The sequence below is a fragment of the Pedobacter sp. FW305-3-2-15-E-R2A2 genome, from assembly GCF_038446955.1.
Classification (GTDB): Bacteria; Bacteroidota; Bacteroidia; order Sphingobacteriales; family Sphingobacteriaceae; genus Pedobacter.
The window spans coordinates 692058-1153430 of sequence record NZ_CP151803.1 but is presented as its reverse complement, the minus strand read 5'-3'; the positions used below and the strand labels follow the sequence as shown (position 1 = coordinate 1153430).

Genomic DNA, 461373 nt, shown 5'->3' with positions numbered 1-461373 from the left:
TGGAAAAGCACAGATTGCAAGGTCTCCGGAGCGGATTTATGGTTTTGAGCTGGCAGCAGATTACGCATTACTGGACGAATTAACGATCGGTGCTTCTTATTCTTATACGGAAGGAAAAAGAAAGATCAATGATAAAGAAGTTTACCTTGGTGGTGATCGCATCGGCCCTCCTAAAACTACCGCTTATGTTTCCTATAGCCCTTTATCCAATTGGCTGCTCCGCGTACAAATGCTGAATGCTGGGAACCGCAAACGCTTTGATCCGGTAAATGGCAAATACAGCTATGGTACAGGACCAATGAACACCTTTACGACCTTTAGTTTTTTCAGTAATTACAGCTTTGATAAAAGCAGCAGCATTCAGCTGGGTGTAGAGAACATCTTGAATAAAGATTACTTTACGATTCCATCACAATGGATGTCAGATAGTTTGAGTTATGTGAAAGGCAATGGAGCCAGGCTGACATTAAACTACCTTTATAAATTTTAACCAGCCTATCGATACCACGATCTCTATCAAACAGCCTTGTATTTTCCCTTACAACGCTGTTTGATCTCTAAAATCGCCATACCTCGGCTGTAAATCGTAGATTGCAGGACCATATACCGGAAAAGAAATCCTATGATCATCACCTTACTGCGCATTGTTTTATTTTGCCTGATCCCTGTCGGCATCTTCCTGCTGATTAAAACCATCCGCATGCTGAAAAAGACCTTCAATGGCAAAGTGATGGCAGAAATCCCCTTTACGCAAAAAGAAACGACTTTTAACCTCCCTGAAAAAGGTGTTTATGCGATCTGGCAAAAGGGTCAGCTGTTCAGAAAAACACCCGTTGATAAGTTCGAAATGCACCTCAGCCGGGAAAGCGATGGAGAAAGTATCGCATTGACTACTTCTCTTTTACGGCCCAATATGAATGGATTTGAAACCGGCAGAATGGAAATGAAAAGATTTTATGCCGAAAGTGGGAATTATAAACTCATCCTCAGGGAAAGTTCAGAAAACTCTTCATTTGAGCAGGTCTTCTCCGACCTGTTTCCGGCCAAGATGGTAGACTACAACAAATATTTTATTCAGGTCAGGGAAAGTGGTCCTGCCTACCAGATGTTTCTGGCCATTCCGCTATTCCTCCTTTCCGGATTTATGATCATCGGAGGCTTTGTCTGCGGGTTGTTGCTCCCGCAAATGATGGCTTAATGCTGAACCTTTATTTTTTTATAAAAATACTCAGAAAGTACAATTAATGACACTGCAATCAGGATCAGTAAAATCCCAAGGATAAGACTTCCTGTAATCACCTCCTTAAAAGCAAGAACACCCACCGCTACCGCAACAACGGGCTCTAATGCACCAAGTATGGCCGTCGCCGTAGAACCTACATATTGTACCGCAAACACCATTGCCACACAGGATAAAGCCGTTGCTAACAGCGACAGCAGAGTTAAATCCATGATGGCTGTGGCATCCGGTAATGGGGCCAGGCCTCCGGTAATCTGGGCTTTGAGCAGGAAATATACCGAGCTTAATCCCATCACATAGAAGGTCAGCTTATAGCCCGACATCTGTTGTACCTTTGATTTGTTCACCACTACGATATAAACGGCGTAGCTTAGTGCCGATAACAAAATGGTGCCAATCCCCCATGGGTTCAGACTAATTCCGTTGTTGCCCTTATATAAAAGTGAAATCCCTGAAAAAGCAATTAGAATGGCCGCCATAGTCACCAGACTGATCTTTTCCTTGAAAAAGACCGCCATAAGCAGGGCGACAAATACCGGATAGAGGAACAAAATAGTAGAGGCTGTGCCCACACCTAAATAATCATAACTGATGAATAAATATTGTGCCGAGAGGGCGTATAATACCCCGAGGACAGTCAACACGATCAGTTCTCTTTTCGCAACCGCAAATGATTCCTTTTTAAAGATCATCCACAGCCCAAGAAACAAGGATGCTAAAGCAAAGCGATAGCATAAAACAGAATCATGTGAGAGTCCCTTTTCTGCCAGTGGTAAAGCAAATAAAGGGATGAGGCCAAATGTAGCAGAGGAAATACATGCCCAGAAATAGCCTTTAATTTTAGTGTTCATTCAGAAAATGATTAGCGTATTGAATTATTCGTAATAGCAGATATAAGCCACATCTGCATCGCAGATAACTTCAAAGGAAACACCAGCTGCAACATCAAATTCCTGTTGCGCGGCATATTTAGCCCAATCCTGATTTGGTAACCTTACCTTCATCGTACCTGAGATGACGATCATTTTTTCTGCTGAGGAGGTAGAAAACGTGTAAGTTCCGCTTTTCATTACGCCAACTGTTGCCTTTCCTTTTTCTGTTGCCAGTCCGAGGCTTTGTACTTTTCCTTCAAAATAAACATTGTGTGTGACCGAATTGCTATTGTCCATGGTTTTGTATTTATATAAATATAAGCTAGATTAAGGGTTTAAAGGGGTATTTAAATTTGATTTTATCACCTGCACCTGTCTGCCTTTTATCACATACAGATAAAGTTGATAACGTTTGTATTCTGTGGGTATTTTCACCGTAATTTCAGCCGCTGTTCCAATTTGATCCATTTGAATCGGATTGCCATAAATATCGTTCTTCACTAAATGCCATTTGAATTTTAAACCGCTGCGATCTGTCAGAATTTTCCATCCTTCATTTACTTCATACATCACATGATAAGTAGCGGTACCAGACTCGATGATTGTCGTAGCAGGTTTTAAAATTTTCATCCGGGGGATAGGCAATGGACGTTTTAAACCATTCCAAACTTCGCCAAGTTCATATAACTCCGCTCTGTTATCCCCATACAGGTCTTTTAAACCGTCAAATGAAACCGTATTTTTTCTCTGTTGATCCTGCCAGTTTTTTAGAACGGCGCCCGATGTTTTTGACTTTAGTTTCAAATAGCGATCCGGACTTATACAACTATAAAAGTAAGGCATTTTCAGTTTTTCTATTTCATGCTCCTCGTTTCCATGATTTCCGGCAACCAGGCCCAGGTAAACGTTAGGAATCCGATCCTTTAGCAGCGCAGCATTGGTACTCAGGTTACTGTTGACCGCTAAATCTACCGTTACCGGGCGCTCCGGATCTGCCTGCTGAATGGAAAGCGTCAATTTTTTTAACCAGGACAGGTAAACTTCTCTTGGATAAAACCGGTCTGGTTTGTAAAAATGCTGCTCGATTTGAAGCATTGGTGTATTGCCAATATTCCAGCTGACGATGTTTTTGTTATGTTTTAACCGGTTGACCGTTTTCAATATCTCGTCGGCAAAGTCTTCCAGTTTCTCCGGATCTGTGACAAAATTATTTTGATCCTCAATCCAGAAGCTATATACTACTCCCAGCTTTTTTTGTCCTGCAACCTTTAGAATATTATAATCGTAAATATTAGGGCCAATATGTTTGATCGTATTGATGCCCATCCGCTTCATTTGTCCGAAGTCATCTACGATTTCTTCCTTTTTTAAACTGTGATAACTGATTTTCCAGTTTTGATCCTTGGTATAATTCACACCTCTGATGCTTTCAAGCGCTTCTGGGTGGGCAATCGTTTTCTTATCGGCCGTCTGACCTGAACCGGATTGCACAATAGTTTGATTGGAAATCCACTGTGTCTGCTTCCCATTTGTCTTTAACATTTTCCCTATCGGACTAAAATCGTCCAGCCTCCAATCCAGGAGCGGAGTACCCTTGGCGATCACCGTATTTTTATCTTCCCCGCTATGAAAAAACAGAACGGCTTTAATCTCCGGATACCGGGTCTCCACCTGATGAAATGCATTTTGCAGCCATTCCTGTTGTCCGGGGGCAGTATGCAATGATCCCGTTTCAGCCAACATCACCGGAAGTCCGCTTTTAAATTCTTTCAGTCTGTGAAAGGGCTCATAGAGTTCTTCCATCGTATAAGACTGCCCATCCGGATTTTGGCTTGCATAATTCAAATTGGTCACGCCAATCCAGTCTACATATTCCTTTCCCGGAAAATAAGCGTTCACTGCTTCGGCTTTCCAGGGATTCCATACCCACACTATATTGTGCACCTGATGGTCTGCAAAATAGGCATGTACATATTTCCATGCAGCAATGAATTCAGCAGGCGTATTTCTGCCAACCGCCGACCAGGGATATTGAGGATTATCTGCTTCATGTGCAAACCGTATAAAAACCGGTCTGTTCAACGCCTTTATCTGACTGGAAAAGCGGCTGAGGTAGGCATCATAAGCTCCATCTACAATTCTGGAAAAGACCTTTTCTTCTCTTGCTTTATTGTTTTTATTTTGTTCAAAGAGACTTTGCCAGGGCTCCCAGGTAATCATAGGAATTGCATTGGCCTCATAAATACTATCCAGTAACTGACCAGGCAATTCGTTTTTTTTCTGATCACCCCATGATAAATAAAGTGATATCATACCAAAATGGATATCGCTTTGCTGTTCTATTTTTTTCACCACTTCCATGGAGCTCAGCCCTTCAGATTGTGAAGGCGCAAATATTCCGGGTATTAACAGATTCCTCCGATCGGGAAAAGCCGGAGTTGCCGGTTCGTTCGCAGATTTCTGTGCAGTAATCAGGTATAGGATGAAACAGCTCATGACTGCCGTGATGAGGAGCGCTGTGTTTCTCATCCAGCCGTAAAGACGTCTCCTGAATTTCCAGAAATGGGTCTTAAACACCGCGATGTTCTGCATCACCAACAACAAATAAGGATGTTTGTGCTTATACTTTCTAAACTGCAGCTGCTTGCTCGCAGCAATGGTAAACAACAGAATTAAGCAGTTAAACGCTGCAAATCCAGCCATAAAAAGATTATAAGGATTCAGGTCATGGTACAATCCATATCCGATGGCAGTCAAAGAGGCTAAAATCACCAGCATATTGGGAAGGTTCAGGAGCCGGTTGTCGTCTTCCTCATCATCCTTAGGTGTAGGAATATAAGGTACTTTTATACGCAATAGTGTATAAACAAATCCCAGCAGGAAGATCCACCAGGTACCGATCATCAATAAACCTCCGACTAAGTGGAAACCCCGTTCCTCTTCTTCCATCACCCACTTCTGTACAAAGTGTCTGATGAGGATAATCAAAACAGTTAATGGAAATGCGAGGATAAAAAACTTTGAAAAATCAATATTCACCGGACTGATGTTCAGCGTCAGGGAAGCGATGGGAATGATAAAATTGAGCAAATAAAATATTCCGGAAAGGTAGAATACGGGGATCGTTCCATAATGTAGTTTCTGCTTCCAGCTAAACTTCCTAAACAAGGCAGGATAGCTGGTCACCCACAATTCAAAAACGCCTCTCGCCCATTTCAGCTGCTGACTATAATAAGCCGATAGCGTATTGGGCACCAAACCTCTCGCGACCACTACCGGGACATAAACCGATTTCCATCCCTTAGCATGCAGCTGCATAGAGGTATGCATATCTTCCGCCAAACCTGCTGCATGTCCGCCAATACTATCCAGTGCTTCCCTTCTGAACGTACAGTTTGCCCCAATCGCCAGCACCGTTCCATACCTATTCATCGTCATCATCATTGGTCCGTAGAACTGGTAAGTTTGTTGTGCTGCCCCTTTGGCAATCAAGGTCTGGTCCTGATTTTTATAAGACTGGACCACCTGCACAAATCCGATTTCAGGATGATTAAAATGAGGAACAACATGGTCCAGAAAATCAGGAAAAGGAACATGATCCGGATCCAGAACCAGGCAGAGTTCAGCTGATGACTGCTTCAATGCGTTGTTTATATTCCCCGCTTTTGCATCTATTTTTAGCGTTCTGGTGATGTGATGGATGCCATGTTCTTCACAAAAATCTTTTAAATAGGGATCGTTGGCCTCATCACAAAGGTAAGTCTGATGAGGATAGGTCATGGCTTGAATCGCCATCAGGGTTTCCCTGATCATTTCATAAGGTTCTCCCGCACAAAATGTGGTAAAAACATCAACGGTAAAGCTTTTTTGAGATACAGGTCTTTTGGGCACAGTAATGAACAGGTAGTGAATCCATTCATGAATAATCTGCGCACATGCTACACCAATGGTAGACAAGAGCATCCAATACAGCGGAATCGAATCAGTATCCTTATAAAGCAACTCCGAAAAAAAGAAAAACATGCAAAAAACACCCAAAAAGATCATCAGCCGTAAAGTGAACAGCTGATATTTGGACGGATTAATTACTGGATCATTTCTTTTCATTATTGTCGGCTATGGCTATATAGAATGGGGTATTGGAAGTGGCAATATTTCCATTACGATTGGTTACGGTTACAAATAACCGGTAAGGCCCCTCCTTCAGGGGTGTATTAAATGTAATCTGTAAATCGGCGGTATTGTTAAATTTTGTGCTAACTGCAGCAGGCCTGACCAGGTTATTTACATTTCCTTTTCTGTACCAGTCTTCAGGATAGATTTCCCATTCCACTTTTTCAGGCTTTAAAGATCCGGTTTCCATCAATAACTCCGCATTGACCGGCTGATTGGGCTTAAGTATGATATTATCATATGCTCCTTTCTTATTCAGGAGCATATAGTTGATTTTCGGAAAAGTATCGTTTCCTTCTTTTCCTGTCCATATTGCGGTTGCGGCCGAAACCGATTCTGTTTTTCTGCCATGTTCATCGAAAAGGCTGAACCAGGTATGGGTTGTTTCCTGCTTCTGACCCCAGAAAAAGATAAAGGAGCCCAAATTCCGGGGGTCATGAGCCGGAATATACTGATCATAACGTTCCTTATATTGCGCTGCCTTTTTTGTGCTTGTCGGTTCAATATAAGCCCCCCATGCCGTGTATCGTGTCCCGTCCCATGGGCCGTCTATTCCCCATTCAGTGATGAGGTATGGACCATTCCAAAACCAGGAAAAGTCCTTCAGGTCTTTTTTAAAATACTTTATTGCACCAAAAACATTAAATGAGATAAGATCGATATCCGTGCGCATTCTGATGTTAAAAATGTCCTTTTGGTTAAAATTCAACACCGTAGTCGTCACCGGATGATCAGGATCGTCCTGATGAATGAGCTCCACGATGTCATTAAAAGCTTTATAAAAATTATGGTATTTAGGCCTGACTGGAAAAACCAGTTCATTTCCTACACACCACATCAGCAATGCGGGATCTTTCTTATGGATATTGATTGTTTTTTTAATAGCCTTGTATTGTGAATCAATTTTAGCCTGGTCATCATAAAAAGACAGGTATTGACTTTCCGGCAGGGATAGACCAACGATTACCGCTATTCCATTCTCATTTGCCTTCTTCAATACGGAACTCAGTCCTACGGTATCCCATATTCTGATGGTATTTCCTCCCGCTTCTTTTAATGCCTCTAATTCCGAAAAGCCAGATGCCCCTTTAATCTGATATGGAGCACCAGCCCGATACAAAGTGAATTTCCCCTCTTTATTTTCGATATAAACATGGGCTTCCGGCTTATTTTCCTTCCTGGAACAACCCAGAAATAGAAACAGCGCCATCAGCATGAAAAGCTTCCCTATCTTAACTGATATATACCCCATTAATCATCCGTATTGGTTTGAAGTGATTTACAAAATCCCTTAAATATATCTTTAGTTATACTCCAGTCAGGGGCCTTTATATCTCCCCAGACTTTAGGATTATCGAACAAATTGAAATAACATACTCCAAATATCTGTTGATTCTGACGAATGGTTTCCGCAGCGCCTTCCAGCCATTTCTTTTTATAAGCAGTTGTACCTTTTACGCCAAATTCAGTAATAAAAAAGGGTTTATTCATAAACCTCATCCGATAGCTTTTCCGCTGAAATATGGTGTGGAATGATTCCTGCTGACGTTCATCGGTAATATTTTTATCGGGTAAACCATAAATAGCAATACTAACGTAATCCACCACATCATCTCCCGGATACCAATCTGCCGAACCTCTATCCCCTGCCGGTCCCCACACCCTAAAGATCTGATCGTCCTTCTTTTTAAATTTCATAAAATACCGATAGGAATTGATGTAATCTACCGGCAACTTGCTTTGCCAGGCGTAGCGGTGAATCGGGATTTCCATCTCATGAGCCCAACGCAGATAAACATGCTGGCCTGAATTAGAAATGATGCGATATAGTTCTTTGATTTCACGATCGTATTTCCCCAGCATCGTATTTTGTAATACCGATGAATCCTGACGGTTGTTGGCGTCCCTCCAGGGCTCCATGGTCACAATTACATCATGTTTACGTCCGGTTACTTCATGAAACTTCTTATTAAAATCACCTCTTTGGATTTCCCCCCAATCGGTAAACAGGTGTTCTACCTTCAATTCAGGTTCTTTCAGTAAGACCTTTCTTGGGTCATAGGCCCCTATGATCAGTGTTTTACGTTGAATGACAACATTGGTATCTCTATGGAAGTAGCCGGGGGAATAAATGGTGTTTTTAAAACTGTCGGCCTGATGCGCTACTTTTTTTAACATCGCTGATAATGCCGTTCGATCTGTTTTCCATCCTGCCGACAAGATTAGAATAGGTTTATCCATAAACCGCATTCTATGGATTTTATTTGTCAATGCGTCAACCGTCAAATTACTATCTACGGGATAAGCCTTACTCTTCAGTTCAGATTTACTTCCTAAAGTAATGCTAACCGCGTCTACGTTGTCCGGGCCGGGCCAAAACTCTGAGTCGCCGGGATACCCTGCAGGAGACCAGAGCATTTTGATCGCCGGTGCGAATTTTTTCAGCTGTCTGGCGAAATGATTAAATGCTTTAATGTATTGTTCCGGCGACTGGTACTGCCATGGAAAGTCCTGAACCGGTATTTCCATTTCCGGAAGAAAGCGCAGTAAGATATCATTACGATCACCTGCAAATAAAGCCAATTGTTTAATTTTTGCATCGTAGCTTCCCTCAATGATTTCCTCCAGCACATTCTTATTGTTTTCCGGCCAGATTTCAAGCGTCAGTAGCAGATTCTTAGACTTTGACAGCTTTTCCTTCAGATCCGAAGCATTCGTCAAACCTTCATTCTTCCACTTCATGGAGAGGTATTGAATCTTATCCGGCAGGTTTTCCTGAAGGGGATGATTGCGATCATATACCCCAATCAGCGTTTCATTCAGGGCTTTCTCATTTAACTCGTCCGGAAGGCCCCGTACTTTTCCATACCTGATATATAAAAGCCCTGCAGATAAAGTCAGCAGAATAAAGAAGGCGGAAAATTTAAATAATTTAGGGTATTTCACGAGCGGGTAACTTATCTATACGAATCGGGCAATTACGAACGTCGAAATTAGTATTTTTTTTAGTTTTTTCCGCAAGTGTTTTTATGACGGGCTATAGTATCCTGGCCACCATCTTAATTTTCCGAATGAGGTAAATCAGGCTCCAGCTCGCCCCCAGGGATACTACAAAACTGATGCTGAATTTAATCACCACAGGAAGACCGGCCTCCAATAAAAGAAACTGACACCAGATGACAAAAATATAATGGATCAGGTAAATGCCGTAAGCATTTTCTGAAAGGCTTTGCCAGAAGCGATTTGCATGACTAAAGAGCTTTCTAAACAGACTGATCAAAGCAATGCTGCTCAAGGTGCAGGACAAGGTCCAGATGGAACGGTAAATCAAGGCGATCAATAAAGGGTTCGATCCTTTTTGCGCATACATTTCTTTAAGTGGCGCTTCGCTCAGCTTCAATACCACATAAGTAAAAATAGCAGCTACCCCCCATAAAGACCATTTTTTCATCAGCAGACTATGGTTTCCAAAAATACTCCGGTCTATACCTGAACTGCCAACCAGCACTCCAATTAAGAAATAGCCAAAGTACAGCAGCACCCGGCTCACCTGAAAGTCGAAGGGTCCAAAGCCCGTCCAGGTTCCTGCACCCGCCCAAAGCATTAAGGGTACATACGTGATCCAGGTTAACAAATACCAGATGAATAAGACCTTGAGCGGACGATTTGCACAATTGGCCAGCCTTTCTCCCAGTCTGTTGATAAAAGGTCCTACAAAAGGATATAAAAGCGCAAGGACGACATTGAAAACAAATAAAACCCAAATGAACCATGGTGGTCCTACAGGCCATGCTTCTACGGTAAAGAAATCGATCACATAGTCTTTGAGGTTAAAGTTCCCATGAGCGAGGTAGTAAGCCGGATAATGCGCCATCAGCATCAACAGAGTCACCCCGATAAAGAAGGGGATCAATAACCGGTAAAACCGATCTGCAATAAATAATCCTGTTCCTTTTTTCCGCAGACTGCTCATTACAAAAATGCCGGAAATGAGGAACATTAAAGACATAAAGAAAATATCATTAAAGTCTTCAAAATAATCCATTCCTATCCAGCGCATGGCGTCAACCACCGGATGAGTAGAAGAAATATAAGCCGCTTTATTAAAACTGGCAAAGGTCGTATAGGCTAAAGAAGTATGATGTGCGACCACTAAAACGGTCACAAAACCACGTAAATAATCTATCCAGGGTGTGCGTGTTTGTGTGGTTACTTTTTCTATCTGTATATTCATTCTTCAAACGTAGACAATCTGAAATGGCCCTTTAAAAACTTGTGACCGGTAACTACCTTTTGTGATGACGAACAACAAGAATAGAAAAAACCGGCTAATTTGCAGAATGCAGCATTTGATAACGCTGGTCAAAGAGTTGCAGATTTGCTCTTGAAACCGGAACTTCTTCTGCAACTTCGTCAAATGAGAGCAGGTACCCTTGCGAGTTTCCTGAAAAATCAGCTACTTTTTGAATGTTGATCAAATAGGCCCGGTGGCACCTCAGGAAACCAACATATCCGGTAAGCTGTAATTCCAGTTGCTTCAAGGAGATCCGCCTGAGTTCTTTTTGTAAACCATGCTCTCTTCGCATCGTGATTTCAACATAATTGCCTTCTGCCCTTGCAAACAGAAAATCCGCCGGATTGAAATTGAAATCGTCGATTTTAACATGAGCCTTTACAAAGATGTTTTCCTGATTTTCGGGAAGGGTGATTTCGCTGACAGGTACCGCCGCTGCCAATTCTGTTTTCCGCTGATGAAAATAAGATCTGGCGAAAAGAAAATAGGAAAAGAAAAGCGTACCCGCTAAATAAGCATTTCTTATTTCTTCCCACAAATAACGTAAAGACCAGTTATTCGGATTGGTATAAATCAAGTCACGCAAAAAAAAACTAGCCAGTCCGATCAGGAATAACATCCCGGCAATGGAAGTGATCCATTTGAAAACAGGCCCTTCATCGCGGTCCGGGTTTGTCTTTTGGAAATAGATCAGAATGGTAAAATAGCTGAACATGATCAGTGCCGGAGATAATGCATGTAAAAAGCAAGTGAACAGATAAGAATATTTAAGCTCCGTTTCTGTTACGGTAAATGGCCGGAATAAAAACAAAAACAGAAAAGAAACTAAAAACATCAGCCCTGCCATTTGCTTCAGTTTCCCGGGACAATACCAATTGTAAAAATACTGCTCCGTGATCATTAGTCCATATTCTTTTTTTCTCTCATTTTCAAGACTAAGATACGGCTGTGTAGCGAGAATAAAAAGTCTGGAGGTCCCATCCAGGCCCCTGCAGAACTTTTCAATTCGATAAGAAGATACCCCTATCTAATTAACTAACCTATCATATTACTTTATGATAAAAATCTGATGTCCCTACAGGACATTCATCATCTCAAATAAAGCAGAATTAAGGATAAAAAGATTGAGTGCTTTTGTCAAAACATTAAGTGCAATTGTCAGTTTTTTATTTTCCAGATCTTCCCGTTCTTTGTGATGCTGAGCTCCAGTTTGTCTTCAGCCACAAGGTTGTCCAATACCCTTTCTGCCTCTTCTGAAGAAAGACCTGCGATAACAGATAATTCTTTTCTTGTGATCGTTGGATAGGCGGAGAACAAAACCTCCAAAGTGTGCTCCGGCGTTGCCTTTTTTTGCTCAGCATCTGGTAAAAGGGACGATATGGCCGCTTCATAAACCGAATATGGTTTTACCCCATAGATCTTCTCCTGATTGCCCTTGGCATCTGTAATAAACAAAGTTGGGAACCCCCTGACATTCCAGGAACCTGTCAGCTGCAGGTCTTCCTGAAAATATTGTTTTGCCTTTTCCTGAACATCCAGGTCCAGTTTTACCGGATCGAGCCCTGTTTCGACTGCAGCTGCCGACAAGTGTTCCCATTTACAAATGTTCTTCTTCTTCAGAAAAACCATTTCTTTTATTCGCCTTAAAAAAAGTAAGGCTTTGTTTGGGTCCTGCATCTGAGCAGCTTTAAATGCAATGGAAGGTGGGTAAGAAGAATCCAGAGGATCTTCCAGCCAGACATCTCCGTCGATGGGCATGTCGTAATACAAACTCACCTCATCCCAATGCGAAGCCACGTCAGCGGGTTTACTAATCCCTCCACTGTTGTAAGACCAGTCGGGTAAAAGTCCCCCCATATGGTATTCAATGTTAAGCAGCGCTCCATATTCCATTTTCAGCTTACGCAACTGAGGTTCTATTCCCCAGCAGGAAGAGCAAATAGGATCGGTAAAATAAATGACGCGTAAAGGTTTTTCTACTGCTTTCGGTAAGGTAGTCTCATTTTCCTCAGGAAGGCCGGGCATTTCACAGCTTCCTGTTTCAGGGTCGCACATCAAAGGATTATTCATGTTTTTCTACTTAAATGTTAAATTCAGCAGCAAAGCTATTCTGATTGAACAGGTCCTGCAATAAGTCAGAAAAAGATGACTACCCTCCGGCGCTGAACATCAATGCTATAATTCTTCCAATTGCTGAAAAACGCTAATCATCGAGGCCCCTCTTTCGGAGAGCATATATTCTACATGGAGTGGTTTAAGCCGGATGACTTTTCTTTCAAACAAGCCTTCTTCTTCCAGCTCTTTGAGTGCCACAGCAATGGCCTGTTTGTTTGATCCTTCCAGCTGCCGGATCAGGCTGTTGAAACGCAAAGGGCCATCTAATGCTAACCTGAAGATCTGAGCCTTCCATTTCCCCGACAACATTTTCAATAATTTTGAAGCGGGGCAAGGATTCCCATTGCAGTCGTTATTCTCTGTGGTCATATCTTCTTTTTATTGCTCAAAGTTCCGTCACCTTTAAGTTCCGGAAATGAATCTCTGCGCCTTCGGATTCCAGACAAAGGTAACCTTTCTTTACAGTCGACTTACTGACACCATTTACAAATTTACCATTTACCGATAGTTTGATCGTTCCATCTACGCAAACTACTTTATAGGTATTCCATTCCCCTTTGCCCTTACACCTGTTTTCTATGGACTTACTGCGTTCCCCTCTCGGGTTATCCGGAACGGTTTCTACCCCACCTACCCCGAACAGTTCTCCATGCACATAGGCGATTGGAGCCATTACGCCATTCTGCAAATTCTGATTCACCCAATCCAGTTCCAGCATCTGCACCTCCACCCCAGCTGGCAAGCGGTTCTGTTCACCGGGTTTTGCATCACTCCATACAAACACTCCGGAGTTCCCCCCCGCTTCCATATGTTTCCATTCTACCTGCAATATAAAATTCTCATATAGCTTCTCCGAGCGCATTACTCCGATAGGCTTTCCTGAGCAGATCAACAGGTCTTTTTCCTTTTTCCAGGTTCCCGGTTCCGTGTTTACATTGATCCAGCTGATTACTTTCTTTTTGCCATGTTCCAGGTTCCGCTCTTCCCCAAATTGTATCGGTTTGGTCTGTGCAAACAAAGTTGAAGTATTCGCCAACAGGGCTAAAAAAGCCATACCAATCCCTATTAATATTTTTTTCATGACTGCGTTAAATTGACCGGTTAGATGACTTTTGTTACGCCCGGTAAAGCCACCGGCTGATTCTCCCATTTAAGGTCCCAATTGTATTCTTCGATTTTTGGTCCCAGCACCACATCTGAATTCAACGCCTGTTCGAAGCTAATCGTCTGCCCGCTATACGCAGCCATTCGCCCCCAGATTGCGAGCAAGGTGCTATGGGTCATATACTCGCCGTTATTGATCGGATTTCCGCTTCGGATTGCGGCAAAAAGTTCATCATGCTGTACCTGATACATGTTCTTTTTTGGGCCATCATAATTCCAGCTGTTTTTACCTGTGATCTCGTACTTCATGCCAACGTTTACGAATGCACTACCATCTGTTCCGAGTACGTCCACGGTATTTCGATGTGAAGTCCCTTCCTGCTGTCTGCAGAAATGAAAACCTTTAGCCCCATTTGCGTACTCAAACTCCACCGCAAAATGGTCGTAAATATTTCCATAGATTTCATTCACCCGGACTTGTCTGCCTCCGGTTCCGGTAGCCTTTACCGGCATCTGATCTCCCATTACCCAGGACATCATATCCAGACTATGAACCGCCTGTTCTACGATAAAATCACCGGAAAGCCAGTTCTGATAATGCCAGTTGCGCAATTTATAAGTCAGGTCATTCCAGTCAGGCTGACGGGGATTAGACCAGTTTCCCGATCCGTTTCTAAAAGTAGAAACCGTCCTTATCTCGCCCAGATCGCCGTTTAATACGCGACTAAATACGGCTCTGGTTGGCAGATCATACCTAAAACAGAAACCAGAAACCAATGATAAATTCTTCTCCTGAGCTTTCTTTGCCGCAGCAAGCACCTTACGGATTCCCGGAGCATCGACCGCTACGGGTTTTTCGCAAAACACATGTTTCCCTGCTTCAATTGCCGCTGTCAGCTGGTCTGGCCTGAAAGCTGGCGGAGTGGTGAGTAAGACCACATCAACACCGGAGTCTACGACCTTTTGATAGGCGTCAAAACCTATAAACTTTCTTTTTTTATCCACCTTTACCCGCCCGGCATCAATGGTGGTCAAGGCGGTGTAGGCGCCTTCCAGTCTGTCTTCGAAAATATCTCCCATGGCAGTAATCACTACGTCAGGATCTGCCGCGAGTGCCTGTGCCGCAGCACCTGTACCACGTCCGCCGCATCCGATTAAACCGACTTTAATCGTTGATTTTGCAGTACTGAATAATGGATTGGAAAAACCAGCCTGATAAGCAAGCGTACTGCCTAACATCACTATACCCGATTTTTTCAAAAACGATCTGCGATCAGTTGAATTTAAATCATTAGTTTTTTTCATATTTAGGTTTCATTTGGTCATTCAGCCGGACTTGTGCGATTCCGGAAGATATTTTCTAAAATAAGAAATTTATTTTTCTTAATTAAAAAGAGGAGGACCAAATTGTTGGAGGAATAAAAGCTTAGTCAATAATAGACTGTTTCCATCCTGCTATTACTTTAGAAAGGAATCCCATTCTTCTAAAAGTGCGATAAAATCCGTCATAGGAATTGTTAAACGCTCATTAATGGTTACCTGGGGAAAATGCAATCTAATCTCTACGAAAGAATATGAGTCTGAGGAAGGGTATTCATCAATATAATGTCCGGCCACCGCTTTATTCGATTCGTCTAAAAGATCCTTTACGTCCTCCCTGTCCAGCAAATTCAGCAGGAAAGCGAGTTGACTAAACAAATTTACTTCAGCAGTTCTACAGTCTGGTTTTCTTCTTTGAGTGACAGGACTGACCCGATATTCAAAAGACAGGCCATATTGCGCTCTTTTCGTCAGTTCAGAATCAGCGCTTTCCTTCCCGGGATTAGAATTTTTAACATTTTCAATTAGCCTCATTTGCGCTTCAATTCTTTCCAGATTGATCTCTTTTTTCCAATTGGGTTTATTTTTAATGAAATTCAACCAGTTGTCATGGTGTTTAGCCGTCAGCGTTGTTTTGTTTATTTTGTCGAGATAGGCTAAGGCTTCCAGCGCTTCCCGCTGGTCAAACCAAAGGTCTGGTTTTAATAGATAATAGCTCAGGTAACGCTCCAGGTAGTCGATCCCTTCAGCCGTATTAAACGAAGCAAAAGTATAGGCATAGACTTGTCCGGCATAAGTTAACTCGCTTTTTAAAAAATGAGTTCCAATGATATCGGTTAAATCTTCAAAACCCTTAATGGCTGCAAAAAAGGCACCCGTCTGCCTGGTTCTCCAATCAAAATCCCCAAGCAAAGTGAGTACAACTTCTCTACTGATTTTATTGCGGACCTGAATTAGCTGGTTCATCCAAGCCTCATCAGTTTTGCCTATTGCCATATAAAAAGGAACACACCATGTATTGGTAAATTCTAATGGCAGGCCTTCCTCATTTTTGTGGGAAGATAAATCAGCAAAAGGTGTTTTGTGTGTAAAGCCAGCACCAGCAATGTGTCGTTTTAATTGTTCGTATAGATTACCCATAATCAGGATAAATATAACAATCCATTTACAACAACATATGATTACTCAATGCCTAACGGGATTTAAAACTCATTACCGGAACAGATTCGACATTTTTACTCATCTCCAGCACAACTACAGTATCATTACCATCAGGTAATTCTGCAGGTAAGGAAATGGTCATCTTGTCTGCTTTTGATTTAAAATTCAAGTTGGCTGCACCATCAAGGAAATAGGCTTTTTTCAGTTTAACGCCCGGTATCGCGGCAATTGAAATTTCGGTTCCCTGATTCTTAAATAAGTGCAGGTAAATCCTGTTTCCTTTTCTCGTTGCTGCCATAACGCTATCAGGCTTATAGGGTCCTCCTTTTGTGCCATATATCGATTCTCCGTTTTTAGTTAACCAATCACCCATTTCTTTTAAGCGATTGACCTGTCTTACCTCGATTCTTCCATCCAGCATTGGTCCTACATTGAACAATAGATTTCCATTTCCGCCTGCGGTACTTGCCAGAGTCTGAATACATTCTTTTAAAGATTTCATTTTGTCATTTGGTTTCCACGCCCATTGCTGACAAATGGTAATACAGCTTTCCCAGGGGTAATCCATATTCATCGCCCCAACCTCTTGTTCCGGAGTCGCAAAATCTGCCAATGTAGTAGGCAACATCACTTTATGTGATCCTCCGCTGGCATCCTTAGTATCCAGTCTGTTATTGATGATCACATTTGGATCCAGTCTTTTTATCTCATTATAGACTTCTGATGAATGTTCCCTGGTCCATTCCTTATCCCAGTTCGCATCGAACCAAAGCATATAAGGTTTATAATTCTGAATCAGTTCTTTCAGTTCATTTTTCATCCTGGATACAAACCTGCCCATGTTTGCCGATTTGTTAGGCGTTGTAGCTGGGTAAAGTACAGCCCAATCAGGATCATGCCAATCGGCAACGGTAAAGTAAATACAAAATTTCAGGTCATACTTCAGGCAGGCTTTGGCCAGTTCCCCCACGATGTCTTTTTTGTAAGGAGAATTCATGATGTTGTAATCAGAATAGGCTGTTGGCCATAGACAAAACCCATCATGATGTTTGGAAGTAATGGTTAGGTATTTCATTCCTGCATCCTTAGCCGTCTTCGCCCATTTATCTGCATCAAATAAAACCGGGTTGAACTCCTTATACAGATGATCATACTCATCCGCAGCTACGGAGGTTGCTCTTGACCAGCCGATTTCTGTTCCTCTCAGACTAACCGGGCCCCAATGGATAAACATTCCAAAGCGTTTATCCATAAAACCTTCCACTACTTTTTTATCAGTGCGGATGAGGGGTGTCTGCGCAAAAACCAGGCAGGACACACACATAAAAATAAGCGTTAAAACTGTGGTGTATTTTTTCATCGGATTATATTTTGGTTCAGTTGTGTCCGACTAAATTAGCGCTAAGACGCTGGATAAAGAATAGAGAATCTCATGAATATACTGGACTATCCCATGAAAAAAAATTCCTCAGATGTCAAATTTTACTTCATAAAAAACAACTGCAGCGCAGCTGTTTTTCAATAAAAACAGTAAGTTTATGAGCCAAATAAACCGAGTATGAAGATCAATAAGAAAAAACGTGATGGTTTTAGTGGAGAAAAACTGATCAGTCTGCCCGAATTTCTATTTGAGCGTAAGCCTAAAGATGATTTTTTCCTAAATTCCCTGTATATAAGTCATATTGGTTATTTTCCAAAAGCCGCCGGACATTACCGGAACAGGCCTAAAGGTTGTACTGACAACATCCTTATTTATTGTACAGATGGCAAAGGCTGGTTTAGTATAGACACCGAAAAGCAGGAGGTTTCTGCCAATCAGTTTTTCATTATCCCTGCAACGGATAAACCTTTACGTTATGCTTCTGACGCGAGTGATCCATGGACAATATACTGGATACATTTTACCGGAAGCAAATTATCCAGTCTGAATGACTCCTTATCCATTAATAACCTGATCAGTCCGAAAACCATTCCATTTGACGAGCATCGGATTAAACTTTGGGAGATGATTTACAACTGCCTTGAAAAGGGGTACAGTGAGGAAAACCTAAGTTATGCCAATCTGAGTCTTTATTACTTAATTGCGAACTTCCTGTATCCTCAAAAAAACATTGAGCTGACTCAGAAACCCAGTGAAGATATTTCAGACAAAGTGATTGAATACATGAAGAACAACATTTCTTCCCGGCTAACTGTTCCCGAGATTGCAGCAGAATTTACTTACTCTGCTTCTCATTTTCAAACCTTATTCAGAACCAAAACGGGAATCTCCCCTATTGATTATTTCATTCATCTAAAGGTACAACGTGCCTGTCAGTTGCTCGCCTTATCCGATTTGCGGATAAAAGAAGTCGCCGCAGCAGTCGGATATGCGGATGCTTTTTATTTCTCCCGCCTGTTTCACAAAATTATGGGCAGTTCACCTGTAGATTATAAGAGCAAAAACAGAATATAAATAGTTATCTCAAAACTCTGTATCCCAATTCTGCGCCACCACTCACAGGCAGGATCGTACCGGTAATGAACCTTGCTTTCTCTGACAACAGAAACACACAGGCATCTGCAATGACATCTCCTTCCGGGCAATAACCCAGTACATGTATATCGTCCAGGTACTTCTCGATAGAAGCCGGATCAGGTTGTTCTTTACTCCATTCGCGAAGCATTGGTGTCCATACTCCTGCCGGCAATACGGCATTGACCCTGATCTTATCAACCGCATAATCCAGTGCCATAGATTTGGTCAGTGTATTCATTGCTCCTTTTGTTGCGGTATAAGCCGCGTGGTTTTCCTGTCCGATTTCTCCGACAAGGCTGCTCGTATTCAAAATACAACCCTCAGATTTCTTTAGTGCTTCAAACCCATATCGGGTCGTATACAATACACTTCTCAGGTTTACTTTCATCAGCTGATCCCATTCCTCGTCGCTCGTTTCGTGTAACGGTTTGGAAGGCGAGGCAATTCCTGCATTGTTATGTATCGCATCCAATTTTCCATATTTGGTAATGGTTAACGCGATTGCTGCTTCCACATCAGCGGCCTTAGATACGTCACATAAAATGCCCAAATGTTCTGCTCCCAAAGCGTCAGCAGCGGATTTAACAGCTACTGCATCAATTGCTGCAATCACCACTTTTGCCCCGGCCTCAGCATAAGCCTTTGCGCAAGCCAAACCAATCCCTGCTGAACCTCCTGTGAGGAAAATAACTTTACCGGATAATAACTTCATCTTTTCTTTTTTGATCATTTAATAGCACCCTAATCGGTGTGGAAGACCTGTTCCATATTTGTCCAGATCTGTTTTTTCGCCGCAGTTTCCGGTAGTGGTTGCTGACAAGGGTCTGTCTCTTTCCACCAGCGTTGTGTCTCCGGATCATCGGCCATCTTTTTCATATCCGCATCAAAATTGGCCCCTGTATATTCAAAATAGCTGAACAGGTAATAGGCCTCTCCTATTTTCTGGAGATAGATGGAATAGTTTCTGATGTTGCATTCTTTAATTTTTTTCAAAACAGCTGGCCAGGCATTCGCATGTAAGCGTTTATAATGTTCCAGCTTTTCGGGCTTTAACCCTGTTACTGAACCAAAGCGTTTCACATCAAGTGGCTCCACTTTCTCTTTGCAGCCTGCCAGTAAGAAACCAGCAAGAAGTGCCATTAAAATATATTTGTTCATCCTATCTGAATATTTTCACTCTATCTGAATATGTAATATAACACCCCTGTAACGATTAAAAGCAATGCTGATAACACCCTATAATTCCCTATCCCTTTCCAGGCATTACCCTGCAACGGTTCCCAGGGTGATTTCCAATATAGCGTTGCACTTACTGCCGTATGCTGAACTGGATAGATATAAGAAAAAGCCACCTGAATAACCACGCAAGTACAAAACAGGTAAAATGCCATCATCATGAATGGAATCTGACCGATTAGTGTCTCCGGGTAGATCTTATTAATGACAAAGACCACTACTCCTAAAACAGAACCGATCCAGAGGGTTAATTTTGCAGATTCTGCGGAAGCACCTTTCCAGAATACGCCCAATAAAAACACACAGGTGATGGGTGGTGCAATATGAGCGATGATGTCATTGATGCCACTAAAGATACTTTCATACTGATCCAGCAAGGGCAATAATCCCAATGAAAATACCAGTGCAATTCCCGCTGAAATCTTACCAATCCAGATCAATTGTTTGTCGGAAGCCTCCGGACGGTAACGCTGGTACATATCATAGCTCACCATCGTCGAAATGGAATTCAAAGCACCGGAAACCTGGCTCATTAAACCTGACAACAGTGCAGCCACCAAAACGCCAACCAATCCCGAAGGTAAAAGCTGCGTAATCATCAACGTATAGATTCCTTTTGAATTGACATGACCATTAGCGTCAAGCCCCAGACTGCTCACATCTAAATGGCCTGACTGTACCAAAGTATAAGCAAACAAGCCTGGTAATACGAAAATGAATACCGGTAAAATCTTAATAAATCCGCAGAACAAGGGGCCTATTCTGGCATGGTTCTCATCTTTAGCGCCAAGTACACGTTGTACAATCGTCTGATCTGCACACCAATACCAGATGCCCAAAATAGGATAACCTAAGAACACGGTATACCAGGGCATTCCGCTTGAATCACCATGTGGACGCAACATAGACAGTTTGTCCATCTCCCCTTTGCTTTTTAACACCTCAGTCATGGGTTCCCATCCTCCCATTTTATGGTAGGCCGCATAGCTGATGATAAACGCTCCGGTCAGCAACACGACCGTTTGGATGGATTCTGTAACCACTACTGCTTTCAGTCCGCCTACAATCGTATAAATGGCGGTGATCAGGCAAATGACAATCACACTGACGTACATGTTTAATCCGAATAAGGTCTTCAATACAATACCTCCTGCCAGCATAGAAAATGCGATATGGATAATAATTGCGGAGACCACGGAGATGACCGCCAGCCAGTCTCTGCTGGACCGGTCATAACGTTTTTCCAGAAAATCCGGTAGGGTCGTTACGCCAGACTTAATATAAAAAGGAACAAAAAACAAGGACAGCAAGATCAGGGTAAAAGCGGCCATCCATTCAAAATTCCCGTTTAACAAACCACTGTCAAAGCCGCTTTGCGCCAGACTAACCAAATGGACAGTTGAGATATTCGTTGCAAAAAGTGCCAGTCCAATAGCCGGCCACTTCAATGTTTTCCCGGCAAGGAAATATTCGCCGGCAGCATTCGCCTTACTTTTACGGCGGTGGCGGATCCCTGCCCACAATCCAACGGCTAAAATACCCAGGATATAGAGAATGCTGATGCTGAGGTCTAATGATTTTAACATTTCTTTTCCTTATATATTTTTCAAATCACAACTGCTACCTGGCTCCATAGGTGTGCTGTAAACACCCGATTCCACGATAACAGGATGTACAAAATGTTTTTGCAAATGAGGAATATGTTCCAGAAATAAGGCTTCATGCCCCATGCTGATGTGATTGAACAAGACCAAATGCTGATGGAGCTGTCCCATATCTCCCACATGTGGAACCACCGGGATCCCGTACTTGCGACAAAGCAAACTAACGGTAATGAACTCACTTACTCCACCTATCCTCACTGCATCAGCCTGTATAAATCCGGCAGATCCTGTTTGCAGGTAATTTTTAAAGATGATGCGGTTGGGCACATGCTCTCCCAATGCCAGTTTAACCGGAGCAATCGCATCTGCCAGCGTCTTGTGTGCCAATATATCATCCGGATGGGTAGGTTCTTCTATCCAATAAGGATTCATGCTTTGCAATTCTCTACATATTTTCAGCGCCTGCGGCAATGTCCATTGCTGATTGGCATCCAGCATCACTTTTACCAGATCTCCCGCTTCTTCGCGTACAATGTGAGCACGACGAATGTCCCTTTGCGGGTCTTTGCTTCCCACTTTCAACTTCATGGCAGTGAAACCTTCGGCGATGGCTTTTTTACAATTTTCGCGGACCTTATCGTCACTATAATTAAACCAGCCAATAGAGGTATCATATCCGGGATATCCGGCATTGGTAATTTGAAGACGCGCTGTCTTGCCTGCCTGGTTGTCTTTTAACAATTGCAAGGCCTGTTCTGCAGTAAGTTCATCTTCGAGGTACGACAAATCAAGTGTATTTATAATCTCCTGCGGAGATAAGTCGATCAGTAATTTCCAAAGTGGAACGCCTCTTTTTTTTGCCCATAAATCATAACAGGCATTGGTTACCGAAGCCAGTGCAAGATGAACTATCCCTTTATGCGGCCCAAGCCAACGAAACTGTTGTTCATTGCTCAACTGGTTAAAGACATTCCCGAAATCAGACATGAGTTCTTCAATGTCTCTGCCTTTCAGTTGAGCTGCATAAAATTGGGCAGCTTTGCAGACCAGGTCGTTACCTTCCCCCAGGGTAAAAGCAAAGCCAGTTCCAATGAGTCCGCTATCGTCGATCAGGTTTGTTACGGCATAAGAATATATGGGGTCACGGTGAATCGCATCACTTCCTGCACCTTTGTCCAGTGGGAATCTTGCATCATTCACCTGAATGTTTTTAATCATATTATTATTGGTTCTACTTGGTGAACGCAATTTAGCAATGTATCTGAGCCAAAACCAATAGACTAAAATTCTATTTAACTGGATTATACGATGTATCAAAAACAATCGCTAAATTCAAATATGGCAAAAAATAAAACCACAGAAACCGCAGAAAGCATTGACGATTTTCTGGAGAAAGTGACCGATCCGGTAAAACGAAAAGACAGCTATACGCTCATCGGAATGATGGAAAAGCAAAGCGGGTTCCCTGCCAGGATGTGGGGACCATCCATCATTGGTTTCGGCAGCTATCACTATAAATATGAAAGTGGCCATGAAGGCGATGCGCCGTTGATTGCCTTCTCTCCCCGCAGCAGTGCGTTTAGCTTATACCTTTCCTGCGACCTTAAAATGAAAGAGGAACTGCTTCCGAGATTTGGAAAACATAAAATGGCGAAAGCCTGTATTTACGTTAAAAAACTGGACGATATAGACCTCAGTGTTTTAGTAGAAATGATCGATTATTCGCTTCGTCCTCAGGAAGAGAAGAAATGATCTGATCACTTCTTCAATGTACTTATCTACAAAAATTTGATTGACTCCCTATAATTTGGTAACCTTGAGAACACAACTGAAACCAAACAAATTATAAATGTCTACAAAAGAACTAAGTCCTGACCTATTAAAAACAAAACAACATTTCGAAATTCTTGATGGCTTAAGAGGAATAGCCGCCATCGCTATTGTCGTTTTTCATTTCATGGAAATGGTTTATCTCCCTGACAAAAACTTCATTGCCCATGGATTTCTGGCAGTAGATTTCTTCTTCTGTTTATCCGGATTTGTAATCGGCTATGCTTATGATGACCGGATAGGTAAAATGGGTCTTGGTCAGTTTTTTAAATCCAGGCTGATCAGACTACAGCCACTGGTAATTTTAGGCTCGGTCCTGGGTTTACTGGCTTTCCTTTTTGACCCCTTCGGAGGGCACCCGGAAGTCTATAGTGCGGGTAAGATTATACTGATATTTCTTGCTTCTGTCTTCATGATTCCCTTTCCTGTGATTGAAGAGCGCTCTTTCAATTTGTTCGGAATTAATGCCCCTGCCTGGTCATTATTCTGGGAATATGTAGCCAATATCGTTTATGCTTTGGTACTATGCAGGCTTCATCGTCGCTACCTGATGGTATTAACGGTCATTGCTGCCGGAGTACTTTGTTATGTGAGCCATCGCGCGGGAGGATCTCTTTTAGGCGGATGGGGAGGCCCCAATGCCTGGGATGGTGGTGCCCGTATTTTTTATTCCTTTTTAGCTGGATTGCTGATCTTCCGTTTCAACCTGATCATTAAAAATAAACTAGGTTTCATCGGACTTTCCGTATTGTTAGTATTGGCCTTCCTGATGCCTTATAGCAAATGGAACCGGCTCACAGAACCACTGGTCGTTCTTCTTTATTTTCCTTTATTGATTTCCCTCGGTGCAGGTGCTGCATTGACCCCAGGATTTAAAAAGCTATGTGTATTTTCAGGAAAGATCTCTTACCCCCTGTACATGACACATTATGCGGTCATCTGGATGTTTTTAAATTATTACACCAGCTATAAACCGGGAACAAGTCAACTTACCTTAATCATTATTACCGGAACAATTCTATTGACTTGCATTGCTTATTTTGTGATGGTTGCTTTTGACATTCCGGTACGTAAATACTTAACCAGCAAAAGGAAGCAGAATTAGACCGGTATTTTTTTTTGGGATTCCATGTAGCGAATTCGGACGGATGTACGTTTCTTTATCAGAACCACTCCATTGATGATGAAAAGAATATTCGTTTTAATTATTCCAATGTTATTGTTGTTTTCCTGCAAAAAGGAAAACAACTCCCCTAATGTGGAAACCATTTCCAAAGGCAGCAAATGGGGGCTTCAGATTGGAAGCTCTTACTCAGATGTTTACACCCAGCTTCAGCAAATGGGTAAAGAGAAAAATGTCAATGATGTTGACATCGTCAAACAGCCATCTTTTTCCAATCCTGACGAGATAAAAAACCGGATTGTTTTTTATAACATCCTCAGTCTGGAAACGAATATCGGTAAGTTAGAACGGGTAGTTATTCAATTTGAGGGGGATAAAATAAGTTCTATCGATGCAGGTAGCACAGTACCCAAAGAATCGCCAAAATGGCCGCTAGATGTTCCTGACGAAATCGCGATTTATAAAAATGATCCCGTAAATGTATTTTACAGCAAATTAAAAGCTATCTATGAGCTACCTGCTTATAAAAACTATCAAATCATTCTGGCAAGCAAACCTCTTGCAAGGCCCTTTGATCCGGCTATGGCGAATTATGAAGAGTGGGCTTTTAGCTTTTTCATGGATGTGAAACCCGGAAAGACAGGACGCTCATCTGTCCGGTTATATTTCAAGAATGGCAAGCTCAACAAGATCAGGCATGAATATGAAGAGTTTGATGTCTATAATTCTTAGCCATTTCAGGACAACTTATGCTGCTGAAGATAGGCATATGGAGTTTGCCCCATTCTTTTTTTAAATTCAGTGAAGAAAGTAGTTTTGGAAGAGAAGCCTGCCTGACGCCCCAATCCGTCAATACTATATTGCTGCAGGTTGTCATGAATTGAGAACTGATCCAGGATATAATTTATTCTGAGCCGGTTGATAAAACTGTTAAAATTCTCATTAAAATGCACATTCAAAAGGTAAGACAGCTGATGCGGACTGATATTCAAGCGGTCGGCCAGTTCCCTGAGCGTGAGTTTTTTCTGGAGATAATGTTTAAACTTTTCCATATTGACGAGAATATCTTCTTTAGACAATTGCTGGTTCAATGTTTTTCCGGCGTTCATCTTGCTGATCATCTTGACAAGTGTAGCCGTTTTAAGATTCATAAAGGAGGCCGCAACTTCTACCGGGATGCGCTCGGCATGGTCCGGGAATGTGCTCAGGAAATAGATATACTTGTCTTCCACACTCCCTATTCTTATAAAAATGGAGCGATAATGGGCATCACCATAATACATTTCCAGAACCTTTCGAAAAATAACGTTCATCTCCGGATAGCGGTCGTACAGGCTATGGAAGTAGGATGAACACATGGCAATCAGGTAAGAATCCTCCTCTGCCTTTACATCTTCAACACAGGGTTTATCACCATACATCCCCTCGATGGCAGACAAAAACTCTCCGTCGACAGTAATAAAAGTGGTAATTGTTTTTTCTTTACTGGTAATTTGTCCGCTAATAATGCCTTTTAATACGAAATAAACATGGGTACTCAGCTCTCCCTTCCTGATCAGGTACTCGTCCTTTTTAAAAAAAATCTCCGAAGAATTCTCCATAAACTCCTGCTTTAATTCAGGGCTTAGCGGATGAAAAGAAGAAAGCTGCTGAAGGACCAGCTGGACAGGATGAGGGCTAGACATATTTAGTAAAGATAAGTTTATTTCAAAATTATTGATAATGCTAATTGATAATTAAGAACAAAACATGATGTCTTTTTTTCATCTATTGATTCGGAATTATAATCCCGTACCGCATAACGCTCCTAAAACTATTTTTTTCCTAAAAATGTAAATAGATTTGATTACGATCATCCAAAAAAAGACAATTTAGGACCCAAAACATATTTTTTTCTCCCCCCTCTCAGGAGACTCATCCATAAGGTACCCGCTCAAGCGGGTATCGTTGGTACAGCATTAGTCCCCCGGAAATCAATCTCCTAACAAAAAGCTAACATCTGGTTAATAAATGATCTGCCCGGGCAGCCGGAATTATCATCGATACTGACATCAAAATGGTTTCTATTTTTTCAAAAAAGCTTAAAAAAGCGGCATTAAAACCGTTTTAGCCACTTTAGACAGCAGACTTGATGCGGTAAAATTTCATAACTCTAAAGAACGGAGGCTTTCGCATAAAAATATAACCATAATGCCATTTTCATATTCGTTTTACAACCTGAATCTAGATTTGCAGGTAAAAACCAAACACAAATATGAAAAGAAAACTACTACTATTCAGCCTGCTGTGCCTGTTCCTGACCCAGGCAGCAATGGCGCAAAATATCATTAAGGGAGTCGTCAAAGACATCAAAGGTCTTGGCATTCCGGGAGTGACGGTCAAAGTCTCCAACACAACCAATGCTACGATTACCGACTTTGATGGTAAATATACCATTTCGGCCCCCACAAATGCCAGCCTGTCCTTTAGCTCTCTGGGATATATTTCACAAAACATAACAGTTAACGGAAAGACTTCCACAGACATCGTCCTGCAGGAAGATTCAAAGACTCTTGGTGAAGTCGTAGTTACCGCAATCGGTATCAAACAACAAAAGAAAAAACTGGGATATGCGACACAAGAGGTGAAAATGGATGTCTTGTCGGAATCGAAAACAATGAATATCGGGAATGCGTTATCCGGACAGGTTGCAGGACTAACCGTGAGCAATCCAACTGGTATGTTTCAGCCGCCTTCTTTCTCTTTAAGAGGCAAAACCCCATTAATTGTAATTGATGGTATTCCTGTGGAAACGGACTTTTTTGATGTTTCAGGAGACAACATTGCCAATATCAACGTATTAAAAGGAACATCAGCCTCTGCTTTATATGGCTCAAGAGGTAGAAACGGTGCGATTTTGATCACTACAAAAAACGCTGAAAAAGACGGGCTGGAAATCAACATCAATACCAACAATATGGTGACTGCTGGTTTTACCGTTTTTCCAAAAACCCAAACGGAATACGGAAATGGTTCCAATGGGAAATATGAATTCTGGGATGGTGAAGATGGTGGTATTTCAGATGGCGACATGATCTGGGGTCCAAAATTTCAGCCTGGTGTTAAAATTGCGCAATGGAACAGCCCAATCAGAAACAAACAAACCGGAGAAACAATCGCCTGGTGGGGAAATGTGAAAGGAACCATTTATGACGATAAATCCAAGTATGAAAGGGTACCTACCGATTGGGTAAGACATGACAACCTGAAGGATTTTCTTAGACCTGGGATCGTCACCAACAATGACTTTTCCGTGGCGTACAAGACCGCTAAGGCCCGTTTCTATGTATCCGGAAAATATGGCTTCCAAAGGGGCCAGGTACCCAATACCTCACTCACTACAGGTGGAGCAAACTTTAATTCCTCCTTCAACCTGAGCAAAGACCTTCAGCTGGATGCCACATTGTCCTATAACAAAGTAAGCTCTCCCAACTACCCGCGCTATGGCTACGGTCCTAAAAACCACATGTATACCATTCTGATCTGGATGGGTGATGATGTCAATGGAAAAGACCTGAGAGACCATATGTACGTTCCTGGTATGGAGGGCTACAGACAAGCCAATTACAACTATGCATGGTACAACAACCCATACTTTGCTTCCCAGGAGCTGGCACAAGCCCAGAACAGGAATGTGGTAAACGCACAGGCAAAATTAAGATGGCAGGTAATGCCCGGCCTGAGCTTGCAGGCAAGGGCTTCCGGAAGAGAAAATAAATCTTTTGAAAGTATGAAAAGTCCTAAATCTTACATGAACTATGGCGATTCCAGAAATGGTGATTATAAGATGTGGAACAATTCTCAAATGAATGTCGACCTGGATTTCCTGGCCTCTTATAATAAGGAAATATCCACAGACCTGAGCTTCACTTTAAACGCAGGTGCATCCACACTGAACAGAGATGTTCAACAGGAATATGCTTCCAGTGATGGTTTAATCGTACCCGCTGTGTACAGCTTAAACAATACACAGGGACCGGTACAGGCTACAAATAAACTAGAGCAAAAATCCATCCGCAGCGTATACGCTTCAGCAACCTTCGATTTATTCAATGCCGTCTATTTGAATGTATCGGGTAGAAATGACTGGTCTTCCGCGCTGATTAAAGAAAACAGGTCTTACTTTTACCCGTCAGCATCATTGAGTACGATGGTTTCTGATTATATCCAACTGCCAAAAGCTGTGGATTATCTGAAGGTTTATACCTCATGGGCCAAAGTATCAACTGATCTTGATCCATACGGTGTAAATTCTACGTATGACAAAGACATTACTTACGGTTCAACACCATCAGTTACTTATCCAAAAGTGCTGATCAACCCTAATATTAAACCTGAACAATCGCGCTCATTCGAACTTGGTTTATCTACATCAATAGCCAAGAGAGTTGGCCTTGAATTCACTTTCTATAATGTTATTGATGAAAATCAAATCATTAATTTAAAAACTTCAGAAGCCTCTGGTTTCGAGACACGCAAGGTTAATGGCAACAAGTACAGAACCCAGGGTCTGGAGATTGTAGGTAATTTCAGTGCGATAAAAAACAAAAACTTCAGCTGGAACATTGCTGCGAACTGGAGCACTTCGGTAAGGAGAATTACAGAATTGTACAACAATCAGGAGAGATTCGGAGACCTGAGATTAAATGACAGAGCAGATAGTTATTATGGAACGGTATGGCAAAAAAGTGCTTCCGGAGAAGTGATTCTGGATGCAAATACGGGCCTTCCTACAAAAGACGATTTTAATGTAAACCTTGGTCATAAAGATCCAACCTGGCGCCTGGGCCTGCAAAACAAATTCATGATCAAAGGCTTTGATGTCAATATTGATATTGATGGTGCATGGGGTGGCGTAATGCGCTCTGTAACGATCGAGAAAATGTGGTGGGGTGGTAAACATCCAAACTCTGTGGAATATAGAGATGCCGAGTATGCCGCAGGAAAATCAATATATGTACCCAATGGGGTGGTCATTACCGGTGGTGAGCTTAAAAGAGATGTAAACGGAAATGTATTGTCAGACACCCGAACCTATAAGCAAAATACAACCGCAGTAAACTGGCAAACCTGGAGCCAAACCTATCCTTACCAGGCAAGGGTGACCGAAGGAGAAAACAAGAAATTTGCCAATGTTTTTGACCGTTCCTTCTTTAAACTAAGAAGAATATCGGTTGGATATGACCTTGCAAAAATTGTTAAAGTAGGTAGTTTAAAGTCAATACACCTTTCGGCTTACAGCTACAACCCATTGATGTGGAAGAAAATGCCATTATTGGATCCTGATTATGGCGATGACGACAACCTTCAAGATCCTTCCGCAAGATTTATTGGCTTCTCGCTAGGCATCAAACTTTAAAAGCAAATACCTGATCACAATTAAAAAAATAACGATGAAGAAATTAATATATAGTTTATTGGCCGGAGCACTCCTGATCTCCTCATGTAAAGACCAGGATTTCATGAATATAGATCCGAATAAACCTACACAAGCCCATCCTCAGCTATTGCTGACAAAAGTAGAATGGAATACCTTCCGTGCTTTCGGTGGGACCTCTCCTTTATATGCAAACCGTATGCTGGTGCAAACCGACGGAGAGAGCGAAGGCCAGTATTTTAAATGGGGAAGAGGAGATTTTGCTCCTTATGCAAACCTCAGAGATGTGACCAAAATGGTCGAAGAAGCGAAGAGAATTAATGACAATTCCTATGTCGCACTGGCCAAATTTTTCAGGGCCTATTATTTCTATAATTTAACCCTGACCTTTGGGGATATTCCTTATTCGCAAGCCTTGATGGGGGAAAGTGGAAAAGACTATGCGCCGGTTTATGATACTCAAAAAGCAGTATTTTTGGGTATCCTTAAAGAACTGGATGAAGCGAATACCATGCTCAAAGGTATTAATGCAAACATTGCCGGCGATATTATTTACAAAGGTGATGCCACAAAATGGCGTAGATTAATCAATGCTTTCCGCTTGAAAGTACTGATCACCCTTTCAAAAAAGGAAAACGATACCGACCTAAAAGTGAAAGAAGCATTTGCACAAGTGATGCAAAACGACCTTCTTCTGGGAACAGAAGCTGGTGGCGATGGTCAACTGATATTTTTAGATCAGGAAGGAAACCGCTATCCTGAATTCAACTCCAGCGGATTTGGTTCCGGAATGTTTATGAGTGCCACTTTTATTGAACAGCTGCAGGCCAGGAAAGACCCACGCTTATTCCTTTATTGTACACAGACAAAAATTGCAAAAGAAGCGGGTAAAGCGATAGACGACTTTAGCTCCTATGAAGGTGGAGATCCCGCAGCTCCTTATGCAGAAACGAGTATCAAAGCTGCAGCAGGAAAAGTATCGAAAGTGAACGACCGCTTTCCAAGCGACCCGGTAAATGAACCCCTGGTATTAATGGGATATGCAGAGCAGGAGCTCATTATCGCAGAAGCGATGGTAAGAAACTGGATTGCAGGCGACGCCAACCTACATTATAAAAATGGGGTAAAAGCCTCTTTCAAATTCTATCAGAACTATGTAAAAGGGTATGCCGCATTTTTTACGGAAGAAAAAGCCAACGAATATTTAGCACTGCCTATAAATGACCTGGCGGTCCGCACCACCACTGAACAAAAAATTGAACAAATCGTTAATCAGAAATATCTGAGGACATTTTTTCAATCCGGATGGAGCGCTTTCTACGACCAGCTCAGAACAGGTTATCCGGAATTTCGCAGGCCACAGGGTGTGGCTGTACCTTTCCGTTGGATTTATCCTCAAACAGAATATGATAACAACAGAGTCAATGTTTCCAAAGCCATCGAAAATCAATTCGGTGCAGGTAACGACAAGATCAACCAGCAAGTTTGGTGGGTAAAATAAGTAACGACAAATAATAATTTTTAAAAGGATTGATTAGTTTAGTCTGATCAATCCTTTTTTACAATACAATTCAATGGAAAGCAGAAGAGATTTCATTAAGAAAGCCACATTATTAACCGGCGCCCTTGGCGTTGCAGGGATGTTACCAGCCTCAATACAAAGAGCAATGGCCATCGATCCTAAAATAGGAAGCACTTTTTTAGATGCAGAACATGTCGTGTTTCTGATGCAGGAAAACAGGTCATTTGACCATGCATTCGGTACCCTTAAAGGGGTCAGAGGATTTAACAATCCGAGAGCCATCACTTTACCTAACCAGTATCCGGTATGGCTGCAAAGCAATAAAAAGGGAGAAACTTATGCCCCATTCAGGTTAAACATTAAAGACACCAAGGCAACCTGGATGAGTTCCCTCCCCCACTCCTGGGAAAACCAGGTGGATGCCCGGAACAATGGTCGTTATGATGGTTGGCTGGAAGCGAAAAAATCCGGCAATAAAGAGTATGCAGAGATGCCTTTGACAATGGGCTATTACAACCGCGAAGACATTCCTTTTTACTATTCTTTAGCGGATGCTTTTACGGTATGCGACCATAATTTTTGTTCTGTTTTAACAGGAACAAGCCCTAACCGCTGTTTCTTCTGGACAGGTAAGATCAGGGAAAAACAAGAGGAAAGCTCTATGGCTCATCACTCGAACGGATTTATTGATGGTTCGGAACGCTTAAACTGGAGTACCTTTCCGGAACGTTTATCGAAACATGATGTAGACTGGAAGATATACCAGAATGAGCTGAGTGTGGGCGTAGGTTTTGAGAATGAAGAGGACGACTGGCTTTCCAATTTCACTGACAACGACATGGAGTTTTTCAAACAATATCATGTTAAAAGACATCCGGAGCATCTGACGTATTTGCGTAAGGCCAAGGCAGAGCTGGAAAGCAAACTGAAAGAAAAGACAGATGCTAAGCTTCAGGAAAAGCTTGATTTTGTAAGCAAAGAAATTGCCTTCCTGGAAGTAAACACCTTAGATAAACTAAGTCCGGAACAACTTGACCTCCATAAAAGGGCTTTTGTAACCAACAGAAATGATCCGGATTTCCATAAGCTGGAAACCCTGACCTATGATGATAAGGGTACTGAAAGAACGGCCAAAATCCCTAAAGGGGATGTATTATATCAATTCCGTGCGGATGTTGACGCCGGCAAATTACCTACTGTTTCCTGGCTGGTGGCCCCCTCCAACTTCTCCGACCATCCTGGAGCTCCATGGTATGGTGCCTGGTATTTATCTGAGGCAATAGATATTTTAACAAAGAATCCGGAAGTATGGAAGAAAACGATTTTTATCCTTACTTACGATGAAAATGATGGCTATTTTGATCATTTACCCCCTTTTGTCGCACCAAATCCAAAAGACACGGCCGCAGGAAAAATATCAAAATCATTAGACAGCAGCTCTGAATATATTTATAAAGGCGAGCATAGCAAGAGAGAAAGTCCGGTAGGCTTAGGTTTCAGGGTGCCAATGGTAGTGGTTTCCCCTTGGTCCCGAGGCGGCTATGTCAATTCCGAAACCTTTGACCATACTTCGTCGATTCAATTTCTGGAGCATTTTCTAACGCATAAAACGGGTAAAAAGATCTATGAAGATAACATTAGCTCCTGGAGAAGAAGTTTGTGTGGTGATTTAACTTCAGTTTTCAGACCGTATAACGGAGAACACATTCCCTTGCCAAAAGCAGTGGAAAGAATGCCGTTTTTAGAAGGCATTCACAAGGCTAAATTTGCAAAGTTACCTAGCAACTTTAAAAATCTGGATAAGGCAGCTATAGCCGGAATTCTTAAGAATCCAAAGGATAACCCCAATTTACCAAAGCAGGAACCAGGCATTAAACCTGCAAATGCCATCCCTTATGAACTGTATGCAGATGCAGCATTGGATCGTGCGGGTAAACAGTTTAAGATAGATTTCAGCGCAGGAAAAACCTTTTTTGGTGATCGCTCCAAAGGCGCAGGTTTTATCGTTTACAGTGGGGATAAAAACTGGAACTTCACAGTTGATGCAGGTGATACGATTGACTACAACTGGCCATTAGCTGATTTTAATGCCGAAACTTATGATCTAAAAGTCTACAGTTCAAATGGCTTTTACCGCAGGTATACCGGTAATGCCCATGATCCTGAAATTGCCATCTCTTTAAAGTATCAAAGTGAAAAAGATGGCAGACGGGTAAATGGGAATGTGTTGCTACACATCAGACGTTTAGTCAAAGGCAACCCGGTTAAATTCACGATAAAGGACAATAGCTATAAAAAACCAGTGCTAAAAGCAGTACTCAACAAAAATCAGGAGGAGATTTTTATTCCAATCGATCTTAAAGCAAGCCATAGCTGGTATGATTTTACGGTAACAGCGGAAAAGAACGAAGTGTATAGTCAGCAATTTGCAGGACATGCAGAGCATGCTAAAGAAAGCTTTACGGATCCCTTAATGGGCAGACAATATTAATGATGCAATCTTAACGTTTCTCTCTGGATTTCCGGGGAGAAACGTTGAGATTCTCATTGTTACCTTAATTAGATATACGCTCAGCCTGTAAGACATGTCTTTCGATATGATATACCAGGAACCGTAAAGTATCACCCAATCTTAATTTTAATAATCTGGTTATTGAAACCGGTGTTTTAGCTTTAACCAGATCAATGGATTTAGCTTGTATCAGCAATGATTCCAAGTGCTGCTGTTGCTTTAAAAACCGATCGATCGTAGTGATGGTTAAATCACAATTTAAAGGGTTCATTTCTTTTTGTGCAGACATCTTTTTAATTGCTCCGGACTTAACGCGAATTAAATTAACGAAATAGTTTCCTATGATGCCGCTACGAAATACTCCCGGAAATTTAGATGGCTCATTGGAAAGAATCGCTTGTTCTATAACAGGAAGGTAAAAGTCACCATATAGATTCAAATGCTCAATGCATTCTAAGACACTCCATGTCTCCTGGTTGTCTTTGTACTTCAACCGGGTAATGGGTAAGGTCCTGATTTTTTTAATTGAACGGGTTGACTTCTGGGTGATTTCTAAAAGCTCCTGTATTAACGCTTCGTTGCTTATTTTCATTTCCGGTTGTTTTATTTCTGCGAAAATGAAGAGAATCTATTTTATACAACTTGATTGAAATCAAGAATTTCGGATGCGGCTCAATGTTTCAGGAGTCATCCTTAAGTAAGCAGCAATATATTTTAAAGGAATGTGCTGAAAAAGGTTTGGGCTTCGCCGAAGTACCCTTTGCAAGCGTTCTGCCGGAGAAACGGTCAGTAAGTCAATCTCCCGCTCCATTTGTTGTGCAATCACCGTTTCCAATAAGGAATTGTATCCGTTTAGACTTTCAATATTTTTATTTACAATGTCAGAGAGTGCTGCTTTGGAAAATACTTTTAAGGTTGTTTTCCTAATGGCTTCCACATAAAACTCAGATGGATTTCCCTTAAGAAAAGAGGACAAAGAGTTGATCATTGAACCTTCATAGCCCAACCGAATAGTTTGCTCCTCATGTGCCGACAATAAGAAAACACGTATAGCACCAGATTCTATGTAATATAGGTTCTTTTCAATTTCACCTTCTTTAAGTAACAATTCCCCTCTGGAGCAGATCCTTTTCTTTCCGCTGGCTTTTAACGAATTGATTAGGTTTAGTGTGAAAGTTTGTTCCTCTGCCATCCTTTTATTTTGATTTTATTTCCTCATGCCAATAGTACAATCCTTCGGGTTCAAAAATATCTCCTTTCAGATATCTTTCTAAGAACTCATTTAAAGATGAAGTCAATACGATCTCTACTTCTCCGAGGTTAAATATTTCGTAGTGGTTTTCAAACACCCTTAACGACCATAAATCAGAGCTGACCAGATAATCTGAAAAATGAAACCAATTGCTTCCATAATCTCTTTCGAAATCTGTGATTTCCTCCAATTTCCTGATGTTAAACATGTGTTCCTCGCATTCGAAGCCATTGCAAGTTGAGTAGAATTCAATAAAATCTGCAGGTAAATTGAAGCCGATCTTACTTTGAAAAGCTTCAATACTTTGAATAGAAGCAGGCGGGTTAATGGTTATTCCCTCTTTCAGATGCTTTAGTTGAATTTCGGATAACAGTCTGTATATGGTCATCAATCTAAGGTACTTCTATAATCACTATTTCGTTCTTTGGAAGATGAATTTTACATGGTCATAATCAATCACCGTACCTTTTCTAAAATAACTTTTGCTCAAAAAAGTTTCCGTTTCCCCCACTCCCATCACCAGCTTCTCCTCCCATTTAAGTAAGGCTATCGGCGCCCTGTGCCATTTTTCCATTCCATAATGCTGAAAAATGTAATCGCCAAGCAAAGTATCTCCCTTTATTCTGCCCTTTACGTCGCCGGAATCTTTATGACTCCCATGATAATTTATTTCATATTTACCTTTAAACAAGGTACCGGTAATCTCCAGGCTCAATGATGCAGTATCTCTGTCCTTGATGGCGAGATAAAAGAGACGCTCCGTTTTTGGTTCTTTTCCTTTTGAAAAGCAGCCGTAGAGCAGAACAGTTATGACCACCGCAAGACTTAACAACTTTTTTGCAATTCTTCTTACGCTCATGGTTAAATATCTATCCGAAGATATTATTTATTAACGGTTATTTTCCTCCTCCTTTTGATCGCAGTTCTGGTTTTGTTGTTACGGGATTTCGATCGGGATATGGAGCCCCGCATTTGAACACCGCTATTCGAATACAGGTTTTAGAAATGTACGCTCATAACTGATGATGCACCTGTTTTCCTGAGCAATTCTGAATGTTTCCAGACATTCAGGATCTGTTTGCATTCGGTTTCTGTAAATTTCATAATCAGCCAGGCTTGGAAATGAAAATAGTGCAAATGCGATGTTATTGGCCCCTTCACTTGGCATGAAATAACCATGATGCTGTCCGCCAAGGCGATTGACCAATTCTATCCATTTCTTACCGTACGCTTCAAAAGCCGTCAATTGATAAGGATCAATAATATATTTTAAATGACAAGTAACCATAATCTTATTTATAAGGCAAAAGGTATTTTATCAGCTGGCTGTTCAAAGTAATGGATTTGTTTATTTGATGGAATTAGGATAGTTTCCAATCCGGCCTTTCAAAATGACACGTATATCCATAAGGCTGTTTTTGCAAATAATCCTGGTGTTCCTCTTCGGCATTCCAAAAATCAGTTGCCGGAACAACTTCCGTTACAATCGGTCCCGGCCAGATTCCGGAGGCTTCCATATCTGCGATTAATGTCTTTGCAGTATCACGTTGTGTTTCGTGTATAAAAAAGATAGCAGAACGATAAGAAGTACCGATATCATTTCCCTGTCTGTTTCGTGTTGTCGGATTATGAATCTGGAAGAAATATTCAAGAAGTTTACGATAGGACAATTGTTTGGGATCAAATACGATCTCTATGGCTTCCGCATGTGTGCCATGGTTTCTGTAAGTTGCATTGGGAACATCTCCTCCTGTATATCCAACTACCGTTGAAATCACACCAGGGTATTGCCTGATCAGTTCTTCTACTCCCCAAAAACAGCCGCCGGCCAGAATTGCTTTTTCAGTATCCATATCCTTTTCTTTTTTATGGAATAAAGATACGCTGCCGATACGTAAATGACAAAGAAATATCCTTAATAGAAGAACTTGTCTTTTGCTGCGGCAACTGTCGGCAGAAAATTAACGATTTTACCTTTATTGCTTTCATAAATAAAATCCCGGATACTTTTTCGGGGGTATTTACTGAATTCGCCTATGATGGCCAATTGCACCCTGTAGTTAGAGAATTTCTGAAGAACTTCTCCTGCAAGACGGGTTTTCAGATCGAAAAAATCAGGTGTGATGTTTGTTTCATAAATGATAATTTTGTCATAACCCTGATAGTACAGATCGCCCATTAATTGCAACCCATCTTCGACATTACCGATTAAAATCTGATCAGAAATGAGTTCAGCTACCTTAATTACCCCTTTTTCGTGTGTCACAATATTCATAATTTCATTATTATAATTATTCATTACGCATTACCTTTTTACGTAAAACTACATCAACTTTGAATACTATCAAATTTCGTAAAATTATGGTAAAACCGAAAAACAAAAGGTAGCAAATCCTATCATATTACATTAAAATCAGGCAACAATTAAACAAATAGATACACAAACAACACAATCAGACTTAATTATTTACAATTAATCAATTACCAATTATAATTGTTATATTTAGTTTAAGCCTACATTGATTCGTAGCCGAATTTAAAAACTTAAAAAAGACATTATGAGAAATTTAAAAGAGGTTCAAAAGTTATCAAGAAAAGATTTGAAACATGTCATGGGCGGAGGCCCGCACGACCCTGTTGGTTGTAATTGTTTCTGTTATACCGGGACTGTAAAATCGAAGCATTCCTGTAGAACATTATGCGCGGATGGCTCAATACCTGGCGTAGACTCTTTCCCCGAAGGAGGTTCAGCATCAGATTGCGGTTACCCTCCCCAACTCAATTAACCTAAACCGGGTTTAAAAAAGATGGCCTTTAAAAAAGGTTCAAAAGGCCATCTTTTACATTCACTAATTTTTATCGGAACTGTTTAGGTTTCATTTTTTTGGCGGCAAGTTCCACTATCTCCGTAATTCTCTTATGCCTGGTTTCTAATCGTTTGGCGAGAACAAGCCATTGCAAAATACTTTTTCTGGCAGACTTGCTTAAACTCAGAAAATATGCTTTAGAATCTGATTTGGTATCAAGCGCTTTAGCCAGGTCTTCCGGTATATTCAATTCTTCTACCCCGTCTAAAATTTCCCAGGAACCATTTTGTTTTGCAACTTCAATACGATCAAGACCTGCCCTGGTCATCAGTCCGCTATTAATTAATTGCTCTACCTTTAGTTTGTTAATTTTTGACCAGACACTATTCGGCTTCCGCTTGCAGAAAAACTGCATAAACGTATCATCGTCAAGGGATTTTTTAGTGCTGTCTATCCAGCCAAAACAAAGTGCTTCGTCGACGGCATCACTGTAATTTATTGTTGGAACATTACATTTCTTTTTATAGTAAACAAGCCAAACCGATTGTTTCGAACTGTGGTTTTCTATCAACCATTCTCTCCAATCCTGCTGACTTGCCGGACAAAAAGTAGCTATAACTTCTTTTTTCATACGGGCTTTCTTATTTCATTGCCATTAAAATAACACTTACCAACAGGATACCCACTAAATGATAGGTTCCGCTTATAATTCCATAGAGAATTGGCCGGGGGATATTTGGGTTGATGGCAATATTGACCGTATTGGCAAACAAATACCCGACACCAACAATTAAAGAAAGTTCCAACGCAGCTCCAAAAGACTGAATATTCAGGGCATGCATCAAAACGGCAGTCACCACGGTAATGACCAGCGTACAAAGTGCAGGTCCGACAATAAAAATAGCTTTGTTGGGTAATGTCTCGTTATCGCGACCTAAAGAAATTTTGTATTGCTTATTAAAAAGCAGGGTGAACCATAAGGCTCCGAGAAAAAAATAGGTAATAAATGCGAGTAAAACGCCGATCCAATTTAGGTTTGCTAACTGACTAATCATAAGGTTGTTTTTTAAATGATGTCGCAAATCTAAATCAGCAGAATGACAGCCTTATGTCAAGAGTAGTAAGAAATTAATAATGCTTATCAAAATATTCCTGCAAGGTCATTTTGTGAGGGCTGAACTTTTCGGCAAGGATTTCCAGTTTTTTAATCCTGTCTAAACGAAAATACCGAAACTCATTGCGTAAACGGCACCATGCAACCAATAACCAATTTTCTTGTGTGCTTAATATTGCAAAAGGCTCAATCAGCCTATCGGTGCTTTTATCCGCTTCGTTGGTATATTTGATTCTTATCAGGCAAAAATTTGTAAGGGCAAACTGTAAATCAGATAGGTTATTACTATTTCTCTCACTGTTAACATTTTGACTAAATCGAGTTCTTTCGGTCAGCAGCTCTGCTTTATTTTTTACATTATTTCCTAAAACGGCTTTAATTTTATTGATGGCTTCCAGATAGTCTTCGACAAAAGAAGCGTCTTTATTCTTTAGCACCAATTGTTCAGCAAGAATTAAAGCATTGGCTTGCTTCTCTGTGAACATAACAGGGGGAATTCTATAACCTTCCATTAAGGTGTAACCTTTTCCTTCTTCCGTCAAAACCGGAACTCCTGCTTGCTCTAATGCTTTGATGTCTCTGTAAATTGTTCTGGTACTTACCGAAAACTTATTTGCCAACTCCGCTGCAGTCAAAAGTCTTTTCGTTTGCAATTGGGTTAAAATTGCAGTCAGCCTTGAAAGTCGCTTGGTGTCATTTTCATTCATTATTCAAATTTTTCAGAAATTATAAAAATCTATCCCTCCATTATCAGCTGTACTTTTATTTGCTTGTTCTGTGATTGCAGACGAGTTGCAGTAGTAGCTGCCCACATAAGCAATATTAGTTCAGTCCTTGTATAACGGAATTAAAAAGTCTGGTATATTTCAACTCGTCAACATTTTTATAGTTGTACTTTAAATTTGACATCATATGTTCAAATGTGTTGGTGTAAATATTTACAACATGTGTCTTAATTAATTGATCGTCTTTCAAATTAACCTTTACTACATTATTAAACCTCGTTTCCCAATCTAAATATTCAAGTGCCCAATCCTTCATCAATGTTGTTTTTCCATTTGCCCCTGCCAGTTGATCTAAATAGTAGGTGGAAACACTACCATTAAATATGGTATATAATCTATTGAAAAGATTGGTTTTTGATATTTCAGAGACCGTTAGTCCGAAGGTATTTCCGCTTTGAATATGTTGATCATAAATAGACTGGTATTTATCTACGACTTTATTTCGTGCAAATTCGTAATCGGAAACTCTTTCTTTTAATAGATCATCAAATTTTTCTCTCAAATCCATAACTTTTGATTTCCATTCAAGCCTTGACGCCTTTTCAACTTCAGTAAAAAAAAATCTGGTATAACCCATCTCCCCATCGCTGAAGCTTTCTGAATAAAATTCTCCGGTATGTATTTCCAGCTTACTGGCAGAAATGAGTTCTACATAAATATAGCCATCTACATACGTCTTAATGATCTCCAATGTATGGTCAGATTCGATGTGCATTTCATAATAGTAATCTTCTTTAGCTAATGTTCTCGAAAAGCAATTTAAAATATAGTACCTGTCACTGACTTCAGTGATCGAGTCTAAATAGCATGGTTGATACGTTTCTTCTGTCATTCATTGTAAGGCTGGTTTGCCTATTGATATCGAAGATGTAAATTATTTTCTATCGTTCAAAGACCGACCGGTATCCGCTCCTGAATAAATAAGGAGTAAACTTTAACTAACGTTTATATTTATTGGAGCTACGGATCGCAATAGCTAGCGCAAAGACAATCAGTATTCCGGCAACTGCAAAGGTAATCCGCATCCCGATCAAAATGGCCTCAGCACCGGCTGATGTCATTTCATTTGTACCAGACGCAAGAGAAAATACGGCCCCCATAACCGATGCACCAGTGATCAGTCCGAGATTGCGCGACAAATTAAGTAACCCAGACATCACACCCTGTTGCCCTGGAAGGACCTCCGTCATTATAGAAGTGCTATTCGCTGCCTGGAACAACTGATAACCAGGAGTTAAAATCGCAATGGCAGTAATGTAACCAGCAATTCCTAAAATCCCTGAAAAAGCGGATAGCATAAATGAACCAGCAACCATCAGGATGAGTCCAATGATGACCGATAACGCTGGTCCCCAATGGTCAACAATGCGACCAGCCGGGACACCACTCAATATAGAGAGAACCGGACCGATCGACATTACCATTCCAACAGATGCCTGGCTGAGTCCCAGCGCAGAGGAGAGATAGAAAGGCCCGATCACCAATGTTGCCATCATTACTGTCGCAACCAATACATTCATGATCAGTGCAGCACTCCATACCGGGTTCTGGAATACGGACAACTGGATTAATGGTGCCGCAATTGTCCGCTCCACCCATACAAATAGTATGGTTCCAAAAATGGCAATCAAGAGTAAAGCAGCATTAAATTTACCATAATGCCCACGTCCTGTCGTCATAGCAAGCGCATAAGCTGCAAGGGTTAAGGCGAGTAACAATGTACCCGTATAGTCAAAGCCAGGCCTTCTGCTCTTCATCCGCTGGCGATCAGCAGGCAGAGTACGACTCACCAGAATAAAAGTAAGCATACCAATAGGGAAATTAATCAGGAAAATCATCCGCCAACTCATTCCTACGATCAAAAAACCACCAAGTGATGGGCCGAGAGCAGTGCCAATTGCTGACATCGTTCCTAGTAGTCCCATCGTTTGGCCAAACTTTTCCTTCGGTACCATTTCGCTAACAAACGCAAGCGAAAGTGTCATCATAATAGCTGCACCGAATCCCTGTGCCGCGCGAAAAACGATCAGCAGGGAAAGCGAAGACACCACACCACATAAAACCGAAGCCAGTGTAAACAAAGAGAGTCCGAATAACAACAGCCGCTTACGACCTATGGTATCGCCAAGTTTCCCAACGCTGACAATCATCGTCGTAATAGCAAAAAGATAGGCCAGCACAACCCACTGAACTTCCTGGAAAGAGCCCTTAAATTCCCCTACCAGTGTCGGTAGCGCAACATTGGCAATACTGGTACTTAAAGAGGAAAGCAATATGGAAAGAGAAAGGCAGATAAGGACCCATCGTATTGAAGAGGTATCTTCTACTTTTTCAGGAACAACTTCGTCATGCATACAGGTTACTTTTAAAATAGGTGTTTTACCTCACAAAAGTAATTTGAGTGGTCATCCTGATGTTAGGACAAGAATGAAGTTGAATAGGATTTATTTGCAATTAAATGTTTTTGCCTCCTGATCGATGATCTCTGAACAATAATCTGCCACAAGCCTCTCCGATCTGTTCATTGTTGATTTTATTAATTTTTACATCAGGTTATTTTTTAATGTAAAAAAAAAGCAATGTGCAAAAAGTGCACATTGCAAATGCTGGAACTATTTGATCAAACAGAACATAAGTCTGTCTATTTAACTTTGTTCGATTTCTTTTAAGCTATCCATTTTCTTGTAAGCCAGGAATCCCTTGATGTCCTCAAAGTGCTCTCGAACACGTTTATTACCAAACTCGAATACTTTTTCTGCCAGCCCATCCAGGAAATCCCGATCATGGGATACCAGAATCAAAGTACCATCAAAATCCTTAAGGGCATCCTTGATAATGTCTTTGGTCTTCATGTCCAAATGGTTGGTTGGCTCATCCAGGATTAACAGGTTTACCGGTTCTAACAGCAACTTGATCATGGCTAAACGGGTTTTCTCTCCTCCCGAAAGTACCTTAACTTTTTTCATGGTATCATCGCCACTGAACATAAAGGCACCCAAAAGGTCTTTTATTTTTATAGAACCATCGCTTAATGGAATCTGGTTAATGGTTTCAAATACGGTTAAGTTCTCATCAAGCAATGCGGCCTGATTTTGTGCAAAGTATCCAATCTTAGCATTGTGACCGACTTTTAAACTTCCTTCAAAATCAATCTCGTTCATGATCGCTTTGATCATCGTCGACTTACCTTCCCCATTTTTACCAACAAATGCCACCTTTTCACCCTGTTTAATCACCATAGATGCTTTTTGGAACACCACATGATCACCATAAGTTTTAGTGAGCTCTTCTACAATTACCGGATACTGACCAGAACGTGGCGATGGTGGAAATTTCAATCGTAATGCCGAAGTATCTACTTCATCGATCTCAATAACTTCGAGCTTTTCGAGCATCTTTACCCGCGATTGCACCTGCAGGGTTTTGGAGTAAGTGCCCCTAAATCTATCTATAAACTCCTGGTTATCTGCAATAAAACGTTGTTGTTCCTCATAAGCTTTCAGCTGATGTACACGGCGGTCAGCACGCAACTGGAGATAATGGCTGTATTTAGCTTTGTAATCGTAGATCCTGCCCATGGTAACCTCAATGGTACGATTGGTAATGTTATCTACAAAGGCACGATCGTGCGAGATCACCATAACCGCTTTTGCCGAGTTGATCAGGAAATCCTCCAGCCACTGAATACTCTCGATATCCATGTGGTTGGTAGGCTCATCAAGTAAAATCAGATCGGGTTTCTTTAACAGGATTTTAGCCAGCTCGATCCGCATGCGCCAGCCACCAGAAAACTCAGAAGTTTGACGGGTAAAGTCCTTGCGTTCAAAACCCAGGCCTTTTAGCACCTTTTCTACCTCTGCATCATAATTGACCTCTTCGATCGAATAAAATTTCTCGCTCAGTTCCGACACGCGTTCAATCAGCTTCATGTAGTCATCACTTTCGTAATCGGTACGAATAGTAAGCTGCTCATTCAACTCATCAAGTTCTTTTTGCATCTGGTTTACCTCTGCAAAAGCTTTCATCGTTTCTTCAAAAACCGTCACCTTATCCTCAGTGAGGAAATGCTGTGGCAAATAAGCGATTACCGCATCCTTTGGACCGGTTACGTTACCAGAAGTAGGTTTAGCCGCGTCGGCAATAATTTTTAGAATGGTCGACTTACCTGCGCCGTTCTTACCCATCAGGGCGATTTTATCGTTCTCGTTTATTGAAAAGGTTACGTCGCTAAATAGCGTGGTTCCGCCAAATGAAACGGAGATGTTATTTACATTAATCACAGTATGAGAATATTGAATTATCGGCAAAGATACATAAAAAGAATGCTCAGAATATTTAACAAACAAATAACGGGCACTGAAAAATGTCAGTGCCCGTTAAATAAGAGGTCTTACTAGAAGTTTGGATTTTGCTTAAGCACTCCATTGCTCTTATCAATTTCCACCTGTGGAATAGGATAATAATAATGTTTAGGCCTGATAAAAGTTACTGTTTTGGCCTGGTCTACCGGGGCTTTCGATTTTGGAAGATTATATATTGCCGCAATGTCAATTATATTCTTTTTGTCCCAACGCATCAAATCCTGGTGTCGCTCTCCCTCACCTGCCAGTTCCATCCGTCTTTCATGAATCAGTTGTGGCATTCCTGCACCTACAACAGGTATTAATAGTGGGGAAGCTCTTTTCCTGATCATATTGATCAGGGCATCACCAGCTCCGGCTCCCTGTGTCCGGATTTTAGCTTCAGCCACCAACAGGTAGATATCTGCAGATCTCATTAGAGGAACGGCATAATTATGATCCACTCCGGTACCCTCATCTGATTTGAACGGATAGAAAACAGCGTATTTACGGAAGCTGTACCCCGTTGAGGATAAGTCTGAAGTAAACTCCGTCTCCCCTTTTCCATCGCCAAGATCCATCTTATCTCCCAAACTCAATAAAGTAGCTGTTTTTCTGGTATCATTCGCCTCAAATTCATCAGCAAGACCTTTTAAAGGCTGACTGAATCCATAACCTCCCCAAGCCCTTGGGATATAGTAAATGGTATAGTCATTTTGCACCACGTTCTGAAGTCCTTGTACAGACATCAGGATCTCTGTGCTCTTTTCATTGGCCCGTGTAAAATTATCCTGATAATTGGTTGCTAAAGCATACCTATTGTTATTAATTACTTTTTCACCAGTCTCAATTGCCTGTGGCAATTTCTCCCAATACATATACAATTTGGTTAACAATCCCAATGCTGTACCTTTATTTACCCTTCCACGCTCCGAATCCGGGTAATTTTCCGGCAACAGCTCTACTGCCTTTAAAAGGTCTGCTTCTATTTGTTTACGGACTTCCTCTATTGGTGATTTTGGCAGATTAAAATTGCTGTTTTGATAGTCTGCTTCAGTAACAATGGGCACATCCCCATAAATCAACATTAACCTCCAATAGCCAAAAGCACGGAAGAAATATGCTTCTCCCATACAACGGTTTTTTATCGCAGGAGTGATTTCCGTAATTCTCGGAATGTTAATGATGGCGTTTGTTGAACGGTTAACGGTCTCATATTTATAAGTCCAGCTAAAATTCACCTGCGCATTAGAAGCATTATAGGTTAAGTTTTCAATAGCCTCGTCTTCGGCATGGTCACCAGATCTCCAATAATCATCTGAGGCCACATCAAAAGTAGTCTCCGCATGAGAAATATAATCTTCCTGTGCCAATAAGTTATAAATACCGGAAATGACATTCACAGCATCCGTCTCATTCCTGAAATAGTTATCGGTGTTATAAACACCTTTTTGTTTAAGATCCAGGTTTTTTTTGCATGCAGCGGAAAGAACCACCACAAATAAAAATGTATATATTATAAATTTTGTTTTCATGGGGATTAGAGTTTTAGGGTTAAACCAAATGTGAATGACCTTACGGATGGATACTGAGCAACATCTACACCTCTTTGTCTGTTGCCATTGGTGTAGCCGAGTTCTGGTGTATAACCAGAATAATTAGTGATCATAAATAAATTCTGTCCGGTCACATAAAGCCTCAAGTTATTTAAAGTTGCCTTTTTCATTAGAGAAGCTGGTATCGTATACCCTATCGTTAAATTCTTAAGGCTTACGTAATTGCCGTTTTCAATAAACAGGTCTGAGGTGCGGTAGTTCTCATTTGAACGGTCAAGAGACATTCTCGGCATGGAGTTGCTCGTTCCGGGACCAGTCCACCTGTTTAGTGCTTCTGCGTATAAATTAAACGAATACGTTGGATCAATTCCCTGCATCCGGTCTGCATTATACAAACTAACTCCAAACACCCCCGCTAAATTTGCGGATAAGTCGATCCCTTTATAAGATAACTTGGTCTGGAAGCCCAGTGTAGCCTTAGGATTTGGATTCCCTAAATAAGTTCTGTCCAAACCATCAATCTTACCATCTCCGTTGACATCCACAAAACGAACATCGCCTGGCTTAATCAATCCTTTTCTGGAATCATTTGTCAGGTAAGGATCACTGTTGATATCAGCCTGGTTTTGATACAGACCAGCTGTTTTCCATCCATAGAATGAAGCGACAGGCTGACCTTCATAGGTTCTCGATATTTCCTGGCTTGAGCGGCCATAAACAGTGGAAGGAATAAAAGCACCAGTACCATATAGCTGAGTCACCTTATTTTTAATGAAGGATCCGTTTAAACCAAAGGAATATTGAAATTCATTGCCCGACTGGTAATTCAGTTCTACTTCAATACCATGATTATTCATGGTTCCAATATTACGGTCAGGAGCGCTCACCCTTCCTGTGGTTCCAATTTGTAGTGCCGGAACCAACATGCTTTCCGTATTTTTATCAAACCAGGTGATGGTGGTATTCAACTTATTCTGTAGAAAACCAGCTTCCACACTGATATTGGTCATTGCTGCACGTTCCCATGTGATGTCCGGATTGGCTGTTTTTATTACAGCCGAGCCACTTACTCCATTTCCACCAAAAGTATAACCATTGGTACCATATCCATTACCCACTACTATTTTACTCAGGTATTGAAAGCCATCGATATTCTGGTTTCCTAATTCTCCCCATCCACCGGTAATTTTTAAATTGCTGATCCAGGAGATATTTTTCATGAATTGCTCATTAGACAATCTCCAGCCCAAAGAGAAAGCAGGGAAATAGCCCCAGCGATTAGAACTGGCAAATTTAGATGATCCATCGGCCCTAAAAGTCAACGTAGCTAAAAATCTGCTGTCGTAATCATAAAATCCCCTTGCGAAAACCGACTCAAGACCATATGGATCTCTATAAGTACCGTTTGCAGCCAATAAGTTTTTACCATTATCTAAGGTCCTTTGGTCTTTGGCAGTATCATCATAGCCTGTTCTTGCGGCAGAGAAAAAGCTACCTCTGAAACTTTGTAAAGAGTAACCGCCGGTAAAAGTGATGTGGTGTTTATTTACCTGCTTATCATAACTAAGTAACAGGTCTAATAAATGAGAATAGTTATCTTCTTCTCCTTGGGTTAGCGTGGAATTAGGATTTTGTCTTGCCTGATTTAAATCCTGAATATCAAAAGAATAAGTACGGTTAATTGTTCCATCGAACCCGTAATTCACTCGAAAATTCAGGTCCTTATAAATTGGAACTTCAGCAAAAACATTGGCCACCGCCCGGTATTTACGCGTGTAAGCGTCCGCTTTCTGAATTGTAGAATAAGGATTATTGATATCCCCCAGTTGGTTAGCAAAAGCTTTAGACGTTCCGAAAGATCCATCCTCGTTCACAGCAGGAATTGCTGGATTATACCTTAATGCAGAAAAGAGCAGTCCTGCCTGAGAATCGTTATTATTGAAACCATTGTTTTCTCCATACGTTACCTGCAGGTTTTGTCCGACCTTCAGCCATGGCTTGACCCTATGCTCTGAATTGATGCGGGTGCTAAAGCGCTTAAAATAAGATTTGTCAACTATTCCCTTCTCATCATAAAAGGAACTTGAAAAATAATAGGTGGAAGCGTCATTTCCCCCCTGAATGTTTACATCAATATTGTTTACTTTTCCACTTCCAAGGATCGCTTTCTGCCAGTCTGTACGCTGGGTAGCGTAGTAAGGATCTTCCCATGGTTTCTCAAAGGCCACCCCATCATTAGTGTATCTTTCTCTTTTCAGCATATAAAGATCCGGAGCGGTAAGCAAATCGATGTATTTGGTAGATTTAGAGATTCCGGTGTAGGCATTTATTGAAGTCGATAATTTCTGACTGTAAGTACCTCTTTTGGTGGTCACCAAAACCACTCCGTTTGCTGCTCTCGTTCCATAAATTGCACTCGATGAAGCATCTTTTAAAATCTCCACCGAAGCAATGTCATTGGGGTTCACATCATTTAACGCATCGGGATTGTTTGAGGGCACCCCATCAATTACGACTAAGGGGTTGGCATCGTTGATGGTCCCTGTACCACGGATACGAATGCTTGGTGCTGCACCCGGCGTACCATCATTACGTACGATATTTACGCCCGTTGCCCTTCCATCCAGAGCGGAAGCCACTGTACTTACTGGTAAATTCTGAATGTCACTGCCCTTAACACTGGAAATTGATCCGGTCACATCAATTTTCTTGGCTGTTCCATACCCCACAACCACAATCTCATCCAGATTAGAATTGGTTTCTACCATCGTGATGGTCAGGTTTGTTTGTCCGGCAATCTTAACGATCTGCTTTTCATAACCCACATAGCTGAATTCTAACACTCCGCTTTCAGGAGCATTAATCACAAACGCTCCGTTTCCATCGGTCGTTGCCCCTACGTTGGTTCCCTGAAGCTTGACACTAACGCCAATCAGGGTTTCTCCCTTGGTATCGACTACTTTTCCTTTTATAGGGACCTGCACCTTTGCCGCTCCCTGGTCGTAGATGAATACGACACCATCCGCTGTTATTTTATAGGGCAGCTTGTTCCCCATAATTGCTTCCAGGACATCATTAATAGATGCATCTTTCACCTGAAGCTTTACTTTTCCCAGTTTTTTAATGCTGGAATAATTGTAGAAAAAACGGTAATCACTTTCTTTTTGTATCCTGGTCAGGATGTTGCTCACTTCTGTCTGTTTCAGATCAAGTGAAAACTTTTTCTGGGAGTAAACAGATGCTGAAACCTGTAGACAAGTGAACATAATGAGTAATGATGCTCCTTTCATTAGCAGAATTATTTTAAAATGTGGTTGCACAAATAACCATGCAAAAGCTTTCGTAATCTTTTTCATTACATTTGTTTTTGAAAATTAAGAGATAGAGTAAGGCCTTCGAAAACACTTACTCTTGTGAATTAAATCTGGATTTTTGAAGGGAAGACGTCAACTCTTCCCTTATTTGATCGGATCTTTCAGGAATCTGTGAGGTGAAATTTCTGCATTTTTTCTGGTTTAATTTGGTTCTATTATCGGTTAATTATATGCTACCTTAAGGATAAGAAAATTACTCCCCCATCTCTTCTATATTTAAATGAGGTGGTCATCTTTATAAAAGAAAGTGCCTGTTCAAGTGATTCGTCTTTAAACACGCCACTGATTCTTTCCTTTTTCAAGGCCTCATTTTCAAATACTATTTTTACATCAAATCTTCTTTCGATCTGTTTTGATACTTCATCGAAGCACTCATTTGTAAACACCAACTTATTACTCAGCCAGGCGATCTCTGCCACTTCATCCTTGTTGAGATCAGAAAGCACTTCAAGTTGGTACTCAGTTGCCGCATTCTTGTTTGTTAGGGTTAACTTCTCATTAGGTCTCATCACGATGCTCTTTTCAGGTTTGTCATTTAATCCAACCTGAATCTTACCACTAAGCAATATAGTCTCGATCTTTTTATCTGTTGAATAAGCTTTGACATTAAATGCTGTTCCCAACACCTTTATGCTCAGCTTATCTGTATGCACCTGAAATGGTCTGTTTGCGTCTTTTGCTACTTCAAAAAAACCTTCTCCTTTGAGAGTGACCACCCTGTTTTCTGTACTGAAGATTTTCGGATAGATAAAGGTACTTCCGGCGTTTAATTTAACCCTGGTGCCATCAGGCAATAGTAGTTCTCTGACTTTCCCAAAAGGCACATAGATATTTTGCATTCCGGAACTGGCGAACCGATTCGAAGGATCTGGTTTTTGCACAAGAAAAAAAACCGCAGCTAATATGCCCATTAACAAAACAGCGGCAACCCACTTCAAAAACACCAAAGGCCTTATTTTAGCTTCTTCAATAGGAGCCACAATAGATTCTTCTCTCTTTATTTCCTTCCAAATCTTATCAAGATTCTTATCTAAATCCTTTTTCATCAGGGTATCCGACTGCTTCTCCTCAGTTGTTAATGCATCTGTGAAATTTTGCATCTTTCTATATTCTGGGAAATGAATGAAAAACTCTTCCAGTTCCCTTATTTCTTCAGGAGTAGAGGACTTTCCCATATTTTTAGCCATCAGCTCGATAAATCTGGATTCCGTCATAGTTCAAAATGGTATTTATAGTATTTCAGGTTAAGACACGCGAAGGCATCATTATTCCTAAAAGGATTTAGAAATAAATTATTGGAATTTATTGAAAGAAAAACACAACTGATAATGAGGATGTTATTTACAATAAAGAACCATATGCAGCTTCTTAAGGGCAATGGAAAGTTGCGCGAATACGGTTTTATCAGAAAGCCCAAGAATGCAGGCAACTTCCTTACAGGAAAAACCATCCTCCTTTACCATTTTAAAAATGAGTTTACACCTGGGAGGTAAATCATTTATAGCACTTAACATATGAACAGAAAGCTCTTTGCTAATCAGAATTTGGGATGGATCGACCGACAAATGAAAATAATAGGCCTCTGTTACTTTCATTTCATTATTTCTCCTGGAAGAAATACTCCTGATGTGGTTTAAACAGGCATTTTTTATGGATGTGTATAAATAAACCTGGATGTTCTTGATTTGGTAAGTTTTGCTCCGTTCAGTCCAAAGCCTGACCAAAACGTCGTTTACAATCTCTTCGGCGATCTCTCTTTCCCTCACAAATGATTGTGCAAACCGAAAGAAATTATGCGCATGTTTTTGATATAGTTCGTTAAATGCAAACTCGTCGGCATTTTCTCTAATGCGAGTAATCAGTTGTTGCATATCCCCCAAATCTATATAATGATTTGGGGCAATATTAGAAATAAGAATCCAATATATTTATTATTTAAACTTTTTTTTGCTTGCTCTGCAGAAAATACTAACCAGTGCCATTTGAAAGTAGAATACGTTTTGAAGGGCTAGGAATCGGTGACTAAAATTACGGATTCCAGCGACAGCGGCACATTCAAAAAACTTATCAAGTTCAGTACCACACTCCATTAAAGAAAAATTGGTAGCCTCATTTACTGTTGAAAAAGTATTTACAATGCCTTCTGGTTCGTCGGGATTCAAATTTGAAAATTCATATATCGATAAAACTCCTATCCCCTTCATCGAGTGACTCAATATACGCAATCCTAAACTCATCCTTATACGTATCCGACCTACCAAGTACATATTTGAGTGATCCATCTTTATTAGTCATATTTTCCTTGGGGTCATCACAAGTCTTTTATCTTTATTCAGGCCACTGTGATATGCGAAAAAGCTTTGACGGGCTGTGTGGATTCGTGAGTTCAGGTATGCGACTCATTCCCATCAGCGGCGAATTGTTTGTTTTTTTGAACTACAGTCGTACCCAAATCAAACTACTACACTGGGAAAAAGGCGGCTTTTTACTCTATTATAAGCAGCTGGAACAAGGGACTTTTCTTGCTCCAAAAGGCAAGGAAAATGAAATGTTATGGAGCGACCTGATACTAATGGCAGAAGGTATTCATGTTACAAAGAGTGTTCAAAAACTGTAGAAAGAATAGCCAGCGATGAACAGCTGGATACAACAAGGAGTTTGCGCCACATTATAACAACAAGTTAATGGAAATCTGCCAGCGCATGTAGTTTACTCCTGAGGTTGTCGTCGCGGAAAGGAATATCTGGAGGTATATTATTGAATCATCAGGGTGATAAATTCAATTTATTGTATCTTTCTAAAAAAAAGAGATGAAGAAAACCAAACTACTAATTCTAACTCTGTTTATTACCAATTTCAGTTATGCACAAACCACTCTAATGGATAGTTTAATTCAAAAAAACTACTCCACCTTTAAAAAAAACAATAACAACACTTTCGAAGGGAAAGGATGGATTGCCCTACAGGATGAAATCAGCAAAAATAATTCTGTGTTATTGGGCGAGCTACATTTCACCAATGAAGTCCCTTACTTCACAAATGCAATTATTAATAGTATTAAGTTCGACAACTATATTCTGGAAATTGATCCATATACAATCAACACAATATCAACAAAAATTAAATCCTTATCCCCTGCTGAACTGGACAAATTCCGTAATGAATCAGGTTCAGCTTTATCTTTTTTACAAGGTGAAGCTGAGTTTGATTTATTCAAAAACATACTTCAGCAGAATATCAAACTATATGGAGCTGATCAAATTAGTTTATTTTCAGACCGATTACTGCTTTCGGAATTGAGAAAACAATCCAAAAATGCTAAAGCAAAAGAAATTTATAAGCAGATGATCGCTAATTCCGCTGCTTATGACACAAAAAACAACACCACATTCTATTTGTTCTCTGACGATTGTCTGGCAAAAATGAACGCATTGAGCGCTCTGAATTTATCAGCCAACGAGAAAGAGCAGCTTGAAGCACTAAAATTAAGCAGGGAACTATATTTAACTCGAATTCATCCTTTAAGAGTTCAATACATGAAGCACCTGGTTCTTGAAAAACTACCTGAATGGAAAGACAAGAAGAATCTTTTCAAATTTGGTGCTAATCACCTGCCTAAAGGAGAGAGTTTAATGGAAGTATTCGATATTGGCAACCTGGTTTCCAATATTGAAGAGGCAAATTACCGGAAGTCATTACACATTATGCTCATCGGAAAGGAAGAAGGTGAAACATTGGCTGATTTAGATCAATATAAATCTTTCTTAACCGTCGTAAAAGATGACAATTGGTATGCATATGATTTAAGACCCTTGAAACAAGCAATCTCTAAAAAGAAGCTTAAAGTAGATAATTTGGAGCTGGAAAGAATTATAAAAGGTTACGACTATTTGGTTTTCATTCCAAACATGACTAAAACCCCAAAAAGAGGCAAAAAAGACCACTAAATATGATCCAGAGCCGTCTGTTTTATAGTACAGACGGCTTACTTGTATGATTGCCTGCTATATTTTACAACTGGATAGCGTTGGAAAAGATATTATCCAGCGTGATTTGAAAATAGAACACTTTTTGAGGGATTATGAATTCCGCTTGATCCGCTACCTATCACAAAACACTGATTTTAAACAAAAAATCCAGACTTTGATGGTTCAAAGTCTGGATAATGCCTTTATCGGGCTTTCTTTCAATCGTCCCCGGACGTACTAAGATCGAACCATTTTACGGAAGATCTAGCTAAAATCGCCCTAATACCGTTAGAAAACGCAGAAATATGACATCGAAATTAATACGACAATTATGAAAAATGCATAGGTATTTTAAATGACATGCAAAGTAATCAGATGACCACCAATTCGACATCGCGAATTGAAGATTAAGCAATTTTTTATAGTCATTTGTGAAAGGTTTTCAAATAACCTTGGATGACAAAAACTCACAATCTACAACATCACCAATCTGAATTAGAGATTGGATTTTTTTGAAAATCTGCAATTTAAAATGCGCATATATATTCAAATTGTTCACTGGTAATTATTGTATTGCTCTGCATTAATAAGATCAAGTATTTTATTAAAATAGTTAGACTTGAATGTGAAATCTTTATTTATTGATATTGTTAGTTTTTGTTCCGCCACTGATGCTGATAAAGGCTTTTAAAGCAGGGGAAAGTGGCACATCCTTTCTGTAGACCAAAATCGTTGTCATAAGACCCAACTCCTTTGGCAAATGGAATGTTTTTATATTTCTATTACCATAAAACCTACTTATGATTTCTTCTGGCATAACACTAAATCCAATCCCGGATTCAATGAAATTTACAACGCCTTCAATGGAATTCATTACTGTTTTATGATATTCGGCAATACCTTTGCTTACAAGCCAAGCGTCAAGTTTAGCTCTAAAGACGCAACCTTGATCGAAAACTATTGTTTTAAGCGGATTTTTTTTAAGTAGCATATCCAGGTTTTCACAATCTGCCGGAGCAACAATTACAACCTGTTCGTCCGTTATTTTAATTTGTTCAAGCTCAGGAATATCGAGAGGTGCGGGGATAAATGCTGCATCTAGTTTATAATTCAACACATCACTGATTAAGCTGGCTCTCATCGCGGATCTAAAATCCAGGTCAACAAAAGGGAATTTAGAGGCAAGTTCATTAACAAGTTCCGGCCCTTTCAGGGTCATCATCGTTTCCAAAAATCCAATTTTAATCTGGCCCTTTACGATATCACTTTTACCAATCGACCTTTTTGCCTCGTCCAAAATATGGTTGAATTGCTTGGTATAGCGAATCAGTTTTTCACCTTCCGGAGTTAATTCAACCTTGCGGTTGTTTCTGGTAAAAAGCAGTGCGCCAAACTCCTCCTCCAAATTTTTTATACGCGTAGTTACATTTGATTGAACGGTAAACATTGCTTCAGCAGCCTTTGTAAAACTGCCATAATGCGCAACGGCTTCAAATAAATTAAGGTCATTCGTGTTCATAAATCTTAAATTGAGATACATGGTATCTTTATAAATCATTTTGAATGATTAAATATCAGGTTTACTTTTGAATAAAAAAAAGGAAAAAATGAAAAAACTAAAAATAGCCTTCACAATCATCTTGACTGGCTTATTAGGGAGAACAGAAATTATGGCACAATCAACCACAGTTAAAACAAGTCCTGCTTTAGAAGTTGGGGTTGTTCATCACCGAAAGGTAAATGTAAACGGACTTGACGTATTTTACAGAGAGTCCGGCCCAGCAGGAGCACCAACAATATTATTGTTGCATGGTTACCCAACATCATCACATATGTTCCGTAATCTGATACCGATATTAAACAAAAGATATCACATTATAGCCCCTGATCTTCCTGGATTTGGAAATACTGATTTGGCAGATCGCACAACTTATGCCTACACTTTTGAAAATCTGGCTAAAACAATGCAGGGTTTTATAGATGAATTAGGTTTAAAAAGGTTTGCAATTTATGTATTCGATTATGGTGCGCCAACCGGATTTCGTCTGGCACTTGCGAATCCAGAGAAAATTACCGGGATTATTTCGCAGAATGGCAATGCCTATGTAGAAGGATTGAGTACGGGGTGGAATCCAATTCAGAAATATTGGGAAAATGACACCCAAGAAAATAGAGATGCGCTAAGGGCTTTTTCTACCAAAGAGGGAACGAAATTCCAGTATTTTACTGGTGTTACCGATTCATCGCTTGTAGCGCCAGAAGCTTACATGGTGGATCAGTATTTTCTAGATAGGCCAGAATCTGCAGAAATTCAGCTTGACCTGTTGAAAGACTATAAAACAAATGTTGATCTGTATCCATCGTTTCAAAAGTATTTTAGAACCAATAAACCAAAACTGCTTGCTGTATGGGGAAATAAAGATCCATTTTTTCTTCCAGCCGGAGCTGAGGCCTATAAAAAAGATATTCCTAACGCGATAGTAAAATTTTATGATACTGGCCACTTTGCGTTAGAAACCCATGTACAGGAGATAGGAAATGAAATACTGAAGTTTCTCTCCACTCTTCCAAAATAAGATTTTGGGGCGTAATACTGCCTAAATGTGAAGGCTCTGTACCTGGAGTTGGCAGGTTGAAGAGGATAGTTATGTGTATTTTAATCATAGCGGTAGAGCGTCTTGAAAAATCGGAAATACACTGATCAAAGCAAGCCCGGCATAAGCCGGACTTTTTTCAAATAACAAATAAATCAAATGATTGATGGAAATTAAAAACCCAGTACCACCGTTTAACTACGATTCCGCGGTGAAGAAAGTTATGCTTGCAGAGCGCGCATGGAATAGCCGCAATCCTGAAGTAATATGCATGGCTTATACCCTTAATACAGAATGGCGCAATCGGTCGGAATTTATCTCAGGCCGTGAAGAAGTCAAAGTGTTTTTAGCAAACAAGTGGGAGAATGAACTTAACTACAAGCTTAAAAAAGAACTTTGGGCATTTACTGACAACCGTATAGCAGTTCGCTTTCAATATGAATGGCATAACCATCAAGGGCAATGGTTCTGCAGCTTTGGTAATGAGCTTTGGGAATTTGATAAATGCGGGCTAATGGAGAAACGGTTCGCAAGCATTAATGATCTGGCCATTGATGAAAAAGATCGAATTCTATAAAATAGATAAACACTAATGTTTAAAAGGCGCTAGTATATTGTTAGCGCCTTGCCAGTTTCCTATCAACTAATGATCCGAGATAACCATTTTTTATAATGTCCTTGATTTAGTTACGGATCATTACAAGATGAAATACAGCTCAAAATACACTACAAAATGATCTATAATATATAGCTATGTGATCCGTAATTGAATTTCAGCTCATATAGCTACATATTACGGAAGGAAATTGACGAACGCAAAATCCAGGAAGGTTTCAATTTCCAATTGATCACTGACATATTATGCGATGTCGACTTATTTACGGCCGACGAAGCAAATCAATTAAAGCAATTACAGGAAGAATTTCAAAATAATGTGAGCCATATGACTCCCTCGGCTTATAATAAGGAGATGGAAAGACTGGCTATCGATTTGAGTTGGAAATCATCTCAGATCGAAGGTAATACTTATTCTTTGCTAGAAACTGAACGTCTGTTAAAGGACAAAGAAACCGCAGCCGGTAAACCAAAAGATAATGCAGCTATGCTGTTAAAATCTGCGTTTCCACGCGATGCGGGGCACATTATAAAATAGACAAAAACCAAAAACCCCTCTCTAAGTGATTAGAAAGGGGTTTGTACCCAGCGCCGGAGTCGAACCGGCACGGTTTCCCACAGGTGTTTGAGACCAGCGCGTCTACCAATTCCGCCAGCTGGGCATTTGCTTTGTTAGCGGGTTGCAAATGTATAAAACACAATCCTAATTAGCAACAATTATTTTTATTTTTCTTCTTTTAGCTTTTTATCCACGATAAACGGCGCAAAAGGTAACAAAGAAGCCGCTCCAATCATTACAGTCTTGCTAAACTTCCATTTATATTCTTGCCATGCCATGATCAGAATCACGATATACATCACAAACAGCAAACCATGCGCCCAGCCAGTATATTTTACAGCGAGTGGCATTCCTGCCCAATACTTCAATGGCATTGCGACAAACAACAGCAAGAGATATGAGATCCCTTCAGCAACAGCAACTTTTCTAAAAATAGATAATGTAGTCATATAAGTGATTTGATGGCAAAAGTACCTCAAACAAGCATTGTAAAAAAGCCGAAATCAGCTTTTTTACAATGCTTTAACACCTAAGCGGCCGATTCGGCCTTATGGATACTTTCCCGGATCCGGTATAAGTACTTATTTCGGTAATATAAATCCTTTATAGCGATCAGCAGATCAGTCTGACCTTCTGCATCCTCTGATTCAAATGAAGTCGTCAGCGCAGCGATTTTATCACTTAATCCCTTTTCTATTCCATCTACCTCAATCTTCAACCCCGCTAAACGTTCTGCATCCGGGTCAAATTGTAAATCCATCAGTGATTCGTTTACATTCATCATCTCCATCAGGAAGTCCTGAGGAAGCTTATAGTTCTCCCCCTCTGTTAGCTGACCTTTTAGTTCCAGGATGTAGTGTAATCTCTTTTGCGGATCGCTCAATACCTGGTACGCTTTGTTATTCACCGTACTCAGCTCTAAGACCTCTTCCTGCTTCTCATCAGAAGCATTAATATAAAAATCGGGATGATACTTTTTGCTCAGCTCATAGAACTTCTTTTTCACCAAACCTGCATCAGGGTTGAAACTTACCGGTAAACCGTAAAATTCAAAGTAATCTGTCATTTGCCTTAAGCTTTGAAGAAGGCTTTGAAGATGTCATTCCCCAATACAAACACCATCAATGCCAGCAACATTACGAAACCTACGATTTGTGCACGTTCCAGGAATTTATCACTAAGTGGTTTTCCTTTCACCATTTCTACCAACAGGAAGATCACGTGACCACCATCTAAAGCAGGGATAGGCAACAAGTTCATAAATGCCAGTGCAATCGAAATAAAGCCTGTAGAAGCCCAGAATCTTGCCCAGATCCATTCACCACCGTAAACTTTACGCGCGATCTCCACAGGGCCTGAAAATGCTTTATTTGCTTTAATCTTTCCGGTTAATACTTTCCAGATTCCTTTACCATTATCACTGAATGTTTTCCATGCCTGGTCAATCCCGATAGGTAAGGCTGCAAAGAAACCGTATTTAATGGTTTCCTGTTTAATCTCATTGATATTAAAAGCAAAGCCTATGGTACCTGCAGTATCAACAGGAATCTTATAATCTATTGTTTTTCCGGCACGGTTTACCGCAAAATCTGCTGTTTTTCCTTTGTATTTTTCAAGCTGTTCCCTAAGATCTACATTTGACTTAACCGGAACATTGTTAACTAACAAAATCTGATCTCCTTTTTGCAGTCCGGCTTTAGCAGCAGCCTTCCCTGCGATAATGCTATCTACTGTAGTACTCAGTAAAGGAACCCTGCTGATAAACTCTTCGATCCCAAGGTCAGAAACCTTGTTCAGGATATTATCAGGAACTTTAACATCTAATGTTTTGTTACCACGAACAACCGTCAGCGTCGTATTACCCAGTAATACTTTCGAGCTGATCAGCTCCTCAAAGCGGATCACTTTCTTACCATTTACGGCAATTACCCTATCACCTCTTTGTAAGCCTATTTCTTTACCGATTACTCCCGGATTAATTCCATTAAGAACAGAGCTATTTGGAATATACGTTTCCCCATACTTGAAAGTCATCATCCAGAAGATGAAAATACCCACTACAATATTTACGATTACCCCGCCCAGCATCACGATTAAACGTTGCCATGCTGGTTTAGACCTGAATTCCCAGGGTTGTGCCGGTTGTTTCATTGCCTCAGTGTCCATTGATTCATCGATCATCCCTGCAATTTTCACATAGCCACCAAGCGGCAACCATCCTATTCCGTATTCACAATCACCACGTTTGAAACTAAACAATTTGACACCCCAGGCATCAAAAAACAAATAAAACTTCTCCACTTTAATCCCAAAGGCACGTGCCGCCAGAAAATGTCCTAATTCGTGTAAAATTACCAGTATCGATAACCCCAGAAGTAACTGGGCAGCCATAATCAATCCGCTCATATCTTATATTAAATGTTTTTATTTTGATTGTTAAAATTCTATTTTGTTACTAATTGATTGGCAAATATACGCGTATGATGATCCGTTTCTAAATAATTATTCAGGCCTGGTTCATCAATAAATGCAATTTCTTCCATGCATTGTTCAATTACATCACTCATCTGTAAAAAACCGATCTGATCCTGTAAAAAGGCATTAACCACCACCTCATTTGCGGCATTAATGATGCAAGGCATGTTTCCTCCTTTGCGTAGTGCAACATAGGCCAGATCCAGATTTCTAAAAGTATCGTTATCCGCCTTATAAAAGCTCAGTTCAGGATAGTCCAGAAAGTTAAAACGCCTAAAGTCGCTGCTTATTCTATGAGGATAGGCTAAAGCATAGTGAATTGGCAGTCTCATGTCCGGAACGCCCATTTGCGCTTTCATCGATCCGTCTTTAAACTGTGCGATGGAATGGATGATCGATTGGGGATGTACGATCACATCAATCTGATCAGCCTCCAGGTCAAACAACCATTTGGCTTCGATCACTTCCAACCCTTTATTCATTAAGGAAGCAGAGTCAATGGTGATCTTGGCACCCATCACCCAGTTCGGGTGTTTCAGAGCCTGGACTTTAGTCACATTGGCCAAAAATTCCCGGTCTTTTCCTCTGAAAGGGCCACCGGATGCCGTCAGGTAAATCTTTTCAATCGACTCATTCCCCTCGCCTACCAGACATTGAAAAATTGCCGAATGTTCAGAATCTACCGGAATGATACTTACCCCATATTTTTTGGCCAGCCGGGTAATCAGATCTCCAGCTACAACAAGTGTTTCCTTGTTCGCAAGGGCGATCTCTTTTCCTGCTTCTATAGCCGCTATAGTTGGTCGTAAACCTACGGAACCCACAATCGCTGTCAGCACCATATCTACCTCGGCTAAGGATGCGGCTTCACATAAAGCTTCTTCTCCTGCCAACACGCGGATCACAGTTCCTGACAATGCGGATTTTACCGCCTGATATTGATTTTCATCACCGATCACCACCAAATCCGGCAGGAACGTTAACGCCTGACTGATTAACAATGCGGCATTCGATTGAGCGGTTAGTGCTGAAACCTTGTATAATCCCGGGTTTGCCTGGATTACAGCTAAGGCTTGAGTTCCTACAGAACCCGTAGCACCTAGTATAGCTATATTTTTCAATTAGATTCTTCTTGTTGCTCGTCCCTATGACGAATTGTAAAACTACTTAAATCATCCGCAATCTTCCTGTCATTTGATAAACGGGGAACTTTATTTTGTCCGCCGAGCTTACCCTGTCCCCTCATATAGCTTACAAATGCATCTTTTTGAAGGGAACGAATGATTAAAGGTTGCAGTATTTTTCCTTCAATGAGGTCAAAATAGTAAATATTCTTCTTTTGCAAAGCCTTATCTACCTTTTTACTAAAAGCAAGAAGGTCTTTCGGGGCGGCCGAGAATTCCACAAACCATTCATGGTAAGGCAATTCTCCCTGCGGGGTACTCACTTGTGGGGCCACGGTAAATTCGGTGATACCTACACCTTCTTCATTCGCCACGGATAGCAACGCATGTTCTACTTCCTCGCCAATCACATGTTCTCCAAAAGCGGAGATAAAATGTTTAATTCTACCCGTTACCATAATCTTATAAGGATCTTTGGAAACAAACTTAACCGTGTCACCAATGCTGTAACCCCATAATCCGGCATTCGTATTCAGAATCAAAGCATAATTTTGCTCCAGCTCTACTTCTGCCAGACTTAAACGTGTTGGATTTTCATTATAATATTCATCTGCAGGAATAAACTCATAAAACATACCTGCTTTTGCCAACAGCAATAAGCTTTTATCCTGCTGACTATCCTGATAAGCGATAAATCCTTCTGAAGCAGGATAAGTTTCAATTGCATCAATCTTCCTTCCAATGCTCTCTTCTATCTTCGCACGATAAGGTTCGTAATTTACCCCGCCATAAACGAAGAGGCTAAATTCAGGAAAGATATCTTTGATTTTTTTTCCGCCGGATTTCTCGGCAAGCTTGTCAAAATACATTTGTACCCAAGGTGGAATCCCCGAGATCAAAGTCATGTTCTGATGAAAAGTTTCTGAAACAATCGCATCTACCTTTTCTTCCCAATCTTCAATGCAATTGGTTTCATAAGAAGGCAAACGGTTTTTCTGCAAATATTTAGGAACAAGATGGGCAACGATACCGGATAAACGGCCTACATTGATGCCGTTCTTTTTATGCATCACCGGACTTCCCTGTAAAAAGATCATTTTCCCATTGATGAACTTCACTTTGCCCGTTTCATGGATATAAGTTAACAAGGCATTTCTGGCAGCTTTAATATGCTCCGGCATAGATTCCTTAGAAATCGGAATGTATTTGACACCCGAGGTTGTGCCTGAAGTCTTGGCAAAGTATTCCGGTTTCCCCTTCCACATCACGTCGGCCTCGCCTTCCACTACCCTGTCGATATAAGACCTCAAGCCTTCATAATCCCTGATAGGTACGTTTTTCTTAAAGTCTTCATAATTCCGGATGTTTCCGAAATCATGATCTTTACCAAAAGCAGTATCCTTTGCGGAGTCGATGAGTTGTACCAGAATGGTCTGCTGAGCACCTACTGCATTTTTTTTCCATTTATTGATGCCCTTAACAACAAGAGCAGCAAACGGTTTACTTAATGCCGCTTTTAATCCCATAAACGCGTTTTAAACTATATTGTGTAAAATGTCTGGTTCTCCTTCGCCTTTGTATTCACTTACCATTTTGCGATAAGCAATAGTCAGGGCAACACTCGATAAAGGAACAATGATAAAAGAGCTTAGAATATTTAAAAGGAAAGCAATGATCGGCCATTTGATATAACCAAAGAACATGCATAACAGGTAAAAACTCCCCAATATCAATAACAGCAATAAGATCTTGGTAAAATTCCCTCTTGTAGTAGCCAGACTATATTTAATCGATGCAAAAGGTGCAAGATTCTTATCAAGGATAAAGAATGGATAAAAAGAAATCCTTACCCAGGTAATAAACATGGCGATGATCCCGATAGAAATCGCAATATTGGTAATGATCTCCATTCTGATTCCCGTATAAATAAAAGGAAAAGCAAGAAGAATGACTACCGTATACACCCCTGCGATGCAAAGGATGAAATACAACATTCCAATCAGGAATTTAATAATTTGCCGCTTGGTCGGAATGGTACTCACGATGCTCACATCACGTTCTTCATCATCCAGTAAATGGAAAATATAACGAAAAAGAGAAAGGTTGATCGTGAAATAGAACATGATAAAAACCAGTGCCATTAGCGCACTCAGACCTTTATTCACATCTTTCAGAAAAAATGCCATCAAACCTGATGCATTAGAGGTGATGAACATTAAAAAGCATAGTGTAGCGATAGAGAAGTAATTCCTTCTGGTAACCGCCCATGCTTTGACAATTACCTCATTCACTGTAAATGTACTCTCCTTTAAAAAATTTATCATTGTTGTTTAAATACTACACGCTTAAAAAAATCTTGCATAAACCCTAACCCATAAGCGGTTAGTTGAATAAACGATGCAATTATACTAAAAAAAGCAACCTTTACTGACTTATTGACTTGCCAGGAATGAAAAAAGATCATCACAAAGTATACCAATAATATAAAATCACAGATATAAGCCAAAGTTGGCCATAAGATGTTCATTAATACACTAAATAAGACAAAACAGCTGAATGCTGCCGGAAAAAAATGTACTAATTTCAACTCGGAAGGAAAATGTTTGTAAATATTGATCCTTGCTCTTCCGAAAAAGTGCAGTTGTTTATAAAACTGACTAAAACTCGTCCTTCTTTTGTGAAAAACTTTAGCTGCAGGAATTAAACCAATTTTAAATCCATTCTCGTGAATCCTGATGCTATATTCAATATCCTCCCCTAAACGGGTGAGGATAAATCCACCGACTTTTTCATAAACTTCGCGGGACACCCCCATATTGAAGCTTCGGGGATGGAATTGCCCGATGTGTTTTTTATTGCCTCTGATTCCTCCGGTGGTAAACGGGGAGGTCATGGCATAGCTGATGGCTTTTTGTACAGGAGTAAAAGTCTCATGTGCCGCATCCGGACCGCCGTAAGCATCCAGGTGATGCTCAAACAGGTAGTTCTTGACAAGCTCCAGGTAATCTTCCGGAATCAGGCAGTCGGAGTCAAAAATAACGAAATAGTCACCTTTAGCCCTTTCAAAGCCATAATTTCTGGCAAAGCCTTGTCCTTCATTGGGCTTAAAGAAATATTTCACATCCAGTAATTGTTCATATTTCTGTACAATCGCCTTTGCATCATTGGTAGACCCATCTTCGATGACCAGCACCTCAAACTGTGTATAGCTCTGATGGGTTAATGTTTTCAGTAACTCATCTATTTCCTGAGGGCGGTTATAAAGTGGTATAATTATAGAGAAAAACATGAATTAAGAGATCTCCTTTTCTATCAGATAAGCATTTCTTTCGGGTGCATTACGTGTCACGAGTTCCGCTACAAATCCGGTAAGGAAAAGTTGTGATCCCAGTATAATGGCCACTAATGCAATATAAAATAAGGGCTGGTCGGTCACATCTCTTTTATATGGGATCAGCATGGCAATATGGTAGAGTTTCTCTCCAATCAGCCATAAAGCCATAAAAGTTCCAAGCAGGAAGCTCAATACACCCAACGAACCAAAAAAGTGCATGGGTCTTTTCCCAAACTTGCCAACAAAGAAGATTGATAACAAATCCAGGAAACCATTGATAAAACGGCTGAGTCCGAATTTAGTCACCCCGTATTTTCTGGCCCTGTGTTCTACCACCTGCTCACCGATTTTTTTGAAACCGGCCCATTTGGCAATTACAGGAATATAACGGTGCATTTCCCCGTACACTTCAATGGTTTTCACCACGTCATGACGGTATGCTTTTAGCCCGCAATTGAAATCGTTCAGTTGAATTCCCGACATCTTTCTTGTGGCTGCATTGAATAATTTAGTAGGAATGGTCTTCGTGATCGGATCGTAGCGTTTCTTTTTCCATCCGGAGATGATGTCCAGCTTCTCTTCCTTAATTCTGCGGAACAACTCCGGAATTTCATCCGGGCTGTCCTGTAAATCTGCATCCATGGTGATCACTACATCTCCCTGTGCTGCTTCGAAAGCAACATTCAGGGCAGCTGATTTGCCGTAATTCCTTCTGAATTTAATCCCTTTTACCGCATCGAACTGAGTTTTCAAATCCTCAATTACAGACCATGAATTATCGGTACTTCCATCATCGACAAACAGGATTTCATAAGAAAAGTTATTTTCTGCCATTACCTTGGCAATCCAGGAAGTCAGCTCAGGAAGAGACTCGTCTTCATTATATAAAGGAACTACAATAGAAATATCCATGACTTAATAACGTGCTAAAAAAAAGCAACGTGCAAATTTCATCAAATAAAATGATAAAACTGCACGCTGCAATATTATTGTATTAGAATTACTCTTCAACTCCTGTTTTAAAAAGAGGAGGATTTCTTTTAAGAATAGCAGCAAGGATCAGGGCAATTACACTATAAATTGCCAAACCTACACCAAAGCTGGTGATGATATTTTTAGGCGTAATCCTTAGCTTCTCTTCCATACTTCCTGCTTTTGCCAATGCCTCATCGACCTGTTCATCAGACATTCCCATTTTGCTCATCATCGCTCGCTGACTTTCCTCCATTGCTGATGCAGCTTTGGCCGAAAGTCCCGGATCTATAACAGTCATTAACAAAATGTTATAAAGTGTAGTCGCTGCCGTAAGAATAAGCGCAATGATCAGAAATGATTTGAAAGCATCACCAAAACTCCAGTACCCTCCCAATTCAGTCCTGACAGACTTGCCAGAATACACTAGCAGGCCGATACAAAGCACAAACATCCCGATCTGGAACCAGAAGTTCGTATAAGGCATTAATGGGTTGATAAAATGAGTGACTAAGGAAAGTACCACAATCACAATGGCGATAATGACACCATTTTTTGCTGATAGCTGGTTAAGAGTCGCTGTTTCTTTCATGTTCTTTTGAATTGATGAATGGTTAGTTTTTGTTAAAATTAGCAATTAACGTATAAACTGCAACATCAAACTCTTTGTTCGGGCTAAATTCCTGCAAATCGATAATCACCTGCTCGCTCTCTTTTGGCTGATGGAAGAAGGCCATGAAAGGAATAAATAAATCTTCCATTTCTTCTCCTATTTCGATCATTCCAACATGACTACAGATGTCTTCGATGCTGCTTTCTACCAGGTTCTGGTTGCTGATCAGGTCTTCATAGATATGGAATTCATCCTGGAACTCATCTTCTTCTACCAATAAAAATTCCTTCAGGAAGTCGCCCAGCTCTGGCTTAATGCGCTCATCATGACATTCGTTGATGTACAACAACAGGTTTAAAAGCTCTGTACCTCTTTCGATCGTCTCCTCTTCAATATCTGCCCATTCATCCGATTCCAGGTAATCTTCTTCCAGTTTCTTCACGTCATTGGCGAAGAAATTGATCATCAGCAAGTCAAAGAAAACTTCTCTTAATTCCTCAAAAGCCGGATAGTCGTTAAACACCTCATCGAATTCCTCCACTTTTTCAAGGAAGCCAAGATCCTTACTAAATACTTCGATCAACCCTTCTTCTAATTTGATGGAATCTTTTCCAGATACCGCAGCAAATTTATCTAACGACGCAATTAGCGCTGTTCTTACATGATTATCCATATGCTTGTAATTGTTTGTTGTTATATACCAGTTGAACTTTACCGGTTAATTTTTTATTCAAAAGCGGTGAATTTGCCGATTTTGATTGATTGTTAGTGCTATTGTATTCCCATTCCTTTGCCGGATGATAAACCGTAAAATTGGCCGTTTCATTTTCTGCAATCACAGGGACAGGAAGGTTTAATAATTTGCGGGGATTGATGGAAAGTTTCTCTGCAATCTGAGTCGCATCCAGGCCGGCTTTGATCAGTAAAGGTAAAACCGTTTGCAGGGCGATGATGCCATAAGAAGCGATTTCAAATTCTACCGCTTTAAATTCGATCTCCTGTGGACGGTGTTGTGAGCATACCGCATCAATAGTTCCGTCTTTTAAACCATTTAACAATGCTTTTGTATCAGACTTACCGCGCAAAGGAGGTTTCACTTTATAGTTGCTGTCGAAATCGTTCAACAATTCTTCTGTAAACACCAGGTAATGTGCAGCGACATCACAGCTGATCTTTACTCCATCCTTTTTTGCTCTTTTGATCAATGCCACTGATCCTGCAGTAGTAATGTTGCTGATGTGTAGCGGCGCATCATGATAAGTTGCCAGAAAAATATCTCTGCTGATGTGCATTTCTTCCGCCAATGCAGGAACCCCCTTCATGCCCAGTAATACACTGGTCTTACTTTCATTGATCTGCGATTTTCCGGCTATGGATTTATTTTCAGGATGCACCATCATCAGGCCATTGAAGCCTTTTACATATTGCAATGCACGGCTCATGAAACCATCGTCTGTAATCGGCTTGCTGCCATCAGAGAAAGCAACAGCTCCGGATTGCTGCATGTCGTACATTTCTGCCAGTTCTTTACCTTCCAGGTCATGACTTACTGCCCCTACAGGCAATACATCTACCAGGTTTCCCTTTGCTTTATTGATGATATAGGCCACCTCTCCCTTAGAATGAACCACTGGTTTGGTATGCGGTAAAACGGCCAGGCCGGTAAAACCTCCGGACATAGCAGCTTTGGTTGCCGTTTCTATATCTTCCTTGGTTTCAAAACCCGGATCCCCAATGGAGCAGTTCAGGTCGAAGAATCCCGGAGATAAGATTGCACCGGTTCCATCAAAAACTTCTTCCTTGTTTGCAGGGTTCAGGTTATTCCCAATAGCAGTAATCTTGCCCTGTTCTACACGTACATCACAAGTTTTTTGATTGAACTGGCTGTTTGGGTCGGCAATAGTTACGCCAGTGATGAGAAGATTCATGGTGTTTGTATGTTTTTTGTTTTATTAAAAAATCGGATCAATAGTATTTCAATGGCTAAAAAAACAACAGCCAAAATTAGGCAAAGTTTCCATAACTCTATGCTGTTATTTTTTGCCTGGATATTTAAGGACAAAGCATCTTTCTGAGAATTGTAAAGCGCAATCTTTTGTTTGCCGAATAAATCGGTCAGGTTTTGATCTGTGGCATAATGCATATCAGATTCTTTCCTGTTGTCGTTGAAGGCCACGACTGCCAATACAGAATCTGCTTTCTTTAAATCGTAGAAACCGGACTTCCGGATCTGATCGGCAACGTACAATAGCGTTTTCCCAGGTATTTGTCTGACTTCAGGGATGACTTCTACCCCATCAGATTTTAAGGTTAAGGATTGATTCGCTCCTAAAGAAATCTTCTGATGTTCCAGCAGGTCACTTTCTCCTGAAGTATAATACAAAGGCTGTTCCTTGAGGCTTGAGAAAGCAATTTTAAACATCATTGGTACAAATACCGGATGTCTGGACAGGTTCCCGTCTTTGGGATCCAGTGAGCTGGCCGACAAATACATGGATCCCGCTCCGGAAGGATATCTTGCGAAAAGAAACTGACCCAAAGGCAATTGTAGAATGCCTTGTTTTCCTCCGGCATTCTTTTCCAGATAACTGAAATAACGGGTCACCACCGGAAGATCCATATTGGAAGGCACCTGATCAAATACATCTTTGAAAACAGGATCTTTCAATTCAATGCTACTCGTAATGGCTGGTCCGGAATTGAGTTGTTTTACCGCCGGTAAAGATAAAGCGGTTAGAAATGGGGTATATATCGCACCATTGGCATCGAGGTCCGGGAAGATGACTACTGATCCGCCGTTTTTCACGTAGTTTTTCAATTGCTGAGCCAGTCCGGAAGACGGTTGTTTTAATCCGCTAAGTACAATCAAACTGTAATCAGAAAAGCTGGAATATTTGATATTGGCTTCCGGCATTTCGCTAAGCTTGAAATAAGGATCAGCAGCAAACAGCGATTTAATGAATTTTTGTGAAGGATCTCCACTAATGTTCAATACGTTCATTTCCGTGTTCACCTGGAAACTAAAATTCAGCGCATCATCAAAAGTAAGTGGAAAGTCCTTAATTGTAAGCAGTCCTTTTTGCCATCCCTTTTGTAATCCGCTAAAGGATAAAGTGTCTTTTACTGATTTACCGGCAGAGACTTTTGTATTGCTGATGGCCTTCTGTTGCTGGTTAATCGTTAATTTTATAGGAATATCTGCAGCATCCTCTTCCCCGTAGTTGTGAAGCTGAACCACGAACTGCTCTGCCTGATTCGGCTGATGGACAGGCGATAAGCTCCATACGCTGTCCACAGAAATATTTGGAAGGCTATTCGCGTTTAATTTAATCAGTGAGTAACGGATGTCTTTATCCGACTCAATCGGCTGAATGCCTACAAAGCTCTTCTGAAAATCGGACAACAAATAGGCGATCTGATTTCTGTTCGCCCCGCTTTCCCGCTGCAGCCTGTTGACGACCTGCTGCAGACTTCTGCTTGCAGGCGAGATCTTCAACTCCTCCAGTAATTGTATAAACTCCTCTTTGTTGACTGCCCGTTGATGTTTCCCTTCAAAATCGTTGGTCAGGAGCTGGAACTGATCATTCAGCTGATAAGCCGCCGCAATTTCTTTGGCCTTCCTTTTCGCTTCATCCAGTAAATTCCCCTCCTTGTTTACCGTCTCCATGCTATAGGAGTTGTCGATATAGATGCTAATCAGGTTTCTTCTTCCCGGCTCTCCTGTAGCTGACAATGGAATAAAAGGTCGTGCAAAGGCAAAGACCAAAAATACGACTGCAAAAATCCTGCTGATCAGAACCAGTAAATGTTTTAGCTTTTCCCTGGAGGAGTTCTGTTCTTTGGCTTCCTTTAAGAATTGTACATTACTAAAATATACCTTCTTGAATTTCCTGAAATTAAATAAGTGAATTGCAATAGGAATGGCTATTGCCAGCAGTGCAAAAAGAAAACCTGGGTATAGGAAATTCATTAAAAACCAAAGGTAGAACTTTTACATGAATTTTTTCATAGCCAGCCATAAAGTTTCATCTAAACCATATACATCTGGTCTGAATTGGATGTTTCCATTTTGAGACCATGCCGTAATGTAGTTGATAATCAATGGCACAGGCTTTTTTGTTCCAAACCAGGTAGGTTTTAATTTAAATAAATTTACCGTATCAGCTTTTTTAGCCAGTTTCTTTCTATAAGCATTCATCCTGTTCGTATCCAGGGGAGGAAGGTTTACTTCCATCCTCAGCTGATCGTATTGATATTTGTCGCGAACCAGATTCTGTGCAAACTCCAATGGCTTTTCTACACGTACACAACCATGACTAATCGCGCGGTTGGCTTTGTTAAATCCATTCTTATTATTGGTATCGTGCAGGTAAATGCTGGATCCATTGTCAAAGATGAATTTAAATTTCCCTAAAGCATTTCCATCTCCTGATCCTTGTTTAAATTGATAGGGCAACTTCTCTCTTGAATAATTGCTCCATTGAATGGTATCAGGTTCGCCAATGAGCTTTCCATTTCGATAAACATTGATGTTGCTATTGGAAAGGTAGTAAGGATCTTTACGTGCCATCCAATAGATTTCATTTCTGGCAATGCTCACCGGAATATTCCATACCGGATTTACCTGAATAGAGTTCAATTTACTATATAAAATCGGTGTTTCGTGGTTCTTAGGCTTATCATCCAGATTTCCCGTCTTCGCATATCTTGCGATCTTCTCCGCATATCCCTCTTCTCTTTTCCCACCTACACATACTTTCATATGGCTTACCGTATCTTCCTGATTAAACCAGGTGAGTGAAAAATCAGGAATATTTACTTCCACGTATTCCTTTCCCATCTCGGGTAACTTCCACCTCAAACGTTCCATGTTGACCATGATTGTTTTTGCCTGATCACTTTTACCATGACCGTCGGCTTTTAAGATATTCAATCTATGCTGAAGTGCAAGGTATTGTTTCGAAGAAGGCTGAATCTCTTTCAGCAGCTTTCCCAGATCTTTGGTGGCCAATACACCAGACATACTAGCACTATCCGGGCGTTTTACCGGGACATAATATCTGGAAAAGAGCTTCCGCGGGTTGACCACCCCATAGTTCATGTAATTATCATACTTGATCAATGCTTCCGCAGCATTCAGCTCCAGATCAGCAATTACAGGATATACTTCTTCAATTTTTTTGAATTTATCGCCCGCAAGCTCTTTTAAGGCCGCATCCAGCTGCTTCCGGCGAAAGTTATCCGGATTAAAACCATGATCTTCACTTTTTCCGATATACGCTTCCAGTGTATCCAAAGCACCGATCGGAAAATACTGAGTCACCAAACGGGGTTCGTAATTATGGTTCACATAGAACTTTTTAATGGTATTAGGATTGGATAATTTACCTTTTAAAGAGTCATAGTGTTTCCTAAACACTACATTATAGGCTGCAGTGTCAAAATCTTTATATAATTTTCTGTCGAAATGTTCTGAGAGAATTAGACCTACCTCAGGGGTATCTTTAAACCAGGAACAGGCATTTAACAGTAAACAAAAGGGGATCAATAAGAGTAACGCTTTTTTCAAGATGGTATTTTTTTGCAAAACTAGATGTTAATTATATTTATTGAAGCGATATAATCAAATAAAATGCCATATATATTTTGATTTGCAAATTGTATCTATATATTTGCAGCTCCTCAGCATGCTAGTCATTGTTGATTAAGGACTTAAATAGAATTATGAATCAAATTTTGAACCATCACTTACATTTGCACCATCGCCTGTCGGCGATGTATATGTAATGTTTTGTACTTCAAAACTTGTTTCGGAACTATCTTCTTGTCCAATAATCAACAAATTTCAACACAGCATAATTGAAAACACTTAAAATTGCTATCCAGAAATCTGGCAGGCTAAACGAAAAATCAGTAGAGATTCTTAAAAATTGTGGTTTATCATTTGAGAACTACAAAAGCTCCCTTATATCCACCGTTACCAATTTTCCTTTAGAGATTCTTTTTCTGAGAGATGATGACATTCCGGAATACGTTCAGGATGGCATAGCCGACCTGGGTATTGTAGGCGAAAATGTCATTGTAGAAGCTGGCGCTGAAGTGACCTATCTTCAGAAACTAGGCTTCGGAAAATGCACCTTGAAGATCGCCATTCCTAATGAAAGCAGAATCACAGAGATCGCTCAGTTGGAAGGCAAAGCCATCGCCACCTCTTACCCGGTAATTCTGGATAAATATCTCAAAGAAAATCATGTCAATGCAGACATCAGGACGATCTCCGGTTCTGTAGAAATTGGTCCGGGATTGGGATTAAGTGATGCCATTTGCGACATCGTTTCTACCGGCGGAACCTTAAAAAGCAATGGATTGAAACCCTTTTCGGAAGTGATGAAATCTGAAGCCGTTCTGATCGGAAGTAAAGGTTCAGAGTTGTTGCCGGAAGTTCAGGAGCTCTTACAAAGAATCCTTTCTGTTTTACGCGCCAAAGAGACTAAATATGTGGTCCTGAATGTGGCAAAAACCAATCTTAAAAAAGTAGTAGATCTGTTGCCCGGAGTGAAAAGCCCAACCGTAGTACCATTATTCGATGAAGAATGGGTTGCCGTTCATTCTGTTATTGCAGAGCACGACTTCTGGGAAAAGATCAATAGCCTGAAAGCTGCCGGTGCACAAGGGATCGTAGTGATGCCAATTGAAAAAATAATCGCTTAGATATAATGAAAACCTACAGTTATAACGACTTATCTAAACAGCAAATTGAAGAAATCTGTTTAAGACAACTCGAAGACGATAGCAGCATCCAGGATCGTGTGAAGAACATCGTAGAACGGGTAAAAGCGGAGGGTGACATCGCCTTGCGGGATTATGCGCTACAGTTTGACCAGGTATCCTTAACACAACTCTACCTCGGGAGAGCAGAAATCGAAAGCATTGCGGCAGAGATTGCTTCAGCAGAAAAGGAAGCCATTGACACCGCATATTCTAATATTAAAGCCTTCCACGCCGCACAGGCCAACTCAGAAAACAAGATCGAGACCATGCCAGGCGTGACCTGCTGGCGCGAATCAAGGGCAATAGAGCGTGTAGGACTTTATATTCCTGGTGGAACAGCCGTTTTACCCAGCACCTTCCTCATGCTCGGTATCCCTGCAGTTTTAGCAGGATGTAAAGAAATTGTAGTTTGCTCTCCTCCCCAAAAGGATGGAAAGACCAATTGCTACCTTGCCTATTGCGCCTTAAAGCTAGGCATAGACCGGATTTATCTGGTTGGTGGCGCTCAAGCCGTTGCTGCCATGGCCTACGGGACAGAAAGTGTACCTAAAGTATACAAAATCTTTGGACCGGGAAACCGTTATGTGACTCAGGCGAAGCAATTTATCCAATCAACCACCATGACGGCCATTGACATGCCAGCAGGTCCTTCAGAAGTTTTAGTGCTTGCAGATGAGACTGCTAACCCAGCTTACATCGCTTCAGATTTACTGGCGCAGGCAGAACATGGAACAGATAGCCAGACCATCCTGGTGGCTACATCCAAAGCAATCATAGAAAATACCCTAAAACAGATTGAATTGCAAATTCAGGACCTTCCAAGAAAAGACATTGCTGCAAAAGCAATTGAAAACTCTTATGCGGTACTGGTAGACAATCTGGAACAGGGAATGGCCTTCAGCAACGCCTATGCTCCGGAACACCTGATCTTATCAACAACAGGTTTTGAGTCACTTATACCTCTAATCTACAATGCAGGCTCGGTATTTCTGGGCAACCTGACTCCGGAGAGTGCCGGAGATTATGCTTCAGGAACCAACCATACCCTCCCCACCAGTGGTTTTGCTAAAGCTTATTCAGGAGTATCTCTGGATTCTTTCCTTAAAAAGATCACCTTTCAGCACATCACCGAACAGGGTTTAACCAATATAGGACGTACTGTAGAAGTCCTGGCGCAAGCCGAAGGCCTGCAGGCACACAAGAATGCAATCACTATTCGTTTAAAATCATAAGATGGATATCAATAACTTACAACGGGAAAACATCAAAAATCTCCGCCCTTACTCTACCGCGAGAGATGAATATAAAGGACAAGCAAGCGTTTTTTTAGATGCAAACGAGAATGGATATGGCTCTCCGCTGGATCAGAATTTCAACAGATACCCTGATCCCTTACAGCTCGACCTTAAAGATGCGCTGAGTAAAATCAAAGGCGTACCGATAGAAAACACCTTCCTTGGAAATGGAAGCGATGAAGCCATTGACCTTCTGTTTCGCGCCTTTTGCGAACCAGGAAAAGACAATGTGATCATTCTTCCTCCAACTTATGGCATGTACGAAGTTTCAGCCAATATCAACAATGTTGAAGTCCGCAAAGTAAACCTGCTTCCAAGCTTCCAGCTGGACCTGGAAAAGGTAGCTGAGGCAATCGACGAAAACACGAAACTGATCTTCATCTGCTCGCCAAACAATCCGACCGGAAACTCCATTATCCGGACTGACATAGAAACAGTTTTAGCCAATTTTAACGGCCTGGTCATCATTGACGAAGCCTATATCAATTACGCAAAACAAAGGACCTTTATTCCGGAACTAACGGAGTATCCTAACCTGGTTATTTTGCAAACATTTTCTAAAGCCTGGGGACTTGCCGCACTTCGTTTGGGAATGGCTTTTGCCGCCCGTCCGGTAATTGATATCCTTAATAAGGTAAAACCACCTTACAACATCAATCAGGCAACACAAGACCTTGCTTTAAAGGCGCTGGAAAACATCGGACAGGTAAACGAATGGATCAAGGTAACCGTCTCAGAAAGAGACAGCCTGAGCCAGGAATTAGCCCAGCTCCCACTCGTGAAAAAAGTTTACCCTTCGGATGCCAACTTTATACTAATTGAAGTCATTGATGCGTTAAAAACTTACGACGCATTGGTAGAACAAGGCATCATTGTCAGAGACCGTTCTAAAGTAACCCTTTGTGAAGGATGCCTTAGAATCACGATAGGAACCACCCAGGAAAACCAAATTCTCTTAGAAGCCTTAAAATCGCTTAACCACTAAACCATGAAGAAAGTATTATTTATTGACAGAGACGGCACGCTGATTACGGAACCCGCTGATGAGCAAATCGACTCTTTTGAAAAGCTGGAATTCTACCCCCGCTCGCTTTATTATCTTTCCAAGATCGCAAAAGAACTGGATTTTGACCTGGTTATGGTAACCAATCAGGACGGACTGGGAACGGATTCACATCCGGAACAAAACTTTTGGCCGGTACATAATTTCGTCATGAAAACCTTTGCCAATGAAGGTGTCGTGTTCAGTGAAGTGATCATTGATAAAACCTTTGCCCATCAGAATGCGCCAACACGCAAGCCCAATACTGGCCTGCTGCTGCATTTTCTGGAAGAAGGATACGATATGAAAAACTCATTTGTCATCGGCGACAGGATCAATGATGTAGTCTTGGCAAAAAACCTGGGTGCAAAAGCAATCTGGTTGTCGAACAACCTGGACCTGGGCGCAAATGAGAACCTGGATAAAATAGAAACGCTTTCAGAGGTCATCGCTTTACGGACGCAAAACTGGGAAGACATCTACACGATGTTAAAGGCAGGAACGAGAACAGTGCATCATGAAAGAAATACCAATGAGACTAAAATCAGCATTGATATTGATCTTGATGGCACCGGAAAAGCAGAGATTGATACAGGCCTGAACTTCTTCAATCACATGCTCGATCAGATCGCCCGTCATGGCAGTATTGACCTGAAAATTAAAACGAATGGCGATCTTCACATCGATGAACACCATACCATTGAAGATACAGGGATCGCCCTTGGCGAGGCTTTTGCCAAAGCAATCGGCAATAAATTAGGATTGGAACGTTATGGTTTCTGCTTACCAATGGACGATTGTCTGGCACAGGCAGCTATTGACTTCGGCGGAAGAAACTGGATCGTTTGGGATGCAGATTTTAAACGCGAAATGGTGGGCGACATGCCCACAGAAATGTTCTACCACTTCTTTAAATCTTTTAGTGATGCTTCAAAATCTAACCTGAACATCAAAGCAGAAGGGGAAAATGAACACCATAAAATTGAATCGATCTTCAAAGCTTTTGCAAAAGCGATCAAGATGGCGATTAAACGTGATGCAGAGAAATTAGTCTTACCGAGTACTAAAGGCGTATTGTAATGATTGGAATTGTAAACTATGGTGCTGGTAACATCTTCTCTCTGACTTCGGCCCTGGAAAGACAACACCTTCCTTACGGAATGGTCAATACCGAAGCCGATCTGGAGAAATATACCCACATCATTATTCCCGGAGTCGGTCATGCCGGTGCAGCCATGAAAAAACTGGAAGATACAGGATTGGTGGAGCCAATTAAGGCATTAAAAAAACCAGTCCTGGGCATTTGTGTAGGTATGCAACTCCTCACCGCCCATTCTGAAGAAGGAGATGCCACGATGATGAACATTTTCCCTTTACAAACGAGGTTATTCAATAAGGATCAGGGGATTAAAATTCCGCACATGGGATGGAATAACATTGATCACAAAAACAATTCCTTGTTTGAAGGTGTTGAAAACCTGACACAATTTTACTTTGTCCATTCGTACTTTATTGAATATAACCCTACTTTTGATATTGCGACTGCAAATTATGGGATGCCATTTTCTGCAGCAATACATAAAGATAATTTCTATGGTGTGCAGTTCCACCCGGAGAAATCCGGTATCGCCGGAGAGCATTTATTAAAGAATTTTTCAAACTTAAAACAGTAAGATGTACATTATCCCCGCAATTGATATTTTAGATGGAAAAGTGGTTCGCCTGAGAGAAGGTGACTATAACCAGAAAACTGAATATGATGTTTCCATCGCCGAAATGATTGAAACCTACCGCTCTAATGGTACAGAATTCATCCATATAATTGACTTAAATGGTGCAAAAGGTGACTTTAGCAATCAAAAAGCATTGTTTGAAATCATCAGTAAAACAGATATGCGCGTACAGTACGGCGGCGGTATCCGGACAATTGAACAAGTAACAAACTTACTGGATGCCGGAATACACCGGGTTATTGTAGGTACCCAGGCAATCACAAACCCTGATTTCCTTGCCGAGCTGAGCAAAGAAGTAGGTAAAAAATATGATTATGCCAACAGAATCGTGATTGCGATTGATGTTTTGGATGAAGTGATCAAATATTCCGGCTGGATGGAAAGCTCACCTATTAAACTGATGGACTATGTTGACAAATGTTTACAGCTTGGATTTTTCAGGTTCCTGTGTACAGACATTAACAAAGACGGCAAACTGGGCGGAGCAGCAGTGGATTTATATAAGAAACTATTGGAACACTCTCCTTTCATTAAACTGATCGCTTCAGGTGGAATCAGTTCGATGGAAGACATCGAAGAGCTGGCTAAATTAGACATTCGTTCTGTGGTAGTGGGCAAAGCCATCTATGAAAACAGAATCTCTATTGACGAGATCAAAGACTGGAATCTGAAGCAAATGACCTCCCTTTAAGCCAATGCTGAGCAAACGTATCATTCCATGTCTGGATGTTAAAGATGGCAGAACCGTTAAAGGAGTTAATTTCATTGACCTTAAAGATGCAGGTGATCCGGTAGAACTGGCCTGGCAATATGCACAGCAGGGAGCAGACGAGCTGGTGTTCCTCGACATTACTGCCACACATGAGCGCCGCAAAACGATGATAGAAATGGTAAAGTCAGTTGCCCGTCAGCTGAACATTCCTTTTACCATCGGAGGCGGAATCACCACTGTGCAGGACGCCGAAGCCTTGCTAAATGCAGGTGCAGATAAGATCAGTATCAACTCCGCCGCAGTAAAGAACCCGGAATTAATTGAAGAACTAGCCCGAAATTTTGGTGTACAGTTCGTCGTGGTAGCGGTAGATACGAAGTTGGTAGAAGGCCGAAATATGGTGCACCTCAACGGAGGAAGGCTCATTACGGAATTGGAAACCGAAGACTGGATCCGCAAGGCAGAAAGCCTGGGTGCAGGAGAAATTCTGCTGACTTCAATGGACCATGACGGTACTAAACAAGGTTTTGACTGTGGTCTGCTGAATACCATTACCCAAATGATCAATATCCCTGTCATTGCCTCCGGTGGTGCTGGAAAGGTAGAACATTTCATTGAAGTCTTCGAAAAAACAGGCGTTGATGCAGCCCTTGCGGCTTCGGTATTCCACTTCGGTGAAATCCCCATCCCCGACCTTAAACAAAAATTAAAATACCACAATATACCTGTAAGGTTATGAATATAGATTTTGAAAAAACGGATGGGCTGGTCCCTGTAATTATACAGGATGAACAGACCCTGGAAGTTTTAATGCTGGGCTACATGAACCAGGAAGCATGGACGAAAACTCAGGAAGAAGGCAAGGTGACCTTTTTCTCGAGGTCTAAAAACCGCCTGTGGACCAAGGGTGAAGAAAGTGGGAACTTCCTCTTTGTAAAAGAAACACATATCGATTGTGACCGGGATACGATTTTAATTAAAGCAAGTCCGGTAGGCCCAACCTGCCATACAGGTAGCAGAAGCTGTTTTAAAACAGATTACAATCAGAACTTCCTTTTTGAGCTGGAAAGCATTATTTCCGACCGGTATAAAAATCCCTCTGAGGAATCTTATGTCAATAAACTTCGTCAGAAAGGCTTAAACAAAATTGCTCAGAAAGTGGGTGAAGAGGGTGTAGAAACCGTAATCGCGGCACTGAATGAAACTGACGAAGATTTTGTAAATGAAAGCTCAGACCTTATTTTCCACCTGCTGGTACTATTGAGAGAAAAGGGAAAAAGCCTGACTGAAATCGCACAAAACCTGGAAAAAAGACACCGCAAATAAATCATACATGCTGCAACACTTACATACCCTTAACGGTCACCAAAACCCCATTTACGCCCTGGCCAATTCCCCTAAAAAAGACACGTTCTTTAGTGCAGGAAATGATAAAGGCGTAGTAGAATGGTCATTGGAAACGATGAGTTTTGTAAAAGTTCTTGTTCCGGTGCAAAGCTCTGTTTATGCTTTGCACCGCTACGGAAATCTGTTATTTATTGCGCAGCGTAGTGGACTGATTCTGGTCTTTAACCTCGATGAAGAAAAAATAACCGCTACATTAAGCTTTCACCAAAAAGGAGTCTTTGATTTAAAAACCATTGCTTACAAAAATGAACTGATTAGTACGGGAGAAGATGGATTGCTTGCCGTTTGGTCTTTAACAGATTTCTCTTTATTGTATCATTTCCCAATCATTCCACAGACGGTGCGTTCCATTGCTTTGAGTAACGATGAAAAGGAAATTGCATTGGGTGGAAAAGATGGAGTCATCCGGATTTATCATTCCGAAGATTATAGTATGATACGGGAGTTATCCGCACACAAATTACCCATTACTGCATTGCAATACTCCCCTACTGGAAATTACCTCATCTCTGGCAGCAGAGATGCCCAGCTGAAAGTATGGAACCTGCCTCAATATGAGCTGATCAATAGCGTCGCCGCACATATGTTCAGCATTTATGCGATTGCTTTCCACCCTACAAAGCCATATTTTGCCACTTGCAGTCAGGATAAAGGCATTAAACTCTGGGGAGCAGAGGATTTTAAACTATACAAGATCCTAAGCCTGGAAAAGAATACCCAGGGACATTTCCATTCCATCAACAAGTTGATCTGGAGCGAAGACGGCCATTACTTAATTTCTACAGGTGACGACAGACAAGTAATGATCTGGGAATCAAAATAATGCCATTTACTTTCAAAAAAACTAAGAAAAGGAAAAGAAGATTGTTTAAATTGGTGTAAACAAAGGACAGATCATGGCTAAAGAACATCAATACAAAACCGCACTTACCTGGACAGGGAATAAAGGATCCGGAACAATGGATTACCGCTCTTATGATCGGAACTATGTGATTTCAATTGAAAATAAAGCAGACCTTTCCGGTTCATCAGATTCCGCATTTTTAGGCGATAAAACCAAACACAATCCTGAAGACCTCCTGGTTTCTTCTCTTTCTTCCTGCCACATGCTTTGGTACCTTCATTTATGCTCACAGAACGACATCATCGTCATGGATTATAAAGATAATGCAGTGGGCATCATGATCGAAGAGCCTAACGGAAGTGGTCGCTTTACTGAAGTAACCCTAAATCCTGTAGTCACCATTACCAATAAAGCCGATATTGACAAAGCCAATTCATTACACGAACAAGCCCATAAAATGTGTTTTATCGCCAATTCATGTAATTTCCCCGTAAAGCATCAGCCACAATGTGTCGTCGAAGGGGCATAATAGCGCAATAGTCAGCTTTATATAAAGCGCTTTATGATTCGCAGGTGATGGGTATATTTCCCCAGTTCGATGTTATAAATGCCCTGATCATCTATTGGATCGATCCTTACCTTCCCTGAAGCATGAATAATTTCATTTGCATTCAACATGATGCCAACATGGGTAATTCTGCCTTCATCATTATCAAAAAAAGCAACATCTCCGGCTTTCACTTCGGGCAGAAAATTAACATCTGAACCTTGTTCCGCCTGCTGCCAGGCATCCCGTTTCAATTGGATCCCGTTTAATTTAAAGACGATTTGAACAAATCCGGAACAGTCCATTCCAAAGAGGTTTCTGCCACCCCAGAGGTAAGGTACATTTTGAAAAAACAACGCATTATTGATCACGTCATCCGCAGTGTAAAAAGTGCTGATTTTTTTTGGAGTAAACATTACCATGAATTTTTCGGAGCCAAGGGAGCAGAAGCCCTCTTCCAGCAATGGAAGATTACTTCCAGGAGATAAAAAATATTTACTACCCGCCTCGTCAATCACAATACTTGCCAGCTCGGCAGGAACCACATGGTCACAATCATGATTTTTAGCGTACTGTTCAAGAGACAGTTTACTGAGCTGTCTAAAATCCATCCAACCCTCATATCCGTCATACGCATTATAGATCAGCCACCATTTCTCCTTTTTTTCAAGAACCTCAACATGATCTCCAAAAAGCAATTGGGAACTGATTTCGGCCTTGTCTGAGGCTTCAGTCCGTAGGGGAGCTACTGCTACCCGGCAAATTCCATATTCTTGTCCCATATGATAAGTTAGTCTGGCGCTATAAAAATAAGCATAACTGTGTGATTATTACAATTACTCCTAATTGATTTTTTTTGAAAAGCCCCCTGAACTTACTACCGGGATATCTAAACTATGCAGGAAGTCTTTGTCCGGCAAAAAATAAGCCCTGAAACCGGGTTTCAGGGCTTATTTTAATCGTTGTTACCGTATCGGTGTCAGTTCATTACTACCTGCCTTTTTATGGAGCAGGAAGGAAACCTGAATATCGTCCTCTTCAGTCTGGGCATGAATGGCAGATAAGTAATCCTTATACATTTCGCTTGTAGGCTGTAATGCAAGTACTTTCCCACCTGCATACAATACCATTTTAAAATCTTTTAATGGCAGGATTTCTCTTTTTTCGCGGACTGTACCACTCATTTCATCCCAGCGTTCTTTAGAGTCTTCAGGAGTATCCCAGTAAAAAGCTTTTGCCAGTTCCAGTTCTTTATCATACATCAGTGCGGCATATGCATTCACGTCTTTTTTGATCAGCACGTTTCTGAAATTGTTATACGCGGCAACCGCTTCTTTCAATAATTCGTCCTGATTCTCCTTACTCAAATCTTTGGAATTGCGCCATCCTTCCAATTGATAAGGAACCTCTGCATCAAAAGATCCTTTAAATTCAAAAACTTTTTGCCCGCTGGCCAGGAAATTTTCTGTTCCGGGTTTATTGGGCGTACTGAATTCAAAAACCTGTTTATAATCTTCCAAAGAAGCCTCAGGCTTGCGATGAAGTACTTTTATCGTAAACTTAGTCGCATCAACAAATGTCGGCGACCAGCTATCGTCTGAAAGCTGGGGTGGAAACAACCGTATGGTAATCTCCTGCTTACCGCTTGTCAGGATATGATCATTGACCTGAATGCGTTGCTCATTGGCACTACCAAACAATAAATAACGGTGCAGGGGCACGTCATTGATTAAAATTTCATAGCCACAAGCATCCTGACTGAATTCTACTTCATACCAGGGATTGTAATCATATGTTTTTACCTGCTTATAAATATCCAGCATTTTCTGATCCATGTTCTTGTCTTGACTTTTAATAGTTGTACCTGATGATTGCTTTTGCTGACAGGCCCCCAGGCTCGACAACAGTACTAAACTTGATATAATTAATTTTCTCATTTTTCATTTTTAATCCATCTATGTTACCATGTCCCTGACGCTCCTCCATTTTTGACTGGGCCGGCCTTACCTGGTGTTGACGCCGGTGTGGACGTAGCAGGTGCATTTGCAGTCTGTTTATCGGGATCATCAAAATACCAGTTCCCCATTGGCCAGGTGGATTCTTTAAGGAGCACAAATTCCCATTTGTTATCAGTATTGAGAAAGGTGTCCTCCTTCGGTTTCTCATCAGGCCTATCTCTCCTTCGGCCTTTGGATTCACCTTTGATGCTTGCCTTCAGCACCACCGTCATCTTGATTCCTCCAAAAACAAACTCCCATGCAATGTGCAATCCTTTTTCATCCACCTGCACCGCAGCGCCAAGTTTAACAAATGTTTTGGCTTCGGCACTGATTTCTCCACTTACAATTACCTTATAAACGAAAGCATCGTAAGTTTTGTCTTTTTTGAACTTTAAAGTTACGGTTAATTCAATTTTGATATCACCTTCCAGGGGTTTGGCTTTGGTATCCTGAAGGTATTGCTTATTGGTCATGGTGTTCGCACCTGTCATCAGGTTCTTGGTACCACTTCCTTTCAGGTTAAGGTCTCCGTTCAGTTTTACTTCTGCAATAATTTCAGCATCACCCATCGCCGCAGCAAAGTCGACCAGTTTGACCACTACATATGCAATAGGATGTGCATTTTGTACCAGGGCGATTAAATCCAGTTTGATGGAGGCGCCAAAAATAGGACTGAATTCCAGGGCATAATCCACAACAAGGCTATTCAAGTTGTTTAGCGAAGGGTCACTGCTGTTATTTTCTTCGGCTAGTCCCCAACCAATGCTGGCTGCAATAGAAGGCGGCGTAAATTCAAAGCTTAATTTTTTGCGCTCCCTGGTCAGCCCTTTCTTGAATTTCTCAAAAACGGTCTTTTGTTTCTCATCAATGCTTTCCCTTGGTGTTCCTTGCCCTTTTATAATCCGGGCAACCTCCTTGTAAATTTCAAAGCCAATCCTGAATTTACTGTAAACGTCCTTAAGAAATTTATCGGTGAGCTCTACCTTTTTATCCCCACCATTCCATTGTGCTTCCAGGTTGAGTTCGATATCTTTCCCAACATCCCAGATCGTCCTTCCGGCGCCTAACTTTTTGCTTTTGGTTGGATCAAACTCCTCTTTTTTTCTCTTACGCTCTTCTTTGCTGTTTTCCTGAATGATCACGCCCGCAGAACGTTGTACACCTACAACCTGAAGTTCAGGGCTATTGAAATTGATGGTCGTTTCTTCAAATACGACCGCCTTCAGCTTATATTTTGAGGCTTTATACCATTTTTGCTGTTCAAACCAACCTAAATTTTCAAAATTGAACTTAATATTGATGGCCCATTTGATATCCGGATAGACCGCAAAAGTAACCGGTCGCTGGTAGCGGCAGCTTTGTACCAGTAAAGGGTACAGTTTATGTTTCGCTTTTGCAGGATTCCATAAAGAAAAAAGATAAGAGAAACTATCCATATCACCATACTGATAGGCCGCTTTAAACTTAAATATTTCGTCGGTATTCCCATTGAGAATTAAAAACCCGGGTTTCTGCTCCGTCTTCAATTTAGAAGTACTGCCGGTTCCACTCACATTAGAAGTATATTTTCCTCCGTCAATAATTTTCATGAACGCATTTCTTTCGGGAGTAACTGGCTGATTCTTTTCCAGCTCTATCGCTTCGTCTATCTTCTCCGTGTTAAATACTTTGCCCGTATGTCTGGGGTTATTGATACATACTTTATCATTTACCTGTACTTCGGCCAGTGTAATGGTGATTTCTTTCTGTCCTTTATCCGCTCCTGCAACAATGTTATAGGTCATGTGCGTAAAATCATGAAGCACCTTTCTTGGCCCTGTTGCTGCATCAGCTTTCTCTTCCAGCATGACGAACTTTCTATTGTCGTATTCCTTCTTGTTTTCTTTCGCTGCTGCTTCTTTTGCCCCTGGAACAATCTCTTCAATATGAATTGCTTCATACTTACAATCTGCATAACAAATGGTTTTCACTGCGGAAACACCGATTTTAGCGACCTGATTGCTTTGCTCCTGTCTGGCATTTGCAACTTCATCTGTATCATAAAGCAAGGTCAGCACGCTGGAATCCCGTTGTGAAATTTGTTTCGGCAGCATCTTTACCGGACTCACATGAGTTGAGTTGGCAACCGGTTGTGTGGTAAATCTGGCCAGCGGTTTACCTTCAGTCAGGTTTTCCCAAACCCCAACATGGACAACGAATTCTTTTTTCTGTCCTTGCTGATGGCCTAGCATTTCCTTCCATTTATTATCCAGGATGAAATTGACTTCTCCTGTAAAATTATAGTTGACACCAATAAAACTATTGGTTTCTTCCATTTTCTCAGGTACCAGAGCAGTCAGTACCTGACGCCCCAATTGCTTTCCATCCTTACTCTTCACCTCTACAATTACCGTATGCTGCCCACGAAGCTCATGGATCAGCAGCTGAACTTTCAGGAGTTCTCCATATCGGTATTCCGTAGGCTGATCTCCATTACAACCACATTTACTCAGGGGTTTCTCGGCAATGATCTCTACGACGATAGGTTTTTCTGCCACCATCACCACAAATGCACCTACCGGAGATTTTAGCTCAGGGCGCAGACTAAATGCTTCCATCCAGAATACCCTGCCAGGCTTTAGTTTCTGTGCGCCAACTAACGCATACTGAGACTGTATATATTTTTTACCAATGTTATATTTATCCGGTTGTCCGGTTGCCTCTGTATATGTTTTTGCAGCTTCACCGGTCCACTCTCCAACAATTTGTCCTTTAAAATTATAGATCCAGAACCATTTCAATCCACTCAGTGTAGTTTGCGGGTTGGCCGTATTCTTATCCAGCTCCGCCATAAAACGGGTGTCCTTTTCATAAGGAATTTCGAACAGCACATAAGCCTGTCCATTCTCCCCTGTCACATTTCTTTTCCGCATTGATCCCGGTGCAACAAGGGGAATACCACCTGGTTTCGTGCTGCTTTCATTAAAGCCTTCTGGTTTTATTTCTTTAACTCCTGCCATAACTATTCGCCTGTTAAATTTACACCTGCAAAAGGATCCTTATCATCAATTGCCTTTGGATTAACCAGTGGATTGATCTGACTGTGTACTTTTTCTTCTGCGTTTGCTGCATTGGCTCCTGAAGCCGAGCCTTTTTGTCCATGTTGAATAATATTAATGCAATCCGGCGTACCGATTGCACAGGTACAAGTGCTTTTATCCAGCAAAGGCATTCCACCATGGCTCAGCTCTACATCCTCATAATATTCCTTCCATTCGGTAATCACCGGATTGCAGGGTTTATTGAGCATTTTCTTACAACTGCCAAAAAAAGGCGGTTTGTATGGAACACCAATATCCAGATGTGAAGCAATCAGTTTCTGAGAACCCGCATTGTCATTCACAAAGTGCTTAGTTTGTGTCAGTACAAGTAATTCAGCAGGGCCAGAGCCGAATTTACACATACATTGTGCGCCCTGACAAACGAGAAAACCACTTTTCTCCGCCTTACTCGTTGTATATTCTGTCTCTTCCATAAACGATCTTATCCTATATAATAAAGTGAACCGCCGGCTTTATTTTCTACAACCTCAGCGGCTACATCACGGTCCTTGATATGAAATGCTGTAAAACGTGTTTCGACCCTTCCGGTATTCAATTCCGCAAAACCAGTTCCCCATATGGTCCTGATCTGATTTAGTTCCGGATCCAGCACATAATTAATTTCCAGTTCTGTTTGTGTCGGAATCTTACTGTAAACAAATACAGGAGTATCAGGATCCAGCGTTCCGCTGATCTTCGCGGTTGTCCGGTCTTCCTCTATCTTAATTTCCGCAGTTATCGCGTAGTAAAATGAACTTTCCGTAGGTACCGTCGGGAATGCAACTGTCGTTACCGCTTCTTTCTGTCTGAAGATTGCGGCAGTACTTTTAAAGAAAAGCGTCAGGAAAAGGTCTTTCTCCAAGGCTTTACTAAATTTCTTATGATCCAGCACATTCTCCTCCATTTTATTCAGGTAGTGAACAATATATCCCCCGTTGTATTCATCCAGCATCTTCTGTTTAAAATCCGGCCATCTTTTGATCAGCTCTCCATGGATGGTCCTACCCGTCCATACCCCTTCAGGAGAAACCTGAATATCCAGAGGATAAATAAATTCGCTGCACTTTACCGCAATTTCATCGATCACAAGATCAGGCTCGTAATCATCTATGAAAATATGCTTATCCCTGTTGATGCGAAAATGGTAAGAACCATCAGATAGCATACCTACATTTTCGACATGAACCTCAAAGCTTACCCGGCTACCCTTTTCAGGGGTTATAAAATCAAGGGCTACCCCAAACCAACGGCTAAAGGGTGCCGGACTCCATTTTAAATGGTTCTTTTTTTCTATGTTATGCACATCCATACCTGTGGTCAATCAAACTAGAAAAGTTTACTTTTTTCTGTACTTTTTGCCACAATAGATTTCCCCGAGAACATCTGAAGATCTGCCACAGAACTCACCACACGTACATCATCGGCCGTATTGGAGTGTTTTTTAGATTGTACGGTAATACTTGCTTCCGCTTTCTCTTTGATGTCTTTTGCGGAAAGTTCATGCCATTGCACTGCCCTCACCTTAATATTTTCACCTGCATTGGTGGTCATATTCTGACCAATCTGCATGTCCATATTTTCGGCCACATTGATCTTCATGTTTTTCGCATTGAAGGTCATCGTTTCATTGGCAGTGACGGTGATGTTGTTTCCTTTGGTATCTATATGAATGATATTGCTGTTTTTATCCGTGATCTTAATCCCATGATTTTCCTCACTGTCGTCAAATTCAACCAGGTGACCGGTACGCGTGGTGATGCTTTTCATGTGGTTTTTTTCCAATCCTCCTGCGGCGGTTTTGCCATGGAAAATGCTACCCATAATGAAAGGGCGGTTGGGATCATTATACCTGAAACCTACGATCACCTGATCACCTACTTCAGGAACAAATACATATCCTCTGTTAACGCTGATCAGGTCACTGCTACCGGCATCCGGTGTCAATACCCGAACCCAGTCGGTAGTTTCATTTATTGGTTTCTGCCATAGGAGCTCCACCTTCACCCGTCCCATATTCATCGGATCATTATTGTATTTTACAGTCGCCACCTGCGCTTCGGCAACAGGATAACGGGCTTGTTTTACCGGAATTACCTCATTAAGGGCGGGAATGCCTTCAATGGTATTTCTATATCGTCCATTTCCATCCACTTCGTGCACAATAGAGGTGAGCAGATATTTACCATAATCTTCAGTAACGAAGTCAAGTACTCCTTTTTTAGAAACCTTAATATTGGCAATTCCACCAATCACTACTGCCGGACTGCTGGTTTTTGCAACAAGGGCTACCAGATCTGCAGTTGCAGCTGCTTTACGGGCAGCAATCAGTTCACCAAGTTCCTGCTGATCCTGAACTCTGGGTTTAATCGGGATGTTGATATCCTCAGAGAACATCTTTCCTGAGGCAGCAGCGGCAAAACCATTGTCATTATCCGAATCTTCTGTAGAAGGAGCGGTGGTTTCGTGAATATAATCGTTGTCTGAATTGTAAGAATACTGAGAAAAATTCACCGGACTCACCTTCATCGACCAGTTCATAGCGCTGATTTCCCGGCCATAGGTCAGATTAATTTCCTTTTGCGCTTTAGGTCGGCCGAAATAGGTATTTTGTCCATCATAATAGAACCATTCTCCATATTCAGCAGATAACCGGTTCAGGAAGGAGAAAGTACTTTCCTTATATTGAACCATATAGTTGATCTTCTTCGTGAATTTCGGCTCAATCTTCATATTGAGGTCATTACTCACCATTTTCATGGTCGATTTTTGCACAATCTCAGACAGGCTTTTGGCCATATAGCTTTGTAATACCGGACCATAATCCATCAGGATGGTTGGGCTATAACCTCTGAGTACCAACTCTCCGTGCATGCCATGGCTTTGCTCCATAGCGACTTCACAGATCACACCTGCAAAGAGTGTTTCTGCTCTGGATAATGTTTCTGTAATGGTCACCAGAATTTGTTTACCTATATGTCCCTTTGAGTTATTTGGACGGTAATCTCCAAGGTTTTCAAATGTATCGTGGTTCACATACAGTTCAAAAAAATGGTGATTATTGAATGATTGTCTGATCATTAAGTTCGAAAAAGTAGAGATAGGTTTCCCATCAATACTGATCGTAGTGATAATTCTTTCTTCCATGGTCTTAGGTGCTGGGCTGGTTAGTTCTTAATTTTTCTCGATAAAAAACGCTGATGGTTTTTCTTTAGATCTTCATTGAATTCTTTGTTGATGAACTCATCATTAATCTCTCCGTTGCCATTTTTATATTGCCGTCCAATTTCTTTCTCTCCTGCAGCTGCCAGCTGGCTGAGCGTATTGGCCACAAAACTTCCGTTTTCTTTTTTTCTGGGAATCACCAAATTGGGCAAAGATTCCAGGTAAATGTTCCATTTTCCATCTTCTTTGCTGGCATACAGAACCTGAACATAATCCAGCTCTGCCTGTGGGTCCTTATCCTGATTGAGCAATAACAGGTATCCTTTGTCATTGCTGCTGTTCAGAAAAACCTGCTCATCGATTTTCCATTCACTTCCCTTAAGGAATTGAACACCTTCAATACCTTCGGCAAGCCATGAGGTCAGGATCTGGTGGGCTGCTGTTTTCAATTCTTCTTGTGCTGTCGTATCCATTTTTGTTGTTTCTTCAGAACTCATATTTTTATTTTTATTGATGCAACTGCTGGCCGTGCCAAACAGAAATAAAACTGCGATGCAGATTAAGATAATGTTTTTAGTCATGTTATCTTGGTGAAATGTATCCTTGCTGGTATTGTTTGATCTTAAATATCCAGCCGTAATTGGCAATGCTATGGCTATCATATGGCCCTTTATCTATTCCTTCCGGAATAAATGCCCTTTGTCTGATGCCGGGAATCTTATCCTGTGGGGCAATTCTATCTTGCTGGTACCAGGGATCGCCAGGCCCGCTTCCGTATTGATTCGCAACATCTAAAAAATCTGGAGTATAACCTGCTGTGGGGTTTTCCGGAGCAAGGGCATAAAGCCGGTCTACCCAATACCCGGATTCGGTCAGTTCTTCAATCATTCCCAGCGCATAGGCATAGCCCATACTATGACAAACGATATCTATAGGAATCTTTTTAGCGGCATTAGTGATGCCGAAATCTGCCCTGCTGGGTGTGGTATTTGGCGGGGTATCATTGAATTTTAATACGGAGATCTTTCTGATCAGGTTCTGTGCGGCCTTACGACCGTGCATTTTGCGTGCATTAAAACCCATTCCGTTCTTTGCTGTCAATGTTGGAGCATCCCCATCTGCATAAAATGCATACTGATCATTTAACCTGCTTTTAAACTGATCATCGATATCACTCCAGTAGTCGTTTACGTCTACCAGAGTCACTTCATCACTACGTTTAAACTCACGCACAATATTTGCAACAGGCATAGACATCCTATAACCATTTACAAAAACAAGTATAGCAGGTTTTTTGGTGTTTTGGCCACCCGAGACATTATTCCAGTTGAATCCGGAAATCCGGGCACCAGGTGTCCTTGCTGTATAATTTAATCCTTTCATTTTGTTTTGAAAACCACTGAAAATAAATTAATATAAAATATATCGTACATTAAGTTTACAACAAATTTTCGGCCAAACCTAAATCACTTAAGAAAATTATTTGTTGTATGCTAACGGGCAGGCATTCCAACCGCTTTCTGGCCGTAAATAAGAGGATAGCCTAATTTCCACATCAACAGTACCTGTAGAGAAATTATACAGAATGCTCACTAATCCCTCATACATTTAAGCGGCCATTGTCCTTTTTTCAAAAATTTCGTATTTTTATAATATCCCCATGGAAAAACAATTAATAGGTACAGGATGTATCTATAGTATCACCTTTAATTTGTAAGATCATGAACCTTAAAAAAATTTTAATTGCGGTCGACAATAGTACCTGTTCTGAAAAGGCGGCCAAAACAGGTTATGAGATCGCAAAGACATTTGGTGCCGAGGTAGCACTGGTGAACATCATAGAGCCGATACCGGCAAATATTAATCCGGACCTGACTTTAGCGCCTGTTTTTTTAGAAACTTACGACAATAGTGAGGAGAACAGTCATATGCTCCTTAAAGAAATAGAATCAAAATATAGCCTGGGAATCCCGACCACCTATCTGAGTGTGATCGATAGTGCAGCACATGGTATTATTCAGCAATCAGATGAATGGGGCTCCAACCTGATTGTGATCGGCACATATGGACGCACCGGTCTATACCACTTCTTAATGGGAAGTGTGGCAGAGCATGTAGCCAGAAAATCGGCATGTCCTGTACTCATCGTGCCCAACAAATTCGAGGATAAAGATTAATTCTTAAAAATAAAAAGAGGATGCCTTATGGACATCCTCTTCTTTTTTATCTTTAGTTTAAAGACTAATTTTCCTGATGTAACCAGGCCTTTTTCGCCAATAATTCCTCTTCAGTTTCGCGGATATCTTCATCATCAACACAACAATCCACCGGACAAACCGCTGCACATTGAGGTTCATCATGAAACCCTTTACATTCTGTACACTTATCGGAAACGATATAATAAACTTCATCAGATACTGCTTCCATCGCAGATTCTGAATCAATTTCTTTACCTCCGAAATCGATAATACCATTTAAATTGGTACCATCGGAGAATCTCCAGGCCGTGCCTGCGTCATAAATCGCATTATTGGGGCATTCAGGCTCACATGCTCCACAGTTAATACATTCGTCTGTTATTTTAATAGCCATGTCTTCGTCTATATCTAATGCTAAGTTTACCTTTGCAATGCAAATATAACACATAAACTTTAAAATATTTGGAATATGCCAATGCTTACTGCTGAAAAACTAATTATTGCATTCAAAAAACTTAGTGACTTTATAGCCAACCCGGATCCTGAGTTTAAAAATTTAATTTTATCAGCTCCAAACAGCAATGCCTGGTTCACAGTTGAAGAGGTGGAAAAGGCATTAAATGCCCTACATAGGATGTTGAACGAAACCGATCTTGACACCTGGTTCAAAGATATTAAGGTAAGCGATTCCCCTAAAAAAGTAGGATTGATCTTAGCCGGAAACATTCCGGTAGTGGGTTTTCATGATGTGATCTCTGTGCTTGCCACTGGAAATATCGCCTTAATTAAGCTTTCTTCTTCTGATGACAAGCTCCTTCCTGCCCTGCTTAGACAATTGACCACGATAGAACCGCTCTTAGCGGAACGGATTGTTTACGTAGAACGTCTCAAAGATTTTGACGCAGTAATCGCAACAGGAAGCAACAATACCTCCAGGTATTTCGAATTTTACTTCAGTAAAGTACCCAATATCATCCGCAAGAACAGAAACAGCGTGGCAGTGCTGACCGGAAAGGAAACTACTGCAGAAATTGCAATGCTGGGTCATGACATCTTTGACTACTTCGGTTTAGGTTGCAGAAATGTATCTAAACTTTATATTCCTGAAGATTACGATATTAAATACTTTTATGAGCCATTGGAGCCATTTCAGCCCATCGTTAACCATTTCAAGTACAATAACAATTACGACTATAACAAGTCTATTTATCTGGTTAATGCGGCCACACATTATGACAATGGTTTTTTATTGCTAAAAGAAGACCCAAATATGGCTTCGCCTCTTGCCGTTCTATATTATGAACGCTATCAGAATCTGAATGAAGTTCAGGAAAGACTAAATCAGGAGGCTGAAAACATTCAATGTGTGGTTTCAAATGCAGATTTGAACATCGAAACAACAGTATTGGCACCAGGCCAGAGTCAGCATCCAAGGTTATGGGACTATGCAGACAATATCAATACGATCAGCTTCCTGAACGGGATTTAAAATGCAAAGCAAATCGTTTAAAAAACCAAAAGCGGTGCTGTTCACAGCGCCGCTTTTGGTTTGATTAAACATGTTAACAAATTGAAAAGCCATTTCTGGCCTGAGCATTTCGGATTAGATCACGATAGCCTCAACAGTAAAAGATTGTATTCTCCATTGTCCTCCAACTACTCCGGAGACCTTAACTTCAATATTATACTCATAACCTCCCGCCGAATCTACTACATGCGTTTGGAAAGTATCTACATTGATCGTTCCTCCCTGATGATTCACCAAAGCCAGACTAAGATTGGTCAGGCTCGTTCCGTTGATAGAAGCGGTAATCTGGTACGGAGGTGATCCTGCTAAACCATAAGTTAAGGTTGCTGTAGCTGTCTGAGAAGTCCAGGGGATATTGATCGTCTCGGTTACCGTAACGGGGGGAACCACCCTCACATTGGCCTGAGGAACAACATTCAGCTCCTTACTGTTGGTAAAACTACTGGCAAACATTACAATTGCCAATGCACTGCTCATTCGGAAAAGGGATAACATTTTCATAATTGTTGAGTTTAATTATTGGGTCAATATTTAATTATTTATGGGTCACGCCATTTAATTTAATTGTGATCAGATAAGTACCTTCCTGTTTGATCTGAAATCCAAATCTCGGGTTGATGCTAAAGGTAGAACCTGGCGCTTGTCCAGCCGGAAAATTATCCAGTTTAGCGTAAGTACTTGGGATGCGGTAATACATCAGAAAGTCACCGTAACCACTGATCCGCTTCATTGGAAAAGGCGTGATCTCATAATTACAGGTCATTGTTTCATCTCCAATCACTACCGGATTAAATTTAGCGTAGGACTCGAAAGTAGGGCGGTCTCCTCTTTTGATGATCTCCCCTTTTTTCGGATTGAATGGTACTCCGTTTTTATCTACAATTTTCACAATTGCATTTGTACCTTCGTTACTCACTTTCGTGATAATCATTTCCGGATTAACGGCTACCGTTCCACTCAATCCAGTCTGATCCGAGAACCAGCTGTTGGCAATGGCATAAGATTTAAACAATTCTGCATCCTGGAGTTGGATTTCACCAATATTCTTATACACACGAGAGCCGCTTTCATTACTTACTTCGATATCGAACTCATATTGTGATCGCGGAGGGAGGAATGAAGTACCCGCATTGAAAAGGAACTGTCCGCTTGGTAAAAACTCAAATGGAGGAAGCATTTTCTTTTCCCGTTTAGCATTGACCATGGCAATGGTGGTGTCTACTGCCGGGTCAATGGGTTGCTTATAAACATAAACCTCATGTTCTGCATAAAACTCTTCAGCACGCTGATTCGTTCCTTTTTTTCTTACTTCTAACAATTTCACCAATACCGGAAGTGTAGAACCATCCAGATTGAGTGAGCTCGTTACCTGCTTGATGTTCCCCTGTTCAATTTTGAAAGGACTATCCTTGTAATACATCGATTCACCAATAAAACCTACCGGAATCTTTTTACAGCCTAACCAGGCTACACTTATTAATGCGATCAGCATTAAAACAGATCTTATCATCTTCATTTCTTTTGATTTAATGTGGTTAATACTACCAGTAAAACTTGTGCCTGTTGTTCAACACATGCAGGATTCCGTTGGTCGTGATAATTCCCGACGTCTGGGTTAGTTCCTGAATGTCTTTATCCTCATCCGGATAATTGTCAGGCAATGGTTTTGGGTCCAGCCCGTTTCTTAATCTCACCAGGTACAGATACTGCGGCTTTGTGGTCACTGTACCAGTATACGCTGTCGTTTCAATGAGCAGGATGGAATAATTTTCATTGGATTTACTTTTAAACAACTTGTTTTCCAAAGACAAGTTTTCGCGGTTGATGGCCCCTTCAAAAAGATGGGAACGCAAGGAATCCCTTAATTCCGGAACAGGAAGACTATCCAGCGTATACTTGATATTTTCATTATTGTATTTCAGCTGAATGATCCTGGTTCGTCTGGCCAACAACTCAGCTATCGAATAATCGGTAGGCGCAAAAAAAGTCGTATTTCCGTTGATCTCCTCTTTCATTCCTGCTTTGTCAATAAGTCTGGTCAGTGTATCGAACAGCGGTTTGCTTTTGAGGAAGTCGTAGGTAGTCATATTTACCCTCGGATCATGTACGTCTCCGCCAATGAGGTAGTCATTCTTCTTACAGGCAGTTACGATCAGGCAAAGGCCGAAGAATGTTAAAATGTATACTAGTTTATTTTTCATGAGAATCTTTTTTAAATGAAACACTGATTTACCTTAATCTGCCAATCCAGTATTTGTTTTGGGCCAGGTCTTTATTCGTCACAAACAGCGCTCTTGCTATCGGCCATTTCCAACCTTCCTCGTCAAATCTGGATTGAGGAAAACGATCCAGATATTCTACGAGTCTTTTATTCCTCACCATGTCATACCAGGAATGTCCTTCACAGAACAATTCGCGGAATGTCTCTTCAAAAATCTCCGTTTTCAAGTCAGCGCCAGTATAATTCGTCAGGTTAGACCTCCGTTTCACATCATTCAAATCCGTTAAAGCGTCTGAACTACGCCCCAGCAATTCGTTACATTCTGCCCTTAAAAGCTTCATTTCTGCCAGGCGGAAAATACTGATGTTGCAATTAACGAGTCCGCCTCTGCTATTTCCCGGATCCAGGAAAAACCGGTTCTGGTTGTTCTTCCCGATATATTTGGTCAGAATAAGGTCCTCTACTTTAGTGCGGTCAAAATAATAGTCGTAACGGGCATCCGTAGGATCATTAAAGAATCCTCCCACCACTTCGCTGTTAAAGACCGTTGATTTTGATTTTTCCGGAATATAAGGTTGCCCTAGTGTATACAGATAAAAACCTCCATTTGGTTGATATTCCAGCTGATCAGCGCTGGTATTGATTTCAAAAATCCCTTCTTCTGACCTTCCTTTAAACAGGCGGTCAAAATTAGCAGCAGGTACCAGACTGTATTTCCCTGAAGCAGTAATGGAATCAATTGCAGCTATGGATTTAGTCAGTAAAGTTTGATCAGATTCTTTGGTCACAAAGTATTTCCACCTGTTTACATGAGCAAGCAAAGCAAATGCAGCACCTTTATCAGCCCTTACCGCATGATCCCCTCCGGTATTCCAGCCCATTAATAACCTGGCTTTGTTCATATCGGATGCACAGGAATCCAAAACCACAGCTTCATTGGTTCGCTGAATATTTTTAGACGATACCGGATCCGGGTCATATTGAAGTACCAATGGTACATCTCCCCAAATCCTGACCATATAAAAATAGGTGAAAGCGCGGATAAATAAGGCCTCTCCAATTATCTTGCGTTTGACAGCAAGACTTTTAAAGGCATTATCAGGCATTTTGCTTACTTTCTCTATCACTGTATTTGCCTGGGTTATCGTCTTGAAATAAGGCGTCCAGTTTTGGAAGTCCTCGATATAATCTCCTCTAAAATCATCCACACTAGTTCCTGTTCCATAGTATTCATCTCCTTTTACCAGGAAATTCAGTGCATAATCTCCACCTTCTTTAAATACACCTGTCGTAAAATCACCATACACAAAGTTTGACATGCCCTGTCCACCAAGCGTCAGCGATTTACGCAATAAGGAGTAAGCCCCCATCAATCCGGAAGTAGCATCCGTTTCTGTTTTCCAAAACACGGCTTCGTATACGGAATCTTCGGGCTTAAGATCTAATAATTTTTTACAGGAAAGTAATCCTCCGCAAAGCATTCCTCCTAAAAGGAGCATACTTATTATTCTATATTTTGATAAATTCATGATCGTCGTTCTAATTAATACTTATTTGTCGTCCTTAAAAGCTGGCCTGTATACCAAAAGTGAATTTTCTTGGAACAGGATAGCTATCGCCGGAGTAAACTCCCAGCTCATTTACAGCTTCCACATCAGGCAAGCTTGATTTTTGGAAAGAATACACGTTATCTATAATCGTATATACCTGTAAACGTTTCATCTTGAATTTCTCCAACATCTTAGCCGGGAAGTTATAAGCAAGATTGATGTATTTGATCTTCAAATAATTTCCATTTTCCATATAAGCGGAAGAGAAGTTATTGAACTGATAGTAATAAGGACCATAAGGGTTCAAATCTGCGTATTTAGCATTGTCACCAGGCTGGCGCCATACTGGCAATTTATTCAGGTCCAGTAATCCTGTTCCAGGAAAACTACCTAATTGTTTGTATTTGTCTAACAGACTTGATATATACGTGTTATAAACTTCCCTGCCCAGAACAAAAGTGGTATAAACTTCCAGAGAGAAATTCTTAAAAGTAAAGCTGTTACTGAAACCACCTGTTACTCTTGGATTAGGGTTACCTACCCTTACTTTATCAAAATGATCCCATACGTCATAATCATAATTCTGATCTATCCAGCGATAAGAACCTGGTTGTGCAACTCTTGATCCATTCCAGTAGGTAATCAGATCACCGGTTCTTGGGTCAAAAGGAATTTGATCTTTTGTAGAGTACACGCCTTCTGATTTAACCAGAAAAAACTCATAAACCGGGCGTCCTTTGGTCAGTATGAACGTTGTTCCGGTATTGGGATCAGTCACCATAATATCTCTGTTGCCGTCAGGAAGGGAAACAATCTGGCTCTTATTAAAGGACATTACCAACCGGGGATTCCATTGAAATTTACTCTCCGGATTAAATACTCTTCCAGACAGGTTTAAGTCAACACCTAAGTTTCTGATGTCAACCGCATTTGTTTTCACTTTATCATAACCACTCGTTACCGGCAAGTTTAAATCAAAAAATATATCTGAAGTTCCACGGTTATAAGCATCGATACTTACCATTGCCCTGCCTTTAAAGAATTCGGCATCTATACCAATATTCGATTGGATGGACCGTTCCCAGGTCAGGTTATCCTGAGTGATAGACCTAGGATTAATGGTCACCGCATTAACCCCATTATAAGTACTGGACTGGCCAGAACCTTCATAACCTCCCTGACCAGTCAGGTAAGAGTTAAAAGGAGCATAATAGTCACCGGGCAGATTTCCAGAGACGCCGTAACTACCTCTGAATTTCAAGGAAGATAACCAGTTTTCGGTTGACTTCATGAAAGGTTCGTCAGACACCACCCATCCTGCTGAAACTGCCGGAAAATAAGCCCATCTGTAGTTTTTTCCAAAACGGGAAGATGCATCTGCGCGATAACTAAAAGTAAATAGATACCTATCTTTAAAATCATAACTCGCACGACCAAAGAAAGACAGCAGACCAGCAGCTGCGGTCTTTGATCCTGTAATCATGTTTCCGTAAGGGTCTTCCATCACATAGTTCTTCGGCTCCAGCCCTTTTACAGTTGTGATGACATTATTACCAATTCCTGTACCGCCCACACCAGTATACTCGTTGGTGGTATAGTTAATGGTATTACCACCCAAAAGAGTCAGGTTATGATTTTCAGCAGGTTTAAGCGAATAAGTCAGAAGGTTATCAATATTAAAGTTATCATAATTGGCTCTGGAAGATTGCGCGTAAAACACATTATTTGCGTCCAGTACACTAGGCCTGAAAATATCTCTACCTCCCTTGCTTGACTGCAATGCACCCTGTGTACGGAAATGAAGGTTTTTAACGATGTCATAATCCAGACTCAGACTGGCAGTAACATCATCGTTAATATTTTTATCTTTCGCATTTTCCAGTTCTCCGGTGAAATTGGCTCGGTCAGAGGGACTGATGTACAATAATGAGGTGGGGAAAGTACCGGCACTGATTGGCAAGGGGTTTTCCCATGGTGCCTGTCCACGTGCACGGGAACGATCTCCACGGGATAACCTGAACATCGCATCCATTTTCAATTTGTCGGTCAGTTTTACGCCCATTGTACCGGCCATGGAATATCTTTTGAATCCCGTCCCTTTGATAATCCCCTGTTCATCGTAATAGTTACCACTAAAACGGTAATTGATATTTTCTACGCCACCTGACGCAGAAAGGTCATAATTCTGAATAATCCCTGTTTGAAAAAACATACCCTGCCAATCGTTTGCATTGTTAAATGCTGGGTTAAGACTATCTGTCAATATCTGCGGAAAAAGCCCCTCATCTGAATGATTAGCATATTTAGTCAGGTAATCCATCTTAAATCTGCGTTCCTGAGCGCCAATGATATATTCTGCCATTTCCCCATGTTTGGAAATTCCGGCATAGGCATTTACATTGATTTCCGGTTTCCCCGTTTTTCCTCGTTTTGTTTTAACTACGATTACCCCATTTGCTCCTCTGGAACCATATATGGAAGCCGCAGCTGCATCTTTCAGCACATCAATCGATTCAATGTCATTAGGGTTAAGTCCGGCAATAACATTGGTTCCGGTCAGATCTCCAAAAGAAGAAATGTCTTCATTGGCCATTGGAATACCATCTATTACAAATAAAGGACTACTCAATGCCCTTGCTGCACTTACCGCTCTTCCAATGGAAGAGTTTCCCCTCACCACAAAAGTAGGCCTGCCTCCAGGTTCACCGGAAAAGCTTTGTACGTTCAAACCTGCTACCCTACCTTGTAATAGTTTATCAAATGTAGGAGAAGGTAGGTTTTCCAGATCCTTGGCCTTAACCGTAGATACTGCAGCGGTAGATTTCTTACGGGATACTTCCTGGAAACCGATCACGACCACATCATTTAATGAGTTCGCCGCAACCTTCAGTTTCACGATAATTTCTGACTTCCCTGCAATAGCGACTTCTTTGGCATCATACCCGATATAAGAGAAACGTAATGTTCCATCTGCGGGGGCATCAATGATGAATTTCCCTTGATTATCTGTACTTGCACCTTTGGCACTTCCTTTTAAAATAACCGATACTCCTGGAAGAGGGAGTCCGTCGTCAGCACCGGTAACGGTTCCTGTAATTTTCTTTTGCGCAAAAGCAAATGCGGAAAAAAACAGCAATAGGCTGACCATAAAGAGTTTTTTGTAAAACTTATTCATAAATTTTTGTTTAATTAAAAATTAAGCTGTGTTCAATAACAAAGGGAGGATTTGTCTGAGACGGAAGAATAGCTTTAATAAAGCCATCATGTCCAAACGAACAGGTACTAGATGAGTCTAAATTTAGTCATACGGGGTTTGGTTTAGGTTAAGTTGAATTAGTTATTTTCTTAAGAACCTCCTCTAAAAAACTATTTGGTCGAATAGCTGGTTATATTTTAGAAGCGGGTTCAACATCTAATTTATTGTTAATCGAACGTCATTTAACAAAATTTAACAACACAAACGTTTGCATTACGTCATTATTAACACTATAGGCACAGTAAAGAGAGGAGTTACAATAAATCAAAAAGAAAAGCATCCATCAAAAATCGCAAAAAAAAATCCTACAGAAATAACACCTGCATTCTGCAAATACCATTCAAAAAAAACACCACACCAATGTTACACAAACGATTGTTTTCTATAAAAAACGAAGTTTGACTCCATAAATCGATGGAAATCATTTTCTCAGTGCCCAAAGTGTATTCCCCGGGAAAATCACCCAATCTCTTTACTGATAGCCCTGGAAACAGGCCAAAACACGCAAAAATCAATTCAAATCATATCATCCCCGGAATCCTCATTATTTCATTTCTTTATAAGTAAGGGATGAACAGCAACGCAGAAAATCCAGCGCTTCAATCCAACCGCGTAGAAATTAGATAAATACGGGAAAGCCCTTCATTTCTCAGTTTGAAATACTATTTTTGAACAAAATGTATGTAATCAAAGTAAAAGGCATTGCCAAAATCCCTGACTATGTGCAGTTGAGGGATGATAAGTTCACTTTACTCGCCTATTTCAGGGTCGATAGACCTGATAAATCCCTGGATAAATTAGGTTTAGGTGATAAATTGCCCTATATAATGAGTTTTGTTAATGATTTGCCTTTCGGACAAATTGCTAAATTAGATATTTAAACATGGCAGAAAACGCAGTTATAAATTTAAAGAAAGTAGATGTATTCCAGCAAAAGCACCTGGTCTTATCTAATGTAAATCTGAATGTGGATAAAGGAGAGTTTGTTTTTCTAATCGGTCAGACGGGATCTGGTAAAAGTAGTTTACTTAAGATCATTTACGGAGACCTGCATATTGGAAACGGCGACGGACAGATTGCAGGCTTTGATTTAAAAAATCTGGCGATAAAAGATGTTCCTTATCTGCGAAGAAAACTGGGCATCGTGTTTCAGGATTTTCAATTGCTATCCGATAGAACCGTAGAGAAAAATCTGGAGTTTGTATTGAAAGCTACAGGATGGAAAGATGCAGCTTTAATCCAGGAACGTATTAAAGATGTATTGGAGAAAGTCGGCCTCAGGTCAAAAATCAGAAAAATGCCTCATGAGCTTTCCGGTGGAGAGCAGCAACGTGTGGTAATTGCCCGTGCTTTACTGAACAATCCGGAGATCATCCTTGCGGATGAGCCTACAGGAAACCTGGACCCGGACACTTCCGAAGAAATTGTAATGTTATTAAAACAAATCAGTCAGAGTGGCACAGCTGTGCTAATGGCAACCCACGACTACCATATTATCCGCACTTTCCCATCCAGAATTATCAAGTGCGAGGGCGGTATTGTGCATGAGGATGCACAGATCGTGTAAGTCTTTATCCTGACAAAAATATTCTTAATCAGCCATTCTGGTCAGTCTTTCCCATTTAAAGCTGACAGCATGGCTGATATTTTTTATTGGCAAACCTTTTGAGTTCAGATCCAAAAATTCTACTATACCATGTTTAGCAAGAAGAAAAAAAACGACATCGAAGATCCTATTGTGGAAAATACTGCTGATGAGCAGGTAACCAGCGAGCAAGCCGAAGAAAGTGCAGATGCCGCTTTAACTGAAGAAGTTCAACCTGAAATCTCCGTTGAGGAAAAATTACAACAAGAAGTTGCAGCTTTAAATGATAAATACCTGCGCCTGTTTGCAGAGTTTGACAATTATAAACGTCGTACTCAAAAAGAACGCGTAGAACTTTTACAAACTGCAGGTAAAGACGTGATCATTTCTATGCTTCCGGTATTGGATGATTTTGACCGCGCCAATAAGGCAATGGACGGAGCAACGGATATTAATCCAATCCGCGAAGGTATTGCTTTGGTTCACCATAAATTAAAAAGCGTATTAGGACAGAAAGGCCTGAAAGAAATGGAAAGCATCAGCACTCCTTTTGATACAGACCTTCATGAAGCAATAACAAAAATCCCTGCTCCGAATGAGGAAATGAAAGGGAAAGTGATAGACGAATTAGAAAAAGGATACACTTTAAACGACAAGGTGATACGCTTTGCCAAAGTCGTTGTAGGTAGTTAATATTTTATGAGCAAAAGAGATTATTATGATGTGCTTGGTGTATCCAAGAGTTCATCCGCCGAAGAGATAAAGAAGGCTTATCGCAAACTGGCCATCAAGTTTCACCCGGATAAAAATCCGAATGACAAGACGGCTGAGGATAAGTTTAAGGAAGCAGCAGAGGCTTACGAGATTTTAAGTAATCCGGAGAAGAAACAACGTTATGACCATTATGGACATGCCGGTGTTGGTGGTGCTTCAGGTAACGGCGGCGGTTATGGCGGCGGCGGCATGAACATGGAAGATATCTTCAGCCAGTTTGGCGATATCTTTGGTGGCGGCGGCGGCAGTCCATTTGATAGCTTCTTTGGCGGCGGCGGACAGCAATCTCGTGGTGGTGGCAGACGTGTGGCAAAAGGCACAAACCTGCGCATCAAGGTAAAACTTACCCTGGAAGAGATTGCTAACGGCACAGAAAAGAAAATTAAAGTAAACAAACAGATTACCTGTAAAACCTGTGATGGATCAGGTGCTAAAGACCGTAATTCGGTAAGCACCTGTCAGACTTGCGGGGGAAGCGGAGCGGTACGCAGGGTCACCAATACCATATTGGGCCAGATGCAAACCACAGCGACCTGCCCTACCTGTAATGGAAGTGGTTCACAAATTACCTCTAAATGTACTTCTTGTCATGGTGAAGGCATCGTTCGCGGTGAAGAAACCATTACCATCAACATCCCTGCGGGTGTAAGTGATGGCATGCAACTGAGCATGAGCGGAAAAGGTAATGCAGCCCCTAACGGAGGTATCCCGGGAGATCTGATCATTCTGATCGAAGAAGTAGCCCACGAAACCCTGAAACGCGAAGGAAACAATGTGGTTTATGACCTTCATGTATCTATTATCGATGCAGCTTTGGGTTATAGCGCAGAAGTACCTACCATCGATGGGAAAGCGAAAATCAAAATCGAACCAGGTACCCAAAGTGGCAAATTGTTGCGTTTGAAAGGTAAAGGCCTTCCTGAAATCAATTCTTATCACCGTGGTGATCAGATCATCCACATCAATATCTGGACGCCAAAAGCATTGAGCTCGGAAGAAAGAAGCATGTTGGAGAAATTGAGGGAGTCACCGAATTTCAAACCTCAGCCAGGAAAGAATGACAAAAGCTTCTTTGAGAAGATGAAAGAATATTTCGAGTAAACATCTACTCCTGAAACAGAGAAGGGGCTGTATCATTTTAAAAAAAATGATACAGCCCCTTTTTTATTGGTCTTTTTTGTAACATTTCATCACAAAACGATACTAATTAAATGACTAATAAAACTAATAAATGCTTATAATCAAGAATATTGTTAAACAATACGCGAACCACCGTGCATTGGATGATGTCAGTCTGCAGGTAGAAAAAGGCAAAATCTTCGGGCTTCTGGGGCCTAATGGTGCTGGAAAGACTTCCCTGATCAGGATCATCACCCAAATCACTGCTCCTGATAGTGGCGAGGTATTGTTCAATGGAGAACGGCTCAATGTAGACCACATCTCTCAAATTGGCTATTTGCCCGAAGAAAGAGGCTTATACAAAAAAATGGAAATTGGCGAACAGGTCCTGTACCTGGCCAAACTGAAGGGGTTAAGTACCGCCGAGGCCACCAAAAGAATCCGGTTTTGGTTTGAAAAACTGGAAATGGCTGATTGGTGGAAGAAAAAAGTCGAAGACCTCAGTAAAGGAATGCAGCAAAAAGTCCAGTTTGTGGCTACTGTACTGCATCAACCTGAACTCATTATCCTCGATGAGCCTTTCTCTGGTTTCGATCCGGTAAATGCAGACATCATAAAAAATGAAATTCTGGAATTAAATAAAGCAGGTGCTACCTTCATCTTCTCGACACATAGAATGGAGTCGGTGGAAGAACTGTGTGACAACATTGCCCTCATCCACCGTTCCAAGAAAATCCTGGACGGTCCCGTGAAGGAAATCAGGGAACAATACCGCAACAATACCTTTTGGCTGGAATATGAAGGCGACTATAATACCGAACATTCACAACAGCTCTTCGAAGTGTTACAGGCAGAAACTGTAAACGGAAAAACCATGCTGAAGATCAAGATCCGGGAACAGCAAAACGCCAATCAGGTCTTATCGGCATTACTTCCACACGTATCCATCAATCGCCTGGATGAAGTAATCCCTACCATGAACGATATTTTCATTCAAAAAGTAACCCAAACAGACCAAAAGCCATGAACAAAATCTTACTCATCATACAAAGAGAATACTTATCCAGGGTAAAAAAGAAGTCGTTCATCATCATGACTTTAATTACACCGCTGATCGTTGCCGGTTTTTATGGGCTGATCATTTACTTTTCCATTCAGGGAGTAAAGGGAACCTTTAATAAAGTCGCCGTAGTCAACAACAACAAATCTTTAACGGAGAAACTCCAGCCGACTAAAAATATAGGATACACCTATGTCAATGAATCGCTGGAGGCAATGAAGTCCTCTTTAAAGACAACCAAATACGATTATATTCTTTACCTCCCGGAATTCGACATCAGTTCCCCTAAGGGAATACAATTGATCGGCAGTAAGCAAGCCGGACTTTCCCTCAGCAACCGCGTATCAGGAGATATCGAAGAACTGATCCGCACGCAGAAATTAAAAGCATCAGGCATTTCTCAGACCGACCTGGATGGCTTAAAAACTGATGTGAATATTGACACTAAAAAGATCGGTGAGACGGGAAAAGAAGAAGATTCCAGTGCTGGTGCCAGCACCATTATTGGAACAGCGGCCGGGATATTCATGTTTATGTTCATTCTTTTATACGGCATACAGGTAATGCGTGGTGTCATTGAAGAGAAAACGAGCAGAATCATCGAAGTAATGATCTCTTCGGTAAAGCCTTTCCAGCTGATGATGGGTAAAATCATTGGAATCGCCCTGGTGGGACTAACACAGTTTGTACTCTGGATCGTACTTACCGCTTCCATCTCCACTCTGGCCGTCAGCGCTTTTGTTGGTAAGGATGCCATCGCGCAAAGCACCTCAGTGGCCATAAAAGCCAAAGACGGAACCAGCATCTCTCCTGTCGCAAATAGTCCTGTAGACAGTCCGGTATTGGCCATGCAGAAAAGTCTGGCCAGTTTAGACCTGACGAAAATCATCCTTGTATTTATATTTTTCTTTATCGGCGGATATTTATTTTACAGCGCCCTCTATGCAGCAATTGGTTCTGCGGTAGATTCGGAAACAGAGACCCAGCAGTTTATGATGCCGGTGATGATGCCTTTACTGGTCGGCTACGCCCTTTCTTTAAGCGTAGTGACCAACGATCCATATGGCCCGATTGCTTTTTGGTTGTCCATGATTCCATTTACCTCTCCTATTGCGATGGTAGTCCGGTTACCTTATGGCGTTCCTGACTGGCAATTGGCATTATCTATGCTGATCCTTGTAATCGGATTTATTGGTACGGTTTGGCTGGCCTCAAGAATATACAGGGTTGGTATCCTGATGTACGGTAAAAAAACAAGTCTGAAAGAAATGATTAAATGGTTTACCTATAAAAATTAACCCGAATGAAGGTTGCTGTTATTGACCTTGGAACGAACACTTTCCACCTGATCATTGCTGAACTTACAGCGAATGACATCAGTATTTGCTATAAAACAAACCTTCCCGTAAGACTTGGGGAAGGTAAGATCAATGACAATTTCATTATCCAGGAGGCCTTTGAAAGAGGCCTCCTGGCTTTGGAAAAGTTCAGCCTGCTCATTAAAGAACATGAGGTTGAACTCGTCAAAGCCACCGCAACTTCTGCCATCCGAAGTGCGGAAAACGGAAACAGCTTCATTAAAGCCGCTAAAAATTATGCAGGGATTGATATTGAGGTGATCAGCGGTGATGAGGAAGCGGAATACATCTTTAAAGGAGTCAGGGCTACAGGAGTCGTTGACCAGACCTCCTTAATAATGGATATCGGAGGAGGCAGTACCGAGTTCATCATTTGCGATAAAGAAGCACTCCTCTGGAAGAAAAGTTACAACATAGGCGCTGCACGTTTAATGCAGGCTTTCTTTCATTCTGATCCCATTACCACAACTGATCAAACTGCGGTTATACGTCATTTAGATACGGAATTAAGCGATTTAAAGGAAGTACTGAACTTGTACCGCCCAAAACATTTGATTGGCTCAGCGGGCGCTTTTGAGACTTTTACGGGCATGTTATATCCGGAGTTAAATCTGAAAGAGACCAAACACTATCCGATCGGCATTCCTGCCTATAAAGCCTTATCGGCAACCTTTATTGCGTCCAGTCATGAAGAAAGGGAAAAGATGCCAGGGCTCATCCGGTTAAGGGTAGACATGATTGTCATGGCTGCTATCCTGACAGATTATATCCTCTCTGCAGGAAACATTGAACAACTCAGTTTATCTACTTATGATCTCAAGATGGGCGTACTGGCTGACCTGCAAGATTAAACCATCCAGCTCTGGTCTGCCAAAGCCTTATAGAGCTTTTCTGTAGGCAACCCCATGACATTGGTATAAGAACCAATTATTTTTTGCACTGCGATCAGGCCAATCCAGTCCTGAATTCCATAAGCCCCTGCTTTATCCATCGGTTTATAGTTCGTAATGTAATAACTGATCTGTTCAGGGCTTAAGGTATTGAAAAAAACCTCTGTCGTATCATAGAAGGAACGCATTTTACCATTATGTGTTAAACTTACGCCAGTATACACCTGATGGTTGGTGCCTGATAGCTTGGTCAGCATTTCTGTGGCATGATGTGCGTCTTCCGGTTTACCCAGAATCTCTCCGTTATAGGCCACAATCGTATCTGCGGTAATAATGATTGCTCCTTTGTTGTCTTCATCAAATGCTTTGGCTTTCTTTTCGGCAATGTACACCGCAATTTCAGCCGGAAGAAGCTCCTCTGGATAACTCTCGTCCACTTCTTTTAACACGACTTTAAAATCAAGGTTCATGGCGCTTAACAATTCTTGTCTGCGTGGAGATTTGGAGGCCAGGATAATCGGAAGTCTTTGCTGATACATAGATGAATTTTTGCACAAAAATAACAAAAGCGGCCAAAGGCCGCCCTGTTATTTGTATTAATTGATTTTTATTGGTCTCCTGCGGGTTTCTGGCCATCGCCTCTCCCCCCTCTTTTCATTTTATCTTTACGTTCTGCTTTCCAGGTTTCGTAAGTTTTTTTCTGATCTTCAGTTAGCAATGCATTAATCTTGGCATCAGTTTCCTCAGTCAGTTTCTGCATTTGAGCTCTTCTTGCTTCTTTATCATCTGAGCCAGCTTCACGCGCTTTATTTACCGCATTGGCTTGTTCCAGAAAGATAGCCGTAGCTTTCGTTTTCTGATCCTCATTCAATCCTAACCTCTTGGTCAGGCCTTCCGCATTCTTTTGCGCTCTTTCTTCAGGGGTCCTCATTTTACGGCCGCCATCTTGCTGAGCTTGTGCGAATGTAATTACACTGAATAACAGTCCGCAAATCATCAATAATTTTTTCATAGGATTCTAATATTAAACCGGTTCTATTGTTTTTAAAGATTAGAGGAGCCGGAAGTAATTTAGTTTAACCCCTAAAAAGTAACATGCGTGTTACAAAATAAAATCATATTATTTACCTGAATCTGCGGCAGAAGGATGCTCATCAAACCATTGCTCCTGTACCCGAAGTACTTTTTCGATAATGTCCCTTACTGCAGTTTTACCACCGGTATAAGGGGAAATATATTGAGAAATGGCTTTAATTTCCGGAACAGCATCTGCCGGACAGGTAGGGAGCCCCACCAGTTTCATGACTTTAAGATCAGGGATGTCATCTCCCATGTATAGTACCTGACTTGCCTCCGTCTGGGTTTTCTCCAGGTATTGATGGAAGACCTGTACTTTATCAGAAACGCCCAGAAAGATGGCCTTAATGCCCAAACCTTCAAAGCGTTTTTGCATGGCCTGACCTTTTCCGCCGGAGATGATGCAAACCTGGAATCCACGTTTCACCGCCAGCTGAAGGGCATAACCATCTTTAATATTAAATGTCCGCAAAAACTCCCCCGAATCTGAGGCCAAGATATCACCATTGGTTAATACCCCATCTACATCGAATATTAATGTCGTGATCTCTTTAAGTTTTTGCAGAAACATCAGGTCTAGTCTTGGTTATCTCTCCATTCGTAAACCCAGGCAGACTGAATTTGCTCCAGGTGGCCTTCTGTACTTTCTTCCTTGGTTCCTTTAAAATTAGGCAGGCTTAGCACCCATTCTAATAATTCCGTAAACCTGATACGGTATATTTTGGCTTCATTGAATTCGTCCCCAAATTTCTCATATAACTCCTGAGCGATATCCTCGTGGTCGTTCCAATAAATTGGTAAAGCAAATTTATCTTGCATATTGTTTGTTTGTTAATTAATGGCCTAAAAACTCGGATTGATCCGGGATGGTTACTTCGATATCTCCGCTAATCACTACACACTGGCAACCCAGTCTGGAGGTAATCCTCGGGCGAACTGCGCGGTCAATAAAGTCTTCTTCCTTATCGGAAATTTCCTGAATATCGTCCATTCCTTTAGTCACATATACATGACAAGTACTACAACCGCATACTCCCCCGCAGTTGTGTTGTAATTCTATTCCGTGATCATGGCATACATCAAGAACCGATTCCCCTCCAGCTATTGGAAGTTCTATTGATTCTTTACCCTGCTCTTCAAAATTTATCTTTAATTTAAAAATACTCATAATTAGGTCTCAAAAATAAGCAGCAAAAACCGCAATTACACGATTAATGTGTTTTTTTAATGCTTTTACTCAAAGTTTCATAGATATCCTCTAATTCAGGCATATCTTTCAACAATTCTTTATGTTTTATAATCGTTTGTTCGTCGTTACGAATAGCGGGTCCGGTCTGTACCTCGGCCGGCAAAGCATCCTGAACCTTTACGGCCGTTTCCATAATCAGCGGCCTTAAAATCTCAAAATCAAGGTCGTTCTTTTGCAGGATCTCCTGGCTTAAAGCATAGAGGTGGTTTACAAAGTTACAGGCAAATACTGCCGAGAGGTGCAGAATCCTTCTCTTTTCAGAGTTTACCTCATACACCAGCGGACTCAGCATCCTGGCAATAGATTTTAAAGCATCCAGTGTTTCCTGGTCTTTGGCTTCAATACAAAGTGGCACATGCTTAAAATCCAGCGCTTTTTGCTTAGAGAAGGTTTGTAAAGGATATAAAACCCCAAAGTTCATCCCGCTTTCCGGGAATACCCTGATATCTGTCGCCCCGGAAGTATGAACCACCATTCCTTTCACACCGAATAAAGCTTTGACAACCTCCGGAATGGCATCGTCTTTTACCGCAATAAGGTATAAATCAGCCTCAGGATCAATTTCTTTTAAATCAGAAATCGGTTCCGCTCCGGTTGCCAGCGCCAATTCGGCCGCATGGTCCTGATTTTTACTCCAGATTTGAATCAACTCTGCATCTCCTGCTTTAAAAGCATTTGCAAAATGTGTAGCCACATTCCCCGAACCGATACAAACAATTTTCATCTCTTTTGGCAATGGTAAATTAAACAGATTTAACCTCTTTTTGTCTTCTCAGGATCGAAAGTAAAAATCCAATCACCATGACAATCGTTCCTGCCCAGTATAAATTGATATAAGGAAACTCAATCGCTTTAAATACCACCCAATCTTTTGCCTGTTGCGGTTTTTCAAAAACCTGAAGCTCTACTTTTTGCTGATCAGGGAGCACTTTGGTAAACCTGAATCTCAATCCCAGTTCATCAATGTTCCGTGCAAAATCAAAAGTATTGTTTCCTTTGACCAGGAAGATCGGCTCTGTTTTATACGTCTTTCCGTTAACCACTACTTCTAATGGTAAACCTACGGCAAGATCACCAGGAGCCAATGCCAGGCTTTTCGCCTTCGGCTGATTGTTCAATCCTTTTACTGTAATGATCCCACTGCTGGTATGCAGCGTATCTCCCGTGCTTACCTTTACAATCCTTGGTGCTTTATAGTTTTCTTCCGGATTGGTTTCTTCATGATCCCCGCGGGTTTGTTTTTTATCCGGCGCACTCGTGATGTGCGTATATACATCATAAGTAAGGTAATGTTTGGTATCCGGGGAAGCGATTAAGCCCATTTTCTCATTCGCCTGAACATGAGGGTTCAATTCAAAATCTTCTTTCAGTTTACCCGTTTCCTCATCATAAACCTTAAAGTTTAAGGTAAAGATCGTATTTGGAGCAACGGTCGTATCTCTGGTATAAGTAACCATATACCTGCCCATTTTCTTAGGCTCGTTTTTGTAAAGTACGATGTTTTCACCAGGTTTCTCTGCCTTTTCAAAATCCTTCACCGGAATGAAGTTCGTTGCGTTCAGGGAGATCGGCTTATTCGTTGCGGCGGCAACCAACGCGCCAACCAATAATAAAGCAAATCCCATGTGTGCTACTGCCGCGCCTACCAGTTTACGTTTCCCGCCGAATGCTTGTCCGAGGATTCTTGCATTGGCAAGGATGGCGAACACACAACTGAAGGTCAGCAGGATATACATTAAATTGGTATAGATATTCGTCAGGTAAACAAAGCCTGCGGTAATGACCACTGCAAATAGAATAGAAGCAATCAGACTGCTGTAAAATTTACGGGTATCCGTTCTCTTGTATTTCATGAACTGAGAGAAACCGGAGATAAATGTAACCAGGATAGCAAAAGGTGCCTGCCATTGGTTATAATATTTGATCGCATCAATCGGAGGAGCAAATTTAGTTCCGAATGCAGCATTGAATACCGGTACTGAAGTAGAGAAGATCACCTGGATACAGGCTACTGTAACCACTAACGCACCGATAAACATCCAGAATTCTCTGGAATAAGTTTCTTCGTCTTTATTGGTAATTGGCAATTCTTTCCATCTCGAGACCAACAGGTATACCGGTAAGGCCAGAAATACCACATTGTATAAGACCAGGTGACCAAACATCCCAAGATCTGTGAAAGAGTGCACCGAAGTTTCTCCAAGAATACCGCTTCTCGTCAGGAAGGAAGCGTATAATACCAGTACAAAACTGATGATCACTAAAATAATGGCTGTAAAGAAGGAATGTCCTGTATTTTTGAAGGCGATCATGACATGGACACCTGCAATCAGGGTAAGCCATGGAATGATGGATGCATTTTCTACCGGGTCCCATGCCCAGAAGCCACCGAAATTCAGCGCTTCATAAGCCCAGAACGAGCCCATAATAATTCCCGTTCCCAATATCATCACCGCGAATAGTGCCCATGGCATCGCTGGTTTAACCCATTCTTTATATTTCCTTTGCCATAAACCAGTTACTGCGTATGCAAATGGAACGATCATACTCGCAAATCCAAGGAATAGGGTTGGCGGATGGATCACCATCCAATAGTTTTGCAACAAAGGATTCAAACCACGTCCATCCGTAATGAATTTCAGGTAGTTTTTATAGTTTTCAGCATCCGCAAATACTACCGGAGCCATTTCTTTAAGGTTTACAGCTTCCCTCAGTAGGATAAAAGGGGAGCTTCCGATTCTTTCACCAAAGATTTGTACCCCCAGCAACATAGAAGTCAGGAAGACCTGTGAGAAAGCAACAATCGTCATTACTCCGTTTTCCCAGGTTTTGGCTTTCCAGATTAAAATCGCACCGAGCAAAGCTTGCCAGAACGCCCATAGCCAGAAACTACCCTCCTGTCCTTCCCAAAAAGCAGAAACGATATAATAAACCGGAAGGGCTTTGGAAGAGTGAGAATAAACGTAATAATATTCGTTATTATGATTTAGGATGAGATAAAATAAGGTGATCCCTATGCCCAGGATACTTACCCAGTTTATTAAGAATGAAATCCGTCCTAAGCGGGTCCATGATCGATCTCCAAGGTCTTTATTCTTTGCAGCGAAAAAATAGGCTATCGCTGAGAGTAAAGAAGCGGCAAACGCTAAAACAATAAAGAATTGGCCGATTTTACCGGGCAGGAGGTTCTCTCCAATAAATTGTATATCCATTAAGATTAGTTGTATTTTATTACCTGACCGTCCTCTTTCACCTCTACAAGATCATTGTTGTATTTAGAAGGACATTTCATTAATATTTTTGAAGCATAAAAGGTATTATCTTTCATTTTACCTATTAAAACTAATTTTTCTGAACGTTCGAAATCCTGAGGTTTTGTGCCATTGTAAACCACTTTATTTACAAGGCCTTTTTCATCTTTCATGTAGAAAGCAAAATGATTGGCATCTTTCTGTGCATCATAATACATCCCTTTCGCTTTTTCCCAATACCCCATCACATGGAATTCACGCGGATCCTTTGCAGCTTCGGAGAAAGTAGAATAGCTGCTGGTGTCGGCATTCAGACTAATTAAGAACCCCACACATATCGCTATTGTAATTAAACCAATAATTGCACTTTTTCTCATGATGCTAATAAAAATTTAGAATGATACAAAGATAAAAAATATAAGTACCTAAAGTCTTTTGGGGCCGTGCAAATCACTTTGATGACGATTTATTGATAGTTCTCTGACAAAAACACTAAGATTGAAGCAGTTCCTTCCGGAAAAACAAAATATTTTTATGTTTTCAGGTACTCAGTTTTGATGAATTCCGGCATTTCCCTACGGAGTTTTAGCACTTTTGGCCTGGAGATTTTCCGGATATAGCTATCCCATAAATTACGTTTATAGTAATCCTGGTGTTCCATTTCCGCCGGATAAATGATTTTAAAGGGGATCAACTCGGTAACCACCGGAATATTTCGATAAATTGTGGCTTCCAGCCGATCAATTACCCGCCGAATGGTCCGATATTCTTCCGGCGAACGAAAAAAAGCGATGGAACGATACTCCGTTCCCAGATCAGGCCCTTGTCCATCCACCTGCGTGGGGTCATGTGCATGAAAGAAAGCTTCACAAAGTTGCTCAAAAGAGATGATTTTTGGATCGTAATACACCTGCACAGCCTCTGCATGTCCTGCAGTTTTTGACATCACCTTCGCGTAATCCGGATTTGCAGTTGTTCCTCCGGAGTAACCACTGATCACTTTGTGTACGCCTTTTAACTCAATCATTCCCTCCTGTAATGCCCAGAAACAACCACCGGCAAAGGTAGCAAGTTGCTCTCCCGGTTTCGGAGCTCCGATCACCGCAAAACCATTCTTACTTTCCAGCTGCTGTGCAGCCGGACCTGAACTGCAGGCCAGCAGGAACATCAGCAACAAAACAAAGACGACTTTTGGTATCTGCATCATTAAAAATCCTCCAGATTGATCTATACAAGATACGTGAATCTATGGCAGGAAGATTTGCGGTTAACATAGTATGAAAAAAATATGACACAAAAAAAGAGGGCCGATAAGCAGCCCTCTTTTCGTATGATCATAAGGTATTCCCTATGGCCAGATACCAAGGTTCATATAAGAAATGGCAATTTTGTCGATTGAACCAACAAAAGCAGCAGTCCTTAACGTTTCAATACCAGGTTTAGTCATTAAAGTTTCTCTGATCTCATGGTAAGAGTGGATCATCGTATCTTCCAGTCCCGAGTTCACCAATTCTAACTCTGAAGCGCCTTTAACAATCATTAAGCGGTGTTCTGCAGGAATACTTTTACCGGTAAGGCTTTCCAGGGTATTGATCAGGTTTCTGTTAGAGTTCTCTGCATAACGGTTTTCCATACGGCCAAAAGCTACGTGAGAAAGATTTTTCAACCACTCAAAGTAAGATACGGTTACACCACCTGCATTACAGTACATATCAGGAATGATGATACCACCCATTTCAGTGAAGATTTCTTCTGCTTCCGGAGTACATGGTCCGTTGGCACCTTCCGCGATGATCTTCGCTTTGATATTTCTGATGTTATCTGAAGTGATCTGGTTTTCCAAAGCAGCAGGAACAAGGATATCACATGGTTGTTCCAGACCTTCCATAGAATTTTTAAATTCTGTAGCACCCGGAAAACCTAAGATAGATCCTGTTAATTTACGGTGTGCAAACACCTCATCAATATTTAAACCATCTGCATTATAGATCGCACCTTCAAACTCACAAAGACCTACGATCGTTGCACCGAATTCTGCTAAAAATTTTGCAGAATGGTAACCTACGTTACCTAATCCTTGTACGATGACTCTTTTGTCACCCAAACCAGCTTTAAAGCCAATTTTAGCCATATCTTCTGCTACACTAACGCATTCTCTGATGGCATAAGCCACCCCACGTCCGGTTGCTTCTTTACGTCCACGGATACCGTGTAAGGCAATTGGTTTTCCGGTTACACAACCCAAAGCATCTAACTGACCCGGGTTCATGGTCATATATGTATCAGCGATCCAGCTCATCTCACGTTCACCTGATCCATAATCAGGAGCAGGAACGTCAATACCAGGACCGATAAAATTCTTTTTAATTAATTCTGTCGTATAACGACGGGTGATGTTTTCCAACTCGCCAACCGTATAATTTTTGGTTGTGATTTTAATACCACCTTTAGCACCACCGAAAGGAACGTTGACAATAGCACACTTGTACGTCATTAAAGCCGCCAAAGCCATTACTTCATCTTCATTAACCATTTCGCTATAGCGAATACCACCTTTGGTAGGACTCATGTGATGAGAGTGCTCTACACGCCATGCATCGATAACCTCGAAACCATTTCCTCTACGGATAGGGAACTGAAAACGATAGACACTGTTACAAGCTTTAATTTGGGTTAACAGACCCTCTGGATGGGAAGTAAATTGGGCGGCATTGTCAAAATTCTTGCAGACATCTGCGAAAAAATTTGTGTCGTTTGCTGTATTAGCCATTATTTGTTATTTATGAATTGAATATAAGTTCGTATCCTAATTAGGTGCAAAATTGCATTAAAAAAAACCATTAATGCAAATCCGGAATCACTTAGTGTAACGGAAACACCACATCATAAAACAAGCAAAAACAGGGCCCAAACGATTTAAAATTAGATTTTAGCCGAAGTTTTCTTTTCTATTTTTTTTAATCTTTTTTCTATCGTAAATAGAAACAAAAGCAAGCCCAGTAAGATTACCAGTACACATGCCACCACAACGTATATTTTACCCGATGCATATAGGCTATCCGTAATTGCTGAACCTTGCCCCTGAGCAAACAATTGCATCGTGATCATGAACATTAAAAAGGTTGCTGTAATTTTTTTCATGAGTATCTTTTTTTTCAGTGAATTGAAGCGACCATTAGCTTTGTTTGTTTTTTGTAAACACGCTGCTGATGACGGTTTCATCTAGTATATATTATGTTCAATGGTGAGGAATCCTGTAGGAGATTTTAGGTGCTTCATCTAATATCTTTTTTAGCGATGTTCTTTTTCAAGGGTACGAACGCGGTAAAGGATGGTGTAAATCCAACACCCGATCAGGATCCAGCCCAGACAGGCAGGATAAAAAACCATTCTCATCCGGCTATCCAGATCATAAGCATTAAAACCAGGGTTCCCCCCGTCGCCCGGATGTAGGGAATCAGCCATTCTTGGAAGCACAAAAAGCAACACGACCATGATTGGAAAAGCAAAGATGTTATAGATCGCAGAAATCTTTGCTCGTTTCTGTTCTTCATCAATCGCATTGCGAAGTACGAGGTAAGCAAAATACAACAAAATGGCGATGGCCGCGAAGTTCTGTTTAACATCAAAGCTCCAGGCCTGCCCCCAGGCAAACCTTGCCCAGATCATTCCGGTAGAAAGACCTAAGATACCAAAGATCACCCCCGCGTTAACGCTCTCTACCGCCTTAATGTCATCCTGCGGATTACTGCTGCTCAGGTATTTGACACTATAAAAAACCGAAGTACTAAACAATACAATCATACTGAACCACATCGGAACGTGAAAGTACAGGTTTCTAATGCTTTCGCGTATGATAGGTAAATCAGGTGTTTTAATCAAAAAACCTGCAATTGTTGAATAAGTCACCAACACTGCTCCTAATATTTTCCACCAGCTCTTATACATTGATCTAAAAATTTAATGCTTTCAATTTTAATAAGCGCCAAATGTAAAGAGAAATTTGTCTACTTCTTTATAATTAAGCCAATAAACAGAAGCCCTTTAAAATTCAAACAGACATAAATGACGATGAAATTACCAGATCTATCAGGATTAGCAATTTCTATCCAAGAAAAGATTCGCATTATAAACGAATAAACGTCACAAAAAAGTTGCAAAATTAAATTCCATTGATTTAACTCAATATGAGCCATAAACATACTAATCATGAAAATAGTCACTCATAAATCACTTAAAATATTTTAAAACTATACACACAATGATTATATTAAACTATTAATTACAAAAAACGTACTGATAAAAAATAAACAACCCTGAATATCTTTTAAAGATTTTAACAGCCAGGTCCCTATTTGCTTTTTCTGCCGCAGAATACTTTCAGATGCTAAAATTAATATCACAAGTCTTTTCAATTGTTTATTCAGCTTTTCGACAATAAAAAACTACAGACCAGGCTGCACTCCTGGATAACAAAGCAATACATTAACTAACCAAATTTAATCTTATGTTAAAACTGAAAAACGCTCAATCCCTGAGCAGAACCGACATGAAAAATCTAGTAGGCGGCACAAATGACGATGCTTCCAGAGCCCTTTGCCCTGACTTCTGCTTTTTGGATGAAAACACCGGAGAGCGCTCCAAACAGTGCGTATCCTATGTCTGCAACCGCACTATGATTGCCTACAAATGTGTTTAACGGGAACGGTTAACTCAAATTCCATCCTTAAATGTTGAAGAAAAAGCCCTGCTGATGAGCAGGGCTCAGCATAGAAAAACGCTTAGCAATATCAATAAATCTCAGAACTCATGTTAAATTTTAAAAACACCAAACCATTAAGCAGGGCCGACATGAAAGCAGTCCTTGGTGGTGCTCAAACTGCCGGATTTGCCTGCTTTAACTATTGTTTCGAAAACCCTGGAGGACCAACAGGCTGTGGCCCCGGACAAGATTGCCTCATTTACTATTGCGGTCCGGATCATCAGGAAAACTATGGATATGAATGCAGATAAGCTAACCTTCTAACCAAAACCAATCTTATGTTAAACTGAAAAAAGCTCAATCCCTGAGCAGAACCGACATGAAAAACCTTTTGGGAGGCACAGACCACAATTCATCAAGGATGAATTGCGATGATCAGTGCGATTACGACCCTGATGCAGGGACACGCATCTGCAACGACGGCAAACATTGCATCCCATACAATTGCCCGGGACAGCCCGAAATCACCAGCTATAAATGCGTATAACCTAAAACACAACAATTATCAGCACTAAAAGAATAGGAATACAGATCAATCATACCCTAAATCTAAATTTATGCTAAAATTCAAAAACGCTCAACCCTTGAGCAGAACCGAAATGAAAAGCCTTACGGGCGGCACAAACAATGCTTTGAAACCGATATGCGCTGTCCTTTGCCGGGTTGATGGAGACTGCGCCATAGGCCAATCCTGCGAATCCTTTCCATGCGTGCTTCATGGAGAACCGACCCTGGGATTTAAATGTGCCTTCCCATCCTGATCAACCCAGTACCCCATCCCTGCTCTTAAATCAACCTTAATTTATAACTAAACTTAAACTTTATGCTTAACCTTAAAAACGCTCAGACACTGAGCAGAACTGACATGAAAAAATTCACAGGAGGCCTTAACGACGATAGCGCAAGAAGACCTTGCTTATCCGATTGCTTCTATGATCCAAACAACTGGAATACCTGTCTAAATGGTGGAGATTGCCAAATTTATTATTGCGGACCCAATCACGATAGAGATTTCGGCTACAAATGTCAGTAACCCATCGATCAACTCAAATGCAGCCGGAACTTAAAGTTCCGGCTGCAAATGTAAAGATCAAGGATTAGCTCTACATCAAAACAAAACCCTTCGAACTCAATCTTATCTTAAAAAATAATTTTAAACAAATGGAAAACAGAAAATTAAGCAGAAATGAGCTAAAAAAAATCACTGGCGGAACAAGGCCGGCAAACTGTCCTTATGTATGCACTCATCGCATCAATGGACAAATACGCATTGGTTGTCCCCCTTACGAGGAATGCGTAACCTATAGCTGTGACCCTACCTATATCGGCGAAAGTTGCCGACCGCTTTAAAAACCAATTTCCATCTCTAAATCCATTTTTACAGTAAAGAAAAAGCCAGTTGCTAAGCAGAAATGAACTAAAAAAAGCAACCGGCAGCAACCACAATAGCAGCAGTTACCCAAACCTGTAAGTAAGAAATTAAATTTCAACCTTATGCTAAAAAAGAATGTAAACGGTTCCGATCTCAAAAGATTAAGCCGAAATGATCTCAAAAAGATAAAAGGTGGCCTAAGACCACCAGGCTGCGACCTCGGATGCAGCTATCGCATCAACAATGGCCCATTACGAAAAGGCTGCCCTCCCACTGAACAATGTGTTCCCTACACCTGCAGTGACGGCATCAGCATAGGCCGCAGTTGTCAACCTTAATAAAAACCCATTTCATAAATCTTAAAATCATGCTAGAAAACAATTTAGACAAACAAGTAAAAAGACTAAGCAGAAATGAACTCAAAGGAGTGACTGGTGGAAACATTTTCAATCCGTTTTGTCCTCAGGAATGTACTTATCAGGACGACAATACGCCATTAATGTTAGGTTGCCCCAGCCATATGGATTGCGTACCATTCAGCTGTGGCGGACCAGGCGAATACGGATTTCATTGCGCATAGTAACAATTCATTCATCTAAACTCAATCCTTATGTTAAAAAACAATTTAGAAAAACAAGGAAAAAAATTAAACAGAAATGAACTCAAAGGAGTAACGGGTGGAATCAAATTCGATCCAAACTGCCCGATAACATGTACCTACCAGGAGCCAGGAGGCATGGAGATGTTTGGCTGCCCTTCACACATGGATTGTATTGCATTTCCCTGTGGCGGACCAGACGAATACGGATATCGTTGCGGGTAATTCAATTCACTTACCTAAAACCAACGATCATGTTGAAAAATAACTCCAGTAAACAAGGCAAAAAACTAAACAGGAATGAACTCAAACAGGTAACAGGCGGAATCAAATTCGATCAGGATTGCCCTCTTTCATGCACCTACCAACAACCTGGAGGCATGCTGATGGATGGTTGTCCCAGCAATATGGATTGCGTACCATTTCTCTGTGCCGGACCAGATGAAGAATATGGAGTTCACTGTGTATAAACTAATTCAAAACTAAAAATTATGAAATCCCTGAAATTAAACAACACTGCTAAATTGAGCAGAAATGAGTTAAAAAACATCATCGGCGGAACCCGGGAAACCCAGCTCCTTGCCTGCCCGTTAAAATGCGTATACGAATCATTTGGAGGAGGCCCTGGCTGCAGGCCAGATCAGGAATGCCAGCTGGTCAGATGCTCGTCAGAGCAATACGGCACCAGATGTGTCGCTGCATAAGAAAACCGAAAACGGGATGCCTGAAAGCCTCCCGTTTTTTTTAGACTATCCCCCAGTCCTTTCTCTCCTTCCTCCCTTCTCCTTCCCTTGAACTCCCCCCAATCACACATGAACCATGTTAGCGATAGATCGCAATACTTCATAAACAAACAAATGTCACAAAAAAGTTGCAAAATAAAATACCATCAATTTAACTCATTGTAAGCCAAAAACACACCAAAAATGAAAATAGTCACGCCAAAATCAAATTAAATATTTTACAACTATATAAATAATAATTATATTAAACTATTAATTACAAATAACGTACTGATAAAAAAATAAACAGCATTGAATATCTTTTAAAGATTTTTAAAACTCCGATTCCTGTTTCCATTTTCTGCCGCAGAATACTTTCAGATGCTCAAATTAATGCAATAAGTCTTTTCAATAGTTCATTCTGCTTTTCGATGATAAAACTACAGGCCCGGCTGCAGCCCGGGACAACAAAGCAATACATTAACTAACCAAATTTAATCTTATGTTAAAACTAAAAAACGCTCAATCGCTGAGCAGAACCGACATGAAAAATTTAATGGGCGGCATGAATGACAATGCCGCAAGACCTTATTGTACCGATGCCTGCATGACAGATATGCACACCGGTGAACACTATTGTCCGGGAGACATGTACTGTCAAATCTATGTTTGTTATGCCGGAGTGCCGACTACTTATAGCTACAAATGTGTTTAAAGAAACGTGCATACGAATCAATTAATCTTACCCTAAATCTAATGCGATGTTAAAACTCAAAAATGCTCAGGCACTAAACAGAGCAGAGATGAAAAATCTCACAGGAGGCAACCTGACTTCCGGAAAAATCCGCTGTATGCAGGAATGCCTCGTGGATGCCGAGACCAATCAAGGCTTCTGTTTCGATGGAAGACCATGTAATATCTATTACTGTGGCCCTGATCCTGAAAAGGACTTTGGCTATAAATGTTATTAATTAACCATTCATCCTAAAATCAACCCTAATGTTAAAATTTAAAAACGCTCAGACATTGAGCAGAACCGAAATGAAAAAACTCATGGGAGGCCATGACGAAAATGCAGCCAGATACATCTGTGAAAACTGGTGCACAAACAATTCCGACTGTGATGCTGGCACTTGCCGTATTTATCGTTGTGGCTCCCAACCAAAGGACACCGGATACAAATGCCAATAATCACGCTTCAATTACCCTAAATCAAATGAGATGTTAAACAACAATTCCAATCCGAAAGGACATCAAAAACTGGACAGAAATGCCCTTAAAAAAGTGACCGGCGGAGGTCGTATCGACAGCTGTCCCGGAAATTGCACACATCGCGTAGGAAGCGTACTCGTTCCTGGCTGTCTTCCTGATCAGCAGTGTTTGGGTTATTTGTGCAGTAATGGCTGGTGGGCCTCTGTATGTGGTTAAATATTAACTTACTTACCTAAATTCATGTTAAAAAACACCTTAAAACTACAAGAAAATCAAAGGCTAAACAGAAATGAGCTTAAAGGAATAACAGGCGGGGATAAAAACTTCAACTGCCCTATGTTCTGCAGTCATTATGTAGATGGGGCCGAGACAATCGGCTGCCCTGATGACCAGTTATGCGACCGACATCCCTGCGGCATCAATGATTATAAGTACCAGTGCGGGGAAGCATAAGATTACAATACTAAACTACTTTTTCATTTAAACCTTAAATTATGTTATCTCAAAAATTCAAAAACATCGCTAAACTTAGCAGAAACGATTTAAAAAATGTGACCGGCGGAAATGACCAGGGAAAAACCGGATCGTACTGTCCTGTTAAATGTGATGACGTGGACCATACAAATGCGGAAGGCAGTGGCAAGTCCTGCCCGGCGAACATGCGTTGCCAATGGGAGTTCTGTGGTGAAAACACCCTCACGAGTCGTTGCGTAGCAGTTTATTAAAAAAACCAATGGGAAAGGCCTATGAACACATAGCCCTTCCCTTTTTAGAAATAAAAACTTTATTAATAAAACTGCTTAACGGTCTCTATCTCTCCACACGTTTCATCCACAAACAGATAAGCGAAACCATTGTCTCGAAACAGCTGACAATCTTTAATTTCAAACTGTCCTAAAAAGAATAAAGGCTTATCCTTTTTTATCATCCATTGAGGGCTCTGAATCCACTTTGGTGTTTTTGTATGATAGCGGAACAACTCATTAAAGCGCAATTTAATTGCTTGTTTTATTTCCGCCTTCCCCCTTAGCCCTTCTGCTGCAGGCAAGATGTATTTTTCAACAAACACCATATCTGCATCTATGTATTTGGGCTGTGTTTCCAGCATCAGGGAATGACGTTCTTCATAGCCTTTATACACATAAAAAGAGACCCCTTTTTTTGTCAGAAATAACTGAATCAACCCCTGCGCATCATAACACCCTACGATTGTTTTAAGATTAAGTTCCGCCAGATACAGGAAAGGAGTAGTATCCGAGATATAAGTTCCGCTCCAATTCAATGAATCATCCGACAACAATACTTCCAGTCTGGGATTTTCAGAAAGTGCAAGCTCCAGTTCGGATCCACTGACTTTTCCTTCCACAAATTCTTTAAAAAAATTAAGCGCTTCCTGCATTGCTAAAATTTATGATTAAACACCGGTTGGCAAAATACGATTCCTTTCCGGCATTGTTAATCTCTCCAGAGGTAAGGAAACAGGATCAGCGAAACCGCCATCACCAGCGCATTGATGATCAGCAGAATCCCAATTTCATCCATACTCACACTCCTATCCAGCCCGTCTATGGCGTTTTTTGTCAGCTTGATCAATACAATCAAGACAGGTATAATCACCGGAAAACTTAGAATTGCCATGAGCATCCCGCCATTTCCCGCTTTAGAAGCAATGGCAGAGACCATCGTAAATATCGTAGAAAAGCTTAAACTTCCCAACAAGGTAGCGACAATGTATAAACCCAGATCTTCGGGCACATAATTAAACACAAGGGTATAAAAACCCAGCGCAATAACCGTCAGCAACATCATCAGCAACACATTATAAATCGTCTTTGAAATGATCAGCGCCAGCGGACTCGCTATCGTATAAATGTACAGCTGCCTGCCTTTACTTTCCTGGAGAAAGCTTTTTGAAACTGCATTGATGGAAGCAAATAACATGATGATCCAGAATAAAGCATTCCAGGTGATCTTCTCTACACTTACAAAAGACAAATAGCAGACAAAAACAGTGGACACCACATATAAAAGAACGCCATTTAAAGCATATTTAGAACGCCATTCCAGCAGCAACTCTTTCTTAATTAAAAACTTTACCTGATCTATTAAATTCATGCAGCCACAAAGATAATTCTTAATCCCCTATCTTTTATCTTTGTAAATTAAATATCCATAATATTGTATTCCTATGAATATTCAGTATTGCAGTATTTTACAAAGTCCGCTTGGCCCTATCAGCATCATTGCTGATGAGCAGTTTGTACAGGCAATCACCTTCAAGGAAAATCTCATCACTGAGCCGCAGGAGAATGAGGTCACAAAACTGGCTGTTTCGCAATTAACGGCTTATTTTGAAGGGAACTTAAAGACGTTTACCTTACCCATTAAACAAACCGGAACAGCATTCCAGCAAGAAGTCTGGTCTGCCCTGCTTACCATAGATTACGGGGTAACCAGGTCTTACCTGCAAATGGCAAAGCAGATGAACAATGTGTTGGCCATAAGGGCGATGGCCGCAGCGAATGGAAAGAATAACCTTGCCATTGTTGTACCTTGTCACAGGGTGATCGGAAGTGATGGCACTTTAGTCGGTTATGCCGGATCGCTCTGGCGCAAGAAATGGTTGCTGGACCATGAACGGGAAGTTAGTCAGCAGGGACAAATGACCTTAAAATTCTAAACACATGAACCAATACCTCGACATCATACTAAGAAGCCTTGCCGTCTACGCGTTTATGCTGATTGCCATCCGTTTAACCGGAAAAAAGGAACTCTCCCAGCTAAACACGACCGATGTGGTATTGATCTTACTCATCAGTAATGCCGTTCAGAATGCCATGGTAGGCAACAACACCAGTCTGCTGGGAGGCTTGGTTGCTGCCGCAGTCCTGTTTGCCCTGAATTACGCCCTAAAAAAGCTGATGTTCAAAAGTAAAAAGTTTAGGGAACTCGTCTCGGAAAAGCCAGAAATCCTGATCCACAATGGGAACCTCGATTTCGCTACACTCGCTAAGCTGGACATCAGTAATGAAGAACTACGCGAAGCAATGAGGGAGCATGGGGTAGAGAAATACAAAGATGTAAAACTGGCCATGTTTGAAACAGACGGCAATATCAGCATCATTACCGGCTCGGGAGACCTGAAGCAAACCCAATACAAGCGCAAAAAGAAGCACAAATCTCTGGGCTCACTGAATTAAAAACAGTACTTCCTGCCTAAAAAACAGCACAAAAAAATTCCGGAACCGATTAAACCCAGGCGATCCGAAGAAAGCGAAGGAACAACCCGTTCCGGAAAGATATTTATACAGCTATACTGTCGCTTCGGCAGGCACCGCAGCACTCACTACAGCCACCTTAGGCCTTCTTACCGTAACTAAAATAAACGCACCTGCAAGGATCACATACCAACCCCATTTATATTTCACCATTCCTGCTGCCAGGTTCACCAGCTTTTTGAAATGTAGAAATCCAAAGGAACCATGAGCCTTGAAATAAATACCTACCAAAGTAATCGCCACCAATGCAATCCCTGCCCATCCGGCAAATTTGATCAGTCCGGCTTTTTGAGTAAAAGCGCCCAATAACCCAATCGCTACCACCACATAAAACGTGATCGCTAAGGTCTGATCCAGATCAAAATAATTCCAGTTGCCTATAATTGGAATGCGAAGCAAAGGACAGATTCCGCCAATTGCCATAATCACCGCACCTATAATTCCCTGAGCTCTCATCACTTATTGTTGTGTATTGATGCCCATTTTATCGGCAAAATGCGCACAGTAATCACGCAGATCTTCGATGATTAACTTCTCTCCGGTAGCTTTAAGGAAGCTATCCCCCATGGTTTGCAAAGTTTCATAAAAGAACCTTTTCATTTCATCAACAGGCATGTCTTTAGTCCATAAGTCAATGCGCATAGAGTTCTTATAATTATGGTCCCAAAGGGCCAACATCATTGACTTTACAGGCACCTGCTCCTGACTTTTCGAGTCTGTAGATTCCCAAAGGATATTGTCAGGTACATTGTTATCATCTAACTGCACCGTAATTTTAATTTCTGCTTGTTTCATTTAATATATGCTGACTTTTATAATAAAAACTAAGATGATGGTGAAAACAATAAAGGCACATTCTATTGCCCATATTTTTTTCAACTCTGGAATAAACTTCCGGAAAATCTGATCGGAGATAAAAGAAACCAGGACAATTAAAAAGCTAAACCACATTAAGATCCTAGACAGGTCAATTGTCTTTTCTGATGGCGCAGGCGATTTTTCCAACATCATCAGCACCGCAATCACCAGAAAGATCGCGGATACAATATTAAGCGGTGTCAGTTTTACTTTCAATTCCTCAGTTCTTTATTTCCTTTTTTTGAATTTCTTTGACTTCCAGGAAGGAGTTTTGTTTTTGTTCTTCTCCCTTTCTGCCGCAGCAATCGATGCCGCATGTTTTTTCTCATGGAAAGCTCCTTTAAAATCAGGATCATCCTTACGTTTCTGGTCGTCAATAGCCCTGGCAATGGCCTGACGTTCTTCATAAGGAGTTTCTTCCACAAAAACTTCCGTCGGCAAAGGTACTACAGGAATCTCCTGTCTGATTAACTTTTGTATTTTCTCAATGTAATATTTTTCCGCAGGTGTGAAAAAAGTAAGGGCATCACCTTTCGCATAAGCACGGCCGGTACGTCCGATTCTATGAACATAATCTTCGATAATGATCGGCACATCGAAATTGATCACATGACTTACTTCAGAAACATCAATTCCACGGGAAGCCACATCTGTAGCCACCAATACCCTGACATTTCCTTCTTTAAAGCTATTGATCGAGTTAATCCTGGTATTCTGTCCTTTATTCGCATGGATTACCCTTACTGCTTCTGCACCGAATTTACGTTCGATAAAGCTAAAGATGTTATCCGCTACGGTTTTGGTCTTACAGAAAATGATCAGTCTTTTAAACTCCTCATCATTTTTCAGCAGGTGCTGCAAAAGATTGATCTTTGTTTTTAAATTGGGCACCTCATACAGTGTTTGCGTAACCGTCTGCGCAGGTGTAGCCTGTAAGCCCACCTCGATAATGGTAGGATGCTTCAGAAAATCTCCTGCAATCTTTTGTACCAGATCACTCATCGTTGCAGAAAACAACAGGTTCTGACGTCTGCGGGGAACCACTTCCAAAATGCGGTGAATCGAACCGATAAAGCCCATATCCATCATTTTATCCGCCTCATCTAAAACCAGGAATTTCAAATACTGGGTGTTGATGTGTCCTGCAAGATAAATATCCAGGAATCTTCCGGGAGTGGCAACAATAATATCGACACCCGCTTTGATCTGTTCAATTTGTGTTTTCGGACCAAGACCACCATAAACCACTACGGTACGGAGGTCTGTATATTTTGAGAAAATCTTGATATGTTCAGTAATCTGCATCGCCAGCTCTCTTGTCGGAGCCAGGATTAAGGCACGGGCAGCATCTCCCTGTGCATATTTTAATTGCATTAAGATCGGCAAAACATAGGCTGCTGTCTTTCCTGTTCCGGTTTCAGCAATGCCGAAGATGTCCTGTCCTGATAAAACAGGCGCAATTGCTTTTTCTTGTATTGGGGTGGCATGAGTAAACCCGGCATCAGCTACAGCATTTAAAATCTGGCGATTAAGGTTAAACTCTTCAAATGTTTTGGGCATTTTGCAAATATACTATTATTTACAGGATCAGTAATTACATTTTTACAGAACCTTCTTTAAAGCCCTGATCATGTCCTCTGCATGGGTAACCTCCTTGACCACCACCCAGCTTCTTACGTCTTTTAAAATTTCAGCAACCGGAACTACTGGTTTCCCTGCCGTGTTTTGCTGTGCCTGAGCGCAAAATCCAATAAACAACAACAGTATTACTCCTGAAAACACAATGTTTCTTCTCATTTTTGATTCTTATCTTTCAGTTTAAATCTATCCATAACAATCTACAAATAAAACCAGTACTTTTATACAACGATAACATTACTTAGGTATAAATATATAATGATGAAAAAGAATATCCTCAGACTGCTGACCATTGGTCTTCCGGTTACCCTTGCACTAATCATCACGACCAACACCGCTTTACATGCTCAGGAACTGTATATGCCAAGAAACATTAAAGCAGCTTACGATAAAGGAAGCCGTTCTAAGGATGGCAAACCAGGAAAACAATACTGGCAAAACAAGGGAAAATATGACCTGCATATCCAGGTAAATCCCGACACTAAGCTTGTGGAAGGAACAGAGACGATAAAATACACCAATAATAGTCCGGATACCCTGCGGCAGGTCGCCATCCGGTTTGTCAACAACCTCCATAAACCTGAGGCACCAAGATCGGGTTATGTCAGCAAAGATTTCCTGACCTCCGGACTGGACATCAAATCATTTGAAGTAGATGGTCAACGCTATTCGCTAAACACCAAAGATTGGGGTACTGTAGAAGATGTGCCATTGAAAACGGCACTTAATCCCGGACAAACGGCAGTTTTTAACATCAGCTGGGCTTACCCCCTATCCAAAGAAAGCGGAAGAGAGGGGCAACTGGACAGCACAACCTTCTTCGTTGCCTATGCTTTCCCAAGAATCTCTGTATATGACGATTACAATGGCTGGGATCAAATCCCGCATACCGACCGTGCCGAATTTTACAATGATTTTAACGATTACCAGTTAACCGTTAAGGCTCCGAAAAACTATGTCGTATGGGCTACCGGCGATCTTCAGAATCCAGATGAAGTGCTGCAACCTGATTATGCAGCGCGGTTAAAAAAATCCTACAACAGCGAAGACATCATTGCAATTGCAAACGCAGAAGAGATGTCCAAAGGACTGGTGACCCAACAGAACGAATGGAACAGCTGGAAATTCATAGCCAATCACATTACCGATATGACCTTCTCCCTGAGTAATCATTACCTCTGGGATGCAGGAAGCGTGATTGTGGACCCAAAAACAAACAGAAGGGCAAGCGTTCAATCGGCTTACGATGCCAAAGCAAAAGACTTTGCACAGGCAACCGCCTGGTCTAAACAAGCCTTACACTGGTTTTCGAACAACTGGCCGGGGATTCCCTATCCTTTCTCAAAGATGACCGCCGTTCAGGGCTTTGCCGACATGGAATATCCAATGATGGTAAACGATTCCAGTACACCGGATATGGAATTCTCCCAATTTGTACTGAACCACGAAATCGCACATACCTATTTTCCTTTTTATATGGGGACCAATGAAACCCGTTACGCACATATGGATGAAGGCTGGGCAACGACCTTGGAATACCTCATTGGCATCGAACAACTCGGAAAAAAGAAAGCGGACAACAACTATAAGACGTTCCGGGTGAACAGGTGGATCTTTGACCCTTCGACAGAACAAGATCAACCCATCATTTCTTTGTCTACCCAGGTTTCCGGAGTAGGCTATGGCAATAATGCCTATGTGAAACCCTCTCTGGCTTACCTCGCATTAAAAGACATGCTTGGCGATGTGGCTTTCAAAAAATACCTGCATGCCTACATGGACCGCTGGAATGGGAAACATCCAATTCCATGGGATTTTTTCTATACCCTGAATAATGTTTCCGGACAAAGCCTGAACTGGTACTGGAACAACTGGTTTTTCAGCAACAATTATATCGACCTGAGCATCACCAAAGTAACGAACAAAGGCCTGGCTTATCAGCTTGCGCTCCGCAATACCGGAGGCTTTGCCGTCCCTTTTGATGTGATTCTTACTTATAAAGACGGATCTACCGAGCTTTTCCACCAGACACCTGCCTTATGGAAAACCAATCAGAAAGCAGCAATAGTTTCCCTGAATGCGAAGAAGGCAGTATCGAAAATCGATATAAACGGAGGATTATTTGTAGATGCAAATGCCGGAGATAATACCTGGAAAAGCAAATAACAATTTTTTTATTTAAGTTTGAGGTCATGAACACCATTCTGATAAAAGCGGCCTCAGTGGTTAACGAAGGCCAAATCTTTGTTGCTGACGTACTCATTAAAGACGGATTTATTGAAAAAATCGCCCCGAATATCCAGGCGGAAGGCGCAAAAGAAATTAATGCGGAGGGCTTACACCTCTTTCCGGGTATGATCGACGACCAGGTCCATTTCAGGGAACCAGGTTTAACAGATAAAGCAGACATCTTTACTGAAAGCATGGCTGCAGTAGCCGGAGGAATTACCTCCTGGATGGAAATGCCGAATACTGTACCCAATACCCTGACACAGGAATTGCTGGCCGACAAATACCGGATTGCTTCTGAAGTTTCATTGGCCAATTACTCCTTTTTCATGGGAGCTTCCAATGACAACCTGGGAGAAGTCTTAAAAACAGACCCCAAAAATGTTTGCGGAATTAAAGTCTTCATGGGTTCTTCTACCGGAAACATGCTGGTTGACAATGAGAAAGTATTGGAAAACATTTTCAAAGATGCCCCAATGCTGGTTGCCACCCATTGCGAAGATGAAAAAACCATCCGGGAGAACATGGCCGCTTACAAAGAAAAATACGGAGACAACATCACGATAGACATGCACCCACTCATCAGAAGTGCAGAAGCTTGCTACCTCTCGTCATCGATGGCTGTTGAACTTGCTAAAAAATACGATACCCGTTTGCACATCCTTCACATCTCTACTGCCAGGGAAGTAGCCCTTTTTGATGCGGTTACTCCATTAAAAGACAAGAGAATTACCGCAGAAGCCTGTATCCATCACCTTTGGTTTGATGATCAGGATTATGCAGCTAAAGGCAACTGGATCAAATGGAACCCGGCTGTAAAAACAGCACAGGATAAAGACGCGATATTAAAGGGCGTATTGGATGGTCATATTGACATCATTGCAACCGATCATGCCCCACATACCATTGCAGAAAAAGAGCAACCTTACCTGAAAGCCCCTTCCGGAGGCCCATTGGTACAACATGCCTTATCGGCTTTACTGGAGATGTACCATCAAAAGAAAATTACACTGGAACAGATTGCTGAAAAAACAGCACACAATGTGGCCACTTGCTTCAACGTCGATAAAAGAGGATTTATCAGAGAAGGCTATTGGGCAGATCTGGTACTGGTTCACCTAAACGACCCCGTTAAAGTGACCAGGGCAAACCTATGGTACAAATGCGGATGGTCTCCTTTTGAGGGACAAACCTTCCAGGCTGAAATTACCCATACCTTCGTTTCCGGAAACCTGGCTTATCAAAAAGGGAAATTCATGACCGATGCGATTGGTAAAAGACTAAATTTCAATAGATAATGACATTAAAGGACAAACCAGGGATTAAACAGTTTGTCCTGTTGTTCCTCCTGTCGGGATTGGTATTTCTTGCCGGGATGAACAGCTCATTTATAGAAAATTTTTATTCTGATGGTTTCTATCAGGTCATCTCTGTTGTCCAGCGTTTTCTCAGCTCCATCTTCCCTTTTGCCCTTGGAGATTTCCTGTACCTTCTTCTGGTACTTTATGCATTGAGGAGCATCTATCTGTTCTTCAGAAAACTTTCTCAAAAGAAATTAAAATCCGAAGACCGGATCAGGATTCCTTTGCAGCTGCTGAATTTCTTTTTAATCTTATACCTGATTTTTAAAATCCTGTGGGGACTGAATTATTCACGTCCATCTATTTCCAAACGATTGGGAATTCCGGACGAAAAATACACCACCACAGAACTCGTTCTGCTGGGGGAGTATTTCATCGATAAGCTGAATGCACTTCAACACCTGAAAAAAGAAAACTACAACATTGATGAGCTGGAAAGTAAAGCAAAAGAGGCTTACGATCTGATGAAAAAAACAAACGCATTTTTTCAATACCGCAGCCCCTCAGTGAAAGCCGTCTTAAACAGCTGGATCGTCACCAAAATTGGCATTGAAGGCTATTACAATCCTTTGTCCGGAGAAGCAAATGTAAATATGAGACTGCCGGCGGTATCATTGCCTTTCGTTACCTGTCATGAAATTGCGCACCAGCTGGGCATAGGAAGAGAAGATGAAGCCAACCTGATCGGGTATTTAACAGCCATTCACAGCAAGGATGAAAATTTCCGTTATTCTGCTGCTTATAACATGCTGAGGAGCATTTTATTTGAGATCAGAATCAAATCTCCTGAAGATTACCAACGCCTGTATGCCAGCATCAATCCCGAAACCATTAAAGATTTCAAAACCGAAAGGGCCTTCTGGCAGAAATACAATAGCGATATGTATGGTTATATGGGCGTCGCTCTGGATGGTTTTCTAAAACTCAACAACCAGTCTAAAGGTACAGACAGCTATCAGGACATCGTCATCTGGTTGTATAATATCCATAAAAAGGAATTGATGCACAAAAAACCTTAAAACATTCCTAAATTTGCCGGACTATGGCAAAGATATCCATTAACCTGGCAACAGGCTCCCTGCAACAAGAAGAAATCATCGTCGGTATTGACCTTGGTACCACCAATAGTCTGGTGGCCTTTATTAACCCGGACAAAAACCCACAGGTGATTAATGATACCGGAAAGGGCTTATTGGTTCCTTCAGTGGTGCATTTTAATGCCAAAGGAGATGCGCTGGTAGGAAATGAAGCCAAAGAATTTTTAATTACCGACCCTGCAAATACCATCTTTTCTGTAAAAAGATTGCTGGGCAGGTCTTATAAAGATGTGGCCAGTCACCAGGATACCTTTTCTTATAAAATCATTGATGATGAAAATGATTCACTGGTAAAAATTAAAGCTGGTGATAAATTTTATACCCCTATAGAGCTTTCTGCGGAGATTCTTAAAGAATTGAAGGCAAGGGCTGAACATGCTTTAAAAACACCGGTAAACCGCGCCGTGATCACCGTTCCTGCTTATTTTAACGATAGCCAGCGGCAAGCAACGCGGGATGCAGGCAGGTTAGCAGGTCTTGATGTCTTGCGAATCGTAAACGAACCTACTGCAGCCAGTCTGGCCTACGGTCTGGGCCTTGATCCCAATCAACAGAAAACAATTGCCGTATATGACCTTGGAGGCGGAACCTTTGATGTGTCGATCTTATCCATACAAAACGGCATCTTTGAAGTGTTGTCCACCAATGGAAATACCTTTTTAGGGGGGGATGATTTTGACCGTTCCATTGTTCATTACTGGATAGAGAAAAATAAACTTGATGCAGCAACCCTGGCTCAGGATTCCGGATTAATGCAATCCCTGAGGTTAAAAGCAGAAGAAGCAAAAAAAGCACTGAGTAGCCAGAACCTGTTCAATGAGCAGATCGGCGACATCTGGTGTACTTTAGATAAACAAACTTTTGAAGCGCTGATTGCACCGAAAGTAGCCGAAACCTTGAACTCCTGCAAACAGGCTTTAACGGATTCCAAACTTACCGTTGCAGAGATTGATGAAGTGGTGCTGGTTGGAGGTTCTACCCGGACTCCGTATGTAAAAGCACAGGTTGCTGAATTTTTTGGCCGCCCTCCTCATGATCAGATCAACCCGGATGAAGTGGTTGCCCTTGGTGCAGCCATTCAGGCAGATATCCTGGCCGGAAACCGCTCCGATATTCTTTTACTGGATGTTACCCCACTTTCCCTGGGTATTGAAACCATGGGCGGACTCATGGATGTGATCATTCCCAGAAATGCAAAAGTACCTACGAAAGCAGGAAGACAATATACCACCTCTATCGACGGACAGGTAAACATGAAAATCTCTGTCTTTCAGGGAGAGCGTGACCTGGTACAGGAGAATAGAAAATTAGCAGAATTTGACCTGAAAGGCATTCCTGCCATGCCTGCCGGATTACCGAAGGTAGACATCAACTTTATGCTCAACGCCGATGGCATCCTAACCGTTCAGGCGATAGAGTTAAGGTCAGGTGTAAAACAGGAGATTGACATTACACCAAGTTATGGCCTGACCGATGATACGGTAGAGAAAATGCTGATCGACAGCATTACTCATGCCAAGAGTGACGTGGCACAGCGCATGCTCATTGAGGCCAGAAGCGAGGGCGAGCAATTGGCCTATACCGCAGAACGTTTTATTGAAAAGCATGGCAGCTTCCTGACAACAGCGGAAATTGAAGCTACGAAAACACATATTGAAGCGCTTAAACTCGCTTTAGCGAAGGCAGAAAAAGATGAGATTCTTAAGAAAGCCGATGAACTGAATGAATTTACCCGTCCATTTGCCGAGCGTGTGATGGATGTGGCGGTATCCTCCGCCATGAAAGGAAAAAGCATAGATAAATAACCACTCAATAGGTTCCTTTATATAGTTTTACAGAGATGAAGTATTTGCTGATCTCTGTAATGCTATGTGCCGGAACCTTTCTTTTTTGCTCCTGGGGATTCTACGCCCATAAACGGATCAACCATCTTGCTGTTTTTACGCTCCATAACGGCATCAATACTTTCTATAAGGCAAATATCAAATACCTTAGTGATCATTCCGTAGACGCCGACAAACGCCGCTATGCAGACTCTGCCGAGGCGCCAAGACATTACCTTGATGTAGAAGTCTATGAATCGAATATTGATAGCATTCCCAGGAGCTATAATGAGGCGCTAAAAAAATATGGTGCAGAGAAATTAAGCAATAACGGAACGCTGCCCTGGCAGATTCAAAAGTCTTATTATCAACTCGTCAACGCCTTTAAAAACAGGGATTCCATGAAGATACTGGTTTATTCTGCCTACCTCGGGCATTATGTTGCCGATGCACATGTGCCGCTTCATACCACACAAAACCACAACGGACAACTGAGCAATCAACATGGCATCCATGCTTTCTGGGAAAGCCGTTTACCGGAACTGTTTGCCGAAAAGTACAATTACAGGGTCGGCAAGGCGGAATATATAGAGGATCCACTTGGGAAGGCCTGGAAAATCATCAGTCATAGTCATGCCTTACTGGATAGTGTCCTGACCCTGGAAGCCAGGCTTAGTGCCAGCTTTCCTGCGTATAGAAAATATAGCTTTTCGAAAAGAAACCAACAAGTGATGAGACAATATTCTCTAGGTTATTCCAGGGCTTACCATGAACAGATGAACCATATGGTGGAAAGACAGATGCGTGCCGCAATCCTGGCTACAGGCTCCTATTGGTATTCGGCCTGGGTCGATGCCGGGCAACCGGTATTGCGCAACCTGATTCAAAAAAAAATGTCTTCCTCAGACCGGAAAAAGGTCGAGGAAGACAAAAGACGTTATGATAAAGGAAAGCTAATTGGCCGTGAACCTTAGCTTTCGATGATATCTTTAGGTTTAATCCTGCTTTTAATTGCTGCGTAGATCACCGGAGCGAAAGTAACGACGGCAATGGTGATGATGACAATAGAGAAGTTATCTCTGATCACCGGGATTTGCCCTAATAGAAAGCCTGCAAACAACAAACTACCGATCCAGCCAAGGCCGCCTACCACATTGTAATAAGTAAACCTGCCAAAAGGCATTTTTGCTACTCCGGCAACAAAAGGTGCAATTGTCCTGAAGATTGGAAGAAAACGGCTGAACATAATTGCTTTTCCACCGTGCTTCTCAAAGAATTCATGCGATTTATTGTAATATTCGAGTTTTAGAATCTTATTTCCTTCTTTAAAGACTTTCACGCCAAAGAAACTGCCGAGTCTGTAATTTAAACTGTTCCCCAGGATAGCGGCCGCACTTAACAGCAGGAACATGACCCAGATATCCAGGCCTGTGCCTCCTTTTGCGATGAGTGCACCTACTGCAAACAGCATAGAGTCGCCGGGTAAAAATGGAGTAACCACAAAACCGGTTTCAGCAAAAATAATTAAGAAAAGAATAAGATAAGTCCATGTTTTATAGTCACTTACCAGCTTTACTAAAGCTTTATCGGTGTGTAATATAAAATCTACCAGTTGTGAGAAAATTTCCAAGTTGTATAAATTAAGCCCAAAATTAAGAATATCATGGCAATAACCATGCTCTTTTTGATTTAGTAATGTAAATTTAATTAGCTGTGAATGAATAGGCTTTCAATTCCGTTGCTGCGCTTCCGCTAAGCCATATGGTATAAATCTTACCCGAGAGGATTCCCAGGTCGATTTCCGGATTGGTAGTTACGCCGGTTCCTGAAGCAATAAACTTAGTTCCAGGATCGACCTGAAAGTAGTTGGTACTGTTTGCAAAAGGGATTGCAGTAGCCAGATCTGTGCCCGTGCCCGTTTTTATGGAAATAGAATTATTCAGAAAACCATTCAAGTGAATAAACCTGACTTTAGCTTTTCCGGTGTTAGGAGCAGTAAGGTTATCCCCTATTCCCAGTAGTTCTGCTTTGTTTTCGGAATTTTTATACAGAAAAATCGAATAGCTTCCATCAATTGCAAGTGTTCCATTGATACCTGCCGTAGGTTCGGATGTTGCTTCATCAGCAAAGGTCAGGGATTGTGTTCCTGAGACTACCGGAAATAAAGCAGAAGCCTGTCCATAATTGACAACTCCCTCTCCAAACCGTTTACCATTCACATAAAAAGACTGTGCCGAAGAACCATATGCGGCATTGACATACCTCAATTTTGCTTCTCCAACAGGAACAGACTTAGGTTCCTTCAGGCAAGAGCTGATTAGGGTTACCAGTCCAATACAAATGACGGTCAGGGCTAAATTAATGCTTTTTGGGTAAGAGAACTTTTTTTCCATCGCAATAACAATTTAATTCACAAAGTATTTTACAAAAAGAAGGCTTGGTCAAAAACCAAGCCATTCCAATATATTTAATTTTAAATTTAGTTATAGTTATTCAGCATTACCGGCATCACCAACATCAATACGTCTTCATTTTCGTCGTTTGTTTGTGGGATCAGTAATCCTGCGCGGTTAGGTGTAGAAAGTTCCAATGTCACTTCTTCTCCACTCAGGTTGCTCAACATCTCGATTAAGAAACGCGCGTTGAAACCGATTTCCAAATCTTCACCTTCATATTGACAGCTTAGACGCTCATGTGCTTCATTGGCGAAATCTAAATCCTCAGAAGAGATGTTCAATTCACTGCCATTGATTTTTAAACGCACCTGATGTGTGGTTTTATTTGCGAAAATAACCACCCTACGCAAGGTATTTAAGAACAATGCACGGTCAATGATCAGTTTATTCGGGTTATTCGCAGGAATTACTGCTTCATAATCAGGATAGCGCTCATCGATTAGGCGACAAACCAGGTTGATGTTTTCAAATTTAAAGAAAGCACTTGTAGCATTGTAATCTACAGAAACATTCGCATCAGTAGAAGGAAGTGCTGCTTTCAATAAGGTCAATGCTTTTTTAGGAAGGATGAAAGAAGAAGCTTTATCTCCTTTGCTGTCCATTCTTCTATATCTTACCAGTTTGTGTGCATCAGTAGCCACAAAAGTAATGTGTTGTTCAGAAAGCTGGCAGTACACACCCGTCATTGCCGGGCGCAACTCATCACTGCTCACTGCAAAAATAGTTTTGGTGATTGCTTCCGTTAATACCGAAGCAGGTAAATTTACAGAAGAAGCATTTTCTACCGTTGGGATTTTAGGAAAATCATCGCCATTTTCTCCACTTAACTTATACTTACCATCACCGGCGCTGATTTCAATAGAAAAGGTATTGTCATCGATATTGAAAGAGATCGGCTGATCAGGAAGTGTTTTTAAAGTGTCTAAAAGTATTTTTGCCGGCACAGCTACTTTTCCGCCTTCTTTAGACTCCACCGGTAAGGAGGTGGTCATGCTGGTTTGTAAATCAGTGGCAGATATGGTTAAACTTCCGTCTTTAATCTCAAAGAGGAAATTTTCCAGTATTGGCAATACAGTACTACTGCTCGACGCACCGTTTACTGTTTGCAAATGTTTTAATAACGTTGATGTGGATACAATAAATCTCATAGTATGATCTTGTCAGTTCTCAAAAATATAAAAATTACCTTGCATACTTATGCTTACGGTAATAATGTTGAAAAATTGCGAACGATATTAACAATAATAAAGGCAAAGCCATATTGATCAATTGCCATTGCAGCTTTTCTGTACGCAGACGTACTTTATCCAATAACCTGATCTTAACCTCCTTATTACGCAAAGTAATTAAATTATCATCATTTGACAGGTAATCTGAAATATTTAACAACAATGCTTTATTTCCGTAGCTTTTTTGGGTATATCTGTCGAAACCTAAGGGAAATGCAGAACCATCTTTACTACTCAGCTGATTTTTGAAGACATCACCATCACCAATGACAATCATTTTGGTAGGCTTACTTTGCGGAGGAACCAGATAATTTCCGGTGATGCCTGCCGGAACTGCGCGGTTCAGGAATACAGAAGGGAAAGTTCCTTCAATTAATACCCCAAGACTTTGCGGTACACTGGCATAATCCCGCGGATCGGGTTGTTCAGCGACCATTTGCAGAGAAAGCAATTTCGGCACATTAAAAATCTTATTAAATGGAGAAGAATGTAAAATCACCGTCTTTTTCAGTCCCTTTACCCCGATGGTATCCACAGTACTGCTAAATTCACTTCTTACGGCATCGATGTTCTTGACCAGGTGATGTGCCGTATCCGGCATTAGCAATGGGTAATACACCCATGGTGCCAGTTCTATTTGTCCCTGTTGTCCCATGCTTAAGGGAATCTCTACACAATTCGCATCTGCGATCAGGTTGTAATTTACACGGGCACCATACATAAACAACATGTCGTCTATGTTTAGTTTTTTATTGAAAGCCAGTTGCTCGCCCGATCCCTTCAGACTGTCCAGATCGGCGCTCACCTGGTCTATCGTCCAGACTACCCGCCCCCCTTTCATGACAAAATAGTTGATCTTGTATTTTTCGGCCTCCGTAAATTCCTGCTGTGGTTTTGCAATGATCAGCACTTTCAATTTATCCAGCCCCGCAGCATCAATCGTATTCAGGTTTACCCGCCCTACTTCATAACTTTCTGAAAGGCTGTTGATGGCATCATTTAAAGACAGATCCGATAATTCTCCATTGCCTTCCGTAAAACCGATTCTGGGGTGTTCATTGCTCAACACTTTCTGAATCGCACCGGTAAACAGATATTCCAGGTTCTGAATCGAATTGTTGATGTTTTCCTCGTAGCTTCCTGCGGCATTCAGGTTTTGTAATAACCTTAGCGGAAGCTGATGACTCCCGGCCTCCAGCATCGCCATTGGAAAAACCATTTTTTGTGCAAAACCGGCGTCATTTTTAATGTTGACAGTAGTAGGTTCAATGCCCGACTGGTATAAGTTATTGATCACCGTATCCTGTTCTGCTACGGAAAGTCCGGAAATCGGATCTCTGAAAATCACTTTTATTTCTTTTCCTCCGTAGGCTTTATAATCGGCAAGCAGATCTCTGGTTGCATTTCTAAGCCGTTTAAAAGGAGCAGGCAGGTCACCATCTAAAAATACAGTAATCGTAATTGGCTGATTGATCTTCCCGAGGATGGTCTTTGATTTCTGTGTTAGCGTAAATCGCTTTTCTTTGGTGAAATCGATTCTGGTATATACGTATTGCGCAAGAACATTGATCAGGATTAAACCCATCGCAAAAGCGAAGATGCCCAGTAGTTTCTGTTTGTTGCCTACCATTTTCGCCCTCCGATCACAAGTTTAGTCAGCCCCAGGAATACCATAATGAAACTGAGAAAATAAATCAGATCACGGGTATCCAGTACGCCCCTGCTGATGGATTGATAATGTTCGTTTATACTCAGGCTCAGCAGGATATTTTCGATGGCACGGAAACCAAAAATCTGGCTCATGGCATCAAGTCCGCTATAGGCGATGAAACAGAGAAATACGGCAATGGCAAAAGCTACAACCTGGTTTTTTGTTATCGAAGAGGCAAAAATTCCGACAGCGAGAAAGGAAGCTCCCAATAGCAGTAAGCCAATATAAGAACCTATAATTGCACCGGTATCAATATTCCCTGCAGGCAAGGCCAGCTTCGATACCGCATAACAGTAGATCAGCGTAGGGATTAATGCAAAGAGCACCAGAACGAAACAAGCCAGGTATTTGGCCAGTATGATCTGCCAGTCGGTGATCGGTCTTGTAGCAAGCAAAATATAGGTCCCTTCCCGCCTTTCTTCCGCAAAAGAACGCATGGTAATGGCAGGGATAAGAAAGAGGAATAAAAAAGGAGCAAGGTTAAAAAAGCTGCTCAGTTCGGCATAGCCGTATTCCAGAATAGAAGTATCCGGAAAAAACCACAACAATAAGCCAGCAGCCAGCAGGAAAACCCCAATGGTAATATAAGCCATTAAGGAGTTCAATAAGCTAAATAATTCCCTTTTAAATACCGCGTACATGCATTTGAATTAACGATGCCGAAGTTAGAAAATTAAAAATTATATCCCGCCCTAATGCCAATAAAAGAACGGGTACTGCTACTTCTCGTCCAGCTTTCGTAACGGACACCTAAGTCTACAATTCCTTTATCAGAGACAGGGAATGCTACTCCAACGGCTGGCACATAAATAAATGAAGTCCCTGAGCCGTTTCCGCTGGCTGTAGAAATAGAAACACCCAATTCAGCACCACCATATATATTTTCCGCAAGGAAATACCTTGCTCCTGCCTTTACCGGAATAAATCCTTCACTGTATTTGAGATTGAGTATGGTCTTCTTTCCTTTTAATTCCAGATAGCCCACATTTCCGGTAATACTCAGGTTTTTGGAAACAGGATGCTGATATAAAAGAGAGCCCCCTACTCCGTAATTTGTCTGGTCTTTAAAACTTCCCATAGGAAAGGCGAAGTCAGCACCAATCCCGAATTTTGGGCCTTCCATAGCGGGATCTCCGGTTTGGGCTTTAGCAACGATAAGTATTGTAAATGAGAGAAAAACTAAGAGACATCTTTTCATGGGATCTTATTAATAAATACAGCTTGAAGTTGAAATATGACACATAGATACAAAAAAATAAATTATCGGTAAGGCAATTAAGAACGCACTTTTCGTCCGATCAGGAAGCCGCAACTAAAGGCAATAAAAGATTTTTGTTCTCCGAAAAACCAATTTTCATAATGAAATCCCATATCGAAAACTGTACGTTTGGAAACAGGCAGTTCTATTCCAATTCCAGGAGTGCAAATCAGTTTAACCTCAAATTTATCTCCATCATCAAATACAGCTCCCAGCTCAGCACTTCCATAAAAACGACTTCCAATAAAATATTTTAACCCGAATTTCACAGGACAATAGATGTCATAATCATACGAATTGCCATCAAATTTAGTTTTACGGGTAGTCTCTGTCGCAAAAAGCCCTACACTCATGGTACCTTTTAATCTGGGGGTTGAGCTTCCTTCCATCAGCAAGTTAAATCCACCTCCCTTCACCGCACCCAAAGGTGCAGTAGCGATCTTGATCCCCATCTTAGTTTCATTCTTTACAAATTCCGTACTTAAACGCGTTGTTTTAACAGTTGTAGTATCCTGAGCGATACTGTTCATAAGCATAAAACAGATTGGAATGGCAGTGAGGAGCAACGTTTTTAACATGGAGAAGAGGTCAATTTAGCTTTTTTATAGGGTTGCAAATCTATCATTTTAAGCTTATTCAAAAAGAATTAAAACAACAAAGCCTTCCTGTAAACAGAAAGGCTTTGTAAGATTCTTTAACAGAATCTATAAGTTTAACAGGTAAGTTCTACAAACCGAAGTTAAATGCAGCTCTCAGACCGATGAATGAAAGTGTACCATTGTTAGACCATCCTTCATAGCGGGCTCCTAAATCAATAGAAGATTTATCTGCTACAGGGAATTCAACTCCTACTCCAGGTGAATAAACAAATGCAGTTCCATCATTAAAATCACCTGTTCCAAATGAAGCACCAAGTTCTCCATTCAAATAAAAGTTCTCAGCTACAAAATATCTGGCACCAACCTTTACAGGAACAAAACCAGAATTTCCACCCCCAAGAATATCCTTATACTTGAAGCTTAAATAACCTGCACTAGCCGTTAAGTTCAAATTTGGAGCAACTGGATGTTGATACAACAACGATCCTCCAACACCAAACTTGGATATATCACCAAAATCTCCCATTGGGAATGCAAAATCAGCACCTATACCTAACTTAGGGCCGTTCATTGCTGCATCTTTCTGTGCACTAGCATTAGTGAATGCAAAAATACCTACGATTGCTGTTAGTAAAAATAATTTTTTCATGTGTTTAAGTTTAAATTTATATTACTGATATAAAATCAACCCTTAGATGCAAAAACTTGGCCAATCGTTACAAATGCATGAAAAAAATTTAATTAAGAGGTCAGTTTTCGGAAAATATCCTCTAAAGAAGTCATTTGGTGTTCATTTTTAAGTTCAGTAATTGTAGCATTAGCTACAATTTTACCTTTGTTAATAATAATGACCTCATCACAGAGTGCTTCTACCTCCTGCATGATATGAGTAGAAAGAATTACCGTTTTGTCTTTACCAAGGTTTTTAATCAGTTCTCTGATATCCGTCAACTGGTTTGGATCGAGTCCTGAAGTGGGTTCATCCAGGATCAATACTTTCGGATGATGAATAATGGCCTGAGCCAGGCCTACCCTTTGCCGGTATCCTTTAGACAACATCGCAATCTTTTTATGCTGTTCCGGACCGAGCCCGACCTTTTCGATGGTTTCCTTTACACATAATGCGGCGTCTTTCAATTGATAAGTATTCGCGACAAACAGCAAAAACTCCTGCACATACATATCTGTATATAGCGGGGTGTTTTCAGGCAGATAACCCATAATTCGCCTGACTTCAATACTATCCACCTGGGTATCAAAGCCACAAAGCTTAGCTGTACCCGATGTTGGTTTCAAATAGCCCGTCAGCATTTTCATGGTAGTTGACTTCCCGGCACCATTCGGACCTAAAAAACCTAAGATCTTTCCTAGTTTAGCTTCGAAACTAATTTCATCTACTGCTTTCTGCTGACCATAATGCTTGGCCAATGCGCTTACCTGTATACTCAATTTACTTTACTTTTTTAATGTGTACAGAAGTTATCTTCTTATCCTTTCTATATTGGTTCAGTTCTTTTCCTGCCATCACCAGGTTATCTGTAGAGATCATATCTGCTCCGCTATTGGCGTACATATAATAATACTTAGTGTTTTTGCGGGCCATTGATCGTTTGTCTAAGTTACCCATTGTTCCCATAATACAGGGAATTCCTTCCTGATGTAAGGCCCAAAAATCTTTTTGATCAAATCCCCTGGTTCCAACAAAAGCCACCATTCTATCATAGGGAACTCCCTTGGATTTTAAGCGTTCCAGGTCGTTGGTATATTTAGCTGAAACAGAAATCATCAGGTCCGGAGCCAGTTTATGAACTTCTACCGCCTGGTTATCATTGTAAGTAATGATGATTGAATTGGATTCAGATTTCGTTTTACGGACTTCTTCGATAATTTTTGCGAAAGGGACTCCTCTTTTCACATCGATGGTAAACAGAACTTTTCCTTTGCCCCAGTTTAAGACCTCTTTTAAAGTAGGAATCTTATAAGAGGTTAAGGTTCCGGAATTGTCTTTTAAATGCAGTTTCTGCAATTCTGCATAGGTATGATCCCTGATGAAGCCAGTCCCATTACTAGTTCTGTCCAATTTATCATCATGCATGATCACCAACGCAGAATCTTTGCTCAATGCAACGTCAAACTCAATCACAACAGGCTGATAGGTTATTGCATTTTCGAAAGTGGCAATACAGTTTTCAGGAAAGCCCTTCATAGGGCCTCCTCTATGTGCACTAATCAACGGATATCCAGGTGTTTTTCTGTTTAAAAAGTCTCTTAGCTCCTGAGCATTCCCAAAGGAAATATAATTTTTTGTTTGTGAGGTACAAGATACGGCAAGCAAAAGAAAGCCTGCCAGAAGCAGATTAAATTGTTTCATGTTCAAAAGTAGGAAAATTAGACCTTACCCAATGATATTTCTCTGCATTCAATTTACACTGTCTTTTCAGTACAGGACAGCACAAAACATTCAGAGAAAAAGCAACGAAAAGACAGCTTGCACTATTGCTCATTATACGCTCCATTTATAGGCGTTGCTTACCCGCCTTTAACACGCTTTCAAGCGGGCTTGCACCGAGTATAGACCGAGTATAGAGCGTGGTCAGAGCCTGTATAGCCACAAGCTGCTTTTAACCTGTTTAAAAGCTGTTTCAAACCGCTTATTCCGGGTACAGTTTTACATAAAAAACGTCCTGATTTTGTGCTATTCCCATCCGGCCTTTACAATGCCTGTATTGTATTTTAAGAATCATCCAACTTAGTTGAGCCAATTTATTTGTTAATCTTCTATATTTGCATCACTATGGCAAAGAATACTAACGACGAACAATTTAAAAATGTAATATCACACGCCAAGGAATACGGTTTTGTATTTCAAAGCAGCGAAATTTATGATGGACTAAGTGCTGTATATGATTACGGACAACTAGGTGCTGAATTAAAGAACAACATTAAAACTTATTGGTGGAAATCCATGGTTCAGATGCATGAGAACATTGTAGGAATAGATTCTGCAATCTTTATGCACCCGAAAGTATGGAAAGCAAGCGGACACGTAGATGGATTTAACGATCCTATGATCGATAACAAAGACTCTAAAAAACGTTACCGTGCCGATCAGTTGTTAGAAGATAAAATTGCCCGCTACGAAAAAGACGGAAAAACAGAAAAGGCTGCAAAATTGCAGGCTGATATGGACGAAGCTTTACAGGCAGAAGACCTTCCACGTTTAAAATTATTAATCGAAGAGCATGAGATTGCCTGCCCGGTAAGCGGAACCAAAAACTGGACTGAAGTACGCCAGTTCAACCTGATGTTCAGCACTCAGTTTGGTGCTATGGCTGAAGGATCTGACGAAGTATACCTACGTCCGGAAACGGCACAAGGTATTTTTGTAAACTTCTTAAACGTACAGAAATCCGGAAGAATGAAAATTCCTTTCGGAATTGCACAAATTGGAAAAGCCTTCAGAAATGAAGTTATTGCCCGTCAGTTCATCATGAGAATGCGTGAATTCGAACAAATGGAAATGCAATTCTTTGTTCGTCCGGGTGAAGATGCCAAATGGTTTGCTTACTGGAAAGAAGCGCGTTTAAAATGGCACCAGGCCTTGGGTACTCCTGCAGAGAAATACCGTTACCATGACCATGTGAAACTGGCACATTACGCCAATGCTGCTACAGATATCGAATTTGAATTCCCTTTTGGATTTAAAGAAGTAGAAGGTATCCACAGCCGTACAGATTTTGACCTTACGCAACACCAGAAGTTCTCTAACAAAAAAATGCAATATTTTGATGCAGAACTGAATGAAGAAGGAAAACCTTATGGAAACTATATTCCTTATGTGATCGAAACTTCTATCGGTTTAGACCGCATGTTCCTCTTAACGATGATCAATGCTTTTGAAGAGCAGGACCTGAGCGATGGAGAAAAACAAGACAGCAGAACTTTGCTACGTTTACACCCTTGTTTAGCACCAGTAAAAGTTGCCATCTTCCCACTGACTAAAAAAGACGGTTTACCGGAAAAAGCAAGAGAAATCATGAACAGCTTAAAACTTGATTTCAACTGTATATACGAAGAAAAAGATGCGATCGGAAAACGTTACCGCAGACAGGATGCCATCGGTACTCCTTTCTGTCTGACGATAGATCACCAAACCCTGGAAGACGATACCGTAACCATCCGTCATCGCGATACCATGGAACAACAACGCATACACATTAAAGACCTGGAGTCTTTAATCTCAAGCAAAGTAAGCTGGAAAAACTTATTGCAATAAGTTTTGAAATGATACTCCTAAAAAAACCGGTGTTAAAAAATAACACCGGTTTTTTATTTTAAAACTTTGCTCAGCGTATATTCCCAATTCATTCTGGCAATATTAAGCACAGAAATATCCTGAGGACATTCCACTTCACAGGCTTCAGTATTCGTGCAATGGCCAAAGGCCTCGATATCCATTTGCTCCACCATAGAAAGTACCCGCTTCCTGGATTCTATCTTTCCCTGTGGCAGTTTGGCCAGATGGGCAATTTTTGCTGCAGTAAATAAGGCGGCACTGGAATTTTTACAGGTGGCAACGCAGGCACCGCAGCCGATACAGGCTGCCGAGTCAAAGGCCGATTCTGCCTGTTCATGGCTTATCGGAATTCCATTTGCTTCCGGCGCCTGTCCCGTATTTACCGAAACAAAACCTCCTGCCATAATGATCCGGTCGAATGCCGAGCGGTCTACCCGCAAATCTCTTTTTACCGGAAAAGCTTTGCCGCGGAAAGGTTCCACATAGATCGTATCCCCATCTTTGAATTCCCGCATGTGCAGCTGACAGGTCGTGAGGTGCGGGATTGGCCCATGTGCACGCCCATTGATCATCATTCCACACTGACCGCAGATGCCTTCCCTGCAATCGTGATCGAACTCCACCGGCCGCTCTCCACTTAAGATGAGTTGTTCGTTCAGCGTATCCATCATTTCCAGGAAAGACATATGAGGAATCACATGATCCAGCTCATAATCCACTAATCTGCCGGGGCTTCCGGCATCAGTCTGCCTCCATATTTTCAAATTGATCTTCATCTTCCGGTTTGATTATTTGTAACTTCTTACGGTTAATTCCACGTTTTCGAAATGCAGCGGTTCAGGAACCAGTCGTTCCTCCTTGTCCTCCCCCTGCCATTGCCAGGCGGATACAAAACAAAACGCCTCATCATTTCTCAAGGCTTCCCCTTCCGGGGTCTGATATTCTTCCCTGAAATGGGCGCCACAAGACTCTTCTCTTGTTAAAGCATCCTGACACATCAGTTCTGCCACTTCCAGGTAATCGCTGATCCGGCCTGCTTTTTCCAGCTCTCCATTCATTTCTTCTTCTGTTCCAGGAACTTTAAGGTGCTCATAGAAATCTTCACGCAGTTTTTTGATTTCCTTAATGGCGTATACCAATCCTTCCCTACTTCTGGACAGGCCACAATAATCATACAGCAGTTTACCCAGGGTTTTATGGTAATGATCCGCGGTCTTAGTTCCGTTTATCGCCAATAATTTCCCTAAGTGTGCCCTCACCCGGACCTCGGCATCTATAAACTCCTGCGCATCCGCATCCAGTTTCTCCGCGTGAATCTCTCCTGCGAGGTAATTAGAAACCGTATAGGGCGCAACAAAATAACCATCCACACAAGCCTGTAACAGCGAGTTTGCCCCAAGACGGTTTGCACCATGGTCTGCAAAATTGGCTTCACCAAGGGCGAATAAGCCCGGAATGGTAGTCATCAGTTCATAATCGACCCATAATCCACCCATAGAAAAATGCGCTGCCGGGGAGATCATCATAGGTTCTGAATAGGCATCTGTGTCCGTAATCTTACGGTACATCGCAAACAGGTTCCCATATTTTTCTTTTATCTTTTCTTTTCCCTGTTCTTTGATCGCTTTAGAGAAGTCCAGGTAAACAGCATTTAACTGTGGCCCTACCCCAAATCCGGCATCGATGCGTTCTTTGGCCGCTCTGGAAGAGATGTCCCGGGGGGCCAGATTTCCAAAAGCAGGATACCGGCGTTCGAGGTAATAATCACGTTCATCTTCAGGAATGTCATTTGGCTTTCTTTTCTCTTCCGGTTTTAATGGCACCCAAATCCGGCCATCATTGCGGAGCGATTCAGACATCAGGGTCAGTTTGCTCTGGTAATCGCCGGACTGCGGAAGCGAGGTTGGATGAACCTGGGTCCAGCTTGGGCAGGCCATGAATGCCCCTTTCTTATGTGCACGCCAAATGGCGGATGCATTACAGCCCATCGCAAGGGTGGATAAATAATAGATCTTCCCGAAGCCTCCCGTAGCCAGAATCACTGTATTTGCGCTATGGCGTTCAATTTCTCCTGTGTCCAGATTTCTGACGATGATCCCTCTGGCTTTTCCATCTACCAAGACCAGATCCAGCATTTCATGACGCGTATAGAGCGTCACCGTTTTTGCCGCAGCCTGTCTCATCAATGCCTGATAAGCGCCCAACAACAACTGTTGTCCGGTTTGTCCCCTGGCATAAAAAGTCCTGCTCACCTGGACACCGCCAAAGGAACGGTTGTTTAAATAGCCGCCATATTCCCTGCCAAAAGGCACCCCCTGCGCTACGGCCTGGTCGATCAGCTGTGCAGAACATTCCGCCAGACGGTAAACATTGGCTTCCCGGGAACGGAAATCCCCTCCCTTAATCGTATCGTAAAACATACGGTACACACTATCTCCATCATTTTTATAATTCTTGGCGGCATTTACTCCACCCTGGGCTGCTACAGAATGGGCCCTTCTTGCAGAATCCTGGAAACAAAAAGATTTAACCTTATACCCCATCTCCGCAAGTGATGCAGCCGCAGCACTTCCGGCAAGTCCCGTTCCAACCACAATCACCTCCAACTTCTTTCTGTTCGCAGGATTAACCAATCTTGCGTGGTCTTTATAAAAACTCCATTTATCTTTTAAAGGGCCGGGAGGTATTTTTGCATTTAGTTCCATGATACATGCTGAGTTAAGTAAACGTAAATTGGGATAATCGCAAACCCTGCTGTGATGACATAACTATAACCCCTGCCGAAGATCCTGATCCAGGAAACGTATTTTGGATGGTAAACACCCAGAGAGCGTGCCGCACTGAAAAAACCGTGTAAAAGGTGGTACCCCAATGCAAACATAGAGAGCACATAAAAAAGCACATACCACCAGTCCTGATAGGCGGCGATCACGATGGTATACAAATCTTTATGGCCATACTCATCTGTTGGCAGTGTACCAAATTTATACTGATACCAAAAATCTTTAAAATGAAAAACCAGAAAGATCAGGATCAATGTGCCAAGGATTCCCATGTTCCGGGAATACCATTTGCTCGATGCCCCTCTTTTATCAACCGCATATTTACCTGCTGTTTTTCGGTTTTTAAGGGTGATCACCAGGGCGTCCAGGCAATGGACGATCAGGGAAGTATATAAAACATAGGAAATGATCTTGATGAAAATATTTCCCGAGAGCAATTGAGAATAGCTATTAAAACTTTCCTTTGCCTGTACTGCCGGCAATAACAACTGCAGGTTTCCCAACAGGTGAATCACCAGAAAAAAGCAAAGAAATAATCCCGTTAAGGCCATCAGCGTTTTCCGCATCAGGGTAGAGAAAGTACTTTTCATTCTATTTAATTTAATATAAACCAATCGCTTTCCACCAAAGACCTCCGATGCCCATCCAAATGATCAGGAAAAAGATACTTAATACGAATCCTCGCGACCACCAATCCTTGACTTCGACATAGGTACTGCCAAAAAATACAGGTGCCGGACCATGTCCATAATGGGTTAATGTTCCGAAAATTCCACCGCAAAAACCAAGGGATAAAGCCAGTAGCATCGGTGGAATCCCAATGCTTATTCCTACGCCCAGCAATGCCGCATACATGGAAGCCACGTGTGCCGTAGCACTGGCAAAAAGATAATGGCTATAGAAATAAACCAGGATAATGATCGGAAAGGCCATGGTCCAGCTCATTCCGCCGATTTTGGCTTTCACCAGGTTACTAAACCAGGGTATTAAGCCCAGTTGATTCAGGGCGCTTCCCATCATCACCAATGCCGAAAACCAGACGATTGTATCCCATGCTCCCTTTTCACTTTTCACGTCCTCCCAGGTCAGCACCCTGGAAAGCAATAAGAAGACCAGGCCGATAAAAGCGGTAGTTGTCGCATCAATTTTAAAGAAATCTCCGGTAATCCATAGAAAAAGCAGGACCACGAAAGCGGTCAGCATGAGCCATTCATTCGTTGTCACCGCCCCCATTTCTTTCAGTTTCTCCGCCGCCATTTGTGTCGCACCACTTGTTTTTTTGAGCTCTGGTGGATATATTTTGTACAAGATATAAGGCACTGCAATCAGCGAGATGATCCCCGGAACAATGGCTGCCCACATCCAGGACATCCAGGTGATGTGGATGCCAAGGTCGGCCGCAAATTTCTGACACATCGGGTTACTTGCCGTGCCGGTAAGAAACATGGCAGAAGTGACCAGATTGATGTTGTAACAATTCAAACTGAGATAAGCGCCCAGTTTCCTATGTGTTTCCGGTTGTTCGGGGATGGAGCCGAAGTTTAAAGCCATCGCCTTCATGATGGGATAGATAATCCCTCCTCCGCGGGCCGTATTGCTTGGAATGGCTGGTGCAAGCACCAGGTCTGCCAGCCCTAGTCCATAACCTAATCCTAAAGAACTGCGACCGAAAACCCTGACAAAAAGATAGGCGATCCTGCTCCCCAATCCGGTTTTAATAAAGCCACGGGCGATAAAAAAGGAAATTCCAATCAGCCAGATCACCTTATCTCCGAAACTACTCAAAGCTAAAGTGATGGATTTACCCGGATTTCCCGGTGCAAGAACCCCCGACAAGGCCACTGCGGCAATTGCGATCATCGACATCGTTCCCATTGAAGCTGCTTTCAGGATGATGCCCAGGATCGTTCCGAGAAAAATGGCGAGCAGATGCCATGCTTCCGGCTTAACACCGTCTGGGATGGGCAAAAACCAGATAATCAGCCCAAAGGCTAGGGTAACCAGCATCATTTTGTAGTTAATTTCTTGCATAGCTATTGTTTTAAGGTCTTTAAAAGCGTGCCTGCACCTGGCAAATCACTCGGTTAGTATGGTATGATGTAGTGTTTGGAATATTTCTTTGATACCGGTCCATCATCAGCCCAAGCTGAACACGGATCGCATAGGCCTCTGCAAAAGAAGCGCTGAGCATAGGAATGTAAGTTTGTCTGGCATTCCCGGATTGCTTAAAATCGGCATCCAGATATTCATAACGAAAGGCGAACTCCAGGTCTTTCAGCCTGGTATTTTTAAAACTGTAACTCACGTTAGGCAAGACATAGATTCCCCGCATGGCATATCTGCTGACCGGAATAACGGGCGTGGTCTGGTTAAAGAATTCCTGGCTATTGATTCCCTGTTTATATTCTGAGGTGAATTTTACCCACCATTTTTCATTGAGTTGCTTTTTATAGTCCAGATCTAATCCATATGCCCAGATCTTCTGCCCCATATTTTTTCCAGCTCCTCCACTGATGCCCAAATGCGTTTCTTTACTCAGCCCAAATACCAGTCTTGCAGGAAAGATCTTTCCATCGTCGTTGTCTACGGTATTCCGGTTATTGCCATTAAAGACTCCGATCGAGTATTCTATAGGAACCGCAATGTCTTTGATTTTTCCGGAGAAACTGGCGCCAATCTGGAAACTCTGCCAGCTGTTGCCTCCAAACAGGTAATACTGATTGGAATAATCTATAGACTGTACAAAATCTACCGGATAGTTGTCTTCTTGTCCGAACTGCGGGCGAAACTGACCGAACTGGAAGTTTACATAGTCATTGATGCTGTATTTGATAAAGGCGTTTTCTAGTACCTTATTTTGCGGGTTTCCGGTAAAGTCACCGAAGTTCACCAGGATAACCGCGTTGATGCGGTCACTGATCGTAGCATTGAGTTGTAACCTCGCTCTTTTAACGGAAAAAGAATTATGGGCAACCTGCTCATCACCTGAATGGTGTAATCCTTTAATGTCAATATCATCGTCCAGGGAATAGTTGAATTGACTTTGCAGCATTCCGGAAAAGTTGAGTTTCGTTTTCGAGGTGACCGGAATATCAATCCCCTGGGCATTTGAGAAAAAAGGTATACAAAGGAGGAAAAGGAGCGTTAAATTGGGCTTCATGATATTTAAGTTAAGGGATGAAAAAACTCAAACAGTAGCGACTACCTATTGAAAGTTACTATTTATTTGAGATTCTTTTTTCATTCATATGAAAAAAAGCTGACAGAAAGATTGGGATCTCTGAATTTTCCGTTGATCACCAAGGTATTCCCCGCAGTAGTTTCATAAAATTGATTTAGCTTCATATTTTCTAAAAAGCAGTTACGACACACGAGAATGGCGCTTTTGATCAATCTGAACAATAGGAGTACAAACCTCAAACAGAAAATGTTTTATTTTTTTCAAAAAAAAAGGTTCGTCCTCCTTAATTCCTTCTTCAGAAATCATAATAAAGGAGCAATTTTTTACAGAAGTAGATTGGTTGACGGAGCGCTGGATCATCAGCTTCGATCAGCAGGAATCCTATTAAAGGAAAACGGGGAAGCCTCGTCCGAAGCCTCCCCGTTTAAATTAACGCTCTCACATATATAGACGCTCCTATACTCAGATTATTATATCTCCACCAAAATATTTTTATAATTATTTCAACAAACCTCCTTTAATGCCATTTAAATGAACCTAAACCTACCTAAGTCCGCTCTATTTAAAATTAATCCAAATTAATTTGGTCATATCAAAATCAGAAAGTACATTTGCCGAATCTTAGATTAAGTCTAAATAACCAGATGAAACAACTATACAAACTACTCAGCATTACAGTGCTATTTCTTCTATCTGTAAACACATTTGCACAACTTGCATCGGCCCCGGCAAGGGGAAGTATTACCGGAACAGTAAACTCCAATGACGGAAAACCTGCCGGATATGTTAACGTTCAGATTGTAGAAAACAATAGAAGAACCCTGACAAAAGAAGACGGAACTTTTAGCTTTCATAATTTAAAACCTGGTAATTACACCTTACAAACCTCTTATGTAGGTTTACAGGTACAATCTCAAAAAGTAACGGTAATAGAAGGACAGACCTCTAAAATTGAGTTTACGCTATCGGAAAGCGCCTCCGAATTAACGGAGGTGATCATTGCCGGTACTAACAGTCAGAATCTTAAACCTGTTACATTAGGCAAAATTGCGATCGCTCCAAGAGATCTTCCTCAGGCTGTTCAGCTCATCAGCAGTGTAACGATTGCAGATCAGCAGATGAATAGACTGAGTGACGCCTTGAAAAACGTAAACGGCGTCGCTTTCGGTGCAAACCGCGGTGGTGTTAATGGAGAAACTTTTTATGCACGTGGTTATGCCCTTGGTACAAACAATGTATTTAAAAACGGTGCCCGTACAACTACTGGTGGCATGCCGGAAACAAGCACACTGGAATCCATAGAAATATTAAAGGGAAGTGCAGCCTTACTATATGGTGGCGTTTCAGGTGGAGCGGTGGTCAACATGATCACTAAAAAACCTAAATTTAACTACGGTGGAGAGGTTTCCATGCGTGCCGGAAGCTATGATCTCTATAAGCCAACTGCAGACATCTATGGACCAATTGCCAAAGACCTTGCCTTCCGCGTAATTGGAAACTACGAAAATGCGGGAAGTTTCAGAGATGATGTGACCTCCAAAAGAGTGTATGTAAATCCTTCCCTATTATATAATGCAGGTAAAAACACGGAAATCCTCATTCAGGGAGATTACCTGAAAAGCGATTTTACTCCTGATTTCGGAATCGGTACTGTTGGAAATAAGCTTCCTCAAAATATTGGAAGAAATGTATTCCTAAACACGCAATGGGCATACAATAAAACCAATACGACCACAGCTCAGGCAAATGTGACTCATAAATTCAACGACAACTGGAAATTAAACGTAATTGCCGCTCTTCAGTCCTATAATAGGAATTACTTTTCTTCGGAACGTCCTTTTGCTGCTGAAGATGGAACCTGGAACCGTGCACTTACCCGCTCAAAGACCAAAGAATCTACTTTCAATCAGCAGATTAATTTAAATGGATCAATCAAAACCGGAAATATACAACATACCATCCTGGTTGGCGCTGACGCAGATCAGTCAAACACCAAGGCTTATGGATATACCGTTCCCAATAACCTGACCGATCCTGTTACTAAAAGCAAATACTATGATCAGGTGAACATCACTAACGGATCAAGTTTTAATATCCCTTCCAATAACAACCTGCCTGAAACTCCGCTAATTTCAGATACCCAAACACCCATCTACAGAATGGGTGCATTTATACAGGATTTAGTTGCATTAACGGATCAGTTTAAAGTATTGGCAGGAATTCGTTACACCTTCCAAAAGACACCGAGGACGGCCACCACAAATTACCTGACCGGAGAAAAAACGATCAACAAAAATGGAATAGATAAATCAAAAACAGAAAGTGCTTTTTCACCTAAAGTTGGCTTGATCTACGAGCCCTTTAAAACAACCTCTGTTTACCTAAGCTATGCCAATAATTTCACATCGAACGCTGGTCTTGACATCAACACCAATGCGCCAATGGATCCATCTATTATTGATCAGTATGAAGCGGGCATTAAAAATGACTTTCTGGATGGCAGATTATCTGCAAATCTTACCGTTTATAGAATCCTCAACAACAAGTTTGCGCAAACCGCATTGTTCGACGCTCAGGGAATGCCAAATTCAGATACCAATAGGAAAGAATTTACCGGAAAGACCGCAAGTGATGGTTTAGAACTTGACATTACAGGTACCATTGTAAAAGGACTGAACTTTCTGGCAGGATACAGCTATAACTTCATGCGTTATACGAAAACGTTAGAAGAAACAAAAGATAATACCGGAAAAGTAATTATTCCGGGAGGAATCAAAGAAGGAGAACGTCTGGTAGGGACAACAAAAAACACGGCCAATGCTTCCTTGTTTTATACCCTTCAGAACGGAGATCTTAAAGGACTTAAATTAGGGGCTTCTGCCTACTATACCGGAGATCGTAATGGTGGAAGAAATACCAATAAATCAGGAACCTCATCAGGAATTATCCCACTAGGTGCTTTTACCACCTTCGACCTTTCCGCCGGCTATTCCTGGAAAAAGCTTTCCTTGTTAGCCAAAGTAGCCAATATCACCAATGAACTGAATTATTTTGTTCATGAAAACTATAGTGTGAACCCGATTGCGCCACGACAGTTTATCACGACACTGAGTTATAAATTCTAAAAACAATCGTTTTAATTGAAAAAGGATGTCCCAAAAAGACATCCTTTTTCTTTGACATGCAATCTTGTACCTCAGTAAATAATACGGACACAGGCATACAAAATGGCCGGTTTTTTGCGTTAAAGCGCATATGAAAATGATTACCATTGCCCTTTGTTTCTTATTTCCCCTGCTTTCTCCCGGTACTTCCGAAAAATCAGACCCGGACGATAGCTGGACAAAAGAGGAGTTAAGAATGGCCAACACTGCCGGCGATGTGGATTACCTGACCGCTGAGGAAAAAGATATGGTCATTTACATGAACCTGGCAAGAATGGATGGCGCTAAATTTTTCGACACCTATTTTCAGGATTTTGTCGACGCCCATAACCTGCAAATGCAGCAATACGGAAATTACAATGAAGTAAAGGTGAACAGGAACGACAGTTATTACAGAAGTCTGCGCAGAGATCTCGAGAGGGTTAAGGATTTTCCGGTATTCTGGCCGGACGAAGCACTCAGCAACGTGGCTAAATTACATGCAAAAGACCTGAACAGAAATAATTTTGCGGGACATAATTCTAAAGACGGGCGTACCGTTCAGCAACGCATAGGAAGGGTATATCCCAATAAATCAAACGGAGAATGCCTGGCCTTTGGATTTACCTCCGGCTTATCCAACGTATGTATGTTACTGCTCGACAAGGGGGTTGCAGACCTTGGCCATAGAAAGCTCATCCTGAACACCTCCTCAAAACTAAACACGGTAGGCTTGAGTATCCAACCCCATAAGCGTTACCGTTATTGTGCAGTAATAGACTTCGTCTCCCTTCCGGAATAATTATTTACAATTAAATAACTTAGAATTGCTTTGAATTGATGAAAAAGGTGCCGAGCTTTGCCCGGATGAAAGCAAGTGAGGGTAAATATATAACGGTGTATAGGCGTTTCCGCCGATATGTTAGAGACAATTACGCCTTTGGCTTTGCCTTTCAGAGTACCTGTAGAGATTTTATTCTCTTTGCCCCGAATCTTCCGACATAAGATTTCTTTGATTCAGGGGCCTGTTCATTTATCCAAATCACTATTTAAATCATGCTGAAGGTATACGATTCTTAAATCAAGTTCCTATCAGTCTGACCATTTTCCTTTTATTTATCCTCAATTTATGAAACAAAAAGAATTTCGTTCTATACTTGGAACAGTATTTCTTTGGATCGCCTTACTAGGCATTGTCGCTTTAATCGTAAATGCATTTTATCAAAAATCTGCATTCCACCTATTGATCGCCTTGCCGGTTATTTTAGTGACTGCATTGGCCTACGACCGCTTTCAGTCGAAACATGCCGTATTGCGCAACTACCCGGTAATTGGCCGTTTACGCTATTTCTTTGAATCCATCAGGCCTGAAATGCGCCAGTATTTCTTCGAATCAGAGCTGGATGGAAAACCTTTTAACCGTCGCCAACGCTCTATTGTCTATCAAAGGGCAAAAAATGAAAGAGAAACCGTTGCTTTTGGAATGCAGGTAGACCCTTATCAGGAAGGATATGAATGGGTATCACACAGCATTTACCCTAAGAAATTAAACAATATGGACCTGCGCGTAAAAGTAGGTGGACAAGCCTGTTTACAGCCTTACAACCTGAGCATCCTGAACATTGGTGCGATGAGTTTTGGTGCCTTGAGCAAAACAGCCATCCAATCTTTAAGCAATGGGGCCAACCTCAATGGCTTTGCCCACAATACCGGCGAAGGAGGAATCAGTCCTTATCACGTTAAAGGTGGTGGCGACCTGATCTGGCAGGTAGGTACAGGATATTTCGGATGCAGGGATGCGGAAGGAAAATTCGATCCGGCCTTATTCCAAAAAAACTCTAAAAGAGAGTATGTGAGAATGATTGAGCTGAAATTATCTCAAGGTGCAAAACCGGGACACGGTGGTATTTTACCTGCAGCGAAAAACACTCCTGAAATTGCAGAGATCAGAAACGTGGTGGCAGGAACAACGATCCTTTCTCCTCCGGCACACAGTACTTTCTCCAATGCAACAGGCTTAATGCGTTTCATTCAGCAGCTGCGTGAACTTTCAGGAGGAAAACCTGTAGGATTTAAGTTATGTATCGGAAGCAAACAGGAATTTATAGACATCTGTGAAGCCATGTCACTGACGAGAATCTCTCCGGATTTTATTACCATAGATGGTGCAGAAGGCGGAACCGGAGCAGCTCCTCTTGAATATACAGATTACGTGGGAATGCCTTTATTGGATGCCCTTTCATTTGTAAACATTACTTTAAAGAAATACGGACTTAGAGACGATATTAAAATTCTGGCTTCAGGAAAGATCATCACCGGATTTGACATCATGAGGGTGGTCGCCCTTGGCGCAGATGCCTGCTACAGTGCCAGAGGAATGATGATGGCCTTAGGTTGTATTCAGGCCCTGAAATGCGACAGTGGTAAATGTCCGGTAGGTATTGCGACTCAGGACAAGAGTTTGTTCAAAGGAATCGACGTAACTGACAAAAAACACCGGGTAGCAAATTTCCATAAAAACACCGTCCACGCAACAGTAGAACTCATGGAAGCCTGTGGCTTTGATACCCTTTCAGAAATTAAACCGGAACGTTTTAACAGAAGAATCGACACGACAAAAACCCTGAATTTCAAAGAGATCTATTTCTCTTAGGTAAATTCCAGAAGGATCAAATTGATAAAAAAGGCTGTCTTCTGCAAAATGGAGATGGCCTTTCTAATTCCATATACATTACGCCTGTTAATTAAACATCAATAAATCATTATCAATACTTAAATTTGCAAGGTTAAAATCAAAACTTTGAAAAGAAAAGACACTACAGGGCTCAACCTCTATCTGGTATTGGCCTATCGCTTCCTGATATTGCTGTTGCTATATACCCTCTGCAGAATTGGATTTTACCTTTTTAATCAGGGACTTTTTCAGGACATTACTTTTCCGAAATATCTGTATATGCTCTGGGGTGGCCTTAAGTTTGATGTTTCTGCCCTAATCTATATCAATGCAATTTACATCCTGCTTCATTTGATCCCCTTCCCGTTCCGTTATCATGAAGGTTTTCAAAAGTTTTGTAAATGGTTGTTTCTGATCACCAACAGCCTTGGCATCATCGCCAATCTGATTGATTTTGTATATTATAAATTCACCTTAAAAAGAACGACTGCAACAGTGTTCGGTCAGTTCAGCAATGAGCAGAATAAATTTAAGCTCTTTGTAGACTTTTTAAAGGATTACTGGTACCTGTTGCTGCTCCTTGCGGTTTTCATCTGGGCTTTTAACAAACTTTATCAATTGGTAAAGGTTAAAAATACCGTCAAATTTACCTGGCCAGTCTACCTTTTACATACGGCATTGTTATTTGCAATCGCCTTAATGTGTATCACAGGCGTACGTGGTGGATGGGGATTCGGCACCAGACCGATTACCTTAAGCAATGCCGGAGAATTTGTAGATACTCCGGATCAAATGAGCCTGGTGCTCAACACCCCTTTCTCAATCATCAGAACACTTAGAGTTTCCAAATTAAAACCTATAAATTATTACGATGAACAAACGCTGAATGCCATTTACAACCCGATACATCAGCCAGCAGATACCGCTGCTTTTAAAAAATTGAATGTGGTCTTTCTGATTATTGAAAGCCTGGGCAAGGAGCATGTAGGCAGCTTAAATAAAGACTTATTGGGCGGCAAGTATAAAGGTTATACCCCTTTCCTGGATTCGCTTGTGGGCGAAAGTTATACCTTTACCCATACCTATGCCAACGGACGTAAATCCATAGATGCCCTACCCTCTGTAATTACCGGAATCCCTTCTATCAATGAGCCTTTCGTACTTTCTATCTATTCCGGCAATAAAACCACGAGTATTGCCCAATTGTTAGGAGAGAAAGGATATGAGACGGCCTTTTTTCATGGCGCACCAAACGGCTCTATGGGCTTCTCGTCTTATACTCACCTTGCAGGCATCAAAAAGTATTTCGGACAAAATGAGTACCAGAAGAAAGGCGATTCTGATGGCACCTGGGGAATCTGGGATGATCCGTATATGCAGTATATGGCGAATGAGATGAACACGCTGAAACAACCATTCTTTGCGAGTTTCTTCTCTTTATCTTCTCATCATCCTTTCCGCCTTCCGGATGAATATGTTGGCAAATTTCCTAAAGGACCACTTCCGGTACAGGAACCTCTTGGTTATACAGATATGGCGCTGCGCAATTTCTTTAGAACGGCTTCTAAAATGCCATGGTATAAAAACACGCTGTTTGTCCTCTGTGCGGACCATGCGACGGTATCTTATTTACCTGAATATCAAAACTTGCCTGGATATTTCTCCATTCCAATTTTATTTTATCGTCCGGGAGGAGAACTGAAAGGAAAAGCGGATAAACTGGTGCAACAGATAGACATTATGCCTACCGTATTGAACTACCTGCATTACGATAAACCTTATTTCTCTTTCGGTTTTGATGCTTTTGATAAAAAAACGGATAACTTTGTCCTGAACAATAACGATGGTTCTTTCAATTTTTACATGGGCGATTACTACCTGGTAAATGATGGAAAGGAAAATCTGGCCTTGTATAATTTAAAAACAGACCGCCTGGTTAAACATAATATTTTGAAACAGGAACCACTGATCGCAGATAAACTGGAAAAGAATTTAAAGGCCTTCAGACAGCAATATAACAACAGGATGATAGAGAATAAATTAACCTTCAAATAAGCATGCGTAAAGCGTTATTAAGATTAATAGATTTCTTTTACCCTCCTTTTTCCCGCTGGTTATCCCTCCATACTTTCCGGTACCTCGTGTCGGGAAGTACCACTGCAGCATCGGGAATTGTGGTGTATTATATTGCCTATAACTGGATTTTACATCAAAAGGATGTACAGCTCTCCATTCCTTTTCTTCCCAAACTGATCACTGCTCCGGTAGCAGCACTGGCCATAGAATCTTTAATCACCTTTTGCATCGGTTTTATCCTCAATAAGTACCTGATCTTTACCAAGTCAAACCTCAAAGGAAGGATTCAGCTCTTCCGCTATGGTTCTGTATTTGTAACGAACATTCTGCTAAACCTTGCCATGCTAAAAGTGCTGGTAGAAGCCTTTGGTTTTTATCCGACAATTTCAAAGATTATCATTACTGTGGTCCTTACAGTATTCAGTTATTTCTCTCAAAAGTACTTTACATTTAAGGTCAGAAAATAAGTACAACAACTGTACAACTTGTCTCTTTCGCGTTATTTTTCTGAAATCTATCCCCATTTTTTTAAGGGGAAGACATAGATTTTCTTATATTGGGCTCAACACTAACCAACACACGTAATGAGTGATTTTAATGACTTTAACAATCCCCAAGTAGCTAAGCTTCCGAAGCATTTAAGGCAATTTATTGTAGAGCAGCATTACGAAAAATATACGCCAATCGATCAGGCAGTTTGGCGCTATGTAATGCGCCAGAACTATAGCTACCTGAAACAGGTGGCCTATTACCCTTACATTAAAGGTTTGCAACGTGCAGGCCTGAGCATTGAGTATATTCCCAATTTACAAACCATGAACGATAACCTCGGCAAAATAGGCTGGGGAGCAGTTACCGTAGATGGTTTTATTCCTCCTGCAGCTTTCATGGAGTACCAGGCTTACCGGGTATTGGTGATTGCCGCAGACATTCGTCAGATTAACCATATTGAATATACACCAGCTCCGGATATTATCCATGAGTCGGCAGGACATGCGCCAATTATCGCAGACGCAGATTATAACAGTTACCTGAGCTATTTCGGCTCTATCGGGGCTAAAGCGATGTTTTCATCAAAGGATTTTGAACTTTATGAAGCGATTCGTAACCTTTCCATTTTAAAGGAATCTGCGGATGCTCCGGAACAGGAAGTCGCAAAAGCAGAAAAACATTTACAGGTGGTGGCCGAGAATATGGGAGAGCCTTCTGAAATGGCACTGCTGGGCCGCCTGCATTGGTGGACCGTGGAATACGGACTGATCGGCACACTGGAAGAGCCTAAGATTTACGGCGCAGGTTTACTGTCCTCTATCGGAGAAAGCTCGAGCTGCATGAAAGATGATGTGGAAAAGAAATGGTATACCATAGATGCCATTAATGCACAGTATGACATCACCAAGCCGCAGCCGCAGTTATTTGTGACCCCAACTTTCCAAAACCTGATCGACGTTTTAGAACAATATGCTGATACGATGGCTTTCAGACGCGGAGGTGCGGAAAGTTTGTCAAAAGCAATAGAATGTAAAAATCCGGCAACAGCAGTTTACAGTTCCGGTTTACAGGTGACAGGTATTTTTACCGACATGGGCATCGATGCTGCAGATGAACTTACTTTTATAAAAACAACAGGTCCATCGGCATTGGCGGTAGACCATAAACAACTGGAGGGACATGGTAAATTTTACCATAAAGATGGATTCTCCTCCCCTGTTGGCCGCTTAAATGGTCTTGTATTGGAAAGCCTGAGCCTTACTGAGCTTCAGGACCTGGGCATTGCAACCGGACAAGTTGCAGATCTGACTTTCGACAGTGGAATTCAGCTGAAAGGAACAGTAAAGGAAATTATTCAGCACGCCGGAAAAACAGTCCTGATCGCATTTGAGGATTGTACGGTGAAAGAAAGTAATGGCAATGTGCTGTTCCAACCGGAATGGGGTACTTATGATATGGCTATCGGCGAGAAAATCGTCTCTGTATTTAACGGGGCGGCTGATAAAGATGCTTACGAAGAGATCACCCATATCAGTGAGCAGCAGACACATAAGGTGAGTTACGATGAGAAAACTCAAAAGCTGCACGACATCTATAAAGCGATTCGTACCATCAGACAGGAGAAAAGAGATTACGAAAAATGTGTTTCTTTATTTGAAGAACTAAAAACAGAACACCGTTCCGACTGGTTGGCTACCTTAGAAATTCTTGAGATTATTTATCATAAAAAGCTGGATTCAGCGTTCGAGAAGGAGTTGCGGGACTACCTGGAGCTAAAGGCTGCAAATGAAGCAGATTACCGTAAATTAATCACAGATGGTTTACATGTGATTGAAAACCCGGTAAGTCAATTGATTACTGAAGAAGATTAGATGAATATAGTATTAACAGGTGCAAGTAGCGGAATAGGCTTTGAAGCTGCCCTGGAATTTGCACTGAATAAAGACAACAAAATCGTATGTATTGCCCGCTCTGCGGACAAACTGCGCAAACTACTGGAAATTGCAAGGGGGATAAATCCTGACTGTGTATTACTTCCGGTAGAATTTGACATTGTAAATGATGATTATGCCGCACTCCTCCCTTTTTTAAAGGAACGGCTAGGTACGGTAGATATTCTGATTAACAATGCAGGCTCACTGATCAATAAACCTTTTCTGGAAACGAGCAGGGAAGATTTATACGAGATGTTCGAGAGCAATGTAACGGGACATTTTAACATGATCCAGCACCTGCTTCCGTTAATGACTGCAGGTAGTCATATTGTGAATATCGGCAGCATGGGCGGCTTCCAGGGAAGTGTTAAATTTCCGGGACTTGCGGCTTATTCTTCGAGTAAAGCAGCCTTGCATACCTTAACAGAATGTCTGGCTTTTGAACTGGCAGATACGGGAATAAAAGTCAATTGCCTGGCGCTGGGTTCAGCACAGACAGAGATGCTGGAACAGGCATTCCCAGGGTATCAATCTCCGGTGATGGCTTTCGAAATGGGCAAGTATGTGGCCGACTTCGCAAGGACAGGACATAAGTTTTTCAACGGAAAAGTGCTTCCTGTAGCCGTAACCACCCCTTAATCATCAAGTTATCAACATTATAAACGGGCTAAAGATATTTTAATACCTTTAGCCCATCCTTATGAAGAAAAGCATCATCATTTCCCTCTTTCTTTCATTTAGTATGTTTGCAGCAAGATCGCAAAACACGACTCCTGTTCAATACAAAGAACTGGTTTCCAAACTGATGGAAATTACGCCGGCAATGCCTGCCAGTAAGCCGCAGTCTACCAACCGGCTGTTAGAATTTGCCAAATCCATGATCGGAATTCCTTACCGTTATGCTTCCAGTAACCCGAAGAGAGGTTTTGACTGCTCCGGATTTGTCAGTTATGTATTTCAGAACTTCGGTTTTAAAGTGCCCCGTTCTTCCAGAGAATTTGCCTCCAGAGGCGAAGCTAAAAACCTGGAAGATGCACAGATAGGCGATGTGATCTTATTTACAGGGACGAACAGCAGGGTCCGTAAGATTGGCCATGTCGGCATCGTTTATTCGATAGACGGCGATGAGATCAAATTCATTCACTCCTCTTCCGGTAGTAAAAAAGGAGTGACGATTACGAGCTTAAATGAAGGTTTTTATAAAAAACGATTCATGAAAATAGTCAGCATTTTATAACAGGACCACTTTTAACGCTTCATTTACTTTTCCTTCTTTTAACCATTGTTTGGCCAGTTCATGGAGTTCGCGTTCCCGGTTATTGGCATCGCCGATGGTGGCATCCAACACTTCTTTCACAGGTTCTGTATCCCTGATCGCATCTATTTCATCCGCAGAAGGCAAATGCTCCACATTCCCAAGCATACCAAGGTCATTCCCGCTCAGTACATGCGAGTTTCTTACTGCCGAAGGCAAAGCGTCTACGCCAATGCCCAGTGTGGTTAAAGGTTTAGCTACTTTGAACAGGTTTTCCGGTGTGACACGGCAATACCAGTCGCCACCCAGACGGGCCACCAGGTCTATCTTTGCCTGATCAATCTTTCCATCCGTATCCAGGATCTCTTCTTTGATATGGATGAGTTTTACCTCCGCCAGGATCAGATTTCCTGCACCTGGGTTTTCTCCAAGATGGATCACTTCCCTGATGATGCATTCCATTTGTACCGGGGCTTCTGCCACTCTTGGTGGTTTGACCAATTGCGAAGGCAACATGGTAAAGCCTGATTTCTCAAACTCATTGACTCCTTTTGCATATTCTGTACTGGCCAGGCTCATTTGCTGAACCATCGGATAGTTTACAATATTGATCACGCATTCTTTTACTTCCAATACATTTTCCAGAGTATGTTTAGTGGTATTGTCCCTGACCCTTCTCGCAGGAGAAAAGATACACAAAGGAGGATTGGTACTAAACATGTTGAAAAAGCTGAAAGGGCTCAGGTTGATGTTTCCATCCTTATCAATGGTAGTGGCAAAGCAGATCGGTCTTGGAGCAATGGCATATTGCATGTAATTCTGCAACTGAGCAGGGGAAAGTTCGGCGACGTCGATAGTCAGCATATTCTTTTGTTTAAAAGCCCTGAAAACATCGTTCTTAACTTTAGGAAAGACGATATTTTCAGGGCATATGAAATCCCGTAAAGCGGATTGCGCTTTACGGGAATGGTTTTATTTTTTCTTCAAAGCAAGGATAGAGAAATCTGTATCCACTTTTTTAATGATATTACTTAAATGTCCAAGTCCGGTAACTTCCATTTCCACGACATCACCATCCTGTAACCACTGTGGTTTGAAATCAGGATTGTTCAGTAATCCGGTTCCGTTCAGTTCCAGGAAGCACCCTGTACCTACGGTTCCTGAACCAATCACATCACCTGGCAGAATGTCTACGCCATAAGCACAACGTTCTACGATCTCTGCAAAAGTCCAGTCCATATCGGCCATATTCCCAGCAGATACTTCTACTCCGTTTACCGTACAAGTCATTTTCAGGTTGTACGCATTTCCGGTATGACCAGGTTTAGCAGACACTTTATATTGCTCTAATTCATCCGGAGTAACCAGCCATGGACCGATTACGGTAGAGAAATCTTTTCCTTTGGCCGGGCCTAAATTCAAGAGCATTTCCTCCATTTGAAGGGTTCTTGCGCTCATATCGTTCATCACCATATAACCTGCGATATACTCATCAGCTTCTGCAGCAGTAATGTTTCTTCCTTTTTTACCAATTACAATGGCTACTTCCAGCTCAAAATCAAGCTTTTGGAAATGATCGGGCATACATTCGATCTCTCCAGGGCCCTGAATGGCATTGTGGTTGGTGAAATAAAAGATAGGATACTGATCAAATTCAGCAATCATATCTACTTTACGGTTCCTTCTCGCCGCAGCAACATGCTGACGGAAAGCGTATCCATCCCTGCAGGAAGTCGGATGCGGTACAGGAGCGATCACTTCATAGAAAGCTTCTTCTTTAGGTTCAATCTCGCCTGATTTAATTTGTGCATCAATCTTTTTTGCACGGTCCATCAATTCCTCTCCGCCCGCTAAAAAAGCATTCATCTCATTCGGCAATTGCTTGTCGCATGAATTCAGATTATAAATATGTCCGTTTACAAAAACACCCAGGTGTTCTCTGTCTTCTGTTTTATAGGATACCAGCTTCATATGCTCAGTTTTTTATGTAGTTGTTCAAAGCTATATAAAATTACAGCAACCATGGCTATAAAAAAACTATCTCCATTAAATCTCTTTTATTGTTTGTTGATTACTGGATTTATTCCTTAATTTAGCTGACGCAAACAAAATGATACAGCACCTCACATATCAAAATCAAGTCGCCAAACAAGCGTTGGCTGCGTTCCGGTATGCGATGCTTTCCAAGATCATTTTTGCTCAATACTCCATTTAGCTTTTCCCGCTGCTTTTATAAAACGTTTTCCACGTTTTATCGTTATTAATATATATTATTCTAACCAAATTAACCTACTGCTATGCCTATTTATCATACCTTAGGAACCATTCCTGCGAAACGCCATACCGTTTTTAGAAAACCAGATGGCAATTTATACGCAGAAGAACTAGTTTCTACTGAAGGGTTTTCAAGCTTATATTCACTGGTTTACCATTGTCACCCGCCAACCATCGTAAAATCCCTTGGGGAACCTTATTCTGTAGAGCCTAAAATCGCCCGTGAGAAACACCTGCGTCATACGAGCTTAATCGGATTTAATGTGAAACCGGAAGACGATTACCTGGAAAGCAGGAAACCGGTATTGGTGAACAGTGACCTGCACATCTCCCTGGCAGCGCCGAGAAAATCGATGACCGATTATTTTTATAAAAATAGTCAGGCAGATGAGGTGATCTTCATTCACGAAGGCAGCGGAACCTTAAAAACAGGCTTCGGAAAAATCCGTTTTGCTTATGGAGATTACCTGGTGATCCCCAGAGGAACCATTTATCAGATGGAATTTGATGACGAGACCAACAGACTCTTCATTACCGAAAGTTTCAGTCCGATCCGCTCTCCAAAGCGCTATAGAAATGAATACGGACAACTAATGGAACATTCTCCCTATTGTGAGCGCGACATTAAACGCCCTACCGACCTGGAGACCATTGATGAAGTCGGCGATTTCAAAGTGCTGATCAAAAAACAAGGTTTGATGTACCCTTATACTTATGGGACACACCCTTTTGATTTTGTAGGCTGGGACGGTTTCCATTATCCATGGGCTTTTTCTATCCACGATTTTGAACCGATTACCGGTCGTTTACACCAACCACCTCCCGTACACCAGACTTTTGAAGGACATAACTTTGTGATCTGTTCCTTCGTTCCACGTAAATACGATTACCACCCACTTTCCATTCCTGCACCATACAACCACAGCAATGTGGACAGTGATGAGGTTTTGTATTATGTAGACGGGGATTTTATGAGCAGAAAAAGCGTGGTAAAAGGACAAATCACCTTACATCCGGGTGGAATTCCTCACGGACCGCACCCGGGAACGGTAGAAAAATCAATCGGTAAGGAGAGCACTCAGGAGCTGGCCGTCATGATTGATCCTTTCCGTCCTTTAATGCTAACAGAAGATGCCATAAAGATTGAGGATGAAAGCTATCATAAAAGCTGGCAACATAACGTAGAATAATCAGATAAACAGTGTTTTAAAAAAATATTTAATTATGAGTACACAAACATTTGCAGAAAAGATTGCTAAAGCACCGGATTTCCTTCCGATCAACGGAACGGATTACATAGAGTTCTATGTAGGAAACGCAAAACAGGCTGCACATTACTATAAAACAGCATTTGGCTTTCAATCCTTAGCTTATGCAGGACCAGAGACAGGCGTTCGCGATCGCGCTTCTTATGTCTTACAACAAGGAAAAATCAGGTTGGTACTGACTACCGCCATGAAATCGGACAGCCCGATTGCAGAACATGTCAAAAAACATGGTGATGGGGTAAAAATTCTTGCTCTTTGGGTGGATGATGCCTACAGCGCATTTGAGGAAACCACCAAACGTGGTGCAAAACCTTATATGGAGCCGGTAACAAAAACCGATGAACATGGAGAAGTGAGGATGTCGGGTATTTATACTTATGGCGAGACCATCCACATGTTCATTGAACGTAAAAATTATACGGGTACTTTCATGCCCGGATTTCAGGACCTGAAAAGCGATTACGCACCAAAAGAGACTGGTCTTTTGTACATTGACCACTGCGTAGGAAACGTAGGCTGGAACAGAATGAACGAAACTGTGAAATGGTATGAGGAAGTGATGGGATTTGTCAACATTCTTTCTTTTGATGACAAGCAGATCAATACCGAATATTCTGCCCTGATGAGTAAGGTAATGAGCAACGGAAACGGTTTCTCCAAATTCCCGATCAATGAGCCTGCCGAAGGAAAGAAGAAATCGCAGATTGAAGAATATTTAGAGTTTTATGAAGGCGAAGGGGTGCAACACATTGCAGTAGCGACAAAAGATATTTTGTCTACTGTAAGGGACTTAAAATCTCGAGGGGTTGAGTTTTTAAGTGCACCCCCTGAAGCCTATTACAACATGATGCCAACGCGCGTAGGAGAAATTGACGAGGAGATTGCGCAATTGAAAGAACTGGGCATCCTGGTAGATTGTGATGAAGAGGGTTATCTGTTGCAGATCTTCACCAAACCGGTAGAGGACCGTCCGACACTATTCTTTGAGATCATCCAGAGAAAAGGCGCACAATCTTTTGGTGCAGGTAATTTCAAAGCCTTATTCGAATCATTAGAACGTGAGCAGGAGCTGAGAGGAAATTTATAAAAACTGACCATTATTATTCATAAAACGAAGCCAGTCTGTAATACAGTACTGGCTTTTTTATGTTACATCACCTTCAGATATAAAAAATTTAGCTATTTTCGGGCCTCTAGGCAATCTGAGGGGAATGGAAATTAACAGCATCAGCAGAATCTCATTATTTTGTACGCGTTTCAGTGCAGCGTTTAAATTGTTCAAAAAGAATGATCCCTTACGTCTTGCAGGAGCAACTGCTTTTTTTGCCAATTTCGCCATCCCTCCTATTCTCATTATCCTGATCCGGCTGTTTGGCTTTTTTATGGACCGGAAAACCCTGGTGAACCGTTTGTTTGAGCGCCTGGGCAGTGTGCTGGACGATAGCAGTACCCTTCAGATCCGGCAGACTTTAAGAAACATAAGGGGTGTTGATCATGAGTGGTACGCGACGGTATTGAGTTTTATCTTTTTCATCTTTGTGGCCACCACCCTGTTCGCAGTGATTAAGAATTCCATGGACCAGATCTGGTCGATCGGAATCAAGGATAAAGCAGGTTTCTATTTTAACATGAAACTCCGGGCACGTTCTTTTGTCATCATCCTGCTGGCGGGTCTTTTGTTTTTTGTCGGCCTGCTGACGGATAGTGTTCAGGCGATTATTGGGGTATACCTCAATAATGCGGCCCCTACCTTCGGAAAATTCTTTCTTTCGGTATTAAACCAGGCTTTATTTGTGGTAATTGTGACGGTTTGGTTTTCGGTTTTGTTCCGTTTTCTGACGAATGGACGTCCGACCTGGAAATCAGCGATTCATGGAGGCATCCTGACGGGGATCTTATTTACGGCAGGAAAGTATATTTTAAGGATTATGTTGCCCCTGAGCGGGATAGGCAATATTTATGGAACTTCAGGCTCTATCGTCCTGATCATGTTATTTGTATTCTATTCTTCTTTCATTTTTTATTTCGGCTCCTGCTATGTAAAAGTGCTGAGTGACGACAAAAACACTCCCATACGCCCAATTAAAGGCACATTCAATTACGAAATCAAAGAGGTGATCAAGGATCCTAACAAACCTGAGGAGAAGTAATCTTCTCAAATCCCTGCATCTCAAATACAGCCAGCTTACTCAATAAGTTATAATGAAGGGTTCCGAAAAAGTTCACGATTCCTTCTTTATTTTTTCCTTCAATACAAATGCTTTCCTTTACCACTTCCTGGTGTTTCAAAATCTGGTCAGACAAGATGACATCTTCGTCCTGAATTCTAACATCATCAGCTTCGATAGAGAACTGTTTTAGGAGCTCAGAGAAGCTCTTTCCGTTTAATAATAACTCTTTGATATTCATAGTCGTATTAATTAAGTTAGGGAGAATGATACTGTCAATTTTAAAGCCAAAAAAAGGGATAAGCAATTGATGCTCACCCCTTTTCAACAAAATGTTGAAAACTTTTGTTTTTAGAATAAGCGGTAAGCCAATCCTAAAGTAAACAGACCTAGTTTTTTAGCATTATAGTCGTCTTTTCCAATTTTAGAAAGACCTTGTTCGTACCTCAGGTCGATGCCTAATTTGCTGATGTCTAATCCAGCGCCAAACTGCCATGCAAAGTTCTGATCTTTAAAGTTTCCTTTAAGTGCTGAGCTTGTTGCATCACCGATAGACTGGTCTTTATTCAAGATAAAAGAAACCACAGGACCAGTATTTAAACGAATACCAACACCTGCTGCTCCGATTTTTGTACCGACCAAAACCGGGATATCCAAACTGGTAAAGTTGACTTTATTCTCTACACCAGCATCGTCTTTTAAAGTTGTATTTTTTCCTGAGATGTAAAGCTCCGGTTGCAGGTGAATTCCTGCAGCACCGATACGCGCCCAGACACCACCATAATATCCTGCTCTGTTTTCGCTGTCAAAAGTACCTTTGGTGCTAAATTTTGTAAGGTTGGCACCACCTTTTAGTCCGAATTGAAAACTAGGTAACACCTGACTAAAAGCCATCATGCTAGAACAGATGAATAATGCAGATAAGATTATTTTTTTCATAATTTGATGATAAGTTGATATGGATAACTGTGATGTAAAACTAAGAATATTTTTAATTCATAACTAAAATACGTAGTTTTATATTAGCAATCATTAAGTATGGGGTATATTTGAGGCGTCTTACTAATTGCATTCTCATCTACTATTTAAATGGATTTTACATTTAATGTCTACTCCTTATTTTTAATATTCTCCGGGAGTATCATGCTTTTTTTCTCCTGGTATGCTTATAAAAAAAAGCATGGCGCGGTGCAGGTATTTGGCTTAATGATGCTATCCAACGCGATCTGGTCCCTGGCATATGGACTTGAGCTGGCCAGCTCGGAATTAGATCAGGCCAAGTTTTTCATCAACATCGAGTATATCGGAATTACCACACTCCCCCTTTGCTGGGTTTTATTCTGTTTAAAAATAGCAGGTAAGGAAAAGTGGTACAGAAACCCTTTAAATATTTCTATTTTAATTGGGGTCACGGTAACAATTCTGCTGCTGGTCTGGACAAATAGCTTCCATCACTTGCATTATAAAGACTACTACATGGATAAAACGGGAGAATTTCCAATGGTATACATTGTACCGGGGATCTCTTATAAATTGTTTACCGGATATTTCTATCTATTACTCGGCTTCGGCAGCTATTTATTAATTGCCACCTTTCGCAAAGCTGATCCGATCTATAAAAGTCAAAATTATAGTGTCGTCATCGCAGCAATCATTCCATGGATAACGAATATTGCCTATATCCTGGGATTCCGTCCGGTTGGAAATTTAGACCTTACTCCTTTTTCTTTCGCGGCAACGATTTTCTTCATCGCCATTGCGATCTACAGGTTCAAGCTCTTTGATGTATTGCCGATTGCCAGAGAAAAAGTACTCGATCTAATTCAGGACGGCTTTTTGGTAATCGATAAAAAGAACCGGGTGATTGACTATAACAACGCTTTCAGAAAATACCTGACGAACCCGAACAGTAAAAAGATCATTGGGACACAAATTGAAGCGCTCTTTCCCCAGCAGAAGGCTTTCTTTGATTTTCTGGAAACACATCGGTCGGGAAAAATAGAGTTGCATATAGACAGTCAGTCTGGTCCTGTTGACTTGGAAGCTGACATCTTATACCTCGATGAGAACCGGCTGAATAATGATGCGACCATCATTAAATTACAGGACCTCACCCATTTTAAGCAGGAAGCGCTGAAATCGCAACAGCAAACTGAAGAGCTCAAAAAACTCAATCAATTAAAAGACAGGATCTTTTCAATCATTGCCCATGACTTACGGGGTCCATTGGTAAACCTGTCTGAAGTTCTCAAAATGATTTCGAACAACCTGATCACGATTGAGGAGTTTAAAGAACTGTCTCCAATACTCAACAAAGACATCTTATATACCACAGATTTATTGGAGAATATCCTGCATTGGTCGAGAAGCCAGTTAAAAGGTTATGGCATCAGCAAAGAGTATTTTGATTTGAAAAGTATGATCGTTAATGAAGTTAATTACCATTTACCTTCTGCTGCCTCAAAAAATGTACAGATTATACAGGACGTATTTCCGGGAAATATCGTCTACGCAGATATGCTAATGATTCAGATTGTGGTACGAAACCTATTGAGCAATGCCATAAAGTTCTGTTATGAAGGCTGTGAGATTGACATCACCGCAGTTTATCAGAAGGGACAGATGTTGCTTTCCATTGCTGATAATGGAACCGGGATTAAAAAAGAGGCCTTGAAAAAGCTATTTGGCGGTGATAATATCTCCACCAGAGGGACAATGAACGAAAAAGGAACCGGCCTTGGACTAATGGTATGCAAGGAATTTATGGAAAGGAATGAAGGCCACATTAGCGTAGAAAGCGAATTCGGAAAAGGCACCACCTTCCACCTGTTTATTCCTATTGAACCCACATCAGGAATGGGGTAATCACAGAAAAAGCCAGCAATTGTGCTGGCTTTTTCTGTGATTTGTCTGGCTAGTTACCAGTGGCATCATTAATTGCCTGTCTTTCTTTTAACGCATCTACGTTGTTTTTATCTCCAAAGTTTTGAGTTTTATCTGCAAAATACTGAAGGATGCCTACGATAGTATCCAGGTTATCTGAAACCCTTTGGTGCATATCAGGCAGGTCTTTATCTAGTCTTTTATCTCCCAATTCAATATTGTCAACTTCGATCTTCCCTATCTTCTGGATGATCGCCTGCTGCGAGTGTTGTAAATCTTCCAACTCTCTGACAATCTTCTCCATTAATTCAAACTTTTTTAAAGTATCCATATGCTTTTATATTAATATTATCAATTGATGTATACCTTAACCAACCGTTTAACAGGCCAATATGTTTTCTTTTTTTCGATAAAAAGCAGATAATGATATTCAGATTTGGATTATTAACGAATAACTAATAACTTAGTTTATCAATTACCGATTTCGAAAACCCTATTATAATTGATGAAACCGTCATCAGCAGGCGGCTTCATCACCATAAAAAATATACTGATGAAAAAGCTTCTTTCCCTCCTTTTGATTTTTGCAAACGTTCAATTTGTACAGGCACAAGTGGTAGATAAAGAGAAATTACTTGACTATTTTCAAACCCAGCGCTATGCAGAGGCCGCACAGTACCTGCAAAGCACCTATAAGGAAGATACCAAAGACCCGAAGGAACTCTCTCAGCTTGCCTACGCTTACCTGATGGCCGGAAAACTTCCAGAAGCAGAAAAGAATTATCTGAAGCTGTATGCGGAAAAGCCAGCTGACATTTCAGGGTTGTTTAACCTCGCCAATATCAATATCAGAAGGGGGAATAATATCAAAGCAAAAGAATACTTCAACGAGGTCCTTAAACTGGATAGCAATAGCTTTAATGCCTATAAGCAACTCGCCAGAATCGCGAAAGAACAGGCGGAAATTGGTCCGATGATCGCCAACTTACAAAAGGCAAATAAAATAAATCCAACGGATGCAGACGTTGTTTTTGACCTTTGTGAGATTTATTTTAAGAGTAATTTATTCCAAAAAGCAGAAGATATTCTGGAACCGGCACTCAAAGCAGACAGCAGCAATTTTCAGTTGCTCAAAATGAAAATGCCGGTGAGCATGGGTTCAAAAAAATATAAGGTAGCCATTGAAACGGGAGAAAAGCTACTCAGCTATGGAGATAGCTCTACTTTTGTACTCAACAACCTTGGCAAGAGCCATTTTTTGCTCTTGGAATACCAAAAGGCTTTAGATTATTTTTTAAAGATTAAAAGTACTTCCGCCGAAAATGAAGGTCTGCTCTACAATATTGCATTGAGCTATCGCGGGATTAAAGACTATAAAAATGCAGTGCCTTATTTAGAAAAAACGATCAAGGCTGCCATTTCTCCGGGAGTGGCAAGTTATTATGGTCTTTTGGGAGATTCTTTTGAGAACATCGATAAGAATGAACAGGCAAATACAGCCTACAAAAGAGGATTGCTCTTTGAAAACAACGGCAGTTTATACTACAATATCGCCCTTGTATATGAGAACAAATTCAATGATAAAAAAAATGCGATCAGCTATTACAATCAATACCTGAAAACGATTAATCCGCAGGAACAACCCAAGCTGATCACATTTATAAAAAATAAAGTAGAAGAATTGAAAAGGTAATTACGAACGGCCAACTAAGCGGGCCACATATTTACCAATGATATCAAATTCAATATTTACGGCATCACCCACATTGACCTGGTGAAGGTTGGTATGGTCAAAGGTATAAGGGATGATGAATACAGAAAATTCGTCATCCGCCGAACCGACTACTGTTAAACTGATCCCATTCACGCAAACAGAACCTTTTTCTACGGTCACATTTCCATTTTTGGAATCGTATTTAAAGCGGTATTCCCAACTGCCATCCAGCTCCTCTCTCTTTACACAAACTGCTGTCTGATCCACATGTCCCTGCACAATATGTCCATCAAGACGTCCATTCATTTGCATGCAACGCTCCAGATTTACCTTACTTCCGACCTTTAAATCATCAAGGTTGGATTTTTCCAGGGTTTCCTGAATTGCAGTTACGGTATGCGTATTTTCAGTCAATGCGATAACAGTTAAGCAAACCCCGTTATGTGACACACTTTGGTCGATCTTCAGTTCATTGCTCAATTCAGACTGAACGACGAAATGAAGGTTAGTTCCTTCCTCCCTGATACTTTCTATTTCTCCTAGTGTTTCAATTATTCCTGTAAACATCTGCGTATTTAATTATAATTTGTTCTGTTTCTTTTCCAGTTGCTGACTTGTTCTGCCTGAAGTGCTTCATTGACCAGGGTAGTTGTCTTTTTATAAAACATCGCTCCTGCCAATGCGGCGATCAGTGCTTCCTCCGGATTTTCTTCCTTTAAGCGTTCCGGGTTAAAGTATTTACTGACAAAATGCGTATTGAAATTTCCCGATCTGAAGGCCTCATGCTGCATGACAAATTTACCAAAAGCCAGGGTAGTTTTGATCCCGGTAATGTGATATTCGTCAATCGCGCGAATCATGCGGTCCATGGCTTCTTCCCGCGTCTTGCCGTAAGTAATCAGCTTAGCGATCATGGGATCATAATAAATCGGAATCTCCATCCCCTGCTCAAAACCATCGTCCACCCGCACCCCATTCCCTTTCGGTGTTTTATAGGTTTCCAGCAGGCCTATATCAGGCAGGAAATTATTTTCAGGATCTTCCGCATATACCCTCAACTCCATCGCATGGCCATTAATGTGAAGGTCTTCCTGACGATAGGAAAGCTTTTCACCCCTGGCAATTTTGATTTGTTCCTTGACCAGGTCCAGTCCGGTGATCATTTCCGTTACCGGATGTTCTACCTGCAATCGGGTATTCATCTCCAAAAAGAAGAAGTCCAGATTTTCATCCAGAATAAACTCCACTGTTCCGGCGCCTACGTAGTTTACCGAGCGGGCTACATCAACTGCACATTTCCCCATCTTCGCACGGATTTCTTCCGTAAGCACGCTGGAAGGAGCTTCTTCCACCACTTTCTGATGCCTGCGCTGAACAGAGCAATCTCTTTCAAAAAGGTGGACAATATTGCCATGGGTATCTCCCAGTACTTGTATTTCTATATGTCGCGGGGAAGATACGTAACGTTCAATAAAGACAGAACCATCACCAAAAGCAGAAGTTGCTTCACTTACCGCCAATTGCATCTGCTCCTCAAAATCGGAAACCTGCTCCACCACCCTCATTCCTTTTCCACCACCACCGGCAGCAGCTTTAATCAGGATTGGAAAACCAACCTCTACTGCTCTTAATTTTGCCTCGCTGACATCTGTAATCGCCTCTTCCGTTCCTGGTACCATTGGAATCTGATACTTTAAGGCCGCTGCTTTTGCAGACAACTTATTTCCCATGATCTCCATTGCCTCGGGTGTAGGGCCGATCAGAATTAGCCCTGAAGCTTTCACCAATCGTGCAAAAGAAGCATTCTCTGATAAGAAACCATATCCGGGATGAATGGCTTCAGCGCCGGTAATTTTACAGGCCTCAATGATTTTCTCTCCTAACAAATAACTTTGACTGGAAGCCGCAGGACCAATACAAATGGCTTCATCTGCATAACGCACATGAAGTGCTTCCCGGTCGGCTTCAGAATAAACGGCTACGGTTTTTATGCCCATTTCACGTGCAGAGCGCATAATTCGCAATGCGATTTCGCCTCTGTTGGCTATAAGGATTTTCTTCATTTAATAGGTTATTTATGCCCCGTTGGGTGCAAATGTATTATGTTTTCTATCGCCATGTCGACCATTTCAGAAGAAATGTCAAGATGTGTCACGATTCTGATATTAGTACCCATCATATTACAGGCAATTCCCTTTTCGGCCAGCAGGTGGATGATGTTTTCTGCTTTAAATCCTGCAGCAACTTCAAAAATCACAATATTGGTCTCCACAGGCATGACCGAAGCCACATAATTCAAAGGACTTAATGCTGCTGCCAGGGCTTTGGCATGCTGATGATCAATGGCCATACGATCTATGTGATGATCAAGTGCATAAATTCCTGCGGCAGCCAGAAAACCCGATTGACGCATTCCACCACCAAAGGCTTTCCTGATTTTGTTCGCCTTCCTAATGGTTTCTTTAGAGGCAAGAAGTACCGACCCTACCGGAGCGCCCAGTCCTTTAGAAAGGCAGATGGAAATGCCATCGAAATACTGTCCATAGTTCTTTGCATGATCGCCGGTGGCAACCAACGCATTGAAAATCCGGGCACCATCCAGGTGAAGCTTTAACCCCTTAATGTTACATAAGGTATGAATGGGCTCGATCTGCGTTAAATTATAACAGGCTCCCCCACCCTTATTGACGGTGTTTTCAAGGACCACCAGGCTGGAGTTCGGATAGTGAATATTTTCTTCGTTAATTTCAGGCTCAATCAATTCCGGGGTTAGTATCCCTCGATTGCCGTTCAGCAGTCTGACAGAAGCCATAGAATGATAAGCAATTCCTCCGCCTTCGTAACGGTAGACATGTGACGACTGGTCGCAAATCACCTCGTCCATAGGCTGGGTGAAGCATTTGATGGCAATCTGATTGGTCATGGTTCCTGAGGGGCAAAAAAGCCCTGCTTCCATATTGAACATCGTTGCGAGTTTGGTCTCCAGTTTATGAACCGTCTCATCTTCTCCAAACACATCATCACCCACCTTTGCACTCATCATTGCAGCAAGCATACCTTCCGTTGGCCTGGTTACAGTATCGCTTCTAAAATCAATTTTTATTGCCATAGTCATTTACGAATGAATACAAATATTCAAAAAATCCGGCGATCTATCTTCTATTTACAAACTAAACCTTTGTGTAAAACTATTGTTAAGTTTCTTCCCCTCTTTTTTAAATTTTATGCCTTTTTATAAAAATTGGCTATAAATGGGTACTAAATCGTTTAACAATTGCCCAATTGAGGTTTTTTTCTATGCCAAAAGCGCAGTTTGACCCAATAAAAAAAACCTTTCTTGTAAATGCTTGATTTTAAATTTGGATTTCAAAATAACAAGCGTATTTTAGCTTAGTGTTTTTTTAACAATATGGTAACCTTAAATCAATAAATAAAATTACAAAAAACCGCGTTTTTAACCATTTAAAAGCGGATAATTATTTAAAAACTTAAACTAAAGAATTACATTTATGAAAAAAAACCATACAAAAGTGTTAGGATTATTTACTTTTATCCCGAAAAAAACAAATTAAGATGATAGTTATTGCAGATGGTGGTTCAACCAAAACCAATTGGTGTTTAATTAATGAAGCAGGTAGGAAAATTCATTTTAATACAGAAGGATATAACCCATACTTCTCAGATACAGAATATATTGTTGGTTCGTTAAAAAAATCTCTTCCGGATCATTTAGAAACAGAGAAACTAACTCAGGTCAACTATTACGGTGCAGGTTGCTCCACTGATGCCAAGCGCAAAATTGTAGCAGATGCCATGCAACAGATTTTTCCGAATGCGGAGATCAATATAGGCCATGATTTATTGGCTTCCTGCAGAGCATTATTAGGCGATGAGCCGGGTTTTGCTGCCATCCTTGGAACAGGAACAAATTCCTGCTTATATGACGGTAAAGACATCTCCCTGAACATTGATTCTCTGGGTTACTTCCTTGGAGATGAAGGTAGCGGATGTTTCATCGGAAAAAGAATTCTGAGTGATTATATGAAAGGTTATATGCCTAAAGGTCTTAGAGAAAGTTTTTATGATAACTTCGCTTTAACCAATGAGGATATTTTTGACCACATCTATAACAAACCACTTCCAAACCGCTTCTGTGCTGGTTTCAGTAAGTTCTTATACGACTTCAAAGACAATTATGAAGACTATACGTTCTCTACAGTAGATTATGCATTTACAGCGTTCTTTGAGAACCTGGTGATTCATTATCCGAATTATAAAGAGTACTCATTAAACTGTGTAGGGTCTGTAGGTTACAGCTTCAGAGACATCCTGAGCATTGTGGCAGACAGATACGAGATGGGCGTAGGCAAGATCATCCGCTCTCCTATAGATGATCTGGTAGATTACCACATCTCCGCAGTAAATAAATAAACTATTCAAAGCAGCTTCCTTAAAAAAGCTGCTTTTTTTTAAATGATAAAAGCCCAAATGAATCCATTTGGGCTTTTAGGCTAGCTATCCAGCTGTTTCAGGACAGGCTCTTTCTTTTTTCAGAAGGAAATCTCTTTTCCAAACAACTTCGCATATTTGCGTTTATCAAATTTATATAGCGTTGCTGCACGAAAGGACACTCCTTTTTGTTTTTCATCCAGGTCTTTCAGCACGCCGAAGCTCAGCATCTTTTTCCTGAAGTTTCTTTTGTCCAGTTTTTTATTCAAAATGATTTCATAAACATTCTGCAACTGGGTAAGCGTAAACTTCTCCGGCAACAACTCAAAAGCAATGGGCTGATGTTTAATTCTTCTCTTAATTTTTTCCAGACCTTTATCAAAGATCTGCTGATGATCAAATGCCAGCTTAGGCAGATCCTTTACATTAATCCAATGTGCCTGTTTGGCATAATTGCTCAATGGCTTTAAAGCTTTATCTCCTCCCAGCCTCAGGAGCGCATAATAGGCAATACTGACTACCCTACCCTGAGGATGTCGGTTCACATCACCGAAAGTATAATACTGCTCCATGTAAACGTCGCCAAGTCCAGTTAGCTCATGCAAAATCCTGGACGCACTCTGGTCCAAACTTTCATCTTCGGAAACTATATTCCCCGGCAGGGCCCACCAGTCCTTAAACGGTTCTTCATTCCTTTCGATCAAAAGAATTTTCAATTCTCCTTCATCAAATCCGAACAACACACAATCAATCGAGAAAGTGGAATTAAATTTTGGTAAGACTTCTTTCAAAATATTAAATTTTATTTTACAAACTTATTTCTTAAATCGGCCTTCAAATCTCTTTTAGGCACCTCATTTTTTTAGATTACTTGATCTTCTCTATCTTTTTTCCCTTTTTTCCCTCCTTATTATTGGAGCTAATCTTTTAAAGTTCTTAAATAATATCCTGTTTTAACAAGATTAACAGGATTTAAGTTAAAAACAAAATGAAAAAGAGAATTATAGAAAAAATGTTGCAAATATTCTTTCAGCCGTTTTTCTACAGGAGCAATTATGAAGATGGGTAAAAGAAAGCGCAGGAACTCCTTCTGCTATTACACCAAATTTAATTCTGAATTTTTCCATACTCTTTTATATATTGCAGCTGCTTATCATCTGGATTAAGGTTTTCGTCTCATTTTTAGAAATGGATGAATCGGCTTTTGCCAGAATATTGTCAGAATCTGGAAGAAGGGATTCCAGACTAAGGTGAGGTAAGGGCCCATAGGATTAATCCTGTTTTTCTCTTTTATTCCAAATAACAGCTTAAAAACAGGTTTAAAACGCATGTAATAAACTTATTATTCTTTTTGAAACGTAAACAAATTGGAACACGGTTTTTGTGTTCCGGCAGGAAATTTAAAAATAAATTACTTAGTGTAAAAAATACACGCTATATTCGTAATCATAAATCATGAAACCAAATATTAAAAATATCGCCGTATTAACATCAGGAGGAGATGCTCCCGGAATGAATGCCTGCATCAGAGCAGTAGTACGGACCGGAATATACAATGGTATCAACATGTTTGGGGTTTTGCAGGGATATCAGGGATTGATCAGTAACAACATCAAGCCTATGGATGCAAGATCCGTTAGTAACATCATTCACCTTGGTGGTACCATATTAAAGACCGCACGTTGCCTTGAGTTTAAAACTGAAGAAGGAATGGAGCTGGCTTTTCAGAACTTAAAAGCCCGTGACATTGATGGATTGGTCGTAATCGGAGGAGATGGAACCTTTACAGGTGCGCAACGCTTCGGTAAAAAATTCGGCATCCGGGTGATCGGAATTCCAGGAACAATTGACAATGATTTATACGGTTCTGACTTTACGCTTGGATACGATACGGCTATAAACACCGTTATTGAAGCGATAGATAAAATCAGAGATACTGCAGATTCCCATGACCGCTTATTTTTTATTGAAGTAATGGGCAGGGATTCGGGATGTATTGCTTTGAGAAGTGCCATCGCCAGCGGTGCAGAAGCAGTGTTGTTACCGGAAAAGGAAACAAGTCTGGATGAGCTGATTTCTCAGCTGGAAGTAGGTGCTTCTACAAAAAAATCTTCCAGCATCGTTATTGTATCTGAAGGACATAAAGATGGTGGTGCTTACGATGTTGCGAAAAAAGTTAAGGAAAGATTTAACCACTATGACACGAAAGTAACTATATTAGGACATCTCCAACGTGGCGGTAGTCCAAGTAGTTTCGACCGGATTTTAGGAAGTCGTTTAGGCTTTGCAGCCATCAACGAACTGCTAAAAGGAAGTACCATGCAAATGGTTGGTCTACGTGGTAATGATGTAAAGACAACAAGTATAGATGAAGCGTTAACAAGACATACGTTCAAACTGGAAAGCGATTTGTTGGAGATGACTAAAGTTTTATCAATATAATTATGATAGCAGTAGTTTATAGCGGATCAAAAACAGCCTTCTGGAAAATTGCCAGAGATGGGAAAACCATTGCAGAATGTAGTATGCCGGGAATTAATCCTTGCTTTAATGATCAGAAATCTATACTCCAGTTTTTAAATAAAAAATCCATCCTGGTGAACCATGCGGAAAGCATTAAGAAAATCTATGTTTTCGCTGCCGGTGCTTCATCAGAGGAAAGAAGGAATGAGCTTGCCGAAACTTTAGGCCAATTCTTCAGGTATAGCAAAATATCTGTTAAAGATGACCTTTATGGTGCTGCATTAGCTTCTTGCTATAACAACAGTGGGATTGTCGGACTCTTGGGTAGCGGTGCAAACTGTGCTTATTTTGACGGTAAGAATCCGGAGAAGAACAATTTTGGACTAGGCTATATCCTGGGAGATGAAGGTTCTGCAAATTACCTGGGAAAAACACTTCTGAAGAATTTTGTACAGGAAAAGTTACCTGCAGACCTACAGAAGAAGTTTGAGGTTAAATATAACCTTGACCGCCCACAGATTTTAGAACGCGTTTATAAGCGCCCGATGGCGCAACAGTTCTTAAGTTCTTTCTTTGACTTTTTCCTGGAAAACAGAACGGATAAATTCCTTCTGGACATCATCGAAAAAGGTTTTGAAAGTTATTTTAATACTTATTTACTGCCAACAATGAAATTACACCCCGGAAAAGAAATACATTTTGTAGGTCTTGTTGCGGGAAACTTCCAGGAGGAATTGCGGGCGACTGCAAAAAGACACCAGCTGGAAATTACATCGATTACTAAAGAACCGATATATAATTTACTAAACTACTATTCAAATTAACAAAATGAGCAAAATTGGAATAAACGGCTTTGGCCGTATCGGCAGACTGGTTTTTAGAGCTGCTTTAAAAAGAGGATTAGATATTGTTGCGATCAATGATTTAGTGGAGCCGGATTACATGGCTTATATGTTAAAGTACGACTCTACTCACGGCCGTTTTGATGGTACAATTGAAGTAGTAAACGGACACCTTGTAGTAAACGGAAAAACCATCCGCATCACAGCAGAAAGAGATCCTGCAAACTTGAAATGGAATGAAGTAGGTGTAGAAACTGTAATTGAGTCGACTGGTTTGTTCTTAACTCAGGCTGATGCAGAGAAACATATTCAGGCAGGTGCTAAAAGAGTTGTTCTTTCTGCTCCGGCTAAAGATGATTCGATCCCTACCTATGTAATGGGTGTAAATCACGAACAGTTAACTGCTGATCAAACTGTGGTTTCCAACGCTTCTTGTACGACTAACTGTTTAGCGCCAATCGCTAAAGTATTAAACGATAAATTCGGTATCATCGAAGGTTTAATGAGTACAGTACACGCGGTTACTGCAACACAAAAAACAGTAGATGGTCCTTCGGCGAAAGACTGGAGAGGTGGACGTGGAGGTTTCTCTAACATTATCCCTTCTGCAACAGGAGCTGCTAAAGCGGTTACAAAAGTAATCCCTGCTTTAAAAGGAAAATTAACAGGTATGGCTTTCCGTGTACCGGTAGCTGACGTATCTGTAGTTGATTTAACGGTACGCTTAGAAAAAGCGGCTACTTACGAAGAAATTAAAACTGCCATGAAAGAAGCCTCTGAAGGTTACTTGAAAGGTGTATTAGGATATACAGAAGATGAAGTTGTTTCTTCTGACTTTATAGGAGATGATCATGCGTCAATTTTCGATGCAAATGCAGGTATTGCATTAAATGACAACTTCGTAAAAGTGGTTTCCTGGTATGATAACGAATGGGGCTATTCTAATGCATTAGCTAAATTCGTAGAGTACTACGGAAATTTAAAGTAAAACCCGTTCATACAGGTTTATATTTGGTTAGAAAAGGGATGTGTCTGGATGGAACATCCCTTTCTTGTTTTTATTGATCAATAGTATTATTTCCTAAGGAATCATCCTATTCTTTTTTATCTTTGCAGAAAATTAATTTTCCTTTCTTACTTACTGGTTATGAAGCTATTCTTATATGCCCTTGCTTTAATCACTCTTTCTGTTGGATGCAATAAAAAAGAGGAACAAACGAAAACCTACCTTCCAAGGATACTCACCAAAAATGAAGGCTTTAACCGTTATCCGGAACAAAAATCGGATTCCCTGACCATTTATAACGTGGTTAATAGCAATCCTCAACAATTCAGCGTAAGGTTTAGAGATACTATAGTTCGCATTCAAACCGATGCCTCCGACAAGAGTAAATCCAGTGATAAATTTACTTCTGCTCAGTTCATCAATACACAAAAAACATGTTTATTGGTCCAGCTGGCCGACAGCACAGGATTAGTTGCTCCATCTTACCTGATCAGCCTTAAGGGAAAGGGGTTGGAAGTGATCAGTTTGTACCGCGCTTCCAGTGGCAGCCAGGATCAAAAATTTAGTAAAGGAATCAATAGAGTGGGTGCTGCAGGCTATCTGGTAGACAATGATTTCTTTATTACGAACGTGAATGCCAAGGTTTACCTCCTAAAAAGACAAAATCCTGCAGAAAGAATTCAGGGCCAGTTTTTATTGATGTCTCCAGACAGACAAACTGCGGTCTTCCTGGTTCAAAGATCTTTATACCAGGTTCACTATCCTTCAGCTGAAGTATCAACAGAAGTATTAAAGGGAGATGTTCCTCAGGATATCCCAGGGGTATATGCCTGGATTCAAAACAACTATAGTTTTCAGAAAAACAAAAAAAGCATTTCATTTCTGAAATACAATGACGACGACAGGATCGTGGACATTAAAGAATTCAAGTAGCGTTAAACCTTGAATTCGTCTAGTGAATAAGGAAGTTCCTCGCAGAGGAAGCCATTGTCCATTAGAATCTGTCTTACCGCCGCAACACAGGGAACCGAGCTCACCACCCTCAGGATCTTATCGACATCCTCAAAGGCAAAGGACCAGTTCTTTTCCCCGAACAGGGTGTTCATAATTGGCTTTATAGAGATCAGGTCGCTTTTTCCCTGAACTGAAGTTTTAAAAATAACAATATTCATTGCTGTAGGATTTAATATTTCTAAATGTGATGGTGGGCAATTGTGAACCTCAATGCTCCTCATCTGATATTTAAATTAAAGATGCAGTTTCTATTAAAATAACTAAAGTACCTCATGGCTAAAGTGGACAAAAACACCGCCGAACGGCAGAAATTTACCGGTAAATGAATTTCCCGATTTTATGATAACTTTGCACCCGTTAAAAGTCATTAATTGAGAAGATTCGTCTGCATTTTATTACTCCTGATCATCGCCCTGCAATCCTTTAATAAGGCAGGGATTATGCTGGCGTTTAAAATGAATCAGAATTACATTGCCAATGCCCTTTGTGAGAATAAAGACAAGCCTCAAATGCATTGTAACGGCAGGTGCGTTTTAGCAAAAAAACTAAAACAGGCCGAGCAAAATGAAGAAAAGCAAAGAGCTCAAAGTCAGGAGAAAGCAAATGTTCTTTTTTTCTGCAGAATGAACCGGATTAAAATAGTAGAATGCCTGCTGTCACTTCAAAGAAGAGACTTTAATCCCTTTTACCTTCATTTTAAACCTTCCTCATTTTCCAACGATATTTTTAAACCACCCCAGTTCAGGGCTGCTTAATCTTTTTATTTTTTGAAAATTCTATTTCCGCATGGAACACGACTTCATTTAAAGAAGCCTGTCTTTTGTTGAAGAATTTTTCCTGAAAATATAAGTCTTTCATCTCCCTAATACAGACCCTGCTTTTTAGCCTGGTCTCCTTCATTATTTTAAAAAAAACAAATACAAAAATGAAAATCAAGGTTTTCTCTATTATATTTTTATTCCTCCTCAGCAGTAAATTACTTGCACAATCAGGCACCGGATCGTTAAAAGGCAATATCGTGTCCTTTCAGGGGGAGCCCCTATCAGGTGCTTCCATTCAGTTCCAAAACACGGACATCCGCACGAAAACGGATTTAGAAGGAAATTTCATTTTAAATGCTATTCCTGCCGGAATTTATATGCTGATCGTTTCTAATGTCGGATATACTGCCAGTAAACAAGACCTGATCATCAAAACGGGAAAAACTGCGATCCTCAACTTACAATTGTCTAAAAGTAAGCAAGAATTGAAAGAAGTGGTCATTAGTGGTATAAAGAATCCATATCAGGTTCAAAATTCCAGCAGTTCTACCCGAATGGATGTTCCATTATTAAGTACGCCCCAATCGGTACAAATCATATCGGCTCAGGCGATAAAAGACCGTCAGGCTTTCACCTTAAACGAGATCGCAGGTACGTTTACGGGAATGAAAGCAAATAATGGAAATGGCTCTTTCAATATGCGTGGATTCACCGCTTATTCGCCAACAGATGCCAGTTTTCTACTGTATAACGGAATCCGGGGAAATCTATTTTTATGGAGTCAGCAGCCCTTGTTGTATAATGTAGAGTCAGTGGAGCTTTTACGTGGTCCCTCGGGCGCTTTATTTAGTGAAGGTGCACCCGGTGGTGTGGTCAATTTCATGACCAAAAAACCAATGGCGCAAAACAGATACGGCATAGAATTAGCGCTGGGCAGCTGGAATTTCCGCAGGGCATCCCTTGACCTGACAGGACCATTGTCCGGAAATAAGAAACTGCTTTACCGCGCTATTATAGGATATGACAAATCGAAAAGCTTTCGTGACGGTCAAAACAAAGAAAACATCTTCATTGCCCCTTCCTTAACTTACCTCTTTTCTGATAAAACAGATTTGAATCTGGAAATCAATTATGCTTATCAAAAGACCGTACAACAGTACGACAATGGGACCTTTATCCGCACAAGACCGGATGGCACTTTTGATTTCAATTATTACCCGGATCACTTAACGGTTCAAAGTCCTACGGATTATGGAAAAACCCATAACACTTCGGCAACACTGACCTTCAATCATCGTTTCAATGACCGTTTGAAAATGACCGCAGTTCAAAGAGTAGTCAATAACATACTGGATTATACCGATCACATACCTGTAGGGAAGATTAAAAATGATTCCATCAGCAGAGGTTACCAGGATTGGGAAACCAATCGTTTCAGTCTTCAGACCACCGCTTATTTAGCTTATGAAACGAAAACAGGTCCCTTAAAACATCAATTGATCGGAGGTGCGGATTACAATAGATACGGATGGACTAAAAATGATTACCAATACAAAGCGGCCTCCAGAATTTCGATATTTAATCCTGATTATAGTAATGATCCACCGGCAGCTTCGGTTGCAGCAGAAGAGTCTGATGACAACAAACGCATTACAAATCTGGTAGGCATATACCTGCAAGACCAAATCAGTTTCGGCAGACAGTTAAAAGCATTACTATCCCTGAGGTACGATTCGTACAATGCAAAAGAAACACCACTTTCGATCAGGGACAATAAACAGGGTGATGAGTTACAGGCTTCAGGTCTCATCCCTCGCCTGGGATTGGTATACCTCCCAGCTGAAAATATCTCCATTTACGGGACTTATCTTAAATCATTTAATCCTCAGACTTCCAACAATGTACTTTCCGGAGGCCCCTTCCCTACCCGCAAAGCGACGCAATATGAAATTGGATATAAAGGTGATTTCTTTAACCGGCAGTTGTCAACCAATGTATCGCTTTACCAAATCAATTATGCCAATATTCTGGCACCTGCACCAACAGAAGAAAATTCCCACCGTCAGGCTGCAATTGATGGAACACGAAGCAGAGGAATCGAATTTACCGCTATGGGAACGATACACAACTTTAATGTAATAGCGGGATATGCGTATAATGAACACGTCATATTAAGCACAAGCGCTTTTGGAAAAAAAGGGGATCGTTTTAACAATGCACCTAAACATATGGCCAATCTGTGGTTAAAATATAACGTCAATAGCGGTCTGATTAAGGGCCTGGGAATTGCTGGCGGTCTAAGGTATGTAAGCAATCAGGTTGGTCTCATTAGCAACCAGAATTTTCTATTTCCGGAATACACGGTAATTGATGCCGCCGTTAACTACCGCAAGGGTCGATACAACCTCCAGTTTAATGCGTACAACCTAACGGATAAACATTATTTCACAGGCAGCAGGTCAAGTACGGTAACCGGAGGTCTGGGAGATCCTTTTAACTACAGAATTGGTTTAAGTTACCAGATCAAATGAGAAAAATAAATTTCACACGGGTCCTGATTTTCTCTTTACACAGCTGGCTGGGCCTGATCAGCGGCATCTTCCTTTTGTTGTTGGGGCTGAGTGGCTCTGCAGGACAGCCATGGCCACTGGATACTATTTATAGGAGCATTGGTCAGCAGCACCCAAATTTAACCGGCATAGCCTGGCTAAATCCCAATGCAACAACTGAGGAAGCGTATGAATTCCGGTTGTACCAGAATGACGGAAAAATCAGCACTTATGATTTAGGGATGATGAGTATTGATCCATATTCTGGGAAAAGATAGAGGCTACCTTCTTTCCCTTACACGCAGGCACTTTCGGCGGTACTCCGGTTAAAGCACTATATGTGATGATTGGTTTGCTACCCGGTTTACTCTCCATTACAGGAGCCTTGCTTTGGTGAAGAAAAGTAAAAAAACGATACCATTAAGCTAATTATATATTTTGGCATAATTCATGTATACATAGCAGAAATTAAGATAACGATATTTAAGAAAAAACCGTTTCATACAGGTTTATATTTGGTTAGAAAAGGGATGCGTCTGGATGGAGCATCCCTTTCTTGTTGTTACGCTAAAGTCTACAAAATTCATTTATTGATGATTTTTTTACTAAATTTGTTAGTAATGAAATCCTCCGGAACTGCCGATCTGCCACTACATTATGGCTATGTGCCCAAATGGCTTGCAGAACGCATGTCTCGTTTAGGGCTTGCCATCACAGAAGCAATCATTGCAGAATATGGCACGGCCGAAGTCTTACGTCGTTTAAGTGATCCATTCTGGTTTCAAAGCCTGGGTGCGGTAATGGGAATGGACTGGCATTCCTCAGGGATTACCACCTCAGTAATGGGCGCTTTAAAAGGGGCCATCAATCCCAGGAGCAAGGAATTGGGCATTTATATTTGCGGAGGAAAAGGCCTGAAGTCCAGACAAACTCCGGCTGAATTGTTAAACATCGCTCAACATACCGGTCTTGACGGCAATGAACTGGTAAGGTGTAGCAGGTTGAGTGCTAAGGTAGACAATACCGCTATCCAGGATGGCTTCCAGCTCTACACCCATAATTTTATAGTCAATTCAGCGGGATTGTGGACTGTCGTTCAGCAAGGAATGCGAAATGATAGTGCTACTGCCAGAAGGTACCACTGGCACTCTTCTGCTCTGGCTTCTTTTGTAGAAGAACCTCACACCGGAATTTGTGGCATCAACCAGGGCCAGATCTTAAATCTTGTTGCAAAAGAAGCTCGGACTTCCCGCAGCACCATGTTATCCATGACAACAGAAAGTCCGGAACGCATCCTCAAAGAAGTCAGAAAACTGATCATGCCCAACCGTCATGAAGTAAAAGCAAAAGATATAGACCTAAAACGCCTGGGTGCCATGTTATGGCTCACACAAGAAAAACGTCCGGCAGATTTTGAAGAATTGCTATTACTGGAAGGTCTTGGACCAAGAACATTACAGTCTCTGGCATTGGTTAGTGAAGTTATTTATGGGACGCCTTCCCGTTTTACAGACCCTGCACGTTTTTCCTTCGCCCATGGCGGAAAAGATGGTCATCCTTTTCCTGTTCCCCTAAAAGTCTATGATGAGACGATCCAGGTGCTTGGGAAAGCCATCCAGCAAGCCAGGATCGGTCAGTCGGACAAACAACAGGCGATCCTTAAATTAGGAGAACTTGCCCGAAAAGCAGAAAAAGACTTCATGCCAAATGATAATTTTGAAGAATTGATTCAAAAAGAACGCAACGATTCCTGGAAATATAGAGGTAAAACTGTTTTTGGTGATGCAAAACCTCCCTCAAAGAATCAACTCAGTTTGTTTTAATTGCAATAAGTACCAAATTACCTGTTTAAACATCTTGTTTTTTTCGTAGAATAATTAATATTTCTTAGTCAGGTTATTCTTTTATAGGGGATTAATTCCGTTATTTGTTCAATTTATATTTAGAAATACCAACAAAACCTTTTAATGCAGTTTAAACAATTCTCCTGGCAAATTGCCTGGGATTACCCGCCATTCAGACTTAAATTTATCCTGGGAATCTTTATTCTTGCATTGATTCTGATTTTTATCCCCCATTTCTTCTCCTATGTTGAAAATAGGGAGAAAGGATATACACTCAATGACTGGGTATTGGCTCAGATTCCGGCTATTGACGTTTCTCTGTATATATTTATTTTACTTTACGGAATGTCTATCTTTTTTCTGATACGCATGTCCAGAAACACTTCGATTTGTCTCACCGCATTATGGGCCTATATATTTCTTTGTGCGGCAAGGATCATTACCATTTCCATCGTTCCTCTTCATCCGCCAAAAGAAATCATAGAACTGGTAGATCCCTGTTCCATAGTCTTCTACGGTTCGAATGTGATTACAAAAGACCTTTTCTTTTCCGGACATACAGCTACGCTCTTTCTGGGTGCCTTATGCCTGGAGAAAAAGCGAGAGAAAACAATTGCCTTTATCGCTTCCGGAATCATCGCGGTGTTGCTATTGGTTCAACACGTACATTATACGGCAGATGTAATTGCCGCGCCTTTCTTTAGCTGGATCTGCTGGTATTTCGGAAAATCAATAGAGAAATTATAAGCAGCTTTCTTTAGGGAGAATAGTAAACGGCGGTAAATCCTGAGAATCTACCCCGTTCACGTGCCTGAGAGCAATATAATTTTATGTAGGGTGCCCGGTTATGATGTCAACTCCCTAGATTTAAGCATCTTAATCAACCCGTTTGTATAGTGAAAGTCTTTATCTATATTAATGTTAAAAAGCATCATCCCTCCCTTTAGTCCGTTATCAGGCTGCCATTTGCTCAACTGAATTGCCTCCCCTAACGAAGTGGCCTGATGATGACCAGGTTGTACGCCAAACAACAATTTCTTACTGCTCACCAGACCTGCATACAATTCAAATTGGCTAATCATTGTTTCTAGATCCCAGAAATACCCCATCAATGCCACATAATCAAACAATCCATTACATTGTTTCAATAATTGTTCATCTGCATAGTATTGGTAGGTGACATAACTCATCGTCTTCCCGGTTTTAGACCTGGGCCCAAAATATTTAGACAGTTGCCAAACTACTTCAATAAATGTCTCATTGGGAATATCTCCTCCCATTTCAGGGTCAATATCTATTCCATCCAATCCCCAGGTATTCACCACCAGATCGTAAACATCTGCTGCAAAAGCCGCAGGATCAGTAATGGTATTCCAGGATATTTGTGGATTGGGCGAGCTAATAATGGATGCCAAAACTTTAACCCCTCTGTTTTGCTGTATCCTTACCCCTGCCAGAATACTGGCCCAGGTCATTCCGTTACTGGTCAGATACAGGTGTTGCAATGTCTTTTGAGGATCCAGATTAATCAGGAACAGATTGATGACGTCAATTCCATTCGGGAGCTCTTCAATGATCATCTTTTGATTTGCGTAGCCTAGCCAATAAGTAACAAAAAGAGGATCAGGAGCTTTCATAAATCAATCAAGGGTTAAAAATGATATTTAAAGTTCATCAATTGATGATAACCAGATACGCGTTGGATTACCCGAAATCAAAAACAGGTATTTATACCCATATAAATAACATGAGCGTAACAAATATAAATACAGCGCAAATAATCAATCCACTCAACAAAAAATGTTTATTTTAGATTAACCAATTAAAAGAATGCCATTCGATTTACAAATCAAATAATAACTTAAAATAACAACAAACATGGAACGTCACTCGTCTAAACACGACAAAAGTATCTTTGAGATCCCATTATCGGAAGCTCAGCAAATCACCCGGGCCTGGGCAGCGCGCGGCAACTTTATCAAATCTTATTTAATTGATGCACAGGAATTAAAAGACATGGTAGAAGAAAAAGGCGCGAGTTATGTACGTGTTTATTTTGGCTGGGACACAGAAATGGAAAAAGGAAGAGAGCAACGGTTAATTATGGTTCCGGCAGATATATATGGCCGTGATATGATCAATACTGAAGTTTCTCTGGCTGCGAACGCTAAAGAAGACAGCAACATATTTGACTTCACAATGCCTTGTCCGCCAACCTGTCCACCACCAGAGAGTCCATTAGCAGAATAAGTATGTTTTCTAAAATACTAAAAGTTGAATACCTCACTTTAATTTTTTCAATGGGCTTCATTTTTTGCCCATTGATACTTTCATTAAAGCATTTCCGATCCTATCCAAAAGAGTTAAAAGTGATTAGCATTCACTTAATACTAATTGCGGTTTTAGCCATTTACAGTGCTTCATTGTGGATCTCCAGCAAAAATAACCTGCCGGTTCTTCACATCTACACCATGATTGAATTCTCTACAATCATGTTATTTTATCAGATCGTTTTTAAAAATGCTATTGATAAGGTCTGGTTCATCGTACTCATTTCAGGATTTCTTGTCTTTTGTGTGATCAATGCATTCTTTATTCAAAAATGGCATATATTTAATACTTACCCGCGTACGCTTGAAAGCATCATTATTATCAGTACCTCTTTATTTTACTATTATAAAATAACCAAACAAACCTTGTACATACAAATTGAGAAAAGCGCTACATTCTGGATCAATACCGGTTTTTTCATTTATTTCTCGGGGAGTTTTCTCTTATTTATGCTTAGCAATTACATTTTGCCATTGAGTCTGAAGTTCAATATGATCGTCTGGCAATTACATGCTTTTCTCTCCTGTGTACTCTATTGTTTAATCTTTATAGGTTTATGGCAACGCAGGAAGGCTTAGACGTTTATTTTTTCATGTTTACCGGCATGCTCGTGATGTTCCTGCTTAGTGCTGCCGTTGTGGTTCTCTTTTTTGTATACCAGAAGAAATTCTATAACCAACAAGTACAATTAAAAGAAACCGAAGCAGATTACCAGCGGAAATTGACCCGAAATAACATTGAAAAGATAGAAGAAGAAAGGCGCAGGGTTGCAAAAGATCTCCATGATGAGGTAGGGAGTATTTTCTCTACGCTTGGAGTGAAGATCATACAATTTGAAAAAAAACACAATACTTCTTCCGGGAGTATTGAACTCATTAAAGAAAGTAAGCTTCTGGTCGATAAGGGAATCATGAGCGTCAGAAGAATTTCTCATAACATGATTCCGAATGAGCTGGAAATGTTCGGAATTGCGGCTGCAATAGAAGAATTGTGTTTCCAGTTTGAAGGCACGGATGGTTTAGAGGTAGATTTTGAGAGTCAGGGTCTCGATAAATGCGGTAATCAGGAAATAGAACTGGCCCTCTACCGCATTACGCAGGAATTGATCAGCAATACGGTCAAACATGCCGAAGCAAAACGGGTGGAGATTATGCTGGTCTGCAACAATGGTGAAGTCAGTTATGACTACCAGGATGATGGCATAGGGTTTGACCATGAACAGGTGCGCAGGGGGCTGGGAATGCACAACATTACAAACCGGGTAGAAATGAATGGTGGTACGCTGAGCTATCATACCGCTCAAAAAGGATTTGGAGTTTCCATTTACTTTCCCGTTAAAATTTAAGATATGAACAGATTGATAAGAATAGCAGTGACCGATGACCAGCTAATGTTCAGAGAATGCCTCGTGAATAACATCAAAAGCTTCGGCAATATGGAGGTGATGTTCGAAGCTGGAAATGGAATAGAATTGTTAAATGCCATGAACGACTGCGGTGAACTGAAACCAGATATCGTACTCATGGACCTGAACATGCCGGAAATGAACGGAATGGAAGCCACAAGGAAGCTAAAAACATCCTTCCCTGATGTGAGGGTAATCGTATTGTCAGTTCATGGGGAAGAAAAACACATCACCAGAATGATTCAACAGGGTGTAAACGGTTATATTGCGAAAAATTCTGAGCTAAGTGAGCTTAAAAATGCGATAGAAACCACCTTCCACAATGGTTTCTATTTTAATGAAATGGTATTAAAAACCCTGCAATCGGGTAAGTTGCTTAATAAAGCGAATGTCAGAGGCTTCGACGCCAGCTCCTCACTGACTCAACGGGAAAAAGAAATCCTCACCCTGATTTGTAAGGAATTCACCACTGCTGAAATTGCCGATCAACTCTCTATCAGCTTAAGAACAGTGGACGGGCACCGAAATAACCTATTGGTAAAAACCGGGGCTAAAAACGTCGCAGGCCTTGTTGTTTTTGCTTTTAAAAATAAGATTATTGACGCAGATCTATAGTCCCTGCTGTATTCTTCAGCTTTTGGGAAATATTTCTCAACTGATGTGAATGTCGCTGGCTATGATAAATAACAAAGTAAATTGCTTCCCATCGGGTAAAATAGCCATATCCAGGCAATTCAAATGCCATACAGGTTCTGTTCAGGTCTAAAGTGTTAATAACCACTGCAAACCTGGCTTTTATATCCTCCATGGCACTGAGCAAAACAGTTTTATTATAAATTACTGCTTTAGGCAGGATAAAGTCCGGCGACTGCATCTTAGTCGTGAAATCAAGAAAATCAGCTTTAATCGGCTCCACCTTCTGATCCACAGGACGGTCAGTTTCTTTATCCGGTCCATGCAATACCTCCAAAAATCCAGCATTTGACAGGTTCAGATGTCTGACTACCTGTGCAGCTGTCCAACTCCCCTCAAAAGGAACGTTGTTAATTTCTTCCTAGCTAAAGGAGGAAACCAATGCTGATAAAACAGTCATTGTTTCCTCCATTTCTTTAAATATCTTTTCCTTATCCATCTTTTATTTTTTTTCAGGTTCCATTGGATATCTCATCGCGTCGTAACCAAGCAATCTCCGCCAAAGGCCGATTTGTCCGATACAATAAGATTCCCTATGAATAATGAAGAAAACCCAATCGAAGAAGGTCATCTCTCCACCTGGCATTGGTACGCTACTGTCCAGTTTCTCCTGACTTACAGCTAATAATGCAGTCCGCAGTTTGGGAGAAATGTCTATCCAATTTTCTTTAAAACTGGCTAACGAAGGATAAGTCAACTGGTCCTGAACTCCTTTATGCCCTTCAAACAAAGCGTTAGCTTTTTGCTGCTCCTCAATATCCAAAGCGTTTGCCAAATCAAACCTTTCCTGTACAAGACTTCCGGTAAGCCAGGCCACATGATTTGCTTTAGTATTCAATCGGTTATGCGCGTCCTCCTCTGATATATTTTCGATTACATTAGAAAACAATGCCGTATGCAGGTCATACAACAAAATAAACCCTTCGATGAACGCTTTTTTATCTGTTTTTAGTGCTTCCATTTGGTTAGATTTTGAGATTCAAAAATTATTTGATTAACAATACCTAAGTTAATGCTAAATCAGGAGCTCAAGGGGTGTCGTAAATGTCAATCTTAGGGGGCATTCGAGACAAACGATTAGGTCACAAACTGACGCTAGACACAAACGATCAGCGACCTGCAGTGAAAATACGTGAGCAAGAATTAAAAACATATTTTTAAATATAATTCTGAATATAATTCTGATTTTATATAAATTTACAGAATGATAGTCGAAAATAGCATCAGTTTAGATAAGATTGACCTGGCCATTTTAAGGTTAATGCAGGAAAATTCAAGGATCTCTAATGTCCATATGGCGAAAGAACTGGAAATGGCACCCTCCGCAGTTTTGGAGCGGGTAAAAAAACTAGAGCAAAAAAATGTAATTACTCAATATACGGCAAGAATCAATCCTGTTGCTGTTGACCTGAAATTACTCGCCTTCATCTCTTTGAAAGCACCGCACAACATTGGTTGTATGGATACAGCAAATGAACTTTCGAAACTCAAAGAGGTTCAGGAAGTTCACATTATTGCCGGCGATGACTGTTATCTGGTCAAGGTCAGGACTACAGATTCGGCTTCGCTAATGGCCTTAATGCGCAATTCATTTAGCAAAATCCCAAATATACTTTCCATTCGAACCACGATTGTATTGGAAACAGTAAAAGAAGAACAACAATTGGTCATACCTGAAAAATAATCCATCCTATGGCACACCTAAATAAAACCGCCCCTCCCCTTCTGGTCTACCTGGCTTTCGCCACCGTTTATATCGTATGGGGTTCTACCTATTTTTTCATTCAGAAAGCCCTTGCAGGTTTCCCCCCGTTTATCCTGGGTACTTTTCGTTTCCTCGTTGCCGGAGCCTTACTGATGACGTGGTGCCGTTTCAAAGGAGAGCAAATCTTTGATAAGAAAAATATAAAATATGCAGCAATAAGCGGTTTTTTGATGCTTGGTATTGGAAATGGTATCGTCATTTGGGTAGAACAGTTTATTCCCAGTGGATTGGTTGCCATCATGGTCGCTTCCGCTGCCATCTGGTTTGTAATTCTGGATAAACCAAAATGGAAAGAAAACCTGAGCAGCAAATCTACCATAGCAGGCCTCATCATAGGTTTTATTGGAGTTATTCTATTATTTGGAGAACAGATCATGCATTCGCTGAATACCAGTCAAAGCAATATGCAGATTTTAGGAATGGCTTTATTGATGATTGGCCCGATTGCATGGGCTGGTGGATCTTTATTCTCCAAGTATAAATCCGATCCACAGAGTTCTGTAGCCGTGAATACTGCATGGCAAATGATTGCTGCAGGGATTGCTTTCCTGCCGGGCAGCTTTTTGAGTTCAGAATTCAAAGGTTTTCATTGGCAGAACATTCCCCTGGATGCCTGGCTATCGATCGGTTACCTGATCATCTTTGGCTCTATTGCAGCCTTTAGTGCTTATGTATGGTTACTAAGTGTCCGCCCTGCAACACAAGTGAGCACCTATGCCTATGTAAATCCTGTGGTTGCGGTATTGCTAAGTGTTTGTTTTACCAATGAAAAAGTGACCCTGATCCAGATTTTAGGGCTAATTGTCATTCTGGCAAGCGTACTCCTGATTAATCTGGCTAAATATAGAGCCAGTACCAAGCCCATTCCTGCCAGCCCGGAATTGCAGGTTTCCAAATCATAAGAGATGTACCATAAGCACCCTGTTCAGGACCTGATCCTGAACAGGGTTAAAAGACCAGGCTATCCCAGTTTTGTTACCTCTTCTATCTGGTAAGCTTTAATTCCATCAGCCATCTCCCATTGCAACTTAGCTCCTTTAACATAGCCAAGCATTGCTACGCCGATTGGGGATAAGATCGAAAGGGTCTTATGCTTATCTCTGGCTTTTCCCGGAGCCACCAGGGTATAGGTAAATTCATTTCCGGATTCCAGCTCCTTTACCCGGACACAGGTATCTACGGTCACCACATCTTCCGGCAATTCTTTTCTTAATACCTGTTTCGCATAGCGAAGTTCCAGCTTTAGTTTTTCTTCATTGAATTTGCTTAATTTTCTTCTTCTGATGTGATCTTTTAACAAGTCAAAAATTCCTGTTGATAAAATAATGGGGGTATTGTCTATCTTTAATGAAGTCGTATTCATATAGTTATGGATTAAATTGGTCAAATAATTTGATAAATTCTGCTGCCCCAGTCTGAAACTCAACTGGGGCCAAATCATCAAAATCCCGGCTCCTCCTGATTAATTTCTCCATCTTTCTTAAGGATTTATCTTCGATTTCATCAACAGCAATCGCATTTCCATCAGCAACACAAAAAAGACAATAGAAAAGCCAATCCATATTGGTTTTAACAATAAGATTGCAAGCAATAAAACGCATAGGTTCAGCAAAGAAACCAGCATAAGCACAAGCCCAAAAAGGGATGCCATGTCCAATTTTTTCATGATAGAAAAATTAAAAGATAAAAGAAAAAGGAATTAAGGTAACCATCCCCAAACCTTTAGAAAGGCCGGGGCTTAATTAATAAAGTCCTTGCTGCTTTTAAGAAAAGAATCTCCCAGGCGGTATTGCAGGGAGAGAAAACGGCAGAACATAGCGGTTGCTGTCCGCAATTGCGTAGCAAACTGATCGTTGTATGTTTTATTTAACTGCCTTATAGAATTCATTGAGACAAAGATAGCCCAAATGCCCGGATATAAAAAATGTTGTCTTAGGTTGGCTGAATATACTCGATCTCTTTATCAAGAAATGCGGCGAATTTTAAGGCTGCGTTCTTTGTTAAATCTAAAACCTCTTTAGACACATCGTCAAAAAATTGCGACTCAAAATAAACCTTATTTTTCTTTATGGTTCGCTTCCATATCCCTTTCACCTTTCCTCCGACTACAATGACCGGATGAAAAATCCCATTATTGGTAAATGCTTTGGAGTGATGCCTCAAAGGGAATGCTGCAGTTCTATCTTTATAACTGATGAGAAACTCGTCAAAAGCCGGCAACAGATATACAGAAGAGGCTACAGGGGCAGATCTGGAAAAATTTTCAGGGAACCAGAATTCCTGATCTGCAATAGTCTCAGAAATAAAACCTGGCTTTATGATCTCCAGCGCCCTTTTTGCAGCAGTTATAGGCAAACCTGACCACCAGATAAAATCATTGAGACTCGCCGGACAATGACTTGAAAAATATTTAAACGCCAATTTAGCCAGCGCTTCATCCCTGCTGATCGAAGCCGGTCTCGACACCCGGTCGCAAAGGATCGCATAAGTTTGGCTTTTATCTTTTTTTATACCGCTGCATAAAATACCATCCAATTCGGCCAGAAAAATAAGGTGAGACCAACAGTCCTTACCGCCGCCCACCTTATTTTGTTCCATTTCAAAATACAATTCCTCGCGGGTCAAATATTTGTGGCTTATAAATGCAGATTCAATAACCTGATTACTTTTCAGGCAGAGCTCGGAGCTTATTCCCAATTGTTTAAGTCTTGAGCTTGACTTCGTCCTAACCTGTGCTGCTGTGAGTTCCAATATCCACCAGATATCATCGGTAGAGACCAAATGCCAGGTTGGCCGGAGCAAGTGTGTTCTCAGAATCGCTCCACGATCAATTTCTTCCTGAATTAATTTTTCCGTACTACCAGGAAGCCTCAGTCCGATTCCCCAGGTCGCCATTGCATAATCCTGAGCCTGCATCGCTCCCATCCAGGAAACCAGGTCTTTTCCCTCTTTAAAGGTACTTGCTTCGATCTGCTGATTGACCAGCCTAATATTGGAAACATCCTCCAGGGTCATCGTATTAATCTTTCGATTTTACATATTTCTCAATGATCTCTCTGTCCACCCCAATTTTTTCATCTTTTTCCATTCCTCGCTGGATCAGGGTATCCTTTTTTAAAGTTACCGTAAACGTGAAAGTCTTATTTTCCCATTCTCTGTAATTACAATATTCCAGGTGTTCTGTATATTGATTCCCTTTTAACGTATACTTCCCTCCTCCGGCCACAAAGATTGGAGTACCTTCTTTCCCCATTTTAAGATCGTGGTTCAGGAAAGCAAAATGAGTATCATTGATGATCTTAATTTGCCTTTGTCCTTTTCTATAGTCTGTAAAGGTCGTATCCCCTTTCTGAATGGTCACACCTGAGACCAGTTCCCATGTCCCTTTAATCGGTACTTCCTTAATTACAGGGTGTGAATTGTTCCCATATTTTAAGACCGGAACCAAGGCAGTAGTTAACAAAAGAGCGCCAATTTTTAAATTCATTTTCGTTGATTTATTGACTTTAACAATTAAAGTCTCACTAAAATATTAAAAATACCTTTTAAGTATAACATTAATTTTCATTATAATCCCTGGTACACGAATCCCCTGTCTTTATGTTTGTATTTCTTCAGTACCATCGGGCCAGGCCCCATCAAATAATCATTCAGAACCTGGGCTACAAAATCGGCTTTAATGAGTAGTCCACCACGTTTACGACATTCACGGAAGATGTCAAACGGAGATCTTTCCACGCCTTCAAAGTACCGTTCGCTGAGCAATCCTGCAAGCTCTGTCTGAGCGAGCTTCAGCAAAGCCGATTTTTCATGTTCCGTATACTTTTTAAAAGGATCCTCTTCATTAATCATGTATAACAATTCAATAGAATCATCCTCACGTAATCCAAATACTTCATATTGAATGTAATCCCCTTTTATCATCTGTCTGGACAGCAACCGAACTTCATTGGGCTTTCCTTTTACACTCCTAAAGAACTCGGCAGGCCTGCAATCAAAAATTTTAGACATTACCGACACATCACCCAACCACAGTTCTTTATTGGATTTAAAGACCTCCCGTTCTTCTATAAAACTGCTCCCTCTGCCGATTAAAAAGGAAAGTTCCTCCTGAGAAAGACCGGAGGCAATTCTTTTCATCTGAATGAAGTAAATCAGGTCAAAGGTGGTAAAACTAATTTTTAATCCTTTTTCTTTTCTTTTAGCGATAATTGTCATATGTTTCGTTTTAATTAACCAAAAGTAGAAACAATACCTCAATTAATTCAATTACACACCGTTGTAATTAACAATTATCAGGGTTGTATTATACAATTAGTTACTCAAACAACACAAAAACTTAAAAATTAGTACTATGACTGAGAGACCTCATTTGGGAAGAAACGTAAGCCGCATTCGCACAGCTCGTGAAATGAAACAAGAAACATTAGCCAAGGCATTGGGAATAAGCCAACAGGCGGTATCAAGAATGGAGCAGAGGGCTGTTATCAAAGAAGATTCACTTGCAAAAATTGCCGAAATCCTGGATGTGCCATTGGCCACTATAAAAGCCTGCAATCAGAAATTCATCATTTCCAATATCATTACCGATCAAAAAAATCAGTACACCTTTCTAGCCATGATCATCCGATCGATCAAAAGGTTATTCTGGCTACATCACGACAAATAACAGCAGTTCCTTCGATGAGCAGACCAGCTGCCAGTAACAGCTTTATCAGTCGAAGGAGCTCAAAATAAATCAGGTTTACATGACTAATTTGCGTGTCAGCCTGAACTTCGCAAGTGTCCAGACTGCAGCAAAAGCAATAAGGAGGGTAAGCGTACAGGATACCAGGACGTTCAACGCCGGATGAAGGTCAAAATGAGCAGCCATATACCTGAAAATAACCCCAATAAAGAAATAATGAACCAGGAAAATCCCGAAAGAATAATGCGCGATAGTTTGGATCGTTTTAAGGAACAGTCCTTCTTTAAACTCCATACCCTCCACCAGTAAGAAGACACCAACTGCTTCCAAAAGGACATTTGGCGAGCAGTAGTACCATACCATTTCAATGTTTGGGATCGAGAAAGGAACACTGATCGTCAGGTAATAAGTAATTCCATATCCGGTTAAAAACAAAAATACACCTGTCCATCTTTTTGCTTTGTTGCTCCATCCCGGCAAATACGTATATAGGTAGTATCCCATTAATAAATATCCGATAAAACCAGACAGGTAGTAAAAAGAATGGAATTCATTCCAGTCACAAACCCCGAAGGCTAATCCGGTCAGAAACTTCAGATAAGGAATAAAAGTGGAAAAGATAAAAATTGCCAATACCAATTCCAGCTCTCTCTTTGTCGCTTTAACCACCCATGGAGATAGGATTGGAATGATCAAGTATAATCCAACCAACATGTATAAATACCAAAGGTGTGGAGCAGAATCGCCGAAGCTTAGGGGAAGTTTAGCGATCTCCATCAGCATCTTGTCCCAGGGCTTATGATTTAAGACCAATCCATCAAACAGCACGTACGCCATGCCCCAGAAAAGCAGGGCAGGAACAATCCGCATAAGGCGTTTTTTATAAAATTCCAAAGTGCCCAATTTAGCGGGTAATAGTAAAACTCCGGAGATCAATACAAACAAAGGAACAGCGAAACGATATAAAGAGCCAATATAAGTTCCCCATTCAAAATTAAAATTTCCATCCTGATTTAGAATAATGCAATCATTGGCATGCGCCACAATCACCATAAATACAGCGATCACTTTTAATAAATCAAGCCAGTTAATCTTTACCTTATTCGTCATCCTATCCATTTCCATTTTTACCAGACCTTCCATTTCTAACCTTTCTACACATTTGGGAGGATAAACCTAAACCATTTAACGCAGACTACCAAGGATTGCTCCACAATGTGAATATCTTGCCAAAAAAGCTTAATGATTAGCTATAAAGAGAGAACAATGAAAAAACAGGCTCCTTAACTTAGTAACCAACTAACCAGCAACTGTTAATCTCGTATGAACCACTTCAAAAAAATCCTTATCTGCAGCTTTTTATACTTCTTAACCGCTGGATTTTCATTTGCACAAGATATTGACAGATGGGACAAAGAAGCGAACGAAAAAGAAAATCCAAATGCAATTTGGTTTAAGAATGCGAAGTTTGGAATGTTTATTCACTGGGGGCTATATTCAAAGCTTGCGGGTGTATGGAAAGATAAAGATTACTATGGCAGCGGAGAATGGCTGATGAATCAGGCGAAGATTCCTGCATCCGAATATGCAAAGGTGGCTTCCAGCTTCAACCCTGTTAAATTCAACGCTCAGGAATGGGCAGACCTGGCTAAAGATGCTGGTATCCGCTACATGGTCATCACTGCAAAACACCATGAAGGATTTGCGATGTACGACTCGAAAGTCAGTGATTTCAATATTGTAAAAGCCTCTCCTTACGGAAAAGACCCAATGAAAGCACTTGCAGATGCCACCAGGAAGAAAGGCATCCAATTCGGCTTCTATTATTCTCAATTTTTAGATTGGCATGAACCTAACGGAGGTGGAAACAAATGGGATTTCAAAGAAGCCGATAAAGACTATTTAAAATATTATAAAGAAAAATCAATCCCGCAACTGAAGGAATTGCTAACCAATTACGGCAATCTGGGCATTGTTTGGTTTGACATGCCAGGTGGGTTAAACAAACAACAAACTCAGGAGCTCGTAGATGAGATGCATGCACTTCAACCGAAAAGTCTGTTCAGCAGCCGTGTTGGGCAAGGTCTGGGCGACTATAGAACCTTTGGAGATTCGGAAATCCCTGCGACTCCAATTAAGGGCGCCTGGGAATCCATATACACCCATAATGATTCCTGGGGATACATCAGCCATGATATGAATTTTAAATCACCTGAGGAGATCATTCACCTGCTCGCAAATGTCGCCTCAAAAGGCGGCAATCTTATGCTCAATGTAGGTCCGGATGGCGAGGGGAAAATCCCCTACTATTCAGAGAAATTTCTCAGGGCAACCGGCCTCTGGTTAAAAGCAAACGGAGAAAGCATTTACGAAAGTACTTACGGACTGATTCCCGCGCAACCCTGGGGTGTCACCACCTCTAAACCCGGAAAACTGTTTCTTCATGTTTTGAATCCACCTAAAGATGGAAAAATCGTTGTACCGGGCGTAAATAGCAGCATTACCAAAGTTTACCGCTTAACCGATAAAAAGGCATTAAAGTATGCGCTAAAAGGTCAAACATTAACCGTAGACATGCCGCTTTCTGCAGATCCGCATAATACCGTTATTGCTATCAGCTATACAGGTAGCTTAAATGACGGATATTTAAACAATATCCCTACCGTATCGCCTCAATACGACACCAATATGCTGGAAGTCGTTAATGCTAAGACGAGCGGTGCTGCAAAACAGGAAACCCTCACTTATAGTCATTATTTCGGTGATTGGAAACATACCCCTTGCATACTGAATATGGTTAAACCTGATGATCAGGTCGCATTTAAATTCAACATTACCGCAGCCGGCGATTATAAGGTATTATTAGAATATTCCTGCGCAGAGGAAAATGCAAAACAGGAAGGGATTATGGAATTTGAACACAAAGTCTACAAATTTCAAACCCTACGGACTTCAGAATTCAATTCAGGAAAACCATTGTTATTCATTAAACATCCTGTAGCGATCATTTCTGTACCCAAAGAAGGCCAATACACCATAAAACTAAGACCGGAAGCAAATGCAAAAGAACTCTTCAAGCTGAAGTCAATCATCTTACATCCTGTCTTATAGTTTTTTTTATAAAAAAAATACGGAAAAGGGTTAATCCTCTACAAAATCCAAGTCTTTATGGTGGGTTTCCGGAATCGTTTTAATACAATAAAATCCGATTGCAAAACAGATCAGTCCGACGATGCCTGCAGCATACAATTCCATCACCTGTGGTTTTAAAAAGGTATAAAATGTGGTCATTAAAACCACAGTGCCTCTTACCATATTTGGAATAGTGGTTGCTGCTGTGGCACGCACATTGGTACCGAATTGTTCCGCGCCAATCGTGACAAACATGGCCCAATATCCAATTCCGAAGCCAGTCCAAAGACACATCAGGTATAAACCTCTGGACGTTTCTATTCCCCCAAACAGAAACAATACCGTTCCTATAGCTGCGAATAACATCAGAAAGGCGACAGCCTTACGACGCGATTCCAGCCAATAACTCAACAAGCCACTTACCAAATCGCCGGCTGCAAGGCCCACATAACACCACATCACCGCTAAGCCTGGTTTTATCGCTTCAGTAATGTGCAATGCTTTTCCGATCTCATTACTAAATGTAGCCAGGATTCCGATTACAAACCAGGTAGGAAGGCCAACACCAATACATTTCAGGTATAAAATCAGTCTGCTTTTCTTAGTAAAAAATGAAAGAAAATTCCCTTTGCTCAACTGCTCTTTTGCTTTCATCGCATGAAACATCCCTGATTCAAACACACCAATCCTTAAAAACAACAACAGGATTCCCATTCCACCACCGATGAAATACGCATTTCTCCAGCTAAATAATTCAACCGTAAAATAGCCTACCACCGCTCCAAGTACACCTACCCCGGCCACCAGCGAAGTACCCAATGCCCTCAAGCGTTTTGGAAGACTCTCCGAAACCAGGGTGATTCCCGCGCCAAGTTCTCCTGCCAGACCAACTCCGGCAATGAAGCGCAAAATTTTATAAATAAAAACATCATGCACAAAACCGCAGGCAAAGTTCGCAATGGAATAGGTAATGATCGAACCAAAAAGCACGGAGAGTCGTCCTTTCTTATCTCCCAACACTCCCCAGAGCACACCGCCAAGTAACAAACCTGTCATTTGCCAGTTTAGGATACTTGCTCCTTCAATGGAACGGGCCGCTTCATCAAGGCCCAATTCCGTTAGACTGGGGATCCGCACAATTCCAAACAGAAGGAGATCATAGATGTCGACAAAATAGCCCAGGGAAGCTACAATCACAGGTGCACTCAGCAAATAGGCCAATGTACTTTTTTCTTTGGTTAGCGTGGTCATTTATAAAATGGGTTTAGGAATGGTATTCCATTTCTAAAATAGTGATTCCATTTTTATATGGTGCTAATCGCCCATATTTTTGTCTGTTTATTTTAATATCGGTCCCCCTTTTGCCAAATTACCATCAGGAAGCAGCAGCTGGCTTTACTTCAGTAGTATCCTTTGCTGTTGTCGGGACCTGATATCCTCCAAAATCAAGAATAGCTTTGGGAAATTCTTTCTTTAAGACCTGCTCTTCCTGCTTATTTACCGCCGACTGATACAAATAAATCTGTTGAATTTCCTTTAAGCCTTTCAGTGTAAGTAAACCTTTTCCAGTTATTTTCGTACCGGTTAGATTTAAGTACTGCAAGGTATTTATACTTTTCAACTGCATCAGTCCCTGATCTGTAATCCGTGTTTGCGTTAAATTGATGCGGACCAGATTTTTAAATCCTGCGACAATTTCCATTCCTTTATCGCCAAGATCTGTGTTGGCCAGATTCAGCCAGATCAATTGATCGTTCAAAGATTTCAAAAGTTTTAATGAATTGGCCGAGGGCTTGGCGGTCACAAAGCTCACCGATAAATAATTGCTGTTGCCCGTTACCGGAATCACCACCACGCCTGCCGCTTTCAAATCTGCAATCACTTTAGCATCCGCTTTGCCTACCTCTTTTACAGGTATTTCAGCAACCTTATCCGCTTCCTTTTTTGCACCAGTCTGAAAGCTCAGCAATACTGGTTTAATTTTTTCCGTCTGTTTCAAGTCCTGCACTTTTTTATTCAGGTCAGCCCCCTCTTTGATCCACCACTCCAACAACGCAAGTTCCTGCGCAGAAAGCTGTGGTTTCTCTTTTGGAGGCATATGATCTTCATTACTGATGGGCAGCAGCAACCTTTTAATCAGTGCACTTTCTTCGGGACTCCCCGGAATCAGGGCTTTCCCCTCTTCACCACCTTTCAGCATAAATTCCTTGCTATCCAGACGAAGTTTCCCTTTCTGTTTTTCAGCGCCATGGCAACTGTAACAACGATTCTTCAACAATGGCTGTACCATATGGGTATACACCATCGCCTGCTGAACATTAACAACCGGGGGAATCGCTGCAGCTCCTTTGTCTGGACCATCCGCCAATGCGGCAGTAAGGTAATCAGAGCCATGTGTTAAAGAGCCCCCATAATGCCCTGTTAAAGTGATCAGCATCAGCAATCCCGCAGCGGTCACATTTAAGATTAGCTCCCGAACAGCTTTCTGAATCATCAGGTAGGAAACCAGGGAAAAAGCAGCAGTGCCAATCCCAAGCCACTGGTGAATACCAACAAGGTCTGTATCATAATCACCGCTCTGCGACAAAAGATAACCGCTGATGCAAGCGCCTAGCGCTCCAAGGAAACCAAGAAGATAAGTCAATGGAATTGCAGGTCTTAATCCTAAAAATTTAGGGTACCTGCTAATCAGCTGAAACAAGCAGCCCAACATTAAAATTCCTATTGGAAGGTGTACCAATATAGGGTGAAACCTCCCGATCAGGTTTGATATAGATAAAAGCATCATTCCGGCCTAAAATTATTGATAACGTTTACGCAACAGGTTCATCATATGTACATTTATTGCCCACTGATCGGCCACAGGCTGATGGGTATAAGGCAAAGTCGGCATGTAATCAGGCGGGCCGAATTCTGTTAAGATCGTCATTCGTTCTCCGTTTTTCTTTTTACGGGCGATGACTTTATCCCACCAGCCCAAATGCGCTTTTAATGCCTGCTCCCATTCCGGCGCCCTTGGATCATTTACCTGAGGCCCCTGAGGATGTCCAACCCTGGAATGAATATGAGAAACCCGTTCCAGTGCCAGGTCAATGGTCTCCTGCTGATCCGCCAATAGGCTTTCATGTACATTGCACCAGTGAGAAATATCCAGAGTGAGGCGCAGTTCCGGATTTCGCTCGATAAACTGACGGGTTACGGGTGCGGAGTATAACATCCGTCCGCGATGAGTTTCATGGTAAACCGGGATTCCGCTTTCCCGGGATTTTTTAGTCGTATAATCAATCAAAGCTTTATTTTCCTCGTAAGTAAAATAGTCCTTTCCTGAATGACAGTTGATGTATAGCGGTTTTTGAATACTATTTAGTGCCGCATCCAGGTTTTTCATAAATGTTTCCAGGTGAGGCTTTGCTTTGGGCTGACCAGCACCACAAAGAAAACCAACCTGCAGCTGATGCTTTTTTAAAGCATCGTATAAGGATTGCTGAGCTTTAGGATTGTCTACCGCCCACCACAATTCAATCCCTTCATATCCTTCTTTTTTCGCGGCTGCGCAAAATTCATCTATCGTACCGTTAAAACCCCAGTCGGTCGCCATAAACAGCAATTCATAGCCAGCCGCGGCTTTAATGCCAATTGTTTCCTGCGCAACCAAGTCCGTTAACGGCACAAATAGTCCCGCAGCAGTGGCGGTGGCAGTAGTTTTAATAAAATTCCTTCGGTTTTGGTGCATTGGTTTGGGTGGTTGTTTGGTTAATTTTAAATTAGGCAACGATATCCTGAATCACTTTTCCCGAGACATCCGTTAATCGGAATGGCCTGCCCTGGAAAGGATAGGTAAATTGCTCATGATTAAATCCTAGCTGGTTAAGTATGGTGGCTTGAATATCAAAAGGATCGACTTTTCCACTTACTGCACTATATCCGATTTCATCGGTCTCGCCATGCGTAAAGCCTTTCTTGATTCCTCCGCCAGCCATCCACATCGTGAATGCTTCGGTATGGTGATCTCTTCCATTATAGGGATTCTGAATTCCATTTCTGTTCTCCATCATTGGTGTACGGCCAAACTCGCCACCCCAAACGACCAGGGTTTCATCTAGCAATCCTCTTTGTTTCAGGTCCAGCAACAATGCTGTGATGGGTTTATCGGTACTTCTGCATTTATTCTTCAGGCCGATATTGAGTGAATTATTCGGGCCATCGCCATGCGCATCCCAGCCCCAGTCGAAAAGCTGAACGAAGCGTACTCCTTTTTCGACCAATTTGCGGGCAAGCAGTACATTGTTGGCAAAAGAAGATTTCCCTGGTTGTGTGCCATACATTTCATGAATATAAGCAGGCTCATCATTAATGTTCATCACTTCCGGTGCAGAGATTTGCATCCGGTAAGCCATTTCATATTGTGAGATCCTGGAAAGAATTTCCGGATCGTTATAATTTGCATACTCCAGTTCATTGGAAGCATTAATCGCATCAATTGACGCTTTACGTAAATCGCGGCTCATGCCATGAGGATCTTTGATAAACAACACCGGATCGCCTTCACTGCGGCATTGCACCCCCTGATAAACAGAAGGTAAAAATCCACTTCCCCAAATGCTCTTTCCCGCATCCGGAAAACTTCCTCCGCTGGTGAGCACCACATAACCCGGCAAGTTTTGATTTTCGGTCCCCAATCCATAGGTTGCCCAGCTTCCGATACTTGGTCTGCCCAAACGAGGACTCCCCGTATGAATCAGCAGCTGTGCCGGCGCATGGTTAAACTGGTCGGTACTCACTGCTTTCAGAAAACTCACTTCATCAACCATCGTCGAAAAATGAGGCATATTGTCGCTCACCCAGGCACGGCTCTGTCCGTGTTGTGCAAATTGGGCCTGTGCGCCCAGCATTTTAGGAACACCGGTGATAAACGCAAACTTTTTTCCTGCCAGAAGCGAAGGCGGACAGTCCTGTCCATCCATTTTCATCAGTTCCGGCTTATAGTCAAAAAGCTCCAGTTGAGAGGGCGCTCCCGCCATATGCAGATAGATTACGCTTTTCGCTTTTCCAAAGTACGGCGGCGATTTCGGCAATAAAGGATGCGCGGGATCATATAAAACCGGATTATTCGTTTTAGCGCCAAAGTTACAGCTTCCCAATAGGGAGCCCATTGCAATAGCACCAAGGCCCATCGCGCTTTCTTTTAGAAAATGTCGGCGGGTAAAAGACCTCAATTCTGTTTCCTTTGCTTCTTTTACGAGGCGGTGTGCATTTAATTCATCTCTTGTCATGACGTTGATTAATTTTTGGTCACTACTTCATCCAGGTTGAGCATGGCATTGGCGACAATCACCAATGCGGCTTTTTCCGGATTTTTATCTTTATCTCCTGCCCCAAGGATCTCTCCTATCTTTGCAGGATTCTTTTTATAATCATTGAAGGCCTGCAAATACAGTTTATCCAGAATCTGAAGTTTAGGCGCGGCAATAGGTCTATACATTACCCATTGATACCCTTTACTGATCTTTTGCCCGATATCTTTACCGCCTTCCAGCTCCATCCGCTTTGCAAAATGACGGGCCATTTCTATGTAAGCCTCATCATTCAGCGTCACTAATGCCTGTAATGGTGTATTGGTACGGATTCTTCTCGGGCTGCAAACCACACGCTGTGCCCCATCAAATGCAATCATTGAAGGATAAGGGGCTGATCTTTTCCAATAGGTATAAATCGCCCTGCGGTACTGGTCTTCGCCTTTGGAATTTTCCCATTTCGCACCATTGTAAGGCGAGTTCCAGATTCCCTCAGGTTGCCATGGCATCACCCCATGTCCGTACATTTTGGTGCTCAACACGCCACTTGCCATTAAATGCTGGTCTCTTAACTGCTCCGCACTTAATCGGGTCCGTGGTCCTCTTGCATAATAATGGTTAAATAAATCTTTTTCTTTGACCTCTTCCGATAGTCTGGAATCCTGTCTGTAAGTCGCACTCATCACCATCTCCTTCAGCAATGCCTTCACACTCCATTTGTATTGATGCATCAGCTCCCAGGACAAATGATCCAGCAGTTCCTTATGTGTTGGCGACATTCCCTGAGTTCCCATGTCTTCCAGCGTTTCTACAATTCCGGTTCCGAACAACTGTTCCCAAAGCCGGTTGACCATCGTTCTCGAAAGCAGTGGATTTCTGGGATCAGTTAACCACATCGCCAGCCCCATTCTGTTTTTAGGTGCATTTTGAGGCATGGCATAAGCCAGTGTTTTCGGCACTCCTACCTGCACTTCTTTTCCTTTAGAGATCCATGCGCCCCTTTCAAACACATAACTTTTTCGTTGGCGATTGGCTGGATTTTCTACCATCACCGGAATAGAAGAAGGATTTGAATTCAACAAGGTCCAGAAAGCCGCTTTATTTTCCGCATATCCGGGTTTAGTTTTGCCAGGAAAGGAATCAGAGAAATAGAACCAATCGAAATATACGGTAAACTGGTCCTTGTTTTTAACCGCCGGATTCTGATAACTCAGGTAAATGTCATGAACGCCCGTTTGAGGTTTGATCTCTACCGCTAAATTTTGATACTTATCTCCCGATGGAACTTTCCAGGAAGCGATTACCGGTCCGTTGGGATGATCCAGGCGCAACTGCATATTTCCTCCCGGCACATTCGAAGAATAGCGGTAAATCATTTGTTTTACCCCCTTTAAATCTACAGCAGAGATTCTGGCCTGCGCATTGTTCTTAAAAAATAAAGCGATGTTGTTATTGCCAATAACGGCATTTTTCAGGCTGTCTGTAGATGTTGAATTGATACTCGGCTGCCCTGTTTTAAGAAATTTATAAACTTCAGCAGCCTTTTCCTGTCCTGCGTTTTGCTTTAACCAGGACTTCAGGCCTGTCAGTTTTCTTTGTAAAGAATCATCATATTGTCTCAATAACGGATATTCAGATTGCAAGTCTTCATCCCTTGTATTGTTAAAATACGCCATAAACTTATAAAACTCATCATGTTTAAAAGGATCATAAGGGTGACTATGGCATTGCACACAGGCAAAGGTCGTACTCAATAAGCCTTCCCAGGTCGTATTCACGCGGTCCAATACGGCAGAAACGCGAAACTCTTCGTTGTTGGTTCCCCCTTCGTCATTGGTCATGGTGTTTCTGTGGAACGCAGTGGCGATGTATTGCTCGTCTGTAGGATTAACATAGAAATCTCCCGCGATCTGATCGGTGATAAATTGATTGTAAGGTTTGTCTTCATTGAATGCTTTGATGACCCAGTCCCGATACTTCCAAACTTCCCTGCCACCATCAGATTCATAACCTTTAGTATCTGCGTACCTGGCTACATCTAACCACATAGAAGCCCATTTCTCCCCAAAACGAGGGGAAGCCATCAGCGAGTCGACTAGTGTTTCATAAGCTTTATCGTTGTCTTTGCTATTGAGGTACTGGCGCATTACCTGAGCTGAAGGGGTCAATCCGATCAGGTCAAGGCTTACCCTTCTTAACAAAGTAGCTCTATCTGCTTCCGCTGAAGGTTTCATTTTTTTCTCTTCCAGCTTTGCATAAATAAATTTATCGATGTCGTTCTTTACCCAATCCTCCGACACATCAGGGATTTCCACTTCCTTTACCGGAAGGTAGGCCCAGTGGTCGCCCCATTTGGCGCCTTGCTTAATCCAGCGTTTGAAAAGATCTATCTCCTCTTCATTCAAAGCTTCATGCTGATAAGGCATTCTGAGTTCCGGATCTTTACTGAGTAAACGTTTGATCATTTCACTCCCATCAGGATCTCCGGGGATAATGGCAGGTTTACCGCTTTTTGTTGCCGCCAGCGCTTCTTCATGAAACAATACACTAAAGCCTCCTTGCTTTTTCACTCCCCCATGACAAGAGATACATTTTTTATTAAGAATAGGTTTGATCTGTGTATTGAAATCCACCTTATCGGAGGAAGGCATCAGAAAAGAGCCCAACACCACCACGCCTAAAATAACAAGGATTATAAGCAACTTTTTGCTACGAAATAATTTCATACCGGGAATCATACATTTGGTTAGTTCAGGTAATTTACAAATAGTTCCGGAGTTCTTTCTTTACAAATCCCCTTACAACTACTATCATTTAATTAAAAACTAAAGATAGACGAAGCCACCTTGCAAACCTTCACGTAGATTCTCCAATACTGACACTATATTGTCATCGCCAGAGGCGATACAAACGAATACTGAGTAATATTATTGATACTGCAAAGAACTGATCGAATTTAAACCCTGATGCTTAAAATATCATGCACAGCAGGTTTAATTTCTGCGAACTGAAAAGTAAAACCATTTTCCAACAAGCGCTTAGGAGAAACCCAACGGCTTTTCAAGACCAATTCAGTTTCAGTACCGATTAACCGTACCCCAATTTCTAACAACCACTGCGGACAAGGTAAGCCGAAAGGAATACCATAGGCTTTCCTCATCACCTTCATTAATTCCATATTTTTAACCGCCACCGGTGCCGTACAGTTGATGATCCCTTCCATTTTTTCTTCATCAGTCAGCCATTCCGTACAGCGGGCCACATCATGTTCATGAATCCAGGAAACATATTGCTGCCCGTCTCCCTGCTGACCTCCCAATCCAAACCTGACCAGGTTTAACAACCTTGGAAAAACACTGTCATTTCTACCGAGGACGATTCCCATCCTCAAAGCGATCTTTCTTGTTTTTGGTGTTTCACATTCAAAAAACGCCCTTTCCCATTGCTTACAAACCTCTATAGAGAATCCATATCCCAGCTCTCCATTGCTTTCGTCTTGCGCATGGTCTTCCGCATGACGATAAATGGTAGCTGAGGTCACATTGATCCAAAGTCTTGGCGGTTGAGCCATCTTGCCGATCACTTTTCCAAGCAATCTTGTCGGAATTGTTCTGGAACTGATGATTTCTGCCTGATTTTTAGGGGTATAACGGCAATTGACATTCTTACCGCAAAGGTTAACCAACAGATCGGCTCCTTCCAATGATTTTACCCAATCTCCTTCCTCTTTGCCGTCCCATACTTCTGTACGAATGTTACCATTGGCAGCCCCGGGTTTACGGCTTAGAATCAAGACCTCTTCTGCGAGTTCTTTATAATAGTCTGCGAGCACATTACCGAGGTATCCATTACCTCCTGCAAGTATTACTTTACGATATTTCATATAATTAAGCTAAAAGTATGATTAAAAGGATCATGATGCGGTAGGCTACCCAGGTGATGGTCAATGTATTTCTAAGTTTCAAAAGTCTAGTTCTCCGGATGTGTTCCAGAAACATTAATCCTGCAACCCCCATAAAATAAAGCGCATAAAAAATAGCGGGAAGGATCAGATATTGAGCCAGTAATAAGCCAGGTAGCAGCAACAAAGCACCGGCAAAAGAAATGGTCATCATGTTCCCCAGATAGGTCCAGCGTTGCGCCGGAAAAAGGAAACTGATGATGATTCCCTGAAAAACGATTTGTCCGCCACAAATCAGGTATTCCCGGTAAGCATGACCAACTGGCATCAATTCCTTCAATAATTCTACATAGGCCGTCAATATGAATCCAGTAACGAACCAGGTGAAAATAAGAAAGGCGATGCGATAAGTCCATTTTAAAGATTGCTGAATGCCAGGGTAGTCTCCATTGTAAAGCATCATGCGTGTTTTTAGCGTTTCCATATACAAATATAACAAAATTATCAAACTTTCAATAATTACTGAAAGTTTGATAATAAATAATATTCCTTTGAAATCTTTCCTATCTGTTCCAGCAGGTCTGCAAAAAGATCAGGCTCCTTTTATCATTCAAAATATTGCACAAAAACCAAACTTTTTGATATTTAGATACATATCCTTACATTTGTAAAAAAAGATCATGCTTAAGTACCAATATATCCAAATCAACAGCAGCAACCCAGTGGTTTGCCTGCACCGGATAAGCATGGACCTTCCCCTTCTATCCGGGATCTAAGGCCACTCCAGGATATTCAGCACTACCAATAATCAAAGATTTAATAGCCCTCCGGAAGTTTTAACAGCCGGAACAAAAAAAGAAAAGGATCCTTATGGACATTTTATATACCATCGAAGAGAAATATCTTGAAGCCATCGACGAACTGGAACACGGCGAGCCTCAGAAAGCACTTCACCTAATGAACGAAATTATTCAGATTGACCCGGAATATGCCAGAGCATATTACCATTTGGGAAATATCTATCAGGATAGATTCAAAAACTATCAGACTGCCGGATACTATTATAAAAAGTGTATCGGACTGGAACCGGAATTTCCGGATGTTTACCTTCCCTACCTCCGTTTGCTAAGCACTTTGGAAATGTCAAAATTAGCAGAACAGATTTTCAGTCAGGCGCTCCTTGTAAAAGGCGTATGCAAGTGCTGTATCTACGAGCAAATGGGGAACTATGCAGAGCAGGATAAACGTTGGGAAGCCGCAAATGAGCTTTATAAGCAAGCGCTGCTAAGCAGTACCGGTATCGAAGATAAGAGTGCTTTACATGACAATCTTCAACGGTTGAGAGATAAGAAACAGTTGACGCAACCTGTCATTTATAATTTCGAATAAAAAAAGCCTGCATGAGCTGGTCATGGCCGGAAGATAAATCTTCCGGCTTTTTATTTGATTGATTGCCATGCTGTAATGTCAGGCTTCCTTCCTGAATTACTTATCCTATTGCCGTAATTCCCAAACGCTTTACACAGTCTCTTCAATTATGTGGTTTTTATAGCGGTCTTAGCTGGGAGTTGCTAGGGCCTCGACCGGCCTGCAGCCCATTCAGAGGCTGCCAGAATAAGACTTAAATTTATTTTAATTTCTACAAAAGGGAAGAGCCTATATACAGCTTCTGTCTTTTCTTTGAAAAAAATTACCATACAGATATTGTTGTAACTGAAAATTAAACGTATATTCAATTACACAATTAACTTATAAATTATGGCAATCTTATCAAAAAGCGCTTTTGGTTGTCCCAATGGGAAAATCGGAAACATGGTTTACTACATGCTCAAAGGACAGCCAGTCTGCAGGCTGATCGGTGAACAAGGCGAGCCCAGCATTAAACAACTGGCCAATTATCAGGCCATGAAGGTCACAATGGTTCTTATAAAACAGATGAAGGAGTTCATTACCAACAGTTTTGAACTGGAAGCGAGGGGAACCGTAAAAAATGCACACAACCTTGCGGTCTCTTACAATAAAAAACAGGCATTGCAGGGAGAATATCCTAACATCAGCGTAGATTACAGCAAGGTGGTACTCAGTTATGGGCAACTTCCCGGAGCAAGGGATTTCAGCATCAGTAAAACGGAAACAGGATTGATCGTAAACTGGAATCCGGAAAGTTATACGGGAGGGTACGATGGTGATGACATCCTCATGATTCAGCTCTGTTTTCCCTTGATAAAAATGGGAAAATCATTACTGAATGCGTCAAGAAGAGATGCTGGCAGTGCATTTATAACCTTAGATGAGCAACGGCAGATAGATGGCCCCATAGAGGCCTATGCCTGCTTCAAATCAGCCGATGGAAAGCAGATTTCAAACAGCATCTATCTGGGAAACATAAATGGAACCCTAAAAAGTGCCGAAGAACAAGCCGCCCAGGAAAGATACATCACCATAAAAACCAGGTTTGATCAGATTGAAACCGATTATCTAACCCAGCAAAGACAGATTGCAATGGCCCAGAAGAACGAAGACAAAGCTTTTCGGAATCTGAAAGTAGAATACCTGTCTCTGAAGGAGCAATTAACGCACCTTCCAGGAGGTCCTGGTTAAAAGATTAGCATTAACTTTTTTTCTACGCCTATATTTATTCTGCAGTACCAATTTAACAGTCTTCCTTAATTTCAGCTGTAGCGTTTTTTGGGATTGTTTCGTTTATCAGTAAAACCGATAAATTATGAGAAACCTGGTACTTGCATTATTAATAGGAAGCGCATTGCTATCCTGTAAAAAAAAGACAACCGATTCAGATTGTGAGCACAAGATCTGCACTGAAGAATTTCGCTCCATAGTCCTAAAATTCGTTGATAACAAAGCGCTTGCCGCAGAAGTCAAAGACTTTACCGTAATCAACCAAAGGACCGGAGAAAAGGTTTATGCAAATTCCGCTATGGCGGCAAACCTTACAAAAGGATCATATATCGTCGTAGATGACGGAAATACGAAAAGTCTTTCTGAAGAAGGTGATGATTTAAAAATTACAGGTACATTCGAGAAAACCGGGCAGACAAAATCGGCGATCATCAAAGTAACAGGTGGGATATGTGCCTGTCACATCAACAAAGTCTCCGGACCCGAACAAATTGCTTTCGATTAAGACCGGCTGAACTTAGCCATAGGAATATCCATTATTAAAAAAGCGCCTGAATCATAGATCATGATCAGGCGCTTTGCATACCAGTTCTTTTTTATATTATTTCAATTTTCCGATCAGTTCCTTTGCCTGCCCATAGTTGTTATCCTCTGCTGGAATCTTAGACAGCCATACCAGCGCCTCTTTATCGTTCTTTTCTTTCACATAGCTGAGTCCAATGTTGTATAACGCGTCATATTTAAAAACGGAACTTCCTTCATACAGCTTTAGCAACACCTTACGTGCTTCCTGTTCCTGATTGTTCTCTATTAAACTAATCCCATAATAATAAGCAACCATTGCTCTTTCCGGATTGGACTGATAAACAGAGGCCAGTATTTTTGCGGCTCCCGAGAAGTCGCCGGTATTATAAAGTGTTGCCGCATCTTCTATCTTTTGCTCCGCGCCAGTTCCACGTTCCGCTACAGACATTTCCCTGCTGATGGCATATTTCTCATATAATCCGGCAGACCATGGCGCCCACACCAACAGTCCGATCACCAACACTGCTGCAATGCTGATCCATTTCAAATAACCATTCAAAGCGATCGTTTTTCCTTCCTTCCTGAAATATTTCCCATTCAGTTCCGTCAATGTGTTTTCCACCGCTTTATCCCGGGCATCAGGAGCGATCTTCATCTTTAAGGTCTGGTGGATATCCTTATATTCCGTCAGCAGACCCTGTAATTCAGCATCCTCCCTGAGCAGTGCCTCAAAAGCCTGTCGCTCTCCTGCTTCCATATCCCCTTCCACATACCGTGCAACATCGGTTAATTTATCCTCGTTAGCCATTATTCTTCCGTTTTAATTGATTGAACCATTTTTATCAGCGAAGCCATACACTCAGATTTCTTTTTGCGCAGGTAACCATAAGTTACGCCAAGTGCTTCTGCAACTTTTTCCTGTGCTTCTCCTTTCATGCTCCAGGAAATGATTTCCTGACAGCGTGCCCCCAGTTTTTCAAATGCGCTGTAAAATAAGTCCGATTGTCTGGCCTGATTTTCCAGCTCATCCGCCTGAGCAAAAGTATCTTCCCCGATATATAATAAATCCTCCTCTGAATTTGTTACCGGCAGAATTGATCTTTTTTTAATCTGGTTCAGCCATTTACGTTTACAAACCAATAACAAATAAGGTTCAAAAGGGCAGGTCAGTTCCAGCGATTTATATTTCCCCTGCCGGTATATGTCCATTAAAGCTTCCTGAAAGATATCCGCCGCATCATCTTCACTCCCATTATTAAAAGTGATCCATGATTTTATTTTATGCGCACAACGTTTATAGATGTCGTTAATAATGACCGCATCATTATTTACCAGTCCGACAATGAAACGTTGATCTGTATGTATGTTTTTAGCCATATAACGGATTGAATAAAAGGGATGTTCCTGCTAATTTAAAGTTTCTTTTGACAAGCTATAAAAAAAAATCATCGGAGGGGGGTAACAATATTTCAGGGTTCTTGATATCTATTCGAATCACACAATTATTTAAAATTCTACAGACATGAAAAAGTTCAACCTAATCTCCACCGTATTAATTGCAATTGTTTGTTTAACCATTGCATGTAAAAAAGACAAAGGTACCAACGAAGGGATGGTACAAAACGCAAAAGATTTCACAGCGAAATTCGGCGCCCAGCAACAGACTTTACAAATCAATGCTTCCGCATTACCTCAGACGGTTACCCTTGCAGGAGGAACAAAAATTAATTTCCCTGCCGGCTCACTAACTAAAGGTGGCGTAGCAGTAACGGGTACCGTAACTGTTGAAGCCTATGAAGTTTTGAAAAGAAGTACCGTATTGTTTACCGGTGCCAATACCAATCATGCTTCAGGAGCACCACTTGCCTCCGATGGATTTATCTTTATCGATGTAAAAGCCAATGGCAGCAGTGTAGATCAAAACCTGGCGGTACCCGTAAAAATATCTATTCCTGCTAAAAGAGAAGGCGCAACCCAACTGTGGATAGGTGTAGATCAAAACAACAAACCACTGGTTGCTGCGGGTAATAATCAAATGGCCTGGCAAGCACCAAGACCACAAGCCAATGGTGCAGGTCAGAAAGAAGTAAATGCGACAAATTCGACCTTTACCTTTGATTTTGGAACACTGGGATGGATTAACTGCGATGTATTCTATAGCTATGCCAATCCTAAAACAACCATCACTGTTGAAGTAAACAACAATCCTGGAACCTTTGCCAACTTCCACGCTTTCAGCGGAGAAACGTATGTTTTCTTCTGTGCCAAAGGAAGTAATGTTGCTGCTCAGTTGTATACGCCTGCTGGAGCGAATAAAGTAAAAAGTTACGACAACATGATGCCGATCGGAGTCGAGGGACGTATGCTTTCTTTCTCTATCAAAGATGGTAGATTTTACTACGCCTCACAGGAAGTGACCATCAGTGCCGGACAGAATGTGGTTCTCACCTTAGCTGAGACTACAGAATCGGCAGTTCAGGCAGCCATCAATAGCCTCGACAGTTACTAAAAAAACAAGCGCTCCAATACCATCAGATAAGGCCCTTAACAGGGCTTTATCTTTTCTGGTTTTTAAGGATTTTATTGTTAAATTTATTAGCTAAGATGAAAAAACTAGTCTGTATACTCGCTCTACTCTCCTTTGGAACGGCATTTGCCCAGACGCAAATCGTTCCGGCGGATACTGTTCCCGCCATCATCCATCATCAATCGGAATCCAATGGAATAAAATTCAGCTCTACCTTAAGGCCACTAAGACAAATTGCCGGAGCTCCGGAACCATTTTACACTTATTTCTGGGAGTTTGGTGACGGAAGTTTTTCATTCGAGAAAGAGCCAACGCATTTTTTTCCAGACGACAAGCTTTATCAGGTGAGGCTTTTTGCAACCAACAGCTATGATGATGGCAAACGCCCGCCAACCCGGCCAAAACCATTAAAACCAGGAACCAGCAGACCAGTCCTTGCATCAAATCAAGGTTCCTCGCTCTTTAAATCCGGCGGATCTATTGAAATGAAAACCAATTGCATGCCTAAACCTGGTGATGACATGATGCTGGTATTGGGATATCGGAATAAACCGGAGAATGGCATTGCCAATTTAAGCGGTACCATTGCCTTTTTATACAACGACAAAGAATTCAATAAAGACAACTTTGAACTCGCTGAAGTCCGAAGTTATTACAACGAGAAAAAGTCGGAGATGGATAAATATGGCAGCTTCGCCGCCTTAAAACAACAAACCCTGAATCCATATACCGCCTCACTAAAAGGGCCGGCTGCTCCGGAAACTACCATCCCGGTATTTGATCCGGAAGGCAGCGCTTTGATCAAAGAAAAAATGAACGCTTTTAGAAAAGCGGAAGGTTGGAAATTCCAAAACCTAAAATCCGGACAGGAGAACTTTCTCTTTCTTCATTTAAAAACAACACCAGAAATGATTAAAGACACCAATGCGGTAGTCAAACTCACAGGCATGTTTATTCCTGACGATGCACTGGCAGCGACTGAATTTTTCACGATGGAACTGCAGATTGTAGCTTCTCATGATCCGAATAAAATGATGCTTAAAAACAGCAGAATGAATTATCGCTTTACCGGAAAAAATAGAAAATTAACCTATAAAGTTAAATTCCAAAACACGGGTAAAGGACCCGCAAAAAAGGTAGATGTTGGTGTAGCCATTCCCCCAAACCTGAATATCGCGTCAATTGAGATCCTGGATTCAAAACCCAAAATTGTAAATTGTGATGCAGCCTATGTTAATCAAAGCTGTATGGATACCGTAAGAACAGTTGATAGCGTTCATTTTGTTTTCAAAAACATTTATCTCCCAGGCTTACAGCAGAAAGGAGTGAATGATGCAGATTCCACCATGGGTTATGTGGAATATAAGATCGGATTTCTGGAAAAACCTAAAAAACTGCCCTTCAGAAGTGGCGCAGCAATTGTCTTTGACAAAAATGAGCCAATCTATACCAACAGGGCTACAGGAAAATATAAGACAGGACTATCACCGGGAATCATTGCTGGGTATGGTTTTCCATTTGAAAGCGGCAACAGTCCCTTTTCCGGACAAAAGAACATTACCCTCGGACTGAGTATTGCGCCTTATGCCCCACACCGTTACTTTTTTCAGGCGGAGCTGTACATGAACTCCTTTTCAGAAAAAGAATTCCTGATCAAAAGAACACCTGGAGATGGAAGGTTCATCCCCGTTCCGAATAGAAAAGAAGAAAAGATCGATTATGTTGATAGCACCGCAAAGATCAGGGTAGTTACGATCAACCTGGTCCCGCTACAGATCAGGCGCAATTTCAACAAATATTTCGGTGCCGGCATTGGCACATTGGTTTCCTTTAACCTTGATAAACAGGCCACACCGCTCCGAACCATTGTGCTCGAAGCAAGCGCAGCAGGAAGCAGCCCCCCGATTATAAAAAGCTTTAAAAAGATCAGCAGCAGCTTCAATGATTTTCAAAATACCTTCTTTGCCGATATTCAAGTGGGGAAGGTGCATGTTGGTCCGGCTATCGGCTTCCGTTATTTATATACTTTGCAACATAGCAACAACAGGTTAATCACTTATTTAACGTGGAAATTCTAATCAGAAAAATGATCAGGGGCAGTCTTTTCGCCTTTCTCTTATTGTTTTCAACATTCCTCGCCGCACAAAAAACAGAGGTCCTGCCTGCGCCTATAAAAAGATCGCTTGACTCACTCAAAAGAAGCAACAATCTGAGTGATTGGATCTACACCAGAATTGACTATACCCAGGCACATCCCAGGGAGACCCTCTCCTTTCTGATGAACAGCTCTGCAGACGCTTGGCGAGGCCCAAAATCTGCCGAAGAAATGCAGGCCTGGCTATTGTTATTGAGTCACCAGGGCTATAATCAAATGTATGCCGGAAATATCCTCAACTCCATCAATTGTTATGAGCAGGCTTACAATTACTGGCTGGAGCATCATGTCGATATGGACATTTCTGATTTTGTATTAAAACCCTGGGCCAATAATTATACCCGGCTTGGAGATTATGAAAAGGCGATTTTTATCCAGCAGAAAACACTAAACTTTGCCTTGAAGGAACACAATGACGAACTTACTGCTTCCACATACAATAACCTCGGCATTTCTTATCGCTCCATCGGAGATTTCAAAAAAGCCCTGGAATGTATTCAGCTGGGCAAACAAAAGGTCAAATCAACCTCGCCCCTATCTATTCTTTTAAACAATACCCTTGCTGATATTTACAGCGATAAAAATGAATTAAAGGAAGCAGAGGCGGTTATTTCCAACAATATTGCCCGACAAAAAAATACCATAAAAAATGAAGAAACGGCCTACTGGTTATTGAGCAGTTACATTACCGCCGGCGATGTTCATCTGGCCCTAAAAAATCTACCACGTTCAGCCCATTATTACCAATTGGCCTTAAAAACCAACGAACAGTATTACAAAGGAAACAGGTTACGGGAAAAAGCCCGCATCATCACCCAACTGGGGAAAATAAAATTGAGCACACTACAAGGCAAGGCGGCTTTGAGCTTTTTCAATCAAACCTTAAGTACCCTGGGGCTTTTAAATTCCGAAGGGCAGATCAATCCCAACAAAATTTTCGGCGACAACCGTTTACAGGATGTATTTTATCAACGATCCCTGGTTTACTCTCTTTTAGGAGAAGAAAAAGAAGCCCTTCAAAACATCAGATGGTCGCTTTTAGCGGGAGATAAAATCCGCTTTGAGCTCGCTGACGTAAAAACAAAACAACGTTTTCAATCGGAAACGAAGCAAATGGCAGAGAAAGCCATCGCCATCGCATTTGGATTATTGGAAAAAACCAAACAGCAGCATTATGCAGAAGTCATCCTAAACCTGATGGAACAAACCAAAGCAAGGACTTTATTGGACGACATCAGGCGTAATCAGCAACAACTGATTCTTCAAACCAAAGAACCCCTCTTTATTCAGAAACAAAATCTGGAAAGCGCCATCGCCTATCAGGAAAAAATGGCACTGCAAGATCCCGGAGATATTCATCATGCCGCAAAAACCAGCGCTGACCTGAAATTTAAACTGGAATACGTCAATAAAAAAATAAGGGAACGTTATCCCGCCCTGGCCTGGAATGTAGCTACCGAACTGAATACGGAAACCATGCTGAAAAGACTGCCTGCCAAGGCGCATTTTATCGAATTCTTTTCCGGTAGCAGCGATATTTACGCCATTGAGATCAACAACAGGCAGCTGAAGCAGGTCACCAGAATCAAGCATGCCGCAGCAGTAAAACAAAGGATCAGTAATTTTGTAGAGACCTATTACAGCCATGGCCCGGAAGCCATGATGAACGATCCTAAAGCTTTCTTCGACGCATCATACCGTTGTTACCAGACCTTAATGGGCGACTTCAGTTTTCCAAAAAATGAGCACCTGATTATTGTCCCTGACGAAGCACTGGGAAAACTTTCTTTTGAAGGACTGATTACCGATCAATCCTACCAAACCGTTATTTCCAAATGGCCATTTCTTTTGAAAAAACAAAACATTGCTTATGCTTTCTCCATCCAAACCTGGATCAACCAAAGCAAAAGAAAGCACAATAGCTTATCCGAAAAACGCGGCCTGGGAACGGAAAAATTTGCAGGATTGTTCATCACCCATCAGGGCGACAACAAACAGGCCATTCCTGCAGTTGCCCTTGAAGCAGCTTCCTTAAAAAAATTGGTCTCCGGCGAATTCTTAATGGATAAAGATGCAGGTACAAAAGATTTCCTAAAGGCCTTTGAACAGGCAGATGTGTTACACATCAGTAGCCATTCTTACCTTTCAGGTGTACGGAAAGAGCCCACGCTCTCTTTTTATGATGATCAGGTGTTCTTATTTGAGTTGTCGGCCCTGCAAAATGCACCCGGTCTGGTGGTACTCAGTGCCTGCAGAACCGCAGATGGGATGATGGCAGATGGAGAAGGCATCATTAGCCTAAGCAGAGGTTTCGCTGCCATTGGAACACAAGGCACCATTGCTACGCTCTGGAATGTAAATGATGACGCGGCCGCGAAAATAACGGCAGAGACCTATAAAAATCTACTCGGGGGAAAGGAAATCAGCCGGTCCTTACATGAAGCAAAGTTAAACTGGCTAAATAGTCCTCAGCAAAGTGCCAATCAATACCTCCCCTATTATTGGGATGCGCTCATCTTTATGGGCTATGACCAAAGCATCAACCTTCCCAAAGCGGGATGGTCTCCGATTTACTATTATAGCTCGTTTATCCTGATTGGCCTTGCCGCAGCATTTGCTTTTTACCGATGGAAAAAATGATTATTTCCCTTGTTTTAAAATGATCGCTCCCAATGGTGGGATCTGCAATACCAGGGAATTTTCACGACCATGGCAATCTACTTGTTCCGAGACCATTAGTTTTTCATTGTGCTTGCCACTTCCAAAAAACTCTTGCGCATCTGTACTAAAAATCTCTTTCCATTTGCCTTTAAATGGCAATCCAATCCGATAATTTTCCCGATATACCGGTGTCATGTTTAGGATCACAATTAAAGTGTCCTTTGCTTTGCTTCCCTTTCTAAGGTAGATATAGACAGAATGTGCGGCATCATCAGCATTGATCCATTCAAAGCCCTCATAAGAAAAACTGTGTTCATACAAGGCAGGCTCAGAACGGTATAAATTGTTAATCGCCCTTACTGTTTTCTGCATCCCCAAATGCGGTGCATGCTGGAGTAAATGCCAGTCGAGTGAGCTTTTAAAATCCCATTCATGGGTCTGAGCAAATTCATTCCCCATAAATAACAACTTTGTCCCTGGCTGCGTAAACATGTATGCATATAAAAGACGGAGGTTTGCAAACTTCTGCCACTCATCACCCGGCATTTTATAAATCATGGAAGACTTGCCATGGACCACTTCATCGTGAGAAAAAGGCAGCATAAAGTTTTCACTGAAAGCATAAGTGATGCTAAAAGTAAGCTGATGGTGATGGTACTTCCGGTTGATGGGATCATTTTTAAAATACTTTAACGTATCGTTCATCCAGCCCATCATCCATTTCATTCCGAAGCCTAAGCCCCCGGCATGTACAGGATGTGTTACGCCCGGATAAGTACTACTTTCCTCTGCGATGGTATGGACCCCTTCGAAATTACCGTAAACCGCTTCATTCAGGTCTTTTAGAAACTGAATGGCGCCCAGGTTTTCGCTTCCTCCAAATTCATTGGTGGCCGCATCTTCTTCCTTTCTCGAAAAATTAAAATACAACATAGACGCCACAGCATCCACCCGAAGTCCGTCTGCATGAAACTGATCCAGCCAATATAAAGCGTTGCTGATCAGGAAGGAGCGAACCTCATTTCTATCGTAATTAAAAATATAAGACTTCCAGTCCGGATGAAAACCTTTACGCATATCGGCATGTTCATAAAGGTGCGTTCCATCGAAATGATAAAGTCCATGCGCATCTCCTGGGAAATGTGAAGGGACCCAATCCAAGATTACCGCAATGTTGTTTTTATGCAGTTCATCGATCAGGTACATCAGTTCCTCAGGTGTTCCATGTCTGGAGCTCGCCGCGAAATATCCGGTAATCTGATACCCCCAGGAAGGAAAATAAGGATATTCCATGATTGGCATCAGCTCCACATGGGTAAAGCCCATGTCCAGAATATAAGGAACCAGGCTTTTGGCAATCTCTTTATAGGTCAGGACTCTTTTAGGCTCCGCCGGATCTCTTTGCCAGGAGCCCAGATGCAACTCATAAACAGACATCGGCTGGTTTAAGGCATTCAGCTTTGGACGCTTCTTTAACCAGGGCTTATCTCTCCATTTATAATCGGTATCCCAAATTACAGAAGCCGTTCGTGGCGGATGTTCCCAGCGCGTAGCAAAAGGATCTCCTTTCTGGATGTCTACCCCATCAAAACCTTTAATGGCATATTTATAGACTTCCCCTTTTTTCAAACCCGGTATAAAGCCTTCCCAGATACCGGAGGCATCCCAGCGCTTATTTAAAGGATGTGCGGCCTGATCCCATTTGTTAAAGTTCCCCACTACGCTCAGCTGTTGCGCATTAGGTGCCCAAACGGCAAAATAAGCACCAGCCGTTTGATCGATGTTTAGGAGATGTGCGCCCATTTTCTCATACAAACGGAAGTGCTTACCTGAAATGAATAATGAAATGTCAAAATCAGTAAACAAGCTATGTGGCCAAACGCTTTTGCTGCGTTCTTCTAAAACAGGAGTTGTCTCGATCTTTTTACCGGTTACTTTCTTATTGGAACTGCTTTTACCTGATGTGCTCATTAAAATGATTTTAACTAGTTTACATTATTCACCGTATACCTTAATCGTCATAAAATTCTTATTGGATTTGAAGCGCAGACAATTGCGTTCATCCATGTGAAAATCCAGTACATCATGCTCATCCACTGTGATCTTTTTCACTTTAAACGGAATCCCGATGATGTTATAATTGTACAGTTCGTAATTAGGCGTGTAAAGTCCGTCTACGCTCTGTTCAATCTTTAAGTTCTTTTGATCTCCCTTAACACTGAATTTCTTTTCTGAATAGATATCCTGCTCATAAGCGAAGGTATCTCCATGGTCTTCATAAAGAAAAGAATTCACTTCATAATCCGAATAATAGATATTTAACAATACTTCATCTACATTCTTTTCACCTACGTATTGCATCACCGGATATTCAGGAATCACAGATCCGGCGCGTACAAACAAAGGCATGTGATCTAAGGCCGCCTCAATATTATGCTCGCTCTCACCGTTCAGCACTTCATGCGTCCAGAAATTATACCACTTACCTTTAGGCAGGTAGACCATACGGGAAGTTGCTCCTTGTTCCAAAACCGGACAAACCAGGATTTTATCTCCAAAAGTGAATTCATCCTGACGGAAATGATTGCTCACATTTTCCTGTTCCAGCATGACCAACGGCCTCAGTATCGGGAATCCGTAACGGTGATGTTCCCAGAAAACGGAGTATAAGTAAGGCATCAAACGGTATCTTAATTCAATATAAGTCCTGTTAATGCTCGTATAAGGCTCACCAAAACTCCATGGTTCTCTTTCCGCAGTATCTCCGGCAGAGTGCGCACGCATAAATGGAGAAAACGTTCCCAGCTGAATCCAGCGGGTAAACAATTCTGCATCAGGCTCTCCGCTAAAGCCTCCGATATCAGTTCCACAGAAAGGAACGCCCGAAACAGACATCCGCTGACACTGGATATTTCCTATTTTCAGGTGCTCCCAGGTCGCTACGTTATCTCCCGTCCATACACAACCATATCTTTGCATTCCGGAATAACCCGCACGGGTAATCGTAAAGGGACGTTTATTACGCATCAGTTTTTTCAAACCGTCATACGTCGATCGTACCATCTGCATCCCGTAAACATTATGTGCTTTACGGTGAGATCCGCGGTAACCATCAAAATTATGTCTTACATCATTGGGAAATGTTCCTGCACCAAATACTGCAGGTTCATTCATATCGTTCCAGACACCAGCCACGCCAATGTCCACCAGTTCTTTATACAAATTACCCCACCATTCCCTTACTGTTGGGTTCGTAAAATCCGGAAACTGACATCTGCCTGGCCATACATGACCTTCCATAAAGTAATCATCACTCCTTCTGCAGAAGTAATTGTTTTCCTTCCCCTCTTTAAATACCCAGTAATTATCGTCCACTTTAATTCCCGGATCAATCATCACAACGGTTTTAAAGCCATCATCAGCCAGTTCCTTGATCATTCGTTTAGGGTCAGGGAAATAGTTTTTATTCCAGGTAAAGCAACGGTAGCCATCCATATAGTCGATATCCAGATAAATGGCATCACAAGGGATATTTCTGGACCTGAAGCCATCGGCGATTTCTTTCACCTTTTTCTCAGGATAATAACTCCATCGGCATTGATGATATCCCAAAGCCCATTTTGGTGGCATAGGGTGTGTCCCGGTCAGCGTTTGATATCTTTTTACCACGTCCATCATATGTGGGCCATGGATATAATAGTATTGCAGTTCTCCACCATCTGCCCAGAAACTGGTCTTTTGGTTGTCTTCCTTTCCGAAATCGAAATAAGAGCGGAACGTATTGTCAAAGAAGATCCCGTATGCGGCTTGCTGATGTACCCCCAGGTAAAATGGAATCGTCCGGTATAAAGGATCCTGATCCCATCCAAAGGAATAAGCATCGGTGTTCCAATTCTGGAAATGACGTCCCCGGAGGTTCATATTTCCGGATTTATCTCCCAGGCCAAAGAAGTTTTCCTCAGACAGGCATTTTTTTGTGGCATATACATAATAACCACCAAATTCTATATTTTCTTCCCAGTGCATTGGCGATTCATCTTCGCTCATCACCATCTGGCTCAGGTTTTCCGTAAAAGAGATGTGGAAATCGTCTTTTCCGATCTTACAGGTGATGGTATTGGTAGAAATGGCGTAATGGTCTTCCAGTTCTTCCATTTTAAAGGTCGTCACCTTTTGGTCTACTACCGGAACGGCATAAGAGAAATCATCTAAGAAAACACCATGTGGTGCCAGTCTTACCCTGATGATCTCGTCGCTCACCACCCGGATCTCAACCCTTGCATCGCCATCAGAAAAGTAAAACTTATTCCCATCCTTCTTCACCTTTTGCACTGCTGAGAGGTATTTCTTAACAATAGGCTTCAGGTCGGTAACAGGATTATTCAAATGTTGTACTGTCTCTTCAACAATTTCCTGAATTATGCCATCATCCTTTATTTCTTTCCCGTGTTCGTTTTGTTCTTCCATGAAAATCGTTTAAGTAAAAATAGCAGATCAATAGATCGTGTAATCTGTACAACTAAGGTGTTAAAATTTATATGAAAACCAAAGGATTATTTTGCAGCTTTTCCTTTGTAAGCGATAGTGTTAACCAACAAAAAGCCCCGGTTTAAATAGCCGTCACTTAACTAGCACCAGTCGAAAAACAGACAATTTCCTCTCCTCTATATGCCATAATTAAATTAGAGCATATAAAAAAACATTATCATGGAAAACTGTTCATTGGATTCGAATTTCGCATTATGTTATCCAGATCAATTCTCACAGGTAGCTCAAACCACATTAGATTTTAGTTCTATATTACTGTCCTTCCAAACATTAATATCGATTCTGCAGCTTGTATAAAACCTTTGTTTATCGGGGTATCTAAAAAACTTAAATAGGAAAAAGCATATTGCAGAGACCTCTGATTCCGAATGGCTATTATTGATTTCATTGGGTATGATTGGATAAAGAACATCTATAGCACTCAACCCTCAGTCGAACCTGGCAGCTTTTCAAAAAAAGAGTCTATCTCGATCTTTAAATGAATATTAAAGAACTAATAAGCATAAGGGCCACATGCTTGATCGTCGATGTACCCCTTATACTTATATTAATGAGAACAATTAGCAAGATAAAATTCCAGGATAAACTAGTCATTCACACAACTTCCTGTACACTTTCTTGTAGATATCAGGTCTTAATCTATACCAACAACATTGAATGTTAGTATAGCAAAACCACATGGAGAACTAAGTTTTACTACTAATGTTCCCGAGGCATTTCCTGCCGTTATTGCCATTATTCCATTCTTATAATCAGGAAAAGGATAGGCAAGTGTCCAAGTCGGAGGATGCGAGATAACTTCGAGAACCACCATATCGAAATCCCCCATCCAGGAAAAAGGCGTGTTAGCAATAAGCGAGCTATTATTGGGCCGATCTAAAGTAGTTTCGCCAACTCGGGGAGCATAACCAAATGACATTCCCGCATAAGGGAATTCAGGCCAAAATAAAGCAGAATTATTCCTTACATATACAACTTCAGATGGATTGTTGCCTAGAGTAATGCGTCTAGGTCCGTCTCCAATCGCATAAAACTCTTCAATGCAAACTCCGACGGCAACATTTTTTGTAATTTCAATATCACATGCCCCTCCAACAAGTGTAACAGTTAATATTGTCCTCTCATTTACATTATGTGGATTTGTCATCAATCCTGTAGAGTCAACTGGGAGATTAGGATTTGATGATGACCAGACCTTTGTATATATTGGAGGCAATACTGGCATAGTATATTGTTGTTGACTGCCGCAAAAGAAATCTGGGCCATTAATTTTGTATTTATTAGTATAATACTTATTAATTTTTAATCGCCCAAATCCAGTTTGGTAACTTCTCATACCATATGTAGACACATAATAGTCATATTGACCAACTTTATCACAACAATTAATTAATAACTCTTCCGTCACTTGCGTTCTGCTCAAAAAAACATTATCATGTAAAATTAAGGCTACAGCTCCCGCTACTATTGGAGTAGCAGCTGATGTACCATTAAACGAGTTAGTGTATCCTCCTAAATAAGTAGTCGTAGTGATATTTTCACCAGGAGCAATTAAGCTCATATTCCAACCGTAATTTGAAAATATTGATTTCTCATCCCAATAATTCGATGACCCAACTGAAATAACTTTTGCATGACTTGCCGGATAAGCGATTCCATCAACACCTTCATTACCGGTGGCAGCTACAACAACAGTGCCGTATCCCCCCCTCCCGGAATCCGCCAAGTTTGTCAATCGGTTATTAAATGTGGTACTTGGTGCGCCCAAACTAAAAGAACAGCTTAATACCGCGATTCCGTTAGAATATGCATAATTTAATCCCCCGACTAACCATGCATCAAGGGAATACATATTGACACTATTTGGATCAGTTGTTGGGTTGTATCCAATCCGAATTTGGTATAAGCGAGCCATATAAGCTACACCACATCCGCCAATTGAGTTGTCCCCATTTTCAAGAGCTGCACCCGCACATAATGTTCCATGTGCATCGTATCCTAAGGATAACCCGGTAGGATCGTAGGTACCCAGGAAAAAGGCAGATAAATCAGGATGTGAAGTATTTATTCCTACGTCCATAATTCCAATTGAAACGGAGCTACCTGCATTTCCCCAACACCATACATTATCAGCACCAATTCTTGGAATATGCCATTCAGATGAATACAAAGGATCATTAGGTGTATAAGCTAAAACAGGCATTGAACGAAAGAAACTAGGCTCAGCATATTCAATAAGCGGACTTTCTGAAATTTGATTCGCGATATCCAGACTATCGAATTTTTCGTTATCTGCCAAAGTCAAAAGAAACACGTTATCTCCAAATTGCTCCTTCTTAGATATTCCTCCAAATTTATCCAATAATGCATCCAAATCCTCAATCGAATATTTAGGTTTAACCCCAACAAACAGTTGATTAGTGAGGGCCATTAGTACCTTGGGGCTATCTTCTGTAGTATAAACGGCACTTATGTACTCAATTTCTGGTTGATCAAATTGAATTTGGACTCCATCAGCTAATTTTGCATTGGTCGAATTATGTAAATCCAAAATCAAAAATTTATCTTCAATTCGATTTCCTTCGACTGTTGATAATACATCTTCTCCAAAAGTTTTATTAATTCTGGACAGCACTTCTTTTTTACTTTCTAAACTTGTTGGCTCCCTAAAAGAAATAAGCACTTTATTTTGAACATTATTTAGGTAAACCCTAGACCCTTGATAATAAAAGTACCTGGGGAATTCTGGATTGAGTAGTTGATTAAGTGGCTTCATAAGCTTACAGTTTTATTTTTAGAATTCGTTAATTATTTGAGAACTTAAAATGAATAAGAGAAAAAATCAGCTTCCAATGATTTATTCATATCCCTTAGGCAACAACACAAGGGAAATATAAAAAAATACAAAATATAGATTACAACACTCGTTTAAAACACAACAATTACCTAAATATACAAATAATGTAATTAATTAGATTTATTTGTATAAATAAATATCCAAAAAACACAATTATTAACTTAAAATACACAAAAAGTAGCTAAAACCGGATAAAACTCATTATTTCCATCCAGCACCATTGATTAATTTATCTTTTTTTTACACAAAATTTCCTTAATTGGCATATATTTAAATATATCATTTACTAAAATTAACACAAAAGGACACATAACACAGAAGCGTCATCTGCCAAAATTGAAATTACCATGCCGCAATCGGCCCGCCATCCTACCGATCTTAAGCACTCTTATTCGTGCTGATTACAAAAAACACTGCAAAATAATTTTCACTGATGTACGATTGACAACGGTATCCAAATGACTCAACAAATCATGCAAAAACATAAAGAATTCCAATATCTTACAAGCGGATAAAATCACACTCAAAAAAGACAATAACTAAATTTGGAAACATCTGCAAATTACAATATAGCTCGGCAAACAACTTTTTAGTGACACCATTGGCGATACGTTCCACTTCCTCACTAAAGCCTTCTTTGACTAGTGCTCTTGTTGACACTAAGAACAAACGGCTACTTAGCAGACTAAACGGCACTCCGGTCAAGAATACTTAAAGATCCGGTATTTAAATTCCTTTTACAGAAGTGTGTAAGCCCAGAAGGAAAAACGAGGAGTTATAGTCGACTTAATAATCTACACTAAAATCAAATGGTCGAATACCATTTTTTAAATGCGGTTATTCGACCATTTGATTTTTACTATCGCACAATAGCCTCTAGGGTGGGAGCTATTTTCGTTGATAGAGAGATTTTAAGGATTGAAAGTATAAGACACATAATATAGCGCCCCAACAGAAGGGTTACCATAAGAAGTGAAGTAATATTTATTCAAGACGTTTGAACCTCCGATTTTAATCATAGAGTTTACTGACGGTACTTTCAGGTTGATCTGCGCATCCAATGTACTGTAGGCAGGTACATCTCCTGAAGCAAAAGAAGAGTTCCAGTAGAATTTATCTTGCCAGCGCCAGGCCACATTGAAACCTACATTTTTAATGATTTCTTTATTGCCCAATCCCAGGTTATAGCGGTATTTAGGGGTATTGAAATCATTGATATAACCTGAAGGAAGGTCGCCGATCTCATTGTAAGAAACGTTACCGCTTACATTGAATTTACCCAATAAATAGTCGATTCCCAAAGCAGCGCCATAAGCTTTCACCTCTCCGGTAGCATTCACAGGAACGCCGAACTTAGTGAATGAACCATTGTTATTCTGGTAAACATCCACTGCAGTAATGAAGTTTTTATACATATTGTAATAGGCGTAGGCATCGATCAGGAACTTAGGTCCTAATAAACCTTTATAACCCACTTCATAAGCCTGAACACTTTCCGGAACTACTCCTTTAGGATCAAAATTATATTGTTGCAATAAAGCTGGATTTGGTGTACCTGCAGAAGCTGAGGCCAGAAAGGCACGATAACTTACATCAGTAAACGGCTTATTAGTGTAAAGACTATAGTTGTTCAGGCTTTGAGGTAAGCCACCAATTAATCTTTGAGAACCACCACCTACAGATAGATCTATATATTGATTCTGAGTGGTTGGGTTTCTATATCCAGTCTGATAAGACAAACGGATATTGTTATTTGGAGCAACCGTAAACACACCTGTTACCCTTGGCGTAAAGCGGCCTTCAAAATTGCTGCTTTTATCGTAACGTCCGGATACCGTTAGTTTCACTTTGTCATTAAACAATTTCTTGCCCAATTGAGCAAAAGCGCCATATTCATTGATGTCGATTTTATCATTAAGGTCATTAAAAATCGTTCCACCAGATCTTAACTGATAAATACGATAAGAAGAACCCAACTGAAATTCAACCACATTATTCAGGATATTACTGAAATTGTACATTCCTTCATAGTGGTACAAATTGGTTTTATCATTGAATTTAGCACCATAAATGCCCTTACTAAAATCTGTACTGGCGATAGTGGTATTCATAATTTGCTCTTTGGCAGCTTCATACTGTGCAGATCCGGGTTCGAATCTCCCTTGATTCGCAGCAGCTCTGGCAGCAGCGTGCGCAGCCGCATCATTCGCACCTAAGGCACGAGCACCCACATAATTCCCTACATATTGAGGGAACCAGTCTACAGATCTCTTTGATTTCTCGTTGATATAGCTACCCAAAATAGAAGAAATATAAGAATCTCCTGAGCGCTCCTGAGTAGTATATCCTTTCAGGAAGAAATCCTGTCCTTTTAATTCCAGTTTATATTGTCCGATACTGAAGTTACGCAAAGAATAACGGTCTGATCCTGTATATACCGAAGTTCCTGTTCCCCAGTTTGCCTGAGCAATTGCTTCTATCGTAGGTGTAAACCTGTAATGTAAAGCACCTGAAGTTTTCAAAGACTGGGTTTTATAATCCACCAGATTGACTTCTTCATACCCCGTTCTGGAAACGTTTTGATCGGGAAGAAGTGCAGGATTTTGTAAACCTAAGGTAAATGGTCTAAAGCGGGGATCGGTGCCTAAGAAATTAGTTAATGCGGGACCTCCTTGTGGACTAGCCCTAAAAGCTGCAATTTGTGCGGCTGTAGGATCAGTTGACAAACCTAATGCGGTCTTTACAAAGCCTGAAGTACCTGCGTTAAGTGCTGCCTGAGCAACATTTCTCATATTCTGACTCACCTCATCACCATAGCTGTTGATGCCATCATAGTTAGGATCAGAATTCCTGTCGCCCGGCTTAGCCTGACGCGCAGCACGGTCAAAATTGCTGAAGTTGTTCGCATGCCAGTCTTCCGCCTGCATAAAAGAGAACGTACCTTTAAATGCGAATTTATTATTCCATGCTTTCGCTACACGAACATCCAATTGATTAAATGGCTGCGTATCGCTGGTATTGTCATTCACATGATTGATTCCTCTCTTGTACTGGAAGCTTGCGCCCTGATAATCAAAAGGATTTTTAGAGCTGATCAGCATTGTGCCACTAATTCCTCCTGCACCGTATAAGGCGGAAGAGGCACCCGGCAACAGCTCGACATTGTCGACATCCAGATCATTTACCCCAACGATGTTACCAACAGAGAAGTTCAGACCAGGAGCCTGATTGTCCATTCCGTCTACATACTGGTTGAACCTGGTATTTCCATTCGAGTTAAATCCCCTGGTATTGATGGATTTGAAGGTTAAACTCTGGGTACTGATTTCGACCCCTTTCATATTGTTCAGGGCATCATAAAAAGAAGGTGCTGCCACCTCTTTAATTGCAGCCGCGCCCATACGTTCCACAGATACCGGAGATTCCAGGATTTTTTCCGGAGTTCTGGAAGCAGAAATTACTACCTCCTGCCCTAAGAGCGCGGTTTGCTCCAGCTCTACATCTAGATTGGAAGTATTACCAGTAATTTGTTTTTCAACCGAAATATATCCCAAATAAGAAATCACTAAGGTAAATGGCGCTTTCTGCGAGGTACTGAAATTATATTTTCCAGCGTTATCAGTAGCGGTTCCTGAAGTGGTGCCTTTGACTGTAATCCCAACACCTGGTATTGGCTCTTTAGTGAGTTTATCGGTCACCGTCCCACTAATGACGACGTTTTGTGCCTGTGCTGCCGAGATCGCAACAAAGAACAGTAAAAACGTGAAGATTGCTTTTGTAAAAGTTTTGCTCATACGTAAGATTTTATATTTGGTTAATTTTATCTTAAATTTAATACAATTTTTTAATTATCCAAACTGTATTTTGTAGACTATTTAACAGACAAAATCTAATTTTCATTTTAAACGAATTAAGTTTTGTGTTAAATTGCAGAAACCAGAAACTGAACGCTTTAATTGATAAGATAAAGCGTACCTTTAATTCAATTATGATGAATAAAATAAAAGCCCTGATTTGCATTGTAATCCCGATACTGTTAGCTTATGCATTGAATACAAAATTCGGAGACACTCCCCCCATACTAAAGTTTCTCAACCCTTTTACCGGATTCTGGCAAAACGCGGAGAATGCCTCTGTGAAGGTGCGTAAAAGCCTCGTTTTAAAAGAAACGATTGCAAACGTAGATATTGCTTTTGACGATCGCATGATTCCCCATATCTTCGCGCAGAATGACCATGATGTTTATTATGCACAGGGCTATGTGACTGCGAAGCACCGCTTATGGCAAATGGACTTTCAAACGCGTTACGCAGCGGGACGTTTATCTGAGGTGGTAGGAAAAAAAGCCATAGAGGTCGACAGATACCAACGAAGAATGGGAATGGTGTACGGCGCAGAGAAATCTCTGGAAGGAATGATGGCTGATCCCAAATCCAAAGAAATGATTTTGGCTTATACTGCCGGGATCAATGCTTATATCCACTCTTTATCCGCAGCAAAATTACCGATTGAATATAAAATATTAGACTTTAAACCGGAAGACTGGACGCCCATCAAATGTGCATTGTTGTTAAAACAAATGTCGGCCGTCCTGGCCATGGGTTCCGATGAGTTTTACATGACCAATATCAGAAAGAAATTTGGCACTGAGGTCGTTAAAGACCTGTTTCCGGATTATCCTTTCAAAGAAGACCCAATCATTCCGGTAGGAACAAAATGGGATTTCCAACCTTTACCGATCCCGACTCCACCAGCTTCATTCACAGAAATGATGACCGGATCTGTAAAAACCAAACAAAAAGAAGAAGGAATCGGAAGCAATAACTGGGCATTATCCGGATCGAAGACCCTGTCAGGCTCACCAATTCTATCCAATGATCCGCACCTCGACCTGACCTTACCTTCCATCTGGTACCAGATTCAATTGCATGCACCGGGACTTAATTCCTATGGTGTATCGCTTCCTGGGGCTCCTGGCATCATCATCGGTTTCAACCAGAACATTGCCTGGGGCGTCACAAATGTAGCTGCAGACGTCCTGGATTTCTATCAGATCAAGTTTAAAGACCATACCCATAAAAGCTATTGGTACAATAACCAATGGAAAAATACCAGCACCCGCCTGGAGAAAATTGGGATCAGAGGGGGCAAAACAGAAACAGATACCGTTTTTTATACACATCATGGCCCGGTAGTCTACCTGCAAAAGCCTACAGGTTATGCCAGGGCAGGAAATGTTCCTGTAGGCAATGCACTGCGCTGGATTGCACATGAAAAGTCAAACGAACTTAAGACTTTTTACCTTTTAAATCGCGGGAAAAACTATGATGATTACCGCAAAGCCTTAACTTATTATACCGCTCCTGCACAAAATTTTATATTCGCATCCGCGGATAACGACATCGCCATCACCGCCAATGGCAAGTTTCCCTTAAAATGGAAAGATCAGGGCAAATTTATCCTGGATGGAACGGATCCTAAAAGTGATTGGCAAGGCTGGATTCCCGCAGCACACAATCCTACGGTAAAGAACCCGCCAAGAGGTTTTGTCAGCTCGGCTAACCAATCATCTACAGACCCTAGCTACCCCTATTATATCAACTGGGAGTTTAGTCCGTATGAACGTGGCAAAAGAATCAATGACCGCTTAACCGCCATGACTAAGGCCACCGCCGATAGCATCCGGACCATGCAAACCGATACCTACAGCATCTTTGCACAAAATATCTTACCTACCATTTTAGGCCTGGTAGACAATAGCAAACTAAATGCGACTCAAAAAGAAGCACTCCGCATCACCTCAGAATGGAACAAATATTACGAAGCTAAATCTCTGGCGGCAAGCATTTTTGACCTCTGGACAAAAAGACTGCAATCCAATATCTGGAGTGATGAATTTGTGGTTGATTCTGTACCTATGCGCTTTCCCTCCCGCGACCGCTCTTTACAGCTGGTCCTAAAAGAACCTAATTCTAAATGGGTGGACAACATCAATACCCCGGAAAAAGAAACGCTGAGTGATTTAGTGAACGAAGCCTTTAAATACTCCTGCGACAGTCTGGAAAGAAAGTATGGGGCAATCGGTAAGAAATGGGAATGGGCCAATGTAAAACACACCAATGTACCTCACCTGGCAAAAATCCCTGGCTTCGGATCAAAAACCCTGATGATTGGTGGAGGTAAAATGACCATCGACGCCCTTAGCGAAAGTAATGGCCCTTCCTGGAGGATGGTCATTGAATTGGGTAAAACTCCTAAAGGACACGGGGTATTTCCGGGCGGACAATCGGGAAATCCGGGAAGCCGTTTCTATGATGACATGATCGATACCTGGGCAAGTGGAAAATTGTATGACCTTTACTTTATGAAATCCCCGGATGATCCTAATGCCAAAATAATTTCTCAATTAAAAATAACCAAAAAATAATACAATGGTTTTTATAGTTATACTTATCGCTTCCTTCCTACTGCAAATGGTTTTACCCTGGTGGGTGATTGTTGTAATTTCATTTGCAACCTGCGGACTAATAGGCAAAACAGCGAAGATCTCCCTTTGGTCTCCTTTCTTTGCCATCCTCTTACTCTGGTTGGGAATGGCGTTGTTTAAAAGCATTCCTAATCAGCATCTTTTAGCTTCAAGGATCGCGGAAATGCTGGATGTAAAAGTCTGGTGGATGGTACTCGTAGTCAGTACCCTCTTAGGTGCTTTCGTTGCTGCAATCAGTGGAATTTGTGGATATCACTTCAGAAAAGCGGTGTTATCTAAGAAAACCAATGCCTAAACTAAAACATTCTTGTGTATTTTTGCCGGGTGAAGGATTTAATTAAACAAATATTTTCGATCAGCAATCAAAGTCAGTTTGAAGAAAGCTGCCTGAATGTATTCAGACATCAGGCAGAAAACTGTAGCATTTACAAGGAATACATTTCTCATCTAAGGATTAAACCAGAAGAAATCAAAGCTTCGATAGAAATTCCTTACCTGCCGATCAGCTTTTTTAAAACACATGAAATACTGAGCAGCAAGGAGGCCAGTGAAATCACATTCAGCAGCTCCGGTACTACAGGAATGATTCAAAGCAGACACCTGGTTACGGATCTTTCTGTTTATGATCAAAGTTTTACCCTTGCCTTTGAACAGTTTTACGGAAAGATTGAAAACACCTGTTTCCTGGCACTGCTTCCATCCTATCTGGAGCGCGACGGTTCTTCTTTAATTTATATGGTGGATGCCCTGATCAGGGACAGCAAACACCCGGATAGCGGATATTTCCTGCACAACCACGAGGAATTACATCAAAAACTAAATCAGCTGAAAGCTGCAGGTCAGAAAACCATTTTGATTGGTGTGACCTATGCCCTACTTGATTTTATAGAGAAATATCAAATTGATTTCCCGGAGCTGGTGGTCATGGAAACCGGCGGAATGAAAGGAAAAAGAAAAGAAATGGTCAGAGAAGAATTACATCAGCTCCTGCAGGATGGCTTTGGCGTAAGTGATATCCATAGCGAGTATGGGATGACGGAACTCTTATCGCAGGCCTACTCTAAAGGATCGGGTATTTTCGAATGCCCGCCATGGATGAAAATCCATCTGAGAGATACCAATGACCCGCTAACCTTACTGAGCAACAACCGTAGCGGTGGGATCAATGTCATTGATCTCGCCAATGTCAATTCCTGCTCTTTTATTGCCACCCAGGATCTGGGACGCTTATTCCCTGATGGTTCCTTTGAAGTATTGGGCCGCTTTGACAATGCCGATATCAGAGGTTGTAACCTATTGGTTCAATAAAAAAATCCCGGTCTATTCTATAGCCGGGATTTTTACCTTAATTTTTTATGGTTATTTAACGACCAGCAGGAAATAGTTTTTCTTTCCTTTCTGAACGATAATGAACTGGTCATTTAACAGGTGATCTGCAGAGATCATTTCTGCAGCATCTTTTAATTTCTCTTTATTTACCGATACACCGCCACCCTGAATTAATTTCTTCGCTTCTCCTTTGGAAGGAAATACCGAAGATTTCTCTGCCAGCAAAGTAGCTGCATCAATGCCCAGGCGCAATTCTTCTTTTGAAACAGAAAACTGAGGAATTCCTTCAAAAATCTCCAGCACCTGTGTCTCGGTTAAAGTATTAAAAAATTCTAAGGAACCGTTGCCAAATAAAAACTCTGAAGTCTTAATTGCAGTCTCTAATGCTTCCAAAGAATGTGTCCTTACGGTGATGTCCTCTGCCAATGCTTTTTGCAAGATGCGCAAATGAGGGGCAGCATCGTGCTCTGTTTCCAGCGCTTCAATTTCCTCCTTCGTTTTTAACGTAAAGATCCTGATCCACTTCTTGGTATCATCATCAGAAGCATTTAACCAAAACTGATAGAACTTATAAGGCGAAGTTTTCTCAGGATCTAACCAAACGGCGCCACTTTCAGTCTTGCCAAATTTAGTTCCGTCTGCTTTTTTAATCAATTGAGTGGTAATCGCAAAGGCAGTACCTGCATCTTTGCGTCTGATCAGTTCCGTACCGGTAACAATGTTACCCCATTGATCAGAACCGCCCATTTGAATGAGGCAATTATGGTGTTTCCATAAATAATAAAAATCAAAACCCTGAATCAACTGGTAGCAGAATTCGGTAAAAGAGAGTCCGGAATCACCATCCAAACGTCTTTTCACACTGTCCTTAGCCATCATATAGTTGACCGTAATGTGTTTTCCAACATCTCTGATAAAAGTAAACAGGTTCATGTCTTTAAACCAGTCGTTGTTATTCACCATGACTGCTCCATTACCGGCATCTTCAAATTTGAGGAATTTAGAAAGTTGTTTCTTCATCCCTGCAAGGTTATGTTCTACCATAGCCTCTGTCTGAAGATTCCTTTCATCGGATTTACCGGAAGGATCTCCAACCATTCCTGTTGCGCCACCTACGAGAGCATAAGGCTTATGTCCTGCACGTTGAAAATGAATAAGCGTCATGATCTGGGTCAGGTGGCCCACATGCAATGAATCTGCAGTTGGATCAAAACCAATATACCCGGACGTCATTCCCTCATTTAATTTTTCTTCAGTACCAGGCATGATGTCCTGTAACATGCCTCTCCAGCGTAATTCTTCAACAAAATTGGTCATTATTATATCCTTTTGCCGCAAATATAGGAAAAGCACTGAACAAAAATAGCTACTTTTAAAGCGATGAACTTCCTATCCCATTTCTATTTCGAACGAAACAATCATGATGAAAACATGGTCATCGGCGTCATTTTGCCCGATTTGATCAAAAATGCACAGAAAGACAGCAACCTCTATCCTTTAAAAGAGAAACACCTTTTTGAAGCAGATAAACATCAATTGTCCATGCTCAAAGGCTGGGAAAGGCACCTGGAAGTAGACCGGATTTTCCATTCTTCGGAATTCTTCAAAACAGAAACCAATGCTTTGAAACAACTCATTTTACCGGTCTTTGAAAATAGCCCTGTAAAACCTTTCTTTCTGGCACACATCGGACTGGAACTGATCCTGGACCATTTACTCACCGTAAAAGGAAAAGTCAACATTCCTACATTTTATGAACAACTCAGCCAATCGGACAAACCTGCACTGGATGCCTTTTTAAAGAATTGCGGACTGACAGATACCAGCGTTTTCTTTAATTTTTTAGAACGTTTCATCTCCAGCAGGTATATTTTCAGTTATCAAAAAATGGAAAACATCTCCTATGCGCTAAACCGCATCTGCATGCGCTTATGGGAAAACCCATTTACGGAAGCGCAGCTGACTATGCTCACCGAACGGCTGGAGCAATATAAAACAACCCTTGAGCCGGATTATATGGGGATTTTCGATCGCATAGAAGGTATGCTTCCTCCTTTATTCTGATTTATTCTATATTTGTCTTATGCCACTTATGGAGATAAAAGACAAAATGGAAGCCTTGGTTAAGGAGCTTAACCAACACAGTTACAATTATTATGTTTTGGCAATGCCTACCATTGCAGATTACGAATTTGATCAAAAGTTAGCAGCGCTGGATAAACTGGAAAAAGAACATCCTGAATTTGCTGATCCCAACTCTCCGACGTTAAAAGTTGGGGGCGATATCACTAAAAATTTCACCACCGTTCCCCACCGTTGGCCCATGCTGTCTTTAGGCAATACCTATAATGAGCAGGACCTCCGTGACTTCGACGACCGTGTCAGAAAAACCATTGGCGACCAGTTTCAATATGTTTGTGAACTAAAATTTGATGGCCTCTCCATCAGCCTCACCTATGAAGATTCCAAATTGGTCAGAGCTGTTACCCGCGGCGATGGCAGCAAAGGTGATGATGTCACCACCAATATCAAAACCATCCGTAATGTACCACATCAATTAAAAAATAAAGCGGTTCCTCCTCTTTTTGAAATCAGAGGGGAAATTTTCATGCACCGTGCAGCCTTTGACCGCCTCAACAAGGAACGTGAAGAGCTCGGTGAGGTCCAATATGCCAATCCAAGAAATTTTGCCGCAGGGACCGTTAAAATGCAGGATTCCAAAGAAGTAGCCAAACGTCCGCTGGATTGTTTTCTTTATTCTCTGAATACGGATAAAAACTATTTCAAAACGCATTGGGAAAGCTTAGAGAACCTCAAAGAATGGGGCTTCAATGTTTGTGAGCATACCAAACTCAGCAGCAGTATGGATGAGGTATTGGCCTTTGTCCAATACTGGGAAGAAGCCCGTTTTAAATTATCCTACGAGATCGACGGAATCGTTATAAAAGTGAACAGTTATGCACAGCAACAGGAATTGGGTTTTACTGCCAAATCCCCACGCTGGGCCATTTCTTATAAATACAAAGCACAGGAAGTAGAGACCATTCTGGAAAAGGTAACTTATCAGGTAGGACGTACGGGTGCCGTTACCCCTGTGGCCAACCTTAAGCCAGTTCAGCTGGCGGGGACAACGGTTAAAAGGGCCACATTGCACAATGCAAATGAAATTGAAAGACTGGATCTTCATGAAGGCGACAGCGTCTTCGTAGAAAAAGGAGGAGAAATCATTCCCAAGATCATCAATGTCAACCTAGCGAAACGTAAGGAAGGTGCGGTAAAGGTCAACTACCCGACGCTTTGTCCGGAATGTAATACCAGCCTGATCAGAAAAGAAGGAGAAGTCGCGTTCTACTGTCCTAATGACGAGGCTTGTCCGCCGCAGATCGTTGGAAAAATGCAACATTTCATCGGCCGCAAGGCGATGAACATCGACGGACTGGGAGATGAAACGATCGAAACCTTTTATCAGCGTGGTTTGGTAGCCCATATCAGCGACCTGTATACCTTGCATGAAAAATCCGATCAATTGAAAACCCTGGATCGTTTTGGAGAGCGTTCTATTGAAAACATGCTGAAGGGAATAGAACAGTCCAAACAAATGCCTTTCGAAAAAGTCCTTTTTGGATTGGGAATAAGGTATGTTGGCGAAACCGTTGCCCGCAAACTGGCGGTAGGAACAAAGAATATCGACAAATTAACCAGTGCAAGCCTGGAAGAGCTGGTTGCGATTGATGAAATTGGTCAGAGAATCGCAGAAAGCATTATAGAATACTTTGGAAAACCAGAACATTTGCAACAAATTGACTTGTTAAAAGGCTATGGCCTGCAATTCGAAGTAGTAGAAAAAGAAATTACACTGGAAAGTGACAAATTAACTGGAAAAACATTTGTAATTTCGGGAGTTTTTGAGAATTACAGTAGAGAAGAGCTCAAAGAAATGATAGAAAACAATGGGGGCAAGATCTTAAGCGGCATTTCTGCAAAGCTGAATTACCTTGTAGCAGGTGATAACATGGGTCCTTCCAAATTAGAGAAGGCAAATAAGTTAAATGTCCCCCTGATTTCTGTAGACGACCTATTAGAGTTATTGAAGTAAATATAAAAGATGAATAAATTTCACGGAACAGGTGTAGCAGTGGTTACACCATTTAATGCAGACGGAACAGTAGATTATGAAGGACTAAAAAACCTCATCAATTACTTAGTCGAAGGAAAGGTAGAATACCTGGTATCCTTAGGTACCACAGGAGAAGCGTCAACCCTGAATAAGAGTGAGAAGAAGAAGATCTGGGAATTTACTGCTGAAATCAATAATGGCCGTTTACCGCTTGTTGCAGGTATCGGAGGAAACGATACTGCAGAAGTTGCACAAAGCATAAGAGATTTTGAAGCGAATGGTTATGAGGCGATCTTATCCGCCAGTCCATATTATAATAAGCCAACTCAGGAAGGCATTTATCAGCATTATAAAGCGGTGGCTGAAGCCAGTGCATTACCTGTTTTATTGTACAATGTACCGGGACGTACCGCAAGTAATGTGAGTCCGGAAACCACCTGTCGTTTGGCCAATGATTTTAAAAACATCATCGGAACAAAAGAAGCTTCGGGGAATTTTGACCAGTTTAACCAGATCATGAGGGATAAACCAGCTGATTTTATGTTAATCTCCGGCGATGATCCTGTGGCTTTGCCAATGATCTCCCTGGGTGCCGTAGGTGTGATCTCTGTGATTGGAAACGCTTTGCCAAAACAATTGTCTGATATGATCAGATTGGCTTTAAAAGGTGATTTCAATGCTGCAGTTCCATTACACCTGAACCTGATTGAATTTACCAGACAGATGTTTGCAGAAGGCAATCCTGCCGGCGTAAAAGCAGCCCTGAAACAATTGGGTGTTTGTGATGATCATGTGCGTTTACCTTTGGTAAAAGTATCGGATGAATTGCGTCAGGCGATCATTGCAGAAACGAAAAGAATCACTGCATAAAAAGCAGATGGCATAAAAAAAGCGTCCCGGTTTCCTGGACGCTTTTTTTTGAATCAAAAAGCTCAGTTAGTTGGCTTTGTTTTTAGTCTCCTGAACTTCCAAACGAATAGCCTGAGCTAGGTTTTTAAGGTCTTGCATACCTTTACGTACGCGGGTTCCTGCAGCACTGTTGGCTTTGTTGTAGAATTTGTCTGCATCAGCTTCTAAAGCGGCAACAAGTTCTTTTGCTTCATTAAATTTTTTCATCGTTAATTTACTCCTTTTAGTTTTTAATGGTTTGATTGATACTCTATTACTAAAGTAAGATGTTTATTTTAATAAAAAAAGAGTTTGAGACAATAAATAGGCGCAAATGAGAACTATTTTCAGCCTTTCCGAAGTGGTATACCGCCTTTCTTTCCAAATCGAAACAGATTTCTCTTTTAAATAAAAAAGAGACTGCCTAATCAAAAGCAGTCTCTTTTTGCAATGCGCTATATCAGATTAAGCCATAGAGAACTGGTTCTCTTTGTAATAACCGCTTTTAAGTTTTTCAGAGACTTCGCTAAAAGCATCTAAGGTACGCTGTACATCTTCCAAAGTATGTGCCGCTGTAGGAATCAACCTCAGCTCGATTAGTCCCTTAGGAATTACCGGATACACCACAATCGAACAGAAGATCCCGTAGTTCTCACGAAGGTCCATCGTTAATGCCGTAGCTTCTAACAACTCTCCTTTTAAGAATACCGGTGTCACCATCGTATTCGTTACACCTAAATCGAATCCACGCTCCCTTAAACCATTCTGAAGGGTAGTGGCGATATTCCATAAGCGTTCTCTTAGCTCGGGGCTGTTTTTAAGCAATTCCAAACGCTTCAGCAACCCAATTACCATTGGCATAGGCAAAGCCTTTGCAAAAGTCTGGGAACGCATGTTATAACGGAAGAAATTCGTCAGCTCCTCAGTAGAGGCAACGAAAGCACCAATACCGGCCATCGACTTGGCAAAAGTACCAAAGTAAACGTCTACCCCATCAATACAATCCTGAGCCTCATGAGTTCCTGCACCTGTTGGTCCCATTGTACCAAAACCATGTGCATCATCAATCAGCAAACGGAAATCGAAATCTTTCTTTAATTCAATCAGTTCTTTTAGTTTCCCCTGTGCTCCGGACATTCCGAAAACACCTTCAGTAATTAAAAGGATGCCACCACCGGTTTGTTCTACCAGTTTAGTCGCACGCTCTAATTGCTTACGGGCACTGTCAATATCATTATGCTGATATACAAAACGTTTTCCCATATGCAGGCGTAAACCATCTATAATACAGGCGTGAGATTCCGCATCATAAACAATCACGTCATTTCTGTCTACCAGACAGTCGATGATCGACACCATTCCCTGGTAACCATAGTTTAACAAAAATGCATCAGGTTTTCCAACAAAGGCTGCCAGCTCCTGCTCCATTTGCTCATGGTATTTAGAGTTCCCCGACATCATCCTTGCGCCCATAGGATAGGCCATACCGAAATCTGTTGCTCCCTGCTTATCTGCTTCTCTTACCTCAGGATGGTTTGCTAACCCTAAATAATTGTTTAAACTCCAAACTAAATGTTCTTTGCCACGAAAATTCATGTGAGGCGCGATATCTCCTTCTAATTTAGGAAAAGAGAAATATCCATGTGACCATTTTTGGTGCTGACCAATCGGGCCCATGCGCTTTGCTACTTTATCAAAAATATCCAATGTGTATCTATTTAAATTATATGTCTTATTTTTTGCAAATTTAAGGTTATTATGCTTCAATAGCAATTATCCCCCTTTATAGGCATACGTACGATTATTATGCCAAAAAAGCCTCAGCAAAGAAATCGCTAAGGCTTTTTAAATATTCAGATGATTTTGTTAATCAACGTTATCATGTAAGAAGGAATTATTAGGTCTGATCTCTGTAGATCCGTCCTCGTCATTGCTCAAAGTAAATCTTGAAACCTGAGATTCTGAAGAGTGCTGAACCTGTTGCAATTGCATTTGTTTGCGTTTGTAAGCCGGTTCATTTTCCAGTTCCTGTAAACCATTACTGGTTCTCAATTTCATGCTCAGGTCTTTTAATCTCAAAATTCTTTCTTTGGATTTTTTCAACTGATCTTCGATGGACTCATCGTTTTTATCATCATCAGCACCTGTTTCAGGCACTTCCTGTTTTTGAGGTTCTACATCATTGTTAAATACAGACTCTGGTTTTTCAAATACAAAATCAGTTTCTGCCACTTTGATCTCAAACTCAAAAGAAGGTTCCTGGCTTTCCGCAGCCGAAGCTTCTTCTTCTACCAGGGTATGTCTTACGATCCCGTTTTCAGGATCTTCCATTTTTCTCTTATTGTTTCCGTACAGGTCACCGAAAAGATCAGACTGTTTAATTTCATCCTTTGCTTTCATCACCGGCTCATTCGAAACCGCTTCAGGTTTAGGTGCAATAAAAGAGTTTACTGCTTCTATAGGTTTTACCAAAGGAGCCTCCTCAGGCGTCAGCAAAGAAATCTTTTTTACATTCTTTTTTTCTTCATCACGTTGCTCTGTGGTCTGGAATCCTGTTGCGATGATCGTCACCGACAATTTATCTTCCAGATTTTCATCAATACAGTTACCCCAGATCAAGTCTGCAGAAAGACCTGCTTTGTCCTGAATGTAATCCGTGATGATCGTCACCTCGTCCATCGTTACTTCGCGTAAACCTGAACTGATATTTAATAAAATATATCTGGCACCTTCAATCTCATTGTCTTTTAATAATGGCGAAGCTAAAGCCCCTTCCACCGCATTTAATGCACGGTTCTCACCGTCACAGGCAAAACTACCCATGATGGATACCCCGCTGTCTTTCATCACGGTGCGCACATCTTTAAAATCCACGTTGATATATCCAGGTACGGTAATGATCTCTGCAATTCCTTTTGCGGCGGTAGTTAAGATATCATCGGCCTGCGCGAAAGCAGAACCCAACGTCAGGTTACCAAAAATTTCACGCAACCGGTCGTTCGAAATTACCAGGTACGAATCCACATATTTCTTCAGCTCATCCAAACCATCATTGGCCTGCATCTTACGTCTCTTTCCTTCAAAGGCAAAAGGCGTAGTCACGATGGCTACGGTTAATATGTCTAATTCTTTGGCTGCTTTAGCAATGATCGGGCTTGCACCTGTTCCGGTACCACCACCCATTCCGGCTGTAATAAATAACATCTTTGTCGTGCTTCCCAGCATTTGTTTGATGTCATCTATATTTTCAATAGCAGAGTTTTTTCCAACCTCAGGGATTGAGCCTGCGCCCATTCCTTCTGTAAGGCTTGCACCCAATTGTACTTTATTAGGGATTGGGCTAAACTCCAATGCTTGCGCATCTGTATTACAAATAATAAAGTCTACTCCTGTAATTCCCTGACGGTACATATGGTTTACCGCATTACCACCACCGCCACCAACACCAATTACCTTGATGATTGATGACTTATCTTTTAACATTTCGAACTGCATATCTTTATGAATCAGTTATTTAAAAATTCGTTTTTCCTGTTCATCTACCTATGTAATAATACACACTTTTTAACAGGCGTTTCCCACAAGTGTTTAAAATGTGGAAAAATCGTTCATTGTGGATAAATATTATGATTTAATATAATCTTCGTCACTTACGTTCATATCGTCCTTCACAAAATCCTTGGCTTTCGCTAACAGCTTGTCGAACAAGCCACCACCGGAATTCTTGGTTTTGTCTTTACCATCCTTAGGTTTTTCCACATAAACTCCGGGTTGTTTCATCTCTTCAATCAACTCCTCAGCTTTCTGGATGCCTTTGATCAGTAAGCCGACACTCGTCGCATACATCGGGCTTTTCAGGTCATCATAAATCGTCTTTGGCATGTCTTCATATTTCGACAAATGCTCATTCGGATAACCTACGCGGCAATCCAAACCAGTCACATATTCTACCAGTTGAGAAAGGTGTTTCAACAACGCACCACCACCGGTAATTACGACACCACCGATTAGCTTTTTCTCATATCCTGAAGACTTGATCTCATAGTAAACATGCTCAATGATTTCTTCCATACGGGCCTGGATCACATAAGCTAAGTTTTTTACGGAAATCTCTTTCGGTTCTCTTCCTCTCAGTCCGGGAACACAAATGATTTCATTTTCTTTATTTTCTTCAGCCAGGGCAGAACCGAAACGGGTCTTCAACAGTTCAGCCTGGTTTCTCATTACAGAACAACCTTCACGAATATCTTCCGTTACGCTATTGCCACCAAATGGGATAACAGCAGTATGGCGAATGATGCCTTCATGAAAAATAGCAATATCAGTAGTACCACCACCAATATCCACTAAAGCGATACCTGCTTCCTTCTCTTCCTCGCTCAACACCGATTCAGAAGAAGCAAGAGGCTCCAAAATTAATTCCTGAGTTTGTAACCCGGCATTGGTTACGCACCTCATGATATTCTTGACAGCAGTAACCTGTCCTGAAATGATGTGAAAGTTCGCTTCTAAGCGCACTCCTGCCATTCCGATAGGATCTTTTACTCCGGGCTCGTTATCGATGGTAAATTCCTGAGGCAAGACATGAATGATTTCTTCTCCCGGGGGCATCACCAGTTTGAACATATCATCAATCAATTTGTCTATATCTTTTTTACCGATCTCATTGTTCAGCTCTCTCCTCGTCAGAATTCCACGGTGCTGCAAACTCTTGATATGCTGACCAGCGATACCAACGTTCACCACGCGGATTTCTACATTCGATTGCCCACTGGCCACTTCCACGGCCTGTGCTATTCCCTGCACCGTTTTTTGGATGTTGGAAACCACACCGCGGGTAACCCCGGCAGACTCCGCTTTCCCTATGCCCAGTACTTCGATTTTTGAGTGCTGCGTGCGCCGGCCTACGATCACGCAGATCTTTGTAGTACCAATATCCAATCCTACTACGATTGGAGACTGCACGATAGATTTTTCTTTGCCCATAACTATATCGATTTGTTGAGTTTTATACTATTTGTTCTTCTTGGTATCTGTTTTACTATTCTCTTTTGCTGCGCCCGGTTTCTTTGCAGCAGTGTTTACCGGTTTTTTTACTGTCGGCTTAGCGGGTTTTGCTGTTGCCGGTTTAGCCGGCGGTTTTATTGTTGCCTTTTTTACAGGACTGGCTACCTTTTTCTTTACCGTTTTAGCAACTGCAGGCTTTGTGGTCTTTGCCGTTGCAGGTTTTGTACTCCCCACCGGCTTAACCGTTTTTGGAGGAGGAGCCGCTGCACCATCAGGCTGGTCGGGGTCATCTCCGTCATTTTTCATTTCCATGGCGATCTGCTGTAACACCAGCTTATCAACCACCGCTTTATTTGACTTCAGCGTATCGACAATCTTAGGTCGCTTCACGCCATTAACAATTATGGAATCCGGCTTATTTTTAATGCAGACCACCTGGTTCGTATACTTTATATTGATCGTTTTATACGTATCCCATCCCACTTTAGGCATCGCCTGCTTATAAAAAGCCAACAGGTTTCTCATCTTTACTTCTAAAGAATCTGCAGAACCCAGAATAATGCGTTGATTGCCTACTCTTGGGATCAGCTCAATATCTGCCTTATCATTTATAAAAAGCTGTTCGATTTGCGCATCCCACAAAGTATCCTTCTTGATAAACAATGCAGTCTCATACAAATCCCTGGCCAGTTTGGTGATCAGCGTATCCACCCTTCCGGTAAAATGTTCCATCACATTTCCATTCGCCACCAGTACATCTGCAGTGAAGTTTGGAGATACCGGCATTTTCAATCCGTTCCGGTCAATATAATAGTCCTGACCATTCGCATTGATCACCCTTAAAATCGGCTGACGCTGTTTAATTTCAATATGAATCACACCGTCCATATCCGCATAGACCGTTGCCATCGCGATATAAGGATTCGATTTAATCTTCTTCTCTATATCCTGAAGATTCACCTGCTCCAGCTTACGCCCGATCAAAGAACCCTGACTCTGTTTTAAAACCGCATCAATCTCTTCCCTTTCTATAAAGTTATCCGCACCTGGAATTAATATTTTGACATTGGTAATCGCAACCGTACTTTTCTTGCTGCTTACAAAACTCATAAGCACCACCAGGCCGCTCAGACAAAATATCCAGGCAAACTTGTTAAATACCGATTTCCAATTGATGTCTTTAAACATTAGTGAAATTAGCTTTAAGTGGTTGTATTAACGTATCTATATCCCCTGCGCCCACTGTTAACAGCAACTCAGGATTTTTATTTTTAATGTACTCCGGCACCAGGCCTTTCGCAACGATCTCTTTATTTTTAAGGGTAATTTTATTCAGCAAGAAGCCGGAATCAATTCCTTCCAGTGGCAATTCTCTCGCCGGATAAATCTCCAGTAACACCAGCTCATCTACCGTACTCAATACTTTTGCAAAGTCGTCTGCAAAATCACGGGTCCGCGTAAACAGGTGTGGCTGAAAAATCACCGTCAGCTTTTTCTCCGGATACAGCTGTCTGACTGCGTCAAAACAAGCCCTTAATTCCTCCGGATGATGGGCATAATCGTCAATATAAATATGACCATCCCCGTTAACTATATATTCAAACCTTCTTTTTACGCCTTTAAAATTCGCAATAGCGACCTTTATTTTATCCGCATCAATGCCCAGCTTTAAGGCCACTGCGATTGCCGCAACTGCATTTTCTACATTATGCTTTCCTGGCAGCATCAGCTGAAAATCGGAGATCAGCGTATCCCCATCTGCATAATCAAACACAAACTTCGAACCTTCCACACGGATGTTCTGTCCTTTGATTTCAGAAGATGAACCTGCACTATAAGTAATTCCCTTCTCCAAAGGCAATCCTGCTTTTACAAACAAGGTCCCTTCTGGTTTCAGTTGTCCGGCAAACAGGCGGAAGGATTCCTCCAGTTGCCCCGCATCACCATAAATATCCAGGTGATCTGCATCCATAGAAGTAATCACAGAAAGATCAGGATGCAAAGTCAGGAATGACCGGTCATACTCATCAGCCTCTACGACCACCACATGGTTATCGCCCAACAAAAAGTTACTGTTATAATTGCTCGCTATTCCACCTAAAAAGGCAGTACAACCAAAACCTGTATCTGTTAGTACATGGGCAATGATCGACGAAGTGGTCGTCTTTCCATGTGTTCCCGCAACAGCAATGCAAAACTGACCTTTACTAATGATTCCCAGTACTTCGGAACGTTTTTTCAAGACAAAGTCAGCTGCTCTGAAATGGTTCAGCAAAGCGCTGTTTTTCGGAATAGCCGGGGTGTACACAACCAGTGTATCTACATCAGGTGATATAAAATCAGTCGGCAATGAAGCAACCTCGTCCACATAAGAAACCGGAATTCCTTCCCCTTCCAGCGCAATCGTCAGGTTCGTTCTGGTCTTGTCATAACCACAAACCACACAACCCCTGTTTTTGAAATACCGCGCAAGGGCACTCATGCCGATTCCACCAATCCCTACAAAATAAATCCGCTTAATCGTTTCTAACTCCATCCTGACCTCCCTTCCTTGCTAAAATCATGACCTCTTCTGCAATTATATTATCGGAATCCGGCAAAGCCATCTTTCCTATGTTTTCGGAAAACATCTTACTGCGTTCCTTATCGTTCAATAAACTCAAAGCCTCCGGTATCAGCGTATCTTCCGCAGAACGGTCGGCGATTAACAATGCTGCATTTTGTTTGACCAGCGCCATCGCATTTTTGGTCTGGTGGTCTTCCGCCACATTTGGTGAAGGCACAAGGATCACCGGCTTTTTAATCAAACAAAGCTCTGCAATCGTCCCTGCCCCTGCTCTGGAAATAATCAAATCAGCTGCAGCATAAGCCATGTCCATTTTATTCAGGAATTCCAGAATTCTTATGTTGGGATGGAAATTCAATCCTACCCGCTCTACAATTCCTTTATAATAGAACTTACCCGTTTGCCAAATCACCTGTACATCTGCATCAATCAATTCCTGAAGGTGCTTTTCAATACTTTTATTTAATGTTCCTGCACCAAGACTACCACCTGTCACCAGGATGGTTCTTTTTAAAGGATCCAGTTTCAGCAATTCTGCACCTGCATGGTGTTTTTGCGCAATATCTACCACGTCTTTCCTTACCGGATTTCCTGTTTTAAGGATGTTTCCTGTTGGGAAGAACTGGTCCATATCATCAAAAGCCACACAGATTTTAGCTGCTTTCTTGCCCAGCCATTTATTGGTGATTCCGGCATAAGAATTCTGCTCCTGAATCAGGTAAGGAACCTTTTTTAATGATGCCGCAAATAAGATTGGACCGGAAGCGTAGCCACCAACACCAACCACGACATCCGGTTTAAAATCAGCAATTAACTGCAAGGCCTTACGCATGCTTCCAAGCAATTTAAATGGCAAACTTAAATTTTTCGCAATAGAGCCTCTTTGTATACCGCTGATGTTTAAACCAATAATCTTATATCCGGCAGCAGGAACTTTTTCCATTTCCATTCTACCGGTAGCGCCGACAAATAAAATCTCACAACCCGGCTCCATGCGTTTTAAGGCATTCGCTATTGATATCGCCGGAAAGATATGTCCGCCAGTACCACCACCTGAAATAATTATTCTCGTTGCGCTCTTCATCTTTATATTATGCCATTGCAGGTATTTCACCTACCACTACTTTTTTACTACCTTTTTCTTCTACATCTCTACTTACGCTCAGGATAATTCCGAATGCGATACTCGTAAAGATCATTGATGTTCCACCCATACTTACCAATGGCAATGGAACCCCTGTTACCGGACCTAATCCTACCGCTACGGCCATGTTAGCAAAAGCCTGGATTGTCAGACTAAAACTAAGGCCCGCAGCCAGCAAAGCCCCAAAGGCCTTCGGACTTTGGGTTACGATTCGGACGCATCGGTAGAGCAGGACGAGGTACAATACAATCACCGTCATTGCCCCTAACAAACCATATTCCTCCACAATAATCGCGAAGATAAAATCCGAATATGGATGGGGCAAAAAATTCCTTTGTGTACTATTGCCCGGTCCCTTTCCGAAAACGCCACCTGTTGCCAGGGCGATTTTAGATTGATCCGCCTGATAGGTCTTATCTGAATTCTGTTTCTCCGGATGTAAAAACGCATTTACCCTCGACTTATATGTTCCGGCCCTTGGACCTAAAAATACAATCAGTAACAGCAGCACCGCACCACCTGCACATACGATAGAGATCTGCTTAATACTGATCCTGCCAATGATGAGCAAGAGTATGCTTACCCCAAAAAGCATGATTGCCGTAGACAAGTTCGCCCATGCAATCAAAGCAAACACCACACATACCGATCCCATGATAGGAATAAAGGCTTCTTTTACATCCTTAATATTTTCCTGTTTCTTCGTCAGCATTCTCGCAAGGAACGTAATCAGCGCCAGCTTTGCCAAATCGGAAGTTTGAAACGTCAGTCCGATCACCGGAATTTTCACCCAACGGGAAGCCTCGTTGATGCTCGCCCCGAATATTGCCGTATAAAACAGCAATGGAATCGTGATGATCATCAGGATTTTTGAAATTCCAGCGTAATATTTGTAATCCAATAAATGCGCGACATAGATCATTCCTATCCCCATAATCACGAAGATCAAATGCTTGGTTAATAAAACCTTTTCTACTGTTTTACCAACTTTATAAGCATAGGTTCCCGTAGCACTATACACTGTAAGTATAGAGATCAGAGACAAAAGGATAATGATCAGCCATATCCAGCGATCTCCTTTTGTTTTGTCTAAAATCTTATTTATTGCGATCATAATCTATAATTCTTTCACAGCCATCTTAAATTGATTGCCACGGTCTTCATAATTTTTGAACAAATCGAAGCTTGCACAGGCAGGCGACAACAATACCGTATTTCCTTTTTTAGCCAGGTGATAAGCCATCTTAACCGCTTCATTTGCAGAAAAAGTATTGACAATCACTTCTACATCATCTTCAAAAGCTTCGTGAATTCTTTTATTGTCTTTTCCTAAACACACGATGGCCCTTACCTTCTGACGAACCAGGTCCTTCAGCATCTCGTAATCGTTTCCTTTATCCACACCACCCATGATCAAAATCACATCTGTATTGACACTTTCCAATGCGTACCAGGTAGAATTCACATTCGTTGCCTTAGAATCATTGATATATTCTACACCAGAGATTTTAGCCACATGTTCCAGTCTGTGTTCAATATTCCTGAAGTCCCCCATGCTTTCACGAATGGTAGCATTTCTGATCTCTAATACCTTTGCCACTATGCCCGAAGCCATAGAGTTATAAATATTATGCTTGCCTTGTAACGCTAGTTCTATGATGGACATGGTTAATGGGTCTTTATGGTTAATATTGATATGCATGTTGTTACTTTCCAGGTATGCGCCTTCTTCGATTTGTTTTCGAATAGAAAAGGGGTACATTTTTGAATTAAACCTGATGTGTTTCATTGCCTTTATCGTCTCTTCATCATCGGCACAATAGATGAAAGTGTCATTACTACCCTGATTTTGAGCGATACGCATTTTTGATGCCGCATAGTTCCCCAACTTGTAGTCGTACCGGTCCAAATGATCCGGCGTGATGTTTAATAAAACAGCGATATCTGCTCTAAAATCATACATGTCATCCAGCATAAAGCTCGAGATCTCCAGCACATACCAATCAAAATCAGCTGTAGCCACCAAAGCAGCAAAGCTATTTCCGATGTTTCCTGCCAGTCCGACATTCAAACCTGCTTTCTTCAAAATATGATAAGTCAGCATGCTCGTTGTTGTCTTTCCATTCGACCCTGTGATACAGATCGTTTTGGCATCGGTATATCTTTTAGCAAACTCAATCTCAGAGATCACCGGAATCTGTTTCTTTTTTAAGGCAACAATGATCGGAGCTTTCTCCGGAATTCCCGGACTCTTGATCACTTCATCCGCATTTAGAATCTCTTCTGCGGTATGTTGTTTTTCTTCAAACGCGATATTCAGCTCCTCTAAGCGTTCTTTATACTGCGAAGCAATGGCGCCAAAGTCAGATACAAAAACATCAAAACCATGTTTTTGCGCCAACATTGCTGCACCTACACCGCTTTCACCGGCACCTAAAACGACTATCCTTTTATTTTCCATTATCGTAGTTTTAAAGTGATGATGGTAATAATGGCCAAAAGAATTCCAATGATCCAGAAACGGGTAACGATCTTAGCTTCATGGTATCCTTTTTTCTGATAATGATGGTGTAAAGGCGACATCAGGAAAACCCTTCGGCCCTCACCAAAACGTTTTTTGGTATATTTAAAATAGCTCACCTGGATGATTACCGATAGGTTTTCTATCAGGAATACCCCACATAAAACCGGGATTAACAACTCTTTACGGATCATGATCGCAAATGCAGCGATAATTCCTCCGATCGCCAGACTTCCGGTATCTCCCATAAACACCTGCGCAGGATAGGAATTATACCATAAAAAGCCCACACACGCCCCGACAAAGGCACCCGCAAAAATCATCAGCTCTCCCGAATTGGGGATGTACATGATGTTCAGGTAATCTGCGATCACAGTATTACCGGATACATACGCCAATAAGCCTAAGGTAAGTCCGATAATGGCCGAAGTACCCGTCGCCAGGCCATCGATCCCATCCGTAATGTTTGCCCCGTTGGATACTGCAGTGACAATAATCACCACAAACAACAGGAATACGAAAACCGCATATTTCTCATACCCATCGCCCAAAAACTTAAGGACTTTGGCATAATCAAACTCATTGTTTTTATAAAAAGGAACATTGGTCAGCGTAGATTTAACGTCCTGAGTATAATAAAAGCTTTCTCCTTTTTGTCTCAACACCATTGGTGCCGTAGTTTTCGAGATTCCCGATTCATCAACCGTTTGTCTCACCACGATGTTAGGATTAAAATACATCGTCCAGCCAATGATTAAAGCCAGACCAACCTGTCCGACAATCTTAAACCTTCCTGCCAGACCTTCTTTATTCTTCTTAAAGACCTTGATATAATCATCCACAAAACCGATGATCCCCATCCACACTGTGGTAATGATCATCAGCAATACATAAATATTCGAAAGGTTGGCCAGCAATAATGTAGGCACCAAAATCCCTAACAGGATCATGATTCCACCCATTGTTGGTGTTCCTTGTTTTTGCATTTGTCCTTCCAGCCCCAGATTTCTCACCGTCTCACCTACCTGCATTTTTTGCAGATAATCAATAATTCTACGGCCATAAACTGTGGTAATGATCAGGGAAATAATCACCGCTAATGAAGTACGGAAAGTGATGTATTGAAACAACCTCAATCCCGGAAAATCGTAATGCTGATTTAGATATTCAAACAGGTAGTACAACATTAGCTGATTAAGTTTAATTGTTCCATTAATATTTCCTTATCATCAAAATGATACCTTACTCCATTGATCTCCTGATACTTCTCATGCCCTTTTCCGGCAAGCAGGATAATATCTCCTGGTCTTGCTAAATGGCAAGCCGTTTTTATCGCCTCTCTTCTATCGACTATACTCAACGTCTTACGTTTATTTGTTGGCGACACGCCCTTTTCCATTTCCTCTACAATCGTTTGTGGATTCTCCGACCTTGGATTATCCGAAGTCAGGATCACCTTATCACTCCAGTCGCAGGCCACTTGTGCCATAACCGGACGTTTCGTTTTATCTCTGTCGCCACCACAACCGATGATGGTGATCACTTGTTCTGTTCCTTTTCTGATGTCATGAATCGTGCTCAACACGTTCTGAACCGCATCCGGAGTATGTGCATAATCCACAATTCCAATGATGTTCTGACTTGAAGTGATGTAATCAAATCTTCCTTCCGCACCAGTCAGGTTACTCAAAGCTGTTAATACCGTTAATTTATCCTGACCAAGTAATACCGCCGTTCCATAAACTGCCAATAGGTTGTACGCGTTGAACGAGCCTACCAGTTTAAAAAATACATCTGAATGGTCAATATCCAGGTGCAAACCATTAAAGCTGTTCTCTACTACTTTCGCTTTAAAATCAGCCAGCTGTTTTAGTGCATAAGTTTGTTTTGTAGCCTTGGTATTCTGCAGCATCACCATTCCATTCCTATCGTCCAGATTGGTCAATGCAAAAGCACTCGCCGGAAGTCCGTCAAAAAATGCTTTCTTTGCTTTGATGTAATTGTCGAAGGTCTTATGAAAATCCAGGTGGTCATGTGTAATGTTTGAAAACACCCCACCTGCAAAGCTCAACCCTTCCGTTCTGTGCTGAACAACTGCATGAGAACTCACTTCCATAAAGCAGTACTCACAACCTTCATCCACCATGTTCTGCAACAGCTCGTTCAAAGCAATTGGGTTAGGCGTAGTATGCGTTGCAGGAATCACTGCATCATTGATGTGGTTCTGTACTGTAGAGATCAGACCTACACTATAGCCCAATTCACGGAACAATTTAAATAATATCGTTGCGATGGTCGTCTTACCATTTGTTCCGGTAATGCCAATCAATTTCAATTTTGAAGAAGGATTATGGTAGAAGTTAGCCGCCATTGCACCTAACGCAACCGAAGTATTTTCTACCTGAATATAAGTCACTTCTGCAGGTCTGTTTTCAGGAATCTGCTCACAAACGATTACTGAGGCACCTGCATTAATGGTATCCGCTATATATTTATGTCCATCGGATAAAGTTCCTTTAATCGCAAAAAATACAGTATCCTTAATGATCTGACGGGAATCAAAAGCAAGCGCAGTCACCTCCCTGTTGGTTACACCAACCAGGTTTGTTATGGCTATTCCATATAAAACATCTTGTAACTGCATACTATCTCAATTCTAATTCTACTGCCAATCCTTTACCTATTTTACTTCCGGAAGGGATAGACTGACTAAACACCTTTCCACTTCCAATCACCTTTGTTTTCAATCCTACATTCCCTAAAAGGTACAATGCGTCTTTTAAACCCATTCCATTTACATTCGGCATAATTCCTTTGATAGAATTATACTCTTCATACACCACACCATTATTGGTATCGATGCTGTTGAAATAGGTAGACTTAGCCGCATAAAGCGATTTAATTCCTAAAGCATTATATACTTTCTTCACTGCTTTACTCTGACCTGCTTTCGCTTCAGGGTTTTTCGTATTCCCTACTAAGTGGTCTTTTACATTGCTATACATCTGCATATCACTTGCATAAATGCGGTCTGCAATTTCTTTAAATACCGGACCAGCTACTGTTGACCCATAATACCCATTCTTAGGACCATTGATAGATACCATGATCGAATATTTCGGTTTGTCTGCAGGGAAATAACCACAGAAAGAAGCCTGATAGCTTCTCTTTGCCTTATACCCTTTATTACCGTCTGCGACCTGTGCTGTTCCTGTTTTTCCTGCTACCCTGTAAAACGGAGAGCCCATCAGCTTACCCGTTCCTTTAGTCACTACAGACTCCAGCATAGCTTGTAATTTTTTGATCGTTCTTTCCGAACAAATCCTATCGCTGATCACCCTTGCATGGAATTGCTCAATTGGGTTTCCCAGTCTTCTGATCTCTTTCACAAAGATCGGCGCAATATATTTTCCATCGTTTGCTACCGCGTTGTAAAAGGTCAGCATTTGAAGTGGTGTGATCTGCATTTCATAACCATAAGCCATTTGTGGCAAGGTCATGTTCTTGTTCCAGCTTCTGTTGGAAGGATTTTTAATCACTGGTTTCGCTTCTCCAGGAATCTGTAAAATCGCCTTCTCATTCATATGGATGTCATACAAATGATCCGTGAACTGAGAAGGGTTATCCTTATAATGGATGTTTACCAATTTCGCAATTGCAGTATTTGCCGATTGTTCAAAAGCTTTCATCACTGTTACCACACCAATTCCACCATGTGAATCTTTAATCGTATGTCCTGGAATTCTGTAAAAACCATCACCAGTATCCACCAAAGTATTGGTATCTACCTTTTTATCTTCCAGCAATGCCATGTAAGAAGCCAGTTTAAACGTAGATCCTGGATCCTGGCTACCACCAATGGCATAATTAAACTTCTCCTCATAAACACCTTCAGACACTCTGGTATAATTTGCTACCGCACGTACTTCACCTGTATTTACTTCCATCAGAATCACCGTACCATGGTCTGCATCACTTAATTTCAACTGTCTTTCCAAAGCAGTTTGCGCAAGATCCTGCATATTGATATCGATTGTTGATATAATATCAGCTCCTTCTTTAGGCGCCACTTCTGCTTCGTCATTTACCGGCATCCAGACACCACCAGCGATCCTTTGCACCAATCTTTTACCACTTTCTCCGTTGATATAATTTCCATAAGCACCTTCCAGTCCTACTCCGTTGGCAACGTTCTCGTTTTTATAGCCAATTGTTCTGGAAGCCAGAAATTTGAAAGGCTTAATTCTTTTGTTCTGCTGCACCGCAATTAAACCGCCTGAATACTTCCCGATGTTATACAAAGGAAATGTTCTGATCGTTTTCAATTCCTGATAACCTATTTTACGTTTGATCAGCAGGTAGCGGGCACTGTCCTTCCTCGCCGAACGCAGGTAACGTGAATATTCTTTAGGCGTTTTATCTTTAAAGAACTGAGATAATTTAAGCGCTAAGGAGTCTACTTTTCCATAGAACACTTTATCATCATCGATTCCACCGGCAAACAAATCCATCCTCAGTTCATACTCAGGAATAGAGGTAGCAAGCAGACTTCCGTCTGATGAGTAGATATTTCCACGTGCAGCTTCCACATTGATATACTTAGTAGAGAGGCTATCGGCCATGGCACGCCATTTATGCCCCTCTACAAACTGTACATCACATAGTCTGACCAATACTGCCACGGCAAGCAGTACAATCAGTCCGAAAGACAGATAAACACGCAATAATATGTTTGCTCTAATGTTCATTAGTGTTGATTACAATTTTTTTAGGAGGTTCGGTTAATTCCTTAATCCCCAATGTATCTACCTTTTTTGCAACTTCAGTCAATTTGCTTTTGAACATTAAGTCTGCTTTTAGCGACTTATATTCCCAGCTCAACTCTTTTACTTCTTTATTTAATTTATCAATACTTCTAATGTTCTTTACCGCCATATGGCTGTTTGCAATGTATAGCATACACAAAACAGACAAAAACAGTAAAAACGGTAACATATCTGTTGCCGCTTCCTTAGTCACTACACCCTCGGTAAATAACTTTTTAAAGAACGCTTTTTCACCTTCAGGCTCCCTTACTTTCCTCCGTGGTTTCTTCAACTGAATTTCTTCAGGTTCCAAATCCTCCTCTTCTATATGGTGCCTGAACTCGTTATTCATAGCTTTTCTCCAATTCTGAGTTTGGCACTCCTTGCCCGGCTGTTGCGCTCCAGCTCTTCAGCATCCGCAACCACCGCTTTTCTGGTGATGATTTTAAGAGGTTTTTGTTCGTTCCCATAAAAATCTTTTTCCACCTCACCTTTAAACTTCCCCTTTGCTATAAAATTCTTAACCGGTCTGTCTTCCAGTGAATGGTAGGACATTACCACCAAACGGCCTCCTGTTTTTAAGACATCAGCCGTTTGCATTAAAAAATTCTCCAGCACTTCAATTTCTGCATTGACCTCGATGCGCAAAGCCTGGAACACCTGAGCCATATATTTATGCTCTTTTCCTTTCGGAATGTGTGCACCTGCTGCTCTTTTAAAATCAGCAAGTGTCTTAATCGGTTGTTCCACACGGCCGGTTACTACCGCACGGGCCAGTGATTTTGCATTTTTTACCTCACCATAAATTCCGAAAATTTTATGAAGCTTATCTTCTGTATAGGTATTCAAAACATCAGCAGCCGTTAAAGCGCCTTGTTTATCCATACGCATATCCAGGTCAGATTCGAACCTGGTAGAAAAGCCTCTTTCCGGCACATCAAACTGGTGGGAAGAAACGCCAAGGTCGGCCAGAATTCCATCTACCGCTCTATAACCCAATAAGCGCAGGTTATTTTTGATGAAGGCAAAATTCTGATCTACAAAAATAAAACGTGGGTCATCAATCTTATTCCTTTGTGCATCAGGATCCTGATCGAAGGCGATCAACACTCCGTCTTTACCTAAATGCTTCAGGATTTCTCTTGAATGTCCGCCACCACCAAAGGTCACGTCCACATATACACCATCAGGTTTGATATTCAAACCATCGATACATTCTTTCAACATTACGGGGATGTGGTAATTATTCTCCATCATTCCTCCTATTCTTATTGCCCATTACTTCTTCTGCAAGCATTGCAAAATCTTCAGGCTCTTTATCAAACAAAGCATCATACGATTTTTTAGACCAGACTTCAATCTTGTCAAACTGACAGGCCAGAACCAGTTCTGCACTGATTTCTATGCCTACAGATTCCAATAAAGACTTAGGTAAATTCACCCTTCCGGTCGCATCTAACGTCAATTCCGTCGCGCCACGGGTAAAATATCGAATAAATTCTCTGTTTTTTTGTTCGTACGGATTCAACTTACTTAACTCTTCCACGATTCCCTCCCATACTTTTTTAGGATAGATCACCAGGTGCTTTTCAAACCCCCTGTTAATCACAAGTCCCTCTTGCTCAACGTTGGGCAATTGTTTTTTCAGAGACGAAGGAACCATCAAGCGGCCTTTCGCATCCAATTTACAATCAAATTCTCCTAACAATTGAACCATTTTAATATGTGCACTTTTTATGTAGGGTAAAAATAGATATTTCTACCACTTTTTACCACATTCTACCACAAAAAATTATCAACATATTTCGTACCAAGATTTTTGCCTCTTTAAAGTGCTAAGAAGGCCTAAATCAAGGTGGTAAAAAAAACAGGCGTTTCGTTTTAAACGAAACGCCTGTCCTAAATTTAGTCTAAAATATTAGGCATTGATCGCCTTCACTCCCGGCAATTCTTTACCTTCCATATATTCCAATAATGCACCACCACCGGTAGATACATAACTTACTTTATCTTCTAAATTGAATTTAGCAATTGCCGCAGCAGAATCACCGCCACCAATCAATGAAAAAGCGCCATTATCCTGAGTAGCAGCTACAACCGCATTTGCAATTGCACGGGTACCATGCTCAAAATTAGCCATTTCAAAAACACCCATCGGACCATTCCAAAGCAAAGTTTTTGAGTTTTTAATCACTTCAGAAAACAGTTCGATACTTTTTGGGCCGATGTCCAATCCCATCCAGTCTGCAGGAATATGACCGGTATCTACGTCCTTTTTCTCGGCATCATTTGCAAATTTATCAGCGATGGTGGTATCAAGTGGGAGAAATAACTTTACTCCTTTAGCTTTCGCCTTTTCCAGCAACTCCAGGCAAAGTGCCATTCTGTCTTCTTCCAACAGGGAGGTACCAATCTCACCACCTTGTGCTTTCGCAAAAGTATAAGCCATTCCACCACCAATGATCAGGTTATCTACTTTATCCAATAAGCTTTCAATCAACAAAATCTTATCAGACACTTTCGCACCACCCATAATTGCCGTGAAAGGTTTCACTGCACCATGATTTACTTTTTCTGCATTTTTCAATTCTTCAGCCATCAGATAGCCGAAGTATTTATCGTTAGGAAAAAATTCCGCTATGATTGATGTAGAGGCGTGTGCACGGTGCGCAGTCCCAAAAGCATCGTTTACATAGACATTTCCAAGTTTAGACAACTTTTCCGCGAAATCTCTGTCGCCTTTTTCTTCTTCTTTATAGAAACGAAGATTCTCCAATAACAACACTTGTCCTGGTTCCAGGTTTTTGGCTTTATCTACCGCAGATGCACCAATACAATCGTCCGCAAATTTCACCTCCAAATCCAGCATTCTGGAAAGGTCACCTAAAATGTGTTTCAAAGAGTATTTGTCTTCTGGTCCGCCTTTTGGACGTCCCAGGTGAGACATCAGGATCACTGAACCACCATCATTCAATATTTTAGTAATGGTAGGCAATGCAGCACGCATCCTTTTATCATCAGTAATGTTAAATTCCGCGTCCAAAGGAACATTAAAGTCCACTCGGATTAGGGCTTTCTTATCTTTGAAATTACACTGGTCTATTGTTTTCATTCTTGTTATTGTTTAGAATTATTGGTTTTGATGTTCCTGCAGCTAAAAAAAGAGACAGATTTTACTAAGTTAATTTACAGCCAGCAACCGGATCATATTAAAATGCGGGCCTATCCCCGGTATCTCAAACTCTTCGGAAATCATGGTAAAGCCAAGCTTCGTATAAAAAGCAGCGGCAGCACTACGGGCATTGCACCAAATATAAGCAGCATTAGCGGATGTCAGTTCATCAATTGCAAAATTTATGAGCTTTGCGCCATATCCCTTTCCCGCAAAGGCCGGATCAGAAGCCATTCCACGCAAACGGAAGCCACGAGGGCCATGTTCAGGATGATCTTCAGGGAAGATGGTCGCAACAGAAACCAATTGATCTCCGGCAAAGCAACCCAGATGTAAGCCACCATCGATGTGATCCTGAGGGAACACACATTCCGCTTCCGGAAGTCCATTTCTGAGCACCAAGCTGCGCAAGGGCAGTGTTTGTTCAGCTGATATATATTTAACCATTTATTTTCTCAATTTTTTGAACCAGGTCTACCAATCTCGCAGAATATCCGGATTCATTGTCATACCATCCCACTACCTTAACCATATCTCCAACGATAGAGGTCAGCTGTGCATCAAAAATGCAGGAATGTGGATTGTCTAGAATATCAACGGAAACAATCGGGTCTTCAGTATACTCCACCAAAGCTTTCAACTCCTGCTCCGAAGCCTTTTTAAAAGCTGCATTAATTTCTTCGATGGTTGTCGGAGATTTTAAAAGACAGGTAAAATCTGTCAAAGAACCATTCAAAACCGGAACCCTGATCCCGGCACCACCCAACTTACCTTCCAGATGAGGAAAAATATTAGTAATTGCTTTTGCCGCACCAGTACTTGTCGGAATGATGGAAGCAGAAGCCGCCCTTGCCCTTCTTAAATCTTTATGTGGACCATCATGAAGGTTCTGATCCCCCGTCATGGAGTGAACCGTAGTGATGTAACCCTCTAATACGCCCCAGTTATCATCTAATATTTTCACCATTGGTGCCACATTATTCGTCGTGCAGGAAGCATTGGAAAGAATGGTGCTTTTTAAATCTATCGCGTCGTCATTTACACCAAGTACGACCATAGGGATATCTTTATCTGCAGCGGGTGCAGAAATCAACACTTGTTTAGCACCGGCAAGCAAATGTTGCCCCGCTCCTGCCCGGCTAATGAATTTACCCGTAGATTCCAGGACCAGATCAATCTCCAAAGCTGCCCATGGAAGTTCCTCAGGATTGGATTTTGAATACAGCTGAATCTTCTTTCCGTTAATGATTAAGGCATCTGATTCAAAAGAGACTTTCCCTTTAAACCCTCTGTGTACCGTATCATACTTAAATAAGTGTGCCAGCGTTGCCGCATCACCTAAATCATTGATGGCCACAACATTGATGTTTTTCTCAATTGCCCTACGTAAAAACATACGGCCAATTCTACCAAAACCATTAATTGCTATATTCATTTCTATCTGTTGTTTTGTTGGTGTAGCAATCCCAAATGCCGCCCGGCCTTTGTAAATTACGGCGCAAAAGTACCTATATTCTTTATAGGAGTGATACTATTTCCGGATAGAATATTAAAAATTACGCAGCGATTAATTTCGGCTGATATTTAAAGTATCCCTGAGCAGAACGTCTCTTAAACGGTAATTTTTATCTCCTGTTTTGCGGATTGCAAAAGTAAGCAGGCCATTAGACAGCATACAAATGGAAAACAGCAGAATGATCAGGGTAAAATTGCCCAGATGCTGCAACAGGAGTGTCATTCCGACCATACTGATGTTAAAAATAAGCAGACGGAAAACCACTGCCCTATCTGTATATCCCAATTGCTTCAGACGGTGGTGGATGTGATTTCTATCCCCGGAGAATGGAGAGGTATGATGCAGGAGCCGAATAAAAAACACCCTCAGACAATCAAATACGGGAACGATCAATACTGCCAAAGCGACAACCATGGCTGAATCTGAATATAGAAAACTGATCCCTCCACCATCTGCCAGTTTAATAAACCTCAGCGCCATTAGCCCGGAAATCAGTCCCGTCAGCATCGCCATGGCATCGCCCATGAATATTTTTGCCGGCGCACAGTTAAACAGGAGAAAACCGGCAAGTGATCCGGACAGAATTATTGCAATTCCGCCATAGCCATGGTCCTCGCCAAGAAGGAGCAGAATACCAAAGAAAAGGTTCACAAAGAGCCCCAAAGTTCCAGCCAATCCATCCAGCCCGTCGATCAGGTTAAAAGCATTACTCAGCAGCACAAACAGAAAAACCATTAGAAAACCGATCCAATCGGGCTCCTCCTGCCAGCCTGCAAAGACCAGAATCATGGCCGATACCGATTGCACAAAAATCTTTAAAACCGGACCTGTTCCGCAAACATCATCGTTCAGTCCCAGCATAAACAAGAGCATAAAAGAGGCCAGCACAAACAGCATACTTATATCTGCTTTTAAATCTATAAACAGTAAAATACCGGCCATTAATCCTGCAAAAATAGCGAGCCCACCGAGCCTCGAAATGTTCCCGCCATGATTTTTTCGCCTCCCATCTGCCTCGTCATATACCCCTAAAAGGAAAGAGAAGCGGATCACTACCGGAATTAACAATGCCACCTGCAAGAAACTAAAGGCAAAAAAAACAATCCCTTCCATCATAAACGTCTAAAAAAACTGCCTTACTTTCCTTACCCTTTTCAACAACAGCACTAAAAAAGGATATGGGACTTCATGCGTACTCAATGCTTTATAATCGTAAACTGCAGCCCTGCTCCGCTTCCTGAAAGAACCATTGCTTAATCCACCCAACTTCATATTAACCAATACCCTGTCTAAAAAAACCGCATGAATCCTATAGCGATAGAAATACCTCAATATAAGTTCATAATCTGCCGAAGATCCGTAATTCAACAAATAGCCACCCAAAGAAAGAAACAGTTCTTTTTTTAAGAATAAAGTAGGATGAGCAGGCATCCAGCCACGCCGGAGGTCCTTCCTGCTATAAACTTTAGAAACCCATTTTCTACGCGACATAGCAGGAGAATGTCGTTGTATAAAATTTAAATTACCATACACAGCTTCACATTGATTCACGTTGAAACAATCCGCCACTGCGCTGAGCACTCCCCAATCGGCAAAACAGTCATCAGCATGCAATATGCCCAGAACTTCACCAGTAGCAACCGCAATCCCTTTATTCAATGCATCATATAAACCCTGGTCTTTTTCCGAGCAGAAATAGGAAATCTGTTTCAGATACTTGTGAATGACCTCAATGGTTCCATCTGTTGAGCCCCCATCGATCACGATATGTTCTATAGTCAAATGATCCTGGGCAGCCAGCGATAAAATGCAATCTTCAATAAACTCCAGCCCATTAAAAACAACCGTAACGATACTTATTTTCATAATGATCCAATCTATTTACACTCAAATATATTAAAAATACTTAATATATAATTAAAAAACTATCGCAAAGATTAAATAATCATTTATAAGATTAGCAAACAGTGATAAAACCGCATTCTGAGGCATAAAAAAGCGGCTTGAAAGATTTCTTCCAAACCGCCTTTATAAGCTATATTAAATTTAGTGGTCTTCCGTCTTCAGGAAAGACCTCATTTGCGCTTCCAGCTCCACATGTTCCGTCAGCCATTTCTCCACCGCAACTTTCTCATTGTCGCTGCTTTCCATCTCCGCCATTAAGGAACTCAGCTCCTGATCATCCAGTTGAAAATTTCTAAAGAAGGTTGTCACCTGTGGGTTTGCCAGAACAAAATCTTTGTTCGCAACGGTCTGTATGGATTCCACCGCCCCAAAGACTTCTTTAGGATCGTTCAGGAACTTCAATTTATAATTGCTGAAAATATAATGAGGGGACCAGCCTGTAATAACTACAGGTTGTTTCGCATCTATACTTTTCTTAAGGATGGCCAGCATTGCCGCTTCACTGGCAGATTGCAATTCCAGTTTCAAACCATAATCTTTAACCGCAGCTTCGGCTTTACTCATAATTCCTGCTCCGGCATCGATGCCCACAATCTTGCCATCAAACATCGCTGCATTGGCGTTCAGTTCTTCGATACTATTGACCTTCACATAGTCAGGAACCACCAAACCAATCCTGGCATTTTTGAAATTGGTTCCCAGCATCTCCAGCTTAGCACCAAATTTATCTATATATTCTTTATGCGTTACCGGCATCCAGGTATCCAGAAACACATCCGCATCCCCGCCTGCTACCGCCGCAAATACCGGTGCTACATCTGCATTTTTCAAATCCACAGTATATCCTTCTCTTTCCAGCAGGACTTTAGACAAATGAGTCATTGCGACTCCTTCTGCCCAGTTCACATAAGCTATCGTTACCTTTTTATCATTTGTTGCATTTCCACAGGAATAAACCATCCCGATGGCCAATGCGATTAATATTCCGCTGATGAATCTTTTCATGGTATGTTATTTTATTTGTTCATTGATCAATTTATACGCTGATCAACTTATGCGTTTATCTTTTTCTTAGGTCCGAACGACTGTGTAATTCTGTCAAGAATCACCGCCAGGATGACCACTGCAATTCCACCTTCAAAACCTAACCCGATTTTCAACTGTGTAATTCCCTTAAGCACAACTTCACCTAATCCACCAGCTGCAATCATTGCAGAGATAACGACCATTGAAAGCGCCATCATAATCGTTTGATTGACTCCCGCCAGGATCGTCGGCAAGGCCAATGGCAGTTCTACTTTAAAAAGTAACTGACGTGGTGTTGCTCCGAAAGAGCGTGTTGCTTCCACAATATCCTTTGGCACCTGACTGATCCCAAGTGTCGTTAAGCGCACTGCCGGAGGCATTGCAAAGATCACAGTAGCAAATGCTCCGGGAACCTTTCCAAGTCCGAAGAACAGCACAGCAGGGATCAGGTAGACAAAAGCAGGCATCGTTTGCATTAAATCGAGTACTGGCCTGATGAGTTTCCCGGCCAATGGTGTTTTTGCGGCCCATATCCCTAAAGGAATCCCCATCAATAAGGCAATGAAAGCCGCCGATAAGATCAATGCCAATGTGGCCATCGTTTGCGCCCAATAGCCCATTCCCCAGATCAGGGTTAAACCCAGCAACGTAAACAACGTCAGTCCCCAACCCGTCCTTTTCCAGGCCAGGAAAGCAATCAATGCAATGATGACATAGAATGGTGGGAACATCAGTATCCATTCTACAGAGTTCACGATAGACTCCACAACAATTTTAATCACATGAAATAATGCAGAAAAATGAAGCGTAAGCCAGTTTATAAATTGTTCTATATAAGTTCCTATATGTATCATACTATATTATTTCTTTTTGAAGGTTATCAATTGTGTTTCCTGTAACATTTTCCCAGCTTGCACCTGTCGTTTCGATCAGCAAAGAAGTTTGGGCAACGATCCCGATCAGTTTATTTGTCGTGATGTCTACAATCGGAACCGCTCTTCCATTTTCTGCAATGAAAGGCAGCATCTGTTCTACGGTAGTTTCCGGATAGGCGACAGGGATATCTTTGATGATTGCTTTTTCTATCGTATGCGCTCCTTTTGCTTTCAGCTCCAGAATGTCTTTCAGGTAAACAAAACCAAGGAAATGTTTATCTATGGAGACTGCCGGCAGGGAGGTCAGTCCCGAAGAACGCATCTTGCGCAGACTTCCTTCCACTCCATCTTTTTTCAGAATCGCCACCGTCGGTTTTTCAAACATCAGACTCGCAGCTGTAATGATCGACTTCCGGTCTACTTTCTCCACAAATGAGGATACATAATCCGTTGCCGGGTTTGTCAAGATATCTTCCGGCGTACCTATTTGTATCACTTCTCCATCCTTCATGATTGCAATGCGATCTCCCAGGCGAATCGCCTCATCAAGATCATGTGTAATAAAAACAATTGTCCGGTGCATTTTCTCCTGCAATTCAATCAGCTCATCCTGCATTTGGGTACGAATCAGCGGATCTAATGCAGAAAAGGCCTCATCCATCAATAGAATCTCTGGATCGTTGGCTAAAGCCCTGGCCAGTCCAACGCGCTGTTGCATTCCTCCTGAAAGTTCGCCGGTATGTTGATTTTCATAGCCGTTCAAACTCACCAGATCAATTACTGTTTTTGCTTTTTCTTCCCGTTCCTTTTGCGGGATATCTTGTAACTCCAATCCGAAAGCAACATTTTCAAGCACTGTACGGTGAGGCAACAGTCCAAAATTCTGGAAAACCATCGCCATTTCTTTACGGCGAACGGCTTGTAGTTCTTTTTCTCCCAGGCTGGTAATGTCACGTTGGTTTAACACCACCTTTCCTGATGTAGGCTCAATTAAGCGGTTCAGGCATCGCAACAAACTAGATTTACCACTTCCCGACAATCCCATGATGACAAAAAATTCGCCCTGTTCAATGTTAAAACTGGCATTCTTTACCGCTACGGTACAACCTGTTTCTTTAAGAATCTCCGCTTTGGTTTTCCCTTGCTTCAATAATGAAAGTGCCTCCTCTTTTTCCTTTCCGAATATGAGTGTGAGGTCTTCTATCTTAAGTTTAGACATGTCTTTATGTGTTATATGTTAGAAATAATAGCCGATATTGATGTTAAACCGACTGTGCCATTTTGATTCCGGATTACCTGAAGACAATCCATTTTGCCATTCCGGTCCCAGCCAGGGTTGGTTCTTGCCTGCCGCCCAGTCGACATAAGTCACCAGGTTTCCAGCGCTGATCATCCCTCCCAATACGTTCATTTGAGAATCTGTATATCCGGCCTGTGGCTTATTCATGTAAGAATAGTTTTCATAAAAGGTAACCGCCGTTACCGGGCCCAGCTTTACAGGTACGGTATAAGCAAAAGATGCGGTATGCAAATAGGCTTTAGTGGCTACTTCATAAGCAGAACCATAAGCAGCAAGGCTGAGCACCTCTTTATATTGGGCAGAATCGGCCAAATGATATTGGTAATACATCGACTGAAGTTTCACATTCAGTTTTCCAAAATTCAGATCCGTATGTATCGCTGCAGCCCATCTTGAGCCCATTTGTCCGGTAGGAATGTTATAGACTCCTCCAAGCATCCCGGAGATGCCAATTCGTTTATTGTCCGACAACAGGTATTCTGTTTTCAGGTTTCCCTGATTTACTTCTTTATTTCTGCCGGCCACATCATAGGAATATCTCGAAGGATCAATTTCTGTTTGATCACCAAAATCGAGCTCCATTGCATTTTTGAAGAAGGCAAGATCATAAGACCAACGTTTGTTCTGTTGGTGAAACCTGATTCCCATAGAAGCTTTATCTTCAAAGCCCAGGTAATAAGGCAGGTTAAAAAACCAGTTGTGAGAGTTGTAAGTAGTGTTACCGAAGGGATTCTGAACCAGTCCGATGGCAAGATTGGTACTGTCGTTGAAATGATAGGTTAAGTAACCATCCTTTAAAAAGCTTCCACCGAAGGATTTGGCATAAAACCGGTATTCAGCATGAAAATCCAGTTTTTTATATGAGGCGTCTGCATTGACCCGGAACATATCGAGCCCGAAATCTCCCCCCCTTTTGACTTGTTCTTTCTTCCAGGAAGAAAGGTTATAATTGAACAGCAATGCACCTCCAATCCTGAGGCTTGGTTTCTCTGACCGTATGGGCACCGACGTAGTATCGGATATTGTTATTATTGAGTCCTGGGCTAAAGTTGAGGCTAATGGAACAACTATAAATAGCACTAAACAGCCTATAAGCTGTGTGAATTTTACCATAATAAAGTTTAATACAAGCCCGCTTTATTGCGGCTTGTAAAAAAAATGCTTTAAATAAAACATTATAATGAATTCCAGGGTGTAATACCCTTAGGCATTTAAACAGATATTGTGCTGTTTCTTTTTAAGAAAATAACGCACAGACGGCGTAACAACAGCGAAGGTTTAAATTAAAAACACCGCAAAGGTAAGAAAAAATAAGCAATAAATCAAGTTTCTATCAGAAATAGCCCTTTATCCAGCCCCTTGTTAACGGATTAAATGTTACTTTTGCCATGCTTAAACATCAAATGTAATCACATGAATTTAGAGCACCTGTCCAGACAACTGGCCTTCATCCACGAAATCGACAAACTCAAGTACATTCAGCGAAAAACCCGTCTATTTAACAGTCAGCGGAACGAAAACGACGCAGAGCACAGCTGGCACCTCGCGATGATGGCCATGGTTCTGGCCGAACATGCCAATGAAAAAGTAGACGTTCAAAAAGTAGTAAAAATGCTGCTGATCCATGATATTGTAGAAATCGATTCAGGGGATATTTTTTTATATGATACGACCGCAAATCATACCAATACGGAGGAAGAAAGGAAAGCTGCAGAAAGGATTTTTGGTCTTTTACCAACCCAACAGAAAGAAGAATTTATTTCCGTCTGGGAAGAATTTGAAGAAGGGCAGACCGCAGAAGCAAAGTTTGCAAAATCACTGGACAGATTAGAACCGGTTTTACAAAATGTGTCCAATGAAGGGGGAACCTGGATGGAGTTTGATGTAAAATATGATACGGTGCTGAGGAAAACCAATGCGATGCAACATGGTTCCCAAACACTTTGGGAGCATACACAAATGCTTTTTGAAGAAAGTATTGAAAAAGGAATATTAAAGAAAAGCTAGTCGGAAAAATATGAAATGGCTTTAGCGTTTAAAACGATAGCTGAAGCCATTTCACTAAACTTATCATCCATATTTTATATCATTTATCGCAAAGTTAACATCCTTCAGCTGTCGTCCTATACCGGCAAAAAAAGGAAAGACATCAACAACTAGTAATGGCAGGAATATCTTCTCGCCTATTTCCCGGAATGAAATTTAAACAACCCGTATGGCGTATCAAGATAGGTTTCCCCTTTCAGTATTCCGAATTTAAGCAAGTCCACATCATCCATTTTAAACTTGACTTCATCATTGATCTGATAGTAATGCATGTACTCAGGAGTCGCCACTCTACCATTTCTCCACCTCAGCAAAACCGCTTCATCGAACTCTTTCAGCCGTTCATCTTTTTTAGCAAAATCATTTTTTATAAGCGTCGTCTGGCGTAACAACAATTTATTATTTCTGACTTCAAAGACATCGCACTTTTCTGTATTGACCAATACAAACTCGCAAGGCGTCATCTGATACCTTTTTAAAAAGCCGATCTCATAAGCGTCGGTCAGTTTACGGTTGAGACTATCATTGCCGGGATTTTTCAATTCAAATTCCTCATATTTCTTCCTTAGGCTATCGCTGACCATCACGTTTTCAAAGTCGACAGCTCTTGTATAATCGGGGTGGAAATATTTCCTGCCATTTCCATACAGATTCCCCTCTGGATCCAGATAAAGTGGTTTTTTGAAATCATAAACCACCTGAAACAAGACCTTCCCTTCCGCATCGGTTATTTTCAAGGGCAAGTTACTCTTGTCGGGCATCACTAAAATCCGGTCATCTTTTAAAAAACTGACTGTGCTCACTCCTTTATAATCTATAATTTTTGTGAACAATTCCTTCTTACCGACAAGCTCAGAAAGAAAAGGCAATTCAGGATGCATATCCTTTTTTGGAAAGGGATTACAAGCCATCAGGAATAACAGCATGCAAAAAACAGGGTATTTAAATCGCGCGTTAATCATTTATAAATATAAAGTAAAGACAATAAAGGCCAGTTCCACCGCAATACCATCCAATTCAGACAGCTGATATATTCGCTGAAATATATTAATTTTGATGGAAACACAGCATACAATTTTAAATCAACAACACATGCAAGAGACAAATTCACTAAATCAGGTAGCAGAATTTCATAAAACATTTAAACATCCGATTCAAGAGGCACCGGGTATACCTGCTAAGGAAAGGTGTAACCTTAGGGTTTCTCTTCTTGCAGAAGAACTCAATGAACTGAAACAGGCGGTCGAAGAAAACAACCTGGTTGAAATAGCTGACGCTTTATGTGACCTGCAATATGTTTTGGCAGGAGCCATTTTGGAATTTGGGCTAGCCGATAAATTTAAAGCACTTTTTGATGAGGTTCATCGCTCAAATATGAGCAAAGCCTGTAAATCTGAAGAAGAAGCAAATGAGACCATTCAACATTACAGAACCAATCATCAATGTAACGCTTACCATAAAGAAGAAGATTCCTTATTTCTGGTTTACAGATCAAATGATGATAAGACCCTAAAATCTATCAATTATTCTCCTGCAGACCTGAAGAGTATCATTTACTAAGGAATTGAAAAAATTCTTTATTATAAACAGGATCCTTTTAAAGGGGTTCTGTTTACCCTCCCTTTTCCCATTCTCAAACGAATAACCATCCTATCCCTGCACACATCAGCTGATTCCAGGCGAACACTAAAAATGTAAACTCCGAACTGTTCATCCCATAAACCGGTCATACAGATCATTCTACTTTTTTAACGACTGAACTGATATTCTAAACAGCTCATCGCTATTTTCAAGGTCATTCTATCCCGTTTAGATATTTTCGTCTCATTAAACATCTAAATGACATGAAAATAACATTCATTTTTCTCTTCATTCTACTTAGCTCGGTCCCCTTTATTTTGTCTGCTCAACAACGCATGACCATCAGCGGGACGGTAAAAGACGGGGCGACAGGAGAAACCTTGATCGGGGCAACGGTTAAACTGCAAAGTGCCAGTCAAAATACTGGTCTGGCAACGAATGCTTACGGCTTTTATTCGATTACAGCCCCTGCAGGGGAATACAATCTCATCGTTAGTTACAGCGGTTATCAAATTTCAACTCAGAAAGTCTTACTCAGCAAAGCGCTGAACATTAACATCGCCCTTGCTCCGGCTTCTACCTTACAGGAGGTCCAGATCAGCGCCGGGGAGCTGAAGAATGGAAATGTAAAAAATCCGCAAATGGGTCTGAACAAAATCAATATGAAGGACCTGGACAATGTGCCTGTCTTATTGGGTGAAAAAGATGTGTTAAAAGCCATACAGTTTCTTCCCGGGGTAAAATCAGGAGGAGAAGGCAATACCGGATTTTTTGTCCGCGGAGGTGCTGCGGATCAAAACCTGATCTTACTGGATGAGGCTACAGTTTACAATTCTGCTCATCTGCTGGGTTTCTTCTCCACTTTTAATGCCGATGCGATCAAGGATGTCAGCCTGTATAAAGGAGGCATGCCGGCACAATACGGTGGCCGTTTATCTTCTGTACTGGATGTTAAAATGCAGGACGGTAACGACAAGAAGTTTGGTGTAGAGGGCGGCCTTGGCCTCATTGCTTCACGCATCAAGGCCGAAGGTCCACTGATTCAAAATAAAAGTTCATTTATGATCAGTGCAAGGAGAACCTATATCGACCTCCTGCTGAAAGCTTTTGGAGACTCCGCTTTGAAAAAGAACACCCTTAATTTCTATGACATTAATGCGAAAGTCAACTATAAGTTTGATGATAAAAACACCCTGTATCTTTCAGGTTATTTTGGTCAGGACAATATTGGAATTAAAGATTTATTTGCCAATGACTGGGGCAATACCACTGCGACTATGCGTTTTAACCACATTTTCAACAACAGATTATTTTCCAATACCTCCTTAATTTATAACCGATATAGCTATGCTATTGAGCTGATTGATGGACAAAACAATGCCAAAGTAAAATCGCTCATCAGGGATCTAAATTTTAAACAGGATTTTCAGTATTTCAGCAGCAACCACCTGCTCAGGTTTGGTCTACAGGGGACACACCATCAGATTAGCCCTTCCGACATTACTGCTTCCGGTAACTCGAGTATCAATCCGCTTACCATAGAGAAGCGTTATGGTTTAGAGTTTAGCCTTTATGTATCCGACGAATGGAAACTCTCTGAAAAATTTAATTTACTGATGGGTCTGCGGTTGAGCCAATTCTCCCTGCTTGGTCCCGGAACGATCAACACCTATAGCAGCGATGCAGCCTTCGTTTCCTCAAAAACTTATAAGAGCGGGGAATTTGTTAAAAACTATTTCAACCTGGAGCCGCGTTTTTCAGCAAGTTATACGCTAAACGATAAAAACTCCATCAAAACTTCTTATAATCGGAATACTCAAAATATCCACATCCTCAATAACTCTGGAACAAGCGCGCCAACAGACCAATATGTCATGAGCAGCAACAACATTAAACCCGAAATCGGGGACGAGATCGCCCTTGGATATTTTAAAAATACCGAAGACAATGGCTATGAGTTCTCTGCGGAAATTTATTACAAGTGGTTACAAAACCAGATCGATTATAAAGATGGTGCAGATTTAACAGCAAACGCAGAAGTCGAATCGCTCCTCTTGTACGGAAAAGGCCGTGCCTATGGACTAGAGCTTTATGGCAAAAAGACTAAAGGAAGGCTCACAGGATGGATCAGTTATACCCTTTCGAAAACAGAACGTCAGTTTGAGGGCATCAATCAGGGTAGTTATTTCCCTGCCAGACAGGACCGTACACATGATTTATCATTGGTGGCCATGTATAACCTGAGCAAACGCTGGTCTGTTTCTGCTAATTATATTTTCAACACCGGTAATTCAGTGACCTATCCGGCAGGTAAGTACGATATAGGCGGCCTAACCACTTATTATTATACGGATAGAAACGCCAATCGGATGCCCAATACTTCCAGGCTCGACATTGGAGCTACACTAAAGGCGAAAGAAACCCGCAGGTTCCAGAGCAGCTGGACATTCAGTATCTACAATGTTCTCAACACTAAAAACCCCTACGCCATCCGTTTCAGAGATAAGGAAAATGACCCAACGCGCACAGAAGCGGTACAAACCAGTCTTTTTGGCATCATCCCTTCCGTAACCTATAACTTCAAATTCTAATGATCATGTTAAAACAAATCAAATATATCTCCCTCCTTCTTGCCGGATCCATTGCGCTGAGCGCCTGTGAAAAGGTCATTGATGTGAAGCTGGACAATGCCGAAAGCCAACTCGTAATTGAGGGAAACATTACAGATCAGCCCGGACAACAGGTGGTTAAAATCAGTAAGTCTGTCCCTTATACAGAAAACAATACCTACCCTCCCCTGAGCGGGGCAGCTGTAACGGTCACAGACGACAATGGTCATTCCTGGACCTTTTCTGAAGCTACACCAGGTATGTATACTTTTCCTGCGATGAAAGGAGAAACCGGGCGGATTTACACGCTTAAGGCGACCATAAACAATGTGGTTTATACCGCAACATCCGTTATGCCTGCGTCTGTAGGAATTGATTTTCTGGATGTAAAAGTCTTTAATTTTGAAGGTGATGACCAGAAACAGGCCCAGGTGCATTATAAAGATCCTGCGGGGATTGCCAATCAGTATCGTTTTGTCATGAAAGTAAACGGAATTCAATCGAAACAGGTGTATACAGAAAACGACCGTCTGACTGATGGGAATGAGGTACCCAGCGTATTATTTTTTGCGGGAAATAACGATGATCAGGACCAACTGAAAACAGGAGATGTAGTGGATATCGAAATGCAATCTATCGATAAAAATATATTTCTTTACTGGTACACCCTAAGCCAGCAATCGTCAAATGGCCCTGCCGGCAGTGCAACTCCGGGAAACCCTCCTTCAAATATCAACAATAAAGCATTGGGTTATTTTAGTGCACATACGGTAAGTAAAAAACAAATGACAGTGAAGTAAAGATTAAAAACAAAACAATGGTCGTAATAAAGGCGTATAAAAAGACATTCTTCCGGAACATTGGAAAATAATACCTTATTTTAGGTTATGAAGTCTACTATCTATTCAAACAAGGAGGTTATCGGGACTGCAGACCTATGGGTTGGAGATGATGGTATGGATAACATTTATGGTCAATTTTTACCTAATGAAAATTACTACATGCAAGTCCGGAAATCAGTTTGGGAATTCAACAAAATCCCTGCTCCCGATAATACCAAATGGGCCTCCCTGATGTTGAATGTCCAACTTGAGAACGGTTATTTTCTCTTTGCTTCCAATGGAATTACGATTGAAGATCTTCATGAAGTAGAAAGTGAAACCATCAGCATTCACATCGCAGGAATCGACAACCATGTTATCGAAGACTATTTCCTTCAGGATCCGCCCGTAGCATTTGTTGAAGAACCTTGGGAGCCACTATCTATTGGTCAGAAAATAGCCTTTGAATCGGAACTGAAGAAAGAACTTGGAATTTATAGCGCTACAGAGATTGAAGCTTCCCCTGAAGAACAACACATCCTTAGTGATTTTAAAGTATCGGCCTTATGCACAGACCAAAGGAATGATGATGTGCTGTTTGTAACGAGAAAGACTGGCTTTGACCAGCATTTTGCCGTAGTCCACCTCAGCTGGAAAGGAAGTAAGGAAACCCAGTTTTACCCGGGAACGACTTTTTTTAAGGACTTCGATGAATTTAAGTACTTAAAGATGTTCTGGGATAAAATAGAATGGGAAGATTAAATCACCCTCAGCTTTATTTCAATGTCATTACTTTTTCCAGCAACCTTGGCAATCCATTTCTGTTCACATTATCCGTATTCCAAAAGCTCATTACACAACTTACAAAGTTATTTTTTACCGGGCAGACTACCGCATAAACCGTGAGCGTCTTGGCTCCGTCCATTTTAATCAACAATGAGTTTAGCCCCTTAAAGCTATAAATCATCTTCCTAGCAGTAGTTTCTTTTCCTTCAAAAATTACATTTACCGTAGTATCAGATAAGGCTTTACCTCCCTTCTGTTCCCGAATCGTTTTCCAATGGGCATTTATCGTCTGAACTGCATCATCCTGACTTTGATGAACGCTCCAGCTCATTTGCCCGTTAGAAGGACATTGAACATTATTTACTCCCATGTATCTGCAACCTTCCCCAACTGCGATCTTTCTGCCTGCAAAATTAAGACTGTCAAGGTTCAGGGAGTTAAAAACACTATTGGGAATTGCATTGTTCTTAATTAAAGTCACAAAACTTCTTTCAAAGTCTTTATCAGACTTATTCATTGCAGAGAAACTAATGCCTGTCAATTTTTTATCGGCGCTTTCTATGAAGTAAAACGAAGAATTTATTAAAACTCCTTTAACCTCTTCGCTTGCTTTTCTGACGTACCAATTGTTATATTTCAATAAGGAATCCGCAGTATTTAAATCAGCTTCTTTGATCCCAAATCTTTTAAAATTCTTCAGGATATTCTTTTTTGAAAATTCCGCATCCAGCTTCTGACTTGAAATCTCAAAACCGTCCACATTGTAAAATTCGGTTTTGTTGCTAAAAAGCCCTTGCAAACGCGAAAATAAGGCCTTTTCAGTCTGCCCGAAAACAGAGATGCTCATCAACAAACAAAAAAAGGAAACTACGGCTGCTTTCATTTTACTACTATCTTAACTTATTTCCATTAAAGATACCCAATACAAATGAATATGCGGGGATGCATTTTGCTTAACGTTTGCGAAACCGAATGGTTACCCTTAAATTAGTAACTGAATGGTTTCATATAAGACAAAATAAGTTGAGAAGAGATGTTTTTCAGGCAATTGCCGACCCCACCAGAAGAGAGATTATTGGTTTGATTTCTCAGCAATCTTTAAACCTGAATGCCCTGGCAGATCATTTTGAGATCAGCCGGCCAGCGGTTTCCAAGCACATCAAAATTTTAATGGAATGCGGACTATTGGCGATCAGGCAAGACGGCAGGGAACGTTATTGCGAACCAAGGCTTCAAAAGATCCAGGAAGTTGCTGCATGGGCAGAAAAATACAAGCGCTTTTGGTCACAAAAACTAGATGCCCTGGAATCTTTTCTTGATTCAGAAAATCAACCCAAATAAGAATTTAAAATCTACAACAACATGAAAGCAGCACCACTTGTACTTGAAAGAACCCTAAATGCACCGGTTGCCAGTGTATGGGATGCATTAACAAACAATGCAAAAATGAAAAAATGGTATTTTGACATCGCAGAGTTCAAAGCTGAAATAGGGTTTGAATTCCAGTTCTATGGTTCAAAGGATGATACGAGATACCTCCACCTCTGCAAAATCACAGAAATCATTCCTGAAAAGAGACTCAGCTATACCTGGAAATACGAGAATTTACCCGGTGAATCTACGGTTAGTTTTGAATTGTTCGAAGAAGGACTGCAAACCAGGTTAAAGCTCACACATACAGGCTTGGAAAGCTTTAGGACGGATAATCCTGATTTTGCAGCATCATCATTTAATGCAGGATGGACCTATATTATAGGGACCTCATTAAAAGATTTTTTAGAAGGAAAGGCCAGCTAATTAATTTTACCCGGAACAGGTGGATTAAGGTGTTTAACATCACCTTAATATCCACCCTTATTGTTCCTTCATCCCCCCGGATTAGTTTCTTTAAAAAAAGCGTTTTATTCCTGCAAAAATAAAAAACCAAGATGAAAATAAAATAGGAAGCAACCTAATAGATTAAAAAAATATAACTTGCGGGTTCAAACCCACAACAAATTTATGGCTTCTAACCGAAAGGCAGCGTTAAGCTTCATTTTCATCACCATGTTATTAGATGTCATTGGCATTGGACTGATTATCCCTGTATTCCCTCAATTGATAGAACAATTGATCCATGGAAATATAAGTCAGGCTTCCCAATGGAGCGGATTGCTGATGTTTGCTTATGCGATCATGCAATTTGTTTGCGCGCCAATTATAGGAAACCTGAGTGATCAATATGGAAGAAGGCCTGTTTTATTGTTATCTCTCCTGGGCTTCGGAATCGATTATATTTTTCTTGCCTTGGCCCCCAACATCTGGTGGCTGTTTCTCGGACGGATCATTGCCGGCGTTTTTGGCGCCAGTATGACTACAGCGACGGCCTACATTGCAGACATCAGCACCAAAGAAAACAGGGCTCAGAATTTTGGAATGATCGGTGCTGCTTTTGGTTTAGGCTTTGTTATTGGCCCTGCATTGGGCGGCCTGTTAGGTCAGCTTGGCCCAAGAATCCCCTTCGTTGCCGCAGCGGTTCTTACCCTGATCAATGTAATTTACGGTTATTTTGTCTTGCCTGAGTCTTTGTCTAAAGAACACAGACGTCCTTTTGAATGGTCAAGGGCAAATCCAATGGGTTCTTTACTCTGCCTGAGAAAATACAAAGGGGTAGGCGGATTAATTGTGGCCTTGATTTTTATCTATATCGCCGGACATGCCCTGCAAAGCACCTGGACTTTCATCAATATTGAACGTTTCCACTGGAACACTTTTCTAGTCGGCATCTCTCTGGCTACTGCCGGCATTTTAGTCGCATTGGTACAGGGTGGTTTGATCCGTTATACCAGTCCGCGGCTAGGCAACGAAAAAAGCATTTATATCGGTCTGGGGTTTTCGGCTTTTGGAATGGTGCTGTTTGCTTTTGCCAACCAAAGCTGGATGATGTTCGCCTTCCTTGTTCCGTATTGCCTGGGAGGAATCGCAGGACCGGCACTACAAGCCACCATCTCCGGCAATGTACCTCAAAACGAACAGGGAGAATTACAAGGAGCACTGACCAGCCTGATGAGTGCGACTACGATTGTAGGCCCACTGCTAATGACCAATCTTTTCGCCTGGTTTACCAAACCAAATGCTCCTGTTAAATTCTCCGGTGCTCCTTTTTTAGCTGCTGCAGTTTTAATGTTAATCAGTGTATGGATCTGCACAAGAACCATGAAAAAGGAATCTTTTATCAACCGGAAATAGTCCGGTTGTTTTCCCGGATCAGTACCAGTGAAGGAAAAGATACCCCAGCAATAACTGACGGCTCTGATGCTCTTTGATGAAAACCATATTTCTCATAAAAAGCGATCATATCTGTCTCATCTGCCTTCTCCATGAGCTTCAGCGCATCATAAGATTTGCCAATTATCATACATTTTTCCATCAACGCATCCATGACTTCGCTTTCTTTAAAAGCATTCAGTATTTCGAAAGCACCAAGATGAAAGACGCGCCGGCCAGAAAAGGGCTCTGGAACCGCTCCTTTGCCAGTCAGATAGGCAAATCCGGCAGGTTTCTCCTCCTTATAAACGACAATCAATTGATTAGAAAAAGTGTTTAAATTACTGATGATGGTATCCCGGTTATATTGATCAAACAAGTAATCAGCGAGTTGTTCTTCATTCAGTAATGCGCCATATTTTTCATACCCGCGGGTTTCTCCAAGATATTGTAACACCGCTATTCCTTCTTCAGAAGCAACGGTAAATTTTGTTTTAATGCGATTGTCCATATTAAAATAGCTTGTAATAATGGCCTCAAAATTAGGCGCTTTAAAATAAGAGACAGGTGCAGAATATGAAAATCTAAGGGATACAGTCCTGGGCGATTTTACCAGCAAGCTTTAACATTTCTTCCCTTTGTACCGTATACTTATTGGCAAATATAATTCTGAGATGTTGTTCAAAAACGCTGCTGAAAGAAAAGGCAGATCCTGGCGTAAAGCGGATACCGTTTTGCTCACAATGTTTATAAAACAATTTCATATTGACTTTCTTTTCCATCTTCAGCCAGATGCTATAGCCACCTTTCGGCGGTGTGATCCGGGTATTTTCAGGGAAGAATGCTGAGATCAGGTTGATCGTATGGTAGGACTGCGCAGCCAGCTGAATCCGGAATTTCCTGACATGCCTGTCGTAACTACTAGAGGCCAGCAGCTTTGCGATGGTTTCCTGATAAATCGGAGAAACCGTACTTCCCAGGGAGAATTTGAGTTGTTCTGCCTGTTTAAAGAATCTCCCCGGAGAGAGCCAGCCCAGCCGGATTCCGGGAGCAAGCGTCTTGGAGAAGGAAGAGAAGGTCATTACCAGACCGCTATCGTCCAAAGACTGGATGCTCAAAGGCCGGTTACCGGAGAAGTTAAGGTCGCCGAAAACATCATTTTCGATGATCGGAATGTCCCTGGATTGTGCAATCGCTAACAACTCTTTTTTATCCGCATCAGCCATTAATGTTCCTGTAGGATTGTGGAAATTTGGCGTCAGAACAATCGCTTTTAACATGGTCTGTTCTGTTGCCCGCTTCAGAAATGCCACATCAAATCCTGAACCCGCATGAACGGGAATTTCTATCACTTTCAGTCTCAGATTTTTTACCACTTCCAGAATTGAAAATATACAGGGGCTTTCAATTGCCACCACATCCCCCGGAACAGTTACCGAAGCCAGTGCAATGTAAAAGGCCTGAATCGCCCCATCGGTAATGATCAATTCCTCCGCAGTAAACCGGCTGTGGTACAGTGTTGCCCGTTTAGCAAGGTGTTCTTTTAAAAGCTCCGAACCGTTGGAAGGATAATACTTGAGCAGCCCGACTCCTTTTTCCCTAATCACCTGTTGCATGGTCCTGAGGAGTAACTTTTGGGGAATAAAAAATTCGCCTGGAGCCGCTACATTAAATTCGGTAATGCTGTGTTTTTTTTGGGGATCAGCATGAGCAGTGATGACCGATAAATTGTTTTTAAAAATGGCATCATGAACCACAATCCTTGCAGGTGCTTTCAACGTTTTTTGCCTTTCCTTATCGCTCCCTTTAGACCCGGCTACATAATATCCCGACTTAGGGATGCTTGCAACCAATCCTTTTATCATCAGGTATTCGTAAGCATTCTGAACAGTACTCAGACCAATGTTATACTTCAGCTTCAGGGCTCTGACAGAAGGAAGTTTATGTCCTGGTTTTAGTCGCCCTTCCAGGATACTGGATTCCATCTCTTCCGCAATTTCTTCGTATCGATATTTCTGCATCTTTTAAACTGCTATCCTTCTTTATAGTTCCACCTTTTCATTAAAATTTCTTTATGCGTTTGTCCGATCAGGACATCGGTATCTCCTATTTTAACAAAGTTTCCCTCTAAAAAATTGATTCGCTGTAAAGATATCATATAAGACCGGCATAGGGCAACTTACAAAGTTGGAAAAATAAAAGCTGCAGCACAAAGAAAAACCGATCAGGAAAAGAACAGAAAAGAACCAGGAACTGAGCAGTGGTTTACGTTCAAAAATTCGGTAAAAACAAGACGACCGTCGATAACAACGGTCGTTTTACTTCCACATTCTGTGGGAATTCGCTTTATTTAAAGCTGCCTTCTGTATTTAAGAGTTTAAAATAAGCATCGAGATTAACGCCTAAGGATTCCTCAAATGCCGCTTTCAGATCTTCCGGCTGTGGGTGTTTATTTTTCCATAAGCTGAAATAGTGTTGAAAAGCTTTGTCCATTTTTTCCCTGCCCACTTCACTTTCCAGAATATGTAACCATAAGGCTGTTTTGACATAAGAGATCAGTCCGTATTCGTCAGAGCTGGAAAATTTATCTGCAGGGGTCTCAATAGCCGACTTCATGGGAATAGAGCCCATCACCTGATAAATTCTGGAAGAGAATTCGGGTTCTGGTAATTGTTTAATCTGTGCAGGAATTCCTTCTCCAAATAAGGAATTGGACCTGTATTTTTCTGCTTCATATCTGAACTGAAAATAGCTGTTCAGACCTTCATCAAGCCAGGTATGTTTTCTTTCGTTGCTTCCCAGCATGCTCATAAACCAGTTGTGACCAACTTCATGGGCAATTACGGCATCCAATGTTTCTTTTTTTGCATCCGGGCTGGTAATCAAAGTGATGGTAGGATACTCCATCCCACCGCTTGAATTATTTGCCGGACCTTCTACCACCTGAACCACCGGATACTCGTACTCTCCAATCCATTTGCTGTAATGCTTTACCGCATCTTTTGCATAGTCGATACTGTTGCTCCATAAAGTTTCTTTCTTATTGTGGTAATACGTAAAGGCATCCACTGTTTTTCCCGAAGCTAACTTTGCGGTATCGTATTGGATGACAAAGTTTTTGGCTGCAAACCAGGCAAAATCAGGAACATTATTGATTTCATAAGTTAATTTCTTCAGCCCTTTATCTTTTGGTTGATACAATGCAGGTGTCCCCGTTCTGTTCGCTGCATTTTTTGCACCTATCGTTTTATAAGCGTTCAGCTCATCCGCATTCTGCAACACACCTGTAGCCCCTACCACATAATCAGAAGGAAGGGTGATGTTCACTTTAAAGGAAGCATATTCACTATAAAACTCCCCCATATCCAGATAAGGGAATTCATGCCATCCATCTTTATCAAATACCGCCGGTTTCGGATACCATTGGCACACCATAAACTCTCCATCTGCAAAACCTGATCTCGAGAAGTAGGAAGGAAGTTTAACATTGAAGTCTGTAGAGATGTTCACAGATGCTCCTGGTTTTAAGGGTGTAGCCAGCTTTACTTTAATGATGTCGATATACTGAGGATTGGGGTGTGCCTCTGTAAGCGCAGTCTTCCCGTCTACCTTAAAATTTAGGCCATCAATACTACCATAGCTGTATTTTTCCATTTTCTTGACCCTGCTCGTATCGTTCTTTAATTGCTGAAATAAGGCGGTAGATTCCTGTTTATAAGCATTCGGCCAAATGTGGAACCAGATAAAATCAAGCGTATTGGGCGAGTTATTTTTGTAAACAATCTGTTCCGAGCCTTTAAGCGTTTTTGCCTGATCATTCAAAGCTACGTCGATCGTATAGCTGACTTCTTGCTGCCAATATTTTTCCTGTGCGAAACCGATGCTGCTCAAGCATACGAAAAGGATTACCAAACATTTTTTCATTAGATTGTATTTGTTTTTTATTGGCGATAAAGCCATCTATTTTTATTAATTTTATTGTACTCCGGTTCTTTAAATTGCTGAGTCTTGAAAGATAATATTTTACCTGCCAACTTCATCTTTCATCCATAGAATTTTATTGTTAAGGCAAATATCGCGCCCCGATCCTCAACCCTAATTAATTAAACGGTTTTAGTAAAATAAGGCACAAAATATTAACACAATTTAACATTTACTCCTTTTCAGTCAGAAAATTTTTAACTTAAATTTGATATAGATTAATCCACAAATACATAATGTTTCATAAAGAAAGCTATGAGCTTCATGAAAAATGGTACAACGAAAAGTTTCCTACGCCGGAAGCTAAATCCGACTATTTTAAGAAAAGCAGATATGAAGATTCCAGCAGCATAGGATCATGGCTTCAAAGCCTGTTTTTCGATTGCCTGAATCCATTACTAAAGAATAAGGATCAACAATGGCTTACCGTTGGTGATGCCTATGGTTTTGATGCACGCTATATTCTTAAAAACGGAAATAAAGCGACTGCGAGCGATCTCAATACAGATTTCCTCAGCATTGCACATCAGGAAGGTATTGTAAATGATTTTCGCTCTGAAAATGCGGAAAAGCTATCCTTTACAGATGACAGTTATGATTTCGTGCTTTGCAAGGAGTCCTACCACCATTTCCCACGCCCCTATTCGGCTTTATACGAAATGATCAGGGTATCCAAAAAAGGGATTGTCGTGATTGAACCACAGGACCCCATTTCAAAAATGCCCTTGCTCCTGTTCATGGTGAACAGCCTGAATGCGATCAAAAATAATCTAGGTTCTTCGATCTGGAAAAACAGGTTTTCTTACGAGCCTGTTGGGAACTTTGTCTATAAAGTATCAGAGCGTGAGTTTGAAAAATTCGCCGCGGGATTAAACCTTCCCGTGGTTGCATTTAAAAAGATCAACCCCAATTTCTATTTTAGCGGGGCTGAGGCATTGGAAGCAAATATGAAAAATAAAAAATTCAGGTCCATTTATCTCAAAAAATCATTTCTCGACGTTCTTTTAAAATTGAAGATCATTCCGGGGCAAGTGCTATCGGCGATTGTATTTAAAGAGAGTCCTGATGAAAAACAATTAACAGACCTTAAAAATGATGGCTATAAAATCGTAAACATCCCTAAAAATCCATATATTAACTAATCCAGAACATCCTCATCCCTTAGTATAGATTTATTCAACAGACATTCATTTAGTAAATAAATAAATTATGAATAGGAGCATACACATTAGCAGGACAAATCCGGAACACCTGGATTTCAGAAAATTAATCGCTCTTTTAGACGAGGATCTCAGTGCCAACAATGGAGAAGATCAGGCCTTTTTTGCACAATTCAATAAAACTGACACGATAAAACATGCCATTGTAGCCTATATAGACGGGAATGCAGTAGGTTGCGGTGCAATAAAAGAATTCGGAGAAGAGACCATGGAAATCAAAAGGATGTTTGTTCATCCTGACTTCCGCAGGCAGGGAATTGCAAAAAAGATCCTGGAACAGCTGGAGATCTGGGCAAATGAACTTAAATATGACACCTGTATTCTGGAGACCGGAAATAAACAGAAGGAAGCAGTAATCCTTTATCAGAAACTGGGTTATGAAGTGATTCCGAACTACGGTCAGTATGAGAATGTAGAGAGTAGCATCTGTATGCAGAAAAAGCTAAAAGACCTTTCCTCTGCCATATAGGTATAGAGGAAAGGTCTTCTTATATTTTAGGCTTCGCTGTTAATCGACTCCCAAAGCATATCTTTCAATTCTGTTAATCCCTTTTGGGCTACAGAAGAAATAAAGATGGCTGGAATATTTTTTGGCAATTCTTTCTTCATTTCCGCAACCAGCTCTTCATCCAGCATATCGGATTTAGTGATGGCGAGGAGATGAGGTTTTTGCATCAGTTCCGGGTTGTAATCCTGAAGCTCTGCTTTAAGGATGGCATATTCTTCTGTAATTGTCCGGTGCGTATCCGCAGGGACCATAAACAGGAGGACTGAATTTCTTTCAATGTGACGTAAAAAGCGGTATCCTAAACCCTTACCTTTAGAAGCTCCTTCAATGATTCCGGGGATATCAGCCATTACGAATGACTTACCACCACGATAAGATACGATCCCAAGGTTGGGAACTAAGGTGGTAAAAGGATAATCTGCGATTTCCGGTTTGGCAGCAGAAAGGACAGAAAGTAGAGTTGATTTCCCTGCATTTGGAAAGCCTACCAGACCAACATCTGCAAGTACTTTTAGCTCCAGGACCATCCACTCTTCCTTACCGGCTTCTCCGGGTTGTGCAAAGCGGGGTGTTTGCAATGTTGGCGTTTTAAAGTGCCAGTTTCCAAGCCCACCACGACCACCTGCAGTCAGGATTTTTGTCTCTCCATCTTCCGTAATTTCGAAAAGCACCTCTCCTGTTTCCGCATCTTTAGCAATGGTTCCCAGGGGTACGTCCAGGATTTCATCTTTACCGAACTTACCGGAAGAGGTCCCACTGGAACCCGGCTGACCATCCTGTGCGATGATGTGCTTACGATATTTCAGGTGGAGTAAAGTCCAGAATTGGGAGTTACCTTTCAGGATGATGTGTCCACCGCGTCCGCCATCACCTCCATCCGGTCCACCCGTAGAAGTGCGTATATCACGATGCAAGTGTGCAGAACCTGCCCCTCCCTTGCCGGAGCGACAGCATATTTTAACATAATCTACAAAATTTGAACCTTGCGACATAACCTTCTTTTTTTAAAATAAAAAAGCCGACTTAAAAGCCAGGCTTTTGTTATCCTGATGAGATCAGGATCTAATCCTATTATAAAACTAATACTTATCTACTACTTCACACAACTCTGCAAAGATGGCATCGATCTTACCAATTCCATTTACTTTACTTAGTTTGTTTTGTGCTTCGTAGTAAGGCAAAACATGAATTGTTTTGCTAAAATACTCGTCAATTCTTTTTTGCAATTTATCTGCCTGATCATCCACACGACCGGTTTCCAACTGACGTTGTGCGATACGTTTGGTCAATTCATCCTGATCAACATCCAAAGCAATTACACCTGCAATGGAACTGCCTTTACTTTCCAGAAACTCATCTAAAGCAGCCGCCTGAGGAACAGTACGTGGGAAACCGTCAAAAATAAAGCCTTTCGCTCCAGGGTTTTTATCCACTTCTTCTTCCAGCATGGCAATGGTAATTTCATCCGGAACTAATTGTCCATCTGCGATTAGCTCACTTACTCTCTGGCCTAATGGTGATTGATTTTTAATGTGAGCCCTAAAAAGGTCACCTGTTGAAATGTGAATCAATTGATACTGATCGATCAATTTCTGAGATTGAGTGCCTTTGCCTGCACCCGGTGGGCCAAAGAGAACAAAATTTAGCATTTGGGTTGTCTTTAAAATTAGAAAGCCTCCTACATTGGCTGTAAGGCTTTGGTTTTTTGTTTAGTCTAATTAATCAGATGACTTTAGCCCTTAAATTATAATCCGGTAAATCCACCGGATAAACAAAAAAGGTATAAAACCATAAAATCTTTGCAGTCTTCAAAACCAGCCTTTTGTTTTGTTGACTATTTCCTAGAGGATTTGGCTTTAAATCAACCTGATTTCAGAGGTTATCTGAGGATTGATTTAGATCCAATTACCTGTAATAAAGTTCAAAACAGGTAAAATCCTTTTGAGGTTGCAAATATATAATTATTAATTTAGTATACTTAATTTTTGACAAAAAACTACGACCAGGATCAGAGCAACATTCCGAAAAAATACAGCTAAACAACTCATTTTCAACAACATTATTCTTATTGAATCTACATTTACCGGAAGATAATTTATTGTGGGTAGATGGTGTAAATCTAACACTATGTGGATCAGGAAAGCGAGCGCGCTACCAATCAGCCTTTTAGAACAATTATACCGGGCAGATAAAAAATCATAAAACCAATCAGATGAACACCTGAATTTAACAAAAAAAGCACGGCTGAATTGGGAATTTCAACTGCGCTCTTAACGACTATTTTACTTTTGCCGCTAAAAATACAGCCCTCATAGATAGGTCCCAATAATTAAATATATTTCATCATTAAATCATCATAAATTTCAGACTATAACGCGGGATTCTTCTAATTATGCGTTTTACCACAGTATTATTTAAAAATAAATCAAAGACTAAAAACTCCAAAGCTACCCCCTCTTTTTCAAGAGATTAAAGATTTATTTGGAAGTTATCAAAATTTCAACGTTACTTTGTGTCATAATAACGCAAAGAAGAATGAACCCAGAATTTCATACCTATAAAAACCCCGCTGTTGCAGTCGACCTTGTGGTATTCGGTTACCACCGCCAGTCCTTATCGGTCTTACTCCTCAACAGGAAAGATGCGCCATTTAAAGACGGCTGGACCTTACCCGGAGGTTTCCTGCAAATGGAAGAAACACTACAACAGGTATGCAACAGGATCATGCGGACTAAAATTGGCGTTGACAATCTCTATCTGGAACAACTATCCGCTTTCGATGCTCCTCAGCGTGATCCAAGGGGAAGAGTAATTTCCATTGCACATTATGCCTTAATTAATCCGGAGCGCTTTGAAATTGTTGCCGGAAAAATGGCAAACGATGTCCAATGGTTCCCCTTAACTCAGGTTCCGGAGCTTGGGTTTGACCACACAGAAATTTTCCATCAGGCATTGCAACGTTTAAAGTCTAAAATTCTTTCCCATCCTGTAGGCTTTGAGCTGCTGGATGAAACATTTACCATGACAGAGTTGCAGGCACTTTACGAATGCATTCTTGACATCAGCATTGACCGCAGAAACTTCCGGAGGAAAATACTGGATGCGGAGTACATCTTACTGACCGGCAGCAAACGGGAAGGCTTAAAAAATCGTCACCCGGACTTATATAAATTTAACAAAGACCTGAAACAAAATCGTTTTCAATTGAATATTTCAGCACAGCAATAGCGCGATTTCACCTATACCTTAACTTCAAAACCATGAATAACAACCATAAAAAAGCCTTAATTGAAAAATACCGGAAAAAAGAAAAGATCAAATTTCTATTCTTCTGGGGCCATCAGCCAAACAAGGATGGCAGCGCTTCGGCAAGCTGTTTTAGTCAGTGGTGGGAAGCCCCTTTTGAACATGAAGGAAAGGTTTATCCCAGTGCAGAACACTGGATGATGGTAAAGAAGGCGGAATTATTCGGTGATACTGCAATTGCAGAAAGGATTTTGAACGCTACATCACCCGCGGAAGTAAAAAAGTTAGGACGATTGGTCGGGAATTTTGACCCGGAAGTTTGGGACGCGCAGAAGTTCGACCTTGTTGTGGCCGGAAATTATCAAAAATTCAGTCAGCATCAGGAATTGAAAGACTTTCTATTGCAGACCAATAAACGTGTACTTGTAGAGGCCAGCCCTGTAGATCCGATTTGGGGAATAGGTTTAGCCGCAGATGATTCCAGGGCAGAAAACCCTTTACTCTGGGAAGGTGAAAACTTACTCGGCTTTGCGCTAATGGAAGTGAGAGAAAGACTAAACTCTTAATTGTATTGCTTATGAAAATTGAACTGATCAAAGGAGACATTACCATCATAACCGCATATAAAATTATCACCATAAATCCTGTTTTATGAACTACATTAATGAACACACCGAGATTTTCACCATTGATGGTTTCCTTAGCAATGAGGAATGCGATCAGCTAATTGCAAAAGCTGAAGGTTTGGGCTTCGAAGAAGCAAAGGTAAATATTGATGGCAAACAAGAGATGATGAAAATGATCCGGGACAATGAAAGGGTTTTATATACAGATCCTGATTATGCCGATGAACTTTGGAAGAGATTGAAACCCTATATAAAACCTGTTATTGGGAACAGTGAGTCCCTTGGACTGAATGAGTTGTTCAGGTTCTATAAATACAGTCCGGGGCAACGTTTCAAAATGCACAGAGATGGTAGTTTCGTACGTAATGAAACTGAATTTAGCTATTATACCTTTATGATCTATCTGAACGAAGACTATGAGGGTGGACAGACGAAGTTTAAATCCGGAGAGATCATCAGTCCAATGAAAGGCACTGCTTTGATCTTTGAACATAGTCAGCGGCACGAGGGCGACCGTCTTATGACCGGGATTAAATATGTGTTGAGAACGGATGTGATGTATAAGACAAAAAATCAATAGTACCTGTATTGCAATCTGAATGTTAAAAGATTATCTTATCCTGGCTATAATTACAGCCAGGCTTTCATGATCTACAAAGAATTTCTGCCCGCTTCCACCCTGAGGGACAAGATTGAATGTTATTGGAAATTTGTTATCCCTCCTGCAGCAGCCGGGAACAATCAGCCTATCCCTCACATTGTTTTACCTCATGGCTGTGCCGAGCTGGTGTTCATTAAAAACCCAGCACTACAACAGAACTTCATCGTATTTAAAGGTGTTTCTACCTCCAAGTTCAGCATAACTATTTTTCCCGGCACCTTGTACGCAGGCATCCGGTTAAAACCCGGACAATCGAAATGGCTTTCCAATATCGACATCGGGCTTAGTCTGAACCAACATCAGCCTTATCCCGAAAACCAATGGCATCCCTGGCAACAGCAACTGATGCAGCAACTGGCTCCGGAAATGAATATCGAGGACTGTTTTAACGACTCCTTACTTCATTGGGAAGGCGAAAGCGGCTATTTACCTGACCAGAGAATCACCAGAGTGGCTGACCGCATCATTTCAGATCATGGAACAACTGACTCGGCAACACTTGCTGACCTTGCTTTCCTCAGCCTGAGACAACTGCAAAGGGTTTTCAAAAAAGAAACCGGAATGAGCGTTAAGCAATTCTCGCAGATCAGGAAATTACGACATGCGATTCTTCAGCTTTACTTTAAACATCAGCATCATCAGGAAATTATTGTCGACTATGACTATACTGATAGTGCTCATTTTTATAAGTCGTTCCGGAACATTACACAACATAAATTAGAGGATTTCTTTAAACACCTGGATCAGATTGATCATCAGCAAATTGTATAATGTCGTTTTTTTACACTGCTTTTGCACATCCATTTTTTTACCTTCATTAAAAAAAAACGACATGATCAAAACGCTACTCTTCAGTCTAATGACCATCTGTACACTTTCCGCTTTCGGACAGTCACCTGCGGCCCTGCAACAGGAAAAAATGAAAGGATTACAATTTTTCGCGGGCTCCTGGAAAGGAGAAGGCTGGATGATTATGCAGGATGGTAACAAACACCATTTCGATCAAACAGAGGTTGTACAACCTAAATTCAATGGAGGAGTATTGATGATTGAAGGCTTTGGAACAGATCAAGAAACAAAGAAACCGATCCATGATGCTTTAGCTTATTTAACTTACGACGTTCTAAAACAGCAATACCGGTTCACCGCAATGACAGGCATGGGTTATATGACAGATACTGCACCAGAGGTCAAAGACAATGTTGGTTATACCTGGAGCATGGATAACCCCAGATATATGGTTAAATTCAGCCTGACTTTAGATCAGGGGGACTGGTTTGAAATCGGAGAAATATCTACAGACAAAGGAGTCACCTGGATTAAGAATTTCGAGATGAGGCTCAAAAAAGTCAACTAAGCATCTGCCGGCAGCACCGTTACCGGCCTGGAGTGTGCAGAAATCATAACAATCACCAGGGCCAGGCTGCTCCAGATCAGCATTTGCCATGTTGCGCCGTTCCAGCCCCCAAACTTCCAGGCCAGCAGCCCGCCATAAGTCCCTACCGCAGCCCCGATAAAGTAGGTCGTCATATAAATGGTATTCAGTCTGCTATGTGCATGCTCATGTAGGCTATAGATCCTGGTAAAATTGGTAATCTGTGTAGCCTGGACGCCAATATCCAGAAAGAATACACTGATGATCAGCACCGCTACTGAAAAAGGGAATATTTTAATCAGCAGGATGCTGCCAATGATCATTGAAACGGTCATCAGTAATGATTTATAAACACTTCCTTTATCTGCCAGCTTACCAAAGTAAGGGGCAACAAGTGCTCCACCAATGGCAATTAAACCAAACAAACCGATCCTTCCCGCGTGGTAATGGAAAGGGGAGCCACTCAAATGAAAAGTTAAGGTTGTCCAGAAAGAGCAGAAGACACCGAAGGTAAAGGCCCCTAATAACGCAGCCTGCCTTAAAACCTGATATTCTTTAATTAAGGATAAGGTAGATTTCAAAAGATTCACATAATTCCCTTTAAACTTAGAGGGGGCTTCCGGGAGATAAATTTTTAATAAGACACCCATTATCATCACCATGAAAGCCGAGATTGCAAATACAGACCTCCATCCCAGCCATTCTGTAAGCAGTCCGGCAGTCACTCTCGCTCCCAGTATTCCAACCAGGATACCGCTAAAAACCTTGCCTACAGTTGCACCCCGGTTTACTTTATCCAGCGTTGCTGCCATTGGTAAAATAATTTGTGCCGGCACAGAAAAAAGCCCCACAAAAAAGCTCAGGATACAAATCTGCAGCAGGCTCGAAGAAAAAGCAATCATCACCAATGTGATGGCAAGCAAAACGGATAAGCCGATGATCAGATTTTTCCGGTTTACTTTATCACCAAGGGGGAGCAGAAAAAACATGCCCAGTCCATAACCGAGCTGAGCGATCATGGAAATCTTGCCAACCTCGGCCTCCCCTGCATTTACAGAAAGGCCTATTTCCTTCAATATCGGTTGGTTATAATATACGTTTGCTACTATAATACCTGCAGAAATTGCCATTAAAGGGATCACTACAGGCCGTATTTTTGTACTTTGCTCAGCTAACATGATTTGTTGTTTTAGGAATGTCGCAAATCTATGACCGACTTGATTTTAATAATTGTACTTATTAATCCTATACTTGTAAAAAGTTACTTTTGAAGAGATTTATCCAACATGAAGCGCTTTTCATCAGGCATTTTAGCACGCTAAAATGGCCATTCCCCTTACACAACCACGATCATTTTGAACTGGTATATATCCATTCCGGGAAGGGCAAACATTACCACAATCAAATAGAACAATTTTATCAGGGCAGAAGCCTCTTTTTACTTGCCCCGGAAGACGCACACATCTTCGACATACAGGAAGAAACTACCTTTAGTGTATTAAAGTTCAACAACATTTATCTGGAAGGTTTTTCAAATGAAAAGACCACAAAGGATTGGGGCAGACTGATCGATCAGTTACTGGCCATCAGTGCGACCTATGATTCCAGATTGGTAAAATCGGAGGATGATCTTGAAAAGATTGATCAGCTCATGCTACTGATTGTCAGAGAATGGCAAAGTAGTTTGAGTGCTGCCAATGAGGTGATCTTTCACCTTATCCGTGCGGTGTTCTCGATCCTAAAAAAGAATGCCATTAACGATATGATTCCTGAGCAATCTTCAAATGGGCAGCTGTTGATTTCAGTGGTTCAATTTATCCACTCCCACATCCAACAACCAGAATTACTGAAAATGAGCACATTATCGGCCCACTTCAACTTTTCCGCTAACTATTTAAGCAGCCTGTTTAAGCGGCAGATGGATGTTTCCATCAAACAATACATCGATGATTATAAATTTAAGGTCATTGAGAGTTTGCTGAATTCCGGCAATGTGACAAAAAAAGAGATCAGTTATAAATTCGGCTTTAGCGACCTCAGCCATTTTAATAAGTTCCTGAAAAAATATAACCAACGAAAAGAAGGGATTCCAGGAGGCAACGATAATGGCGCAATTTATATGGCTCATTTACAAAAGAAATAATCATCTAACCGCATTAAAATGAATAAAAACTATAGCGTAACAATTGAAGGAAATGAAGCATTACTGGAACGGTTTATAACGGCCATCGCGGCGGATACCGTTAAGGAATCAGCAGAATACCCTCACCCCCTCGAACTTCCGACAGGAGAGCTTTTTCTTGTCGACAGCATCGTCCAATATTTCCTGAACAAAAAACCTTTTATTGCAGAAAACGCCATTCAATTCTGTGATAAAATCAGGAAAAAATCTCCTGAGGGATTTCAGTACTATACCCTGGAGACCTGGGTTAAAGAAAATGTCGAGAAATTATATTTTGACAAAGTAGCCATCCGATCTGCCGGTGATGAACCGCTTAAACCGGGTACTGACCTTTTGGCTGTAAACCCGGAGCATTTAAGTTTTGTATGTTATGTAGCCATCTGTTTGATGAAATACGGTGCAAGCTTTGAAATCGTTACGGTAAACAGGTACTTCCGGATGGTAAAAGCATTGGGATCAAATGAAGTAGAAGAATTGAAAAAATATGGATCAAAGAAACTACCAGCGCAGTTAACAAATTATAAAGATGAAAACGTAAGCTGTGTGGCTAATGACGTTTTTGCCACCATTAAAATCAAAGTAAATAACGAATGTGAAACCGCTTATCAGGCCATCTTTCAATTTATAAACGAACTTCTGAAGGTTGATTTCCCAAAAAGTTATACCATAGAATTCTCTGCGAAAACAAAAAACGTGCTGCCTGTAAAGGGCCTGATCAAGACTGGTGTACACCACCTTTTTGCCAATGGCGCCCAATATCCAAACCTCCATCCACTAATAGAAGAATACGCCCTTCTGGCTATGAAAAAATGGGAATGGTACCACAATCTGCAAGATGAAAATTGCGCCATGCCTTCTACTTTCGCCGTTTTTGCCTTGGGTCTGGAAAATGAAAAATACTTTGAGCTGGTCAAAAAGTACATGCAGGAAGTAGACGAAGGACATCAATCCATTCAGGAGAAATTCACACCTGCTTTTGTGGAAAAGTTTGGCATTACCAAGGCTTCCTTGCCTGTTTTTATCAGCTGTATCCTCTCCATGCAGGAGCATAAACCTTTTAAACTGTTTGCAGAGGCATTCCATAACGTTCAGAACTTACAACTGTTGCTGGATTGCAAGCGCAACTTCCCTGACTTCATCAGCAAAAGCAGCAAAGAAGACTGGTCGGAAGAAGATGCCAGAGAAATGCCGGCTTACCTTTGGACCTATATCATCTATAGCATCTGGGGGCCCGACAATAAATACCCTGCACTGATCAAAAAATCGCCCCCTGAAGTGAAAGCCTTTTACGCAGAACTCTTGCAATAAAATAACTAAAAAACTTATAAAAGCATATGGAATATAGACAATTAGGAGCATCCGGACTCTTTGTTCCGGTACTCACCTTTGGAACGGCTACTTTTGGCGGCGAAGGCGATTTTTTCAAAGCCTGGGGAAGTACCCAGGTTGAAGAGGCAACACGTATGGTTAACCTGTGTATGGACGCCGGGGTCAATCTTTTCGATACGGCGGATGTTTACTCCGGTGGTTTATCAGAGGAGATTCTCGGAAAAGCACTTCAGGGAATCAGAGATAAAGCATTAATTTCTACCAAGGCCACCTTTACTTTCGGGCATGGCCCCAACAATCAGGGCTCTTCCCGTTTTCACCTTCTAAGGCAGTTAGAGGGCAGTCTTAAGCGATTGAACACCGACTATATTGACATCTATCACATGCATGGTTTTGACGGAAATACCCCGGTTGAAGAAACTCTAAGAACCTTGGATGACATGATCCAAAGTGGAAAAGTACGGTATATTGCCTGCTCTAATTTTTCCGGATGGCACCTGATGAAATCTTTAGGTATATCAGAGAAATACGGCTGGAACAAATACATCGCCCATCAGGTATATTATTCCCTGATCAATAGGGAATATGAATGGGAATTGATGTCTTTAGGTCTGGATCAGGGGGTGGGCAGTATGGTCTGGAGTCCGCTTGCCGCCGGTCGTTTAGGAGGCAAATATGGGCGCAATAAACCTATTCCTGCAGATACACGTATTGCTCAGGGAGGAAGTCCTGTTCCTGAGGCCGTTTTTAATGAAGAAGTTTTTTATAACATTATGGATGCGCTTGACGAAGTGGCTGAAGAAACGGGAAAAACGGTAGCACAGATTTCTTTAAACTGGTTACTGCAGCGCCCTACTGTTTCGAGCATTATTATAGGCGCCAGAAATGAGGAACAGCTGAAGGAAAATCTGGCTGCTGTAGATGGCTGGAACCTGACAAAAGCACAAATCAAGAAACTGGATACCGCCAGCGACGTTCCAACAATTTATCCTTACTGGCATCAGCGTCAGAATACCAGTTTATGCCCTATCCCTGATTTTTACTAAAAAAGAGGAAATAAAGGCTATTTTCCGTTACAGGTGAAGCAGTCTGCTAAACAAGAAAGGCGAACCAACGGTCCGCCTTTCTGATTTTCCCTGAGCTGCAAAAAACAGACTATATCAGTCCTTCTTTCACACATAAACTGATCAGTTCTGAGCTGGTTTTAACGCCAGACTTACGAATGATATTTTTACGATGTGATTGTACGGTATGCAGTGAAATAAATAGTGATTCTGCAATTTCTTCGCTTTTATATCCGAGAGCGATCAAATTGATGATCTCCATTTCCCGCTTGCTGAAATGCAGATTCAGTGCATTACTTTCCGGTTCTTTATTGAGGTTCACCGGCGGCCAAACACTGTCCTTCAAGCCCATCAACGATGGAGTATAATCATTAGATGCAGTTAGGTGATTGATATTCGTATGAATATGAAGTACCTGTGAGATCCGCCCGGTTTCCTCGTCAGAAAGGAAAACAGACTCGTTATGGAATAATTCGTAATTACCGCCAACAACTTTGAATCTAAAACAATAGGTGGTTTTGTAATAGCTTTTGAGACTATCTTTCCCAACCTGATTTAACATAAATCTAAGACTTGCGGATTCTGTCTGGGTTACATAATTGATATCTTCCGGATGGATACAACTGAGGATGCTGTCTACAGTTGCCGATTCAGGATCAAGACCTAAAATATCTGCAATACTTGGATCTATATACCTGAGCTGCTGGCCGTAGAAATCAACTAAGTAGTAGTAAAACTGTCCAGGACTAAGAAATGAGGGCAAAAACTGGTCTAAAATTACTTTAGGTAAAGCCATATTTGAACGTGTATAGAAGTCGCTGCACCTGTCCCAGGGAGCATTCATGACGTTATTATTAAATTCCATAAATTCCATAAGGTTAATTAAACAGATTAAAAAATAAAAAACGGTTCATCAGGGTATTCATGACGAGTTTTGAGAACGTTTTTAGTTTTTCTTCATCTTTTTCTAAAAAAATATAAAGCAAGTTTTGGAGGATTAGAAGACGCGTTCTACCTCAGAAGCTTACCAAATACAATTATTCATTAACAAATTGGCATTAAAGAGCTGTTGACCATCGTAATGGTTTGTTACGCCGGCGACTCGCGGGATAACAGGAGTAAGAAATGATTTTGACATGGTGAAATAGGGGTTAGATTAAAAAAATTATAAATTGATTAGATTCATATTTAGTGCGCACTGATAACATTTCCGATCTGATCGTTCACAACTCAAACGGCAAAGTACTGCCTTATAGTCTAAAAAGACCGACAGTAATATTTTCTTCTAAAAGATTAATAAAACGATAAGAAAAAAAAGAAATTAAATTGAACATCATCACTCCTGAAAGGAGTAATGTGAATTGCATTATGTACAAATAATAGTTCAGCATCGGAAATTAAACAAATTAGGAGTAAAAATTAATCTTTAAGTAATTAAAGCTAAAAATCCATTATTTTCAAAAAAAATGAAGTTTTAGATCCAACTTATCAAGATCAATTAACAACAAAAACTAATCCAATTAAAGGAATAAGACATCCCTATAAGTGGGGATTTTATTATAAAAAATATTGGTAAATCGATTTTGAGCAATTAAGAAGGTATTTTTTTGATTTAATCAGTCAAATTTGGTAGATGGAGAGCAGATAAAGACAAATTCAACACATTGCAAGAAACTTTATTTCAATGATACTGTTGTTTTTAGCTACAAAATCGGGTATAATTCCTCATTTTTGTCCAAAAAACTGGAAGAAAGCAAAATATAAAAAATTTACACCCGATTTTTAGTTGAAATATTTTAAATAATTAAGAAAATAAAGACCTATCCGAATTAACTCATTGCCACAGGCTCGGTTTGTTTAATCATTTTCAAAAGATAAGCTCCATAACCACTTTTTACTAAAGGCGCAGCAATTGCGGTAAGTTGTTCATCATTTATAAAGTTCATTCGGTAGGCAACTTCTTCGATGCAGCCTATTTTCAGTCCCTGACGCTCTTCAATTACCTGCACAAACTGACCAGCCTGCATCAATGACGCAAAAGTTCCGGTATCCAGCCAGGCTGTCCCCCTGCTCAATACGCCGACTTTAAGTTTTCCTTGTTCCAGGTATACTTTATTGACGTCTGTAATTTCGTACTCACCTCTTGGAGAAGGTTGAATATTTCTTGCAATTTCCACGACACTGTTGTCGTAAAAATACAGGCCTGGTACCGCATAGTCTGACTTCGGAACAACAGGTTTCTCTTCGATAGAGATGGCATTTTTATTTTCATCAAATTCAACAACGCCATAACGTTCCGGATCAGATACCGGATAAGCAAAGACCACGCCCCCCTCAGGGTCTGAACTTCCCTGAAGGAGTTTGGCCATCCCGTCCCCATAAAAAATATTATCGCCAAGGACCAATGCCACTTTATCCGTTCCGATAAAATCCGCACCGATCACAAATGCCTGAGCAAGACCATTTGGCTCTGCCTGCACTGCGTAAGAGAATTTACAGCCAAGTTTGCTTCCATCCCCAAGTAGCTTTTCAAAATTCGGCAGGTCATGAGGCGTAGAAATGATCAGAATCTCATTGATCCCAGCAAGCATTAGCGTCGATAATGGATAATAGATCATTGGTTTATCATAGACCGGCATCATTTGTTTGCTCATCACCAGAGTCAAAGGATGTAAACGGGTTCCGCTACCTCCTGCAAGTATAATTCCTTTCATTTATTGTTTCTTTTTTATAGCGTTAATACACCTGATCAGGCTATCTCTCCAGTAGGGAATTGCGATGCCAAATGTTTGTTTAATTTTTGTTTTGTCCATTACCGAAAAGGCGGGTCGGATTGCTTTGGTTGGATAAGCGGATCCTGGAATCGGATAAAGTTTCACCGTGGTTTCACTGAGGTCAAAAATTGCTTTCGCAAAATCGTACCAGGAAGTAACCCCTTCATTGCTGTAATGATAAGTTCCATATGTTTTATGGTCCGACGTTATGATATCCAATATGGCTGAGGCCAGATCTATTCCGTAGGTTGGTGTTCCGATCTGATCTGTAATCACGCTCAATTCTTCCCTTTCGGAGCCAAGCTTCAACATTGTTTTCACAAAGTTAGCAGCAAACTCCGAGTACAACCAACTTGTACGCAGGATATAATGCTCCTTTAACAGGCTCATGATCTCCAGTTCTCCGGCTAACTTGGTTTTACCATATACATTGATCGGTTCAGCCGGATCTTCTTCTTTTAACAGCTTCGGAATGTTGCCTTCAAAAACAAAATCCGTTGAAATATGAATGAGCGTTGCCTTAAATTGATCACAGCACCGGGCCAGGTTTGCAGCGCCATCTTTATTGATCTTTTCACTCAGGCCGGGTTCGTCTTCCGCTTTATCAACCGCAGTGTAAGCTGCACAGTTGATCACGAAATCGGGCGATTGCTCCTGAAACAATTTCTCTAAAATGGCCGGATTCAATATGTTTCCTTCAAACTCATCCAGAAAAAGAACAGAGGATATCCCTCTATCCCGACAGACTTCAGCGATGCACTGCCCCAACTGACCAAGACCTCCGAAAACAAGTATCTTGTTCTTACTGCTCATTATATTCATATTGTTGCTTATAATAATCCTGATAATGACCGGAAGTCACATTTTCCAGCCATTCCTGATTTTCAAGATACCAATTTACTGTTTTTTTCAGACCTTCTTCGAATTGTAAAGAGGGAACCCAACCCAGGTCATTTTGCAGTTTAGAAGAGTCGATTGCATAACGCAGGTCATGTCCTGCTCTATCTGTCACATAGGTGATTAGCGCCGCAGATTCACCTGCTGTTCTTCCCAGTTTCTCGTCCATAATCCGGCACAACAAATGAATCAGGTCGATATTTTTCCATTCATTATGTCCGCCAATATTATAAGTATCTCCAGCCTTGGCCTGATGAAAAATGGTATCGATCGCACGGGCATGATCTTCTACCCAAAGCCAATCGCGAACATTTTCACCCTTACCATATACCGGTACTGGTTTATTATTTTTTAGGTTATTAATTGCGAGCGGTATTAGTTTTTCAGGAAAATGATGAGATCCATAATTGTTAGAACAGTTCGAAATCACTACATCCAAACCATAAGTATCATGGTAGGCACGAACAAAATGATCCGAACTCGCTTTGGAAGCAGAATAAGGACTATGGGGATCATAAGCGGTATTTTCAGTAAACATACCTGTTTCTCCCAGTGCGCCGTAAACCTCGTCAGTACTTACATGATAAAAACGATGGCGTTCATAATTTCCTTTCCAGCATTCTTTGGCTGCATTCAGTAAAGTCACCGTTCCGATCACGTTGGTCAGTACAAATTCCATGGGATTGCTGATGGAGCGGTCTACATGAGACTCCGCCGCCAAATGAATCACTGCATCAGGATTTTCCACCTGAAAAAGCTCGTTAATAAAGCGGGTATCTGTAATGTCTCCTTTGATAAACCTGTAATTGGCAGCCTGCTCAATATCAGGAAGGTTCAACAAGTTACCGGCATAAGTTAATTTATCAAGGTTGATAATTTCATAGTCAGGGTATTTTTTAACAAACAATCTGACTACATGAGAGCCAATGAAACCAGCCCCACCGGTAATTAATATCTTCTTCATATTTAGTATGTTTTTAAGCTTTTAATAGGCGTTATCTTCTCCTTTGATCATATTAATGACCGTCATAAAGACAATTTTCACTTCCAGCATTGCCGTCCAGTTTTCCAGATACCAGATGTCGTGCTGTACTCTTTTCTGCATTGCACCATCTTCTTTTGTTTCTCCTCTGAAACCGTTTACCTGGGCCCATCCGGTGATTCCTGGTTTTAGGAAATGCCGCACCATAAACTGGTTGATGATGGCCCTGTATTCTTCTGTATGGCTCAGCATGTGTGGCCTTGGTCCTACTACACTCATATTTCCCAGCAGCACATTAAAGAACTGAGGCAATTCATCGAGGCTGGATTTCCTGAGAAATTTCCCTATCGGAGTGATCCGGTTATCGTCTTTAGTGGCTTGTTTCTTATCACTGTCATTGTTGACCTTCATGCTCCTGAATTTATAACACCAGAAAGGCTCATCATTTCTTCCGCTTCGCTGCTGCTTAAATAAAACAGGTCCCTTACTTTGCAGTTTAATCAGAATTGCAATCAAAGGATACAACCAGCTCATCAGAAAAATAATCACACCCAGACTAAAAACGACATCAAAAGCACGTTTTTTAAAGCGATTGCTTACGCTCTCCAAAGGCTCTTTTCTCAGCGAGATGACCGGAAACTCGTCTCCTACATAGCTGATGGTATAAGGCGTAGCTAATGTCGTGGCCATGTCCGGAATAAATTTTACCCTCAGACAATGTTTGTCTGCCACCTCCAGAAAGGTTTTGACTTCCGACATCCGGTGAGGCTCCAGAGAAACATAAATATCCTTAACTCCACTTAATGCGGCTGCCACCATTTTTGAGATAAACCTGGTTTGCAGGTTTCCATTTTCATCCGCATAGATCCTGCTGCCATCGTCCAGGTAACCATAAAAATCGATATTGTATTGACTGTCCAGGTAATGGGCCAGTCGGCGTCCGGTAGGATTGACACCAATAAGTGCTACCTTTTTATTCACATTAAAGCGCTGAACCAAGAGGAACTGGAATGCGGTTCCTAAAAAACGGTTCAATATGAATGCGCCAAGCAGCAAGGCATAGAATACCACAAGGAAGGTTCGGGAAAATTCCACATCCCGGGAGAAAAGCAGGTACAATGCGAAGCCGACCCCGTGAAGCGCAATGCTGCGCCAGGTTCCCCTATAAATTCGTTCCAATCGCCTGGAACCATAATCGGTATACAAACCAAAAATTACGGAATTGAACATCCACATGAGGTTACATACCACCATATAATGTTGCCAAAGCTCGTAAGAGACGGTCTTACCCAGGTATTCGGTAAGATAATAGGATAAAACATAGACCAAATTGAGCATTACGATATCCGTAATGGGCAAGATGTATTTGAGCAAGTACAAATAACGTGTTTGCATCTGAAATTGGATAAATAGGGTTGAGTTGTTAAGATGTCGTTAATAAATTGTAAGCAAAAAGCCTTCATTCACAAAAACAACCTAAAATATTCAGGCCATTATAACAACTCGCTTAACATTTACCAAAACTAGCTTGATTACAGATTCAAAATGTCCCCACAAATAGGTATTTTAAGAAAAACATCAACATTTTCAGCTCATGATAGGTAGTTTTACAATAAAAAAAAAGAAACTACTTATGAAAATTGCGGTAATAGGAACAGGATATGTAGGTTTAGTAACCGGTACATGTCTGGCAGAGACAGGAAACAATGTAATCTGTGTAGACATTGATAAAGCAAAGGTGGAAAAGATGCAAAATGGGATCATCCCCATCTATGAACCCGGGCTTGATATTTTATTTCTAAGGAACATCTCCCAAAAGAGGTTAACCTTTACAACCGATCTTGCCCTCGCTGTTGCAGAAGCCCAAATCATCTTTATGGCTTTACCCACCCCTCCAGGCGGAGATGGCAACGCAGACCTTTCCTACATTTTAGGTGCCGCAACAGACATTTCAAAACTCGTGACGGAATACAAAGTGATCGTCAATAAATCAACCGTTCCGGTTGGCACCGCAGACAAGGTACAAGCTGTTTTTGCAGCGAATACCAATATAGAGATTGATGTCGTTTCGAATCCTGAGTTTTTACGCGAAGGTGTTGCAGTAGAAGATTTTATGAAACCAGACCGGGTAGTCATTGGAACAAAAAGCGAACGCTCCATTAAACTCATGACCGAGCTTTACGCCCCTTACGTAAGACAGGGAAACCCGATCTTATTTATGGATGAAAGGTCTTCAGAGCTCACTAAATATGCCGCAAATTCTTTCCTCGCCACAAAGATCACTTTTATGAATGAGATCGCTAATCTCTGCGAACTTGTCGGCTCAGATGTGGATGCCGTACGCCGTGGTATCGGTTCAGATGAGCGGATCGGGAAGCGTTTTCTTTTTCCGGGTTTGGGTTATGGAGGCAGCTGTTTTCCTAAAGATGTGCAGGCCCTTTCGAAATCTGCAGCCGAAAACGCCTATGATTTTCAGATTCTGAAGGCAGTGATGGCCGTAAATGAAAAACAGAAAACCGTGCTTGTCGATAAAATACTGAAATATTATAACTACGACATCAAAGGAAAACACTTTGCACTCTGGGGTCTTTCCTTTAAACCCGAGACTGACGATATCCGCGAAGCGCCAGCCCTATACATCATAGATCTGCTGATCAAACACGGAGCAACGGTTACCGCATTTGATCCTGAAGGAATGGAAAATGTGAAGACCCTGCTCGGCGATAAGATTACTTATGCCTCAAACCAATACCATGCACTGAGGGCTGCAGATGCTTTACTCATCGCCACAGAATGGTCTTTATTTAGAAACCCTGATTTTGACCTCATGGAAGAAAGCCTCATCAATAAAGTGATTTTTGATGGCCGCAATCTATATGACCTCCAGAAAATGACCGACCTCGGCTATTATTACAACAGCATCGGCAGGACACTTATTGAAAACGAAGTGCTTATTGATAACCAATAGATTCATGGATCAAAACAATTATGTATTAATTATGGCTGGCGGCATTGGCAGCCGCTTCTGGCCAAAGAGCCGTGACCATTTTCCGAAACAATTTCTGGACATTTTAGGAACAGGACAATCACTCCTTCAAATCACCTATTCCCGCTTTTTGAAGATATGCCCCGCTGAGCATATCTTTATTGTCACCAACAGCCAATATCAAGCTATTATCCTGGATCAGCTGGAAGGGATTTCCGCTGATCAACTGATTTGTGAACCAAGCAGAAACAATACCGCACCCTGTATCGCCTACGCTTCTTTCAAACTAGCTGCACTTAACCCTGATGCCAATCTGATTGTTGCCCCATCCGATCATTTCATTTTATTTGAAGATGTTTTTGTAGAACGGCTTCGCTTCGCTTTAGCTTATACTCAACAACATGAGGTTTTGGTGACGCTCGGTATTAGCCCGATCAGGCCGGATACCGGATATGGATATATTCAATATGGAGAAGAAACTGAAAATGGCATTTATAAAGTAGCGCAGTTTAAAGAAAAGCCGACGCTTCAAAAGGCTCAGGAATATCTGGCGGATGGAAATTACCTCTGGAATGCTGGAATATTTATCTGGAAAGCCAGTGCCATCATCGGTGCTTTAAAAAAATATGCGCCGGTCATTCATGATTTATTTGAAAGCGGAAAAGCCCATTACAACACGTCACAGGAGCGCGCATTCATCGATAAAAATTATGCCAACGCTCCGAACATTTCCATAGACTATGCCGTTATGGAGCAGGCAGACAATATTTACACCATTCCGGCAAACTTCGGCTGGTCTGACCTTGGAACATGGGCTTCCTTACATGAAGCTGCAGAGAAAAATTCCGAAAACAATGTCATTGCCGCAAAGCAGGTAGACCTGAAAGACACTCAGAACAGCATCATTCATATCAATGAAAACAAACTGGCTGTCATCCGGGGCCTCGACAACTTTATTGTGGTCGATGATGGCAATGCACTACTCATCTACCCTAAAGACCAGGAGCAGGAGATTAAGGAGGTAGTCAGGCAAATGACGGTAGAATTCGGAGATAGTTTTATTTAAATCCACATCAAAAACAGCTACTATGGGTAACAACCGCATACAACCAGTAAAACACGCGCTCTCCGCTCTTGTTTTTCTTTTGACGTTCTCCAGTCAGGTTGATGCGCAAAGACCTCAGATTAAATATGAAATAGAAGGCCAGGCCATTGGAACCACAAAAAATGTGGTTCCCTTCTGGATGCGCTCAAATCAGTTTGGCGCTGTTCCCCTCTCCGGTGCATCGGCATCCTTCATCGGAAGGGCTTATAAAGACTACGAAAAGTCTAAACTGATAGACTGGGGTTTTGGCCTGGAAGGAAGGGCAAATGCAGGCAAAGGGTCCAACCTTCAGCTCATTGATGCCTATGCAAAAGTAAAGCTTGGTGTGTTTCAGTTCAAAGCAGGCCGGGCAAAAGAGGTGATGGGCCTCAATGGAGACACGGTATTGAGTTCTGGTAACTTTGCCCTTTCCGGTAATGCTGCCGGAATCCCAAGGCTGGAACTTTCCATCCCTGAGTATTACAGGGTTCCCGTTTTCGGTGGCTTATTCTCCGTTAAGGGAAACTTTGTGCATGGATGGCTGGGCAGAACACAAATTCTGGACAGCATCTCTCCTACTTCCAAAATCACCTATTACATTAATGACCGAAGGCCTAAAAGCTATTTCCATCAGAAATCACTGTACATCAGGTTAGGAAAAGCAGACTGGAAACTGGAACTCTATGGAGGCTTCAACCATCAGGTATTCTGGGGAAATGAGCAGGCTGCTTATGGTCCTAATTTCAAACTCTCGCCCGCAGAAACCTTTTTTTACGTGGTTACCGGCAAAGGATATGGGACTAAAGGTGTACCTACTTCAAAGATCGGGAACCAGTTAGGCTCTATCGACCTTGGAATGGCCTATAATTTCAATGCGGTTAAGGTCATGATCTATCGCCAAAGTTTTTACGACGTAGGTGCATTATCCAGGCTTGGAAACATCAACGACGGACTGAACGGCATTAGTTTTGAAAACAAGAAATACGAGGACAATACCAGCGCATTTGTCTGGAAGAAGGCTTTGTTTGAACTCTTTTATTCTAAAGACCAGGCCGGGTACCCCTGGTCAACTTTTACAAAATCCGGAGATGAAGATTATTACAATAACTTCTATTATGTGAAAGGCTGGTCCTACAATGGCCTTGGCTTAGGAAATCCATTAATTACCCCGAGGCATGATGCCAGAAGCGGACAAGCCATAAAAAATGCAGACTACTTTATTAACAACAGGGTCGTTGCCCTACATGCCGGATTGAGTGGGAGATTGTACAGCTGGAACTTCATGACCAAACTTAGTTATTCCAAGAATTATGGAACTTTCGGAACCAGCATTTACGGAAGCTCGACCGGCCATATCAGAAATCCTCAAACCAAGAATATCTTCAAACCTGTTGAACAGTTCTCCTTCTACCTGGAAGGTACGAAGAAGCTGAAGAACGGCTACAGCGCAGGATTTGCAACCGCTCTTGATCAGGGAAAACTCTTAAATAATTCCTTAGGATTAATCCTTAAACTGAAAAAGGAATTCCAATAAAAACTAACCAAATATTACCTGTTTAAAACACCTTTCACTTCTGAAAGGTGTTTTTCGTATTGGTCTACGATCAACTCCCAATCATAGATATTCGTGATTTTATCGCTGTTTGCCTGAAGCATGGACTGGTATTTATCCTCCTCATACTTCACCTTGTTCAATTGATCTGCAACGCCTTTGTCGTCTTTAAAATAAAGCGCATCTTCGCCCAGGATATACCTGTTAAAAGGATTGTCATTGGCGCAAATTAAGCTGTTTGAGGCCATTGCTTCCAATAGCGATGGATTTGTCCCACCCACAGTATGCCCATGAAAATAGAGGTTAGAATAATAGCGTAAGCTATTCAAAATAGCAATGTCATAGATTCCTCCTATAAAGCGGATTTGAGTATAGCCGGAATACTTTTCTTTTAAATAATTACCATACTCCGTTTCATGCTTACCAATCACCAAAAAGGGACGGCCGACCGCTGCTTTTACCACACCATCCAGGATGATCTCAATGCTGTTCTCCGGTTCCAGTCTGGCAATAAGCATGTCGTACTGATGGGCAGATATCTCATAATTTTCAAGGGCCTGCAGCGCAGGTTGTTTAAACAATGTTGCCCCATAGGCGATAAAAGTAGAATCCGCATGGTACTTTTCCTTCAGGTAATCCTGGATACCAATAGAATCCGAAATGAGGTGATCGCTATACTTTACGCCCAGGCTTTCTGCCCATTGCAGGAACTTTCTTACTTTATTGGAATATTTAGTTCGTTTCCACTCCAATCCATCCATATTGGTGGTCACGACCACCTTCTTTGGCAGCAGCCAGCCCCAAACGGAACCACTCGTATAACCCAGCTGAAGGATCACATCGCATTTGCGTTTCCTGACATCCAGGATACAGTTTAAATCATAAATGAATTGTCCGGCTGTCCCCAATTTATATTCCGGATCATAACAATGGCGTAAATCCACCCCATTCCACTGGTCTTTCTGATAAGGATGGTTGTGGGAATTGTAAACCAGTACCTCATGTCCTCTTTTTACTAAACCCAGCGCTAAATATTCTGCACATTGCTCAAATCCCCCATAGTGGTTTGGAATGCCCCGGGTTCCAATAATTGCTATTTTCATCAGTATGTATTTCTTTTTTTCGTATTATTTTAAAGGTCTCATTCCTGATTCCTAAAGAAGTCTTGTATGCCATTCCAGATCCTGTCTGCAATACCTTCCATTCCAAGATCAGAAGGATGCATTCCGACGCCTTTATCCGCATACTGCTGAATGGCTGTATTCTTATTCCGTTCCTGATAAAGCCCCTGAAGATCTACGTACAGCCAGTTGTTTCGTTCAGCCGTAGTTTTCATGATCTGATCGATATGCTGGTTGGGCCAAAAGCTCCCCACCAAACAGACCTTTGGCTTTTTCCCTGTGGAGAGCTCCCGTACCAATTGCTCCAGGTGATGGTCCAGACCATTTTTAACTGCCATTGCATCGTTGATATTCTCGCCAATCACGAGGAGGATTAAATCCGCATTGAAGTCGCTGAAATCCTTAAAATCACTGACATTATAGTTCCAGAATTGCCTTTCGAAAGTAGCAGCGATATTACCGGCCTTAAAACTCGTATTGGGATGGTCATTTTTTATCCTGGACTCCAGGAGATGTACATAATCTTTTTCGGCACTGCTTGCCGCCATGCCCCAATTTCCTGCCCAGCCAACCGACGCTTTGGCACCATGCCAGGTGATGCTGTTTCCCAGAATTAATACCCTTGAGGGGATCGAATCCCGCTGACTACTATAGCCGGATAAGGTAACCCCTAACATCAGAACGGTTAAAAAAGTCTTTCTAATCATATATCCCTTTAATAACACGGGCAGGAACACCCGCAATGATTGAATTTGGCGGCATACTTTTATTGACCACTGCCCCTGCGGCTATGATGGAGTTGTCGCCGATAGAAACCCCTGCAAGGATGGTCACTTTGGCACCGATCCAGCAGTTGTCGCCAATGCTGATCTTGGAACGCGTAGTCCCTTGATTTTTGATCAGTTTATTCGGATCGCTATAGTTGTGGTTTTCAGGGTGACAACTAAAATATTGTCCGATTATGGTATTGTTCCCAATCGAAACTCCACCGGAACCTCCGATACTGGCAAACTGGCCAATCCCTACATGATGTCCGATGTGAATGTATTCTCCCAGGTTGTTAAAGGAGGTCGAGATGATGACTTGTGAATAAGCACCTATTCCGGATGAATCGCCAATGATCAGCTTCCCTTTACCGAGACCACTCAGGTATACGCCATAATCAATCTTCACCCATTTCCCGAAGCGAATGTTCTGGCTATTGAAACACCTTACGGCCCTTCCTACAAAGATAAGTCCGGGCTTTTTCAAATGAAACAAGAGAAAAAACACACCTCTCAAAAGATCAAAGCTTTTATTCAGGATCAGATTGAACAAGGTACGGTTGCTCAGGTTTTCATCAAATTGAAAAGAAGGGTTTCTCTTTTTAATAATCGTTTGCAATAGTCTTTTCATCAATATATTTTGTTTATTTCAAGGCCTCCTTAACCGCACGTAAAAATTTGTTTTGGTATTGTACAGAGGGAGTGAGCCAGGCCCCTTCCCCGTATTCATTCCAGGCATAGATCATTGCGATATGATCTGCTGAACCGGAAGGATCATTTTCCAGCGTCCATTTTTTCAACCCTTTTATAGATTGATAAACTGAAGCCGGTGAATAACCATCAAAATGGGGAAAAGCTTTTTTCACTTTGTTCGTATCGTCCCAGGGCCGTGGATCCCAATTGAGGGTACTCACGGGCATATAAGGCATCCCTAGTCTTAGGAAACTGGTCCAAACCGATTGTTCCCTTGGGCTTAAAGCAGTGATCGGACTTACGGATTGCCCCGCAATTAAAGTCTGATCATGATAATTATACCCCGTTAAGAGGTCAAAACCGGCCGCTTTTGCGAGATCAGCATCTGCTTGTTTCGAGCCCACACACACGGCAATACTTACGCCCTCCAAACCCTTAGCCTTTGCATCTGCTCTCAATTTATCCAATGCAACTCTAATCTTTGCTGCAGAACCAAATTTACTGATCAGCATCCTTAAGCTCAGGAAAGTGATCAGAGGCTTCTCCTTAAATTTCAGGTAAGCTTCATTTTTAAATAACGTAATCCATATTTTTGAAACCCGCTCCCAATCCTCAGGGCCAATCAAATAACCAAAGTGATTTGCCACGAGCAAGTTAAACTTCATCCCCTTTCTATCCTTCGCATGGATAAATAAGTTCAGTGCATTGTTCCGGGGATCTTCCATATTCTTTTTAGACAAAGCGGAATCATACCAGCAAAAACTAAAAAAGTCTATGCTTGCTTCTGCCGCTGCATCCACCTGCTTTTGGATGATCTCTGGCTTACTGGTCACCCAACCCCATATCGGCTCCCTTCCTTTAAAATTCTCCGTCAATGACCTGGTGATGTGATTGGTTTTCCCCGTCCAGCCATCAAAATAATAAGCACCAATCAGCAGTTCTTTGGAAGGCTTATCCTGAGCATTGGCTTTAGGACTAAACATTCCCAATAATCCTGCTAAAAGCAAAAATCCGATACCTGATTTACTGTTCATTGTTTCCGGGTTTATTTGTTAAACGATCTTATCAAGTACTCAAACGACTTCATTTTTAAAGACAGAATCCAACTTTTTGTAGAAACCATTTAAGGAAAACTTTTCATCAAATGATCTTTTGGCATTCCTCCCATGACGCTCCAACAGCGCCCTATCGTCCGCATATTTGGCCAAAGCATTAACAAATGAACTGGTGTTATTGGGTTCAAATAAATACCCATTCACTGAATCTTCAATAATTTCAGGCAATCCCCCGTGGTTGGCAGCGATCACAGGTTTATATAAGCTCATTGCTTCTATGGCAATTCTCCCAAAAGGTTCCGGCTTGATACTTGGAACGATCACCACATCAGACCAGGCATAGATTTCGGCGGTATCTGAAACAAAATCTAAGAACTCAACTTGCGTACTTAAACCCAGATTTTCGACTTTTTTCTTGAGTTGCAGAACCAAATCTTCATTTCCAGCAGAAGTACTGCCTACAATTCTCAGCAAGACTGGAGATGATTTCATCTTCACCAAAGATTCGATTGCAAAATCCTGTCCTTTCCAGCCATTGATCCTGCCGATCAGCAAAACACGAAGCGGTTTATCTTGCGTGCTATCTCTTTCTGCTGTATTTTCCCGCTCAAAACCTTCAAATGCATTATGAATCACCACGCTATTATTCAGCTTCTCAAAACTTTTCAATGTGGAATGAGAGTTGAAGATAATTTTCGACTTTGCTTGTTTAAGAAACAAAGACAGCATTTTACCCAAAAGTTTACCGGGGATTTCCCTGATGTGGATGATCTTCATTTGATGAAGAAAAGGAGCGAGCAGGTAAAAATCCAAAATCACTGAAGTATTGGCATACACCACATCATATTCATTGAACAGTTTCTTTTTTGCCTTAAACTGAAATAAAGGAAAAATGATTTTTCCCCATTGCAATTTCATCAGATAAGTCTTGCTCAATAAAGAAAGCGTCAGGTATTTGATGTCAACATTTAATTTTTCCAGTTCAGTGACCAATGGCCCGGTACGCGGAAGGACAACGGTTATTTTTTTATAATCGCCAGACTGACTCAGGTATTTTATGACCTGCAAAAAGCTCCTGTCAGAACCATACATATCCGCACTTTGGTGTACACAAATTATCTTCATCAGTATATATTTTGTTTAATGGCTATGAAGCAGTTTTACTTTAAAAACCTCATATCCTGATATTTTAACGCCAATTTTAAGGAAACCGCTTTACTATAAAAATAAGCCAGGAAAAGTGCCATAGGCCGGTCTGACAAGATTTTGGGCCAGGTTCCTTTTAAATTCCTAAAGCGGCTTAACATGACATCCGCAGAAGGATTAGACCACAACACGGTATCGTGATCAAATTTTATCCGCAGGACATACAATTGTTTTTCAAACTTTGAAAACCTCAACATGAAACTTGTATCAATGCCATACAGGTTCAATCGTTCGTCGAATTTCATCTGATGGGCAAGAAATACTTTAACGGAAATGACCATGCCACTTGTGATGGCCAGGACATTTTTTGCAGGGATCGGTCCGGTCTGTATCTTTTTCCAGTGTTTACCCTTGAAATAAACAAAGGAACCCGGGCTTACCACTTTTCTATTGTTCATCACAATGGGAAGAAAAAGAGAAATATTTGGGAAGCCCAGGACCGCAGCATTTAATTTATCAAAATAGTACTCAGGAAATTCAGAATCCTGATCCAGCAATAAGGCATAATCGTAAGTATTGGAACGCAGGACCTGGTTGTATAATTTCGACAACCATACATTTTCAGGAGTCGAGATGTATTGAAATTGATCAAAGGCTGCTGATAGTGCTGCAACTTCCTGCTGCGGACAAGGTTCAGGACTATTGTCCCAAACTACCAGCTCCAGATCAAACAGTGTTCTATTTTGCAATAACAAATGACTAATTGTTGGAGATGCTGAAATTGTCTTTTTATAAAGCACCACTAAAACAATTAATTTCGGTTTGAGGGACTCCCCCTTGTTCATCATAGCTTTCATCTGTTTTCCGCTTAGTTGTAAATCGCCAGTCTTCGGTCAATCAGTTTCTCATAGGAATTCTCTACGCTCAACGTGTTTCGGGCATTCGTCATCAACCGATGTCCTAAATCTTTACTCTCTAAAATTTTTGCAATAGAAGAACAGAATTCCTGAGGGGTATTTCCAATCAGACAATCATGTCCGTTTTTAAAGCAGAGTCCTTCCACGCCAACTTCGGTAGATACGAATGGGATGCCGGCATTTACGGCCTCAATAATTTTCATTCTGATGCCGCTGCCAATCCGGATCGGAACTATAAAAATGCTGTCTGTTAATTCTTCATACAGTTGCTCTACATATCCCGGGAAGCTTACCGCATCCAACAGTCCGGCATAACTGTCAACCGTAGACTGATGCCATTTACCGATAACAGATAACTTTAAATCCGGATATTTTGATTTCAAAGGCATCCAGCAATTCATCAAAAACCAGTCTACCCCCTCCTTATTGGGGAAATGATCTTCCCCACCCAGGAACACCAGCTTATTCGCAGATGAAAAATCATTTGCTGATTTACCGGCCTTAATCGGAACCGGAGAAGAGACTAAAAGTGGTTTTTTGATATCTTTTTCTAAGATCAGCTTATCCACATCGGAAAGCGTACATACCATATCAAACTTCTCCAGAGCAGACAATTCAAACTTCTTATTCCGCTGATATATCCGGTTTAAAAATCCGGATTTGAAGCTAAAGAGTTCCAGCTCTCTCTTCTCCCGCACAAACCGGAGTTCATGATGTACAAAGATGCGATAAGAACTTCTGGGAATATATTTGGCAAAGGAGATCAGCTGGTGAAATTCTACCTGAACATATTCAAAACTATCTTCCAGTAAGACATTTCTGAAATGGTCAATAAATCCTCTTGGAAATCCGAAGCTTTTCGACCTGAAGAGGGTGGTATTTTGCTGTAGCATTTTGTCCAGATTGGTTTTACAACCAAAGAAAAAGACGCCTTTACCAATTAAGCGGTTAAAAAACTCAGAAAAACGAAATAAGACGGAACCCAGTTTATCGGAAAAAGTTTTCTTCGTGATCAGGTAAGGTTTAAAATTTACATTTTTCCATAATTTTTTCAGCTCCTCAAGATCTTTTTGATCTTCGGGCTTCATTGTAAAAGCAATGGTCACCTTAAACTGATGACGCAATTCATTATTGAATTCAAATTGAGCTATTCTTCCACCAGAATTTAGAGGGAATGGCATATAGGGGGTAACAATCAGTATATTCCTCATTGGTCTCTGTATTTAATTGAAAAAAAAGTGATAAAAAGAAATATTGGCAAAATGGCTGTTGAAAAGGGAGCCCAACCTGTTAGACCATAGATAATGTAAGCGACAAAGAGGCCGACTAAAGTGAGAGACAGCACTTCATTGTGTCCCTCTTTAATTTCTTTTTTTGCTTTAATGATGTTACCAAATAAAAAATAGACCCATAGAAGGATTCCGACAATCCCGATTTCACTCAAGATGATCAAATGAATATTATGTATGGGATTGACCGAAAAGAAGTCGTCCATGGTGACCTGACTTACAATCCCCAGATGTTGTGAGATGTAAGAAAGGTGGGCATTCAGCCCGACACCAATGATTGGAGAGGTTTCGAAAATATGGAATGCCATTAACCAGTGCACCATTCTGTTGTCATACTGATCCGAAGAGTCGCTTTGAAGGAACAATTCACTCAAGGGAGAGTAGGCAATCAGGTAAACCAGCGCCAATACGGTTGGCACTACAAATTTCAAAATATTACCGACGGAAAAGATATTTTTATGGGCATTCTTATCAATGTAGTAGCAGGAAAAAAGCGTAATAATTAAAGCAAGATAAGAGGTCCTGGAATAAGTTAAGAACAATGTCAGGATACAAATCCCTAAACAGATGGCGCTTGCCTTTCTCTTAAAATTATACAAATAGGTAGCGAGAAAAAAGGAAGAAGCAACGACCATAAAAAGGGCCAGCCTTCCCGGGTGATTAAAGAAACCGACCGCCCCGCTCCTGGTATCCAACCGGGTTGCCCAGATTTCTGCGGATTCATGAAACAGCTTTGTCACCGCCGAGATCCCAAGAACAGGAAAACAGATGGCCAGGAAAAACTGGGTATAAGCCAGCCATTTTAATCCATCAAAAAGTCCGTTCACCACATCAGACTTATCCAGAAAACTACTCAGCAATTTGAATAAGAGAATATTTGATAAAAAAAAGATAGTCAACACCCAGGTTCCAGTATAAAAGGAATTATAAGGGTTAAGAAAAGAGATGATCAACAGCACACAAAAGCCATTGCCCCAGTGGTTGAGTTTAAAGGAATAATTTATAAACCTCCTTTTTGCATAGGGCAGCACAGCAACAATCAACCCAATACACAAGGAAATGATATAGATCGGCTGTACGGTGCCTGCAATATCATTCAGCTTTGGCGTATTCAGGGCTTTTCCAAATTCAAAGGGGATACAGAATATAAAAAAGCTGACCCATAAAAATTTAGTATCCTTTTTTTTAGTCTTAAGGATAACCGTTCTGAAAAGATAAATGGAGATTATAATAAATAATAGAATCCCTTTACCCATGGGTATAATTATTACTTGTTTCTAGTTTAACCTTCTGTATGTTCTTTTTAACGCTGTTTTCTATCGCTGCAAAGTTTTTAGTGAAGAGTCTGATCTTCTCTTTTGATTCGCTAAGCTTATCATAATCAATCAGGCAGCTATTCGGATCTACATCGAACAGCTTTACCATTCCCTCGAATTTATTCGCATAGGAAACACCAAACATCGGCTTAGAGAACGTCAGCCCCGAGATGCCTAAATGCATTCTTCCCGTGATGGTAAAATCAACCAGGGAAACATAACCTTTTAGCTCTACCCCATTCCTGATTTGGTCCGTATAAAAGCAATCGACAGATTTAGCCCCAAAGTATTCATTCAGAATACGGCTGAAGGTGCTGTCGCTCGCCTCGTCACAAATCGGCCTGATGTCGTGGTAAAGAAAAACAAAAGCATAATCCCCAACTTCTAAAAAGCCTTCCAGCAATTGCTTAAAGCCCGATAAATAATTCTCAAATCCAATTTTCTTCGCCTGGATTGCATTGGGACAAACGCCGATGATTGACTTCCCTTTTACCTTCGCAGCCGCAACCCACGCTTTGTAATCTTCATAGGTTTTACTTTGATAACTTTCCGGAACATCAGGACAAATAAAAGCGATGTCGTTGGTTAAGATCAACTGTTCTGCGGGAATAAAATCTTTCATTCTCACATAGGATTCCACATCTCTGATTTTTAACCTCACGTCTTTCGCTACCTTAATGAATTTAGCTTTAACCACCGGAAGGATGTTTTTACTCACACTGAATCCGGAAATCTGCGCCTTTACCCCGATGCGGTTTGCCAGCTCAATGACCCTTAACCTATTGATCGAATTATGAACCCGGTAGGTTCCGTCCATGATGTCCGCGCCAATCACGTAGACCAGCGAACAGTTTTTAATCAGGAACAGGAGTTTTAGAAAATTAACCCGGTCGTCAAAGCCATCGATAAATTCTATATTCTTATTGATGGTCTTATAATCTTCCCGAATGATCTTGTATCCGTTTAAGATGCAGACCGGCGTACCATTTGCGAAATTGTTCATGAAACTGGTGATCATAATGTCTTCCCCAAAACCACCATTCAGGTTCGCAGCAGGCAGCACTAAAATTTTGTTTGCCGTCTTATTCGCTTTTATAAAAAGGGAACAAAAAGAGGCCACAGACCAGAAAAACTCAACATATAACCCCTTAAATTGCTGCTTTAAATTGCTCATCACTTAAAAATTAAAATATATATCCTATTACCTCACTTCAACAATATCAGCCAAAGGCTTCCGCTCAGAAATGGCCACCTTGAAATCATCTTTCAGATGTCCTACTGCCAAAAACATGATCGGAACACAGTCGCTATCCATTTGCATCGATGCTTTAAAAGCTTCGTACTGCTTCACTGCATAACTTGTATTCAGACAGCATACCCCCAGCCCTTCGGCATGGAGCGCCAGCACGATCGACATCGCCATCATTCCTCCATCAATAAAAACCTGGTTTCGCTCATAGGCAAAAAACGAAGACAGCTTTCCGGTGATGACGATCAATGAACTAATGTGTTCGCCAAAGCCCCTGTTTCCATTCTGCACATTCAGGAGTCTTTTCTTTAACTCCACATTAGAATGCTCTATCACATAAACCTTCCATGCCTGACGGTTACATACCGACGGCGTATATCTTGCGGTATCAATCGCATTTAAAATCAGCTGTGTATCCACCGGTTCTTCCGAAAAATCCCGGACACTGTGTCTGGATTTAAAGAAACTACTGTAATCAAAATTCAGTGTTTCGGTGATGTCTGTTTTTGGGATAATCTTGGTTCCTCCAGTTTTACCTTGAGCAGATTCGTCACACCTGGCCAACAACTTTTCCAGTTTCCAGGATAAGTCTGCCGGAATCTGGCTATAAGGCTCATCAAAATTTAGATACTCCCTCAGGGTAAAGGCCGTGATAGAGGTAACCGAATCTATCCCATAACAGTTAATGTAGTCTTCCACCACATCGGCCAGAGCGGAAATTCGCGCTGCACCAAATCCCGGACGCGGCTCCAGCAGGGCCAGCCCTTTTTCTATGGCGTGGTATTCTTTTATGATGTACGCCTGCATCATCTCTTTACTCCTCAATTTAAACGACGCAGACTCCCTGTTAAATTTCCGGTAATCATAGACGAAATCTTTGATAATCGACAACTGGGTTTGCTTCGACCGATAAAATCTTTTAGCAGATTTCGGAACGATCTTTTTTAGAATACTTTTCATACTTGGTACAGACTACACGTGATTAAATTGTTTCTTTCGGTTCAGTTTATGAATCAACTGATTCGTTATTTTATGAATGATTTCTTTTTCATCATCACATAAGCCAAAGAGGTAAATGCTGGTCACAAAGACAAAAACACCAGTGATACCTGTAAAGACGAACCTCCATCCGAAATGAACATAGGTCACACTTAAATAACAGGTAAGGATCAGCAGACAAAGCGGAATGACCACTTTAAAAATCACATTAGAAAAATATAGGGAAATGGACAATCCGGCTATATTTCTTAAAAAAAACAGACGTAGGATGCAGGCGATCACCTCAATAAAACAATAGCCTATAAACACGGTATAAACGGGATACCCCAACTTTAACAACAGATAGGCCAGTGGTAATGCCAGCAATAAAACAGAGCCCACTACCGCCTGGTAAACCTTTACTTTTCCCGTTGCCTGTACTGCCGACTGCAAGCCTATCGTCAGCTGATTGATCAAGGTCGCACACAACATTAACGAACAAAAAGATGCGGTATATTCAGGTACATTATTTAACCACAAATGAAGGATTGCTTTCATCTCAAAAATGCAGGGAACCGCAGCAAAAGCAAGCAGGAAGAATCCGAACTTACTTCCAATCATAGAAAGACGGAGCATCTTTTCCCGATTTTCCGCACCTTCACTTTTCATGATCTGTGGATTGATCGCCCGCAAAAGGGTTAAAGAAAAGAAGTTCAACTGTGCCGCCACCTGATTCGCGATGGCATAAGCTGCATTGACTACGGTTCCAAAAAAGACATTCAGCAAAATGGCTAAACCCTGTGCCCTTCCCAGCGCACATAAAGAACCGAATAAGTTCCATCCCGCAAAGGAGGTCAGCTCTTTCATCATTTTTTTATCTACAGAAAAAAGCCCTTCCAGCGTACAGTCTTCATATTTACCAAAGCAATACACCGCATAAAGCAAGAAGCTCGCGATACTTATTCCGGCAGTAAGTAAGCCATAAACAGATAATTTATCCTGGGCCACTACATATAACAGATAAGCAATCGCCAATTTCAACAGCGTCTCCACCACATTCACCACCGCTACCCAGAGCATATTTTCGTGCGCCACCAGGGAGCCCGTAAAAGGAACTGCAACAATGGTAAAAAATACCGTGACCGACATAAAATGATAGATTAGCCTCGCCACCCCGATTCTATCCACCGGAATATTCAGAAAACCATTAAAGAGAAAGAACCCGGAAACTTCAAGCACGACGACAATCAGTATACCAATCCCGATGTGCAGGAGCAGGCTATTGGTAAAAACACGTTTTTGCATGTTCAAATCATTTTTCCCCTGGAAGAAAGAGAGAAACCTTTGCGTAGAGGTGGCCATTGCCGTATTTAAAAAAGACAACATGGCAATCACTCCGGCAACGAGGTTAAAGACCCCATAATCAACCGAACCTAACGCATTTAAGACCAGCCTCGTGGAATACAACGAAATCCCCATTGTTATTAACATCCTGGCGTATAATATGCCCGTGTTGACAACCACCTTATTTGCTGATTTCATTTGAAATTATTTATTTCTTTTAAACAGTTTGCTAAAAAACCCTAACTCTTTACCAGTCACATCGTAATTGCCATAGCTGTATCCATAACCATAACCTTTGGTTGCTTTGATGTCGTTGACTACAATACTTAAACCTTTCATTTTCTGGCTTCCGGACAGGTCATCCACAATATTCAATTGCTGTTTTAACGTATAATTCTGACGCACCAGATACAGACAAACATCTGCGTAGGAAGCCAGCAGCTGGGCATCGGTTACGATCCCTACCGGTGGTGCATCAATGATGATATAGTCAAATTGCTGCTTCAATTCCTGCATCAGCGTTTTTGTTCTTTCGCTCAGTAGCAATTCTGCAGGGTTTGGAGGAATTGGACCTGAACTCACCACAAACAGGTTTTCCTGAATTTTCAATGGCTTCACAATATCATTACTGGTCAATTCCGGAGTGGTCACATAATTGGTAAAACCGATCGGGTTTGAGATCTCCAGCTTGGCAGAAAGACCGGGCTTACGTAAATCCAGTTCCATCAACAGGACTTTCTTACCTGTAAGTGCTAAAATCTGACCAAGGTTGATAGCCACAAATGACTTCCCTTCACCAGACATGCTGCTGGTTAATAAAATCACTTTCTCGTCGCTATTCTTGAAGAAGAAAGAAAGGTTGGTACGCAATGCCCTGAACTGTTCTGATATGGCAGATCTGGAACTATTGGCCACCACCATATTGTCGTTTCCTTCGTCATGACTAATCTCTCCGATAATCGGCACCTGAGTAATTCTGATGATGTCTTCTTTGGTCTGAATCTTATCATTCAATAAGTCTTTCACATACATCAATGCCAATGGAATCACCAGTCCGGCTACCATACCAAATAAATAGACCACCATTCTTTTCGGACTAAAAGGCTTAACTTCAGACTTGGGGGGGTCTATGGTTTTGGAGTTAGCAATATTAGACGTCTTAGAAATGGCGGTCTCTTCACTTTTCTGCATCAGAAAGATATACAGCTCTTGTTTAATCTGTTGTTGTCTGGCCAGGTTTAAATAGTTTCGCTCCACTTTTGGAACATTGCGAACCTGTCCTTCGGCTTTTTTCATCTGACCATTGATCCGGTTTCTGGTGATGAGAAAGCCATCCAGCGTAGTGGAAATATTGGATTCAATATCCGCTCTGGCATTGGCAATTTCTTTGTCCATCAACTGGATTCCCGGATTGGCTTCGGTTACCCCGATCAGGCGTCTTGCCCGCTCCAGGGTTAAGGAATTGTATTTCTCTACTGCCCCGTTAAAAACCAGATCCGCAGGAATGAGTGAGCTTGGCAATACTCTTTTATTCTTGCCCTCGTCTTTCAGGTAGTCCTGTAAACTTTTAAGGATACTGATCTGGGTTTCTATTTTCCCCAGGTCATTTACATATTGTCCGGTGGTCTGTACCAGCAACTTAGACTGTTCAGTCATATCCGCCAGGTTATTTTCCTGCTTAAAATTCTGGATATTTCCTTCCAGGCCGCCCAGCTCTCCACCAATATAAGCCAATCGGTTTTGAATAAATTTCACGGTGCTATCGGCCACCTCATTTTTATCTGTCAGATTCGCCTGAACATATTTTTCGATGAGTTTACTCAGGATGTCTTCCCCTTTTTTAGGGATCGCATGTGTTAGGCTCAAGTCGATGATGGTCACCTGTTTATTTTTAACTTCCACTGTAATGGCATCCATCAATGCAATCACTTTAGAATCCACAGACATGATGTTAAAAGCATATTTCTCCTCTAAAACAGGGACTGCCGTTCCTTTAATGATCTGCACCACCCCAACAAAAGGGATCGTAAAAGAACGGTCCAAAGCGACCAGTGTATCGATGCCATCGGCGCTTACCGCAACCTGATTATTTTTCAGAAAGCTGACTTCCACGTCTGTGGCTTTAATCGTATCCGCACCGGCAACCACTTTTACCTGGTAAGGAGATTCATAGAGTTCTACTTTTTTCAGTGTCCCCTTTCTGTAATAGGTGATGTTGAGGTTCATATCTTTCACCACCTGTTCCATCAGATATCTTGTTTTTAAGATTTCCGCTTCATTATCAACGGTGCTTTTTGTACCTAAAAGCCCCCCTAAATCACCCAGAAGATCACCACCACCAGATAAGCCTGCTCCCTTTTTCTCATCATTCACCAATACCCTGGCAGAAATTTTATAATTGGGCGTTTTGTACCGTACATATAGATTCGCACATGCCAGGCAGACCAATACTGATAAAGCAATCCAATACCAATTTGCAAGGATTCTTGACAAGATTTGCTTTAAATCCAGTCCTTCGATATCCTCATGTGCAGTTTTATATTCTGAAATCGTGTTCTTCATTTAATATTGCATAGATGTTAGCATGATACTATTTGTTAAAGCCTTGAGAACAATACGATCAAGACTGAGAGGGCGGTTCCAATAACGGCGAAAGTTTGTGTTCTTGCCTGATTTAAAGAGGCTGCTTTGCCTTTGTTAGGCTCCACATAGATCACATCATTCTGTTTCAGGTAATAAAAAGGGCTGTTAAAGACCTGGGAGGAATTCAGATCCAGCCTGGCGAATTCCTTCTTGCCATCGATATCTCTGATGAGTAAAATGTTTTCTCTTTTTCCAAAAATGGTGAGGTCGCCCGCCATTCCCAGTGCGTCTAAAACACTTACTTTTTCGTTTGGCAGCACATAAGAAGCGGGTCTGGCAACCTCCCCTAACACGGTCACCTTGAAATTCGCATAGCGAACCTGTACGTTTGGATCTCTGTAAACCACAGATGCCTTGGTTTTTATCAATTCTCTGGCTTCATAGGTGGTTAATCCAGCCACTTTAACCTTTCCTACGACAGAAATATCAATCTCCCCGTTTTTATCGACCAGGAAACCACTTGCTGAGGAAAGTCCTGCCGGATTAGCAGACTGAATTGCGGCAGTTACACTCTGACTTGCCAGCTGATTCACTGGCATCGATGTCGCTGCATCAATAGTTACAATAGAAATTGATAGAATATCATCCGAATGAATGGTCAATTCTTTAAATTCACCTGTTTTAGCGAACAAAGACCTGCCGTCTGCATCAATATCCTGAAAATAAGGAACTTTTTTAGTGACAGAACAGGAACTTAACAGAAAAACAGAGAAAATAATTAAAAAATTCAGGTATTTTTTTGTTAACATTAATTTAATCATAGTAATTTCGTTCTAAAAAAACCGCCTAACCAGCAGAATTCCGTAAAAGCAAAACTAATTGATTTAAATTTCAGTACACCTAGCCAGAAATGGGTATTTAATTAAAAAAACAGCTCCTTGTTCTTAAAATCAACATGACCAATTTTATTAAAAAGGCGTCCGGTTTGTATTTCCTGCGTCAATACCTGCAAATGTTTGTCGTGATGCAAGTCAGTACCTGCCAGGTCATAGTAGTTCTTTTGAAGCAGATATTCGGATAGTTTCTTCACCTCTTTTCCATAATATCCACATACCGACAAGAGGTTAAGCTGGAACAATACGCCCATTTCCTTGAAGCGGTGAAAGCGCTGATGCCGCTCGAAATAAAAGTTATACCGCTCGGGATGGGCAAGAATTACCACATATCCCTTCACCTGCAGGTTAAAGATCACCTGTTCAATATTCGGCATTTCAGAAAGGTAAGACATTTCGATGAGCACATGTTTCTTTGGGAGTGACACCAAATCATTTGAAACCTTAAACGTATCATTGATCATGTACTCCGCTCCTGCCCCTATCTCCACCTGGACCTGAGCAGCTTTCAAGGCCAGACGCGTACTGTCTAATGCTGCCTGTATCGTATCCGGCGTATTGGGATAGAGTTCAGAAAAAATATGAGGGGTACAGAGCAACTTTTGGAAGCCGAGTTCATGCAACTTTTTTATAAAACCAACAGATTGTAGCGTATCCGTTGCCCCGTCATCAATACCGGGCAATAAATGGGAATGCATATCCACTCCTAACCACTCCATATGGTCGACGTGCGCTCTTTTCTTAAAAAAGGAAAACATGATAAGATTTTTAAAGGATTTTGTAACCGGCTAATTTTGCTTTAACAAAAATACAATTGCGACAGTTTACATGCGCTATATTTTAAAATTTTATCCTATGATTAACGAAATATACCCAATTATAGGGATCAACAACTGTAACCTTCCTGATACAATTGAGCTGCATTGGCCATAAAATTTCCTTCGTTAAGTATAGAACGTCGGAAATACGGATGTAGTTTATTCCGTTTAAAAATATCTTAATTAAATAATAATTTACCATATTTAACAGCACATTAACAGTCTGATTATTTTAACGCTCCAATTCATTTAAACATGAGTCACTTCATGCCCAACATCAAGCATATCTTACACGTTATGCTTGAAAACCGACCCTTTGAAAACCTTTCTGGCTGGTTGTATCAAGAAGAAGAGAAAAATCAGTTGAGGCCTAAAAGAAAAAAGGGGCTGAACTGCCTGTAGGGAGTGATAAGGAGTTATGAATTGACCAGGGACTTGCCCATCTTTTTATTTAATCTCGCTTTTGCCTGTCGCACACTCGCTGGTTCTATATTCAGTAACGCAGCAATTTCTTTAGTAGACAGCTTGATGTGAAAATAGGCATATAGCCTCATTTCATTATTGGTCAGATTGGGATGCAGCACTCCAATCTTTTCAAAAAAGTCCGGATGTACCTGTTCAAAATGCAGTTTAAATTTATCCCATTCAGAATCAAGGTACCGGTTGTCGTTTAAAGCGCTTTCTATGCTTTTTAAAACCGGGTGTTTCGCATTAGGGTAAAGCTGGCCAATGTCCTTGATCTGGTATCTCAGGTCTGCAAGTAATTTGTTTTTTTGATGAATATACAAGCTATTACCTACCAATTCACGTTCGTTGGCTTCCAGTTTTTGCTGTAGCACATCGTTTCTGTTTTTTTCCTCCTCAATGTTGGTAATGATCAATTGATTTTCCTGCTCGATCAACCGGCTTTTATGTCTTGAAGATGCAATATCTGTTTCGAGTTTTTCAGCTTCCCGTTCTTTTAATTTCAGTTCTTCATTAACCAACCTCAGCCTTGCAACCAGTGCGACAGCAAAAGTAAGGATCTGCGACAGGATCGCTAATTCCGGCAGAATAGAAGCATTATTCGTATAAGTAGGCGCAGAATTGACAATGAAATATATAGCAATTCCTCCAGCCAAAACCATGGGAATGGTATTGGCGAGTAAAAAATATTTTGCCGCTCTTATTTTTCTCCGATAAGCAGTCACACTGGCTAAAAAGATGGCTCCTACAATAAACAGAACGAAGATATTATCGTAGAACAAAGTATGGCTATCCAGGTAGTACAATCCGGAAATGGTAACGACGGCAGGAATGAGTGCAAATGCAACATAAGCATACAACAAATATTTGAGTAACCTGTCGTATGTTGGCAACAGCACTTTAGTATTCAGGTAAGCTCTGCTCAGCTGAATGAGTCCAGATAAAATCAGGGTAACACCGAGGTGTAAAAAGAAAGTGTTCAGACTATAATAATAAATCGAGCCATCTGCATTCAGGCGCATATTGTATAGCGAAAACGGAAGCAACAGGTTAAAAAAATGCTTAAATGAGGTAATAAAGAAGATGGCTCCGACCTGCATCAACAATCCATATATGTAGATCTTGTCCTTTAAATGAAAATAGATGTAGAGATTATAGCAGGAAAAGCTAAGCAGTACCACAATACAAATGAGCCAGGAAAGCCAGATGAGTTGCTCCTGGCCAGCAAAGGAAATTTCTTTATTTAACAGAATTCCGGGCTTTAAGGCATAGCCATAAGTCTTTAGTTCAGCAACGCTTACCTTAAAATAGAGTGTATTTTTTGTTTGGCCCTGCAACATCAGGGGTATGATCCCTCTTTCTCTCTGCCCGTCTGTTACCGCCGGCCCGCCTGTACGGCTTAACCATCTTTTCTGGTTGCTGTCAAAGAAGTACAAAGAATAGTTAAGTGGTAGTGAAAGGGAGATGCGGTAGCTTTCGTTATTCGGATAGGGATTATCGATAGGAATTCTTATCCAGTAATAATCTGCCTGTGAAGTATTTAAATGAGCATTTTTTATAAAAGGAAGCGTGTGATCTGTGAGAATTTTGTTCAGATCATACTGCCGGTCCGGTAAAACTTCATAATTTTTGATCCGCAAGACTGCGTCGTTTGTTAAAACCTGAACATCCTGTGCATTCAATGCAAAAGAGATACAGCACAATAAACAGCATAAATACTTTTTGAAAGAAGAGGGCATTATTACTCGGCTGAAGGATTTTAATGCTAAAGTTAAGCCTTTGTATTAAAAAAACAGAAAACATTTATTGCAAGTTTAAGTTTAGCAGTTTTCATTAATCTCTACAATCTATATTCTGATGTTACTTTTAGTTGCTGGTAACTATAAGCATGATCAGCATCAATTTCTGCGAGTTCGTCGTAGTACTTATTTGCCTTTTCTTTGTAACTATTGAACTCCTTGCTGCGTGCCGCAATCTGTTTACTATTAAACATCCAGGATTCGTCCCCTGTATACCGATAAGCAAGATTTTTATAAATCTGTGCACGCAAGACCTTCAATCTAAAATCCTTCATATTTAAAGAAACTGCGCTTTCAGCCATGTTTCTGGCTAGAACAAGATTCTCTAAAGCCCCTTGCTGTCTTTGATAAGGTTTAGCTAAGACATCGTTTGAAAATAAGTGAATTACAGCACGATAAAACAGGCTTGTCGTGTCTTTGGGGTTTAGCTTTAAGTTTTTGTCTAAGCTGTCCGTCAAAGCAGCATATTTTTTCACTGAGAACGCCCCCAATGTACCATCATCGTTAAAAATCTGGCCAAATACAATTTTGACCGGCAATTGAGCGCTTGCACTATTGCAAAACAAAAATAGGATAAGAGAGAAAAATAATGCATTTTTCATAGAAATAATATTTTACATTAAGGAATTAAATTTCTTAAATCAAATATACTTTAATTTTATTAATAATAACACTACTCATTCGACAGTTCAGGGATCGTGAAATAGAAGGTAGCCCCATTACCTTCTTCACTTTCCACCCATAATGTTCCCCCGTGTTTCAATACAAAGTCATAACACAGACTCAAACCAAGCCCCGTTCCTTTTTCTCCTGAAGTACCATAGGTCGTATAATTAGAATTTTTGTTAAACAGTTCATTCAGTTTATCACTTGGAATTCCCAGTCCGGTATCTTTAACTGAAAATATCACTCCATTGTCAGTCCCCAGTGCTTTAATCGTCACTGTTCCTCCGGGATTAGTGAATTTGATGGCATTAGAAAGTAAGTTCCGGACAATTGTTTCCAGCATTCCTATATCTGCATAAACCAAAAGATCTCCCTTTAAGTACTCCACAATTTCTATTTGTTTTTTTAAGGCCATCGGAGAAACAGTCTGAATACTTTTACGAATTAATTCTCTGAGATTTTTAATCTCAATAGGGTTAAAGCTCACTGCATTAAACTGCGACCTCGCCCAGGTCAGCAGGTCTTCCAGAAGTATATTGGCGTTGGACAGCTCTGTTTTCATCAAAGAAAGATACGTATGCACCTCCTCTGCAGAACTGGATTCAAAATCATTAAGTGTCAGGTCTAACAGCTGTAAACTCCCCGATATCGGGTTTCTGAGGTCATGACCTATAATAGAAAAAAGCTTATTTTTCTGTTCATTTGATGCAGTGAGCTCTGTATTTAAGGCCAGAAGTGCATTCTCCTGAAACTTCCTTGTGGTGACATCTCTCATGCTCCCCTCTGTGCCAACGATCTGCCCTTTTTCAATAATCAATCTGGCATTCACAGAGGCATAACGCAGCTCTTCATTTTTGGTCTTTAACCTCACTTCAAAATCAATCACAAAACCGTGAATGCGAACCTGATCAATGATGCGCTCCCTATCTTGCTGGTAGTAATAGAACATATCCACCGGCATACCAATGATCTCGGTACGCGAATAGCCGGAGTGCTTTTCAATGGAGGGACTGATCTCTGTCACGATTCCTTCCTGGTCGGTCTGATAAAATACATCCTGCACATTCTCAAAAATAGTCCGGTATTTTTTTTCACTCAAGACCAGGTCATTTTCAATTTCTTTTCTTTTGGTGATGTCTTCAATTTGAGAAACATAATGAAGCGGCATCCCCGAGCTGTCGTAAAGCATCGTCGCAGCAATAATTACCCATATTGGTTTTCCATTTTTATGGATATATCGTTTTTCATACTTTACTTCTCCAATTCTACCGGCGGCCAGGTCTTCCAGAATTTCCAGACTCACTTCAAGGTCTTCAGTATGCGTAAGGTCACTAATCGTCAGCTCCTTCATTTCTTCTTCCGTATACCCCAGAATAAGACATAAGCTCTTATTTACCCTTTTCCATTTTCCTTCAGGACTGATCAGCGCCATTCCAATTAAAGAATGCTCAAAAGCCTGTTTAAACTGAGTTTCGCTCTGATACAGCTCTTCCTCGAGCAGCATACTTTTAGTGATATTGAAAGCAACAGCACCGACCATATCTCCTTCGGACCCCAGCCCATGAAAAGGAAATTTATAGGTTTTATAATACTGAGGATGTCCGTTTTTATCCCTCACTGTCTGAAGAAACTCCTTATTTTTTCCAGATTGCAGGATATCAATATTATTTAGCACTGCCGTATGTGCCACATCCAGTCCAAAAATCTCTTCCAGGCTTTTACCAATTACCTCTGCAGGTAAATGAAGCGTGTCAAAAAAACATTTATTGGCATATTTTAAGGTATGGTTACTATTGGTAATCCAGCATAAACCCGGCAGTTCATCCATGAACAGCTGGAACCGCTTTTCATTCCTCACAATGTGGGTTTCCCTGGTAATGTCTTCATTATACATCATCATGCCACCGATATTCCCTTCCTCATCCAGCCAATGCTTCAGCTCCCATTTTAACCAGATTACCGTGCCATCCATCCGTTCAAACCGATCCTCCCCAGATTGATCATCTGTTCCTTTCAGGCAAGCCGCATGAATTTCTTTCCAGCCCTCTTCAATTTCCGGAAACACTTCATAATGCGATATCCCAATCAGTTCTTTATCGTGGAGGTCATACATGCTGATCCATTTTTCTGAAACGGCCAGATACCTCATTTCGGCATCTACAATAGCCATCGGAACCGGGGTCAAAGCAATAATGTTTTTAAAAGATTTAGAAATGATAGTCATTGATTTTTCAATATTATTTAGTTACTATATGCGGTTAATCTGCGTTGTAGTTGCCGGTATGGTTCGTGATATCGATAATTATTTCATCCAGTTCAACCGCGGATTTAGATAAATATTCCAGTAAAACCTGAGTTTCCTTATTCGGATCTGAATTTGCAAGAAGTTCCACCAACGACATGATCCTGGTCAATGGAACCCGAACCTTATGGGATTGCAGCCAGGCGATATTTCTCATTTTTTTATTCTGCTCTTCTATGGCTTTCACATAAGCCCGGGTCTCTGTAATGTCTCTTCTGATAGAAATCCAGTGTGTAATCTCCCCCAAGCTATTGCTAACCGGTGAAATATTAATACTGACATCATATAACCTGCCTTCTTTCGTATAATTGCTGAGCTCAATATTGCAGGGTTCCTTCTTTTTAATCGCCTGATGGATTTTTTCCAAACCTTGCTGATCATGATCAGCACCATGAAAAATATCGGGGCGGGCACCAATCAATTCTGCTCTTGAATAACCTGACATTTCAATCAAAGCATCATTTACATATACAATAGAGGGTCCGGCATCACAATTGGCATCCGTAATCAAAACTCCATCAGTGGTATTAATGATGACAGATTCGAGCAATTTTGACCAGTGCTCTTCTTCCATCTGTCTGGTGATGTCCTGCATTGCTCCAATCATCCGATAGGCGACACCGTTTTCGTCCAGGCCGATGTATCCCCTATCCTGTATATATCTATAACTCCCATCGCCACAAAAGAAACGATACTTGTCTTCCCAGCTTTTCCCCCCATCGATTAAACTTTTGTCAAATCCAGCCAATACCCGTTGCCGGTCTTCGGGATGAACCCGATCCCGCCACCAGTCAATATCTGTTGTATTGTCCATGATTTGGTATTTCAAAACACCATTGATTCCCTGATTCCAACTGACCACCTTTGTAGTCAGATCATAGTCCCAAACCACATCACTGGTAGCTTTGGATACAATATCATAGCGTTCCACATTCTCTAAAACCTCTTTTTGATGTGCTATTCTTTCTGTAATATCATGACTCAATACCAGTCTGGCAAGCGTCCCTTTAAATTCCATCTGATTACTCTCTATTTCAACATGGATCAACTGTCCGTTCTTTTTAACATGCCTCAGGGGATTTTTATTTTTAACAAAAGGGACATCCTCAGGAGCCAACAGATCAGTAACAGTCATTGCTAAAAACTCATCTTTGGAAAAACCATAATGTACTACAGCAGCAGTATTTACGTCAAGAAAACAGAGCGTACTGACGTCAAAAACCCACATTGGTAATGGGGATTTTTCAAATAAGTTATAATAACTATTATTTTCCATTGTTTAGCTTATACTCTTCTGATCCTGTTTAAAGAAATGTAGCATTATTTAAACACTAAAAATAATTTTATACGTCTGAATTTTAGATTTTTTTTTACCGCTCAAAAACAAGAACTGCTTTCCTGGTACGCTGTGTTTAGCTCTTTCATGATTTTCAATAGGTTAGGTTGTGATGATACAAATACACAACACCTGAAAAGCAGATTAGTTTAATGATCATCAAAAATATCAGTTTCAGTATCCGGCTTAGTTAGGCATGGGAAGCGATTTGCATTACTTATTTGCAGCAAATCTATCAAATGGTTCAGACTTAAAATTTGTGCTGAAGTTTAAGGAAAAGATCAAAAAAAGCGTGCTCAAAAACCGCCTTAAATAGGCAGGTATTGTTTGGCCTTTAACGGCACTTACGGCTCCGCTTTACGGGTTAATTTCAGACGTGATTCTTCCAGCGGCTGTATTTGCCGTTGCTTTTACCTGTATTTTGGTAAGTCTGAACTTTGAATACGCAGTGCTCGCGGAAAGAAATAGTTAAGGTGTTATTCCTGTTGCCTTTCAAAAAAGGAAGCTACGGCGTAACCCGTTATTTCGCCAATACAGGATTAACCGTTTTTTAAGAATGATACTCATGATCCACAATCTGCTCACTTAGTTTTCGTCCTTCTAATGCTAAACCAATATTGGCTAAGAAGCCCGGGGCTACGTGATGGTCATCTGCAGAACGCCAGGCGCCGGATTTGGCAACGATAAAAAAACTAGCGCCATTTGGATATCTGATTCTCATTCCGTGCAACCCTTTATAGTTCTCGGTTTTTGCATCCAGTCGCAACAATGCGCCTGTGCCGGGTTCTTTTACTTCAATTTGCATAATAACTCAGTTAGGAACTGGTTAAACAAGATCGGTCAGGAAAATGTTTTTCATAATTAAATTTGTGACAAACATTTTATTTCCATTGTTCTGTTCTGCAACTATTGAACTGTTCGCTTAAAGATTAGTTTTCCGGATCTGTCTTTTCCGGAGTATGAAGGTAAATATCTTGCTGAGGGAATGGCATCACAATACCATTGGTCTTAAAAGCGTCCACAATGGCCATGATCAGGTCGCTTCTGGTGGCAGCAATATCGGCGATATGTTTTGTCCAAAAGTAGATACGCAAATCAATAGCGCTATTGCTGAACTGTTCAAATTGAACCACCGGGCCAGGGTTCTTATTGATCCGCTGATCACTGTCTAAAATACCGATCAGGATTTGTCTGCATTTTTCCAGGTCCGAATCATAAGCAATGCCAATCATAATGGACATTCGTTTTCGGTTTCCACCAAGAGACCAATTGATCAAATGAGAATTTAGTAAATCGCCGTTGGGCATCACGACATCCGCTCCATCCCAATTAGAAACTACACTGCTTCGAAATCCAATGGATTTCATCTTTCCTCCCTGGCCTCCAATCTCAACAATATCCCCTACGTTCACTGGTTTTTCAAATGCAATGATCAGCCCACTCACCAGGTTGTTCACTAATGTTTGCAAGCCAAAACCAATCCCTACGCCCAATGCTCCTAAAACAATAGTGATCCGGTCTACCGGGATTCCCGCAGCTGCAATGGCTAAAAACAACCCAATGCAGAGAATGGAAATACGAACGAGCAGCAGCCAACTGCCTATACCCTGCCGCTCCTGCTGGTCGTCTTTACCGGAAACCAAATGCCTATCAGACGCAAAAAAGGAAACAATTTTCGATACAATTACCGAAATAAGCATAATGGCAAGAAACAGAACCAGGTTATAAATACTAAAAGTATAACCACCAAGGGTTCGGTCCTGACTGAAAAAATTCTGAAGTGGTGTAGAGAGGTAGTTAAATGCAGGGAAATTTCGACCAAACAATACCATCCAGCCAATTACAAGCAATACATAAAATAGCATCGGGGCTTTTTTACCCACCCGCTCAAAGTTGAGGTAAAAGAGTTTCCGGTCTTGTCCGGAATACACGTTAAAAGCCAGAAACAAACCTTCGTTGATCAGACGTACCGTCCAAAGAAAAACAATAGCAATCACCACATTCAGGAAACCACTAATAAACAATGTTTTTGCGAGGTTATGCCGCCCAAACACATTTGCAAGTATGGCCGCGAATTCCAGTAAAACCATAAAAGTGATGGACCAGATGATCCACTTTTCTCTCAGCTCTTCCCGGCGGCCTTTGATTAATGTGATCAATCCTGCTACAAACCCAAGTATCGAAATCATCAGCATAAACCAACGTTCAATTCTCGATGCCTGTAATACCAGATTAACAATTGCAGCGATGATAAAAAGCACGACCATTATCAGCCATACCCGCATCCAGTATTTATTCACATATTTATTAAAAATGATGGTCAGGGAAATGCAGGATGCCACCCAGAAAATCACATTTAATATAAAAGGAGGTGATATAAAAAAGAACTGAAACAAGCTAACCACGATCAATATTGCCGACAATGCCGGATACCGGAGTACCAGCTGACCGTCGAAATCAGGTTTCAGCAATTTGTTTTCGATATAAATATTCTTGAGTGACCGCAAATAGACAAAAGAAGTGACGATCAATAAAACCAACATGATTAACTTACCCGTATTATTTTCCGCATAAAAGCTGAGTGTCAGCAATCCTTTCGTTTTTGAAAATTCCAGTATTTCTCCAAATGGACGATAATAAGCAGGCGGAGCCCAAATGTTATCAAATTCCCTTTTGTAGGTATGCTTAGCCATATCTTTCTGATAAGACTCTATTTCATCTAAACTGCTTTGCAGCTTAAAAACGGTCATATTGACCTGATTAAGTAAGGTTTGAATGTTATTGCTGGCCTGTTTAAGCGCAGAATCTACAGGAGTTGTTTCGTAGGCCACCACCCGAATTTTCTGCAGGTACTTCATCAGTGTGGTCGAATCTTTTGGAAACTTAAATAAGGCAGGTACGCTCAATAAGGAATCCAGTTGGTAGCGAAAATTGTTCAGGTCCTGTTGCCGGGTATCCAACACTACTTTTCTCGCGTTTGCGATATTGAGCAGCTCGGCCAATATCTTGGAGGTCGTTGTTAAATTCCGGAAAGTTTGTGCAGAGCCGGTATTCGTAAAAACACCATCACCTGCAATGACAAAATCCCGCTCTATCTCCTTCAACTCCTGCTTAGGTCCTGCCGTATCGAGATTACGTTTGAGGTAAATCTTTGCCTTTTGCATCGTGCGCTTGATCTCATCAAATGTTTTGATCTGGCCAATAGCTGCTTTATCCGCGTCAAATTCTTCCGCACTCTTTTTCGAAGACACCTTTGCAAAAGCATGTATTCTTGCTACAAAATCCTGTTTCAAGCTGTCTTTTACCTGATCTTGTTTTAGCGTATCTTTCTTTTGAGCATGTAGGTTGAGACCACCAAACATACAAACGCAAAATAAAAGAAAGCTGCTTATCTTTTTCAGGATCATAGTTTGACTAAGAATTGATAATCAATATTACGGAAAAAGCAGCAATATTTTCCCCTGTAGCATCCAATAAGCTATTGCAACAATTTATTATATCTGGTATATAAACTCATGAGCTATAAAAAGAATTTACACACTTATCATCGTGATATTGGAGAAGACCTTTTTATTGGATCAGCATTTTCACCGCGAGCATGTGTTTACAAATGCCTCGTTTTCCCTGGTATGCCGTAAACCATTCACAGGTACAGCGGTCTCCCTGGTGGTCCATCACGACTTTATGCTGCACACCTGTCCCCTTTACGTTTGCTTCCACATATCCTGCTTCATTTCTTAAAATCTGAACCTCCTCATTATCCACCAGCTTTTTTGCATTTTTTAACCTCGGGTTTAAGCTCAGGATGCGCTGCGTTTTAAATGGCAATTGCCTGTAAAAATGGCTCCGTCCCATCAGATCATATCCCAACAGGCCGATGGAAGATAAACTTGAGGTCAGCTGGTCCATTGTTCCAAAATCGATATCGTGTTCTATAGACAGCAAAGTAGGGTCAAAAGTCTCATTGGATTTCAGTAAACTATTCAGTCCATATACCCATTCTACCGGCACATTTTCTGTCATATGTTCCAAAGCCTTCCCTTCTCCCGAAAATCCCCTATAGGCATCCGGAGAAAAAGCCATCAGCAATTGCATTTTACCAAACTCGCATACGATGGCACAGGTTTGTTTATCCGCAGATTCGTAAACAAAAATCTTTTCCGATATCGCCAAAACCCCATCCAGCAAGCGCAGCCTGTGTATGCCGCCAATGCGTACTCCATCGGCAGTCATCAATGTAGAGAACATAAACTTACCCGCCCGTTTTGTGATAAAGAAATCGCCTTTTACACTTCCCTTTGGTAAGGTTTGAAAAAGCTGTATCGTCTGGATCTTATTCAACTCAAACTTCAGATCCATATCCGCCAGGTATAACTGCACACTCGTTAATCCCTTAATCCAGCGCATAGGCAGGGTGACTTTCTTCTCCGTTACTTTCGTCTTACTCGTCATCACCTGTACATCCTGTTGACCCACTGCTAATGTTACCTTTTCGTTTTTTTGAATGCTGTTCAAGGCATTCAGCATGGGGTCATTAAAATCGACATTGGTCGTACCGTTGGCAATAAATTCGCCATCTATAGATTCCGGTTTCATGTCCAGCCTTACATAAACCCCATTGCAAGACGAGAAGCCTTCAAACCGGATTCGTTCTGTCCCCGCCGAAACAATCGGGTCCCGTAAACTTGGCGGTGTAGGTCCAAAACTGGATCGAACTACCTTAGCAATCGTACTCCAGCATTTTGCCGTCACATAAGGATCGGTTAGTGTACCCCAAAAAAAGCAAGGAATATTATTTACGGCCTCGATTTCTGTTTGATGTGCCAAAACAAGGCTATTTACTCCTTTTTCTTTTGTATAAGTGGAAACACCGCTATACTGATATTGTAAATCTGTCATTCTCGTCTATTTTAAAATTTGCTTTACCAAGGCTTTCAATGCCGCATTGTCTTTCAGTTTATCAAACAAAGTAACTGCATCTGCCGAAGGCTTTTCTTTTGTTTTATAAAGAACATCCACATAATGTTCCACTATCTTTTTAAAGTTAACCGGCAGCTTTTCCTCCACCTCCATCCCTTTAAAGATCCCTTCCATCAACTGTAAAAATGCAGAATTGTGTAATGGAGAGATGTCTTTCAGCATACTTATACTTTCTACCAATCTTAAAAAAGGTCCATATTTATTATTAGACAGGTAAGCCAGCTTTTCGGACAGCAAGGCAAGATCAATGGCGCGCATTTCAACAAGGTTAATCAGTACTTCAGCAGACATCAGACGGATATCTTTTTTCTCCTGAAAAAACGTACATGCAAATACAAGCATGGTCAGATCAGAAAATACAAATCCTGACCGGTTCACTAAAGTTAAAAAGCCCTTCAATTCCCGTCCTCCATTACTGGAAATGGTGCAGGAAGAACGCAATAAAAAATAGGCCAATGCAGCCGAATTTTGCGGCATCAGACTATCCCAGTAATAGACATTTCCCTCAACATCCATCATGTATTCCCAACGGTTTTTTCTACCAAACAGGTCTAAACCATATAGAAAATAATCCGGCATATTTTTATATCCCGGAATATGGAAAGTCAGCTCATACCAGGAAGGAGAACGTTCATTTTGTTTCGTCCGATAATTCATAAATTCATTCCAACGCTCTTCAAAGGAAATGACCGGGCTAAATGGAGAAACTACGAATGGAATCTCCTTCAGATACGTTTCTTCAAACTCCGGAAAGGTATCATCAGGATAATAGGTTCTGGCTGCTACCGCCCATATTGCTTTGAGCTGATCATCAGTGGTCACATTTATTTTAGACAACAGCTTAGTCAAGACTGAACCATTCTTAAAGGTCATCTCTTTGGTTTTCCCCAAACAAAATGCCATTAGACCTTTTAATTCAGGATTCAATTGCTCTAATAAAGGCATCGCCTCTTCTACATTTTCCCGTGGCATCCTGCTAATGGCAATGCTCAGGTCCAGCTTGTTAATTTCGGCTCCTTCTTGTTGGTAAGCAATCAGTCTTTCCAATAAAACTTTAGGTGCCACCCAATGCGGAAGGTGCGAAGGAAACGACAACATCGGTAAAGGTTTCTCTGCAGTCATCCTATTTTGCACGGCATGCAGAAGGGGTCTGATTAACAATAAGGTTTTTATCGATTGATAAGGCCGGTCTTCAATTTTAAAAACCCTATCGTAATCTTCAATCTTCTGCTGCAGGAAAGCACTGACGTAATTTTTGTAGACACTTTCAAAATATTTCTTTTGCAACTGTTTTCCATAAGGCTGTAGCTGCTCTGAATAATCTTTTGGAAATAAATGTCTTTGAGTAATAAAGGTGTTTAGCAAAATCTCTCCATCTGCGATTTCATCAGAAGCAATAAACTTCCCAAATAAAAACACAATATCGTTCCAGTCCTTGGGCAGCTCTATCTCCTGCAACAATACCTTTTCCTTTTTAGGCTCATAATGATAGACTTCTCTTTCTTCCGAACCCGCCCCGACCGTCTCTTCAGTTAGCAACGAACTTAGGCTCGTTCTTACACTCCCCTGCATCAAGGCAGTATAAGAAGATAGCTTTTCGCTCAACTCAGCATTCTTTTCATCCGCTATTTTCAAGAGCAGTTTAGTTGCCCTTTCCTGCAAGTTCAAATCCGGCACCACATAAACATCGGCTAATAATGCCGTGATTCTTTTATTGAATTTAGGATACTGTTTATTCAGTTTCTCTAAAATTGGAAAAGCACTTTTAATCGCCGTCTTATTGTCGCTCGCCATCATGACTGGCTCCAGCCAATCCAGAAAAGAACTCACACTGAACCCCTTATCTTCATATATTTTCTTCACCAGGTCCATCGCAAAATTCACTACAGGTGCATACGCATACTGCAGCGCCGCAAAAATATTTTCCTGATAAGGCAGCAGTTCATCTGCGGTAGGATTTAAATCCGTCAGCCTTTTGCGGAAAAAAGATTTGAGGGTATTGTTCCAGTCCTTGGTCTGGATTAGGATGATCTGCTCTATATAATAACTCCGGTCTAGTTTACCAGCTGCCAATAAAGAATTGAAAATGATTTCCCAGGTCCGGTGTGCATCATAAGCCTCCGTATCGTTCTCTCTGAAATACCCATCCTGAAGTTCTGTTTGATAATTGAACAGCTCCGGCACATCACGTTCGTAAGCCAACTGGTCATTTAGTACAAAACTGATAAACTCCCTTGCTTTGATTTTCGCAGCCCATTCACTAAAAGATCCAAGACTTAATGCGTACAGTTCAGGCTCATAGCTGATCAGAGACTGACCTTCCATAAAACGCAATGCCTTATAGTCGAACCTTCTCCAACTGTCTTTTTTTGCCTTATCCAATAAAAAGCCAGCGATCCAGTCCGGCTTTGCCCACTGTAGCACCTCTAAAATCATGGGTTCTTCCACTCTTTTCAATAGCTCAACAGCCTGATCCCATGAAGTAATATCCGTCTTATTGAACAGCGCAATGGCACTCAGGGTAATGATATCAAATTGTCTTTGCTCGCCCCTGGTTCCCCATTGAGAATTGTCTCTTCTATACTGACGCTCATTGGTCAGGTCTACGAAATCCATCCAATACCGCCTGGCTTTCCTGATGTGCTTTTTTAAAGCCTCCAGGTTTCCTTTGGCATTGTCCTTCAAAAAAGGCAACAGTGTTTTTATATCTTTAGATAAAATAATAGCGTCATAAGCATTCAGTACCTCCTGTATATTCGTCCCGGAGCTTTTCGCAGATTTGGAGGCAGGATTACTAATTAACACTTCTCCATCCTCCGAATACCCTTTCTTTACTTTTTCATTTAGTAATTTTTCCGCTGCTTTTAAGCACTCCTCATTACTGCTAAATGATTTTGTTTGAGCGGTTCCGCTTGTCCCGTTTCTTCCATAAACAACCGTGTAAGCAGCTTCTGTAACCTCAATCTGCCAGAATTTATCAGACGTACCATCAATATATTTAAGGTGTTTTTTCATGCCTTTTCTCTATAGCTATTTGTTAAGAAATCCGTAATTTTCTACGCCGAATTTCCTTTACATTAATCCTTGAAGTAAAAATTTCATCATATTGATGAATATTTGCCTAAAGATGCAATTAAGCTATTATTTTAAAAAAAACCAACTTCGATTTTACATTCAGAATAATAACCTCAGGACTTAACCTCTTCTTAATACGAAGACCCTACATTTGGCCCCAGATCGTGCTTTACACCAGAGTTCTAAACGAAGATATTTTTATGAGCAGTTTATTTATCGGCGACATTCAAGAGGATACCCTGGTTTTTGACCGTATATACGACCAGTATCATCAAGTCATCTATGCCAACATCTTCAAACTCATAAAATCTGAAGCCATCGCCGAAGATATTTTACAAGATGTCTTTTTCTCCCTCTGGGAAAACAGAATGAAAATCGACATACAGAAATCAGTAAGCGGCTGGTTGTTTATTGTGAGTTATAACAAATCACTGAGCATACTTAGAAAAAAAGTTAAAGAAGCCGTAGATTATATAGAAAACTATGACGCTTACGATGACATTTCTGAAGAAATCTTTCTGAACGAGGCCGTCTATGAGTCGCAGTTAAAAATTCTGGAAGAAGCAGTAATTGCCTTACCCCCTCAACGGCAAAAAGTATTCAGGCTTTGTCATTTTGAAGGAAAATCACAGGAAGAGGTGGCAAAAATCCTCGGTCTCTCTACCGCATCTGTCAAGGATTACCTTAAACATTCAAAAAGATTCATCAGGGAATATGTGCTTTCAAAAACTCATTTAAACCAAGCCATAGGCCTCGCTGTAATTTTAACACTTTATTAATAATTCCATAACACCTGCAGGCACCCCCAAAATAAAGATCCCGCGTATTTATATCAGATGGCAGATATAAAGGACACTATAGAAAAATTTTGGAAAGCAGAGCTGGATCAGCAAGGCATCAATAACCTGAATACATCACTTTCAGAAAAAGAGCCTGAGCTTCAGCAACAGCTAAAAACAGATTATGAAGCCATGCTGACTTCAGGAATCGTCTCCCAAAAAATCGATCCTGCATCCTCCTTCAGGATTCTAAAAGCACTTCAATTGAAGATCAACCCTAAAGAGACACCTAAGTTCCGTCTTCGTCCGCTCTTAAAATGGGCTGCCTGTTTATTATTGATTGCTTTTGCTGCCATTTTTGCGATGTACCGTCATCAGCAAGTTCAGCCTGAATTAAAACCTGTGCTGAGTCTCCGCAAACAGGTGGAAGGAAAATATTATGCGAACCATCAGCAAAAGGATATCCGGATTGTCCTTCCAGATGGCTCCATCGTTCTACTTTCTCCAAACAGCAGCATGCAGCATGCTGCGGATTACGGAACAAAAACCAGAAAAATCCAGCTCGATGGAAAAGCAGATTTTAAAGTCGCCAAAGATCCGTCCCATCCTTTTTCAGTCTATGCAGGTCAGGTGGTAACCACCGCATTGGGAACGAGATTTAAAGTGAGTACCCATAGAAAAAACCATGTGATAGTAAAACTGATCGATGGCCGGGTAGTAGTGCATGCTGCTGAACATGGGAAATTCAAAATGAAAGACACTTACCTTAAACCAGGAGAGCAGCTGCAGGTTAACCATACAAACGGCTTGTTAACGCTCAGCAAAAAACAAACACCAGCTAGCCCTGCCAGCTCGGTACAACTTCCACTTTCAACCCTTGAATTTAGACAAGAGAAACTGGCCCTGGTACTCAATGGTCTGGAAAAGCATTACCACATCCGCATCCACTATAACCCAGAGGAGCTAAAGGGACTTTCCTTCACCGGAAAAGTGCTTCCATCCGACGAACTGAAAGATATTCTGAATATCCTATGTACGATGAACGGACTGGAATTTACGGAACAGAACAACCAAATTACGATCAGAAAACCAAGAAATTAATTCGCCCAGCCACCAGATCTGCACACCACAAGGCTTGCGGTAAAGGAGAGCTATGCCCCAGATTTTTAAACAAACAAATGCATAAAAATGAAACCAACACAATTTTTTATCACTAAACTGCTCTTGATCTGTTTGCTGCTCTTAACGGCAGTAACGATCAGGGCGCAACAAAACGATGGACAACTTAATGGGATGGTCACAGATACCAAGGGAAAAATCCTGCCCGGTGTTACGGTGGTCGCCAGCACAAATGGCATACAGAAAACATCGAACACCATCACCAACGACAAAGGAAAATTCCAGCTGAGCGGACTGAAAACAGGTGCCAGTTACGACATTATCTTTTCCTCCGTAGGTTTCCAGAAATACACAGAACATAACTTTGTGATCAAACCCGGAGAAACCAATTCTATCCTTGTCCGATTGGAAGGAAATAACGAGCAGCTCAACGAGATCGTTGTGGTTGGCTATGGCAGTCAGGCCAAAAGAGACATTACCGGTTCTGTAGGTTCCATTTCCGGCGATCAGATTGAAAACCGCTCTATAGGAAGCCTTGACCAGGCGCTGACCGGCAAAGTAGCAGGTTTGAGTGTTTCCAATAATTCCGGAACTCCGGGGGCAGGAATGATGATCCGCGTCCGCGGTGTAGGAACCATCAACAACAGTGAGCCACTTTATGTAGTGGATGGCAACCCCTTCAGCAACATTAACAACCTGGATCCACAAGACATCAAATCTATCGAAATCCTCAAAAGTGCATCCGCAGCAGCCATCTACGGCTCCAGAGGAGCCAATGGTGTGGTATTGGTCACGACAAAAAAAGGAAGCAACGGTGCCATAAAAACAGACCTGAATGTTTTTACCGGAATTCAAACCTTATATAAAAAACTGGAATTAACCGATGCTGCAACCTATGCAAAATATTACAACCAGGCATTGGTAGCCGGCGGACAAAAGCCTGCTTTCCAAGATCCTTCAAGCTATGGAAAGGGAACAGACTGGCAGCATGCGATTTTCCGAAACGCACCAATCAACAAGTACGGCATGGCCTTATCCGGTGGTAAGGATGGGGATGTTTATCGCTTAAGCGGAAGTTATTTAAAACAGAAAGGGATGCTGATCGGAACAGATTACAGCAAACTGGGCTTCTCTCTCAATTCTGCACATCAAATGAAAAAATGGTTAAAGTTCGGCGAGAATTTCAATTATGCCTATACGACTCAAAACAATGTATCCGACTATAACAGCGACTCGAGGGGGATCATCGCCACTGCCCTGCAAATGTCGCCCACTGTTCCGGTAAAAAATCCTGACGGAAGTTATGGCGTTTCTCCTTTTGCGAACACCTACAACCCTGTAGCTGCGGTAGAAAACATACAACACCTGGAAAAGGATTGGCAACTGGCCGGTTCCGTATATGGGCAGGCAGATCTTTTTAAGGGCCTGAATTTCAAATCCCAGTTTAACATCACCGTAGGCAATGGTCGGTCACGGTCTTATACCCCCGTTTATTTCGTCAGCAATTCTCAGAAGGAAGATGTGAGCAGCCTGGAGGAAACAGCTTCGAATCATACGCAATGGGCCTGGGAAAATACCCTTAACTATAACCGTACTTTCGGAGATCACCGTATTGAGGGTTTGCTTGGCTTCACTGGTCAGCATTCTTTCGAATCTTTTATTCGCGCCTATGGTCAAAATTTACCCGCAGATGCTTCCATTACCCCTTCTCTTCAATATCTTGATCTTGCTTCTTCCGGGATGTCAGTTGGTGGTGGCGGTGATGAATGGGGTATGGTATCCTATTATGGCCGGTTAAATTATGATTATAAAAACACCTACCTGGCTACAGTGAATCTTCGCAGGGATGGTTCCTCAAAGTTCGGTGCCAATAACCGCTTTGGAACCTTCCCTTCTTTCTCCCTCGGATGGCGTTTGTCTAATGAGCCTTTCCTAAAAAACATTAGCTTTCTGAATGACCTCAAACTGCGTGGCGGATGGGGTGCACTTGGAAATGCAGGTTCTTTATCTACCAGTGCCACAGTGTCTACCCTGAAAGTAAACATCCCTTATCCATTTGGTGCAGGCAATGGACAAGTGATACACCTTGGTGCCACTCCATCCAGCATTGGAAACCCCGACCTGAAATGGGAAAGTACGGAGGAAACGGACTTCGGGATTGACGCCTCCCTGTTTGAGAACCGCATTACTTTTGCCGCAGATTATTATCACCGTGTCACGACCGGAATATTGATCCAGTTGCCCATCCTTGCCTCTGTAGGTGTTAGGGAAGCGCCTTTTGTAAACGGAGGAAACGTGCTGAACAAGGGTTTTGAATTCACGATGGGTTACCGCAGCGATAAAAGCCGTGATTTCAGTTATGAATTGTCCGCCAATTTTGCACTTAACCATAACGAGGTCACCAGTCTGACCAACGATGGAGCTGCCTTTTATGCCGGAGAGATCAGCAGTGGTGTGGATGTCAGTAAAACAGCAGTAGGACATCCAATCGGTTCATTTTATGGTTACGTAACCGATGGCATTTTTCAAAATCAGCAACAAATTAACCAGGCAGCAAAACAACCGGGTGCAGCACCTGGCGATATTCGTTTTAAAGACCTTAACGGCGATGGGATAGTGGATGATAAAGACCAGACCTATATCGGGAGTCCCTGGGCAAAATATACCTATGGTTTTTCCGCCAACTTCTTCTACAAAAACATAGACCTGGCCATCGGCATCAACGGACGTGGAGGCAACCAAATCTATACTGCCTGGAAACACAGCAGTAATGCTTCAGGCATCTCCAATTACTATGCGCCGGATAAGCTGAAATCCTGGACTGGCGAGGGTTCCACCAATACAGAGCCCAGGGTAAACATTCTGGATCCCAACAACAATATGCGTCCTTCAAACCGATGGATCCAAAGTGGTGCTTTCCTTCGCATCAACAGTCTGCAACTCGGTTATTCCCTACCCAAATCACCACTGGAAAAACTGGGAATCAGCAGGATCCGCTTTTATTTAGGTGCCGAAAACCTGCTCACGTTCACAAAATACGACGGATATGACCCGGAAGTTGGAATGCGCGATGGTAATGATGGAGATCCGCTTGATGTAGGGATAGACAGGGCTTACTATCCAAGACCGCGTACTTTTTCTGCAGGTCTGAATGTCAGTTTTTAAAAATTAACCTATTCAAATAAAAAAAGAGATGAAATTTATACTTACCACTTGCCTGCTGCTATTTGTACTTACTTTTTCCGGATGTAAAAAACTCCTGGAAATTGAGCCGCAAGGCAGACAAACCACCGCAACTTTCTTTACCACTCCTGCTACCGCCAGACAAGGATTGATTGCCGCTTATAAAACCCTGCAATCTAACTACCGGACCAATTACCCCGGTTATGTAAGGTGGGTATTTGGAGATGTCTGTTCTGATGATACCCGCGCAAACGGAGGCGACAACCCGGATATGATCCAGGTAGAATATTTTGTAGCCAACTCTACCAATCCATTTTTTGAAAATGCCTGGTCTACTTTGTATCAGGGAATTCATGCCAGCAACCTTGTTGTCGAAAAATCACCACTCGTGCAAGGCATGGACGAGGCGACAAAAAGTACTTACGTAGCGGAAGGCAAATTTCTACGCGCCTATTATTATTTCAATCTGGTACAAATTTTCGGAGGGGTTCCACTGATGCTTCAGGAAAAATTAAGCGATTACAATATCCCCAGGAATTCAAAACAGGAAATCTACAGTCAGATTGAAAAAGACTTGCTGGAAGCTGAACCGAACCTTCCTAACAGGGATGCCCAGGATAAAGCCGATTATGGTCGCGCCACTAAAGGTGCTGCACAGGCCTTACTGGCCAGAGTTTACCTGATGCAGGGAAAATTTACAGAAACAGAAACCTGGACTAAAAAAATCATCGACAGCAGGAAATACAGCCTGGATCCGGTTTATTATCATCTTTTCACCATTGATGGCGAATATGGTCCGGAAAGCATTTTTGAAATCAATTTCCAGTATGATGCCCGCTTCTATGATGAGGAAGGTTCCGGTGATGGAGATGGCAGAACAAGGGGCCCGCTTTCTTATGGCTGGGGATATGATGCCCCGACCCAGGACCTGGTGGATGCTTTCGAGCCTATGGATCCACGCAAAAAAGCAACGGTCTATAAAACGGGCGATATTTTACCAGATGGCACTATCGCTGATGTAGGTACCAGTCCTACCGGATACCTGTGTACAAAATACCTGATCCTGAAAAATGAAATGCCGGATCAGCCGAAAAGCTCCGGCAAGGATCAAAATGTATTCCGCCTGGGGCATATCCTCCTTTGGTATGCAGAAGCGGCAAATGAAAATGGACGTCCTAATGAAGCACTCAATGCTTTAAATGAGGTTAGAAAACGGGCAAGGGAAGGAAATAACCAGATTTTACCGGATGTAACCACATTAGACAAGTCACAATTGCGTGAAGCGATCTGGAAGGAACAACGGGTGGAATATGCGACCGAGGTATTCCGTTTCTTTGATCTCCTGAGAACCAACAGAGCAGCAAAAGTCCTTGGCGATTATGCCAAAAAATATAACGACCAGAAAGGCAGGGAATTTAAAGCCAGTATTAACGAATTGTTTCCGGTTCCGCAATCTCAGATTAATTTAAGTCGTGGGGTGCTTAAGCAGAATCCCGGATATTAATTTTATTTTAGTAATATGAAAAGATACTTCATCATCGCCTTATGCTTCTTCAGTATCTCCGGATATGCACAGGATAAACCAGCTCCGGCAAAAAAGATCAGGAACATTATATTTATGATCGGGGACGGCATGGGGACCACACAAATCTATGCCGGACTTACCGCCAATAAAGGTAAACTAAATCTGGAGCGCTTTAAATGTATTGGCTTTTCAAAAACCAATTCTGCCAGTGATTACATCACAGAATCGGCCGCGGGGGCTACTGCTTTTGCGATCGGTGAAAAGACCTATAATGGGGCAATTGGCGTAGATACGCTGAAGCGGGCAAAGCCAACCATTATGGAAATTGCAAAGAAAAATGGATTGTCGACCGGCATTGTGGTCACCACTGATGTTACTGATGCCACGCCTGCCACCTTTGCAAGTCATCAGCCTTCCCGTGAACTGTCAGCGGAAATTGCTGCAGAATATGTCCATTCAGGTTTAGATGTGCTGATCGGTGCAGGGGTATCTCATTTTAATGATCGAAAAGATGGACGTAACCTGATCAACGAGTTCGAGAAAAAAGGATATCAGTTTAAGTCAACTACTGCGGAGATTGTCCAGGTTAAAAGTGGCAAACTAATCGGGCTGGTAAAAGAAGATCGGATCGCCCAGCGAAAAGATCAGCTGCTGCAAACGGAAAAAACCGCCATTTCTATATTGAAACAGAATTCGAAAGGTTTTTTTCTGATGGTAGAGGGTTCCAAGATTGACGATGGCGGTCATGCCAATGACCTGCCTTATGTAACCGAAGAACTGATTGACTTTGATCAGGCCATAGGTGCTGCACTGGATTTTGCAGAAAAAGACGGGCAGACCTTGGTGGTAGTTACTGCTGATCATGAAACCGGCGGGCTGACGATTACCGACGGCAATCTGAAAACAGGAGCAATCAGCGGCAAGTTCTCTACCGACGACCATACAGGCGTAATGGTTCCTGTGTTCGCCTTTGGCCCGGGAGCAGAAAGCTTCATGGGAATTTATGATAACCATACCATTTTTGCGAAATTCAGGAAACTGATAAATTTCAAATAGTTGCTTCACAAAGCCAGAGAGAAAGTAGTCATTAACCGGCGGCTACTTTCTCTCTGGCATTTGGATTCAACTCCTTCCGGTAGGGCTCTTTTCCGCAGGATAGAAAAGAACAGGGGTTACTAAAATCATTTTTTGGTATCAATTGCAGACACTAACAAACACCGGCATGTCAGTAAACCTGAAACGATTAACCACACTCCCATTTCTGATCTGTTTATTTCTGCTGCTGCTCAACGACTTTTATCTTAAGGCCGCTTTTCATAATGCATTTACCGGGAAACTGTCAGATTTCTGCGGGTTGTTTATCTTTCCCATATTCTGGTCAGCACTATTCCCAAACAGAAAACCGGCGGTATATATCTTAACTGCTTTATTTTTCATTTACTGGAAAAGCAGCTATTCAGATCCATTCATTCAGTTGTTTAGTGAGTATCTGTTTACGGTGCAAAGAACAGTAGACTTTAGCGATCTGTTTGCTCTCATCGTCTTACCTTTAAGCTGGTATGCGCAATCCCTTCCTCAAAAAAGAACGTATTTCAACCCCGAACTCGCCGCGCTGATCGTCTTTTTTTCATTTTGTGCTACCTCTAAGCCCGAGCCACCTTCCCTCTATTTTGAACAGCCACAATATGCATTGTTTCCATCGCCAGTTCACCTAACCGATAGCAATTCAGTAGATCAGGGCTTCAGGATTTACAATTTTGACACCTTACTTGTCATTCAGGTGGAGGAGATTCGAATGGATAGAGATCCCATAAAAAATGACGACTTTAATAAGAACCTGATTTTGAAAGATCTGGATAAAAGAATTTTAAGCGAATTATCCCGTCAGTATAAGGACATTCCGCCCAACCAAATCAACCGGTTAACGATCGAAACAAAGGACTACCAGGATCAGTTAATTTTCAAGGGAAGCCGGCTGCATGGCAAATTCTTAAGAAAAAACAAGGAACAAATCCTGATAGATGGTCAATTTAAAAATGGCATCGAGGATTCTGTATGGACATTTAATCCCCCATCCACACACACCACCGTCAAAAAAACTTTTAATAAAGGGGAAACCGTCCTGATCGAGGAATATGCATCTTCAAAACTGGTCTCCTCCAAAAGTCCAATGACCAGAAAGGATACGAATCTGTTTAAAGGCCTTCAACTTGCGATGATTTTCGGCCTTTTCATTGCCGTGGTCATACAATTACGACGAAACCACAAAAACACGCTTCCAAATGCGACGGCTATAAAAATAGGATACAAGATTTTACTTTGTATTTCTTTGCCATTATTAAGCTGGATCATACAATTCATCATCTGGACATTGATTCCCGATCATTATACCGCTTCTTTTCAGCAAGTCGCAGCACTGTTTCTGATCTACTTAGCAGGTCTTCCTTTTTTTGCTGTGCTCCTGTTTTGGCTTAAGCCACGCAAGCAAACGGATATCTTGTGGTACTGCTTGTTATTGAGTTTATTGTTTGTATTTTGGCAGGAGGCGATGATGCTAGACTTGCTTTTAGAAAAATAGAGGGCATTCCATGCAGGACAAACTAAGGGAACATATAGAAAAAATAGTACCACTCAGTGAGGAGGAGTTTGCCTTTGTGTCTGCTCATTTTACTGCCAAAAAGTTCAAGAAACATCAGTTTCTTATTCAGGAGGGCGATGTAGTGAAATATTCATATTTTGTAGTATCCGGACTTCTAAAGCTCGTACATACTGATGATTCCGGAAAAGAGTATATCATTTCCTTTGCGATGGAGGATTGGTGGACGAGTGATTATTACGCCTATTATACTAAAACTGAAGCGAGCATGTCGCTGGAATGTCTTGAAGATACTGAAGTCCTTTGCCTTACATTTGAAGATTACCAAAAGCTATGTGATGGCCTTCAAAAGATAGAACGTTTTTTTCTCGAAAAATCTAATTACGGTTATCTTGGTGCTCAGCGACGTATACTGTCGTTAATTACCTCCAATGCAAAAGAGCGTTATGAGCAATTGCTTAAACAGCAGCCTTCATTATTTCAGCGCGTTCCAAAATCACTGATAGCATCCTATCTGGGCGTTTCCAGAGAAACCCTGAGCAGATTTTCCCGTTAGTACAACAAATACTTTTTGTGACAAACCTCACACGATAATCGTGAGTAATGTCACCTTTAAAATCCTTGTATTCCCAGCAACTTTGTATTGTTAATTAAATCCAGCCATGGAAAAACCATGGCAACAAAAATTCAAAGAAAATGGAAAAACAAAGTATCAATCCCTGGAAATGGCAGGATCAGCGCAGTTATGTGCAAGCAGTAGAAGTAAAACAAGTAACAGGGACACTCTATGTTTCCGGACAGACCGCGATCAACGCTGATGGGCAGTCCAGTACAGCCGACATGAAAACACAATTGATAGAATCCATACAAAATCTGGAACAGGTCATCAATGAAGCTGGTTATGAGTGCAAAAATATTGTACGCTTAAATATCTACACCACCTCAACCCCAGAACTCTGGCCCCACTTCCCTATTCTTCAGGATTGGATCGCTCAACATGAGATTAAACAGGCAACGACCTTGTTAGAAGTAAAAAGTCTTTTTGAAACACTAACCGTTGAACTGGAAGCCACCGTGGTCAGATAAAACTGGGCCAGTCCTTATTTTGGAATTGGTCTATTCTTCGTCCATGCCCTTGCCGTAATTTTGTGTCAACAAAAAATCTTATCAATACCTAAGAAATGAAGACACGAATTAACATTGCGAAAGTAGAGCCGACAGGATATAACGCCATTCTTGGATTAGAGAAATTCATAGAAAGCACACCGCTGACAAGGACACATAAAGAGCTGATTAAAATCAGAGCTTCGCAAATAAACGGATGCGCTTTTTGTATCGACATGCACACCAAAGAAGCCCGTAAAGCTGGTGAAACAGAACAACGCATTTATGCACTCAATGCCTGGCGTGAGACTCCGTTTTTTTCTGAGGAAGAACAGGCCATATTAGCCTTAACAGAAGAAGTAACCTTAATCAGCCATCATGTATCTGATGAAACCTACGAGCAAGCAGAGAAAGTACTGGGCGAGACATACCTGGCCCAGGTGATCTTAGCCATTATTACCATCAATGCATGGAACAGAATTGGCATCGCGACTAAACTAATGCCAGTCTAACCTCAATACCGGAAACCTAAAAAAGAAGCTGTCTCAAAATTGAGGCGGTTTCTTTTTTGATAAATCCACGATCTTTTTTCGTCACTAAGAAATACATTAATCAAATTTCTTAAAATCGCAGGTGTTCAATAGATACACACAAATCGCTGCACAGAAACACGTCATCCCCCCGTAAACGACGTTAAAACGCTTCGTCAACTCAAACGACTTTAACATTTGTGGCTTAACTATAAACATCTGTGACCTATTTTATAATGTCAGTTATCCAAATTAGCTCCAGTGGTATTTTACCATTTAACCAAATATAAAACATCCCTGAAATGAAAAAAAACATCTTAAAGATTGCTATTGCAATTCTATTGCTGGCCGGTTGTGCTAAAAATCAAACCCAACCAGAATTCAACTCCGAAACTATCGCAGACAAACAACAACTTACAAACGCAGCGATTTTAGCCACAGCGACGATCGACGCAGGCACCCTGCAACAAAAAATCCAGGGATTTGGGGGAGCAAGCATTTTGGCCTGGATCGCAGACCTTACCAGTGATCAGCGAACTAAAGCTTTCTCAACAACTTCTGGTATAGGGCTAAGCATACTTCGTGTCATGGTTCCCAGGAGTAGCAGCAGTTTTGCAGCTGAAAAACCAACCATAGACGCTGCTAAAAGTTTTGGTGCTAAAGTGATCGCGCAGGCTTGGGACGCCCCCTCCGGTATGATGACCGGAGTACATTTAAACCCTGCCTCGTATGCTGCTTATGCAGCCCATCTAAGTGCGTATAATACAGCTGTAGGCGGTGTTTACGCCATTAGTCCATTTAATGAGCCCAATTACTCGCCATCAGGATGGATGGAAGGTACCGCAACGGAGGTCGCAAATTTCGTTGCCGCCCAGGGAAGCAATTGCGGCGCACCAATTGCCGGACCAGAACCACTTAATATGGGCCAGACTTTCATCAACACTTATTTATCAAATGCCACTGCAAAATCCAAAACCAGTTTTGTGTCCGGCCATATCTATGGTGCCACACCTTATAATTTAGGAAATATTGGCAAAGAAGTCTGGATGACGGAACATTATACCAATTCCAGTATCAGCGGTAACGATTGGGGAAATGCAATGAATGCGGCCAAAGAAATACATGACTGTATGAATGTAGGCTGGTCCGCATATGTATGGTGGTATATCCGCAGATTCTACGGACCTATTGATGAAAGCAGCAACATCACCAAACTTGGTTATGTGATGGCGCAATATGCAAGATATGTCCGTCCCGGATACAATAAAATAGCCTGTTCACCAAACCCTTCATCAGGCGTTTATGTTACAGCTTATAAAAGCGGAACAAAATTAGTTGTTGTTATTGTCAACCAGAACGCTGCGACGACCTATCAAGACTTTAACTTCAGTGGTATTACCGTCGCCGGCTTCAATCGTTATTTTACCACCAGCTCGGCTAACCTAAGTACAAACAGTTTTGCTGTAACAGGTAGCAACTTCGGAATTAACCTCGCTCCTTCCAGCGTAACTACACTGGTATCTTATTAACTAACAAGAAGCTGCCTCAAATTGAGGCGGTTTCTTGTTTTGGTTTACACCAATTCCATTTCCATCAATGCTCTCACTTTTTGATGTGAGCTGTCTATTGATGTCCTATATTTCTCTGCATCAAAAGATTCTCCGTTAATCGCAATCACATGAATATTGCTAATCCCAATAATATTAAACACGGTCTTTAAATAGTCGGTCTGAAAGTCGATGTGTTCGTTGTATCCTCCTTTTTCATATCCCTGTGCCCCTCTGGCCAGCAATAGAAATACGGTTTTATTTTCAAGAAGACCAATATATGGGTTTTGCATATCGTCTGGATTTCGCTTCCAGGTTTCGTTAACCCTCACCACCTGGTCGATATAAGCTTTGAGTGCACTTGGAATTGACCAATTGTACATCGGAGTGCCAAGCACAATCACATCTGCTTCCTTCAATTCGGATATATATACATCGCTTATCTTTAAAGCCTCAATTTCCTGCTCAGACCTATTTTCTGCAGGTTTGAAAGCCGCAGCAATCCAATTTTCATTGATATGGGGCACATCGGCATTTCCAAGCTCACGAAACCTGATCACCGGATTGCTATGGATACTTTTCCAGTGGTCAACAAATACTTCGGTAAGCTTTCTACTTTGAGATCTCCCTGTTCTTGCGCTCGAGTTAATGACTAATACTTTCTTCATTTTTATAATTTTAGACAAAACTAAAGCACCATTGGGTTATATTTGCATACCAATTCTCATAAACACTACAGCCCAGATGTTACCCTACAAATCATTAATTCAGGTTGATCGAAATGCTGCTGTAACCCTCTACATACAGGTCTGCAATAGTTTCATCGCATTGATTACCGATGGGACATTACAGCCATCCGATCTATTGCCAAGTTCCCGCATACTCGCAGAATTGATCGGCATTAATAGAAACACAGTAAAACTGGCTTATGAAGAATTGATTAGTCAGGGTTGGGCCGAATCTATTGAACGTAAGGGCGTCTTTGTGCTTTCCAGCCTGCCCATCCTCTCTAAAGCCAAAATACCCGAAGCCAATAACAACAAGGCTCCTCAGGAAGCTTTTATATGGACCAATAGATTTAAAACTTCGATCCCGAGCAAGAACCTCCAGAAAAACATTCTTACCATTGACGATGGTTTTCCTGATGTACGCCTGGCACCGATAGATCAGCTCATGCGCGAATACAGAAGCATTTCCAGAAAATTCTATGGAAAAAACTTCTTGAAATATGGCAGTTCTAAAGGATCAGAACATCTTCGGGAATCTATTTGCAAGTACCTTTCCAATACCAGAGGCCTGGTGGTTTCCTCTGAAAACATCCTGATCACAAAAGGCAGTCAGATGGGGATCTATTTAGCAGCCCAACTCCTGCTCCAGCCTACAGATCATATTGCTGTTGGTATTTCAAACTATTTATGTGCGGACGAGACTTTCAGACAAACCGGAGCAAACCTTTTGCGGATCCCTATCGACGACAATGGAATGGACATTGATCATCTCGAAGAACTTTTGCAGGACAAAAAAATAAAAGCGGTTTATATCATCCCTCACCATCATTGTCCCACAACGGTAACCATGAGCATGGAGCGGAGGTTAAAATTACTAAAGCTCGCAAAGGAACACCGTTTTGCCATTATAGAAGACGACTATGATTTTGATTTCCATTACGACAATAAACCCTACGTGCCTTTGGCAAGTATTGACCACAATCAAAATGTAATTTACATCGGTTCGGTTACTAAAACTTTTGCTCCTGCCCTGAGGATTGGATTTCTGGTGGGTCCGCCGGCATTTGTGGAAGCCGCAGCTGCATTGAGAGAGTTAATAGACAGACAAGGAGATACGGTATTAGAGGAAGCATTTGCCCTGATGTTTGACAATGGAGAAATGGACCGGTATTTCCGGAAATCACTAAAAATATATAAGCAACGCAGGAACCATTTTTGTGAGCTGCTCAAAGCTGACTTTAACGAAGAGATCAGTTTCAAAATACCGGAAGGAGGACTTGCGGTATGGTCAATTTTTGATCAAAAGATCGATTTGATCAAAATGTCTGAAGCCGCCTTGAAAAAGGGACTGTTTATCGACGATGGAATTTTTTATAAGAATGAATCTTTCTCTACCAATGGACTCAGAATGGGCTTCGCTTCACTGGAAGAAAATGAAATGATAGCGGCGCTTAAAATTCTGAAAACAATTATCCATTAAGTCTGCTGGGCCATCCTTTATTTCGGGACTGGTATATTTAGCAACCAGGTCATTGCCCTAATTTTATGGCAAATAAAATATTATGGACAATACTTATCAGGTTAAAATAATCAAGACAGATGCGGAGATTCAACAATGCTGGGAAGTTGCTTTTTTGCTAAGGCCACACCTGAAGAAAAACAACTGGTCGTCCACGATTTCTGAGATGATGCAAAATGAAAAATACAGCATCGCCGGAATCATAGCCGATGATCAAGTCGTTGCTTTTGCAGGATATCGTGTAATGACCTCGTTGCACAGTGGAAACATCATATATATTGACGATCTCTCCACACTGGAATCTTATAGAGGGAGAGGTTTTGCTTCTCAGTTATTAGCCCATGTACGCGCCATCGCAATATCAACTCATATGGATGCCGTAGTTCTTGATACAGGTTTCGATAACCATACCGCGCAAAAATTGTATTTAAAAAACGGATTTCAATTCTCTGCTGTTCATCTCAGTGCCTATTTAAAATAGGTAGAATTGATCAGAAAGAGGGTGCCGAAACACCCTCTTTTTATGCGATAGCTGCTTTCAATAATTCATTAGTCGCATTTAACTGCCTGTACCGGTTAAACAGCATAAAAACGAGACCGATCAGCAAGATTAAACTGAGATTTGCTACACCGAGCAATACCTGACTTTTAACGGCATATAAATTTGCAAAACCATAACTAAAAACGGAACTGATCATATACATGCCTCCTCCGGTAAGCCCACTTGCTACTCCTGCATTCTTTGAAAAACGACTGAGGCAATACCCATAAATGATGTTAAAAATAAAGCCACTGCAGAGATGAATACCGAGGGTAAAACCGATCAACGTATAAATATTGGTACCAAAGGGAGCAGTAAAGATCATCAATAATACAAAAATGAATTGTATGCCCAGAGCGGTAATGACCTTCTTAACCAAAGGTTGTTTGATCAGTGATTTGGCAATGATTCCTCCTGTCATGATTGACAAACCAGACAACAATGAACTGTAACCGGTAGTCACTGCGGAATAACCAAACACACGTTCTATGATAAAGGGGCTCGACAAACTGTAAATCACAATCAGGCCAAAACAAATACCGATCATCAACAAACCCAGGATAAAATCAGTTGTTTTTAACATACTGCTATAGGTCTGTACAATTGACTTCATTTTAAAGGGATTAAAATGTTTTAAAGATTCGCCACTGTAAATGAGTTCCAGGATCAAAAAGAGCAGCGACAGTCCACCAAGGAAATAAAAATTGGATCTCCAGCCCAGGATACTTTGCAAATATCCCCCTAAAAACGGGGCCATAATTGGTGCACAAGCCCAGATAATCGCAAATAAGCTGATGTAATTCTTTAATTTCTCTCCCGAATAAATATCCACAAAATAGGCACGTTTTCCGACTACAATAAGTGCAATTGTAATCCCCTGGATAATCCGCATTGCATAAATCACATAAATATCTGATGCCAGAGCAATGATAAAACTCGTCAGAGAGAACAGCGCCAATGAGATGATGCTAATCCTGAAACGTCCAAAACTATCCAGTATACTGCCAATAAAAATCTGGCTTAGGCCAATGCTAAACATAAACAACACCAATGAAAGCTGGATCGCAGAAGAAGACACATGGAGGTCCTTTGCCATTGCCGGAAGAGAAGGTAAATAAATATCCGTAGCAAATCCCGACAATGGGATCAATGAAAGGGCAAGTATGGTACTAAATCCCTGATGGTTTTCCTTTAAAACTCTCATCATCTTTTAAGCCGTCAACGGTTCACCATGTGCAGCTTCAGAAACACTTTTCCATTCTTCAAAGCTGGCCAAACGTTCCTGATACGCTTCCTTCACTGCTGGATAAGCAAATGCCCCCAACAATAACCTCAGTGGTGGATTAGCTGCATCTACTAATTTTAGGATGGCTTCTGCAGTAGCTTCCGGCTGTCCAAAAAAGCCAGGAATGGAGGCGGCTTGCTGAAAGGCTTCCTTTACCGGATTATAAATCTCCATACTCTTGGTTTGAAATGCGGAATCGCCAGACCAGTTGGTGGCATAGCCATTAGGCTCCACCAGGGAAACATTGATGCCGAAAGCCTTTACTTCCGAGGCCAGTGTTTCCGTTAAGCCTTCTACTGCAAACTTGGAGGCATTGTAAATCCCCAATACCGGAACTGTGATCAGGCCCAGATAACTTGATACCTGGATGATGTGACCAGATTTTTGAGCACGCATTACTGGCAATACGGCTTGTGTTAACCAAAGTACCCCAAAGAAATTAGTTTCCATTTGGCTCCTGGCTTCCTGCTCAGAAGTTTCTTCAACTGTACCAAACAATCCATATCCTGCATTATTGATCAGTACATCAATTCTTCCAAAATGTTCCTTCGCCTTGTTCACCGCTGCAAAACTGGCTTCACGATCGTTCACATCCAGCTGAAGCGGCAATACCTGATCCCCATATTCATCCGCCAGATCTTGAAGTGCTGCGATGCTTCTACCTGTTGCCACGACCTTATCGCCACGTTTTAAAAATGCTTCTGCCCAGATTTTTCCAAACCCTCTCGATGCTCCTGTGATTAAAATTACTTTTGACATAGTTTTCTTTTTTAGTTTTTAAGATTCGATAATACAAAATAGACCAATCGGTCTTTATTAGAGTAAAAAAAATTATATTAACCAGCCATCAAATTCGTGCTGGATAGCATCCAATACGATCCGCATTTGTTCATTGCTTTCTAACACTCTTCCACATAGGATTGCTCCTTCTATCATGGCAAAAACTTTTATGCTGAAATTCTTTGGGTCCAGATCTGATGATATTTCATTGTTGGCAATCCCATTGGCCAGGATGTCAAAAAATCTTTTCTGAGCCGAGCGGATTACCTTTTTTACATTTTCTTTCATGCCGGGATGGGTATCATCCGCTTCCACACCAAAATTCAGGATGGGGCAACCACCTTCAGTTTTAATTCCTTTATAAGCGTTCAGTAAGTTAGAAAATTTCTCTTTTGCAGTTTGTCCAAGTAATACGGCCCGATCTAACTGCTGCGCTAAGTTCTCTGTCAGGTATAAAAAAGACTCGGAACAAATCTCATCCTTACTTTCGAAGTTCCCATAAATGCCTCCTTTGGCTAGCTTTGTAGCCTCCATGATGTCGCTGAGAGAAGTACCGGCCATTCCTTTTTTGTTAATAATAGGTGCCGATTGTTCAATAATAAATCTTCTGGTTCGTTCTGCTTTATTCATGAAAATGATTTGACGACACAAAAATAAACCATTCGGTCTATTCCTGTAAGTTATTTTTACTTATTTTACTTTCTACAGATTATTCTATTTCAATATAAACGCCCCGGATAAATTTTCCAGGGCGTTTATATTGCACGCGATAAAACTATTGATTTAGAGATTGTATTTTTTGGAGTTCTTCAATGATCTGATCACCACGAAGATTTCTGGCAATGATCTTTCCATTTGGATCCAACAGAAAATTAGAAGGTACAGAATGGACATTATACTGCTTTGCAACTGTTCCATTATCCAGTACATTTTTCCATATCAGGTGATCTTCTTTTAAAGCTTTTACCCAGGATGGTTTACTCGTATCTATCGAAATCCCCAACACGTCGAAATTCTTATCCTTAAATTGCTCATAGGCTTTAACCACATTTGGGTTCTCCGCTCTGCAGGGAACGCACCAGCTTGCCCAGAAATCAATGAGTACATATTTACCTTTATAGGATGATAAGGAGAGCTCATTGCCTGATGAATCAGGAAGAGTAAATGCTGAAGCCATTTTCCCGAGCCCGATTACCTCATCTTCTTCAAGCAATAAGCGGAATTTTTCACCCGCTTTTGTTGCCCGAAGCTCCGGGCTTAACTTGTCGAAAATGACCCTTGCCCTTTCTGAAGGCAAGCCATGTCTGAATGCTTCCGATGCGAGCCAAAGACTATAGAAATTGGAAGGATGGGCAAAAATATGTTTCTTTTCCTCTGCCCTGATCAGGTCCCCCACTTCCCCATGCTGCTGATTTAGTATTTTCATGCGGTTCAGCACTTCATCCTTGTTGCTTTGCGCGGAATCATGAAGCAAAGCCTCCTGTTTAAAATAAAGGGATACAATTTTACTTGCAGAATCACTCAGCGAACTGATTTGCTTTTCAAATGCAATCCTTTCCTTGTTTAAAGCGGAACCTTCCATTTTTGCATCCGGTAAACTGTCCACATGAAAGTTCAATACACTATTCCCTTTTTCGATGAAGCAATTGTATACCCGGCTATATCCTGTAGGCTTTGCAGTACCTACCTTGCAGTATACTTCCGCCCATACCGGCTCGCTGATCCTGCCGGAGAAACTAAAACTGCCATTTAAAACTCGGGCAGAATCCGCGAACGAATTATCCTGAAAGAGGTAGAGATAAACTTTCGCCTCATTTTTTTCAAGTCCCCTCACCCTGCCTTTCAAAGTATAGTTAGGAACAGGGCGCTTTTGCGCGAGGGAAAAAAAGGGCAATCCAATAGCCCATAAGGCTAAAGCCAGACAGTAAGTGTACGCAGTTTTCATATGTTTATTTATGTAATTTTAATTGTAACCAGGATTTTGTTTCAGTTTTCCATTGAGCAGTATTTCTGTTCTTGGAACAGGATAAAGTGCAGCGATACTTGTCCACAAACCAGGTTTCACCAGGTTCATGACCTGATCAACATGACCAAGTCTTTTTAAATTGAACCAGCGGTCCCCCCATTCAAAGCATAGCTCCAATCTTCTTTCTTTTTCGATATGGGTTAAGACCTCTTCCCGGGGCATGGAGGTCGACAGGCCGCTCAGACCGGCCCTGTTTCTGATCTTATTCAAATCTTCAACAGCGGCTCCCGTCTGGTTGAGCATGGCCCTTGCCTCAGCCTGGATCAGGTATTGTTCCGCTAATCGCAGTACCATGGTGAATTCTTTATAATCCGGGGATTCATCCGTCAGCCTGTATTTATAGATGCGTGATTCGCCACCAGCTTCTGTAGCTCGTCTGACATAATTAAAGGCCCGTTTATCGCCAGGTTCAAAAGCGTTCAGCAGGCCATATTCCGGATCATCACTTACTGCATAGCTATTGTAATATTCTGTTAATGCATTATAGCCCAATGACGTACCAATGTTATTCCAAAACTGAAAAATGGCCTCCTCGCTGTTGGCGTAAAAAATATTCATTACTGCATTCGAAGAATTGGTTCCCTGCATTTCGCCAAGGCGGTATTTTTGCGTATTTGCGATAATTTCCGAAGATTTCAATTCTGCCTTTTCCCAGTCTTTCAAATACAGGTAGACTCTGGCCAGCATGGCTTTTGCCACCCATTTATTTGCCCGGACACGACCCTCTGTGGGGTAGTTATCCGTTAATGAAGCTTCAGCCATCAACAAGTCCTCCAGAATCTGCTGGTAGACTAAAATACTGGATTCACGGGGAAATTCCGCCGATTTCTTATAATCGGTACTCGTTACCAAGGGCACATCTCCGAAAAAGTTAACCAGATAAAAATAAGCAAAAGCACGTATAAATCTGGCTTCCGCAGCACACTTCAACTTTCCGGCATCACTCATTCCTGACGAAGCGGCAACACCTTCTATAATAGAATTCGATATAAAAATAAGATTGTAGCTTTCCGTCCAAAAACTGTTCGTCACCGCATCACCGGGATTGATGTTGTTTTTATACATATCCGTATAAAGTAAATTAAAACTCTCCTTTCCCGGTTTAAGCTCATCAGAAGAGAATCCGGTAGACAATGGTATTTCCTGGCTATAAGCATAACTGCTGGCCAGCTTAAAATACATTCCAACAACCACACTATCCGCCGACCTGTCGTTCGAAAAAGCCTGTTTTGAAGTTTTTATCAATTTTGGTTCTACATCAAGCAGCTTCTTACAGGAAGTGCTAAGCGAAGTTAAACCGGCCAGTAATGCAAGTGTATATGGTAATTTATTAAATTTCATAATTCATCAATTAAAATGTGGTTTTCAATCCAAGGGTTAACGTTCTGAGCAGTGGCATACTGATCCCACTTTCAGGGTCTAATCCCGGGTACCTGGTAATCGTAAAAAGATTGTTTGCCAATACATACAAATGCAGGTTTTTCATTCCTATTTTACCCGCTTGTTTTTTGGAAAAATCATAAGAGAGCGACACATTCGATAGCCTGATGTAAGAATTGTCGTATAAAGCAGCCCTGGAAGAATTAAAATAATAGCTCTCTGCATAATTCGTACTGTAAGCGAGCATATCTGTTAACTGCCCGGGAGCTTGCCAGCGATCTAGTAATAACCGCGGCTGATTCTTGACGTCCGAGCCCGGAGCCAGGTAAACTGCTGATCCCAGGCTCCCTTTTTTGAAACTGAAAAATACCCCCAATTCAAAACGCTTATAAGAAAAACTATTGTTAAAGCCTCCATAGAATGAGGGAAGGGAACTGCCTAATGCAATGTAGTCATCGGTATTGATGGTTCCATTTCCGTCTATATCTCTCACCATCACCTTTCCGTTTTCAGGATTAATGCCCAAATAATCGTAGCCCCATTGCAAGTTAAGTGACTTTCCTATTTCATATGTATTGCTGTAAGATGAGCTGGCCAGATTCGGAAATTCCAATAACCTATTCGCTGCAAAGGTCAGATTGGCGTCCGTTTTCCATTTAAAATCTGCTTTATTCAGTATCGTAGCATTCAATGTAAATTCCCAGCCACTGTTCTGGACTAAGGCATCAAGGTTTTCGACTACACTACTTTGCCCGGTCTGTCCTGGCAGCGGGTAAGAAACCAATTGATTTCCGGAGCGGTTGCGGTAATAATTTACGGTAAAACTAAGCTTATCCTCCATGAAGCCAAGTTCAAGCGCCAACTCCATCTTTTTATTTTTTTCCCACTGATATCCCTGGTTAAAAAGATTGGTAGGATACAAACCGACATTCTGATATTTAGAGTAGGTTTTAATGTAGTTCACGTAATAGGCAAAATCACCCACATTGTCATTACCGGTTAAACCATAACTTCCCCTCAGCTTCCCAAAGCTCAGGAAACCAAGATTATCTTTTAACCATAGCTGTTGAGAAAAGATCCATGCAGCACCAATTGAATAGAAATTTCCAAAACGGCTGGCTGGCGCAAAACGCGACGAACCATCCCGTCTGAGTGTGAAGTTCAGGATATATTCACTATTATAATTATATCCTAAACGTGTGAAAGCAGAAAGAAAGCGATATTGATTTTGCGTCTGTGAGGTATCAATTGTTCCGGCAGCCGAAATATCCCGCAGTTTAGTATCATCTGAAAACCGGAAGGCACTCAACAACAGATTATCAGACTTATTTTCGATATAAGTCCCTCCAATCAGTGCGTTAAATGTACTTTTACCTGCACGAAAGAAATAATCTGCATGTGGCTCGAAAGTGAAAGAATTATTCTCATTATTTACAAATGAGGCATTTCCCATAGGGTTATAGGAAGTCGGATTGATCGAAGCAATTGGATTCAACATCGTTTGATCTACCCGGATATCGTTATAACCCAGGCTTGCTTTTATATTTAAATCAGGCAGCACTTTATATCCTATTAGCAAATTGGAATTAAAGTTTTTTGATTTCGTCATCATCGTCCTCAGCGATGCAGCAACGGGATTAGGGATTGCCCAGTTCAGGGAACCGTCCTCATTATAAAGTGAAAAATTTGGAGGGAGGTTGTAAAAGGATCCTGGATCGAGTGCAATCGCAGAATTTCTATCAGAAGCATAATTTAAAGACATTGCAGCGGTCAGTTTCTGATCTTTTGAATTATAATCCAGATTCAGTCTGCCATTGGCGATTTTGAGTCCGTCTTTATCATTATACACCGTTTTCTCGTCGCGGTAACCTCCCCCAAGCATAAACCTGATCTGGTCAGTTCCTCCCGACAGATTGAGTTCAGCATTACTCGTTCTTGCCGTTTTTCCAAAAAATGCTTTCTGCCAGTTGGTGTATTTCGTCTGGCTCCATTTGGTCAGGTCAGGATAAGAAGCTTCGGTAATCTCAACCCCGGAGTTCTGTGCAGCCTGACGCCTCATGGTCAGATACTCGTCTGTATTCATCATATCCACAAAATTTGGCACCCTTGCCATGGTATGAACGACATCCATATTTACCGACAGTTTACCTCCTTTCCCACGTTTCGTGGTAATCAGCACCACCCCGTTTGCTGCACGTGCCCCATATATTGCAGTTGCGTCGGCATCCTTTAAAATTTCAATGTTGGCGATAGATGCAGGATCGATACTTTTAAAAGGACTATCAAAAGAAGACCCATAGGTTTGCCCGATATTGGAAAGTGTAGCCATAGAGTTCGAGACAAAGGGTACTCCATCTACAATATATAAGGGGTTTTGTGCCCTCCCATCGAGGTTAAGTGTATTTACACCACGTATCTGTATTTTCACCTGTGCACCAGGCAGACCACTATTCATGGTCACCAGTACTCCGGCGGCACGTCCCTGCAAAGCAGCAAGTGGATCCGCCGTCGGCGTTTTTTCCAAAATAGCTGAAGAAATCCCCACAGTAGATCCCGTGCTGTTTCTTTTTGAAGTCTTTTCTCCATAGGCGAGCACATGTACTTCTTCCAGCACACTTAAAACTTGTTTTAACCGGACAGAAATGGGAGATACCAGCCCTTTTGCCCGAAGCTCCAGCTTTTCATATCCGATATAACTAAACATCAGCATTTCATCATCAGCTACATCAGCAATGTAAAATGAACCGTCTTCAGCGCTACGGTAAGCTTTACCCGTTTTCTTTAAAACAACAGATACTCCAGACAATGGACCGTTTTCGCCCTTTACCATCCCGGTAAGAGCAATCCTGTCTGCAAAATCAGGATCTTTACTCTGCTCTTTTACTTTTTTCTTTTTTTGAACAATGATCGTTTTGTTTTCCAGGAGGTAGGTTAAAGGAAGGTCTTTCAGCACCTGCTGAAGCACCTCATCCAGGCGAACATTTACGAAATCCACATTGATCTTTTCAGCATCATATAAATCGTTGCTGGAAAACACCACATCGTAACCTGTCTGTTTTTGGATTGCTGTAAAAATTTGTTTTAATGTCGCATTTTTTTGAACTATAGTGATTTGTTGGGCAAATCCGGAGCTGTACATTCCGGCTACACAGGCTATCGTTAAAATAACCTTTAAATTAATCCTGTGCAGGAGTTTTAGAAAATTAAAAAGATGGTGATAAGCTTGGTTTGGTTTGGTCATTATGTAATAGTTTAGGTTTGGTCTTCTTTTTCGGGCATCAGTGATCTGGATTACTGATTGTAACGGTTCGTTGCTGAAGCTGAAATTTCACCATATTGGTTTTTTCGAGGCTTTGCAATATTCTGGAAAGCTTATCTTGCCTGGTGATGGTGGCCCAGAATTTTTGATTCCGCATGTTCTGATCTTTAAAAATGATGGTCAGGTCATACCACCGGGATAGTTTCCGCATAATACTTTCCAGGCTTTCATCGTTGAATACAAATTTCCCGTTCTTCCAGGCAACCGCCTCCGTCACGTCAACTTTTTCAACAGAAATCTTTCCCAAATTATTTATAGCCTGTTCACCAGGTTTAAGGACTTCATTTTTATTTAACCTTACCATTCCCTCCAGGAGAGTGGTTTTTATCAATGGTTCGTCATGATAGGCGCTAACATTAAAATGCGTACCCAATACTTCGATCTCCTGATTAAAGGTTTCTACAATAAAAGGATGTGCTTTATCTTTGGCGACCTGGAAATAGCCTTCGCCATTAAGTTTTACTTTTCGAAGGCCATGATCATTCAACGCAGCAGTATAGGTCAAACTGGAACCCGCATTTAACCACACCAATGTTCCATCAGGTAAACGCAGCTGATAACTTTCTCCTTTAGCTGTGGAAATCGTATTTATGGCATTGGTTTCCCCATTTGAATTTTGAATTTCATACCGCAACTGCCCATCGGCAGTCTTTGTAATGGCCACCCCGGCTTCTTTAGCCAGCTCACCATTCATTGCATCATCCAGCTTAATTTTCCGGCCATTGGCAAGGGTAAGTGTAGCTCCATTTCTTCCCGGTTGAACATCGTTCGCAAAAGTGCTCTCGGGAACAGGGCTCTTGTGATTTAAATAAAAGAATAATCCTGATCCAACAATCAACAGAACAGCCGCAGCCGCAGAAATGCGGACAGGCAATCTGAATCTGATTTTCTTAACAGGCCGCTGCTGCTGAATCTTTGCCCAGATCCTCTCGCCCGAAAAATCATAATCAATTTGCTGATCCAGCGGATCAGATTTGCTGATTTCATTCAGATACCAACTTTCAATTAGTCCGTTTTCTTCCGCAGAAGTTTCTCCCTTACGGTATTTATTAAATAATTCGTGTGCTTTGTCCTCTTCCATGTGATGTCAACCAGGCTGGTGATATGGTAAAGACGGGAAGGTATAGGCTATCCTCTCAGAAAAAGTTAATATTTTTTTAACAACAACATAACAAACTAATTACCAACTATTAAAAAACAAATAAATCCATACGGCACTGCCGAATTTTTGTCTTAAAATTTTCAGTGCACGGCTTATGTTATTTCGCACCGCATTTTCAGTCACTCCCATCTGCTCAGCAATATCTTTATAGGATAGATTCGCGTTCCTGCTAAGCAGAAATGCAACACGCATTGCTTCCGGTAGCGCTGAAATCTCCTGCTCAATAAGTTCCTTCAGTTGCTTTTCACGAATAAGGTAATCCGTATGGTATGCACCATCTTCTATAAACTTGCCCAGAGAAGACATATACTTTGATTTCACTTTACCATGTTCCATATGGTCAAAGATCCGGTTGCGAACGGTGGCATACAGAAATCCCGACAGAGAATCTTTGATTTGCAATTCAGAAGCCTTATTCCAAAGCATTGTAAATACCTCCTGAATCACATCTTCTGCTTCTTCTTCGTCCTGCAGCATTCTTCTTGCGTGGCGGTAGAGTACCGCCCAGAACCTTTTATAAATTTCCGTATAGGCCAGTTCATCTCCCTTTTTCAAGCAGGAAAAAAGTTCAGCATCAGAAAGCTTATGGTAAAGTGTCATTTATAATTTTGCGGCAATCGCAGTCAATGATAAATAAATATTTTCAGATTTGTCTGTTCCGCTACCGGCAATCTCTATTTATCTTATAGATCGTTGAAGAAAAATTCCAGATAAAAAACTCTTGATCTCCACCACCTGTAGGAACAAACCATGGATTTTATAGGAGTTGAATAACTGAAAACTGAATCTACACAAAAAATAAAAGAGACAAAACTTGTCCAATTCAAGAACTTCAACTGTCATTACTAAAAAACAACTTAAATTTTAGGATATGAAAATTGTAGTAATCGGAGGCACTGGCCTCATCGGAACAAAACTGGTAAAAACCTTAAGCGAAGCCGGACACGAAGTAATCGCAGCTTCTCCAGGTACCGGAGTAAATTCCGTTACCGGCGAAGGACTTAATGAAGCCCTAAAGGGAGCGGAAGTGGTGGTTGACGTGGCCAACTCCCCGTCATTTGAGCAAAAAGCAGTCCTGGAATTCTTCGAAACTTCAGGGCGAAATCTGATTGTTGCAGAACTCATTGCCGGAGTAAAACACCATGTAGCCCTATCGGTTGTCGGCACAGACCGTCCAAATGCAAATACTTATTTCCAGGCCAAGCTGGTACAGGAAACGTTGATCAAGGAATCCGGAATCCCCTACTCCATCCTGCATGCTACGCAATTTTTCGAATTTGTGGGAGGTATTGCACAGGCAGGAATTCAGGAAGATCAAATACATGTATCCCCAGCCCAGTTCCAGCCTATCGCTTCAGATGATGTCGTTGCAGCACTAGCCGACATTACGCTTGGCGCACCATTGAACGGATCAACAGAAGTTGCCGGACCTGAAAAGATCGGGCTGGATGAAATCGTCAGACAATACCTCAGCCTTAAAAATGACAACAGAAAGGTGGTAACAGACCTACATGCCCCATATTTCGGAGCAGAAATTAATGATCAGTCACTAGTTCCCGGAGATCATCCCCGCATTGGCCAGGAAACCTATGCAGACTGGATCCGCAAGCCAGGTAATTTAAGATAAGGGTAAGAATATCGGGTTCAAAATAAAGAGACTGCATCCTATGATACAGTCTCTTTATTATGCGTTTTCATATGTTTAAGTTTCATTTAACTCAACGCTAAATAAGCTTTTCCAACTGCTGAATGTGTTTGCTGATGGTCAGTTGCTCCGCATTCGAGACCGCCATTGCCAATGCCTGCTTATAATGCTGCAAAGCCACCTCATTATCGAGATCTGTATATAGATTACCGAGCAGGGAGTAATAAAAATGATGATCCGTAAGTTTCAGTTTTTCAGCTTCTGCAATGGCCGCCAGTTTTCCGTTCACCTTCGCCAATGCGAAAGTCCGGTTTAAGGCAACAATAGGCGAATATTCCAGGATCAACAAGTTGTTGTAAAGCTGCAGAATTTGTGTCCATTTTTCTGGTTTGTCCTCCTTATAGGTATGCCAGTAAGCAATACCAGCTTCCAGGTGATATTTGCTGAACTGATCACCTGCAGCAGATAAACCCAAATAGTATTTCCCCTGATCAATCAGTTCCATGTTCCAGAGACTTTCATCCTGATCCTGGTACAGAATAGCTTCTCCATTTTGATCTGAACGGGCATCAAACCTGGATGCGTGGAAACACATCAGCGACAGCAATGCATTTACCTTTGGAAGATTGGTATGGTCGTGATCAGTCAGCAGGTAGACCAACCGCATGGCCTCTGTGCAAAAATCTCTTCGGAGCGTTGTATTCTGAGAAATGGAATAATAACCTTCAGAAAACAGCAGGTACAAGGTGGTCAATACATTATCCATCCGCAAACTGATCTCATTCAAGCTTGGCTGTTTAATACTGATGTTCAATTCTTTCAACTTTTCTTTAGCCCGGTTAAGCCGTTTATAAACGACCTCCTTATTGGTTAAATAAGCATCCGCAATCTCCTGAATACCAAACCCGCAAAGTAAATTAAGTGCCAATGCCACCTGAGATTCGGTGGAGATCTGAGGATTGCAGACCGTAAAGATCATGGCAAGCTGGCTATCTCCGATATTTTTGACCGACAGATCCAACTCAAATTCTTCCGTATTGGCAGTATCATATTGAATCTCCGGAGATAACTTTTGCTGGAACAGGGAATCTCTTTTGAGATAATTTTTAGTTTTATTTTTCGCAACGGTATATAACCATGCTCTGGGATTATCGGGTAATCCCTTTGTACTCCAGATCTCTGTAGCAGCAAGGAAAGTATCACTCACAATATCTTCCGCTATCTCAATATGTGCCATACCGAACAAACGGCAAAGTACCGAAACGATTTTTTGATATTCGCTTCTAAATAAATTCGGGATCAGTTCCTGCTGCTTCATTTGATATGATCTATGCCTCAGGTTCAGTAGCCATTCTTACTTCTACGTTTCCACCGAGTTCAAGGATCGGACACCCCTGGGCAATCTCGACTGCATCTTCATAACTTTCTGCCTTGATGATAACCAGTCCGCCAATAGATTCTTTAATTTCGACAAAGGGTCCATTGATGACGTGCTTGTCTGACTTTACCACCTTACCGGATATATCCCAGCGTTGCAGTGGCCGTGCCAGTTTATTTTGAGCTGCAATCCCACCAAACCAGTTCTGCCAGGCGCTAATCGAATTTTGTAATTCTTCCGGAGAAGGCTGTGCTTCTTTATTTGTGAAATCTCTTCTGAAAATCAATAAAAAGTCGTTCATATTCTTCTATTTTAATTGTAAAAATAACTACTGATATTTATAATATGGAATAAAAAAAGTCCTCATCGGGGATGATAAGGACATTTTGCAGGCCCCTAGCCAAACATGCCAACTTTATAAGTTCCCGGCACATTCGGGAAAGAAAGATTAATGCGGTTCCAGGTATTGATGGTGGTCACAACCATGGTAAGGTCAACCAGTTCAAGTTCTGAAAAATGAGCACTTACCCTTTGATAAACCTCATCAGGTATATGAGCTGCCGTTACTGCTTCCGCCCATTCAAATGCGGCTCTTTCTCTTTCCGTATAATAAGGTGCTTCTTTCCATGCACTAAGTCCATACAGGCGTTGTTCAGTTTCTCCCTTCGCCCTTGCATCCTTATAATGCATGTCCAGGCAATAGGCACATTCGTTGATTTGTGAGACCCTGAATTCGATCAGGTGCATCAGCTCCACACCCAAAGATGATTTTTTTAAATAACCTGCCATTTCAAAAAGTGGCTTCAATGCGTTTTGTCCTTTTCCGAAGATGTTTATTCTCTTTTCCATTTTGTTATAATTTTTGATTTTATAACCTGAAGACAAACGGCTTTTTAAAATTGGACAAACTTTGATGATTTTTTTTTATTTTGTATAAATACGAGATAAAAAATGGCTACAGATCAATATCCGAAGGTTTATTTATATCGACGAATCGTTCAGGCAAAATTATTCATCGACAACAACTATGCGGATAAAATAGACCTCAATGGCATTTCTGATGAGGCCTATTTCTCTAAATTTCATTTTATCCGGCTGTTCAAATCTGCCTATGGAAAGACACCCCACCAGTATTTAAAATATGTAAGAATCGAAAAGGCCAAAGAATTACTGAAGAACAACATCACGGTTTCCGAAGCTTGCTTTTTAGTAGGCTTTGACAGCCTTTCCTCTTTCAGCGGACTTTTCTCAAAAGTGGTAGGTAAATCTCCATCCAATTACCTCAAACACCATCAGGAGACTCAAAAGAAAATCAGTCTCCGGCCCCTTTCTTTTGTGCCGGGTTGTTACGCCTATCAACACGGCTGGATTGACAATGAGAATAGCAATTTTGAAGAACCCGATGTTTAAATTATTCTTCAAGTTTGTAATGAGTTTAACATCTAATCTAAAATTACCATGATTACTAAAATGAGCATTACAAACATTCATGTCATAGACCAGAATAGCGCTTATGACTTCTATGTAAACAAATTAGGCTTCAAACTTGTAGACGACATCCCCATGGGACCAGAAACCCGTTGGCTAACCGTTTCACCTCCGGAACAACCCGACTTACAACTGGTCTTGTTTCCCGTTACCGTAAGTAAAATGTTTCCGAAAGAAGTTGCAGAAAACTTAATAGACCTCATCAAAAAAGGAATATTTGGTTGTGGAGTATTAACCTGCACCGATATTTTTGCTACTTATGAAGAGCTAAAAGCCAAAGGAGTGGAATTTATCAAACCACCTACAAAAGAATTTTACGGAACAGAAGCATTATTTAAAGATGATTCCGGCAACTATTTTTCATTGCAACCGCTAAACAATTTTGACAATGAAAACAATATTTGATCCGGCAATACGAGATGAATTGACGAGAAGAGTTGAGGCGCTCAATGAAAACAGCACAGCACTTTGGGGCAAAATGAATGTTTTTCAAATGACCAGGCATTGCAATATATGGAATGAATGGGTTTTAGGAAAAAACAGTCCTGTTTACAAGCAGGAATGGTTGGGTAAGATCTTTGGCAAAATGGCACTCAAAAGCAATACTAAAGATGATAAGCCGCTGGGCAAAGGCATGCCGGCCGGCAAAGCATTCACTGTAACACAAAAAGAAGGCGACCTGAATGCTCAGAAGAAAATTCTTGTAGATTTAATCACTGATTATGAGCACTTTTCAAACGACCAGTTCATTCACGATTTCTTTGGAAAAATGACAAGAGAGCAGATTGGCGTCTTTGCTTATAAACATTCAGACCATCATTTAAGGCAGTTTAATGTTTAACAATGTTCTCAGACAGATCCGGTAAGACTACTGTGTTTTAATTCGTATTCAATTTCATCATCTTCCAACTCTGCAATTTTAATGAAGTTCAATCGATCGAGAAGTTTCCTGGCTTTGTTGTTTGCTTTACTCGTTATCGCGTAAATGCGCTTTAGTCCGATGTTATTTATTCCAAAGTCTATGGCTAAAGACATTGCTAAAGTCATAAAACCCTGCCCCTGGTATTGAGGTAATAAAACGCAGCCAAGTTCTCCGGTTCCTTTGTCCAGTCCGCGATAATAACCGCAAGTCCCCACAATCTTATTCGTTTCGTTCTCTACAATGCCCCAATGAATTGAATTCCCGTCAAAATAGTCTTTGTTGATTTTATCCTGCATTTCTATCGCCTGCTGCACTGTTGTTGCCTGGATCCCATCGTAAAATGAAATTTCGATAATGTCATTGATGTCAGAGGGTTGAATTTGTCGCAGGGAGATTTTCTCAGCAAGAATATTTGGGAAAGTATTGTAAGGCGGTAATTTCATTTTACAAGATATACAACACACTATTAATTCCCAAATAAACAAGTTGAAAAAATTATTTCGGAACAAGCTACATAGATCATGCTGAAGTAAAGCCCTCATATATATTAATTTACGTTAGATCTACTACACCTTCAACACTAAGAATGAATTGAATCATAATCCGGACATCAGATATAGAATTTAAAACACCGATCCTTCCTTCTTGTATGGATGTATTTTATTTCTTACAAATCAAATAATGGCTGATAATTTGCGTAACATTAATTACACACAAATTGAACCATATGAAAAAATTACTCATCGGTGTCATGGCATGCTTTGCCCTGACTACCCGTGCCCAGGTGCACGAATCAAAAAATTTCATCTATCTCTATTCCGATTCTGTGATCTATGCCAAGGACATTAGACTACGTCCAGATTTTTCCGGATACCTGCAACTTCGGGCCGATTCCAGAAAAGTCCCAACAGAACAGGTCAAATTTTTCAGTAATGAAGACGGCTTTTTTGCCAATACCCGAAGACTCCATTTTGGTAGTACCACCTCCTTTTCTGAACGAATTATCGAGGGCAAGATCAATGTGTTTCAGCAGGAAGACTATTATCCTTACCAATACGATCATCGGTATAGGCGTAACAGGTATATAGATAGAAGACCACAAGCTGTAGATGTAAAAATGTATTACAACAAAGGTTACGGAGATTTAAAAAAAGCAAATTACCACAACCTGAGCGCAGATATGGCGGACAATCCCAAGGCCATGGACATGTTGAAAAACTACAGAAAAAGCATAAATACAGGAAAAACAATGTATATCGTTGCAGGAGCAGCTATCGTATCCGGGCTAATTTCCTTTTTGGCCGCGGGTAGCAGCAATAGACATATGTCAAGCGGAAATGGATTTGGTTCTAATTTTGGTAAAGGTCCTAATTTCACCCCTGCCTTTATATTGCTCGGAGCGGGAGCAGGCTTAGCTACAGGCGGATATTTCATCCAGGCATCCGGTAACAGACATTTGGAGAATGCTGTAGATGCTTATAACCGTTAGGGAAGACTAAATTAAGTTTAAAGCCTGGGTTAAGTTACACCCAGGCTTTTTTAATTTTACGCCAGACCAAATACATACTTTTTGAAGATCTTGCTGATCCTGTGAATACCAACTATGAGAATGACTCGAACTTGAGTGATGCTAAGGTAGTCACGGTGGTAGTGCCCTTATATAAGAAGATCTATCTGGAGGCAGTTCGGGGCAAAAAATTACTTCTGACGATTTTGGCAGACAAGGACTTTGGATATAAGTTTGCCAAGAACTTTGTCTTCAAGGCCTTTATTACTTCCTCTAGATTGTTTAAGTATCATATTTTTGGATTGGTTGGCCTAAATGCGAAAGTCAAAGATGGACTTTTAAATACACCCATGCCCAAGTTTATCTGGTGCAGTGAGATTTACACAAGCCACAATTTCAGCAGGAAAATTGCCGGTGGACTTATCATAGTTGATGCGACTAAACCCATCGCAGGAAACAAGATGGATTGATATTTGCCAATTATCCAGGCAAGATCATTAAGAAAAACGGGAATAAGTTTATAACTTTGGAAACTGGTTTTCAGACTTATACAGAATTTAAAAACAGTTTACAATGAAGCGAAAAAAAATTACGATTACACTGAATGAGCTCCCGAAAGGTGCGAAATATATCCCTCAGGATATTGTCAGTGCGTTTCAGAATAGGTTGTCTAAGGCCATGGAAAAAGTAAACAGTGATTTCATCAAGAGCCAGCGGGTAACTTCTCAGAATAACTGTTATATTTCTGTTGATCAAAATTCTTAGGATTATTTCTGATCAACTATAGTTGTAACACTATAGTATTAGTAATCACTAAATAAACCCCATTACTACTATTATGTTATCACTTACATTCACATCTAAAGCATAAAAAAACTTGCCGAGAATATTTGGAATAGAAGACTATGCATGGCGTTGACTCAAGAAGGCTTGTCTGAACGATCGGGTGTGCCTCTTGCTGCTTTGCGTAAGTTCGAACAAAAAGGTTCCATTTCCCTAGAATTCTTTTGAAAATTTTGATGGTTATTGGTGGTTTTGAAGAGATGATTTATGGCCGCGAAACGTTTATACCATTCCGCACGTGATTTGTTTGTAAATATTCGATTAGTGCTTTAGGATGATCGGTTTGAACACCCTGAACTCCTTTATCCATTGCAGTTTTCCATTTCACCGGATCTTCATCAGCCATTTGCACATCTAAAAAGACAGACAATCCGCTTTCCTTTATTGCTGCAATAAGTGCTGGGTCTGGAAAACGATCCGTTGCTTCCAACGGCATTTTATCGAGAAAGGAACTCAATTCTTCTTTCGTTTTTATGTGCTTTGGCAAGCCAGACATGAGCGGCATCTGGGGAGCCAGAGCCCTCCATAACCCATACTGCTCAGTTTTATTGATATAAACCAGCACCTGCTTTTCCATTCCCGCAGCTTTAATTTCTTCGTATGCCTGTGCTACATCAGCCTCCTTAAAATCCAGATAAATATTGATCCGGTTCTTACAGGCTTTCAAAGCTTCCTTAAAACGAGGTAGTCTATAGGTATACCCATCCTTAGCATTCAAACTAAGTTTCTCCACTTCATCCAGGCTCAGATCCTGAATCCTGCCTCTGCCATTGGTGGTATGATCTACGGTTTCATTGTGAATTAAAACCAAATGACCATCACGGGTGGTACGAAGGTCTATTTCAACATAATCCGCACCAAGGTCTATAGCTTCCTCAATTGAGGCAATACTATTTTCGGGTTTTATCAGATGGCTTCCGCGGTGGGCAATTACGATAAAGCCATTTTTAGATTTGGGAAGTGGTGCTAATGTACGCTGCCCAAATGTGATCAAAAAGAGACCATTAAACAGAAGTATCAGCAAGCTTTTTTTATAATTCATCATTTAAAATATGAAGCGAAATTACCCCCAGCACATGATAGACATATTAACAAAACATTAAATGTCCGAGCTTTGCAGTCATCTCATCATAATTTTGATCAGCACTGGCATCTCCACCTAACCACCTTTTCGTATCTTTAAGAGTTGTCCCACATTTCTTGCCCAATCTCAATAGCATGAATCACATTAATGATTGTAGCATATTGGACAACTCTACAGGCATTGTTATCATGGCATCATGGCCCGTTTTAAGCTCCAGATACTTCCAGTTTTTGCTCTTTTTTGTTTTGTCTGCAAAAGGTTGGATCGCTCTTAGTTCCGGTCCGGTACAAGCAATATAAGTCAACGGCAAATCATTACCGTAGGGGTGCTTTAACTCCAAAGGCTGACAAAATGTTTTAAATGGCTGATTGGTCAGACGGTCATTTACCCATTTTATATCGGCTAAGTTAGTCACACCAAAAAAATCACTGCTGAAGAACGGGATACTTAGTCCATTGTCGTAGTCCATTGACACCTTAATGAAATATTCCCGGATGTCGTCCGGACTTACATCTAGTGCGCTTTGGCCATTCTCCATAAGCATTGCATCAAGAAAAACCAGTTTAGACAACCGATCCGGCATCCGATCTGCAACACCTGCTATCACAGCTCCGGCATAGCTATGGCCGACTAAAACTACATTGTGCAAGTCTTCTGTAATCAGGAAATTTACAATGTCTGTAATATGAGTATTCAGATCGATCTCGTCATTAAATGTATTTTTATGTTCCCCAAGTCCACTCAACGTTGGCGTATAAACAAGGTTTCCTTTGCTTCGCAATTCCGTGCTTACCCTTTGCCAACACCAGCCACCATGAAAAGCACCATGAACTAAGACAAAAATGGGCTTATTTGACGTAGACTGCGCATTTATTTCGAAAACTGATAGTAGTAATATTAGTAAGATGAAAAACGACTTTGTACTTTTGATTAATGATTTCATAATATTTTTTTATGCAAAAGTTGTCAATGTCTTTTTACAATTCAATAACTCACCCGAAAGTGAGCAAACCTCAAATCAGAATATGTCAAGTCAGTTAAAACCCGGGACATCGAATGCCTGTAATATTACAGCCTTAAGCCTTGCGTGTGAGGTAAATGATGTATTAAGAGATATTAGCCCACGATGGAAAATGCAGATACTGCATAAGGTCGCTTCGGGCACAAAACAATTCAGCACATTAAAACATGCTTTCCCATCTTTGTCGGATCAGATACTTGGCAAAAGGCTTTCAGAATTAGTTAATGACAAATTAGTTGACAAAATAATCCTCAAAGAGAAAGCTCCGAAAAGTATTCATTACATGATCACCGATAAAGGTTTGGAATTACTAAAAATTATTGACGATCTGCATAAATGGGGGCTGAAATATTTTTCTGCTTAACCCACGCTTTGCAGCCACTTCTTCATAATTTTGATCAGCACTGGCATCACTACCCAGGTCAACAGACCAACCATCGATGCTGCTGTAATTAAAAGTCGAATTACAGGTGGCAGATTGCTAATGAACAAACCGACGGTATAGTATAAAAATAAGCTCGTCGGGAATACGCCACATAATGTTGCGACAGCCATTTTCCATCGTGGCGGAGGCGACGGAGATCTGAACCAGGCTTCGAGACCCATAAGCTCCCGGTATACCGGAACTTCTGTAAGTGTCGAAGCATATGCCTCCCATTCCATAAACAATGCGGAATTATAAAAAGCATCACGCTCCTGCTCGTCTTTAAATGTCCTGAGAATACCAATTTCATTACTGTCGGCTCCCGGGAAAGAAGAGATCATCGCAGCTCCGTGTACGCCGCCATGTGTAAAGGACGCTCCAAGGAAATGCTGCAGGGATTCTTTAAACTCTTTTTCTTTTCCAGGAAGTATTTTTCTGGTGATCGCAACGTGTATTGCCATATTATTTTCTTTTTATAAGCTAAGCCATAGTTAAACCCAGACAAAACTTCATATATTCATAATGTTAACTTAAATCATCTCTATTTTAAAGCTGATAATTTTGCCCCAACGATGGACAAAGATATTGTATGTGAAATAAAGGCAGGATTGCTTCCGGCTTTTAATGAGGCCTATTCCCGTTATCATAAACAAATTTATCAGTTTGTATTCAAAAAAACACAGTCTGAATACATTGCTACAGAGGTAGTCCAGCTTTGCTTTATCCGGCTTTGGGAAAAGAAACAATCGCTAAATGAACATACTGCACTAAATATTCAGCTATTTGGAATGGCCAGACAGGTGATGATCGATCAACTTAGAAAAGAGTCTGCGAGATTGAAATATAATACCAGGTCTGAGCAATATCCTTTTACCGACAATCTGATGAAGATGATCGAAAGCCGCGATATGCTTAAACATTTTGAGCAGGAAATTGACGCCATGCCGGCAATGAGAAAAATGGTATTTAACCTGAGCAGGCAAAATGGACTCTCCTATAAGGAAATAGCGGAAATGTTGGGAATATCTCCAAAAACTGTAGAGAGCCATATCGGCAAGGTCCTCTCCCACCTTAAACACTACATGTATACGATTTTGCTATAGCCATATTAAATAATTGTTAAGCCGTAAGGGCAAAGGCCGCGACATACGTAATACCTGTATGAAGCCAAACAAAAGAATAAAACGCAAGCTAAACCGCGAGACTTTCATCCAGGAAAATTTTAGTGATCAGCAATGGGAATCTTTTGATGCTGATGAACCACTACCGCAGGGGAAATCGGAGGAGATGCACCGCTTTATACTCGGGCAAATATCTTCAAAACAACAGGTAAGGCTTAGGCTCATCAGGGTTGCGAAATATCTTTCTGCGGCTGCGATCATTTTAATGGTCGGATTTGCACTATTTATCCGGCCAAAGCACACCGACAACCAGAAGCCGCAGCTTACTGCAAACAACAAGCTTCAGGAAAAGGAGAAAACAAGTCTATGGAAAGAGGTTGCCAATTCCGGAACTAAGGTCATCAGGTACCAGTTACCAGATTTATCCTTCGTCACCATCTATCCAGCTTCCACAATCAAATTTAAAAAGCAGTTTGATCAAAAACTCAGAAATGTATATCTGAAGGGTAAGGCCAGATTCAAGGTGAAACGAGATGCGCTGAGGCCTTTCAGTGTGTTCTCTGGTGCATTGAAGACAACAGCCCTGGGCACGTCATTCACAATCAATACCCGCGGACACCAGATATCCGTTAAGCTCCACACCGGAAAAATTGTCGTTGCCGATACCCTGACCAAACAGGCCCTGGCCTATATTTCCAATGTTGGCACCACACTGCTATACGACCCATCCCTCAAACTTTCCAAGATCATCAAGCCAGTTGAAACCTTCCGTCCCGCAGCAGAGCTGCTGAAGAGAGAAGGCAATCTGATCATCATGAAAAATATACCACTGGTAAAGGTCTTCCAACTTTTAACTGAAGCTTACGGTATTAAAGTGAATTCGAACCAAACGGACGTCAGCAAAATCACTTTCACAGGCAGCGTTGATACGGGCAAAGAAAAACCTGAAGATGTACTCAAATTGATTTGTCTGATCAACAACATGACCTTAACCAACACCTCAGCGCAAGAATTCTCCATACAAAAAACTGATAAATAAAACCAAAGAAGCCAAAAAATCATTATGTATTCAACAAAATTCAAAATCCTGAAACGTATGTTATGCCTCGGCATCATAGGTTGGGCAGGTCCAATATTTGCACAGGATCTACCTGTCAAAGGAATCGTTTTGGATGTCTCCGGTCAGGGGATTCCAGGTGTTACAGTAAAGGCAGAAAATGAAAAAACCCGCAAGTCAATAGTCACCACTTCTTCGGGTACCGGATTGTTCAGCTTTGCAAACATTGCCCCAGGCGGCCCATACCGTTTTATCTTCAGTTCCATAGGATATAAAACGGATACCCTCTCTGGTTATACCGTGACCACAGGCCAGCAAATTGCACTGAGCATCAAACTTAGGGAACAATCAAACGACCTTCAGGAAGTAACGATTGGATACGGTAAAAGCAAAAGGAACGAAATTACCGGAGCAGTAACTTCCGTAAAGCCCGAAGAATTTAACCGGGGTGTGGTGAGTTCGCCAGGCCAGTTGCTTCAGGGAAAGGTTGCCGGTCTGAATATCACCAGAAGCGGAAACCCAACAGATAAACCTGCGGTGATCCTGCGTGGTCCCTCAAGTTTCAGAGAGGGTGCTCAGGAACCCTTTTATGTGATTGATGGGGTTCCGGGTGCATCGATAGATTTGGTCGCACCAGACGATATCCTCAGCATGGAAGTCCTGAAAGATGCTTCTTCAACAGCCATTTACGGATCCAGGGCAGCAAATGGTGTCATCATGGTCAATACTAAAAATTCAGGAAAAGGACTTGGTAAACTTTCTTACAGTGCCTATGCTGCTTCAGAAAGTATTTCCAACAGCATCGACATGGCCAGCGGAGACGAATTGAGAACCTATCTAAAAGACAATGGAAAAACATTGGATAAAATCAGCGACGATGGCAGCAATACAGATTGGCTAAAAGAGGTGACCAGAACTGGTTTCTCCCAAAACCACAACCTCAATTTTAATGGAGGAGGCGAAAACTCATCTTATGGAGCAAGTCTTAACTATTTTGACAACCAGGGGATTATTAAGACATCGGGATTGGAGCGCTTTATCGCAAGAGCAAATATGGAGCAGCGTCTGCTCAACAACCGACTGAAGTTAAACCTCAACCTGACAAACAGCAATACCGTTAACGAAAGGATCGCCAGCCAGGTTTACAATAACATGTTCACTTACCTGCCTACTGTTGGCGTAAGGAAGGCCGATGGCAGTTTTTCTGAAGACCCGTCCAGAACCACCGGAACCGGTGGATACTACAATCCGGTAGCACTGTTACAAAATAACAAATTTCAGGGAAAAACCAACCTCTACCTCATCAATGGTGCCGCGAAAGCAAACATTATTGATGGCCTTGACTTCAATGCGATGGTATCCATCCAAAATGAGCAGATCAACGAAAATCTGTATAACAATAGATTTTCGATGTTAAAACAGGGGTTTAATGGCTATGCAGAACGTTCATCTGTAAAAAACACACAAAAGGTTTTAGAAGGATATTTTAATTATGATAAGGTTTTTGGGGATCACGGGCTAAAACTACTAGCCGGTTACTCCTGGCAGGAAAACCGCAATGGGGATGGCTTCCAGACTTCCGGACAAAACTTTGTTTCGGATGATCTTTTGTGGAACAATCTGGGATTAGGTAACGGAAACGGATCCAGTGTTGTGAATTATGGCAATACTTACATCTCCACGCTTCGTTTGATCTCCTTTTATGGACGAGCCATCTACGATTATAAAGGAAAATATCTGTTACAGGCAACGATTCGCCGTGATGGCTCCTCGGCCTTTGGAATTAACAACAGATGGGGAATGTTTCCGTCTGTTTCTGCGGGATGGAACATAGACCGTGAAGCATTTATGGAAAATGTATCTTTCGTTGATCAGCTTAAGCTCCGTGCCGGTTATGGTGTTTCAGGAAATTCAATAGGGTTTGATGCCTACACTGCCAAACTGGTTTACGGTGCACAGAACGGAGCGTATTTTTATTCGAATGGAAAATGGCTGACCGCAATTGGTCCTACTCAAAATGACAACCCAAACCTGAAATGGGAACGTACAGCTACATTGAACATCGGTGTAGACTTCAGTCTCTTTAAAAACAAACTTTCCGGGTCAATTGAGGTATACAATAAGAAAACTACAGACCTTATTGCCCCCTATTCGGTTTCAACTACCCAATATCCGTTCAATGTGTTAACAGCCAATGTTGGCGCAATGACCAATAAGGGGATCGAATTTACGCTGAACAGCACTATTGTTAAAACTGACGATTTTAGCTGGAACACCGCAATTAACTTATCACACAACAAAAATGAGATCACTTCTATTTCTAATGATCTTTTCCAGGCAAATGAATTTTATACCGCTAATGTGGGTGGTAGAGGGCAGTCGGGCGCGCTGGGTTACCAGGTGATTAAAGAAGGACTTCCCCTGGGATCATTTTACTTACTGAAGTATGCGGGTAAAGATGCCAACGGGAAATCAATGTTCTATGATAAAAACGGAAACGCTTCTACAGCAAACACAGGATTTGAACATTTCAGTGCAACGGGTTCTGCGCAACCAAAAGTATTATATGGCTGGAACAATACGTTCAGGTACAAACAGTTCGATTTTAACTTCTTCATTCGCGGGGTTTACGGAAATAAAATCCTTAATGCGACCCTTGCCGATATGAACGCCCCGATCTATGCCTTTCAAACCAATATCGCAAAGGTCACTTTAACCGAATCGATCGGCGATGATAAAGCTCAGTTTGTGTCAGATCGTTATCTGGAAAGCGGCTCCTACCTCCGTCTGGACAATGCGACGCTGGGTTATACTTTCAAAATAAAAGGCAGCAGAACATTGAGGCTTTATGCTTCAGGTAATAACCTTTTTATCATTACCAAGTATAAAGGTGTAGATCCGGAAATCAATATGGCTGGTCAGACACCTGGCATCGATTACCGCAATTTCTACCCTAAAACACGCTCTGCAATTTTTGGGCTGAACTTCAATTTATAACATTCTATAAAAAAGAGAAAATGAAAAGATATATAACAGCGGCAGCCCTGGTGGTTTTAACATTGGGAAGCTGTACAAAACTGGATGTTGATGTGGAATCGCAATTAACAAAAGGAAACTTTCCGGTAACACCTGATGCTTACCTGGCTGCAACAGGTCCCGTTTATCAAAAATTTAACGCTGGCTTTGGTGTCGACATCTGGAGGATGTACGAACTGACGAGTGACGAGGCCATCATTACCGCACGGAACGGAGGCTATTATGACCAGGGAAGATATCAGACGCTGCATAAACACAACTGGTTACCGGATCATCCGATCATTCTAAGTGCATGGCAATGGGGATATGCCGGAATAAGCGACTGTAACCGGGTAATCGACCTGTTTGAGAAATCAGCAGATGGCCCTACAAAAACGCAGTTTTTAAATGAAATACGCGCTATGCGTGCCTTATACTATTTTTATGTGATGGACATGTTTGGCAATGTTCCCATTACCAGTTTTGGAACGGCAGAAAGTCCAAAGCAATCTACCCGTGCAGAAGTATTTACGTACATAGAGAAAGAGTTACTTGCGGTAGCTGAAGGCTTGTCTTCGCCCAAAACCATTACTACAGAATTCTACGGACGCCCAACGAAATGGATGGCCTATGCGCTATTGCAAAAATTGTACATCAATGCCGAACATTATATCGGCAAGCCAATGTATGCGGAATCTATTATCTATGGTGATAAAATTATTACCGGATCATCACTGGCATTGGTAAGCGATTACAACACGCTCTTTTCGCCAACTAACGGACCAAACAACGAAACCATTTTTGCTGCGATATATGATCCCAATTATTCGGGCGGTAATGCAATTACCCGTTTTACGCTGCACAGCACGCTAAGGGCGAAGTACAATCTTCCCTTTAGTCCAAGTAATGCACAGTGTACCCTAAAGGAGTTTTATGATACCTTTAACTTGCCAGGAGACATCAGAAATGCGACCTGGTTGGCAGGGAAACAGACGCTTGCCGATGGAACTACTAAAATCATGAATGGTTCGGCCCAACTTGATTTTACTCCAGAGATCGTACTCACCAACACGGAAACTATGGATGTTGGCCCGGAGGTAAACGGAATATCCAGGGGTGTCAGATCCATCAAATTCTATCCTGATCCAAATACCAATAGTGGCACCCGTTTTCAGGGCAATGACATGCCAATTTTCAGGCTTGCTGATATATACCTGCTAAAAGCAGAGGCGCTACTGAGAACAGGAGGATCCATGACTGATGCAGTTGGACTGGTAAATAAGGTTCGTGTTCGCGCAAAGGCCGGGGAAATTACCACCATTACCCTGGATGGCATTCTGGAGGAAAGAGGACGCGAGCTTGCCTGGGAAGGATGGCGTCGCAATGATTTGATCCGCTTCGGAAAATATCAGGGCACATGGGGCTTCAAAGCGGGCAATGAAGGTGCTTCCAGAGATATCTTCCCGATTCCGGCTACCGAATTGGTACTGAATAAAAACCTGAAACAAAATACAGGATATTAAAATGAAGAGAAGAGATTTTGTAAAAAGTACGGCACTTACTGCCTTAGGTGCAAGCGTGCTTGCACCCCTGCAATCGCTTGCAGCCAGTCCTGAGACCCACCTGGAAAGTGAAGATGTAGCACCACGCAGTGAATTAAAAGATGATTATCCCGTTCACTTTATGGCGGTAGGCGATTGGGGACGCAATGGAGCCGATCATCAGAAACATGTTGCGGTACAAATGGGTAAATGGGCAACCGAAAATCCGAACGACTTTATTCTTTCCCTTGGTGACAACTTCTATCCTAAAGGGGTGACCAGCGAACATGACCCTTTATGGCATTACTCTTTTGAGAATATTTATACAGATTTTGCTTTACAATGGGACTGGTATCCGATTCTTGGAAACCACGATTACATCTCAGACCCTGATGCACAGGTAAGGTACAGTAAGATCAGCAGAAGGTGGAAAATGCCGTCCAGGTACTACTCAAAAGAAGTACCGATAAAAGGTGGTGGAAAACTGCTAATGGTGTTTATCGATACTTGTCCGCTGATACCCGAGTTCCACAGCAGCGAGCAATACGGGCCCTGGGTAAAAGATCAGCAGCCCGAAATGCAGCTCAAATGGCTGGATGAAACTTTAAAAAATGCAAGCTCAGACGTAAAATGGAAAATGGTGATGGGGCATCACCCCATTTATACCGTTGGTCCCAGGATCAAGAACTATGATACCCTTGCGGTAAGGAAAGTGCTGTCTGACATCTTTGAACGCAACAAAGTAGACGTTTATCTTTCCGGACATGACCATTCTTTGCAACACCTGAGCACGGGAGGTTTTACCCAACAGTTTATTTCGGGTGCCGGCTCTGAGGTTACTCCGGTAACCGCCGGAATACCTTACAGCAAGTTCGAAGCCGCGGAGTATGGTTTTATGTATTTTTCGGTGGATCAAACCCGCTTAAATGCAAAAATCATAGATCATACCGGAAAAAATATTTATGAAACTACGTTGAAGAAAGCTTAGTAGCATTAGTCCCAACATTGTTTTTAGAAATCAATGTTGGGACTTTATAGATTATTTCATCAGGCTGATATTTGTCATACCTCCATCAGAAAGAATTTCAGTTCCGACAATAAACGAAGAATCGTCAGAGGCCAGAAAAACCGCAGCCTTCCCCATATCAGATGGCAGCCCCATTCTGCCTACTGGAATCAAATCTTTCCAAGCTTGTTTAACCTGTTCCACCTGTTCCTGCGGCACTATTTTACCAAATACAGGTGTATCAATGGAACCGGGCGACAATGTGTTTACTCTAATTTTTCTTTCTAACAGATCAAGTGATAAGCCTTTAGCTAAGGATATAACCGCAGCCTTAGCTGCTCCATATATCGTCATTCCAGGTGCTGCACGGTGTGCTGCGCTGGAACCAATGAGAATGATGGATGCCCCGTCGTTCATATATGCAAGTGCTTTTTGAACAGTAAAGTAGGAACTCTTCAAATTCAGGTTCATATACCGGTCATAGTTGTCTTCCGTAACATTCGTAATCGCTGCCATTGGGCTGCCATCTACTATACCACCAGCATTGACCACCAACGTATCAATTTTGCCGAACCTTTCAAAGGTGTCTTTGAAAATCCGTTCCAGGTCCTCCATCTTTGTTACGTCGCCTTTTATACCTATAAAACCCGCTCCAAGTTCCTGAACAGAGTGGTCAAGCGTTTCCTGATTCCTTCCAGTGATTGTGCCGATGGCACCTTCGTTTTTGAGTGCTGCTGCAATGCCGAATCCAATACCACTATTACCTCCCGTTATTACTGCTACTTTATCTTTTAATTTACTCATGTTTTCTCTGCTTTAATTTTTAAATACATTTTTAAATTCCGTAAATACCCCCCGAAACGGATATTTTCTCTCCTGTAATCCAGGCAGAATCATCAGAAGCAAGAAATACGGCTACTTTCGCAATATCTTCCGGCTGACCAGTCCGCCCTAGCGGAGTATTTGAAACAAATTTTGTTTCTGCATCACTGCCAATAAATCCTGCACTATGCGAACCTTCTGTTTCCACAATGCCGGGTAATATGGAATTGATACGAATGTTTTTTCCACTGAATTCCTTTGACAAGGAAATAGTAATAGCGTCCAAAGCCGCTTTGGTTGCTGAATATACCGATCCCGTTGGAAGAGGGGTTTTCCCTGCCTCTGAGCTAATGTTTATGATGTTGCCCCCTTTATCACCGAACAACTTTAAAGATGCCTGGATGGTAAGTATAGATCCTAAAACATTGACATTGAATTGTTGATGAAAAGATTCTTCCGACACCTGCTCAATTGCTGCGTATTGATAAATGCCCGCATTGTTTACCAAAATATCCAACCCACCGAAAGCATTCTTTGTTTCTTCAAACAGCCTGCTTACATCAGACGCTTTAGACACATCGCCCTGTACTGAAATAGCGATACCACCGTTGTCGGTTATGGCTTTCACAACTTTGTCTGCATCTTCTTTGCTAAACGCATAATTCACAACAACTTTTGCTCCTTCTGCTGCAAAATACTTAGCGATAGATGCGCCTATTCCTTTTGATGCACCTGTAACTACAGCTACCTTATTCTTTAATTTACTCATTTTCTCGATTTGTTAAATTCTTGAGCAACAAAGTTAGACTACAAGAATATATTTTGGTAACTTTGTATCTAAAAGTAACAGTAACCTACAGGTAACAAAGTAACATATGGAGTGCGAAAAAGAAGATCAGAAGGATCGAAAAAAAGAAATGATGGCTGTCCACGATGCGATGGACGTACTTAGCGGAAAATGGAAGATCTATATAATTTCATCTATCTGCCATTACAACAAAAGAAGATTTTCAGACATTTTAAATGATGTAACCGGTATTTCGAACAAAATGCTGAGTAAGGAATTAAAGGAACTGGAAATAAACAAACTGGTGAAACGAACCGTTTTAGATACGCAACCTGTAACTGTTCAATATGAGCTTACAAAACATGGTAAGACCTTACAGACCATAATCAACAATCTAACAGATTGGGGAATACAACATCGAAAGGAAATTACCGGGAAAAATTTCACCACTTAATTCAGTAAAAACATTCAGCTTTTCAGCATACTGATCACAACAACATATCCATTAGTTAGCGCAATCTGCTGTTCATCCGGATAGCCAGGGATAAAATCTGGTCATCTAATACATTTCCCAGCTTTCGGACTAAAAAAAGACCTGTTTTTAATGATAAATCGAACATTAAAATGCGGCGCAATTAGATGAAGGCTTTATATTTGCAGTAAAAAAAGGATAGTGATGGAAAAGCTTTTTGTCGGTGGATTTCCGCCAGAAATTCATGAGATACAGATTGCAGAGCTCTTTAGCCTGCATGGCGAAGTTAGCACCGTTAAGTTCATCTACGACCGGGCGACTAAAAAGTGTAAGGGCTATGGTTTTATAGAAATGGCCAGTATAGAAGTGGCAGAGAATGCCGTTTCAGCGCTGAATGGCACTTTACTGGCAGGACGCGAACTCAACGTGAGCATAGTCCCCAAAGAAAAAAGCAAAGAGGAAGTAATTCACACACGTCCACCGTTAACGGAATACTTAAAAGTTGAAAAGAATTCTCCGGCCCCTAAAATGCGACAAAGAAGACCGAGACTATAGCTAAGGAAGGCTCCTTGCGATTGTTTATACCCGAAAATCTTTAGAAATCTTGGGGTATAAACAAATCTTGATCAGGAGCGTATTTTTAAATCTGCTTACTTAAAGGAAGGGATTGCTGAGATGATCAGGTTATTTATTTTCTGATTCCCGTTTCCGGTTATCTTAATTCCATTGATTAAACTTTTAGGGAAAAAGATATCAGTCATCACTGTTAAGCCGTCATCAGCAAAAAGTTCTGCCGATGCAACATCCAATATCAGACTAATCCTGGCAGTTGTTGCAGTAGCTATTCTTGGCGCTGTATGCTTTTTTGCAAACCCTTTTTCAAAATCATTGATACCAGAATTGGCCCTGTCGATATAGTATGTTTTTGTTTTATGATCATAGCCAACCAAAAGTTTTTCTCCTTCTTTGTTACTTAGTACAATCTGATTACTTTTAGTCGTATTAAACGTAAAATCCAGCTTCAACTTTCCATTGAGATTCTTAACATAGGCAGACAGATCAATTCCCTTATTGAGCATTAATGATTGTTTTTTATAAACTGGTCTTAGATGGACATTCATCTCTTTTACAGGGACGGACCGTACGTAAAAATCTCCTGCTTTTTGATCCAGATACAGATCCCTGGGAATTGTTGTTGCTCCTCTCCAGTTTTTTGTCGGTACCCGGTTTGCATACTGCCAATTGTTCATCCAGCCGATAAATATTTTTCTTTTCCCAGTATTTGACCAGGTAATACCTGCGTAGTTATCGGTTCCATAATCCAGCCATTTTTCTACTTTTGAGTTAGCTGTAAATTTACTTCCGTCAAAACTTCCGGTAAAATACTGGGTAGCAGAACCGCCATTTGGCCCACCTGGATTGATACTGACCAACAATACCCAAACAGTTTTGCCATTATACTCCATCGGAAAAAGGTCAGGACATTCCCATACCCCACCATGTGCTCCCAGGTCATTTCCAAACTCACTTTCTTTCCTCCAATCTTTTAAGTCTTTAGAAGAGTAAAAGGTAATCCGATCTTTAGTGGCCAGGGTCATTATCCACTTCTTTCCGGCTTCAAACCACATTACTTTTGGATCTCGAAAATCTGTGATACCTGGATTTGGCAATACAGGATTACCGGAATATTTAGTCCAGGAGTTTCCTTCATCCAGACTATAGGCAATACTTTGGTTCTGAAAATTATTGACTTTTTTCTCCTCCAGCTTTGGATCATGATGTGTAAAAACTGCAACCATAGGCGCTTTCCCATCCTTTCCCAACCCGGAAGTATTGTGCTCATCCATCACGATACTTCCCGAAAAAATATAGCCAAGGCTATCAGGGTAAAGGGCGATGGGCTTCTCCTGCCAATGGAAGAAATCTTTGGTTGTTGCATGACCCCAGTGCATTGGACCCCATACCGTACCATTAGGATAATACTGATAAAAAAGATGGTAAACGCCCTTATAATAAACCATTCCATTAGGATCATTCATCCAATGTTCCTTAGGAGAAAAATGGAATTGAGGGCGATGTTCTTCAGCTTGCAAAGTTGTTTGCTGTTGAGCCGTTACTGTACTTAAGCTAAACGTGCATCCCGCAAGGATGCTAAAAACAAGTTTTAAAAATTTCCTATTCATATTGGTGTGTTTTAGTTTTTATATTTCCATACAGATTTCAGCTTCCATGCCTTCATGCTTACCTCCGTACCTGTATCTCTGGCAAAAGTCTCGATGCCGGCCTGATGTTCCCCAGGATAAGTCAGCATGGTAAAAACCTCTTTACCATCATTGGTAAACAGTTCAACACTTGATTTGTCTACAAAAAAATGCATTCGCAGCTGACCATTTACAGGCATTACCTTCGCACTGGTTTTCCTGGCAAACTTTTCAATTTTTTCTTCGGCGCAGTTTGTTCGGTCTATCGTTAACAAGCCCGTTGTCGTCTCATAAGACAGGCCCAACTTTCGGCCTTCACCCACACAAAGGTTTAAACCGAATAGATTTGGTTTGCTGGTATTGAAGATGATTTCCATTTCATAAACATTCTCAGTCGGCTGGAAAGCCCTTAAAGGCTGGGTTCCCTTTGGAACTTCGTAGTTAGCAGACTGAACGCTGCCCCGGAGTTGTTTAAGGTTATCGATTGGTTTTTGCACCAACCGCAGCCCCTCGGGATACGTTTTAAGTTCCAGATTACGAGCAATAGACCAAAAACCCTTGCCCCAGGTGGAGGGCACAAGCTGCGCATAGTCCCAGGTAGCGATCCAACCCATTGATGGCGTATTCTTTAAGGTACCATCGTAATCCTGAAAAGTTCTTGATGCATAAAAATCCAGTCCCTGGTCTACGTATAACGGCTCTTTGGAATGATCGGCCGACAGCGTAAAAGTTTTACCATCAAAATTTCCGATAAAATATTGCTCCCTTGCCCAGTCAATAGAAACAACCATTACCCACCTTTTATCCTTAACATTTCCATTTACTGGTAATTGGAACAGATCGGGGCATTCCCAGGCTTTCTCCTGAGCACCGGCAGGACCGAAATCACTTAGCCAGGTCCAGGATTTCAGGTCTTTTGACCCATAGAATTTAATTTTCTTTTCCAGGGCCTTCGCTACGACCATTACCCATTGTTTGGTACCAGCATGCCAGAAAACCGTCGGATCCCGGAATTCCGTACTGCCGATATCCAAAACCGGATTTCCTTTATAATAGTGAAAGGTCTCACCATCCTGACTATAAGAAATCCCCTGCGATTGATTTTTGCTTTGCTTATTAAAAATGGTATAAGCGGCAACATATGCGTCCTTACCGAAACCTGCGGTATTCTCCCTGTCAATGAGCATGGAACCAGTAAAATAACCGATGCTGCCGTCATCGCCTGTCATTACATTTGGTTTTAGTTCTTCATAATGGACCAGGTCATCAGAGACCACCTTCCCCCACCAGTACATTTGGTATTTACCCCCATAGTAAGTAAAGCCACAGGGATCGCCTATCCATCCTTTTTTAGGGCTAAAATGAAACTGCGGACGGTAGAGTTCTGAATAGGCCGCCGCCTCATTATTTTGGGCAAAAGCGGTTCCTCCGTAGAACAGGAAAAGCATATAGCCTGACAAGGGCAATAAATATTTTTTGATCGTTTCTTTCATCTGATTATTCTTTACTTAAAACTCCGTCTTCATTCTCGCTGGCTGGATTGTCCAGACTTCAGCTTTCAAGTTGATATTACCGCCCTCAGCAAAGACCTCTGCCTGATCGCTGCTCCGTTTGGAAGGAAAGATTCTGGTAGTGAATGCATGTTGATTGTTGATAAACACCTCTACTACCGAGCCATCAACAAAAACATGGAAACTGGCGGGTTTGCTGGTATCCAGCAGAAAAGTATCTTTCCTGACACGGAGTGGTATTCCTTTTTTTGTACTGGAATGACGTTGATCTACAACAATTTCCCGGCTATCTGCATCGTAATATATTTTTGTATACTCCGAACCATCAGGATTTTTATGCAGAACGAACCCAAATTGCTTCGCCTTATTTGGCATAATCTGCGCCAGGATCTCATATTGCTGCCCCGAATAAAGCTTAACCGGCTGATGGCTGGCAACCGTAATGTCTAACACCTTACGATTAGCTGCTCTCAAAGACTGGAGTACGGGATGCGGGGACTGAATTATTTTCCCTTCCGATAAATTCCAGATTCTGGGAATACTATAAAGATGAGACCATCCCTGAAGGTATGCCGCTTCCCCGCTAATCTCATCAGGAATAATCGCAATTGCACAGATCCGCCCGTCTTTGTCCTCAGTGACAGAAGGTGAAAGCAACCTGTTGATGATCTCTAAATTCTCCGGCATTGGATGGTCAGGAACAAAACGTTCATTGACAAAGTTGCCAACCCAATAAAGTGCCCTGGCCGGAACCCCTTTATGGGGTACCTTATTCACCAGCAGCACATATTTATCCCCTATTTTTTTAAACACAGGCATCTCCCAGAAAATTCCGGAATTGTCTACTGCAGGATTCCCTTCAAACAGGGTATGCAAAAAACTCCAGTTTTTTAGATCAGCCGAGCTGTATAAAAGCAAAGCACCTTTTTCTACACTATCCTTTTTAACGCCAAAGCCCACAACCATATACCATTTATCTCCCTCTTTCCACACATAGGTATCCCGTAGATCAGTCCTGCTGTAGCCATCAGGCTGGCCTGGAACCACTGGATTTTGCTTATACTTTATCCAGTCATTAAGCGTACTGTCTTTCGGAAAAGCGAGGGCAATTCCCATTTTAGGTCCGCCTGCAGTATAACTGATCATCGGGACTCCCTTGTCATCAAGGATCACATGGCCTGACCATATCCCATTTTCGTCATACCCTTTCTCAGGACTTAATGCAGGTTTATGCTCCGTCCAGTTCACCATATCAGGGCTACTAAAATGTCCCCAGTTGATTTGCCTAAGCGCAAGATTTGAAGCATTCTTTTGGTTAAAGATATGGTATCTGCCTTTGTAAAAAATCAAACCATGTGTTTCGTTAGTCCAGTTCGCCGCAGGCAACAAGTGATATTTTGGACGGGAAAAATCATCTTTAAAACGTAGCTCAGGAATAGCCAGTACAGGAACTTTTTGAGCTAAAGCAGAAACCTCATTTTGAAGTTCTTTAATGGGAACCGGTTTGTTCCACAGTTTCAGTTCATCTATTATTCCGTTAATCGATGTCAAATCCATCTGACCTAAAAAAATTTCTCTGAAGTCCTTTCCCACCAGAATTTCGTCGGTTTTTTCCGGAAAATGAACTGAGGACATATTGATTTTGAGTTTATGTCCGTTGACCCAAACACTACTGTTTTCAGCCCTGATGTCCAACGCAATATTTAGCCATTTGAATTTCTCAACAAAATATCCCGTAGCCAGGTAAGAAAACTCCTTACCATTTCCTTTACCAATTAAGATCTCTCCAAACCTGTTTAGGCCAATAGATACAGAAATTCTGGTTTTACGATCTTTTAAGGCAAAAAAGGCAGCGGTATCTGTTGGAAACGATTCTAGTGCGAACCAACCTGAGCAGCCTGAGACCAGTTGATTAAAGCTGATCTCTGTTCGTAATGAGGTGCTATATCCATCTGTCCTCAAGCCTTTGCCAATAATCCCCGAACTAAGTTCAAGTTGATGCCTGGCATTGCTTAATGTTAGTTCTCCATTTTTCCGATCTGCCTTTAAGGGGTCTTTTCCGTCAAAGCTCCAATGTTGTGCAGACACCTCTAAGCAGGTGGAAAGAAAAAACATCAGAAAGGCAGTCAATCTTAACCAGCGGTGCAACTTAAATTCCATATTCATTTTTATTTAAGAATGAAGCCATAAAGGTGTTTATTGACACCTCTATGGCAATTGAAATATTACCCTCAGTATCCTGGGTTTTGTTGATAAAGACCTCCTGAGAAGTTAATCTGTGGCTGTGGTATAGGGAAATATTCATCCCTGCCTTTTACAAATCTTGCATTTTGCAAGTAGGTACGCACCAGTTTCTCTTTTGCAAAGTACTCGGTATTCAATACCTGATCTGCATTTCCCCAACGCACCAGATCAAAGAAACGCTCTCCTTCAAGAGCCAACTCCAGTTTGCGTTCAAAACGCATAGCTGTACGGGCATAAGCGTTTGTCCAGGTACAGTTCTCTCCGGGTTTATAGGTATCTATGGTATATTTAGCTGCATAGTCAGTTGGATTTGCTGAGTTAAATGCGGTTACATACTTACTGTTTTTCGCCCTCGTTCTAACCCGGTTGATCAACGGTAAAGCTTCATCCTGACGGTTCAATTCTATGAGTGCTTCAGCTTTCCATAACAGTACATCTGCAAACCTGATCACATGAAAATTGAGTGCTGAACCTCCCCATGGAAATCCTTTGACCATATATGGAGACTCAGGTGAAACTATCGCCTTTTTATTGGAATAATAACCATAGGTAGCAGGCTCACGTACCCAATCCGGACCATAAGGCGCTGTGTTGTAGTTTTTCCAGCGGATACCAAGACGTCCGACTGAAAAATCAAGCCTTGGGTCTACATCCATAGCCAAACCGTCTGCAACGGTCATCAGGTTTGTATTGTTATAGGTTTCAGGAATAGGCACGCCTTTACTATCGGTCTTAAAGGAGTTCACCAAATTCTGACTTGGTTGAAAAAAGCCATCTCCACCGTAGGCAGGACCACGCGGAGCATTTAACAAATTACTCCAGTTGATCCGTCCAAGGTCCGTACCATCTGCAATTGAATATTGAACAGCAAAGACAGACTCCACACTATTGTCAAATTCAGCCATAGAGAGTTGCTGAAAGTCCTGGAGCAAATCATAACCTCCCTTGGAAATTACCTCATCACATTCAGCAACGACCTCATTCAGCAGATTTTGATCTATAACCGCCACCGCATTGTCCGGATTTTGCTTATAAGCACGGTAGAGGTTTGTTTTGGCCTGATACGCAATCGCAGCATATTTAGTGGCCCTGCCCACTTCCGGCTGTTTTATTGGCAATAAAGCTGCTGCCGCACCAAATTCGGCAGCTATTTTCTCCAGGATCTGGTCCCGGCTAAATTGCACATTGGATATTTTAGGATAGTCTGCAGTTTCTACATTTTCATCAAAATAAGGGATCTTATTAAATAGACGGCTGAGTTCAAAAAAGAAGTGTGCCCTTAAAAAGCGCATCTCTCCCAGTCTCACATTCTTTAACGGCACTTCGGCTTCTGTGACTGCATTTAATCTACGTATTGCGCTATTGGCGCGCTGCACACTTCTATAAAGGCTAAACCACTTACGGTCCAACAATCCATTAGAAGCATATACTGCCGTAAAGGTTTCAAATTGGTTAAACTCGCTGATATCACCAATTCCCCCGCCGCCTTTATAAGCAGTCTCTGCACGGACATCGCCATATATCCAGTTCGTAGTAGGGGAAAGAAAAGTTCCATCGCTTCCTTCGGGACCTGCAAGAGCCGCATAAGAAGAAATGCAAAGGGCTTCGATACCATCCGGTGAGTTCAGCAACTCATCACTTAGTTTTCCTTTCGGTTTGCTATCCAGAAAATCTTTTTTGCAGGAGGTCAATACAACCAGCACCGCAAATATTATGTATTTAAATTTCATGATTTTTATGATTAAGTTGATCGGTTAAAATCCAAAGTTCAATCCTACAGTAAAGGTTCTTGGTAATGGATATGGATAACCTAGTCCCTCAGGGTCAGCGCCCCTATATTTAGTAATTGTAAACAGGTCCTGTCCCTGGACATACATGCGGAGGTTTCTTAGTTTTAATTTATCAGCCAGCGCTTTAGGAAGTGTGTATCCCAATTGGACATTTTTCAGTTTCAGGTAAGAACCATTCTCTATGAAATACTCAGAAGTTCTGGCCTCATCATTTGAATTCAAAGCTGTTAAAGCAGGGATATCGGAATTAAAATTAGTTGTAGGATTCCAGGCATCTAACAGCCTGGTACTATGGTTGCCAGTCCACAACTGGAAGAAATCCGTATAGAACTTTGAATTATTATAGGCATCTCTCACCATTCCATTCACAAAGAAAGAGAAATCAAAGGCTTTATAACCCAGGGCAACATTCAATCCACCGATAAATTTAGGCTGATCTGAGCCCAGCCATTCCATGTCTTTATCGTTGATCAGGTGGTCACCATTCGTATCTACATAACGTACCCGTCCCAAACCTTTTCCTGGTTTGTTGATGCCATCGTTAAGTTCTTCTGCAGTGCGGTAAATTCCGTTTGTTCTAAAACCCAGCCATGATCCCAGAGGTTGTCCGACAATGGTTTTATCCTGCCCATTCCCACCGCCATAAGTATAATAGATGTCATCAGGTACAGCCGTCACTTTGTTTTTATACGCCGTTGCTGTGAATGTCAGGCTATAGTTGAAATCCTTACCTATGTCATTTCTCCAGTTTACAATCGCTTCAAAGCCTTTATTACTCAAAGAAGCGCCATTATAGGCCATCGCCCCACCCTCTCCAACAATACCTATATAAGGTCGGTCAATCAGCATGTCGTCGGTTTTCTTAATGTAATAATCTAAGGTGATGTTCAACCTGCTTTTTAACATTGCCAGGTCCAGACCGAAATTGGTCTGGGTAGTTACCTCCCATTTAATGTCCGGATTCCCTGTCCGGTCTTTAATGATTCCGTTTGGAATTGTCCCCCTGTTGATACCAGAAATATCATAGCCCCCCATGTTCAGGTTTGTAGAATATTTGGTGTAGGTGGCTTCATTATCTAACAAGTCATTTCCATTCTGGCCCCAGCTTGCCCTTAGTTTGAGGTCGGAGATCAGGCTTTGATCCTTCATAAAATCTTCCTGAGTAACTCTCCATCCTGCCGATACAGCGGGGAAAACCGCAGCATTGTTATTCTTCCCGAATCTGGAAGAAGCATCCCTTCTAATGGTACCGGAAAGCAGGTATCGGTCATTATAAGCATAGTTCAATTTGCCAAAAACAGAATTTGTAGCCGTACGTGATGCGATTCCGTTGTTGGTTTGAGCACCGTCTCCTGCACTGATGTAACGATAATCCAGGGCTTCGATAATAAAGTTCTCTCTTTTTGCGCCCAGTGATTCATTAATGCTTTCTTTGGATTCGATACCTGCCAGCGCATTGATGTTGTGTTTGTCTATCGTAATGGTATAGTTGGCTGTATTCGACCATATCCAGTCCTTGTTATAGTCTGAAGAGGTATTCAATATGTTTTTATCAACAGAACGATCTCCTTCTCTCCATTTTGGTTCAAAAGCAGAGGCAAATCCGTTTCGATAATTGATGCTATAGTTGGACCTTAGGATCAAATTTTTAATCGGTTCAGCTTCTATGTACATATTGCCGAAGATGCGCCACTGTTCATTTCTGTTTTCCCTGATCTGATCCAGGAGCCTGACAGGATTAGGCTTGTCCCCTATTCCCTGGGTCGGACCAGCGTATCCGCCATTAATATCATACACCGGAATGATTGGGTGTTGTGCGATGGCAAGCTCTTCAATGCCCCCCGGCTTTAGTTTTTCATTCCATTTACTCAGATTCAGGTTTTGTCCAATCCTTAGGTGGTTATCCAAAAAGTTGTAATCTGAATTCAGACGACCATTAATACGGTTAAAATTGGTGTATTTGATCAAACCATCCTGATCAAAATAGTTAAGCGAAAAAGTAGAAGCACCGTTTTTGGAGCCTTTTGCGACCGTTAAATTATAGCTCTGCAAAACAGCGGTTTTGTACACCTGATCAGCCCAATTGGTGTCACCGGAACGAATGGTTTTCTTTTGGTCAATAAACTCCGGAATTACCGGAACATCGCCACTTCCATATAAATCATGTTTGGGTTTGATGCCATCATTATTATAAGCAGTCCAATAGGTTTCGCCCCATTGCTGTGCATTCAGCATTTTTATTCCCGTATGATAAGACTGGGTCGTGAGCTGGGCGTCAAAATCAACCGTCAACTGGTCTTTTTTACCCTTTTTTGTAGTAATGATGATGACACCATTGGCTGCCTGAGTACCGTAAATTGAAGCAGAAGCTGCATCTTTTAAAATCTGTATAGATTCTACATCATTTGGATTCAATAAGGTGGCAATGTTATCACGAGTTTGAACCCCATCAATAACATATAATGGTGTACCATTGTTAATGGTCGTGATGCCACGGATGCCAATACCTGTACCAACGCCACCGGGAGTTCCGTTATTGGTTACGTTAACACCCGGAACCCGCCCCTGTAGTGTTGAAATGATGTTTCCTGTTGGGATATTTTCAACATCTTTCATGTTCACTACCGAGACCGCACCGGTTAAATCCTTTTTCCTTTGTGTCTGATATCCTGTCACTACTACCTCCTCAAGGTTTTTGGAATCCGGTTCCAAAGTGACATCTATTTTTGTGCTGTTGTTTACTGGAATTTCCTGGGTCAAAAAACCGAGGTAAGAGATGACTAAAATCGCATTGTTACCTGAAATGCTTAGGGAATACTGACCCTGATTGTTCGTACTGGTGCCGGTTTTGGTACCCTTGAGCAAAACACCGACGCCAATCAATGTTTCTCCTTTGTTGTCTGTTACCTTTCCGGTAACGGTTATATTGTTTTGTGCGCTCAGATTTTGGCAAAAGAGGCACATAGCCAGGAGCAGTAGAAAATATTTTATTTTCATTTCCTTGTTATAATTAATAGTGAATGGTGAGACCTGTCAATTTTTACAATTGGCATATCCCTATTTGGTTAGTTAGCTCGCGTAAATTTTCCCTCCGTTAGGGTGCTGAAGTATTTTTTTTATTCATAATATTTGGTTTAGGTTTATAATTGGTTGGTTTATATGTAGTGGGTTTATTTATGGCAAAGAAATTTCTGACGCGCACCATTTCCGTTTCCAGATAAATCTGTCAAAATCAAATTTTGAATACTCCGGACACGCTCCGGACTGCGCTGTGATAAATGCGCCCATTGCTACTGCATAATCTAAAGTCACCTCCAAAGGTTCTCCTGCGAGCTTCATGGCTAGAAATGCGGCCAGAAAAGAATCTCCACTTCCTATGGTATCTGCTACGCTGATGCTGTACGCAGGATATTCGTAAGTCAGGCTTCGGTTATAGTAGGTCGCACCATGTGGCCCCTTTGTAATCAGGATTTCTTTCATTCCGAACTTGCTAAATATAGCTTCAATACAATCCAGCTCTCTTGAATAGGAAATGTCAGTCCATTCGCATATGATGCGGAGTTCAGCTGAATTTATTTTAACCAAATCAGCCCTTCGGAGCAAATCACAGACAAATTCAGGGCTGTAATGCGGTGCCCTTAGATTTACGTCAAAGATCTTGTACCGGGCATGAGCCAGCATTTTAAGTAAGGTGGAGCGTGAAACTTCATTTCTGGAACCAAGACTTCCAAACACAAATGCATCAGATGTTTTAATCAGTTGTTCCATTTCTTCCTCCCATCTGATAAAATCCCAGGCAACGGGAGCTACAATCTCATAATTCACTTCATTGTCCTCATTAATAGAGGCCAGTACCTGACTGGTTTCCTGATGGTCATTGATCTGTACCCAGTTGGTTTTGACCCCTATTCCATTTAGGAAATCCAATAGGTCTTTTCCCGCCTGATCGTTTCCAATGCTGCTGATCAGGTGACTTTGCAGCCCTAACTTATGCAGGTGATAAGCCACATTCATCGGAGCACCACCCGGCCTTTTGCCATCAGGAAGGTTATCCCAAAGGATTTCACCAAAACACACTACTGATTTTATAGCTGAGGAATTCATATTGATATAATTTTTAATGCATGATTAAATTAGTTCCGATCTGTTCTAATGACTTGCCTTTGGTTTCCGGCATCAGTTTCCAGACAAATAGGAGCTGAAGTACCATCATCCCAGCAAAGAAGAAAAAGGTAGTCGCGCCACCTAATGTTTCTGCCAGATATGGAAAGCAAAATGCGATAATTGCTGCCATGATCCAGTGCGTGGAGCTGCCTAGCGTCTGCCCTTTTGCACGAACTGAATTTGGAAAAATTTCGGAGATAAAAACCCAGATTACCGCTCCCTGAGAAAACGCAAAAAAGGCAATAAACAGCATGATGTAAGCAGGAATGGCAAAGCCGGAGAAATTCTCTGTATAAAAAGTGAATCCAACAAGAAAAAGAGAAGCAATCAGTCCAAAAGAGCCCACTAACATGAGTACCCTTCTGCCAATCCTGTCAATAAAATTAATTGCAATTAAAGTGAAGATGAAATTGATCATCCCAATCCCTACAGTAGACAGCAAAGAGGAATGCGCACCAAGGCCTGCCATTTCAAAAATTCTGGGCGCGTAATAAATGATGGCATTAATTCCGGAAATCTGATTGAAAAAAGCAAAAAGGATGGCCAACATTACCGGAGTCCGATATTTTCGGGAGAAAAGATTTTCTTCCGTTCCTGAAGGGGATTTCAAGGCTGAGTTTTGGATAGCGGCTAGCTCCTCCTCACAATTCAGCGGATTGATCACCCTAAGTATCTTTAACGCACTTTCGGTGGCTCCCTTTTTTAGGATCAGCCATCTTGGACTTTCAGGTATGAAATAAATCAGCACAAAGAAGAGGAAGGAAGGAAATGCCTGAACCCCCAGCATCCAGCGCCATGACGAATCACCACCCTGACTGATCAGGTAGTTGGACAGGTAAGAAATCAAAATCCCCAGAACAACATTAAACTGGAACAGACCAACAAGTCTTCCTCTTTTATGTGCGGGAGAAATTTCGGATATATATATAGGTGCGGTCACAGATGATATCCCAACGCCAAGTCCGCCAAGAAATCTGAAGATTAAAAAAACAGACCACTCTCCTGCAAGCGCAGTACCAATAGAAGAAAGCAAATAAGCTATGGCAACAAAGTACAAAGTATTTTTACGGCCAAAACGATCTGAAGGTCTTGAACCGACAAGCGAGCCGATCACTGTTCCTATAAGTGCTATAGAGATGGTAAAACCATGTTCGAAAGATGACAATTGCCAGAATTGCTGGATTGACTTTTCCGCTCCGGAAATAACAGCGGTATCGAATCCAAAAAGAAAGCCTCCAAGGGCTACGACCATGGACCATGCCAGGACGGAATATTTTTTCATGCTCAAAGTTTATAATGGTTAAGGATTGTAAATTAGATCAAACACGAAAGGAAAAACATCAAAATCGTTTCTAAAAACTACAAATTTCAATAAACACACAACAACCTAACAATCAACACATTAACCACACACATTACTCATCTTATTTTCAAACTTTCAATTTTGAATCAGAAAAGCTAAGGTTTTGATACATGAATAATTGAACACCAACCAGATCAGACCTGAGCGCATTTTCGTTATCGCAGCCTTTTCTATATATTTAAATCAGATTCCCTAAGAACCCAACCATTAACCAAGTACTTAATTCTGCTATTCTGCTCTGGAATTTGAAGCAATGATGCCATGAAAACCATATTTTACCCGCTGATCAGCATGTTCCTGTTTTTTCTTTTATGCTTTACACTCCCGGGCTGTGAAAAACAAAAGGAAAATCCCATATACAATATTGGCTTTTCGCAATGTATTGGCTCAGATCTATGGAGAAAAACCATGCTAGAGGAAGTAAAAATGGAGCTTTCTTTGCATCCTGGTGCGAAACTGACCTATATGGATGCAAATGGCAACAGTAAACTGCAGACGAAGCAGGTACGCGACATGATCAATAAAGGGATTGATATTTTGATGATATCTCCAAATGAGGCCCAACCCTTAACTCCAATTGTAGAAGAAGCCTATAACAAGGGCATCCCCGTAATTATCATTGACAGAAAGACGGCTTCTTCCTCTTATACAGCTTACGTAGGTGCCGACAACTTCCAGATTGGAAAAATGGCAGGAGAGTACGCAGGAGAAGCGCTTAAAGGTAAAGGAAACATTGTAGAGGTGATGGGACTTCCCGGTTCCTCCCCAACAATTGAGCGACAGCGGGGATTCAGTGAAGGGCTAAAAAAGTACCCCGGCATAAAAATTATAAATCAGGTTTATGGCAACTGGCTAAAAAAAGACACAGAAGAACAACTGGTTAAAATCAAAAACTCCCTGGCGAATGTGAATGCTGTTTTTGCACACAATGACCAGATGGCATCGGGAAGCAGGAAAGTTTTAAATGACCTCAAATTGTCTGAACAGATTAAAGTGATCGGAATAGATGCTTTACCCGGACAGGGAGGTGGCTTGCAAATGGTGAGCAGCAAAATTCTTACTGCCAGTGTACTTTATCCAACCGGAGGTAAAGAGGCCATCAGCACCGCTTTTAAAATCATGAACAGGGAATCATTTTCGAAAGAGAATATTTTACAGTCTCTGGTTATCGATTCCACAAATGTTGACCTGATGAAACTCCAATGGAATAAGTTCAGCAGCCAGCAAAAAGATATTGAGCGCCAGGGAGCGCTGCTCGAAGAGCAAAAAGTACTTTTCAAAAATCAACAGATCGTCCTCAATGTAACCGTGATCACCCTGGTTCTTTCTGTAGTATTTGGTGGCCTTGCGCTTTATGCATTACTGGAAAACAGAAAAATTAATAAGGACCTGGAGGCAAATAATATTGAAATATTAAATCAGCGCAACCAGCTGATCGAAATGTCAGATAAAGCTGAAGCTGCAACAGAGGCCAAGCTAAACTTTTTCACGAATATGTCTCATGAATTTCGTACTCCGCTTACGCTGATTCTCTCGCCGCTTGAAGACCTGATCCATAACGAAAAAATCAGACCTGTTGCTGAAAAAAACCTAAATCTCATCCACAAAAATGTTTATCGGTTGCTTAGGCTCATCAATCAGCTGATCGACTACAGGAAGATTGAACACGACAAAATGTTGCTTAGCGTTTCTCAGAATAATCTGGTAGAATTTTTAAAAGACATTCTGGAGAGCTTTCAATATAGTGCAAAAAAGAAGAACATTGACATCAGATTGATTACAGATGCCCAGGAAATCAACGTATGGTTTGATGTCAACATGCTCGACAAAGTCATCTTCAACCTACTGTCTAATGCATTGAAATTTACTCCTGCCAATGGGATCATTTATGCAGAAATCACTCATGATTCAGCATCGGTATTTCTATCCATCAAGGATAATGGACCGGGGATCGCAACAGAAGAGATGGAGCACGTATTTGAGTATTTCTACCAGGCACAAACGAATGCAGTAAAGGGATCCGGGCTCGGTTTATCATTATCTAAAGAACTGATGAACCTACATCATGGTGATATTACAGTTGAAAGTACAAAATGGCAGGGAACAAAGTTCAGTATCCGCCTTCAATTGGGTGACGCACATTTCGCAGAGGAAGAAAAGCGGAAAGGAAAAGCCAGCAAAGAAGCGCTGTATGAGGATGCTAAAATTTATACAACTGGACTCAATGATGTTCCTCAGCCAAGAAACCAGGATGTCTTAAGAACGATAAAACAGGAATCAGTCCTGATCATTGAAGACAACCATGATTTGCTGAATTACCTGGGTAATAAATTTGATGAAGACTATGAAGTTTTCCTTGCAGACACAGGTGATAAAGGCATCACCGCGGCCTATGAACAGGTCCCTGATTTGATCATATCAGATCTTGTACTTCCAGGATCATCGGGACGCTCGCTTACTGAAAAGCTAAAATCTGATGTCCGGACCTCTCATATTCCGATTATATTATTGTCTGCTCACGGTAGCCTTGAACAGCAAATCAACGGCATGGAAAGTATGGCTGATGCTTATATTGTAAAGCCTTTTAATTACGAATATCTGGTAGCAACGGTAAAAAGCCTGTTAAAGAACCGCTCCCTGCTCAAAAACCACTATGTAAGTGACATCAGTACTTCAGGTAAACCACCTATTTCAAAAAGTCTGGACAAAAAGTTCATCAACGATTTTGCAGGAATTGTAGAGCAGAACCTCTCTAATGAAAATTTTAGTGTGGATGAAATCAGTAAGGAAATAGGAATTTCAAGGGTTCAGTTGTACCGGAAAGTTAAAGCTTTACTGGATTGCAGTGTGACAGACTATATTATGAACAGGAGGTTGAAAAAAGCAAAATACCTGCTGATCAACGAACGTTATAGCATAGCAGAAATTACCTATATGGTTGGTTTTTCTTCTCCAAATTACTTTTCTACAGTCTTTAAATCAAAATATGGTATGCGGCCAAGCGAATTCAAAAAGACCCAACAGCCAAACTAAAAGCTCGCGCCCGAAAATCTTTTTCAGAGCGAGCCGACAGTTTATTGTATCCCGGCAACGGAAGAGAGGATCTTAATGAATAGAGAATGATCTAACTACTTCTTAAGCTGGTTAGATCATTCCTCGAAGAATTAATTTTCTTTAGCACGCTCCTTATTTAGGGTTGCTTATTTTTTCATTACAAGAAGAGGCTGATCCTTCCTCACAATGTAAGTTGCAAGCTCAGAGGCTTTAACTTTACCAATATTTTTGGCGGAATGATTCTTTCCAGCCGGAATAAAAAGTACTTCGCCTGCTTTAAGAACAACTGGCTTCTCCCCTTCTATCTGGTATTCAAATATACCTTCGAGTACATAGATCATCTCTTCTCCTGGATGTGAATGCATGCCGAAGGCGGAGTCAGGTTCAAAATCTATTCGTGCCTGAATAGTTTCATATCCCAAAATCTCAATATTATGTCTTTGCAAGTTTGTACGACTTATTCCTGATTGTTGTGCAAAAGCAGAGTCAGGTATAAAAAATGCCGCGAAACTGAAGAGAACAACTGCAGCAAACAAATTTTTTCTATGTGTTTTTATCTTTAAATTTTTCATTTTGTCAGGATTAAGAATTGATAAATTCTAAAATGTCATTATTAATTGTTTCTGCATTGATGGTAGGCATCCCGTGTGAAAATCCCGGATAGATAATAAGCTTTCCATTTTTTAGCAGTTCCGCAGCTTTTACAGCCGTAGTAGCGTAGGGTACAATCTGGTCATCGTCGCCATGAAGTACCAGTACCGGCATTTCTACACTCTTAAGATCTTCTGTAAAATCAGTTTCCGAAAACACTTTTATACAATCGTATTGTGCTTTTATCCCGCCCATCATACCTTGCCTCCACCAGTTATCCTGAATGCCTTTTTTTACGATGGCATTTTCTCTATTGTAACCGTAAAACGGAACGGTCAGATCTTGGTAAAACTGCTGTCTGTTATGGAGTGTATTGTTTCTGATGTCGTCAAAAACTGACAATGGCACCCCTTCAGGATTATTTTCATCCGCAATCATATAAGGTGTAATTGCACTGATAAGTACCACCTTGGCCACACGTTCTTTGCCAAACTTCGAAGCATATCTTATCGCTTCGCCACCCCCTGTTGAATGACCTACATGTATGACATTTTTAAGGTCTAAAAATGTGATTAATTCTGCCACATCTGCTGCATAGGTATCCATATCATTACCTGTAAATGTTTGGGTTGATCTGCCGTGACCGCGTCTGTCGTGGGCAATAACTCTATATCCCTTGTTTAAAAAAAACATCATTTGCGCATCCCAATCGTCAGATGACAATGGCCATCCATGGTGAAAGAAAATTGGTTGTCCTGTTCCTAAATCTTTGAAGTAAATTTCTGTTCCGTCTTTAACTGTTAACTTGTTCATGTCTTTATAATTTTAATTGTTTCTATTGATTTGATATTCCAAAGTTGGGGTTATTCATAATGCCTATCAATGGATGTATTTCGCTTTGAATTGCACTTTTTCCCCAGACCAATTATTTTAAATGTGCTCTTAAAATCCAGGCCATTTTTTCATGTTCCTGCATCAGACCGGTAACAAAATCACTTGTACCCAAATCCTCATATTCATTCGCGAAAAGGTTTATGTTTCCTCTCAGAAAAACGATGATTATTTCATGCGCAATAAGCAACTCATTAATAAAAGTTCGGCTATTGCTTTTCGGCAATGAATTTTCCGTCAAATGAGTTAATTCGAGAAAAGCCTTTAATGTAGCTGGAACCGAATGTCCCAAAGTACGGATTCGCTCGGCCACACTATCGCTGATGTCTGATAACTGACCGGCCTGCTCGTCAAAAAGCTTATGTTTATCGTAGAAATCAATACCTTCTACATTCCAATGTGCTTCTTTTGTTTTTGTGTAAAGTACATATTCATCGGCCAGTAGTTTTGATAAGTCTATGGCTACTTTTTCGCGATTTCCTTCTGAAATTCCTATGTTCATTTCCATTTTTGATGATTTGTTATTTGATAATCCAAAGATCAATCCTATAGCAAAGCACATCAATGGATACTTTTCTCCTTCAATTGTACTTTTTTCCTGAAATGTGATTTAACGCAAAAAGCATGATTGTGAAATCATGCTTTTTAAATATTTGGCAATATTATCTTAGAATTGTTTGCGGAATGAAAGCGGGGAAATACCTGCGTTTTTTGTAAAGAAACGAACGAAATAGGCATCGTCCTGATAATTTAAGCTGTAGGCTATTTCTTTAACGGTAATGGTGGTATGAGCCAAAAGGCGTTTACTTTCGAGGATAATTCTGTTTTTAATAATGTCGTTTGGGGTGTCTTTACTGAGCAACCCTATTTTTTTACTAAGGTTTTTTGGCGTAAGAAAAAGCATATCCGCATAGTCAGCTACAGTATGGTGAGTTTTGTAATGTTGTTCTACCAGCTTACTAAATTTCCTTAAAAACTGAACATCCGTTTGCTGCTCTTGCTGCGACAGTTGATGTTGTTGTTTCCAGATTCGCGTTGATTTCAGAATAATCAGCTTTAATAAAATCCGCAGCATTTCTTCGGTACTGGCATCTTCATTTTGCATTTCAAGCTGTATGTCCCGGATTATTTTCTGTATATCTGCCGATTGATTTTCGTCCAACTCAATGAATGGGACTTCAAATACATTATTGTATAAAATACCGTCACAAGCAACTTCCTGGTCATGAATCTCAATACAATAAAAATCTCTGTTAAAATGCAGTAGTGTTCCTCCGGTTTCCTCAGCGTCATTTGGTTTAATCACTACTTTTGGATTAATAAACAGCAATGAATCTGTTGCTATTACGAATTCCTGAAAATCAACCCTGACCTTATTGCCTTGGGGGATAAACAGTATTTTGATATGGTCATGGACCAACAAAAGTTTATGCTCATCAAGGCTTGACTGCGTAAATTCTAAATTGCCGAACTGTTTGTATGAAAACTCTTTTATCATTATTGAATTAATTGTCTTTCAGGCTCACCTCTTTTTTCTCGCCATCCCGATCCACAACGAACGTTGTAGCAAAGCAGAAATCACTTATATGGTTGGTTTTTCTGACGCGAAAATACGCCATAAATTCTTGAAGTTTAAGTTTTAGGAGGAGACATTTAAAAATAAATCCCCTCTCTACCTGATGTAAAGAGGGGATGACTTATCTGTTATAAACCGTTATGTATCGTACTATTAATCCGATACTGTTTCAGTATATTTTGCAAATCAGTAATATAAAGTTCCAGTTCTTGCTTTGTATCTGCGCTTAACCGTACTTGTGTTGCAAACATATATTTACGGGACCGCTTTCCATCTTTTGTCTGAATCTGAAAACGTCCGGAATACCCGGCTTGCCGAATGGCAGATTCGATGGAGAAAACAACAGTATCAATATCTGATAACGCATAAGACCTGGGCCACAAGCTGTTCACCTTGAGACGTTGATTTTTGATACTAAAAGGCTTTGGATTAACACCCAATTTCCGGAGCGCCCATAGTAATAATTGAATACCTGCGACAAGAAATATCGGAATCCAGATAAACCAACCATAAGCACTGGAATAGGAAGTCTTCGCACTCAGCAATTCAGTGCTTTTGACCTTTGCCATATGATCTGTTCGCACGAGCTTGCGGATATCGTCTGTGCGGATTTCCGGGGAGAGCAACTGATTAACGGTTGCCTGATCTGTGATGCGATAAATGGTCTGTCCAATCAGCTGAGTATCGCCGAGTTGGTCAAAATAATAATAAATCCCCCCCTTTTTCCAAACTGATCCAGAAGTGCCATTGACCATCCCAATTTTCTCCCAGGTGCCAGTACCGGACTCGTCCAGTCTATAGATCTTGGTCGACCTGGATTTAAGTCCGGGGTTCTTGTTGTTACCCCAAACTTCATCTGTCTGAGTATATAGAATTTGTTGGCCATCAGAAAAGATCAGCGGTGCAATTTCTGTAAATTTCCCGTTGTTAAATGGGTTGTCATCAATTCTCACAACCTTCTTTTTTTTCGTATCAAAGTAGAAAACCCCGTCTTTGCTTAGAAATAAGGCATGATAAATATGTCCTCCATTTAGCGACAATACGCGGTAGGGACTGTACTGCTTTTCGAAAGCAATCTCATTGACATAAACCATTCCTTGTTTGGGATCTATCAGGTAATTTTCCTGGTTTTGGGCATCAATAACAATCGCATACAAATCAGAATGATCTTTGAGTGGCAGTATGGTATTTTCATAATATACATGCTCACCATCTGCCAGATAACGCTCGCTTTCGCGAATATCACCATCATTGTACCTTTTTGGGATCTGCCTCAGGTGCTCCGGATTGGCCTGGGGAAGAATTTTACCTTCATAGTAAGACAAGGTTCCGTTAGTCGCCACCTCCGTTTTCAGGATGGCACGATAAGGAGCTGTACCGGTCTCAAGTTTAGAGAGGGGATAAATATAGGTTTGGGGCTTATCTCCAATCCCAAAACCATATTGTACGCGTTGACTTAATTCCGAGAAAATTGATAACGCTTTATTAGTTACACTCATCGAGGCACAGTAACACGTTTGCTTGCCATCGCTGAAATAATCATTACCAATTGCTTTAGCTGTAGATGGATTAAAATCTTTGACAATCAGGTTTCCGCAGTAAGCGTGGTTTTTATCTACACCGAACTGTCGGTTTCGGTAACTATCATCCAACAGTCTAAAGCTATTGGCATCAGCTTCGCGGATCAGGTAATCACCATTGCTTGGCACGGATGCATACACCTGATTCTGATAACGAAGATATATACCTCCTATCTTCTGTCCTTCATGGTCAAGATCCATGCTGCTCGGACCTTTGGATTCCGAGCGCAGCATAGATGTAATAAGTACCAATGAAAACACGATAGAAACAATAGCCACCGTTATCCCTACGTGCTTAATTATGTTCAGGTTCATTTTTTGTTGATCAATAAACTACGATTCCATACCTTCAATAAACCTCAACATCAGCCCTTTTAATTATCTTTTAAGCTTACTTCTTTTTTCTCGCCATCTTTATCTATCGTCACCTGTTTCTCTATATTCGCTTTGTCCCGATAGCTTTGTCTGGCAGAGCCATAATTCGTAGTCGAACCGGTATATCCCCAATAATTGTAATAATTGGTATAACCGGAAACATAAGAATAATTATAAGAATTTGTGAAATCAAAACTGGCCATTACGACATAAGTACCGGGCATCAAATCAGCAAATTCAAAATGCCCTTCATCGTCATAAACTTTTGCTTTCTTGACGCAGGTGCCGAATTTTGAATCCAACGGAACCTCCGGCATTTTGCCCTGTTTCTTGATTTTCTTGTTTACCGAAATCCATTCCTCATAATAAGCTGAGCTTGGGAAAAGTGTGATTTCTGTACCCTTGGGAGCAAACTGTTTTTTGGCGGTATTGACCAGACCTCCAAGTCTTTTACCTGAATTTGACCTTGCAAAAGCCGTTCCGATAATGACACTATTTCCCTTTGTGATTTGCTGAGCCGCCTGATCCTTATTGAACTTATTTTTGATCGGTTGATAGTCAATTTCTTCGTTTACACAGATTTCCCACATTCCTTTTCCCATCGACATTTCTCTTTGCCAAAGGCGACGGTCTTTCTTGTCAATCACATAATTGTAAATGGCGCCTGTACTTTGTTCCAGCACGGTTACCAACCAGGTATCATGTTTTCCGGTTCTGGGCGACCAAAAGACATAACTTTTCACCTCTTTTATAACATAGTTACCGATTAAGACGTCAGAATTGTTATCGTAATAGAACTCCGGGATAATCGCTTTGTATCCTACATCCAGTGGTAAAGTGGTAAACATATGTTCGGCCAGATTAAAATCAAAAAACTGACCTTTCGGATTTAAATTTAACTGTTTCTCTTTTTTGTCTTTCTTGGAATAATAACTCCCTTTTATGGTCTCTCCAAAATTTAGTTCCAATTTGCTTTTTGCGCCCTCCGACTTATAGCTGATCGATTTCAGGGTTTTTGCATCAGCAACAGAAGTTCTTACTGTAGTCCACTCATTATTTTTCTCCGTGTATTTATAAAACAGGTTCAACTTGTTATCGGAAAAAGATATATCATAAGTCATAGTTCCCTGTTTTGCCCAGCTGGTATCTTTCACATAATAAACGGTATATAAAGACTTTTCAGGTTTTAAATAAGAGGTCTTGATTTCCGGACTACCGGGGAAAATCGTTTTCTGACAAAAAGCAACAAAAGGAAGAAGGTTAAGCAATAAAATAAGGATACGTATTTTCATTTGGATTAGATGATAAAATGATTAAGGATAGATTGATCTCTTTCATTCAATTTTTTATCGAAGGTAATAAAAAAGCAAAAAAATCTGGATACTTAGGCTCAATTTTTGCGTGAGCCCGGTATAAAAAATACGCTTTGACAGCAATTACATCAATGAAGAATATCCTTATTTTAAGTCTTTTAATATTGACCTTCGGATTGGCCAATGCCCAATCTAACAGAGAAGATATAGAAATACGCTGGCCTAAAGCTGAAAGATGGACACTGGACGAAAAATTGTCTATTCAAACCGATTTCTCTCGTCGCCGGCAAAAGTGGGACTTTAAACAAGACAGTAAAGACAGCTGGCAGAAAATGGTGATGATACTTAATGATGACCTCACGAAAAACACCAAAACACTGGATAGCATTAATGTTTCCCAGGACTTATCAAAGGAGAAAGGCAGTACTTTTAAGCTCCTGAAGGAAAAGAAAAACAGCTCCTCCCCTTATAAGTTAATCAGTATAGAAAATCGAAAGATTAAATCCGAGCAAGCGCCAATTTCTACACTTGCTTACTTTGTGGATGGAAAAACCTGCAGACATGTTATCCTTGTTTCTGCGAAAACATCAAAATTCTCAGCAGATTTTCTGAAACAATGGTCGGAAATTTTATTGAACAGCAAGATCGTTCCCTCTAAAGAAGGAAACTTTGAATACACAGATGATGCCTATCTTGAGGTAAAAGAAAGCAATGGAGTTGATGCGTTTTACATTACTGCACGTTTTAAATCTGATCAGGTGAAACATCTGCTGAAGGCGCAGTCCGCTAAAATTATGATAGATGATTTCCCAGATCTTAATCTTTCTGGTAAAGTATCAGAGATCAACACGGTAAAAAATGAGACAGACACATTTACGCTTGTTTCACCAGATCACAAGAGTGGCAATTTTGTAAAAATGCTGGAAAGATTTCCGGTTACCTTTAACGTTGAAATTCCATCGGCACTTAAGGACAAGCTTAAAAATAGAATGAGCTGCAGTGTCAGCGTAAATACCGCTCCATAAAATTCAGGACAACTGCCACTTCCAATCCTTCTGCAATCTCCCATACCATAGGAGTAGGCGCGTTTAACCCAGAGATTTTCATATCGAAGCCTCCTGTTTTTTTAAGTAAAAATAAGACCTTACAAGCTAACACACAGAGGATAAAACAGACATTACAACGGGTTGATTTGGACAACTTTTCTTTTTATCTTAGTTAAAAAGAAAACATGAAACACCTGACTATAGTCGTTCCGGATAGACAAAACAAATTAGGCAGCATTATAGGTGCCTGTTATAAAAATCTAAATATTCACCCTAAATCTAAAAAATATGAAACTTAAAAGTTTGATAATCGTACTATGTTTAGTCATAGGCGGTCAATTGGCAAAGGCACAAGTCACAGTAGCCGATCTGGTAAAGGATTGGGAAAGATCAAAGGCATATACTAAAGAATATCTGGATGCCATGCCGGAGAGTGGTTATGCATTAAAGCCTACACCAGAAATGCGGTCCTTTGCGGAACAGGTACTACACCTGGGCGATGCCAATTATGCATTCGCTTCGGCAGCGACAGGTGCAAAAAGTCCGGTGGGTCAGGGCGAATTGGAAAAAACCAGCGATAAATCAAAAGCTAATGTGAGCAACTTAGTCTTGGCAAGCTATGATTTTGTGATTGATCAGATCAAAAACATGCCTGAAGCGCAAATGGACGAAACGATTAAATTGTTTGGCAAGTTCGATCTGTCTAAAAGAGCTGCTGTGGCTAAGGCTTTTGAACATCAGGCTCATCACAGAGGTCAAACAACAGTATACCTTCGTTTGGCAGGTGTTAAACCTCCACAGGAAAAGCTGTTTTAAGCTCAACAAAGAATCAGACACCTACAGCATATTGAAAACAGCGAAGCCTTAGATCTCCCTAAGGTTTCGCTGTTTTCAATGTCATTACCTTGGAAAAAGAGGAACCAGATCTTCCTGGGGATATAGTACCGGTTTTCCTGATTGATCTTTTCCTAGTCCCACATACCAGCTTTGAACTCCCCCACCTCTATAGCCATACTTGTTTGGCAATTGAAGCCCTGCATTCATAAAGCTGTAGTTTACGTCGTTCCCAATCAGGTACTCTTTCGTGCCGGCCTTCAATAATAAAACGTACATTTCGCCTTCCAATGGTGGTATCCTGATGAATTCTGTCCATTGTTTAGGCTGCACATTTCTGGCCAGGTATTCTACCGTATTGATATCCGAACCATCACCGTAGGCAATGTCTACCGGCATGTCTGGTGGAAGATCAAAATAGAAGGCAATTTGTTCCTGTTCCGCTATTGGTGCAGGATAATTAAAACCTTCTGTAACTTTACTGCCGTCATAAAAAAAGCTGACTGGCTTATTTCCGGTCTTATTTCTTTCGATACGGTAGCTATAAAGGGCTTCATCTGTACCTTTCTTTTTCAGTTCCATTTGAACGGCATCCTCATTTTCATAAGCGATGTTGCCATCAAAACTGATCTTGCCATAATATTCCCGCATTTTAACTCCGTTAAAATACTGTTCTAGTGTATCACCCAAAACAAAGCCTCTGAAACTGATCGGGCGTAAATCTTTGATAGGCGTAACCGCCAGTTTTCCCTCCTTTTCACAAGAAGAAGCGAACAGGGCCAGGAGGAACATTAAAGCCGTTAACACATTATATTTAGATTTCATAATATATATCTGTATTGAGTATAGGATTAAAAATTATAGGAAAGGGAGAGACTGAAGCTACGCCCTACATATCGGGTAAAAGTCTGTCGGTCGCCAATCTGCTGTGAAAAACCTTTACTGTCGTCTGCATAACCTTCTTCGAATTTATTGGTAAAGCCCCATTTGTATTGGTAAACATCGTTCCACTCCGAATTAACCGGTGGTTTTGCATTTTTAATTTCATAAGTAGAAGCGTCATTGATATAAAAACGGAAAGGGTTATCCAACAGATTACTCATATTCAGTTTGAACTGCGCTTTATTGCGGTAAAAACGGTAGCTGAGCTGGGCATCCAACTGGCTTCTCGGCCTTTCGTACTCCACCAGATTTGGGTCATTTCCAGTAATAAATGTCTTGTAGCCCATATAATTAAATACCAGGTTCAGGCCTAAATGTTTACCCGTATAACTCAGGCCCCCATTAACAACCGTAGGTACCTGCCCATATAGCGGGCGCTTGTATTTCATATACTCATAATAGGAAGTCTGTTTTCCTTGCTTGTCTGTTTCGTACCTTAATATTCTGGACTGGACTTCAGATTTCAGTAAGGTGAGGTTACCGCTCAGGGTAATGTCTTTCAGCAAAGCCACAGCGGGCGCTATGAATCCCAGGGACTTGCGGACTTCTATCTCCAGGCCTCTGATTTTCCCCCAATCCGAATTGTTGGTGTATACATATAAATTGTCGGTACCGGAAACATCGTTGACGGCGTAAAATTCAGCAGGTTTATCGAAGTACTTGTAGAAGCCCCCGATTGAAATAATATCGCCGGCGCCCGGAAACCATTCGAGCTTAACATCATAGCTATCGATAATAGACGATTCCAGCCCCATGTTGACTTGCATCCTGCCAAAATTGGTATTGTATCTGGAGAACCGGGAATTGTCCATCAAAGATGGTCTGACTGCAGTTTTCGCGTAAGAAACACGCAGGTTAAGGTTGTTGACCGGAGTATAAGTTAAGTGGGCTGAGGGCATGAACTTCCACCTTACACTATCCCTAAGCGTTACTTCCGGCGTCCATTGCATATTGCTGCTATTCTGGAGACTGTCGTACCTGAAATATTCGTACCTGCCCCCCCAAACCAACCTTAATTTATTGGAGATCCTATGGTCAAACATCGCATATACCGCCTTGTTGACATCCTTTCCTTCATACCTGCTCAAGTGAAATGATGAAGGCATATATAAAAGATCTTCCATTGGTTTTTCCATGCTCATATGGTTCCCATATTCCTGTATCGGTATATAACCATAAGGGCTATTAGCCGTTACAAAACTCACAATCGGCAGCATCTTCCACTCATAGCTCGCGTGCCTGTCCAGGTAGAATACCCCGGTTTTGAAAACCTGCTTTTGTTTGCCGACGTTGAAATCGATAGCCACATTCAGACCTGCAGTAAGGTTCCGCTCCTTATAAACGAACTTATCACGTTCTAATGCATTCCCACCACCAGGACTGCTGCCCTGACCAGGTCCATACTTATAAATCACCTTATTGGCCATTTCCTCAGCACCTAGCGACGCCGTAACCGCATCGATCTCCCGGGCGGTAATAGATACCCTTGCGACGTTCCAATCCAGTTTTAACCTACCCAGCAAATGTTCCGCACTGATTTTGTTTTGCAGAAGATCGGTAAAAACGGGCCGGTCATCTTCTCTGATCATCGGATATTTTAAGAGTCCCTCGTCTTTTGGATCTCCGTACCGCCAGCCAGAAATCCGTTCCAACTGCTCATTAAATACCCGGGAGTAGAAATTGTTGGTCTTGATCTGGTGCCTGTCGTCACGGTAGCCCCCGTTCAGCAATGCCCCCAATGTGGTATTGAAATTATACAAATTGCCTTTATTGACGTTATCAGGATCATCTGGCCTGGCATTAATTTCCCAGCCGCCACGTCTGATCGTAGCAATATCGTCGATCGCCTGGGTATTACGATAGCTCAGCGAACCCACAAAACCTATTTTCTGAGCTTTTTGTTTCGACAGCTCATAACTTTGTCCAATGCTCAGCTGGTAATTCTGAGACGGCATACTTTGGAAAATCCTGCTGCCCAGGCGTTCTGTTCCACCAATCATTCGATTCTGTGCAGCGACCTCTGCAGGCGTAACGTTGCCTGGATTGGGAATTCTGGGATTGAAGCTGGAAACTTCTTTCAATCCGGCCGGGAAATGATTTCGGCTTCCGTCATCAAAACCCAGGTAATCGTATTTTCCACGCTGATAAGCATAGAAATCTTTTCCGATAGTCCTGGAATTGAAAGATGTTCCTGCGCTGAAAGAAAGAAAATCTTCAACCGGAATGGAGATCGTGTTTACCTGTATCAGTCCTCCCCCAAAACCCGAAGTCATATCAGGAGTAGCCGACTTGTTCACCACAACACTTTCCACAAGATTGCTTGGAATCAGCGTAAAGTCGAAATTCCGGCTTTGTACATCAGTGCTCGGCAGCATGATCCCATCCAACTGGGCTACGTTGTACCTTTCCGCAGCCCCCCTTACCACTACATTTCTATTATCCGTAGTACTCAATCCGGTAATCCGCTTGAGTGTTTCGCCGATGTGCTTGTCTGGGGTTGCACTAATCTGTTCGGCAGAGATGCCATCAGTAACCGAAGCCGCATTCTTTTGCCTTGCGTATAAACCTTCCACTGAAGCCTTTCGATAGGAACTGGTAATCGTTACGGTTTGGAGACTCTGCGCATTTTCTTTAAGGACGATATCAAGAGGGGTGTTCCGGTCTGAAATAACCTTCACGTCCGTAATGCGTGCATCCTGGAAACCGATATAACTTGCTTCTATGGTATAGCTTCCCGGAGGAAGGGAAAGCTGGTAACTTCCATCTACAGCATTACTAACCACCTGTCCAAGTTCCAGCACTTTTAGGGATGCGCCCGGAAGTGGGCCACCTCTGCTGTCGAGGATTTTCCCTGAAAGCCGGCCAGGTCGTGGTACCGGAGTATAGGTGACCACAATATTCTGACCTGTTTGTTGATAATGGGTTGCCGTACGCCTGGAAAGCAATTGCAGCGCTTCCAGGAGTGATCCCTTGAACTGAAGATCTACCTTACGGTATTCTTTAATTTTGCCCAGCGTATAGACAAAGCTAAAGGGTGTTTTAGCTTCGATCTCCTCCAATATAGCGGAGATCGTTTGTTGCCTGGCATTTATACTAATGTTAACTTCACTCATTTTCTGTGCTTCGGCAACATTGGCCATCAGCAGCGTAGAGGTTGTAGCCAGTAAAACAAGGATTAAGGTGCTGTATTTCATCATAACGAATAACTTCGTTCGTAATTTTTTCATTATTTTTGTTTGATTTTAAGGAGTTTATTCTTTTTAAAATGTATCCCCTTCTTTAGTTGTCCAGACGCGAAAAGGGGAATGATACTGATGGTCTGCAGTTTAATTCTGCAGACCTTTTTTTATGGTCTGTGATTAATCTATAGGCATCCCCTCCCTTTAATAGTGATATAGTTGTCTTGAATACTATAGGTAAAACCCGCACTTTTTTTAAGTAAATCGAGTAAAGCAGTTACCGAAAGGCTTTTGAAGGTTCCTTTAAACCTGCAGTTTTTTAGATTTTCCTGTTCAAAGCTGATCTTAACGTTATACCATCTTTCCAATTGCGCAGCTACTTCCTCAAAACGTGCTCCTTTAAATATCAGAATGTCCTTTTTCCAGGCAATAACCTGCTCGAGATTGCTCAAAGTATTCACTTTCACAAGCCCCTGTGTTTTGGTATAGACCAGCTGCTGTCCGGGTTGTAAGGCCGCTAATGCTTTTTTTTCGTTAGATATATTTTTAATTTCGCCCACTTCTACCCGGCCCGATGCGACAGTTACATCAATCTTTTCCTCTTTATCAAATGCCCTGATGTTAAAAGAGGTTCCCAATACTTTGGTATATAAACCGGCATATTGAACGATAAAAGGTTTAGCCGGATTCTTTGCGACCTCAAAGAAACCTTCGCCTTGAAAGGACACGGTTCGGTTGGTTAGATTATAACCGGCATTATAGGTGATCCTGCTTCCGGCGCTAAGGGTAACTACAGTACCATCACTGAGTGATATGGTTTTCCTTTGTCCGTATGGGGTACTCAGGGTATACGACCTGGAGGAAGGATCTTTTTTATGACTGAGATGAAGTCCGCTGAAAAAGTAAATAAAACCGATGGCCATAGTCAGGCAGGCAGCCGCAGCATAAGGAAGTACATACCTACCCCAGCTCCTTTGAGGTTTGATTTGCTGCATGACCTTTTGTATACGCAGTTCACTTTCAGCATCTGGTGTTGTTGTAACCCCAGCCTCCTCCCATAATTGTGCTATTTGCCCATCCAGTGCATCTATGGTTTGATCCCGGCTTATGAAATCCATAAGCTCCTTTTTTTCTTCAACGCTCAGCCTGTTATTTACATATGCGGAGAAGAGCTTGATTAACCTTTGTTGTTCCATTACCCATATGACAAATCCGAGACAGCTTCTGTCTACCGGGTCATATTAAGCTTAAGTTAAGTTTTACCCGCAATAATTTAACATGACATTTGGTTAGCGAAGAAAGGTGAGTACAATCACTATACACAACTGATCGGAGACCTTTGTCCTTAATAATTGATAAGATTTTGCCAGCTGGGTCCGTATGGTACTCGGAGAGAGGTTCAGTTTTGCCGCAATTTCGCTGGTTGTTAGCCCCTGCTCCACTTTCATTTGATAAATGATCTTGCGCTGTGGAGAGAGCTGGTCGATGAGGATGGCGGCAAATTTTTTCAGGTCATTATATTGGATTTCAGCCTCTCCATCTAAGACCTCATCTTGTGCTGCCGCATATTTTTCTTCATGAGCATATCGGCGTGCAATTTCTTTCAGGGTATTTAACGATTGGTTTTTAGCCATGGAGAACAACCAGGCAGGAAGTGTCTCAATTGTATTTAATGAGGTTCTTTTTTCCCATATTTTAAGAAATACATCCTGTGAGATTTCCTGGGCGAGTTCCGGAGATTTAACGATCTTTAAGGCAAACTGAAAGATCCGGGGTTCATGCCTGCGCATCAGTTCTTCGAAGGCAGGTGTTACTCCTGCCGCTATTTTGTTCAGTAGTTCAGCATCCGTTGGTCTATCAACCTTTATTTTATTCATCCCTTGACGCAAAAATAAAGGGCGCAATGTTATGGTAATATTAAGGTTTTTATTTCCTCAAAATCTTTTCCATTGCCTTCCCTTTCGCTAATTCGTCCACTAACTTATCCAGATATCGGATCTTTTGCATCAGTTCATCTTCTATGTCTTCTACTCTATATCCACAGATTACCCCTGTGATCTTGGATACATTGGGATTGAGCTGCGGAGCCTGCGCAAAGAAATTTTCGAAATCAGTTTTATGGTCAATATGCTGTTGTAATGTTTCTTCGTTATAGCCTGTAAGCCAGAATATAATTTCATCCAGTTCTGCTTTTGTGCGCCCTTTTTTCTCCGCTTTTTGAATGTAATGTGGATAAACGCCTGCAAAAGACATTTTAAACACTCTTGTATTGTCAGTTTTCATTTTTCTCTTGATTATTAGGAATCGTTGTTTATGATTTAGTGGGCAGGTAAAGTAAAAGGAACTCAGGAAAAGCTGTTGCTAATCGATTCCAGGTAAGTTTCATTGTTAGACCGTTTGAAAACAATGTCCTGACATTGATTGAACAGCACAAATTCTTTTAGGGCCTGAGTAAACTTTTCAATAGTGCTTTGCTCCAGATCAATGGGTTCAAAATGGATGTTATGGACAATCAGTACTTTTTGCTTACGGTCGGCTTTGGCATCCATCCTTGCAATAAAAATCTCCCCTGCGAGTACGGGTAGTGAAAAATAACCATACTGTCGTTTTGGGGCGGGTACAAAGCATTCGATCTGGTAATCAAAATTGAAGAAGTCTTTTAACCGGTGACGAAAGACGTTAAGGATATCGAAGGGCGAAAGGATAAAGACCTCATCAGCTAGTTTAATGTTAATCTCCTGATTGGAGCGCATATAGAGCGGGCCTTTTAGGCCCTCCACAGTTACCATTTTTACTTCAGCATTCTGAACCATTTTTTCCAGCTCCGTTTTTATCAGGTTGCCTTTTACGCGACGGGCGCGCCAGCTCATTTCCTTAACAGTAGCAATGCCTAGCGCAGCTAAAGTGCGGAAAATGATAAAACGGGCATATTCTTCAGCTGTAGGTAGGGTTAAATCTGTTTCCTGTGGCACCAGGTTGAGTGGCATATCGTAGACTTTCTGGAAGGATTTGGTACGGCTGATCATCAGGTGTCCGTTGAGGTAAAGCCTTTCGAGTGCGACCTTAGCGGGGCGCCAGTCCCACCAGCCTGAGCTGGCTTCCATACGGTCGTTCTCAAAATCTCCAACCATTAGTGCCCCTTCCCGTTCTACCCGATCCAGAATCTCTTTCATCAAATTGATTTCCGGTTTGCTGATCGCTTTACCTTGCATTTCAAAAGCCTTTTTAACAGGCAGGGAAAAGCGGAAATCCCTCATGGGAAGGTAACCAGCATCGGAAGTGAAATACTCATAAACACGGCCATCTTCGCAAAGTTTGGCCAGCCATTCTGTTTGATAACCTGGTATGCGCGCGGCCATCACATGGTGGTGTGCACGCTCCACCACGTAATTTGTATCCAGCTGTACAAATCCCAGATGGTCAATCAGCCGGTAAACAGCTTCGATTCCTGTGCCGAACTGTGCTTTCCGGGCAAGTCCGGCAGCCTCCAGGATGATCTTCCTTGCCTGCTGTTTTGTAAGGTTCGTATATTCCATCAGGTAAATTTAACCAGATTCTGCGTTGAAGAACAAATTCCCAGAATATTTAAAAAAAACAGGGAAGAAGTTAGCTAACGAACGGCTCCCCTCTTCCCTGATTTAGCTGTAGACAGCGGTTTATCAGCCCTATTTATTTTTCAGGCCTTCCGCTACACCAACATATGCAGGTTTCCTGACGAAACCTTCTGTCCATAAACCGATCGGCTCACCGCCTCTCCAACTCGAGCTTGCAGGGCTATCCTGAGGTGCCCAGATGGTAATTCCATAACGCTGAGCAGCAGGAATGAGCTCAAAGTATTTCTTCACTACATACTTGTACATTTCTGCCTGTTCCGCATATTGCTGCGGGCTAATTTGGGCCGTTTGTAGTTTTCCTTCAAAGCCCATATCCAGCTCAGATATTTTTATCAGTTTGCCTGTTGCAGCCAATAGTTTAAACATCTCCTCGATCTTTGCCTTATCTGAAGTAGCAACGATGTGCATCTGAGTACCTATTCCGTCAATTTTAGCACCTTTATCTTCAAGATATTTTACATACGCAATCAGTCCCTTACATTTATCCAGGCTATACTCCAGGTTATAATCGTTGATGAAATGGATATCTGTTGGATTGCCATACTGTCTGGCCCATTGAAATGCTTTCAAAGCATAATCTTTGCCCAGATAGTCCTGCCAGTAAAACTCATCGGCTGCTAAATTCGTCCTGCCCACACCCGTTTTTAGTTCAGCAGGTTTACCATCGTCCATCGGTTCGTTCACTACGTCCCAGGATTTAACATGATCTTTAGAAGCGGTAACCATTTCCTTGATCCATTTTTCAAGAGCGGCACTCAACAACGTTTTCTTCTCTTCGGCTGTTTTCTCGATGATGGTCACTCCGCCAAGAGGATTGTACTTTTTCAGACTGATATTATCAAAATAATAAGTCGTAGCCGTTTTGCCGAGATTGAAGGCAATGGCACCACTCGTGATCATTTCTGTAGAAATGGTGACTTCCTTGGTATACGTGGTCCATGTCGGCGTGGAAGATATCGTACCGAAAAAATCATAAAATTTGTAGGCACCTGCAGTGACATGCGCCTGTGTACCAAAAGATGCAGGTGCATCTGACCGCACATCGATCTTGAGTTCATATTTTTCTCCCAGCTTCACCGCCGGAGAAAATTTAAGAAACAATTGTGTATCCCAATCATTGGTACGAACACTCTGATTCGTTATTTTCAGCGCTCTGCCGACTCCCTTAGCCCCCTCTCCCGCAGCGGTGAACCCGGCAATTGCATTGGCATTGTACTGATAATTTGCAGCATTGTCAGTTTCAAAATCTGCAGCAGTGACCAAATCCCATGTAGGGCCACCAGTTGAAGGGATCACTACCGGCGCGATCAATCCGTTCAAATAGGTGGCATTTTGGTTGGCATGCCAGGCAAGCGTATGCCCGAAAACAGAGATGCCCGCTTTCGTGGCGGTTTCCAATAAGGTCTTAACATTGGTTAATGACAGATTTCCATCAGCCTGAACAACAGCGCCATGTTTCATCTCGTATCCGAGCGTGATTTCGTCAAAATTACTGTTCGCAAGCCGGTACATTACTCCTTTTGAAAGGTATTGCTGCAAGGATATGCCCGCACCCAACTTAAACTTAGGATTTGCATTTCTGTCCACATAAGTCTTCAGACCCTCGTAAGCATCTATTTCCTGCTGAGCGGCGAAAGTTGCCGGTTGATCAACATGGAAGTCCAGCGCTTCATATTTATGGCAGGAAGCCAATGCTACAGACGCAGCTATGCTTAATGCTATTTTATAAAATGGTTTCATAAATCTCGATGGTTAGGTTAAAAATTAATTGCCAACCGGAGTAAAGGTCTCGGCCTTCACTCCCCGGTCGCGCATTACAAGCGTATCAGCAGAGGTTACCGTTCTGTCGTCCAGATCTACCTGATAGTTCAGGTAAAGTGCATCACGATCCTGACTGCCCCAGCTGTTTTTCTCTCCTCTTTTAACAAATTTCCCGGTTCCGCTGGCTGTAAAACCGGCATCACCTGCAGCCACTGTGCAGTTGCCATTGTTGTCGAAAGTTAACAGTAAGGTCCGGTTGATGTTCACTCCACCAGCACCTTTAAATGTTACCGGGAAGGTTGCCTGAGTCAGTGAGCGTGTATTGATTTTGTTGACCTCATCCTTCTCTACATATTGCATGTGGCGTACGTTTGTACCATCCAATGCAGTATTGCCGTTTTTACCCACAAAAACATCCTTACCCCTGCGCAGGTAAAAACCGGTCCATGGATTGATGTACCTGACGGCATAAAGCGTAGACTTTTTAGTTTCCAATATTGCATCAGCATTCACCACATTCGTCATTTTTAACGGAATGACATAGGTTGTACTTGCAGATAAGGGGTCTGCAAAGAATGCGTCTGTGAGCTGTACTTCCACTCCACCAATTAATTTACCCTTAGGAATGGTGATCTTATCGGAAGCAAGCGTGTAATAATTGGCCGGCATCGGCTTTACTGTTCCACTGTAGGGAGAAGGAAATGAAAGTCCCTGGGTCAACGAATTGTCTACAGCAATTCCAATAGTGATGTCTTGTTTATTTGAATACACACCACCTAAAGTAGCCATGATCTGAAGTTTATGCTGGTTATCCAGTGAGGTATCGAAAATATCCTCGCCAAGCGTGATTGTCCTGATCGGTCCCTGATAAGCAAAATAAACGGCCTGTGTTTCGTAATCAGGAAATGCCCACTCTTCATTTTTGCAGGAAGCAAGTGTTGAAAGGAGCAAGAGTGAAGTATAGAATAGATTTTTCATCTTTAATTTGTTTATAATAAATATTACCATCCGTTATTTTGCTGTAAGGCATTATACTTCAGCCGTTCACTATGAGGGATAGGTCCGAACCTCATGTAATCCTGATAGTTCCTTCCTTCCACATTAATTTCCTTATAAGTATTGAGTGAAATACTAGTCCCTGTTACTGCCTCAGTTAAGCTGGTGTTCCACCTCCGCAAATCCCAGAAACGGAAGCCCTCGAAGGCCAGCTCCAACCTTCTCTCGTTTCTGATCAGGGTTCTCATGGCATCCTGGTCTCCTTTGATGGATTCCAGGTAGGCATGTCCGTTTGCAATACCTACGCCGGCTCTGGTACGAATGGCCTTAATCACGTCATAAGCCGAATATGGATTCCCTCCATTACCCATTGGGCCCCAGGCTTCATTTGCCGCTTCTGCATAGTTCAAAAACAGTTCGGTATAACGGATATGGGGTCTGTAGTGCTTTTGATTATTGACGCTTGGGTTTAGGCTCACATCCTGTCTTAACAGTTTTCGCATGTAATAACCTGTTCTGGTGGATGTTTCCTTTTTATTTAACCCGTCGTCATTAGTAACCACATCTATTGTGGTATTGATGACTTTATTGGCTGGTCCGATGGTATTCCCATTATAGACGATATATTTTGCTAAACGCGGATCACGGCCTGTATAAGGATTGGCGGCACTATAACCACTGGATGCAGTATTCGTGATGGGGTAACCATTTGACATTGGAAATGCATTCACTAAATTTTGCGTCGGGTTTAACCGGCCCTGACCAGAGAGGCTGGGCGGATAATGCGCTGCTTCAAGATCGCTGCTTGATCCGATATTAGTCCGCCATAACACTTCCCTGGGGCTGGCTCCTGAGGCTAAACCATCAATCTCTGTTTTATTATCATACCAGGTCACACCATTAGGATCTAAATTAGCAAGCCCTCCGTTAAGCTCCAGTACCTGAGCAGTATAGTTAGCTGCATCCGTCCAGGTTGTGGTATTTCCTGTACTATACGCCTGGCTTGCAGCCATCAATGCTAACTTTGCCCGGATTGCCTTTGCAATCCGGCCGGTCATCCGCTGGTTAAAGAATTTACCGAAAACCCGGTTATAGGTCTCCACCTTAATTCCGCTATATTTTGACGGTATTTGAGCGGTGCTGGTGATGTCTTTATAATCAAGAGAAAGCAAGCCCTCGGCTTTGTCCAGATCACTATAAATCTGTTTCATACAAGCCTCGAATGTTGCCCTTGGCTGATTGAAATTTGAAGTTGGTGTTTCCGCCTCAAGCACCAGTGGGAAACCATACAAAGTACCTCCGGCCCATCCGGCATGTGCCTGCAGCATATAATACATCAGATAGGCACGTAATCCATAAGCTTCGCCTTTCTGACGATCGTTAAACATGGTATTGAGCATCGGATCAGTGCTATCCCAGGTCACTTTGTCTGCCTCGGCCAGGAATATGTTTAAATACTGAATGCCCGCTCTTGAATTTGTCCATTGATCCAATGGGTTAAAGGAAGCCGACCATTGTCCGGTGGCAATTTTCCGGTAATTATTATTGATATCATTGCTTACCGCATCATCTGTAGCAACATCGCTGAAGGACCAGCCGTTTGTTGGGAGCCGGGTATACCCGTTTAACAATAATCCATGGGCCAGTGCCGGCTCCTTATAGATATTCTCAAAATCTCCATTATTTTGGGCAGCAGGTTCGGTAAACTTTTTACAACCCGAAAGCGTAAAAAAGAAACCTATAAATAGTATTGAAATTCTGTTCATCTTATCTAATATTTTATTCAATTAAAACATTGCCTTTACGCCCAGATTGTACAACCTGGTCTGTGGGGCACCTCCAAAATTCATCTCCATTATTTCCCGCTCCTTCGCAACCGTCAACAGGTTAAAACCGGCCACATAGACCCCCAGCTCTTTCAGTACCTTACTTTTAAGCAGCTTGTCGGAAATCGTGTAAGAGACCTGAACTTTCGACAAATCAAACCGGTCTGTACGATACATCCAGAAATCAGATGCCCTGAAATTGTTATCCCCGTTCTGGGTGGTCAATCGTGGAAACGTTGCGGTATTCTGGGTGGCCTCTGTCCATCGGTTACGTACCACTGAAGAGTATTTATCACTTCCATTTACCCAGAAGTAATTGTCACTTTTCATGGCCGAAGCACCGAAGCGACCTGTACCTAATACAAAAAAGGTAAAGTTCTTCCATTTTGCGGTCAGGTTTAGTCCAAGAGTGAGAGGCGCACCAAACCATCCCCCCCGCCCAAGGTAAACCTGATCCTGATTGTCTATAATTTTATCACCATTCTGATCTTTGTACCTGATATCACCCGGGGCTAAAGTGGATCCAAATGCAGACCGTGGCTGGTTAATGCCATCTGCAGCTGCCACTTCGCTGGCATTCATATAAAATCCATCACTCACCAGGCCCCAAATCGCATCTAGTGGTTTGCCCTGACGGTATTGATATTGATCTCCATAGGTATAAGCATCAGGGCGTTTTGTGGCTTTGGTGGAATAGTAGCTACCTGATGCACCTATTGTCCACTGAACAGCACCAATGCGTTTGTTGAAATTTAACTGGAAATCCAGGCCTGTACGTTGATCGCCATTGTAATTGCTATAAGGCACAAATGAAGAGTTAGGAAATCCCTGTGTAAAATAACTTGGATATAAAACATTGTACTGGCCGATTATTCCGGTGATGTGGTTTCTAAACACATTGGCACTAAAGCCGAACTGGTTATTAAACATAGCCCCTTGTACACCTAGGCTAATTTCTTTCCTTTTAGCAAATGTCAAATCCATATTAGTTCCCCGACGGGAATCAAAAGACTGTGTGCCCGAACCATCGTTCCAGCCAAACCAGTTGCCACCTGTTGCCGTATAAATGCTTTGATAAGCAAAGTATTCGTCAAAATCGAGATCAGTATTGAGAATCCCCGCTGATGCAGTAATGGTCAGGTTGTTAATAAAGGATGCGGATTTCATAAAAGGCTCTTCGCTTATCCTCCAGCCTATGGTACCCGCTGGTGAGAATGCCACGCGGTTTCCCGGAGGCATTTTTGGGGAGCGGACAAGCGCGCCTGTGAACTCCGCGTAATATTTACGGCTGAAATTATACCCCAGCTGCAGGCCCAGATTTGAATTGGTAACCGGCTGGTAGATTTCAGATTGCGCCTGACGATATGCTGCACCTAAAAATACAGCAGAAATTTGATGTTTTTCGTTGATAACGGTATTATAATTAAGCTGGCTGGACAAGGAGATGGTTTGTCTGTACCAACTATCTGCAATCGTTTGAACGCCAGGTTTGGTATCTTCTCCCCAACGGGTCAGGCCGGAGATAAGGTCTGAACCGGAATAGGTTGTCCAGCCCGGCTGATAAGTCGCGTAGCCATTGCGGTAACCTTGATTGTAGCGGTTAAAGTAATCTATTCCCAGGCCTGCATTAAATGAAAGCCCTTTTAAGATGCCACTCAAATCAGCATCTATTCCTGTAGTAAACTGAAATTCCCGCTGCACAAACTTATTGTTACCGCCTGCATAAATGGCAGCGAAAGGATTCGTCTGATCGATTTGGGTTCCACCCAATACATATTTGCCGTTTATGAGATTGGCAGTATTCACCATTGCCCAGCTTGCCTGATCACTTTCCTCTATCAAATTGATGGGAATAAGCGGGGTAAACAGGTGCGGACGTAAAGTTGCCGCGCTGCCCCAATAATCAGTATTTACACCCCCGCCATTGGAAAATACAGCACTGGCATCCACTCTTGCTTTCAATGCCTTGGTTAACTGCATGTCTACATTACCGCGTATATTAAAACGGTTTGTACTGCCATTCTCTTTGGCTTCGCCAAAATCCAGCAGCGAACCGGAAGAATTAAATCCAACATTGGTATAATAGCGGGCCCGTTCGTTACCTCCGGAAATCTCTGCCACACCATCATATCTTCCAAAGTTGCTTTTAAGGTATTCCGAAGAATAATAGTCTACACTTGGATAACGGTATGGGTTTCCCTGAGAATGATTATAGATCGCCTCCGCAGTATATGCCGGAGCCAATCCGTCATTTACCAGTGCTTCATTATACAAGGTCATATATTCTGAAGAGCCAAGGTATCCGGGAAACCTTTTGGGCACATTCAGTCCTGCGTTGGTACGAAATGCGATTTTCTGTTTGGAATTGGTTCCTCTTTTCGTGGATATCAAAATTACCCCTTTAGCACCACGGCTTCCATAAAGGGCAACAGCAGCGGCACTTTTGAGAAAAGTAATCTGATCGATCTCATTCGGGGTGATGCTACCGATATCACGCGGAACACCGTCTACCAATAATAAAGAACTACTCATGCCCCAGAGGTTGTTCCCGTTGAGGCTATTGCCATTGAATCCCGGAGCAAAGGCTTCCATGTTTTCCAGTCCGGAGGTCATGAAATTTTTCTCAAAGATTTTTGAAACGTTCACATTCGACAGGCCACCCGGAAGGTCCCGCTCCTCTACCGTTCTAAAGCCAATCGGAACGACCCGCTGCTCCTCGCTTAAAGTGATTTGCTGCAGATCAGGTATTGCAGTAACCGATGAACTTTTATAACCTGTTGCACTTACCGTTAATACTGTTTTAGCAGGCACTTCCATGGAAAACACACCCGACTGATCGGATATGACCAGCAATTCATTTGCTGCGGAACTTATTGTTGCTCCTTTTACAGGCTCCCCGTTTAAACCGCGGACAATGGCTTTTATAGATATTTTAACGGCATCCTGCCCCTTGATTACGCCGCTAAATAACGTAAGTAAGACGCACAAGACCATTGCTTTTCTTAAATATTTCATCATTCTTGTCTTTAATTATCTGATTTATAAATCATGAACTACCCTACCAGCCAGGGTTTTGAGAAAACTCCGGATACATATTCACATCGGCTCTTTTCAGCGGCAACCAATAATGTTTTTCACTAAACTGGCGTTGCAAAATCACACGTTCACGGTAGTTTACAACTTTGTTGAGCTTTTTATCCATAGTCGGATCTAATGGACTGGCCCGATCAAATTCTGCTGCTGTTTTCAACGTATAAGGCATCTCAGCCAATAAGCGCCAGCGGCGAAGATCGTTGAACCGGTGTCCCTCAAAAGCAAGTTCAACAGCACGTTCGCGTCTTACTTCTTTCATAAACTCGTCAGTAGAAGCAAGAAACTGCGCTGCCACATGTCCAACTCCGGCCCGGTCGCGGATCACATTAATCGCATCTGCGGCCGTTTTGCTAAAACTTTCAACCGTCGCAGACGGAGATCCGTAACCTGTAGCTACCGCCTCTGCATACATCAGGTAAATATCTGCGAGACGCATGTAAGGCACTTTAATGTTTAAGTTCTGTCCGTAATTCCAGCCCTGATCAAAGTTATTTGCTGTGGAAGGCACAAATTTGTAAAGCATATATCCTGTCCGGCTACCCGAACGGTTATCCCGGTAACTTCCGTTTGTGAATAAGTTGGCATAACGGTGCACTTCCATATTAGCGGCCAGGGTTCCCTGAACAACTTTAACCCCGTCGTATACGATGTCATTGTAAAACCTTGGATCACGGTCGCGCCATGGAGACTGGGGATCATATCCCGAGCCTGCAGGATCAGCCTGGGCTGAGTTTGCGATTGGCAAGCCATTCTTCATCCCATAGTAATTCACATAATTAGCTGTAGGGGCAAAGATCAGAGAGCCATCGCCTACCACTGCCGGGGTATATTGTTTTGCCGTCCCATAGGTTGAGCCATGTGCTCCCCAGTAAGGTCCGGTGAATATCGCTTCCGTCCCACCGGGGATCAGGAAGTTTTGTCCGACGGTGTAAAAATTGGTACTGTATTTTTCAAATGGGATCAGCTTATGAGGGGCCGAGCCACTTTCAGTTAACTTCAACAACTCTGCAAATGCCACAGCAGCCTTTTTACTAAACTCCGCATGGTAAGTTTTGCTACCTGTCGAAGCATAATTCATCAGGGGACTGGCCGCCCAGAGGTAGTTTTTACCCAAATACCCTAAGGCCATAATTTTATTGATGCGCAACTGATTTTTTCCGAAAGTCTGGGCGCCTGCCGTAGTATTGTCCCAGCTTACCGGCAGCAGATCAGCTGCTGCCCTGAAATCTTGTGCTGCTTTTTCCGCACATTCCTGATACTTTAAACGGGGTAACCTAAACGCTTCATCCGCAGGTAATACACGGTCTACATAAGGCAGGCCACCAAAATACTGCATCAGCATAAAATGAAACCATCCTCTGAAAAACAAGAGCTGACCTTTAATCAGATTGCGTTCTTCATCTGTGGCATTGACCAGCAAATCCATGTGCTCTAAACCCAGATTGGCTTTACGTATTCCATACCAGGCTAAAGGATATAGCCCTTTTGTCATCCTGTCATTGTTGGTGTTGGCACCGGCATTGTCCATGAATCCGGCACCCCAGCCATCAAATTCTCTTTGCCAGCCCCAGAAATCACCATTGTCAATTTTATTCACAATGTGAAAATTCTCTACCGTCGACTGGATCTCGTCATCTCCCCAATTCCAGCTGTTGGTCCAATAGCGGTTGGTGAAATCGGGGATACAATTATAGAGTTCTTCTGTAAAGCCCTGAAAACTACGAAAATCTTTAAACGCTGTTTTTTCCGAAACGATTGCTTCAGGATCTCTGTCCAGATATTTTTTACAGGAGATCCCGGTCACAGACCAGATGATTCCTATCAGTAATATGCTTTTTATATATTTTCTCATAACGATCTTATTAGAAGGTGATATTAACACCGAAATTATAGCGCTTTACCGTAGGGTAAGCGCCCTGAGAAGCCCAGCTTTGACCGCCTGCTCCCTGGTAATTGGCCTCCCGGTCATCAGGCATTTTAGTCCATACGTACAGGTTATTTCCATTTACAAATACCCGTAAGCTTGAAACGCCCGCTTTTTTGACCCAATTCTGTCTGAAAGTATAAGCGATCTCTGCATTTTTTAACCGCAGGTAAGAGGCATCATACATATACCTGTCGGCCGTATAAAACCCGGCTGGTGTTGATTCCCAGCGCGGCATCGGACCATCGGCATTGGTATTGTCCTTAGACCAGTAAGTGCCTTCGTCGTAAGCAACTGTATTTTTCCCTGCAAAGGATCCGAGCACCACCTGACGGGTCACATTATTAACCCCATAAAACTGTGCAAATACACTAAAGCCTTTCCAGTCGACACCCAATGTTGCGTTATAAGTATTTTGAGGGGCTCCGGAATAACCGTAAGGAATATTGTCATTGGCATCAATGATCCCATCCGCATTATAATCGATGAGCTGATAATTTCCCGGAATTTTCTGATGATCATTTGCATTGTGCATGGTACTCGCATAAAGTTCATCCCAGGTATTGTAATAGCCCTGGCTCACATAAGAATAGGCTTGGCCAATCTGTTTATCGATAGGTTTCGAATAGAGCGGTAACAGTTCAGCCACATCCGCATCAATCACCTTGTTCTTGGCATGGGTGAAATTGATATTTGTCCACACCCGCAGGTTATTGTTTATTTTTTTACTGAAACGGAGGTCAACTTCAAATCCTCTTGACTGGACTTTTCCCACATTAAATGTAGATGGCTGTGCCCCATAGTATGATGGAACCGCGCGGTTTGTACCGGTAAGAATGTCACTACGGTCATCCTGAAAGAAATCAATACTTCCGCTAAGCATGTCTTCGAAAAATCCAAATTCCAGCGCAATGTTCTTTTTCACGACCCGTTCCCAACGAACGTTCGGATTACCTACGCCAGTTTCCCTGTACCAGTTATAAGGACTTTGTTCTGCAGCTTCGCCTGTAATCCCCAGCGGAGTTTTACCACCGAATGCCCAATTGGTTAAAAATGCAAACCTTGGCGCACCGCCATCATCACCAATTGCCCCGTATGATCCGCGCAATTTGAGCCTGTTGATGAACTTTAAGGGCTTCATAAAATTCTCCTGAGAGATCATCCAGCCAAGTCCTCCTGAAGAAAAGAACTCGAAACGATAAGCCGGTCCGAATTTCTCAGATCCATTGTAAGCCCCGTTGTATTCGACGCTGTATTTACCGGCATAACTATAGGTGGTACGAAATACCCAATCCTCACGATAAGACGGAATAATACTTCCGATGGCACTTTCATCACGGCTCCACAATCCCATTGCTGTCACATCATGTTTATCCGCGATAGTGGTTGCATAATTCAATTGCAACTGAGAGAACATTCTGCGAAAGGTAGCCCCATCGTTTACATTACCGGCCCTGCTCGCCCACCTGGTACTTTCCGTCCATTCCAACTCGGTAGCAGCATCTTTAGTTTGTGAATAAGATACTACCCCGGTTTCAGGATCAATATATTTACTGAGTGTACCGTTATTCCGATCGTCAATGCCTCGTTCATTCTCGATGAAAGTATTATCAATAGATAGAGTACCTTTAACACTCAGTCCTTTCAGTAATGCGCTAAGGTTCTGGTCGACGGTAAAATCGGTCGTAATGCGGGAAGTTGTAATTTGCTGAAGCCCTGTGGTAGCCAATATTCTTGCCGAGTTAAGGCTTTGTTGTTCATTGGGCTTATAGTATCCCCAGGTTCCGTCTGAATAAACGGGCAGATAAAGGTTAGGAGCAGCAGAATACGCTGCAGTCCAGGTGTTGTAAGGATTTACGTCTATCCAGGGTCTTTCTGAAAGGCCTCTGGAGCCAGCTATATTTGCCCTGAATACGGTGGAAGGTGTCAACTGAAAATCCAGGTTACTGCGCACATTCAATCTTTTGAAACTATAGCCTCCGTCATAGCCCCGGTTGTTCTTGAACCTTTTGAAAAGATCACCCTCATCCAGGTAATCCACTGAAGAAAAGTATTTTACAAAAGGGGTTCCGCCGCTGATGTTCAGATTGGCATTGTAAGACATCGCATTGTCGCGAAACAAGGTATTGACCCAATCCACATTTGGATAGCGTTCGGCTTCCTGCAAATTTGCCGGCGACCGGTATTTACGCATGATATCTTCAGGAAGATAAGAATTCCAGGCTCCTGGTGCCAGTGCCAGTTCGTATTCTATGGTACGGTTACGCACCTTAAACATGTCGTAAGAGTCGAGTTTTCCAGGAAGTTTAGAGGCAGCTTTCACCACGGTATTGGCAGCTGCCCTGATTTCTGCTTTGCCTTCACGTCCTCTTTTGGTAGTGATCAGGATGACTCCGTTTGCGCCCTTCACTCCAAATACAGCAGTAGCAGACGCATCCTTTAATACAGAAACTGAAGCTACTGTGGCGATATCAATGTTGTTCATGGAGCGTTCCACTCCATCTACCAGAATCAGCGGGTTTGCATTGTTCCAGGTACTGCGTCCGCGGATCAGGATCTGAGGATCTTCTTCGCCCGGCATTCCTGAACTTGCGGTAGTAATTACGCCCGGCAAATTTCCTGTCAGGGCTGCCCCAAGGCTGGACACGCCACCAGTTCTTTCCAGCACCTCACTGGTTGTCTGTGTAATTGCCCCGACAACACTTTCTTTCTTCTGTGTTCCGTAGCCGACCACCACCACCTCACCCAGTTGTGCTTTATCATCTTTCATGACCACGCTTATGGTCGTTTTACCCTCAATACTGACATCCTGGGTCTTCATCCCAATATATCCTATAGTAAGTATGTTTCTATCAGCAGGGACCTCTATTGAAAACGTTCCGCTTAAATTGGCCTGCGTTTTAACATTCGTTCCTTTGACGGTAATGGTGGCTCCGCTAAGTGGATTTTGTTGCTCATCTTTTACCGTTCCCTTTATGGTTTTCCGTTGCTGTGCGGCAGCGGTCCCCATAAAAAGAAAGATCATCATTAAGCTGAGGTACATTACAGGTAACAGCTGCTGATACCCACAATATTTGTGGCACACAGCATTACCCACCTTGGTGTTTTTTTCCATTATTTAAAATCATTTAAAGAGAAATAGAATTTGGATAATTATTTACAGGCCCTAATTGTATATAGGGTCATAAAAACTGTATTTGTTAGCTGTAATGCTCAAATGAGGGCAGAATTCTTCCTCGGGATAGTAGTAGCTTTTTGTCATACGATTTGGTTTATAGTTTGGTTAATATTTGGTTTGGAACCGCCTATAAAAACTACTGTCGCAAGTGACCATGGAATTAATTGATCTCAGCCCGCTTAAGTTTGTTTGGTTCGTTATTCTTACCTTATGGAGGTCAGAACTTTTCATATTCGGTTAATCGAATGTAAAATAGTTCCGTTTTTAAGGCTAGCACAATTGTTCAAATTTATATCCGGTTTGTTCAAAGAAGCAAAAAACACGCCTCAAGCGCTAAAAACGCATAAAAAACTGCATAAAACACTTAAAATTAAGTTGTTATTTCTTTGTTGAGATCCGGGAGATCATTTCGACAAATGGCTTTGCTTTATATTGTCGGTCAAACAACAAAGGATAATCTTTGCGCCCAAATACAGGCCAGTTATTTAACCAGGAATCGCCATCCGTAACTCCCCAGACGGTAACCCTGCTTATTTTATCATGATGCTTTAAAAATAACCTGAAGAAGTCCAGGTAACGATCCTGTAATTTCGCTTCTACAGCATCTGGCAAACCATCGATGTAAGGATTAATCGCCTTTTTATATTCGTAATTCTGGTTGATATCAGCGCCGGTATTTCGCCTTGGATTGGGCAAAACTGTGACGTCAAGTTCTGTGATCATCACTTTGGCACCCGTACCTGAAAATGCCAGCATACTTTTCTCAAAGTCACTGATTTTCGGATAATCAAGTCCCACATGGCCCTGCATCCCTATGCCTGTAACTCTTACCCCCTGTTTTTTCAATTTATTGATCATGCTGACTACACCATTGCGTTTTCCTTCCAGCGACATCGAGAAATCATTGTAATAGAGTTCTGCCTGCGGATCGGCAGCATGAGCGAATTCAAATGCCAGACGTATAAAGTCCTCCCCGATAATGGTATAAAACTTACTTTTTCTAAAGGACCCGTCGTCTAATATTGCCTCATTTACCACATCCCAGCCTTTTATACGTCCTTTATATCGGGAAACCACAGTGGTGATATGATTTTTCATTCTTTCTATCAGCACCTCCCTGGATACCTCATTTCCATGCTCATCCACAAAAAACCACCTGGGTGCCTGGGAATGCCATATTAAGGTATGTCCAATGGTAAACATATTGTTTTGCGCTGCAAATTCGACAAACTGATCGGCATCTCTGAACTGAAACTGGCCTTCCCTTGGCTGAAGCGACATGCTCTTCATGCAGTTTTCAGCTACGACAGAATTAAAATGTGTTTTTACTATTTTTAAAGCATTGGTATCCCTGCCCCATATTTGCCGGGTATTTAAGGCAACGCCTATGTGAAATTTTCCTTTGAAAACATCTTTGAGCGGAATGGTTTCAGACGTATAATTTGTATACGAAGTAATTAAAACTGTGGACAGACAGCCCAATAAAATCAAAACAATTTTTCTCATGATCATGTGTAATAGGTCAACTGCTGATATGGGGCCTTCGCCAACACATAAGCAGATGGTCAAGGTATCGCTAAGTGTTACTGTAATGTTGAATTATTCAGCAAAAGACTAGCACTTTTGTTTAACCTTAGCAATAACCTGAGAAAGTTGCCCGGAATTGAAGAAATCAGGATTATAACTTAGTTTGAAGGAGATTTCTTATCCGAAATATGGAAGTAATCAAAATCAGCATAGCCCCCTGTTTGCTTTCTGGCATAGTTAAACAATGCAAAACGGTAGCCCATAAAATGAGGAATGGTATAAGCCATTTTCATTGGGTTTCCTATTGTTTTCCAAACCTTTCCGTCAAGACTGTAAAAGAAGCTGGCCAGGTCCCGCTTTTGAGAAAAATCACAATCTATTTTAAAATAGATTTTATCCTGTTCAAGCTGTACCCGTTCCTTTTCGATGGGTTTACCGGTACCTGCGTCAATGATGACCATGTATCTGGAATTCCCTTCTACGCTAACCCCAACCAGCCCATAATTTTTCTGCAAAATACCTAAGCCTGCAAGATCACCATCCTTCATCATAGCGACATCAACAGCGGTAGTTCCTGAAGAAAAGGGACCGATGGTACGTTGAGTTAAAGTATTTCGGGCCTGCAAAAAGTTACTGTCAATTTTTCCAGTCGTTAACCTTAAGTATCCCGCTCTTTTTTTCACCGACCAAAGACCGGCATCCGGTTGATGGTTCCATTGCCAGACCAATGGCAGATCAGGCTCGCCATTCTTACGGTTAAAATCATCAGAAGCCACAATTCCCGGCATCAGCCCTTTACTCATCGGTAAATCCAGTGTTTCCGGAACTTTGCCATTGGTACCCAATACCGGCCAGCCATCCTGCCATTTCACCGGCACTAAATAAGGAATTCTACCTACAGCACCGAAATCACGAAAAAGATAAGCGAACCATTCTCCATTTGGCTTGTCGATCAATCCACCCTGAGCCACTCCCAGATCCTGTAAGCTGGTTTTGCCATCATAAGGACCCGTGATTTTATCCGCTCTGTGAACGACTACAGTTCGCATACCTCCTTTTGGCCAGGTAATGTTAAAGAGATAATATTTCCCCTTTACTTTAAACAATTGAGAACCTTCTGCAGGCAGACCAATGTTTTCACCGGATGGGAGGCTGGCATTTTCTATGATGATACGTTCAGGAACATCAGTATTGACGCCTGACAGATCAGATTTCAGTTCAACCAGTCTGATCTTCCCTCCTCCGTAAACCATGTAAACTTTACCATTATCATCAAAAAACAAAGAATGGTCATGTAAACCTGGCCTGAAAGCGCTTACTTTCCAAAGCCCTTTCTCTATATCTTTTGTAGTATATATATAAGTTTTACCAGTAGTCTGAGCAAACGTACTTACATAGAAGGTCCCCTTATGATAACGGATACTGCTCGCCCAGGTCCCATGACCATAAGCATTCTTCCCGTTTGTCAGGTTGAGCGCATCAACATTTTCGAGCGTATCATAGGCATAACTTACAATTTTCCAGTTGATCAGATCTTTAGATTTCATAATCGGTACACCGGGACTCATGTGCATGGTGGTGCTGCTCATGTAGTACGCATCACCCACACGTACCATGGACATATCCGGGACGTCTGCAAAAATAACAGGGTTTTGTGCCTTTTGCTGTTGAGCAAAGACCTGATGGCATAGAAAAATTACAGCAAAAAATGCCATAGGGACTACAAACTTTTTCATCTTATTCAAAAACAGCTATAAAACCATCATATTTCTTCAAATCAACCTCCACTTTACCACTTGCCGGTATGTTCATTTTTTTCAAATCAAACGGCGCATCGCCAGTATTACCCGATGAGATCAATGCTCCAGTCTTATTTTTTAGAAAGGAAAGGTCTAAAGTCAGGTGTTTATCAATTTTTTCTCCATTAATCCCCGCCACATACCATTTGTTTCCGGTCTTTCTGGCAACGACATACAATTGTCCCGGATAACCTTCGATAAACTTCAGGTCATCCCAGGAATTGGGTATTTTTCTCAAAAAATCCTTTACAAACACAGGAACTTCCTTCATGCCATCAGGCGTCTCCGCATAATGTTGGATACCAGATAAAAATGTAATGGCAGTGGCCAGTTCAAAAGCAGGTGTGGTTACCCTGTTTATTCCGGGTATTTTATTTAATACCATTGGCGTGAAATCCATTGGATCAAAAACATTGCGCACCATTGCACTCATTACCGAATGTTCAGGAGCCTTATTAGCTGCATCCTGACTAAAAGTGATCATTTCATAACCGTAAACCGCCTCGGCAGTCATCAAATTTGGATACGTCCGCTGCCATCCCCTCGGGAGTGTGGCCCCATGAAAATTAACTAATAAATGATGGTCTGCCGCATCTTCCAGGATATCCTGATAATAGGCGATCATGGACTGTCCATCTCCTCCAAAAAAATCCATTTTTATTCCTTTGATGCCCATACTTCTCAACCGGGTAAACTCCTTTACCCGACTTTCATGACTTAACAGCTTATCTTTTGGGGTAAATTTCACCGTATTCCATTCGCCGGCAGAATTATACCAAAGCAACAACCCTACATTTTTTCCTTTTGCATAATCTGCTAAAATTTTCACGGAGTCGTAACCGATGGTCTGATCCCAGTTGGCATCAATAAGGCAATATTGCCATTTCATATCCGCTGCATAATCAATGTATTTTTTCTGGACCGGATATATCGTAGCTGCATCCTTTTCCAATACCCAGCTCCAGGAAGCTTTACCAGGTTTTATAAATGAGGTATCCATCTTTTTTGTGGGCAGGGCAAGGTCAGTCCCCAAGGTAGATTCCATGATCGTTTTCAGATTGCCGATAGCAATAATCCGCCATGGAGTCTTCCAGGGTAAAGCCGACTCCGGATTTAATGCCCCACCGGCAATTTTTTCAGGTGCCTGCGGAAAATTGATATGATATTCCCCACCATTCGAAAACTGTTGCAGCGCTGTGCCACAGTAATTCCTTTCCAAACCACTCTCTGTGATCATTACCCAGATATTTTTATGCTTAAACAAAGCCGGGTACACCCAGCCATTGCTGCTATTGGAAGCTGTACCCACCGGAATATCCATCATATAATGAGCTTCGTAAGATGGGTTGGTATGTTCAAATCCTGTTTGAGCTTCTGTTTTGGGTTGTAGCCAGGCCCTGGTTCCCTCCGGAAAGCGAAAACTGGTTGCCTCAGCTTTTATGCTCCTGATCTCCTTATCCTGCTCCGGGAATTCATACCGAAACGCAACGCCATCATTAGCCACCTGAAAAATGACATTCATCTTTTTTCCGGAAATCGTTTTTGTTTCGATGAGCAGTCGGTTTGCAGTATAATTGATATCCTTCTTTTTTGCATTAAGCATGGTATAATGATCGGATATGCGGGTCGGAAAAGATGCCCTTATGACCTGCAGGTTTTTAGAGAAATCTTCATCTTCCCTTACTATGCCCATTTTGGAGTCTGTAAGTACAGTTTCTCCTTTATACCTGATCTGATATACCAACTCAGCAGGCTTACAGGTTACCTGTATATTTTTATCGGGACTGGAGATGAGGTAGATACCTCCTTTTTGTGCATTACTGAAAAGGGCACAAAGCAAAAAATTAATTGATAAAATAGTGAACTTCATGAGTATTAATTTAAAACCAGGGTATAAAGTTGATGGGCTTGTGTAGGGACATCATAAACAAATGTCTTTTTCAGCTCCGGCAAGGCCAGGCTGGCTTTTTCAGAAACAATGGCATCAGGGATTTTTGCTACCGCATAGAATGGGTTCGGATTTTCTCCTTTTGCGACTTTTAAAACAGCCTCATTTATCTTTATCGGATTAGGAACTCTTAAACGAAGGTTCCCACCAATTGTAGATCTGATGACCGCTTTAACCACTTTTCCATTTACCCATTCCATAGTGATCACTTCAAATCCGCCTCTTGCCCTCAATCCACTAATGCTGCCACTCATTTGCCATTCATCGGGAAGTGCCGGAAGCAGATGCAATGCACCATCTGCACTTTGCATTAACATTTCAGTAATACCAGAGGTACAACCAAAATTACCATCGATTTGAAATGGAGGATGCGCATCAAATAAATTGTTGTAAGTTCCCCCTCCATCAGGATTAACCCCCAAAGGAGTCAGCTGATTTTTAATGAGCTGATAAGCATGGTTTCCATCCTGCATCCTTGCCCACCAGTTGATTTTCCAGCCCATGCTCCAGCCAGTCGACACATCTCCCCTTTGCAGGAGCGTATTTTTAGCTGCACTGTATAATAAAGGGGTACGATATGCTGAAATCTGATTAGACGGGAATAAGCCATAAAGGTGGGAAATGTGACGGTGCTTGTCGTTGGGACTATCCACATCATCTATCCATTCTTGTAACTGCCCGTATTTGCCAATGTGCATAGGAGGCAAATGTGTTCGCATTTGTATTAAGCTATCCGCAAATTTCAGGTCTTTGTTTAAAATTTTAGCGGCCCTGATCGCGGTGGTAAATACATCAAAAACAATCTGGTTGTCCATCGTCGTTCCTGCATCCAGGGAAGAACCGCCATGCGCTTGCGGCGCATTTTCAGGAGAGGTTCCGGGATTAACCACTAACCATTTATGGGTTGGATGCGCAACTAAAAAATCTTTATAAAAGGTAGCCGCTCCTTTCAATATAGGATAAACGCTGCTTAAATAACGCTTATCCCCACCGTATAAATAATGTTCCCATAAATGCTGACTGGTCCAGCCTCCTCCACCATTCCAAATGCCCCAAAAGGCACCGTCAACCGGCCCTGTTATGCGCCATATATCTGTATTGTGATGAGCTACCCATCCCCTTGCTCCATACATTGATTTGGCTGTCTCCGCACCGGTTTCAGACAGCTCTTTTACCATTCTTAAAAATGGTTCATGTAATTCCGCCAGGTTTGCAGGCTCGGCAGGCCAATAATTCATTTGTGCGTTGATGTTTATGGTGTATTTACTATCCCATGGCGGATTTAACTGATCATTCCAAATCCCCTGCAGATTAGCTGGCTGACCACCAGGTTGTGAGGAACTGATCAATAAATAACGCCCAAACTGATAATACAAAGCTGCAAACTGGGGATCTGAGACCTTCCTGAAATTCATCAGTCTTTTGTCGGTAGGCAAATCTGCAGCTGCAGCGGGGCCCAAATCCAGCTTAACGCGATTGAAATATTTCTGATAGGCTGAAATATGTGTATTTAAAATTGTACTGAAAGATTTTGAAGATGCTTTGTTAAGGTAATCAAGTGCTCTTTTATGCTCATCAGCACTAACGTCCTTATAGTTATTGAAGTTGGTAGCAATAGATATATATATCGTAACTGCATTGGCACCTTGAATGTTAATGGTACGATCTGTTGAAGTAACCGTCCCTCCATCGTTTTTAAACCTGCTGATGACTTCATACTTCACCATTCCTTTAACCCCTTCGTGGTCACTTGTCAGGCCTTGCATGCTGAGGTCTTTCGCAGATACATTAATGGCAGCGTTTTTATGTGGCGTGGTATAAGAGGCCTGGAAAGAAATCTGTGAGGGTTTGTCTGCAGTTAAACGCATCACCACAACCCTGTCGCCAAACGCGGCAAATGCCTCCCTGGTATAGGTCACTTCCCCAACCTTATAAGAAGTTTTTGTAATGGCTTTTTCAATATCCAGTTCCCTGTAGTAATTTTGATAGCTTTCCTGTCCGGGAAACTTCAAATGAAGATTACCGGCAGGCTGAAATATCTGACCGGAAGATTTCTTACCAAACATCACTTTATTGGACAACTGTTCCGCTTCTTTCTGCCTTCCCTCAAAAATTAACCGGCGTATCTGACTTAAAGAATCCAGGGTTTCCGGAACATCATTCCGGTTCGGGCTGCCACTCCATAAAGTATGCTCGTTGAGTTTTATGATTTCCTGATCTACGTTACCATAAACCATGGCGCCAAGCACTCCATTCCCTATAGGTAAGGCATTTTCCCAGATTGTACCGGACGGTTGTTCATACCACAGTTTTAAATTTGAGGAACCTTGCTTTTGAGCTTTTAAAACAACCGTTGGCATGATTAACAAAAGGAGCAGCGTACTGATCAAACGAAACCTGCAGCTTTTAAAATCCATGTTAGTTCTCATTTTATTCATACCTTTTCTTTATTTGTCCTTTACCAGCCTTATGCGGTAAACTGGCGCAGTAGCTTTTCCCGGTAAGGCCAGAAACCTGATCCTCACCTGTTGTTTTCCCTTGAGCATATCAGCCGGAATGCGGTATTCTTCATGATAGAAACCCGGTTTCCTGGCACCCTGTGTAGCATCTACAACCTTAAGCCTGTTTTCATCAATATAAATTTCAAACTTTTTTCCCTCCATAGTGGCAGATTCGTACCGGACGTTCAGCAATAAATCACTAAGCCCCTGAGTGGACATGTTGTAACTAAAATATCCTCCGTCGTAAGCATCACGCCAGAATTCATCAGAGGTACTACCGCTGCGGGAATTTTCCTGAAGGAGTGCGTGATCTACCTCTGGCTGCTGTTCACCAGGCCCCACAAAATCTACCGTTCGTTTTTCCAGATTCATTCTGTCTGTTTCTATTCCCGTAAGCGAATCCATATAATTAACATACTGCAGAGGGGTTAGGGTCATCCAATACGCCATATATCTGGAATCATGAATGCGATAAAAAGGTTCCAGTACCAGTTTCTCCGGATTGATGATCTTTTCATTTACAAATGAGAATGTCATCGGATGTCCTTTTACCGGAACGATCTTTTCTGGTATTGCAGAAATATCGTCTTCAATGAGAATGGGTGCTTTATCCACAGGAAGTTTTTGTCCGCCGGCAATATGCCCCCAACGGCTATCATCTGCAATCAGCTTGTTCAATTGTTCCGTTTTTGTCTTCGCAGCAAGGAGTATGGGACCATGCATAATGGCCACATATTCCGGAACATTCGGCATCCGTTCAATTGTGGTTTGCATTGGCATGATGACTTTGACTACATCGCCTTTTTTCCAGGTTCTTTGAATACCGATATAGGAAGAAGGCAGTTTCTTATATTTTATAGCTTTACCATTTACAAAAATTTGCAGGGTATTTTCCTTTACCCATGATGGGTGTCTCAGCATCAATGTAAATTTTGCAGATCCTCCGGTAATGGTAAGTTTGGTCTGCTCCTCATCGGGAAAGGAAGTTTCCTGTTTTAAGCTGATGTTCTTTTCCTTCCAGTTCAGGGTGGAGGCAATAAATAAGTTCAAATACAAGGAATCTTTGCGATGGGTATATATAAACTCATTGTACTTGCCATGATTCTCCATTCCACTTCCCACGCAGCACCACATTGCTTCATTTGGTGCAGAATACACCCGGTAATGCCTCGGCCTTACCGGTGTAAAATAGACATATCCGCCATGGCCTGGATGTTGGGTAGATAAAATATGGTTGTACAATGCACGTTCATAAAAATCGGCATACTTTCCCAGTGGCTGCTCCCTGAATAATCCCTGGGTAAGTTTCAGCATATTATAAGTATTACAGGACTCAGGTCCTTCTACATCATTCACAAAATCTGAACTGGCTGCAACACTGGGGAAAAACTCCCGTCTGCTGTTTCCTCCAAATGCAAGTGTCCGGTTGTCTGTAACTGTTTCCCAAAAAAAGCGACCGGATTTTTCATATTGCGCTTCATGACTCAGTTCAGCAATGCGTTGAAAACCCAGGGCTTTTGGAACCTGAGTATTGGCATGTTTATGATCAAGATGATCCAGGCCCTTCGCCAGTGGTATCAGAAGCTGCTGATGGGAAAATCGTTTTGCAGCGATAAGATACTTCTCATCACCAGTGATTTGGTAAGCATCAGCCAGCTCTTCGTTCATCCCTCCGTGCTCGGTATCCAGCATCGCCTGCATTTGTTTTTCAGACAGCCCGGATGTGATGTCGATTGCCCAGTCGCAAAATTTCAAAAAGATCGCTTTAGCATCCTGATTACCTCCGTACAACCAGGCATCCCGTAATCCGGCATACATTTTATGTACGTTATACCAGGGAACCCAGGCAGCACGGTAAGCTTTAAAATCTCCTTTTTTAAATGTCGACCATATTTCAGCACTATTGGGTACACCGCCAACATAACCAACACCCCAATCCGGATAACTGAGGGCATTTTTGTTTTGACAGGCTTTCAGTTCTGCAATCATATCATCCATCCGGCGTTTACATTCCGGATTTTTGGTAGAGGCGTAGTTCAATGCCATGGCCGTCAGATAGTGCCCACCAATATGTCCATCCAGTCCTTCCCAGTTTTTATAGCTGGATTTCTTTACCGGAATCCCTGCTGCGCGGAGATAGGGAGCAAGCATCCGGTCTACGTCGTACGCCAATAAGGTGTTAATATTAAGATTTCTGGCCTTATTAAAGGGACCATCCATCAACGTCACCTGTTCCAGAGGGAACTGGTTTGGATATAGCTTTTCCTGAGCATTTAGCTTCCCATAAAAAAACAGGCTGGCCATCGCAATTTTACAAGTAATGATTCCGGAAGACCGGATTATCCGGTTTTTTTGAAAACTCAACATATGAATGAACTACATGAATAACAATGATGCAAACTTATAAAGGTTATTTCTCCATACCGGCCAGGTATGGCCACCAGGATATTCCTCATAAGTGTGGTTAACTTTCAAATCCCTGAATTGATTCAGCATCAACTGACAGTTATTATAGGCGATATCAGTTTTACCGCCCATAGCAATCCAGAATTGCCTGAGGTTGGCATTGATCTCGTCCTTATGATCTTTAATAAAAGCATATTGCCCATCTGCTATTGCATTCTGACGGGGAACCACCCATCCTGAACTGAAAACGCCCAGATAGGCAAACAGGTCTGTATTTTTGATTCCGGTGTAAAGGGTGTGCATCCCTCCCATAGACAGACCTGCTAAAGCACGGCCCGACGCTTCTTTCTTTGCTCTGTAGTTTGTTTCTACCAATGGGATGATCACCTCTTTCAATTCCGATTCAAAAGTTTTTAATCCTGCTTCAGCAAAAGCAGCAGCACCAACATTAGCGTCAGGCATGACCACAATCATAGGTTTAGCTTTTTGTGCAGCGATGAGGTTATCCAGGATTAAACCCGCCTTTCCCTGGTTTGACCAGCCGGTTTCATCCTCTCCTCCGCCATGAAGAATATACAATACCGGGTATTTTTCCTCAGTTTGTGCATCATAGCCAGGCGGGGTGTATACATAAAGTTGTCGCCATGAATTGGTGTTTTTTGAAAAATACTTTTTAATGCGGATATCTCCGTGCGGCACATCTTTTAAAGCATAATATCCCCCACCTGCAAATGGGATTTCGATACCACTCGCCATCCTGCCCATCCCGTAGTAAGTTTTACTTGATGGATCAGCCAGGGCAACGCCATCGATGATTAAAGAATAGTAATGGAAGCCTTCACCAATAGAATCCGTAGTGACAGTCCAGTTCCCGGACTCATTTTTTTTCATGTCGTATTTTTTTCCCAAATCCACCTGAACTGTTTTGGCTTCAGGTGCATGAAAGTTAAAAGCCACGCGGTGATCAGGCATAATTTGCGGATAATGATTTGAGCCAATATTCGTTGATGCAGGCATTCCCGCAACCGGGTATTTAGAAAAAGCAGCAGTATCAACAGGCTTAAACAACAATTGGGAAAACATATATAAACCGTTTCTCCAGATTTTAAAATCATGCACTCCCGGCTCAATAAAATAGATGTGCGGAACGTTGGTTTTTACCAGGTAATCATGGGTGCGTTTACTGTTGACAATCAAATTGTCACTCGCTCCGCAAGAAATAAACAACAGCTTCAGCATTTCCTTTGCCTTTTTAGGATCAGGAATCAATTCAGCAGGCAATTTTGTATTTGGAGCCGAGGAAAATCCCCCAACCCACGCGAATTTTTGAAGGTTACCTAATCCGAAATTTAAGGATTGTCCGCCGCCCATAGATAATCCGGCTATGGCCCGGTGCTCCCGGTCTGAATACACCCGAAACTTCTTCTCCACAAAAGGGATCAAATCGTTAAGCAGGTCTTTTTCAAATGTGGAAAAGGCCTCTATTTTATCTTTTGCCATGACATTACCAGTAGCACGGTCATCTTTCATGGCACGCCCATTAGGCATCACCACAATCATCGGCTCCAGTTTGCCGGCGGCATATAAGTTATCCAATATTAACTGGGGCTTAGCGCCATTTAACCACTCCTTTTCATCTCCTCCGATTCCATGCAGCAAATACAATACAGGATACCTTTTATTTTTCGAATATCCAGGTGGGGTATAGGTGATGGCTTTTCTATGGACACCTACAGTTTTGGAATAGTAGCTGACCGTATCTATTTTACCATGCGGTATGGTTGTGTTCTCAACATCAAAGCCTGCTGCAGCAGGTGCTATAACTCCCTGGGAAAAAACAGGCATACTGAACAGAAAGGCAGTGCCAGCCAGCAACAGCAGTCTGACCCTCAATAGTTTTATCAATTTAATCATATTTGGTTTTATAAGAGGTTTAGAGGTTTGAGAATTTCCACCAGTTAAAGTTAAACAAATTGCCTTCAGGTCCTTTAAACACAAAAAACACATCCTGAATCCCTTTTGCCTTACTGACATTAGCAGATTGGGTTTTCCAATTCTGCCATCCCCCGGTTGGTTTCAAGTCTAATTTCCCAATCAATGTACCGGTTGGGCTACCCAGGCGAACTTCAATTGCACTGCCCGATACTACGGTGGTAATGTTGGCTTCAAACGACCTTGCACCCTTGCCAAAATCAACACTGCGAACTTTAATATAGTCTCCGTTATTTATGTCGGAAACGTAAACTCCGACCTCTTTATCTGTAACGGTTTCCACACCTTGCTCCCAGGCGATGGTTTCTGCTTCTACGCGCTTAAACGGATGGAGGTTTGCGACTCCATTTTTAATGCCTGAAGATGGGTCAATTCTGACAATAGTACCATCAGCGTTAAACTTACATTCGTCTACGCAGACGGAACGGTTAAATCCACCTCCGCCCTCCAATGCCCCATTGTGATAGAACAAGTAGCTCTTCCCTTTGTAATCCACCAATCCGGGATGGTTGGTAAAAGCACCTCCTTTATTTATGACCGTCATAATGGTATCTCTGTACGTCCATGGCCCCGTTGCGGTTGGTGCGGTAGAATAAGCCAGATGCTCGGGAACTCCGCCCGCTGCATATAATAAATAATACAATGCTTTACGTTTGTAAAGCCAGGGGCCTTCCTCATAAGCTGATGGCCTTTTATCAACATCCTTAAACCGAACGTTAAAGCCCTCTTTGTTTAGCGGAACATCAATGACATCTCCTGAATAAGAGGTCATATCTTCATTTAATTTTACATATTTTAAATAAGGATTTCCCCAATATAAATAGGCTTGTCCATCGTCATCTATAAAAACTGTAGGATCAATATCTCCATTTCCGCTATGTACCAATGGCTTACCTATCGCATCTGAGAATGGCCCCGCAGGGGTTGTTGAAACCGCGACGCCAATTGCCATTCCTTTGCCATTCGACTGATTTAGGGGAACATACCAATAGAATTTGCCATTCCTGAAAATACACTGTCCCGCCCATGCATCTTTCTTAGCCCAGCTAAATGCCTCCACAGACAGGGGCGAGCCACGGTCAGTCCAGTTCAGCATATCTGTGGTAGAATAACACCTCCAGTCTTTCATCGTGAACCAGGTAGACCGGTCTTCATCATGTCCTGTATATAGAAACAAGGTATCGTTGTGCACTATTGGAGCGGGATCAGCCGTATAAACTGTTTGAACAATCGGGTTCTGAGCCCTGCTATGAAAAATAATGCTGAACCCCAACAACAGGATCAGCACACTATATCTAAAAAATATATTCATTTGTGAATTTTTTATGAGCCAATTTATTCTTTGGTAGGATTACTTAAAAGCGATAACATTTTATCTGCGTACCGCTTACCAAGTTCCCTATAACCTGCAGCATCAAAATGCAATTTATCTGCATGAATGGTGCAGCCTTTGGAAGAGATGACATAGGCACCTGGGATCACTTGCGGAAGCGTTCCAATAATTCCATTCATACTGGCACAAATACCACCCTGATCTGCATGCACAACTTCTCCTGCAAGCAGTGGGATAGCGTTTTCTTTAAGATTCAGATCTTTCAGCAAATTGTTGTAAACAATTTTAACCTTACTGGTCCATAAGCTGTCGCCAGTATTGGATTCGCCCTGATGTAACAAAATCCCTTTTATTATCCCCTCCTTTTGCGCAATTTTTGCCAGTTCAACCAGACGGCCATAAGGATTACCATCATATTGATTAATCATTCCTTTCATCCATTCCGGAGCAGTTGCGGTATAAGACTGATAATTGTCCTTATCAAACAATTCAATTTTACTGCCGCCAACGGCAACATTGATCACTCCTACTTTTACCTCTTTTGGAAGATGAGCAACTAGGGTTCGTCCAAAATAATCTGCCGGAGATAAGCCTGTATTACACCTGCTTAAAGGAGGAACTGCGGGGTACCAGTTTCCTTTTTTCCTATTAAGATCGGAACAATCTATGGCCTGTAATACTTTGAAGCGATCACTGACACCGGTCGTATCCTGAGCCTCAAATCTGGCATGGCCTTCCATATTCGATTGTCCGAAACAGAGATAAATATGGAAGTTTGGATCTTGTGCATAGCTATTGTTATGCATAGCCAACAAAAGCAGGATAAAAAAGAAAATTTTATGATTTGCCATTACTATATATTTTTTGTTCTTAGTCTTATGACCATAAAACTAGGTTATACTGTTTTTTCGATAGGGAAGTTTTGATGATTATATGGGTCGGAATGTTTCCGGGATTTACGTAAGATCACTTTTTGTACTGCTTCAATAATGTTTATACTATCCAGTCCATATTTGGTCATCAATTGATCAGGTGTTCCGCTTTCTCCAAAACTGTCATTTACAGCCACAAATTCCTGTGGCGCAGGCCACTCTGTTGAAAGTAGCCTGGCTACGCTCTCTCCTAAACCACCATATTTATTATGTTCCTCGCAGGTAACTACACAGCCGGTTTTTATAACTGATTTCAATACTGCTTCCTCATCCAGCGGTTTAATCGTGTGAATGTTTATAATTTCTGCATCAATACCCAGTTCTGCAAGTTGCACTCCGGCTTCAATGGCTTTCCATACCATATGACCGGTAGCTATAATCGTTACATCTTCGCCTTCATTTACCATCCAGGCCTTCCCAATTTCAAACTTTTGATCCGGATCGGTAAAGACAGGGATTACCGGGCGGCCAAAGCGCAGATAAACCGGACCATGGTGTGCTGCAATGGCAATGGTAGCCGCTTTGGTCTGGTTGTAATCACAGGTATTGATCACCGTCATTCCAGGCAGCATTTTCATTAAACCGATATCTTCCAGAATCTGGTGAGTGGCACCATCTTCACCAAGAGTTAAACCTGCGTGCGAAGCACAAATCTTCACATTTTTATCAGAATAGGCCACAGACTGGCGAATCTGATCGTAAACCCTTCCTGTCGAAAAGTTAGCAAATGTCCCTGTAAAAGGAATTTTCCCACCTATTGTTAAACCCGCAGCGATACCAATCATGTTGGCTTCCGCTATGCCAATCTGAAAAAAACGCTCAGGGAATTCTTTAATGAAAGCCTCCATTTTTAAAGATCCTACAAGGTCAGCACATAGGGCTACTACTTCGGGATTGTTTTTTCCGGCTTCCAGCAATCCGGCGCCAAAGCCCGAACGGGTATCTTTTTTTTCCGTATATGTATATTTCTTCATCAGTATGTCTTGTTTTTTAATGGTGATTTCCTGCTAATAATCTTTAAGTGTGGTATTTAATTGAGTTAAAGCGGCTTCAAGCTGTTCATCATTCGGAGCAACACCATGCCATTTATGTGATCCCATCATGAAATCAACACCAGCCCCCATTTGCGTACTCATTAAGTTTAAAATTGGTTTTCCTTTGCCTGTCAGCGATTTGGCATTAGACAAAGCTTTCACGATAGCGTCCATATCATTGCCATCTGAATTGATCACATGCCATCCAAAAGCTTCAAATTTTGCCTGCAGGTTTTCCAGTGACAATACTTTTTCGGTAGGACCATCGATCTGCTGACCGTTATAATCGACAGCAGCAATCAGGTTATCTACTTTATTATGGGATGCATACATGATCGCTTCCCAGTTCTGTCCTTCCTGCAATTCACCGTCACCGAGCAGAACAAATACGATAGAACGGTCTTTATTTAGCTTTTTTGCCTGAGCTGCACCAATAGCGACCGACATGCCCTGTCCTAAAGAGCCGGAGGCGATTCTAATGCCAGGAAGCCCTTCATGAGTAGTGGGGTGGCCCTGCAACCTCGAATTCAATTTTCTAAACGTAGCAAGTTCAGCAACATCAAAGTATCCTGACCTGGCGAGAACACTGTAAAAAACCGGCGAAATGTGCCCGTTTGACAGAAAAAACAAATCTTCATTTTTTCCATCCATTTTAAAATCAGTAGCATGGTTCAGGATTTCAAAATACAATGCAGTCATAAAATCTGCACAGCCCAATGATCCTCCCGGGTGTCCCGATTGGCAGGCATGTACCATTCTAACAATATCCCTTCTTACCTGAGCGGCGATATCTTCTAATTCATTAATTGTGTGTTTCATTAATTGGGTTTGTTTATATGATGATCAGTACTTTCCATCCCTATACATAAAGCTTATGCAAGTTTATCCATCGATCATAGAAAGACTTTATAATTGCGCTTACAGGATCAGCGCGTTATTTGTCTGTCCGAAATGGAGATGCCGGTAATTTTTCCAGGTTATATAAGTTCGGATTAACAGGATTATCTGCCCAGGCGTAGCGAACGTACTTCGGACGGGCGATCTGATCGGACCAGACCACAACTTTAGTACCCTCTATTTTTGCACTGGCCCAGACAAACTTTTTATCCTCAGCTGCAATCTCAAATTGAGAAAGTGGTTCTCCGTCATTTGTGGTCAGGCCACTGCCAACATTATTAAAACTGACGACAATCTGATTTCCTTTAATTTCCGAAGATTGAAAAACCGGACCGGAGTAAACCAGGTCTTTTTCCCCATAAGTAAAATGTCGGGCAATCAGCGCCAGCCTATCCCCTACATCTTTTTTATTATCCGGATGAATATCGTTCCATTCTCCAAGATCAATGGTAACTGCCATTCCGGTAAGAGGTACTTTTAAAGTCTGCAGGCTCGCTTCTCTCAGTAAGGCCAGGTTACTTTCTGCCGGCTGATAACGCATATCTCCATGATTGGGCAGCTGTACATAATAAAACGGCAGATCAGGTCTGGCAAACTGATTTCTCCAATCCATGATAAGCGCAGGCAATAATTCTTTATAGGCCCCTGCATTTCCTACATTGCTTTCGCCCTGGTACCAAAGTACCCCCTTTAAACCATAATTGGTTAATGGCGCGATCATCGCGTTGTAAAGCGCAGTGGGTTGGGCTTGTTCCGAAATCCCATAAGGCCCCGGCTTAACTGCGGGAAGGTAAACCTCTCCCACCTTATATCGCCAATCTCCTTTTAAATCAATGGATTGATCACCTGCCTCGATGAAATAAGGTTTATCAGGTACAAAACCACCCTTTCCGGATGAGTTTTCCACCCTGATCACAAAAATATTTTTTCCGGTTTTCAATACGCCCGGGTCCAGGTGATACCTCCGCTGTGGATATTGATAACCAGTACTGCCAACCTGTTGCCCATTGATATAAAACCGGTCGGCATCCACAATTCTACCCAGGTGAACAAGTGCAGGAACTCCAACCATAGCGGCCGGAATATCAAATTCTCTGCGATACCAAACCACCCCATCCAGATCACGAATGCCCTGATCCTCCCAATAACCCGGAATATTGATGTTCCTCCATCCCTTTGGCACATATTGAGGATCATACCACTTCACACTGCCTGTCAGCCCCTGATCTGTACTTATGTTTTTCTTAACAGATGTAGAAAGTGCCCTGCGATTAACTCCGTTCACATATGCGGTGTCTTTATTACGGGTAATGATATCCCTCCAGCCACCAATATCCATCAATCCATCCTCACTTGTCCATGATTCTATAGTGGTACCACCAACACTTGAATTAATGATGCCTATAGGAATTCCATATTTCGTAAAGATTTGTTTTGCAAAAAAATAAGCCAGCACAGAAAAGTCATTAATGTCTTTTGGATTGGCAGATTTCCAATGACTTTGCGGAAGGTCTTCTAAAGGGCCGGTTAAACCCGTAACCGTAGGAATCCGGTATTGCCTGATTTGAGGATAGTTTGCACCGGAAATATCAGCGGCGTAGGTGATGTTATGCACTTTCATCTGATGAACCATATTGGATTGTCCGGCACATAACCAGACATCGCCAATTAAGATGTCCTTCAATACGATTGTATTCCTTCCTTTAAGCTCCATGTTAAAGGGACCACCAGCTTTCATGGCTGGAAATTTAGCTAGCCATTTTCCATTGACGCCGGCAACCGTCTTTGACTTTTTACCGTTAAAACTAATATTGATCCTTTCACCAGGAGAGGCCCATCCCCAGATTTTAAGCTCCACATCGCGTTGCAGCACCATGCTGTCGCAGATTAATTTTGGCAGTCTGATCTGTGTATAGCCCTGAAAGGCAAGAAATAAACTAAAGCATAAAAAAAATAAAACCTGCTTAATCTGGCTCATACATTTATATAAAATTTCTATTGGTTAGTTATTCAAACCTAGCCCAAACGCAAAATAATATCGAGCAGATTTGTATAAATAGATGTCATAAATGTTCAACTCACCAGATGATCATCTGCTTTACGCTTTAAATGCATAAATTCTGAAGGCTGCATATTAAATTTTGCCTTAAAAGACTTCGCGAAATAATTTGGCGTAGCAAAACCAACCATATAAGCAATCTGTGAAACATTCAAATCGCTCTTTTCGAGTAAGACAGTTGCTTTATCCAATTTAACCGATCTGATATACTCTACGGGCGACTGTCCGGTTAATTCTAAAATTTTATGGTACAAAGATCCCCTGCTCATCCCAACATGCCGGCTTAAATCTTCCACTGAAAGCTTTGGATTATTCAAGTTCTCTTCAATGTATAGCACAACCTTATTTAACAACCTGTCGCTATGGGATTCGATGACCACTTCCGGTGTTTGAACCTTGATTTGTTTGGTATAGGTATCTTTCAGTGTTTTATTTAACGCCAACAGGTTTTTAATTTTTGCATTCAGAATCTCAAAATTAAATGGCTTGGTCAGGTAGTCATTTGCACCCGTTGCCAGTCCTCTGATCTGCTCCTCTTCTCCGGTCAGGGCGGTTAGTAATATAATCGGAATGTGGTTGGTGCGTTTATCAGATTTCACCTTACAGCACAATTCGATTCCATTCATATAAGGCATGTTGATATCACTTACAATGATTTGAGGATGATGTGCCAGCGCCTTTTGCCATCCTTCCTGTCCGTTACAGGCTTCATATATTTTATAAAAAGATTTCAAACTATCTTTAAGATAAAACCTAAAGTCCTCATTGTCTTCCACCAGTAAAACTGAAGGGACATCCATTCGGCTTACATGGTCTTCGGCATCAACAATGGGTTCAGGTTCGACAATTGAACCCGAAAAATCTATGGTGAGTTCATCCACAGTTTCCGTACTTGAAAAAGGAAGTTCTATGATGAAACTACTGCCTCGTCCCACTTCACTTTGAACAGATATGTTCCCCCCATGCATTTTGACAAACTCCTTGGCAATGGACAAACCAATTCCACTTCCCTGGTTTAAAATCGGTGCTGCCGTATCAATCTGGAAAAAACGTTCAAATATCTTTTCCCTGTCTTCTTCAGAGATCCCTATACCGGTGTCAGACACCTTGATCATCAGCAAAGATTCCTGGGCATTACCCGAGCGGTCACTTTTCTCTACTTCCAGAGATATGGTGCCCCCAACATCGGTAAATTTGAATGCATTGGACAGCAGGTTAAACAAGACGCGTTCTATTTTATCCTGATCAAATAAGGTATAAAAGTACCTCAGCTGGCTTTTAAATACCAGTTGAACCTGCTTCCGTTCGCTGAGGTCATTAAACGATTCCAAAACTTCCTTAATAAAGGAAACGATATCTGCTTCTGAAGGATTTAACCTCAATTCCTGATCCTCCATTTTTCTGAAATCCAGGATTTGATTCACGAGGTTCAACAACCTTCTCGTATTTCGTTTGATCATGCTTAAAGGACCTGCAATATCAAGATCTCTCTTTTCTGTCAGTAATTTATCAACAGGTCCCATGATCAATGAAAGCGGGGTACGGAACTCATGACTCAGGTTCGTCAGAAATTTAATTTTTAGTTTGTCTAACTCGCGTAAACGTTCTGCTTCTTTGCGCTCCTGCTCTATCCGCTGTTCTACTTTCATTTTCTCCTGCACCAGCGCAAATTTCATCTTCAGCTTTTGTATCCCCCGCTTCCTGATATAAAGAAGCGTACCTGCAATGGCCATTAAGTATAAAATATAAGCATATGCTGTGCGCCAGAATGGAGGCATCACATGTATTTTTATTGCGGTTTCGGCGGTATTCCAAAGTCCGTCATTGTTACTGGCCTTCACATGAAACACATAATCACCAGGGTCCAGATTGGTGTAGGACACTGATTTAGCCGTCCCGGCATCGATCCATTCGTTATCAAAACCTTCCAAACGGTAAGAATACCTGTTCTGTTCAGGTGCAGTATAGTTTACACTGACATAACTAAGCGTAAAATTTTGCTTATAATCCAGATAGATATCTTTAACAACCGAAATATGCTCTTTTATGGGCCCATCTTCCGAGGCCACAACAGAAGTATTGGATATCTTCAGATCAGTAAAAAGAACAGTAGGGACATTCTTGTTTTTCTTAAAATACTGAGGATTAAAATAGTTAAAACCATCCGCACCGCCGAAATAGATCTCTCCACCTGATGAGCCAAAGCCGGCACCAAGTACAAAATTGTTATTTTGAACACCATTGTAAATGGTATAATTGGTGAATTTCCTGGTGTTCACATCAAAGCTGCTGATGCCCCGGTTGGTGCTCACCCATATCCGTCCCTGCTTATCCTCAACAATGGCATAGACCGTTGCATTGTTCAATCCATCTTTTTCAGAAAAGGTAGTAAACTGATTCGTTTTCCGGTTAAATAAACTCAGGCCGCCACTAAATGTCCCCACCCAGATATTTCCGGAACGGTCTTGTAACAGCGATAAAGTCAGGTCATTGGGGAGCTTACTATTGGTTTTATTATGGACTACAAATTTATTACTGGCGGGATTAAAAACGGCAATTCCTGAACCGTAAGAGCCAATCCAAATGTTTCCGGTATGGTCCTCTTCAATAAAGCGGATAAAGTTATTTCCGGGGTAATCAAGTTCATTTTTAGCTTTTGGATTTTTGCAATACCTTACAATAACCTTATTGTCCGCATTTAATACATTGACCCCACCACCATTCGTACCGACCCAAAGCTTACCGCTTTTATCTTCTTTAATACAAAAGATGTCATTGCAATTTAACCCATCCGGACGAGCGTTATAGGTAAACTGACTCAATTTTCTGCTGGCTAAATCCATTGCAACAAGGCCGTTTGAATACGTCCCCATGTATAATTTTTTCGACCTGGTGATTTCCATTGCCATGATGGAAATTTTATTCAGGGTGCTACCATTCGCTAAAGGCAAATTAAACCGCTGAAACAATTCTGTTTTACGATTGAACAGGTTAAGTCCGCCACCATCCGTACCCACAAAAATCTCCTCATCCTTATATTCGGCAAATGAAGTTACCACAGGCGCATTTAATCCGTTCTGATCGAAAACATTACTTTGTTTCAATTGAAACAGGTTTAAATTGGTGTCATATTTATTGATGCCCCCATGATAAACCCCCAGCCAGCAAATGCCTTTGTCATCTGTATAAATGCAACTGACAGACTTCCCGGTTAAAGAATAGATGTCTCTGGAATCAGGCTTATGCCTGGTAATTTGACCAGTCTTCACATTAAGAATATTTAAGCCATCCTCAGTTCCTATCCATAACTGATGGGGACCATTTGCGGCAATACTCAGAATGATATTATTCGTTATCGTATTGGGATTTTTATGGTCATGAAGAAACTGTTTAAATCCTTTACCCTCGGGAAGAAGGAGGTTAAGTCCATTTTTGGTACCAAACCAGACCTGTCCCAATTGGTCTTCCACAATTGACGACACAAAGCCATCGCTAAGACCGGATGGATTTGAAGCGTCGTATTTAAAATGCTTAAAGGAGTCGGTTCTTCTTTCGTATAAGTAGAGTCCATTGTTAGATCCGATCCACATTCTGTGTTTACGATCCTCATAAAGACAGTTGACTATAATTGCAGGGAATGCTCCTTTTGGGCCGACTTGTATATTGAATCTTTTAACCTTTCTGGTTTTAGGATCAACTACATCCAGTCCGCTAAATGATGCGACCCATATTTTTCCTGTATAGTCACTGTAAACTGAACGGATGACATCGCTGATCAAACCATCATTGGTATTGGCAGGAAAATGTATAAATGAATTTTTCTTACGATCGTATAAACTCAGCGAACCTCCGGAGCTTCCAATCCATAAATTACCAGACTTATCTTCGTGTAATGCCCTGATGTCATTGGCTTGGATTCCCGTTGGATCCTCAGATTTATGTTTGTAAACCGTGAAATTGGTTCCGTCAAATTTATTCAGCCCGTCCTCCGTCGCAAACCACATTAGTCCATACCGGTCTTTCAGAATTGAGTTAACGGTATTAGAAGAAAGCCCGTCTTTTGTTTTTAAGGAAGTAAAATTGATTTTTTGATTTTGCGCATATGCTGGCGACAAGACCAGAATGGCATACAAAAAACAACAGTAAAATCTTTTTAAAGTGGCCCGGGTCAGCATCATCTTTGGTTACCTAAAGTTAATAAATAAGTATACCTATTAAGCATGTCTATGCACAAGAAATGCGATATTCTAAAGAAATAGATACAAGTAATATATTTGGTTGAAGTAACGAATGTAACCACAAATTAAACATCAGGCAGTAACAAATGTATTTTTTTCTGCTACATAAGTTCAAAAGAGTTGCACCTCAGCCGTTGGAAAGAATTATTCTTTAAAATCGACGACTTTTTGATAAGCCTTCTTTCGCTGCAGGTTTTGATCGAATAACAATGGATAATTTTTTCTGCCCGGTACCGGATAATAATCCAGCCAGCTATATCGATCGGAAACATTCCAGAAAGTAACACTCGTAATGTGCTTTTTGTATTCCCGGAAAATTTTAAAAACTTTAGCGTATTGGTCAATTTGTTTTGCTTCCAGCTCTGGCGTTAACCGGTCACTTTCTCCGGATCTTTTCTGTCTTTTATTTTTTTCCCAGGGATAAACGGACATATCGAGCTCCGTAAAATGAATTTGCAATCCCAGCGACGCGTATAATTCAATCGCTTCCCGCAGCTCTTTTTCAGCCGGTTCAAAAACTGACCAATGGGCCTGTAAACCTACCCCATGGATGGGAACTTTTTGATCAATAAGATTTTTGAGCAGGCGATAAATTTTATCCCGTTTAACTGGTCGCTCGCTATTGTAATCATTGTAAAAAAGCAGGGCCTCCGGATCAGCAGCATGGGCATACTCAAATGCTTTTGCAATGTACTCTTCACCACAGATCTGATACCATAAAGAGTTTCTGATAAACTCATCGTCAGCATCGCCAATCACTTCATTGACCACATCCCATGCATAAATTTTCCCTTTATATCTTTTAACCACAGTGGTGATGTGATCCTTAAGCCGTTTAAATAATACTTCTTTAGTGACCAGCCCACCGTTGTTGTCTTTAAACATCCAGTTTGGGACCTGCTCATGCCAGCACAAATTATGTCCACGTACTTTAAGCTGGTGGTTTTGAGCAAAATTTACCATGGAATCTGCATCCCTCCAGAAATAGAAATCCTCACGGGGATGGATCACTTCCATTTTCATCGCATTTTCAGGAGTAATGCTGTTAAACTCCTTTAAAAGCAGCTGCGATTCCTCTCCATTTAAGGTTCTTGTATTCACCGCTACTCCGATTGGAAAATAAGCCTTGTAATGGTCTTTTAGCCCATTATCACTACTGGAATTGGGTTGCTGCAATAAGCAGCAACCCTGAGATATGATCAGCATCAGGAGGATCAGCCCCCAATTTATGCGTATTGATTTGTGCATTTTTAATCCTGCTTTTTAAAGTCCTGATGCCCTGGCATGGTCCGCTAAAAAAGTAGCCAGTCCACTATCCGTAAGGGGGTGCTTTAATAAAGCGGTGATTGCCGGCAAAGGTGCTGTAATCACATCAGCGCCCAATTTTGCGCAGGCAATGATGTGCAAAGGACCACGAATTGACGCCGCCAGAATTTCTGTAGGATAAGCATAATTGTCAAAGATCAGCCTGATCTCCTCAATGAGTTTTAATCCATCCGTAGAAATATCATCTAAACGTCCTAAAAATGGCGATATATAACTGGCACCAGCCTTAGCAGCAAGAATGGCCTGCCCGGCAGAAAAGATCAAAGTACAATTCGTTCTTATTCCTTTGGAAGAAAAATACCTGATGGCTTTAATGCCATCTTTGATCATTGGCACCTTGACCACAATCTTTGGATTAAGAGCTGCGAGCATTTCACCTTCTGCAATCATCTCATTAAATGTGGTTGCGATCACTTCTGCACTTACATTGTCGTCCACGATATCGCATATCGCTTTATAATGTGCAATAATGTTCGCCTCACCTGTAATCCCCTCCTTAGCCATTAAACTTGGATTGGTGGTGACTCCGTCTAATATTCCCAAATCATAAGCTTCTTTTATCTGATCAAGGTTTGCAGTATCTATAAAAAATTTCATTTTCGTTTGATTTTTAGTCTAATAACAAGTAATTCACTGGATACTTATTTTTGATAAGTATCATCCTCTCCTTTATATCCAAACCATTTATAAATGGCATTATTAGTACTTCCTTGTCCTTCGGAAGTGGCATAAACTCCATAAAGTGATCCTACAAATCCTTTCGCCACGACAGTACTTAAATACTTTCCGTCAAGCTTATCTTCCAAAAGCTGCCATTCATTTTCTTTAAGGCCATACCAAAAAGAATAAATGTCTTTTTCGGAATTGATTTTAAGATAGATTTTCTTCTGAGCACCAGGCAATACAACCTGCTTGAGTAAATCCATTTTATTTGATTTCGGATTACCTTTAAACAATTGTACGACCTCTTTACCCTGATCAGATGATTTACACAGGTAATAGAAATGATTTTCATTCTGAAAGATGACCATCCCTGCTTTCTCGTTATTTTTTTTCGTAGAAAAGACCATTTCCGTTGACGCAGAGCTCTGCAAATGTTGCTGTCTTCTTCCGATAAATGCAGGGTTTCCTTTCTCCAGAATGGTTTCAGGAAGCAGTTTAATGGTGAGTGCATTTTTATTTTCCTTAAAGCTGTACCAGGATGGATTATGGGTACGCAGAAATAAAAACTGTGTATTGAGGCTATCTTTAAACGGCACCTTAAACTCAAAATTACCAGTGATGGGCAATTGATTTTCATGCGGCTGTTCTTTCCAGTTTACCTTATATTCGTATTGCACTTCTTCATGATCCGGATTGATAACCGGCCAGTTATCGACCCATTTTACCGGTGCAATAAACGTTTCCCGGCCGGTATTGTAAAAATCTCCTTCATATGGCCGTACTCCCAGAAAAACTGCATACGTATTGCCATCTGGTCCCTCTACCAGATCGGCATGACCAACTGAAGAGATCGGATTTTTTCTTTTAGGATCCAGATGCCGTTGAGTGAGGATGGGATTTTTTTCATAAGGAATATAGGGTCCACGCACATCTTTACTCCGCAAAATCACTTCCGAGTGGTTAACACTTGTTCCCCCTTCAGCAGCCATCAGGTAATAATAGCCGTTTCTCTTATAAATATGAGGTGCTTCAATCCACACTGGTTTTTTACTGATATCGACACCGCCATTTACCAGAATCTTTTCAGATCCCAGGACTTTTAAGGTCGCCAGATCCAGTTCATAGATCTTTACGGTTCTATGTCCACTATAAAGCGACTTATTTTCCGGAGGATCGCTGTTGTATATGATGAAGACCTTATCCTCTTCAAAGTAGAGTGAAGGATCAATTCCTCTGACCTCTTTAATGTATATCGGATCGCTCCAGGGACCTGCAGGGTTTTTAGCTGTGACAATAAAATTCCCGCCATTGTCTATGTCAGTACAGGTAATGTAAAAAATGCCTTTATGATGGTTTATTGCCGGTGCAAACAGACCTCTGGATACTTGTTCGCCCATGAAATCCATTTGGGAAGGCCGGTTAATTGCACTGGTAATCTGCTTCCAGTTTTTAAGGTCCTTACTATGAAACACGGGAATACCGGGAAAATATACAAAAGTTGAGGTGACCATATAGTAGTCTGTTCCGACTCTACATATTGCCGGATCCGGATAAAATCCCGGAAGGATAGGATTTTTTAAAGTCACCTGAGCCTGGGCAGTCGTCAACAAACACACCATGGCTACCAGATAAGAAAGAAGAATACGCATTTTTTGCATGTAAAATAAATTTGATCCTCAAAACTAGCAGGCAGAAAAAAAGAAAGAGAGGTCATTTGTTGATTTTAAGGCTAGAAATGTTTGCATTATCAAAATGTTACACTTTAGAATTTCAATTGAACATTTGTTCTATTATTAATAACAAACGAACACCCCATCCCCTTACAAGGTCTATACTTTTATCAAAAACTTACCAATCAACTAAATCCCTGGCAAATCAGAACCTGATCCGATAGCCAGCAAGCTGGTTCTATTTTATGATTGAAGGCCAATGAAACCAAATATATTCTAATGAAAAACACATTATACGTAAAGTTCTATTGCTTTTTGATCCTTTCTTTGAGCGGTATAGATAGCAACGCTCAAACCTATCCGTTTCGTGATTACAAGTTATCATTTGAGCAACGTGTGAACGACCTTGTCGTCCGGCTAACCCTGGAAGAAAAAGTCTTGCAAATGCTAAATGCGGCACCTGCAATTGCTAGACTTGGAATTCCTGCATACGATTGGTGGAATGAAACCTTACATGGTGTTGCAAGAACTCCCTTTAAGGTAACCGTTTACCCTCAGGCGATTGCAATGGCGGCGACCTTCGATAAAGGCTCGCTATACAAAATGGCCGATTTTTCTGCATTGGAAGGAAGAGCTATTTATAATAAAGCGGTGGCAGAGGGGCGGACAAACGAACGCTATCTGGGGCTCACCTACTGGACGCCCAATATTAATATTTTCAGAGATCCACGCTGGGGCCGCGGACAGGAAACTTATGGCGAAGACCCTTATTTAACCGCAATATTAGGTGACGCTTTTGTAAAAGGATTGCAGGGGGATGATCCAAAATATTTAAAGGCCGCCGCCTGTGCAAAACATTATGCCGTCCACAGCGGTCCGGAACCACTCCGACATGTTTTCAATGCCGATGTGACCGCCTATGACCTGTGGGACACCTATCTTCCGGCATTCGAAAAATTAGTGGTTGATTCAAAAGTTGCCGGAGTCATGTGTGCCTATAATGCATTCAGAACACAGCCCTGCTGTGCCAGCGATTTACTGATGACCGACATTTTACGTAAACAATGGAATTTCAAAGGTTATGTCACCTCCGATTGCTGGGCAATTGATGATTTCTATAAAAACCATAAAACTCATCCTGATGCTGCTTCTGCAGCTGCTGATGCCGTTTTTCACGGAACAGATATTGATTGCGGAACGGATGCTTATAAAGCGCTGATAAAAGCGGTGAAAGATGGTCAGATCACAGAAAAACAGATCGACATTTCTGTAAAGCGTTTGTTCATGATCCGGTTTCGTTTAGGCATGTTCGATCCGGTTTCCATGGTAAAATATGCACAAACTCCTGCTTCTGTTCTTGAAAGTACTGCCCATAAAGCACATGCACTGAAAATGGCACAGCAATCGATGGTACTGCTTAAAAATGAAAACCAGACACTCCCATTAAGTAAATCATTAAAAAAGATCGTTGTACTGGGACCAAATGCAGATAATGCCATCTCTGTGTTGGGTAATTACAACGGGATTCCATCCAATACCACGACGATACTTAAAGGCATAAAGGAGAAAGTCGGGCCGGGTACAAAAGTAGTTTATGAACAGGCGATTAACTTCACCAACGATACCTTACTGAACTATTCAGACCTGAGTAACCAGTACAGTTACGAAGGTAAACAAGGATTTAAAGCTGAATATTTCAGCAATAAGGAGCTGAATGGCCAGCCTCAGCTGGTGAGAATGGAGCAAAATCTGGAAAAATTATGGCAGGAAGGAGAAATGATCGATGCCAACCTCAAAGCGAATAATTTCTCCGCGCGCTATACGACCAATTTTAAGGCAACAGAAACAGGTTCCATTACTTTTGAACTGGAAGCAGATGATGGCTATCGGTTTATTTTAAATGGAGAACGGGTAGTTGATGCCTGGTCGAGAAACAGATGGGGTGCAAAAACCTATGAATTAAAAACGAAAAAAGATGCTTCCTATAACATTGTTGTAGAGTACTGGCAGGGTGAAGGAAAAGGCAATGTAAAGCTGAGTGCCGGAAATTACCAGCGCAGCGATTTCAACCAGCTCATTAACCGTCATCAGGATGCCGATGTTTTCATATTCGCAGGAGGCATATCCCCACAATTGGAAGGCGAGGAAATGAAAGTGGACTATCCTGGTTTTAATGGTGGCGACCGTAGCTCGATCATGCTCCCAACCGTTCAGACCAATTTAATGAAAGCATTAAAATCATCCGGTAAGCAAGTAGTGTTTGTCATGATGACCGGAAGTGCCATCGCTATTCCCTGGGAGTCAGCAGAGGTCCCTGCGATACTCAATGCCTGGTACGGCGGACAGGCAGCTGGCACTGCCGTTGCGGATGTTTTGTTTGGCGATTATAACCCTGCGGGCCGTTTACCCGTAACCTTTTATAAAAGTGACCAGGACCTCGCCGCATTTAATGATTACAGCATGGATAACCGGACGTACAGATACTTCAAAGGCAAACCGCTATATGGGTTTGGATATGGACTGAGTTATACTTCGTTCAAATACGACCAAATCAGCCTGCCGAATGCCATTTCAAAGGGGAAATCCGTAACTGTGAGTGTAAGAATCACAAACACGGGTAAAATGGATGGAGACGAAGTTGCACAGCTTTACCTTGTTCATCAGAATAAATCCATAAAGACGGCACTAAAATCTTTAAAAGGATTTCAACGCATCAGCCTGAAAGCCGGAGCGCACAAGGTCATTAAGTTTAAGTTATCCCCTAAAGACCTTTCATTTATCGATCCCAATGGGACTGCTAAACAACTCAAAGGCAAAATTGAATTTAGCATTGGGGGAAGTCAACCGGACGAAAGCAATAAAACCAGTGGCAACATCATAAAGAAGCACTTATCAATTATTTAAAAAGCAGGTCAGATCAAAGAACTCAAGCATGAAGTGGATAAAAACAACCCTCGTAACTGTTATTTTCATAAAAGTTTTTTGCTTATCAGCGAAAGCTGAGGACGGTCATCAGCTCTGGCTAAAAAAACAAAATTCTTTTCCCGTAAATGTCATTTGCGCTAAAAAATCTCCCGTACTGAATATTGCAATTAAAGAACTGAAAGAGGGCTGGAATGGTACTCCTGACGCCACGGTAACCCTTCAGCTAAAACCTGTAAAATCAATCAAAGACGATGGCTTTCTGCTGGAAAACTCCCGGGTAAGCGCCAATTCAGAATTGGGAATTCTCTATGGAGTTTACGAGTTATTGCGCCGGCAGGCTACAGGAAAGACGGTTAATGATGTCTTATCCAATCCTTCTTACAGACACCGCATCCTCAACCATTGGGACAATTTAAATGGAACAGTGGAACGGGGATATGCAGGCCATTCCATCTTCTGGAGAAATGAAAAAGATTCCCTGACCATCACTCCAAAAGATAAAACCTTATGGCGCGAATATGCAAGGGCAAATGCGTCCATTGGCATCAATGGCACCGTATTGAACAATGTCAATGCATCGCCTTTAATCTTAACTGCCGGCTACCTGAAAAAGGTAAAGACCATTGCGGAAGTATTACGACCTTATGGGGTTAAAACTTATTTATCCGTTAATTTTTCTTCCCCGGTAAAAATTGGCGGACTCAAAACAGCAGATCCCCTGGATCCTGCTGTAAAAAAATGGTGGAAGGACAAAATACAGGAGATCTACAAATTGATTCCCGATTTTGGCGGCTTTTTAGTCAAAGCTAACAGCGAAGGGCAACCTGGCCCTCAAGATTTTGGCCGTACCCATGTTGATGGTGCAAACATGATGGCAGATGCCTTAAAACCCTACCATGGAATTGTCATGTGGCGGGCCTTTGTTTACAGTCCCTCAGACCAGGACCGGGTGATGCAGGCTTATTCAGAATTTCTGCCTTTTGACGGACAGTTTCGGGAAAATGTAATTATTCAGGTAAAAAACGGCCCTTTGGATTTTCAGCCCCGAGAACCATTCAGCCCCCTCTTTGGAGGCATGAAAAAAACAGCGGTCATGCCTGAACTTCAAATCACTCAGGAATACCTGGGGCGCTCCATACATTTGGTTTACCTCTCCCCCATGTGGGAAGAATGCCTGAAAAGCGATACCTATCAGAAAGGCCCGGGAAGCACGGTAGCTAAATATACTGATGGAAGCATGCAGTATCAAAAATATACGGCAATTGCAGGGGTAGCAAATATTGGATTGGACACCAACTGGTGTGGCCATCATTTTGCACAATCCAATTGGTATGCCTTTGGCCGTTTGGCCTGGAACAACAACAGCTCCAGCGCGGATATCGCCGACGAGTGGCTGAAACTAACCTTTCATGAAAGCAAGTCCGAATTTATCGATCCGGTCAAATCCATGATGATGAACAGCCGGGAGGCAGCTGTTAACTATATGATGCCCCTCGGTCTCCACCATATTTTTGCCGAAGGACACCACTACGGTCCTGCCCCATGGTTTTCTGATCAAAAACTGAGAGCAGACTGGACTTCTGTATATTATCACAAAGCCGATACGAAGGGAATTGGCTTTAACCGCTCAGGCACAGGGAGCAATGCGGTAAGTCAATACCATGAACCTTTGTCAATGCAGCTCAATAACATAGAAACCTGTCCGGAAATTTATTTGCTATGGTTCCATCACCTTCCCTGGGATTACAAAATGAAGAGCGGGCGCATCCTCTGGGATGAGTTATGCTACCACTATGATCAGGGAGTACACCAGGTTCGGGAATTTCAAAAAACATGGGACAGGGTTCAACCCTATGTTGATCAGCAACGTTTTGCTGAGGTACAGCGTAAATTAAGGCGACAATCCCGGGATGCACAGCTATGGAAAGATGCCTGTCTGCTTTATTTTCAGCAATTCAGCCAGCGTCCAATTCCCTCTGAAATTGAAAGACCGGTGCATGACCTGAAATATTTAATAAATACCCCACCGGCAGACATCCGTCACTAGTTCTCCAGTACTTAACCAAATATATACCCTATCATAAATGAGATCAGGTCAAAGATTAAAAGTAGCAATTGTAACCGGTGGTGGCTCGGGGATAGGTTTAGCTATCGCCGAAGAATTTGTCGCCCGGCAGATTTACACGATCATCATAGGCCGTGACAAATTAAAGCTCCGGGAGGCAAAAAAGCAGCTGGGCGACCTTTGTGAAACCATTGCTTTTGATTTAGCTGAACTTGAAAACATTCCCAAGCTCATACAAGGAATCATCACCAAACACAAACAGATTGACATATTGGTAAATAATGCCGGCATCAATATGAAAAAGGAATTTTGCGAAGTTACCGATGCCGACTTTTTGCAGGTAATACAGACCAATGTGCTGTCGGTTTTCAGCATGTCCAGAGAAGTAGTAAAAACCATGCTCCCCTATGGATCCGGCTGTATCATTAACATCAGTTCAATGGCCGCACAATATGGAATACCAAAAGTAATCGCCTATACTGCTGCGAAAAGCGCGATAGAAGGCATGACCAAAGCAATGGCCGTTGAGCTTTCCCCTAAAGGGCTCCGCATTAATGCAATTGCTCCGGGCTTCATTCACAGCGCCATGTCTGCTAAAGCCCTGGATGCAGATCCGGAGCGTAAGGCTAAGGTATATTCCCGCACTCCAATGGGCCATCTGGGCGAGCCAAAGGACATCGGAGCAGCGGCATTTTTTCTCGCCTCAGACGCCGCAAAATATGTGACCGGAGTAATTATGCCTGTTGATGGCGGAAATTCCATAGGTTTTTAAAATAAACAGACAGTTATGTTAATGGAACAAACAATGCGCTGGTTCGGGCCAAACGATCCGGTAAGCTTACAGGACATCAGACAGGCAGGTTGCTCCGGAGTCGTTACCGCATTACACCATATCCCTATCGGAGCGGTCTGGACGACTGATGCAATTAAAGAAAGAAAAAAGATTATTGAGGCCGCAGGCTTAACCTGGACGGTGGTGGAGAGCCTTCCTGTTCACGAGGACATTAAAAAGCAAACCGGAAATTATCAGCAGTTTATTGAGTACTATAAACTAAGCCTGAAAAATTTGTCGGACTGCGGGTTGAAAGTAGTCACCTATAATTTTATGCCGGTTCTGGATTGGATCAGGACCGATCTGGAGTACACACTCCATGATGGCAGCAAAGCTTTAAGGTTTGAAAAATCAGCATTTATCGCCTTTGACCTGTTCCTGCTTAAACGACCTGATGCGCATCAGGATTACCAGTCCGGCGACATTGATAAAGCGACTCAACGCTTTAGCGCCATGACTGTAACAGAAAAATCTACCTTATTTAAAACGGCCATGCTTGGTCTACCGGGAAGTGATGAACCATTCAGCCCTGAAGAGATTTTAACTGCTTTAAAGACCTACGAGGGAATAGACAATAAAAAGTTAAAAGCACATCTCTTTCATTTTCTAAATGAGATCAGTCCCTTAGCCGCTTCCCTCGGAATAAATCTGGCAATACATCCCGATGACCCACCCTATTCTGTTCTGGGTTTACCCAGGATAGTGAGTACTGAGCAAGACCTGAAGGAGATTTTCGAAGCTGTTCCCTCTGTCGCTAATGGCCTGTGTTTCTGTACAGGTTCATTGGGATCAAGGCCCGAAAATGATTTACCAGGGATGGTTAAAAGGCTAGGCGACCGCATTCACTTTCTTCACCTGAGGAGTACCCAGCGTGACGGGGAGGGTAACTTTTATGAAGCCAACCATTTAGAAGGTGATGCAAACATGTATGAAGTGGTAAAAGAGGTGATCCTGCTCAGCAGAAATAAACAAATCTCTATTCCGATGCGGCCGGATCACGGACATCAAATGTTAGATGACCTGAAGAAAAGTACTTATCCCGGATATTCTGCGATAGGACGGTTAAAAGGGCTCGCCGAATTACGGGGACTGGAAATGGGAATCTCCTGTTCCTTTACGGAAACAGGAATTCAGCAAAAACAAGATTAATAGATTTTAACAAAAAGAACGATGATCAGGAAGCTATTTTTTTTACTATTTATCAGTGGCTTAAACACCTTTTGCGCACTGGCCGGCATCAAACCTTTTATTTCTAAAACGCAGGTTCCAGGCAGCTTTTGTATTGCTGATCAACAAAAAAAAGCGACGCTCATCCTAAGTGAAAACGAATGGCCGGGGGTCATCAGGGCCGCCAGAAATTTACAGGACGACATCAGAAAGATAACCGGTAAAACACCAGGATTGAACATGGATAAAATTGCGCCGATGGCAATCATCATCGGTACGATCGGCAACAGCAAAATTATTGATCAATTGGTAAAAACCAGAAAAATCGATGTCACAGGGATTTCCGGCAATTGGGAAACTACCTTAATTGAAGTGGTAAAAAATCCAATTCCAGGAGTGGATAGTGCCCTTGTTATTGCCGGCAGTGATAAGCGTGGAACCATATATGGGATATATGAACTTTCTTACCAGATTGGCGTTTCTCCCTGGTATTACTGGGCCGATGTACCAGTACAAAAAAGCAATACACTCTATGCCATTTCCGGCCGGCATGTCAATGCTTCGCCGGCGGTAAAGTACCGGGGTATATTTTTAAACGACGAGGCACCGGCACTGTCTGGCTGGTCAAAAAAAGAATTTGGAGGATTTAACCACAAATTCTATGAAAAAGTATTTGAATTGATCCTTCGTTTAAAAGGCAATTACCTATGGCCTGCCATGTGGGGCAATGCCTTTAATGATGATGACCAATTGAATCCTGTTTTAGCCGACGAATACGGAATAGTGATCGGAACATCACACCACGAACCCTTAACACGTGCGCATGATGAATGGAGAAGGTATAAGGGTGGTAAATGGAATTATGACCTCAACCCTTTACAGCTGAAGGAATTCTGGGAAAGCGGATTGCGTCGTGTGGCCGATAAGGAACAGGTGATTACGGTAGGAATGCGGGGCGATGGCGATGAACCGATGACGGAAGGAACAGCTACAGCTTTACTGGAGAAGATTGTAAAAGACCAGCGGAAAATCATTGAAAAGGTGACCGGCAAACCAGCAGCTCAAACCCCACAATTATGGGCATTATATAAAGAAGTCCAGGAATACTATGATAAAGGAATGCGGGTGCCTGATGACATCACACTTTTACTATGCGACGACAACTGGGGTAACATCAGAAGGCTCCCTGCTTTAAATGATCCGGCCAGAAAAGGTGGTTACGGAATCTATTATCATTTTGATTATGTAGGAGGGCCAAGAAACTATAAATGGATCAATACTAATCCAATACAGAAGGTTTGGGAACAGATGAACCTGGCCTATCATTATAATGCCAACCAGATATGGATTGTAAATGTTGGGGATTTAAAGCCTATGGAATTTCCTATAGAATTTTTCCTTGATTATGCCTGGGCACCGGAGGCCATTCCGGCAGCGCAATTGAAATCCTATACCGTCGACTGGTGCATTAAACAATTTGGCCCGGCATATGCCACACAAACCGCTGAAATTTTAGACAATTACGCCAAATACAATGGCAGGATAAAACCAGAGCTGCTAAATGAAAACACTTACAGCCTGGTGAATTATAATGAATTTGAAAATGTAGTAAATGACTATAAAAGCCTGGAAAGAAAGGCTGCAATCATTTATAACAAAATCCCGGAACAACAAAAGAATGTGTTTTATCAATTGATCATGCATCCTGTGGAAGCCAGTGCCAACCTATATGAACTTTATTACACGATAGCAAAAAATAAGCTTTATGCCAAACAAGGGCGCATACTGACTAATATGCTGGCGGCTAAAGCTGATTCTTTATTTAAGCGGGATGCAGCAATCAGCCATTTTTATAATAAAATACTGGCCGGTGGCAAATGGGACCACATGATGGATCAAACCCATATTGGCTACACCAGCTGGCAGCAACCTGAGCAAAACGTTATGCCCAAAACCGATAGCATAACACATACAACATCAAAATTAGGCCTTGCCATGGAAGGCACAATGCAAAGCTGGACCGATAAAAGCCATGTCAATGAAAATTTTCCACTGTTGGATAACCTCAGCAAGCAAAGCCATTACATTGAACTCTTCAACACCGGAACGGGAGTGCTGAGCTATGAGATCAAAGCTCCTGACTATCTCTTAACAGGTCGGAGAAAAGCTTCCTTTGAAACTGAAAAACGAATTGAGATCAGTGTAGACTGGACAAAGGCACCATTGGGGAATAAAACGGCCCTGATTACGGTAAAAGGGAGTGATGGCAGTGCCATTACATTTAATATCCGAACTAGGAATGTCAGTTTACCCCAACAGCATGAAGCCAATTTATTTGTTCCTCAAAATGGATATATTTCAATCGAAGCCTCAAATTACGCCAAAGCAGTCAACAGCAACCTGGTGTCCTGGGAAAACATCCCGAACTATGGAAAAACATTAAGTGGGGTAATGCCCGTGCCGGTAACTGCTCCCGCGCAACATCCGGATAAAGATGCCGCACATTTAGCCTATGAGGTATATGTAGACAGTGCCGGAACTTACACCTTAAATACTTTTGTATCCCCTACCCTAGATTTCAGCAATACCGATGGTTTGAAGTTCGCCGTTTCTGTGGATGACTTGCCGGTAACAGTGATCAATGCCCATTCGGATTATCGCACTGAAGGTGCATGGGCAAGATCGGTTACCAATTCCATTAAAATCTTTAAAACACCATTAAGCTTCGATAAATCAGGAAAACATACCATAAAATACTGGATGATAACCCCCGGAATTGTGTTACAGAAATTGGTGCTTGACCTGGGTGGTTTAAAACCTGGTTTTCTGGGACCGCCCGAAACACAGCGCATCAATTTAAAATAATGACCAATAGATAACCTTAAAATAAAATTATGAACAGATTAAAACAGCATGCTGCCCTGGCAATTACAATAGCAATGTTCACGACAAGTGCGTGCCAGCAAAGCAGGGAAGCCTCAAAATTCCTTTCCGAACCACTGATCTCAAAAATTTATACTGCAGACCCATCTGCACATGTCTTTGATGGAAAAATATACATTTACCCTTCTCATGACATTGACGCAGGGACCCCGGAGAACGACGAAGGTGCCCATTTCGACATGCGCG

General features: G+C 41.5%; 399 protein-coding genes and 1 tRNA gene (2 of these 400 running past the window's edge). 150 read left to right on the top strand and 250 right to left on the bottom strand.

Going from position 1 to position 461373, the window contains the following annotated elements:
• Window positions 1-490 carry the 3' end of a TonB-dependent receptor gene (locus tag AAFF35_RS04740; RefSeq protein ID WP_342331255.1) on the top strand. It extends 1838 nt beyond the left edge of the window, so only the last 490 of its 2328 coding nucleotides appear in the window; the start codon falls outside the window, past its left edge; the stop codon is at window positions 488-490.
• 132 nt (window positions 491-622) lie between these two features.
• Complete coding sequence (locus tag AAFF35_RS04735; protein ID WP_342331254.1) at window positions 623-1198, top strand: hypothetical protein; 576 nt, start codon at window positions 623-625, stop codon at window positions 1196-1198.
• On the opposite strand, the gene AAFF35_RS04730 is transcribed toward AAFF35_RS04735, so the two are convergent.
• The 13 genes from AAFF35_RS04730 to AAFF35_RS04670 form a co-directional block, all read right to left on the bottom strand.
• Complete coding sequence (locus tag AAFF35_RS04730) at window positions 1195-2091, bottom strand: DMT family transporter (protein ID WP_342331253.1); 897 nt, start codon at window positions 2089-2091, stop codon at window positions 1195-1197. The two genes, AAFF35_RS04735 and AAFF35_RS04730, sit on opposite strands and share 4 nt — an antisense overlap.
• 24 nt (window positions 2092-2115) lie before the next feature.
• Complete coding sequence (locus AAFF35_RS04725; protein WP_342331252.1) at window positions 2116-2409, bottom strand: pyrimidine/purine nucleoside phosphorylase; 294 nt, start codon at window positions 2407-2409, stop codon at window positions 2116-2118.
• Between the two features lie 30 nt (window positions 2410-2439).
• Window positions 2440-6219 (bottom strand): glycosyltransferase, encoded by a 3780-nt coding sequence (locus AAFF35_RS04720; protein ID WP_342331251.1) that lies wholly within the window; start codon window positions 6217-6219, stop codon window positions 2440-2442.
• On the bottom strand, window positions 6206-7537 hold the full coding sequence (locus AAFF35_RS04715) for a glycoside hydrolase family 2 TIM barrel-domain containing protein (RefSeq protein WP_342331250.1): 1332 nt from the start codon (window positions 7535-7537) through the stop codon (window positions 6206-6208). The genes AAFF35_RS04720 and AAFF35_RS04715 overlap by 14 nt, the downstream gene beginning before the upstream one ends.
• Window positions 7537-9231, bottom strand: a complete 1695-nt coding sequence (locus tag AAFF35_RS04710) for a hypothetical protein (protein WP_342331249.1) — start codon at window positions 9229-9231, stop codon at window positions 7537-7539. The genes AAFF35_RS04715 and AAFF35_RS04710 overlap by 1 nt, the downstream gene beginning before the upstream one ends.
• 91 nt (window positions 9232-9322) lie before the next feature.
• Window positions 9323-10519 carry an acyltransferase gene (locus tag AAFF35_RS04705; protein ID WP_342331248.1) on the bottom strand — a complete coding sequence of 399 codons (1197 nt, stop codon included), beginning with the start codon at window positions 10517-10519 and terminating at the stop codon, window positions 9323-9325.
• A 94-nt stretch (window positions 10520-10613) separates the two neighbouring features.
• Window positions 10614-11480 carry a LytTR family DNA-binding domain-containing protein gene (locus AAFF35_RS04700; protein WP_342331247.1) on the bottom strand — a complete coding sequence of 289 codons (867 nt, stop codon included), beginning with the start codon at window positions 11478-11480 and terminating at the stop codon, window positions 10614-10616.
• Window positions 11481-11737: 257 nt separating this feature from the next.
• The gene (locus AAFF35_RS04695) at window positions 11738-12649 is read right to left on the bottom strand and encodes a DsbA family protein (protein ID WP_342331246.1); all 912 of its coding nucleotides are present in this window, start codon (window positions 12647-12649) and stop codon (window positions 11738-11740) included.
• 105 nt (window positions 12650-12754) lie between these two features.
• Window positions 12755-13063, bottom strand: a complete 309-nt coding sequence (locus AAFF35_RS04690) for a helix-turn-helix domain-containing protein (RefSeq protein WP_342331245.1) — start codon at window positions 13061-13063, stop codon at window positions 12755-12757.
• Window positions 13064-13079: 16 nt separating this feature from the next.
• Window positions 13080-13775: a DUF1080 domain-containing protein gene (locus AAFF35_RS04685; protein WP_342331244.1), complete on the bottom strand. Its 696-nt coding sequence runs from the start codon at window positions 13773-13775 to the stop codon at window positions 13080-13082.
• A 20-nt stretch (window positions 13776-13795) separates the two neighbouring features.
• On the bottom strand, window positions 13796-15103 hold the full coding sequence (locus AAFF35_RS04680; RefSeq protein WP_342331243.1) for a Gfo/Idh/MocA family oxidoreductase: 1308 nt from the start codon (window positions 15101-15103) through the stop codon (window positions 13796-13798).
• A 153-nt stretch (window positions 15104-15256) separates the two neighbouring features.
• The gene (locus tag AAFF35_RS04675; protein WP_342331242.1) at window positions 15257-16258 is read right to left on the bottom strand and encodes a DUF6000 family protein; all 1002 of its coding nucleotides are present in this window, start codon (window positions 16256-16258) and stop codon (window positions 15257-15259) included.
• Window positions 16259-16310: 52 nt separating this feature from the next.
• Window positions 16311-17639, bottom strand: a complete 1329-nt coding sequence (locus AAFF35_RS04670) for an alpha-L-fucosidase (RefSeq protein ID WP_342331241.1) — start codon at window positions 17637-17639, stop codon at window positions 16311-16313.
• A 198-nt stretch (window positions 17640-17837) separates the two neighbouring features.
• On the opposite strand from AAFF35_RS04670, the gene AAFF35_RS04665 reads away from it, so the two are divergent.
• Window positions 17838-18734, top strand: coding sequence for an AraC family transcriptional regulator (locus tag AAFF35_RS04665; protein WP_342331240.1), 897 nt, complete (start codon window positions 17838-17840; stop codon window positions 18732-18734).
• A 4-nt stretch (window positions 18735-18738) separates the two neighbouring features.
• Here the strand turns inward: AAFF35_RS04665 and AAFF35_RS04660 are convergent, their stop codons facing one another.
• Genes AAFF35_RS04660 through AAFF35_RS04645 form a run of 4 tightly spaced genes read right to left on the bottom strand, consistent with a single transcriptional unit; the run spans window position 18739 to window position 22855 of the window.
• Window positions 18739-19509, bottom strand: coding sequence for an SDR family oxidoreductase (locus AAFF35_RS04660; RefSeq protein ID WP_342331239.1), 771 nt, complete (start codon window positions 19507-19509; stop codon window positions 18739-18741).
• 29 nt (window positions 19510-19538) lie between these two features.
• Window positions 19539-19955, bottom strand: coding sequence for an L-rhamnose mutarotase (locus AAFF35_RS04655; RefSeq protein WP_342331238.1), 417 nt, complete (start codon window positions 19953-19955; stop codon window positions 19539-19541).
• Between the two features lie 20 nt (window positions 19956-19975).
• A complete protein-coding gene (locus AAFF35_RS04650) occupies window positions 19976-21619 on the bottom strand; it encodes a sodium:solute symporter (RefSeq protein ID WP_342331237.1) in 1644 nt (547 codons plus the stop codon).
• 9 nt (window positions 21620-21628) lie between these two features.
• Window positions 21629-22855, bottom strand: a complete 1227-nt coding sequence (locus tag AAFF35_RS04645; RefSeq protein WP_342331236.1) for an enolase C-terminal domain-like protein — start codon at window positions 22853-22855, stop codon at window positions 21629-21631.
• A gap of 120 nt (window positions 22856-22975) precedes the next feature.
• Here AAFF35_RS04645 and AAFF35_RS04640 point away from each other — a divergent pair, with 120 nt between their 5' ends.
• The 3 genes from AAFF35_RS04640 (at window position 22976) to AAFF35_RS04630 (ending at window position 25322) form a co-directional block, all read left to right on the top strand.
• Window positions 22976-23389, top strand: a complete 414-nt coding sequence (locus AAFF35_RS04640; protein ID WP_342331235.1) for a DUF1801 domain-containing protein — start codon at window positions 22976-22978, stop codon at window positions 23387-23389.
• A 97-nt stretch (window positions 23390-23486) separates the two neighbouring features.
• On the top strand, window positions 23487-24572 hold the full coding sequence (locus tag AAFF35_RS04635; protein WP_342331234.1) for an acyltransferase: 1086 nt from the start codon (window positions 23487-23489) through the stop codon (window positions 24570-24572).
• A 75-nt stretch (window positions 24573-24647) separates the two neighbouring features.
• Complete coding sequence (locus tag AAFF35_RS04630) at window positions 24648-25322, top strand: hypothetical protein (protein ID WP_342331233.1); 675 nt, start codon at window positions 24648-24650, stop codon at window positions 25320-25322.
• A 5-nt stretch (window positions 25323-25327) separates the two neighbouring features.
• On the opposite strand, the gene AAFF35_RS04625 is transcribed toward AAFF35_RS04630, so the two are convergent.
• Entirely contained in the window at window positions 25328-26275 is a 948-nt protein-coding gene (locus AAFF35_RS04625; RefSeq protein WP_342331232.1) for a helix-turn-helix domain-containing protein, read from the bottom strand.
• A gap of 569 nt (window positions 26276-26844) precedes the next feature.
• Here AAFF35_RS04625 and AAFF35_RS04620 point away from each other — a divergent pair.
• The 3 genes from AAFF35_RS04620 to AAFF35_RS04610 all read left to right on the top strand — a co-directional run bounded on the left by AAFF35_RS04620 (window position 26845) and on the right by AAFF35_RS04610 (window position 34019).
• Complete coding sequence (locus AAFF35_RS04620) at window positions 26845-29988, top strand: SusC/RagA family TonB-linked outer membrane protein (protein ID WP_342331231.1); 3144 nt, start codon at window positions 26845-26847, stop codon at window positions 29986-29988.
• A 34-nt stretch (window positions 29989-30022) separates the two neighbouring features.
• A complete protein-coding gene (locus AAFF35_RS04615) occupies window positions 30023-31507 on the top strand; it encodes a SusD/RagB family nutrient-binding outer membrane lipoprotein (RefSeq protein ID WP_342331230.1) in 1485 nt (494 codons plus the stop codon).
• A gap of 73 nt (window positions 31508-31580) precedes the next feature.
• Window positions 31581-34019, top strand: a complete 2439-nt coding sequence (locus AAFF35_RS04610) for a phospholipase C, phosphocholine-specific (protein WP_342331229.1) — start codon at window positions 31581-31583, stop codon at window positions 34017-34019.
• Window positions 34020-34083: 64 nt separating this feature from the next.
• On the opposite strand, the gene AAFF35_RS04605 is transcribed toward AAFF35_RS04610, so the two are convergent.
• From AAFF35_RS04605 to AAFF35_RS04520, 18 genes are all read right to left on the bottom strand, one after another.
• Window positions 34084-34632, bottom strand: coding sequence for a DinB family protein (locus tag AAFF35_RS04605; RefSeq protein ID WP_342331228.1), 549 nt, complete (start codon window positions 34630-34632; stop codon window positions 34084-34086).
• Window positions 34633-34692: 60 nt separating this feature from the next.
• A complete protein-coding gene (locus tag AAFF35_RS04600; RefSeq protein WP_342331227.1) occupies window positions 34693-35232 on the bottom strand; it encodes a Crp/Fnr family transcriptional regulator in 540 nt (179 codons plus the stop codon).
• A 4-nt stretch (window positions 35233-35236) separates the two neighbouring features.
• Window positions 35237-35680 carry an SMI1/KNR4 family protein gene (locus AAFF35_RS04595; RefSeq protein WP_342331226.1) on the bottom strand — a complete coding sequence of 148 codons (444 nt, stop codon included), beginning with the start codon at window positions 35678-35680 and terminating at the stop codon, window positions 35237-35239.
• Between the two features lie 24 nt (window positions 35681-35704).
• Window positions 35705-36151, bottom strand: coding sequence for a hypothetical protein (locus AAFF35_RS04590; protein WP_342331225.1), 447 nt, complete (start codon window positions 36149-36151; stop codon window positions 35705-35707).
• 123 nt (window positions 36152-36274) lie between these two features.
• Entirely contained in the window at window positions 36275-36580 is a 306-nt protein-coding gene (locus AAFF35_RS04585) for an NIPSNAP family protein (RefSeq protein WP_342331224.1), read from the bottom strand.
• Window positions 36581-36653: 73 nt separating this feature from the next.
• Entirely contained in the window at window positions 36654-37145 is a 492-nt protein-coding gene (gene msrA / locus AAFF35_RS04580) for a peptide-methionine (S)-S-oxide reductase MsrA (RefSeq protein ID WP_342331223.1), read from the bottom strand.
• Between the two features lie 62 nt (window positions 37146-37207).
• The gene (locus AAFF35_RS04575) at window positions 37208-37591 is read right to left on the bottom strand and encodes a DUF4180 domain-containing protein (RefSeq protein WP_342331222.1); all 384 of its coding nucleotides are present in this window, start codon (window positions 37589-37591) and stop codon (window positions 37208-37210) included.
• A gap of 557 nt (window positions 37592-38148) precedes the next feature.
• Window positions 38149-38730 carry a YdeI/OmpD-associated family protein gene (locus AAFF35_RS04570; protein ID WP_342331221.1) on the bottom strand — a complete coding sequence of 194 codons (582 nt, stop codon included), beginning with the start codon at window positions 38728-38730 and terminating at the stop codon, window positions 38149-38151.
• 10 nt (window positions 38731-38740) lie between these two features.
• Window positions 38741-39154, bottom strand: coding sequence for a DUF1761 domain-containing protein (locus AAFF35_RS04565; protein WP_342331220.1), 414 nt, complete (start codon window positions 39152-39154; stop codon window positions 38741-38743).
• 73 nt (window positions 39155-39227) lie between these two features.
• Window positions 39228-39920: a YafY family protein gene (locus tag AAFF35_RS04560; protein ID WP_342331219.1), complete on the bottom strand. Its 693-nt coding sequence runs from the start codon at window positions 39918-39920 to the stop codon at window positions 39228-39230.
• A 115-nt stretch (window positions 39921-40035) separates the two neighbouring features.
• Window positions 40036-40830, bottom strand: coding sequence for a hypothetical protein (locus tag AAFF35_RS04555; RefSeq protein WP_342331218.1), 795 nt, complete (start codon window positions 40828-40830; stop codon window positions 40036-40038).
• A gap of 106 nt (window positions 40831-40936) precedes the next feature.
• Window positions 40937-42352: an MFS transporter gene (locus tag AAFF35_RS04550; protein ID WP_342331217.1), complete on the bottom strand. Its 1416-nt coding sequence runs from the start codon at window positions 42350-42352 to the stop codon at window positions 40937-40939.
• Window positions 42353-42643: 291 nt separating this feature from the next.
• Window positions 42644-44278: an ABC-F family ATP-binding cassette domain-containing protein gene (locus AAFF35_RS04545; protein WP_342331216.1), complete on the bottom strand. Its 1635-nt coding sequence runs from the start codon at window positions 44276-44278 to the stop codon at window positions 42644-42646.
• 113 nt (window positions 44279-44391) lie between these two features.
• Window positions 44392-45873 (bottom strand): RagB/SusD family nutrient uptake outer membrane protein, encoded by a 1482-nt coding sequence (locus AAFF35_RS04540; protein WP_342331215.1) that lies wholly within the window; start codon window positions 45871-45873, stop codon window positions 44392-44394.
• A gap of 5 nt (window positions 45874-45878) precedes the next feature.
• On the bottom strand, window positions 45879-49250 hold the full coding sequence (locus tag AAFF35_RS04535) for a TonB-dependent receptor (RefSeq protein WP_342331214.1): 3372 nt from the start codon (window positions 49248-49250) through the stop codon (window positions 45879-45881).
• A gap of 191 nt (window positions 49251-49441) precedes the next feature.
• Window positions 49442-50482: a FecR domain-containing protein gene (locus AAFF35_RS04530; RefSeq protein ID WP_342331213.1), complete on the bottom strand. Its 1041-nt coding sequence runs from the start codon at window positions 50480-50482 to the stop codon at window positions 49442-49444.
• A gap of 123 nt (window positions 50483-50605) precedes the next feature.
• Window positions 50606-51139 carry an RNA polymerase sigma-70 factor gene (locus AAFF35_RS04525; protein ID WP_342331212.1) on the bottom strand — a complete coding sequence of 178 codons (534 nt, stop codon included), beginning with the start codon at window positions 51137-51139 and terminating at the stop codon, window positions 50606-50608.
• Window positions 51140-51199: 60 nt separating this feature from the next.
• Window positions 51200-51472: a hypothetical protein gene (locus AAFF35_RS04520; protein ID WP_342331211.1), complete on the bottom strand. Its 273-nt coding sequence runs from the start codon at window positions 51470-51472 to the stop codon at window positions 51200-51202.
• A gap of 65 nt (window positions 51473-51537) precedes the next feature.
• Between AAFF35_RS04520 and tnpB the strand changes: the two genes are divergently transcribed.
• On the top strand, window positions 51538-51885 hold the full coding sequence (tnpB, locus tag AAFF35_RS04515) for an IS66 family insertion sequence element accessory protein TnpB (protein ID WP_342331210.1): 348 nt from the start codon (window positions 51538-51540) through the stop codon (window positions 51883-51885).
• 193 nt (window positions 51886-52078) lie between these two features.
• Entirely contained in the window at window positions 52079-53215 is a 1137-nt protein-coding gene (locus tag AAFF35_RS04510) for a hypothetical protein (RefSeq protein WP_342331209.1), read from the top strand.
• A gap of 655 nt (window positions 53216-53870) precedes the next feature.
• On the opposite strand, the gene AAFF35_RS04505 is transcribed toward AAFF35_RS04510, so the two are convergent.
• Window positions 53871-54794, bottom strand: coding sequence for a LysR family transcriptional regulator (locus AAFF35_RS04505; RefSeq protein WP_342331208.1), 924 nt, complete (start codon window positions 54792-54794; stop codon window positions 53871-53873).
• A gap of 49 nt (window positions 54795-54843) precedes the next feature.
• On the opposite strand from AAFF35_RS04505, the gene AAFF35_RS04500 reads away from it, so the two are divergent.
• From AAFF35_RS04500 to AAFF35_RS04490, 3 genes are all read left to right on the top strand, one after another.
• Window positions 54844-55812, top strand: a complete 969-nt coding sequence (locus AAFF35_RS04500; RefSeq protein ID WP_342331207.1) for an alpha/beta hydrolase — start codon at window positions 54844-54846, stop codon at window positions 55810-55812.
• A 184-nt stretch (window positions 55813-55996) separates the two neighbouring features.
• Window positions 55997-56407, top strand: a complete 411-nt coding sequence (locus tag AAFF35_RS04495; protein WP_342331206.1) for a nuclear transport factor 2 family protein — start codon at window positions 55997-55999, stop codon at window positions 56405-56407.
• Between the two features lie 189 nt (window positions 56408-56596).
• Entirely contained in the window at window positions 56597-56983 is a 387-nt protein-coding gene (locus tag AAFF35_RS04490; RefSeq protein WP_342331205.1) for a hypothetical protein, read from the top strand.
• A gap of 44 nt (window positions 56984-57027) precedes the next feature.
• Here the strand turns inward: AAFF35_RS04490 and AAFF35_RS04485 are convergent.
• The 14 genes from AAFF35_RS04485 to AAFF35_RS04420 all read right to left on the bottom strand — a co-directional run bounded on the left by AAFF35_RS04485 (window position 57028) and on the right by AAFF35_RS04420 (window position 71091).
• Window positions 57028-57107, bottom strand: a tRNA-Leu gene (locus tag AAFF35_RS04485).
• Between the two features lie 61 nt (window positions 57108-57168).
• Window positions 57169-57453: a DUF3817 domain-containing protein gene (locus AAFF35_RS04480; RefSeq protein WP_342331204.1), complete on the bottom strand. Its 285-nt coding sequence runs from the start codon at window positions 57451-57453 to the stop codon at window positions 57169-57171.
• A gap of 80 nt (window positions 57454-57533) precedes the next feature.
• Entirely contained in the window at window positions 57534-58070 is a 537-nt protein-coding gene (gene hscB, locus AAFF35_RS04475; protein ID WP_342331203.1) for a Fe-S protein assembly co-chaperone HscB, read from the bottom strand.
• Between the two features lie 5 nt (window positions 58071-58075).
• Window positions 58076-59410, bottom strand: a complete 1335-nt coding sequence (gene rseP / locus AAFF35_RS04470; protein ID WP_342331202.1) for an RIP metalloprotease RseP — start codon at window positions 59408-59410, stop codon at window positions 58076-58078.
• A 38-nt stretch (window positions 59411-59448) separates the two neighbouring features.
• Window positions 59449-60600 (bottom strand): 1-deoxy-D-xylulose-5-phosphate reductoisomerase, encoded by a 1152-nt coding sequence (locus AAFF35_RS04465; RefSeq protein ID WP_342331201.1) that lies wholly within the window; start codon window positions 60598-60600, stop codon window positions 59449-59451.
• The gene (locus AAFF35_RS04460) at window positions 60597-62129 is read right to left on the bottom strand and encodes a GH3 auxin-responsive promoter family protein (protein WP_342331200.1); all 1533 of its coding nucleotides are present in this window, start codon (window positions 62127-62129) and stop codon (window positions 60597-60599) included. The genes AAFF35_RS04465 and AAFF35_RS04460 overlap by 4 nt, the downstream gene beginning before the upstream one ends.
• A gap of 9 nt (window positions 62130-62138) precedes the next feature.
• On the bottom strand, window positions 62139-62927 hold the full coding sequence (locus tag AAFF35_RS04455; RefSeq protein ID WP_342331199.1) for a hypothetical protein: 789 nt from the start codon (window positions 62925-62927) through the stop codon (window positions 62139-62141).
• Entirely contained in the window at window positions 62924-63892 is a 969-nt protein-coding gene (locus tag AAFF35_RS04450; protein ID WP_342331198.1) for a glycosyltransferase, read from the bottom strand. Before AAFF35_RS04450 ends, AAFF35_RS04455 begins: the two co-directional genes overlap by 4 nt.
• A 3-nt stretch (window positions 63893-63895) precedes the next feature.
• Window positions 63896-64849 (bottom strand): glycosyltransferase family 2 protein, encoded by a 954-nt coding sequence (locus tag AAFF35_RS04445; RefSeq protein ID WP_342331197.1) that lies wholly within the window; start codon window positions 64847-64849, stop codon window positions 63896-63898.
• Window positions 64850-64937: 88 nt separating this feature from the next.
• Entirely contained in the window at window positions 64938-65501 is a 564-nt protein-coding gene (locus tag AAFF35_RS04440; protein WP_342331196.1) for a DUF4199 domain-containing protein, read from the bottom strand.
• Between the two features lie 22 nt (window positions 65502-65523).
• Window positions 65524-66195, bottom strand: a complete 672-nt coding sequence (locus tag AAFF35_RS04435; protein WP_342331195.1) for a hypothetical protein — start codon at window positions 66193-66195, stop codon at window positions 65524-65526.
• A complete protein-coding gene (locus AAFF35_RS04430) occupies window positions 66188-67450 on the bottom strand; it encodes a dihydroorotase (protein ID WP_342331194.1) in 1263 nt (420 codons plus the stop codon). The genes AAFF35_RS04435 and AAFF35_RS04430 overlap by 8 nt, the downstream gene beginning before the upstream one ends.
• Window positions 67447-69492 carry a BatA domain-containing protein gene (locus AAFF35_RS04425; protein ID WP_342331193.1) on the bottom strand — a complete coding sequence of 682 codons (2046 nt, stop codon included), beginning with the start codon at window positions 69490-69492 and terminating at the stop codon, window positions 67447-67449. The genes AAFF35_RS04430 and AAFF35_RS04425 overlap by 4 nt, the downstream gene beginning before the upstream one ends.
• 21 nt (window positions 69493-69513) lie before the next feature.
• Window positions 69514-71091, bottom strand: coding sequence for a L,D-transpeptidase family protein (locus tag AAFF35_RS04420; RefSeq protein WP_342331192.1), 1578 nt, complete (start codon window positions 71089-71091; stop codon window positions 69514-69516).
• 290 nt (window positions 71092-71381) lie between these two features.
• Between AAFF35_RS04420 and hisG the strand changes: the two genes are divergently transcribed.
• The 10 genes from hisG (at window position 71382) to AAFF35_RS04370 (ending at window position 79855) form a co-directional block, all read left to right on the top strand.
• On the top strand, window positions 71382-72233 hold the full coding sequence (gene hisG / locus AAFF35_RS04415; protein WP_074609573.1) for an ATP phosphoribosyltransferase: 852 nt from the start codon (window positions 71382-71384) through the stop codon (window positions 72231-72233).
• Between the two features lie 5 nt (window positions 72234-72238).
• A complete protein-coding gene (gene hisD / locus AAFF35_RS04410; RefSeq protein ID WP_342331191.1) occupies window positions 72239-73525 on the top strand; it encodes a histidinol dehydrogenase in 1287 nt (428 codons plus the stop codon).
• 1 nt (window position 73526) lies between these two features.
• A complete protein-coding gene (hisC, locus tag AAFF35_RS04405; RefSeq protein ID WP_342331190.1) occupies window positions 73527-74573 on the top strand; it encodes a histidinol-phosphate transaminase in 1047 nt (348 codons plus the stop codon).
• Between the two features lie 3 nt (window positions 74574-74576).
• Window positions 74577-75710, top strand: coding sequence for a bifunctional histidinol-phosphatase/imidazoleglycerol-phosphate dehydratase HisB (gene hisB / locus AAFF35_RS04400; RefSeq protein ID WP_342331189.1), 1134 nt, complete (start codon window positions 74577-74579; stop codon window positions 75708-75710).
• On the top strand, window positions 75710-76303 hold the full coding sequence (hisH, locus tag AAFF35_RS04395; protein ID WP_074609565.1) for an imidazole glycerol phosphate synthase subunit HisH: 594 nt from the start codon (window positions 75710-75712) through the stop codon (window positions 76301-76303). The genes hisB and hisH overlap by 1 nt, the downstream gene beginning before the upstream one ends.
• Window position 76304: 1 nt before the next feature.
• A complete protein-coding gene (gene hisA, locus AAFF35_RS04390) occupies window positions 76305-77054 on the top strand; it encodes a 1-(5-phosphoribosyl)-5-[(5-phosphoribosylamino)methylideneamino]imidazole-4-carboxamide isomerase (RefSeq protein ID WP_069380020.1) in 750 nt (249 codons plus the stop codon).
• Window positions 77055-77058: 4 nt separating this feature from the next.
• Window positions 77059-77814: an imidazole glycerol phosphate synthase subunit HisF gene (gene hisF, locus AAFF35_RS04385; protein ID WP_342331188.1), complete on the top strand. Its 756-nt coding sequence runs from the start codon at window positions 77059-77061 to the stop codon at window positions 77812-77814.
• Entirely contained in the window at window positions 77811-78401 is a 591-nt protein-coding gene (gene hisIE / locus AAFF35_RS04380) for a bifunctional phosphoribosyl-AMP cyclohydrolase/phosphoribosyl-ATP diphosphatase HisIE (protein WP_342331187.1), read from the top strand. The genes hisF and hisIE overlap by 4 nt, the downstream gene beginning before the upstream one ends.
• Window positions 78402-78408: 7 nt before the next feature.
• A complete protein-coding gene (locus AAFF35_RS04375; RefSeq protein WP_342331186.1) occupies window positions 78409-79305 on the top strand; it encodes a WD40 repeat domain-containing protein in 897 nt (298 codons plus the stop codon).
• Between the two features lie 73 nt (window positions 79306-79378).
• Window positions 79379-79855, top strand: coding sequence for an OsmC family protein (locus tag AAFF35_RS04370; RefSeq protein ID WP_342331185.1), 477 nt, complete (start codon window positions 79379-79381; stop codon window positions 79853-79855).
• A 17-nt stretch (window positions 79856-79872) separates the two neighbouring features.
• Here AAFF35_RS04370 and AAFF35_RS04365 read toward each other — a convergent pair whose 3' ends face one another.
• From AAFF35_RS04365 to AAFF35_RS04330, 8 genes are all read right to left on the bottom strand, one after another.
• Complete coding sequence (locus AAFF35_RS04365; protein WP_342331184.1) at window positions 79873-80655, bottom strand: C40 family peptidase; 783 nt, start codon at window positions 80653-80655, stop codon at window positions 79873-79875.
• Window positions 80656-80838: 183 nt separating this feature from the next.
• Window positions 80839-81810, bottom strand: coding sequence for a hypothetical protein (locus tag AAFF35_RS04360; RefSeq protein WP_342331183.1), 972 nt, complete (start codon window positions 81808-81810; stop codon window positions 80839-80841).
• A gap of 23 nt (window positions 81811-81833) precedes the next feature.
• Complete coding sequence (locus AAFF35_RS04355) at window positions 81834-84872, bottom strand: hypothetical protein (protein WP_342331182.1); 3039 nt, start codon at window positions 84870-84872, stop codon at window positions 81834-81836.
• A 2-nt stretch (window positions 84873-84874) separates the two neighbouring features.
• The gene (locus AAFF35_RS04350) at window positions 84875-85387 is read right to left on the bottom strand and encodes a DUF4280 domain-containing protein (protein WP_342331181.1); all 513 of its coding nucleotides are present in this window, start codon (window positions 85385-85387) and stop codon (window positions 84875-84877) included.
• Window positions 85388-85395: 8 nt separating this feature from the next.
• Window positions 85396-86262, bottom strand: coding sequence for a hypothetical protein (locus AAFF35_RS04345; protein WP_342331180.1), 867 nt, complete (start codon window positions 86260-86262; stop codon window positions 85396-85398).
• Window positions 86263-86279: 17 nt separating this feature from the next.
• Window positions 86280-88097, bottom strand: a complete 1818-nt coding sequence (locus tag AAFF35_RS04340; protein ID WP_342331179.1) for a phage baseplate assembly protein V — start codon at window positions 88095-88097, stop codon at window positions 86280-86282.
• Between the two features lie 20 nt (window positions 88098-88117).
• On the bottom strand, window positions 88118-88612 hold the full coding sequence (locus AAFF35_RS04335; protein ID WP_342331178.1) for a hypothetical protein: 495 nt from the start codon (window positions 88610-88612) through the stop codon (window positions 88118-88120).
• An 85-nt stretch (window positions 88613-88697) separates the two neighbouring features.
• Window positions 88698-89498 carry a hypothetical protein gene (locus AAFF35_RS04330; RefSeq protein WP_342331177.1) on the bottom strand — a complete coding sequence of 267 codons (801 nt, stop codon included), beginning with the start codon at window positions 89496-89498 and terminating at the stop codon, window positions 88698-88700.
• A gap of 338 nt (window positions 89499-89836) precedes the next feature.
• Here AAFF35_RS04330 and AAFF35_RS04325 point away from each other — a divergent pair, with 338 nt between their 5' ends.
• Window positions 89837-90292 carry a universal stress protein gene (locus AAFF35_RS04325; RefSeq protein WP_074609550.1) on the top strand — a complete coding sequence of 152 codons (456 nt, stop codon included), beginning with the start codon at window positions 89837-89839 and terminating at the stop codon, window positions 90290-90292.
• A gap of 64 nt (window positions 90293-90356) precedes the next feature.
• On the opposite strand, the gene AAFF35_RS04320 is transcribed toward AAFF35_RS04325, so the two are convergent.
• Window positions 90357-90707, bottom strand: coding sequence for a 4Fe-4S dicluster domain-containing protein (locus tag AAFF35_RS04320; protein ID WP_069380006.1), 351 nt, complete (start codon window positions 90705-90707; stop codon window positions 90357-90359).
• A 75-nt stretch (window positions 90708-90782) separates the two neighbouring features.
• On the opposite strand from AAFF35_RS04320, the gene AAFF35_RS04315 reads away from it, so the two are divergent.
• Window positions 90783-91802, top strand: coding sequence for an acyl-CoA reductase (locus tag AAFF35_RS04315; protein WP_342331176.1), 1020 nt, complete (start codon window positions 90783-90785; stop codon window positions 91800-91802).
• A gap of 114 nt (window positions 91803-91916) precedes the next feature.
• Here AAFF35_RS04315 and AAFF35_RS04310 read toward each other — a convergent pair whose 3' ends face one another.
• The 5 genes from AAFF35_RS04310 to AAFF35_RS04290 all read right to left on the bottom strand — a co-directional run bounded on the left by AAFF35_RS04310 (window position 91917) and on the right by AAFF35_RS04290 (window position 98787).
• Window positions 91917-92342, bottom strand: coding sequence for a hypothetical protein (locus tag AAFF35_RS04310; protein ID WP_342331175.1), 426 nt, complete (start codon window positions 92340-92342; stop codon window positions 91917-91919).
• 34 nt (window positions 92343-92376) lie between these two features.
• The gene (locus AAFF35_RS04305; RefSeq protein ID WP_342331174.1) at window positions 92377-93357 is read right to left on the bottom strand and encodes a DUF5007 domain-containing protein; all 981 of its coding nucleotides are present in this window, start codon (window positions 93355-93357) and stop codon (window positions 92377-92379) included.
• Window positions 93358-93382: 25 nt separating this feature from the next.
• Complete coding sequence (locus AAFF35_RS04300; protein WP_342331173.1) at window positions 93383-94042, bottom strand: fasciclin domain-containing protein; 660 nt, start codon at window positions 94040-94042, stop codon at window positions 93383-93385.
• A 28-nt stretch (window positions 94043-94070) separates the two neighbouring features.
• Window positions 94071-95561, bottom strand: a complete 1491-nt coding sequence (locus tag AAFF35_RS04295; protein ID WP_342331172.1) for a RagB/SusD family nutrient uptake outer membrane protein — start codon at window positions 95559-95561, stop codon at window positions 94071-94073.
• Between the two features lie 64 nt (window positions 95562-95625).
• Entirely contained in the window at window positions 95626-98787 is a 3162-nt protein-coding gene (locus AAFF35_RS04290; protein WP_342331171.1) for a SusC/RagA family TonB-linked outer membrane protein, read from the bottom strand.
• A gap of 758 nt (window positions 98788-99545) precedes the next feature.
• Here AAFF35_RS04290 and AAFF35_RS04285 point away from each other — a divergent pair.
• From AAFF35_RS04285 to AAFF35_RS04255, 7 genes are all read left to right on the top strand, one after another.
• Window positions 99546-99749 (top strand): fructose-6-phosphate aldolase, encoded by a 204-nt coding sequence (locus tag AAFF35_RS04285; protein ID WP_124579515.1) that lies wholly within the window; start codon window positions 99546-99548, stop codon window positions 99747-99749.
• Between the two features lie 2 nt (window positions 99750-99751).
• Complete coding sequence (locus AAFF35_RS04280; protein WP_074609536.1) at window positions 99752-100435, top strand: ATP-binding cassette domain-containing protein; 684 nt, start codon at window positions 99752-99754, stop codon at window positions 100433-100435.
• Between the two features lie 129 nt (window positions 100436-100564).
• Window positions 100565-101146, top strand: a complete 582-nt coding sequence (locus AAFF35_RS04275; protein WP_342331170.1) for a nucleotide exchange factor GrpE — start codon at window positions 100565-100567, stop codon at window positions 101144-101146.
• Window positions 101147-101152: 6 nt separating this feature from the next.
• A complete protein-coding gene (dnaJ, locus tag AAFF35_RS04270) occupies window positions 101153-102328 on the top strand; it encodes a molecular chaperone DnaJ (RefSeq protein WP_342331169.1) in 1176 nt (391 codons plus the stop codon).
• Window positions 102329-102458: 130 nt separating this feature from the next.
• Entirely contained in the window at window positions 102459-103373 is a 915-nt protein-coding gene (locus AAFF35_RS04265) for an ATP-binding cassette domain-containing protein (RefSeq protein ID WP_342331168.1), read from the top strand.
• A complete protein-coding gene (locus tag AAFF35_RS04260; protein WP_342331167.1) occupies window positions 103370-104704 on the top strand; it encodes an ABC transporter permease in 1335 nt (444 codons plus the stop codon). Before AAFF35_RS04265 ends, AAFF35_RS04260 begins: the two co-directional genes overlap by 4 nt.
• Window positions 104705-104709: 5 nt before the next feature.
• A complete protein-coding gene (locus AAFF35_RS04255) occupies window positions 104710-105615 on the top strand; it encodes an exopolyphosphatase (protein WP_342331166.1) in 906 nt (301 codons plus the stop codon).
• On the opposite strand, the gene AAFF35_RS04250 is transcribed toward AAFF35_RS04255, so the two are convergent.
• The 12 genes from AAFF35_RS04250 to ccsA (AAFF35_RS04195) form a co-directional block, all read right to left on the bottom strand.
• On the bottom strand, window positions 105612-106193 hold the full coding sequence (locus tag AAFF35_RS04250; RefSeq protein WP_342331165.1) for a Maf family nucleotide pyrophosphatase: 582 nt from the start codon (window positions 106191-106193) through the stop codon (window positions 105612-105614). The two genes, AAFF35_RS04255 and AAFF35_RS04250, sit on opposite strands and share 4 nt — an antisense overlap.
• Window positions 106194-106261: 68 nt before the next feature.
• A complete protein-coding gene (locus tag AAFF35_RS04245; RefSeq protein WP_342331164.1) occupies window positions 106262-106666 on the bottom strand; it encodes a hypothetical protein in 405 nt (134 codons plus the stop codon).
• Window positions 106667-106774: 108 nt separating this feature from the next.
• Window positions 106775-107302 carry an HAD-IIIA family hydrolase gene (locus tag AAFF35_RS04240; RefSeq protein WP_342331163.1) on the bottom strand — a complete coding sequence of 176 codons (528 nt, stop codon included), beginning with the start codon at window positions 107300-107302 and terminating at the stop codon, window positions 106775-106777.
• A gap of 5 nt (window positions 107303-107307) precedes the next feature.
• Complete coding sequence (gene iscX / locus AAFF35_RS04235) at window positions 107308-107550, bottom strand: Fe-S cluster assembly protein IscX (RefSeq protein WP_073230390.1); 243 nt, start codon at window positions 107548-107550, stop codon at window positions 107308-107310.
• Window positions 107551-107566: 16 nt separating this feature from the next.
• On the bottom strand, window positions 107567-107899 hold the full coding sequence (locus tag AAFF35_RS04230) for a 2Fe-2S iron-sulfur cluster-binding protein (RefSeq protein WP_074609516.1): 333 nt from the start codon (window positions 107897-107899) through the stop codon (window positions 107567-107569).
• A 43-nt stretch (window positions 107900-107942) separates the two neighbouring features.
• Complete coding sequence (locus AAFF35_RS04225; RefSeq protein ID WP_342331162.1) at window positions 107943-108704, bottom strand: Rossmann-like and DUF2520 domain-containing protein; 762 nt, start codon at window positions 108702-108704, stop codon at window positions 107943-107945.
• A 19-nt stretch (window positions 108705-108723) separates the two neighbouring features.
• The gene (ccsA, locus tag AAFF35_RS04220; RefSeq protein ID WP_342331161.1) at window positions 108724-111192 is read right to left on the bottom strand and encodes a cytochrome c biogenesis protein CcsA; all 2469 of its coding nucleotides are present in this window, start codon (window positions 111190-111192) and stop codon (window positions 108724-108726) included.
• A gap of 5 nt (window positions 111193-111197) precedes the next feature.
• Window positions 111198-111608 carry a cytochrome c maturation protein CcmE gene (locus tag AAFF35_RS04215; protein WP_074609509.1) on the bottom strand — a complete coding sequence of 137 codons (411 nt, stop codon included), beginning with the start codon at window positions 111606-111608 and terminating at the stop codon, window positions 111198-111200.
• Between the two features lie 155 nt (window positions 111609-111763).
• Entirely contained in the window at window positions 111764-112438 is a 675-nt protein-coding gene (msrA, locus tag AAFF35_RS04210; RefSeq protein ID WP_342331160.1) for a peptide-methionine (S)-S-oxide reductase MsrA, read from the bottom strand.
• A gap of 141 nt (window positions 112439-112579) precedes the next feature.
• Window positions 112580-114001 carry a Glu/Leu/Phe/Val dehydrogenase gene (locus AAFF35_RS04205; protein WP_342331159.1) on the bottom strand — a complete coding sequence of 474 codons (1422 nt, stop codon included), beginning with the start codon at window positions 113999-114001 and terminating at the stop codon, window positions 112580-112582.
• A 152-nt stretch (window positions 114002-114153) separates the two neighbouring features.
• Window positions 114154-114372, bottom strand: a complete 219-nt coding sequence (locus AAFF35_RS04200) for a CcmD family protein (protein ID WP_124579544.1) — start codon at window positions 114370-114372, stop codon at window positions 114154-114156.
• Window positions 114373-114522: 150 nt separating this feature from the next.
• Window positions 114523-115179: a cytochrome c biogenesis protein CcsA gene (gene ccsA / locus AAFF35_RS04195; RefSeq protein WP_342331158.1), complete on the bottom strand. Its 657-nt coding sequence runs from the start codon at window positions 115177-115179 to the stop codon at window positions 114523-114525.
• Window positions 115180-116040: 861 nt separating this feature from the next.
• On the opposite strand from ccsA (AAFF35_RS04195), the gene AAFF35_RS04190 reads away from it, so the two are divergent.
• Window positions 116041-116244, top strand: coding sequence for a hypothetical protein (locus AAFF35_RS04190; protein ID WP_342331157.1), 204 nt, complete (start codon window positions 116041-116043; stop codon window positions 116242-116244).
• 309 nt (window positions 116245-116553) lie between these two features.
• Here AAFF35_RS04190 and AAFF35_RS04185 read toward each other — a convergent pair whose 3' ends face one another.
• Entirely contained in the window at window positions 116554-116712 is a 159-nt protein-coding gene (locus AAFF35_RS04185) for a hypothetical protein (RefSeq protein WP_342331156.1), read from the bottom strand.
• Between the two features lie 104 nt (window positions 116713-116816).
• Here AAFF35_RS04185 and AAFF35_RS04180 point away from each other — a divergent pair, with 104 nt between their 5' ends.
• The 8 genes from AAFF35_RS04180 (at window position 116817) to AAFF35_RS04145 (ending at window position 120622) form a co-directional block, all read left to right on the top strand.
• Window positions 116817-117026 carry a hypothetical protein gene (locus tag AAFF35_RS04180; protein ID WP_342331155.1) on the top strand — a complete coding sequence of 70 codons (210 nt, stop codon included), beginning with the start codon at window positions 116817-116819 and terminating at the stop codon, window positions 117024-117026.
• Window positions 117027-117732: 706 nt separating this feature from the next.
• Entirely contained in the window at window positions 117733-117945 is a 213-nt protein-coding gene (locus AAFF35_RS04175) for a hypothetical protein (protein WP_342331154.1), read from the top strand.
• Between the two features lie 30 nt (window positions 117946-117975).
• Window positions 117976-118188, top strand: coding sequence for a hypothetical protein (locus AAFF35_RS04170; RefSeq protein WP_342331153.1), 213 nt, complete (start codon window positions 117976-117978; stop codon window positions 118186-118188).
• 29 nt (window positions 118189-118217) lie between these two features.
• Window positions 118218-118433: a hypothetical protein gene (locus AAFF35_RS04165; protein WP_342331152.1), complete on the top strand. Its 216-nt coding sequence runs from the start codon at window positions 118218-118220 to the stop codon at window positions 118431-118433.
• A 21-nt stretch (window positions 118434-118454) separates the two neighbouring features.
• Window positions 118455-118667 (top strand): hypothetical protein, encoded by a 213-nt coding sequence (locus AAFF35_RS04160; RefSeq protein WP_342331151.1) that lies wholly within the window; start codon window positions 118455-118457, stop codon window positions 118665-118667.
• 779 nt (window positions 118668-119446) lie between these two features.
• The gene (locus AAFF35_RS04155; RefSeq protein ID WP_342331150.1) at window positions 119447-119656 is read left to right on the top strand and encodes a hypothetical protein; all 210 of its coding nucleotides are present in this window, start codon (window positions 119447-119449) and stop codon (window positions 119654-119656) included.
• A gap of 250 nt (window positions 119657-119906) precedes the next feature.
• Entirely contained in the window at window positions 119907-120113 is a 207-nt protein-coding gene (locus AAFF35_RS04150; protein WP_342331149.1) for a hypothetical protein, read from the top strand.
• A 278-nt stretch (window positions 120114-120391) separates the two neighbouring features.
• Entirely contained in the window at window positions 120392-120622 is a 231-nt protein-coding gene (locus AAFF35_RS04145) for a hypothetical protein (RefSeq protein ID WP_342331148.1), read from the top strand.
• A 62-nt stretch (window positions 120623-120684) separates the two neighbouring features.
• Here the strand turns inward: AAFF35_RS04145 and AAFF35_RS04140 are convergent, their stop codons facing one another.
• Window positions 120685-121296: a hypothetical protein gene (locus AAFF35_RS04140; protein ID WP_342331147.1), complete on the bottom strand. Its 612-nt coding sequence runs from the start codon at window positions 121294-121296 to the stop codon at window positions 120685-120687.
• A 56-nt stretch (window positions 121297-121352) separates the two neighbouring features.
• On the bottom strand, window positions 121353-122012 hold the full coding sequence (locus AAFF35_RS04135; RefSeq protein WP_074609487.1) for a heme exporter protein CcmB: 660 nt from the start codon (window positions 122010-122012) through the stop codon (window positions 121353-121355).
• A 73-nt stretch (window positions 122013-122085) separates the two neighbouring features.
• Here AAFF35_RS04135 and AAFF35_RS04130 point away from each other — a divergent pair, with 73 nt between their 5' ends.
• Window positions 122086-122577 carry a methylated-DNA--[protein]-cysteine S-methyltransferase gene (locus tag AAFF35_RS04130; protein WP_342331146.1) on the top strand — a complete coding sequence of 164 codons (492 nt, stop codon included), beginning with the start codon at window positions 122086-122088 and terminating at the stop codon, window positions 122575-122577.
• 4 nt (window positions 122578-122581) lie between these two features.
• Entirely contained in the window at window positions 122582-123097 is a 516-nt protein-coding gene (locus AAFF35_RS04125) for a YetF domain-containing protein (RefSeq protein ID WP_342331145.1), read from the top strand.
• A 111-nt stretch (window positions 123098-123208) separates the two neighbouring features.
• Here AAFF35_RS04125 and AAFF35_RS04120 read toward each other — a convergent pair whose 3' ends face one another.
• From AAFF35_RS04120 to AAFF35_RS04100, 5 genes are read right to left on the bottom strand one after another with little or no spacing between them, the layout of a single operon-like run.
• A complete protein-coding gene (locus AAFF35_RS04120) occupies window positions 123209-123631 on the bottom strand; it encodes a hypothetical protein (protein ID WP_342331144.1) in 423 nt (140 codons plus the stop codon).
• A gap of 3 nt (window positions 123632-123634) precedes the next feature.
• A complete protein-coding gene (gene gldC / locus AAFF35_RS04115; protein ID WP_073230352.1) occupies window positions 123635-123970 on the bottom strand; it encodes a gliding motility protein GldC in 336 nt (111 codons plus the stop codon).
• Complete coding sequence (locus AAFF35_RS04110) at window positions 123971-124249, bottom strand: hypothetical protein (protein WP_342331143.1); 279 nt, start codon at window positions 124247-124249, stop codon at window positions 123971-123973. It lies immediately after the preceding gene.
• Window positions 124250-124261: 12 nt separating this feature from the next.
• Window positions 124262-125593 (bottom strand): DEAD/DEAH box helicase, encoded by a 1332-nt coding sequence (locus tag AAFF35_RS04105; RefSeq protein WP_342331142.1) that lies wholly within the window; start codon window positions 125591-125593, stop codon window positions 124262-124264.
• Window positions 125594-125635: 42 nt separating this feature from the next.
• Window positions 125636-125830, bottom strand: a complete 195-nt coding sequence (locus AAFF35_RS04100; RefSeq protein ID WP_342331141.1) for a hypothetical protein — start codon at window positions 125828-125830, stop codon at window positions 125636-125638.
• Between the two features lie 102 nt (window positions 125831-125932).
• Here AAFF35_RS04100 and AAFF35_RS04095 point away from each other — a divergent pair, with 102 nt between their 5' ends.
• Genes AAFF35_RS04095 through AAFF35_RS04075 form a run of 5 tightly spaced genes read left to right on the top strand, consistent with a single transcriptional unit; the run spans window position 125933 to window position 133155 of the window.
• A complete protein-coding gene (locus AAFF35_RS04095; protein ID WP_342331140.1) occupies window positions 125933-127837 on the top strand; it encodes a M1 family metallopeptidase in 1905 nt (634 codons plus the stop codon).
• A gap of 26 nt (window positions 127838-127863) precedes the next feature.
• Window positions 127864-129198, top strand: a complete 1335-nt coding sequence (locus AAFF35_RS04090; protein ID WP_342331139.1) for a dihydroorotase — start codon at window positions 127864-127866, stop codon at window positions 129196-129198.
• The gene (locus AAFF35_RS04085; RefSeq protein ID WP_342331138.1) at window positions 129198-130280 is read left to right on the top strand and encodes a DUF3810 domain-containing protein; all 1083 of its coding nucleotides are present in this window, start codon (window positions 129198-129200) and stop codon (window positions 130278-130280) included. Before AAFF35_RS04090 ends, AAFF35_RS04085 begins: the two co-directional genes overlap by 1 nt.
• Window positions 130281-130303: 23 nt before the next feature.
• Window positions 130304-132163 (top strand): molecular chaperone DnaK, encoded by a 1860-nt coding sequence (gene dnaK, locus AAFF35_RS04080; protein ID WP_342331137.1) that lies wholly within the window; start codon window positions 130304-130306, stop codon window positions 132161-132163.
• A 35-nt stretch (window positions 132164-132198) separates the two neighbouring features.
• Entirely contained in the window at window positions 132199-133155 is a 957-nt protein-coding gene (locus AAFF35_RS04075) for a zinc dependent phospholipase C family protein (RefSeq protein ID WP_342331136.1), read from the top strand.
• Here the strand turns inward: AAFF35_RS04075 and AAFF35_RS04070 are convergent.
• From AAFF35_RS04070 to AAFF35_RS04025, 10 genes are all read right to left on the bottom strand, one after another.
• Window positions 133152-133811 carry a VTT domain-containing protein gene (locus tag AAFF35_RS04070; protein ID WP_342331135.1) on the bottom strand — a complete coding sequence of 220 codons (660 nt, stop codon included), beginning with the start codon at window positions 133809-133811 and terminating at the stop codon, window positions 133152-133154. The two genes, AAFF35_RS04075 and AAFF35_RS04070, sit on opposite strands and share 4 nt — an antisense overlap.
• A gap of 73 nt (window positions 133812-133884) precedes the next feature.
• On the bottom strand, window positions 133885-134574 hold the full coding sequence (locus tag AAFF35_RS04065) for a DUF4397 domain-containing protein (protein ID WP_342331134.1): 690 nt from the start codon (window positions 134572-134574) through the stop codon (window positions 133885-133887).
• An 86-nt stretch (window positions 134575-134660) separates the two neighbouring features.
• Window positions 134661-135785, bottom strand: coding sequence for a DNA polymerase III subunit beta (gene dnaN, locus AAFF35_RS04060; protein WP_074609461.1), 1125 nt, complete (start codon window positions 135783-135785; stop codon window positions 134661-134663).
• 34 nt (window positions 135786-135819) lie between these two features.
• Complete coding sequence (gldG, locus tag AAFF35_RS04055; protein WP_342331133.1) at window positions 135820-137496, bottom strand: gliding motility-associated ABC transporter substrate-binding protein GldG; 1677 nt, start codon at window positions 137494-137496, stop codon at window positions 135820-135822.
• Window positions 137490-138218, bottom strand: coding sequence for a gliding motility-associated ABC transporter permease subunit GldF (gene gldF / locus AAFF35_RS04050; protein WP_342331132.1), 729 nt, complete (start codon window positions 138216-138218; stop codon window positions 137490-137492). Before gldF ends, gldG begins: the two co-directional genes overlap by 7 nt.
• 32 nt (window positions 138219-138250) lie before the next feature.
• Window positions 138251-138775 (bottom strand): outer membrane beta-barrel protein, encoded by a 525-nt coding sequence (locus AAFF35_RS04045; RefSeq protein WP_342331131.1) that lies wholly within the window; start codon window positions 138773-138775, stop codon window positions 138251-138253.
• A gap of 77 nt (window positions 138776-138852) precedes the next feature.
• Complete coding sequence (locus AAFF35_RS04040) at window positions 138853-139413, bottom strand: hypothetical protein (protein ID WP_342331130.1); 561 nt, start codon at window positions 139411-139413, stop codon at window positions 138853-138855.
• Window positions 139414-139561: 148 nt separating this feature from the next.
• A complete protein-coding gene (locus AAFF35_RS04035; protein WP_342331129.1) occupies window positions 139562-140083 on the bottom strand; it encodes an outer membrane beta-barrel protein in 522 nt (173 codons plus the stop codon).
• 92 nt (window positions 140084-140175) lie between these two features.
• On the bottom strand, window positions 140176-140883 hold the full coding sequence (locus tag AAFF35_RS04030; protein ID WP_342331128.1) for an ATP-binding cassette domain-containing protein: 708 nt from the start codon (window positions 140881-140883) through the stop codon (window positions 140176-140178).
• A gap of 1 nt (window position 140884) precedes the next feature.
• Complete coding sequence (locus AAFF35_RS04025) at window positions 140885-141805, bottom strand: glycerophosphodiester phosphodiesterase family protein (RefSeq protein WP_342331127.1); 921 nt, start codon at window positions 141803-141805, stop codon at window positions 140885-140887.
• A gap of 423 nt (window positions 141806-142228) precedes the next feature.
• Here AAFF35_RS04025 and AAFF35_RS04020 point away from each other — a divergent pair, with 423 nt between their 5' ends.
• Entirely contained in the window at window positions 142229-143710 is a 1482-nt protein-coding gene (locus AAFF35_RS04020) for a glycine--tRNA ligase (protein WP_342331126.1), read from the top strand.
• A gap of 53 nt (window positions 143711-143763) precedes the next feature.
• Here AAFF35_RS04020 and AAFF35_RS04015 read toward each other — a convergent pair whose 3' ends face one another.
• From AAFF35_RS04015 to AAFF35_RS03995, 5 genes are read right to left on the bottom strand one after another with little or no spacing between them, the layout of a single operon-like run.
• Window positions 143764-144507, bottom strand: coding sequence for a succinate dehydrogenase/fumarate reductase iron-sulfur subunit (locus AAFF35_RS04015; protein WP_342331125.1), 744 nt, complete (start codon window positions 144505-144507; stop codon window positions 143764-143766).
• Window positions 144508-144519: 12 nt separating this feature from the next.
• Entirely contained in the window at window positions 144520-146436 is a 1917-nt protein-coding gene (locus AAFF35_RS04010; protein ID WP_342331124.1) for a fumarate reductase/succinate dehydrogenase flavoprotein subunit, read from the bottom strand.
• Window positions 146427-147104, bottom strand: a complete 678-nt coding sequence (locus AAFF35_RS04005; RefSeq protein WP_342331123.1) for a succinate dehydrogenase cytochrome b subunit — start codon at window positions 147102-147104, stop codon at window positions 146427-146429. Before AAFF35_RS04005 ends, AAFF35_RS04010 begins: the two co-directional genes overlap by 10 nt.
• Before the next feature lie 10 nt (window positions 147105-147114).
• Entirely contained in the window at window positions 147115-148545 is a 1431-nt protein-coding gene (locus AAFF35_RS04000) for an anion permease (RefSeq protein WP_342331122.1), read from the bottom strand.
• 19 nt (window positions 148546-148564) lie between these two features.
• Complete coding sequence (locus AAFF35_RS03995; protein WP_342331121.1) at window positions 148565-149674, bottom strand: porin; 1110 nt, start codon at window positions 149672-149674, stop codon at window positions 148565-148567.
• Window positions 149675-150339: 665 nt separating this feature from the next.
• On the opposite strand from AAFF35_RS03995, the gene AAFF35_RS03990 reads away from it, so the two are divergent.
• The 8 genes from AAFF35_RS03990 to AAFF35_RS03955 all read left to right on the top strand — a co-directional run bounded on the left by AAFF35_RS03990 (window position 150340) and on the right by AAFF35_RS03955 (window position 161251).
• Entirely contained in the window at window positions 150340-152820 is a 2481-nt protein-coding gene (locus AAFF35_RS03990) for a TonB-dependent receptor (RefSeq protein ID WP_342331120.1), read from the top strand.
• A 130-nt stretch (window positions 152821-152950) separates the two neighbouring features.
• Window positions 152951-153640 carry a CAP domain-containing protein gene (locus tag AAFF35_RS03985; RefSeq protein ID WP_342331119.1) on the top strand — a complete coding sequence of 230 codons (690 nt, stop codon included), beginning with the start codon at window positions 152951-152953 and terminating at the stop codon, window positions 153638-153640.
• Window positions 153641-153967: 327 nt separating this feature from the next.
• Window positions 153968-155491 carry a glutamate synthase-related protein gene (locus AAFF35_RS03980; RefSeq protein ID WP_342331118.1) on the top strand — a complete coding sequence of 508 codons (1524 nt, stop codon included), beginning with the start codon at window positions 153968-153970 and terminating at the stop codon, window positions 155489-155491.
• Between the two features lie 147 nt (window positions 155492-155638).
• Complete coding sequence (locus AAFF35_RS03975; protein WP_342331117.1) at window positions 155639-157567, top strand: sulfatase-like hydrolase/transferase; 1929 nt, start codon at window positions 155639-155641, stop codon at window positions 157565-157567.
• A gap of 2 nt (window positions 157568-157569) precedes the next feature.
• Entirely contained in the window at window positions 157570-158055 is a 486-nt protein-coding gene (locus AAFF35_RS03970) for a GtrA family protein (RefSeq protein ID WP_124579630.1), read from the top strand.
• A 117-nt stretch (window positions 158056-158172) separates the two neighbouring features.
• Window positions 158173-159951, top strand: a complete 1779-nt coding sequence (locus AAFF35_RS03965) for an aromatic amino acid hydroxylase (RefSeq protein ID WP_342331116.1) — start codon at window positions 158173-158175, stop codon at window positions 159949-159951.
• The gene (locus AAFF35_RS03960) at window positions 159952-160653 is read left to right on the top strand and encodes an SDR family oxidoreductase (RefSeq protein ID WP_342331115.1); all 702 of its coding nucleotides are present in this window, start codon (window positions 159952-159954) and stop codon (window positions 160651-160653) included.
• Window positions 160654-160714: 61 nt separating this feature from the next.
• Complete coding sequence (locus AAFF35_RS03955) at window positions 160715-161251, top strand: C40 family peptidase (RefSeq protein WP_342331114.1); 537 nt, start codon at window positions 160715-160717, stop codon at window positions 161249-161251.
• Here the strand turns inward: AAFF35_RS03955 and AAFF35_RS03950 are convergent.
• Both AAFF35_RS03950 and AAFF35_RS03945 read right to left on the bottom strand, forming a co-directional pair.
• Window positions 161246-162133, bottom strand: coding sequence for a flavin reductase family protein (locus AAFF35_RS03950; RefSeq protein WP_342331113.1), 888 nt, complete (start codon window positions 162131-162133; stop codon window positions 161246-161248). The genes AAFF35_RS03955 and AAFF35_RS03950 overlap by 6 nt on opposite strands.
• Before the next feature lie 108 nt (window positions 162134-162241).
• Window positions 162242-163240 (bottom strand): fumarylacetoacetate hydrolase family protein, encoded by a 999-nt coding sequence (locus tag AAFF35_RS03945; RefSeq protein WP_342331112.1) that lies wholly within the window; start codon window positions 163238-163240, stop codon window positions 162242-162244.
• 326 nt (window positions 163241-163566) lie between these two features.
• On the opposite strand from AAFF35_RS03945, the gene AAFF35_RS03940 reads away from it, so the two are divergent.
• From AAFF35_RS03940 to AAFF35_RS03930, 3 genes are all read left to right on the top strand, one after another.
• Window positions 163567-164733, top strand: a complete 1167-nt coding sequence (locus AAFF35_RS03940) for a homogentisate 1,2-dioxygenase (protein ID WP_342331111.1) — start codon at window positions 163567-163569, stop codon at window positions 164731-164733.
• Between the two features lie 34 nt (window positions 164734-164767).
• Window positions 164768-165898, top strand: coding sequence for a 4-hydroxyphenylpyruvate dioxygenase (hppD, locus tag AAFF35_RS03935; RefSeq protein WP_342331110.1), 1131 nt, complete (start codon window positions 164768-164770; stop codon window positions 165896-165898).
• A 124-nt stretch (window positions 165899-166022) separates the two neighbouring features.
• The gene (locus tag AAFF35_RS03930; RefSeq protein WP_342331109.1) at window positions 166023-166961 is read left to right on the top strand and encodes a YihY/virulence factor BrkB family protein; all 939 of its coding nucleotides are present in this window, start codon (window positions 166023-166025) and stop codon (window positions 166959-166961) included.
• Here AAFF35_RS03930 and AAFF35_RS03925 read toward each other — a convergent pair.
• Both AAFF35_RS03925 and AAFF35_RS03920 read right to left on the bottom strand, forming a co-directional pair.
• Window positions 166939-167220 (bottom strand): hypothetical protein, encoded by a 282-nt coding sequence (locus tag AAFF35_RS03925; RefSeq protein ID WP_074609990.1) that lies wholly within the window; start codon window positions 167218-167220, stop codon window positions 166939-166941. The two genes, AAFF35_RS03930 and AAFF35_RS03925, sit on opposite strands and share 23 nt — an antisense overlap.
• Before the next feature lie 110 nt (window positions 167221-167330).
• On the bottom strand, window positions 167331-167918 hold the full coding sequence (locus AAFF35_RS03920; RefSeq protein ID WP_342331108.1) for a porin family protein: 588 nt from the start codon (window positions 167916-167918) through the stop codon (window positions 167331-167333).
• A 150-nt stretch (window positions 167919-168068) separates the two neighbouring features.
• Here AAFF35_RS03920 and AAFF35_RS03915 point away from each other — a divergent pair, with 150 nt between their 5' ends.
• Window positions 168069-169844, top strand: coding sequence for a histidine kinase N-terminal 7TM domain-containing protein (locus tag AAFF35_RS03915; RefSeq protein WP_342331107.1), 1776 nt, complete (start codon window positions 168069-168071; stop codon window positions 169842-169844).
• A gap of 49 nt (window positions 169845-169893) precedes the next feature.
• Here the strand turns inward: AAFF35_RS03915 and AAFF35_RS03910 are convergent, their stop codons facing one another.
• Window positions 169894-170193, bottom strand: coding sequence for a hypothetical protein (locus tag AAFF35_RS03910; RefSeq protein WP_124579654.1), 300 nt, complete (start codon window positions 170191-170193; stop codon window positions 169894-169896).
• A gap of 222 nt (window positions 170194-170415) precedes the next feature.
• Here AAFF35_RS03910 and AAFF35_RS03905 point away from each other — a divergent pair, with 222 nt between their 5' ends.
• On the top strand, window positions 170416-171555 hold the full coding sequence (locus AAFF35_RS03905; RefSeq protein ID WP_342331106.1) for a tetratricopeptide repeat protein: 1140 nt from the start codon (window positions 170416-170418) through the stop codon (window positions 171553-171555).
• Here the strand turns inward: AAFF35_RS03905 and AAFF35_RS03900 are convergent, their stop codons facing one another.
• From AAFF35_RS03900 to AAFF35_RS03890, 3 genes are read right to left on the bottom strand one after another with little or no spacing between them, the layout of a single operon-like run.
• Entirely contained in the window at window positions 171556-172143 is a 588-nt protein-coding gene (locus tag AAFF35_RS03900) for a riboflavin synthase (RefSeq protein ID WP_342331105.1), read from the bottom strand. It abuts the gene before it with no gap.
• An 8-nt stretch (window positions 172144-172151) separates the two neighbouring features.
• On the bottom strand, window positions 172152-173639 hold the full coding sequence (accC, locus tag AAFF35_RS03895) for an acetyl-CoA carboxylase biotin carboxylase subunit (protein WP_342331104.1): 1488 nt from the start codon (window positions 173637-173639) through the stop codon (window positions 172152-172154).
• Window positions 173640-173647: 8 nt separating this feature from the next.
• Window positions 173648-174685 carry a GntG family PLP-dependent aldolase gene (locus AAFF35_RS03890; RefSeq protein ID WP_342331103.1) on the bottom strand — a complete coding sequence of 346 codons (1038 nt, stop codon included), beginning with the start codon at window positions 174683-174685 and terminating at the stop codon, window positions 173648-173650.
• 464 nt (window positions 174686-175149) lie between these two features.
• Here AAFF35_RS03890 and AAFF35_RS03885 point away from each other — a divergent pair, with 464 nt between their 5' ends.
• On the top strand, window positions 175150-176007 hold the full coding sequence (locus AAFF35_RS03885; protein ID WP_342331102.1) for an N-acetylglucosamine kinase: 858 nt from the start codon (window positions 175150-175152) through the stop codon (window positions 176005-176007).
• Between the two features lie 119 nt (window positions 176008-176126).
• On the opposite strand, the gene AAFF35_RS03880 is transcribed toward AAFF35_RS03885, so the two are convergent.
• Window positions 176127-176816: an NUDIX domain-containing protein gene (locus AAFF35_RS03880; RefSeq protein ID WP_074609385.1), complete on the bottom strand. Its 690-nt coding sequence runs from the start codon at window positions 176814-176816 to the stop codon at window positions 176127-176129.
• Between the two features lie 664 nt (window positions 176817-177480).
• Here AAFF35_RS03880 and pfkA point away from each other — a divergent pair.
• From pfkA to AAFF35_RS03860, 4 genes are all read left to right on the top strand, one after another.
• Window positions 177481-178467, top strand: coding sequence for a 6-phosphofructokinase (gene pfkA, locus AAFF35_RS03875; RefSeq protein ID WP_342331101.1), 987 nt, complete (start codon window positions 177481-177483; stop codon window positions 178465-178467).
• Between the two features lie 2 nt (window positions 178468-178469).
• Window positions 178470-179312 (top strand): hypothetical protein, encoded by an 843-nt coding sequence (locus AAFF35_RS03870; protein WP_074609380.1) that lies wholly within the window; start codon window positions 178470-178472, stop codon window positions 179310-179312.
• Between the two features lie 4 nt (window positions 179313-179316).
• The gene (gap, locus tag AAFF35_RS03865; RefSeq protein WP_342331100.1) at window positions 179317-180318 is read left to right on the top strand and encodes a type I glyceraldehyde-3-phosphate dehydrogenase; all 1002 of its coding nucleotides are present in this window, start codon (window positions 179317-179319) and stop codon (window positions 180316-180318) included.
• A gap of 159 nt (window positions 180319-180477) precedes the next feature.
• Window positions 180478-181269 (top strand): hypothetical protein, encoded by a 792-nt coding sequence (locus tag AAFF35_RS03860; protein WP_342331099.1) that lies wholly within the window; start codon window positions 180478-180480, stop codon window positions 181267-181269.
• Between the two features lie 2 nt (window positions 181270-181271).
• On the opposite strand, the gene AAFF35_RS03855 is transcribed toward AAFF35_RS03860, so the two are convergent.
• Complete coding sequence (locus tag AAFF35_RS03855; protein WP_342331098.1) at window positions 181272-181508, bottom strand: hypothetical protein; 237 nt, start codon at window positions 181506-181508, stop codon at window positions 181272-181274.
• Between the two features lie 213 nt (window positions 181509-181721).
• Between AAFF35_RS03855 and AAFF35_RS03850 the strand changes: the two genes are divergently transcribed.
• From AAFF35_RS03850 to AAFF35_RS03830, 5 genes are all read left to right on the top strand, one after another.
• Window positions 181722-182105: a hypothetical protein gene (locus AAFF35_RS03850; protein WP_342331097.1), complete on the top strand. Its 384-nt coding sequence runs from the start codon at window positions 181722-181724 to the stop codon at window positions 182103-182105.
• A 170-nt stretch (window positions 182106-182275) separates the two neighbouring features.
• Window positions 182276-184642, top strand: coding sequence for a TonB-dependent receptor (locus tag AAFF35_RS03845; RefSeq protein WP_342331096.1), 2367 nt, complete (start codon window positions 182276-182278; stop codon window positions 184640-184642).
• Entirely contained in the window at window positions 184639-184938 is a 300-nt protein-coding gene (locus AAFF35_RS03840) for a hypothetical protein (protein WP_342331095.1), read from the top strand. Before AAFF35_RS03845 ends, AAFF35_RS03840 begins: the two co-directional genes overlap by 4 nt.
• A 342-nt stretch (window positions 184939-185280) precedes the next feature.
• Complete coding sequence (locus AAFF35_RS03835; protein ID WP_342331094.1) at window positions 185281-186483, top strand: DUF763 domain-containing protein; 1203 nt, start codon at window positions 185281-185283, stop codon at window positions 186481-186483.
• 144 nt (window positions 186484-186627) lie between these two features.
• Window positions 186628-187251 carry a phosphatase PAP2-related protein gene (locus AAFF35_RS03830; RefSeq protein ID WP_342331093.1) on the top strand — a complete coding sequence of 208 codons (624 nt, stop codon included), beginning with the start codon at window positions 186628-186630 and terminating at the stop codon, window positions 187249-187251.
• Window positions 187252-187349: 98 nt separating this feature from the next.
• Here the strand turns inward: AAFF35_RS03830 and AAFF35_RS03825 are convergent, their stop codons facing one another.
• Window positions 187350-188141: a glycosyl hydrolase family 18 protein gene (locus AAFF35_RS03825; RefSeq protein ID WP_342331092.1), complete on the bottom strand. Its 792-nt coding sequence runs from the start codon at window positions 188139-188141 to the stop codon at window positions 187350-187352.
• A 241-nt stretch (window positions 188142-188382) separates the two neighbouring features.
• Here AAFF35_RS03825 and AAFF35_RS03820 point away from each other — a divergent pair, with 241 nt between their 5' ends.
• The 4 genes from AAFF35_RS03820 to AAFF35_RS03805 all read left to right on the top strand — a co-directional run bounded on the left by AAFF35_RS03820 (window position 188383) and on the right by AAFF35_RS03805 (window position 190855).
• The gene (locus tag AAFF35_RS03820) at window positions 188383-188754 is read left to right on the top strand and encodes a hypothetical protein (RefSeq protein ID WP_342331091.1); all 372 of its coding nucleotides are present in this window, start codon (window positions 188383-188385) and stop codon (window positions 188752-188754) included.
• Between the two features lie 119 nt (window positions 188755-188873).
• The gene (locus AAFF35_RS03815; protein ID WP_342331090.1) at window positions 188874-189413 is read left to right on the top strand and encodes a hypothetical protein; all 540 of its coding nucleotides are present in this window, start codon (window positions 188874-188876) and stop codon (window positions 189411-189413) included.
• Entirely contained in the window at window positions 189392-190180 is a 789-nt protein-coding gene (locus AAFF35_RS03810) for a sensor histidine kinase (protein ID WP_342331089.1), read from the top strand. The genes AAFF35_RS03815 and AAFF35_RS03810 overlap by 22 nt, the downstream gene beginning before the upstream one ends.
• Window positions 190181-190183: 3 nt before the next feature.
• Window positions 190184-190855, top strand: coding sequence for a response regulator transcription factor (locus tag AAFF35_RS03805; protein WP_342331088.1), 672 nt, complete (start codon window positions 190184-190186; stop codon window positions 190853-190855).
• On the opposite strand, the gene AAFF35_RS03800 is transcribed toward AAFF35_RS03805, so the two are convergent.
• Together AAFF35_RS03800 and AAFF35_RS03795 are read right to left on the bottom strand one after the other, a co-directional pair.
• A complete protein-coding gene (locus tag AAFF35_RS03800) occupies window positions 190836-191234 on the bottom strand; it encodes a hypothetical protein (protein ID WP_342333353.1) in 399 nt (132 codons plus the stop codon). The genes AAFF35_RS03805 and AAFF35_RS03800 overlap by 20 nt on opposite strands.
• Window positions 191235-191375: 141 nt before the next feature.
• Entirely contained in the window at window positions 191376-191894 is a 519-nt protein-coding gene (locus tag AAFF35_RS03795; protein WP_342331087.1) for a DinB family protein, read from the bottom strand.
• Between the two features lie 243 nt (window positions 191895-192137).
• On the opposite strand from AAFF35_RS03795, the gene AAFF35_RS03790 reads away from it, so the two are divergent.
• Window positions 192138-192617 carry an Lrp/AsnC family transcriptional regulator gene (locus AAFF35_RS03790; RefSeq protein ID WP_342331086.1) on the top strand — a complete coding sequence of 160 codons (480 nt, stop codon included), beginning with the start codon at window positions 192138-192140 and terminating at the stop codon, window positions 192615-192617.
• Between the two features lie 8 nt (window positions 192618-192625).
• A complete protein-coding gene (locus AAFF35_RS03785) occupies window positions 192626-193600 on the top strand; it encodes an EamA family transporter (RefSeq protein WP_342331085.1) in 975 nt (324 codons plus the stop codon).
• Window positions 193601-193659: 59 nt separating this feature from the next.
• Here the strand turns inward: AAFF35_RS03785 and AAFF35_RS03780 are convergent, their stop codons facing one another.
• The 5 genes from AAFF35_RS03780 to AAFF35_RS03760 form a co-directional block, all read right to left on the bottom strand.
• Entirely contained in the window at window positions 193660-194061 is a 402-nt protein-coding gene (locus tag AAFF35_RS03780) for a GreA/GreB family elongation factor (protein ID WP_342331084.1), read from the bottom strand.
• Between the two features lie 4 nt (window positions 194062-194065).
• Window positions 194066-194299, bottom strand: a complete 234-nt coding sequence (locus tag AAFF35_RS03775; RefSeq protein WP_342331083.1) for a hypothetical protein — start codon at window positions 194297-194299, stop codon at window positions 194066-194068.
• A gap of 331 nt (window positions 194300-194630) precedes the next feature.
• On the bottom strand, window positions 194631-195713 hold the full coding sequence (locus AAFF35_RS03770) for a winged helix DNA-binding domain-containing protein (protein ID WP_342331082.1): 1083 nt from the start codon (window positions 195711-195713) through the stop codon (window positions 194631-194633).
• 4 nt (window positions 195714-195717) lie between these two features.
• Entirely contained in the window at window positions 195718-196185 is a 468-nt protein-coding gene (locus AAFF35_RS03765; protein ID WP_342331081.1) for a hypothetical protein, read from the bottom strand.
• A gap of 80 nt (window positions 196186-196265) precedes the next feature.
• Complete coding sequence (locus tag AAFF35_RS03760) at window positions 196266-196916, bottom strand: hypothetical protein (RefSeq protein ID WP_342331080.1); 651 nt, start codon at window positions 196914-196916, stop codon at window positions 196266-196268.
• 136 nt (window positions 196917-197052) lie between these two features.
• On the opposite strand from AAFF35_RS03760, the gene AAFF35_RS03755 reads away from it, so the two are divergent.
• On the top strand, window positions 197053-197367 hold the full coding sequence (locus tag AAFF35_RS03755; RefSeq protein ID WP_342331079.1) for a helix-turn-helix transcriptional regulator: 315 nt from the start codon (window positions 197053-197055) through the stop codon (window positions 197365-197367).
• Window positions 197368-197442: 75 nt separating this feature from the next.
• Here AAFF35_RS03755 and AAFF35_RS03750 read toward each other — a convergent pair whose 3' ends face one another.
• Window positions 197443-198528 (bottom strand): acyltransferase, encoded by a 1086-nt coding sequence (locus tag AAFF35_RS03750; protein WP_342331078.1) that lies wholly within the window; start codon window positions 198526-198528, stop codon window positions 197443-197445.
• Between the two features lie 180 nt (window positions 198529-198708).
• Here AAFF35_RS03750 and AAFF35_RS03745 point away from each other — a divergent pair, with 180 nt between their 5' ends.
• The gene (locus AAFF35_RS03745; protein WP_342331077.1) at window positions 198709-200496 is read left to right on the top strand and encodes an alpha-L-fucosidase; all 1788 of its coding nucleotides are present in this window, start codon (window positions 198709-198711) and stop codon (window positions 200494-200496) included.
• A gap of 30 nt (window positions 200497-200526) precedes the next feature.
• Here the strand turns inward: AAFF35_RS03745 and AAFF35_RS03740 are convergent, their stop codons facing one another.
• From AAFF35_RS03740 to AAFF35_RS03710, 7 genes are all read right to left on the bottom strand, one after another.
• Window positions 200527-201768 carry an MFS transporter gene (locus AAFF35_RS03740; protein ID WP_342331076.1) on the bottom strand — a complete coding sequence of 414 codons (1242 nt, stop codon included), beginning with the start codon at window positions 201766-201768 and terminating at the stop codon, window positions 200527-200529.
• A 124-nt stretch (window positions 201769-201892) separates the two neighbouring features.
• Window positions 201893-203305 carry a c-type cytochrome domain-containing protein gene (locus tag AAFF35_RS03735; protein WP_342331075.1) on the bottom strand — a complete coding sequence of 471 codons (1413 nt, stop codon included), beginning with the start codon at window positions 203303-203305 and terminating at the stop codon, window positions 201893-201895.
• A 12-nt stretch (window positions 203306-203317) separates the two neighbouring features.
• Window positions 203318-204250 (bottom strand): twin-arginine translocation signal domain-containing protein, encoded by a 933-nt coding sequence (locus tag AAFF35_RS03730; protein WP_342331074.1) that lies wholly within the window; start codon window positions 204248-204250, stop codon window positions 203318-203320.
• Between the two features lie 31 nt (window positions 204251-204281).
• Window positions 204282-205790 (bottom strand): DUF1501 domain-containing protein, encoded by a 1509-nt coding sequence (locus tag AAFF35_RS03725; RefSeq protein WP_342331073.1) that lies wholly within the window; start codon window positions 205788-205790, stop codon window positions 204282-204284.
• Between the two features lie 8 nt (window positions 205791-205798).
• The gene (locus AAFF35_RS03720; protein ID WP_342331072.1) at window positions 205799-208513 is read right to left on the bottom strand and encodes a DUF1553 domain-containing protein; all 2715 of its coding nucleotides are present in this window, start codon (window positions 208511-208513) and stop codon (window positions 205799-205801) included.
• A gap of 254 nt (window positions 208514-208767) precedes the next feature.
• Window positions 208768-209694 carry a TIGR01777 family oxidoreductase gene (locus AAFF35_RS03715; RefSeq protein ID WP_342331071.1) on the bottom strand — a complete coding sequence of 309 codons (927 nt, stop codon included), beginning with the start codon at window positions 209692-209694 and terminating at the stop codon, window positions 208768-208770.
• A gap of 4 nt (window positions 209695-209698) precedes the next feature.
• On the bottom strand, window positions 209699-210196 hold the full coding sequence (locus AAFF35_RS03710; RefSeq protein ID WP_342331070.1) for a hypothetical protein: 498 nt from the start codon (window positions 210194-210196) through the stop codon (window positions 209699-209701).
• Between the two features lie 386 nt (window positions 210197-210582).
• On the opposite strand from AAFF35_RS03710, the gene AAFF35_RS03705 reads away from it, so the two are divergent.
• From AAFF35_RS03705 to AAFF35_RS03695, 3 genes are all read left to right on the top strand, one after another.
• Window positions 210583-211101, top strand: a complete 519-nt coding sequence (locus tag AAFF35_RS03705; protein ID WP_342331069.1) for a tetratricopeptide repeat protein — start codon at window positions 210583-210585, stop codon at window positions 211099-211101.
• 369 nt (window positions 211102-211470) lie between these two features.
• A complete protein-coding gene (locus AAFF35_RS03700) occupies window positions 211471-212313 on the top strand; it encodes a DUF6266 family protein (protein ID WP_342331068.1) in 843 nt (280 codons plus the stop codon).
• A gap of 124 nt (window positions 212314-212437) precedes the next feature.
• Window positions 212438-212857: a hypothetical protein gene (locus AAFF35_RS03695; RefSeq protein ID WP_342331067.1), complete on the top strand. Its 420-nt coding sequence runs from the start codon at window positions 212438-212440 to the stop codon at window positions 212855-212857.
• A 96-nt stretch (window positions 212858-212953) separates the two neighbouring features.
• Here the strand turns inward: AAFF35_RS03695 and AAFF35_RS03690 are convergent, their stop codons facing one another.
• Window positions 212954-213685, bottom strand: a complete 732-nt coding sequence (locus tag AAFF35_RS03690; protein ID WP_342331066.1) for a tetratricopeptide repeat protein — start codon at window positions 213683-213685, stop codon at window positions 212954-212956.
• Window positions 213685-214254 (bottom strand): sigma-70 family RNA polymerase sigma factor, encoded by a 570-nt coding sequence (locus AAFF35_RS03685; protein WP_342331065.1) that lies wholly within the window; start codon window positions 214252-214254, stop codon window positions 213685-213687. The genes AAFF35_RS03690 and AAFF35_RS03685 overlap by 1 nt, the downstream gene beginning before the upstream one ends.
• Window positions 214255-214399: 145 nt before the next feature.
• On the opposite strand from AAFF35_RS03685, the gene AAFF35_RS03680 reads away from it, so the two are divergent.
• The 3 genes from AAFF35_RS03680 to AAFF35_RS03670 all read left to right on the top strand — a co-directional run bounded on the left by AAFF35_RS03680 (window position 214400) and on the right by AAFF35_RS03670 (window position 220199).
• On the top strand, window positions 214400-215386 hold the full coding sequence (locus AAFF35_RS03680) for a hypothetical protein (protein WP_342331064.1): 987 nt from the start codon (window positions 214400-214402) through the stop codon (window positions 215384-215386).
• A 95-nt stretch (window positions 215387-215481) separates the two neighbouring features.
• On the top strand, window positions 215482-217482 hold the full coding sequence (locus AAFF35_RS03675) for a PKD domain-containing protein (protein WP_342331063.1): 2001 nt from the start codon (window positions 215482-215484) through the stop codon (window positions 217480-217482).
• Complete coding sequence (locus tag AAFF35_RS03670; RefSeq protein WP_342331062.1) at window positions 217470-220199, top strand: CHAT domain-containing tetratricopeptide repeat protein; 2730 nt, start codon at window positions 217470-217472, stop codon at window positions 220197-220199. Before AAFF35_RS03675 ends, AAFF35_RS03670 begins: the two co-directional genes overlap by 13 nt.
• On the opposite strand, the gene glgB is transcribed toward AAFF35_RS03670, so the two are convergent.
• The 4 genes from glgB to AAFF35_RS03650 form a co-directional block, all read right to left on the bottom strand.
• A complete protein-coding gene (gene glgB, locus AAFF35_RS03665; protein WP_342331061.1) occupies window positions 220200-222191 on the bottom strand; it encodes a 1,4-alpha-glucan branching protein GlgB in 1992 nt (663 codons plus the stop codon).
• Between the two features lie 24 nt (window positions 222192-222215).
• The gene (locus AAFF35_RS03660) at window positions 222216-224687 is read right to left on the bottom strand and encodes a glycoside hydrolase family 31 protein (protein WP_342331060.1); all 2472 of its coding nucleotides are present in this window, start codon (window positions 224685-224687) and stop codon (window positions 222216-222218) included.
• A gap of 715 nt (window positions 224688-225402) precedes the next feature.
• On the bottom strand, window positions 225403-227544 hold the full coding sequence (locus AAFF35_RS03655; protein WP_342331059.1) for a S8 family serine peptidase: 2142 nt from the start codon (window positions 227542-227544) through the stop codon (window positions 225403-225405).
• Window positions 227545-228536: 992 nt separating this feature from the next.
• Window positions 228537-231419 carry a TonB-dependent receptor gene (locus tag AAFF35_RS03650; RefSeq protein ID WP_342331058.1) on the bottom strand — a complete coding sequence of 961 codons (2883 nt, stop codon included), beginning with the start codon at window positions 231417-231419 and terminating at the stop codon, window positions 228537-228539.
• Window positions 231420-231613: 194 nt separating this feature from the next.
• Between AAFF35_RS03650 and AAFF35_RS03645 the strand changes: the two genes are divergently transcribed.
• The 3 genes from AAFF35_RS03645 to AAFF35_RS03635 are packed head-to-tail and all read left to right on the top strand — an operon-like array spanning window position 231614 to window position 235420.
• A complete protein-coding gene (locus AAFF35_RS03645; RefSeq protein ID WP_342331057.1) occupies window positions 231614-234052 on the top strand; it encodes a penicillin acylase family protein in 2439 nt (812 codons plus the stop codon).
• Between the two features lie 4 nt (window positions 234053-234056).
• Complete coding sequence (locus AAFF35_RS03640) at window positions 234057-234407, top strand: hypothetical protein (RefSeq protein WP_342331056.1); 351 nt, start codon at window positions 234057-234059, stop codon at window positions 234405-234407.
• 29 nt (window positions 234408-234436) lie between these two features.
• Entirely contained in the window at window positions 234437-235420 is a 984-nt protein-coding gene (locus AAFF35_RS03635) for an acyl transferase (RefSeq protein ID WP_342331055.1), read from the top strand.
• A gap of 51 nt (window positions 235421-235471) precedes the next feature.
• Here the strand turns inward: AAFF35_RS03635 and tyrS are convergent, their stop codons facing one another.
• Entirely contained in the window at window positions 235472-236758 is a 1287-nt protein-coding gene (gene tyrS / locus AAFF35_RS03630; protein WP_342331054.1) for a tyrosine--tRNA ligase, read from the bottom strand.
• A 63-nt stretch (window positions 236759-236821) separates the two neighbouring features.
• Between tyrS and AAFF35_RS03625 the strand changes: the two genes are divergently transcribed.
• The 3 genes from AAFF35_RS03625 to dapA are packed head-to-tail and all read left to right on the top strand — an operon-like array spanning window position 236822 to window position 240428.
• Complete coding sequence (locus AAFF35_RS03625; RefSeq protein WP_342331053.1) at window positions 236822-237505, top strand: hypothetical protein; 684 nt, start codon at window positions 236822-236824, stop codon at window positions 237503-237505.
• 19 nt (window positions 237506-237524) lie between these two features.
• Window positions 237525-239537: an NAD-dependent DNA ligase LigA gene (gene ligA, locus AAFF35_RS03620; RefSeq protein WP_342331052.1), complete on the top strand. Its 2013-nt coding sequence runs from the start codon at window positions 237525-237527 to the stop codon at window positions 239535-239537.
• A gap of 9 nt (window positions 239538-239546) precedes the next feature.
• Complete coding sequence (dapA, locus tag AAFF35_RS03615; RefSeq protein ID WP_342331051.1) at window positions 239547-240428, top strand: 4-hydroxy-tetrahydrodipicolinate synthase; 882 nt, start codon at window positions 239547-239549, stop codon at window positions 240426-240428.
• A 66-nt stretch (window positions 240429-240494) separates the two neighbouring features.
• On the opposite strand, the gene AAFF35_RS03610 is transcribed toward dapA, so the two are convergent.
• From AAFF35_RS03610 to AAFF35_RS03495, 24 genes are all read right to left on the bottom strand, one after another.
• Entirely contained in the window at window positions 240495-240674 is a 180-nt protein-coding gene (locus AAFF35_RS03610) for a histone H1 (protein ID WP_342331050.1), read from the bottom strand.
• A 237-nt stretch (window positions 240675-240911) separates the two neighbouring features.
• The gene (locus AAFF35_RS03605) at window positions 240912-242153 is read right to left on the bottom strand and encodes an aminotransferase class I/II-fold pyridoxal phosphate-dependent enzyme (RefSeq protein WP_342331049.1); all 1242 of its coding nucleotides are present in this window, start codon (window positions 242151-242153) and stop codon (window positions 240912-240914) included.
• A 159-nt stretch (window positions 242154-242312) separates the two neighbouring features.
• Entirely contained in the window at window positions 242313-243941 is a 1629-nt protein-coding gene (ftsZ, locus tag AAFF35_RS03600) for a cell division protein FtsZ (RefSeq protein WP_342331048.1), read from the bottom strand.
• Between the two features lie 129 nt (window positions 243942-244070).
• Window positions 244071-245432 (bottom strand): cell division protein FtsA, encoded by a 1362-nt coding sequence (gene ftsA / locus AAFF35_RS03595; RefSeq protein ID WP_069379165.1) that lies wholly within the window; start codon window positions 245430-245432, stop codon window positions 244071-244073.
• A 27-nt stretch (window positions 245433-245459) separates the two neighbouring features.
• A complete protein-coding gene (locus AAFF35_RS03590; RefSeq protein ID WP_342331047.1) occupies window positions 245460-246641 on the bottom strand; it encodes a cell division protein FtsQ in 1182 nt (393 codons plus the stop codon).
• The gene (gene murC, locus AAFF35_RS03585) at window positions 246634-247989 is read right to left on the bottom strand and encodes a UDP-N-acetylmuramate--L-alanine ligase (protein WP_342331046.1); all 1356 of its coding nucleotides are present in this window, start codon (window positions 247987-247989) and stop codon (window positions 246634-246636) included. The genes AAFF35_RS03590 and murC overlap by 8 nt, the downstream gene beginning before the upstream one ends.
• Window positions 247970-249103 (bottom strand): undecaprenyldiphospho-muramoylpentapeptide beta-N-acetylglucosaminyltransferase, encoded by a 1134-nt coding sequence (gene murG / locus AAFF35_RS03580; protein WP_342331045.1) that lies wholly within the window; start codon window positions 249101-249103, stop codon window positions 247970-247972. Before murG ends, murC begins: the two co-directional genes overlap by 20 nt.
• Window positions 249104-249110: 7 nt before the next feature.
• Complete coding sequence (locus AAFF35_RS03575; RefSeq protein ID WP_342331044.1) at window positions 249111-250277, bottom strand: FtsW/RodA/SpoVE family cell cycle protein; 1167 nt, start codon at window positions 250275-250277, stop codon at window positions 249111-249113.
• Window positions 250278-250280: 3 nt separating this feature from the next.
• Window positions 250281-251624, bottom strand: a complete 1344-nt coding sequence (gene murD, locus AAFF35_RS03570; RefSeq protein WP_342331043.1) for a UDP-N-acetylmuramoyl-L-alanine--D-glutamate ligase — start codon at window positions 251622-251624, stop codon at window positions 250281-250283.
• Entirely contained in the window at window positions 251624-252871 is a 1248-nt protein-coding gene (mraY, locus tag AAFF35_RS03565) for a phospho-N-acetylmuramoyl-pentapeptide-transferase (protein ID WP_069379161.1), read from the bottom strand. Before mraY ends, murD begins: the two co-directional genes overlap by 1 nt.
• Window positions 252871-254328: a UDP-N-acetylmuramoyl-L-alanyl-D-glutamate--2,6-diaminopimelate ligase gene (locus tag AAFF35_RS03560; RefSeq protein WP_342331042.1), complete on the bottom strand. Its 1458-nt coding sequence runs from the start codon at window positions 254326-254328 to the stop codon at window positions 252871-252873. The genes mraY and AAFF35_RS03560 overlap by 1 nt, the downstream gene beginning before the upstream one ends.
• Before the next feature lies 1 nt (window position 254329).
• Window positions 254330-256432, bottom strand: a complete 2103-nt coding sequence (locus tag AAFF35_RS03555; protein WP_342331041.1) for a penicillin-binding protein — start codon at window positions 256430-256432, stop codon at window positions 254330-254332.
• Window positions 256422-256841 carry an FtsL-like putative cell division protein gene (locus AAFF35_RS03550; protein ID WP_342331040.1) on the bottom strand — a complete coding sequence of 140 codons (420 nt, stop codon included), beginning with the start codon at window positions 256839-256841 and terminating at the stop codon, window positions 256422-256424. The genes AAFF35_RS03555 and AAFF35_RS03550 overlap by 11 nt, the downstream gene beginning before the upstream one ends.
• Window positions 256838-257743 carry a 16S rRNA (cytosine(1402)-N(4))-methyltransferase RsmH gene (gene rsmH, locus AAFF35_RS03545; RefSeq protein ID WP_342333352.1) on the bottom strand — a complete coding sequence of 302 codons (906 nt, stop codon included), beginning with the start codon at window positions 257741-257743 and terminating at the stop codon, window positions 256838-256840. The genes AAFF35_RS03550 and rsmH overlap by 4 nt, the downstream gene beginning before the upstream one ends.
• Window positions 257733-258206 carry a division/cell wall cluster transcriptional repressor MraZ gene (gene mraZ, locus AAFF35_RS03540; RefSeq protein ID WP_124579781.1) on the bottom strand — a complete coding sequence of 158 codons (474 nt, stop codon included), beginning with the start codon at window positions 258204-258206 and terminating at the stop codon, window positions 257733-257735. The genes rsmH and mraZ overlap by 11 nt, the downstream gene beginning before the upstream one ends.
• A 201-nt stretch (window positions 258207-258407) precedes the next feature.
• Window positions 258408-259601, bottom strand: a complete 1194-nt coding sequence (locus AAFF35_RS03535) for a phosphoglycerate kinase (protein WP_342331039.1) — start codon at window positions 259599-259601, stop codon at window positions 258408-258410.
• Between the two features lie 69 nt (window positions 259602-259670).
• Entirely contained in the window at window positions 259671-260108 is a 438-nt protein-coding gene (locus AAFF35_RS03530) for a GNAT family N-acetyltransferase (RefSeq protein ID WP_342331038.1), read from the bottom strand.
• Window positions 260101-261096 (bottom strand): type I glyceraldehyde-3-phosphate dehydrogenase, encoded by a 996-nt coding sequence (gene gap, locus AAFF35_RS03525; RefSeq protein ID WP_342331037.1) that lies wholly within the window; start codon window positions 261094-261096, stop codon window positions 260101-260103. The genes AAFF35_RS03530 and gap (AAFF35_RS03525) overlap by 8 nt, the downstream gene beginning before the upstream one ends.
• A 132-nt stretch (window positions 261097-261228) precedes the next feature.
• Window positions 261229-262293 (bottom strand): MraY family glycosyltransferase, encoded by a 1065-nt coding sequence (locus AAFF35_RS03520; protein WP_342331036.1) that lies wholly within the window; start codon window positions 262291-262293, stop codon window positions 261229-261231.
• Between the two features lie 6 nt (window positions 262294-262299).
• Window positions 262300-263043, bottom strand: a complete 744-nt coding sequence (locus tag AAFF35_RS03515) for a glycosyltransferase family 2 protein (RefSeq protein WP_342331035.1) — start codon at window positions 263041-263043, stop codon at window positions 262300-262302.
• 180 nt (window positions 263044-263223) lie between these two features.
• Entirely contained in the window at window positions 263224-264087 is an 864-nt protein-coding gene (locus AAFF35_RS03510; RefSeq protein ID WP_342331034.1) for a glycine betaine ABC transporter substrate-binding protein, read from the bottom strand.
• A gap of 47 nt (window positions 264088-264134) precedes the next feature.
• Window positions 264135-264962 (bottom strand): proline/glycine betaine ABC transporter permease, encoded by an 828-nt coding sequence (locus tag AAFF35_RS03505; protein ID WP_342331033.1) that lies wholly within the window; start codon window positions 264960-264962, stop codon window positions 264135-264137.
• Window position 264963: 1 nt separating this feature from the next.
• Complete coding sequence (locus tag AAFF35_RS03500; RefSeq protein WP_342331032.1) at window positions 264964-266202, bottom strand: glycine betaine/L-proline ABC transporter ATP-binding protein; 1239 nt, start codon at window positions 266200-266202, stop codon at window positions 264964-264966.
• 18 nt (window positions 266203-266220) lie between these two features.
• Window positions 266221-267288 (bottom strand): hypothetical protein, encoded by a 1068-nt coding sequence (locus AAFF35_RS03495; RefSeq protein ID WP_342331031.1) that lies wholly within the window; start codon window positions 267286-267288, stop codon window positions 266221-266223.
• A gap of 408 nt (window positions 267289-267696) precedes the next feature.
• Here AAFF35_RS03495 and AAFF35_RS03490 point away from each other — a divergent pair, with 408 nt between their 5' ends.
• On the top strand, window positions 267697-268290 hold the full coding sequence (locus AAFF35_RS03490) for an HD domain-containing protein (RefSeq protein ID WP_342331030.1): 594 nt from the start codon (window positions 267697-267699) through the stop codon (window positions 268288-268290).
• A 176-nt stretch (window positions 268291-268466) separates the two neighbouring features.
• On the opposite strand, the gene AAFF35_RS03485 is transcribed toward AAFF35_RS03490, so the two are convergent.
• A complete protein-coding gene (locus tag AAFF35_RS03485) occupies window positions 268467-269255 on the bottom strand; it encodes a hypothetical protein (protein WP_342331029.1) in 789 nt (262 codons plus the stop codon).
• 166 nt (window positions 269256-269421) lie between these two features.
• Here AAFF35_RS03485 and AAFF35_RS03480 point away from each other — a divergent pair, with 166 nt between their 5' ends.
• The 4 genes from AAFF35_RS03480 to AAFF35_RS03465 all read left to right on the top strand — a co-directional run bounded on the left by AAFF35_RS03480 (window position 269422) and on the right by AAFF35_RS03465 (window position 274102).
• Entirely contained in the window at window positions 269422-269889 is a 468-nt protein-coding gene (locus AAFF35_RS03480; RefSeq protein WP_342331028.1) for a nucleoside triphosphate pyrophosphohydrolase family protein, read from the top strand.
• A 284-nt stretch (window positions 269890-270173) separates the two neighbouring features.
• Window positions 270174-272501: a TonB-dependent receptor gene (locus AAFF35_RS03475; RefSeq protein WP_342331027.1), complete on the top strand. Its 2328-nt coding sequence runs from the start codon at window positions 270174-270176 to the stop codon at window positions 272499-272501.
• A 5-nt stretch (window positions 272502-272506) separates the two neighbouring features.
• Entirely contained in the window at window positions 272507-273319 is an 813-nt protein-coding gene (locus AAFF35_RS03470) for a DUF4249 domain-containing protein (protein ID WP_342331026.1), read from the top strand.
• An 87-nt stretch (window positions 273320-273406) separates the two neighbouring features.
• On the top strand, window positions 273407-274102 hold the full coding sequence (locus AAFF35_RS03465) for a hypothetical protein (protein WP_342331025.1): 696 nt from the start codon (window positions 273407-273409) through the stop codon (window positions 274100-274102).
• Between the two features lie 13 nt (window positions 274103-274115).
• On the opposite strand, the gene AAFF35_RS03460 is transcribed toward AAFF35_RS03465, so the two are convergent.
• On the bottom strand, window positions 274116-275009 hold the full coding sequence (locus tag AAFF35_RS03460) for a hypothetical protein (protein WP_342331024.1): 894 nt from the start codon (window positions 275007-275009) through the stop codon (window positions 274116-274118).
• A gap of 140 nt (window positions 275010-275149) precedes the next feature.
• Between AAFF35_RS03460 and AAFF35_RS03455 the strand changes: the two genes are divergently transcribed.
• The 3 genes from AAFF35_RS03455 to AAFF35_RS03445 all read left to right on the top strand — a co-directional run bounded on the left by AAFF35_RS03455 (window position 275150) and on the right by AAFF35_RS03445 (window position 277354).
• On the top strand, window positions 275150-275467 hold the full coding sequence (locus AAFF35_RS03455) for a metalloregulator ArsR/SmtB family transcription factor (RefSeq protein ID WP_342331023.1): 318 nt from the start codon (window positions 275150-275152) through the stop codon (window positions 275465-275467).
• 21 nt (window positions 275468-275488) lie between these two features.
• Entirely contained in the window at window positions 275489-275923 is a 435-nt protein-coding gene (locus AAFF35_RS03450; protein WP_342331022.1) for an SRPBCC domain-containing protein, read from the top strand.
• Between the two features lie 204 nt (window positions 275924-276127).
• Window positions 276128-277354, top strand: coding sequence for a TCR/Tet family MFS transporter (locus AAFF35_RS03445; RefSeq protein WP_342331021.1), 1227 nt, complete (start codon window positions 276128-276130; stop codon window positions 277352-277354).
• Here AAFF35_RS03445 and AAFF35_RS03440 read toward each other — a convergent pair.
• From AAFF35_RS03440 to AAFF35_RS03430, 3 genes are all read right to left on the bottom strand, one after another.
• Window positions 277341-277883, bottom strand: a complete 543-nt coding sequence (locus tag AAFF35_RS03440; protein WP_342331020.1) for a GNAT family N-acetyltransferase — start codon at window positions 277881-277883, stop codon at window positions 277341-277343. The genes AAFF35_RS03445 and AAFF35_RS03440 overlap by 14 nt on opposite strands.
• 73 nt (window positions 277884-277956) lie before the next feature.
• The gene (locus AAFF35_RS03435) at window positions 277957-279393 is read right to left on the bottom strand and encodes a PLP-dependent aminotransferase family protein (RefSeq protein ID WP_342331019.1); all 1437 of its coding nucleotides are present in this window, start codon (window positions 279391-279393) and stop codon (window positions 277957-277959) included.
• 325 nt (window positions 279394-279718) lie between these two features.
• On the bottom strand, window positions 279719-281296 hold the full coding sequence (locus AAFF35_RS03430) for a M1 family metallopeptidase (protein ID WP_342331018.1): 1578 nt from the start codon (window positions 281294-281296) through the stop codon (window positions 279719-279721).
• A 293-nt stretch (window positions 281297-281589) separates the two neighbouring features.
• Between AAFF35_RS03430 and AAFF35_RS03425 the strand changes: the two genes are divergently transcribed.
• Window positions 281590-282495, top strand: a complete 906-nt coding sequence (locus AAFF35_RS03425; RefSeq protein WP_342331017.1) for a class I SAM-dependent methyltransferase — start codon at window positions 281590-281592, stop codon at window positions 282493-282495.
• A 67-nt stretch (window positions 282496-282562) separates the two neighbouring features.
• Window positions 282563-283042 carry a GNAT family N-acetyltransferase gene (locus AAFF35_RS03420; RefSeq protein ID WP_342331016.1) on the top strand — a complete coding sequence of 160 codons (480 nt, stop codon included), beginning with the start codon at window positions 282563-282565 and terminating at the stop codon, window positions 283040-283042.
• 26 nt (window positions 283043-283068) lie between these two features.
• On the opposite strand, the gene obgE is transcribed toward AAFF35_RS03420, so the two are convergent.
• Both obgE and AAFF35_RS03410 read right to left on the bottom strand, forming a co-directional pair.
• A complete protein-coding gene (gene obgE / locus AAFF35_RS03415) occupies window positions 283069-284073 on the bottom strand; it encodes a GTPase ObgE (protein ID WP_342331015.1) in 1005 nt (334 codons plus the stop codon).
• Between the two features lie 87 nt (window positions 284074-284160).
• Window positions 284161-284730, bottom strand: a complete 570-nt coding sequence (locus AAFF35_RS03410) for an adenylate kinase (RefSeq protein ID WP_074609206.1) — start codon at window positions 284728-284730, stop codon at window positions 284161-284163.
• An 886-nt stretch (window positions 284731-285616) separates the two neighbouring features.
• Between AAFF35_RS03410 and AAFF35_RS03405 the strand changes: the two genes are divergently transcribed.
• The 5 genes from AAFF35_RS03405 (at window position 285617) to AAFF35_RS03385 (ending at window position 288971) form a co-directional block, all read left to right on the top strand.
• Window positions 285617-286309, top strand: coding sequence for an NUDIX domain-containing protein (locus AAFF35_RS03405; protein ID WP_342331013.1), 693 nt, complete (start codon window positions 285617-285619; stop codon window positions 286307-286309).
• Between the two features lie 32 nt (window positions 286310-286341).
• Window positions 286342-286893, top strand: coding sequence for an NADAR family protein (locus tag AAFF35_RS03400; RefSeq protein ID WP_342331012.1), 552 nt, complete (start codon window positions 286342-286344; stop codon window positions 286891-286893).
• 85 nt (window positions 286894-286978) lie between these two features.
• On the top strand, window positions 286979-287533 hold the full coding sequence (locus AAFF35_RS03395) for a 2OG-Fe(II) oxygenase (RefSeq protein WP_342331010.1): 555 nt from the start codon (window positions 286979-286981) through the stop codon (window positions 287531-287533).
• Between the two features lie 66 nt (window positions 287534-287599).
• Window positions 287600-288385, top strand: a complete 786-nt coding sequence (locus AAFF35_RS03390) for a helix-turn-helix domain-containing protein (protein ID WP_342331009.1) — start codon at window positions 287600-287602, stop codon at window positions 288383-288385.
• Window positions 288386-288446: 61 nt separating this feature from the next.
• Entirely contained in the window at window positions 288447-288971 is a 525-nt protein-coding gene (locus AAFF35_RS03385) for a hypothetical protein (RefSeq protein ID WP_342331008.1), read from the top strand.
• Here the strand turns inward: AAFF35_RS03385 and AAFF35_RS03380 are convergent.
• Window positions 288968-290167 carry an MFS transporter gene (locus AAFF35_RS03380; RefSeq protein ID WP_342331006.1) on the bottom strand — a complete coding sequence of 400 codons (1200 nt, stop codon included), beginning with the start codon at window positions 290165-290167 and terminating at the stop codon, window positions 288968-288970. The genes AAFF35_RS03385 and AAFF35_RS03380 overlap by 4 nt on opposite strands.
• Before the next feature lie 89 nt (window positions 290168-290256).
• On the opposite strand from AAFF35_RS03380, the gene AAFF35_RS03375 reads away from it, so the two are divergent.
• The 3 genes from AAFF35_RS03375 to AAFF35_RS03365 are packed head-to-tail and all read left to right on the top strand — an operon-like array spanning window position 290257 to window position 293546.
• Window positions 290257-291132, top strand: a complete 876-nt coding sequence (locus AAFF35_RS03375; RefSeq protein WP_342331005.1) for an AraC family transcriptional regulator — start codon at window positions 290257-290259, stop codon at window positions 291130-291132.
• Between the two features lie 18 nt (window positions 291133-291150).
• Window positions 291151-292479 (top strand): DUF6138 family protein, encoded by a 1329-nt coding sequence (locus AAFF35_RS03370; protein ID WP_342331003.1) that lies wholly within the window; start codon window positions 291151-291153, stop codon window positions 292477-292479.
• A 26-nt stretch (window positions 292480-292505) separates the two neighbouring features.
• Window positions 292506-293546 carry an aldo/keto reductase gene (locus tag AAFF35_RS03365; RefSeq protein ID WP_342331001.1) on the top strand — a complete coding sequence of 347 codons (1041 nt, stop codon included), beginning with the start codon at window positions 292506-292508 and terminating at the stop codon, window positions 293544-293546.
• A 109-nt stretch (window positions 293547-293655) separates the two neighbouring features.
• Here AAFF35_RS03365 and AAFF35_RS03360 read toward each other — a convergent pair whose 3' ends face one another.
• The 5 genes from AAFF35_RS03360 to AAFF35_RS03340 form a co-directional block, all read right to left on the bottom strand.
• Window positions 293656-294429, bottom strand: a complete 774-nt coding sequence (locus AAFF35_RS03360) for a LuxR C-terminal-related transcriptional regulator (RefSeq protein ID WP_342331000.1) — start codon at window positions 294427-294429, stop codon at window positions 293656-293658.
• Window positions 294430-295393: 964 nt separating this feature from the next.
• The gene (rfbA, locus tag AAFF35_RS03355) at window positions 295394-296278 is read right to left on the bottom strand and encodes a glucose-1-phosphate thymidylyltransferase RfbA (protein ID WP_342330999.1); all 885 of its coding nucleotides are present in this window, start codon (window positions 296276-296278) and stop codon (window positions 295394-295396) included.
• Window positions 296279-297151 carry a dTDP-4-dehydrorhamnose reductase gene (rfbD, locus tag AAFF35_RS03350; RefSeq protein WP_342330998.1) on the bottom strand — a complete coding sequence of 291 codons (873 nt, stop codon included), beginning with the start codon at window positions 297149-297151 and terminating at the stop codon, window positions 296279-296281.
• Window positions 297141-298199 (bottom strand): dTDP-glucose 4,6-dehydratase, encoded by a 1059-nt coding sequence (rfbB, locus tag AAFF35_RS03345; protein ID WP_342330997.1) that lies wholly within the window; start codon window positions 298197-298199, stop codon window positions 297141-297143. The genes rfbD and rfbB overlap by 11 nt, the downstream gene beginning before the upstream one ends.
• Window positions 298200-298220: 21 nt before the next feature.
• On the bottom strand, window positions 298221-299612 hold the full coding sequence (locus AAFF35_RS03340) for an undecaprenyl-phosphate glucose phosphotransferase (RefSeq protein WP_342330996.1): 1392 nt from the start codon (window positions 299610-299612) through the stop codon (window positions 298221-298223).
• A gap of 238 nt (window positions 299613-299850) precedes the next feature.
• Between AAFF35_RS03340 and AAFF35_RS03335 the strand changes: the two genes are divergently transcribed.
• From AAFF35_RS03335 to AAFF35_RS03325, 3 genes are read left to right on the top strand one after another with little or no spacing between them, the layout of a single operon-like run.
• Window positions 299851-301185 carry a UDP-glucose/GDP-mannose dehydrogenase family protein gene (locus AAFF35_RS03335; protein WP_342330994.1) on the top strand — a complete coding sequence of 445 codons (1335 nt, stop codon included), beginning with the start codon at window positions 299851-299853 and terminating at the stop codon, window positions 301183-301185.
• Between the two features lie 4 nt (window positions 301186-301189).
• The gene (locus AAFF35_RS03330; protein ID WP_342330992.1) at window positions 301190-302269 is read left to right on the top strand and encodes a mannose-1-phosphate guanylyltransferase; all 1080 of its coding nucleotides are present in this window, start codon (window positions 301190-301192) and stop codon (window positions 302267-302269) included.
• Window positions 302270-302291: 22 nt separating this feature from the next.
• Window positions 302292-303821 carry a capsule assembly Wzi family protein gene (locus tag AAFF35_RS03325; RefSeq protein WP_342330991.1) on the top strand — a complete coding sequence of 510 codons (1530 nt, stop codon included), beginning with the start codon at window positions 302292-302294 and terminating at the stop codon, window positions 303819-303821.
• 14 nt (window positions 303822-303835) lie between these two features.
• Here AAFF35_RS03325 and AAFF35_RS03320 read toward each other — a convergent pair whose 3' ends face one another.
• The 22 genes from AAFF35_RS03320 to AAFF35_RS03215 all read right to left on the bottom strand — a co-directional run bounded on the left by AAFF35_RS03320 (window position 303836) and on the right by AAFF35_RS03215 (window position 334568).
• Window positions 303836-304942: a DUF1972 domain-containing protein gene (locus tag AAFF35_RS03320; RefSeq protein WP_342330990.1), complete on the bottom strand. Its 1107-nt coding sequence runs from the start codon at window positions 304940-304942 to the stop codon at window positions 303836-303838.
• Between the two features lie 38 nt (window positions 304943-304980).
• On the bottom strand, window positions 304981-305667 hold the full coding sequence (locus tag AAFF35_RS03315) for an SGNH/GDSL hydrolase family protein (RefSeq protein WP_342330988.1): 687 nt from the start codon (window positions 305665-305667) through the stop codon (window positions 304981-304983).
• A complete protein-coding gene (locus AAFF35_RS03310) occupies window positions 305660-306355 on the bottom strand; it encodes an acyltransferase (protein ID WP_342330987.1) in 696 nt (231 codons plus the stop codon). The genes AAFF35_RS03315 and AAFF35_RS03310 overlap by 8 nt, the downstream gene beginning before the upstream one ends.
• Before the next feature lie 13 nt (window positions 306356-306368).
• Window positions 306369-307451: a glycoside hydrolase family 99-like domain-containing protein gene (locus AAFF35_RS03305; RefSeq protein WP_342330985.1), complete on the bottom strand. Its 1083-nt coding sequence runs from the start codon at window positions 307449-307451 to the stop codon at window positions 306369-306371.
• Window positions 307452-307490: 39 nt separating this feature from the next.
• Complete coding sequence (locus AAFF35_RS03300; RefSeq protein WP_342330983.1) at window positions 307491-308597, bottom strand: glycosyltransferase family 4 protein; 1107 nt, start codon at window positions 308595-308597, stop codon at window positions 307491-307493.
• 35 nt (window positions 308598-308632) lie between these two features.
• Window positions 308633-309475, bottom strand: a complete 843-nt coding sequence (locus tag AAFF35_RS03295; protein WP_342330981.1) for a glycosyltransferase — start codon at window positions 309473-309475, stop codon at window positions 308633-308635.
• A gap of 11 nt (window positions 309476-309486) precedes the next feature.
• Window positions 309487-310746, bottom strand: a complete 1260-nt coding sequence (locus AAFF35_RS03290; protein WP_342330980.1) for a glycosyltransferase — start codon at window positions 310744-310746, stop codon at window positions 309487-309489.
• Entirely contained in the window at window positions 310743-312080 is a 1338-nt protein-coding gene (locus tag AAFF35_RS03285) for an O-antigen ligase family protein (protein ID WP_342330979.1), read from the bottom strand. The genes AAFF35_RS03290 and AAFF35_RS03285 overlap by 4 nt, the downstream gene beginning before the upstream one ends.
• Window positions 312073-313314 (bottom strand): polysaccharide pyruvyl transferase family protein, encoded by a 1242-nt coding sequence (locus AAFF35_RS03280; protein ID WP_342330977.1) that lies wholly within the window; start codon window positions 313312-313314, stop codon window positions 312073-312075. The genes AAFF35_RS03285 and AAFF35_RS03280 overlap by 8 nt, the downstream gene beginning before the upstream one ends.
• 27 nt (window positions 313315-313341) lie before the next feature.
• Window positions 313342-314349: a nitroreductase family protein gene (locus AAFF35_RS03275; RefSeq protein ID WP_342330975.1), complete on the bottom strand. Its 1008-nt coding sequence runs from the start codon at window positions 314347-314349 to the stop codon at window positions 313342-313344.
• 12 nt (window positions 314350-314361) lie between these two features.
• A complete protein-coding gene (locus tag AAFF35_RS03270) occupies window positions 314362-315909 on the bottom strand; it encodes an MATE family efflux transporter (protein ID WP_342330974.1) in 1548 nt (515 codons plus the stop codon).
• 6 nt (window positions 315910-315915) lie between these two features.
• On the bottom strand, window positions 315916-318273 hold the full coding sequence (locus tag AAFF35_RS03265) for a polysaccharide biosynthesis tyrosine autokinase (RefSeq protein WP_342330972.1): 2358 nt from the start codon (window positions 318271-318273) through the stop codon (window positions 315916-315918).
• Window positions 318274-318308: 35 nt separating this feature from the next.
• A complete protein-coding gene (locus tag AAFF35_RS03260) occupies window positions 318309-319115 on the bottom strand; it encodes a polysaccharide biosynthesis/export family protein (protein WP_342330971.1) in 807 nt (268 codons plus the stop codon).
• A gap of 101 nt (window positions 319116-319216) precedes the next feature.
• The gene (locus AAFF35_RS03255; RefSeq protein ID WP_342330970.1) at window positions 319217-319945 is read right to left on the bottom strand and encodes a CpsB/CapC family capsule biosynthesis tyrosine phosphatase; all 729 of its coding nucleotides are present in this window, start codon (window positions 319943-319945) and stop codon (window positions 319217-319219) included.
• Window positions 319946-320421: 476 nt separating this feature from the next.
• The gene (locus AAFF35_RS03250) at window positions 320422-322209 is read right to left on the bottom strand and encodes a 7TM diverse intracellular signaling domain-containing protein (RefSeq protein WP_342330968.1); all 1788 of its coding nucleotides are present in this window, start codon (window positions 322207-322209) and stop codon (window positions 320422-320424) included.
• 101 nt (window positions 322210-322310) lie between these two features.
• Window positions 322311-322871 carry a hypothetical protein gene (locus tag AAFF35_RS03245; protein ID WP_342330966.1) on the bottom strand — a complete coding sequence of 187 codons (561 nt, stop codon included), beginning with the start codon at window positions 322869-322871 and terminating at the stop codon, window positions 322311-322313.
• A 71-nt stretch (window positions 322872-322942) separates the two neighbouring features.
• Entirely contained in the window at window positions 322943-325159 is a 2217-nt protein-coding gene (locus AAFF35_RS03240) for a PAS domain S-box protein (RefSeq protein WP_342330964.1), read from the bottom strand.
• 34 nt (window positions 325160-325193) lie between these two features.
• Window positions 325194-326513, bottom strand: coding sequence for a PAS domain-containing protein (locus AAFF35_RS03235; RefSeq protein ID WP_342330962.1), 1320 nt, complete (start codon window positions 326511-326513; stop codon window positions 325194-325196).
• A gap of 610 nt (window positions 326514-327123) precedes the next feature.
• Window positions 327124-327378, bottom strand: coding sequence for a hypothetical protein (locus AAFF35_RS03230; protein WP_074609128.1), 255 nt, complete (start codon window positions 327376-327378; stop codon window positions 327124-327126).
• A 124-nt stretch (window positions 327379-327502) separates the two neighbouring features.
• A complete protein-coding gene (locus AAFF35_RS03225) occupies window positions 327503-329935 on the bottom strand; it encodes a mechanosensitive ion channel domain-containing protein (RefSeq protein WP_342330958.1) in 2433 nt (810 codons plus the stop codon).
• 208 nt (window positions 329936-330143) lie between these two features.
• Complete coding sequence (locus AAFF35_RS03220; RefSeq protein ID WP_342330956.1) at window positions 330144-331472, bottom strand: SWIM zinc finger family protein; 1329 nt, start codon at window positions 331470-331472, stop codon at window positions 330144-330146.
• 6 nt (window positions 331473-331478) lie between these two features.
• Window positions 331479-334568, bottom strand: coding sequence for a DUF6493 family protein (locus tag AAFF35_RS03215; RefSeq protein ID WP_342330954.1), 3090 nt, complete (start codon window positions 334566-334568; stop codon window positions 331479-331481).
• Window positions 334569-334828: 260 nt separating this feature from the next.
• On the opposite strand from AAFF35_RS03215, the gene AAFF35_RS03210 reads away from it, so the two are divergent.
• The 10 genes from AAFF35_RS03210 to AAFF35_RS03165 all read left to right on the top strand — a co-directional run bounded on the left by AAFF35_RS03210 (window position 334829) and on the right by AAFF35_RS03165 (window position 346993).
• Entirely contained in the window at window positions 334829-335407 is a 579-nt protein-coding gene (locus tag AAFF35_RS03210; RefSeq protein WP_342330952.1) for a sigma-70 family RNA polymerase sigma factor, read from the top strand.
• 57 nt (window positions 335408-335464) lie between these two features.
• Entirely contained in the window at window positions 335465-336508 is a 1044-nt protein-coding gene (locus tag AAFF35_RS03205; RefSeq protein WP_342330951.1) for a FecR family protein, read from the top strand.
• 87 nt (window positions 336509-336595) lie between these two features.
• Complete coding sequence (locus AAFF35_RS03200; RefSeq protein ID WP_342330949.1) at window positions 336596-339691, top strand: TonB-dependent receptor; 3096 nt, start codon at window positions 336596-336598, stop codon at window positions 339689-339691.
• A gap of 28 nt (window positions 339692-339719) precedes the next feature.
• Window positions 339720-341213, top strand: a complete 1494-nt coding sequence (locus tag AAFF35_RS03195; protein ID WP_342330947.1) for a RagB/SusD family nutrient uptake outer membrane protein — start codon at window positions 339720-339722, stop codon at window positions 341211-341213.
• A gap of 15 nt (window positions 341214-341228) precedes the next feature.
• Window positions 341229-342290 (top strand): alkaline phosphatase, encoded by a 1062-nt coding sequence (locus AAFF35_RS03190; RefSeq protein ID WP_342330945.1) that lies wholly within the window; start codon window positions 341229-341231, stop codon window positions 342288-342290.
• Between the two features lie 166 nt (window positions 342291-342456).
• Window positions 342457-343812 carry a hypothetical protein gene (locus AAFF35_RS03185; protein ID WP_342330944.1) on the top strand — a complete coding sequence of 452 codons (1356 nt, stop codon included), beginning with the start codon at window positions 342457-342459 and terminating at the stop codon, window positions 343810-343812.
• Between the two features lie 10 nt (window positions 343813-343822).
• Window positions 343823-344386 carry a Crp/Fnr family transcriptional regulator gene (locus AAFF35_RS03180; RefSeq protein WP_342330942.1) on the top strand — a complete coding sequence of 188 codons (564 nt, stop codon included), beginning with the start codon at window positions 343823-343825 and terminating at the stop codon, window positions 344384-344386.
• A 140-nt stretch (window positions 344387-344526) separates the two neighbouring features.
• Window positions 344527-344916, top strand: a complete 390-nt coding sequence (locus AAFF35_RS03175) for a RidA family protein (protein WP_342330941.1) — start codon at window positions 344527-344529, stop codon at window positions 344914-344916.
• Window positions 344917-345011: 95 nt separating this feature from the next.
• Complete coding sequence (locus tag AAFF35_RS03170) at window positions 345012-345446, top strand: carboxymuconolactone decarboxylase family protein (protein ID WP_342330939.1); 435 nt, start codon at window positions 345012-345014, stop codon at window positions 345444-345446.
• A 320-nt stretch (window positions 345447-345766) separates the two neighbouring features.
• Window positions 345767-346993, top strand: a complete 1227-nt coding sequence (locus tag AAFF35_RS03165; protein WP_342330937.1) for a hypothetical protein — start codon at window positions 345767-345769, stop codon at window positions 346991-346993.
• Between the two features lie 44 nt (window positions 346994-347037).
• On the opposite strand, the gene AAFF35_RS03160 is transcribed toward AAFF35_RS03165, so the two are convergent.
• Window positions 347038-347679 (bottom strand): NAD(P)H-dependent oxidoreductase, encoded by a 642-nt coding sequence (locus AAFF35_RS03160; RefSeq protein WP_342330935.1) that lies wholly within the window; start codon window positions 347677-347679, stop codon window positions 347038-347040.
• A gap of 76 nt (window positions 347680-347755) precedes the next feature.
• On the opposite strand from AAFF35_RS03160, the gene AAFF35_RS03155 reads away from it, so the two are divergent.
• The gene (locus tag AAFF35_RS03155) at window positions 347756-349219 is read left to right on the top strand and encodes a PLP-dependent aminotransferase family protein (protein WP_342330933.1); all 1464 of its coding nucleotides are present in this window, start codon (window positions 347756-347758) and stop codon (window positions 349217-349219) included.
• An 82-nt stretch (window positions 349220-349301) separates the two neighbouring features.
• Window positions 349302-349739 (top strand): GNAT family N-acetyltransferase, encoded by a 438-nt coding sequence (locus AAFF35_RS03150; RefSeq protein ID WP_342330931.1) that lies wholly within the window; start codon window positions 349302-349304, stop codon window positions 349737-349739.
• 40 nt (window positions 349740-349779) lie between these two features.
• Here AAFF35_RS03150 and AAFF35_RS03145 read toward each other — a convergent pair whose 3' ends face one another.
• The 8 genes from AAFF35_RS03145 to AAFF35_RS03110 all read right to left on the bottom strand — a co-directional run bounded on the left by AAFF35_RS03145 (window position 349780) and on the right by AAFF35_RS03110 (window position 360351).
• Window positions 349780-351006 carry an MFS transporter gene (locus tag AAFF35_RS03145; protein WP_342330929.1) on the bottom strand — a complete coding sequence of 409 codons (1227 nt, stop codon included), beginning with the start codon at window positions 351004-351006 and terminating at the stop codon, window positions 349780-349782.
• A gap of 3 nt (window positions 351007-351009) precedes the next feature.
• Entirely contained in the window at window positions 351010-351843 is an 834-nt protein-coding gene (locus AAFF35_RS03140) for an SDR family NAD(P)-dependent oxidoreductase (protein WP_342330927.1), read from the bottom strand.
• A 72-nt stretch (window positions 351844-351915) separates the two neighbouring features.
• On the bottom strand, window positions 351916-352494 hold the full coding sequence (locus AAFF35_RS03135) for a TetR/AcrR family transcriptional regulator (protein WP_342330926.1): 579 nt from the start codon (window positions 352492-352494) through the stop codon (window positions 351916-351918).
• Window positions 352495-352639: 145 nt separating this feature from the next.
• Complete coding sequence (locus AAFF35_RS03130) at window positions 352640-353809, bottom strand: TlpA disulfide reductase family protein (RefSeq protein WP_342330924.1); 1170 nt, start codon at window positions 353807-353809, stop codon at window positions 352640-352642.
• An 18-nt stretch (window positions 353810-353827) separates the two neighbouring features.
• Entirely contained in the window at window positions 353828-355231 is a 1404-nt protein-coding gene (locus tag AAFF35_RS03125) for a RagB/SusD family nutrient uptake outer membrane protein (protein WP_342330922.1), read from the bottom strand.
• Window positions 355232-355241: 10 nt separating this feature from the next.
• Window positions 355242-358511, bottom strand: coding sequence for a SusC/RagA family TonB-linked outer membrane protein (locus AAFF35_RS03120; protein ID WP_342330921.1), 3270 nt, complete (start codon window positions 358509-358511; stop codon window positions 355242-355244).
• 37 nt (window positions 358512-358548) lie between these two features.
• Window positions 358549-359670, bottom strand: a complete 1122-nt coding sequence (locus AAFF35_RS03115) for a FecR domain-containing protein (RefSeq protein WP_342330920.1) — start codon at window positions 359668-359670, stop codon at window positions 358549-358551.
• Window positions 359671-359769: 99 nt separating this feature from the next.
• Window positions 359770-360351 (bottom strand): RNA polymerase sigma-70 factor, encoded by a 582-nt coding sequence (locus tag AAFF35_RS03110; RefSeq protein ID WP_342330918.1) that lies wholly within the window; start codon window positions 360349-360351, stop codon window positions 359770-359772.
• Between the two features lie 271 nt (window positions 360352-360622).
• Between AAFF35_RS03110 and AAFF35_RS03105 the strand changes: the two genes are divergently transcribed.
• The gene (locus AAFF35_RS03105) at window positions 360623-361378 is read left to right on the top strand and encodes an SDR family oxidoreductase (protein WP_342330917.1); all 756 of its coding nucleotides are present in this window, start codon (window positions 360623-360625) and stop codon (window positions 361376-361378) included.
• 97 nt (window positions 361379-361475) lie between these two features.
• On the opposite strand, the gene AAFF35_RS03100 is transcribed toward AAFF35_RS03105, so the two are convergent.
• The 3 genes from AAFF35_RS03100 to AAFF35_RS03090 form a co-directional block, all read right to left on the bottom strand.
• Window positions 361476-362714, bottom strand: coding sequence for a sigma-70 family RNA polymerase sigma factor (locus tag AAFF35_RS03100; protein ID WP_342330916.1), 1239 nt, complete (start codon window positions 362712-362714; stop codon window positions 361476-361478).
• Between the two features lie 10 nt (window positions 362715-362724).
• Window positions 362725-363075: a YciI family protein gene (locus AAFF35_RS03095; protein ID WP_342330915.1), complete on the bottom strand. Its 351-nt coding sequence runs from the start codon at window positions 363073-363075 to the stop codon at window positions 362725-362727.
• Window positions 363076-363170: 95 nt separating this feature from the next.
• Window positions 363171-363623: a carboxymuconolactone decarboxylase family protein gene (locus AAFF35_RS03090; RefSeq protein WP_342330913.1), complete on the bottom strand. Its 453-nt coding sequence runs from the start codon at window positions 363621-363623 to the stop codon at window positions 363171-363173.
• 102 nt (window positions 363624-363725) lie between these two features.
• Between AAFF35_RS03090 and AAFF35_RS03085 the strand changes: the two genes are divergently transcribed.
• The 3 genes from AAFF35_RS03085 to AAFF35_RS03075 are packed head-to-tail and all read left to right on the top strand — an operon-like array spanning window position 363726 to window position 365103.
• Entirely contained in the window at window positions 363726-364184 is a 459-nt protein-coding gene (locus AAFF35_RS03085; RefSeq protein ID WP_342330911.1) for an AraC family transcriptional regulator, read from the top strand.
• Window positions 364185-364232: 48 nt separating this feature from the next.
• Window positions 364233-364667, top strand: a complete 435-nt coding sequence (locus AAFF35_RS03080) for a VOC family protein (protein ID WP_342330909.1) — start codon at window positions 364233-364235, stop codon at window positions 364665-364667.
• Window positions 364651-365103 carry a DUF1569 domain-containing protein gene (locus tag AAFF35_RS03075; protein ID WP_342330907.1) on the top strand — a complete coding sequence of 151 codons (453 nt, stop codon included), beginning with the start codon at window positions 364651-364653 and terminating at the stop codon, window positions 365101-365103. Before AAFF35_RS03080 ends, AAFF35_RS03075 begins: the two co-directional genes overlap by 17 nt.
• Before the next feature lie 8 nt (window positions 365104-365111).
• Here the strand turns inward: AAFF35_RS03075 and AAFF35_RS03070 are convergent, their stop codons facing one another.
• Window positions 365112-365627: a GNAT family protein gene (locus AAFF35_RS03070; protein ID WP_342330906.1), complete on the bottom strand. Its 516-nt coding sequence runs from the start codon at window positions 365625-365627 to the stop codon at window positions 365112-365114.
• A 284-nt stretch (window positions 365628-365911) separates the two neighbouring features.
• Between AAFF35_RS03070 and AAFF35_RS03065 the strand changes: the two genes are divergently transcribed.
• From AAFF35_RS03065 to AAFF35_RS03055, 3 genes are all read left to right on the top strand, one after another.
• Window positions 365912-366673 (top strand): hypothetical protein, encoded by a 762-nt coding sequence (locus tag AAFF35_RS03065; RefSeq protein WP_342330904.1) that lies wholly within the window; start codon window positions 365912-365914, stop codon window positions 366671-366673.
• 131 nt (window positions 366674-366804) lie between these two features.
• Window positions 366805-367161, top strand: a complete 357-nt coding sequence (locus tag AAFF35_RS03060) for a hypothetical protein (RefSeq protein ID WP_342330902.1) — start codon at window positions 366805-366807, stop codon at window positions 367159-367161.
• 103 nt (window positions 367162-367264) lie between these two features.
• Window positions 367265-367456 (top strand): hypothetical protein, encoded by a 192-nt coding sequence (locus AAFF35_RS03055; RefSeq protein ID WP_342330900.1) that lies wholly within the window; start codon window positions 367265-367267, stop codon window positions 367454-367456.
• 283 nt (window positions 367457-367739) lie between these two features.
• Here the strand turns inward: AAFF35_RS03055 and AAFF35_RS03050 are convergent, their stop codons facing one another.
• Window positions 367740-368579, bottom strand: a complete 840-nt coding sequence (locus tag AAFF35_RS03050; RefSeq protein WP_342330898.1) for a glycerophosphodiester phosphodiesterase family protein — start codon at window positions 368577-368579, stop codon at window positions 367740-367742.
• Window positions 368580-368757: 178 nt separating this feature from the next.
• Window positions 368758-369561, bottom strand: a complete 804-nt coding sequence (locus tag AAFF35_RS03045; protein ID WP_342330896.1) for an alpha/beta fold hydrolase — start codon at window positions 369559-369561, stop codon at window positions 368758-368760.
• On the opposite strand from AAFF35_RS03045, the gene AAFF35_RS03040 reads away from it, so the two are divergent.
• Complete coding sequence (locus tag AAFF35_RS03040; RefSeq protein ID WP_342330895.1) at window positions 369524-370003, top strand: helix-turn-helix domain-containing protein; 480 nt, start codon at window positions 369524-369526, stop codon at window positions 370001-370003. The two genes, AAFF35_RS03045 and AAFF35_RS03040, sit on opposite strands and share 38 nt — an antisense overlap.
• On the opposite strand, the gene AAFF35_RS03035 is transcribed toward AAFF35_RS03040, so the two are convergent.
• Complete coding sequence (locus tag AAFF35_RS03035) at window positions 370000-370524, bottom strand: antibiotic biosynthesis monooxygenase (RefSeq protein ID WP_342330894.1); 525 nt, start codon at window positions 370522-370524, stop codon at window positions 370000-370002. The two genes, AAFF35_RS03040 and AAFF35_RS03035, sit on opposite strands and share 4 nt — an antisense overlap.
• Window positions 370525-370635: 111 nt before the next feature.
• On the opposite strand from AAFF35_RS03035, the gene AAFF35_RS03030 reads away from it, so the two are divergent.
• Genes AAFF35_RS03030 through AAFF35_RS03010 form a run of 5 tightly spaced genes read left to right on the top strand, consistent with a single transcriptional unit; the run spans window position 370636 to window position 377785 of the window.
• Window positions 370636-371166, top strand: coding sequence for a sigma-70 family RNA polymerase sigma factor (locus tag AAFF35_RS03030; protein WP_342330892.1), 531 nt, complete (start codon window positions 370636-370638; stop codon window positions 371164-371166).
• Window positions 371167-371224: 58 nt separating this feature from the next.
• Entirely contained in the window at window positions 371225-372223 is a 999-nt protein-coding gene (locus tag AAFF35_RS03025) for a FecR family protein (RefSeq protein ID WP_342330891.1), read from the top strand.
• Between the two features lie 24 nt (window positions 372224-372247).
• The gene (locus AAFF35_RS03020) at window positions 372248-375238 is read left to right on the top strand and encodes a SusC/RagA family TonB-linked outer membrane protein (protein WP_342330889.1); all 2991 of its coding nucleotides are present in this window, start codon (window positions 372248-372250) and stop codon (window positions 375236-375238) included.
• Between the two features lie 20 nt (window positions 375239-375258).
• Window positions 375259-376779 (top strand): RagB/SusD family nutrient uptake outer membrane protein, encoded by a 1521-nt coding sequence (locus AAFF35_RS03015; RefSeq protein WP_342330888.1) that lies wholly within the window; start codon window positions 375259-375261, stop codon window positions 376777-376779.
• 1 nt (window position 376780) lies between these two features.
• The gene (locus AAFF35_RS03010) at window positions 376781-377785 is read left to right on the top strand and encodes a metallophosphoesterase (RefSeq protein ID WP_342330887.1); all 1005 of its coding nucleotides are present in this window, start codon (window positions 376781-376783) and stop codon (window positions 377783-377785) included.
• A 51-nt stretch (window positions 377786-377836) separates the two neighbouring features.
• Here the strand turns inward: AAFF35_RS03010 and AAFF35_RS03005 are convergent, their stop codons facing one another.
• Together AAFF35_RS03005 and AAFF35_RS03000 are read right to left on the bottom strand one after the other, a co-directional pair.
• Window positions 377837-378607: a glucose 1-dehydrogenase gene (locus tag AAFF35_RS03005; protein WP_342330886.1), complete on the bottom strand. Its 771-nt coding sequence runs from the start codon at window positions 378605-378607 to the stop codon at window positions 377837-377839.
• Window positions 378608-378638: 31 nt separating this feature from the next.
• Window positions 378639-379394, bottom strand: a complete 756-nt coding sequence (locus AAFF35_RS03000) for a glucose 1-dehydrogenase (RefSeq protein WP_342330885.1) — start codon at window positions 379392-379394, stop codon at window positions 378639-378641.
• A gap of 106 nt (window positions 379395-379500) precedes the next feature.
• On the opposite strand from AAFF35_RS03000, the gene AAFF35_RS02995 reads away from it, so the two are divergent.
• Both AAFF35_RS02995 and AAFF35_RS02990 read left to right on the top strand, forming a co-directional pair.
• Complete coding sequence (locus tag AAFF35_RS02995; protein WP_342330884.1) at window positions 379501-379866, top strand: helix-turn-helix domain-containing protein; 366 nt, start codon at window positions 379501-379503, stop codon at window positions 379864-379866.
• Between the two features lie 222 nt (window positions 379867-380088).
• Window positions 380089-380439, top strand: coding sequence for an RNA-binding protein (locus tag AAFF35_RS02990; protein WP_342330882.1), 351 nt, complete (start codon window positions 380089-380091; stop codon window positions 380437-380439).
• A 95-nt stretch (window positions 380440-380534) separates the two neighbouring features.
• Here AAFF35_RS02990 and AAFF35_RS02985 read toward each other — a convergent pair whose 3' ends face one another.
• From AAFF35_RS02985 to AAFF35_RS02955, 7 genes are all read right to left on the bottom strand, one after another.
• A complete protein-coding gene (locus AAFF35_RS02985) occupies window positions 380535-382067 on the bottom strand; it encodes a glycoside hydrolase family 32 protein (protein WP_342330881.1) in 1533 nt (510 codons plus the stop codon).
• Between the two features lie 11 nt (window positions 382068-382078).
• On the bottom strand, window positions 382079-383578 hold the full coding sequence (locus tag AAFF35_RS02980) for a glycoside hydrolase family 32 protein (RefSeq protein ID WP_342330879.1): 1500 nt from the start codon (window positions 383576-383578) through the stop codon (window positions 382079-382081).
• A gap of 15 nt (window positions 383579-383593) precedes the next feature.
• A complete protein-coding gene (locus AAFF35_RS02975) occupies window positions 383594-385756 on the bottom strand; it encodes a glycoside hydrolase family 32 protein (RefSeq protein WP_342330877.1) in 2163 nt (720 codons plus the stop codon).
• A 71-nt stretch (window positions 385757-385827) separates the two neighbouring features.
• Window positions 385828-387570, bottom strand: coding sequence for a RagB/SusD family nutrient uptake outer membrane protein (locus tag AAFF35_RS02970; protein WP_342330875.1), 1743 nt, complete (start codon window positions 387568-387570; stop codon window positions 385828-385830).
• 24 nt (window positions 387571-387594) lie between these two features.
• Window positions 387595-390627 (bottom strand): TonB-dependent receptor, encoded by a 3033-nt coding sequence (locus tag AAFF35_RS02965; protein WP_342330873.1) that lies wholly within the window; start codon window positions 390625-390627, stop codon window positions 387595-387597.
• Window positions 390628-390804: 177 nt separating this feature from the next.
• On the bottom strand, window positions 390805-391734 hold the full coding sequence (locus AAFF35_RS02960; protein ID WP_342330871.1) for a carbohydrate kinase: 930 nt from the start codon (window positions 391732-391734) through the stop codon (window positions 390805-390807).
• A gap of 13 nt (window positions 391735-391747) precedes the next feature.
• A complete protein-coding gene (locus AAFF35_RS02955) occupies window positions 391748-393076 on the bottom strand; it encodes a sugar porter family MFS transporter (RefSeq protein ID WP_342330870.1) in 1329 nt (442 codons plus the stop codon).
• A 342-nt stretch (window positions 393077-393418) separates the two neighbouring features.
• Between AAFF35_RS02955 and AAFF35_RS02950 the strand changes: the two genes are divergently transcribed.
• Entirely contained in the window at window positions 393419-396190 is a 2772-nt protein-coding gene (locus AAFF35_RS02950; protein WP_342330869.1) for a substrate-binding domain-containing protein, read from the top strand.
• Between the two features lie 167 nt (window positions 396191-396357).
• Here AAFF35_RS02950 and AAFF35_RS02945 read toward each other — a convergent pair whose 3' ends face one another.
• The 6 genes from AAFF35_RS02945 to AAFF35_RS02920 form a co-directional block, all read right to left on the bottom strand.
• Complete coding sequence (locus tag AAFF35_RS02945) at window positions 396358-396783, bottom strand: cupin domain-containing protein (RefSeq protein ID WP_342330867.1); 426 nt, start codon at window positions 396781-396783, stop codon at window positions 396358-396360.
• 10 nt (window positions 396784-396793) lie between these two features.
• Window positions 396794-397615, bottom strand: coding sequence for an alpha/beta hydrolase (locus AAFF35_RS02940; RefSeq protein WP_342330865.1), 822 nt, complete (start codon window positions 397613-397615; stop codon window positions 396794-396796).
• Window positions 397616-397727: 112 nt separating this feature from the next.
• A complete protein-coding gene (locus AAFF35_RS02935; RefSeq protein WP_342330864.1) occupies window positions 397728-398201 on the bottom strand; it encodes a DNA starvation/stationary phase protection protein in 474 nt (157 codons plus the stop codon).
• Window positions 398202-398360: 159 nt separating this feature from the next.
• On the bottom strand, window positions 398361-399191 hold the full coding sequence (locus AAFF35_RS02930) for a helix-turn-helix domain-containing protein (protein ID WP_342330863.1): 831 nt from the start codon (window positions 399189-399191) through the stop codon (window positions 398361-398363).
• A 206-nt stretch (window positions 399192-399397) separates the two neighbouring features.
• On the bottom strand, window positions 399398-401164 hold the full coding sequence (locus tag AAFF35_RS02925; RefSeq protein ID WP_342330862.1) for a DKNYY domain-containing protein: 1767 nt from the start codon (window positions 401162-401164) through the stop codon (window positions 399398-399400).
• A gap of 59 nt (window positions 401165-401223) precedes the next feature.
• Entirely contained in the window at window positions 401224-402516 is a 1293-nt protein-coding gene (locus AAFF35_RS02920) for a hypothetical protein (protein WP_342330861.1), read from the bottom strand.
• A 152-nt stretch (window positions 402517-402668) separates the two neighbouring features.
• On the opposite strand from AAFF35_RS02920, the gene AAFF35_RS02915 reads away from it, so the two are divergent.
• Together AAFF35_RS02915 and AAFF35_RS02910 are read left to right on the top strand one after the other, a co-directional pair.
• Entirely contained in the window at window positions 402669-403562 is an 894-nt protein-coding gene (locus AAFF35_RS02915; protein WP_342330860.1) for a hypothetical protein, read from the top strand.
• A gap of 309 nt (window positions 403563-403871) precedes the next feature.
• Window positions 403872-404399 carry a DinB family protein gene (locus AAFF35_RS02910; protein WP_342330858.1) on the top strand — a complete coding sequence of 176 codons (528 nt, stop codon included), beginning with the start codon at window positions 403872-403874 and terminating at the stop codon, window positions 404397-404399.
• Between the two features lie 84 nt (window positions 404400-404483).
• Here AAFF35_RS02910 and AAFF35_RS02905 read toward each other — a convergent pair whose 3' ends face one another.
• The 27 genes from AAFF35_RS02905 to AAFF35_RS02775 form a co-directional block, all read right to left on the bottom strand.
• Window positions 404484-405242 carry a hypothetical protein gene (locus AAFF35_RS02905; protein ID WP_342330857.1) on the bottom strand — a complete coding sequence of 253 codons (759 nt, stop codon included), beginning with the start codon at window positions 405240-405242 and terminating at the stop codon, window positions 404484-404486.
• Window positions 405243-405268: 26 nt separating this feature from the next.
• The gene (locus AAFF35_RS02900) at window positions 405269-408586 is read right to left on the bottom strand and encodes a TonB-dependent receptor (protein WP_342330856.1); all 3318 of its coding nucleotides are present in this window, start codon (window positions 408584-408586) and stop codon (window positions 405269-405271) included.
• A gap of 137 nt (window positions 408587-408723) precedes the next feature.
• A complete protein-coding gene (locus AAFF35_RS02895) occupies window positions 408724-409656 on the bottom strand; it encodes a FecR domain-containing protein (protein WP_342330854.1) in 933 nt (310 codons plus the stop codon).
• 171 nt (window positions 409657-409827) lie between these two features.
• A complete protein-coding gene (locus AAFF35_RS02890; RefSeq protein WP_342330853.1) occupies window positions 409828-410415 on the bottom strand; it encodes an RNA polymerase sigma-70 factor in 588 nt (195 codons plus the stop codon).
• Window positions 410416-410464: 49 nt separating this feature from the next.
• The gene (locus AAFF35_RS02885) at window positions 410465-410821 is read right to left on the bottom strand and encodes a DUF2200 domain-containing protein (RefSeq protein WP_342330851.1); all 357 of its coding nucleotides are present in this window, start codon (window positions 410819-410821) and stop codon (window positions 410465-410467) included.
• Window positions 410822-410883: 62 nt separating this feature from the next.
• Window positions 410884-412074 carry a crosslink repair DNA glycosylase YcaQ family protein gene (locus AAFF35_RS02880; RefSeq protein ID WP_342330849.1) on the bottom strand — a complete coding sequence of 397 codons (1191 nt, stop codon included), beginning with the start codon at window positions 412072-412074 and terminating at the stop codon, window positions 410884-410886.
• A gap of 129 nt (window positions 412075-412203) precedes the next feature.
• Complete coding sequence (locus AAFF35_RS02875) at window positions 412204-413892, bottom strand: endo-1,4-beta-xylanase (protein WP_342330848.1); 1689 nt, start codon at window positions 413890-413892, stop codon at window positions 412204-412206.
• 24 nt (window positions 413893-413916) lie between these two features.
• Entirely contained in the window at window positions 413917-414891 is a 975-nt protein-coding gene (locus AAFF35_RS02870) for a DUF5627 domain-containing protein (protein WP_342330846.1), read from the bottom strand.
• A 23-nt stretch (window positions 414892-414914) separates the two neighbouring features.
• Window positions 414915-416675: a RagB/SusD family nutrient uptake outer membrane protein gene (locus tag AAFF35_RS02865; protein WP_342330845.1), complete on the bottom strand. Its 1761-nt coding sequence runs from the start codon at window positions 416673-416675 to the stop codon at window positions 414915-414917.
• Window positions 416676-416696: 21 nt separating this feature from the next.
• The gene (locus tag AAFF35_RS02860; RefSeq protein ID WP_342330843.1) at window positions 416697-419753 is read right to left on the bottom strand and encodes a SusC/RagA family TonB-linked outer membrane protein; all 3057 of its coding nucleotides are present in this window, start codon (window positions 419751-419753) and stop codon (window positions 416697-416699) included.
• A gap of 40 nt (window positions 419754-419793) precedes the next feature.
• Window positions 419794-421680, bottom strand: a complete 1887-nt coding sequence (locus AAFF35_RS02855) for a RagB/SusD family nutrient uptake outer membrane protein (RefSeq protein ID WP_342330842.1) — start codon at window positions 421678-421680, stop codon at window positions 419794-419796.
• Between the two features lie 10 nt (window positions 421681-421690).
• Window positions 421691-424867, bottom strand: a complete 3177-nt coding sequence (locus AAFF35_RS02850) for a TonB-dependent receptor (protein ID WP_342330841.1) — start codon at window positions 424865-424867, stop codon at window positions 421691-421693.
• 441 nt (window positions 424868-425308) lie between these two features.
• Window positions 425309-426436, bottom strand: a complete 1128-nt coding sequence (locus AAFF35_RS02845; RefSeq protein WP_342330840.1) for an endo-1,4-beta-xylanase — start codon at window positions 426434-426436, stop codon at window positions 425309-425311.
• A 179-nt stretch (window positions 426437-426615) separates the two neighbouring features.
• Window positions 426616-428193: a glycoside hydrolase 43 family protein gene (locus AAFF35_RS02840; RefSeq protein ID WP_342330839.1), complete on the bottom strand. Its 1578-nt coding sequence runs from the start codon at window positions 428191-428193 to the stop codon at window positions 426616-426618.
• 1 nt (window position 428194) lies between these two features.
• Entirely contained in the window at window positions 428195-430126 is a 1932-nt protein-coding gene (locus AAFF35_RS02835; RefSeq protein WP_342330838.1) for a glycoside hydrolase family 97 catalytic domain-containing protein, read from the bottom strand.
• A gap of 5 nt (window positions 430127-430131) precedes the next feature.
• Window positions 430132-432621, bottom strand: coding sequence for a glycoside hydrolase family 95 protein (locus AAFF35_RS02830; RefSeq protein ID WP_342330836.1), 2490 nt, complete (start codon window positions 432619-432621; stop codon window positions 430132-430134).
• 30 nt (window positions 432622-432651) lie between these two features.
• Entirely contained in the window at window positions 432652-435009 is a 2358-nt protein-coding gene (locus tag AAFF35_RS02825) for a glycoside hydrolase family 127 protein (protein ID WP_342330834.1), read from the bottom strand.
• Window positions 435010-435081: 72 nt separating this feature from the next.
• Window positions 435082-437025: an alpha/beta hydrolase-fold protein gene (locus AAFF35_RS02820; RefSeq protein WP_342330833.1), complete on the bottom strand. Its 1944-nt coding sequence runs from the start codon at window positions 437023-437025 to the stop codon at window positions 435082-435084.
• A 19-nt stretch (window positions 437026-437044) separates the two neighbouring features.
• Window positions 437045-438415 (bottom strand): glycoside hydrolase family 43 protein, encoded by a 1371-nt coding sequence (locus AAFF35_RS02815; RefSeq protein WP_342330832.1) that lies wholly within the window; start codon window positions 438413-438415, stop codon window positions 437045-437047.
• Window positions 438416-438438: 23 nt separating this feature from the next.
• Window positions 438439-439287 carry a sialate O-acetylesterase gene (locus AAFF35_RS02810; protein WP_342330831.1) on the bottom strand — a complete coding sequence of 283 codons (849 nt, stop codon included), beginning with the start codon at window positions 439285-439287 and terminating at the stop codon, window positions 438439-438441.
• Between the two features lie 44 nt (window positions 439288-439331).
• Entirely contained in the window at window positions 439332-440342 is a 1011-nt protein-coding gene (locus AAFF35_RS02805; RefSeq protein ID WP_342330830.1) for a transketolase C-terminal domain-containing protein, read from the bottom strand.
• 33 nt (window positions 440343-440375) lie between these two features.
• Window positions 440376-441221 carry a transketolase gene (locus AAFF35_RS02800; protein WP_342330828.1) on the bottom strand — a complete coding sequence of 282 codons (846 nt, stop codon included), beginning with the start codon at window positions 441219-441221 and terminating at the stop codon, window positions 440376-440378.
• 115 nt (window positions 441222-441336) lie between these two features.
• Window positions 441337-443277 (bottom strand): sialate O-acetylesterase, encoded by a 1941-nt coding sequence (locus AAFF35_RS02795; protein ID WP_342330827.1) that lies wholly within the window; start codon window positions 443275-443277, stop codon window positions 441337-441339.
• A gap of 95 nt (window positions 443278-443372) precedes the next feature.
• Window positions 443373-447536: a two-component regulator propeller domain-containing protein gene (locus AAFF35_RS02790; RefSeq protein WP_342330826.1), complete on the bottom strand. Its 4164-nt coding sequence runs from the start codon at window positions 447534-447536 to the stop codon at window positions 443373-443375.
• 204 nt (window positions 447537-447740) lie between these two features.
• The gene (locus AAFF35_RS02785) at window positions 447741-448844 is read right to left on the bottom strand and encodes an endo-1,4-beta-xylanase (protein ID WP_342330824.1); all 1104 of its coding nucleotides are present in this window, start codon (window positions 448842-448844) and stop codon (window positions 447741-447743) included.
• Between the two features lie 15 nt (window positions 448845-448859).
• Entirely contained in the window at window positions 448860-449519 is a 660-nt protein-coding gene (gene fsa / locus AAFF35_RS02780) for a fructose-6-phosphate aldolase (protein ID WP_342330822.1), read from the bottom strand.
• A 44-nt stretch (window positions 449520-449563) separates the two neighbouring features.
• Window positions 449564-451243, bottom strand: a complete 1680-nt coding sequence (locus AAFF35_RS02775) for a glycoside hydrolase family 43 protein (protein WP_342330821.1) — start codon at window positions 451241-451243, stop codon at window positions 449564-449566.
• A gap of 291 nt (window positions 451244-451534) precedes the next feature.
• On the opposite strand from AAFF35_RS02775, the gene AAFF35_RS02770 reads away from it, so the two are divergent.
• The 6 genes in view from AAFF35_RS02770 to AAFF35_RS02745 are tightly spaced (at most 37 nt apart) and all read left to right on the top strand, a layout consistent with a single transcriptional unit that may run on beyond the window.
• The gene (locus AAFF35_RS02770) at window positions 451535-454159 is read left to right on the top strand and encodes a glycoside hydrolase family 3 C-terminal domain-containing protein (RefSeq protein ID WP_342330819.1); all 2625 of its coding nucleotides are present in this window, start codon (window positions 451535-451537) and stop codon (window positions 454157-454159) included.
• A gap of 28 nt (window positions 454160-454187) precedes the next feature.
• Complete coding sequence (locus AAFF35_RS02765; protein WP_342330817.1) at window positions 454188-456227, top strand: alpha-glucuronidase; 2040 nt, start codon at window positions 454188-454190, stop codon at window positions 456225-456227.
• A gap of 37 nt (window positions 456228-456264) precedes the next feature.
• On the top strand, window positions 456265-457017 hold the full coding sequence (locus tag AAFF35_RS02760; RefSeq protein WP_342330815.1) for an SDR family oxidoreductase: 753 nt from the start codon (window positions 456265-456267) through the stop codon (window positions 457015-457017).
• A 21-nt stretch (window positions 457018-457038) separates the two neighbouring features.
• Window positions 457039-458226 (top strand): mannonate dehydratase, encoded by a 1188-nt coding sequence (gene uxuA, locus AAFF35_RS02755; protein ID WP_342330814.1) that lies wholly within the window; start codon window positions 457039-457041, stop codon window positions 458224-458226.
• A gap of 21 nt (window positions 458227-458247) precedes the next feature.
• Window positions 458248-461109: a glycosyl hydrolase 115 family protein gene (locus tag AAFF35_RS02750; protein WP_342330812.1), complete on the top strand. Its 2862-nt coding sequence runs from the start codon at window positions 458248-458250 to the stop codon at window positions 461107-461109.
• Between the two features lie 29 nt (window positions 461110-461138).
• Window positions 461139-461373: the beginning of a glycoside hydrolase family 43 protein gene (locus AAFF35_RS02745; RefSeq protein WP_342330810.1), read on the top strand. The gene runs 830 nt beyond the window's last position; 235 of the gene's 1065 nt are visible here — the first part of the coding sequence; its start codon is at window positions 461139-461141; the stop codon falls past the right edge of the window.

Bases quoted from the DNA above. Each gene is read 5' to 3' on its own strand.
- AAFF35_RS04735 (WP_342331254.1), top strand. From the start codon at position 623: ATGATCATCACCTTACTGCGCATTGTTTTATTTTGCCTGATCCCTGTC.
- AAFF35_RS04730 (WP_342331253.1), bottom strand. From the start codon at position 2,091: ATGAACACTAAAATTAAAGGCTATTTCTGGGCATGTATTTCCTCTGCT.
- AAFF35_RS04725 (WP_342331252.1), bottom strand. From the start codon at position 2,409: ATGGACAATAGCAATTCGGTCACACACAATGTTTATTTTGAAGGAAAA.
- AAFF35_RS04720 (WP_342331251.1), bottom strand. From the start codon at position 6,219: ATGAAAAGAAATGATCCAGTAATTAATCCGTCCAAATATCAGCTGTTC.
- AAFF35_RS04715 (WP_342331250.1), bottom strand. From the start codon at position 7,537: ATGGGGTATATATCAGTTAAGATAGGGAAGCTTTTCATGCTGATGGCG.
- AAFF35_RS04705 (WP_342331248.1), bottom strand. From the start codon at position 10,519: ATGAATATACAGATAGAAAAAGTAACCACACAAACACGCACACCCTGG.
- AAFF35_RS04700 (WP_342331247.1), bottom strand. From the start codon at position 11,480: ATGATCACGGAGCAGTATTTTTACAATTGGTATTGTCCCGGGAAACTG.
- AAFF35_RS04695 (WP_342331246.1), bottom strand. From the start codon at position 12,649: ATGAATAATCCTTTGATGTGCGACCCTGAAACAGGAAGCTGTGAAATG.
- AAFF35_RS04690 (WP_342331245.1), bottom strand. From the start codon at position 13,063: ATGACCACAGAGAATAACGACTGCAATGGGAATCCTTGCCCCGCTTCA.
- AAFF35_RS04685 (WP_342331244.1), bottom strand. From the start codon at position 13,775: ATGAAAAAAATATTAATAGGGATTGGTATGGCTTTTTTAGCCCTGTTG.
- AAFF35_RS04680 (WP_342331243.1), bottom strand. From the start codon at position 15,103: ATGAAAAAAACTAATGATTTAAATTCAACTGATCGCAGATCGTTTTTG.
- AAFF35_RS04675 (WP_342331242.1), bottom strand. From the start codon at position 16,258: ATGGGTAATCTATACGAACAATTAAAACGACACATTGCTGGTGCTGGC.
- AAFF35_RS04670 (WP_342331241.1), bottom strand. From the start codon at position 17,639: ATGAAAAAATACACCACAGTTTTAACGCTTATTTTTATGTGTGTGTCC.
- AAFF35_RS04665 (WP_342331240.1), top strand. From the start codon at position 17,838: ATGAAGATCAATAAGAAAAAACGTGATGGTTTTAGTGGAGAAAAACTG.
- AAFF35_RS04660 (WP_342331239.1), bottom strand. From the start codon at position 19,509: ATGAAGTTATTATCCGGTAAAGTTATTTTCCTCACAGGAGGTTCAGCA.
- AAFF35_RS04655 (WP_342331238.1), bottom strand. From the start codon at position 19,955: ATGAACAAATATATTTTAATGGCACTTCTTGCTGGTTTCTTACTGGCA.
- AAFF35_RS04650 (WP_342331237.1), bottom strand. From the start codon at position 21,619: ATGTTAAAATCATTAGACCTCAGCATCAGCATTCTCTATATCCTGGGT.
- AAFF35_RS04645 (WP_342331236.1), bottom strand. From the start codon at position 22,855: ATGATTAAAAACATTCAGGTGAATGATGCAAGATTCCCACTGGACAAA.
- AAFF35_RS04640 (WP_342331235.1), top strand. From the start codon at position 22,976: ATGGCAAAAAATAAAACCACAGAAACCGCAGAAAGCATTGACGATTTT.
- AAFF35_RS04635 (WP_342331234.1), top strand. From the start codon at position 23,487: ATGTCTACAAAAGAACTAAGTCCTGACCTATTAAAAACAAAACAACAT.
- AAFF35_RS04630 (WP_342331233.1), top strand. From the start codon at position 24,648: ATGATGAAAAGAATATTCGTTTTAATTATTCCAATGTTATTGTTGTTT.
- AAFF35_RS04625 (WP_342331232.1), bottom strand. From the start codon at position 26,275: ATGTCTAGCCCTCATCCTGTCCAGCTGGTCCTTCAGCAGCTTTCTTCT.
- AAFF35_RS04620 (WP_342331231.1), top strand. From the start codon at position 26,845: ATGAAAAGAAAACTACTACTATTCAGCCTGCTGTGCCTGTTCCTGACC.
- AAFF35_RS04615 (WP_342331230.1), top strand. From the start codon at position 30,023: ATGAAGAAATTAATATATAGTTTATTGGCCGGAGCACTCCTGATCTCC.
- AAFF35_RS04610 (WP_342331229.1), top strand. From the start codon at position 31,581: ATGGAAAGCAGAAGAGATTTCATTAAGAAAGCCACATTATTAACCGGC.
- AAFF35_RS04605 (WP_342331228.1), bottom strand. From the start codon at position 34,632: ATGAAAATAAGCAACGAAGCGTTAATACAGGAGCTTTTAGAAATCACC.
- AAFF35_RS04600 (WP_342331227.1), bottom strand. From the start codon at position 35,232: ATGGCAGAGGAACAAACTTTCACACTAAACCTAATCAATTCGTTAAAA.
- AAFF35_RS04595 (WP_342331226.1), bottom strand. From the start codon at position 35,680: ATGACCATATACAGACTGTTATCCGAAATTCAACTAAAGCATCTGAAA.
- AAFF35_RS04590 (WP_342331225.1), bottom strand. From the start codon at position 36,151: ATGAGCGTAAGAAGAATTGCAAAAAAGTTGTTAAGTCTTGCGGTGGTC.
- AAFF35_RS04585 (WP_342331224.1), bottom strand. From the start codon at position 36,580: ATGGTTACTTGTCATTTAAAATATATTATTGATCCTTATCAATTGACG.
- msrA (WP_342331223.1), bottom strand. From the start codon at position 37,145: ATGGATACTGAAAAAGCAATTCTGGCCGGCGGCTGTTTTTGGGGAGTA.
- AAFF35_RS04575 (WP_342331222.1), bottom strand. From the start codon at position 37,591: ATGAATAATTATAATAATGAAATTATGAATATTGTGACACACGAAAAA.
- AAFF35_RS04570 (WP_342331221.1), bottom strand. From the start codon at position 38,730: ATGAAAAAAGAAGTTATAGCTACTTTTTGTCCGGCAAGTCAGCAGGAT.
- AAFF35_RS04565 (WP_342331220.1), bottom strand. From the start codon at position 39,154: ATGATTAGTCAGTTAGCAAACCTAAATTGGATCGGCGTTTTACTCGCA.
- AAFF35_RS04560 (WP_342331219.1), bottom strand. From the start codon at position 39,920: ATGAATGAAAATGACACCAAGCGACTTTCAAGGCTGACTGCAATTTTA.
- AAFF35_RS04555 (WP_342331218.1), bottom strand. From the start codon at position 40,830: ATGACAGAAGAAACGTATCAACCATGCTATTTAGACTCGATCACTGAA.
- AAFF35_RS04550 (WP_342331217.1), bottom strand. From the start codon at position 42,352: ATGCATGACGAAGTTGTTCCTGAAAAAGTAGAAGATACCTCTTCAATA.
- AAFF35_RS04540 (WP_342331215.1), bottom strand. From the start codon at position 45,873: ATGAAAACAAAATTTATAATATATACATTTTTATTTGTGGTGGTTCTT.
- AAFF35_RS04535 (WP_342331214.1), bottom strand. From the start codon at position 49,250: ATGAAAAAGATTACGAAAGCTTTTGCATGGTTATTTGTGCAACCACAT.
- AAFF35_RS04530 (WP_342331213.1), bottom strand. From the start codon at position 50,482: ATGACGGAATCCAGATTTATCGAGCTGATGGCTAAAAATATGGGAAAG.
- AAFF35_RS04525 (WP_342331212.1), bottom strand. From the start codon at position 51,139: ATGCAACAACTGATTACTCGCATTAGAGAAAATGCCGACGAGTTTGCA.
- AAFF35_RS04520 (WP_342331211.1), bottom strand. From the start codon at position 51,472: ATGAAGGGGATAGGAGTTTTATCGATATATGAATTTTCAAATTTGAAT.
- AAFF35_RS04510 (WP_342331209.1), top strand. From the start codon at position 52,079: ATGAAGAAAACCAAACTACTAATTCTAACTCTGTTTATTACCAATTTC.
- AAFF35_RS04505 (WP_342331208.1), bottom strand. From the start codon at position 54,794: ATGATTTATAAAGATACCATGTATCTCAATTTAAGATTTATGAACACG.
- AAFF35_RS04500 (WP_342331207.1), top strand. From the start codon at position 54,844: ATGAAAAAACTAAAAATAGCCTTCACAATCATCTTGACTGGCTTATTA.
- AAFF35_RS04495 (WP_342331206.1), top strand. From the start codon at position 55,997: ATGGAAATTAAAAACCCAGTACCACCGTTTAACTACGATTCCGCGGTG.
- AAFF35_RS04480 (WP_342331204.1), bottom strand. From the start codon at position 57,453: ATGACTACATTATCTATTTTTAGAAAAGTTGCTGTTGCTGAAGGGATC.
- hscB (WP_342331203.1), bottom strand. From the start codon at position 58,070: ATGACAGATTACTTTGAATTTTACGGTTTACCGGTAAGTTTCAACCCT.
- rseP (WP_342331202.1), bottom strand. From the start codon at position 59,410: ATGAGCGGATTGATTATGGCTGCCCAGTTACTTCTGGGGTTATCGATA.
- AAFF35_RS04460 (WP_342331200.1), bottom strand. From the start codon at position 62,129: ATGGGATTAAAAGCGGCATTAAGTAAACCGTTTGCTGCTCTTGTTGTT.
- AAFF35_RS04455 (WP_342331199.1), bottom strand. From the start codon at position 62,927: ATGATAAATTTTTTAAAGGAGAGTACATTTACAGTGAATGAGGTAATT.
- AAFF35_RS04450 (WP_342331198.1), bottom strand. From the start codon at position 63,892: ATGTTTTTCTCTATAATTATACCACTTTATAACCGCCCTCAGGAAATA.
- AAFF35_RS04445 (WP_342331197.1), bottom strand. From the start codon at position 64,849: ATGGATATTTCTATTGTAGTTCCTTTATATAATGAAGACGAGTCTCTT.
- AAFF35_RS04440 (WP_342331196.1), bottom strand. From the start codon at position 65,501: ATGAAAGAAACAGCGACTCTTAACCAGCTATCAGCAAAAAATGGTGTC.
- AAFF35_RS04435 (WP_342331195.1), bottom strand. From the start codon at position 66,195: ATGGATAATCATGTAAGAACAGCGCTAATTGCGTCGTTAGATAAATTT.
- AAFF35_RS04430 (WP_342331194.1), bottom strand. From the start codon at position 67,450: ATGAATCTTCTCATCACTGGCGTAACTATTGCCGACCCAAACAGCCAG.
- AAFF35_RS04425 (WP_342331193.1), bottom strand. From the start codon at position 69,492: ATGAATTTCCTATACCCAGGTTTTCTTTTTGCACTGCTGGCAATAGCC.
- hisD (WP_342331191.1), top strand. From the start codon at position 72,239: ATGAAAACCTACAGTTATAACGACTTATCTAAACAGCAAATTGAAGAA.
- hisC (WP_342331190.1), top strand. From the start codon at position 73,527: ATGGATATCAATAACTTACAACGGGAAAACATCAAAAATCTCCGCCCT.
- hisB (WP_342331189.1), top strand. From the start codon at position 74,577: ATGAAGAAAGTATTATTTATTGACAGAGACGGCACGCTGATTACGGAA.
- hisH (WP_074609565.1), top strand. From the start codon at position 75,710: ATGATTGGAATTGTAAACTATGGTGCTGGTAACATCTTCTCTCTGACT.
- hisA (WP_069380020.1), top strand. From the start codon at position 76,305: ATGTACATTATCCCCGCAATTGATATTTTAGATGGAAAAGTGGTTCGC.
- hisF (WP_342331188.1), top strand. From the start codon at position 77,059: ATGCTGAGCAAACGTATCATTCCATGTCTGGATGTTAAAGATGGCAGA.
- hisIE (WP_342331187.1), top strand. From the start codon at position 77,811: ATGAATATAGATTTTGAAAAAACGGATGGGCTGGTCCCTGTAATTATA.
- AAFF35_RS04375 (WP_342331186.1), top strand. From the start codon at position 78,409: ATGCTGCAACACTTACATACCCTTAACGGTCACCAAAACCCCATTTAC.
- AAFF35_RS04370 (WP_342331185.1), top strand. From the start codon at position 79,379: ATGGCTAAAGAACATCAATACAAAACCGCACTTACCTGGACAGGGAAT.
- AAFF35_RS04365 (WP_342331184.1), bottom strand. From the start codon at position 80,655: ATGGGACAAGAATATGGAATTTGCCGGGTAGCAGTAGCTCCCCTACGG.
- AAFF35_RS04360 (WP_342331183.1), bottom strand. From the start codon at position 81,810: ATGAGAAAATTAATTATATCAAGTTTAGTACTGTTGTCGAGCCTGGGG.
- AAFF35_RS04355 (WP_342331182.1), bottom strand. From the start codon at position 84,872: ATGGCAGGAGTTAAAGAAATAAAACCAGAAGGCTTTAATGAAAGCAGC.
- AAFF35_RS04350 (WP_342331181.1), bottom strand. From the start codon at position 85,387: ATGGAAGAGACAGAATATACAACGAGTAAGGCGGAGAAAAGTGGTTTT.
- AAFF35_RS04345 (WP_342331180.1), bottom strand. From the start codon at position 86,262: ATGGATGTGCATAACATAGAAAAAAAGAACCATTTAAAATGGAGTCCG.
- AAFF35_RS04340 (WP_342331179.1), bottom strand. From the start codon at position 88,097: ATGGAAGAAAGAATTATCACTACGATCAGTATTGATGGGAAACCTATC.
- AAFF35_RS04335 (WP_342331178.1), bottom strand. From the start codon at position 88,612: ATGAGTTCTGAAGAAACAACAAAAATGGATACGACAGCACAAGAAGAA.
- AAFF35_RS04330 (WP_342331177.1), bottom strand. From the start codon at position 89,498: ATGAAAGGATTAAATTATACAGCAAGGACACCTGGTGCCCGGATTTCC.
- AAFF35_RS04325 (WP_074609550.1), top strand. From the start codon at position 89,837: ATGAACCTTAAAAAAATTTTAATTGCGGTCGACAATAGTACCTGTTCT.
- AAFF35_RS04320 (WP_069380006.1), bottom strand. From the start codon at position 90,707: ATGGCTATTAAAATAACAGACGAATGTATTAACTGTGGAGCATGTGAG.
- AAFF35_RS04315 (WP_342331176.1), top strand. From the start codon at position 90,783: ATGCCAATGCTTACTGCTGAAAAACTAATTATTGCATTCAAAAAACTT.
- AAFF35_RS04310 (WP_342331175.1), bottom strand. From the start codon at position 92,342: ATGAAAATGTTATCCCTTTTCCGAATGAGCAGTGCATTGGCAATTGTA.
- AAFF35_RS04305 (WP_342331174.1), bottom strand. From the start codon at position 93,357: ATGAAGATGATAAGATCTGTTTTAATGCTGATCGCATTAATAAGTGTA.
- AAFF35_RS04300 (WP_342331173.1), bottom strand. From the start codon at position 94,042: ATGAAAAATAAACTAGTATACATTTTAACATTCTTCGGCCTTTGCCTG.
- AAFF35_RS04295 (WP_342331172.1), bottom strand. From the start codon at position 95,561: ATGCTCCTTTTAGGAGGAATGCTTTGCGGAGGATTACTTTCCTGTAAA.
- AAFF35_RS04290 (WP_342331171.1), bottom strand. From the start codon at position 98,787: ATGAATAAGTTTTACAAAAAACTCTTTATGGTCAGCCTATTGCTGTTT.
- AAFF35_RS04285 (WP_124579515.1), top strand. From the start codon at position 99,546: ATGTATGTAATCAAAGTAAAAGGCATTGCCAAAATCCCTGACTATGTG.
- AAFF35_RS04280 (WP_074609536.1), top strand. From the start codon at position 99,752: ATGGCAGAAAACGCAGTTATAAATTTAAAGAAAGTAGATGTATTCCAG.
- AAFF35_RS04275 (WP_342331170.1), top strand. From the start codon at position 100,565: ATGTTTAGCAAGAAGAAAAAAAACGACATCGAAGATCCTATTGTGGAA.
- dnaJ (WP_342331169.1), top strand. From the start codon at position 101,153: ATGAGCAAAAGAGATTATTATGATGTGCTTGGTGTATCCAAGAGTTCA.
- AAFF35_RS04265 (WP_342331168.1), top strand. From the start codon at position 102,459: ATGCTTATAATCAAGAATATTGTTAAACAATACGCGAACCACCGTGCA.
- AAFF35_RS04260 (WP_342331167.1), top strand. From the start codon at position 103,370: ATGAACAAAATCTTACTCATCATACAAAGAGAATACTTATCCAGGGTA.
- AAFF35_RS04255 (WP_342331166.1), top strand. From the start codon at position 104,710: ATGAAGGTTGCTGTTATTGACCTTGGAACGAACACTTTCCACCTGATC.
- AAFF35_RS04250 (WP_342331165.1), bottom strand. From the start codon at position 106,193: ATGTATCAGCAAAGACTTCCGATTATCCTGGCCTCCAAATCTCCACGC.
- AAFF35_RS04245 (WP_342331164.1), bottom strand. From the start codon at position 106,666: ATGAAAAAATTATTGATGATTTGCGGACTGTTATTCAGTGTAATTACA.
- AAFF35_RS04240 (WP_342331163.1), bottom strand. From the start codon at position 107,302: ATGTTTCTGCAAAAACTTAAAGAGATCACGACATTAATATTCGATGTA.
- iscX (WP_073230390.1), bottom strand. From the start codon at position 107,550: ATGCAAGATAAATTTGCTTTACCAATTTATTGGAACGACCACGAGGAT.
- AAFF35_RS04230 (WP_074609516.1), bottom strand. From the start codon at position 107,899: ATGAGTATTTTTAAATTAAAGATAAATTTTGAAGAGCAGGGTAAAGAA.
- AAFF35_RS04225 (WP_342331162.1), bottom strand. From the start codon at position 108,704: ATGAAAATTGTTTGTATCGGTTCGGGGAATGTGGCTACACATTTTGCA.
- ccsA (WP_342331161.1), bottom strand. From the start codon at position 111,192: ATGGATATACAATTTATTGGAGAGAACCTCCTGCCCGGTAAAATCGGC.
- AAFF35_RS04215 (WP_074609509.1), bottom strand. From the start codon at position 111,608: ATGAGAAAAAGTGCAATTATTGGTTTAATTACAATAGCGATATGTGTG.
- msrA (WP_342331160.1), bottom strand. From the start codon at position 112,438: ATGATGCAGATACCAAAAGTCGTCTTTGTTTTGTTGCTGATGTTCCTG.
- AAFF35_RS04205 (WP_342331159.1), bottom strand. From the start codon at position 114,001: ATGGCTAATACAGCAAACGACACAAATTTTTTCGCAGATGTCTGCAAG.
- AAFF35_RS04200 (WP_124579544.1), bottom strand. From the start codon at position 114,372: ATGAAAAAAATTACAGCAACCTTTTTAATGTTCATGATCACGATGCAA.
- ccsA (WP_342331158.1), bottom strand. From the start codon at position 115,179: ATGTATAAGAGCTGGTGGAAAATATTAGGAGCAGTGTTGGTGACTTAT.
- AAFF35_RS04190 (WP_342331157.1), top strand. From the start codon at position 116,041: ATGTTAAATTTTAAAAACACCAAACCATTAAGCAGGGCCGACATGAAA.
- AAFF35_RS04185 (WP_342331156.1), bottom strand. From the start codon at position 116,712: ATGAAGCACGCATGGAAAGGATTCGCAGGATTGGCCTATGGCGCAGTC.
- AAFF35_RS04180 (WP_342331155.1), top strand. From the start codon at position 116,817: ATGCTTAACCTTAAAAACGCTCAGACACTGAGCAGAACTGACATGAAA.
- AAFF35_RS04175 (WP_342331154.1), top strand. From the start codon at position 117,733: ATGCTAGAAAACAATTTAGACAAACAAGTAAAAAGACTAAGCAGAAAT.
- AAFF35_RS04170 (WP_342331153.1), top strand. From the start codon at position 117,976: ATGTTAAAAAACAATTTAGAAAAACAAGGAAAAAAATTAAACAGAAAT.
- AAFF35_RS04165 (WP_342331152.1), top strand. From the start codon at position 118,218: ATGTTGAAAAATAACTCCAGTAAACAAGGCAAAAAACTAAACAGGAAT.
- AAFF35_RS04160 (WP_342331151.1), top strand. From the start codon at position 118,455: ATGAAATCCCTGAAATTAAACAACACTGCTAAATTGAGCAGAAATGAG.
- AAFF35_RS04155 (WP_342331150.1), top strand. From the start codon at position 119,447: ATGTTAAAACTCAAAAATGCTCAGGCACTAAACAGAGCAGAGATGAAA.
- AAFF35_RS04150 (WP_342331149.1), top strand. From the start codon at position 119,907: ATGTTAAACAACAATTCCAATCCGAAAGGACATCAAAAACTGGACAGA.
- AAFF35_RS04145 (WP_342331148.1), top strand. From the start codon at position 120,392: ATGTTATCTCAAAAATTCAAAAACATCGCTAAACTTAGCAGAAACGAT.
- AAFF35_RS04140 (WP_342331147.1), bottom strand. From the start codon at position 121,296: ATGCAGGAAGCGCTTAATTTTTTTAAAGAATTTGTGGAAGGAAAAGTC.
- AAFF35_RS04135 (WP_074609487.1), bottom strand. From the start codon at position 122,012: ATGAATTTAATAGATCAGGTAAAGTTTTTAATTAAGAAAGAGTTGCTG.
- AAFF35_RS04130 (WP_342331146.1), top strand. From the start codon at position 122,086: ATGAATATTCAGTATTGCAGTATTTTACAAAGTCCGCTTGGCCCTATC.
- AAFF35_RS04125 (WP_342331145.1), top strand. From the start codon at position 122,582: ATGAACCAATACCTCGACATCATACTAAGAAGCCTTGCCGTCTACGCG.
- AAFF35_RS04120 (WP_342331144.1), bottom strand. From the start codon at position 123,631: ATGAGAGCTCAGGGAATTATAGGTGCGGTGATTATGGCAATTGGCGGA.
- gldC (WP_073230352.1), bottom strand. From the start codon at position 123,970: ATGAAACAAGCAGAAATTAAAATTACGGTGCAGTTAGATGATAACAAT.
- AAFF35_RS04105 (WP_342331142.1), bottom strand. From the start codon at position 125,593: ATGCCCAAAACATTTGAAGAGTTTAACCTTAATCGCCAGATTTTAAAT.
- AAFF35_RS04100 (WP_342331141.1), bottom strand. From the start codon at position 125,830: ATGAGAAGAAACATTGTGTTTTCAGGAGTAATACTGTTGTTGTTTATT.
- AAFF35_RS04095 (WP_342331140.1), top strand. From the start codon at position 125,933: ATGAAAAAGAATATCCTCAGACTGCTGACCATTGGTCTTCCGGTTACC.
- AAFF35_RS04090 (WP_342331139.1), top strand. From the start codon at position 127,864: ATGAACACCATTCTGATAAAAGCGGCCTCAGTGGTTAACGAAGGCCAA.
- AAFF35_RS04085 (WP_342331138.1), top strand. From the start codon at position 129,198: ATGACATTAAAGGACAAACCAGGGATTAAACAGTTTGTCCTGTTGTTC.
- dnaK (WP_342331137.1), top strand. From the start codon at position 130,304: ATGGCAAAGATATCCATTAACCTGGCAACAGGCTCCCTGCAACAAGAA.
- AAFF35_RS04075 (WP_342331136.1), top strand. From the start codon at position 132,199: ATGAAGTATTTGCTGATCTCTGTAATGCTATGTGCCGGAACCTTTCTT.
- AAFF35_RS04065 (WP_342331134.1), bottom strand. From the start codon at position 134,574: ATGGAAAAAAAGTTCTCTTACCCAAAAAGCATTAATTTAGCCCTGACC.
- dnaN (WP_074609461.1), bottom strand. From the start codon at position 135,785: ATGAGATTTATTGTATCCACATCAACGTTATTAAAACATTTGCAAACA.
- gldG (WP_342331133.1), bottom strand. From the start codon at position 137,496: ATGGTAGGCAACAAACAGAAACTACTGGGCATCTTCGCTTTTGCGATG.
- gldF (WP_342331132.1), bottom strand. From the start codon at position 138,218: ATGTACGCGGTATTTAAAAGGGAATTATTTAGCTTATTGAACTCCTTA.
- AAFF35_RS04045 (WP_342331131.1), bottom strand. From the start codon at position 138,775: ATGAAAAGATGTCTCTTAGTTTTTCTCTCATTTACAATACTTATCGTT.
- AAFF35_RS04040 (WP_342331130.1), bottom strand. From the start codon at position 139,413: ATGTTAAAAACGTTGCTCCTCACTGCCATTCCAATCTGTTTTATGCTT.
- AAFF35_RS04035 (WP_342331129.1), bottom strand. From the start codon at position 140,083: ATGAAAAAATTATTTTTACTAACAGCAATCGTAGGTATTTTTGCATTC.
- AAFF35_RS04025 (WP_342331127.1), bottom strand. From the start codon at position 141,805: ATGAAACAATTTAATCTGCTTCTGGCAGGCTTTCTTTTGCTTGCCGTA.
- AAFF35_RS04020 (WP_342331126.1), top strand. From the start codon at position 142,229: ATGGCAAAGAATACTAACGACGAACAATTTAAAAATGTAATATCACAC.
- AAFF35_RS04015 (WP_342331125.1), bottom strand. From the start codon at position 144,507: ATGAAGATCAATTTGAAAATATGGAGGCAGACTGATGCCGGAAGCCCC.
- AAFF35_RS04010 (WP_342331124.1), bottom strand. From the start codon at position 146,436: ATGGAACTAAATGCAAAAATACCTCCCGGCCCTTTAAAAGATAAATGG.
- AAFF35_RS04005 (WP_342331123.1), bottom strand. From the start codon at position 147,104: ATGAAAAGTACTTTCTCTACCCTGATGCGGAAAACGCTGATGGCCTTA.
- AAFF35_RS04000 (WP_342331122.1), bottom strand. From the start codon at position 148,545: ATGCAAGAAATTAACTACAAAATGATGCTGGTTACCCTAGCCTTTGGG.
- AAFF35_RS03995 (WP_342331121.1), bottom strand. From the start codon at position 149,674: ATGAAGCCCAATTTAACGCTCCTTTTCCTCCTTTGTATACCTTTTTTC.
- AAFF35_RS03990 (WP_342331120.1), top strand. From the start codon at position 150,340: ATGAAACAACTATACAAACTACTCAGCATTACAGTGCTATTTCTTCTA.
- AAFF35_RS03985 (WP_342331119.1), top strand. From the start codon at position 152,951: ATGAAAATGATTACCATTGCCCTTTGTTTCTTATTTCCCCTGCTTTCT.
- AAFF35_RS03980 (WP_342331118.1), top strand. From the start codon at position 153,968: ATGAAACAAAAAGAATTTCGTTCTATACTTGGAACAGTATTTCTTTGG.
- AAFF35_RS03970 (WP_124579630.1), top strand. From the start codon at position 157,570: ATGCGTAAAGCGTTATTAAGATTAATAGATTTCTTTTACCCTCCTTTT.
- AAFF35_RS03965 (WP_342331116.1), top strand. From the start codon at position 158,173: ATGAGTGATTTTAATGACTTTAACAATCCCCAAGTAGCTAAGCTTCCG.
- AAFF35_RS03960 (WP_342331115.1), top strand. From the start codon at position 159,952: ATGAATATAGTATTAACAGGTGCAAGTAGCGGAATAGGCTTTGAAGCT.
- AAFF35_RS03955 (WP_342331114.1), top strand. From the start codon at position 160,715: ATGAAGAAAAGCATCATCATTTCCCTCTTTCTTTCATTTAGTATGTTT.
- AAFF35_RS03950 (WP_342331113.1), bottom strand. From the start codon at position 162,133: ATGCTGACTATCGACGTCGCCGAACTTTCCCCTGCTCAGTTGCAGAAT.
- AAFF35_RS03945 (WP_342331112.1), bottom strand. From the start codon at position 163,240: ATGAAGCTGGTATCCTATAAAACAGAAGACAGAGAACACCTGGGTGTT.
- AAFF35_RS03940 (WP_342331111.1), top strand. From the start codon at position 163,567: ATGCCTATTTATCATACCTTAGGAACCATTCCTGCGAAACGCCATACC.
- hppD (WP_342331110.1), top strand. From the start codon at position 164,768: ATGAGTACACAAACATTTGCAGAAAAGATTGCTAAAGCACCGGATTTC.
- AAFF35_RS03930 (WP_342331109.1), top strand. From the start codon at position 166,023: ATGGAAATTAACAGCATCAGCAGAATCTCATTATTTTGTACGCGTTTC.
- AAFF35_RS03925 (WP_074609990.1), bottom strand. From the start codon at position 167,220: ATGAATATCAAAGAGTTATTATTAAACGGAAAGAGCTTCTCTGAGCTC.
- AAFF35_RS03920 (WP_342331108.1), bottom strand. From the start codon at position 167,918: ATGAAAAAAATAATCTTATCTGCATTATTCATCTGTTCTAGCATGATG.
- AAFF35_RS03915 (WP_342331107.1), top strand. From the start codon at position 168,069: ATGGATTTTACATTTAATGTCTACTCCTTATTTTTAATATTCTCCGGG.
- AAFF35_RS03910 (WP_124579654.1), bottom strand. From the start codon at position 170,193: ATGGATACTTTAAAAAAGTTTGAATTAATGGAGAAGATTGTCAGAGAG.
- AAFF35_RS03905 (WP_342331106.1), top strand. From the start codon at position 170,416: ATGAAAAAGCTTCTTTCCCTCCTTTTGATTTTTGCAAACGTTCAATTT.
- AAFF35_RS03900 (WP_342331105.1), bottom strand. From the start codon at position 172,143: ATGTTTACAGGAATAATTGAAACACTAGGAGAAATAGAAAGTATCAGG.
- accC (WP_342331104.1), bottom strand. From the start codon at position 173,639: ATGAAGAAAATCCTTATAGCCAACAGAGGCGAAATCGCATTGCGAATT.
- AAFF35_RS03890 (WP_342331103.1), bottom strand. From the start codon at position 174,685: ATGGCAATAAAAATTGATTTTAGAAGCGATACTGTAACCAGGCCAACG.
- AAFF35_RS03885 (WP_342331102.1), top strand. From the start codon at position 175,150: ATGATAGTTATTGCAGATGGTGGTTCAACCAAAACCAATTGGTGTTTA.
- pfkA (WP_342331101.1), top strand. From the start codon at position 177,481: ATGAAACCAAATATTAAAAATATCGCCGTATTAACATCAGGAGGAGAT.
- AAFF35_RS03870 (WP_074609380.1), top strand. From the start codon at position 178,470: ATGATAGCAGTAGTTTATAGCGGATCAAAAACAGCCTTCTGGAAAATT.
- gap (WP_342331100.1), top strand. From the start codon at position 179,317: ATGAGCAAAATTGGAATAAACGGCTTTGGCCGTATCGGCAGACTGGTT.
- AAFF35_RS03860 (WP_342331099.1), top strand. From the start codon at position 180,478: ATGAAGCTATTCTTATATGCCCTTGCTTTAATCACTCTTTCTGTTGGA.
- AAFF35_RS03855 (WP_342331098.1), bottom strand. From the start codon at position 181,508: ATGAATATTGTTATTTTTAAAACTTCAGTTCAGGGAAAAAGCGACCTG.
- AAFF35_RS03845 (WP_342331096.1), top strand. From the start codon at position 182,276: ATGAAAATCAAGGTTTTCTCTATTATATTTTTATTCCTCCTCAGCAGT.
- AAFF35_RS03840 (WP_342331095.1), top strand. From the start codon at position 184,639: ATGAGAAAAATAAATTTCACACGGGTCCTGATTTTCTCTTTACACAGC.
- AAFF35_RS03835 (WP_342331094.1), top strand. From the start codon at position 185,281: ATGAAATCCTCCGGAACTGCCGATCTGCCACTACATTATGGCTATGTG.
- AAFF35_RS03830 (WP_342331093.1), top strand. From the start codon at position 186,628: ATGCAGTTTAAACAATTCTCCTGGCAAATTGCCTGGGATTACCCGCCA.
- AAFF35_RS03825 (WP_342331092.1), bottom strand. From the start codon at position 188,141: ATGAAAGCTCCTGATCCTCTTTTTGTTACTTATTGGCTAGGCTACGCA.
- AAFF35_RS03820 (WP_342331091.1), top strand. From the start codon at position 188,383: ATGGAACGTCACTCGTCTAAACACGACAAAAGTATCTTTGAGATCCCA.
- AAFF35_RS03810 (WP_342331089.1), top strand. From the start codon at position 189,392: ATGGCAACGCAGGAAGGCTTAGACGTTTATTTTTTCATGTTTACCGGC.
- AAFF35_RS03805 (WP_342331088.1), top strand. From the start codon at position 190,184: ATGAACAGATTGATAAGAATAGCAGTGACCGATGACCAGCTAATGTTC.
- AAFF35_RS03795 (WP_342331087.1), bottom strand. From the start codon at position 191,894: ATGGAAGCACTAAAAACAGATAAAAAAGCGTTCATCGAAGGGTTTATT.
- AAFF35_RS03790 (WP_342331086.1), top strand. From the start codon at position 192,138: ATGATAGTCGAAAATAGCATCAGTTTAGATAAGATTGACCTGGCCATT.
- AAFF35_RS03785 (WP_342331085.1), top strand. From the start codon at position 192,626: ATGGCACACCTAAATAAAACCGCCCCTCCCCTTCTGGTCTACCTGGCT.
- AAFF35_RS03780 (WP_342331084.1), bottom strand. From the start codon at position 194,061: ATGAATACGACTTCATTAAAGATAGACAATACCCCCATTATTTTATCA.
- AAFF35_RS03775 (WP_342331083.1), bottom strand. From the start codon at position 194,299: ATGCGTTTTATTGCTTGCAATCTTATTGTTAAAACCAATATGGATTGG.
- AAFF35_RS03770 (WP_342331082.1), bottom strand. From the start codon at position 195,713: ATGACCCTGGAGGATGTTTCCAATATTAGGCTGGTCAATCAGCAGATC.
- AAFF35_RS03765 (WP_342331081.1), bottom strand. From the start codon at position 196,185: ATGAATTTAAAAATTGGCGCTCTTTTGTTAACTACTGCCTTGGTTCCG.
- AAFF35_RS03760 (WP_342331080.1), bottom strand. From the start codon at position 196,916: ATGACAATTATCGCTAAAAGAAAAGAAAAAGGATTAAAAATTAGTTTT.
- AAFF35_RS03755 (WP_342331079.1), top strand. From the start codon at position 197,053: ATGACTGAGAGACCTCATTTGGGAAGAAACGTAAGCCGCATTCGCACA.
- AAFF35_RS03750 (WP_342331078.1), bottom strand. From the start codon at position 198,528: ATGGAAGGTCTGGTAAAAATGGAAATGGATAGGATGACGAATAAGGTA.
- AAFF35_RS03745 (WP_342331077.1), top strand. From the start codon at position 198,709: ATGAACCACTTCAAAAAAATCCTTATCTGCAGCTTTTTATACTTCTTA.
- AAFF35_RS03740 (WP_342331076.1), bottom strand. From the start codon at position 201,768: ATGACCACGCTAACCAAAGAAAAAAGTACATTGGCCTATTTGCTGAGT.
- AAFF35_RS03735 (WP_342331075.1), bottom strand. From the start codon at position 203,305: ATGATGCTTTTATCTATATCAAACCTGATCGGGAGGTTTCACCCTATA.
- AAFF35_RS03730 (WP_342331074.1), bottom strand. From the start codon at position 204,250: ATGCACCAAAACCGAAGGAATTTTATTAAAACTACTGCCACCGCCACT.
- AAFF35_RS03725 (WP_342331073.1), bottom strand. From the start codon at position 205,790: ATGACAAGAGATGAATTAAATGCACACCGCCTCGTAAAAGAAGCAAAG.
- AAFF35_RS03715 (WP_342331071.1), bottom strand. From the start codon at position 209,694: ATGAAATATCGTAAAGTAATACTTGCAGGAGGTAATGGATACCTCGGT.
- AAFF35_RS03710 (WP_342331070.1), bottom strand. From the start codon at position 210,196: ATGGAAACGCTAAAAACACGCATGATGCTTTACAATGGAGACTACCCT.
- AAFF35_RS03705 (WP_342331069.1), top strand. From the start codon at position 210,583: ATGGACATTTTATATACCATCGAAGAGAAATATCTTGAAGCCATCGAC.
- AAFF35_RS03700 (WP_342331068.1), top strand. From the start codon at position 211,471: ATGGCAATCTTATCAAAAAGCGCTTTTGGTTGTCCCAATGGGAAAATC.
- AAFF35_RS03695 (WP_342331067.1), top strand. From the start codon at position 212,438: ATGAGAAACCTGGTACTTGCATTATTAATAGGAAGCGCATTGCTATCC.
- AAFF35_RS03690 (WP_342331066.1), bottom strand. From the start codon at position 213,685: ATGGCTAACGAGGATAAATTAACCGATGTTGCACGGTATGTGGAAGGG.
- AAFF35_RS03685 (WP_342331065.1), bottom strand. From the start codon at position 214,254: ATGGCTAAAAACATACATACAGATCAACGTTTCATTGTCGGACTGGTA.
- AAFF35_RS03680 (WP_342331064.1), top strand. From the start codon at position 214,400: ATGAAAAAGTTCAACCTAATCTCCACCGTATTAATTGCAATTGTTTGT.
- AAFF35_RS03675 (WP_342331063.1), top strand. From the start codon at position 215,482: ATGAAAAAACTAGTCTGTATACTCGCTCTACTCTCCTTTGGAACGGCA.
- glgB (WP_342331061.1), bottom strand. From the start codon at position 222,191: ATGAGCACATCAGGTAAAAGCAGTTCCAATAAGAAAGTAACCGGTAAA.
- AAFF35_RS03660 (WP_342331060.1), bottom strand. From the start codon at position 224,687: ATGGAAGAACAAAACGAACACGGGAAAGAAATAAAGGATGATGGCATA.
- AAFF35_RS03655 (WP_342331059.1), bottom strand. From the start codon at position 227,544: ATGAAGCCACTTAATCAACTACTCAATCCAGAATTCCCCAGGTACTTT.
- AAFF35_RS03650 (WP_342331058.1), bottom strand. From the start codon at position 231,419: ATGAGCAAAACTTTTACAAAAGCAATCTTCACGTTTTTACTGTTCTTT.
- AAFF35_RS03645 (WP_342331057.1), top strand. From the start codon at position 231,614: ATGATGAATAAAATAAAAGCCCTGATTTGCATTGTAATCCCGATACTG.
- AAFF35_RS03640 (WP_342331056.1), top strand. From the start codon at position 234,057: ATGGTTTTTATAGTTATACTTATCGCTTCCTTCCTACTGCAAATGGTT.
- tyrS (WP_342331054.1), bottom strand. From the start codon at position 236,758: ATGACCAATTTTGTTGAAGAATTACGCTGGAGAGGCATGTTACAGGAC.
- AAFF35_RS03625 (WP_342331053.1), top strand. From the start codon at position 236,822: ATGAACTTCCTATCCCATTTCTATTTCGAACGAAACAATCATGATGAA.
- ligA (WP_342331052.1), top strand. From the start codon at position 237,525: ATGCCACTTATGGAGATAAAAGACAAAATGGAAGCCTTGGTTAAGGAG.
- dapA (WP_342331051.1), top strand. From the start codon at position 239,547: ATGAATAAATTTCACGGAACAGGTGTAGCAGTGGTTACACCATTTAAT.
- AAFF35_RS03610 (WP_342331050.1), bottom strand. From the start codon at position 240,674: ATGAAAAAATTTAATGAAGCAAAAGAACTTGTTGCCGCTTTAGAAGCT.
- ftsZ (WP_342331048.1), bottom strand. From the start codon at position 243,941: ATGCAGTTCGAAATGTTAAAAGATAAGTCATCAATCATCAAGGTAATT.
- ftsA (WP_069379165.1), bottom strand. From the start codon at position 245,432: ATGGGCAAAGAAAAATCTATCGTGCAGTCTCCAATCGTAGTAGGATTG.
- AAFF35_RS03590 (WP_342331047.1), bottom strand. From the start codon at position 246,641: ATGTTTAAAGACATCAATTGGAAATCGGTATTTAACAAGTTTGCCTGG.
- murC (WP_342331046.1), bottom strand. From the start codon at position 247,989: ATGGAGTTAGAAACGATTAAGCGGATTTATTTTGTAGGGATTGGTGGA.
- murG (WP_342331045.1), bottom strand. From the start codon at position 249,103: ATGAAGAGCGCAACGAGAATAATTATTTCAGGTGGTGGTACTGGCGGA.
- AAFF35_RS03575 (WP_342331044.1), bottom strand. From the start codon at position 250,277: ATGATCGCAATAAATAAGATTTTAGACAAAACAAAAGGAGATCGCTGG.
- murD (WP_342331043.1), bottom strand. From the start codon at position 251,624: ATGGAAAATAAAAGGATAGTCGTTTTAGGTGCCGGTGAAAGCGGTGTA.
- mraY (WP_069379161.1), bottom strand. From the start codon at position 252,871: ATGTTGTACTACCTGTTTGAATATCTAAATCAGCATTACGATTTTCCG.
- AAFF35_RS03560 (WP_342331042.1), bottom strand. From the start codon at position 254,328: ATGCAGTTACAAGATGTTTTATATGGAATAGCCATAACAAACCTGGTT.
- AAFF35_RS03555 (WP_342331041.1), bottom strand. From the start codon at position 256,432: ATGAACATTAGAGCAAACATATTATTGCGTGTTTATCTGTCTTTCGGA.
- AAFF35_RS03550 (WP_342331040.1), bottom strand. From the start codon at position 256,841: ATGAATAACGAGTTCAGGCACCATATAGAAGAGGAGGATTTGGAACCT.
- rsmH (WP_342333352.1), bottom strand. From the start codon at position 257,743: ATGGAGAATAATTACCACATCCCCGTAATGTTGAAAGAATGTATCGAT.
- mraZ (WP_124579781.1), bottom strand. From the start codon at position 258,206: ATGGTTCAATTGTTAGGAGAATTTGATTGTAAATTGGATGCGAAAGGC.
- AAFF35_RS03535 (WP_342331039.1), bottom strand. From the start codon at position 259,601: ATGAAAACAATAGACCAGTGTAATTTCAAAGATAAGAAAGCCCTAATC.
- AAFF35_RS03530 (WP_342331038.1), bottom strand. From the start codon at position 260,108: ATGGTTAAATATATATCAGCTGAACAAACACTGCCCTTGCGCAGCTTG.
- gap (WP_342331037.1), bottom strand. From the start codon at position 261,096: ATGAATATAGCAATTAATGGTTTTGGTAGAATTGGCCGTATGTTTTTA.
- AAFF35_RS03520 (WP_342331036.1), bottom strand. From the start codon at position 262,293: ATGATGGAAGGGATTGTTTTTTTTGCCTTTAGTTTCTTGCAGGTGGCA.
- AAFF35_RS03515 (WP_342331035.1), bottom strand. From the start codon at position 263,043: ATGAAAATAAGTATCGTTACGGTTGTTTTTAATGGGCTGGAGTTTATT.
- AAFF35_RS03510 (WP_342331034.1), bottom strand. From the start codon at position 264,087: ATGAAAAGATTCATCAGCGGAATATTAATCGCATTGGCCATCGGGATG.
- AAFF35_RS03505 (WP_342331033.1), bottom strand. From the start codon at position 264,962: ATGATACATATAGGAACTTATATAGAACAATTTATAAACTGGCTTACG.
- AAFF35_RS03500 (WP_342331032.1), bottom strand. From the start codon at position 266,202: ATGTCTAAACTTAAGATAGAAGACCTCACACTCATATTCGGAAAGGAA.
- AAFF35_RS03490 (WP_342331030.1), top strand. From the start codon at position 267,697: ATGAATTTAGAGCACCTGTCCAGACAACTGGCCTTCATCCACGAAATC.
- AAFF35_RS03485 (WP_342331029.1), bottom strand. From the start codon at position 269,255: ATGCTGTTATTCCTGATGGCTTGTAATCCCTTTCCAAAAAAGGATATG.
- AAFF35_RS03480 (WP_342331028.1), top strand. From the start codon at position 269,422: ATGCAAGAGACAAATTCACTAAATCAGGTAGCAGAATTTCATAAAACA.
- AAFF35_RS03475 (WP_342331027.1), top strand. From the start codon at position 270,174: ATGAAAATAACATTCATTTTTCTCTTCATTCTACTTAGCTCGGTCCCC.
- AAFF35_RS03470 (WP_342331026.1), top strand. From the start codon at position 272,507: ATGTTAAAACAAATCAAATATATCTCCCTCCTTCTTGCCGGATCCATT.
- AAFF35_RS03465 (WP_342331025.1), top strand. From the start codon at position 273,407: ATGAAGTCTACTATCTATTCAAACAAGGAGGTTATCGGGACTGCAGAC.
- AAFF35_RS03460 (WP_342331024.1), bottom strand. From the start codon at position 275,009: ATGAAAGCAGCCGTAGTTTCCTTTTTTTGTTTGTTGATGAGCATCTCT.
- AAFF35_RS03450 (WP_342331022.1), top strand. From the start codon at position 275,489: ATGAAAGCAGCACCACTTGTACTTGAAAGAACCCTAAATGCACCGGTT.
- AAFF35_RS03445 (WP_342331021.1), top strand. From the start codon at position 276,128: ATGGCTTCTAACCGAAAGGCAGCGTTAAGCTTCATTTTCATCACCATG.
- AAFF35_RS03440 (WP_342331020.1), bottom strand. From the start codon at position 277,883: ATGGACAATCGCATTAAAACAAAATTTACCGTTGCTTCTGAAGAAGGA.
- AAFF35_RS03435 (WP_342331019.1), bottom strand. From the start codon at position 279,393: ATGCAGAAATATCGATACGAAGAAATTGCGGAAGAGATGGAATCCAGT.
- AAFF35_RS03430 (WP_342331018.1), bottom strand. From the start codon at position 281,296: ATGAAAAAATGTTTGGTAATCCTTTTCGTATGCTTGAGCAGCATCGGT.
- AAFF35_RS03425 (WP_342331017.1), top strand. From the start codon at position 281,590: ATGTTTCATAAAGAAAGCTATGAGCTTCATGAAAAATGGTACAACGAA.
- AAFF35_RS03420 (WP_342331016.1), top strand. From the start codon at position 282,563: ATGAATAGGAGCATACACATTAGCAGGACAAATCCGGAACACCTGGAT.
- obgE (WP_342331015.1), bottom strand. From the start codon at position 284,073: ATGTCGCAAGGTTCAAATTTTGTAGATTATGTTAAAATATGCTGTCGC.
- AAFF35_RS03410 (WP_074609206.1), bottom strand. From the start codon at position 284,730: ATGCTAAATTTTGTTCTCTTTGGCCCACCGGGTGCAGGCAAAGGCACT.
- AAFF35_RS03405 (WP_342331013.1), top strand. From the start codon at position 285,617: ATGAACCCAGAATTTCATACCTATAAAAACCCCGCTGTTGCAGTCGAC.
- AAFF35_RS03400 (WP_342331012.1), top strand. From the start codon at position 286,342: ATGAATAACAACCATAAAAAAGCCTTAATTGAAAAATACCGGAAAAAA.
- AAFF35_RS03395 (WP_342331010.1), top strand. From the start codon at position 286,979: ATGAACTACATTAATGAACACACCGAGATTTTCACCATTGATGGTTTC.
- AAFF35_RS03390 (WP_342331009.1), top strand. From the start codon at position 287,600: ATGATCTACAAAGAATTTCTGCCCGCTTCCACCCTGAGGGACAAGATT.
- AAFF35_RS03385 (WP_342331008.1), top strand. From the start codon at position 288,447: ATGATCAAAACGCTACTCTTCAGTCTAATGACCATCTGTACACTTTCC.
- AAFF35_RS03380 (WP_342331006.1), bottom strand. From the start codon at position 290,167: ATGTTAGCTGAGCAAAGTACAAAAATACGGCCTGTAGTGATCCCTTTA.
- AAFF35_RS03370 (WP_342331003.1), top strand. From the start codon at position 291,151: ATGAATAAAAACTATAGCGTAACAATTGAAGGAAATGAAGCATTACTG.
- AAFF35_RS03365 (WP_342331001.1), top strand. From the start codon at position 292,506: ATGGAATATAGACAATTAGGAGCATCCGGACTCTTTGTTCCGGTACTC.
- AAFF35_RS03360 (WP_342331000.1), bottom strand. From the start codon at position 294,429: ATGGAATTTAATAATAACGTCATGAATGCTCCCTGGGACAGGTGCAGC.
- rfbA (WP_342330999.1), bottom strand. From the start codon at position 296,278: ATGAAAGGAATTATACTTGCAGGAGGTAGCGGAACCCGTTTACATCCT.
- rfbD (WP_342330998.1), bottom strand. From the start codon at position 297,151: ATGAGCAGTAAGAACAAGATACTTGTTTTCGGAGGTCTTGGTCAGTTG.
- rfbB (WP_342330997.1), bottom strand. From the start codon at position 298,199: ATGAAGAAGATATTAATTACCGGTGGGGCTGGTTTCATTGGCTCTCAT.
- AAFF35_RS03340 (WP_342330996.1), bottom strand. From the start codon at position 299,612: ATGCAAACACGTTATTTGTACTTGCTCAAATACATCTTGCCCATTACG.
- AAFF35_RS03335 (WP_342330994.1), top strand. From the start codon at position 299,851: ATGAAAATTGCGGTAATAGGAACAGGATATGTAGGTTTAGTAACCGGT.
- AAFF35_RS03330 (WP_342330992.1), top strand. From the start codon at position 301,190: ATGGATCAAAACAATTATGTATTAATTATGGCTGGCGGCATTGGCAGC.
- AAFF35_RS03325 (WP_342330991.1), top strand. From the start codon at position 302,292: ATGGGTAACAACCGCATACAACCAGTAAAACACGCGCTCTCCGCTCTT.
- AAFF35_RS03320 (WP_342330990.1), bottom strand. From the start codon at position 304,942: ATGAAAATAGCAATTATTGGAACCCGGGGCATTCCAAACCACTATGGG.
- AAFF35_RS03315 (WP_342330988.1), bottom strand. From the start codon at position 305,667: ATGATTAGAAAGACTTTTTTAACCGTTCTGATGTTAGGGGTTACCTTA.
- AAFF35_RS03310 (WP_342330987.1), bottom strand. From the start codon at position 306,355: ATGAAAAGACTATTGCAAACGATTATTAAAAAGAGAAACCCTTCTTTT.
- AAFF35_RS03305 (WP_342330985.1), bottom strand. From the start codon at position 307,451: ATGAACAGTAAATCAGGTATCGGATTTTTGCTTTTAGCAGGATTATTG.
- AAFF35_RS03300 (WP_342330983.1), bottom strand. From the start codon at position 308,597: ATGAAGATAATTTGTGTACACCAAAGTGCGGATATGTATGGTTCTGAC.
- AAFF35_RS03295 (WP_342330981.1), bottom strand. From the start codon at position 309,475: ATGAAAGCTATGATGAACAAGGGGGAGTCCCTCAAACCGAAATTAATT.
- AAFF35_RS03290 (WP_342330980.1), bottom strand. From the start codon at position 310,746: ATGAGGAATATACTGATTGTTACCCCCTATATGCCATTCCCTCTAAAT.
- AAFF35_RS03285 (WP_342330979.1), bottom strand. From the start codon at position 312,080: ATGGGTAAAGGGATTCTATTATTTATTATAATCTCCATTTATCTTTTC.
- AAFF35_RS03280 (WP_342330977.1), bottom strand. From the start codon at position 313,314: ATGAGCAATTTAAAGCAGCAATTTAAGGGGTTATATGTTGAGTTTTTC.
- AAFF35_RS03275 (WP_342330975.1), bottom strand. From the start codon at position 314,349: ATGAAAAGTATTCTAAAAAAGATCGTTCCGAAATCTGCTAAAAGATTT.
- AAFF35_RS03270 (WP_342330974.1), bottom strand. From the start codon at position 315,909: ATGAAATCAGCAAATAAGGTGGTTGTCAACACGGGCATATTATACGCC.
- AAFF35_RS03265 (WP_342330972.1), bottom strand. From the start codon at position 318,273: ATGAAGAACACGATTTCAGAATATAAAACTGCACATGAGGATATCGAA.
- AAFF35_RS03260 (WP_342330971.1), bottom strand. From the start codon at position 319,115: ATGATTAAATTAATGTTAACAAAAAAATACCTGAATTTTTTAATTATT.
- AAFF35_RS03255 (WP_342330970.1), bottom strand. From the start codon at position 319,945: ATGTTTTCCTTTTTTAAGAAAAGAGCGCACGTCGACCATATGGAGTGG.
- AAFF35_RS03250 (WP_342330968.1), bottom strand. From the start codon at position 322,209: ATGCCCTCTTCTTTCAAAAAGTATTTATGCTGTTTATTGTGCTGTATC.
- AAFF35_RS03245 (WP_342330966.1), bottom strand. From the start codon at position 322,871: ATGAAAAATGCATTATTTTTCTCTCTTATCCTATTTTTGTTTTGCAAT.
- AAFF35_RS03240 (WP_342330964.1), bottom strand. From the start codon at position 325,159: ATGACTATCATTTCTAAATCTTTTAAAAACATTATTGCTTTGACCCCG.
- AAFF35_RS03235 (WP_342330962.1), bottom strand. From the start codon at position 326,513: ATGGAAAATAATAGTTATTATAACTTATTTGAAAAATCCCCATTACCA.
- AAFF35_RS03230 (WP_074609128.1), bottom strand. From the start codon at position 327,378: ATGCAAATTGAAGTAAAAGAACCCGGCACAGGCGCATTGTTGCGACTG.
- AAFF35_RS03225 (WP_342330958.1), bottom strand. From the start codon at position 329,935: ATGTTTGGTGGTCTCAACCTACATGCTCAAAAGAAAGATACGCTAAAA.
- AAFF35_RS03220 (WP_342330956.1), bottom strand. From the start codon at position 331,472: ATGACAGATTTACAATATCAGTATAGCGGTGTTTCCACTTATACAAAA.
- AAFF35_RS03215 (WP_342330954.1), bottom strand. From the start codon at position 334,568: ATGAAAAAACACCTTAAATATATTGATGGTACGTCTGATAAATTCTGG.
- AAFF35_RS03210 (WP_342330952.1), top strand. From the start codon at position 334,829: ATGAGCAGTTTATTTATCGGCGACATTCAAGAGGATACCCTGGTTTTT.
- AAFF35_RS03205 (WP_342330951.1), top strand. From the start codon at position 335,465: ATGGCAGATATAAAGGACACTATAGAAAAATTTTGGAAAGCAGAGCTG.
- AAFF35_RS03200 (WP_342330949.1), top strand. From the start codon at position 336,596: ATGAAACCAACACAATTTTTTATCACTAAACTGCTCTTGATCTGTTTG.
- AAFF35_RS03195 (WP_342330947.1), top strand. From the start codon at position 339,720: ATGAAATTTATACTTACCACTTGCCTGCTGCTATTTGTACTTACTTTT.
- AAFF35_RS03190 (WP_342330945.1), top strand. From the start codon at position 341,229: ATGAAAAGATACTTCATCATCGCCTTATGCTTCTTCAGTATCTCCGGA.
- AAFF35_RS03185 (WP_342330944.1), top strand. From the start codon at position 342,457: ATGTCAGTAAACCTGAAACGATTAACCACACTCCCATTTCTGATCTGT.
- AAFF35_RS03180 (WP_342330942.1), top strand. From the start codon at position 343,823: ATGCAGGACAAACTAAGGGAACATATAGAAAAAATAGTACCACTCAGT.
- AAFF35_RS03175 (WP_342330941.1), top strand. From the start codon at position 344,527: ATGGAAAAACAAAGTATCAATCCCTGGAAATGGCAGGATCAGCGCAGT.
- AAFF35_RS03170 (WP_342330939.1), top strand. From the start codon at position 345,012: ATGAAGACACGAATTAACATTGCGAAAGTAGAGCCGACAGGATATAAC.
- AAFF35_RS03165 (WP_342330937.1), top strand. From the start codon at position 345,767: ATGAAAAAAAACATCTTAAAGATTGCTATTGCAATTCTATTGCTGGCC.
- AAFF35_RS03160 (WP_342330935.1), bottom strand. From the start codon at position 347,679: ATGAAGAAAGTATTAGTCATTAACTCGAGCGCAAGAACAGGGAGATCT.
- AAFF35_RS03155 (WP_342330933.1), top strand. From the start codon at position 347,756: ATGTTACCCTACAAATCATTAATTCAGGTTGATCGAAATGCTGCTGTA.
- AAFF35_RS03150 (WP_342330931.1), top strand. From the start codon at position 349,302: ATGGACAATACTTATCAGGTTAAAATAATCAAGACAGATGCGGAGATT.
- AAFF35_RS03145 (WP_342330929.1), bottom strand. From the start codon at position 351,006: ATGATGAGAGTTTTAAAGGAAAACCATCAGGGATTTAGTACCATACTT.
- AAFF35_RS03140 (WP_342330927.1), bottom strand. From the start codon at position 351,843: ATGTCAAAAGTAATTTTAATCACAGGAGCATCGAGAGGGTTTGGAAAA.
- AAFF35_RS03135 (WP_342330926.1), bottom strand. From the start codon at position 352,494: ATGAATAAAGCAGAACGAACCAGAAGATTTATTATTGAACAATCGGCA.
- AAFF35_RS03130 (WP_342330924.1), bottom strand. From the start codon at position 353,809: ATGAAAACTGCGTACACTTACTGTCTGGCTTTAGCCTTATGGGCTATT.
- AAFF35_RS03125 (WP_342330922.1), bottom strand. From the start codon at position 355,231: ATGAAATTTAATAAATTACCATATACACTTGCATTACTGGCCGGTTTA.
- AAFF35_RS03120 (WP_342330921.1), bottom strand. From the start codon at position 358,511: ATGACCAAACCAAACCAAGCTTATCACCATCTTTTTAATTTTCTAAAA.
- AAFF35_RS03115 (WP_342330920.1), bottom strand. From the start codon at position 359,670: ATGGAAGAGGACAAAGCACACGAATTATTTAATAAATACCGTAAGGGA.
- AAFF35_RS03110 (WP_342330918.1), bottom strand. From the start codon at position 360,351: ATGACACTTTACCATAAGCTTTCTGATGCTGAACTTTTTTCCTGCTTG.
- AAFF35_RS03105 (WP_342330917.1), top strand. From the start codon at position 360,623: ATGAAAATTGTAGTAATCGGAGGCACTGGCCTCATCGGAACAAAACTG.
- AAFF35_RS03100 (WP_342330916.1), bottom strand. From the start codon at position 362,714: ATGAAGCAGCAGGAACTGATCCCGAATTTATTTAGAAGCGAATATCAA.
- AAFF35_RS03095 (WP_342330915.1), bottom strand. From the start codon at position 363,075: ATGAACGACTTTTTATTGATTTTCAGAAGAGATTTCACAAATAAAGAA.
- AAFF35_RS03090 (WP_342330913.1), bottom strand. From the start codon at position 363,623: ATGGAAAAGAGAATAAACATCTTCGGAAAAGGACAAAACGCATTGAAG.
- AAFF35_RS03085 (WP_342330911.1), top strand. From the start codon at position 363,726: ATGGCTACAGATCAATATCCGAAGGTTTATTTATATCGACGAATCGTT.
- AAFF35_RS03080 (WP_342330909.1), top strand. From the start codon at position 364,233: ATGATTACTAAAATGAGCATTACAAACATTCATGTCATAGACCAGAAT.
- AAFF35_RS03075 (WP_342330907.1), top strand. From the start codon at position 364,651: ATGAAAACAATATTTGATCCGGCAATACGAGATGAATTGACGAGAAGA.
- AAFF35_RS03070 (WP_342330906.1), bottom strand. From the start codon at position 365,627: ATGAAATTACCGCCTTACAATACTTTCCCAAATATTCTTGCTGAGAAA.
- AAFF35_RS03065 (WP_342330904.1), top strand. From the start codon at position 365,912: ATGAAAAAATTACTCATCGGTGTCATGGCATGCTTTGCCCTGACTACC.
- AAFF35_RS03055 (WP_342330900.1), top strand. From the start codon at position 367,265: ATGAAGCGAAAAAAAATTACGATTACACTGAATGAGCTCCCGAAAGGT.
- AAFF35_RS03050 (WP_342330898.1), bottom strand. From the start codon at position 368,579: ATGATGAATTATAAAAAAAGCTTGCTGATACTTCTGTTTAATGGTCTC.
- AAFF35_RS03040 (WP_342330895.1), top strand. From the start codon at position 369,524: ATGAAAAACGACTTTGTACTTTTGATTAATGATTTCATAATATTTTTT.
- AAFF35_RS03045 (WP_342330896.1), bottom strand. From the start codon at position 369,561: ATGAAATCATTAATCAAAAGTACAAAGTCGTTTTTCATCTTACTAATA.
- AAFF35_RS03035 (WP_342330894.1), bottom strand. From the start codon at position 370,524: ATGGCAATACACGTTGCGATCACCAGAAAAATACTTCCTGGAAAAGAA.
- AAFF35_RS03030 (WP_342330892.1), top strand. From the start codon at position 370,636: ATGGACAAAGATATTGTATGTGAAATAAAGGCAGGATTGCTTCCGGCT.
- AAFF35_RS03025 (WP_342330891.1), top strand. From the start codon at position 371,225: ATGAAGCCAAACAAAAGAATAAAACGCAAGCTAAACCGCGAGACTTTC.
- AAFF35_RS03020 (WP_342330889.1), top strand. From the start codon at position 372,248: ATGTATTCAACAAAATTCAAAATCCTGAAACGTATGTTATGCCTCGGC.
- AAFF35_RS03015 (WP_342330888.1), top strand. From the start codon at position 375,259: ATGAAAAGATATATAACAGCGGCAGCCCTGGTGGTTTTAACATTGGGA.
- AAFF35_RS03010 (WP_342330887.1), top strand. From the start codon at position 376,781: ATGAAGAGAAGAGATTTTGTAAAAAGTACGGCACTTACTGCCTTAGGT.
- AAFF35_RS03005 (WP_342330886.1), bottom strand. From the start codon at position 378,607: ATGAGTAAATTAAAAGATAAAGTAGCAGTAATAACGGGAGGTAATAGT.
- AAFF35_RS03000 (WP_342330885.1), bottom strand. From the start codon at position 379,394: ATGAGTAAATTAAAGAATAAGGTAGCTGTAGTTACAGGTGCATCAAAA.
- AAFF35_RS02995 (WP_342330884.1), top strand. From the start codon at position 379,501: ATGGAGTGCGAAAAAGAAGATCAGAAGGATCGAAAAAAAGAAATGATG.
- AAFF35_RS02990 (WP_342330882.1), top strand. From the start codon at position 380,089: ATGGAAAAGCTTTTTGTCGGTGGATTTCCGCCAGAAATTCATGAGATA.
- AAFF35_RS02985 (WP_342330881.1), bottom strand. From the start codon at position 382,067: ATGAATAGGAAATTTTTAAAACTTGTTTTTAGCATCCTTGCGGGATGC.
- AAFF35_RS02980 (WP_342330879.1), bottom strand. From the start codon at position 383,578: ATGAAAGAAACGATCAAAAAATATTTATTGCCCTTGTCAGGCTATATG.
- AAFF35_RS02975 (WP_342330877.1), bottom strand. From the start codon at position 385,756: ATGGAATTTAAGTTGCACCGCTGGTTAAGATTGACTGCCTTTCTGATG.
- AAFF35_RS02970 (WP_342330875.1), bottom strand. From the start codon at position 387,570: ATGAAATTTAAATACATAATATTTGCGGTGCTGGTTGTATTGACCTCC.
- AAFF35_RS02965 (WP_342330873.1), bottom strand. From the start codon at position 390,627: ATGAAAATAAAATATTTTCTACTGCTCCTGGCTATGTGCCTCTTTTGC.
- AAFF35_RS02960 (WP_342330871.1), bottom strand. From the start codon at position 391,734: ATGAATTCCTCAGCTATAAAATCAGTAGTGTGTTTTGGTGAAATCCTT.
- AAFF35_RS02955 (WP_342330870.1), bottom strand. From the start codon at position 393,076: ATGAAAAAATATTCCGTCCTGGCATGGTCCATGGTCGTAGCCCTTGGA.
- AAFF35_RS02950 (WP_342330869.1), top strand. From the start codon at position 393,419: ATGAAAACCATATTTTACCCGCTGATCAGCATGTTCCTGTTTTTTCTT.
- AAFF35_RS02945 (WP_342330867.1), bottom strand. From the start codon at position 396,783: ATGAAAAATTTAAAGATAAAAACACATAGAAAAAATTTGTTTGCTGCA.
- AAFF35_RS02940 (WP_342330865.1), bottom strand. From the start codon at position 397,615: ATGAACAAGTTAACAGTTAAAGACGGAACAGAAATTTACTTCAAAGAT.
- AAFF35_RS02935 (WP_342330864.1), bottom strand. From the start codon at position 398,201: ATGGAAATGAACATAGGAATTTCAGAAGGAAATCGCGAAAAAGTAGCC.
- AAFF35_RS02930 (WP_342330863.1), bottom strand. From the start codon at position 399,191: ATGATAAAAGAGTTTTCATACAAACAGTTCGGCAATTTAGAATTTACG.
- AAFF35_RS02925 (WP_342330862.1), bottom strand. From the start codon at position 401,164: ATGAACCTGAACATAATTAAGCACGTAGGGATAACGGTGGCTATTGTT.
- AAFF35_RS02920 (WP_342330861.1), bottom strand. From the start codon at position 402,516: ATGAAAATACGTATCCTTATTTTATTGCTTAACCTTCTTCCTTTTGTT.
- AAFF35_RS02915 (WP_342330860.1), top strand. From the start codon at position 402,669: ATGAAGAATATCCTTATTTTAAGTCTTTTAATATTGACCTTCGGATTG.
- AAFF35_RS02910 (WP_342330858.1), top strand. From the start codon at position 403,872: ATGAAACTTAAAAGTTTGATAATCGTACTATGTTTAGTCATAGGCGGT.
- AAFF35_RS02905 (WP_342330857.1), bottom strand. From the start codon at position 405,242: ATGAAATCTAAATATAATGTGTTAACGGCTTTAATGTTCCTCCTGGCC.
- AAFF35_RS02900 (WP_342330856.1), bottom strand. From the start codon at position 408,586: ATGAAAAAATTACGAACGAAGTTATTCGTTATGATGAAATACAGCACC.
- AAFF35_RS02895 (WP_342330854.1), bottom strand. From the start codon at position 409,656: ATGGATTTCATAAGCCGGGATCAAACCATAGATGCACTGGATGGGCAA.
- AAFF35_RS02890 (WP_342330853.1), bottom strand. From the start codon at position 410,415: ATGAATAAAATAAAGGTTGATAGACCAACGGATGCTGAACTACTGAAC.
- AAFF35_RS02885 (WP_342330851.1), bottom strand. From the start codon at position 410,821: ATGAAAACTGACAATACAAGAGTGTTTAAAATGTCTTTTGCAGGCGTT.
- AAFF35_RS02880 (WP_342330849.1), bottom strand. From the start codon at position 412,074: ATGGAATATACGAACCTTACAAAACAGCAGGCAAGGAAGATCATCCTG.
- AAFF35_RS02875 (WP_342330848.1), bottom strand. From the start codon at position 413,892: ATGAAACCATTTTATAAAATAGCATTAAGCATAGCTGCGTCTGTAGCA.
- AAFF35_RS02870 (WP_342330846.1), bottom strand. From the start codon at position 414,891: ATGAAAAATCTATTCTATACTTCACTCTTGCTCCTTTCAACACTTGCT.
- AAFF35_RS02865 (WP_342330845.1), bottom strand. From the start codon at position 416,675: ATGAACAGAATTTCAATACTATTTATAGGTTTCTTTTTTACGCTTTCG.
- AAFF35_RS02860 (WP_342330843.1), bottom strand. From the start codon at position 419,753: ATGATGAAATATTTAAGAAAAGCAATGGTCTTGTGCGTCTTACTTACG.
- AAFF35_RS02855 (WP_342330842.1), bottom strand. From the start codon at position 421,680: ATGAGAAAATATATAAAAAGCATATTACTGATAGGAATCATCTGGTCT.
- AAFF35_RS02850 (WP_342330841.1), bottom strand. From the start codon at position 424,867: ATGGAAAAAAACACCAAGGTGGGTAATGCTGTGTGCCACAAATATTGT.
- AAFF35_RS02845 (WP_342330840.1), bottom strand. From the start codon at position 426,436: ATGAGAAAAATTGTTTTGATTTTATTGGGCTGTCTGTCCACAGTTTTA.
- AAFF35_RS02840 (WP_342330839.1), bottom strand. From the start codon at position 428,193: ATGAAAAAGTTTGTAGTCCCTATGGCATTTTTTGCTGTAATTTTTCTA.
- AAFF35_RS02835 (WP_342330838.1), bottom strand. From the start codon at position 430,126: ATGAAGTTCACTATTTTATCAATTAATTTTTTGCTTTGTGCCCTTTTC.
- AAFF35_RS02830 (WP_342330836.1), bottom strand. From the start codon at position 432,621: ATGGATTTTAAAAGCTGCAGGTTTCGTTTGATCAGTACGCTGCTCCTT.
- AAFF35_RS02825 (WP_342330834.1), bottom strand. From the start codon at position 435,009: ATGGCCAGCCTGTTTTTTTATGGGAAGCTAAATGCTCAGGAAAAGCTA.
- AAFF35_RS02820 (WP_342330833.1), bottom strand. From the start codon at position 437,025: ATGATTAAATTGATAAAACTATTGAGGGTCAGACTGCTGTTGCTGGCT.
- AAFF35_RS02815 (WP_342330832.1), bottom strand. From the start codon at position 438,415: ATGAATATATTTTTTAGATATAGTGTGCTGATCCTGTTGTTGGGGTTC.
- AAFF35_RS02810 (WP_342330831.1), bottom strand. From the start codon at position 439,287: ATGGCAAATCATAAAATTTTCTTTTTTATCCTGCTTTTGTTGGCTATG.
- AAFF35_RS02805 (WP_342330830.1), bottom strand. From the start codon at position 440,342: ATGAAGAAATATACATATACGGAAAAAAAAGATACCCGTTCGGGCTTT.
- AAFF35_RS02800 (WP_342330828.1), bottom strand. From the start codon at position 441,221: ATGAAACACACAATTAATGAATTAGAAGATATCGCCGCTCAGGTAAGA.
- AAFF35_RS02795 (WP_342330827.1), bottom strand. From the start codon at position 443,277: ATGAGCCAGATTAAGCAGGTTTTATTTTTTTTATGCTTTAGTTTATTT.
- AAFF35_RS02790 (WP_342330826.1), bottom strand. From the start codon at position 447,536: ATGATGCTGACCCGGGCCACTTTAAAAAGATTTTACTGTTGTTTTTTG.
- AAFF35_RS02785 (WP_342330824.1), bottom strand. From the start codon at position 448,844: ATGCACAAATCAATACGCATAAATTGGGGGCTGATCCTCCTGATGCTG.
- fsa (WP_342330822.1), bottom strand. From the start codon at position 449,519: ATGAAATTTTTTATAGATACTGCAAACCTTGATCAGATAAAAGAAGCT.
- AAFF35_RS02775 (WP_342330821.1), bottom strand. From the start codon at position 451,243: ATGCAAAAAATGCGTATTCTTCTTTCTTATCTGGTAGCCATGGTGTGT.
- AAFF35_RS02770 (WP_342330819.1), top strand. From the start codon at position 451,535: ATGAAAAACACATTATACGTAAAGTTCTATTGCTTTTTGATCCTTTCT.
- AAFF35_RS02765 (WP_342330817.1), top strand. From the start codon at position 454,188: ATGAAGTGGATAAAAACAACCCTCGTAACTGTTATTTTCATAAAAGTT.
- AAFF35_RS02760 (WP_342330815.1), top strand. From the start codon at position 456,265: ATGAGATCAGGTCAAAGATTAAAAGTAGCAATTGTAACCGGTGGTGGC.
- uxuA (WP_342330814.1), top strand. From the start codon at position 457,039: ATGGAACAAACAATGCGCTGGTTCGGGCCAAACGATCCGGTAAGCTTA.
- AAFF35_RS02750 (WP_342330812.1), top strand. From the start codon at position 458,248: ATGATCAGGAAGCTATTTTTTTTACTATTTATCAGTGGCTTAAACACC.